General features: G+C 43.6%; 441 protein-coding genes, 1 tRNA gene, 1 other RNA gene, 3 pseudogenes, 3 riboswitches and 1 other annotated feature (1 of these 450 only partly in view). Of the genes and pseudogenes, 316 read left to right on the top strand and 130 right to left on the bottom strand.

Features of this window, described 5'->3' with window-relative positions; genetic code table 11:
• Nucleotides 1-321 carry the 3' portion of a DUF5392 family protein gene (locus tag V6D42_RS12485; RefSeq protein WP_168748955.1) on the top strand. It extends 117 nt beyond the left edge of the window, so the window shows 321 of its 438 coding nt (coding positions 118-438); the start codon falls outside the window, past its left edge; it ends in the stop codon at nucleotides 319-321.
• Between the two features lie 198 nt (nucleotides 322-519).
• On the opposite strand, the gene pseI is transcribed toward V6D42_RS12485, so the two are convergent.
• The 9 genes from pseI to V6D42_RS12440 form a co-directional block, all read right to left on the bottom strand.
• The gene (gene pseI, locus V6D42_RS12480) at nucleotides 520-1569 is read right to left on the bottom strand and encodes a pseudaminic acid synthase (protein WP_010332201.1); all 1050 of its coding nucleotides are present in this window, start codon (nucleotides 1567-1569) and stop codon (nucleotides 520-522) included.
• A gap of 84 nt (nucleotides 1570-1653) precedes the next feature.
• Nucleotides 1654-2238 carry a UDP-4-amino-4,6-dideoxy-N-acetyl-beta-L-altrosamine N-acetyltransferase gene (gene pseH / locus V6D42_RS12475; protein ID WP_333513427.1) on the bottom strand — a complete coding sequence of 195 codons (585 nt, stop codon included), beginning with the start codon at nucleotides 2236-2238 and terminating at the stop codon, nucleotides 1654-1656.
• 15 nt (nucleotides 2239-2253) lie between these two features.
• The gene (gene pseG / locus V6D42_RS12470) at nucleotides 2254-3345 is read right to left on the bottom strand and encodes a UDP-2,4-diacetamido-2,4,6-trideoxy-beta-L-altropyranose hydrolase (RefSeq protein WP_333513426.1); all 1092 of its coding nucleotides are present in this window, start codon (nucleotides 3343-3345) and stop codon (nucleotides 2254-2256) included.
• Between the two features lie 13 nt (nucleotides 3346-3358).
• On the bottom strand, nucleotides 3359-4117 hold the full coding sequence (locus V6D42_RS12465) for a glycosyltransferase family protein (protein ID WP_326203323.1): 759 nt from the start codon (nucleotides 4115-4117) through the stop codon (nucleotides 3359-3361).
• 11 nt (nucleotides 4118-4128) lie between these two features.
• A complete protein-coding gene (pseC, locus tag V6D42_RS12460) occupies nucleotides 4129-5325 on the bottom strand; it encodes a UDP-4-amino-4,6-dideoxy-N-acetyl-beta-L-altrosamine transaminase (protein ID WP_333513425.1) in 1197 nt (398 codons plus the stop codon).
• Between the two features lie 13 nt (nucleotides 5326-5338).
• Nucleotides 5339-6283 (bottom strand): dTDP-glucose 4,6-dehydratase, encoded by a 945-nt coding sequence (locus V6D42_RS12455; RefSeq protein ID WP_333513424.1) that lies wholly within the window; start codon nucleotides 6281-6283, stop codon nucleotides 5339-5341.
• A gap of 19 nt (nucleotides 6284-6302) precedes the next feature.
• On the bottom strand, nucleotides 6303-7307 hold the full coding sequence (locus V6D42_RS12450) for an SDR family NAD(P)-dependent oxidoreductase (RefSeq protein ID WP_326203326.1): 1005 nt from the start codon (nucleotides 7305-7307) through the stop codon (nucleotides 6303-6305).
• Between the two features lie 463 nt (nucleotides 7308-7770).
• Nucleotides 7771-8289 carry a DUF5362 family protein gene (locus V6D42_RS12445; protein ID WP_333513423.1) on the bottom strand — a complete coding sequence of 173 codons (519 nt, stop codon included), beginning with the start codon at nucleotides 8287-8289 and terminating at the stop codon, nucleotides 7771-7773.
• Complete coding sequence (locus tag V6D42_RS12440; RefSeq protein ID WP_229149865.1) at nucleotides 8286-8777, bottom strand: GNAT family N-acetyltransferase; 492 nt, start codon at nucleotides 8775-8777, stop codon at nucleotides 8286-8288. The genes V6D42_RS12445 and V6D42_RS12440 overlap by 4 nt, the downstream gene beginning before the upstream one ends.
• 142 nt (nucleotides 8778-8919) lie before the next feature.
• Here V6D42_RS12440 and spoIIQ point away from each other — a divergent pair, with 142 nt between their 5' ends.
• Together spoIIQ and V6D42_RS12430 are read left to right on the top strand one after the other, a co-directional pair.
• The gene (spoIIQ, locus tag V6D42_RS12435) at nucleotides 8920-9792 is read left to right on the top strand and encodes a stage II sporulation protein spoIIQ (protein ID WP_010332192.1); all 873 of its coding nucleotides are present in this window, start codon (nucleotides 8920-8922) and stop codon (nucleotides 9790-9792) included.
• A gap of 110 nt (nucleotides 9793-9902) precedes the next feature.
• Nucleotides 9903-10325 (top strand): VanZ family protein, encoded by a 423-nt coding sequence (locus V6D42_RS12430; RefSeq protein ID WP_333513422.1) that lies wholly within the window; start codon nucleotides 9903-9905, stop codon nucleotides 10323-10325.
• Nucleotides 10326-10360: 35 nt separating this feature from the next.
• Here the strand turns inward: V6D42_RS12430 and V6D42_RS12425 are convergent, their stop codons facing one another.
• From V6D42_RS12425 to amtB, 3 genes are all read right to left on the bottom strand, one after another.
• Nucleotides 10361-10942: an undecaprenyl-diphosphatase gene (locus tag V6D42_RS12425; protein WP_333513421.1), complete on the bottom strand. Its 582-nt coding sequence runs from the start codon at nucleotides 10940-10942 to the stop codon at nucleotides 10361-10363.
• 181 nt (nucleotides 10943-11123) lie between these two features.
• Complete coding sequence (locus tag V6D42_RS12420; protein ID WP_003221829.1) at nucleotides 11124-11474, bottom strand: P-II family nitrogen regulator; 351 nt, start codon at nucleotides 11472-11474, stop codon at nucleotides 11124-11126.
• A gap of 11 nt (nucleotides 11475-11485) precedes the next feature.
• Nucleotides 11486-12700, bottom strand: a complete 1215-nt coding sequence (amtB, locus tag V6D42_RS12415; protein ID WP_010332188.1) for an ammonium transporter AmtB — start codon at nucleotides 12698-12700, stop codon at nucleotides 11486-11488.
• A 282-nt stretch (nucleotides 12701-12982) separates the two neighbouring features.
• On the opposite strand from amtB, the gene V6D42_RS12410 reads away from it, so the two are divergent.
• The 5 genes from V6D42_RS12410 to V6D42_RS12390 all read left to right on the top strand — a co-directional run bounded on the left by V6D42_RS12410 (nucleotide 12983) and on the right by V6D42_RS12390 (nucleotide 18726).
• Complete coding sequence (locus V6D42_RS12410) at nucleotides 12983-13450, top strand: hypothetical protein (RefSeq protein ID WP_333513420.1); 468 nt, start codon at nucleotides 12983-12985, stop codon at nucleotides 13448-13450.
• A 188-nt stretch (nucleotides 13451-13638) separates the two neighbouring features.
• Nucleotides 13639-14205: an isochorismatase family protein gene (locus V6D42_RS12405; RefSeq protein ID WP_333513419.1), complete on the top strand. Its 567-nt coding sequence runs from the start codon at nucleotides 13639-13641 to the stop codon at nucleotides 14203-14205.
• Entirely contained in the window at nucleotides 14202-15563 is a 1362-nt protein-coding gene (locus V6D42_RS12400; RefSeq protein WP_333513418.1) for an MFS transporter, read from the top strand. The genes V6D42_RS12405 and V6D42_RS12400 overlap by 4 nt, the downstream gene beginning before the upstream one ends.
• A 181-nt stretch (nucleotides 15564-15744) precedes the next feature.
• On the top strand, nucleotides 15745-17217 hold the full coding sequence (gene pucI, locus V6D42_RS12395) for an allantoin permease (protein WP_333513417.1): 1473 nt from the start codon (nucleotides 15745-15747) through the stop codon (nucleotides 17215-17217).
• 99 nt (nucleotides 17218-17316) lie between these two features.
• Complete coding sequence (locus V6D42_RS12390; protein WP_333513416.1) at nucleotides 17317-18726, top strand: right-handed parallel beta-helix repeat-containing protein; 1410 nt, start codon at nucleotides 17317-17319, stop codon at nucleotides 18724-18726.
• Between the two features lie 88 nt (nucleotides 18727-18814).
• On the opposite strand, the gene V6D42_RS12385 is transcribed toward V6D42_RS12390, so the two are convergent.
• Both V6D42_RS12385 and V6D42_RS12380 read right to left on the bottom strand, forming a co-directional pair.
• Nucleotides 18815-20011, bottom strand: a complete 1197-nt coding sequence (locus tag V6D42_RS12385; RefSeq protein ID WP_268504455.1) for an MFS transporter — start codon at nucleotides 20009-20011, stop codon at nucleotides 18815-18817.
• A 21-nt stretch (nucleotides 20012-20032) separates the two neighbouring features.
• Nucleotides 20033-20446, bottom strand: coding sequence for a MarR family winged helix-turn-helix transcriptional regulator (locus V6D42_RS12380; RefSeq protein ID WP_095712831.1), 414 nt, complete (start codon nucleotides 20444-20446; stop codon nucleotides 20033-20035).
• Between the two features lie 222 nt (nucleotides 20447-20668).
• On the opposite strand from V6D42_RS12380, the gene V6D42_RS12375 reads away from it, so the two are divergent.
• From V6D42_RS12375 to V6D42_RS12355, 5 genes are all read left to right on the top strand, one after another.
• Nucleotides 20669-20779 carry a protein usd gene (locus V6D42_RS12375; RefSeq protein ID WP_081720816.1) on the top strand — a complete coding sequence of 37 codons (111 nt, stop codon included), beginning with the start codon at nucleotides 20669-20671 and terminating at the stop codon, nucleotides 20777-20779.
• A gap of 14 nt (nucleotides 20780-20793) precedes the next feature.
• Entirely contained in the window at nucleotides 20794-21075 is a 282-nt protein-coding gene (gene spoIIID / locus V6D42_RS12370; RefSeq protein WP_010332180.1) for a sporulation transcriptional regulator SpoIIID, read from the top strand.
• 179 nt (nucleotides 21076-21254) lie between these two features.
• Nucleotides 21255-22256 carry a cell shape-determining protein Mbl gene (gene mbl, locus V6D42_RS12365; RefSeq protein WP_010332179.1) on the top strand — a complete coding sequence of 334 codons (1002 nt, stop codon included), beginning with the start codon at nucleotides 21255-21257 and terminating at the stop codon, nucleotides 22254-22256.
• Between the two features lie 159 nt (nucleotides 22257-22415).
• Nucleotides 22416-23228, top strand: coding sequence for a flagellar hook-basal body protein (locus V6D42_RS12360; protein WP_268504458.1), 813 nt, complete (start codon nucleotides 22416-22418; stop codon nucleotides 23226-23228).
• A 32-nt stretch (nucleotides 23229-23260) separates the two neighbouring features.
• Nucleotides 23261-24070, top strand: a complete 810-nt coding sequence (locus V6D42_RS12355; RefSeq protein ID WP_010332177.1) for a flagellar hook-basal body protein — start codon at nucleotides 23261-23263, stop codon at nucleotides 24068-24070.
• Between the two features lie 21 nt (nucleotides 24071-24091).
• Here V6D42_RS12355 and V6D42_RS12350 read toward each other — a convergent pair whose 3' ends face one another.
• On the bottom strand, nucleotides 24092-25156 hold the full coding sequence (locus V6D42_RS12350) for a response regulator aspartate phosphatase (protein WP_010332176.1): 1065 nt from the start codon (nucleotides 25154-25156) through the stop codon (nucleotides 24092-24094).
• A gap of 193 nt (nucleotides 25157-25349) precedes the next feature.
• Here V6D42_RS12350 and fabZ point away from each other — a divergent pair, with 193 nt between their 5' ends.
• A complete protein-coding gene (gene fabZ / locus V6D42_RS12345) occupies nucleotides 25350-25775 on the top strand; it encodes a 3-hydroxyacyl-ACP dehydratase FabZ (protein WP_333513415.1) in 426 nt (141 codons plus the stop codon).
• Between the two features lie 74 nt (nucleotides 25776-25849).
• Complete coding sequence (gene mscL, locus V6D42_RS12340; RefSeq protein WP_010332174.1) at nucleotides 25850-26242, top strand: large conductance mechanosensitive channel protein MscL; 393 nt, start codon at nucleotides 25850-25852, stop codon at nucleotides 26240-26242.
• 60 nt (nucleotides 26243-26302) lie between these two features.
• On the opposite strand, the gene V6D42_RS12335 is transcribed toward mscL, so the two are convergent.
• The gene (locus tag V6D42_RS12335) at nucleotides 26303-27283 is read right to left on the bottom strand and encodes a histidine kinase (protein WP_333513727.1); all 981 of its coding nucleotides are present in this window, start codon (nucleotides 27281-27283) and stop codon (nucleotides 26303-26305) included.
• A 228-nt stretch (nucleotides 27284-27511) separates the two neighbouring features.
• Nucleotides 27512-28774: pseudogene (locus tag V6D42_RS12330) on the bottom strand (ATP-binding protein); the annotation flags it as partial.
• 795 nt (nucleotides 28775-29569) lie between these two features.
• Between V6D42_RS12330 and V6D42_RS12325 the strand changes: the two are divergent.
• The 3 genes from V6D42_RS12325 to V6D42_RS12315 all read left to right on the top strand — a co-directional run bounded on the left by V6D42_RS12325 (nucleotide 29570) and on the right by V6D42_RS12315 (nucleotide 37704).
• Nucleotides 29570-30646, top strand: coding sequence for a response regulator (locus V6D42_RS12325; protein ID WP_333513414.1), 1077 nt, complete (start codon nucleotides 29570-29572; stop codon nucleotides 30644-30646).
• Nucleotides 30647-30979: 333 nt separating this feature from the next.
• Entirely contained in the window at nucleotides 30980-36961 is a 5982-nt protein-coding gene (locus tag V6D42_RS12320; protein WP_333513413.1) for a SpaA isopeptide-forming pilin-related protein, read from the top strand.
• Between the two features lie 83 nt (nucleotides 36962-37044).
• Nucleotides 37045-37704, top strand: a complete 660-nt coding sequence (locus V6D42_RS12315) for a class A sortase (protein WP_333513412.1) — start codon at nucleotides 37045-37047, stop codon at nucleotides 37702-37704.
• A gap of 81 nt (nucleotides 37705-37785) precedes the next feature.
• On the opposite strand, the gene blaOXA is transcribed toward V6D42_RS12315, so the two are convergent.
• Complete coding sequence (gene blaOXA / locus V6D42_RS12310; RefSeq protein WP_333513411.1) at nucleotides 37786-38589, bottom strand: class D beta-lactamase; 804 nt, start codon at nucleotides 38587-38589, stop codon at nucleotides 37786-37788.
• Nucleotides 38590-38642: 53 nt separating this feature from the next.
• Nucleotides 38643-39053, bottom strand: a complete 411-nt coding sequence (locus tag V6D42_RS12305) for a YwpF-like family protein (protein WP_010332168.1) — start codon at nucleotides 39051-39053, stop codon at nucleotides 38643-38645.
• Between the two features lie 173 nt (nucleotides 39054-39226).
• On the opposite strand from V6D42_RS12305, the gene V6D42_RS12300 reads away from it, so the two are divergent.
• The 4 genes from V6D42_RS12300 to V6D42_RS12285 all read left to right on the top strand — a co-directional run bounded on the left by V6D42_RS12300 (nucleotide 39227) and on the right by V6D42_RS12285 (nucleotide 41896).
• Nucleotides 39227-39610 carry a hypothetical protein gene (locus V6D42_RS12300; RefSeq protein ID WP_326328918.1) on the top strand — a complete coding sequence of 128 codons (384 nt, stop codon included), beginning with the start codon at nucleotides 39227-39229 and terminating at the stop codon, nucleotides 39608-39610.
• Between the two features lie 77 nt (nucleotides 39611-39687).
• Entirely contained in the window at nucleotides 39688-40029 is a 342-nt protein-coding gene (gene ssbB, locus V6D42_RS12295; RefSeq protein WP_333513410.1) for a single-stranded DNA-binding protein SsbB, read from the top strand.
• A gap of 227 nt (nucleotides 40030-40256) precedes the next feature.
• Nucleotides 40257-41033: a DeoR/GlpR family DNA-binding transcription regulator gene (locus V6D42_RS12290; protein ID WP_333513409.1), complete on the top strand. Its 777-nt coding sequence runs from the start codon at nucleotides 40257-40259 to the stop codon at nucleotides 41031-41033.
• 5 nt (nucleotides 41034-41038) lie between these two features.
• Nucleotides 41039-41896: a Cof-type HAD-IIB family hydrolase gene (locus tag V6D42_RS12285; RefSeq protein WP_268471624.1), complete on the top strand. Its 858-nt coding sequence runs from the start codon at nucleotides 41039-41041 to the stop codon at nucleotides 41894-41896.
• A gap of 121 nt (nucleotides 41897-42017) precedes the next feature.
• Here the strand turns inward: V6D42_RS12285 and V6D42_RS12280 are convergent, their stop codons facing one another.
• Nucleotides 42018-44792 carry a DEAD/DEAH box helicase gene (locus V6D42_RS12280; protein ID WP_333513408.1) on the bottom strand — a complete coding sequence of 925 codons (2775 nt, stop codon included), beginning with the start codon at nucleotides 44790-44792 and terminating at the stop codon, nucleotides 42018-42020.
• The gene (locus V6D42_RS12275) at nucleotides 44779-46389 is read right to left on the bottom strand and encodes an SWIM zinc finger family protein (protein ID WP_333513407.1); all 1611 of its coding nucleotides are present in this window, start codon (nucleotides 46387-46389) and stop codon (nucleotides 44779-44781) included. The genes V6D42_RS12280 and V6D42_RS12275 overlap by 14 nt, the downstream gene beginning before the upstream one ends.
• 203 nt (nucleotides 46390-46592) lie before the next feature.
• On the opposite strand from V6D42_RS12275, the gene V6D42_RS12270 reads away from it, so the two are divergent.
• From V6D42_RS12270 to V6D42_RS12245, 6 genes and pseudogenes are all read left to right on the top strand, one after another.
• On the top strand, nucleotides 46593-46736 hold the full coding sequence (locus V6D42_RS12270) for a hypothetical protein (RefSeq protein ID WP_010332161.1): 144 nt from the start codon (nucleotides 46593-46595) through the stop codon (nucleotides 46734-46736).
• A 222-nt stretch (nucleotides 46737-46958) separates the two neighbouring features.
• Entirely contained in the window at nucleotides 46959-47705 is a 747-nt protein-coding gene (locus V6D42_RS12265; protein ID WP_333513406.1) for a YveK family protein, read from the top strand.
• On the top strand, nucleotides 47695-48408 hold the full coding sequence (locus tag V6D42_RS12260; RefSeq protein WP_333513405.1) for a CpsD/CapB family tyrosine-protein kinase: 714 nt from the start codon (nucleotides 47695-47697) through the stop codon (nucleotides 48406-48408). The genes V6D42_RS12265 and V6D42_RS12260 overlap by 11 nt, the downstream gene beginning before the upstream one ends.
• 53 nt (nucleotides 48409-48461) lie before the next feature.
• On the top strand, nucleotides 48462-49226 hold the full coding sequence (locus V6D42_RS12255; protein WP_333513404.1) for a tyrosine-protein phosphatase: 765 nt from the start codon (nucleotides 48462-48464) through the stop codon (nucleotides 49224-49226).
• A 182-nt stretch (nucleotides 49227-49408) separates the two neighbouring features.
• Nucleotides 49409-50731 carry a UDP-glucose dehydrogenase family protein gene (locus tag V6D42_RS12250; RefSeq protein WP_333513403.1) on the top strand — a complete coding sequence of 441 codons (1323 nt, stop codon included), beginning with the start codon at nucleotides 49409-49411 and terminating at the stop codon, nucleotides 50729-50731.
• Between the two features lie 102 nt (nucleotides 50732-50833).
• Nucleotides 50834-51075 (top strand): annotated as a pseudogene (locus V6D42_RS12245) (DUF1963 domain-containing protein); the annotation flags it as partial.
• Here V6D42_RS12245 and V6D42_RS12240 read toward each other — a convergent pair.
• On the bottom strand, nucleotides 51072-51329 hold the full coding sequence (locus tag V6D42_RS12240) for a hypothetical protein (RefSeq protein ID WP_044159633.1): 258 nt from the start codon (nucleotides 51327-51329) through the stop codon (nucleotides 51072-51074). The pseudogene V6D42_RS12245 and the gene V6D42_RS12240 overlap by 4 nt on opposite strands.
• 329 nt (nucleotides 51330-51658) lie before the next feature.
• Here V6D42_RS12240 and V6D42_RS12235 point away from each other — a divergent pair, with 329 nt between their 5' ends.
• The 8 genes from V6D42_RS12235 to V6D42_RS12200 all read left to right on the top strand — a co-directional run bounded on the left by V6D42_RS12235 (nucleotide 51659) and on the right by V6D42_RS12200 (nucleotide 57651).
• Nucleotides 51659-52081, top strand: coding sequence for a YwqH-like family protein (locus tag V6D42_RS12235; protein WP_333513402.1), 423 nt, complete (start codon nucleotides 51659-51661; stop codon nucleotides 52079-52081).
• Between the two features lie 9 nt (nucleotides 52082-52090).
• Entirely contained in the window at nucleotides 52091-52351 is a 261-nt protein-coding gene (locus tag V6D42_RS12230; RefSeq protein WP_254517911.1) for a YwqI/YxiC family protein, read from the top strand.
• 18 nt (nucleotides 52352-52369) lie between these two features.
• Nucleotides 52370-54238: a ribonuclease YeeF family protein gene (locus V6D42_RS12225; protein ID WP_333513401.1), complete on the top strand. Its 1869-nt coding sequence runs from the start codon at nucleotides 52370-52372 to the stop codon at nucleotides 54236-54238.
• A 7-nt stretch (nucleotides 54239-54245) separates the two neighbouring features.
• Nucleotides 54246-54899, top strand: coding sequence for a hypothetical protein (locus V6D42_RS12220; protein ID WP_333513400.1), 654 nt, complete (start codon nucleotides 54246-54248; stop codon nucleotides 54897-54899).
• Nucleotides 54900-55104: 205 nt separating this feature from the next.
• The gene (locus V6D42_RS12215; RefSeq protein ID WP_333513399.1) at nucleotides 55105-55395 is read left to right on the top strand and encodes a hypothetical protein; all 291 of its coding nucleotides are present in this window, start codon (nucleotides 55105-55107) and stop codon (nucleotides 55393-55395) included.
• Nucleotides 55396-55436: 41 nt separating this feature from the next.
• Nucleotides 55437-55988 carry a hypothetical protein gene (locus V6D42_RS12210; RefSeq protein WP_333513398.1) on the top strand — a complete coding sequence of 184 codons (552 nt, stop codon included), beginning with the start codon at nucleotides 55437-55439 and terminating at the stop codon, nucleotides 55986-55988.
• Between the two features lie 76 nt (nucleotides 55989-56064).
• Nucleotides 56065-56718, top strand: coding sequence for a hypothetical protein (locus V6D42_RS12205; RefSeq protein ID WP_333513397.1), 654 nt, complete (start codon nucleotides 56065-56067; stop codon nucleotides 56716-56718).
• A gap of 216 nt (nucleotides 56719-56934) precedes the next feature.
• Nucleotides 56935-57651: an endonuclease V gene (locus V6D42_RS12200; protein WP_333513396.1), complete on the top strand. Its 717-nt coding sequence runs from the start codon at nucleotides 56935-56937 to the stop codon at nucleotides 57649-57651.
• 31 nt (nucleotides 57652-57682) lie between these two features.
• On the opposite strand, the gene V6D42_RS12195 is transcribed toward V6D42_RS12200, so the two are convergent.
• Nucleotides 57683-58549 carry a helix-turn-helix domain-containing protein gene (locus tag V6D42_RS12195; RefSeq protein WP_333513395.1) on the bottom strand — a complete coding sequence of 289 codons (867 nt, stop codon included), beginning with the start codon at nucleotides 58547-58549 and terminating at the stop codon, nucleotides 57683-57685.
• Nucleotides 58550-58705: 156 nt separating this feature from the next.
• On the opposite strand from V6D42_RS12195, the gene V6D42_RS12190 reads away from it, so the two are divergent.
• The gene (locus tag V6D42_RS12190) at nucleotides 58706-60991 is read left to right on the top strand and encodes a beta-L-arabinofuranosidase domain-containing protein (protein WP_333513394.1); all 2286 of its coding nucleotides are present in this window, start codon (nucleotides 58706-58708) and stop codon (nucleotides 60989-60991) included.
• Between the two features lie 58 nt (nucleotides 60992-61049).
• Here V6D42_RS12190 and V6D42_RS12185 read toward each other — a convergent pair whose 3' ends face one another.
• Nucleotides 61050-61931: a LysR family transcriptional regulator gene (locus V6D42_RS12185; protein WP_333513393.1), complete on the bottom strand. Its 882-nt coding sequence runs from the start codon at nucleotides 61929-61931 to the stop codon at nucleotides 61050-61052.
• 122 nt (nucleotides 61932-62053) lie between these two features.
• Between V6D42_RS12185 and V6D42_RS12180 the strand changes: the two genes are divergently transcribed.
• The gene (locus V6D42_RS12180; protein WP_333513392.1) at nucleotides 62054-62599 is read left to right on the top strand and encodes a flavodoxin family protein; all 546 of its coding nucleotides are present in this window, start codon (nucleotides 62054-62056) and stop codon (nucleotides 62597-62599) included.
• Nucleotides 62596-62820: a hypothetical protein gene (locus tag V6D42_RS12175; RefSeq protein WP_333513391.1), complete on the top strand. Its 225-nt coding sequence runs from the start codon at nucleotides 62596-62598 to the stop codon at nucleotides 62818-62820. The genes V6D42_RS12180 and V6D42_RS12175 overlap by 4 nt, the downstream gene beginning before the upstream one ends.
• Nucleotides 62821-62847: 27 nt before the next feature.
• Here V6D42_RS12175 and V6D42_RS12170 read toward each other — a convergent pair whose 3' ends face one another.
• From V6D42_RS12170 to chrS, 3 genes are read right to left on the bottom strand one after another with little or no spacing between them, the layout of a single operon-like run.
• Entirely contained in the window at nucleotides 62848-63384 is a 537-nt protein-coding gene (locus V6D42_RS12170; protein ID WP_326129390.1) for a chromate transporter, read from the bottom strand.
• Entirely contained in the window at nucleotides 63381-63974 is a 594-nt protein-coding gene (gene chrB / locus V6D42_RS12165; RefSeq protein WP_326129389.1) for a chromate efflux transporter subunit ChrB, read from the bottom strand. The genes V6D42_RS12170 and chrB overlap by 4 nt, the downstream gene beginning before the upstream one ends.
• A 13-nt stretch (nucleotides 63975-63987) precedes the next feature.
• Complete coding sequence (gene chrS / locus V6D42_RS12160; protein ID WP_326129388.1) at nucleotides 63988-64464, bottom strand: chromate efflux transcriptional regulator ChrS; 477 nt, start codon at nucleotides 64462-64464, stop codon at nucleotides 63988-63990.
• Nucleotides 64465-64677: 213 nt separating this feature from the next.
• Between chrS and ggt the strand changes: the two genes are divergently transcribed.
• Nucleotides 64678-66255: a gamma-glutamyltransferase gene (gene ggt / locus V6D42_RS12155; protein ID WP_333513390.1), complete on the top strand. Its 1578-nt coding sequence runs from the start codon at nucleotides 64678-64680 to the stop codon at nucleotides 66253-66255.
• Nucleotides 66256-66259: 4 nt separating this feature from the next.
• Here the strand turns inward: ggt and V6D42_RS12150 are convergent, their stop codons facing one another.
• The 7 genes from V6D42_RS12150 to cotG form a co-directional block, all read right to left on the bottom strand.
• The gene (locus V6D42_RS12150) at nucleotides 66260-66601 is read right to left on the bottom strand and encodes a DUF4181 domain-containing protein (protein ID WP_333513389.1); all 342 of its coding nucleotides are present in this window, start codon (nucleotides 66599-66601) and stop codon (nucleotides 66260-66262) included.
• A 76-nt stretch (nucleotides 66602-66677) separates the two neighbouring features.
• Nucleotides 66678-67376: a D-allulose 6-phosphate 3-epimerase gene (gene alsE, locus V6D42_RS12145; RefSeq protein ID WP_333513388.1), complete on the bottom strand. Its 699-nt coding sequence runs from the start codon at nucleotides 67374-67376 to the stop codon at nucleotides 66678-66680.
• 18 nt (nucleotides 67377-67394) lie between these two features.
• The gene (locus V6D42_RS12140) at nucleotides 67395-68657 is read right to left on the bottom strand and encodes a PTS ascorbate transporter subunit IIC (protein WP_333513387.1); all 1263 of its coding nucleotides are present in this window, start codon (nucleotides 68655-68657) and stop codon (nucleotides 67395-67397) included.
• A 33-nt stretch (nucleotides 68658-68690) separates the two neighbouring features.
• Nucleotides 68691-68957, bottom strand: coding sequence for a PTS sugar transporter subunit IIB (locus tag V6D42_RS12135; RefSeq protein ID WP_024123087.1), 267 nt, complete (start codon nucleotides 68955-68957; stop codon nucleotides 68691-68693).
• 11 nt (nucleotides 68958-68968) lie between these two features.
• Nucleotides 68969-71059 (bottom strand): BglG family transcription antiterminator, encoded by a 2091-nt coding sequence (locus tag V6D42_RS12130; protein WP_333513386.1) that lies wholly within the window; start codon nucleotides 71057-71059, stop codon nucleotides 68969-68971.
• 224 nt (nucleotides 71060-71283) lie between these two features.
• Nucleotides 71284-71904 (bottom strand): flavin reductase family protein, encoded by a 621-nt coding sequence (locus V6D42_RS12125; protein WP_168748918.1) that lies wholly within the window; start codon nucleotides 71902-71904, stop codon nucleotides 71284-71286.
• A gap of 162 nt (nucleotides 71905-72066) precedes the next feature.
• On the bottom strand, nucleotides 72067-72675 hold the full coding sequence (gene cotG, locus V6D42_RS12120; RefSeq protein ID WP_333513385.1) for a spore coat protein CotG: 609 nt from the start codon (nucleotides 72673-72675) through the stop codon (nucleotides 72067-72069).
• A 138-nt stretch (nucleotides 72676-72813) separates the two neighbouring features.
• On the opposite strand from cotG, the gene cotH reads away from it, so the two are divergent.
• The 3 genes from cotH to V6D42_RS12105 all read left to right on the top strand — a co-directional run bounded on the left by cotH (nucleotide 72814) and on the right by V6D42_RS12105 (nucleotide 76096).
• On the top strand, nucleotides 72814-73902 hold the full coding sequence (gene cotH, locus V6D42_RS12115; protein WP_333513384.1) for a spore coat protein CotH: 1089 nt from the start codon (nucleotides 72814-72816) through the stop codon (nucleotides 73900-73902).
• A gap of 127 nt (nucleotides 73903-74029) precedes the next feature.
• Nucleotides 74030-75358, top strand: coding sequence for a spore coat protein CotH (locus tag V6D42_RS12110; RefSeq protein WP_333513383.1), 1329 nt, complete (start codon nucleotides 74030-74032; stop codon nucleotides 75356-75358).
• A 63-nt stretch (nucleotides 75359-75421) separates the two neighbouring features.
• The gene (locus V6D42_RS12105; RefSeq protein WP_333513382.1) at nucleotides 75422-76096 is read left to right on the top strand and encodes a DUF2642 domain-containing protein; all 675 of its coding nucleotides are present in this window, start codon (nucleotides 75422-75424) and stop codon (nucleotides 76094-76096) included.
• Between the two features lie 66 nt (nucleotides 76097-76162).
• Here the strand turns inward: V6D42_RS12105 and V6D42_RS12100 are convergent, their stop codons facing one another.
• Together V6D42_RS12100 and alsR are read right to left on the bottom strand one after the other, a co-directional pair.
• A complete protein-coding gene (locus V6D42_RS12100) occupies nucleotides 76163-77491 on the bottom strand; it encodes an arsenic transporter (protein ID WP_333513381.1) in 1329 nt (442 codons plus the stop codon).
• A 212-nt stretch (nucleotides 77492-77703) separates the two neighbouring features.
• Nucleotides 77704-78612, bottom strand: coding sequence for an acetoin biosynthesis transcriptional regulator AlsR (gene alsR / locus V6D42_RS12095; RefSeq protein WP_010332129.1), 909 nt, complete (start codon nucleotides 78610-78612; stop codon nucleotides 77704-77706).
• A gap of 158 nt (nucleotides 78613-78770) precedes the next feature.
• On the opposite strand from alsR, the gene alsS reads away from it, so the two are divergent.
• The 3 genes from alsS (at nucleotide 78771) to V6D42_RS12080 (ending at nucleotide 81938) form a co-directional block, all read left to right on the top strand.
• Nucleotides 78771-80483, top strand: coding sequence for an acetolactate synthase AlsS (alsS, locus tag V6D42_RS12090; RefSeq protein ID WP_333513380.1), 1713 nt, complete (start codon nucleotides 78771-78773; stop codon nucleotides 80481-80483).
• 62 nt (nucleotides 80484-80545) lie between these two features.
• Nucleotides 80546-81313 carry an acetolactate decarboxylase gene (gene budA, locus V6D42_RS12085; RefSeq protein ID WP_326129374.1) on the top strand — a complete coding sequence of 256 codons (768 nt, stop codon included), beginning with the start codon at nucleotides 80546-80548 and terminating at the stop codon, nucleotides 81311-81313.
• 97 nt (nucleotides 81314-81410) lie between these two features.
• Nucleotides 81411-81938 carry an NAD(P)H-dependent oxidoreductase gene (locus V6D42_RS12080; protein WP_333513379.1) on the top strand — a complete coding sequence of 176 codons (528 nt, stop codon included), beginning with the start codon at nucleotides 81411-81413 and terminating at the stop codon, nucleotides 81936-81938.
• Nucleotides 81939-81980: 42 nt separating this feature from the next.
• Here V6D42_RS12080 and V6D42_RS12075 read toward each other — a convergent pair whose 3' ends face one another.
• From V6D42_RS12075 to V6D42_RS12040, 8 genes are all read right to left on the bottom strand, one after another.
• The gene (locus V6D42_RS12075; protein ID WP_333513378.1) at nucleotides 81981-82277 is read right to left on the bottom strand and encodes a DUF3892 domain-containing protein; all 297 of its coding nucleotides are present in this window, start codon (nucleotides 82275-82277) and stop codon (nucleotides 81981-81983) included.
• Nucleotides 82278-82442: 165 nt separating this feature from the next.
• Nucleotides 82443-82979, bottom strand: a complete 537-nt coding sequence (locus V6D42_RS12070; protein ID WP_333513377.1) for an SH3 domain-containing protein — start codon at nucleotides 82977-82979, stop codon at nucleotides 82443-82445.
• Nucleotides 82980-83086: 107 nt separating this feature from the next.
• Nucleotides 83087-84004, bottom strand: coding sequence for a ribose ABC transporter substrate-binding protein RbsB (gene rbsB, locus V6D42_RS12065; RefSeq protein ID WP_333513376.1), 918 nt, complete (start codon nucleotides 84002-84004; stop codon nucleotides 83087-83089).
• Between the two features lie 11 nt (nucleotides 84005-84015).
• Complete coding sequence (rbsC, locus tag V6D42_RS12060; RefSeq protein ID WP_333513375.1) at nucleotides 84016-84987, bottom strand: ribose ABC transporter permease RbsC; 972 nt, start codon at nucleotides 84985-84987, stop codon at nucleotides 84016-84018.
• A gap of 1 nt (nucleotide 84988) precedes the next feature.
• Nucleotides 84989-86470, bottom strand: a complete 1482-nt coding sequence (locus tag V6D42_RS12055; protein ID WP_333513374.1) for a sugar ABC transporter ATP-binding protein — start codon at nucleotides 86468-86470, stop codon at nucleotides 84989-84991.
• Nucleotides 86471-86484: 14 nt separating this feature from the next.
• A complete protein-coding gene (rbsD, locus tag V6D42_RS12050; RefSeq protein ID WP_010332120.1) occupies nucleotides 86485-86880 on the bottom strand; it encodes a D-ribose pyranase in 396 nt (131 codons plus the stop codon).
• Nucleotides 86877-87758, bottom strand: a complete 882-nt coding sequence (gene rbsK, locus V6D42_RS12045) for a ribokinase (RefSeq protein WP_333513373.1) — start codon at nucleotides 87756-87758, stop codon at nucleotides 86877-86879. Before rbsK ends, rbsD begins: the two co-directional genes overlap by 4 nt.
• Nucleotides 87751-88740, bottom strand: coding sequence for a LacI family DNA-binding transcriptional regulator (locus tag V6D42_RS12040; protein WP_333513372.1), 990 nt, complete (start codon nucleotides 88738-88740; stop codon nucleotides 87751-87753). The genes rbsK and V6D42_RS12040 overlap by 8 nt, the downstream gene beginning before the upstream one ends.
• Nucleotides 88741-89537: 797 nt before the next feature.
• On the opposite strand from V6D42_RS12040, the gene pgsB reads away from it, so the two are divergent.
• The 5 genes from pgsB (at nucleotide 89538) to V6D42_RS12015 (ending at nucleotide 93923) form a co-directional block, all read left to right on the top strand.
• Nucleotides 89538-90719 carry a poly-gamma-glutamate synthase PgsB gene (gene pgsB, locus V6D42_RS12035; protein WP_019715925.1) on the top strand — a complete coding sequence of 394 codons (1182 nt, stop codon included), beginning with the start codon at nucleotides 89538-89540 and terminating at the stop codon, nucleotides 90717-90719.
• A gap of 14 nt (nucleotides 90720-90733) precedes the next feature.
• A complete protein-coding gene (gene pgsC, locus V6D42_RS12030) occupies nucleotides 90734-91183 on the top strand; it encodes a poly-gamma-glutamate biosynthesis protein PgsC (protein WP_010332116.1) in 450 nt (149 codons plus the stop codon).
• Nucleotides 91184-91201: 18 nt separating this feature from the next.
• Nucleotides 91202-92344: a capsular polyglutamate synthetase PgsA gene (pgsA, locus tag V6D42_RS12025; RefSeq protein WP_168748903.1), complete on the top strand. Its 1143-nt coding sequence runs from the start codon at nucleotides 91202-91204 to the stop codon at nucleotides 92342-92344.
• 14 nt (nucleotides 92345-92358) lie between these two features.
• On the top strand, nucleotides 92359-92526 hold the full coding sequence (locus V6D42_RS12020; RefSeq protein ID WP_326328897.1) for a hypothetical protein: 168 nt from the start codon (nucleotides 92359-92361) through the stop codon (nucleotides 92524-92526).
• 155 nt (nucleotides 92527-92681) lie between these two features.
• Nucleotides 92682-93923 (top strand): C40 family peptidase, encoded by a 1242-nt coding sequence (locus V6D42_RS12015; protein ID WP_333513371.1) that lies wholly within the window; start codon nucleotides 92682-92684, stop codon nucleotides 93921-93923.
• A gap of 31 nt (nucleotides 93924-93954) precedes the next feature.
• Here the strand turns inward: V6D42_RS12015 and V6D42_RS12010 are convergent, their stop codons facing one another.
• Both V6D42_RS12010 and V6D42_RS12005 read right to left on the bottom strand, forming a co-directional pair.
• Nucleotides 93955-94815, bottom strand: coding sequence for a Cof-type HAD-IIB family hydrolase (locus V6D42_RS12010; protein WP_333513370.1), 861 nt, complete (start codon nucleotides 94813-94815; stop codon nucleotides 93955-93957).
• Nucleotides 94816-94967: 152 nt separating this feature from the next.
• Nucleotides 94968-95936, bottom strand: a complete 969-nt coding sequence (locus V6D42_RS12005) for an LCP family protein (RefSeq protein ID WP_333513369.1) — start codon at nucleotides 95934-95936, stop codon at nucleotides 94968-94970.
• Between the two features lie 329 nt (nucleotides 95937-96265).
• Between V6D42_RS12005 and V6D42_RS12000 the strand changes: the two genes are divergently transcribed.
• Entirely contained in the window at nucleotides 96266-97642 is a 1377-nt protein-coding gene (locus V6D42_RS12000; protein WP_333513368.1) for a sugar porter family MFS transporter, read from the top strand.
• 46 nt (nucleotides 97643-97688) lie between these two features.
• Here the strand turns inward: V6D42_RS12000 and V6D42_RS11995 are convergent, their stop codons facing one another.
• The 3 genes from V6D42_RS11995 to V6D42_RS11985 are packed head-to-tail and all read right to left on the bottom strand — an operon-like array spanning nucleotide 97689 to nucleotide 101373.
• Nucleotides 97689-98813 (bottom strand): Ger(x)C family spore germination protein, encoded by a 1125-nt coding sequence (locus V6D42_RS11995; protein ID WP_333513367.1) that lies wholly within the window; start codon nucleotides 98811-98813, stop codon nucleotides 97689-97691.
• Nucleotides 98810-99916: a spore germination protein gene (locus tag V6D42_RS11990; RefSeq protein WP_333513366.1), complete on the bottom strand. Its 1107-nt coding sequence runs from the start codon at nucleotides 99914-99916 to the stop codon at nucleotides 98810-98812. The genes V6D42_RS11995 and V6D42_RS11990 overlap by 4 nt, the downstream gene beginning before the upstream one ends.
• 5 nt (nucleotides 99917-99921) lie before the next feature.
• The gene (locus V6D42_RS11985) at nucleotides 99922-101373 is read right to left on the bottom strand and encodes a spore germination protein (RefSeq protein WP_333513365.1); all 1452 of its coding nucleotides are present in this window, start codon (nucleotides 101371-101373) and stop codon (nucleotides 99922-99924) included.
• A 265-nt stretch (nucleotides 101374-101638) separates the two neighbouring features.
• On the opposite strand from V6D42_RS11985, the gene manA reads away from it, so the two are divergent.
• Both manA and V6D42_RS11975 read left to right on the top strand, forming a co-directional pair.
• Nucleotides 101639-102589, top strand: coding sequence for a mannose-6-phosphate isomerase, class I (gene manA / locus V6D42_RS11980; RefSeq protein WP_333513364.1), 951 nt, complete (start codon nucleotides 101639-101641; stop codon nucleotides 102587-102589).
• Between the two features lie 131 nt (nucleotides 102590-102720).
• Nucleotides 102721-105363: an N-acetylglucosaminidase gene (locus V6D42_RS11975; RefSeq protein WP_333513363.1), complete on the top strand. Its 2643-nt coding sequence runs from the start codon at nucleotides 102721-102723 to the stop codon at nucleotides 105361-105363.
• 42 nt (nucleotides 105364-105405) lie between these two features.
• Here V6D42_RS11975 and V6D42_RS11970 read toward each other — a convergent pair whose 3' ends face one another.
• The 6 genes from V6D42_RS11970 to V6D42_RS11945 all read right to left on the bottom strand — a co-directional run bounded on the left by V6D42_RS11970 (nucleotide 105406) and on the right by V6D42_RS11945 (nucleotide 112307).
• On the bottom strand, nucleotides 105406-107265 hold the full coding sequence (locus V6D42_RS11970) for a CDP-glycerol glycerophosphotransferase family protein (protein ID WP_326330145.1): 1860 nt from the start codon (nucleotides 107263-107265) through the stop codon (nucleotides 105406-105408).
• 18 nt (nucleotides 107266-107283) lie between these two features.
• On the bottom strand, nucleotides 107284-108453 hold the full coding sequence (locus V6D42_RS11965; RefSeq protein WP_333513362.1) for a CDP-glycerol glycerophosphotransferase family protein: 1170 nt from the start codon (nucleotides 108451-108453) through the stop codon (nucleotides 107284-107286).
• A 3-nt stretch (nucleotides 108454-108456) separates the two neighbouring features.
• Complete coding sequence (locus V6D42_RS11960) at nucleotides 108457-109482, bottom strand: ribitol-5-phosphate dehydrogenase (protein WP_268447002.1); 1026 nt, start codon at nucleotides 109480-109482, stop codon at nucleotides 108457-108459.
• Nucleotides 109479-110192, bottom strand: coding sequence for an IspD/TarI family cytidylyltransferase (locus tag V6D42_RS11955; RefSeq protein WP_333513361.1), 714 nt, complete (start codon nucleotides 110190-110192; stop codon nucleotides 109479-109481). The genes V6D42_RS11960 and V6D42_RS11955 overlap by 4 nt, the downstream gene beginning before the upstream one ends.
• Before the next feature lie 88 nt (nucleotides 110193-110280).
• Nucleotides 110281-111438, bottom strand: coding sequence for a CDP-glycerol glycerophosphotransferase family protein (locus V6D42_RS11950; RefSeq protein WP_333513360.1), 1158 nt, complete (start codon nucleotides 111436-111438; stop codon nucleotides 110281-110283).
• A gap of 95 nt (nucleotides 111439-111533) precedes the next feature.
• Nucleotides 111534-112307, bottom strand: coding sequence for a WecB/TagA/CpsF family glycosyltransferase (locus V6D42_RS11945; RefSeq protein ID WP_333513359.1), 774 nt, complete (start codon nucleotides 112305-112307; stop codon nucleotides 111534-111536).
• A 518-nt stretch (nucleotides 112308-112825) separates the two neighbouring features.
• On the opposite strand from V6D42_RS11945, the gene tagD reads away from it, so the two are divergent.
• From tagD to tagH, 6 genes are all read left to right on the top strand, one after another.
• Nucleotides 112826-113215: a glycerol-3-phosphate cytidylyltransferase gene (tagD, locus tag V6D42_RS11940; protein WP_333513358.1), complete on the top strand. Its 390-nt coding sequence runs from the start codon at nucleotides 112826-112828 to the stop codon at nucleotides 113213-113215.
• Between the two features lie 95 nt (nucleotides 113216-113310).
• The gene (locus tag V6D42_RS11935) at nucleotides 113311-114495 is read left to right on the top strand and encodes a CDP-glycerol glycerophosphotransferase family protein (RefSeq protein WP_333513357.1); all 1185 of its coding nucleotides are present in this window, start codon (nucleotides 113311-113313) and stop codon (nucleotides 114493-114495) included.
• A gap of 26 nt (nucleotides 114496-114521) precedes the next feature.
• Nucleotides 114522-115862 (top strand): glycosyltransferase family 2 protein, encoded by a 1341-nt coding sequence (locus V6D42_RS11930; RefSeq protein ID WP_333513356.1) that lies wholly within the window; start codon nucleotides 114522-114524, stop codon nucleotides 115860-115862.
• Between the two features lie 132 nt (nucleotides 115863-115994).
• Nucleotides 115995-118697, top strand: coding sequence for a bifunctional glycosyltransferase/CDP-glycerol:glycerophosphate glycerophosphotransferase (locus tag V6D42_RS11925; RefSeq protein WP_333513355.1), 2703 nt, complete (start codon nucleotides 115995-115997; stop codon nucleotides 118695-118697).
• Nucleotides 118698-118869: 172 nt separating this feature from the next.
• Nucleotides 118870-119697 carry a teichoic acids export ABC transporter permease subunit TagG gene (tagG, locus tag V6D42_RS11920; RefSeq protein ID WP_268447016.1) on the top strand — a complete coding sequence of 276 codons (828 nt, stop codon included), beginning with the start codon at nucleotides 118870-118872 and terminating at the stop codon, nucleotides 119695-119697.
• 19 nt (nucleotides 119698-119716) lie between these two features.
• Entirely contained in the window at nucleotides 119717-121303 is a 1587-nt protein-coding gene (gene tagH, locus V6D42_RS11915; protein WP_333513354.1) for a teichoic acids export ABC transporter ATP-binding subunit TagH, read from the top strand.
• A 40-nt stretch (nucleotides 121304-121343) separates the two neighbouring features.
• Here the strand turns inward: tagH and galU are convergent, their stop codons facing one another.
• Nucleotides 121344-122222, bottom strand: coding sequence for a UTP--glucose-1-phosphate uridylyltransferase GalU (galU, locus tag V6D42_RS11910; RefSeq protein WP_010332089.1), 879 nt, complete (start codon nucleotides 122220-122222; stop codon nucleotides 121344-121346).
• A gap of 349 nt (nucleotides 122223-122571) precedes the next feature.
• On the opposite strand from galU, the gene V6D42_RS11905 reads away from it, so the two are divergent.
• From V6D42_RS11905 to wecB, 4 genes are all read left to right on the top strand, one after another.
• A complete protein-coding gene (locus V6D42_RS11905; protein ID WP_333513726.1) occupies nucleotides 122572-123945 on the top strand; it encodes an alpha-glucosyltransferase N-terminal domain-containing protein in 1374 nt (457 codons plus the stop codon).
• 146 nt (nucleotides 123946-124091) lie between these two features.
• Nucleotides 124092-125501: a glycosyltransferase gene (locus tag V6D42_RS11900; protein ID WP_442893221.1), complete on the top strand. Its 1410-nt coding sequence runs from the start codon at nucleotides 124092-124094 to the stop codon at nucleotides 125499-125501.
• Nucleotides 125502-125575: 74 nt separating this feature from the next.
• Nucleotides 125576-127486, top strand: a complete 1911-nt coding sequence (locus tag V6D42_RS11895) for a glycosyltransferase (RefSeq protein WP_333513352.1) — start codon at nucleotides 125576-125578, stop codon at nucleotides 127484-127486.
• Nucleotides 127487-127508: 22 nt separating this feature from the next.
• Complete coding sequence (wecB, locus tag V6D42_RS11890) at nucleotides 127509-128651, top strand: non-hydrolyzing UDP-N-acetylglucosamine 2-epimerase (protein WP_326196656.1); 1143 nt, start codon at nucleotides 127509-127511, stop codon at nucleotides 128649-128651.
• 40 nt (nucleotides 128652-128691) lie between these two features.
• Here the strand turns inward: wecB and tagU are convergent, their stop codons facing one another.
• Nucleotides 128692-129612 (bottom strand): polyisoprenyl-teichoic acid--peptidoglycan teichoic acid transferase TagU, encoded by a 921-nt coding sequence (gene tagU, locus V6D42_RS11885; RefSeq protein WP_229149743.1) that lies wholly within the window; start codon nucleotides 129610-129612, stop codon nucleotides 128692-128694.
• 211 nt (nucleotides 129613-129823) lie between these two features.
• Between tagU and V6D42_RS11880 the strand changes: the two genes are divergently transcribed.
• From V6D42_RS11880 to V6D42_RS11820, 13 genes are all read left to right on the top strand, one after another.
• A complete protein-coding gene (locus V6D42_RS11880; protein WP_229149742.1) occupies nucleotides 129824-130147 on the top strand; it encodes a hypothetical protein in 324 nt (107 codons plus the stop codon).
• Nucleotides 130148-130173: 26 nt separating this feature from the next.
• Nucleotides 130174-132327 (top strand): SpoIID/LytB domain-containing protein, encoded by a 2154-nt coding sequence (locus tag V6D42_RS11875; protein WP_333513351.1) that lies wholly within the window; start codon nucleotides 130174-130176, stop codon nucleotides 132325-132327.
• Between the two features lie 89 nt (nucleotides 132328-132416).
• Nucleotides 132417-133904 carry an N-acetylmuramoyl-L-alanine amidase gene (locus V6D42_RS11870; protein ID WP_333513350.1) on the top strand — a complete coding sequence of 496 codons (1488 nt, stop codon included), beginning with the start codon at nucleotides 132417-132419 and terminating at the stop codon, nucleotides 133902-133904.
• A gap of 213 nt (nucleotides 133905-134117) precedes the next feature.
• A complete protein-coding gene (locus V6D42_RS11865) occupies nucleotides 134118-136022 on the top strand; it encodes a glycosyltransferase (protein ID WP_333513349.1) in 1905 nt (634 codons plus the stop codon).
• A gap of 234 nt (nucleotides 136023-136256) precedes the next feature.
• Nucleotides 136257-136913 carry a sugar transferase gene (locus V6D42_RS11860; RefSeq protein WP_333513348.1) on the top strand — a complete coding sequence of 219 codons (657 nt, stop codon included), beginning with the start codon at nucleotides 136257-136259 and terminating at the stop codon, nucleotides 136911-136913.
• Nucleotides 136914-136962: 49 nt separating this feature from the next.
• Nucleotides 136963-138414: a teichuronic acid biosynthesis protein TuaB gene (gene tuaB, locus V6D42_RS11855; protein WP_333513725.1), complete on the top strand. Its 1452-nt coding sequence runs from the start codon at nucleotides 136963-136965 to the stop codon at nucleotides 138412-138414.
• Nucleotides 138411-139580: a teichuronic acid biosynthesis protein TuaC gene (gene tuaC, locus V6D42_RS11850; RefSeq protein WP_333513347.1), complete on the top strand. Its 1170-nt coding sequence runs from the start codon at nucleotides 138411-138413 to the stop codon at nucleotides 139578-139580. Before tuaB ends, tuaC begins: the two co-directional genes overlap by 4 nt.
• Nucleotides 139581-139641: 61 nt before the next feature.
• Nucleotides 139642-141027, top strand: a complete 1386-nt coding sequence (gene tuaD, locus V6D42_RS11845) for a UDP-glucose 6-dehydrogenase TuaD (protein WP_333513346.1) — start codon at nucleotides 139642-139644, stop codon at nucleotides 141025-141027.
• An 84-nt stretch (nucleotides 141028-141111) separates the two neighbouring features.
• Nucleotides 141112-142578: a teichuronic acid biosynthesis protein TuaE gene (gene tuaE, locus V6D42_RS11840; RefSeq protein WP_333513345.1), complete on the top strand. Its 1467-nt coding sequence runs from the start codon at nucleotides 141112-141114 to the stop codon at nucleotides 142576-142578.
• Between the two features lie 29 nt (nucleotides 142579-142607).
• Nucleotides 142608-143288, top strand: coding sequence for a teichuronic acid biosynthesis protein TuaF (tuaF, locus tag V6D42_RS11835; RefSeq protein WP_010332078.1), 681 nt, complete (start codon nucleotides 142608-142610; stop codon nucleotides 143286-143288).
• A gap of 23 nt (nucleotides 143289-143311) precedes the next feature.
• Nucleotides 143312-144070 (top strand): teichuronic acid biosynthesis protein TuaG, encoded by a 759-nt coding sequence (gene tuaG / locus V6D42_RS11830; protein ID WP_333513344.1) that lies wholly within the window; start codon nucleotides 143312-143314, stop codon nucleotides 144068-144070.
• A gap of 28 nt (nucleotides 144071-144098) precedes the next feature.
• Nucleotides 144099-145289, top strand: coding sequence for a teichuronic acid biosynthesis protein TuaH (gene tuaH, locus V6D42_RS11825; RefSeq protein ID WP_333513724.1), 1191 nt, complete (start codon nucleotides 144099-144101; stop codon nucleotides 145287-145289).
• A 140-nt stretch (nucleotides 145290-145429) separates the two neighbouring features.
• A complete protein-coding gene (locus V6D42_RS11820) occupies nucleotides 145430-146506 on the top strand; it encodes a glycosyltransferase family 4 protein (RefSeq protein ID WP_326191825.1) in 1077 nt (358 codons plus the stop codon).
• A 74-nt stretch (nucleotides 146507-146580) separates the two neighbouring features.
• Here V6D42_RS11820 and V6D42_RS11815 read toward each other — a convergent pair whose 3' ends face one another.
• Nucleotides 146581-147741, bottom strand: coding sequence for an LCP family protein (locus V6D42_RS11815; protein ID WP_333513343.1), 1161 nt, complete (start codon nucleotides 147739-147741; stop codon nucleotides 146581-146583).
• Nucleotides 147741-148394 (bottom strand): YigZ family protein, encoded by a 654-nt coding sequence (locus V6D42_RS11810; protein ID WP_010332073.1) that lies wholly within the window; start codon nucleotides 148392-148394, stop codon nucleotides 147741-147743. Before V6D42_RS11810 ends, V6D42_RS11815 begins: the two co-directional genes overlap by 1 nt.
• Before the next feature lie 216 nt (nucleotides 148395-148610).
• Here V6D42_RS11810 and degS point away from each other — a divergent pair, with 216 nt between their 5' ends.
• The 30 genes from degS (at nucleotide 148611) to V6D42_RS11660 (ending at nucleotide 174746) form a co-directional block, all read left to right on the top strand.
• The gene (gene degS, locus V6D42_RS11805) at nucleotides 148611-149768 is read left to right on the top strand and encodes a two-component sensor histidine kinase DegS (protein WP_010332072.1); all 1158 of its coding nucleotides are present in this window, start codon (nucleotides 148611-148613) and stop codon (nucleotides 149766-149768) included.
• A gap of 82 nt (nucleotides 149769-149850) precedes the next feature.
• The gene (gene degU, locus V6D42_RS11800) at nucleotides 149851-150540 is read left to right on the top strand and encodes a two-component system response regulator DegU (RefSeq protein ID WP_003219701.1); all 690 of its coding nucleotides are present in this window, start codon (nucleotides 149851-149853) and stop codon (nucleotides 150538-150540) included.
• Between the two features lie 96 nt (nucleotides 150541-150636).
• Complete coding sequence (locus V6D42_RS11795; RefSeq protein WP_333513342.1) at nucleotides 150637-151482, top strand: DegV family protein; 846 nt, start codon at nucleotides 150637-150639, stop codon at nucleotides 151480-151482.
• Between the two features lie 106 nt (nucleotides 151483-151588).
• Nucleotides 151589-152983: an ATP-dependent helicase ComFA gene (gene comFA, locus V6D42_RS11790; protein ID WP_333513341.1), complete on the top strand. Its 1395-nt coding sequence runs from the start codon at nucleotides 151589-151591 to the stop codon at nucleotides 152981-152983.
• A 56-nt stretch (nucleotides 152984-153039) separates the two neighbouring features.
• Nucleotides 153040-153336, top strand: a complete 297-nt coding sequence (locus V6D42_RS11785) for a late competence development ComFB family protein (RefSeq protein WP_010332068.1) — start codon at nucleotides 153040-153042, stop codon at nucleotides 153334-153336.
• Nucleotides 153300-154022, top strand: coding sequence for a double zinc ribbon domain-containing protein (locus V6D42_RS11780; protein WP_333513340.1), 723 nt, complete (start codon nucleotides 153300-153302; stop codon nucleotides 154020-154022). Before V6D42_RS11785 ends, V6D42_RS11780 begins: the two co-directional genes overlap by 37 nt.
• 73 nt (nucleotides 154023-154095) lie before the next feature.
• Entirely contained in the window at nucleotides 154096-154515 is a 420-nt protein-coding gene (locus V6D42_RS11775; RefSeq protein WP_198098075.1) for a TIGR03826 family flagellar region protein, read from the top strand.
• Between the two features lie 80 nt (nucleotides 154516-154595).
• Nucleotides 154596-154862 (top strand): flagellar biosynthesis anti-sigma factor FlgM, encoded by a 267-nt coding sequence (gene flgM / locus V6D42_RS11770; protein ID WP_010332065.1) that lies wholly within the window; start codon nucleotides 154596-154598, stop codon nucleotides 154860-154862.
• A 15-nt stretch (nucleotides 154863-154877) separates the two neighbouring features.
• Nucleotides 154878-155360, top strand: a complete 483-nt coding sequence (gene flgN, locus V6D42_RS11765; RefSeq protein WP_333513339.1) for a flagellar protein FlgN — start codon at nucleotides 154878-154880, stop codon at nucleotides 155358-155360.
• Nucleotides 155361-155378: 18 nt separating this feature from the next.
• Nucleotides 155379-156902: a flagellar hook-associated protein FlgK gene (flgK, locus tag V6D42_RS11760; protein WP_333513338.1), complete on the top strand. Its 1524-nt coding sequence runs from the start codon at nucleotides 155379-155381 to the stop codon at nucleotides 156900-156902.
• A gap of 9 nt (nucleotides 156903-156911) precedes the next feature.
• A complete protein-coding gene (gene flgL, locus V6D42_RS11755) occupies nucleotides 156912-157808 on the top strand; it encodes a flagellar hook-associated protein FlgL (protein ID WP_333513337.1) in 897 nt (298 codons plus the stop codon).
• A 46-nt stretch (nucleotides 157809-157854) separates the two neighbouring features.
• Nucleotides 157855-158430, top strand: a complete 576-nt coding sequence (locus V6D42_RS11750) for a DUF6470 family protein (RefSeq protein ID WP_333513336.1) — start codon at nucleotides 157855-157857, stop codon at nucleotides 158428-158430.
• A 20-nt stretch (nucleotides 158431-158450) separates the two neighbouring features.
• On the top strand, nucleotides 158451-158882 hold the full coding sequence (gene fliW, locus V6D42_RS11745; RefSeq protein ID WP_095712914.1) for a flagellar assembly protein FliW: 432 nt from the start codon (nucleotides 158451-158453) through the stop codon (nucleotides 158880-158882).
• On the top strand, nucleotides 158876-159100 hold the full coding sequence (csrA, locus tag V6D42_RS11740) for a carbon storage regulator CsrA (RefSeq protein ID WP_010332059.1): 225 nt from the start codon (nucleotides 158876-158878) through the stop codon (nucleotides 159098-159100). The genes fliW and csrA overlap by 7 nt, the downstream gene beginning before the upstream one ends.
• A 146-nt stretch (nucleotides 159101-159246) precedes the next feature.
• Nucleotides 159247-160101 (top strand): flagellin Hag, encoded by an 855-nt coding sequence (hag, locus tag V6D42_RS11735; protein WP_333513335.1) that lies wholly within the window; start codon nucleotides 159247-159249, stop codon nucleotides 160099-160101.
• Between the two features lie 229 nt (nucleotides 160102-160330).
• Nucleotides 160331-160660, top strand: coding sequence for a flagellar protein FlaG (gene flaG / locus V6D42_RS11730; protein WP_019715875.1), 330 nt, complete (start codon nucleotides 160331-160333; stop codon nucleotides 160658-160660).
• A 17-nt stretch (nucleotides 160661-160677) separates the two neighbouring features.
• Entirely contained in the window at nucleotides 160678-162174 is a 1497-nt protein-coding gene (locus tag V6D42_RS11725; protein ID WP_333513334.1) for a flagellar hook-associated protein 2, read from the top strand.
• 22 nt (nucleotides 162175-162196) lie between these two features.
• Complete coding sequence (fliS, locus tag V6D42_RS11720) at nucleotides 162197-162598, top strand: flagellar export chaperone FliS (RefSeq protein WP_010332055.1); 402 nt, start codon at nucleotides 162197-162199, stop codon at nucleotides 162596-162598.
• A complete protein-coding gene (locus tag V6D42_RS11715; RefSeq protein WP_333513333.1) occupies nucleotides 162595-162936 on the top strand; it encodes a flagellar protein FliT in 342 nt (113 codons plus the stop codon). The genes fliS and V6D42_RS11715 overlap by 4 nt, the downstream gene beginning before the upstream one ends.
• Nucleotides 162937-162945: 9 nt before the next feature.
• Entirely contained in the window at nucleotides 162946-163323 is a 378-nt protein-coding gene (locus V6D42_RS11710) for a hypothetical protein (protein ID WP_010332053.1), read from the top strand.
• A 191-nt stretch (nucleotides 163324-163514) separates the two neighbouring features.
• The gene (hpf, locus tag V6D42_RS11705) at nucleotides 163515-164084 is read left to right on the top strand and encodes a ribosome hibernation-promoting factor, HPF/YfiA family (protein ID WP_010332052.1); all 570 of its coding nucleotides are present in this window, start codon (nucleotides 163515-163517) and stop codon (nucleotides 164082-164084) included.
• A 168-nt stretch (nucleotides 164085-164252) separates the two neighbouring features.
• Nucleotides 164253-166778, top strand: coding sequence for a preprotein translocase subunit SecA (gene secA / locus V6D42_RS11700; protein WP_333513332.1), 2526 nt, complete (start codon nucleotides 164253-164255; stop codon nucleotides 166776-166778).
• Nucleotides 166779-166846: 68 nt separating this feature from the next.
• Nucleotides 166847-167948, top strand: a protein-coding gene (gene prfB, locus V6D42_RS11695) for a peptide chain release factor 2 (RefSeq protein ID WP_333513331.1) whose coding sequence is annotated in 2 segments (ribosomal slippage) — nucleotides 166847-166918 and nucleotides 166920-167948 — 1101 coding nt in all. Because the reading frame shifts where the segments join, the coding sequence is not laid out codon by codon here.
• A 171-nt stretch (nucleotides 167949-168119) separates the two neighbouring features.
• Nucleotides 168120-168965: a YitT family protein gene (locus tag V6D42_RS11690; RefSeq protein ID WP_024123009.1), complete on the top strand. Its 846-nt coding sequence runs from the start codon at nucleotides 168120-168122 to the stop codon at nucleotides 168963-168965.
• 48 nt (nucleotides 168966-169013) lie between these two features.
• Entirely contained in the window at nucleotides 169014-169352 is a 339-nt protein-coding gene (gene cccB, locus V6D42_RS11685) for a cytochrome c551 (protein ID WP_333513330.1), read from the top strand.
• Nucleotides 169353-169584: 232 nt separating this feature from the next.
• Nucleotides 169585-170271, top strand: a complete 687-nt coding sequence (gene ftsE, locus V6D42_RS11680; protein ID WP_333513329.1) for a cell division ATP-binding protein FtsE — start codon at nucleotides 169585-169587, stop codon at nucleotides 170269-170271.
• A complete protein-coding gene (gene ftsX / locus V6D42_RS11675; protein ID WP_010332046.1) occupies nucleotides 170264-171154 on the top strand; it encodes a permease-like cell division protein FtsX in 891 nt (296 codons plus the stop codon). The genes ftsE and ftsX overlap by 8 nt, the downstream gene beginning before the upstream one ends.
• Nucleotides 171155-171294: 140 nt before the next feature.
• Nucleotides 171295-172737, top strand: a complete 1443-nt coding sequence (gene ctpB / locus V6D42_RS11670) for a carboxy-terminal processing protease CtpB (RefSeq protein ID WP_010332045.1) — start codon at nucleotides 171295-171297, stop codon at nucleotides 172735-172737.
• Between the two features lie 380 nt (nucleotides 172738-173117).
• Nucleotides 173118-173471, top strand: a complete 354-nt coding sequence (gene swrA / locus V6D42_RS11665) for a swarming motility protein SwrAA (protein ID WP_015251121.1) — start codon at nucleotides 173118-173120, stop codon at nucleotides 173469-173471.
• Nucleotides 173472-173549: 78 nt separating this feature from the next.
• Complete coding sequence (locus tag V6D42_RS11660; RefSeq protein WP_326203411.1) at nucleotides 173550-174746, top strand: S1C family serine protease; 1197 nt, start codon at nucleotides 173550-173552, stop codon at nucleotides 174744-174746.
• A gap of 47 nt (nucleotides 174747-174793) precedes the next feature.
• Here V6D42_RS11660 and V6D42_RS11655 read toward each other — a convergent pair whose 3' ends face one another.
• The 3 genes from V6D42_RS11655 to V6D42_RS11645 all read right to left on the bottom strand — a co-directional run bounded on the left by V6D42_RS11655 (nucleotide 174794) and on the right by V6D42_RS11645 (nucleotide 179299).
• Nucleotides 174794-176128, bottom strand: coding sequence for an MFS transporter (locus V6D42_RS11655; RefSeq protein WP_268447069.1), 1335 nt, complete (start codon nucleotides 176126-176128; stop codon nucleotides 174794-174796).
• Nucleotides 176129-176157: 29 nt separating this feature from the next.
• The gene (locus tag V6D42_RS11650; RefSeq protein WP_010332042.1) at nucleotides 176158-176727 is read right to left on the bottom strand and encodes a TetR/AcrR family transcriptional regulator; all 570 of its coding nucleotides are present in this window, start codon (nucleotides 176725-176727) and stop codon (nucleotides 176158-176160) included.
• Nucleotides 176728-176803: 76 nt separating this feature from the next.
• Nucleotides 176804-179299: a PEP/pyruvate-binding domain-containing protein gene (locus tag V6D42_RS11645; RefSeq protein ID WP_333513328.1), complete on the bottom strand. Its 2496-nt coding sequence runs from the start codon at nucleotides 179297-179299 to the stop codon at nucleotides 176804-176806.
• Nucleotides 179300-179877: 578 nt separating this feature from the next.
• On the opposite strand from V6D42_RS11645, the gene V6D42_RS11640 reads away from it, so the two are divergent.
• The 3 genes from V6D42_RS11640 (at nucleotide 179878) to uvrA (ending at nucleotide 185156) form a co-directional block, all read left to right on the top strand.
• Nucleotides 179878-180108: a DUF2198 family protein gene (locus tag V6D42_RS11640; protein ID WP_010332040.1), complete on the top strand. Its 231-nt coding sequence runs from the start codon at nucleotides 179878-179880 to the stop codon at nucleotides 180106-180108.
• Nucleotides 180109-180289: 181 nt separating this feature from the next.
• The gene (gene uvrB / locus V6D42_RS11635) at nucleotides 180290-182275 is read left to right on the top strand and encodes an excinuclease ABC subunit UvrB (RefSeq protein ID WP_268447071.1); all 1986 of its coding nucleotides are present in this window, start codon (nucleotides 180290-180292) and stop codon (nucleotides 182273-182275) included.
• Between the two features lie 7 nt (nucleotides 182276-182282).
• Nucleotides 182283-185156, top strand: a complete 2874-nt coding sequence (uvrA, locus tag V6D42_RS11630; RefSeq protein WP_333513327.1) for an excinuclease ABC subunit UvrA — start codon at nucleotides 182283-182285, stop codon at nucleotides 185154-185156.
• 43 nt (nucleotides 185157-185199) lie between these two features.
• Here the strand turns inward: uvrA and V6D42_RS11625 are convergent, their stop codons facing one another.
• A complete protein-coding gene (locus V6D42_RS11625; RefSeq protein WP_010332037.1) occupies nucleotides 185200-185430 on the bottom strand; it encodes a hypothetical protein in 231 nt (76 codons plus the stop codon).
• A 217-nt stretch (nucleotides 185431-185647) separates the two neighbouring features.
• Here V6D42_RS11625 and V6D42_RS11620 point away from each other — a divergent pair, with 217 nt between their 5' ends.
• From V6D42_RS11620 to V6D42_RS11605, 4 genes are read left to right on the top strand one after another with little or no spacing between them, the layout of a single operon-like run.
• A complete protein-coding gene (locus V6D42_RS11620; RefSeq protein WP_095712926.1) occupies nucleotides 185648-185974 on the top strand; it encodes a hypothetical protein in 327 nt (108 codons plus the stop codon).
• 23 nt (nucleotides 185975-185997) lie between these two features.
• Nucleotides 185998-187095, top strand: coding sequence for a DUF4097 family beta strand repeat-containing protein (locus V6D42_RS11615; RefSeq protein ID WP_333513326.1), 1098 nt, complete (start codon nucleotides 185998-186000; stop codon nucleotides 187093-187095).
• Nucleotides 187096-187099: 4 nt separating this feature from the next.
• The gene (locus V6D42_RS11610; RefSeq protein WP_024122997.1) at nucleotides 187100-187297 is read left to right on the top strand and encodes a PspC domain-containing protein; all 198 of its coding nucleotides are present in this window, start codon (nucleotides 187100-187102) and stop codon (nucleotides 187295-187297) included.
• A gap of 1 nt (nucleotide 187298) precedes the next feature.
• Nucleotides 187299-187658: a phage holin family protein gene (locus V6D42_RS11605; RefSeq protein WP_333513325.1), complete on the top strand. Its 360-nt coding sequence runs from the start codon at nucleotides 187299-187301 to the stop codon at nucleotides 187656-187658.
• 26 nt (nucleotides 187659-187684) lie between these two features.
• Here the strand turns inward: V6D42_RS11605 and V6D42_RS11600 are convergent, their stop codons facing one another.
• Nucleotides 187685-188896, bottom strand: a complete 1212-nt coding sequence (locus tag V6D42_RS11600) for an MFS transporter (protein WP_333513324.1) — start codon at nucleotides 188894-188896, stop codon at nucleotides 187685-187687.
• A 19-nt stretch (nucleotides 188897-188915) separates the two neighbouring features.
• Nucleotides 188916-189425 (bottom strand): MarR family transcriptional regulator, encoded by a 510-nt coding sequence (locus V6D42_RS11595; protein WP_168748851.1) that lies wholly within the window; start codon nucleotides 189423-189425, stop codon nucleotides 188916-188918.
• A gap of 417 nt (nucleotides 189426-189842) precedes the next feature.
• On the opposite strand from V6D42_RS11595, the gene pchC reads away from it, so the two are divergent.
• Together pchC and V6D42_RS11585 are read left to right on the top strand one after the other, a co-directional pair.
• Nucleotides 189843-190589, top strand: a complete 747-nt coding sequence (pchC, locus tag V6D42_RS11590) for a cyclo(L-leucyl-L-leucyl) synthase (protein WP_333513323.1) — start codon at nucleotides 189843-189845, stop codon at nucleotides 190587-190589.
• Nucleotides 190590-190603: 14 nt separating this feature from the next.
• Nucleotides 190604-191824: a cytochrome P450, cyclodipeptide synthase-associated gene (locus tag V6D42_RS11585; protein WP_333513322.1), complete on the top strand. Its 1221-nt coding sequence runs from the start codon at nucleotides 190604-190606 to the stop codon at nucleotides 191822-191824.
• Between the two features lie 37 nt (nucleotides 191825-191861).
• Here V6D42_RS11585 and V6D42_RS11580 read toward each other — a convergent pair whose 3' ends face one another.
• Entirely contained in the window at nucleotides 191862-192335 is a 474-nt protein-coding gene (locus V6D42_RS11580) for a MarR family transcriptional regulator (protein WP_333513321.1), read from the bottom strand.
• A 164-nt stretch (nucleotides 192336-192499) separates the two neighbouring features.
• On the opposite strand from V6D42_RS11580, the gene V6D42_RS11575 reads away from it, so the two are divergent.
• Nucleotides 192500-196375 carry a metallophosphoesterase gene (locus V6D42_RS11575; protein ID WP_333513320.1) on the top strand — a complete coding sequence of 1292 codons (3876 nt, stop codon included), beginning with the start codon at nucleotides 192500-192502 and terminating at the stop codon, nucleotides 196373-196375.
• Between the two features lie 19 nt (nucleotides 196376-196394).
• Here the strand turns inward: V6D42_RS11575 and V6D42_RS11570 are convergent, their stop codons facing one another.
• Genes V6D42_RS11570 through nagA form a run of 3 tightly spaced genes read right to left on the bottom strand, consistent with a single transcriptional unit; the run spans nucleotide 196395 to nucleotide 199055 of the window.
• Nucleotides 196395-197126: a GntR family transcriptional regulator gene (locus tag V6D42_RS11570; protein ID WP_333513319.1), complete on the bottom strand. Its 732-nt coding sequence runs from the start codon at nucleotides 197124-197126 to the stop codon at nucleotides 196395-196397.
• 13 nt (nucleotides 197127-197139) lie between these two features.
• Entirely contained in the window at nucleotides 197140-197868 is a 729-nt protein-coding gene (gene nagB / locus V6D42_RS11565; protein ID WP_333513318.1) for a glucosamine-6-phosphate deaminase, read from the bottom strand.
• Nucleotides 197865-199055, bottom strand: a complete 1191-nt coding sequence (gene nagA, locus V6D42_RS11560) for an N-acetylglucosamine-6-phosphate deacetylase (RefSeq protein WP_333513317.1) — start codon at nucleotides 199053-199055, stop codon at nucleotides 197865-197867. Before nagA ends, nagB begins: the two co-directional genes overlap by 4 nt.
• 184 nt (nucleotides 199056-199239) lie before the next feature.
• Here nagA and hprK point away from each other — a divergent pair, with 184 nt between their 5' ends.
• Genes hprK through hprF form a run of 5 tightly spaced genes read left to right on the top strand, consistent with a single transcriptional unit; the run spans nucleotide 199240 to nucleotide 203129 of the window.
• Nucleotides 199240-200172, top strand: a complete 933-nt coding sequence (gene hprK / locus V6D42_RS11555) for an HPr(Ser) kinase/phosphatase (protein ID WP_010332023.1) — start codon at nucleotides 199240-199242, stop codon at nucleotides 200170-200172.
• A gap of 13 nt (nucleotides 200173-200185) precedes the next feature.
• Complete coding sequence (lgt, locus tag V6D42_RS11550) at nucleotides 200186-200995, top strand: prolipoprotein diacylglyceryl transferase (RefSeq protein ID WP_333513316.1); 810 nt, start codon at nucleotides 200186-200188, stop codon at nucleotides 200993-200995.
• A 23-nt stretch (nucleotides 200996-201018) separates the two neighbouring features.
• Nucleotides 201019-201957: a nucleoside recognition domain-containing protein gene (locus V6D42_RS11545; RefSeq protein WP_333513315.1), complete on the top strand. Its 939-nt coding sequence runs from the start codon at nucleotides 201019-201021 to the stop codon at nucleotides 201955-201957.
• A complete protein-coding gene (gene ppaX, locus V6D42_RS11540) occupies nucleotides 201954-202604 on the top strand; it encodes a pyrophosphatase PpaX (protein WP_333513314.1) in 651 nt (216 codons plus the stop codon). Before V6D42_RS11545 ends, ppaX begins: the two co-directional genes overlap by 4 nt.
• 3 nt (nucleotides 202605-202607) lie before the next feature.
• Nucleotides 202608-203129: a heptaprenylglyceryl phosphate O-acetyltransferase gene (gene hprF / locus V6D42_RS11535; RefSeq protein ID WP_333513313.1), complete on the top strand. Its 522-nt coding sequence runs from the start codon at nucleotides 202608-202610 to the stop codon at nucleotides 203127-203129.
• Between the two features lie 20 nt (nucleotides 203130-203149).
• On the opposite strand, the gene pelC is transcribed toward hprF, so the two are convergent.
• Nucleotides 203150-203815, bottom strand: a complete 666-nt coding sequence (pelC, locus tag V6D42_RS11530; RefSeq protein ID WP_268449822.1) for a pectate/pectin lyase PelC — start codon at nucleotides 203813-203815, stop codon at nucleotides 203150-203152.
• A 249-nt stretch (nucleotides 203816-204064) separates the two neighbouring features.
• Entirely contained in the window at nucleotides 204065-204814 is a 750-nt protein-coding gene (locus V6D42_RS11525) for a C39 family peptidase (RefSeq protein WP_268504559.1), read from the bottom strand.
• A gap of 247 nt (nucleotides 204815-205061) precedes the next feature.
• Here V6D42_RS11525 and V6D42_RS11520 point away from each other — a divergent pair, with 247 nt between their 5' ends.
• The 21 genes from V6D42_RS11520 to V6D42_RS11420 all read left to right on the top strand — a co-directional run bounded on the left by V6D42_RS11520 (nucleotide 205062) and on the right by V6D42_RS11420 (nucleotide 225899).
• Nucleotides 205062-206237 (top strand): ATP phosphoribosyltransferase regulatory subunit, encoded by a 1176-nt coding sequence (locus V6D42_RS11520; protein WP_333513723.1) that lies wholly within the window; start codon nucleotides 205062-205064, stop codon nucleotides 206235-206237.
• Nucleotides 206230-206871 carry an ATP phosphoribosyltransferase gene (gene hisG, locus V6D42_RS11515; protein WP_333513312.1) on the top strand — a complete coding sequence of 214 codons (642 nt, stop codon included), beginning with the start codon at nucleotides 206230-206232 and terminating at the stop codon, nucleotides 206869-206871. Before V6D42_RS11520 ends, hisG begins: the two co-directional genes overlap by 8 nt.
• Complete coding sequence (gene hisD, locus V6D42_RS11510; protein WP_333513311.1) at nucleotides 206868-208151, top strand: histidinol dehydrogenase; 1284 nt, start codon at nucleotides 206868-206870, stop codon at nucleotides 208149-208151. The genes hisG and hisD overlap by 4 nt, the downstream gene beginning before the upstream one ends.
• Nucleotides 208148-208732: an imidazoleglycerol-phosphate dehydratase HisB gene (gene hisB, locus V6D42_RS11505; protein ID WP_168748839.1), complete on the top strand. Its 585-nt coding sequence runs from the start codon at nucleotides 208148-208150 to the stop codon at nucleotides 208730-208732. The genes hisD and hisB overlap by 4 nt, the downstream gene beginning before the upstream one ends.
• Nucleotides 208733-209371: an imidazole glycerol phosphate synthase subunit HisH gene (gene hisH / locus V6D42_RS11500; protein WP_333513310.1), complete on the top strand. Its 639-nt coding sequence runs from the start codon at nucleotides 208733-208735 to the stop codon at nucleotides 209369-209371.
• The gene (gene hisA, locus V6D42_RS11495; RefSeq protein WP_268504565.1) at nucleotides 209368-210105 is read left to right on the top strand and encodes a 1-(5-phosphoribosyl)-5-[(5-phosphoribosylamino)methylideneamino]imidazole-4-carboxamide isomerase; all 738 of its coding nucleotides are present in this window, start codon (nucleotides 209368-209370) and stop codon (nucleotides 210103-210105) included. The genes hisH and hisA overlap by 4 nt, the downstream gene beginning before the upstream one ends.
• The gene (gene hisF, locus V6D42_RS11490) at nucleotides 210102-210860 is read left to right on the top strand and encodes an imidazole glycerol phosphate synthase subunit HisF (RefSeq protein WP_333513309.1); all 759 of its coding nucleotides are present in this window, start codon (nucleotides 210102-210104) and stop codon (nucleotides 210858-210860) included. The genes hisA and hisF overlap by 4 nt, the downstream gene beginning before the upstream one ends.
• Complete coding sequence (hisIE, locus tag V6D42_RS11485) at nucleotides 210857-211477, top strand: bifunctional phosphoribosyl-AMP cyclohydrolase/phosphoribosyl-ATP diphosphatase HisIE (RefSeq protein ID WP_268447082.1); 621 nt, start codon at nucleotides 210857-210859, stop codon at nucleotides 211475-211477. Before hisF ends, hisIE begins: the two co-directional genes overlap by 4 nt.
• Nucleotides 211478-211727: 250 nt before the next feature.
• A complete protein-coding gene (locus V6D42_RS11480; protein ID WP_333513308.1) occupies nucleotides 211728-212465 on the top strand; it encodes a lipoprotein YvcA in 738 nt (245 codons plus the stop codon).
• Nucleotides 212455-214359: a DUF6792 domain-containing protein gene (locus V6D42_RS11475; protein WP_333513307.1), complete on the top strand. Its 1905-nt coding sequence runs from the start codon at nucleotides 212455-212457 to the stop codon at nucleotides 214357-214359. Before V6D42_RS11480 ends, V6D42_RS11475 begins: the two co-directional genes overlap by 11 nt.
• 14 nt (nucleotides 214360-214373) lie before the next feature.
• The gene (locus tag V6D42_RS11470; RefSeq protein WP_010332006.1) at nucleotides 214374-214733 is read left to right on the top strand and encodes a hypothetical protein; all 360 of its coding nucleotides are present in this window, start codon (nucleotides 214374-214376) and stop codon (nucleotides 214731-214733) included.
• A 178-nt stretch (nucleotides 214734-214911) separates the two neighbouring features.
• Entirely contained in the window at nucleotides 214912-216675 is a 1764-nt protein-coding gene (locus V6D42_RS11465) for an ABC transporter ATP-binding protein (protein WP_268447085.1), read from the top strand.
• A gap of 127 nt (nucleotides 216676-216802) precedes the next feature.
• Nucleotides 216803-218257 (top strand): tetratricopeptide repeat protein, encoded by a 1455-nt coding sequence (locus tag V6D42_RS11460; RefSeq protein ID WP_333513306.1) that lies wholly within the window; start codon nucleotides 216803-216805, stop codon nucleotides 218255-218257.
• 380 nt (nucleotides 218258-218637) lie between these two features.
• Nucleotides 218638-220047, top strand: coding sequence for a C40 family peptidase (locus tag V6D42_RS11455; protein ID WP_333513305.1), 1410 nt, complete (start codon nucleotides 218638-218640; stop codon nucleotides 220045-220047).
• A 218-nt stretch (nucleotides 220048-220265) separates the two neighbouring features.
• On the top strand, nucleotides 220266-221216 hold the full coding sequence (gene trxB / locus V6D42_RS11450; RefSeq protein ID WP_168748830.1) for a thioredoxin-disulfide reductase: 951 nt from the start codon (nucleotides 220266-220268) through the stop codon (nucleotides 221214-221216).
• Nucleotides 221217-221535: 319 nt separating this feature from the next.
• Nucleotides 221536-222012 carry an 8-oxo-dGTP diphosphatase gene (locus V6D42_RS11445; protein WP_081638370.1) on the top strand — a complete coding sequence of 159 codons (477 nt, stop codon included), beginning with the start codon at nucleotides 221536-221538 and terminating at the stop codon, nucleotides 222010-222012.
• 24 nt (nucleotides 222013-222036) lie between these two features.
• Nucleotides 222037-222924, top strand: coding sequence for an RNase adapter RapZ (gene rapZ, locus V6D42_RS11440; protein ID WP_010332000.1), 888 nt, complete (start codon nucleotides 222037-222039; stop codon nucleotides 222922-222924).
• Between the two features lies 1 nt (nucleotide 222925).
• Nucleotides 222926-223879, top strand: coding sequence for a gluconeogenesis morphogenetic factor (gene mgfK, locus V6D42_RS11435; protein ID WP_168748828.1), 954 nt, complete (start codon nucleotides 222926-222928; stop codon nucleotides 223877-223879).
• 22 nt (nucleotides 223880-223901) lie between these two features.
• A complete protein-coding gene (gene whiA, locus V6D42_RS11430) occupies nucleotides 223902-224852 on the top strand; it encodes a DNA-binding protein WhiA (protein WP_010331998.1) in 951 nt (316 codons plus the stop codon).
• 23 nt (nucleotides 224853-224875) lie between these two features.
• Nucleotides 224876-225133 (top strand): HPr family phosphocarrier protein, encoded by a 258-nt coding sequence (locus V6D42_RS11425; protein WP_024122965.1) that lies wholly within the window; start codon nucleotides 224876-224878, stop codon nucleotides 225131-225133.
• 10 nt (nucleotides 225134-225143) lie between these two features.
• A complete protein-coding gene (locus V6D42_RS11420; protein ID WP_333513304.1) occupies nucleotides 225144-225899 on the top strand; it encodes an arylamine N-acetyltransferase family protein in 756 nt (251 codons plus the stop codon).
• 35 nt (nucleotides 225900-225934) lie between these two features.
• On the opposite strand, the gene V6D42_RS11415 is transcribed toward V6D42_RS11420, so the two are convergent.
• On the bottom strand, nucleotides 225935-226144 hold the full coding sequence (locus V6D42_RS11415) for a hypothetical protein (protein WP_333513303.1): 210 nt from the start codon (nucleotides 226142-226144) through the stop codon (nucleotides 225935-225937).
• A gap of 147 nt (nucleotides 226145-226291) precedes the next feature.
• On the opposite strand from V6D42_RS11415, the gene V6D42_RS11410 reads away from it, so the two are divergent.
• The 4 genes from V6D42_RS11410 to V6D42_RS11395 all read left to right on the top strand — a co-directional run bounded on the left by V6D42_RS11410 (nucleotide 226292) and on the right by V6D42_RS11395 (nucleotide 230848).
• Nucleotides 226292-227005, top strand: coding sequence for a response regulator transcription factor (locus tag V6D42_RS11410; RefSeq protein WP_326218424.1), 714 nt, complete (start codon nucleotides 226292-226294; stop codon nucleotides 227003-227005).
• The gene (locus V6D42_RS11405; RefSeq protein WP_333513302.1) at nucleotides 226999-228069 is read left to right on the top strand and encodes a HAMP domain-containing histidine kinase; all 1071 of its coding nucleotides are present in this window, start codon (nucleotides 226999-227001) and stop codon (nucleotides 228067-228069) included. The genes V6D42_RS11410 and V6D42_RS11405 overlap by 7 nt, the downstream gene beginning before the upstream one ends.
• 84 nt (nucleotides 228070-228153) lie before the next feature.
• The gene (gene psdA, locus V6D42_RS11400) at nucleotides 228154-228933 is read left to right on the top strand and encodes a lantibiotic ABC transporter ATP-binding protein PsdA (RefSeq protein WP_333513301.1); all 780 of its coding nucleotides are present in this window, start codon (nucleotides 228154-228156) and stop codon (nucleotides 228931-228933) included.
• Nucleotides 228908-230848 (top strand): ABC transporter permease, encoded by a 1941-nt coding sequence (locus tag V6D42_RS11395; protein WP_333513300.1) that lies wholly within the window; start codon nucleotides 228908-228910, stop codon nucleotides 230846-230848. Before psdA ends, V6D42_RS11395 begins: the two co-directional genes overlap by 26 nt.
• A gap of 38 nt (nucleotides 230849-230886) precedes the next feature.
• On the opposite strand, the gene V6D42_RS11390 is transcribed toward V6D42_RS11395, so the two are convergent.
• Nucleotides 230887-231864 (bottom strand): 2-hydroxyacid dehydrogenase, encoded by a 978-nt coding sequence (locus tag V6D42_RS11390; protein ID WP_333513299.1) that lies wholly within the window; start codon nucleotides 231862-231864, stop codon nucleotides 230887-230889.
• 401 nt (nucleotides 231865-232265) lie between these two features.
• Here V6D42_RS11390 and V6D42_RS11385 point away from each other — a divergent pair, with 401 nt between their 5' ends.
• Nucleotides 232266-232850, top strand: a complete 585-nt coding sequence (locus V6D42_RS11385) for a beta-class carbonic anhydrase (RefSeq protein ID WP_095712951.1) — start codon at nucleotides 232266-232268, stop codon at nucleotides 232848-232850.
• 19 nt (nucleotides 232851-232869) lie between these two features.
• Nucleotides 232870-234480 carry a SulP family inorganic anion transporter gene (locus tag V6D42_RS11380; RefSeq protein WP_168748821.1) on the top strand — a complete coding sequence of 537 codons (1611 nt, stop codon included), beginning with the start codon at nucleotides 232870-232872 and terminating at the stop codon, nucleotides 234478-234480.
• 29 nt (nucleotides 234481-234509) lie between these two features.
• Here V6D42_RS11380 and V6D42_RS11375 read toward each other — a convergent pair whose 3' ends face one another.
• Nucleotides 234510-234830: a MazG nucleotide pyrophosphohydrolase domain-containing protein gene (locus V6D42_RS11375; RefSeq protein WP_010331987.1), complete on the bottom strand. Its 321-nt coding sequence runs from the start codon at nucleotides 234828-234830 to the stop codon at nucleotides 234510-234512.
• Between the two features lie 117 nt (nucleotides 234831-234947).
• On the opposite strand from V6D42_RS11375, the gene V6D42_RS11370 reads away from it, so the two are divergent.
• From V6D42_RS11370 to pgmB, 10 genes are all read left to right on the top strand, one after another.
• Nucleotides 234948-235523, top strand: a complete 576-nt coding sequence (locus V6D42_RS11370) for a TIGR00730 family Rossman fold protein (RefSeq protein WP_010331986.1) — start codon at nucleotides 234948-234950, stop codon at nucleotides 235521-235523.
• Between the two features lie 153 nt (nucleotides 235524-235676).
• Entirely contained in the window at nucleotides 235677-236627 is a 951-nt protein-coding gene (locus tag V6D42_RS11365; RefSeq protein ID WP_333513298.1) for a LacI family DNA-binding transcriptional regulator, read from the top strand.
• Between the two features lie 107 nt (nucleotides 236628-236734).
• Nucleotides 236735-238504 carry a glycoside hydrolase family 13 protein gene (locus V6D42_RS11360; RefSeq protein ID WP_333513297.1) on the top strand — a complete coding sequence of 590 codons (1770 nt, stop codon included), beginning with the start codon at nucleotides 236735-236737 and terminating at the stop codon, nucleotides 238502-238504.
• A 94-nt stretch (nucleotides 238505-238598) separates the two neighbouring features.
• Entirely contained in the window at nucleotides 238599-239852 is a 1254-nt protein-coding gene (locus V6D42_RS11355) for a maltodextrin ABC transporter substrate-binding protein (RefSeq protein WP_333513296.1), read from the top strand.
• Between the two features lie 40 nt (nucleotides 239853-239892).
• The gene (locus tag V6D42_RS11350; protein ID WP_333513295.1) at nucleotides 239893-241200 is read left to right on the top strand and encodes a carbohydrate ABC transporter permease; all 1308 of its coding nucleotides are present in this window, start codon (nucleotides 239893-239895) and stop codon (nucleotides 241198-241200) included.
• A complete protein-coding gene (gene mdxG / locus V6D42_RS11345; RefSeq protein WP_333513294.1) occupies nucleotides 241201-242037 on the top strand; it encodes a maltodextrin ABC transporter permease MdxG in 837 nt (278 codons plus the stop codon).
• 4 nt (nucleotides 242038-242041) lie between these two features.
• Nucleotides 242042-242932, top strand: a complete 891-nt coding sequence (locus V6D42_RS11340; protein WP_333513293.1) for a DUF1189 domain-containing protein — start codon at nucleotides 242042-242044, stop codon at nucleotides 242930-242932.
• Nucleotides 242904-245177, top strand: a complete 2274-nt coding sequence (locus V6D42_RS11335) for a glycoside hydrolase family 65 protein (RefSeq protein WP_333513292.1) — start codon at nucleotides 242904-242906, stop codon at nucleotides 245175-245177. The genes V6D42_RS11340 and V6D42_RS11335 overlap by 29 nt, the downstream gene beginning before the upstream one ends.
• Nucleotides 245170-246855, top strand: coding sequence for a glycoside hydrolase family 13 protein (locus V6D42_RS11330; RefSeq protein WP_333513291.1), 1686 nt, complete (start codon nucleotides 245170-245172; stop codon nucleotides 246853-246855). The genes V6D42_RS11335 and V6D42_RS11330 overlap by 8 nt, the downstream gene beginning before the upstream one ends.
• Nucleotides 246852-247532: a beta-phosphoglucomutase gene (pgmB, locus tag V6D42_RS11325; RefSeq protein ID WP_333513290.1), complete on the top strand. Its 681-nt coding sequence runs from the start codon at nucleotides 246852-246854 to the stop codon at nucleotides 247530-247532. Before V6D42_RS11330 ends, pgmB begins: the two co-directional genes overlap by 4 nt.
• 116 nt (nucleotides 247533-247648) lie before the next feature.
• Here the strand turns inward: pgmB and clpP are convergent, their stop codons facing one another.
• Nucleotides 247649-248245, bottom strand: a complete 597-nt coding sequence (gene clpP, locus V6D42_RS11320) for an ATP-dependent Clp endopeptidase proteolytic subunit ClpP (RefSeq protein ID WP_229149359.1) — start codon at nucleotides 248243-248245, stop codon at nucleotides 247649-247651.
• 280 nt (nucleotides 248246-248525) lie between these two features.
• On the opposite strand from clpP, the gene V6D42_RS11315 reads away from it, so the two are divergent.
• Together V6D42_RS11315 and V6D42_RS11310 are read left to right on the top strand one after the other, a co-directional pair.
• Nucleotides 248526-248601 (top strand) — tRNA-Arg (locus V6D42_RS11315).
• 155 nt (nucleotides 248602-248756) lie between these two features.
• A complete protein-coding gene (locus V6D42_RS11310; protein ID WP_010331976.1) occupies nucleotides 248757-249272 on the top strand; it encodes a DUF3231 family protein in 516 nt (171 codons plus the stop codon).
• A gap of 43 nt (nucleotides 249273-249315) precedes the next feature.
• On the opposite strand, the gene V6D42_RS11305 is transcribed toward V6D42_RS11310, so the two are convergent.
• From V6D42_RS11305 to sacB, 6 genes are all read right to left on the bottom strand, one after another.
• A complete protein-coding gene (locus V6D42_RS11305) occupies nucleotides 249316-249630 on the bottom strand; it encodes a DMT family transporter (protein WP_333513289.1) in 315 nt (104 codons plus the stop codon).
• A complete protein-coding gene (locus V6D42_RS11300; RefSeq protein ID WP_333513288.1) occupies nucleotides 249630-249965 on the bottom strand; it encodes a DMT family transporter in 336 nt (111 codons plus the stop codon). Before V6D42_RS11300 ends, V6D42_RS11305 begins: the two co-directional genes overlap by 1 nt.
• A gap of 77 nt (nucleotides 249966-250042) precedes the next feature.
• Nucleotides 250043-250627, bottom strand: a complete 585-nt coding sequence (locus V6D42_RS11295) for a TetR family transcriptional regulator (RefSeq protein ID WP_333513287.1) — start codon at nucleotides 250625-250627, stop codon at nucleotides 250043-250045.
• A 97-nt stretch (nucleotides 250628-250724) separates the two neighbouring features.
• Nucleotides 250725-252287, bottom strand: a complete 1563-nt coding sequence (gene aspP / locus V6D42_RS11290; protein ID WP_010331972.1) for an aspartate/proton symporter AspP — start codon at nucleotides 252285-252287, stop codon at nucleotides 250725-250727.
• A gap of 125 nt (nucleotides 252288-252412) precedes the next feature.
• On the bottom strand, nucleotides 252413-253963 hold the full coding sequence (locus V6D42_RS11285) for a glycoside hydrolase family 32 protein (RefSeq protein ID WP_333513286.1): 1551 nt from the start codon (nucleotides 253961-253963) through the stop codon (nucleotides 252413-252415).
• 76 nt (nucleotides 253964-254039) lie between these two features.
• Nucleotides 254040-255461 carry a levansucrase gene (gene sacB / locus V6D42_RS11280; RefSeq protein WP_010331970.1) on the bottom strand — a complete coding sequence of 474 codons (1422 nt, stop codon included), beginning with the start codon at nucleotides 255459-255461 and terminating at the stop codon, nucleotides 254040-254042.
• Nucleotides 255462-256023: 562 nt separating this feature from the next.
• Here sacB and V6D42_RS11275 point away from each other — a divergent pair.
• From V6D42_RS11275 to padC, 8 genes are all read left to right on the top strand, one after another.
• Complete coding sequence (locus V6D42_RS11275; protein ID WP_333513285.1) at nucleotides 256024-256365, top strand: ArsR/SmtB family transcription factor; 342 nt, start codon at nucleotides 256024-256026, stop codon at nucleotides 256363-256365.
• An 11-nt stretch (nucleotides 256366-256376) separates the two neighbouring features.
• Nucleotides 256377-257675, top strand: a complete 1299-nt coding sequence (locus V6D42_RS11270) for an arsenic transporter (RefSeq protein WP_333513284.1) — start codon at nucleotides 256377-256379, stop codon at nucleotides 257673-257675.
• A gap of 21 nt (nucleotides 257676-257696) precedes the next feature.
• A complete protein-coding gene (gene arsC, locus V6D42_RS11265) occupies nucleotides 257697-258116 on the top strand; it encodes an arsenate reductase (thioredoxin) (protein ID WP_333513283.1) in 420 nt (139 codons plus the stop codon).
• Between the two features lie 331 nt (nucleotides 258117-258447).
• Nucleotides 258448-259014, top strand: coding sequence for a C1q-like domain-containing protein (locus V6D42_RS11260; protein WP_333513282.1), 567 nt, complete (start codon nucleotides 258448-258450; stop codon nucleotides 259012-259014).
• Between the two features lie 133 nt (nucleotides 259015-259147).
• The gene (locus V6D42_RS11255) at nucleotides 259148-260503 is read left to right on the top strand and encodes a serine hydrolase (protein ID WP_333513281.1); all 1356 of its coding nucleotides are present in this window, start codon (nucleotides 259148-259150) and stop codon (nucleotides 260501-260503) included.
• A 15-nt stretch (nucleotides 260504-260518) separates the two neighbouring features.
• Complete coding sequence (locus tag V6D42_RS11250) at nucleotides 260519-261226, top strand: aspartate/glutamate racemase family protein (RefSeq protein ID WP_333513280.1); 708 nt, start codon at nucleotides 260519-260521, stop codon at nucleotides 261224-261226.
• A gap of 107 nt (nucleotides 261227-261333) precedes the next feature.
• Complete coding sequence (locus V6D42_RS11245; protein WP_333513279.1) at nucleotides 261334-261789, top strand: DUF3237 domain-containing protein; 456 nt, start codon at nucleotides 261334-261336, stop codon at nucleotides 261787-261789.
• Nucleotides 261790-261811: 22 nt separating this feature from the next.
• On the top strand, nucleotides 261812-262297 hold the full coding sequence (gene padC / locus V6D42_RS11240) for a phenolic acid decarboxylase (RefSeq protein ID WP_333513278.1): 486 nt from the start codon (nucleotides 261812-261814) through the stop codon (nucleotides 262295-262297).
• A gap of 27 nt (nucleotides 262298-262324) precedes the next feature.
• Here padC and V6D42_RS11235 read toward each other — a convergent pair whose 3' ends face one another.
• The 3 genes from V6D42_RS11235 to slrR form a co-directional block, all read right to left on the bottom strand.
• Nucleotides 262325-262516: a hypothetical protein gene (locus V6D42_RS11235; RefSeq protein ID WP_333513277.1), complete on the bottom strand. Its 192-nt coding sequence runs from the start codon at nucleotides 262514-262516 to the stop codon at nucleotides 262325-262327.
• Between the two features lie 10 nt (nucleotides 262517-262526).
• Nucleotides 262527-263987 carry a carboxylesterase/lipase family protein gene (locus tag V6D42_RS11230; protein WP_333513276.1) on the bottom strand — a complete coding sequence of 487 codons (1461 nt, stop codon included), beginning with the start codon at nucleotides 263985-263987 and terminating at the stop codon, nucleotides 262527-262529.
• Between the two features lie 73 nt (nucleotides 263988-264060).
• Complete coding sequence (gene slrR / locus V6D42_RS11225; protein WP_333513275.1) at nucleotides 264061-264519, bottom strand: HTH-type transcriptional regulator SlrR; 459 nt, start codon at nucleotides 264517-264519, stop codon at nucleotides 264061-264063.
• A gap of 245 nt (nucleotides 264520-264764) precedes the next feature.
• Here slrR and V6D42_RS11220 point away from each other — a divergent pair, with 245 nt between their 5' ends.
• From V6D42_RS11220 to V6D42_RS11150, 15 genes are all read left to right on the top strand, one after another.
• Nucleotides 264765-265457, top strand: a complete 693-nt coding sequence (locus V6D42_RS11220; protein WP_442893217.1) for a YveK family protein — start codon at nucleotides 264765-264767, stop codon at nucleotides 265455-265457.
• A gap of 22 nt (nucleotides 265458-265479) precedes the next feature.
• Nucleotides 265480-266163, top strand: coding sequence for a protein tyrosine kinase EpsB (gene epsB / locus V6D42_RS11215; protein WP_168748808.1), 684 nt, complete (start codon nucleotides 265480-265482; stop codon nucleotides 266161-266163).
• A gap of 234 nt (nucleotides 266164-266397) precedes the next feature.
• Nucleotides 266398-268218, top strand: a complete 1821-nt coding sequence (locus V6D42_RS11210) for a polysaccharide biosynthesis protein (protein WP_333513274.1) — start codon at nucleotides 266398-266400, stop codon at nucleotides 268216-268218.
• A gap of 11 nt (nucleotides 268219-268229) precedes the next feature.
• Nucleotides 268230-269369, top strand: a complete 1140-nt coding sequence (locus V6D42_RS11205) for a glycosyltransferase family 4 protein (protein WP_333513273.1) — start codon at nucleotides 268230-268232, stop codon at nucleotides 269367-269369.
• A complete protein-coding gene (gene epsE / locus V6D42_RS11200) occupies nucleotides 269366-270202 on the top strand; it encodes a glycosyltransferase EpsE (protein WP_333513272.1) in 837 nt (278 codons plus the stop codon). Before V6D42_RS11205 ends, epsE begins: the two co-directional genes overlap by 4 nt.
• Nucleotides 270195-271343, top strand: a complete 1149-nt coding sequence (locus tag V6D42_RS11195; RefSeq protein ID WP_333513271.1) for a glycosyltransferase family 1 protein — start codon at nucleotides 270195-270197, stop codon at nucleotides 271341-271343. The genes epsE and V6D42_RS11195 overlap by 8 nt, the downstream gene beginning before the upstream one ends.
• Before the next feature lie 3 nt (nucleotides 271344-271346).
• Nucleotides 271347-272450 (top strand): biofilm exopolysaccharide biosynthesis protein EpsG, encoded by a 1104-nt coding sequence (gene epsG, locus V6D42_RS11190; protein ID WP_333513270.1) that lies wholly within the window; start codon nucleotides 271347-271349, stop codon nucleotides 272448-272450.
• A gap of 24 nt (nucleotides 272451-272474) precedes the next feature.
• Complete coding sequence (locus V6D42_RS11185) at nucleotides 272475-273509, top strand: glycosyltransferase (protein ID WP_333513269.1); 1035 nt, start codon at nucleotides 272475-272477, stop codon at nucleotides 273507-273509.
• A 4-nt stretch (nucleotides 273510-273513) separates the two neighbouring features.
• Complete coding sequence (locus V6D42_RS11180; protein WP_333513268.1) at nucleotides 273514-274590, top strand: polysaccharide pyruvyl transferase family protein; 1077 nt, start codon at nucleotides 273514-273516, stop codon at nucleotides 274588-274590.
• Nucleotides 274587-275621 (top strand): glycosyltransferase, encoded by a 1035-nt coding sequence (locus V6D42_RS11175; RefSeq protein ID WP_333513267.1) that lies wholly within the window; start codon nucleotides 274587-274589, stop codon nucleotides 275619-275621. Before V6D42_RS11180 ends, V6D42_RS11175 begins: the two co-directional genes overlap by 4 nt.
• Entirely contained in the window at nucleotides 275618-277135 is a 1518-nt protein-coding gene (locus tag V6D42_RS11170; protein WP_333513266.1) for an MATE family efflux transporter, read from the top strand. Before V6D42_RS11175 ends, V6D42_RS11170 begins: the two co-directional genes overlap by 4 nt.
• On the top strand, nucleotides 277132-277740 hold the full coding sequence (locus tag V6D42_RS11165; RefSeq protein WP_010331947.1) for a sugar transferase: 609 nt from the start codon (nucleotides 277132-277134) through the stop codon (nucleotides 277738-277740). The genes V6D42_RS11170 and V6D42_RS11165 overlap by 4 nt, the downstream gene beginning before the upstream one ends.
• The gene (locus tag V6D42_RS11160; protein WP_333513265.1) at nucleotides 277737-278375 is read left to right on the top strand and encodes an acetyltransferase; all 639 of its coding nucleotides are present in this window, start codon (nucleotides 277737-277739) and stop codon (nucleotides 278373-278375) included. Before V6D42_RS11165 ends, V6D42_RS11160 begins: the two co-directional genes overlap by 4 nt.
• A 16-nt stretch (nucleotides 278376-278391) precedes the next feature.
• The gene (locus V6D42_RS11155) at nucleotides 278392-279558 is read left to right on the top strand and encodes a DegT/DnrJ/EryC1/StrS family aminotransferase (RefSeq protein ID WP_333513264.1); all 1167 of its coding nucleotides are present in this window, start codon (nucleotides 278392-278394) and stop codon (nucleotides 279556-279558) included.
• Nucleotides 279537-280505: a polysaccharide pyruvyl transferase family protein gene (locus tag V6D42_RS11150; protein ID WP_268504617.1), complete on the top strand. Its 969-nt coding sequence runs from the start codon at nucleotides 279537-279539 to the stop codon at nucleotides 280503-280505. The genes V6D42_RS11155 and V6D42_RS11150 overlap by 22 nt, the downstream gene beginning before the upstream one ends.
• Before the next feature lie 9 nt (nucleotides 280506-280514).
• Here the strand turns inward: V6D42_RS11150 and yvfG are convergent, their stop codons facing one another.
• Entirely contained in the window at nucleotides 280515-280733 is a 219-nt protein-coding gene (gene yvfG / locus V6D42_RS11145; RefSeq protein WP_010331943.1) for a protein YvfG, read from the bottom strand.
• Nucleotides 280734-280811: 78 nt separating this feature from the next.
• On the opposite strand from yvfG, the gene rpoN reads away from it, so the two are divergent.
• A complete protein-coding gene (rpoN, locus tag V6D42_RS11140) occupies nucleotides 280812-282122 on the top strand; it encodes an RNA polymerase factor sigma-54 (protein ID WP_333513263.1) in 1311 nt (436 codons plus the stop codon).
• 26 nt (nucleotides 282123-282148) lie between these two features.
• Here rpoN and lutP read toward each other — a convergent pair whose 3' ends face one another.
• A complete protein-coding gene (gene lutP / locus V6D42_RS11135; RefSeq protein ID WP_333513262.1) occupies nucleotides 282149-283840 on the bottom strand; it encodes an L-lactate permease LutP in 1692 nt (563 codons plus the stop codon).
• Nucleotides 283841-284064: 224 nt separating this feature from the next.
• Between lutP and lutR the strand changes: the two genes are divergently transcribed.
• The 7 genes from lutR to V6D42_RS11100 all read left to right on the top strand — a co-directional run bounded on the left by lutR (nucleotide 284065) and on the right by V6D42_RS11100 (nucleotide 292955).
• Nucleotides 284065-284787, top strand: coding sequence for an L-lactate utilization/bacilysin biosynthesis transcriptional regulator LutR (gene lutR, locus V6D42_RS11130; protein ID WP_326328806.1), 723 nt, complete (start codon nucleotides 284065-284067; stop codon nucleotides 284785-284787).
• Between the two features lie 172 nt (nucleotides 284788-284959).
• Nucleotides 284960-285952 (top strand): LacI family DNA-binding transcriptional regulator, encoded by a 993-nt coding sequence (locus V6D42_RS11125; protein WP_333513261.1) that lies wholly within the window; start codon nucleotides 284960-284962, stop codon nucleotides 285950-285952.
• 150 nt (nucleotides 285953-286102) lie between these two features.
• Nucleotides 286103-287368: a sugar ABC transporter substrate-binding protein gene (locus V6D42_RS11120; RefSeq protein ID WP_333513260.1), complete on the top strand. Its 1266-nt coding sequence runs from the start codon at nucleotides 286103-286105 to the stop codon at nucleotides 287366-287368.
• Nucleotides 287369-287407: 39 nt separating this feature from the next.
• A complete protein-coding gene (ganP, locus tag V6D42_RS11115) occupies nucleotides 287408-288664 on the top strand; it encodes an arabinogalactan oligomer ABC transporter permease GanP (protein WP_010331937.1) in 1257 nt (418 codons plus the stop codon).
• 3 nt (nucleotides 288665-288667) lie between these two features.
• Nucleotides 288668-289519 (top strand): arabinogalactan oligomer ABC transporter permease GanQ, encoded by an 852-nt coding sequence (ganQ, locus tag V6D42_RS11110; RefSeq protein WP_333513259.1) that lies wholly within the window; start codon nucleotides 288668-288670, stop codon nucleotides 289517-289519.
• A gap of 18 nt (nucleotides 289520-289537) precedes the next feature.
• Nucleotides 289538-291601 (top strand): beta-galactosidase, encoded by a 2064-nt coding sequence (locus V6D42_RS11105; protein ID WP_333513722.1) that lies wholly within the window; start codon nucleotides 289538-289540, stop codon nucleotides 291599-291601.
• 64 nt (nucleotides 291602-291665) lie between these two features.
• On the top strand, nucleotides 291666-292955 hold the full coding sequence (locus V6D42_RS11100; protein ID WP_333513258.1) for an arabinogalactan endo-1,4-beta-galactosidase: 1290 nt from the start codon (nucleotides 291666-291668) through the stop codon (nucleotides 292953-292955).
• A gap of 54 nt (nucleotides 292956-293009) precedes the next feature.
• On the opposite strand, the gene V6D42_RS11095 is transcribed toward V6D42_RS11100, so the two are convergent.
• Together V6D42_RS11095 and V6D42_RS11090 are read right to left on the bottom strand one after the other, a co-directional pair.
• Nucleotides 293010-294209: a SpoIIE family protein phosphatase gene (locus V6D42_RS11095; protein WP_333513257.1), complete on the bottom strand. Its 1200-nt coding sequence runs from the start codon at nucleotides 294207-294209 to the stop codon at nucleotides 293010-293012.
• A gap of 29 nt (nucleotides 294210-294238) precedes the next feature.
• Nucleotides 294239-295051, bottom strand: coding sequence for an alpha/beta fold hydrolase (locus tag V6D42_RS11090; protein ID WP_333513256.1), 813 nt, complete (start codon nucleotides 295049-295051; stop codon nucleotides 294239-294241).
• A gap of 364 nt (nucleotides 295052-295415) precedes the next feature.
• Between V6D42_RS11090 and V6D42_RS11085 the strand changes: the two genes are divergently transcribed.
• The 9 genes from V6D42_RS11085 to V6D42_RS11045 all read left to right on the top strand — a co-directional run bounded on the left by V6D42_RS11085 (nucleotide 295416) and on the right by V6D42_RS11045 (nucleotide 304998).
• Nucleotides 295416-296318 (top strand): ABC transporter ATP-binding protein, encoded by a 903-nt coding sequence (locus tag V6D42_RS11085; protein WP_333513255.1) that lies wholly within the window; start codon nucleotides 295416-295418, stop codon nucleotides 296316-296318.
• Nucleotide 296319: 1 nt separating this feature from the next.
• On the top strand, nucleotides 296320-297057 hold the full coding sequence (locus V6D42_RS11080; RefSeq protein WP_333513254.1) for an ABC transporter permease: 738 nt from the start codon (nucleotides 296320-296322) through the stop codon (nucleotides 297055-297057).
• Between the two features lie 3 nt (nucleotides 297058-297060).
• Nucleotides 297061-298191 (top strand): sensor histidine kinase, encoded by a 1131-nt coding sequence (locus V6D42_RS11075; protein ID WP_333513253.1) that lies wholly within the window; start codon nucleotides 297061-297063, stop codon nucleotides 298189-298191.
• Entirely contained in the window at nucleotides 298192-298794 is a 603-nt protein-coding gene (yvfU, locus tag V6D42_RS11070) for a two-component system response regulator YvfU (RefSeq protein WP_333513252.1), read from the top strand. It abuts the gene before it with no gap.
• Nucleotides 298795-299206: 412 nt separating this feature from the next.
• Complete coding sequence (lutA, locus tag V6D42_RS11065) at nucleotides 299207-299923, top strand: lactate utilization iron-sulfur protein LutA (RefSeq protein ID WP_213417999.1); 717 nt, start codon at nucleotides 299207-299209, stop codon at nucleotides 299921-299923.
• Between the two features lie 27 nt (nucleotides 299924-299950).
• Nucleotides 299951-301390 carry a lactate utilization iron-sulfur protein LutB gene (gene lutB / locus V6D42_RS11060; protein ID WP_333513251.1) on the top strand — a complete coding sequence of 480 codons (1440 nt, stop codon included), beginning with the start codon at nucleotides 299951-299953 and terminating at the stop codon, nucleotides 301388-301390.
• Nucleotides 301390-302112, top strand: coding sequence for a lactate utilization protein LutC (gene lutC, locus V6D42_RS11055; protein ID WP_333513250.1), 723 nt, complete (start codon nucleotides 301390-301392; stop codon nucleotides 302110-302112). The genes lutB and lutC overlap by 1 nt, the downstream gene beginning before the upstream one ends.
• Before the next feature lie 104 nt (nucleotides 302113-302216).
• A complete protein-coding gene (locus tag V6D42_RS11050; protein ID WP_333513249.1) occupies nucleotides 302217-303251 on the top strand; it encodes a glycosyl hydrolase family 18 protein in 1035 nt (344 codons plus the stop codon).
• A gap of 97 nt (nucleotides 303252-303348) precedes the next feature.
• Nucleotides 303349-303588, top strand: a binding site (T-box leader).
• A gap of 66 nt (nucleotides 303589-303654) precedes the next feature.
• Nucleotides 303655-304998, top strand: a complete 1344-nt coding sequence (locus V6D42_RS11045) for an amino acid permease (RefSeq protein ID WP_333513248.1) — start codon at nucleotides 303655-303657, stop codon at nucleotides 304996-304998.
• Between the two features lie 39 nt (nucleotides 304999-305037).
• Here the strand turns inward: V6D42_RS11045 and V6D42_RS11040 are convergent, their stop codons facing one another.
• Nucleotides 305038-305955, bottom strand: a complete 918-nt coding sequence (locus V6D42_RS11040; protein WP_333513247.1) for a DMT family transporter — start codon at nucleotides 305953-305955, stop codon at nucleotides 305038-305040.
• A gap of 98 nt (nucleotides 305956-306053) precedes the next feature.
• On the opposite strand from V6D42_RS11040, the gene V6D42_RS11035 reads away from it, so the two are divergent.
• Nucleotides 306054-306926, top strand: a complete 873-nt coding sequence (locus V6D42_RS11035) for a LysR family transcriptional regulator (protein ID WP_333513246.1) — start codon at nucleotides 306054-306056, stop codon at nucleotides 306924-306926.
• A gap of 160 nt (nucleotides 306927-307086) precedes the next feature.
• The gene (locus tag V6D42_RS11030) at nucleotides 307087-308100 is read left to right on the top strand and encodes an LLM class flavin-dependent oxidoreductase (RefSeq protein ID WP_333513245.1); all 1014 of its coding nucleotides are present in this window, start codon (nucleotides 307087-307089) and stop codon (nucleotides 308098-308100) included.
• A gap of 46 nt (nucleotides 308101-308146) precedes the next feature.
• Here the strand turns inward: V6D42_RS11030 and araR are convergent, their stop codons facing one another.
• Nucleotides 308147-309235, bottom strand: coding sequence for an arabinose utilization transcriptional regulator AraR (gene araR, locus V6D42_RS11025; RefSeq protein WP_333513244.1), 1089 nt, complete (start codon nucleotides 309233-309235; stop codon nucleotides 308147-308149).
• 203 nt (nucleotides 309236-309438) lie between these two features.
• Between araR and araE the strand changes: the two genes are divergently transcribed.
• From araE to eno, 7 genes are all read left to right on the top strand, one after another.
• The gene (gene araE, locus V6D42_RS11020; RefSeq protein ID WP_010331918.1) at nucleotides 309439-310833 is read left to right on the top strand and encodes an arabinose-proton symporter AraE; all 1395 of its coding nucleotides are present in this window, start codon (nucleotides 309439-309441) and stop codon (nucleotides 310831-310833) included.
• 298 nt (nucleotides 310834-311131) lie between these two features.
• Nucleotides 311132-312154, top strand: a complete 1023-nt coding sequence (cggR, locus tag V6D42_RS11015; protein ID WP_333513243.1) for a gapA transcriptional regulator CggR — start codon at nucleotides 311132-311134, stop codon at nucleotides 312152-312154.
• A 46-nt stretch (nucleotides 312155-312200) separates the two neighbouring features.
• Nucleotides 312201-313208, top strand: coding sequence for a type I glyceraldehyde-3-phosphate dehydrogenase (gene gap, locus V6D42_RS11010; RefSeq protein WP_010331916.1), 1008 nt, complete (start codon nucleotides 312201-312203; stop codon nucleotides 313206-313208).
• Between the two features lie 313 nt (nucleotides 313209-313521).
• Complete coding sequence (locus V6D42_RS11005) at nucleotides 313522-314706, top strand: phosphoglycerate kinase (RefSeq protein ID WP_010331915.1); 1185 nt, start codon at nucleotides 313522-313524, stop codon at nucleotides 314704-314706.
• Nucleotides 314707-314736: 30 nt separating this feature from the next.
• On the top strand, nucleotides 314737-315498 hold the full coding sequence (gene tpiA / locus V6D42_RS11000) for a triose-phosphate isomerase (RefSeq protein WP_333513242.1): 762 nt from the start codon (nucleotides 314737-314739) through the stop codon (nucleotides 315496-315498).
• Entirely contained in the window at nucleotides 315491-317026 is a 1536-nt protein-coding gene (gpmI, locus tag V6D42_RS10995; protein ID WP_229149238.1) for a 2,3-bisphosphoglycerate-independent phosphoglycerate mutase, read from the top strand. Before tpiA ends, gpmI begins: the two co-directional genes overlap by 8 nt.
• A 27-nt stretch (nucleotides 317027-317053) precedes the next feature.
• Complete coding sequence (eno, locus tag V6D42_RS10990) at nucleotides 317054-318346, top strand: phosphopyruvate hydratase (RefSeq protein ID WP_003151625.1); 1293 nt, start codon at nucleotides 317054-317056, stop codon at nucleotides 318344-318346.
• Between the two features lie 41 nt (nucleotides 318347-318387).
• Here the strand turns inward: eno and V6D42_RS10985 are convergent, their stop codons facing one another.
• Nucleotides 318388-318849, bottom strand: a complete 462-nt coding sequence (locus V6D42_RS10985; protein WP_333513241.1) for a GNAT family N-acetyltransferase — start codon at nucleotides 318847-318849, stop codon at nucleotides 318388-318390.
• A gap of 132 nt (nucleotides 318850-318981) precedes the next feature.
• On the opposite strand from V6D42_RS10985, the gene V6D42_RS10980 reads away from it, so the two are divergent.
• Nucleotides 318982-320799, top strand: coding sequence for a zinc ribbon domain-containing protein (locus V6D42_RS10980; protein ID WP_333513240.1), 1818 nt, complete (start codon nucleotides 318982-318984; stop codon nucleotides 320797-320799).
• Nucleotides 320800-320838: 39 nt separating this feature from the next.
• On the opposite strand, the gene V6D42_RS10975 is transcribed toward V6D42_RS10980, so the two are convergent.
• The 3 genes from V6D42_RS10975 to opcR form a co-directional block, all read right to left on the bottom strand.
• The gene (locus V6D42_RS10975) at nucleotides 320839-321540 is read right to left on the bottom strand and encodes a zinc ribbon domain-containing protein (protein ID WP_333513239.1); all 702 of its coding nucleotides are present in this window, start codon (nucleotides 321538-321540) and stop codon (nucleotides 320839-320841) included.
• A 159-nt stretch (nucleotides 321541-321699) separates the two neighbouring features.
• Nucleotides 321700-322314 carry a PH domain-containing protein gene (locus V6D42_RS10970; RefSeq protein ID WP_024122878.1) on the bottom strand — a complete coding sequence of 205 codons (615 nt, stop codon included), beginning with the start codon at nucleotides 322312-322314 and terminating at the stop codon, nucleotides 321700-321702.
• 178 nt (nucleotides 322315-322492) lie between these two features.
• A complete protein-coding gene (gene opcR / locus V6D42_RS10965; protein ID WP_010331908.1) occupies nucleotides 322493-323050 on the bottom strand; it encodes an opuC operon transcriptional regulator OpcR in 558 nt (185 codons plus the stop codon).
• Between the two features lie 262 nt (nucleotides 323051-323312).
• Between opcR and opuCA the strand changes: the two genes are divergently transcribed.
• From opuCA to opuCD, 4 genes are all read left to right on the top strand, one after another.
• Nucleotides 323313-324452: an osmoprotectant ABC transporter ATP-binding protein OpuCA gene (gene opuCA / locus V6D42_RS10960; RefSeq protein ID WP_333513238.1), complete on the top strand. Its 1140-nt coding sequence runs from the start codon at nucleotides 323313-323315 to the stop codon at nucleotides 324450-324452.
• A gap of 21 nt (nucleotides 324453-324473) precedes the next feature.
• Complete coding sequence (opuCB, locus tag V6D42_RS10955; protein ID WP_229149234.1) at nucleotides 324474-325127, top strand: glycine betaine/carnitine/choline/choline sulfate ABC transporter permease OpuCB; 654 nt, start codon at nucleotides 324474-324476, stop codon at nucleotides 325125-325127.
• Between the two features lie 64 nt (nucleotides 325128-325191).
• A complete protein-coding gene (opuCC, locus tag V6D42_RS10950) occupies nucleotides 325192-326058 on the top strand; it encodes an osmoprotectant ABC transporter substrate-binding lipoprotein OpuCC (protein WP_333513721.1) in 867 nt (288 codons plus the stop codon).
• A 17-nt stretch (nucleotides 326059-326075) separates the two neighbouring features.
• Nucleotides 326076-326744, top strand: a complete 669-nt coding sequence (gene opuCD / locus V6D42_RS10945; RefSeq protein ID WP_010331904.1) for a glycine betaine/carnitine/choline/choline sulfate ABC transporter permease OpuCD — start codon at nucleotides 326076-326078, stop codon at nucleotides 326742-326744.
• Between the two features lie 32 nt (nucleotides 326745-326776).
• On the opposite strand, the gene V6D42_RS10940 is transcribed toward opuCD, so the two are convergent.
• Complete coding sequence (locus V6D42_RS10940; protein ID WP_101864777.1) at nucleotides 326777-327310, bottom strand: GbsR/MarR family transcriptional regulator; 534 nt, start codon at nucleotides 327308-327310, stop codon at nucleotides 326777-326779.
• Between the two features lie 284 nt (nucleotides 327311-327594).
• On the opposite strand from V6D42_RS10940, the gene opuBA reads away from it, so the two are divergent.
• The 4 genes from opuBA to V6D42_RS10920 are packed head-to-tail and all read left to right on the top strand — an operon-like array spanning nucleotide 327595 to nucleotide 331036.
• On the top strand, nucleotides 327595-328740 hold the full coding sequence (gene opuBA / locus V6D42_RS10935) for a choline ABC transporter ATP-binding protein OpuBA (RefSeq protein WP_326203488.1): 1146 nt from the start codon (nucleotides 327595-327597) through the stop codon (nucleotides 328738-328740).
• Between the two features lie 14 nt (nucleotides 328741-328754).
• Entirely contained in the window at nucleotides 328755-329408 is a 654-nt protein-coding gene (opuBB, locus tag V6D42_RS10930; protein ID WP_333513236.1) for a choline ABC transporter permease OpuBB, read from the top strand.
• Nucleotides 329409-329419: 11 nt separating this feature from the next.
• Nucleotides 329420-330340, top strand: coding sequence for a choline ABC transporter substrate-binding lipoprotein OpuBC (gene opuBC / locus V6D42_RS10925; protein WP_333513235.1), 921 nt, complete (start codon nucleotides 329420-329422; stop codon nucleotides 330338-330340).
• Nucleotides 330341-330355: 15 nt separating this feature from the next.
• The gene (locus tag V6D42_RS10920) at nucleotides 330356-331036 is read left to right on the top strand and encodes an ABC transporter permease (RefSeq protein WP_333513234.1); all 681 of its coding nucleotides are present in this window, start codon (nucleotides 330356-330358) and stop codon (nucleotides 331034-331036) included.
• Between the two features lie 45 nt (nucleotides 331037-331081).
• Here the strand turns inward: V6D42_RS10920 and V6D42_RS10915 are convergent, their stop codons facing one another.
• The 4 genes from V6D42_RS10915 to rghR all read right to left on the bottom strand — a co-directional run bounded on the left by V6D42_RS10915 (nucleotide 331082) and on the right by rghR (nucleotide 334184).
• Complete coding sequence (locus V6D42_RS10915; RefSeq protein WP_333513233.1) at nucleotides 331082-332782, bottom strand: methyl-accepting chemotaxis protein; 1701 nt, start codon at nucleotides 332780-332782, stop codon at nucleotides 331082-331084.
• 127 nt (nucleotides 332783-332909) lie between these two features.
• Entirely contained in the window at nucleotides 332910-333236 is a 327-nt protein-coding gene (gene catR, locus V6D42_RS10910) for a catDE operon transcriptional regulator CatR (protein WP_010331897.1), read from the bottom strand.
• Nucleotides 333237-333328: 92 nt separating this feature from the next.
• The gene (locus tag V6D42_RS10905) at nucleotides 333329-333748 is read right to left on the bottom strand and encodes a helix-turn-helix domain-containing protein (protein WP_168748757.1); all 420 of its coding nucleotides are present in this window, start codon (nucleotides 333746-333748) and stop codon (nucleotides 333329-333331) included.
• A gap of 28 nt (nucleotides 333749-333776) precedes the next feature.
• On the bottom strand, nucleotides 333777-334184 hold the full coding sequence (gene rghR / locus V6D42_RS10900; RefSeq protein WP_010331895.1) for a transcriptional repressor RghR: 408 nt from the start codon (nucleotides 334182-334184) through the stop codon (nucleotides 333777-333779).
• 152 nt (nucleotides 334185-334336) lie between these two features.
• Between rghR and V6D42_RS10895 the strand changes: the two genes are divergently transcribed.
• Nucleotides 334337-334570 carry a helix-turn-helix domain-containing protein gene (locus tag V6D42_RS10895; protein WP_010331894.1) on the top strand — a complete coding sequence of 78 codons (234 nt, stop codon included), beginning with the start codon at nucleotides 334337-334339 and terminating at the stop codon, nucleotides 334568-334570.
• 42 nt (nucleotides 334571-334612) lie between these two features.
• On the opposite strand, the gene V6D42_RS10890 is transcribed toward V6D42_RS10895, so the two are convergent.
• On the bottom strand, nucleotides 334613-335377 hold the full coding sequence (locus tag V6D42_RS10890) for an alpha/beta fold hydrolase (RefSeq protein ID WP_333513232.1): 765 nt from the start codon (nucleotides 335375-335377) through the stop codon (nucleotides 334613-334615).
• Nucleotides 335378-335529: 152 nt separating this feature from the next.
• Here V6D42_RS10890 and secG point away from each other — a divergent pair, with 152 nt between their 5' ends.
• The 13 genes from secG to azoRB all read left to right on the top strand — a co-directional run bounded on the left by secG (nucleotide 335530) and on the right by azoRB (nucleotide 347059).
• Nucleotides 335530-335760, top strand: coding sequence for a preprotein translocase subunit SecG (secG, locus tag V6D42_RS10885; protein ID WP_003220028.1), 231 nt, complete (start codon nucleotides 335530-335532; stop codon nucleotides 335758-335760).
• A 130-nt stretch (nucleotides 335761-335890) separates the two neighbouring features.
• Entirely contained in the window at nucleotides 335891-336631 is a 741-nt protein-coding gene (locus V6D42_RS10880; protein ID WP_010331892.1) for an alpha/beta hydrolase, read from the top strand.
• An 18-nt stretch (nucleotides 336632-336649) separates the two neighbouring features.
• Nucleotides 336650-338986, top strand: coding sequence for a ribonuclease R (rnr, locus tag V6D42_RS10875; RefSeq protein ID WP_333513231.1), 2337 nt, complete (start codon nucleotides 336650-336652; stop codon nucleotides 338984-338986).
• Nucleotides 338987-339128: 142 nt separating this feature from the next.
• Nucleotides 339129-339599: an SsrA-binding protein gene (gene smpB, locus V6D42_RS10870; RefSeq protein WP_010331890.1), complete on the top strand. Its 471-nt coding sequence runs from the start codon at nucleotides 339129-339131 to the stop codon at nucleotides 339597-339599.
• A gap of 174 nt (nucleotides 339600-339773) precedes the next feature.
• Nucleotides 339774-340136, top strand: a transfer-messenger RNA (tmRNA) gene (gene ssrA, locus V6D42_RS10865).
• Between the two features lie 180 nt (nucleotides 340137-340316).
• Nucleotides 340317-341111 (top strand): SDR family NAD(P)-dependent oxidoreductase, encoded by a 795-nt coding sequence (locus tag V6D42_RS10860; protein WP_333513230.1) that lies wholly within the window; start codon nucleotides 340317-340319, stop codon nucleotides 341109-341111.
• A gap of 113 nt (nucleotides 341112-341224) precedes the next feature.
• Nucleotides 341225-341779 (top strand): TetR/AcrR family transcriptional regulator, encoded by a 555-nt coding sequence (locus tag V6D42_RS10855; protein ID WP_333513229.1) that lies wholly within the window; start codon nucleotides 341225-341227, stop codon nucleotides 341777-341779.
• A gap of 15 nt (nucleotides 341780-341794) precedes the next feature.
• On the top strand, nucleotides 341795-342148 hold the full coding sequence (locus tag V6D42_RS10850; protein ID WP_333513228.1) for a DMT family transporter: 354 nt from the start codon (nucleotides 341795-341797) through the stop codon (nucleotides 342146-342148).
• Between the two features lies 1 nt (nucleotide 342149).
• A complete protein-coding gene (locus V6D42_RS10845) occupies nucleotides 342150-342539 on the top strand; it encodes a YvaD family protein (RefSeq protein ID WP_333513227.1) in 390 nt (129 codons plus the stop codon).
• Nucleotides 342540-342632: 93 nt separating this feature from the next.
• Nucleotides 342633-343553: an EamA family transporter gene (locus V6D42_RS10840; RefSeq protein ID WP_333513226.1), complete on the top strand. Its 921-nt coding sequence runs from the start codon at nucleotides 342633-342635 to the stop codon at nucleotides 343551-343553.
• A 26-nt stretch (nucleotides 343554-343579) separates the two neighbouring features.
• Nucleotides 343580-344236 carry a GntR family transcriptional regulator gene (locus V6D42_RS10835; protein ID WP_333513225.1) on the top strand — a complete coding sequence of 219 codons (657 nt, stop codon included), beginning with the start codon at nucleotides 343580-343582 and terminating at the stop codon, nucleotides 344234-344236.
• A 138-nt stretch (nucleotides 344237-344374) separates the two neighbouring features.
• Nucleotides 344375-346273: an FUSC family protein gene (locus V6D42_RS10830; RefSeq protein ID WP_333513224.1), complete on the top strand. Its 1899-nt coding sequence runs from the start codon at nucleotides 344375-344377 to the stop codon at nucleotides 346271-346273.
• 159 nt (nucleotides 346274-346432) lie between these two features.
• Complete coding sequence (gene azoRB, locus V6D42_RS10825) at nucleotides 346433-347059, top strand: FMN-dependent NADH-azoreductase AzoRB (protein WP_168748747.1); 627 nt, start codon at nucleotides 346433-346435, stop codon at nucleotides 347057-347059.
• A 34-nt stretch (nucleotides 347060-347093) separates the two neighbouring features.
• Here azoRB and V6D42_RS10820 read toward each other — a convergent pair whose 3' ends face one another.
• Entirely contained in the window at nucleotides 347094-348140 is a 1047-nt protein-coding gene (locus V6D42_RS10820) for an oxidoreductase (RefSeq protein WP_333513223.1), read from the bottom strand.
• Nucleotides 348141-348294: 154 nt separating this feature from the next.
• On the opposite strand from V6D42_RS10820, the gene csoR reads away from it, so the two are divergent.
• The 7 genes from csoR to V6D42_RS10785 all read left to right on the top strand — a co-directional run bounded on the left by csoR (nucleotide 348295) and on the right by V6D42_RS10785 (nucleotide 355687).
• Nucleotides 348295-348597 (top strand): copper-sensing transcriptional repressor CsoR, encoded by a 303-nt coding sequence (gene csoR / locus V6D42_RS10815; protein WP_010331880.1) that lies wholly within the window; start codon nucleotides 348295-348297, stop codon nucleotides 348595-348597.
• Between the two features lie 76 nt (nucleotides 348598-348673).
• Nucleotides 348674-348883: a copper chaperone CopZ gene (gene copZ / locus V6D42_RS10810; RefSeq protein ID WP_333513222.1), complete on the top strand. Its 210-nt coding sequence runs from the start codon at nucleotides 348674-348676 to the stop codon at nucleotides 348881-348883.
• Nucleotides 348884-348967: 84 nt separating this feature from the next.
• Complete coding sequence (gene copA / locus V6D42_RS10805) at nucleotides 348968-351379, top strand: copper-exporting P-type ATPase CopA (protein WP_333513221.1); 2412 nt, start codon at nucleotides 348968-348970, stop codon at nucleotides 351377-351379.
• Nucleotides 351380-351547: 168 nt separating this feature from the next.
• A complete protein-coding gene (locus tag V6D42_RS10800) occupies nucleotides 351548-353659 on the top strand; it encodes a heavy metal translocating P-type ATPase (RefSeq protein ID WP_333513220.1) in 2112 nt (703 codons plus the stop codon).
• Nucleotides 353660-353777: 118 nt separating this feature from the next.
• Nucleotides 353778-354446, top strand: a complete 669-nt coding sequence (locus tag V6D42_RS10795) for a DsbA family protein (protein ID WP_333513219.1) — start codon at nucleotides 353778-353780, stop codon at nucleotides 354444-354446.
• Between the two features lie 4 nt (nucleotides 354447-354450).
• Entirely contained in the window at nucleotides 354451-354867 is a 417-nt protein-coding gene (locus tag V6D42_RS10790) for a disulfide oxidoreductase (protein WP_333513218.1), read from the top strand.
• A gap of 208 nt (nucleotides 354868-355075) precedes the next feature.
• Complete coding sequence (locus tag V6D42_RS10785) at nucleotides 355076-355687, top strand: trimeric intracellular cation channel family protein (RefSeq protein ID WP_010331875.1); 612 nt, start codon at nucleotides 355076-355078, stop codon at nucleotides 355685-355687.
• A 109-nt stretch (nucleotides 355688-355796) separates the two neighbouring features.
• Here V6D42_RS10785 and V6D42_RS10780 read toward each other — a convergent pair whose 3' ends face one another.
• Nucleotides 355797-356231, bottom strand: coding sequence for a hypothetical protein (locus V6D42_RS10780; protein ID WP_333513217.1), 435 nt, complete (start codon nucleotides 356229-356231; stop codon nucleotides 355797-355799).
• A gap of 576 nt (nucleotides 356232-356807) precedes the next feature.
• Here V6D42_RS10780 and helD point away from each other — a divergent pair.
• The 4 genes from helD (at nucleotide 356808) to V6D42_RS10760 (ending at nucleotide 365137) form a co-directional block, all read left to right on the top strand.
• On the top strand, nucleotides 356808-359132 hold the full coding sequence (gene helD / locus V6D42_RS10775) for an RNA polymerase recycling motor HelD (RefSeq protein ID WP_333513216.1): 2325 nt from the start codon (nucleotides 356808-356810) through the stop codon (nucleotides 359130-359132).
• 174 nt (nucleotides 359133-359306) lie between these two features.
• Nucleotides 359307-361121, top strand: coding sequence for an assimilatory sulfite reductase (NADPH) flavoprotein subunit (locus V6D42_RS10770; protein ID WP_333513215.1), 1815 nt, complete (start codon nucleotides 359307-359309; stop codon nucleotides 361119-361121).
• Between the two features lie 25 nt (nucleotides 361122-361146).
• A complete protein-coding gene (gene cysI / locus V6D42_RS10765; RefSeq protein WP_333513214.1) occupies nucleotides 361147-362865 on the top strand; it encodes an assimilatory sulfite reductase (NADPH) hemoprotein subunit in 1719 nt (572 codons plus the stop codon).
• A gap of 259 nt (nucleotides 362866-363124) precedes the next feature.
• On the top strand, nucleotides 363125-365137 hold the full coding sequence (locus V6D42_RS10760) for a Na+/H+ antiporter (protein WP_333513213.1): 2013 nt from the start codon (nucleotides 363125-363127) through the stop codon (nucleotides 365135-365137).
• A 46-nt stretch (nucleotides 365138-365183) separates the two neighbouring features.
• On the opposite strand, the gene yvgO is transcribed toward V6D42_RS10760, so the two are convergent.
• The gene (gene yvgO / locus V6D42_RS10755) at nucleotides 365184-365669 is read right to left on the bottom strand and encodes a stress response protein YvgO (protein ID WP_333513212.1); all 486 of its coding nucleotides are present in this window, start codon (nucleotides 365667-365669) and stop codon (nucleotides 365184-365186) included.
• A gap of 244 nt (nucleotides 365670-365913) precedes the next feature.
• Here yvgO and pgoN point away from each other — a divergent pair, with 244 nt between their 5' ends.
• Nucleotides 365914-366744 (top strand): glyoxal/methylglyoxal reductase, encoded by an 831-nt coding sequence (pgoN, locus tag V6D42_RS10750; RefSeq protein WP_010331868.1) that lies wholly within the window; start codon nucleotides 365914-365916, stop codon nucleotides 366742-366744.
• Nucleotides 366745-366759: 15 nt separating this feature from the next.
• Here pgoN and modB read toward each other — a convergent pair whose 3' ends face one another.
• Together modB and modA are read right to left on the bottom strand one after the other, a co-directional pair.
• Complete coding sequence (gene modB / locus V6D42_RS10745; RefSeq protein ID WP_333513211.1) at nucleotides 366760-367470, bottom strand: molybdate ABC transporter permease subunit; 711 nt, start codon at nucleotides 367468-367470, stop codon at nucleotides 366760-366762.
• Nucleotides 367442-368224: a molybdate ABC transporter substrate-binding protein gene (gene modA / locus V6D42_RS10740; RefSeq protein ID WP_333513210.1), complete on the bottom strand. Its 783-nt coding sequence runs from the start codon at nucleotides 368222-368224 to the stop codon at nucleotides 367442-367444. The genes modB and modA overlap by 29 nt, the downstream gene beginning before the upstream one ends.
• 110 nt (nucleotides 368225-368334) lie before the next feature.
• Here modA and V6D42_RS10735 point away from each other — a divergent pair, with 110 nt between their 5' ends.
• Nucleotides 368335-369261, top strand: a complete 927-nt coding sequence (locus V6D42_RS10735; RefSeq protein WP_333513209.1) for a substrate-binding domain-containing protein — start codon at nucleotides 368335-368337, stop codon at nucleotides 369259-369261.
• Nucleotides 369262-369286: 25 nt separating this feature from the next.
• Here V6D42_RS10735 and V6D42_RS10730 read toward each other — a convergent pair whose 3' ends face one another.
• Together V6D42_RS10730 and V6D42_RS10725 are read right to left on the bottom strand one after the other, a co-directional pair.
• The gene (locus V6D42_RS10730) at nucleotides 369287-371146 is read right to left on the bottom strand and encodes an LTA synthase family protein (protein WP_333513208.1); all 1860 of its coding nucleotides are present in this window, start codon (nucleotides 371144-371146) and stop codon (nucleotides 369287-369289) included.
• A gap of 101 nt (nucleotides 371147-371247) precedes the next feature.
• Nucleotides 371248-371730 (bottom strand): metal-dependent hydrolase, encoded by a 483-nt coding sequence (locus V6D42_RS10725; RefSeq protein WP_333513207.1) that lies wholly within the window; start codon nucleotides 371728-371730, stop codon nucleotides 371248-371250.
• Nucleotides 371731-371896: 166 nt separating this feature from the next.
• Here V6D42_RS10725 and sspJ point away from each other — a divergent pair, with 166 nt between their 5' ends.
• Together sspJ and V6D42_RS10715 are read left to right on the top strand one after the other, a co-directional pair.
• Nucleotides 371897-372037, top strand: coding sequence for a small acid-soluble spore protein SspJ (gene sspJ / locus V6D42_RS10720; RefSeq protein ID WP_010331863.1), 141 nt, complete (start codon nucleotides 371897-371899; stop codon nucleotides 372035-372037).
• 115 nt (nucleotides 372038-372152) lie between these two features.
• Nucleotides 372153-372332: riboswitch (Lysine riboswitch) on the top strand.
• A gap of 104 nt (nucleotides 372333-372436) precedes the next feature.
• A complete protein-coding gene (locus V6D42_RS10715; protein WP_268471568.1) occupies nucleotides 372437-373846 on the top strand; it encodes an amino acid permease in 1410 nt (469 codons plus the stop codon).
• Between the two features lie 204 nt (nucleotides 373847-374050).
• Here the strand turns inward: V6D42_RS10715 and V6D42_RS10710 are convergent, their stop codons facing one another.
• Nucleotides 374051-374998: an iron-hydroxamate ABC transporter substrate-binding protein gene (locus tag V6D42_RS10710; protein WP_333513206.1), complete on the bottom strand. Its 948-nt coding sequence runs from the start codon at nucleotides 374996-374998 to the stop codon at nucleotides 374051-374053.
• Nucleotides 374999-375210: 212 nt separating this feature from the next.
• On the opposite strand from V6D42_RS10710, the gene V6D42_RS10705 reads away from it, so the two are divergent.
• The 6 genes from V6D42_RS10705 to V6D42_RS10680 all read left to right on the top strand — a co-directional run bounded on the left by V6D42_RS10705 (nucleotide 375211) and on the right by V6D42_RS10680 (nucleotide 381336).
• A complete protein-coding gene (locus V6D42_RS10705) occupies nucleotides 375211-376251 on the top strand; it encodes a FecCD family ABC transporter permease (RefSeq protein ID WP_442893237.1) in 1041 nt (346 codons plus the stop codon).
• Nucleotides 376251-377255 carry a FecCD family ABC transporter permease gene (locus tag V6D42_RS10700; protein ID WP_333513204.1) on the top strand — a complete coding sequence of 335 codons (1005 nt, stop codon included), beginning with the start codon at nucleotides 376251-376253 and terminating at the stop codon, nucleotides 377253-377255. The genes V6D42_RS10705 and V6D42_RS10700 overlap by 1 nt, the downstream gene beginning before the upstream one ends.
• Before the next feature lie 14 nt (nucleotides 377256-377269).
• The gene (locus V6D42_RS10695) at nucleotides 377270-378079 is read left to right on the top strand and encodes an ABC transporter ATP-binding protein (RefSeq protein WP_333513203.1); all 810 of its coding nucleotides are present in this window, start codon (nucleotides 377270-377272) and stop codon (nucleotides 378077-378079) included.
• A 171-nt stretch (nucleotides 378080-378250) separates the two neighbouring features.
• On the top strand, nucleotides 378251-379444 hold the full coding sequence (locus V6D42_RS10690; protein WP_268471564.1) for an efflux RND transporter periplasmic adaptor subunit: 1194 nt from the start codon (nucleotides 378251-378253) through the stop codon (nucleotides 379442-379444).
• A complete protein-coding gene (locus V6D42_RS10685; RefSeq protein ID WP_326130227.1) occupies nucleotides 379428-380114 on the top strand; it encodes an ABC transporter ATP-binding protein in 687 nt (228 codons plus the stop codon). Before V6D42_RS10690 ends, V6D42_RS10685 begins: the two co-directional genes overlap by 17 nt.
• Nucleotides 380107-381336, top strand: a complete 1230-nt coding sequence (locus V6D42_RS10680) for an ABC transporter permease (protein WP_229149180.1) — start codon at nucleotides 380107-380109, stop codon at nucleotides 381334-381336. The genes V6D42_RS10685 and V6D42_RS10680 overlap by 8 nt, the downstream gene beginning before the upstream one ends.
• Before the next feature lie 33 nt (nucleotides 381337-381369).
• Here V6D42_RS10680 and V6D42_RS10675 read toward each other — a convergent pair whose 3' ends face one another.
• The 3 genes from V6D42_RS10675 to V6D42_RS10665 form a co-directional block, all read right to left on the bottom strand.
• Complete coding sequence (locus V6D42_RS10675) at nucleotides 381370-381771, bottom strand: regulatory YrvL family protein (RefSeq protein ID WP_333513202.1); 402 nt, start codon at nucleotides 381769-381771, stop codon at nucleotides 381370-381372.
• Nucleotides 381772-381834: 63 nt separating this feature from the next.
• Nucleotides 381835-382992: an oxalate decarboxylase gene (gene oxdC, locus V6D42_RS10670; protein ID WP_333513201.1), complete on the bottom strand. Its 1158-nt coding sequence runs from the start codon at nucleotides 382990-382992 to the stop codon at nucleotides 381835-381837.
• Between the two features lie 119 nt (nucleotides 382993-383111).
• A complete protein-coding gene (locus V6D42_RS10665) occupies nucleotides 383112-383267 on the bottom strand; it encodes a YvrJ family protein (protein WP_010331852.1) in 156 nt (51 codons plus the stop codon).
• Between the two features lie 205 nt (nucleotides 383268-383472).
• Here V6D42_RS10665 and sigO point away from each other — a divergent pair, with 205 nt between their 5' ends.
• The 5 genes from sigO (at nucleotide 383473) to V6D42_RS10640 (ending at nucleotide 387802) form a co-directional block, all read left to right on the top strand.
• Nucleotides 383473-384003, top strand: coding sequence for an RNA polymerase sigma factor SigO (gene sigO / locus V6D42_RS10660; RefSeq protein ID WP_333513720.1), 531 nt, complete (start codon nucleotides 383473-383475; stop codon nucleotides 384001-384003).
• A 3-nt stretch (nucleotides 384004-384006) separates the two neighbouring features.
• Nucleotides 384007-384243 (top strand): sigma-O factor regulator RsoA, encoded by a 237-nt coding sequence (rsoA, locus tag V6D42_RS10655; protein ID WP_333513200.1) that lies wholly within the window; start codon nucleotides 384007-384009, stop codon nucleotides 384241-384243.
• Between the two features lie 152 nt (nucleotides 384244-384395).
• Nucleotides 384396-385115: a two-component system response regulator YvrH gene (gene yvrH / locus V6D42_RS10650; RefSeq protein WP_333513199.1), complete on the top strand. Its 720-nt coding sequence runs from the start codon at nucleotides 384396-384398 to the stop codon at nucleotides 385113-385115.
• Nucleotides 385112-386854 carry an ATP-binding response regulator gene (locus tag V6D42_RS10645; protein ID WP_333513198.1) on the top strand — a complete coding sequence of 581 codons (1743 nt, stop codon included), beginning with the start codon at nucleotides 385112-385114 and terminating at the stop codon, nucleotides 386852-386854. The genes yvrH and V6D42_RS10645 overlap by 4 nt, the downstream gene beginning before the upstream one ends.
• Before the next feature lie 69 nt (nucleotides 386855-386923).
• Complete coding sequence (locus V6D42_RS10640) at nucleotides 386924-387802, top strand: SMP-30/gluconolactonase/LRE family protein (RefSeq protein WP_010331847.1); 879 nt, start codon at nucleotides 386924-386926, stop codon at nucleotides 387800-387802.
• 35 nt (nucleotides 387803-387837) lie between these two features.
• On the opposite strand, the gene V6D42_RS10635 is transcribed toward V6D42_RS10640, so the two are convergent.
• Nucleotides 387838-388629, bottom strand: a complete 792-nt coding sequence (locus tag V6D42_RS10635; protein ID WP_333513197.1) for an SDR family NAD(P)-dependent oxidoreductase — start codon at nucleotides 388627-388629, stop codon at nucleotides 387838-387840.
• Between the two features lie 154 nt (nucleotides 388630-388783).
• A riboswitch (cobalamin riboswitch) is annotated at nucleotides 388784-388921 on the top strand.
• 102 nt (nucleotides 388922-389023) lie between these two features.
• Here V6D42_RS10635 and V6D42_RS10630 point away from each other — a divergent pair.
• The 11 genes from V6D42_RS10630 to liaR all read left to right on the top strand — a co-directional run bounded on the left by V6D42_RS10630 (nucleotide 389024) and on the right by liaR (nucleotide 399063).
• Nucleotides 389024-389977 carry an ABC transporter substrate-binding protein gene (locus V6D42_RS10630; protein ID WP_333513196.1) on the top strand — a complete coding sequence of 318 codons (954 nt, stop codon included), beginning with the start codon at nucleotides 389024-389026 and terminating at the stop codon, nucleotides 389975-389977.
• The gene (locus V6D42_RS10625) at nucleotides 389940-391001 is read left to right on the top strand and encodes a FecCD family ABC transporter permease (RefSeq protein WP_333513195.1); all 1062 of its coding nucleotides are present in this window, start codon (nucleotides 389940-389942) and stop codon (nucleotides 390999-391001) included. The genes V6D42_RS10630 and V6D42_RS10625 overlap by 38 nt, the downstream gene beginning before the upstream one ends.
• Complete coding sequence (locus tag V6D42_RS10620) at nucleotides 391001-392341, top strand: ABC transporter ATP-binding protein (protein ID WP_333513719.1); 1341 nt, start codon at nucleotides 391001-391003, stop codon at nucleotides 392339-392341. The genes V6D42_RS10625 and V6D42_RS10620 overlap by 1 nt, the downstream gene beginning before the upstream one ends.
• 22 nt (nucleotides 392342-392363) lie before the next feature.
• A complete protein-coding gene (locus tag V6D42_RS10615) occupies nucleotides 392364-392945 on the top strand; it encodes a cob(I)yrinic acid a,c-diamide adenosyltransferase (protein ID WP_326203519.1) in 582 nt (193 codons plus the stop codon).
• A gap of 174 nt (nucleotides 392946-393119) precedes the next feature.
• Nucleotides 393120-394388, top strand: a complete 1269-nt coding sequence (locus tag V6D42_RS10610) for an MFS transporter (protein ID WP_333513194.1) — start codon at nucleotides 393120-393122, stop codon at nucleotides 394386-394388.
• Between the two features lie 160 nt (nucleotides 394389-394548).
• Nucleotides 394549-394929, top strand: coding sequence for a cell envelope stress-induced membrane anchor protein LiaI (gene liaI / locus V6D42_RS10605; RefSeq protein ID WP_333513193.1), 381 nt, complete (start codon nucleotides 394549-394551; stop codon nucleotides 394927-394929).
• A gap of 26 nt (nucleotides 394930-394955) precedes the next feature.
• Nucleotides 394956-395636: a stress responsive protein LiaH gene (liaH, locus tag V6D42_RS10600; RefSeq protein WP_333513192.1), complete on the top strand. Its 681-nt coding sequence runs from the start codon at nucleotides 394956-394958 to the stop codon at nucleotides 395634-395636.
• A 99-nt stretch (nucleotides 395637-395735) separates the two neighbouring features.
• Nucleotides 395736-396608, top strand: a complete 873-nt coding sequence (gene liaG, locus V6D42_RS10595) for a LiaG family protein (RefSeq protein ID WP_333513191.1) — start codon at nucleotides 395736-395738, stop codon at nucleotides 396606-396608.
• A 34-nt stretch (nucleotides 396609-396642) separates the two neighbouring features.
• On the top strand, nucleotides 396643-397371 hold the full coding sequence (liaF, locus tag V6D42_RS10590) for a cell wall-active antibiotics response protein LiaF (RefSeq protein ID WP_333513190.1): 729 nt from the start codon (nucleotides 396643-396645) through the stop codon (nucleotides 397369-397371).
• Entirely contained in the window at nucleotides 397368-398450 is a 1083-nt protein-coding gene (gene liaS, locus V6D42_RS10585; RefSeq protein ID WP_168748716.1) for a two-component system sensor histidine kinase LiaS, read from the top strand. The genes liaF and liaS overlap by 4 nt, the downstream gene beginning before the upstream one ends.
• Nucleotides 398428-399063, top strand: coding sequence for a two-component system response regulator LiaR (gene liaR / locus V6D42_RS10580; RefSeq protein ID WP_333513189.1), 636 nt, complete (start codon nucleotides 398428-398430; stop codon nucleotides 399061-399063). The genes liaS and liaR overlap by 23 nt, the downstream gene beginning before the upstream one ends.
• A 7-nt stretch (nucleotides 399064-399070) precedes the next feature.
• Here liaR and V6D42_RS10575 read toward each other — a convergent pair whose 3' ends face one another.
• The 3 genes from V6D42_RS10575 to gerAA are packed head-to-tail and all read right to left on the bottom strand — an operon-like array spanning nucleotide 399071 to nucleotide 402703.
• Complete coding sequence (locus V6D42_RS10575) at nucleotides 399071-400192, bottom strand: Ger(x)C family spore germination protein (RefSeq protein WP_333513188.1); 1122 nt, start codon at nucleotides 400190-400192, stop codon at nucleotides 399071-399073.
• Nucleotides 400189-401286: a spore germination protein gene (locus V6D42_RS10570; RefSeq protein WP_333513187.1), complete on the bottom strand. Its 1098-nt coding sequence runs from the start codon at nucleotides 401284-401286 to the stop codon at nucleotides 400189-400191. Before V6D42_RS10570 ends, V6D42_RS10575 begins: the two co-directional genes overlap by 4 nt.
• Nucleotides 401255-402703, bottom strand: a complete 1449-nt coding sequence (gene gerAA, locus V6D42_RS10565; protein WP_333513186.1) for a spore germination receptor protein GerAA — start codon at nucleotides 402701-402703, stop codon at nucleotides 401255-401257. The genes V6D42_RS10570 and gerAA overlap by 32 nt, the downstream gene beginning before the upstream one ends.
• Nucleotides 402704-402820: 117 nt before the next feature.
• Between gerAA and V6D42_RS10560 the strand changes: the two genes are divergently transcribed.
• Together V6D42_RS10560 and fumC are read left to right on the top strand one after the other, a co-directional pair.
• Nucleotides 402821-403006, top strand: coding sequence for a YvzF family protein (locus V6D42_RS10560; RefSeq protein ID WP_010331829.1), 186 nt, complete (start codon nucleotides 402821-402823; stop codon nucleotides 403004-403006).
• Nucleotides 403007-403072: 66 nt separating this feature from the next.
• Entirely contained in the window at nucleotides 403073-404461 is a 1389-nt protein-coding gene (gene fumC, locus V6D42_RS10555) for a class II fumarate hydratase (RefSeq protein ID WP_333513185.1), read from the top strand.
• 37 nt (nucleotides 404462-404498) lie between these two features.
• On the opposite strand, the gene V6D42_RS10550 is transcribed toward fumC, so the two are convergent.
• The gene (locus V6D42_RS10550) at nucleotides 404499-405374 is read right to left on the bottom strand and encodes a TetR/AcrR family transcriptional regulator (RefSeq protein WP_333513184.1); all 876 of its coding nucleotides are present in this window, start codon (nucleotides 405372-405374) and stop codon (nucleotides 404499-404501) included.
• Nucleotides 405375-405542: 168 nt separating this feature from the next.
• Between V6D42_RS10550 and spxO the strand changes: the two genes are divergently transcribed.
• Complete coding sequence (gene spxO / locus V6D42_RS10545) at nucleotides 405543-405707, top strand: anti-adapter protein SpxO (RefSeq protein WP_003221681.1); 165 nt, start codon at nucleotides 405543-405545, stop codon at nucleotides 405705-405707.
• A gap of 27 nt (nucleotides 405708-405734) precedes the next feature.
• Here the strand turns inward: spxO and cssS are convergent, their stop codons facing one another.
• Both cssS and cssR read right to left on the bottom strand, forming a co-directional pair.
• Nucleotides 405735-407090 (bottom strand): secretion stress-responsive two-component system sensor histidine kinase CssS, encoded by a 1356-nt coding sequence (cssS, locus tag V6D42_RS10540; RefSeq protein ID WP_333513183.1) that lies wholly within the window; start codon nucleotides 407088-407090, stop codon nucleotides 405735-405737.
• Nucleotides 407087-407764, bottom strand: coding sequence for a secretion stress-responsive two-component system response regulator CssR (cssR, locus tag V6D42_RS10535; protein WP_168748709.1), 678 nt, complete (start codon nucleotides 407762-407764; stop codon nucleotides 407087-407089). Before cssR ends, cssS begins: the two co-directional genes overlap by 4 nt.
• Nucleotides 407765-408038: 274 nt before the next feature.
• Here cssR and V6D42_RS10530 point away from each other — a divergent pair, with 274 nt between their 5' ends.
• Nucleotides 408039-409415, top strand: a complete 1377-nt coding sequence (locus V6D42_RS10530; protein WP_333513182.1) for a S1C family serine protease — start codon at nucleotides 408039-408041, stop codon at nucleotides 409413-409415.
• 40 nt (nucleotides 409416-409455) lie between these two features.
• Here V6D42_RS10530 and mrgA read toward each other — a convergent pair whose 3' ends face one another.
• Both mrgA and V6D42_RS10520 read right to left on the bottom strand, forming a co-directional pair.
• Entirely contained in the window at nucleotides 409456-409917 is a 462-nt protein-coding gene (gene mrgA, locus V6D42_RS10525) for a metalloregulation DNA-binding stress protein MgrA (RefSeq protein WP_268447220.1), read from the bottom strand.
• A gap of 77 nt (nucleotides 409918-409994) precedes the next feature.
• Nucleotides 409995-410849 (bottom strand): oxidoreductase, encoded by an 855-nt coding sequence (locus V6D42_RS10520; protein WP_333513180.1) that lies wholly within the window; start codon nucleotides 410847-410849, stop codon nucleotides 409995-409997.
• Between the two features lie 135 nt (nucleotides 410850-410984).
• On the opposite strand from V6D42_RS10520, the gene V6D42_RS10515 reads away from it, so the two are divergent.
• From V6D42_RS10515 to V6D42_RS10500, 4 genes and pseudogenes are all read left to right on the top strand, one after another.
• The gene (locus V6D42_RS10515; RefSeq protein ID WP_333513179.1) at nucleotides 410985-412769 is read left to right on the top strand and encodes a M3 family oligoendopeptidase; all 1785 of its coding nucleotides are present in this window, start codon (nucleotides 410985-410987) and stop codon (nucleotides 412767-412769) included.
• A gap of 109 nt (nucleotides 412770-412878) precedes the next feature.
• Nucleotides 412879-413316, top strand: coding sequence for a YusW family protein (locus V6D42_RS10510; protein ID WP_326203532.1), 438 nt, complete (start codon nucleotides 412879-412881; stop codon nucleotides 413314-413316).
• A 215-nt stretch (nucleotides 413317-413531) separates the two neighbouring features.
• Entirely contained in the window at nucleotides 413532-414359 is an 828-nt protein-coding gene (locus V6D42_RS10505; protein ID WP_081638363.1) for an ABC transporter ATP-binding protein, read from the top strand.
• Between the two features lie 27 nt (nucleotides 414360-414386).
• Nucleotides 414387-414675 (top strand): annotated as a pseudogene (locus V6D42_RS10500) (YusU family protein).
• A 45-nt stretch (nucleotides 414676-414720) separates the two neighbouring features.
• Here the strand turns inward: V6D42_RS10500 and V6D42_RS10495 are convergent.
• Complete coding sequence (locus tag V6D42_RS10495; RefSeq protein ID WP_333513178.1) at nucleotides 414721-415587, bottom strand: LysR family transcriptional regulator; 867 nt, start codon at nucleotides 415585-415587, stop codon at nucleotides 414721-414723.
• A gap of 142 nt (nucleotides 415588-415729) precedes the next feature.
• Between V6D42_RS10495 and V6D42_RS10490 the strand changes: the two genes are divergently transcribed.
• On the top strand, nucleotides 415730-416470 hold the full coding sequence (locus V6D42_RS10490; RefSeq protein ID WP_333513177.1) for an SDR family NAD(P)-dependent oxidoreductase: 741 nt from the start codon (nucleotides 415730-415732) through the stop codon (nucleotides 416468-416470).
• A 20-nt stretch (nucleotides 416471-416490) separates the two neighbouring features.
• Nucleotides 416491-416874 (top strand): tautomerase family protein, encoded by a 384-nt coding sequence (locus V6D42_RS10485; protein WP_333513176.1) that lies wholly within the window; start codon nucleotides 416491-416493, stop codon nucleotides 416872-416874.
• 34 nt (nucleotides 416875-416908) lie between these two features.
• Here V6D42_RS10485 and mdtP read toward each other — a convergent pair whose 3' ends face one another.
• The 4 genes from mdtP to V6D42_RS10465 form a co-directional block, all read right to left on the bottom strand.
• A complete protein-coding gene (gene mdtP, locus V6D42_RS10480; RefSeq protein ID WP_333513175.1) occupies nucleotides 416909-418531 on the bottom strand; it encodes a multidrug efflux MFS transporter MdtP in 1623 nt (540 codons plus the stop codon).
• Nucleotides 418532-418547: 16 nt separating this feature from the next.
• A complete protein-coding gene (locus tag V6D42_RS10475; RefSeq protein ID WP_333513174.1) occupies nucleotides 418548-418994 on the bottom strand; it encodes a MarR family transcriptional regulator in 447 nt (148 codons plus the stop codon).
• Between the two features lie 170 nt (nucleotides 418995-419164).
• Nucleotides 419165-419497: a spore coat protein gene (locus V6D42_RS10470; protein WP_333513173.1), complete on the bottom strand. Its 333-nt coding sequence runs from the start codon at nucleotides 419495-419497 to the stop codon at nucleotides 419165-419167.
• Between the two features lie 12 nt (nucleotides 419498-419509).
• On the bottom strand, nucleotides 419510-419755 hold the full coding sequence (locus V6D42_RS10465) for a hypothetical protein (protein WP_333513172.1): 246 nt from the start codon (nucleotides 419753-419755) through the stop codon (nucleotides 419510-419512).
• A 98-nt stretch (nucleotides 419756-419853) separates the two neighbouring features.
• Between V6D42_RS10465 and V6D42_RS10460 the strand changes: the two genes are divergently transcribed.
• Nucleotides 419854-420762, top strand: coding sequence for a proline dehydrogenase (locus V6D42_RS10460; protein WP_333513171.1), 909 nt, complete (start codon nucleotides 419854-419856; stop codon nucleotides 420760-420762).
• 27 nt (nucleotides 420763-420789) lie between these two features.
• On the opposite strand, the gene V6D42_RS10455 is transcribed toward V6D42_RS10460, so the two are convergent.
• The gene (locus V6D42_RS10455; RefSeq protein ID WP_010331806.1) at nucleotides 420790-420933 is read right to left on the bottom strand and encodes a YuzL family protein; all 144 of its coding nucleotides are present in this window, start codon (nucleotides 420931-420933) and stop codon (nucleotides 420790-420792) included.
• 175 nt (nucleotides 420934-421108) lie between these two features.
• Here V6D42_RS10455 and V6D42_RS10450 point away from each other — a divergent pair, with 175 nt between their 5' ends.
• From V6D42_RS10450 to V6D42_RS10350, 21 genes are all read left to right on the top strand, one after another.
• Complete coding sequence (locus tag V6D42_RS10450) at nucleotides 421109-423478, top strand: 3-hydroxyacyl-CoA dehydrogenase/enoyl-CoA hydratase family protein (protein ID WP_333513169.1); 2370 nt, start codon at nucleotides 421109-421111, stop codon at nucleotides 423476-423478.
• A gap of 10 nt (nucleotides 423479-423488) precedes the next feature.
• The gene (locus V6D42_RS10445; protein WP_326329623.1) at nucleotides 423489-424664 is read left to right on the top strand and encodes an acetyl-CoA C-acetyltransferase; all 1176 of its coding nucleotides are present in this window, start codon (nucleotides 423489-423491) and stop codon (nucleotides 424662-424664) included.
• Nucleotides 424665-424678: 14 nt separating this feature from the next.
• Nucleotides 424679-426463 carry an acyl-CoA dehydrogenase FadE gene (fadE, locus tag V6D42_RS10440; RefSeq protein ID WP_333513167.1) on the top strand — a complete coding sequence of 595 codons (1785 nt, stop codon included), beginning with the start codon at nucleotides 424679-424681 and terminating at the stop codon, nucleotides 426461-426463.
• A 111-nt stretch (nucleotides 426464-426574) separates the two neighbouring features.
• A complete protein-coding gene (locus V6D42_RS10435) occupies nucleotides 426575-426931 on the top strand; it encodes an arsenate reductase family protein (protein ID WP_024122775.1) in 357 nt (118 codons plus the stop codon).
• 66 nt (nucleotides 426932-426997) lie between these two features.
• On the top strand, nucleotides 426998-427381 hold the full coding sequence (gcvH, locus tag V6D42_RS10430) for a glycine cleavage system protein GcvH (protein ID WP_333513166.1): 384 nt from the start codon (nucleotides 426998-427000) through the stop codon (nucleotides 427379-427381).
• A 55-nt stretch (nucleotides 427382-427436) separates the two neighbouring features.
• Nucleotides 427437-427673, top strand: a complete 237-nt coding sequence (locus V6D42_RS10425) for a YusG family protein (RefSeq protein ID WP_326329627.1) — start codon at nucleotides 427437-427439, stop codon at nucleotides 427671-427673.
• 77 nt (nucleotides 427674-427750) lie between these two features.
• Nucleotides 427751-428104: a toprim domain-containing protein gene (locus tag V6D42_RS10420; protein WP_010331797.1), complete on the top strand. Its 354-nt coding sequence runs from the start codon at nucleotides 427751-427753 to the stop codon at nucleotides 428102-428104.
• 11 nt (nucleotides 428105-428115) lie between these two features.
• A complete protein-coding gene (locus tag V6D42_RS10415; RefSeq protein ID WP_168748696.1) occupies nucleotides 428116-428436 on the top strand; it encodes a thioredoxin family protein in 321 nt (106 codons plus the stop codon).
• A 107-nt stretch (nucleotides 428437-428543) separates the two neighbouring features.
• Complete coding sequence (locus V6D42_RS10410) at nucleotides 428544-428888, top strand: SCP2 sterol-binding domain-containing protein (protein ID WP_326329632.1); 345 nt, start codon at nucleotides 428544-428546, stop codon at nucleotides 428886-428888.
• Nucleotides 428889-429002: 114 nt separating this feature from the next.
• A riboswitch (SAM riboswitch) is annotated at nucleotides 429003-429109 on the top strand.
• A gap of 105 nt (nucleotides 429110-429214) precedes the next feature.
• Nucleotides 429215-430240 (top strand): methionine ABC transporter ATP-binding protein MetN, encoded by a 1026-nt coding sequence (gene metN, locus V6D42_RS10405; protein WP_326329634.1) that lies wholly within the window; start codon nucleotides 429215-429217, stop codon nucleotides 430238-430240.
• Nucleotides 430233-430901, top strand: coding sequence for a methionine ABC transporter permease MetP (metP, locus tag V6D42_RS10400; RefSeq protein WP_010331792.1), 669 nt, complete (start codon nucleotides 430233-430235; stop codon nucleotides 430899-430901). Before metN ends, metP begins: the two co-directional genes overlap by 8 nt.
• 13 nt (nucleotides 430902-430914) lie before the next feature.
• Nucleotides 430915-431736, top strand: coding sequence for a methionine ABC transporter substrate-binding lipoprotein MetQ (gene metQ, locus V6D42_RS10395; RefSeq protein WP_010331791.1), 822 nt, complete (start codon nucleotides 430915-430917; stop codon nucleotides 431734-431736).
• Between the two features lie 84 nt (nucleotides 431737-431820).
• Nucleotides 431821-432198 carry a carboxymuconolactone decarboxylase family protein gene (locus V6D42_RS10390; protein ID WP_003222796.1) on the top strand — a complete coding sequence of 126 codons (378 nt, stop codon included), beginning with the start codon at nucleotides 431821-431823 and terminating at the stop codon, nucleotides 432196-432198.
• 192 nt (nucleotides 432199-432390) lie between these two features.
• The gene (locus V6D42_RS10385) at nucleotides 432391-432543 is read left to right on the top strand and encodes a hypothetical protein (protein WP_010331789.1); all 153 of its coding nucleotides are present in this window, start codon (nucleotides 432391-432393) and stop codon (nucleotides 432541-432543) included.
• Between the two features lie 177 nt (nucleotides 432544-432720).
• Nucleotides 432721-433506: a Fe-S cluster assembly ATPase SufC gene (gene sufC / locus V6D42_RS10380; protein WP_010331788.1), complete on the top strand. Its 786-nt coding sequence runs from the start codon at nucleotides 432721-432723 to the stop codon at nucleotides 433504-433506.
• Between the two features lie 17 nt (nucleotides 433507-433523).
• Complete coding sequence (sufD, locus tag V6D42_RS10375; protein ID WP_010331787.1) at nucleotides 433524-434837, top strand: Fe-S cluster assembly protein SufD; 1314 nt, start codon at nucleotides 433524-433526, stop codon at nucleotides 434835-434837.
• Entirely contained in the window at nucleotides 434837-436057 is a 1221-nt protein-coding gene (sufS, locus tag V6D42_RS10370; RefSeq protein ID WP_333513165.1) for a cysteine desulfurase SufS, read from the top strand. Before sufD ends, sufS begins: the two co-directional genes overlap by 1 nt.
• Nucleotides 436047-436490 (top strand): Fe-S cluster assembly sulfur transfer protein SufU, encoded by a 444-nt coding sequence (gene sufU / locus V6D42_RS10365; RefSeq protein ID WP_003222809.1) that lies wholly within the window; start codon nucleotides 436047-436049, stop codon nucleotides 436488-436490. The genes sufS and sufU overlap by 11 nt, the downstream gene beginning before the upstream one ends.
• Before the next feature lie 20 nt (nucleotides 436491-436510).
• On the top strand, nucleotides 436511-437908 hold the full coding sequence (gene sufB, locus V6D42_RS10360; protein WP_003228608.1) for a Fe-S cluster assembly protein SufB: 1398 nt from the start codon (nucleotides 436511-436513) through the stop codon (nucleotides 437906-437908).
• Nucleotides 437909-438387: 479 nt separating this feature from the next.
• Nucleotides 438388-440406, top strand: a complete 2019-nt coding sequence (locus V6D42_RS10355) for a site-specific DNA-methyltransferase (protein WP_333513162.1) — start codon at nucleotides 438388-438390, stop codon at nucleotides 440404-440406.
• Nucleotides 440407-440408: 2 nt separating this feature from the next.
• Complete coding sequence (locus V6D42_RS10350; RefSeq protein WP_333513161.1) at nucleotides 440409-443150, top strand: DEAD/DEAH box helicase family protein; 2742 nt, start codon at nucleotides 440409-440411, stop codon at nucleotides 443148-443150.
• A 466-nt stretch (nucleotides 443151-443616) separates the two neighbouring features.
• Here the strand turns inward: V6D42_RS10350 and V6D42_RS10345 are convergent, their stop codons facing one another.
• The gene (locus tag V6D42_RS10345) at nucleotides 443617-443892 is read right to left on the bottom strand and encodes a hypothetical protein (RefSeq protein ID WP_333513160.1); all 276 of its coding nucleotides are present in this window, start codon (nucleotides 443890-443892) and stop codon (nucleotides 443617-443619) included.
• Nucleotides 443892-444041 carry a hypothetical protein gene (locus V6D42_RS10340; RefSeq protein ID WP_003240873.1) on the bottom strand — a complete coding sequence of 50 codons (150 nt, stop codon included), beginning with the start codon at nucleotides 444039-444041 and terminating at the stop codon, nucleotides 443892-443894. Before V6D42_RS10340 ends, V6D42_RS10345 begins: the two co-directional genes overlap by 1 nt.
• Nucleotides 444042-444199: 158 nt before the next feature.
• Between V6D42_RS10340 and V6D42_RS10335 the strand changes: the two genes are divergently transcribed.
• From V6D42_RS10335 to V6D42_RS10305, 7 genes are all read left to right on the top strand, one after another.
• Nucleotides 444200-445318, top strand: a complete 1119-nt coding sequence (locus tag V6D42_RS10335; RefSeq protein ID WP_333513159.1) for an NAD(P)/FAD-dependent oxidoreductase — start codon at nucleotides 444200-444202, stop codon at nucleotides 445316-445318.
• A 102-nt stretch (nucleotides 445319-445420) separates the two neighbouring features.
• A complete protein-coding gene (locus tag V6D42_RS10330) occupies nucleotides 445421-445795 on the top strand; it encodes a nucleotide excision repair endonuclease (protein WP_333513158.1) in 375 nt (124 codons plus the stop codon).
• 214 nt (nucleotides 445796-446009) lie between these two features.
• Nucleotides 446010-446996: a fructosamine deglycase FrlB gene (gene frlB, locus V6D42_RS10325; RefSeq protein WP_333513157.1), complete on the top strand. Its 987-nt coding sequence runs from the start codon at nucleotides 446010-446012 to the stop codon at nucleotides 446994-446996.
• 80 nt (nucleotides 446997-447076) lie between these two features.
• The gene (locus V6D42_RS10320; RefSeq protein WP_333513156.1) at nucleotides 447077-448345 is read left to right on the top strand and encodes an ABC transporter substrate-binding protein; all 1269 of its coding nucleotides are present in this window, start codon (nucleotides 447077-447079) and stop codon (nucleotides 448343-448345) included.
• Between the two features lie 57 nt (nucleotides 448346-448402).
• The gene (locus V6D42_RS10315) at nucleotides 448403-449281 is read left to right on the top strand and encodes a carbohydrate ABC transporter permease (RefSeq protein WP_333513155.1); all 879 of its coding nucleotides are present in this window, start codon (nucleotides 448403-448405) and stop codon (nucleotides 449279-449281) included.
• Between the two features lie 3 nt (nucleotides 449282-449284).
• Nucleotides 449285-450187, top strand: a complete 903-nt coding sequence (locus tag V6D42_RS10310; protein WP_333513154.1) for a carbohydrate ABC transporter permease — start codon at nucleotides 449285-449287, stop codon at nucleotides 450185-450187.
• Between the two features lie 13 nt (nucleotides 450188-450200).
• On the top strand, nucleotides 450201-451055 hold the full coding sequence (locus tag V6D42_RS10305) for a fructoselysine 6-kinase (RefSeq protein ID WP_333513153.1): 855 nt from the start codon (nucleotides 450201-450203) through the stop codon (nucleotides 451053-451055).
• 24 nt (nucleotides 451056-451079) lie between these two features.
• On the opposite strand, the gene frlR is transcribed toward V6D42_RS10305, so the two are convergent.
• Nucleotides 451080-451808 carry a transcriptional regulator FrlR gene (frlR, locus tag V6D42_RS10300; protein ID WP_168748684.1) on the bottom strand — a complete coding sequence of 243 codons (729 nt, stop codon included), beginning with the start codon at nucleotides 451806-451808 and terminating at the stop codon, nucleotides 451080-451082.
• A 182-nt stretch (nucleotides 451809-451990) separates the two neighbouring features.
• Here frlR and V6D42_RS10295 point away from each other — a divergent pair, with 182 nt between their 5' ends.
• The gene (locus V6D42_RS10295) at nucleotides 451991-453094 is read left to right on the top strand and encodes an ABC transporter ATP-binding protein (RefSeq protein WP_326203549.1); all 1104 of its coding nucleotides are present in this window, start codon (nucleotides 451991-451993) and stop codon (nucleotides 453092-453094) included.
• Between the two features lie 34 nt (nucleotides 453095-453128).
• On the opposite strand, the gene V6D42_RS10290 is transcribed toward V6D42_RS10295, so the two are convergent.
• On the bottom strand, nucleotides 453129-453995 hold the full coding sequence (locus tag V6D42_RS10290) for an endonuclease I family protein (RefSeq protein WP_333513152.1): 867 nt from the start codon (nucleotides 453993-453995) through the stop codon (nucleotides 453129-453131).
• A 469-nt stretch (nucleotides 453996-454464) separates the two neighbouring features.
• On the opposite strand from V6D42_RS10290, the gene allC reads away from it, so the two are divergent.
• The 6 genes from allC to pucD form a co-directional block, all read left to right on the top strand.
• Nucleotides 454465-455703, top strand: coding sequence for an allantoate deiminase (allC, locus tag V6D42_RS10285; protein WP_326203552.1), 1239 nt, complete (start codon nucleotides 454465-454467; stop codon nucleotides 455701-455703).
• Between the two features lie 16 nt (nucleotides 455704-455719).
• Nucleotides 455720-456970 carry a pyridoxal-phosphate-dependent aminotransferase family protein gene (locus V6D42_RS10280; protein ID WP_333513151.1) on the top strand — a complete coding sequence of 417 codons (1251 nt, stop codon included), beginning with the start codon at nucleotides 455720-455722 and terminating at the stop codon, nucleotides 456968-456970.
• Between the two features lie 230 nt (nucleotides 456971-457200).
• Complete coding sequence (locus V6D42_RS10275) at nucleotides 457201-458187, top strand: XdhC family protein (RefSeq protein WP_442893236.1); 987 nt, start codon at nucleotides 457201-457203, stop codon at nucleotides 458185-458187.
• Nucleotides 458184-458849 carry a xanthine dehydrogenase accessory protein PucB gene (gene pucB, locus V6D42_RS10270; RefSeq protein WP_333513149.1) on the top strand — a complete coding sequence of 222 codons (666 nt, stop codon included), beginning with the start codon at nucleotides 458184-458186 and terminating at the stop codon, nucleotides 458847-458849. The genes V6D42_RS10275 and pucB overlap by 4 nt, the downstream gene beginning before the upstream one ends.
• Nucleotides 458788-459621 (top strand): xanthine dehydrogenase subunit C, encoded by an 834-nt coding sequence (gene pucC / locus V6D42_RS10265; RefSeq protein WP_333513148.1) that lies wholly within the window; start codon nucleotides 458788-458790, stop codon nucleotides 459619-459621. The genes pucB and pucC overlap by 62 nt, the downstream gene beginning before the upstream one ends.
• Nucleotides 459622-461373, top strand: a 1752-nt coding sequence (pucD, locus tag V6D42_RS10260) for a xanthine dehydrogenase subunit D (protein ID WP_333513147.1), incomplete at its 3' end; no start/stop codon positions are given.

The raw sequence follows: 461373 nt of genomic DNA, 5'->3' as shown, positions 1-461373 counted from the left end.
CCGCTTGCTGCATTCTCTCTCTTTAATTTGGCTGCTTTCCTTTTTCATGCTTCAGCAGACAGAGAGTCCCTGATCAGCGCCGGTCTTTTTGCGCTTCTTGCTGCACTTGGATTAGCATTTTTTAAAGAAGCGGGCTATCAGCATAAACAAATCCAAAAGACCGTTCATATTTATATGCTGAACAGAATCAAAAAGAGCGAAATTCTTTCAGAAGAGCGCAAAAACACGTATACGCGCCAGATCACGGAAGAACCGTTTGCGATGCGGAGCTTTGTAGAGTTTTTGACTGAAGAAGACAGACGGAAGAAAATGCTGTATTAATACTGTAAACGGCACGGCACCCTGACTGTTAGCGGATTTATCTAACAATCAGGGTGCCGTTTTTTCATTTCATCGAATTCGTGAAACAACCGGATATTCATTCTGTATTTTTAAAATGTATATATCTATTGAAGATAACGTATACGATTTCTATGAGCATTATTATGATTCCTTTACATAGAAAAATAGGGGATAAAACTATATAGAATCCCATCCCAGCGGTGTCCCTGCTGAAAGATGTTTCGTTGCTGTTTTTCCGATCATTACATCAAAGTACTTTGGTTCCAAACCATAACCAGGTCGTATCACCTTAATATTTTCTTTGGTGAAAATCTCTCCGGCTTTTATATCGTTTGTTACATAAATAGAGCGGCGAAATTTAAGCGAAGCTTTTTCCTTGTCAGTTGGTCCATAGGTGATCTGTCCTAACGCTTGCCATGCCCTTTCCGTTTCAACGACAAGTTCTTTCAATTCAGGTGGTTCCAGTGAAAAGGCAGAATCTACACCGCCATCAGCTCTTGATAAAGTGAAGTGTTTCTCAATCACAGTTGCGCCTAAGGCGACACTGGCGACAGCAACTCCTGTTCCCATTGTGTGATCTGATAAGCCGACTTGGCAATTAAATAATTCCTTCATATGAGGAATCGTAGAAATATTGGTGTTTACTGGTGATGCCGGGTAGGTGCTTGTGCATTTTAGAAGGATTAATTCTTTACAGCCTGCTTCCTTGGCAGCCGTTATTGTTTCATCAATTTCTGCTACTGTAGCCATTCCAGTTGAAATGATAATGGGTTTACCTGTAGCAGCCACCTTTTTGATAAGAGGGATATCAGTATTTTCAAATGAGGCTATTTTATATATAGGCACTCCCAGGTCTTCCAAAAAGTCGACAGCCGATTCATCAAATGGCGTACTCAAAGGAATCATTCCCAGCTCCCGGCATTTATCGAAAATGGGTTTATGCCATTCCCATGGGGTGTAAGCCTGCTGATATAATGTATAGAGCGTACTGCCAGACCATAGACTATCGTTATCCTCAATTTTAAAATCTTTTGTATCTATATTTAACGTCATCGTATCAGCGGTATAGGTTTGTATTTTTAATGCGTGTGCACCTGCTTTGGCAGCTGCTTCTATAATGTGAAAAGCACGTTCTAACGATTGATTATGGTTCCCGGACATTTCAGCAATAATAAATGGGGGATGATGCGGGCCAATACTTCTTCCATCTATATTGATTTCGTTCATATTTGCACTCCCTTCTATTCACAGGAATACCGGCCGTAAAACAATAGACTTTGATGTCATCTATATGAAATGATTGGTCAAAGTCTAAAGTTCACTAAAACCTGTATCAATGTCCTTGATATCTATTCCTCTTTCAGCCAATTTCTGGATCAATTTCGGCTTTTCAGCAATCCATTCTTCTTTTAAGAGACCATATCTGATTACATCAAGGTATTTATGATTTCTTACTATATGGTTTCGAAAATGACCTTCTTTACAAAAACCGAATGTTTGGTGAAATGATAAGCTTCTTTCGTTATTCAAAAGTACTTCTCCGTATACTTTCTCAACACACAACTTTTGAAACGCCCATTCTAACGCTAAAAACCCCATGATAGAGCCAGAGCCTTTTGGACTCTCGGGCTCTCCAATATAGAAACCCCAATAGCAGTGGTTATGCTTATCATCAACATCTTTAAAGCTAACAAAGCCAGTTTCTTTATGATCAATTGTAAATATAAAATAATGTTCTGTTTTGGATGTATTTATTTTCTTGAACCATTGATGATGCTGTTCTTCATTAATTATTTGGTCATGATACATTGATTTTCTGATTCTCTCATCGTTACGCCAACGGAGGACTGTATCTAAGTCCTTTTCTTTTAATGGTCTAAGGGAATATTTGAACACAGATTTATTCCTTCCTTACTTTAAAATTTCTAATAAGAGGTTCTGTCGATGATCAATATTTTCTTCCAGCAGCAGTCGGGCTTTTCTTGACATTTGTTGGAGTGACAAGGGGCTATTCATCATGTCTTGAATGGCTGAGACGATATCTGATTCATTGACTGATTCTTTAGGTCCCAGATATTTAATCGCGCCTAATTGATCAAGCGTTTGAGCGATCGATTCTTGATTTTCTGCGACGGTGATGACGATCGCTGGAAGGCCGAGATAGCAGCGCTCCCAAGTAGTCGTTCCGCCCGCACCTATTGCCAGGTCGGCATTGTACATTAATTCAGCCATATGATTCACTTGGCAGTGAAAGCTGCAAAAGGCATGTTTCTTACAAATAGTTTCAATTTCATTCTTATGAGTATTGGTATTTCCAATCACGATATCAAGCTCAATATCCTGGGGGGAAAGCTCCTGAAAGGCTTTCATCACCTTTTTCGTTTCATTAGTGGGATCACTGCCTCCAAAAAAGACAAGAATCTTTTTTACACTTCCATCGCGGTTAATGTGATGGGGTAAAAATGAATAAAACTCGTCTCGCAATAAGACATATTCTGGTCCTAAGTATTGTTTGCAGCTTTCGGGGACTAGATTGACATAACGATCTTTATAATGATGATAAAGATTCTGATCCAATAATATATCACAATCATGTAAACGATCAGCCAAGTCATCAATCACCATCATTCTTTTCACATGTTTTTTCACATTCATCTCCCAATTGATATCAATTGCGTAGTGATCAATGATAAGGAGGGAGATGTCCTTGTTCATGTCTTTTATCGCGCTAATGGTTTCAGCTGCGTCAACATACCAAGGGACACCAAGCCAATCAGAATGCGGAGTTGTTTTAGGAATGAAAACATTCTTTTTAGGTTCTGGCAGCATAATGAGATCAAACTGTTTCTCTTGGATGACCTCCGCTAGATGACCTTGTAAGTGTCGGCAAATAAAGATAATATTTGCCCCCTTTTTACGCAGCGCATGAGCAAGTGTGAGGCATCTCATGACATGACCTGTTCCTATTTCAATTGAAGCATCTGTTCTGATAAGGATGTTCATCACAGCACCTCAATCACTTGGATTTATTGTCGGCTTCATTGATGATTTCTTTTTGTTCTACCCGGGCATTGAGCAATGACCATTCTGGAAATTCGTTCAATAATGTTAGGGTATCCTCTAGGCTGAAGTCAGGTTTAGTTGGGTAAAGTTTTTCAATAATTTTTTTGATTAATAAAAAATCCTCGGGTGTATCTACAGTCCATCTATGCTGTTTCTGATTTTCGGTATAGGTGATATTAGCTAAGCTAAATCGATCTGGATTCAGGTAAATAAAGGGTGTAACATGTTCCCGTTCGTAGTCAAGGCTGGACTCGTGATAAGCTTTCTCTAACGAAGAAGCTGAAAAAACCTCTATATCCATTCCGCGGGGATACGTTCGCTGTAAGGTGTTAGACACATAATCATATTGGCCCTTTGAATCCAGGTAACATTTTATTACCTTATCAATCACACGATAATCAATAATAGGGCAGTCAGAGGTTAGTCGGACGACATTTTCCGCGTTGCTTATTTTTGCTGCTTCGTAGTACCTTGATAAAACATCGGTTTCTGACCCGCAATAATAAGTAAGAGACAATCTCTTACTTAACTCAACAATGGGTTGATCTATCGCATTTGTAGTCGTGGCGATCACAATATCATCAATAAGTGCTGCTCTTTTGATTCTTTCAATTTGATATTCCAGCAAAGGTCTATTCAACACTTTTTTCAACACTTTACCCGGCAATCGGCTGGAGCCCATCCGTGCTTGGATAATAGCCGTTACTTTCACCTAACCACCTCCTACGAATAATAATTCACTACTTTCTTTAGTGCTTTTATAACATCGTCTGCATCTTTTTCATTCATCGATTGAAACAGAGGCAAGGTGATCATTCCTTTATACAGCTTTTCGGCATTTGGGCATAAGCCCACTTGATAACCTAAATGTTGATAATAAGGGTGTAAATAAACAGGTATATAGTGAACGTTAACACCTATATTTTCTTTTTGCATAGCGTTGAAAATATCATCGCGATTTCCTTTAAGCGAATCTAGCTTTAAGTCAATGACGTAAAGGTGCCAGCTGGAAGTTGAGGCTGCATCTTGAATTGGGAGATGAATGTGGGAGATTGTTTTTAATTTTTCGTTGTAGATCCTTGCAAGATGTCTTCGTTTTTCAATAAAATCATCTAATTTTTGCAATTGGCTGATGCCTAATGAAGCTTGGATATCCGTCATCCGATAATTGAATCCAAGAAAGTGCATTTCATAGTACCACGATCCATGATTCTGGCTTAGCTTTTTAGGGTCGCGGGTAATTCCATGACTGCGGAATTGGAGCAGCTTCTCATAATATTCTCTATTATTAGTTGTTATCATTCCGCCTTCGCCGGTTGTAATATGTTTAACAGGGTGGAAACTAAACATCGTCATATCACTGATTGAACCGATTGTTTCCCCTTTATATGAAGCGCCTAATGCATGGGCAGCATCTTCAATAACGATCAAGTTATGGGCTTTTGCAATTTTTTGAATCTGATCATGATTCACCGGCTGTCCTGTAAAATCTACCGGTATAATGGCTTTTGTTTTTGGAGTGATCAGCTTTTCAATAGAATCAGGGTCAATATTGTATGTTTGCGGATCAATATCTGCGAAAACCGGTTTGGCTCCCATGTACAAAATGCAATTGGCACTTGCCGCAAATGTGATGGGTGTCGTAATGACTTCGTCTCCCTGTGAAATTCCCGCAGCAAAGCAAGCCGCATGCAAAGCAGCTGTTCCGCTGGAAAATGCAACAGCATATCGGCTGCCAACATAGTTTGCGACTTTTTCTTCGAATAAGTCGATTGCTGGTCCCGTCGTCAAATAGTCTCCTCGTAAAACGTCAACTACTGATTGTATATCAGCTTCATCTAACCATTGCCTGCCGTATGGAAGATATGAATCTCTGACAGGCTTACCGCCTGTCATTGCTAATTTATTCTCACTGGTCATTTTCATTCTCCTATTAAATGAGATTCGTACTCTTAATCCATTCTTCTGTTTTTCTTATTCCTTCCTCCAAACTGGCCTGCGGGCTCCAATTAAGAATTTTTTTTGCTTTTTCGTAGTTACATAACAATTTTGGAATTTCACTCTGAGGATGTATATGCTCTACATGGTGAATATTTTGTTTATCGCCTGCAATTAACTCTGCTAATTCATTAATAGATATATCTCTTCCAAGGCCTGCGTTTATAATTTCACCGTTTGCCTTTTGGGAATAACCAGCCTGCACGACGAAATTAGCACAATCCTCTACATATAAAAGATCACGGGTTTGTGTGCCGTCACCATATATATGCAGCTTTTTACCGTCCAATTTGTTTTTTATAAAAATAGCGACTACTCCGCCTTCACCGCCTGTTTTTTGGTAAGGCCCATACGTGTTAAACGGACGTATAACCACAGCAGGGAGACCGTATGCGTGATAATAGGAGAGCACCATATTTTCAGCCGCGATTTTTGATCCGGCATAAGGTGAAGCGGGTTTAATAGGATCTGTTTCTTTAATACCTTCAGCAAATGCAGCTCGGTCATATACCATGCAGGTACTCATAAAAACAACTTTTACATTATGCTGCTTACATAATTCTAAAATGTTAAAAGTACCGATTGTGTCATTTTCAAATGTGGTTTTCGGATCGTCGATGCTATCTTGTACGTTTATGCTTGCACCTAAATGGTAGCAAATATCAAATTTTGTCGAGAAAAGATCCTCTAATGTTTTTACATCCTTTATATCTCCATGGATAAATTCGATAAAACCAGGGTCGTTTTTCAGGTCTTCTATATTTTCTAAACGTCCATTCGATAAATCATCCAATACCCATACTTGATGACGGTCTTCTAATAATTTTTTCACAACCCATCTGCCGATAAAACCTGCTCCTCCAGTGACGAGAACTTTCATGATCATCTTCCTTCCCGAATTAAAGTAATGTTTGCGATCTTAATAATGCAAGGACCTCTTCTTTAGAAATCTGCTTTTGATCATTTGAACTATAGGTCCCTTCAGTTGCTTTTTTCGCTTGGGTATAATGATTTTTCTCCCCATAAGTGGAAGGGATAACAAACATGTCAGGCAGCTCCAAAGCCATTGTCGACTCGTCATAAGTCATCAGTTCTTCATACATTTTTTCTCCGGGCCGCAGCCCGATTTCCTGTATTTCTATTTCATCAATATTCATATTCTGTTTTTTGCATGTTTCTTCAACGACGACTGACACTAAGTCATGCAGTGATATGACAGGCATTTTTAATATGAAGATTTCGCCGCCCTGAGATTCCTTTAGTGCACCAATTAATAAAGATGTCGCCTGATCCAGTGTCATCATAAAGCGATTCATCTTTAAATCTGTAACAGTCACCTTTTTTTGCGTCAAGATTTGTTCTATAAACAATGGAACCACGGAACCCCTTGAACCAATTACATTTCCAAACCGAACACAAGAAAAAACCGTCGAAGCTTTTCCCTTACTGTATTCTGCTGCAGAAATTAATCTTTCAGCTGTGAGTTTTGTTGCTCCATATGCATTCGTTGGTGATATTGCTTTATCTGAACTTGTAAAAACTACTTTTTTTACGTTTTGGGCAACTGCCGCTTTAATGACATTATTGGTTCCTATAATATTGGTGAGGACTGCTTCATAGGGATTGTATTCGCAAGCAGGAACATGCTTCATGGCAGCGGTATGGAAGACGTAGTCAATGCTGTCCATAGCATTTAACACCCGGTCATAATCTCGCACATCTCCTATTAAATATCTAATATCCTTTCTGGGACCGATTTCATTTTCCAACATAAATTGTTTATATTCATCTCTGCTAAATATACGAACAACCTTTGGCTGATCCTTAAGAATTTGTTTTAGAAGACTTTTTCCAATCGTACCTGTTCCGCCAATTATGAGTATTTTTTTATCTTTGAAAAACACAAGTATATCCACTTCCTTTTTCTTAAATGGATGAAAAAATGTCGGTTATTGAAGTATATGCTTGTTACAAAACTCTGTGTTTGCTCTAGCCTAATCGATTCAACTATTATTTTAAAAAAACCATAAAACATAGAGCGTACATCTGCGGGGCGGTGGGGGAATGGCTGCTTAATGGTCTAAACGTATAAAAGATAGAAACAAATATTTTGTATGAGAAATCATATAACTGTCTGTGTCCTACGATGTAAATGGAGAGATTGCCATGGAATGTGTCCTGATTGTTTCTAACATATAAGATAGGGATGCTATACAAAGTATGTCACACCGAAGAGCGTGCCTGGATGAATGACGATAACGCAGAGAATTTGAGGAGAACATAATAAAAAGGCATGAGTCCGGTTCAATACCGAACTCATACCTATGCTATTCGTGTCTATCCTTCGGAGGTCAGATCCACACACCTTTATTCAAAGACGGGCTCATCTTCATAATAATAGGAATCCGGGTCTTCATACGTATCCATATCCTCAAAAGCGGCGATGCCGACAAATACGAGGAAGAAAATAAGCAGAATGATTCCGATGAGGCCTGCGGCGATACTTGATGCAGCGTAGAATAATTGCATTTTAATAAATTTCCCGTAGTTTTCCAGCATGCTTACACCCGCACTGCCGGTCAGGTTTCCGCTTGCCTCTCTTGCTGCTTTTGCTGACCGCATCAGAAACACGCCTGAAATAATGAGCAGGACGCCTGGAATAGCGCCTATGATTGTCATTAAAGCCGACAGGGCAGCCAGCGCACCCATGACAATTAAAAGAATTCCTGTGATTTTGCCCCACTTTGCAATGTCTGAAAGCGATTTGACAGCAGCAGCGCTCAGCTCACGTTTTTCGCCCTCTGTGCTGTTGTTCTCTTGCTCGGTCACGCTGTTTTCTTCGTGGTGAGTTTCAATATGGTTTTCATCTTTATCAAGACTAATCATGATAGCTCTCTCCCTAATATTTTTAAGTCATATCGCTTGCCGTCCATTTCAGCAATGCCGGGGAATAACCCCCATTCCTTGAAACCGTGCTTTTCAAACAGCTTCAGGCTAGGCTTATTATGTCCGAAAATGAAGGCCATAAGCGAGCGGATGCCAAGCTCCGGCGCGATGCGGAGCGCTTCCTGAAGCAAGTGATTTCCGGCGCCTTTGCCGCGGCATGATTCATGAATGTATATGCTGATCTCGGCTGTTTTATTATAAGCGGGCCTGCCGTAAAATCTTTCGAAACTGATCCAGGCAGCCACGTCCCCGCTTTCATCCTCAGCAACATACAGCGGCCGTTCGTCTGTATGTCCCAAAAACCACGCCATCCGGTCTTCCGTTGTTACCGGTTCAGTATCGGCTGTTACCATTCGTGAGGCAATCGTTGAGTTATAAATCGCAACAACCGCTTCTATATCCTTTTTTTCAGCAAGACGTAATGTCAAGTTCATACGTATCTGGTTCTCCTCTCAAAAAAAAATGACATACTTTCTTATCAGCCTGCACAAACTATATCTAAAAAAGTTTTTTATATCAGTGTATATATTTTCAGAAAAGTGTTCAGAATGTTGCTGAGGTGATGAAACAATGAGAGAGGAAGAAAAGAAAACTTCTCAAGTCAAAAAACTTCAGCAGTTTTTTCGTAAACGCTGGGTGTTCCCTGCAATTTACTTAGTCAGTGCGGCCGTCATTTTAACAGCTGTCCTTTGGTATCAATCTGTATCAAATGATGAGGTAAAGGATCAGTTAGCTGATAACGGCGGAAGCTCCGCGTACGACAACAACGACGATGCAGTTGAAGTAGGAAAGTCTATGGAAAATGTCGCAATGCCAGTTGTTGATTCTGAAAACGTTTCTGTTGTGAAAAAGTTCTATGAAACTGATGCCGCAAAAGAAGAAAAAGAAGCAGCACTCGTTACCTATAATAACACGTACAGCCTAAGCAAAGGAATTGACTTAGCTGAGAAAGACGGAAAAGATTTCGATGTTTCTGCTTCTCTAAGCGGTACGGTTGTCAAAGCTGAAAAAGATCCAGTGCTGGGATATGTTGTGGAAATTGAACATGCTGATGGTTTATCTACTGTGTATCAATCACTTTCTGAAGTAGGTGTTGAGCAAGGCGACAAGGTGAAGCAAAATCAGGTCATCGGAAAGTCTGGCAAGAACCTTTACAGCGAAGAAAGCGGTAACCACGTACACTTTGAAATCCGTAAAGACGGAGTTGCTATGAACCCGCTAAACTTTATGGACAAGCCGGTTTCTTCTATTGAAAAAGCGGCAGCTGCAGAAGAGAAAGCTGCAACTGAGGAAACAGAAGAATCCATTCAGCAATCATCAGAAAAAAAGGATGGTTCAACTGAAAAAGGAACTGAAGAAAAATCCGGAGACAAAACGGATGATTCAACTGACAAATCAGGTTCCAAAGAAAGCAGCACAACAGAAGACACTGAACAGTCTTAATGAAGAAAACGTCTATCGGTGTGATAGGCGTTTTTTTTGTTACTTTTTGTTTCACTGTGCCGTCTATGTATTTACATGCACAAGAAGCTGCTGGAAAGGAGGCTGTTTTGATGAATCGTCTATTACTCGCGGGCTGGATCTTCTTCATTTTACTCTCTGTCTGCACAGAAAGCTTCAGCGATATGGTGGTGTCGCAGACAGTGACATTTCACTTTCATCCGCATCCTGATCTATACCCATTTTTAGACATGGATTTTGCTCAGTTGACTACGCCTGAAGCTGTAATTCAAAAAATCGGGCACGCGTTTTCTTTCTTCGTGCTGACATATTTGCTGTGGAAGCAATGGAACAATATCAAATGGGCCTCGGCCGGAGCATTCATGTTTGCCGTTTTTACAGAAATCATTCAGCTTTTCTTCAGCAGAAACGGCTGCATCCGGGATGTACTCATTGACAGTGTTGGGATTGCCCTGTTTATTGGATTATTTGGTCTCGCAAAACGGAAAAGACATGAGATGTATGAAAAATATTAAAGCCGGCGCTCTTCCATTCAGAGGCCGGCTTTATCTTAGAAATTTTGATCGGTTGGTTTTTTCGTTATTTTATTCATAATCGCTTCATAGATTCGGACGATGAAATCAACGAGCGGGCGAAGAAGATCTGAAAATCTAAAGAACAGGAACCCGATAATGATCGCGACAACAAGACTGCCCAACACATCTACAGGATAGTGATGTCCCACCCAAATTCGTGAAAAACCGGTTAAAAGCCCGAAGATGACGAGCGGCCAGCCTATTTTACGGTTTCTGAAAAGCATTGCAATCGAAATAGCCAGCGCTCCCGTTGTGTGGTCACTCGGAAAAGAAGCATCTGCATCGTGCGGAATCAGTGTATGCACTGTGTGAGCGACGAATGGGCGCGGTTCAACATAAACTTGTGTAATCAAGAAATTAATCACAAGACCCGCAATTCCTGTAATTCCTGCGTAAAGTACGTTCTTTCTGCTTTGTGTGTTCCCGAACAGCCACATCACCAATAAGATAAGCGCATAGGCAACGATCGCGTATTCCGTTATGAAAACCATAATGGAATCGAGAACAGAATTGTGATGAGATAATCCATGGATAGCTTTAAATATTTCGTAATTCAAATAATCACCTTTTACATTTTTATATTAAGTAGACTCTTCTTACTCAGAAAAAGTTTCAAATAAAAATAGAGATTGTCTGAAATCATGGTGCTTGAAGAGGATTCGAATGGGTACCACGGTTTCTGGGGGTTTTTGTGTTCGCAAAAAAAGAGATCCGGAGTGTCCGAATCTCTTAACAATATTACAGCGCTTCAGGTCCTTCTTCGCCAGTGCGGATATTAATCGTATTGCTGATTTCATAGACAAAGATTTTACCGTCACCCGGTGATCCCGTTTTCAGAACCCGCTTAGCGGTCTCAGTTACTTGATCAACAGGAACCTTGCTGACCACGATTTCGATTTTTAACCGTTCATATACATTGCTTTCTATTTTTACCCCTCGATAAAGCTCCGTATGTGCTTTTTGAAGCCCGCAGCCGTGAACATTGGAGAAGGTCAGAGAGGTGACTCCGATTTTTCCGAGTTCCTGCTTCAGCTTTTCAAAATTTGCCGGACGCGTTACAATTTCTACCTTGAACATTTGACCGCTCATAGCGTCACTCCTCACATAGAATCTTGATATGCTTTCTCCCCGTGCATTGTTAAATCAAGCCCGAGTGATTCTTCTTCTTCGGTTGCGCGTAGGGGCAGGAAGAGGCCTACAATTTTAATAATAACGAATGTGACAATAAATACAAAAACATAAGTTGCGGCGATCGCTACAATTTGTTTCCATATTAAACTTGCATCCCCGTAGAATAAACCATCTGCACCAGCGGAGTTGACTGAAGTTGTTGCGAACAATCCTGTCGCAATGCCGCCCCATGTCCCGCCGATGCCGTGCAGGCCAAAGGCATCAAGTGCGTCATCATATCCGAATTTCTGTTTCAGCGAGAAGACACCCCAGAAACAAACCGCTCCGCCAATGATGCCAATGATAATAGAAGAAAACGGTGTGACAAACCCGGCCGCCGGCGTAATGGCCACAAGCCCTGCGATTGCTCCTGATACCGCGCCGAGCATCGTCGGTTTTTTGTTGATGATCCATTCAACCAATATCCAGCCGGCAATCCCCGCTGCAGCTGCCGTGTTTGTATTAATAAAGGCGTACATGGCCACATCATTTAAGGTCAGGGCGCTGCCGACGTTAAAACCGAACCAGCCGAACCAAATCAGGGCGCCTCCTAAAAAGGTGTAAATGAGGTTGTGCGGAGAAGACGCTGTGCCGTCTTTCCGTTTGCCGAGCACGATGGCCAGAACAAGACCGGCCACCCCGGAAGAAATATGAACAACGTTTCCGCCCGCGAAATCAAGCGCGCCAAGCTGGCCGATCCAGCCTCCGCCCCATACCCAGTGAGCAACAGGCGTGTAAACCAATGAAACCCATAAAACCGAGAATAAAAGAAAAGCGCCGAATCGCATCCGCTCTGCGAAAGCCCCGGAAATGATAGCAGTTGTCAGAACCGCGAACGTCATTTGGAACATCATAAATAATGAATGGGGAATCGTGTCGCTGTAATCACCCGGATCAAATCCGACCCCCTTCAGACCTGCCCACTCCAGTCCGCCAATCAGTGAGTTGCCTGGAGCAAAGGCAAGTGTATATCCGAATAAAACCCAAACGATGGAAACGATGGCGATGGAAGAGAAACTGTGCATTGCTGTACTCAGCACATTTTTGCTTTTTACCATTCCTCCATAAAATAACGCTAACCCCGGGGTCATCAGCCACACGAGTAAAGCGCAAAAGAACATAAATACTGTATCGCCCATTTGCATGTCTCATTCCTCCGTATCTTTCAGAATAAAAGCAATTATGATATTTCTTCATTATAGAGAAAAAAGAACGATAAAACATTTTCATGTGAGATTTCCTAACATGCTTTTTTAGTGTATGTTATCGATGCGGGAGAGGAAAGAAAAAACGGTATTTACTATACAAGACTTTGTGTCTATAAAATAATTCTGATTTTATGAGAAAAAAGGGAATTGACAAAAAATAGAATGGTATATACTGTATTAACTGTATTAGTTGATATAATACACTGAGGGGGATGCGATATGAATAAAGGCAGCAGGCTGCTGAGAGCGTTAAGAAAGTCCATTCCGGCGACATTCCGGTTGTTTTTGGCCTTTAATTTTGTTGTGTACGGCCTGGTGAAAGTGGTCATGGGGCAGTTTGGGGGAGTAACACCTGAAATTGCAGCTGCGGTGGGAAAGGGAAAGGGATTTACAATTGCGTGGACATTTTTTGGTTATTCTCATGTCTATGAAGTATTTATAGGCTTTGGAGAAATCATTGCTGCAGTTTTGCTGTTGATTCCAAGAACATCTGCGTTAGGTGCCGTTGTATTTATGCCGATTATTGTGAACATCGTCATGATTAACTATTGTTTTGATATTGGCGTGCAGGATCTCAGTACGATATTAATGATCATGTGTTTGATTCTGCTTTGGATTGACCGCCGCAAATTTATGGGCATGTTTAATCAGCAGCCGATTAACGGCAGGCAGGTGACGAAGCTATGACAACTTTTATGATCGCAGTGCTTGCCGGTATGTTTGTATGCACTACCTTTTATTTTTATATAAAAGAAAAATCGTGAGATAAGCGCTTCTCCTGAGAACTTCACAAGCGTCATGCAAGAATTCATGTGAAGTGAAGAGTAAAATATGGGATGTGAGAAACACTAACCAGCATCAGGAGGAAACGTAAAATGAACACACTTACCATTGATTTTCAAAACACAGCATTGGTTATCATTGATCTGCAAAAAGGAATTGTGCCAATAGACAAAAGCGGACAGGTTGTCCCGAATGCGAAAAAACTTGTTGACGAATTCCGAAAGCATAACGGCTTTATCAGCTTTGTGAATGTAGCCTTCCATGACGGAGCAGATGCGCTAAAGCCGGAAACGGATGAACAGGCGCAGGAAGGTTCAGGTGAAATGCCGGTGGACTGGGCGGAATTTGTTCCGGAAATCGGTGTGCAGGACGGAGATTACACAGTGACCAAACGCCAGTGGGGCGCGTTTTTCGGCACGGACTTAGATTTGCAGCTGAGACGCCGCGGCATTGATACCATAGTACTATGCGGCATTGCCACGAATATCGGAGTGGAAAGTACGGCTCGCGAGGCCTTTCAGCTTGGCTATCAGCAGATTTTTATTACCGACGCGATGTCCACGTTCAGTGAGGAAGAGCATGAAGCGACACTGCGCTTTATTTTTCCAAGAATCGGCAAATCGCGGACAACAGAAGAATTTTTATCACAAGTGAAATGAAAATATCAAAAAAGAGCCGTGCTGTCTTTTTAACAGCGGTAGCTTCAGGAACGATGCTGAATCCGCTGAACTCGTCTATGATTTCTCTGGCGCTCCACAGTATCCAGCATGAGTTTCACCTGTCATTTACGACGGTTTCCTGGCTGATCTCCTCTTTCTATTTGGCGAGTGCTGTGGCCCAGCCTGTGACGGGAAAGCTTGGCGATTTGATTGGGCGTAAAAGGTTGTTTTTATTCGGGCTTATTCTTGTGGCGGTTTCCGCCATCGGGGCGCCGCTTGCGCCAACCTTTATGACATTATTGGTCATGCGGCTGTTTCAATCGGTGGGGAGCAGTGCGATTTATCCGTCGGGAGTCGGGCTGATACGAAACCACATACATGAGCGCCAGGCTTCAGCCATGGCGGTTCTGTCCATATTTGCATCTGCAATGACGGCGCTGGGGCCGACAGTCGGCGGCTTTTTGATTGTGTGGGGCGGCTGGCCGGCGATTTTTATCGTCAATCTGCCGTTTATTATCCTCAGCTTCCTATTAGGGATGTATATGTTCCCGAAGGATCAGAAAAAAGGGGTGGGGATCAGCGCGGTTATCCGGCAGCTAGATGTTCCGGGAATCCTTTTGTTTGCCGGCGGGATCATTTTGCTCCTGTCCTTTTTGCTTTCGTTCAGCACATCCCCACATATGTCAGAAGGTGTGATTGGTGTCATTCTGCTTGCCGCATTTGTCTGGCGTGAGCTGAAAACGGAGAAGCCGTTTATTGATGTCCGTCTGTTTAAAACGCAGCGAACTCTGTCAGCGGTATACGTTCAGTTTATTTTACTTAATGTATTCTTCTACTGTTTATTTTTCGGACTGCCGAGTTATTTTCAGGATGAAATGCAACTTTCTGTCCAAACGAGCGGTCTGTTTATGCTGTTCATGTCGGGTATGAGTATCGCTATATCGCCCATTACAGGCAAGTGGATTGATCGATCGGGAGTCATTAAGCCGATTTTGGCGGGATCGCTTCTGATGACCGCGGGCGCTGTGCTCTTAACGGTCTTTTTTATCAGCGTTCCGGTTATCGGGAAAGGCTTGATCCTGTCGCTGCTCGGCATCGGTTACGGACTTGGAAACGTAGCGCTTCAGGCAGCGATGCTGAAAACGAGCCCTTCAGACATGGTGGGAACTACCTCAGGCCTGTTCCAAACGTGCCGTTACCTTGGCTCGATTTTGTCCTCGGTGATTCTGGGCCTTCTGTTCGGTAAAGAGATTACAGCGGCTCATTTTGATATCATGGGAATGATCCTTATTGCTGTAGGCGGATTGAGTCTGTTTATGGCTTTGAGATTCACCGCCTTAATGAAAACAAGATCATGAGAAAAGAGACAGATATACGAATCTGTCTCTTTTTCTTGTTTAGGATGCTCAAAAATGAATAAAAGGATTGTGGATCATAGCCAATGTATTTGTCTGACTTTTCAGTTATATTAAGTCACATGTGATGTTAGAAAACAATACATAGAACGGAAGATAGACAATGCTGAAAGGGGAGCCGGCTATGGAATTAAAAGAGGGTCATCTGCAATCAAACAGGCTGAGCAATGAGGATCTGCTACCTTTAGGACAGGAAAAACGCACGTGGAAAGCAATGAACTTCGCCTCCATTTGGATGGGATGCATACATAATATACCGACCTACGCGACAGTGGGCGGATTAATTGCGATTGGGCTTTCACCGTGGCAGGTGCTGGCGATCATTATTACGGCCTCGCTTATTTTGTTTGGCGCACTCGCTTTAAACGGGCATGCAGGGACAAAATACGGGCTACCATTTCCTGTGATTATCCGGGCTTCTTACGGTATTTACGGCGCGAACATTCCGGCGCTTCTGAGGGCTTTTACAGCCATTATGTGGCTTGGTATTCAAACCTTTGCCGGGAGCACGGCGCTGAACATTTTGCTGTTAAATATGTGGCCCGGCTGGGGAGAGATTGGCGGGGAATGGAATATTCTAGGTATCCACTTGTCTGGTTTCCTCTCTTTCGTATTCTTTTGGGCTGTGCACTTACTTGTATTGCATCACGGTATGGAATCGATTAAGCGTTTCGAGGTATGGGCAGGTCCTTTAGTATATGTGGTGTTTGGCGGCATGGTATGGTGGGCGGTCGATATAGCCGGAGGACTCGGGCCGATCTATTCACAGACTGGGAAATTTCACACGTTTTCAGAAACGTTTTGGCCGTTTGCTGCCGGAGTCACTGGCATTATAGGTATCTGGGCAACGTTAATTTTAAACATACCTGATTTTACACGGTTTGCGGAAACGCAAAAAGAGCAGATTAAAGGCCAGTTTTACGGCTTGCCTGGAACCTTCGCGTTATTTGCGTTTGCCAGTATTACAGTGACCTCCGGTTCACAGGTTGCTTTCGGCGAGCCGATTTGGGACGTGGTTGATATTTTGGCGAGGTTTGATAATCCTTATGTCATCGTATTATCTGTGATTACGCTCTGTATCGCCACCATTTCAGTTAACGTAGCAGCAAACATCGTGTCTCCCGCTTATGATATTGCGAATGCTTTGCCGAAATATATTAATTTTAAACGAGGCAGCTATATCACAGCCCTGCTCGCTTTATTTACGGTTCCGTGGAAGCTCATGGAGAGCGCAACTAGCGTTTATGCGTTTCTCGGTTTAATCGGCGGCATGCTCGGTCCGGTGGCAGGCGTCATGATGGCTGATTACTTTATCATTCGCAAGCGGGAGCTCTCGGTTGATGACCTATATTCCGAAACCGGACGGTATGTGTATTTCAAAGGCTATAACTACCGGGCATTCGCGGCCACGCTTTTAGGCGCACTCATCTCATTAATCGGAATGTATGTCCCCGCATTAAAGAGCTTATATGACATCTCATGGTTTGTAGGTGTACTGACATCATTTCTTGTCTATATTGCTCTGATGCGGATTCACCCGCCGGTATCATCTGCTGTCGGAAAGTATGATTCTGAACAGGTGCTTCGTGCGGAATAAGCGTTTTCTGCAGTGGAATGGATTTGAGATGGTTTTCCATAAATGGATAACCTATAATGATAGAAGAAAATCCATTCTAAATAGAAATGAGAATCCCATATGAAGCTATCAATTTTTATTTCTGCTGCAGTTGTTTTAACTGCTGTGATCATCGCTTTAATCTATGATAAGACGGAAGCAAATGAACAAGAATCAGTGAACTGCTTATATGTTTCTCCTAACGGCAATGATCAAAATGAAGGGACGAAAACTAAGCCATTTCGTACACTGGCGCACGCCGCTAAGAAAGCTGTTGCCGGAACAACCGTATTAATCCGTGAAGGCACGTATGATGAACCGCTTGAGGTGAAGCATAGCGGCACGGACGGGAAGCCTGTCACGTTTCGAAACTATCAGAACGAGAAAGCAGTGATTACCGGGAAATCTATGACGAGCGCAAAATATGAAACGCCGTTAATCGGCATAGACAATAAACATTACATCACAATCAGCGGTTTAACGATTGAAAATCTTTCTGTTTCATCTGAAGAAGCAACCGCCATGGGAATTTATGTGACTGGCTCCAGCAGCCATATCACGATTAAGGGTAATCATGTTCGGAATATAAAAACAACGGCAGATGAGGGCAATGCCCACGGAATTGCAGTGTATGGAACGGGAAGCATGAAAGACATTAAAATCACGGATAATACCGTTGAAAAGCTGACACTCGGAGCGAGTGAAGCAGTTGTGCTAAACGGAAACATTGACGGCTTTACAATTGCGGGAAATCTGGTCCGTGATAATAACAATATTGGCATCGATCTTATCGGATATGAAGGAACGGCAGATCAAAACGATTATGTGCGGAACGGCGTCGTAGAAAACAATACTGTCTATCATCAGTCAACTTTCGGAAATCCGGCTTATGGAGATGAGTATTCAGCGGGCGGAATCTATGTCGACGGAGGACGCAGTATTGACATCAGGAAAAACACGGTATACAGAAACGATATCGGTATTGAAGCAACTTCTGAGCACAAAGGGAAATATGCTGAGGATATAAAGATTACCGACAACAAGGTGTATCAGAATGCGTACACGGGGATTTCAATTGGCGGATACGACAAGGAGCGTGGCGGCACCGCCGGTTCTGTGATTGCTCGCAACATTATTTTCAGAAACGACACAAAAGGGCTGTATGGCGGTCAGCTATTGCTGCAGCATGATACAAAAAACAACATAATAGAAAAGAATATTATGACGGCAAGTGACTCTAGTCTGTTTATTGCCAACGAGTTTAAAACCAATGAAGGAAATACAGTCAATCATAACGTTTACCATAAGGAAGCAGATAAAGACGGCTTATGGATGTGGAAAAAGACGGAATACGACTCATTTCCGTCCTATCAAAAAGCAACGAAAAACGATGTCGGCTCTCTCTATGCAGATCCGATGTATCGCGACGAAGAGTCTTTTGATTTTACATTAGATCCGGATTCACCTGCGCGTCCGATTATTGAATCATGAACAAACGGCATTCTATTCCGTTAAACGGAGCAGAATGCCGTTTGTTATGCAAAAAAAGACTGCCGGCAAATACCGGCAGTCTGACAAGCTATTCTGCAATCGACACTTTTCCTTCAGGTTCGGCTACAGCAGGTTTTTTCTGGCTCCATGCATAGAGAAGAAGTGAAATCAGAACGAATAGACCCGCTGATAAGTAAATAGATGAGAAGCCTGCGGAAGCAACGAATAATCCGAACACATACGATCCTGCGGCAATTCCGCTGTCAAAGAACGTAAAGAACGTTGCTGTCGCAAATCCTGAACGGTGTGCCGGTGAATTTTGTATCGCCAGCGTTTGCATGCACGGCACGATTGAGCCGTATCCGAGTCCGATCACAGCTCCGGATAATAGCAGCATCAAGCTGCTGTGCGTAAAGGCAAGCATGCAAAGTCCGACAGAGAAAATCAGGATTGAAGGGTAAATCACAATCCCCGCTCCGACTTTATCGAACAGTTTGCCTGTAAACGGACGCGCAACCATCATCGTAACAGCAAAGCAAACAAAGAAGTAGCCGCTGACATTTAATAGATCAATAGACTTAGCAAAAACGGACAAAAATGCTGTAACTGTTGAATAACAGAATGATATAAACAGCCCTACAATCGCAATCTTAAGCGCGCCTTTTTCAAACATATCCGAAAGAGAGAAACGGAATACAGTCGTTCCGCTACTGAGGCTGTTTGGCACTTTAATGAGTAATGTAACAAACAGCCCAACAATCATAAACACCGCAAAAATTGTAAAGAAGACAGAGAAAGGCACAATTTTCACCAGGCTCAATCCGAGAAACGGACCGATAGCCATTGCGAGGTTCATAGACATGGCAAAGTATCCAAGCCCTTCGCCGCGGCGTTTAACTGGAATGATATCGGCTGCGATCGCGCCGGTTACAGTGGTTAAAATACTGAACCAGATTCCTTGGAAGAACCGCAATCCAAGCAGCAAATAGAAGTTATGAATCGGCAGGTAAAGAAAAGACGAAAGGGCAAAAATCGCCATCGATACAATCGCCATCCTCTTTTTCCCAAACCGTTCTATAATAGCCCCTGAAAAAGGACGAGTGAAAATGGCGGATAACAGGAACAGACTGATTAACAGCCCTCCCTGAGATTCAGTACCGCCAAGCTCCTGCATCATATAGATAGGCAGAACAGTCAAAAATGTATAAAAGAACACAAAAACAAACAAGTTTACGAGAACGACCATAATGAAATCTTTGGTCCAAATTGGTTCAGACTTTTTCAAATGTATGTCACTTCCTTATTTTCATTGTTGTAAAAACAAACGAAATAAATGAGAAAACGCTTCTTTATCTTCATCACGGAAATCTGCAAGCAGTTCTTCCTCAAATTTAAGCATTTTCACATTGATTTCTTCGTATTTCTTCTCTGCTTCTTTTGTGAGGACAACGAGTTTTTCCCGTTTGTCTTCACCTTGCCGTCTCTGTACCCAGCCGTTTTCTTCAAGGCGTTTGATCGTCCGGGTTACGGTCGGGGCTTCCACATTTAAATAGGACCAAATCTCCTTTTGAGTCATTGGTCCGATCGTACGCAAACAATATAAAACTGACCATTGAGATGAGTAAAGGCCGAATGGCTCCAGCTGTTCATTGGCTTTTTTGGCAATCAGGCGGGCGCTTTGGTTGATTTGATGAATGAGGTGTCTGTTGACGTAGGTCATTTCGGTCTCCTTCTAAAAAACTTACCTAAGTAACTAATTGCTTTTTCATTTTACAGGAGTGATGAACGGATGTAAAGATAAAAATTTAGTGACGCGAAATAGTTAGCGCAAGCCGAAAAATTCGTTTCACCCCTTGTCCTTATTGAGTTTTTAGCATATTCCCAAAAGAATGCTAATACACTGTTACAAACCTAACAAAGAGAGTGTTTGAGGTGAGGGATCGTGGGCATATTTCACAAACTTACTTGTAAAATCATACAACAAAGAAGCTGCATAATGAATGACTCTTTACAGAATACGGATCTCATTTCACACTTCTCACATCCATTTTAGGGAGGTCGAGTGGTGTGCACGATTACATCAAAGAGCGAACAATCAAGATAGGAAAGTACATCGTGGAGACAAAGAAAACCGTTCGTGTCATTGCGAAGGAATTTGGTGTTTCCAAAAGTACAGTACACAAGGATTTAACAGAGCGTCTGCCTGAAATCAATCCTGACTTGGCAAACGAAGTGAAAGAAATACTCGATTATCATAAATCCATCAGGCATTTAAGAGGGGGAGAAGCAACAAAACTCAAGTATAAAAAGGATGAAATTCTCGAAGGAGAGCCTGTTCGCCAGCCATAATCACCCAGGGCAAATCAGCCTGCATTGTCTTCCGGAAATCGTTTGTAGATCATCCGCAAAAATTTGTAAAGAACTTAATGTGCTTCCAACTTTTTTTCTATATTTTATGATAATATATATAATTAGGGCACAATGTGGATATTTACTGTGAAACAGATTTTCAAGGAGGATATAAATAGATGTTTGCAAGGGATATTGGTATTGACCTCGGTACTGCAAATGTACTGATCCATGTTAAAGGTAAAGGAATTGTTCTAAATGAACCTTCCGTAGTTGCACTTGATAAAAACAGCGGCAAAGTGCTGGCGGTTGGCGAAGAGGCAAGACGAATGGTTGGACGTACACCTGGGAATATTGTTGCGATTCGCCCGCTGAAAGACGGAGTTATTGCTGACTTTGAAGTAACAGAAGCAATGCTGAAACATTTTATTAACAAGCTGAACGTAAAAGGCCTGTTCTCAAAACCGCGCATGCTTATTTGCTGCCCGACGAATATTACATCAGTTGAGCAAAAAGCCATCAAAGAAGCTGCTGAAAAAAGCGGCGGTAAACATGTGTACCTTGAAGAAGAACCGAAAGTTGCCGCTATTGGCGCGGGTATGGAAATATTCCAGCCGAGCGGTAACATGGTTGTAGACATCGGAGGCGGGACGACGGATATCGCGGTAATCTCAATGGGCGATATTGTCACCTCGTCTTCTATTAAAATGGCTGGGGACAAGTTTGACATGGAAATCTTAAATTACATCAAACGCGAGTACAAGCTGCTGATCGGCGAACGTACTGCGGAAGATATTAAGATTAAAGTCGCAACAGTTTTCCCAGACGCACGTCACGAAGAAATTTCCATTCGCGGACGGGACATGGTTTCCGGTCTTCCAAGAACAATTACAGTAAACAGCAAAGAAGTAGAAGAAGCCCTTCGTGAATCTGTAGCTGTTATTGTGCAGGCAGCGAAACAAGTGCTTGAAAGAACACCGCCTGAACTGTCCGCTGATATCATTGACCGCGGCGTTATCATTACCGGCGGAGGCGCGCTCTTAAACGGCCTCGACCAGCTGCTCGCTGAAGAGCTGAAGGTACCGGTGCTTGTCGCTGAAAATCCAATGGATTGTGTGGCAGTCGGCACAGGTGTTATGCTTGATAATATGGACAAGCTTCCTAAACGCAAACTAAGCTGATCACTCAAACCTCATTCTGAAATAGAATGGGGTTTTTTTATGAAAACTCTTCACGAATTGATGGGAAATGCCGATAATAGGATAAAATCCTGATTTATATTATAGAACGAATGTTCCTATATGACAACTGGAAAAAATGCCATTTTAGAGGTGGAAAACTTGTTAAAAGGATTATATACCGCAACATCCGCAATGATTGCCCAAGAGCGCAGAACGGAAATGCTTTCAAATAATATCGCAAACGCAAATACATCCGGATATAAAGCAGACCAAGGATCGCTGCGCGCGTTCCCTGAGATGCTTCTTAGCAGAATTGAATCAAAATCTCCGGCTGGCACATCGAAAACAGAAATCGGTTCCGTTAATACCGGTGTATATATGCAGGAGCTTAAGCCTCTTTTTACACAGGGAAGCCTCAAGTCGACGGATCAGCCTACAGACATCACATTGGTTGAAAATCAAGTTCCGGTTCATGCGGAAACAAATGAAAATGCCGCCCTTTTTTATCCGGTTCAAACGGAGAATGGGGTCCGTTATTCAAAAAGCAGCACGTTTTCTTTAAATGAGAATAATCAGCTGACGATTAACGGAAATACCATTTTATCAACGACAGGACAGCCGATTACGGTCGAAAATGAAAATTTCACCGTGTCTGAAAACGGTACTGTTACTGCGAACGGACGAACAGCCGGACAGATTGATGTCAGAATGGCAGAGGATGTCAGAAATCTAAAAAAAGATGGCAATGATTTGTACAGCACGGCTGACGGAAATGACCTGCCGAGCGCGGCTGGCAATAACCAAGTATCCTATTCATTAAAACAAGGCGTTTCGGAGCTTTCGAATGTTGATGTGACGAGCGCCTATACAGAAATGACTGAAGCGTACAGATCGTTTGAAGCAAACCAGAAGGTCATTCAAGCTTATGACAAAAGTATGGACAAAGCAGCCAATGAAATCGGAAAAATATAAGATAACGGAAGAAAAAACGGGGGACATCAACTATGCTCAGGTCAATGCTAACGGCATCAACAACCTTAAACCAGCTGCAGCAGCAGATTGACACAATCAGCAGCAACCTTTCCAACAGCAACACAACCGGCTATAAGGCTAAGGATACGAATTTCTCTGAGCTCGTCAGACAGCAATTCGATCAGGTTGATGAAAAAAACGAAGAAGTGGCACAATCCCGCAAAACGCCGCCCGGCTTGCGCCTTGGCGTCGGAGCGATGATGAATTCACGGCTTGTATCTGATCAAGGAAGTATTCAGAAGACGGAGCGCGATCTGGATATCGCTTTTACGTCTCCTTACCAATACCTGCAGGTTAACGTGAATGGCAATCGCCAGTATACGAGGGACGGGGCGCTTTATTTATCGCCTTCAGCTGATAATGCCAACCAGCTTCAGCTCGTGACAGGCAACGGTCATCCCGTGCTTGATGAAAACGGCAATGCAGTAAACATAGACAGCTCAATGAAAAAAATTACGGTCAATGATAACGGGACCTTAACCGCATCTAACGGGAATACAGTACAGCGGTTTAATCTCGGAGTTATCCAAGTAAACAATCCTCAAGAGCTGAAATCCGAAGGAAATAATCTTTTCTCCATTGATAATGCGGCAGCCTTTGAAGAGCTGAATGGCGCAAACAGACAAAACATCGGCATGCAGCAGGGTGCACTTGAAATGTCAAATGTGGATATTTCTAAACAAATGACAGATTTGATTACGTCTCAGCGTTCTTATCAGCTGAACAGCAGAACGATTACAATGGGTGATCAGATGCTCGGTTTGATTAATTCTGTCAGATAATAGAGAGAGGGGCGTTTTCAATCAGCCGCGCAGTATAAAAAAGGCGGCTTTTTCGAAATCGTCCTTTTTTTTGTAGTATTCCGTGATGTCCTCCAAAAGCACCTCTAAATCCACCCAAGCTTCGATTTTTTCTAGTTCAAGCACATATTCAAGCAAGGTATCATAAGGATCTTCAGCAGACGTATAGAGCGCTTCAAGTGTTTTCAGTTTCAATTGAATTGTTTGAATGTTTACTTTTTCAGATAATTCTTTTCCTTTTTGCAAAACCGCTTTTCCTTCTGAAATCTTTTCTGTTTTAAAAAGAGCTCTGACGGATTCATACACACAGTGAAGATAGGATACTGGAGAATTGGTTTCAAATTCCTGATTCTTCAATACCTTTTTAAAGTATAGAAGTGCTTCATGGTCTTTCTTTTCGGTTGCTTTTAAAAAGCCCAAATTATAATAAGCATGGCACAGCAGATTATCGTCATTTAACTGCTGGGTTTTCTTGATGATTTCTTTGAAAAGCTGTTCAGCCTCATCATAGCGTTCTTGATCAATATAGTTTACAGCGAGCAGCAGTTTGCAGCTGATTACCTTTTTTACATAGCCGAATTGATGCAAGTAGATATTTAAAGCTTTTTCAACATATTGGATGGAAAGCGGCGGTGATTTCATCAAGTAATAGGCGCCGGCGGTTTGATAATAAAAGTCAGCGGCTTCAAATGAGTTTTGTATCGCGTGCAGGTGCTGCTCAGCTTTTTTAAAACCATTCACCGCATGCTTCGGAGCGGTTTTTACCATTTCATATAATCCTGAGAAAAAGTGCAGATAATATTTCAATTCATCATCCATTTTTTCTTCCTGTTCATATAAATCATGGAATAATGAATCCAGACCGTCCTGGTTTTCATAAAGCAGCTGATGCCGTGCGAGGAACAATTGATAACGCATCCAAAGTTTTGTGTTCCTTTTAAGCTTCGGAAGGTTCTGATCGATTTCCTCTTTAAGTGCTGCTGCGTCATCCATTTTCCGTTTGCCAATAGCGGTATACCACTCGTCTAACATTTTTTGCATTCTTTTTTCTATAAACTTTGAAATCATTTTCCTACCTCTTTGCTAATGGTAAAATCTATAATTATCATATCACAACTTTTGACGGCTCTCATTGACAGTTGGTTACACTTTGGGTGCAGGTTGAAAAAGAGATTCATTCATAATATACTTTTCAAATGTACAGATTGGATCATAAATGATTGCTATACATACTAACGCAGATGAAGGAGATGTCAAGAGAATGCTTGATACTCAGCAAATTAAAGAAATTATTCCTCACCGTTATCCGTTTTTGCTCGTAGACCGGATTACGGAAGTTGAAGAGGGCAAACGGGCTGCAGGATTTAAAAATGTAACCGCAAATGAAGAATTTTTTAACGGCCATTTTCCTCAGTATCCGGTTATGCCCGGCGTATTAATCGTAGAGGCACTTGCCCAAGTCGGCGCTGTTGCCATGCTGATTAAAGAAGAAAACCGAGGCAGATTGGCTTTCTTTGCCGGCATTGACAATTGCCGATTTAAAAAACAAGTGAAACCTGGTGACCAGCTTCACCTTGAGGTTGAGATTATTCGTGCGAGAGGCACAATCGGGCGCGGAAAAGGCGTTGCCAAAGTTGACGGCGAAGTGGTTTGCGAAGTGGAACTGACTTTTGCCCTTGGCGAGTAAGTGAGAAAAATAGACAGATGGGCAGCGGCACATTTGTCTTTTTTTCTTTCAAAACAAAAAAGCAGGTGATTGTAATGTGGAAAGAATTTAAGACCTTTGCCATGCGCGGGAACATTGTTGACCTTGCGATTGGTGTTGTCATAGGGGGCGCGTTCGGTAAGATCGTCACATCGCTCGTTAATGATATCATTATGCCTTTAGTTGGCTTGCTTCTGGGCGGGCTTGATTTTTCGGGACTGTCATTTACATTCGGTGATGCGGTCGTCAAATACGGCAGCTTCATTCAAACCATTGTGAATTTCTTGATCATATCGTTCTCTATCTTTATTATGATTCGGACTTTGAATCAATTGCGGCGCAAGAAAGAAGCGGAAGAAGAGGCCGAGGAGGAAGCGGCAGATGCGCAAGAAGAGTTATTGAAAGAAATCAGGGACTTGCTCAAGCAGCAGACAAGATCTCCAGAATAAAAAAAGACTGCCGCTGGAATGCGGCAGTCTTTTTTTTAGATCAAGGTATTACCGTATTCTTTATTGTTCCTCTGCATCCGGATACGCGCTTATGAATTTAGGAGAATCTGTTGTTTCAGTAATGTGTATGACCATCGAAACAGCTGTGCCGGCATCCGGGATGCTGCGGATGTTCAATTCACTGCCGCAAAAATGCTTGAGCCGCTGGTTGATATTTTTCAGTCCGACGCTGCGATCGAAGTCTTGAGACAGGATATCCTTTTGTTTTTCCGGTCCAATGCCAACACCGTTATCTTCAACTTCGACGTAATATTCGTTCCTGCTTTGTTTTTTTACGGTCAGCTTAACCCATCCTCCGCCTCTTTTTTTGCTGACGCCATGATGGACTGCATTCTCCACCAATGGCTGAATCATTAAAGGCGGAAGGATGAAGTCAATGTCTTTGTCTATATCGAAAAGAATGTCCAGCCGATCGCCGAAGCGCGTCTTTTCTATAGAAAGATAGGAACTGATAATAGAAAGCTCGTTTCTGAATGAACTGATGGCTGATGTATTTTGGAAATCAAAACTCATTCTTAAATAGTTAGTAAATTCAGCTGTTATCTCTCGCGCTTTTTCAATATCCAAATGACTGAGTGAAATAATTGTGTTTAACACATTGTAGAGAAAGTGTGGTTTGATTTGCGACTGCAGAAATGCCATCTCCATATTTGTCGCTTGGTTTGCTGTATGTTTCATCATAATCAGGTTTTTGATACGCGCCATAAATTCAGAGTAATGATACGGTTTTTGCAAGATGTCATTTGCTCCGGCATGAAAAGCCTTGTATTTGTCATGGCCGATGATGGCTGCTGTAATGATCAGGACAGGAAGATCAACCATACTGAATCGTTCACGAATTTTCATACAGACTTCGAAACCAGTCATATCCGGCATCATCAAATCCAGAATCACCAAATCAAGCTTCGTGCAAGAAACCACTTCTAATGCTTCCGTTCCGTTTTTTGCAGCAATTACATTGTAGGGCACGCCTTCAAGCATATCGCTTAAAATTTTTAAACTGTCAATGTTATCATCGACAATCAGAATGGTTGGAGCGTCAATTTTCTCAGAGTAATAGGGCGTGCTTAAAGAGATACCTGACATCTCTAGCCCGGATTGTAATTCTGGAAGATTTGTTTTGGTTTCAGGCACAGATTCATGATGGACAATGGGCAATGTGAAATGGAATGCCGACCCTTTTCCCTCTTCTGATTCAACCCAAATGTCTCCGTTTTGGAGCTGGACCAGCTGTTTGACAATACTGAGGCCAAGACCGGCTCCGTCGTCTTTATTCATTTCTGCTTGCTGAAAAGACTCAAAGATGGTTTGGCGATCGGCTTCGGAAATGCCGCTTCCGGTATCCGTAACTGTCACCTTGATCATGTTATCGTTCAGTTTTGAAGCAGAAAGTGTGATTTGGCCCTCCGCTGTATACTTGATTGCATTGTCTACTAAATTGGTTAATATTTGGCGGAAGCGGTTTTCATCTGCGAGCACTAAAGGAAGGTCGTCTGGAATATGATTCATAATATTTAAGTTTTTATGTCTCGATAAGAGATTATAGAAATTCATTTCCGAACAAACTAAAGCATAAATATCAACAGGCACCGGGTGAATCTGAAGCATGCCTTGCTTTATTTTTTCTAAATCCAGGATGTCATTCACCAGATTGGACAGCCTGTAGCCCATGCGGATAACAAGCTGGATGTTTTCTTTCTCTTCTTCTATCGTTCTTTTTCCTTTGCCGGCCAGCAACGTTTGGCATATATTAATAATGCTGTTCAGCGGTGTTTTAAATTCATGCGATGTCTTCGCTATAAACTCATCCTTCAGCCGGTCAACCCTGAGTAATTTCCACGACAGCACTTCATTTTCGCGGAATGCACCGGCAAATTGCTGTGCCATGAGAAGAACAATCGCCAGCAACGCAATGACTGTCGGCAATGAATAGATCGAATTAAAAGAAAAAGCCGTTTTTCCTGTGTAAGCGGAGATGGTCGTTAAAATGACAAAAGCACTCATTGATATAGAAGCGATTGTCAGATACAGGCTTCCTTCCATTTTGCGGATCGCTGCGATCGTAAAAATATATGTGATATAAACCAGGGTCGAAACGGCTAGCACGGAATGTAGTATGTATGAGGAGTGACCGATAAACCCAACGGTTAAAAAATCTATGATCAAGACCAGCCCGCAAGAAACAGTGGCTATGAGAATAAAACGTTTTGACACAATCTCTCTGTAAGCAAAATAGAGATAGAGAAAAACCGCTATACTGACAAACACAGTTGAGATTGCCCTCATTGAATTTAACAATGAAAATGAAATGGACGGAAAGAGGAGGAATATAATCCGCTCTTTTCCGATCATCAGAATAATGAATGAAAACAGAAGGCACATAACAGAAAAAAACAGCAAATGTTTATCCTTTTTTCTTTGCAGGTAAAAGCCCAGAAAATATAATCCGGTAATGAAAAATGCTGTAATCATGACCGTATCATTAAGAAAGGAAATTTTGTTTTCACGCACTATTTGGTCCTGGGTTCCAAAGGTAATCGGCTTTGCGATTCCCCACCCCGGCGTTTTTCCGAAGTTCGAAAACTGTACGACAAGTTCATTATCACCCTTGTGAAGCGGAAAAAAGCTCGTATACGGTCTGTTTTGTGCTGTAAAATCAGGTTTATTTGAGGGGCTGCCGCTTTGCCCTATGGTTTGTCCATTAAAATAGCTGTGATTTGCACTGTAAATAAACGACGTGCTGATCCCGAAAACCTGATTGTCTAGCTTTGATTTGATCGTCAGCTTGTATGTTCCGTAATCCACGTTGATACCTTGCTTGGCCAGCTTCACATTACTGGGGACATCAACGAAGAGGGGATCTTTTCCTTTTGCTGAAGCAATCTCTTTTGGCGATAAAATCTGATTTGGATATAATGTCCACTTTCCGTTCAGCTGTACATTCCCATCCTTCTGAAAATCCCAGTTCTCCAAGTTCATGACCCCATGCTTTGCTTCAGGAAGTGTTGATCCAGAAAAATGATCAATCGCTATAAAAGCCATAAAGAAAGCGGCATAACCGAAAATAATTGAAATGAAAATAAATTTTTCTTTCATATCAATGCTCCTTTATAATAGGATCTTCTACATTCCTATTTTTTATAAATATTGTAAATGTAAACTTTCAAAAGCTACAATAGAAAGAAAAAGAATCCAATTAAAGGGGCTATTTGGCATGATATAATAGAATTACTGATATTTCGATTACATATAGGGTGGGATGTGTTTTTGAACGCGTTAATTGTTGATGATGAGCATCTGGCATTGCTTCATTTTAAGAATATGCTTGAACGGACAAATGCCTTTCAATCTATTACGGCATTTCAAGATCCGATTGAAGCTCTGGAGCATCCGGCGATTCCTGCTATAGATGCGGTGTTTCTTGATATTGAAATGCCCGGGATCAATGGCATTGAGCTTGCTGAAGCGATTCAATCGCAGAATGAAAACGTCCAAGTCGTTTTTATCACGGCTTATAATGAGTTTGCTATCAAAGCGTTTGAGCTGAATGCCATTGATTATTTGCTGAAGCCTGTCATTTACAAGCGGCTTGAGACAACAGTTGAACGTATCAGAACGAATAACAAGCTCAGGGCACCTGCAGAAAATACCGAGGCGCATTTTTTCATTCAATGTTTTGGAAGCCTGCAGTTTCATCAAACCTTAAATAGTGTCAAGACAAACATACCGGTCAAATGGAGAACGTCCAAGGCGCGTGAAATCTATGCTTTTTTACTTCAAAATCAAGGACGTGTCGTCAGTAAAGACCTGTTAATCGACCTTTTTTGGCCCAATTATGATGTTTCAAAAGCAAGCACTCAGCTTTACTCAACCATTTACCAAATACGGAAATTAATCGGCCAGGTTCCTTTCGGCCAATCAATTGAGAAAACCGAAACAGGATATATTCTTCGTTTTTCAGGAGTAAAAATTGATGTTGTTGAATGGGAAAGGTCACTAAAAGAGGCTCCGCCGCTTAATACATCTACCTTACACCAGCACATGGATATGTTAATGTCATACGAAAACCATTACTTTATGGAGTACGGCTACTTGTGGGCAGAACCGGAAAAAACGCGTCTTGCCCAATTGTGGATCGGCAAGGCGTATGAACTGATTGATTTTTTCATGCATGAAATGAACTACAGTCAAGCGATGGACATTTGTCTGCAGGTTGAGAAAATTGAACCTTTCGATCATAAAATTATGCAATACAAAATGCAGATATTTAACAAAAACGGGAAGGTAGAAGAGGCGATAAAGGAATATCAGCGCTACAAACAAATGAAAGATCAGATTAATTAAAGAAGAGAAAACGTATCCAAACCAGTGAGTGTCGATTGCCTTTCGATGCACACTGGTTTTTTTGTACATGTCACCTAAAGGGAAGGCCCTCGCCATATGTCTGAAACTTCAAATCTCCAATTCTCTCCAATTCACTTGAATCATACATGATTTTTTGTTGTACAGAAATTGTATAGTTCCATTTCATACAATGTAGTTTGGTTCGGATGGAAAATCTTAGTTTTAAAACTCATTCGGCATTAGTAGTTTAATTGTGGGGGATGGGACATGATTTTATGGTCTCGTGTATCAATCAGCAAGTGAAAAATAGATATGAAAGGGAGGAATGAAAAGTTGAAAACGAGGAGTTTTCCCTTAGGGCTGAAAAAAAGCGGGCGGATCGTTATGATCATAAGCCTTGCCATCTTTTTCTTCTTCAGTCAGATCGCCAGCTATACGCTTACCGCACAGGCTGTGGATGTAACGTCAAGTGACAGCCAATTCTTCGATTCGGTGACTGTCAAGGACGGCAAGAACCAGATTGTAGACGGATCAAAAGGAAACGAACCGGCATTAACGCCGGGGGATGATGTGACACTGACATATGAATGGTCATTGAAAAAAGATGTAGAAGCAGATAGTGAACAGGATATCAATGTGGAGATCCCTAAAAACTTTACATTTGATAAAGGTGCAGAAGGTGAGGTCAAATCTGCTGATCAGGTCATCGGCAGCTATCAAGTGCCGGCGGGCAGCAGCACCATGACGGTAAAATTAACAACTGCATTCGCGGATTCTCCGAATGCCAAGGGGACCATTACACTGTCAGCCGCGTTTACTGCAGATGCAAAAGACGATGAACATACAGTAGCAGCCCTTTTTCATCTAGGGGGAGGCAAAACCCAGCAGGTGATCATTCCTGTTAAGAAAGATGAATCACCAGATGACGAGGAGGAAGAGCCAAAAAACGACCCTTCTGATACTGATGGTGATCAGAAAGAGACAGATGACAAATCTGCACCTCCAGTCAGTAAGGATCAAAAAGAGGAAGAACAGCAACCGTCAGCCGACTCTAAGAGCGGTGATTCCTCAAAGGATAAAGATTCAAAAAAAGTGTCATCCTCAAGTCAATCAGCTTTCAGAAGTTTACAAACTGAAGAAAAACAAATCACGCAACATATTTTAACCGGTGTGACATTGACGGACGAAAACGGAAAGCCATATGACAAGGGCAATCGCGCCGATACGAATTCTCCGGTGAAAATTTCAATTGATTGGGCGATTCCTGACGATTTAGGAAAAACAATCAATGCCGGCGACAAATATGAATTTGATTTGCCTAAAGAATTTATTATGCATAATGACATTATGAACCTGCCGTTAAGCGCCGGAGACACCACATACGGAACATTTTCAATTGATACGAACGGGCATGTGGTGATGGCCTTTAACGGCGAGGTGAAAAAACATTCTAATGTCAAAGGAACATTGGTTATCAATACGCAGTTCAATGAGAAAAAAATAACGGGTTCGACAACACAAAAGATTCCATTCCCTGTGAATTCTGATACTCCTGAAACAACAGTTTATTTTAAACCAAATGTGAGTAAAACCATTGATAAATCAGGTGCACTGGATAAAGGCATCAACCCCGGTAAAGTAACATGGACGGTCGATGTCAATAAAAAGTTAGATCAAGTCAAGAATGCCAAACTCACGGAAAGCCTTCCAGAGGGTTTAACCTACCGTTCAGTTAAAGTGTATGAACTCAATGTGAACATTGATGGTTCTGTCAGCAAAGGAAATGAAGTTTCTTCCGGCTACAGCGTTGATTCAAAAGGAAATGTCACATTTGATGGGACAATTGATTCAGCCTACCGCCTTGTGTACGAAACCGACATTGACGATAGTGCAAAGCCGAGTGAAGGCGGAAATATATCGCTGACGAACAAGGCGGCATTCAGCGGAGACAATCTGGAACCAATTTCTGCAGAAGCCACTGTTGCGGCCAAATATGGAAAAATGATCGCAAAATCATCGACCGGCTATGATGGAGAATCTCAAACATTCAGCTGGGCTCTTTCATACAACTATGGTGAGAAACAGATCGACCAATCCAAGGCCAGCATTAAGGATTCTTTTGGAACTGGTGATTTGCACCTCGTAAAAGATTCCTTGAAGGTTATTCCTATTACCTTTGGGCAGAATGGCAGCGAGCAAGCGGGCACGCCTTTAAAGGAAGGCGAGGATTACACGCTGATCGATAATGGAAGCGGATTTGAAATCAAATTTAATAAAACCGTTACCAGCGCTTACAAAATCATATATCAAACAAAGGTCAACAGCGGAGTGATCATTGATAAATCGACAACATACACCAATAGCGTGGTGACCGGAACAGGGGATTCTAAAGAAGCTACTGGAATAGCCATTCAGCAGAACCTCATCAAAGGGTATTCAAACGTTGATTATGAGAAGAAGACGGTTGATTGGACGATTACAATTAATAAAAACAACTATGAGATGAACAATTGGACGTTGGATGACCAATTCGAAAGCGGCGGATTGGTTCTGATTGATGAATCGTTCAAGATTCAAGACACAACAAACAACAAAACATTGCAGAAAGACAAAGACTACACGTGGACAAAAAAACCCGACCATAAAGGCTTTACTTTGGCATTGATCGGGGATTACAAAAAAACAGACAGTCAGTTTAAGATCACTTACACAACAACATTCAATGCTGATTATTCTAACGAAAGCGTCAAGAATACAGCACATTCAACATGGACTGATCAATACGGCAATGACCGCACAAATAAGGTATCAAGCGGTTTTACACCGAATCATCAGACTTCAAATAATGGTTTCAAAAACGGTTCATATAACGCAGTTTCAAAGGAAATCACGTGGAAAGTCGGCATCAATTATAATGGCGAACCGACAAAAAATCCTTATATAAAAGATGCCATAACAGATCCTCAGCACTTTGTGCCGGGTTCCATTGTGGTAAAGAGCTATACGATCAATAAAAACGGCTCCATCACAGAAGGAGACGCGCTTGACCCTTCCAAGTATGAGGTCGAAGAGCCTTCAGAAAAAAATGAACGCACTCTGACAGTACACCTTAAAACGAGCGATTCTGTGCCATACCTGATTGAGTTTAAGACATCGCTCAAAGGAAAGGTCATTGACCAGAATCAGTACACAAACAAGGCAACATACCATAATGACGGTTATGCAGACCGCACGTTGACGGGTTCTGTTTCGGTTGTGAACGGAGGAAACCTGGTTTTCAAAGGCGGCAAACAAAATGGAAGCTACATCGATTGGAATATCAATGTCAACTCTAGCCAATCAACGCTGGATGACGTGAAAGTTACTGACACGCCAGATGATAATCAAATACTAGATGCAGCGTCTTTTAAAGTATATCAAGCAAAATATGATGAAAACGGAGTGGTCAAAGACAGCAGCGGAAATCTGACCGCAGGCGATGTCGAGCTTCAAAAAGACAAAGACTACACGGTAGATATCAAAACTGACAATACAACAGGTGAACAATCGTTTGTCCTGCAATTCATAGGCAGCTATAAGCAAATTGACCGTGCCTATGTGATCAAATACCGGTCTCTGATTAATATAGCCGGCACGAACGGGCACGTTAAAAATAAGGTGTCCATTTCTGGAACAAATGTGAAAGAGCAGACTCAGGAAAACAGCAGCTCGATCTTTGTTGCCATTTCAAGCGGCGACGGTTCCGGATCTGGAGAAAAAGGCAGCCTGACGATTTTTAAGACAGGAGAGGACGATAAGGCTCTTGAAGGAGCAGAGTTTCAGTTATGGACTGAAGACGCCAAGCAGCTCCTGCGCACCGGCACAACAGGGGCCGAGGGTAAGCTTACATTCGGAAATATTCGCTACGGCTCTTACGTATTAAAAGAAGTAAAAGCGCCTGACGGATATACCATCAGCGATGCTTATGCAAAAGGAGTCTCTGTTAAGATAGACAGCAACTCATCCAAGACAGGGGCGCTGTACAAAGTCGTAAATCAACAGAACAAGGTGACGCTTATCAAAAAAGACGAACAAAAAAATCCTTTAGCTGGTGCTGTTTTCAAGCTGGAGAAAAAAGCGGGCAACGGCACCTATACTTTGATAGAAACGGATATCAAAAGCGACAAAAACGGAAAAATCGAAATGAATGGTTTGCCGGCGGGCTATTACCGCCTCACAGAAACGAAAGCTCCTGCTGGGTTTATCGTGAATACAAAAGCAATTCATTTCTCAATCGCAAAGAATGATAAGAATCAGGTGTCTGACGTAGAATTAGGAGAAATGGTCAATTATCAAGGAAGGGCCTATTTAACGAAGGAAGATGCCGCAGGCCAGAAACTCGAAGGAGCGGTCTTCAAGATTATCGATGACGAAGGAAATACGGTTCAAGAAGAGCTGACGTCGGATAAAGACGGAAAAGTAGAGGCTTCAGGCCTTGCGCCGGGACGCTACGCTTTTGTCGAAACAAAAGCGCCTAAGGGATACGTATTAAACACCGAGAAACAAGAGTTTACCATCTCCGAATCAGCAGAAGGAAAGCCGGAGTCAGCTGATGCCGGAGCAGCCGTTAACTATAAAGGTTCTGTGCAGCTGGTGAAGGAAAATGCCAAAGGGCAGAAACTTGAAGGGGCTGTTTTCAAGATTGTCGATGAGGAAGGAAATACGGTTCAAGAAGAGTTGACCTCAGATAAGGATGGAAAGGTCACAGCTTCAGGCCTGATACCTGGACGCTACGCTTTTGTCGAAACGAAAGCACCTGAGGGTTATGTATTAAACACTGAGAAACAGGAGTTTACCATCTCTGAATCAGCAGAAGGAAAGCCGGAATTAACTGATGCCGGGATAGCCGTTAATGATAAAGGCTCCGTTCAGCTGGTGAAGGAAGATGCTGAAGGGCAGAAACTTGAAGGGGCCGTCTTCAAGATTGTCGATGACAAAGGAAATACGGTTCAAGAAGAGCTGACCTCGGATAAAGATGGAAAGATCACAGCTTCAGGTCTCGTACCTGGACGCTACGCCTTTGTCGAAACGAAAGCGCCTGAAGGATATGTGCTGAACACTGAGAGAAAAGAGTTCACCATCTCCGAATCAGCAGAAGGAAAGCCAAAGTCAGCTGATGCCGGGATAGCCATTAACTATAAAGGCTCCGTTCAGTTAACGAAAGTAGACCAAGATGAAAAAGGAGTAGCCGGTGCCATTTTCAAAATCGTTGACAAGAATGGAAACACAGTAAGAGATGACCTTGTCTCAAAAGAAGGCGGCAACATTGAGGTTGACGGTTTGGCTCCGGGAAGTTATCAATTTGTTGAAAAACAGGCGCCAGACGGATATCTCCTATCCGAAAGCCCGGTGCCGTTCACCATTAAGGCTGAACATGACGGCCAACCAGAACAAGTTGAAGTAACAGCTGTCAACATCGAGAACCGTGTCGTTCTTACAAAAGTAGATCAACATGATAAAGAGAAAGTTCTTCAAGGAGCGGAGTTCAAACTGACTGATGCCAACGGCAAAGTTTTGAAATCCGGTCTCATCACTGATGACAAAGGACAGATTACCGTACACGGTCTCAAAGCGGGAGAATATCAGTTTATCGAAACAAAAGCACCTGTGAATTACAGTTTGAATAAAACACCAATATCGTTCACGATCACCAATACTGAAACAAAGCCAGTTGAAATCACCGCAGAGAACATACTGACACCAGGTGACGTGAAACTGACAAAAGTGGATCAAGACGATAAAAAAGCCGTTTTGGAGGGTGCTGAATTCAAGTTATTGGACGCGAGCGGCAAGCCTGTAAAAAATGACGGCTACGGCAAAGATCTACCTGAATTGTGGAAAACAAATCAAAATGGACATTTCACTATCAAAGGCCTTGCGCCGGGACGCTACCAGCTTATCGAAACAAAGGCGCCCGATGGCTATAAACTGGATGAAACACCAATCGATTTCACAATTGAAAAAGGACAGTCAAAACCTGTTGAGGTTGTTGCTTCTAATCAAAAATTAAAAACGCCAACGCCGAGCAATGATACACCGGATAAACATGTGAAGGGAGATGGACAGCATCCAAAAACCGATGGCACAGATGGTCATGTGAAAACAGACAATTCACATCCAAAAGCCGATGATCCATCTGACCATACCAAAACAGACAATTCCCTTCCAAAAACCGGTGATACAGACAGTACGGTGCCGGTTATGATCGGCATTCTGCTGCTCTTAGCAGGCGGAGCTATGGCTCATGTCTCTAGAAAGAGACAAAGAAAGGCTTAAATGTGATGGCACCTGATCATTGAAGGTATGATCAGGTGCTTTTTTAAAACCATAGCATGACGCAAAAGAAAGGGATGTACAGTATGTATAAAAAGATAATCATAGCGGTGTTTATTCTTTCCGGCCTGCTGCTTATCTTTTCTCCTTTCATAAAAGGAAGTCTCATCGCCTACCTTAGCAAAAACCAGTATGAGTCAGAATTGACTGTGAAGCAGCTGCAAGAAAATAATAAAAAAGAAGCAGAATTTGATTTCAATTCCATTCAGCCGCCCACGCTAAAGGAAGCTATAAATGCGGGCTTCGATCGGGATCCGAAGGCCATAATCGGCCGAATTACCATTGAAAGTGTGGATCTGGAGCTCCCCATATTAAAAGGAACCACCAATGAAAACCTGTTGATCGGAGCGGCTACAATGCGCCCGGATCAGAAAATGGGCGAGGGAAACTATCCATTGGCAGGCCATCACCTGAAGCAGAAGAGCCTTTTATTCGGACCTCTGGCTAACATAAAAAAAGGTGCCAAAATTGTCATCACAGATTTCAAAAACGATTATATGTACTCTGTGACATCAATAAAAAATATTTCTGAAGTAGATGCAGATGTGATCCAGGATACAAAAGAAAAGGAAATCACATTAATCACATGCGACAAAGCTGTGGAAACCGAAGGACGTCTCGCAGTGAAAGGGAAATTGATTGAGATTGTCGGTCATACAAATGACAGATCGAGTAGCGGAATGTGAAGATGTGTGTAGGCCATTTATTTTTCACTTGATTATAGGGGAATGAAAAAGCCTGCCTTGTGATAAAAGGCAGGCTTTATTCTAATGCAGTATATATTTGTTTAATATGTCCATTGTCATGCTTTTCGCTTCTGTGCCGGTACCATCAATGTTCGTCACGAAACTATACACGCCGTTTTCAGTTTTGACAAAGCCTGCATACCAGCCGATGCCTGAACCTGAACCGGTTTTTCCATAAAGGGTATAATGATCTTCATCCTCCTGAATCATCATCCGCTTCACCGTTTTCATTACGCTTTTATCAAATGGCAGTTTTTCTTTGTATAAGGCTTCCAAAAAGTCAGTCTGTTCCAAAGGAGAAATCTTAAGTGTGCTGCTTAGCCAAAATTGGTCAATGCCTCCGCTGATATCTTGATTGCCATAAGCTATTTTATCAATCCATTCCTTCATTCGATCTTCTCCGATGTCTCGTGCCATCGCTTGATAATACCAAACAACAGAGTATCTCATGGCAGATCCGAGCGTGTGATCCTGATTCCAGATATCGAGCTCACGTTTCACACCGTCCCAGTATTTGATGTCATATTCATCTTTAACGGCGCCTGTTTGTAATCCAATGAGCGCGTTTGGGACTTTAAAAGTGGATTGCGGCGCAAATCTTTGTTTCGCGCGTTGATTGTCATAGATGAATGTTTTTTCGTTTTTTAGATCACGTAAGATAAAAGTTCCGTCGTGATCAGTGAAGAATTCATCGACATTCATCTTCCTTAGATTAAGCCTCTTCTCGGCAGCATCAGCTTCTCTAGGTGTTTGCAAACTCGATGTCATAAGGACAGCCGCGCCGATAAGTGATAATATAACCGTTTGAATTTTTCGCTTACTCATACGTATCACCTCAGCATATGTAAAATAAGAGAGGGGATGATTTCCACTCTCTTTTATATCTTCTGTTTAAACGCCTCGATCAGCTTCGCTCCTGTATAGCCCTCTTTCACAAGAGATTCCAGAATGGTTTCAGTGCCTTGCTGTTTTCTTGTCACCATTTGTCCGTAAATTAAAACCGAAATGCTTTCTTCCAGTTCAGCAATATTCTTCACAGCTGCAGTCAGCTGGGCGGGGCGGTTGCTTTTTTTCGTAATCGTCACAAATACTTTGACCTCAGCTTGCTTTTTTTGAAGCTGGTCAAAAAAAGACATGTGCTCCTTCGGAACAAGCGCTTCAATCAGCCAGTGATTTTCGCCGTCTTCTTTATTGATAATCAGTCCGTCAATAAGGGGAAACTGTTCAATTGACTTTTCTTCCTTGTCCACTCGTTCCACGTTCAGATCAACCAGTTTAAAGGTTTTCATTTTATCTCACCCCATTTACTTACAAAGAATTCTTAAAATGAATTATAACACATATTCATTTTTCCGTGAAAACGCTGTAATGCTGGGGACAATTTATTTTGTCCGGTACAACATTTAATAATTTCTATTTTTTCATTATACTGTAACTGACTATGGATTACGGAGAGGTGTGTATGAATCGATTTCATTTAAAGGAAATTTATATTGACGGCACTCCGACGGATCAGCCTATGGTTCAAACGAGCGAAGTTTATATGTTAAGCCGTAAAGATATTTTTGAGGTTCATCTATATAGGAAAGAGAGGATGATTTTTTTATACGAAACTTATGATGGGATGGAACAGTACAAAATCCAGCTGTCGCTGCCGGAAAAGAAGCTTAGCTTTCAGTGGTTTGCATGGGACGGATCTTCTTATGTCTGTATGAATACGCAGCATTGGCTGACATCTAAATTGTTTTTCCGGTTTTTGAAAAATACATATTTCTTTAGAGGGAAAAAACAAAAGCTGTTTTTAGCTGAGGGAAAAATGAAAACGAAAGATAAAAACAGAGGCTGAGATTCAATTTTAGGCGTTTTTCTTTTTTCGATGCATCGTCTACAATACGTGTAACCGCAAGGAGAGGAGGAATCGCAATGTTCAATCAGGTCATGCTTGTCGGACGTTTAACAAAAGACCCAGAGCTTCGATACACTTCCGCAGGCGCGGCAGTCACACACATTACGATCGCGGTTAACCGCAGCTTCAAAAATGCTTCGGGGGATATTGAAGCGGATTACGTCAATTGCACGCTTTGGAGAAAAATGGCCGAAAACACGGCGTTATATTGCCAAAAAGGCTCTCTCGTCGGCCTAAGCGGAAGGATTCAGACAAGGAGCTATGAAAATGCGGAAGGTGTCAAAGTGTATGTAACTGAAGTGATGGCTGACACTGTTCGTTTTATGGATCCTAAACCTCGGGAAAAAGCTGCCGATTGACATACCCCTGCTCCTCCCGCTTTATATTCCATTCACGATTACTTATCTTCGCATCACCCCCCTCTGAATTGACCAGTCGACCAGACTGGTTTTTTCTTTCTGTTTGCTCTAGGAAAAATTGGTTCTTACGATGCATTTTTACTTAATTTCACTTAAAAATATTGATTGTTAATATATAAAAACTTATAATTACTTAAAGATAACGACATATAAAAAGGATTGAGGGCGTGTACCAAGAAGAAAGATTAGTAGCGATTGTGGATTATCTAAAAGAGCATAACCGCATTACAACGGAGCAGATCTGTACGCTCCTTCAGGTGTCCAGAGATACAGCAAGGCGGGATCTTGTGAAGCTGGAGGAACAGAATGCCATTATCCGCACAAGAGGCGGCGCCATTCTGCCGTCTGTGCATCAGAAAATCCAAGGGTATTCCGGCCGGCTGAAAACAGTGTCCGAGGAAAAAAATAAGATTGGCAAACTCGCTGCATCGCTGATCCAAAATGGCGACCGGGTTATTTTAGATGCGTCTACAACCGTTCAGGCGTGCGCTAAACACTTAAATGCAGATGACTGCACGGTTATCACCAACTCCATTAATCTCGCGGAAGTGCTCTCAGACAAAGGTGGTATTGAGATCTATCTTCTCGGAGGCAAGCTTGAAAAGGAGCACCGTTTTTTGTACGGCGCCTCTGTGATTGAAAAGCTTTCAAGCTATCACGTCGATAAAGCGCTGATCGGTGTTGTCGGCATTTCTGATCACGGCATTACGATCGCGCATGAAGAAGATGGGCTGGTGAAGCGAAAAATGATTCAGCAGGCAAAGCAGGTGATCGCCCTTGCGGATTATTCAAAGCTGGGAAGCACCGGTTTTTATCAGTACGCTGAGCTGAGTGAAATTGATCTCTTAATCACAGACCGGCTGCCTGATCAGGCGTTTTGCGACTTGCTTGATCTTAATGGCGTCGAACTTCTCGTGACAGAGCAAGATGAAAGAAAGGGCTGATCAACGTGAAATTGATTGCGATTGACTTAGACGGAACCTTGCTGAACAGCAAACATCAAGTAAGCTCAGAAAATGAAAATGCTCTGCGGCAGGCACAGCAGGACGGGATTGAGGTTGTTGTATCAACGGGACGCGCTTATTTTGATGTCGTGTCCATATTCCAACCGCTCGGGATCAAAACGTGGGTTATCAGTGCGAACGGCGCCGTCATTCACGACCCTGACGGCAGGCTTTTTCATTCGGAAACAATCGATAAAAAACGGGCGTATGACATTCTCTCATGGCTCGAATCAGAAAACTATTATTACGAGGTTTTTACAGACTCAGCCATTTACACGCCGCAAAACGGCAGGCAGCTCCTTGATGTTGAGCTTGACCGGGTTAAAAGTGCGAATCCAGAGGCTGATCTTTCTGTTCTGATACAGGCAGCCGAGGTGCAATACAGTCAATCGGGCTTCGCCTATATCGACACGTTTCAAGAGCTCTTTGAGGAGGATAAACAGATTGATTTTTACAACATTCTTGGTTTTTCTTTCTTCAAAGAAAAGCTGAAGGCCGGCTGGCAGAGATACCAGCATGATAAAGATCTGACACTTGTCAGCTCTGCTGATCATAACTTTGAGTTATCCTCCAAAAAGGCATCCAAGGGGCAGGCGCTGGAAAGACTGGCAAAGCGGCTTAACATCCCAATGAATGAAACAGCAGCCGTGGGCGACAGCTTAAATGACAAATCCATGCTGGAAGCTGCCGGAAAAGGTGTAGCGATGGGCAATGCGCGGGAGGACATCAAAGCGATAGCCGGCGCTGTAACTCTGACCAATGATGAACACGGCGTTGCCCATATGATTCGGCATTTGCTGTAAGGTTTATTTTTTGAAAAAAAGTGCATCCTGAACATAACCGGCGTAACGGATTCTGTGAAATTCGGCGTGACGGCTATGAACGGAAAAAGCTGGCTCTTTTTAGGAGCCAGCTTTTTTGTGGTTATTGTGCCTGTGCTGAGGCGCTTAATGTGAATAATTCTTCGAGCTCATCTGTGGACAGCTCGGTAATCCAGTTTTCGCTTTGGATAATTTGGTCATTCAGTGTTTGCTTTGTTTCAAGCATCATATCAATTTTTTCTTCAATTGTTCCTGTTGTAATCATTTTATGAACATGGACAAATCGCTCTTGCCCGATGCGGTATGCCCGGTCAGTGGCCTGGTTTTCAACAGCCGGATTCCACCATCTGTCATAATGAATGACGTGATTGGCGGCTGTCAGATTGAGTCCGGTTCCGCCCGCTTTCAGCGATAGAATCAGTGTCGGGTATTCTTTCTTTTGAAATTTCTCAACGAGTGTATCGCGGTCTTGCTTAGAAAGACTCCCGTTCAAAAACTGTACAGGTTCGCCGAAGGTTTTTTCAAGCAATCGCTTCATCATGTTCCCCATTTGAATATATTGCGTAAAAATGAGACAGCTTTCGTTTTGGGCGCGGATCGCCGTCATCAGCTCAAGCAATTTTTCAAGCTTGACTGATCTTCCGGCCAGCAGCTCGGTTTGGTCTTCCTTCAAATAAAGCGCGGGATGATCGCATATTTGTTTAAGCCGTCCGAGCATGCTGAGGATCAGGGCTTTTCGCTGCATGCCTGTCAGTGACGTCATATGTTCAAAAGTATCTTTCACCAGCTGCTCATAGAGAGATGCCTGTTCGGCTGACAGCGGAATAAACTCTTTTTGCTCCAGCTTGTCGGGAAGGTTTAAAGCGACGTCCTCATCCCGTTTTGTCCGCCGCAGCAAAAACGGCCGGATTAATTGCTGAAGCTGTCCGATTCTTTTTTCGTCCCGGTCCTTTTCAATCGGCAATACATAGCGTTTATGGAAACCAGTCAGACTGCCGAGATAGCCTTTATTCATGAAGTCGAAAATCGACCATAGCTCAGTCAAACGGTTTTCCATCGGTGTTCCGCTCAGCGCAATATGGTGAATGCCCTTCAGCTTTCTGATTGCGCGTGATTGCTTCGTGTGCGCGTTTTTAATATTTTGCGCTTCGTCAAGGCAAATTGTGCTCCATGTCACGGAAGAAAGCTCTTCAGAATCGGCATGCGACAGCCCGTAGGAGGTTAATACAACATCCGCGTTATCATAATAGCCGGTGAAGTCTTCTCCCTTCGGACGGCGCGGGCCGTAATGGAGAGCGACCGACAGATTCGGCGCAAAGGTTTGAAGCTCCCGCTGCCAGTTGCCGAGTACGGATGTCGGCGCGATAATCAGATTCGGCGTGTTTTGCCGTCCGCTTTCCTTCACATGAAGAAAATAGGCGATCATCTGAATGGTTTTCCCAAGCCCCATGTCATCGGCCAGACAGGCGCCAAAACCGCTTTGCCGCAGAAACAGCAGCCAATTCATGCCGTATTTCTGATACGGACGGAGCGTTCCTTGAAAGGAGGGGCTGACCTCATGCTCCGGCAGATTTTCCGCAGTTGTCAGCTTTCGAATCAGTGATCTGAGCTGTTTTGACAGGTCGAATTGAATACCGGCAAAAGCGGATGTATCCATGATGTCTGAATCCTCAAGCCCGCCTTCCCGCTGATCCATCAGCTCGCGTGCCAGAATATCAGACATATGGAGCCCTTCTGATTCCGCTTTTTCCATCAGCCGTTTCATCTGTTTGATAAACTGAGGATCTATTTTCACCCATTGCCCGCGAATATTAACAAGGCGCCTGTTGCTCGCGACAAGCTCGTTAAATTCATCCTCTGTCAGCTCAATGCCATTTGTCGCAAACCGCCAGTTAAAATCAAGCAGCGCATTCATGCCGACAAATGACTCGCCGCGCGGGGCGGAAGACACCTTTGCTTTAAGCATCATGCTGCTGTCTCTGACAATCTGCCACCAGGATGGCAGAAGAATTTCAACGCCCATATCGACAAGCGTCTCACTTGCCTCTGACAGGAAAATCCAGGCTTCTTCCTCTGAAATCAGCGTCGTGCCGGAATCAAATGACAGCCATGGAACCGTTCTATGAAAGCGGTCCTGCTCCCGTGCGATTTTATCGCTGTAGGCCTGCCACGATTTTTTGAGGCTCTTCAGCCCGTCAAAAAATACAACCGTGCCGCTCTTTTTATCGCGTAAAAACATTTCGATTTTCCAATCATCGCCGTCAAAGTCTGGTTCGTTCAAGCGGAGGCCGACCGTAAACGGGGTTTGATCGTCAACCCAGCCGATGCCTTCGAGAAAATCCTCTTCATCCAGAAAATGTCCGCGAAATGTTGTGACCGCAGGTGATTTCTCTTTGATATTTTCCCATTTCTCACGCAGTTCGTCGTCATATTGAATATAATCCTGCACCGCGGCTGAAAACCATTCCGCAGTAAAGCCATCCAGTATGCTGTCCCGATCCTTCCAGCGGAAAACACCGTTTGTCCATGCTTCGTAGTCAGGCAGGAAATCGCCGTCCGCGATAAATTCGTAAATGGTGGACGCTGCCTCAATCAGCGGTTCCGTTTCTTTTGTGAGCTGCACGGAGCTGAATGAGTTGAACGAGTTTTTGCCGAGAAGCTCTACAGTCATCCATGGAGAAAGCAAAACCGCGGTTGTCCCGATGAAGCTGACATCCTCAAGGAAGGTTCCGTAAAATGAGGATTCGTGCCATTGAAACAAATGCTTTTTCATGTGGCTGTAGGGAAGGGGCTGCTCATTCTCATCAAAGGCTGAGAGCGTGAATGACCCGTCTTCCATTTGTTCGACGTGAATAAGTATTTCTTTAAGACTCGCCATCAATCAACTTTCCTTTCTGCAGTTCTTCTTGAAGGGCGCGCAGGCGCTTGTAATGTGAGCTCAGCTGCTGAATATAGCGTTCCCATACCTTCAGTTTTTTCGCTTTTTTGTAGAGCGTCCGCAGTTTTTTCAAATACCGGGCCGCTTCCTTGTAAGAGCTGCGGTTTTTCTGATCGATGAAAAAGGCCACTTCTCTGTGGTAAGCGGGTATAAGGGCCTCGGGATCGCTCGCCGCAATTTCTTTGAGCATCGTTTTATCTATTTCATAGATTGAAAAGCCAACAAGACTGTGGATTTCGACCCACTCGGCATAACGCTTTTTCTCATACAAGTGATGGCTGTACTCTGTGAAAGTATACGGCAGACAGCCTGTTGCATAGCGTTCAAACAGTGCTTGGTCATTGGTTTGCTTCACATACGCGTTCAGCAGAAGGAACAGCTCGCCAATTACGTCGCGAATTTCTTTGAACGGCTTTTCCAGCTTCGTATAACCAATCGCAATCGATTCAATACGGAGGTACCATGCCTTGAGCCGTTTCCAATCCTTTTTCGCGGTGATTTCACTCAGCCATTGGAACGTATACGGCAGCGCCTCCGGAGGGAATTGGTCGGTTTCCGCAAAAATCGCATCATCATGTTTCTGCAAAAATTCCAGATGCAGACGCCCGAATTGCAATTCAGGAGAAAATCGCCGTCCGGCTTCTTTTTGCAGGATTTCTTGCTCACGCGCCACCCATTTCGGCCGCGGCAACAGCGCGCTCCAAATTTCACCGAAAATGCGGATGCGTTCATATTGAAAGATATCCTCCTTCAATAAGAGATTCCGAATGACATCCGGCGTTTTCTCCAGAAAAGGATCGAGTGCAAACGACAGTGCGTACGTCTTTAATTTATCAATTGAGCTGTAGATCGTGTCCATCAGCTGTTCGACATAAGGATTGAGGGAATAAAAATCGCGCTCGGGGTCCAGTTTTCCTTCTTCAATCAATGTAAACATGCGAAGCCACACCGCGATCGCTGAATGAATCTGATATAGACTTTTCAGCTCCGGCTTGATCGGGGCATGCTTTTTCAAAGCAGACAGATAGCCGTAATAGAGGCCCTGCATGTTTTGGCTGCCTTCAGGCGTGCGTGCCTGCCAAAGAGAAAACTCTGAATCGAAAAAAGCAAGCCAGCTTGAAAGCGACTCTTCATTAGGCAGCACCTTCTCTTGGAATTGACGCCGGACGAGCTCTTTGCTTTCTTCAAGCTTTTCCCTCTCCAGCCAGTGCTCTGTAAAAGTTCCCACTCGTTCAAACATTGCATATACATATAAAAAAACAGCCAGCTTATGGCGGCAGATTCTCCCAGACGGACATGAACAGCCGCTTTTGGCTATGACAAATAAGTTCAATGTGACCCGCACAGGCACAACATCCTGCACGTAAGCCGTAACTTCCGTCGGACTCACTGCTTGTAAACGATAGACTGAATCCTGCCGATATAAAATAAGGGCTTTTTTGATTAGCTGAACATTTTCCTCTCTGTAAGGAAGAAGCTCTTTTAATTGTTCAGCCGATGCCAGCACATCGTCTTTAGAAATCATATTCTGAAGCATGATTATCGCTCCTAACCGAGTCACGTAATAAAAAGATCCAATTTCTCTATTATATCGCAACACAACGGCATGAAAAAGTTTTTCCTAAAATAGGACATAAAAAATGGGATCTGTCGAATGATGTATTAGAGATTGCAAAACGAGAGCCGGCATCATATAATAATCGTGTTTTCAACTTAATGGAAGCTGAAAGGAATAAAATGATGAGTGAAAAGAAATTGAATCAAGAAGAATTTCTGAAAATTTTGATGCATGCACATGATATTGGTGAGCAGTCATCCGAGATGACCACTAAGGAAATGCTTGAAAATTTGATTTCTCATATTAAAAATGGATACGCAACATAAAAATCCCGCTGGTTTTTGGCGGGATTTTTTTCTGATTCATGACCGGAAGGAGAAAAAGATTCAGCTCTGGCAAGACAATAAATAGAGCGCTTACATGACAGAGGCTGAAAACTGATTTTGTAAATTTTTGTCGAATATTGTCACGTGAAAAGATGGAGAAATGCTGTTTTAACGTTGTATAATCGTATGGAAAAGGATGTTATAAGCTGATTTGGAGGTATCATGGGAGAATCTATTAGTTTAAAAGACATATTATCAACGTTAAGAAAACGCATACTTTTGATTATGATTGTAACCGCAGCTGCGACTGCTGCCGGCGGATTCATCAGTTTCTTCGCACTTACACCCATCTATGAAAAGTCAACTCAGATCTTGGTCAATCAATCGAAAAACGACCAAAAAGAAGTCCAATTTAACGATGTCCAAACCAATCTTCAATTAATCAATACGTATAACGTCATCATTAAGAGCCCAGCTATTTTAGACGAAGTGATTAAAGAGATGGGCTTGTCGATGACTTCCCAGGAACTGAATGAAAAAATTACTGTTTCCAGTGAGCAGGATTCCCAAGTGGTCAATATTTCTGTCAGAGACGGGAGCGCGGAAACAGCGGCTCACATTGCCAACACTGTCGCATCTGTTTTTAAAGACAAAATCACTTCGATTATGAATGTTGACAACGTAAGCATTCTGTCAAAAGCTGGGGTTTCTGACCATCCGTCGCCTGTATCGCCAAAACCGCTGCTGAACATCGCCATCGCGTTTGCGGCAGGATTGGCAGGAAGCATCGGACTGGCCTTCCTGCTTGAGCATTTGGATAATACGATCAAATCGGAAGAGCAGCTCGAAACATTGCTGGACATACCGGTATTAGGAACGGTTTCCACCATTGCCAATGAACACAAAACAGCAAAGAGCTTAAAAGGCATTCAATCTGATAAAGCGGGGAGTGGACATTTTGGTGCTTAGAAATAGCAAGGGCTCATGGAGTCGCAAAAATGTCATTGCGCTGACAGAGCCGAAATCCTTGAATTCAGAACAATATCGAACGATTCGAACAAATATAGAATTTTCTTCAGTGGACCGCCAAATGAAATCAGTAATGATCACCTCGGCATGCCCTGGAGAAGGAAAGTCTACCACAGCTGCGAACCTTGCTGTCGTATTTGCACAGCAGGGAAAAAAGGTTTTGCTCATCGATGCAGATTTGCGAAAACCTACAGTACATATCACCTTTCAACTAGAAAATATGACAGGCTTAACATCCGTTTTACTGAAAAAATACTCACTGAAGCAGGCTGTGCAAACGTCTAAGGAACAAAATCTTGATGTGCTGACGAGTGGCCCGATCCCGCCGAATCCGGCCGAGCTGCTTTCCTCCAAGTGGATGGAAGAGCTTTCGGAGGAAGCGTGTGCGGCCTATGATATGGTGATTTTCGATACGCCCCCTATTCTCCCTGTAGCAGACGCGCAAATTTTAGGGAACGTTGCAGACGGTTCCGTTTTGGTTGTTTCAAGCGGGAAGACGGAAAAAGAAAAAGCCGCAAAAGCAAAAGAGGCGCTCGATTCGTGCAACAGCAAGCTCCTCGGAGCCATTATGAACGGCAAGAAGCGCTCGAAGCACTCTGATTACGGCTACTACGGAAGGGAAGACAATTTCATACAAAAATAAATAACGTGCATGCTGCCCGTTATTTATTTTTGTGAAAAAAAGGAGGCTTAGAAATGATTGATATTCACTGCCACATCCTCCCGTCAATGGATGACGGGGCGAGGAGCCTGGCAGACAGCATCGAAATGGCCAGGGTGGCTGTTCGTGAAGGAATCAGAACCATCATTGCAACCCCGCATCATAAAAATGGTTCATATGAAAATGAGCAAACCGCTGTCAGAGAAGCGGCAGACCTGTTAAACAAACGTTTAATGAAAGAGGAGATCCCGCTCACCGTACTGCCGGGACAGGAAATCAGAATTTACGGGGACTTGAAACAGGAATTGGCTGAGGGCCGGCTGCTGTCACTGAATGACACGAAATATATCTTGATTGAGTTTCCGTTTGATCATGTCCCGCGATATGCCGAGCAGCTTTTTTATGATTTGCAGCTGAAAGGATTCATTCCGGTTATCGCGCATCCCGAACGCAATAGCGAAATCCGCGAAAATCCGTCCTTGCTGTATCATCTTATAGAAAAAGGAGCGGCATCTCAGTTGACAACCGGAAGCCTCGCAGGAGTTTTTGGGAAACAGATGAAAGCATTTTCGCTGCGGCTGGCTGAAGCCAATTTGATACATTTCTTAGCTTCAGATGCTCATAATCTGAAAACAAGAGATTTTCGCTATCAGGAGGCACTCCGTGTTCTTGAGAAAGAATTCGGTACGGAATATTCTTATATGCTCACAGAAAATGCTGAGCTTCTACTGCAAAATCAAGCGATTTACAGGCAGGCACCGCAGCCAGTCAAAAGAAAAAAACGATTCGGGCTCTTTTGATCTGCAATTCTCATTTCCCCACTTTCTTTGTGAGAACGATATAATAGTATATTGTATGATTGAATCATATTTCAGAAATCTGTACAGGTTGATTCCGGGAGATCATCCGCATTCATGTCAGGATGTTCTCATACGATAATACGGAAGCTGTAAAGCAGCAATTTAACTGTTGGAGGGAAACCATGAATATAACAGTCATCGGAACAGGCTATGTCGGTCTTGTGACAGGTGTTTCTCTTTCTGAGATTGGCCATCATGTAACTTGCATTGATATTAACGCTCAAAAGATTGAAGAAATGAGAAAAGGGATTTCCCCCATATTTGAACCGGGTCTTGAAGAGCTGATGAGAAAAAATATAGCTGATGGGCGGCTGAGCTTTGAAACGAGCTACGAGAAAGGCTTAGACCAGGCAGAGATTATTTTTATAGCGGTCGGCACACCGCAAAAAAACGACGGGCATGCGAACCTGGAGCATATTACAGATGTGGCCAAGCGTATTGCCCGGCACGTGACGCGAGATACGATCGTCGTAACAAAAAGCACAGTGCCTGTCGGAACAAATGATTGGATTTACGATCTGATTACAAAACATCTTGCGGAGCCTGTCAGCATATCGATCGCATCCAATCCGGAATTTTTACGTGAAGGGTCAGCCATCCATGACACGTTTCATGGAGACAGGATTGTGATCGGAACAGCCGATCAGGACACCGCCAGAACGCTTGAAGAGCTCTTTCTTCCGCTTGATATCCCGATTTACCAAACGGATATCAGAAGCGCCGAGATGATCAAATATGCCTCAAATGCCTTTCTGGCTACTAAAATCAGTTTTATAAATGAAATTTCGAATATATGTGAAAAGGTCGGCGCTGATATTGAATCTGTCGCATACGGCATGGGACAGGATAAGCGGATCGGGAGCCAGTTTTTAAAAGCGGGCATTGGCTACGGCGGTTCTTGTTTCCCAAAGGACACAAACGCCCTCGTGCAAATTGCGGGCAATGTCGAGCATGATTTTGAGCTGCTGAAATCGGTCATCAAGGTCAACAACAATCAGCAGGCGATGCTCGTTGATAAAGCGCTGAACAGGCTTGGTGGAGTGACGGGAAAAACGATCACCCTTTTGGGGCTGTCATTTAAACCGAACACGGACGATATGAGAGACGCGCCGTCGATTGTCATTGCAAACCGCCTCGCCGCACTAGACGCCCATATCAAAGCCTTCGATCCCATTGCTGTCAGCCACGCGAAGCATATTTTGCCGCAGGCTGTTGAATACAAAAAAACGATTGCGGAAGCCGTGAAGGGGTCAGACGCCGTCATGATTTTAACGGACTGGGATGAGATTAAACAATTTTCATTAGCAGATTATCAAGATTTGATGGAGCAGCCGCTGATTTTTGACGGGAGAAATTGCTATTCATTAGAAGAGGCTGCCGCCGCCGGAGTGGAATACTATTCTGTAGGCCGGAAAGCGGTTGTTCCGGCAGGTGCAATGTCATAGATGTAAAGGAAAGACTGGCGGGATGCCGGTCTTTTTTTGTATCCATCTTTAATTGTATACGATGGATATATTCGCTAAGGTTTACCTATTGTTTGAAACTAGTGGGTGCTGCCTACAGATTTTCAGTTTGAGCAATACGCGGGCATGGGGACAGTGGAGTTCTTTGATTCATTCGGTTGGAATACGCGTATAAAGAACATGCCATCATGCTTTTACAAATTGATACAGACGATGATATTGATTTGTTGTGGGGTGACGCCGGCATCGCAAATTTTTTCAACACACCTGATGATTTTAGGAGAAAAGACTTTTCAAACGTTCTGTACAATGGGGACTGCAGCTAATACAAGCTTTTGATCCAAAGGGTCACCCCTGCCGCCAATAGGGTCAGAAGCGGAAATGAAATAAGCCAGACAATAAAATCAGGCGCGGCTGAGTCAATACAGAACATAAATATGACCAATAAGCAGAGCACTGTAAGAGGCATTGACCAAAGGCCGTGTTTTCTAAACAATAAAGTGCCTGCCATTCCAAATACAAAGAAGGACAGAAAAGGAAAAACCACGAAAAATAACATCATCGGACTGAAAAAACTCATTGTCATCCCTCCGTTTCACCTCTTAATCTTACAAGATTTTACCACATAAGAAAATGAACAGATCATCAAAACTGCCTCTTTCAAGTGTCTTTTTGACTACGACTTTAGAATTTCTCACCATATAAAGCGCTCGCATTGACCTTATAACGAACAAAAAAAGAGACTTTAGACCTTCGTATTCAGAGCATTATAAGCCTAAATTAAGCCGTTTACCCTATTTAAGCCGCCTTCCGGCTATTTTAAAATATAATATATGGAAATAAAGTATGGAAAAGTCTATCTTCATCAGCCCCTCCATACGACTTTTTGAGTATTAAGAGGTGATTCAGATGGGTTATGAAAGTATGCTAGCGGATATCAAAAGTTCGCTCAACGGAAAAATTTCCGACGTGGAAGACAAGATTGAAAAGCTGAAAAAAGCAAAAAAGGATATAGACACACTGCAAGAAGAGGCAATTACTGAAATCAAAGAAATCGTAAAACCGGAATTGGGCAAACACTGGACAGGAACAAAAGCGGATGATTTCGACAAGGGAAGAGAAGAGGCGAAATCGGAAGCATCTAGGATTGTGAATGATAAATATAACGAGTATATGGCTTCGATTCAAAGCAAAATATTCTGGCTTGAGACAGAGAAATTTGAGCTGAATTTGACAAAAAGCGCAGCGAATGCCGCAGGCGACCTTCTTGCTAAAGGAGAAGACTTTGTAGAAGAAGCAGGAAGACAAATTAGTAAACTAAAATGGTGGTGATCTTTTTTTATGTCAGAAATTAAGCTGAAGTACGACACAGTCATCAAAACATTAGAGTCTGTCAAAGATGCGCTTGCTGACGTAACAATCGGCGCAGCAGGATCCAATGGAAAAAACAATCTCGATTACACGAAAAAATATCATGAGCGTGAGGAGAACATCAAAACCATGCTCGGAGACTACAAAAAAGCGGTACAGAAAAATATCGAGGATACGAAGGATAATGTTGATTCACTGAAAGAGCAGGATGAGGCGATCGCAGTAAAATAGAAGAGAAAGGGCAGTGCGATGAGTAAAGTATTTGAATCACATTCTTTAATCGATGAAGCGAAAAATAGAAAAAAGCAATATGAGACGCTTGAAGAGCAGCTGAACACGCTAAAAAAGGCGTTTCAGGAAGTTGCTGATTTAGGTGACAATTTCAAAGGAAAAGGCGCGGACAATATTAAGGACTTCTTTCAGGGACAGGCGGAAATCGTCGACAGCTGGCTGACGCTTGTCTCTGCTCAAATTGCGTTTTTGAACGGCATTTCAGGAGATATCAAAGATCAAGAACTGAATGATTCATATGTGGAAACTTCTTTTTTGGATCATGAGCTGCCCAACGGAGATTTAAAAGCCTCGGAAATTGTCTCCGCTCATAAAGCAGAAATTGATTCTATTTTGTCAGGCATCAGCGATGTTATTGATCTCGATATGTACTCGCTTGATAATTACGCGGATAAGATGGGCGATGCCCAAAAAATCAGGCGTGACACGATCACGGCAGTCGATAACCTTGATGAATCCCTGACCACTGAATATCAAAATTTAGAATCTTTGGACAACGCAGTGCTCACCAAATATTCTGTTCTTATGCAGGCCACCAGCAATGGGAAAAGCGCATCCCCTATGTACTATGACAAAAAAGCCTTCCACAGCAATGAAGTCTACAAAAGCGTGATTGAAGTAGAAAAGCAAGGAACGACCTATATCGATGCAAAAGCCCAGCAAGCCGAAGCAAGACGGCTTCAGGAAAAGGCTGAAGAAGAAGCGAATAAACCGTGGTACGAAAAAACATGGGATGGAGTTTGCAACTTTACTGGAGAAGTCACTGGCTATTATGATTATAAAAGAGCAACCGAAGGCGTTGATCCGGTTACCGGAGAAAAACTCTCCGCCGCAGAACGTGTGACAGCAGGAGCGATGGCCGCAGCCGGATTCATACCGGTCGTCGGCTGGGCAGGCCGCGCCTTCAAAGGCGGAAAAGCCATCTACAAAACCGGAAAAGCGGCTATCGCGGCCGAACACGCTTTAGACGCCTACAAAACCGGAAAATCCTTAGACATTCTCAAAATGTCAGAAATGGGCGCATACGGCCTTGTTGCGTCAAACGGATTCTCTGAAGCCGTGACAGGCAGAGATATGTTTGGAAACAAAGTGTCTGAGGAGAAGCGAAAGACGGGCGCGCTGGAAGCGGCATTGAGCTTGGTTGGAGCCGGTGCATTGGCGAAACATATAGACAAAGGCATACCGCTTGCAACCCATTCAAAAGTCCAAAAAGCAAACAAAACACTAGAAAAAGTAAAACAATTCAAAGTCCCGACAAACGTCCGTGTGTACGCAGAACGCCCAGTAACAACGAATGGCTTTACATTCGGATTCCCGACAGTCCGTGTCGATGTTGGAACAAAATCTGTTAAAGATCTTGGGATTGTGAAGATGGTTAGCGGAAAAGCTCCTAATTTTTCTAAACTTCATGATTATGTTGCTCATAATAATTATTATAGTTCTAAAGAATTTAGAAGAATTATTAACAAAGCAGAGTACTTTGATCATGGGAAAAAACATATAAAAGCTAAGACTGATGAGCAGGCAAAACAATTCAGTGAGACTGGAAAGAAACAAGCCCAATATTTAGCATCTGTAGATAATAAGACATTAGAGAAAATAGTTTTACAACAAGGTAAAATTGTTGATGATGGAAAAGGAACAATTTATTTTTTTCACCGCTTTGATCAGCCCGTCGGTTATGATTTGGGGAAACCTGCTAACTGGGTAAGAGCAGAGTTGACAAGCGGGGGGAAATACCATGGACATCCAATGAATGATGACAGAATAAAAAATTATTTAAACAAAATGATGTCAAGAGAAGAGTATATTCAAAATAGGAAGTGAATACACTTTGAAAAATGATGATTTTTCTAGAATACAACCATTAAAGTTCCTAGATGGATGGACTGTGGTAGTGAATAATTTAAACTCAGAAAAAAGAACAGAAGAAGAGAATGAACTACTAATACTACAAAATGAAAACCGTAATGCTATTATTAAGGTAATATATGAAAATGATCAATACCAAATCAAAGTAGTTGGCTTAAAAATAGATAAGATTTATGAAGAAAAATCTTTTGTTGAAATGGAACAATTATTAGAAGAGCTAGAACGTCAAATCTTTAGTGTGGGAAGTGGGGGGTTAGAGGATTTGCAGCCACTAAGCCAACAGATTCCCAATTTCTTAAGACTTAGGATACCAGCTGGTTGGACAGTTGACTATATTACAATAAAAGATACTGACCCTAAAACATTAGAGGCAAGTGATGATGCTTGGTTATTTGACTTTAATCAAGATCTCCTGCAGATTTCTCATAAGACAAAAAACTTGTTGCTTGATGTAGGATGGTACCCAGATGGGGATCCAACCGGAAGTTATGGCATTGAACTTATAAAAAACAAAGATTGGGAAAATCCATTAGAAGATATTATGTGCACTGAGCTTAAAGAATTAATTAAACAATTAGATAATATTTTTATGAAAGAAATTAAAAACGAATACTAATAAAGAAGCAGGTTGTACTACCTGCTTTTTTAATGAGGCTTAATTTATCTAATTAGTCTTTTGAGACAGTAGTCTTCGTAAGTCAGAGGTAAGAATACCTCATAGAGCAAACTAGTTACTAAAGAGGTCATGATTTGAGAAATATGTTAAATTAGATGTTCCAAAAGCAAATTTACACCCCCTAAGAATAACACAAGGTTGGAAAGTGAATTATAATCATTTTGTTGAAATAGATCCAAGAACTTTAGAACCGAATGATGATTCCTGGTTTTTGTTCACAGACAGTTTGTTGCAGCTTTATCATGAACAATCCTCAATAACGCTTGATTTAGGCTGGGTTCCTGACATATCTGCTGAAGGTAACTATCTGGTTTCAATAGTTAAAAATAATGATTGGGAATCCCCTATTAAAGAATTTTCATCAGACGACTATAAAAAAGTGATTGCACATATTGAATATCATTTAAAAGAAGTAACAAGGACTTGGTGGAAATAGTTAAATAATTAATGGATTAATGAATGGAATGATTATTATTTATGGAAGATGGAATCAGATTTATTAGTGAATATCCTGAAATCGGTGAATTGCTTCATCGTCTATTTGTGAAAAGGGAATTAGACGAATGGTACAAGAACAAATGTGCAGAGAAAATAAAAGTGCCTGATGAATTTAATCAAATAAAAGGTTTGAAAAAAATTGAAGTTAGAAATTTAAACAATCCTTCAGGAGAAATCAATATCCACTTGCAAGATCTTTCTGGAGAAAATGGATTTCATTTAGAACAGCAAATCAATATGAAAGTATCTAAATTGGTTCCTGTTTATGTACTAGATTATAGTTATTCCCTAAGACACGATTTAATTGATGGCGCTTATGATATTGTAGGGACCGCTGAATCTTTAGAATTCATTCAGGGAACGAACTATATCAATAAAATAATGCAAGAGAAAGGGTTTATCGAACTCAGTTATTTGTATGATTACTACGATACTGTGTATGAGTGGAGTGAATTGCCACATATACAGCCTTTCAACAGAAGATTAACATTAGGAGATGCCTTGTTTACTGATGTATTAGAATTGCTATAGTTAGAAACTTGCCGTGTTGTCATCGGCAAGTTTTTTTATAGATAGGATAACAATGTGGAGTACAAGGAGAAGCGGGATGGGCAGAGTTTATATTTCTCAATTGCAGCCATTAAAAATCTGTGATGGCTGGTCTGTAGTACTGAACAATTTAAACTCAGAAAAAAGAACGGAAGAAGAATATGAACTTCTAATACTGCAAAATGAAAAGCGTAATGCCATTATTAAGGTAATATATGAAAATGATCTATACCATTTCAAAGTGATTGGCTTAAAATTAGATAAGATTTATGACGTAGAATCTTTTGATGAAATAGAACATCTATTAGAAAAATTAGAATATCAAATCTGGAGTGTGGGAAGTGGGGTTTTAGAGGAGTTGCAGCCACTAAGCCAACAGGTTTCCAATTTCTTAAGACTTAGGATACCGGCTGGTTGGACTGTTGACTATATTACATTAAAAGATACTGACCCTATAACATTAAAGGCAAGTGATGATGCGTGGTTATTTGACTTTAATCAAGATCTCCTGCAGATCTCTCATAAGACTAAAAACTTATTGCTTGATGTAGGGTGGTACCCAGAAGGGGATCCAACCGGAAGTTATGGCATTGAACTTATAAAAAACGAAGATTGGGAAAACCCATTAGAAGATATTATGTGTATAGAGCTTAAAGAATTAATTACACAATTGGATAATATTTTTATGAAAGAAATGATAAATGAATACTAATAAAAAAGCAGGTTGTACTACTGCTGTACAGAGAAAATAAAAGTGCCTGAAGAGTTTAATCAAATAAAAGGTTTGAAAAAAATTGAAGTTAGAGATTTATACAATCCTTCTGGAGAAATTGATATCCATTTGCAAGATCTTTCTGGTGAAGTGGATTTGAGATGTAGCTGAGCAGATAAGTCTTTTTTAAGAAGTAAAGAGAGGATAACTAGTGACATGAAAATACATCAAATTCACGATTTTCATCTAAAAGATGAATCGGATTTTGTTCAAACACAACAATCCCTTAAACATAAAATCAACCTATCACCCTCCATCACTCCAGACTCCATCAAAACCTGCGCAGGCGTCGACCTCGCTTATTGGGAGCAGGACGGCGAGCCGTATGGGGTGTGCAGCATTATCGTGATTGACGCCGATACGAAAGAAGTCATTGAAAAAGTGCACAGCATGGGGAAAATCAGCGTGCCGTATGTGTCTGGTTTTCTTGCTTTTCGTGAGCTGCCGCTGATCATCGAGGCGGCCAAAAAGCTGGAGACAGAACCGGATGTGTTTTTGTTTGATGGCAACGGGTATCTGCATTACAACCATATGGGCGTTGCCACACATGCGGCTTTTTTTCTTGGTAAGCCGACAATTGGGATTGCGAAAACCTATCTCAAAATCAAAGACTGTGATTTCGTGATGCCTGAAAATGAAATTGGCGCATATACCGATATTATCATTGACGGTGAGGTATATGGACGGGCATTGCGGACGCGGCGGGACGTGAAGCCTATTTTCTTATCTTGCGGAAATCATATTGATTTAGAAAGCAGCTATCAGATCACGATGAACCTGATCAACCAAGAAAGCAGGCTGCCGATCCCTGTCCGCTTGGCTGACCTTGAAACACATGTTTTGCGAACGTTCTATCAGAAAAATCACGCGTAACACTTGCAGGCCAAGACCTGCAAGTGTTTTTTTATTGATTCCTGTATATTTCGCTTATATATACAGACGGGGACACTCCGGTGACCCGTTTGAACACTCTGCTGAAGTAATAAGGATTAGAAAAGCCTAATGTACTGCTGACTTCGGTTACGTTTAAGTTACTTGTTTTGAATAAATCGATTGCCTGTGCAATCAGCAGTTCATTTTTATAAGCTGTTATGCTTTTCCCTGTTTGCTTTTTGAAAAGGGAGGAAAGGTAGGCGTAATTCATTTCTAACGCGTTTTCTAAATCTCTGCTGACCAGCTTTGCATGCTTGTTGCGGTGCAGAAATTCAATGATTCGGCTGATGATTCTGGAAGAGCGTGTGCCGTCCTGACTGTCTATAGCGTTGCTATACAGGTCAATGAAGAATTGGTAGGTGAGAGAACACGCTTGGAGCGCTCTGAAAGCACTTGGTGATTCAAAGGCATGAATAATGCTGCTTAGCTGTTTTTCTGTGTACTCACGATGAGAGACAGAACCGCTTTTCGGAAAGGTTAATTGCGATGAATAGATGCTGTCGAGAAGGATCGGTGAATTGTGAAATGGAGAAAACTCTTCCTCCTGATACAGGGAAGGTTCGGCATAAAAATGAATGTAGTACCATTCGGTGTGGGGTGTATAAAAATCGCCTCCCCAATGCGGTGTATTGTTCTTAAGAAAAAGATATCCCCCCGCCTGAATGCGATACTCGTTTTCGTTCTCAAATACATGGATCGCGCCTTGTTTTACGTAAAAAAATACACTGATTCCATCCATCGTCCTGTCGGGGTGCCGTAAAGTCCCTTCAATGTCCTTCATATGTCCGGCCTCGCGGATTTTAGGCAAATGATTGGCTTGGAGTTTTACTTCATACATGGCTTCACCATCTTTCTCTTGTCTTATCTCCAGTGTAACGGCTCAATCTAAAAAAAGGATATGTTTTTGATAAATATTGAATTCACATCTCTTATAATCATTTGGATAATGAAAGCATCACCATGAATTGATGAAACTTGATAGGGGGAGATCAAGATGGAAAATGTAACATTATTAAAGGGCTTGTTTTATGATTCTCAGATGAAAGGGAAGGAATATTTGCTTTTTTTGGATGTAGACCGTCTTTTGGCGCCTTGTTATGAGGCTGTATCACAGACGCCTAAAAAACCACGCTACGGCGGGTGGGAGGCAAAGGAAATTGCCGGGCATTCGATCGGTCATTGGCTATCTGCCGCATCAGCCATGTACCAGGCTTCCGGAGATGAAGAACTGAAAAGGAAAGCAGAGTACGCAGTGAATGAGCTGAGTCATATCCAGCAATTTGATGAAGAGGGATATGTAAGCGGTTTCTCTAGAGCGTGTTTTGATGAGGTGTTCAGCGGTGATTTTCGAGTGGACCACTTTAGTCTGGGAGGTTCTTGGGTGCCGTGGTACAGCATTCATAAACTGTTTGCGGGATTAATAGATATGTATCGGCTAACCGGCAATCAGACGGCTTTACGTGTCGTCGTCAAGCTGGCTGATTGGGCAAAAAAAGGATTGGACCGTCTGACGGACGAGCAATTTCAGCGTATGCTGATATGTGAACATGGGGGAATGAATGAAGCGATGGCGGATCTTTATATGCTGACGAAAAACAGAGCATACCTTGAACTTGCAGAACGTTTCTGCCATCGTGCCATTCTTCAGCCTCTGGCAGAGGGGAAGGATGAGCTTGAAGGAAAGCATGCCAATACCCAAATTCCAAAGGTGATCGGGGCAGCCAAGCTGTACGATATTACTGGTAATGAAGCATATAGAAATGCCGCACTCTTCTTCTGGGAACAGGTTGTATATCAGCGTTCCTACGCAATTGGCGGCAACAGTATCGGAGAGCATTTCGGAGCGGAAGGCAGCGAGGAGTTAGGGGTTACGACCGCAGAAACGTGCAATACGTATAATATGCTGAAATTGACCGGGCATTTGTTCCGGTGGTTTCACGAAGCGAGATTTATGGATTACTATGAGAATGCCCTTTATAATCACATTCTGGCATCCCAAGATCCTGATTCGGGCATGAAAACCTATTTTGTTTCTACACAGCCGGGGCATTTTAAGGTGTATTGTTCACCGGAAGATTCTTTTTGGTGCTGTACAGGCACCGGGATGGAAAACCCCGCGCGCTATACGCAGCATATTTATCATATAGATCGAGGTGATCTGTATGTGAATTTATTTATTCCTTCACAATTAAACGTCCGCGAAAAACAACTGATCATCACACAGGAAACCTCTTTTCCGGCAGCGGAAAAAACCAGGCTGGTTGTCAAAAAAGCTGGCGGTGTGCCTATGACGCTCCATATTCGTATTCCTTATTGGATGAATGGCGGCCTCAAAGCTGCGGTCAATGGGAAACGACTTCAGTCGGTTAAGAAAAATGGGTACCTTACTATTCACAAACATTGGAACACTGGAGATTGCATTGAGATTGATCTTCCGATGAAACTCCACATTTATCAAGCGAAGGACGATCCTAAAAAAAGCGTCCTGATGTATGGGCCGGTCGTATTGGCTGGAGCACTCGGGAGAGAGGACTTCCCTGAAACAGATATACTTGCTGATCATCTCGCCCTTAATAACCATCCGTTAATTGATGTCCCTGTGTTGGTTGCAGATCAGGGTCAGTTGGATCATTGGGTGACGCGGGTAGATGAAACATCACTCGTATTTCAAACGAAACCGATTGGCCAGCCGGGGAATAAAGAAATCATATTAGTGCCGTTTTACAATTTGCATCATCAGCGATACTCCGTGTACTGGTACGTGATGACCGAAAAAGAATATCTTGATTTTACAGATGAAGAAAAAGAAAAGCAGGAAATCATCAGGCGCATAACAGTTGATGCCGTTCAGCCGAATGAACAGCAGCAGGAGATAGAACATCACCTAAAAAAAGAAAACTCTTACTCCGGTTACGCGAGTATCGTTCACAGAGGCTGGCGGGACAGCAGAGGAGATGGCTTTTTCAGTTATGAGATGAAAACAGAGCCGAGTCAACCCATGTATTTGCTGGTCACTTATTTTGGTAGCGATGATACCTTTCAATCAGAGGAACAAACATACGAAAGACATTTTGAGATCATGATTGATGATCAACTACTGGCCAGACAGCAGCTAAAAGCTAATCACCCAGGAAGGCTTTTTGATGTATGTTATGACATCCCTGTTGCGTATACGAAAGGAAAAGAGAGGGTGACCGTCACGTTCAAATCCAGCGAGGGAACAGTAGCCGGCGGAGTGTTTGGGGTAAGGATGATAAATGAAAAAATGGTTTTACTTTGAATGCATAGCGATATGAATTGCTCGTTCAAAAACTTGCGGCCCATGGGCCGCAAGTTTTTTATTTGAATGTTCTCCTCGTCAAATCAATAAAAGCCTTTAATGGGGCAGACATCCATTTGTCCTTATGCCATGCTAATTGAGTAAAAACGGGGCATTCGTTCCGCCAATTGAGTTCTTTCATCCGTCCTGCTGCAATATCATCTTGTACTGTCATTTCAGGCAAGATTCCAATACCAAGTCCGGCCATCACGCATTGTTTGATGGCTTCTATGCTGACAAATTCTAATTTGTTAGGGTAGATACCGGAGTCATGTAAAGTGTTCTCAAAGAGCGTGCGGTATGAGCAGCCGTCCTCTGTCAGGAGAAGGGTTTCGTATTGAAGATCCTTCAATGTTACTGATGAGTCTGCTGGAAAAGGATGGTCATTGGCGGCTACCATTTTGATATCATCCTGAATCAGAGATTCAACGTGCAGTGCGTCTTCCGTTCGGTTCACATCCAAAATGAAGGTAATATCAAGCTGGCCCTGTAAGAGCTGTTCTTTCGCTTGTTCATTGGAAATATACGGTTTGAATATGAGCTTTACTTGAGGAAAAGCCTGTTTAAATTCTTTTATGATAGGGGGAAGGCGATAGGTGCACTGGCTTTCCGTCGCCCCGATTTTCAAGGTTCCGGTTGTTTCTCTTACTTGATTTGCGGCCATTTTTGCCTCTTCTGTTAAAGTAATAATCTTCTCGGCATAGGATTTGAATGTTTTGCCGGCTTCTGTCAGGATGAGCCGCTTGCCGAGCCGTTCAAATAAAGGAGTCCCGATTTCTTCTTCAAGTGATTTGATCTGGGAGGTAACGCTTGATTGTGCATAATTAAGCATCTTGGCGGTAAGGGTGAAGTTTACATGTTCTGCCGCCGTAATAAAGGTGATCAGCTGCTTCATTTCCACCTGTTCTCGTCCTTTCTAAATCGGTTTTATCGATTGGAATAATCGAAATAATCATCTGTATTGATTAATAAATCCATTATATGATGGAGAAAATCATTCGTAAACAAAGGAGCAGATGCATCATGAAAATTGCGGTCATTAATGGCGGAACGAGGCCTGGCGGAAATACGGATATTCTTGCGGAGAAGGCTGTTCAAGGACTCGATGCGGAGCACATTCATTTGCGGAAATATCAGATCCAGCCGATTGAGGATCTGCGTCACGCTCAAGGCGGCTTTCGTCCTGTTCAAGATGACTACGATTCTATCATTGAGCGGGTATTGCTGTGCGATATTCTTGTATTCGCCACTCCTATTTATTGGTTCGGCATGTCAGGGACATTAAAGCTGTTCATTGATCGCTGGTCACAGACGATGAGAGATCCTAAATACCCTGATTTTAAAGAACAAATGTCGGCAAAACAGGCATATGTGATGGCAGCCGGAGGAGACAATCCTAAGATAAAGGGGCTTCCGCTGATAGAACAGTTTGGTCACATTTTTAATTTTATGGGAATGTCATTTGAGGGCTATGTGCTTGGAGAGGGCAATCGTCCCGGCGATATTATATTTGATCAGCAGGCAATAGAAGCTGCGTGCAGACTATTGAAAAGAAGTGATGCCGTGTGAAGCTGCTGTTGTCCGTCATTGTTGGAATGCTTATTCTAGGATTCTTTTTATCTTGGAAAATGCCGCGGTCTGAGGAATGGATACACGTCAAAACAAACTCGGCTCAAGAGAAGCAATTTGCCAGAATGTCAGGAAACACGCTGCAAATCAAAAACGTGATCAAAAATGATGCAGGCAAAGAAACAATTTATATGCCAAATGGCATTTCTGGCCCAAAATAAAAAAGCACCCCCTGAGGGTGCTTTTTTCTATAAATGAGGAACTACTAGCCCCCCATATAAAAAAGCCGCGATAATCAGGAAAGCCGGATGCAGTTTGAATTTTGTCATGGCAAGGAGGGAAATGCCCGCAATCACTAAGGATTGAATCCAGCCGATGGCTTTGATGCCGTCGGCGCCGATTTGCCAAGTGAGAATAAGCATCATGACAGCGATAACAGGCTGGACAGACAGTGTCATGCCTTTGATCACGGGTGATTGGCGAAAACGCTGAATGATGCGCAGCAGGACGATTAGCGCGAACGCGGACGGCACAACAGTTGCGATCAGCGCTATCAGAAAGCCGGGCCAGCCGCCTGCGCTGTAGCCGACATAAGCGGCGATTTTGGTTGCGATGGGGCCCGGCAATGCGTTCGCAAGTGCGAGCATGTTAGAGAATTGGTCGTTTGACAGCCAGCCGTATCTGTTTACGACTTCTTCAAACATCAGCGGGATAGAGGCTGGGCCGCCGCCATACCCCAGAACGTTTGCGATAAAAAATGCTGTGAATAAAAACATAATGATCATGAGGCGGACATTCCTTTATCTTTTGAATGTTTATTCGTCATTTTGTCTTTCAGTTTAAAATGAAATGCCCCGTATGCTAAGAAAATGATAATAACGATACCGGGGTTGATCTGTAACAATTGCAGTCCGATAAAAGCGATGATAAAAAACAGGATTCCGGTGACCCAGCCAAATCCTTTGAGCGCTTTTTGCCCAAACTCGTATGCCATGATACCGAGCATTACGGCGATAACCGGCGTTACTGCGCCAATCATGCCGGCAACAACTGCCGAGTGGCTTAAGACGTTTACAGCCGCAAATAAGGCAACCATTGCAAGGCATGTAGGCAGAATGTGGGCCAGAGTGGCAACAATCGCGCCTAGCGTGCCTTTTAGTTTGAATCCCAGATACGCCGCCATCTTGGTAGCGATCGGCCCGGGGAGTGCATTGGCGATGGCTAATATTTCTCCAAATTCATCATCATCTATCCATTTATACTTATTCACCGCTTCATGGCGGATCAGCGGAATCACCGATGGCCCGCCCCCGAAACCTAAGATTCCGGTGCGCACCATTGCGGCGGTCATATCCCGATAAGGATGGTTTTTCATCAGTTTCTCTCCTTTACAGCTTCATTCCCATACGGCTTTTGTACCTTTTGATCAGCATTTGGCAATCAACGCTGACGACGCCCTGAAGCGGATACAGCCGTTTCGTTAAAAACTCTTCCATTTCCTGATCATTCGCGAAGATCCCGTGCATGTGAAGCTTGCTAGGACCAGTCATGTGATAAAGGCTGGTGACCGCAGGTTCTTCTTCAAGCTTTAGGGCGACTTCTTCTAGGAATTGCGGCTCTACCTCGACATTAAAAAACACGGATACATGAATGCCGATTTTAGCTGGATTGATTACGGCTGTGAATTTTTCAATAACACCTGCTTCAATCAGCTGATTAATGCGTGATTGAACCGCAACACGTGATAATTCAACTCTTTTGCCAAGATCCGTATAAGAAATCCTCCCTTCCTCATGCAAAATGGTAAGAATCTGTTTGTCTATCTCATCAAGAACAAGGTTAGGGATTTGATACTCATTGCCCATTTGTTCCACCTGCTTTCGTTTGACTTTTAGTCAATATTTTATCATATAAGTTTCATTTCGTAAGAGAAAATTTAAATTTATTTTCTTGATGAATATGAAAATACTTTTATGTTTACGAAAAGGAGAAAGTCCGTCAGCTTTTCTTCCGGATCAGTAGATGCGAAAAACCAGGGTCTCTATAATGAAGAAAATCTCTTGCAAAGGGGACTTGTGATGAACAGTTCTATTATCGGCACTAAGCAAATGGTCGTCAGTCCGCATTACCTCGCATCACAAGCGGGAAACCGCATTCTGGAGAAGGGAGGAAACGCATTTGACGCCGCTGTCGCCGTAAGCGCTTGTCTGGCGGTTGTCTATCCGCATATGACGGGGCTTGGAGGAGATTCCTTTTGGCTGACCTTTCATCAAAAAACAAAGGCGGTAAGAGTGTACAATGGCAGCGGCCGTTCAGGAAAAAATGTGACGAGAGACGTGTATAAGGGGAAAGATGAGATTCCGCTGCGGGGGATCGACAGCGCAATTACCGTACCGGGAATGGTCGATAGCTGGGATGCCGTATTGAAGACATACGGACGGATGTCGCTTTCTGATGTATTGGAGCCTGCACTCCATTATGCTGAAAATGGTTTTCCTGTATCTGCAGATCAGTGCCGGCATACAGCGACGAATCTTAAATTGCTGGCGTCAACACCTTACACCGCTGATATCTTCACGAAAAACGGCAAAGCACCGGTCCCCGGCGAACGGTTTGTGCAAAAAGAGCTTGCGAACAGCCTGAAAATGATTGCTGAAAGAGGAAGAAGCGCATTTTATGAAGGTGATATCGCTCAGCGCATTGTCTCGTATTTACAGCATAATGGCAGCTATATGACACTTGATGATTTTACAGCACACAAGGGTGAGTGGATGGAGCCTGTATCCTGTGATTACCGGGGGTACAGTGTGTATCAGGCGCCGCCGAATTCCCAAGGTTTTACGGGTTTAATGACGCTGAACATTCTGGAAAACTATGATTTCAGCCAAATTGAACATGGTTCATTTGCCTATTATCATGTGCTCGTGGAGGCACTGAAAAAGAGTTTTCTAGATCGGAATGCCGTTCTGACTGATCCGGCGTTTGCTGATATTCCGCTGGAAAGGCTCTTGGACAAAAGCTATGCCAAGCAGCTGGCGGAAGAAATCGGTTATATAGCTGAACCGGCGGAAAGCAGACCGGTAGGCAGTGATACCGCCTATGCGGCGGTGATGGATTCGGATGGCAACGCGGTGTCGTTCATTCAAAGCCTTTACTTTGAATTTGGCTCGGCTGTTACTGCCGGCGATACAGGCATTCTCATGCAAAATCGCGGTTCCTTTTTCTCATTGGATGATAACCATGTCAACACACTTGAGCCGAGAAAGCGCAGCTTCCATACGCTGATGCCGGCTATGGTCTGTAAGAATGGGAAACCGAAGATTTTGTACGGCACGCAAGGAGGCGAAGGCCAGCCGCAGACTCAGACAGCAATCATCACCCGGATGCTGGACTATGGAATGCATCCACAGCAGGCAATCAGCGAACCGCGCTGGGTATGGGGCAGAACGTGGGGCGAGGATTATGAAGGTCTCAGAGTTGAGAACAGAATTGCAGAGAAGACGGTCGACATGCTAAAAGAAAGCGGCCATCTCGTGGAGACAGTCAGTGATTATGACCCGCTGATGGGCCACGCAGCAGCAATCGCAGTGGATGAGGAGGGCTTTCTCCAAGGAGGAGCCGACCCAAGGGGGGATGGGGCGGCTGTTGGGATTTGACTAGCTAGAAAAATATACATATGTATATTAAGAGAGCAAGAAACAGGCCAGCCTCAATCAGGTGGTACATATACTGTTTATCTTCAGGTCTATACCTCCATTCTATAAAAAAGCGTAGAGAATCAATCGAAATAAAAAATAAAAGAAGCATATATCCCACAGGGAAAAAGATCATAGAAAAAACAAATAAAATAAGTAAACAAATTTCTATTAATCTCTGTGTGCTGCTAACTGGCTTATACAGCCAGCCGGATTTATGGATACCGAACTTTTTCTTGATAAGAAATTGCAGTGCTGTGCTGAACGATACTATGACCAGAAATACCAGCCAAAAATGAGTACTCATACCAATCCCTCCTAAACCCATCTCTTTATACGTTTGTGGGAGAGAAAATGTTTCATAGAAAAACACCCGGGGGGGATTACTCCGGGTGTTGCATTTTTATAGGGTGTGTCTGCTGCTGAAAAATGGTTTTCATTTTATCCCATGCGATTTCTGTGTTTTCATCGAGATCAAAGAGGCCTGAATTGCCGATGATAAAAATGTCATTCCCAGCTTCCGCAAGCATGCGGAAGGTTTTTTCATTACAGGAGCCGTCAACTTCAATGGCATACGTATAATGATTTGTTTCTCTCCATTTTTTGGCCGCCCGGATTTTTTCCGTCATTTCTGCGATAAACGGCTGCCCGGCAAAACCCGGATCAACGGTCATAATCGTCAGTTTATCAATCAAATGAACATAAGGGCTGATCCACTCTAGCGGAGTGGCCGGGTTCAATACAATCCCGACCTTTGCGCCATGATCTTTGATTTTGTGTATCAGCCGAAACGCCGCCCGGTTAATCGTTTCGGCGTGCACGCTAATGTAATCAGCGCCGGCCTCTGCTGTCATATCGATAAAATCCTCCGGCCTCTCAACCATCAGGTGGGCATCAATCGGGAGAGCTGTCACTGTTCTGAGCTGGCTGATGAAAAATGGGGACAGCGTAATGTTTTTGACGAAATGGCCGTCCATAATGTCAACATGATACATATCGGCACGGCTGTTTAGAATGGTGATCTGCTCGTTGAATTTTGTTAAATCCATACACATCAGAGAAGGTGAAAATAAATGTTTCATGACGCAGCATCCCTCACTTTAATTACATAATTGTATGATCCAGCCAAGAAGAATCCCAATAATGCCAAAGTCTGAATCACCGTAAGTTGTGCCTTCAAATCCGAGCGAGCCAAGAACCGGCAGAAGAAACGCAGGCAGAAAAGAAATGAGAATACCATTGGCAAACGAACCGAGTACAGCACCCCGCACGCCGCCGGTTGCATTTCCGTAAACTCCCGCCGCCGCTCCTGTAAAGAAATGCGGTACAAGTCCCGGGACAATAACGCTGAGACCGAAGACCGGAAGAAGAAAAATCGATACAATACCCGCCAGGAAACTGGATAAAAACCCGATAATCACAGCGTTGGGCGCAAAAGGAAATACCGTCGGACAGTCAAGAGCGGGTTTGGCGCCTTTCACTAGCTTTTCTGCGATGCCTTTAAAAGCAGGGACAATTTCCGCGATTACCATCCGAACCCCCGCCAAGATGACATATACCCCAGCAGCGAATGTAATGGCCTGCATAAAGGAATAAACGAGAAAATGGCTTCCGCCGCTCAACGATGCTTCAATATAGTCCTTTCCGGCGAAAGGAGCGACAATGAAGAAAAGGAGTGCCATCGTTAAAGAAATGGAGACTGACGTATCCCGCAGAAATCCTAATGATTTCGGAACTTTGATATCCTCAGTGGAATGAGATGGATTGCCCGCATGTTTGCCGATGAATCCAGCAATAAAATAGCCGGCAGAACCGAAATGGCCGAGAGCAAGATCATCGCTCCCTGTAATTTTTTTTGTATACGGCTGAAGGATGGCGGGTGACAGCACCATCAGCCCCCCAAGAATAATGGCGCCCGCAGCAATGAGAGGAACACCGCTGATGCCGCCGGTAATCAGCACGGCCGAAATCAATGAAGCCATGTAGAGAATATGATGGCCGGTTAAGAAAATATATTTAAATGGCGTTAGACGCGCCAGCAATATGTTAACAATCATTCCGAAGATCATAATGAGTGCCGTTTCTGTACCAAACGTTTTTTGAGCAATGGCTGAGATTGCATCTGTATTGGGTACGACGCCTTTAATGTGAAATGCTTTTTCGAACATGCTGCCGAATACCGCAAGTGAATCTGAGACAATCGCCGCCCCGGCGCTGAGGATGACAAATCCCATTGCCGTTTTCAGTGTGCCCGATACGGTATCCGCAGCGTTTTTCTTTTGCAGAAGCAAACCGGCTAAGGCAAAAAGTCCAATTAAGATAGCAGGAGTTCCCAGGAAATCGTTTATCAAAAAATCAAGCATCAGATGCACCCCCGTCGTCTATGTTTTTTTGTGTTACAAGTTGGTAAGGATGGCTTCTTTGATTTCTTTCTGGTCCAGCAGGTTTTTGAGTCCGACCACGTTACGCGTTCCATCGTCAAGGCCTGACACAATATCGGCTGATCCTAAATACAGATCCGCTTGCTCTGTTTTGCTTGAGGTGAGGTCTGTATGTGTCACATCAGCGCTGATGTTCAGTTCATCAATGATTTTTTTTACATTCATTTCAACAATAAAGCTTGATCCGAGTCCATTTCCGCAAACGATTAAGATTTTTTTCACTTGAATCACTCCTAATTTGAATATTTTTGAATCATTGGCAGCACATCTTCCGCCGATTGAGCGTTAATCAGCAATTGAATGTTTTCCGGCTCACCCAGCATATTCGTGAGCTGGGAGAGGGCTTTCAAATGGGTGTCATTGTCAATTGCCGCGAGCACGATAATCAGCTGAACTGAATGCTCGGGCTTCTCTGAAAAGGAAACGGCTTGTTTCAGTCTCAGAAAGCTCATACCGATTTGATTCACACCGTCTTCAGGCCTGGCGTGCGGGATGGCGACATTCGGCGTAATGACGATATATGGGCCCAGTGTCTGAATCGTGGCAATCATGGCATCGACGTATTGCGGGGTAACAGACCCGTCATCCAATAGTGGATTTGCCGCCATGCGGACGGCATCTTCCCAACCGGGGGCAGAATCGGCCATCGTTATATGGTTAGCTGTCATTAATTCAGCAAGCATTGGTTTACGGTTCGCCTCCTTTTCATGTTTGTGCGGCTGTCCTAAATATTCGGTCAGTTCTTGCATCAGCTCTGTTTTATGAATGCCTTCTGCATGTTTTTCGATGATGCTCATGATGTCATGAACACTTGGATGGAAATGGGCAGCGCTGTTTGAGAGCGCATCTACTTTTTTCAGCAGGCTGATCTTTTCCTTGCTGTTCAGTATGGGGTTGACGATGAGCACAGGCACCCCTCTGTCTGGGAGCGGAACGGTAGAGATCAGGACATCCGTTTCAAGCGTCATTGTTTCATAGACACGTCTTGAGACGGTTTCCAGAATATCGACATTCGGCAGAAGATCTTCAATTTGGCTCTGCAAAATTTTTGATGTGCCGATGCCGCCCGGACAGACAATAACCGCTGTTTTTCTAAGTGAGGGCGCGACCCCTTCGCGTTTCATCCAGCCTCCGAAATGCATGGCGATAAATGCTGTTTCTTCACTGCTGACAGGCTTTCTTAATTCTTTTTGAAGGTGATGAACGACTTTTTTCGTTAAGCAGAAAATATCACTGTATTTCGTTTTGATGGAGGCAGCTATCTCACTCTCATGAGGGGTGATATCATATTTAATCCTGTAATATGCTGATTTCAAATGAAGCACCAGATGTTTTTTTAGATTTTCCGGGTCTTGAAAAAGCACGCAGGCGTAACGCTGGAAATCGACAATCATTCTGTCCGCAATATCATGTACCGCACCCAGCTCACCTGCAATGAGACTTGCAGCGGGGAACTGACTGATTTTAGCCCCTAGCAAATGGATCGTGAAGTAGCACATTTCTTGATCAGAAATAAAGGCTTTTTCAGGCAGTTCCGCCGCTTCCACCGCTCGAACGGCCGCTTCATATTCCTTCGTTTGCCTGATGGCGTATTGCTCTTCTTGTTCTAGAGTAATTTCTTTTCCCGCCTGTATTCTGATCAGAAATAACGTAAAGTGCACACTTAAGCCAGCGAGAACATGATCAGCAAATTTCATGTGAAGAAGTTTTTCGAACGTCAGTAGCATAGAGCGCATGATTTGGATTCGCTGCTCACAAGCAGCTGGATCGGGGCAAAGATCTGTAACCGCCGCAGTGCTGCTGCTCTTTTGCATGAGCTGATTTGCATATTCAGCCAGCATTTTTCGCTTTTGCTGCTCTAATCCTGAGAAAAAGTAACCCTTTTCTTTGGTAAAGCAAAGAATGATACCGAATGTCTTCAGCTTTTCGCGAATATGCTTCATATCCTGAATGGCAGTGTTGCGGCTAACGTGATTTTCGTCAATGAAGTTTTGCAGAAGCAACCGTTTGTTTCTCGTTAAGATACGTAGGATGACTCTTGCCTGTCGCTCTGAAGGAGAATATTCATAACTTAAATTTGTCAGCGTTTTCATTTCTGATGTCAGCATTTTTTTCGTTTGTTCTTCTAAATAAAATCCTGCTGAACGCCTTCTTTTGATCGGTGTCAGTCCTGTCTCTTTCAGCCAGCCGTTAATTTTTTCAATGTCATAATACAGCGTTCTCCTTGAAATGTTTAATTGCTCCGTTAATTCGCCGCAAGTAACATAGCTTTTTGTGTTGAGAACCTGGTGAAGTATGGCTGATCTTCTTTGGTCTAAAGGCATGCCCATCAGCTCCTTATGTGCAGGTGATATCAGTCTGCCGTCCTTCTCTTCGTGCGGGCTTATTTCAATTGTAATGGGCAACATCTGAATTTATAAGACCAAATCAGTGCAAACGATTTGTGCAAATATCATTCCTTCACACAAAAAAAGCCAGGCACATGCTGTGCCGGCTTTTTTTAATAACAGTGTCTTTTTGACTAGTTTCTTCTATATAAATAGTCCTTTTATGAACTCGGACGAATCAATGTAAATTCTTCACCGAGCTTTGCATAATGGTTTCCGGCTAATCTGGAAGCCGGCTTTAATTCGTCCGTCAAAATATACCCTTTATCTGCGTCATACACCTTCTCATCGAGGTGAAAACAGACAACTCTGCCAATAAGCAGATCAGCCGTGGTTACACCATGATCATTGTCGAATGTGATATGCCGTTCGAGTTTACATTCAAAACGAACACGGGCTTCTTGAATGCCAGGCACTGAGACAGCTGTGCTCTCTACAGAATGGAGAGAGGTGCGTGTCATTTCACTTTCATCCGGCCCTAAACTTGCCGCCGTTTCATTGATGTCTTCAATGATGGCTTCATCACTGACATGGACGACAAATTCACCGTTTTCTATCGCGTTTCTGGCTGTATCTTTTTGCCGTCCTTCTGACCGGTTAACAGAAATACTGAGTAGCGGAGGATCTGAGCTGACCACGTTATAGAAACTGAAAGGCGCCGCATTAATTGTCCCGCTTGAAGAAAGTGTTGTAACAAATGCGATCGGGCGCGGAATAACGGCACCTGACAGCAGCTTATACGTGTCCTTGGAACTAAGCTCTTCTGCTTGAAATATGTACATAACAACACCGCCTTTATTGTAAGGATACCATGAGTATAACGAAATCCATTCAAAGAAACCAAATAATGCGGGTTGCATATGCTATGTCATGACATATAACTGATATAGGGGAATTAGAAAATAGGCTACCGTACGTATGCCGGAGCCTATGACAGTTTTGTATTATTTATATTTCTTTTTGACTACCCAGCAATTGCCGTCTTTCCAGAATTCTTTTTTGCTGTCGTAATCATCTTTTTTGTGGTGCTGAAATTTTCTGCCGTATTTATTGTGAGATCTTTTCTTATGAGAACAGAACGATTTTTTGTAGCTGCGTGATCTTTTCTTGTGAGAGCAGTAAGACTTTTTGTAGCTGCGTGATCTTTTCTTGTGAGAGCAGTAAGACTTTTTGTAGCTGCGTGATTTTTTGCGAGAACAGAACGATTTTTTGTAGCTGCGAGACTTTTTGTAAGAACGGTAAGATTTTTTGTAGCTGCGAGATTTCTTGTGAGAACAGTAAGATTTTTTGTGGCTGCGAGATTTCTTGTGAGAACAGTAAGATTTTTTATGGCTGCGAGATTTCTTGTGAGAACAGTAAGATTTTTTATGGCTGCGAGATTTCTTGTGAGAACAGTAAGATTTTTTATGGCTGCGAGATTTCTTGTGTGAGCGGTGCGACTTTTTATGACTGCGTTTTTTTCCACGAGGCTCTTGGTATAAATACGTTTTTAAACCTTCTTTTTTTGCGGATTTCACCGCTTCTTTGATATCAGAATGGGAATAGTGGCCCAATTGAAATCCTCCTTTTTGTAATTGGTTTAAGGATGAAGATCCTTACTACACACATAGTACGCACGATTGTAAAAAGTGTATAAGTGTTCCGCTGAGATCTCACAAAAATAAAAGCCTAATTTTGAAGGGGGACTACGGATGAAGAATCAATCAAATTTGCCTCTGTATCAGCTGTTTATTCATCCAAAAGACTTACGGGAATTAAAAAAGGATATATGGGATGATGAACCGGTTCCGGCTGTGCTGAAAGTGAATCAGAAAAGATTTGATATCGACATCGCTTATCGCGGATCTCATATTAGAGATTTCAAAAAGAAGTCGTACCATATTTCCTTTTATCAGCCGAAAACATTTCGCGGCGCCCGCGAGGTTCATTTGAATGCGGAATATAAAGATCCTTCCATGATGAGAAACAAATTGTCTCTCGATTTTTTCTCAGAGCTGGGGACGCTGTCTCCGAAGGCAGAATTTGTGTTTTTAAAGGTAAATGGGAAGAATGAAGGAGTGTATCTTGAGCTTGAATCCGTCGATGAATATTATTTAGCGAAAAGGAAGCTGGCGGACGGAGCCATTTTTTACGCGGTTGACGATGATGCTAATTTTTCTCTCGTGAGTGATTTGGAGAGAGAAACGAAGACGTCGCTTGAGCATGGGTATGAAAAGAAGACAGGGACCGAGGAAGATGATTTTTATTTACAGGATATGATTTTTAAAATTAATACTGTCCCTAAAGCTCAATTTAAATCAGAAGTGACAAAGCATGTGAATATCGATAAGTATTTGCGCTGGCTGGCTGGCATTGTGTTCACCTCAAACTATGACGGGTTTGTCCATAATTACGCTTTGTACAGAAGCGGGGAAACCGGATTATTTGAAGTGATTCCTTGGGACTATGATGCGACCTGGGGCAGGGATATCCACGGAGAGCGGATGGCTGCAGATTATGTAAGAATTCAAGGGTTTAATACATTAACCGCTCGCATTTTGGATGAACCCGATTTTCGCAGGTCCTACAAGCTTCTGTTAGAAAAAACGCTCCAATCCCTCTTTACCATTGAATATATGAAACCAAAAATATTGGCGCTTTATGATCAGATCAGGCCGTTTGTCCAGATGGACCCATATAAAAAGAGTGATATTGAACGTTTTGACCGTGAGCCGGAAGTGATTTTTGAGTATATTAAAAATCGTTCACAATACATCAAAAGCAATTTAAGTAATTTGTGAATGCATGATTATAGGTATTCGCTGAAAATCAGACATTTAGGCTATTCAATTAGTTCAAGAAATAACTGTGACACGTATATATGCAATATATTTATCATCTATGTATAAATGACTAGGAGGGAAATGAATGAGCAAGAGGAGAATGAAAAATCATTCAAATCATGATATATCTTACTATCATTTTTTGCATTCAATGCAAGATAAAATTGTCACTGTATATCGAGGAGGTCCGGAATCTAAAAAAGGAAAATTGGTAGCTGTAAAATCAGATTATATCGCCTTACAAACTGAAAAGAAAACCATTTATTATCAATTGGATCATGTCAAAAGTATTACAGAGGATACCAATAATAGCACAACAACAATTGAGACGGCAGAAATGGCTGATGCTGATGATTTTCACAGCTTAATCGGACAGTTTATGAACCAATCAGTGCAATTAAATCAAGGCGGCCCGGAATCTAAAAAAGGAAGTTTGGTATGGCTAGGTGATGATTTTGCTGCGTTAGACACAAATGAGGATGGAGTAGTTTATTTTAATATTCATCACATCAAAAGCATAAGTAAACATGAGGAAGCTTTAAATAAAGAAGGACATACGCCAGGTGTCTTGGAAGCTGATCATTTAAACGAAGTTTTTAAGAGCTTAACTCATAAATGGGTTTCGATTAATCGAGGAGGACCAGAAGCAATTGAAGGGATCCTCGTAGATAATGCGGATGGTCATTATACTTTAGTGAAAAATCAAGAAGTGCTTCGGATATATCCTTTTCATATCAAGAGCATCAGCTTAGGTCCAAAAGGCTCCTACAAAAAAGGTGATCAAAAGAAAGAACATGATGATAAAGAAGAAAGCAAAAATGATATAGACCAAAAACAAAAACACGAAGAAGAGGGGGACAGTAGTTCGTTAACCTCTTCAAAATCATATAGCTCATCAAGTTCGTCCAAATCATATCGGTCACCAAGATCTTCAGACTATCAATCGTCAACATATGATCGTTCATCAGACAACAAACGCTCGTCCAAATCATATCGGTCATCAAGATCTTCAGATTATCAATCATCAACATATGATCGTTCATCAGATACCAAACGTTCGTCCAAATCATATCGGTCACCAAGATCTTCAGATGATCAATCGTCAACATATGATTATTCATCAGACGCCAAAAGTTCGTCTAAATCATATCGGTCACCAAGGTCTTCAGATTATCAATCATCAACATATGATTGTTCATCAGACACCAAACGTTCGTCCAAATCATATCGGTCATCAAGATCTTCAGATTATCAATCATCAACATATGATCGTTCATCAGACACCAAAAGTTCGTCTAAATCATATCGGTCATCAAGATCTTCTGATTTTCATCGTACCGGAAGCCAAAAGGAAGATTATAGCTATGAAACGATTGTTAAAACGATAGACTATCATTGGAAGCGCAAATTTTAATTGATAATGAAGGTGCATCAGATAAAGTGATGCCCTTTTTCATTCAATTAAAGGGGGAGAATGGTGAAAGGTTTGAATCAATTTCTTGACACAGATGTTGATGTTGTCATTTCAGGAGAAACAAGATTTGTTGGCACACTTATAGATATTGGACAGGATATTTTTGTTATATTTGATGGCTGTAATTATCTTTATATTCCCTTGCTGCATCTTCATCAAATGAACAAAGCAATAAATACGAATACTGAGAAACCAATGTTAATAGATCCGGAAGATACAATGATGGAGGCGGAAAATAATAGTTTTTCTTATAGAAACACATTAAACAAGGTGAAAGGCAAATTTATTGAAGTTTATGTAACGGGGGATCGGTCGATACATGGATATGTTACAAGTGTTTTAAATGACTATATTGTATTTTTTTCACCTGTATTTAAAACACTTTTCATATCTATGCATCACTTAAAATGGTTTACCCCTTATTCAACAGAACAAACGCCGTACACTCTAGACAATTCTCAATTGCCTGTCGTACCTTCCAGTGTTTCACTTGTGCGTAATTTCGAGGAGCAGATCAAAAAATATGTTGGTCAATTGGTCATATTTGATATGGGGGAAGTGCCAGAAAAAGTCGGTTTATTAAAAGATGTATCTCATAATATCATTGAGCTTATTAACGCAAGTGGAGAGTCAATCATTTGGAAGTTAAATCACCTAAAGACAATGCATCTCCCCTAGCGCAGCCTATACTGAAAATAAACTGCCCTCGAATAGCAGAAGGCAGTTTTTTGTTTTCATACTCTTCTAAAGAAATAACCAACTGATCCAAAAATATAAACATGTTAGCGTAAAAAGAACAGTCAGCGGAATGATTAAAATGGTCGTTTTTAAATATTCACCCCAGGAAATACTTTCATCATGCTGTTTTAATATATGCATCCAAATTAGTGTTGCTAATGTTCCTATAGGTAATAATAGGGAACCAATATCACTACCAATAATATTTGCCAAGTAGATGATTTTTGCTGTTGAAGGATTCAGGCTCATTTCCGTTAAAGTAAAAGTACTGATCATTAAAGCGGGATGGTTGTTAAATAGATTCGAAAAAACAGAGGTAGAGATGCCTGATACGAAAGTAGCGTAGGAGAGGCTTCCAGAAAGCATTGGTTCAAAATAATTGACAAGTAATTCAGTAAATCCAATATTGTGCAGCCCATAAATGAGGACATACATAGTAAAAGCAAAAATAAAAATGTGCCAAGGTGATTTGAAGAACAAGTCTCTAGGAGAGGTTTTGAAATAAACCCATCTCCAGGCCAAAAGGATAATCGATCCGATGACAGCGACAAGAGGAACGGAGATACCGGTATATGACGCGGCAAATAAGCTGATTCTGACGAGAAAAACAAATGCGAGTACAAATAACATTATTTTTGTTTGATTTCCTTCTGGTAATGGAGCTGATGGCGAATGAAGGGGATGGTACCTTCTGTGTTGCAGAGACTGAAAATGGTTCGGTATATCTGGCAGGCTTTTAGGAAGACGTTTATAAAAGAAAATAAACAATAGACAAGCCATAAAAATGAGTCCCATCATACTAGGGACAAACATCATGGCAGTGTGCAGATATAGATCCATGCCAATCATTTTGAGAGAAATTAAATTTACAATATTACTTACGCCGATCGGTGCGCTGGAGGCTGTAGCTATTAAAACGCCGCTTATTAAATAAGGGGTTTTTTGATGTTTTTTCAAACCTAAATATTTTAAAACCAGCAAAAGGATGGGGGTTGTGATCAAAACGCTCCCATCATTATTTAGGAAAATGGTCATTAAAAAGCAAAGTGAATTGGTTAACCAAAAAAGCTTGATGCCTGATCCCCTGGATTGTTGGAGCAGCTTGGCAGCCACCCAATAAAAGAACCCAAAACTTTCCAATGCAATGGCCATGATCATAGTGGCAAGAATTGTGACCGATGCACCTGTGACTTTTGATCCTATTTCTCCTAAGTCTGTCAATGACACACTTCCGCATAATATCACCATTAAAGCGCCTATTGTTGCGGGGATAGCTTCATTTAATCCTTTCGGTCTCCAGAAAATAAAAAGCATTGTTATGAAAAAAGCGAGCAATGTTAATATACTCGTGAACTGTGTAATATATGTCACCTCTCTCTATCTATCATTTTCAAAATCAACGATTGTCATGCGCTTACTCGTATCCTTGCCAACTATTTGTACTGTATGTATACGTATACTGATATGAAGTTGTACTAAGCGATTATATTATATTAATTAAAATTCCATGAGAATCCCAAAAGAAAAAAGAGTTCGCAAGTATCATATCAGGTACTTGCATCACTCTCTTTAGTTCTTAACTGCTGACAATTTGAAATATTAATAAATTGCTTCAAAAGCGGATTTTGATTGTCTTTGCGATAGGCGATAACCCATTCGGCATTCAGCTGTATTTTATCTATTGTTCGATAAGTCACATCCAAGTTAAATAACTTTTTAGCTGAGGAAGGTACAAATGTAATCCCGATGCCGGCGCTGACTAATCCAATGACCATTTGATATTCAGTCGCTTCTTGTACAATGTTTGGCTTAAAGCCAGCCTGCTCACAAAATTGGATGAAGTCAATGTATAAAGTAGGCCATGCTTCCTTGGCTACAGTAATAATCGGTTCATCTCTCAAATCTTCAATTGTAATGGCTTCCTTAGATGTTAACGGGTGTTGTTTAGGCAAAGCTAAAACACAAGGACTACTTTGGGCGATTTCAGTATGTAATGCTGTATGCTGCAACGGAGGATGAAGTATACCAATATCAATGTTTCCCTTTAGTAGCTCATCCTGCTGCCTAAATGAGGATATTTCCCGTAATTCAATTTTTACTGATGGGAATTTTTTACGGTATTCCCGGACAATCGGCGGCAGAAATTCATATGTAGCTGAGCCGACAAAACCGATAACGAGATGGCCGTGCTCGCCGCGAGCCGTACGCTGTGCCAGTTCAATCGCTTGATCAATTTGCATCAAAGCCGTACGGCAGTGAGTTAAAAATATTTCTCCGGCTGCGGTTAGCTCCACAAATCGTTTTGTCCTCTTCAGTAGCGTCACCCCGACTTCTTTTTCCAGCTGTTTAATCTGCTGGCTGAGGGGAGGCTGTGTCATGTTCAGCCGAAGCGCAGCTTTTCCGAAATGAAGTTCTTCGGCAACTGCGATAAAGTATTGAAGGTGGCGAAGCTCCATCAATCACACATTCCTTTCGTAGGTTAATAATTCGTAATACATATTAATCATAAGTCGAATTGATATTGGAGGTCAATTTCCAAAGAGTGTATAGTGAAACGTATCACAAGATTTATTTAAATTTTTATGTTTAAAATGCATAATAAGGAGTGAGGGTGTTGACAAAAGCAACAAAAGAACAAAAATCCCTTGTGAAAAACAGAGGGGCGGAGCTTGTTGTTGATTGCTTAGCGGAGCAAGGTGTCACACATGTATTTGGCATTCCAGGTGCAAAAATTGACGCGGTATTTGACGCTTTACAAGATAAAGGGCCTGAGATCATTGTTGCACGGCATGAACAAAATGCAGCATTTATGGCGCAGGCTGTAGGCCGTTTAACTGGAAAACCGGGAGTCGTTTTAGTCACATCAGGACCGGGTGCTTCTAACCTGGCAACGGGACTGCTGACTGCAAACACTGAAGGTGACCCTGTCGTTGCGCTTGCTGGGAACGTTATCCGTGCCGATCGTTTAAAACGAACTCATCAATCATTGGATAATGCGGCGTTATTTCAGCCGATTACAAAATACAGTGTAGAAGTTCAAGACGTAAAAAACATACCGGAAGCTGTTACAAATGCATTTAGAGCAGCGTCAGCAGGTCAGGCTGGGGCCGCTTTTGTGAGCTTTCCGCAAGATGTTGTGAATGAAGTCACAAACACCAAAAACGTGCGAGCAGTGGCAACGCCAAAACTTGGCCCTGCACCTGATGATGCAATCAGTGCTGCTATCGCGAAAATCCAAACAGCAAAACTTCCTGTTGTTTTAGTCGGAATGAAAGGCGGAAGACCTGAAGCGATCAAAGCGGTTCGCAAGCTTTTGAAAAAGGTTCAGCTTCCTTTCGTAGAAACATATCAGGCTGCCGGCACTCTTACGAGAGAGTTGGAGGATCAATATTTCGGCCGTATCGGTTTATTCCGCAACCAGCCTGGTGACCTGCTGCTTGAGCAGGCTGATGTTGTTCTGACAATCGGCTATGACCCAATTGAATACGATCCGAAATTCTGGAATGTCAATGGAGACCGGACGATTATCCATCTGGATGAGATTCTGGCTGACATTGATCATGCGTACCAGCCTGAGCTTGAATTGATCGGGGATATCCCATCTACTTTAAATCATATCGAACATGATGCTGTAAAAGTGGATTTTGCGGAACGTGAGCAAAAAATCCTTTCTGATCTAAAAGAATATATGCATGAGGGAGAGCAGGTGCCTGCAGATTGGAAGTCAGACAGACTGCATCCTCTTGAAATCGTTAAAGCATTACGAAATGCAGTCGAGGATAACGTCACTGTGACATGCGATATCGGTTCACACGCGATTTGGATGTCCCGTTACTTCCGCAGCTATGAGCCGTTAACATTAATGATCAGTAACGGTATGCAAACACTTGGTGTTGCGCTTCCGTGGGCAATCGGTGCTTCATTAGTGAAACCGGGAGAAAAAGTTGTTTCTGTCTCTGGTGACGGCGGTTTCTTATTCTCGGCAATGGAGTTAGAGACAGCGGTGCGCTTAAAAGCTCCAATTGTACACATTGTTTGGAACGACAGCACATATGACATGGTTGCATTCCAGCAAATGAAAAAATACAATCGTACATCTGCAGTCGAGTTCGGAAACATTGATATCGTAAAATATGCGGAAAGCTTCGGGGCAACCGGTTTGCGTGTCGAATCACCAGGCCAGCTGGAAGATGTTCTGCGTCAAGCCATGAATGCTGAAGGCCCTGTTATCATTGATGTCCCAGTTGACTACAGTGATAACGTTAATTTAGCGAGTGACAAGCTCCCAAAAGAATTTGGAGAACTGATGAAAACAAAAGCCCTCTAGCACTCTGCGCACCAAGACACTGTTTTTGAAGAACAGCACATTACTAAAGGAGTGAAGGGAATATGAAACACGAAAGCAATATTCAAATGCTGAGCCGCGGCAAAAAAGAACAGCCCGTGAGCCAAATTTATCAAGTATCAACAATGACTTCTCTTTTAGACGGAGTATATGACGGCGATTTTGAACTGTCAGATATTCCGAAATACGGTGACTTCGGTATCGGAACCTTTAACAAGCTTGATGGAGAGCTGATTGGGTTTGACGGCGAATTTTACCGTCTTCGTTCCGACGGCACTGCGACACCGGTGCAAAGCGGAGACCGCTCTCCGTTCTGCTCATTTACGTTCTTTACACCGGACATGACGCACAAAATTGATGCGAAAATGACACGTGAAGAATTTGAAAAAGAAATCAATAGCATTCTGCCAAGTAAAAACCTATTTTATGCCATCCGTATTGATGGATTGTTTAAAAAAGTGCAGACAAGAACGGTAGAACTGCAAGAAAAACCTTATGTCCCAATGGTTGAGGCGGTCAAAACACAGCCGATTTTCAACTTTGACAACATCAGAGGGACAATCGTTGGTTTCTTGACTCCTGCTTATGCGAACGGAATCGCTGTTTCGGGCTATCACCTGCACTTCATTGACGAAGGACGAAATTCAGGCGGACACGTCTTTGATTATGTGCTTGAGGATTGCACGGTGACGATTTCTCAAAAAATGAACATGAATCTCAGACTTCCAAATACAGCCGATTTCTTTAATGCCAATCTGGATAACCCGGATTTCGCCAAAGATATCGAAACCACTGAAGGAAGCCCGGAATAAAAAAGAAAGCCCGCACTTGTGCAGGGCTTTCTTTTTATTTGGCACTTTACCTGATTTTAGTTAAAATAACATTAAAACGATAAAGGTGTGGGTCTCCTTGAAAGTACTGGTTTTGGCTGTTCATCCGCAAATGGATACCTCAGTCGTCAATAAGGCGTGGGTAGAGGAATTAAGTAAACATGACAATATCACTGTACGGGAGCTTTATAAGGAATATCCGGATGAAGACATCGATGTTGCCAAAGAGCAGCAGCTGTGCGAGCAATACGATCGGATTGTTTTCCAATTTCCGCTTTATTGGTACAGCTCTCCGCCGCTTCTTAAAAAATGGCAGGATCTTGTGCTGACATACGGCTGGGCCTTCGGGTCAGAAGGGAAAGCTCTGCATGGCAAGGAGCTGATGCTGGCTGTTTCCACAGGAAGCGAAGCAGAAAAGTATCAGGCAGGCGGAGGGAACCATTATTCGATCAGTGAACTCCTGAAGCCGTTTCAGGCGACAAGCAATCTGATTGGCATGACATATCTCCCGCCATATGTGTTTTATGGTGTGAAATACGCAAATGCTGAGGATATTGCAATCAGTGCAAAACGGTTAGCGGATTATATCCAGCAGCCTTTTTCTTAAAAAGAAAAATGCCCTGTCCGGTGTGGGACAGGGCTTTCTCTATTAAAAATCGGGTAATTCAGATAGGTTGTTATCCTTTATGCCGTCTGGCTCACTTCGTAAAATGTCACGACCGTATTTATGAAATACATCAACATGAGCGAGCTTCCCAGCTTTTGCTTCTGATAGCGCAGTGGGATAGTCCAGTTCTCTTCCTGTGTTCGTTTTCACCGCGATAATATTGTCTTCCTCATTTCTTCTGACCGCGATAATTTCTTCTTTTCCGGACGTATCAACTGGCTGATCGATAGTTGTTTGTTTGGATTTATACGAGTCATATGCAGCTTCAAATTGATCCATTTTTCCACCTCCATCTCTTAACGTAAACAAAAATGCTGTTGATCATGTATAGGTTTCGACATGGCATACGACAATATTTCCTGAGAAATATTTTGAATGCGACAATTCAATCCATAATTAGCGAAGAAAAAAGGGATTCCGTTCTGTAAACGGAATCCCTTTTGGTTATTTTGTCATTTGCAGGTCCTTTGTTTTGATATAACCTGTCTTACCGCCGTAATCTACATAGACCCAATCAAAGTCAAAGCCGCCTTTTTTTGTTTTACTCCAGCCTAAAAAAGATACGCTTGTGTTAGCCGGGAGTGTCTTGATGCTTTTTCCTTCAGCAGATGTATATGCTTTCGTTTTTGTTTTGGTTTTTACCGTCGTTGCTGCCTTTACAATGTAATGAGTGGAGACAAAGCCTGTCTTTCCGTTTTTGTAATGAACCTTTGCCCAATCAGCGTTTGAAAACGAAATGAGCTTTAAGCTGTCGCCCAGATGAAGTGTATCGGCTTTAGAGCTTGAAGCGGAGGCCTTTGTTCTGACATTCAGAGCCTCTGCTGAAACCAAGTATGAATCAATCGGGTAGCTGTATAAATCATCAATGCTTACGTTTGTTACTGGCTGTTGTGCTTGAATTGTGTTTGCGCCGCCAGCAGAAGCGGCAGTTATTCCAGCTGCAAGTGCAAGTGTAGACAGTATTTTCGTGGATTTGTACATTGCGTTCCTCTCCTCACATAAGAGAAATAATCATTTCTATTATCCCTTTCACGTTTTGGCCGGTTGCTAAACATAAAAAAGGATCAGATAAAGATCTGATCCTTTCATTATTTTTTCGTTTCCAGCTTAAGCGGCGCTGATATTGTTTTCTTTACTTTCTTTCCATGTAAAATCTGATCCGCTGCTTCCGTTGCCAGTTTACCGATCAATTCAGGCTGCTGAGCGACAGTGGCTGAGAGCTTACCGTCTTGAATCGAAGAAATCGCATCCTTATTTCCGTCAAAACCGATGACTAAAATATTTTTACCGGAGCTGTTAATCGCTTCGAGAGCTCCAAGCGCCATTTCATCATTATGAGCGAAAACCGCTTGGATATCCGGGTGTCCTTGGAGCAGGTTTTCCATGACAGTCAGGCCTTTAGTGCGGTCAAAGTCAGCTGCTTGTTTTGTGACAACGGCCAGCTTTTGATCCGCGATTTTGTGAAAGCCTGAACCGCGTTCCCGTGTAGCGGAGGCACCCGGAACGCCTTCAAGCTCTGCCACCTTAGCACCTTTTCCAAGCTTGTCTGCGATGAACTCTGCAGCCATTTCTCCGCCTTTTACATTGTCTGAAGCCACGAGGGTTTCTACTTTGCCTTGTTCAGCGGACCGATCGATGGAGACGACAGGCACACCAATCGAATTTGCAGACTCTACTGCCGTTGAAATAGCCGAAGAATCAGTTGGATTGATTAACAAGGCATCAACGCCTTGCAGAATTAAGTCCTCCACATCACTTGTCTGCTTGGAGGAATCATTTTGTGCATCGACGATGATGACCTTCATTCCGCGCTTTTCCGCTTCTTTTTCAATTCCCTTTTTTAAAGAGACAAAAAAGGGATTATTAAGCGTTGAGATCGACAAGCCGATGGTAAATTCCTTTTTATTATCTGAGTTTGACGGCTTCGCCCATTGGGGAGGCTCAAGTGAACAGGCGCTCAATACAAACAGTGACAGTGCCAAAATGACGGATACAGCCTTTTTCATGTAAAACCCTCCTATGCTGACTTTTTGCGGTCTAATAATACCGCGATTAAAATGACAATTCCTTTAACAACCAGCTGATAAAATGATGAGACGCCAAGCAGGTTGAGTCCGTTATTGAGTGTGCCGATGATCAGCACCCCGATTAACGTTCCGATAATGCGCCCGCGGCCCCCGGATAGACTCGTTCCGCCTAAGACAACCGCCGCGATGGCATCCAGTTCATATGATTCTCCAGCTGTCGGCTGTGCTGAGTGGAGACGGGAAGTCAAAATCGCGCCGGCAAGGGCGGATAATAGACCGGCTAAAGCATAAATCATGACTTTTACACGTGTGACTTTTATGCCTGAAATGAGTGCCGCTTTTTCATTGCCGCCAATTGCGTATGTTCGGCGCCCGAACGGCGTTTTGTGTAGCAGCACCCAAAGGATAACAAAGGCGAGAACCATTGTAATTGCAGGTACTGGGATTCCCAAGAAATAACCGCGGCCGAACAGCTGAAAGGCATAGTTAGTGCCAAGCCCTGTGATCGGGTTTCCGTCTGTATACACAAGAGTAAGTCCGCGGAAGACAGTCATGGTCGCAAGCGTCGCGATAAAAGGGGCCATTTTCCCTTTTGTGATTAACAATCCGTTAATCATCCCGAGAAGAGCGCCAATCAGACAGCCTATGATGACGGCGAGAATCGGGTCGACACCAGATACAATCATACCCGCGACTAAGGCGCTGGACAGGGCGAGAATAGCCCCGACAGAAAGATCAATGCCCCCAGTTAAAATAACGAAGGTCATGCCGAATGCGATCAATCCGTTAATTGCCACCTGCCGTAGCAGGTTTAAAATATTTAGAGGCTCAAGGAAGCTCGAATTTAAAATCGATACAATCATAACGAGAATAAATAAACCGAGAAACGGGCCGAGCTTCTGCATGACGCCATCGAAGTGAATCTGTTTTTTTTCTGATTGCTTCAGTTGTTCCGTTTTCATGTTACCGCCCTCCCGTGGCAAGTGTCATAATTCGTTCTTGTGTCGCTTCACGCGCTTCGATGTCTCCGCTGATTCTGCCTTCATGAACAACGATGATTCTGTCACTCATCCCGAGTATTTCCGGCAGCTCTGATGACACCATAATGATGCCGACACCGCGGTCAGTGAGCTCATTCATCAGCGTATAAATTTCCCGTTTCGCACCTACATCCACGCCTCTTGTCGGCTCATCCAATATGAGCACTTTTGGGCCGATGCCGATCCATTTTGCAATCACGACCTTTTGCTGGTTGCCGCCGGACAAATGGCGCGCGTGCGTTTCCGGTGAAGCCGTTTTGATGGTCAGGCGTTTTATGAGAAGGTCTACAAACTCTGCTTCCCGCTTGTAATCAATGATGCCCTTTGGAGAAAAACTGGCCAAATTGGGCAGCGCAATATTTTCACGAATAGATGTGTCGAGCAGCAATCCCTCATCTTTGCGGTTTTCCGTAATGAAGCCAAGCCCTTTTTTTACAGCATCATACGGATTTTTAATAGCAGTCTTTTTTCCTGCAATCCAAATTTCACCCGAATCGAGCCGGTCAATGCCGAACAGCCCTCTCATCATTTCTGTACGTCCGGCTCCCATTAAACCGGAAACGCCGACAATTTCACCGGAACGGACATAAAAGCTGATATCTTCAAAGCGCCCTTTTGAGGAGGCGTTTTTCACCTCGAATATTTTGTCTCCGAGTGAAGGGACGCGTTTAGGGTATCGTTCCGTCAGCTCACGTCCGACCATTTTTTTCACGACCTCGGCAAAATTGGTTTCTGAAATGTTTGTTGTATCGACCGTTTTACCGTCACGCATGATGGTGATTCTGTCGCAAATCGTGAAAATTTCTTCCATTCGATGTGAAATGTATACAATGGAAACTCCGTTCTTTTTTAAGGCCGTAATGACGTCAAACAGCTTGCTGATTTCCCGTTCAGTCAAAGCCGCGGTAGGTTCATCCATTATGATCACCTCCGCATTAGTCATGAGCGCTTTTGCAATTTCAATCATCTGCTGCTGTCCGACGGAGCATTCACCCGCTTCTTGATCAAGAGAAAGAGAGACGGATAGTTTATCAAATTGCTCTTTTGCTAGCGCTTTCATTTTACTTGTTTGTAAAATACCAAATTTCGTTGACATTTCTTTACCGATAAATAGATTCTCAAGAACGGACATGTCCGGCCAAATATTCAGTTCCTGATGGATGAAGGCGATTCCGTGCTGCTCAGCTTCCTTTGGGTTGGAGAAATACGTCTCGTTGTCATTTATGGTGATCCGTCCTTTGTCCAGTTTGTGCAGACCAGTCAGAATGTTCATCAGGGTGGACTTGCCGGCGCCGTTTTCTCCCATCAATGCATGAACTTCGCCAGGCTTGAGCTGGAAGGATACACCTGAAAGCACTTGGTTTTTCGCGAATGCTTTATGAATGTCATTCATTTCGATTTGCATATCGATCCTCCTTTCTAGAAAAGCACGCCCGCCTGCAGGATGCAGTTGGCGTATGGTGTGAATTCTCCTGTTCGTATGACAGCTTTAGCTTCTTTGGTCAGCTCCTTAAATTCCTCGTGGGGAAGGCAGTCGACTGCCTCTTCAGAAAAAAGGGTTTCTATAAAACTCGCATTCTCTGGATTGGATACCTTTATTTCGGATGCGACTATCACCTTTTCAACCGCCATTTCATCTGCCAGCACTGCGGCTACATCCCGGAAAGCCGGAAAACCCGGCTTCAGTGAGAGATCGATTTTCAGAACGCTGTCAGGAACGGGCAGCCCTGCATCAGCGATTACAATTTTGTCAGTATGGCCAAGGTCAGCCAATAGCTTGGCAAGATGACTGTTCAAAATACCATGTTTTTTCATGACAGCAGCTCCTCTACTTCTTTTCTTGATGGCATTCCGCCTTGAGCACCGAAAGAACATACAGATAGGGAAGCGGCGCGGTTTGCGAACCGTAATGCAGCTTCAATATCTTTTCCCTCCGCCAGAGCCACTGCAAGAGCCGCGTTAAACGTATCACCTGCTCCGGTCGTATCGACAGGCTCAACAGGGAAGGAAGGGATGATCCGCTCTTTGCTGCCGGCTGAATAGCGCACGCCTTGTTTGCCTTCAGTGATAAAGAGCTTCGCCGGATAAAGCGCCAATGCTTCAGAAACCGTCAGCTCCGGGAATAAGATCTCCGCCTCATGTTCATTCGGCGTAAGATAGGTGGCGTGGTCAATGGTTTCCTGCTTTAGCGGGCGGGCCGGTGCCGGGTTAAGCATGATCGGGATGTCGTGAGAATGGCAGTATCTGCACACCTCATCAACTGTTTCTTCCGGGATTTCCTGCTGAATCAGGACCATATCGATATTTTCAAGCTTTTCGAGTGCGTCTATCGCATAAGATGGGGTGATCTCTTCATTTGCGCCTTTAACGACGACGATGCTGTTATCACCTTCGGCAAGCACGATGTGGGCGGTGCCGCTCTCTTTATGTGTAACCGGTTCCATATAGTCGGTGTGAACACCGTTTGCTTTTAAATTATTCATGATGGCTGTTCCATAATGATCGTCACCGACCTTGCCAATCATAAAAACATTTGCGCCAAGTCTGGCAGCGGCAACAGCCTGATTCGCCCCTTTACCGCCCGGCACAGTTTGAAATGAAGTACCCAGTACAGTTTCGCCCGCGTTTGGGCGTTTGTCTGAGGTGACCACCAAATCCATAGAACAGCTTCCAATCACACAAATATTACGCATCCTTTTCTTCCTTTCTTGTCGTATTTCTTCTTATATACATGACGGGCATTTGAATCGCCGTTTCTGCGAACGGCTGTTTTTTTATGATGCTCAAAAGCAGTTTAGCCGCTTCTTTACCCATGTCATATGCCGGCTGTTTAATTGTTGACAGCGGCGGAAACAGCAGCTCGCTTTGGGGAATGTCATCGTAGCCGATAATTTGAATATCCTCAGGCACTTTTTTTTCGCGACGCAAAGCTTCATGCAAAACAGCCGCTGCTTGAATATCATTACTGGCAATTATCCCGTCTGTCTCAGGATATATGGCAAACAGCTCCTTTGCCAGTGCTTGTGCATCCTTAAAAGAAAAGGACGCTGTCTCGATGATCTGAAAATCCACACCAGCCTGCTGTAATACCTCTAAAGCGCCGTGAAAGCGGTCTTGTGCAGTCGGCAGGTGAGCAGGACCCTTCAGGAGCGTAATGTGTTTGCTTTTTCCATGAACGATTGCTTCTGCTGCTAATTTCCCCCCGGTATGTCCGTCACTGGATACTGAAGGAGCGCCTTCAGGTGTTCTGTCCAGGAAAACGACTGGCTGATCAATCCCGCTGTATTCTTCAAGATGAGGATAATTTGTTGCAGCAATAATGCCTGCGACATGATTTTGTTTAAAGGTTTGAAGGTATTCAAGTTCTTTATTTAATTCCTCGTCACTGTTGCCAAAAATAAGCCGATAGCCTTCCCGGTTCAATTCATCCTCCGCGCCGCGGGCAAGCTGGGGGAAGAAAGGGTTCGTAATATCCGGAAGCAAAAGCCCGATCAGCCTGGATTCTCTTTTATAAAGAGACCTGGCGACTTCATTCGGATAATAGTTCAGCTTCTCCATGGCGGCCATCACACGTGTCCTCGTTTCTTCATGTACATAGCCGTTGTCATTCAGGACGCGGGAGACCGTTGCAACCGAGACGCCCGCGGCTCCCGCGACATCTTTAATTGTAGCCAACACAGCTCCTCCTTATTTGTGTAACCGTTTACATAGATAGATTATCATGACAATTCGTTATTGGCAATAAGAAAAAAACCAACCATGGCGATATAGCAAACCGAACTGTAAATGGTGTATAAATATGAGAATTTAAAGATAATCACGCTTTTTTTGACAAAGTCTTCACAAATCTGGATGAACTTTTCATGAACGAATATTAAGTTTTATTAAAATTGTTTCAAAGTCATGCGTTTAGACCTGTAAATAGGATAAAACAGAAAAGACTATCCGCCCAGAAAATGTTTAATTATGTTAGAGAACCTGGACCTGTTTGATTGCCGTTTTTATTGCCGGGGCCAGTAGTCAATTTGGAATGGGCCTAATATTGTCTATTCCGTGCAGAAAGGATGACATTATGACCTTATCCTTAAGAAACAAGCAAATATAATTTTGTGTTCATAAGAACCGGAAACACGCATTGTATCAGCAAAAGCCCGATATACCGGGCTGGAAAAAAGATTGATTTGAAATGCATATTAAACTGAACATTCAAGGTGTGACTAAACGTCTAGAAGGAAATCATTTGGTAAATGAAAGCGCATTCCTTTTTGGTGTTAAAAAAATCGATAAGATGTAAGTCCTGTCAATTTCCAAAAAAAGAAAACGGCTTGTGGGTATAAAATCTCTTTCAAAAGAGAAGTTTGGCTCAGTAGATTAGGGAAGATTATGTTACATAATGCCGATTGAGAATTCATAGTGATTCTATATACTGATGAATGAATTTACAACAATATAGAAGGAGATGTCGATAAGCAATGTGGTTACTCATTATAGCCTGTGCTGTCATACTGGTCATCGGAATATTAGAAAAACGGCGACATCAGAAAAACATTGATGCCCTCCCTGTTCGAGTGAATATTAACGGCATCCGAGGAAAGTCCACTGTGACAAGGCTGACAACCGGAATATTAATAGAAGCCGGTTACAAAACTGTCGGAAAAACGACAGGAACGGACGCAAGAATGATCTATTGGGATACACCGGAGGAAAAGCCAATTAAACGGAAACCCCAAGGACCCAATATTGGCGAACAAAAAGAAGTCATGAGAGAAACGGTAGAAAGAGGAGCCAACGCCCTCGTCAGTGAATGTATGGCCGTTAATCCGGACTATCAAATTATCTTTCAGGAAGAACTTCTTCAAGCCAATATCGGCGTCATCGTAAACGTGCTGGAAGATCATATGGATGTTATGGGGCCGACGCTTGATGAAATTGCAGAAGCGTTTACGGCTACTATTCCTTATAATGGCCATCTTGTTATTACTGATAGTGAATATACTGAGTTCTTTAAACAAAAAGCCAAAGAGCGAAACACAAAAGTCATCATTGCTGATAACTCGAAAATTACTGATGAATATCTTCGTAAATTTGAATATATGGTATTCCCTGATAACGCTTCTCTCGCACTGGGTGTGGCTCAAGCACTCGGCATTGATGAAGAAACAGCGTTTAAAGGAATGCTGAATGCGCCGCCAGATCCGGGAGCAATGAGAATTCTACCGCTGATCAGTCCGAGCGAGCCTGGGCACTTTGTTAATGGGTTTGCCGCAAACGACGCTTCTTCTACTTTGAATATATGGAAACGTGTAAAAGAAATCGGTTACCCGACCGATGATCCGATCATCATTATGAACTGCCGCGCAGACCGTGTGGATCGGACACAGCAATTCGCAAATGACGTATTGCCTTATATTGAAGCAAGTGAACTGATCTTAATCGGTGAAACAACAGAACCAATTGTAAAAGCATATGAAGAAGGTAAAATTCCTGCAGACAAACTGCATGATCTAGAGTACAAATCGACGGAAGAAATTATGGAATTGTTAAAGAAAAGAATGCACAACCGTGTCATATATGGCGTCGGCAACATTCATGGTGCCGCAGAGCCATTAATTGAAAAAATCCACGAATACAAGGTTAAGCAGCTCGTAAGCTAGGAGGAAATGCAGACATGTTCGGATCAGATTTATACATTGCACTAATTTTAGGTGTACTACTCAGTTTAATTTTTGCGGAAAAAACAGGGATTGTGCCGGCAGGGCTTGTTGTACCGGGATATTTAGGACTTGTGTTTAATCAGCCGGTCTTTATTTTACTCGTATTGTTAGTCAGCTTGCTCACCTATGTCATTGTGAAATTCGGATTATCCAAGTTTATGATTTTGTATGGACGCAGAAAATTCGCTGCTATGCTGATTACAGGGATCGTCCTGAAAATTGCCTTTGATTTTCTATACCCGATTGTACCATTTGAAATCGCAGAATTTCGAGGAATCGGCATTATCGTACCGGGTTTAATTGCCAATACCATTCAGAAACAAGGATTAACGATTACGTTCGGAAGCACGCTGCTATTGAGCGGAGCGACCTTTGCTATCATGTTTGTTTACTACTTAATTTAATGTAAGGTGTGTCAAACGATGAAAAAAGAACTGAGCTTTCATGAAAAGCTATTGAAGCTGACAAAACAGCAGAAAAAGAAAACCAATAAGCACGTATTTATCGCGATTCCGATCGTTTTTGTCCTCATGTTTGCTTTTATGTGGGCAGGCAAAGCAGAGACGCCAAAGGTTAAAACCTATTCAGATGACGTTCTTTCAGCCTCATTTGTAGGCGATATTATGATGGGGCGCTATGTTGAAAGAGTAACGGAACAAAAAGGGGTAAGCAGTATTTTTCAATACGTTGAGCCTATCTTTAAAGCATCAGACTACGTAGCCGGAAACTTTGAGAACCCGGTAACCTATAAAAAGAACTATAAGCAAGCAGAAAAAGAAATTCATCTGCAGACAAACAAGGAATCAGTAAAAGTCCTGAAGGATATGAACTTCACGGTCCTTAACAGCGCGAATAACCACGCCATGGATTACGGCGCACAGGGTATGAAAGATACACTTGAAGAGTTTTCAAAACATAACCTCGATATCGTTGGGGCTGGATACAGCTTGAGCGATGCGAAAAAGAATATCTCATACCAAGAAGTAAATGGGGTAACAATCGCAACCCTTGGATTCACGGATGTATCCGGCAAAGGTTTTGCGGCTAAAAAGAATACACCGGGCGTACTTCCCGCAGATCCGGAAATCTTTATCCCAATGATTTCAGAAGCGAAAAAACATGCGGATGTCGTAGTTGTACAGTCACACTGGGGTCAAGAGTATGATAATGATCCGAATGACCGCCAGCGCCAATTGGCAAGAGCTATGTCTGATGCAGGTGCTGATATTATCGTCGGCCATCACCCGCACGTCCTTGAACCGATCGAAGTCTATAACGGCACCGTCATTTTCTACAGTCTGGGGAACTTTGTGTTTGACCAAGGCTGGACAAGAACTAGAGACAGTGCGCTGGTGCAGTATCATTTAAAGAAAAATGGAACGGGACACTTTGAGGTAACGCCGATTGATATCCATGAAGCGACACCAGCCCCTGTTAAAAAAGGCAGTCTGAAACAGAAAACAATTATTCGCGAACTGACGAAAGACTCTAATTTTGCATGGGAAGTAGAAGACGGAAAACTGACTTTTGATGTCGATCACAGTGACAAACTAAATTCTAAATAATGGAGTGATATAAGATGAAATTTGTCAAAGCCATCTGGCCGTTTGTTGCCGTTGCAGTCGTGTTTATGTTTATGTCAGCTTTCAAATTCAACGATCAGCTGACTGATCAGGAAAAGCAGAAGATCAATACGGAAATTCATAAAATTCAACAGCAGGAAGAAACGGCAAACGCCGCTAAATAACACAAAAAAAAGAGAATGTCTTTCGAGACATTCTCTTTTTTTATTTGCCATTTCGAAAGCCAGCATATTCATTCTGTGAAAATATGAAAAAGTCTCTTAACATATCTAGAAAAATACCGATGTTAAAACTGCAAATAGAGGAGGAGATAATAAAAGTGAACACACTGGCAAACTGGAAGAAGTTTTTGCTTGTGGCCGTTATGATTTGTTTGTTGGTTCCTATTATGACAAAAGCGGATATTGCGGAGGCTGATACAAAATTTGATCTGGTCATCAGTGAAGCAAAGAAATGGCTTGGGTATAAGTATAAATACGGCGGTGAAACACCGAAAGAAGGCTTCGATTCGTCTGGATTGATTCAATATGTTTTCGGTCAAGCTGATATTCATCTGCCGAGATCGGTGAACGACCAGTCAAAAGTCGGGACAGCAGTAAAACCGGCAGATCTAAAGCCGGGTGATATTTTATTTTTCAAAAAAGCGGGAAGCAGCGGGACTGCACCGACACACGTCGCTCTTTACATTGGAGACGGGCAAATGATTCACAGCACGCTATCAAAAGGTGTTATTGTCACAAATTACGAAAAAAGCAGCTATTGGAGCGGCTCTTACATTGGGGCGAAACGAATTGCCGCCGATCCGGCAACTGCTGATGTCTCTGTTGTGCAGGAGGCCGAAAAATACCTCGGCATTCCGTATGTCTTTGGCGGAAGCACACCGTCAGAGGGCTTTGATTGCTCAGGGCTTGTGCAATATGTCTTTAAACAGGCGCTTGGCATATATCTGCCGAGATCAGCAGAGCAGCAGTGGGCAGTGGGCGAGAAGGTGGCGCCACAGAACATAAAGCCCGGCGATGTCGTCTATTTCAGCAACACGTACAAAAAAGGAATTTCACATGCCGGGATTTATGCTGGCGGAGGAAGATTTATTCAGGCGAGCAGGTCAGAAAAAGTGACCATTTCCTACTTATCAGAGGATTATTGGAAATCTAAGATGACAGGCATTCGCCGCTTTAACAACCTGACGATTCCGAAAGAAAATCCGATTGTGTCGAAGGCGACGCTTTATATTGGGGAAGTTCCTTACAAAAAGGGCGGGGTTTCTCCGGAAACAGGATTTGATACTTCTGGCTTTATCCAATATGTTTACCAGAAAGCGGCAGGCATTTCACTGCCCCGATACGCGACTGGCCAATATAAAGCGGGAACAAAGGTTGATAAGGCTGATCTGAAACCTGGCGACATTGTCTTTTTCCAATCAACAAGCTTAAACCCGGCCATCTATATCGGAAATGGGCAAGTCGTTCATGTCACATTAACAAATGGTGTAACCATTACGAATATGAATACGAGCACGTATTGGAAAGATAAATACGCGGGAGGTATTCGGGTGCAATAAAAAAAGACTCCAGTTTCTCTGGAGTCTTTTTTTATGCATATTGGCCGGAAAGAAGCTGATCAATAAAGTAGGACACGCCATTTTCATCATTGCTTTTTGTCACGTAAGTGCTTTTTTCTTTCAGTTCATCAATCGCATTTTCCATGGCAATTCGGTGTCCTGCCACTTCAAACATGGATAAATCATTCGGGCTGTCACCAATCGCATAGATATCTTGCGTCTCAATTCCGTATTTGCCGGCAAGCTCAGTCAACGCGCGCCCTTTGCCGGAAGAGGCTGGGAGAATTTCGATAATGTGCTCTCCGGAAGAGGTTTGCGCCAGTTTTTTATGATGCATCAGTTCTTCCTTCGCATGTCTCAGTTTTTCCATATCAAAAGAGAAGCAAAGGAGCTTGTAAATGTTTTCGCTGCCGTCAAAAATTGATTCGATATGCGGGATTGGTTTGATGCCAAACTGCTTGAACTGAGTCATGGCCCCTTGCCACAATTCATCCGTGTTTTCATTTGGGTTTGCGCTCTTTAAAATATCAAGCTCTGCTTGAAGCTTAGATTCGCCGTCAAAAGGAGAAAGCAGATGGTCGTCAGTATATACTTCAAAGTAAATATTTTTTGAGAGCAGGTAATCAGCGATCGCTTTGCCGGCCTCTTGATCCATTAATGTCCGGCTGATCAGGCGGTAGCCTTTGTCATGAACCGTTCCGCCATTTGCCGCGATGATAGGGATATCCAAGTCTTCCAGCAACGCTTTAACATCAAACGTTGCTCTCCCTGTGCAAATGGTAACGAGGATACCTGCATCAAGCGCCCGCTTAATAGCCGCTCTGTTTTCCTCAGAAATAATGCTTTCTTTATTCAGCAATGTACCGTCTAAATCAATCGCTATTAATTTCATATGTAGGGGAAACCTCCTTAAAAATGCTGCTTCGTGTAGTATGTTCAGCTTTCATACGAAACATAAATCGTATAGGTCAAGGCTAAACCTTACGATGCTATTTTTCAACAATGAAATATGTAAAACGGGATGGCTCATCGCCATCCCGTTCATTATACACCTAAATCGGTTTGCAGCTCTTCTTTCACTTCCTGCAGATTTTCCTGATTCAATCTGAAATAGTAGACACCGCCAGGCTTATAGTCATAGCCTGTCAGCTGGATGGACTCAACCGACTTCAATGAAGTGATAAACGGGAATAACCCGATGGCATCTTTAAGAGAAAGATTCATTTTTAAATTTTCTCCCATTGTATCCACAATATCATCATAAGCCGGAATGGAGCTAAGCGATTTTGATTTATCGATAATGGCTTTCAGCACTTCCATTTGTCTTTGTCCGCGTAAAAGATCACTGTCGGCTTTACGTGTTCTTACGTATGCCAGCGCTTCTTCTCCATCAAGCGTGTGTGTGCCTTTTTGAAGGACTACTTTTCCTTTTGTATCCTTTTTGATTTGCTGGATGACTTTATCGCTTTTAACATTAACGGTGACGCCATTCAGCTCATTTACAACGTCTTCAAACGCTGTGAAGTTGCTTTCGACTACATAATCAACGGGAATATCAAGCATTTCTTCTACTGTTTTCACACTTAGATCTACGCCGCCATAGGCGTGAGCATGCGTAAACTTATCATAGCCGTGGCCTGGAATATTCACATAGGCGTCGCGCGGAATGCTCAGCATTTTGGCTGTTTTTTCTTTGCGGTTAAAGGTAACCAGCACATTCGCGTCACTTCTTGCCTGATCGACACTCTCGCCGTTTTCCTCTCTGGCATCAATTCCTAAGAGCAGTACAGAGAAGGAATCCTTTCCGGGATTAAATTCTTTAATCCGTTTTACCGATTGTTCTCCGCGGGCAAGACTGACGTGAGCCTCTTTAGAAGCATTGTTCAGTTTTACATAGGCGTATGTGCCGACAGAGCCTGCGGCAATAATAAGAAAAGCCATTACACCGGCTAATAATTTCACCCATTTTCTCAGACGTCTCTTTTTCTTCTTACGCTGTGATCGTTCTTCCATATCCATACCTCTCGTTTCATTAATAGTTGAAGCGTACCATTCATCTTGCCATACGGCAACTCCTGATAAGACAATATTCGATAAAAATTCCTATATTTATATGTTTTTGTTTTTTAAGATTGAATGATAATGTGCTGAATCACCTTATATTGGACGCCGCTGGGGAAAAAATGTTTCAGTAAAGTTGAAAAAAACGCCAGTAAATTAATGGATATGTGATGTTTGTACGTCTGCATAGGTTTACTTGTCAGAAAAATAGGCTAATAGATTTCTAAAAAACTCCGTGGACAGTACCATTGGATCACTGATAGGAGAAAGGGAGTCATTCTATGAAGAAGCAGTCAAATATATGGCTTTATTTTTTCGGCGCTCTTGGTGGCGCTTTATACGGCTATGATACCGGCGTCATTTCGGGAGCCATTCTATTTATGAAAAAGGATTTAGGTCTCAATGCCTTTACAGAGGGACTTGTTGTCAGCTCCTTATTAATCGGAGCGATACTCGGTTCCGGAGCGGCTGGCAGGCTGACGGACCGTTTTGGCAGAAGAAAAGCGATTATGGCTGCCGCGCTGCTGTTCTGTATAGGCGGCTTGGGTGTTGCGCTTGCACCAAATACAGGAGTGATGGTGCTGTTTAGAATCCTGCTGGGACTGGCAGTCGGAACATCGACAACGATCGTGCCGCTGTATTTGTCTGAACTTGCGCCAAAAGAGAAACGGGGTGCGTTATCGTCCCTCAACCAGCTGATGATTACGGTTGGTATTCTGCTTTCCTATATCGTCAATTACATATTTGCCGATGCGGAAGCGTGGCGCTGGATGCTTGGACTTGCTGCCGTGCCATCATTGCTATTGCTGATTGGTATTTTGTTTATGCCGGAGAGCCCGCGCTGGCTGTTTACGAATGGCGAAGAGAATAAAGCGAAAAAGGTTCTCGAAAAATTGCGTGGCACAAAGGATATTGATCAGGAAATACACGATATTCAAGAAGCGGAAAAAGAGGACGAAGGCGGTCTGAAGGAGCTGCTCGATCCGTGGGTGCGCCCGGCGCTGATTGCCGGATTGGGACTGGCGTTTCTGCAGCAATTTATCGGTACGAACACAATCATTTATTATGCGCCGAAGACCTTTACAAATGTTGGGTTCGGAAACTCCGCCTCTATTTTAGGAACGGTCGGAATCGGAACAGTGAATGTTCTGATGACTCTTCTCGCCATTAAAATCATTGATAAAGTCGGCAGAAAACCGCTGCTGTTATTCGGGAATGCCGGCATGGTGATCAGCTTGATCATCCTGGCTATGGTGAATCTCTTTTTCGATAACACCCCGGCCGCATCATGGACGACAGTCATTTGCTTAGGCGTGTTTATCGTTGTGTTTGCGGTCAGCTGGGGCCCGGTTGTCTGGGTCATGCTCCCTGAGCTATTCCCGCTCCATGTGAGAGGCATCGGGACTGGGGTCTCCACCTTGATGCTGCACGTCGGAACTTTGATTGTTTCATTAACCTATCCAATTTTAATGGAAGCGATCGGCATCAGCTATTTATTCCTGATTTTTGCTGCGATTGGCATTATGGCGTTTCTATTTGTCCGCTTTAAGGTGACAGAGACGAAAGGAAAAAGCCTTGAAGAAATCGAGCAGGATTTGCGCGATAAAAACGGCGGCCAGAGAGGTTCGGCAGGTAAACAGCAGACAGTGGAAACGTAAATCATAATCAAAAGGGTGCTGCCAACAGGCGCACCCTTTTTGCTGCTTACCTCCCAACTGTTCCAAAATTAATGATTTTGAAAGAAATATCGTATGTGAACTTCGCCTCAGTGAACGTTTCATCCCAATGCCCTTTTACTTTATTCCAGTAATCCGGGTATTGAATCCGAATGTAGTCAGATAAAAAGATAGGGTCTGCTTTATACGTATGCTGCAGCTGATCCATAATCTGCTTGATATCTTGTTTCAGCTTTTTCTCAAAAATGTTTTCCAGTTTGCGCAAATAGCTTTCGCTAAAAGAGTTTTCCCTTGGACTTTGATCTTCTGTCAGAATGCCTGTTGTTTTGACAGAAATATGAAAGACAGGCTGTCCATTCTGAATGGCAGGTTTGATTTTTGATTTGGATTTTTTAATCTCAAATGTAATCGGATGTCCTTTTTCTTCCGCCGGCATAACGCCGCCTTGGATCGTTCCCATTACCCATGCCAGCGCTTGTGTTTCATCCGCTGAAAGAAATCCCACTAGTTTATTGCTGCCGCTTTTAATAATGCCAGCCCCGTCATACTTTGCTTTTCCCTTTTGGTTTTTCACGGCTTGAATGAGAAAACTGTAGCCGTTTTGGCAATAGATAGAAGCTCTCCCGATCCGAAGCGGCATCATAATTTTCCCGTTATATCCGCTGTTATTTGTCAGATCAATCAGCTTTTCGGAAGGCATCGGCAGCTGCTGCTTTGGACTTCCTTTCATGAAAATTTCTCCCGCTTTCCCTCTGGCTACCATCAAATAGCTGCTTCGCCTCAGCTCATCGTCCCGGATAAAATGGTTGAACACTTGATCTATATTTTGATTTTTCATTAGCTTTTCTCCCAATAGAATCACTTTTAAATGGTCACTATAGATAGGAGGGTCCTTGATCGAAACATCACTGACCGCTTCGAGAATGGTTTTCCCGTGGGATGTCACATTGACAAATTCTGGTTTTCCTGATGATTGGCTGTCTTCACTTTGGGGAAGAAGGTTTTGATAGGTTAATTTATACTGATGGTCATCAGTTTCATCGATAGCAAGTCCCCTGGCGAAAGACAGCTTTTCAATATTTTTGACATCCCAGCATCCGCAGAGTAGCTGCAGCATCAGTACCATTGCTGCAAGCTTTATTATTGTCTTCATTGCAGCTGACCCCTCCCCAGCTTCTTCTGTACCCAGCTCAAAAACCAGATGAGAAATGGTATGAAAATAACACCTAAAAATGCATATCCGAGAAGTGAACCGTAATAAAACACGGCATTCAGATCGTCAGGAAACATTGTGAAGAAAAATGTAAAAGCCAGCAATGCAGCAAGCAGCCACGGATTGTTTTTATTTTTCAGATGAAAAACATCTGTTAATCCGATATGCGCGCCTTTAAAGGAACCGAGCATACAGGCGAATTGCTGCGCTGTCCAAGTCAACTGTAAAAACAGGTCAAATCGTTCAATAAAAATCCCTGGGATTTCTAATGCATGGATGAGTGAAATGGTCGGCCACGTCACTGTTTTAGCCTCAGCCACACTCATACAGCCAATGACAATAAACAAAGTAATGCTGTAGAAAACAGTCGAGGTTGCAATGCCCAAAGCGACAGCTTTTTTTACTTTCTTCGGATCTTTCATAAAGGGAATGAGATAAAAAATGACTTCAAATCCTGAAAAATATAAAAGGGTTTTAGGAAATAAAGAGAAAAAGCTTTGATAACCGCCTTCAAAAACGGGTCGGATAAAATCTAACTGAAACAAACGAAAGCTAAACATCAGAAGCATCAGAAAAATAATAATAGTGACAGGAAAGATATACGCATATACCTTCGCAATGGGGTAAACACCTCCGGCTACATGATAGATGGCAACCGCCAGAAAAATAATGACGACAACCGCCATCGGCGTGTTTTTTAATAGAAAGAATGCGACAACCTCTCCCAAGACCCGGGCTTGAAAGCATACGATACCGATAAAATAAAGGGTAATAAATAAATTTAAAAAGAAACCGATAAATTTTCCGGCAGCAATACTGTTGAGCTCAAAAATTGTTTTCCCGCTGTTTCGTTGAAGAAAAGGCAAAAAAAGCAGAGCGAAAATAATAAAAATAACGCCCTGCAGCAGGATCATGATCCAGCCGCTAGGACTTTCGGTTTCAGCGGCTGAGCGGGGAAGGGTTAAGACACCGGCACCGATCATTGTACTGCTTACCATAATAAGCGTCTGCATAAATGTAAGCTTGTCCTCTGATTGCATCATAGCCATCACCTTTGTCTGATTTTATCTTTTGTGTCTTTACGGGTAGGTCTTCTTTTTAAAAATAGGGTAGGGATGCGAATCACAGTGTCCTTTAAATCTTGTCCGGGCTGTGCCATTATGGGAATAATGTAATCTTGGCCAAAGCTTTTCAGTCGCATCAAGTGTCCGATCACAAACAGAAAGACCATGATGACGCCATACATGCCAAGTATTGCGGCACTTATCATACCCGCAATGCGAATAATCCGCAGCGGAAAGTTAAAGGCGTATGAAGGAACGGTAAATGATGCCAATGCGGTAATTGATACAACAATGACCATCAATGCGCTGACGATTTGCGCCTGTACGGCTGCCTGTCCAATGACAACGCCTCCAATAAGTCCAATCGTCTGTCCGATCGGTTTTGGCAGTCTTAAACCGGCTTCCCTGATCAGTTCTATTGTAAATATCATAATAAAAGCTTCGACAAAAGGCGGAAAGGGTACATTCAGCCTGCTGCCTGCAATCGAAATAGCCATTCTCGTCGGCAAAAGACCGGTGTGGAAGGAAACGAGAGAAATATATAAGCCGGGCAAATAAATGGTTATCAGGATGCTTGAATAACGAAGCAAACGAATAAGAGACATTGTAATCCAGCGCTGGCTGTAATCATCCGGTGAATGAATAAATTCATCCACCGTTGCCGGTACTATCAATGCAAATGGTGTACCGTCCACTAATATGGAGACCCGTCCTTCTAACAATGAGCTTTCTACACGATCAGGACGTTCTGTGCTTAAAATCGTGGGAAAGATTGAAAAGGGTTCATCTTCAATGAGCTGTTCAAGTGTGCCTGATTCCGGCAAATCATCTGTCGTGATGGATTTCAGCCGTTTAAACACTTCTTTTACGACATAATCAGGGGCAATATCCTGAATATAAGCGACAGCTATCTTTTTTTTCGTCCTTTTGCCTATTGTCATTTCTTTTATAACGAGATTAGGGTCACTCGTCCGCTCTCGCAAAAGCGCCGTGTTTGTCCGCAGTTTTTCAATAAAGCCTATCTTCGGCCCGCGTTCCACGATTTCAGAGGAAGGCTCTTCAAGATTGCGCGTCATTAACGTTTTCGTATCAAATGCCAGCCCCGCGCTGTAACCATCAGCCAGCAAAATGGTATGTCCGGAAAAAATGAGCTGCTGTATTTCTTTTATTGTAGAAACAACGCTGTGATGATAGCCGAAAAAGAAAGCGGATAAATCCTCAATCAAGCCTTCTTTTTGAGCTAACGATTCTTTTTGTAAAGGAGAAATGACGTATTGCGCCAGAAGCTTATTTTCTGTCAAACCGTCAATATACAGCAGGCAAGCCTTCTGTCTGCTGTCTCCGAAAGAAAACGTATAAAACATGATATCGTCGTTTTGCCCCAATTTCTTTTTCAATGTTTCTACATTACGCTGGAGATCAGAGTCGATTTGCATAGTTTCTCCCCTTTATAAAACATATTGACGGTTTTTCTTAATTTGTATCAAAAAAGGAGAATTATTCTTCATAAGGAAAAGGCTGAAACAAACCTTCTATTCAAAGTGATATAATAAAAAGGAAGCGTTTTCTAAAAAGGGGTTACGGATATATAATGCTTTGTACATATGTTGTCATTGAAAAGCAGACAGACATACGGGCGTTTGTAAGGGGCACGCACCGGGAAAATAATGATCAGCCATTTAAAGGGGAGGGGTACGGATCATGACACAATCACCGATTTTTTTCAAGCCAGTGTTTAAAGATAGAATCTGGGGCGGCACCGCTTTACGCGATGTGTTCGGGTATGACATTCCATCCGAAACAACAGGGGAGTGCTGGGCCATTTCCGCTCATCCAAAAGGACCGAGCACTGTTGCGAATGGGCCGTATAAAGGAAAGACATTGACCGAGCTTTGGGATGAGCACCGGGAATTGTTCGGAGGCGTGGAGGGAGACCGATTCCCGTTACTGACGAAGCTGCTGGACGTAAAGGAAGATATGTCGATCAAAGTCCATCCCGATGATTATTATGCTGGAGAGAATGAACAGGGGGAGCTCGGCAAGACGGAGTGCTGGTATATTATTGACTGCAAAGAAAACGCAGAAATCATTTACGGACATACGGCTCGCTCAAAAACTGAGCTTGTCACAATGATTAACAGCGGCGACTGGGAAGGCCTGCTGCGAAGAATCAAGATTAAGCCGGGGGATTTCTATTATGTGCCGAGCGGTACGATACACGCTTTATGTAAAGGGACACTTGTGTTAGAGACCCAGCAAAATTCAGATGCCACATATCGGGTCTACGACTATGACCGTCTCGAAACAAGCGGCAAGCCAAGGGAGCTTCATTTTGCAAAAGCCATTAACGCAGCGACCGTTCCACATGTGGACGGATATATAGACGAATCAACCGAATCAAGAAAAGGAATAACAATTAAAACGTTTGTCCAAGGGGAATACTTTTCCGTCTATAAATGGGACATTAATGGAGAGGCTGAGCTTTCGCAGGATGAGAGCTTCTTGATATGCAGTGTAATAGAAGGAAGCGGTTCGCTTACCTATGAAAAAGAAACATGCCCGCTTCAAAAGGGCGATCATTTTATTCTGCCTTACAATATGTCCGACTTCACAATTAAAGGTACATGCACACTGATTGTGTCACACATGTAAACTTAATCTCACTTTGAGATTAAGTTTTTTTATTTTTCAAAAATGGAATGGATTGACCTATAAATAGAGCATACGCATGCCGATAAATAAACTAGTTTTATATACTCATTGAATAAGAAAGAGGAGAAGGAATGAAAAAGAGATTAATTGCACCGATGCTTCTGTCCGCCGCGTCCCTTGCCTTTTTTACCATAACCGGCTCAGCACAGGCTGCAGCGTATACGGACTACTCGATTTATAAGGTGGAGCCGGCAAAAACATTCAGTACAGAAAGCCAAGCCTCTCAGGCTGCCGCCAAACTCGAAAAAGACACAGGCTGGGATGCCTCCTATCAGGCTTCAGGCACAACAGCAACTTACCAGATTACCGCTACAGGCATACATAGCGAAGCAGAAGCTAAAACTTTGCTGAGCGGACTGACAAAGCAGACAGCCATTACAGGCACATCCAGTCCAGTCGGCAGCAAACAGCCGTATATGACCATCACGTCCGGCGCAATATCAAGTGAAAAACAGGCAAACATTCTGCTGGCCAAGCTTAAGCAGGAAACAGGTGTCACCGGCGCTGTGAAGATGTCCGGCACAGCCCAGTTTTACATGAACGTGGTTACCTCGGAAATAGCAGATGAGATGAAGGTCAAGGAGCTTATCCAAGGCCTGACAAAGAAAACGGGGATAAAAAGCACGTACCAGCCCGTTACACATGAAGTATCTGTAACAAGCATTCAATCTGGCGCTATTATCGGAGACAGCAAGGCTGCGCAAGTTAAAAATGCATTCCAAAAAGAATCGGGACTGAAGGCATCGTTAAAAGAAACAGTGAAAGGCCAAGCCTATTACACGTTTACAACAGCCCCTATATCAGGCGAATCAAATGCCAAGACTTTGTTACAGCAGCTGAAACAAAGCACCGGAATTACGGGAAGCTACAAGTCAATCAATCAAAAAACAACAGCGGACGTATACAATGTCCAATCGGCTTATTTCAAAGGGCTGAATACAGTGAAGGACGCCGTCAGCCAAATCAAGAAAAACACTGGGGTGTCCGGATATTATCAAAAGGTTGGCAAAAGCACCTCATATACTGTAAACATGAAGAATTTGACGAAACAGCAGCTTCAAAAGGTCAATGCATTCTTCAAAAAGAAAAAATGGCATTACACATCATCTGCCGTGAAAAAAACAACAACGTCATCTGCCTATCAAATTACGACTGCACAGATATTAGGTGAGCAGCAGGCCAACAAAGCTGCGGCCTTCTTTACACAGAAAAAAGTAAAGGCAACAAAAAAAGCGACTGGAAAAACATCCGAAAACCAATATCAGCTCATTTCTGAAGAAACAACAGACCAAGCAAAAGTGACGAAAGGTTTGAACGTTTTAAAGAAGAATAAGATAAGTGCTACAGCAAAAACAGTAAAAAAACAAACTGCCAACACATTTAAAATTACAACTGAATCTCTGCTGGATGCGGCAAAAGTCAATGAAGCCATAACGTTTTTTAAATCGAATCAAATTTCAGCCGCAAGCAAAAAAACGGGTCAAACAACAGGAAGTAAATATCAACTCACCACTGAGGCGATCATCAACAAAGAGGACATCGATCGTGTACTTGCTTTTCTCAAAAAAAACAACGCCTCTGGCACGGCCGCGAAAACAGGCGCGACAGCATATACACAATACAAAATCCTGACATCTCAGCTTAGCAGCAAAATAGCATTGAACAATGGACTGAACTATTTTAAAGCTCAACAGTTAAGCGCGAACTACACAACCAAAAGCAACACGCTTTATAAAATTAGCCTTAACGAGCAATTCACAGGCAATAGTGCAGCCTTAGCGGCATCAGCGAAGCTGAAGCAATTATATGGATGGACATCATCCACTGTAAAAATCAAAAACGGGCCGCAAATCATGAAAACGAATTATAATCTATCGCTTCGTGATATGGTTCAAAAACAAATGAAAGTCAGCCCGCAAACCGACGGTGCAGCTTACGTATCACTCACATATATCAATACCGCAACCTCAACGGTCACAGCTGATGTACTCAACATCCGGTCAACACCGGCAGTCAGTCCGACGAACGTCATCGGCCAATTAAAAAAAGGTGATAAAGTGAGAATCATCGGCCAGACAAACGGCTGGGCTAAAATCAATATGGGGTGGAGAAACGCTAGCAGTGATGAAGTAGGACAATACGTTGACCCAAACAACTTTTCCATGGACAGCAAATACTACTTCCAATTTCTTAAGCTGTCACAGACAGCCGGCCTCAGCGTCGCCGAGGTCAATCAGAAAGTGCTTGCGGGCAAAGGCATCCTGACAGGGAAAGCAAAGGCATTTATCGAAGCCGCAAATAAGTACAGCATCAACGAACTATATTTAATCTCACACGCTCTCCTTGAAACAGGCAACGGAACATCCGATTTGGCCAATGGTTTAACCTATAACGGAAAAACCGTTTATAACATGTACGGAATCGGCGCATACGATAGCAACCCGAACTACTACGGCGCCAAATACGCATACGAGCAAGGCTGGTTCACACCAGAAGCCGCCATTATCGGGGGCGCCAAATTCATAGGCACATCCTACATTCATAACACAGCCTACAATCAAGATACGCTATACAAGATGAGATGGTCAGCCACAGCTGCACACCAATACGCAACAGACATCGGCTGGGCATACAAACAAGTAAACCGCATGTACAGCCTGTATTCATTGCTGGATGGATACACGCTGTATTATGATGTTCCGGAGTATCAATAAATAAAAAAACACCTTTTGCCGCGGCAAAAGGTGTTTTTATCATTATCTTTTAAGAACTTTATCCTCTAATGGTTCCTCTTCCTGAGGGAAAACAATTTGATCAATGACACGTTCACTTGCTTTACCATCCAGATCATCAAAGAAATAATGTACAAATGAATCAATTTGATCGAAGTTATACTTTTCTTCTTTAATAATAGAAATCATTTGATCAGACGTTTTTGCAAGCGGACCCGGAATAAAGTCAAAGTAATCGTAATAGAAATCCCGTTTCCGGATATAATCATCAACATCGTAGCTGAAGAAGATCATCGGTTTATTTAATAAAGCATATTCAAAGCATACTGAAGAATAATCCGTAATCAGTACATCCGTCACAAGCAATAGCTCGTTGATTTCTCTGAAGGAAGAGAAATCATAAAAGAAATCGCTGTACTGGTAAGGGATATTGGCGTCGTTCCGCACAAATGGATGTATTTTAAATAAGAAGATATATTCATCCTTTAACTCATGATACAGACGGTCAAAATCAAGCACCTCAAAAGGATAATGAGCCGATTGCTGCCCATTTCCGCGGAAAGTAGGCGCAAAGAGGATAACCTTCTTATCTTTAAGGAACGGATATTCCGTATAAAGACGTTCCTTCACAAATGCTTTTTTCGCTTCATCAAAGAAGAAGTCAGTTCGCGGAACACCGGTAGCAATTACGTTCTCTATGTCCACGCCAAAGCCCTCTGCATAGTGCTTCCGTATATTTTCAGAGCTGACAATAACCTTCGTGTAGTTTCTGTGGTTTTTCGAATGCGGCGACGGTCCTCCCGGCAGTCCGATTCGGCTGTAACCAAACGTTTTAAATGCGCCGACAGCATGCCACAGCTGGACAAGTTCGGCCTTTTTCCGAATTTTTAACGGATAAATAATTGGATAAAAATCATCAATGAAAATGATTTTGCTAGTCGCAAAATGATAAGCCATTGACATGAGTTCAGATAGGCTTTTTCTGTCACGTATGCTGCTCTTTAAGAAAAATTTAAAATCAAAGTTTTCTTCCCGCTTCAGCAGTTCCTCGTAAACAAATTCAAAGTTGCCTGTCAAATCAAGACGGCTGTCAGAAGCAAAGACGATCTTGTTCGGCTTAATTGGAAGCAGGCGGAACACATCATAAGCAAAATGGAACAAGCTCGTATTCAGCTTGCGCAAAAAGCGGTTTGCTTCTTTCCCGGTATCGAGCTCTAACAGGCTTGGATCAATTTCCTGAAGCTTGTTGCAAGACAAATTAATCGTCTTTTCGCTCTCATCATAGTTGACAATCAAATTGAACTTCATCAGCTTTTTAGCTGAATGAAATTCCATCTTTGTCGCATACACATCATTAGAGAGGAAACTGCTGACATTTCCGACCGTATGCACTTCCTGGTGTTTGATATTTTGGTCATCGACTGCCTCGATTTCGAGAAATAGCTTATACTCGCCTTGTGGAAGAGGCTTGTCATTCATCAATTTAGAAAAGTTAATCTGCTGTGAAAATCCTGCCCATTTATAGGCTTCAGGCACATTTGCAGTATTGATGGATAACTGTTCTACAGGACAATCGCGCAACGAAACAGCTGTGAATAAAACACCGTTGTTCACCAATAATAAACGTTTGCGGACCTGATCCTCTTTTTGCAGAGGCAGACCCTTAATATACATATAACCCGCAATCTTAAGGATCGACCCATTCCAAGAAAACTCAGAAATTTTTCTGACAGGCACTTGCTGATTTTCTTCGACACGCTTCGTTTTATCAAAAAGAGAAAAGACTCTGTTATCTGTTGGATGAACAATCAGAGCTGTATTTTCTTTTTTCGCTTTTTTTCTTGATCTGAAAAGTCTGTTCTTAATCTTTCTGGCAAGCTTCACTTTGTACCTCACTTTCTCCTAATCGGCACCAGATGTTAAAAATGATGAAATAAAATCGGCTACCCGCTCTGAAGATTTGCCGTCTTGATGGGTAATAAACTTCTGTGAAAAAGCTTCAATCCGCTTCGTTTCAGCTTCATGCACATTCTCGATGTCTCGAACAAGCGATGTAGTGTCCCTAGAAATCGGCCCAGGCACAAATGATTCAAATGGATAGTAGAAATCACGTTCTTCTAAATAGTCTTCTAAATCCGGGCAGTAAAAATACATCGGACGCTTCAGCAGGCTGTATTCGAAAATGACTGAAGAATAATCGGTTATCAGTCCATCAGAGATTGCCATCAAATCATACAAAGAGTACGAATCGGATAAATCCAGCACAAAATCATCCTCTTCCGGACGCGCGTGCTGGCGCATATACGGATGAAGATGGAGCATGACGACATAATCTTTATGGTTTAGCGCTGATTTTAATTGTAGCAGATCAAGCGGGGTAGCGTAACCCTCTTGATGATGTCCGCTGCCTCGAAAGGTAGGAGCATACAAAAGCTTTTTCTTATGCTTTAGTTCAGGATAAGCCCGATCAAACTCATCTTGAACAGTGCGAATATGTTCTTGATCATAAAAATAATCCGTTCTAGGTATACCAAGCGGCAAAATCTGCTCTTGCTCCATTTGAAAAGCTTCAGCAAAATGCGGAACAGCAGCAGGTGCGCTGACAATTGCATAGTCATAGTTAGAATGCACAGGAACGATCTTCAAGTAATCGGAAGAAGGCCCAAACGGCTTGTTCACAATGCTGTAGCCAAACTTTTTAAACGCACCGCAAGCATGCCAAAGCTGGATGGCGACTGTTTCCTTTCGTTTGGGCACAACGTACAAAGGAAAATAATAATCATCCAATAACAGCACACGGCATGTGGCAAGATGATATAAAGAGCTGAAAAGATGAAGCAAATACGAAGCTCGTCCGATCAACCCTTTATCCATCTTACGAAAAAGCAGGGTAATGCGAAGAGACGGATCTTGCTTCAGCTTTTCATAGACTGCTTTAAAATTATCACTTAAATGATCCTCACGATAGGAAGCTATGACAACTTTGTTATGCTGTACTGGTAATAAAGCGCTCAATAGTTTATAAGCAGTGCCGAATACTCCTTTTATAATTCGTGTAAGGAATGTTTTCACTGTTTAAATATCCCATTCAATAACAGTTTTTCCCCAAGATGAAGTCAAATCTGCTTCAAACGCGTGTGTAATTTCCTCAATACTGCGTACCGGGAAGCGTCCGCCGACTAATGTTTCTAAATAATCAACCACTTCTGGGTATTGAGCTAAAAAGTCTACAGTACGGGCAAAATCCTCGCGTCCGCTGCGGCTGCTGCCGATCAGCGTAATCCCTTTTTCAAGCACCATTCGGGTTTCGATTTCAACTGGGTATTCAGATACGCCTAAGAGCGCTACACATGCCTCAGGATGGACATGGGTGATGATCTGTTCAATCGCACTTTCACTGCCGCGTCCGCCTACACATTCAAAGGCATGATCGATTCTTACATCCTCAGGAATGTCGTTAATTTGATAAGCCGCGTCAACAAAAGAGAAGTGTTCAAGTTTATAAGGCGTTTTTCCGAAAATAAATACCTTGCTGTCCGGGTACTTCTTCTTCAAAAGAAGCGTCATGATAAATCCGAGGTTTCCGTCCCCCCAGACACCGAATGTGTCACGCTTCTTATGCGCCATCCGTTCAAATCGGGAAAGCGCGTGAACTGCAATGGTGATTAGCTCGGTAAAAGCAGCTACATGCGGGTCAATGCTGTCCGGAAGTTCAACGAGCCGATCCGGGGCCATAAACATGTAATCCTGCATGAAGCCGTCATAGCCGCTGGAACGGAATCTGCTGGATCGCAGATAATTTTCCGCAATCACTTCATGCTCTTCAACCGGTGTATTCGGCACCATGACAACCCGTGTTCCGACTTTAAAAGTGCCGGTCGGATCAAACATCACTTTTCCGATTCCTTCATGGATCAGGGCCATCGGCAGTTTTTTATCCATAGCTTCTTTGCCGCGGGAACCAGTGTAATATCGCTGGTCGGCAGCACAGATGGATAAATGGGTAGGCCGGACGACGACCTTATCTGAATGGACAACTTTATCTTTATACGTCACTTCAAACTGTCGGGCAGAAACTAAACGATACGTTTGATTAATCATTGTGAAATTCGCTCCTGTAAAATGGCATTTGCCACTTTTAAGTCATATGGTGTCGTTACTTTAATATTAAAGACTTCACCGCGAACCAGCTTCACTTTTTCACCTGCTAACGAACAGATCTTACAAGCGTCAGTCAGTACGGCTTTTTGATCATCTGACAGCTGATTATAAAGCTCGACCAATTTGCTGATGCGGAAGCTTTGCGGTGTTTGTCCCTGATACATATTATCGCGTACAGGGATATCAGAGATAAACTCTTGGTCTTCTGAAGCGATAATTGTGTCAATAGCAGATATGACTGTATCGACAGCGCCATATTGAAGAACAGCATCAATGTTTTCCTCTATAATGCGATGAGTCAAAAACGGGCGCACAGAATCATGCGTAATAATCACGTCATCATCTTGAATGCCAAACTCTTTTTCAATGTAACGGATGCCGCTCATAATTGATTCATTGCGGTCGCTTCCGCCTTCCACCACGACCAGGCGCTCATCGTTTCCAATGAATTTTTTTAAAATGTCTTTTGTATGGTTAATCCACTCTTTAGGTGAAACGACCAAAATCTTATCGAAACGGTCATTTAATAAAAACTTTTCAACCGTATGAATAATAATAGGGCGTTTATTTAACGGCAAAAACTGTTTTGGCATATTGACATTTCCCATGCGGGAACCTTTTCCACCGGCTAGAATCTCAGCATAAATCATAAAATGACTCCTTCCTTACCACAACTCATAATGTTTTATAAAGGGTTTTCATATTATTTGCAATAACGATCTCTATTATATATAAAGATCAGAATGATTTCTTGTTTATATAGCTTAAAAGCTGCTTGCTAGCATTCCCTTTAGAGTACAAATTCCATTCACGGGAAAAACGCTCCACTTCAGATTGCAGATTGTTTATATCTTTTATCTGTTCTAGGAGCATTTCTGAATTACTGCAAGGCACCCCAGGTATCACCTCTGCATAATTTCTAATCAAGCCGCGTGTTTTGTCGTAAGCATCCATATCATACGCATAAAACAGAATGGGTTTGTTCAACAGAGCAAATTCAAAAGGAACTGAAGAGTAATCCGATATTAACAGATCGCTCATTTTTAATAGGTCTGCAAGAGGGAGATCTGATACATCTTTTATCCACTCATTATTGACAGGTAAATCTGCAGATTGTTTCATAACAGGATGCAATTTTACTGCAAGCAAAAATTCTCCTTTTAAATCATATGCCAGCTGTTTTTCTGAAAACGGCAGCGAAAAGCTTTCAAACTGATGATCCCTGAAAGTCGGGGCATACAGAATGATTTTTTTCCCTGCCGGCAGATGGTGTTTGCATTTAAGTTCATGACCGTTTTTGCCGGCCTCATAGTAAGCATCAGTTAATGGCACGCCAAATCTAAGAAATTTATCCTCTGTGATATCGAAAAATTCCTTAAATATGTCAGCCATGTGTTCAGAACCGACGACAATCCGGTCAAATGAAGCATATACCTTACGAAAGCGTCTCACGTCAGACCGGGAACGATTCTGAGTATTGATATCCTTTAATCCAAAGCGCTTAAACGCTCCGTTCGCATGCCAGACTTGTATGCACTCAATATCCGGTCGGTTCGCCAAAACAGTTGTTAAAACAAAATAATTATCAACAACCACGGCTTTACTGCTCAGCATAGAAAAGACCGCTTTACATATATGAAGCGGATGTTTTTCATTAATAACTGAGACAGGGAGTGCCGGGAATTCATCTGCCAGTGATTTGGCGTGCTGGGTAAGCAGCACATTAATGTGAAATGAATAATGTCCTTCCTGATATTCCTTTAACAGGGCACGGGCATTATCAGGAAAAGAGACAAGCAGTGTCAGTTGATTCCCCGGTTTTATCCAAAAGAGTGAAGCGCCAATGACTTTTATGGCCAAAGAATAGAAAAACGCAAACATCGATTGAAGTTTCATCCTGTCATCAGCTCTAATCTGCTGTCAGAGATTGTCCGCAGATACAGCGAATGATTCTTATATTTCATTAAAAACATAGCTCCTTTAAAGACCGATTACAAATGGCGTGATTGATCTTTAATCTGCCCTGTATATTGCGGCTTGGCTGAAGCTCGTTCATGCTTCAGCACGGCTGTAACATATTTAGGAATGCTAAGCATTCTTCTCCAGCGCGATGGGTTGGTGATCAGCCTGTACATCCATTCAAGGTGAAAACGGATAAAAAACGACGGCGCTCTTTTTACATTGCCGCTAAACACATCAAAACTGCCCCCGAGCCCTACTGCTACAGCTTGAGGGAATAAATGCCGGTATTTATGGATAAAGAACTCCTGAACAGGGTAACCTAACGCGACAAACACCATATCCGGCTTTGCAGCAGCAATCTTGTCTGCCACTTCACTTTGATCCTTGACATAGCCGTCAGAATAGCCCGCAATTACAACTCCAGGATAATCACGGCGGATTCGTTCGATTGTTTGCTCAATAACATGTTTTGCTGCACCGTAAAAGAAAACACGCTTTTTCTTTTGGTGAGCCTTATCCAACAAGGACGTAAACAAATCATAGCCGGCTATTCTGGATTGAAGTGGCTTTCCGATCAACTTGGAGACCATAACAACACCAATGCCATCCGGCAAAATAAAATCAGCAGACGAAAGAACTGTTTCATACCGCGGATTCTGCATCGCTTCAAATCCAATTTCGGGATTTGCCGTAACAATAAACGCTCCTTTGGCCTGATCCAAATATGAAGTTTCCAAATGGGATACAAATGAATTCAGTTCACCGTCTACAAAATCTAATTGATTAATGGGTTTCGTTTGCATTATGTCAACCCTCCTTTTCATCTATATGTCTATAAAAAACATGTGTCATTCGTATAGTTTAAGTAAAGACCATAATTCATCACTTTACCTGAAAACATCTTACCCTATCATACCACAAAAATCTTTAGGAACTTTTAACATTCACATTACAATTCCTTCACGTTTTGACGATGAATTAATATGAGGAGGGTGTACAAAATAAATGACGTAACACAAAGCAAATCGTTTCACTAAAAATCATGACAAAAGAATCGATTTTTCCATAAACAAAAACTTGGTATAATGAAATGGGATAAAGCATTGGACCTGTAAATTTTATACATCGACATATATTTATCCCAAAAATTATTAGCAATTGACATTTTTAAAGAGCCTTAACTTTTATAGGAACTTATGCTATTATTGTTCATTATTAATGGTACGTAAAATTTATGTCGAAATTATAAACAGTTTGTTAAGTTTTTTTGTTTTTTTCTGGCACTCTCAGTTGAAAACGGTTGGAAGGGTGATGTTATCTAATGAAGAAAGTGATAACGTACGGAACATTTGATTTATTTCACTACGGACATATGAAGCTGCTTGAACGAGCAAGAGACCTCGGTGATTACTTAATCGTAGGCTTGTCTACAGATGAGTTTAATTTGCAAAAACAAAAAAAATCGCATCACTCTTATGAACATCGAAAGTTCATTTTAGAAACAATCAATTTTGTAAATGAAGTCATTCCAGAAAAAAACTGGGAACAAAAAATCTCAGATATAAAAAAGTACGGAATTGACACGTTTGTCATCGGTGATGACTGGAAAGGGAAGTTTGACTTTTTAAAGGAATATTGTGAGGTCATATACCTTCCAAGAACAGAGGGCATTTCAACTACTCAAATCAAAAAAGACATGGCTAGTCTATAGAAGTACTAATTAAAAGAGGCTTGAAGTAATGTTCAGTTGCTTCTTTTTTTCTTGTGTGCGTGAATTATAAATTTTTGCTCTTTAAGGAGTTTATGATGAGATCGTTTATTTTAAATAAATGCAGAAGTTTATTAATTAAGGTTTATTCGATGCTGTTTCAACTTTTTGCTCTTCTGCCAAGAAACAACAAATTAATTTTATTTGAAAGCTATTCTGGCAAACAGTTTAGCTGCAATCCCAGAGCAATCTACGAATATCTCCAGGAAAATAAAGATAGATATGACTATAAGTTAATATGGAGTATTGATAAGCGTTACATGTCGGCATTAGAAGGTGTGGATGTAGCATATATTAAAAGGTTTTCTTTCAAGTGGCTTTGGTACATGGCCACTGCAAAGTATTGGATAACAAATAGCCGCCTCCCATTATGGATCCCAAAACCCAAAAAAACATTGTATGTGCAAACGTGGCATGGCACTCCGTTAAAAAAGCTTGCTAATGATATGGATGAAGTACATATGCCAGGTACTACAACTGAAAAATACAAACAAAATTTCCTGCGGGAAGCTAGCAAATGGGATTATTTGATTTCTCCTAATGCTTATTCGACTGAAATTTTTAAAAGCGCGTTTCAATTTAAAAAAGAAATCATAGAGGCTGGTTATCCGAGAAATGACATTCTGTATTCTTCAAATAAGGAATCATTAATTAAGAAGGTAAAACAAGAGTTGGGAATTAATGAGGATAAAAAAGTTATTTTATATGCACCAACATGGAGAGATAACGAGTTTAAGAAGGTTGGGCAATATAAATTTAAACTCCAATTTGATTTAGAAGAAATGAAAAGGGAACTCGGAGATTCTGTAGTAATCCTTCTAAGAATGCATTATCTAGTTTCAGAACAGTTTAATTTAGGCAAATATAATGATTTTGTTAAGGATGTTTCTTTATATAAAGATATTAGGGATTTGTATTTAATTAGTGATTTGTTAATAACAGATTATTCTTCTGTCTTTTTTGATTATATAAACTTAAAAAAACCCATTGTGTTTTTTGTGTATGATCTCCCAATTTATAGAGACTCTATTAGAGGATTTTATTTTGATTTTCAACAAAAAACCCCAGGAAGCTTGGTGCAAACAAGTGAAGAACTAATAAAGACAGTTAAAGACTTGCTGCATACCCCTTATATAGATCATAATTACGAGCTTTTCTACAATGAATTTTGCAACTTAGAAGATGGCCAGGCTTCTAAAAGAGTTATTGAGACGATTCTATGAAACTTCTAAAACAAAGAGGTACTAACATGTTTTCTATAATTATGCCTATATATAACTCCGAGAATTACTTGAAGGCTTCAATAGAGAGTGTTATCCAACAATCAATCGGTTTTAAAGAAAATATAGAACTTATATTAATAGACGATGGTAGTGTTGACCGTAGCTCTCAAATTTGTGAATTTTATAAAAAAACATATCCGAATAATATCAAATTTTTTAAGATTGAAAATTCGGGGCCTTCTGCGGCGAGAAATTGTGGATTGTTGAATGTAAGTGAAAAATCTAATTTCATTGGTTTTCTAGATTCAGATGATACACTCTCTAAAAATGCTATACAAAGTGTTTATAATTTTTTTTGCAATTGCGGAAAAGATACAAATATAGCTGTTTTGCCAGTTTATTTTACAGGTGAAAAAAAAGGCGATCATAAATTAAATAATAGATTTGAAAAAGGGACCAGGATTATAAACATTCTTAAAGAGTATAAATCTGTCCATTTTTATATTGGAGGAACGTTTTATAGAAGGCAAATTATAAATGATAAGGTTCTGTTTGATGAATCCATAGATTTCTGGGAAGACGCTATGTTTATCAATCAGTTATTGCTAAATGAAAAAAGTTATGGAGTAGTTGCAGAAGGGAAATATTTCTATAGAAAACGAAAAGAAAAGAACTCGTTAGTGGATGGTTCATGGTTAAACAAAAATAGGTATTCTTATTTGTTGGATGTCAGCTATAGGACTTTGTTTATGAAGTCAATCCAAAAATACAATACTATTCTACCTTATATACAATATTTGATTATTTACCATATAAAATTGTTTTTGTATCCTAGTTATCGAGAGATTTATAAGACGGTTTTAAATAAAAGTGAGCAAAGAGATTTTATTCATTCTTACATTAATATTCTCAAACATATAGATACGCAATATATAAACGAACAAGATATGCCCATATATTATAAAGAATTTATGTTTTTTCTGAAAGAAGATAATACAGGAAGTCTCGAAAGAATAAAAAAAGATAATATAGTTCAAAGTTCCTGCACTGTTACTAAAATAAAGATTAAAGGGTGGAAACTCGAATTAACTGGAAATTTTATCAATCAGTATTATGAAATGCAAGAAAGTGATTTCATATATGTAAAGTACTTTAAAACTTTAAAAAAATGCAAGCGCAAAGAATTGAAAAAATCAATTGAAGTTTGGGGATATAAGTTAAGAGATTTTAGATATGCTGGCTTTGTTGTTGAAATACCGATTTGGGCCTTTGCTTTCGAATTTATATTAAAAACACCAGACAGTGCTATAAAACTTAACGATGTAAACATATTTAGAAGTTTACTCGTGAAAATTTTCAAAAGATAGTTAAAGATAATTATATCCATATTACCAAAATATTGATTTTTGTTCAAATGATTAAACAATCTATTTACAATGTTTCTCTATCTATTACCCGGATTCTTATTAATATAAACATTTTGTTAGGAGTAAATTTGTATGGAAGATAAGAATTATAAATATGATTTTAGTGTAATAATGCCAATTTACAATGTGGAAATGTATTTAACTGACGCTATAGAAAGTGTGATTAATCAGACTTTAGGCTTCAATAATATTCAATTAATACTTGTTAATGATGACAGCCCTGACAAAAGTGAGATCATTTGCAGGGAATATGAACACAAGTATCCGAACAACGTAGTTTATGTAAAGAAACAGAACGGCGGAGTTAGCAGTGCGCGAAATTTCGGATTAAAGTATGCTGAGGGGAGATATGTTCAGTTCCTTGATCCGGATGATTTAGTTTCAAAAGAAACATTTGAAAATGTTTTAAACTTTTTTAACCAATATAAAGGTGATATTGATATTGTAGCAATTCCAATATTTTTTGAAGAAGGAAGAATTGGAGAACATAACCTTAATAATAAATTTACTTCGACAAGAATTTTAGATGTGGAAAAAGAACCGCATCATATATTAACCCATTGCTGTTCTACTTTTATAAAAAAAGATGCTTTAAAAAATATTTGTTTTGATGAGAACTGTAGAATAGGGGAAGACGCCAAGCTGGTTAATTTAATCATATCAGATAAAAAAAAGTACGGTTTAGTTAAGGAAGCTAAATATCACTATAGAGTAAGAGAAGATGGTTCGTCTGCAATGCAGAATGCTAAAGCTAATAAAGATTGGTTTAACCATTCACTTACTACATTTTCTAAGAGTTTAATTAATATGACAAAGAATCATGAAGAAAAAGTCCCTCTGTTTCTTCAATATATGATTATGCATGATCTGAAGTGGAAATTATTAATTAGGGATATTAGTGAAACACCTTTAAATCAACATGAATACCAAGAATTTTTAAAATTAATTCGAGAAGTACTTTCATATATCGATGATAATGTCATTATTGAAACAAAAAGTATAAGCCATTTTTATCTATATCATGCTTTAAAAATAAAACATGGTGAAAATTATAATAGATATGTATATGAAATAGAAACTGACCAAGATCTTTATTTGTACAGAAAAGATGAAATTGTAGCTAGATTATCAAATCAAACTCTAACTATTGAAATCTTAGAAGAAAATGAGGATTCTATTCATATAGAAGGTTTTTGGAGCTCCCTATTTAAAGCAAAAGGTTTTGGTTTTTATGCTAAAATCGGTGAAAAAAGAGTAAAGGCAAAGAATATAAAAAGGCAGCATAATGATTATATTAGTTTAGGCGAAGTAATTAAAAAATATCCTGGGTTCTCTATAGACATTCCCAAAAAATATCTTACAGGCAATCACCATATAGAATTTTTTATCACTAAGGGCAATAAGAGAAAAATGACAAAGCTTCGTTTCTTTAAATATTCAGGTTTATCAAATGAATTATTTAATTCCTATGCAGCTAAACGAGATTACATTTTTTATTATAATTATAAAAAATTACTGTTCAAACAAAACAACTTTAAAAATAGATTTATAAAAGAATTTCGTTTCTTGAAATCTCTTAATAAAATAAGCGGTAAGTCAAAGAAACGAAAATCAGCGATTAAAAAGGCTATGTTGGCACGGGTTGCACATCATGTGTTCAGTTTCTTTAACAAAAAACCAGTATGGCTATTCGTAGATAGACAAGACAAAGCTGATGATAATGCCGAACATCTTTATAAGTATGCTATCAATAAGAACGATGGTGTAAAAAAATACTTTATTATAAAAAAAGATAGCAAAGATTATGACCGAATTAAAAAATACGGAAAAGTAATTCCTTACAGATCTCTCAGACATAAAATTTTGACTTTGGCTTCCTCCAAGGTAATATCTACACATGCAGATATATGGGTTGTAAATCCATTTTTCAATATGGAGATATATTTTAGAGATTTATTTAAATTTGAGTTTGTCTTTTTGCAGCATGGAATAACAATGGCTGATCATTCAGAGTGGCTAAATAAATATAGTAAAAATATTAAATTGTTGATAACATCAGCGAAACCTGAATATCGTTCCATCATTAAAGGGAATTACAATTATAAAAGAGAAAATATCTTTTTAGGCGGATTTCCGAGATACGATAATCTAAAGAAGAGTGAAGGGGAAAAGCAGCTTTTAATTATGCCTACATGGAGAAAGGATATTGTATTACCAAAAGATCAGGCAAAGGGAGTTAGACCCTACAATCCAAAATTTAAAGAGAGTGAATACTTTGCAAGGTATAATGCATTAATTAATGATGATAGACTAATTGAATTTGCTAAAAAAAATAACTATAAAATAACCTTTTTTCCACATCCAGACATTCAACAACAAATCGAAGATTTCAAAAAACATGAGTATGTAGAGTTTGCTGATTATAATAGCAGCTATCAAATGTTATTTAATTCCTCAAATATAATGATTACTGATTTTTCATCTGTAGCTTTCGATTTTGCATACGAGAAAAAGCCTGTAATCTATTATCAATATGAGGATTCTTATCATTTTAAACTTGATTACTATGATTATAAGAAAATGGGCTTTGGTGATGTAATAAATAATCATGATAGCTTAATTGATAAAGTTATCTATTATATGAAGAATAATAGTCGTATGGAAGATAAATATAGTAAAAGAGTAGATAACTTTTTTGCATATACTGATAAAAATAACAGACACCGCATTTATAATGCTATTTTGCAATTAGACAATAATAAAGTTGCTAAATAAGTTTTGTTTTATATAGGCATTAAACTAATGAAAGGAGAAGTTCAATGGGAACTTCTCCTTACTACTTAAAAAGTGAAAAAAAACTCAACATCTGTTACAATAATCTGCGGTGCTTTCAAATTTCTTTAACCGAAAGATCCCAAAAATCATTTAAGTCTAAGGAAGATAAACAATGAATGCATTAGTAAGAATCGTAAAAGAGCAAGTGACATCGTTTCCTTTAATTTTGCGCTTGGCTTCGTATGAGACAAAGTCTCAGTATCAGATGAATTATCTTGGTGTATTATGGCAGTTTTTAAATCCTCTCATTCAAATGCTGGCGTATTGGTTTGTATTTGGTATGGGAATTCGCAACAGTAAGCCGATCATAACGGGTGTCGGAGAAGTGCCTTTTATTGTTTGGATGCTGGCTGGATTGATTCCGTGGTTCTTTATTAGCCCGACCATTCTTGATGGATCAAACAGCGTGTTTAAGCGGATCAATATGGTTGCGAAAATGAATTTTCCGATCAGTTCACTGCCTTCTGTTGTGATTGCTTCAAATTTATTTAGCTATTTTGTGATGATGGGTGTTTATGTCATAGTTCTGTTAGCGAGCGGTATTTACCCTAGCTTGCATTGGATACAATATATTTACTATTTGATCTGCATGATTGTATTTATGTTTTCATTTAGTTTGTTTAACTCTACAATCAGTGTGCTTGTCAGAGATTATCAATTTTTGCTGCAGGCCGTTACCAGATTATTGTTCTTCTTGCTACCGATTTTTTGGAACATATCAGAGCAGCTTGGAAAAAATCATCCGAATCTTCTGCCTGTGCTCAAGCTGAATCCGATATTTTATCTGATTGAAGGCTTCCGAAACAGCTTCTTAGACGGAAAATGGTTTTTCCAAGATATGAAATATACGCTGTATTTCTGGCTATTCACTTTTCTTTTATTAACAGTAGGTTCTATCCTGCATATGAAATTCAGAGACAAGTTTGTTGACTTTCTTTAATACGTAAGGAGATTGTACGATGAAACTAAAAGTTTCGTTTCGAAATGTTTCAAAGCAGTATCATTTGTATAAAAAACAATCGGACAAGATTAAAGGATTGTTTTTTCCAGCTAAGGATAATGGTTTTTTTGCTGTGCGGAATGTCTCCTTTGACGTGTATGAGGGAGAAACAATTGGCTTTGTAGGGATAAACGGGTCGGGGAAATCGACCATGTCTAACCTGCTGGCTAAAATCATTCCGCCGACCAGCGGTGAGATAGAAATGAACGGCCAGCCGTCGCTGATTGCGATAGCAGCCGGTTTAAATAACCAATTAACGGGCCGGGACAATGTCCGGCTCAAGTGTTTGATGATGGGGTTAACCAATAAAGAAATTGATAACATGTACGACAGTATCGTGGAATTTGCCGAGATTGGCGATTTTATTAATCAGCCGGTTAAAAACTATTCCAGCGGGATGAAATCGCGTCTCGGTTTTGCGATTTCCGTGCATATAGATCCGGATATTTTAATTATTGATGAAGCGCTCTCCGTAGGAGACCAAACGTTTTATCAGAAATGTGTAGACAGAATTAATGAGTTTAAACAACAAGGAAAAACCATTTTCTTTGTCAGTCATTCCATCGGCCAGATTGAGAAAATGTGTGACCGCGTTGCTTGGATGCATTACGGCGAACTTCGGATGTTTGATGATACAAAAACAGTTGTGAAAGAGTACAAAGCGTTTATTGACTGGTTTAATAAGCTCTCGAAAAAAGAAAAAGAAACATATAAAAAAGAGCAGACGGAAGAGCGCAAGAAAGAAGATCCTGAAGCTTTCGCCCGTTTCCGCAAAAAGAAGAAAAAGCCAAAATCACTGGCCAATGCAGTACAAATTGCGATTTTGTCTTTCTTGACAGTTTTTATTGCGGCCACGATGTTCTTTGATGCCCCGCTTCGAACAATTGCTTCGTTTGGCGCAATTCCGCAAAATGAAGTCAAGAATCATCATAGCGATGCAAAGGGCAAGATGGAGGAAAGCCTAACTGCAATGAATAAAAAAGGCTTTATAGCTGATGAAGAAGCGGCAGTCTATAAAGACCAAGATCTGAAAAAGAAGGCCGGCGTTATACTGCCTTTCGGTACTACAGTGACCGTAAGCGCAAAAGGCAAACAAGCAGCAAAAGTTAAGTTTGACGGACATTCATATTTTGTGAAGAAGAACGCTGTTGTGACTGATGTGAGGAAGGCGGAATTGCCGGCTTCTGCTTTTACACCTCATGTCCAGCAAAACGCAGCAGCTTCCTATGAATACTTCCTGAAGTTCCTCGGAGACAGCAGTGACAGTATTCAATCAAAACTGAACGGTTTTACAGAAGGTGAAACAGCTGACGGCAGAAAGACTTTGGATTTTGATTATGAAAAGATCAGCTATGTATTGGAAGATAATAAAGCGTCACAGCTTATCTTTCACAACATTTCTCCCGTTACTCCAGCGTCATTATCATTAAGTGACAGTGATGTATTGTATGACGACGGCAGCAAGAATCGTTTTCTTGTGAATACAGATGATCAGACCTTTGCAGTTGATAATGAAGAGCATACGCTGACCTTGATGTTGAAATAATAAAAGGCTATTGGATGAATGTCCAATAGCCTTTTTTATGTTAGATTTCTTCTTTGTTTAATAAGTTTTCCATGAATGGAATGAGCTGTCCGCGGAGTTCTTTATCCTGCATCGCAAACTCAAGAGTGGTTGTGATAAAGCCGAGCTTTTCGCCTACATCATAGCGCTTGCCTTCAAAATCGTAAGCAAACACTCTTTGAATTTCATTCAGCTTTTGAATGGCGTCTGTCAGCTGAATTTCTCCGCCCGCGCCAACCTGCTGCTCTTCTAAGTACATAAAGATCTCAGGCGTAAATACGTAACGACCTAAGATAGCAAGGTTAGAAGGTGCTGTGCCTTTAGATGGCTTCTCAACAAAGTTTTTCACCTGATAACGGCGGCCTTCACTTGTCAGCGGATCGATAATACCGTAGCGGTGAGTTTCTTCTTCAGGCACTTGCTGAACACCTATAATAGAAGAAAGTGTTCTTTCATATTCATCCATTAACTGGCGCAATCCTGGTTTTTCCGCCTGAACGATATCGTCTCCAAGCAGAACCGCAAAAGGTTCATCGCCGATAAAGTTACGAGCGCACCATACAGCATGTCCAAGTCCTTTAGGCTCTTTTTGGCGGATGTAGTGGATGTCAGCCAGATTAGAAGATTTTTTCACTTTTTCAAGGAGTTCAATCTTTCCTTTTTCTTCAAGGTTTCTTTCAAGCTCAGGAGAGTAATCAAAATGATCCTCAATCGCACGCTTGCTTTTGCCTGTTACAATAATAATGTCCTCAATACCGGACTCAACAGCTTCTTCAATTATGTATTGAATGGTTGGTTTATCTACGATAGGAAGCATTTCTTTCGGCATTGCTTTCGTAGCCGGTAAAAATCTCGTACCGAGACCGGCTGCAGGGATTATGGCTTTACGCACTTTTTTCACTTTCAAAGCACCTTCCTTAAGAACAGATTTAGGTTCAGCTTTATGAAATGCTGAGTATTTAAAATTTTGAAGTTTCTTTTTCTCTCAATACCCTGTTTTCAATCTGTTAAACACATTTAATCATATAAGAAAAACCAATTTTAAACAAGGGTCAATTCAGTGGGTTTTATCTCTGGAAAATACAAAAAATATCATTAATTAATTTCAGTAACAGACAGAGGTTATTGGCTTAAAATGTTCCAAAAAGTTCTTGAGAATAACGTTTCTTCATTCTAGAGCCAGCTAATTAAAAATGATATAATGTACGTCTAACATATAACTGTACGATTTTAGCGAAAGGTAATTATAAATTATGACGATTAAGGTTTCTCATCCTAAATTAGCATATGTTTGTTCAGGGCTTCATTCTGCTAAAAAAAACAACATTAATTCAATTGATTGGAATTATCCAATGGACATTGTCACTTTAAATCATGAGCCTAATGAGCCTTCCTCTTTTAAAGAAGCTACTGTTATCAATTTGTACAGCTTCTTTAAAGGGCCTGAACCTCAGAAACATAAAATAGAGCATCAGGTTGAAGAAGAAGGTTTAACGCATGTTCAAGAACAAGACAAGCCAATATTTCGATATTACCGTGACGGGCGTTATATAAAATATCAAAGATTTACAGCAGCGGGAGCACTTGCTGTCGCGGATTATTTTAATGATAACAGGCAAAGGTTTAAACGAGAGGAATATGATGCAAACGGCTATGTACACAGCTTGATGTACATGGACTTGGAGACCAACAAACCAAAGCAGCATCTCTTTTTGAGGGCTGACGGCACCTGTTACATGACGAAGTGGTATAAGCATGATGGGGCGACTGAAAAAATTATTATTTTTGACGAAATAGACAGTATAGAGAGTGTATTATATTCAGAAAATGAACTTTACCAGTATTTTTTGAGACGCTTGATACATGAAACGGACTATCTGCTGTTAACTTCAGAAATGAAAATTTATTCGATGCTGAAGCTTCTTTCAGCGAAATATTCGACAGCGTACTTAGGTTTTATAGAGACGAATGATATTTTGGATAACCCTGAAGGAGAAATAAACTATCTTGATGCTTTCGTAGTCCCTTCCTTGACGAGATATAATGATACGGTTGAAAGAACGGGACCCCGTTCGAACATTTACTATGTTTCTGAAGAACCGTTTGCCCGCAAACGTTTTGTGGACAAACTTATTGATCAAGTGCCTTTTAACAATAAATTAAAAGAAATGAATGTTGAGCTGTTAACAGCAGAATGGCAATCGAAATCTGACTTGTGTTTGTCAGCAAAAGTACAATTTAAAGGCGAAGTTCCGGCCTATTCCCTTGGCCGTAATAAAATGTACTGGAAATTAAAAAATAAGAAGAGCGGCACTGAATGTACGTTTAGCGCTCTGGTAAACAGAGAGGTAGATTTAACTTTTACTGTAAGCGGGACGCTTTGTATTCACTCAGCATTAGATGATCTCTCTACGATTGAATTGTATCTCTGCTCTGAGTGGGATAATAGCTTTTTTGCTGCGAATGTACGAGTGAATGACAAAAAGGAAATTCCGTTAACGGAACAAAATATCTCAGGCTGGCGAATCACTTTAGAAGAAGAAAATAATCATTTGCTAATTCACACAGCTGAAGGATTTCGGAGAAAACTAATCAATCGTCTGTTTGTAAAAAAGAATCAATAACAGCGAAAGGTTTTACAAGAAGAAGGAGCTTGAAGATGAGAAGGATCTTTTCACTAATTTATGAAATAGACATTGAAAAAGGCGGCATTACAAGCTCTATGATGTCAAGGTCGTATACTTTTGCAGAGCATGGTCATAAAATTGACTTGGTTACACTTGATTATAAAGAGAACTATGATCAGATTGAGCGAGAGCTGAAGAAGGCTGGAAGGCTGCACCCTAATGTGAATATTATCAATATTTATGATTACTATAAAAATCAGCAAACCGATATCAAAACGGGTGTTGAGCAGCGCAATGGCTATAAACAAGTTTTTGAACGCTTCGAAGAAACTTATGCTGTTTATCATAATGAGGCAAAATTAGAAACTGAATACTTCAATAATGGTTTATTGATAAAAAAGAAAAAGTGGGATGAGTCGGATAACCTTTTATATGTGGACTATTTCAATGAAAATATGCAAATAACGAAGCGGGAACATTTTAATGGTGAGTATATCAATAAAACTGTCTTCTTCGATACGAGAACAGCAAAAATAAATCAAGTTTGTTATACAGCACCAGATGGCTTTTGTTATTTAACGGAGTGGTATCACTTTCAAACAGGAGCCAGTCAGGGAGTTTTATTGTTTGAACGAAACGAGAAAGAAGCTGCGTTTTTCAAAAACAAGCATTCATTTCATACACATTGGCTTGAAGAGCTGTGTAAAAAAGAAACAGACCCTATAATCATCTGTGATGGAGTAGGGAGTGCTTCAAAAGTAAATGAAATGCGTAAAGGATTGGCAAAACGCTTTTACTGTGTTCACTCAAATCATTTAGATTATCCTTACACATTGGGCAGTAAAGTTCGAAAAAATCATCAATACGCTATGGAGCATATTAAAGATTACGACGGGCTGATCGTATTAACGAATGAACAAAAAGATGATATCATGAAGGATTTTGAATCAAACAATAATATTTTCGTGATTCCTCATGCTCCAAGAAGGCTTGAAAAATTACAAACCTATGAAAAAAAGAAAAATGAATTTGTGATGGTGGCAAGATATCATGAGGAAAAAGGGATCGATAAGGTTATAAAAGCAATGGAAATCGTAAAAAAATCGCGTCCTGAGGTTGTTCTAAATATATATGGAAGCGGTCCTGGCCACGAGGACTACCAGCAACTGATTGATGATCTCCAGCTAGATAATGTACATTTAAAAGGTTATATTGCAAATCCTGCTCCATTTTATCAGCAGGCGCTTGCCACATTATTAACATCAAAATTTGAGGGATTCAGCCTTGCAATCTGTGAATCGTTTTCGTGCGCAACCCCGGTAATCAGTTTTGATGTGAAATACAGCCCAAGAGAGCTCATAAAAGAACACGAAACGGGAATGCTTGTAGAACCTGATGATATTGAAAGGCTTGCTGAGAGTATCATTTATTTGTACGACAACCCTGAGAAAGCCATTCAATATGGGCAAAATGCAAAAAACTTAATGGATACAGAATATAGTGAAGACAGATTGTTTGAAAGATGGGAAGAAGTATTTGAAATGACGAAATAATACATTTCTGTGCCATTTTTGTTCATTATATGAGCTTTTAAGAAGAAATAGAAGCGGATAAGGATAGAGGTGTAATGTTGAAAATTACTGCAGCAGTACCCACATACAACTCAGAACATTTTATCTCCCGCTGCCTGGATAGTCTGGTTCAACAAACCATGCCGAATAATGAGTACGAAATTATTTGTGTAGATGATTGTTCTCTGGATGGCACGGTTCCACTATTAAAAAAATACAGTGAACGGTATTCTAATATAACGGTTATTGAACGAGAGGAAAACTCGGGGGGACCAGGAGAACCAAGAAACCAAGCCATACGCGCGGCCAGCGGTGAATACATTTTTTTTATAGATTCCGATGACTATTTAGGAATTGAAGCGTTTGAGAGAATGTATCAATTTGCTAAACAGCACGATTCAGATATTGTGCTTGGAAAAATGGTCGGAGTAAATGGCAGATCGGTTCCGCAAGCTATATTTAAAGAAACAAAACCTGAGGCGGATCTTGTGAAATCTCCGCTTGTCTACTCAATTGGCCCGACAAAACTTTTTAAAGTTTCACTGCTTAGGAATCATGACATATATTTCCCTTCTAATATACAGGCCACAGAAGATCAGGTATTTGTCATGAAAGCTTATTTAGAAGCGGACAAAATTTCTGTCTTGGCTGACTATGATTATTACTACGCTGTACAGCATGATGGCGAGCATATGACATTTGCATATGTTGCGCCACAAAGTTACTACGGTGCAATGAAGGTCATCATAGATATGATTCGGGAGAGCCGTCTTTCTCGTACCGATAAAATGAAATTTATGGCGAAGTTTTTAAATCGTCATTTTGACTTTTCTAGAACAACGGACTTTACCGTAACAATTGAGGATGAACAGGAACAACAAGAGTGGTTGACGGAGCTGCATCATTTTGTTGAGCGAAATATTCCTCAGGAAATTGATAGGCTTGTTCATTCTCATACACGGTTAAAATTATATTTTGTACGTCATAATGACCTAAAGGGCTTGAAGCAATTTGAAGCTGATAAAGAAAATATGACTCAATATACATCTGTAAAAAATGGTCATATCATAGCAAACTACCCCAGCCTTATCCCATATCAGTTAACAGAGAATGAACGGATTATTGATGACAGAAACAAAATCAGTCATTACGTGAGCAAATTTCAAATGAAGAACAACACTTTTTCATTAAAAGGAACGGTAACCCACTCGGCTTTACAACCAGAGCATCAAGTTATGCTAACTTTATCTGGCATTTGGGTGCACCGTGAAAGAAAAACTGAAAAAGTTATTTCTCCGGTGTATGCCAAGGACGGGGAATTTGAATTTCTCACGAAATTTACTGATTTGGCCGTTAATGAAGAAGATATTGGTGTTTGGGACTTCTTTATTGAATCAGAGATTGACGGTTATAAAAAACGCGCCCGAATTGGCAGCAGCAGAGAAAAGTATCCCTATTCGCAACATGCTAAATATATAGGGAATAACGGGGAATATGCTTTTAGCGCAAGACCGTACTTTACAAAAACATACGATAATTTGTCGGTGGAAATTAGAAAGCAAGAAGTTCTGAAAGTTGAATTCAGTAATAATGATTCGGATCATCATTTAACGTTTGTATTCCCTGGAAGCCAATTGTTTTTTCCGAAGCAATCTTTATTATTGCTTGAGTTTAATAACCAAGAGTTTTTAATTCCAATTAAAAAACAAATCAGTTCCGCTGATGGGACAGTGATTCAGGTTGACCGGAATCTCGTTGAACAAAAATTTGCGCCGGCTTATTTACAAAACAACAATATCGTTTTATCCATTAATTCATATAAAACGACATTGGTTCCTAAAAAGGATGTCAGTGTGTATTTTTGCAGTAAAAATATTGAAAAAAAACTATGGTGTTTTAAAATAAGAAAGAAAGTAGATCTATTTATACAATCAGACCAATCCAAATTCTATCTAACAGCCCGTTAAACAAAGAAACCAGGTGACAATTATGAAAAAACTAAAAGTCATGACCGTCTTCGGAACCAGGCCGGAAGCGATAAAGATGGCGCCGCTTGTGCTTGAATTAAAAAAATATCCTGAAATAGAGTCCTATGTAACGGTGACTGCCCAGCACAGACAAATGCTGGATCAGGTGCTTGAAGCTTTTCGGATTAAGCCTGATTTCGATTTGAACATTATGAAGGAGCGGCAGACGCTGGCAGAAATTACGTCCAATGCGCTTGTGAAATTGGATGAGCTGTTTAAAGACACCAAGCCTGATATTGTGCTTGTCCACGGTGATACCACGACGACATTTGCCGGAAGCCTCGCCGCGTTTTATCATCAAATTGCTGTCGGGCATGTTGAGGCCGGTCTTCGCACAGGCAATAAATACTCTCCGTTTCCGGAAGAACTCAACCGCCAGATGACCGGTGCCATTGCTGATTTGCATTTTGCGCCGACAGGACAGGCAAGAGACAACTTGTTAAAAGAAAACAAAAAGGCCGATTCTATTTTTGTAACGGGTAATACTGCGATTGACGCGCTCCGCACAACAGTTAGGGAAGGTTATTCCCACCCTGTCCTTGACCAGGTGGGGGAGGATAAGATGATTTTGCTGACCGCTCATCGCCGTGAAAACTTAGGTGAGCCGATGGAAAACATGTTTAAGGCCATCCGCAGAATCGTAGAGGAATATAATGATGTACAGGTTGTTTACCCTGTGCACCTTAACCCTGTTGTCCGGGAAGCGGCTCAGAAGCATTTTGGCGACTCTGACAGAGTGCATCTGATTGAGCCTTTAGAAGTGATTGATTTCCATAACTTTGCGGCAAAATCACATTTCATTTTAACTGATTCCGGCGGAGTGCAGGAGGAAGCACCATCGCTCGGGAAACCGGTGCTTGTGCTTCGTGATACGACGGAGCGCCCTGAAGGAGTGGAAGCAGGGACGCTTAAACTTGCGGGGACAAATGAGGAGAACATTTATCAGCTTGCAAAAGGGCTCTTAACTGACGCCGATGAGTATCAGAAAATGTCCTATGCTTCAAATCCGTATGGTGATGGACAGGCCTCCCGCCGGATTGTAGAGGAATTGCTGTTTCACTATGGATATCGAAATGAACATCCGGACTCTTTTACGGGTAAATAAAAGAAGCTTTGCACATAGGTGCGAAGCTTCTTTTTTGTTTTTAGCTTTCTAAGCTTTCTTTCAGTTCATTTGAGATGTCAGCTAGCTGGCTCTCATCTGCTTTATAGTAATAGACGTCATTGATTCTTGTGCCTTCGCCTTTCAGTTCGTGCTGCTTGATATGTTTTCGAGCGCCTTTGTAATCGGACTGGATATCCCACATATTATCAAACGTCAAATTGGTTTTCACATTATTTTCAACGACCTTAAACATATCTCCAAACTTTGTAACGGAAGAGATATTTGCCCCTTTGTTAATAATGCCTTCGATCACTTGGCGCTGACGGTCCTGACGTCCGAAATCTCCTCTTGGATCTTCTTTTCTCATTCGTGTATACGCCAATGCTTCTTTTCCGTTCAGTGTGATTTCTCCTTTGCCGAATGAGTAACCGTCATAGCTGAACGCAAATGTGCTGTTAACTGTGATGCCGCCGAGTGTATCAACAACGTCTCTAAAGCTTTCCATGTTGACTTTTACAAAATAATCGACCGGAACATCGAGGAAGTTTTCAACTGTGTCAACTGTCATTTGTGTACCGCCATATGCGTATGAATGGTTGATTTTATCCATCGTGCCTTTTCCGATAATTTTTGTATATGTGTCACGCGGTATGCTGACCATGTCGGTTGTATTCGTTTTGGGGTTAACAGTCATATAAATGAGCGTGTCGGCACGGCCTTTATCGCCGTCACGTTCATCCACACCCATGATTAAAACGGAAAACGGGTCCTTTTTATTGATATTAACCTCTGTATCCCTCTTTTTGGATTTATCAATACTTTCATGAATACTTGCAACGGTTGAAGCGGCTTTATGCCATAGGTAGTATGCATAACCGCCTGTACAGAGGACGAACACTGCCAGTATGGTTAAAATGACAAGTAAAACCTTTCTCTTTTTCTTTCTTTTTTCAGCTCTCATATAAAGTCCTCACTTTTTTGTAATCTAGTTCGATTATAAGTTTCTTAATATTTGAAAACAACTAAAATTTGTCTGATTCTTTACAATAGACGACAGCTTGTAACAAATGTTTCGGTAATTTAAGAAAATCCGCAAAAAATTTTCGTTGTTTTGAAAGAAATCTTAAAATAAGCTTAAAATTGTCGATAAAAAGATGAGAGGTGATATAGGAATGAAAAAAATCGCTATTTTAATGTTCTCAATGCTGCTTCTTTTATCTGCATGTGGCACAGCTGAGAACAAAACAGGTTCAGAGACAAATTCAGAAAGCCAGGATGCGGCTGCTGAAGAGACGGTTACAAAGGAAGGTACGTTTGCCGGTTTAGCAGACAGCCATACGATTGCAGTCACTATTGATGGTAAAGAAACTTCGATTCAGGTTGGTTCAGACCTTCAGGACAAAATGAACAGCATGTCAGAAGGACAAAAAGTTGTTGTCAAATATACTAAAGGAACAAATGGCGTCTTAGAGCTTAAAGATTTAGAGACGAAGTAATTTAACTTCTTAGGGGGTTACATATTTTGAAGAAAATGAAGCTTTTGCTTCTATCGTCAGTCACTGCAGCTGCTATTGCATGTCCTGCATTTATGCAGTCTGCAAAAGCAACTGATAAAACCATTTCGGTAAAGCTGAGTAATTATGTAGGCAGTAAGTCAAGTCTGGATGTGGATATCACAGGCGGTTATGAGATCTCTGGCTCAAGAATTGCAGATACAGAGCGGTATGGGGGAGCTACCCGTTTTGATGTTGCCAATAATGTTGCTTCCGCGGGCTGGACAAACCCTACAACTGTAGTCATAGTGAACCGAGATGCCTTTGCTGATGCACTCTCAGCAACTCCACTGGCTAAAAAATACGATGCTCCGATTCTGTTAACAGATGCGAACTCATTAACACCTAAAACAGAAAGCGAAGTTGCAAAATTAAACCCTGATAATATCCTCATTATTGGCGGCACAATAAGCGTTTCTAAAAATGTAGAAAACACATTGAAAAAATACGGTTCTATTGATCGGATTGGCGGGGCTACCCGTTATGAGGTTTCTAAAAACATAGCCGACCGCATGGGGAATTACAGTCAAGCTGTAGTTGCAACCGGCATGGTCTTTACAGACGCCCTGTCAATTGCGCCATATGCTGCAATGAACGGTTATCCGATATTACTTGCGGGAGACAATAACATCCGCAGCGATTACAAAATTCCGAGCAAGGTTACAATTGTCGGCGGTCCGTTGAGTGTCAGCACTGGCGTGGAAGCCACATTAAAAAAACAAGCGACTGTGAAACGGATTGGCGGGGTTTCCCGTTATCAAGTATCTGCCAATATCGTAAAAGAATTAAATATGAAAGCAACAAAGGTTTTCATGTCGAACGGACAAACCTTTGCGGATGCATTGACGGGTTCTGTGCTTGCAGCAAAGCAGGGAAGTCCTTTATTGCTTGTTGAATCCGGCAGCCTGCCGTCACCAGTCGCTGATATAGTGGCAGAAAAAGGGACACAGTCTTTTGCTCTGCTTGGAGGAAGCATCTCCATCAGTGATTCGCTGAAAAATAACCTGGCTGATACCTTTGCGGGGACAGGTTATTCAGTTAAATTGTCCGGCGGAAACCTAGTACTCTATAAAAACACCACTGCCATTAAAACATTGGGCACTTCATTTACAGCAAAGCCTAAAAAATACGCAACAACGAATTCTATTAGCTTGAATGGAACGCCATATCTCGGAAACATGAAATTTACGATTGAGTCCGGCAAGTACATTCGTCCCATCAACGTGGATATCCCTTTTGAGGATTATTTAAAGGGTGTTGTTCCGCACGAAATGCCGGCAAGCTGGCAGAAAGAGGCGTTAAAGGCTCAAGCTGTCGCAGCGAGAACCTATTCTATCAGCTCGGCCGGAAAAGAAGTGAAAGATACTACAGCTTTTCAGGTTTACGGCGGCTATGACTGGAATTCGAAAACTTCTGAAGTAGTGGAATCCACAAAAGGAAAAGTCTTGAAATATAATGGGGATTTGATTACAGCTACGTATTCATCAAGTAACGGCGGGTATACAGAAGCGAGCGGCGAGGTCTGGAGCAGCAAGCTTCCTTATTTAATCGCCAAAAAAGATACGTACGACCCGCAAATCAGCTGGTCCCTGTCATTAAACAAGACCCAGCTTGATAAAAGCAGTCTAAATCTGAAAAGCCCGGGATCGTGGTGGAGCTCTAAAAATGAAACAAACTCTGCCTATTTAAGCGGTTTGAAAAGCTGGTTTATTAAAAATAAATACAGCAGTGCCGAGTCTATCAAAATCACGAAAATTTCCAGTGTGAAATTCAGTACGGCAAAAACAGCCGGCCAGCGTCCGGAAACAGCAGATGTAACATTTTCATATTTCGCAAAAGAGAAATCAAAAGGTTATATCCTTTCCAATGGAAGTTTGAGTGAAAAAACAGCGACAATTTCTGTACCGACGACACAGCTTAGAACGATGCTGGGCGCTTCAAATATGAAGAGTACATATGCGTCTGTCTCAAGCAATACAAGTGCCTTTATCATTAGCGGTAAAGGCTACGGACACGGTATAGGCATGAGTCAGTACGGGGCTAATGCCAGAGCTGCTGCCGGGCAATCATATACAACGATTTTAAATTTTTACTATCCGGGAACGACTCTTTCAAGCTATTAAAAGGTTGATAGAAGTTTAGGGAGGCGCTGCTGCCTCCTTCGTTCGTTATTTGATGTATGAATCATTATTAATCTTTGGAGGGACTATCTTTGCGGATCTTTCTTAAAAGCATACCAATACTGATATTGGGAGTCTTGTTGTTTGTACCGAATGCTTTTGCGGCCAATTCTGTCACAAGACTGGATGGGGCAAGCAGATATGAAGTTGCTGTGAATGTTTCAAAACAAGGCTGGAGCAGCGCGAGCACAGTTGTTGTGGCGAACGGAACAGCCTATGCCGATGTATTAACTGCAGCTCCTCTGGCCTATAAATACAATGCTCCTATTCTGTTAACTGAATCATCTAAACTGACTGCGCCGACTAAAAACAGAATCAGTCAGCTCAAACCGAGCAGGGTCATCGTAATTGGCGGAACGATCAGTGTTTCCAACAATGTTGTAAGTGAAATGAAAAACCTGGGTGTTTCCACAGTGGAACGTATTGGCGGAAGAAGCCGCTATGAGGTTGCCCAGAATATTTCTAAAAAATTGTCTTCAAATTCTAAAGCAGTAATCGCAAATGGAACGGCATATGCTGACAGTCTGGCAATCGGTTCTTATGCTGCACGCAACGGAATTCCGATTTTGTTAACAACGGCAAGCTCAATTCCGACACCGACAAAAAATGCGATGAGCAGTAAAGGAACGTCATCGACTATTGTGGTCGGTGGAGAAATCAGTGTCTCAAAAAGTGTTTACAGCCAGCTCCCTTCTCCAACAAGAATCGGCGGAAACAGCCGTTTCGAAGTCGCTGCAAACATAGCGAAAAAGTATTATTCTTCATCAAAAGCCGCTTTTGTCAGTAATGGTTATACATATGCTGATGCTTTAGCAGGTTCTGTACTGGCGGCGAAGCAAAATCGTCCGATGTTATTTACGGATGCCGGTTCACTGCCGACTGCTACAAGAGCAGCCATCGGTTCAAACAGCAAGAATACGTTCACTGTACTTGGGGGAACCATTTCAGTTACAACAAATGTTGTCAATCAGCTCAAAAATGTAATTGTAGGTAAAAAGGTTTTTGTGGATGCTGGACACGGAGGATACGACAGCGGAGCGATCGGGAACGGATTAAAGGAGAAAGACGTTAACCTAGCCGTTGCAAAGCTCGTAAACAGCAAACTTTCTAAAGGCGGAGCTATACCGATTATGGCCAGATCAACGGATGTATTTTTAGAGCTTTCTGAACGTGTTGCAAAAGCCAAAAGCAACAATGCAAACCTGTTTGTAAGTATTCACTCCAATTCAGCGAGCCCGGCTGCTACTGGCACAGAAACGTACTATTATACAAAGTATGAGTCAGACAACAGTAAACGCCTTGCGACAGAAATACAAAACCGACTCTATAAAGCGCTGAATACCCAAAACCGAGGCGTGAAAATCGGAAACTTCCATGTGATCAGAGAGTCGACGATGCCTAGCAGTTTAGCGGAGCTGGCATTCATATCAAATGCAAATGACGCAAGTAAGTTAAAGAGTGCTTTATACCAAGAAAAAGCAGCGCAAGCGATATATGAGGGAATTATCGGCTATTACTAGAAAGATAAGTATTTACTTGGACACGGCTTGTCGGCAAACCTATCAGGAGTTGCAGGCAAGCTTTTTTATACGATAAAATGAATTTCAAATCCAACTACCTTGTAAATGTTTAACATAATTTAAACTGAGGTATATTTTTTTTGATATTTGTTTTTGCTATAATGAACTGAATCAAAATATTTATTATGACCCAGTAGGGTAGTGAGGTAATCGATGAAAATAAGCATTGCTATACCTGTATATAATTCTGAAGATCTTATTTCTGAATGTCTTGACAGCTTAGTTAATCAAACAATGCCTAAAGAGGATTATGAGATTATTTGTGTGGATGATAAATCTACAGATTCGTCTTTAGACATATTGAATCAATATAAACAGAAATATGAAAACATTGTTGTGGTTGAAAGAACGGAAAATTCAGGCGGGCCAGGTGCTCCACGAAACGACGCAATAAAAATTGCCAAAGGTGAGTACATTTTATTTGTTGATTCCGATGATTATTTAGGCAGTGAAGCATTATTGAGATGGTATAATTTTTCAAAAGAGAATCAATCTGATATTACTTTAGGAAAGTTAAAAGGGATAAACGGAAGAGGAGTACCAAAATCGATGTTTAAGGAAACAAATCCGGATGTTGATTTGGTTGATTCCAAAATCATTTTTACCCTGGGGCCTCAAAAGCTGTTTAAAGCTTCACTTTTAAAAGAGAATCATTTAACGTTTCCTACTCACATAAAAGCAGCAGAGGATCAAGTCTTCACGATGAATGCTTATCTGAAAGCAAAGAAGATATCTGTTTCAGCTGACTATGATTATTACTATCTGGTCAAAAGAGACGGCGAACATATGAGTGTTGCTTATGTTCCTCCAGAAAATTTTTATGGAGCAATGGAAGATATTATTTCTGCAATCAAAGCAAGTGATTTGGAAGAAGAGAGAAAAATTAAGCTGATGGCAGTATTTTTAAATAGGCATTTTGATTTCTCTCGGACAAAAAATGTCACGATCAAACTGAAAAACGAGGAAGAGAGAGCAGAATGGTTTCAATATCTCTCATCATTTATTCATGCAGTACCTGAAGAAGCTGATCAATTTGTATTACCGCATATCAAATTACGGCTTCTGTTTATTCGGAATAATGATTTACAAGGGTTAACCCAGTATGAGCGTGAGGAACAAGACATCAAGAAGTTCTGCACCGTGCATGAAGGTAATCTTATTGCACGTTATCCTAGCTTAGAGCGTTATCAAGTTTCTGAAGAGCTATTAAAAGTAAATTATAAAAACAAACTTGAACATTATCTGCAGAATATAGAATTTAGTGACCGTGTGCTCAGCATTCAAGGAACAATTAAACACAAATTGTTGGATAATGAAATGAATAAAAACCAATCTCTTACTGGAGTATTGGTTCATCGCAATACTAAGGCGGAAAAGTACATTTCTCCAGTTTCAAATGATAATTCAACGTTTACATTTGAATGCCTGTTTGATGAGATTGCATCTGCTGAAGAAGATTTAGGAGTTTGGGATTTCTTCATTGAATCGTCAGTAGACAGCTACAAACTTAGAGCAAGAGTAGGAAATAATCGAGCTCCGTACAAGTATTCAACAAAAGCTATGTATCTGGGGCATAACGCTTTGTTTGTCTATAGTGCCAGACCATATTTTACAATGAATTATGATAATCTTTCGATTGATATAAAGAAACATGCCTATACAGAAGCTGAACTTTCTTATGAAACAGAAACAAAAGATTTATCATTTATTTTTAGCGGTAAACAAATCTGTCTGCCAAATCAATCAAAAATTATTGTAAATACCGGCCAGTCTGAAATCTCATTGCCGATAAAACGTGTTGATTTAGTGCCTGATAGCACTAAATTAACAATAAATGTTCAAGGTTTGCTTGACCAATTGTCTAATGTTAAAAAAGAAAGATTAGTTGAATTTGCGATAAATACATCAAATAATAAAATCAGTGCTAAAGAGGATAATCAAGTAATTATCCTTGACAAAAAGAACACAGAACAAAGCTTCATGTTGTTTTTTAGAAAAACGGTTGAGGTTCAATACAAGCTGACAACCTCTAAATCAAAATTTTACTTTCAATATTAAAATGCTTCCATTGAAGAGACAAATCGATGAACAACGGTTTGTCTCTTTTTTTATACATAATGCTTAGTTTTTAAAAAAAATGTCAAAAACAATAAAAAGTTAACAAAGAAATGTCAGAAAAAATAACAAATTCACACTTCTTAACAATCCATTTACAACCAATTAACATCCGTCTGCTAAACTGACTGGCATAGGTCATCATAACATCCCAAACAAATCGTGAGGTGTGTGTCAGTGGGTGCAGAAAAAAGCATGAATGTGAGTCGCGAATTATCAGTGCAGCAAGCATCATTTGCATTATCTGAAAAAACGGCTCGTTATTTGGCAGTAAAGCGCGTGATGGATGTTTGGTTTGCGCTGATTGGATTGGTGGTTGCGCTGCCAATAATTGCAGTATTTTCAATATTGATTTGTTTGGAGACACCGGGGCCTGCCATCTATACGCAGGAGCGTGTAGGAAAAGGCGGGAAACCTTTTAAGCTTTATAAGCTTCGTTCCATGAAAATAGATGCCGAGAAGTCTGGGGCGGTTTGGGCGCAGAAGCAGGATCCGCGGGTGACACGAATTGGAGCATTTATCAGAAGAACGCGAATTGACGAGCTCCCTCAGCTGTTTAATGTGCTGAAAGGCGATATGAGTATGATTGGCCCTCGCCCGGAACGTCCAGTGTTTACGGAAAAGTTCCAGAATGAGATTCCAGGGTTTACACAGCGTCTGGCTGTCAAACCGGGATTGAGCGGCTGGGCGCAGGTGAACGGCGGTTACGACATGACGCCGAAGGAAAAGCTTATATTTGATTTATATTACATTCGCAATCTGACTTTCATGTTGGAATTAAAGATTATGTTAAAAACTTGTAAAGTAGTCTTGACAGGTGATGGTGCAAGATAAACATCTGCATTTACCATCAAACTGAGCTTAAAAAGAAGTAGGGAATATGATGCCAAGTATTACAAAACAAATCATGAGCGGCGCAAAGTGGACAAGTGTTTCAACAATCTGTATTACAATCATTCAAATCGTTCAGTTTGCCTTGCTTGGAAATATGATGACCTTAACGGAATTTGGACTCGTCGGCATGATCACAACGGTTACAATATTTGCCCAGATCGTGCTTGATATGGGGTTTGGCGCTGCGTTAATTCAAAGAGATGACGCTACGGAGCGCCAGCTGTCAACATTGTATTGGCTGAACATTATGACCGGCATTTTGCTGTTTGTGCTTTTATATGTGAGCAGTCCCGTCATTGCGGGATTTTATCAAAGAGAAGAGCTTGTGTTTCTCATCAGGATTTTGGGGATTATGTTTTTGGTTGCTCCGATTGGACAGCAGTACCAGTATATGCTGCAGAAGGAGCTGCAATTTAATACGTTAAGCAAAATAGAGATTTTTTCAAATGCATTGTCCTTTGGTTATTTAGCGATAGCGGTTTTTATGATGGATGCGATTTTGGCATACGTGATCTCTCAGGTGCTGCTGCAGTCCAGCAAAGGGATCTTATTCTGGGCTGTATACCAAAAAAAATGGCGCCCATCCTTTGTTTTTGATCTAAGGGGAATGAAGGAGTTCTTCTCCTTTGGAGCCTTTCAGCTTTCATCCCGTCTTGTGAACAGGCTGGGAGCGAACATCGATATGATCTTAATCGGCAGGTTTATCGGTGCTGAAGCGCTGGGCATTTATAATCTTGCCTATCAGATTGTCACCATTCCGGTTTTGAAGATTAATCCGATTGTGACGCGGGTCGCGTTTCCTATTTTCGCCAAAAACAAATACGAAAACAGCGTGATCAGAGAAGGCTTTCTGAATATGACAAAAATGCTTGCGCTTGTATCGTTCCCGCTGTTAATCGGGCTCGTATCCGTGTCAGACGCCTTTATCGCAGCTGTTTTCGGAGAAAAATGGCTTGCTGCTGTCCCTGTTCTGAATGTTCTCGCCATCGTCGGGATACTCAGGGTGCTGATGAATCCGAATGGTTCTGTGCTTCTTGCCAAAGGAAGAGCAGATTTAGCTTTTTATTGGGACTCCGGCGTTATGCTGCTGTATGGTTTGTCGCTGTTTTCAGCTGTTCAGACGGGTAATCTTCTGACTGTCGCTTGGGTATATGCCGTCATCAGCGTTTTCAATTTTCTAATCGGTCGCTGGCTGCTGGCATATGTCATTAATCTCAATCTTTCAGCTTATTTTAAAGCCGTTATGAAGCCGTTTCTGATCACAGCGGGTATGGCCGTTATCGCGTTCGGCGCGAGTTTAGGAACAGAACGCTTCAGCATGCAGGCGGAGATGAGGCTGGCAATTTCAGTGGCGGCTGGGGCGCTCTGCTATCTCTTTCTTTTAGGAAAAGCGTACCCTCAGATGAAAAGCAAACTACTAAGAAAAGGACGTTTGTCATGAAGATTTTGTGGATCACAAGCGTATATCCAAGCAGTCTAAAACCCGGCGAGGGTGTGTTTCATGAAACACAGGTGCAAGAGCTGCTGAAGCTCGGGCTGGATATCACCGTGATATGCCCAAGACCTTTTCACCCTGCGCCTGTCCGTATGCTGAAAAAGGCATATCGAAAAAAGGATGCCAGACCAGAATATGAGATACGGAAAGGAATACCGGTTTACCGGCCTTTCTATCCCGCTGTTCCCGGCCAGCTGAAATGGGCCCAGCCACATCGGCGCATCGGGGCATCTGTGTTAAAAACCATTAAACAGCATGACTTAAACCCTGATCTGATCCACGCGCACTTTGCTATGCCGTCGGGCGGGGCTGCGGCAGTCGTGGCAAAGACAATCGGGATACCGTATATTTTGACTTTGCATGGCAGTGATGTGAATGTCTATCCGCACTACAGCAAAGGTGCGTTTAAAGCCTTCAAAACTGCGGTTGGTTCCGCATCCGCAGTTCTTGCAGTCAGCGAAAAGCTTCAGGAAGAAACCAAAAAACTTTCCGGCTTTGACAGTACGGTTTTACCGATCGGTATACAGCTCAGCCGTTTTCAGGAAAATGAGCAGACAAAAGAAGAAATCAGAAAAAACCTTGGACTCCCGCTTGACCAGCGCCTTGCTGTCTATGTGGGCAGGCTCGTTAAGGAAAAAGGCATCTTTGAATTATCAGAAGCCATTGAGAAGATGGAGGAAGCGCCTCGAGCCGTTTATGTCGGAGACGGCCCCGCAAAATCTTTGCTGAGGCAAAAGGGGCATATTGTGACAGGCCAAGTGCCGAATCACAGGGTGAGAGATTATTTGCTCGCCTCAGATATGTTCGTGCTCCCTTCTTATAGCGAAGGAATGCCGACAGTTGTAATTGAGGCACTGGCACTGCGGGTTCCTGTCATCTGTACAGATGTCGGAGGAGTGGCTTCATTATTCGGCAAGCACCGCCATTTGCTGATTGAACCGAAATCAGCTCAAGCCTTAGCAAACACGATCTCTTTATACGCACAGGATCAAATATGGAAGCCGGAAGTGGCGGATGAATTATATCAAATCATTCACACTCAATATGACGCTGGGAAAAATGCCAGGGCGCTGCACGATCAGTATCAGATGGTTTTGAAAACACCTGTTTAATCGTACGTAACTGCGACCAATATAAATAAGAACATGAATTTACAGGAGAGGGATGAGGGCTGTGAAAAAAATTGCTGTCATTGGAACAGGATATGTAGGACTCGTATCTGGCACCTGCTTTGCGGAAATCGGAAATAAAGTGATTTGCTGTGATATCAACGAATCAAAAATCAGAAGTCTGAAAAACGGAGTAATCCCAATCTATGAACCAGGGCTTGCAGATTTAGTTGAAAAAAATGTGTTAGAACAGCGTCTGTCTTTTACTAACGATATTCCGTCTGCCATTCGGACTTCAGACATTATTTATATTGCAGTCGGAACCCCGATGTCTAAAACAGGCGAAGCTGATTTAACATACGTCAAAGCGGCTGCGAAAACGATCGGTGAACATCTCAACGGCTACAAAATCATTGTCAATAAAAGCACAGTCCCAGTCGGTACCGGAAAACTGGTTCAATCTATCGTACAAAAAGCTTCGAAGGGAAGATGCTCCTTTGATGTTGTATCCAACCCTGAATTTCTTCGGGAGGGCTCAGCGATTCATGACACGATGAATATGGAGCGTGCCGTCATCGGGTCAACCAGCCATAAAGCCGCTTCCATCATAGAGGAACTGCATCAGCCTTTTCATGCCCCTGTTATTAAAACGAATTTAGAAAGTGCAGAGATGATTAAATATGCTGCAAATGCATTTTTGGCTACAAAGATTTCGTTTATTAACGATATCGCGAACATTTGTGAGCGAGTCGGCGCGGACGTTTCAAAAGTTGCTGACGGCGTCGGGCTCGACAGCCGGATCGGCAGAAAGTTCTTGAAAGCGGGTATTGGGTTTGGCGGCTCCTGCTTTCCTAAGGATACAACCGCACTGCTTCAAATTGCCAAAACGGCCGGATATCCATTCAAGCTCATAGAAGCCGTCATTGAGACGAATGAAAAGCAGCGTGTTCACATTGTAGATAAGCTTTTAACTGTGATGGGAAGCATAAAAGGGAGAACCATTTCCGTGCTCGGATTGGCCTTCAAACCGAATACAAACGATGTGAGGTCCGCTCCAGCTCTCGATATCATTCCAATGCTGCAGCAGCTGGGCGCACAGGTGAAAGCATATGATCCGATTGCCATTCCGGAGGCATCAGCAGTCCTTGGCGATCAGACCGAGTATTATACAGATGTGTATGCTGCGATGGAGGGGACTGACGCGTGCCTTATTTTGACCGATTGGCCGGAAGTAAAAGAAATGGAGCTTGTAAAAGCGAAAATGCTTTTAAAACAGCCAATCATCATCGATGGCAGAAATATATTTTCACTCGAAGAAATGCAGGCTGCGGGATACATTTATCACTCCATCGGCCGTCCTGCGGTTCGGGGAACAGAACCTTCCGGCCGCTACTTTCCGGCTTTGCCAATGGAAGAACTGGCTAAGGATTTGGGGAGCGTCAATTTATAAAAAGAAAAAGGGTTACTTGTTTGAAGTGCCGGCTGCTTAGGCTCGGCCGCCGGCTCCTGAAACATCAGGAAAGGGGTTAAGCATGTGAGTATCAAACGTTCAGCGGTTCATACGCTTGCGTTACTGGCCGCTGTCATATTGGGGATCGTCCTATTGCTGGGAGCCATCCGCACAGATACAGGTCTTATGCAGATGGCTGCCGTTCTCGCTGTATTGGCAATCGGCCTGTTTGCACTGACGCTTGCAGCATCATTTACAACACAAGAACAGCTTTTTATGGCCGTCATCTATATTTTGATTGCCTGCACTTTTTTAAATAATGCTTTTTTCGCGATTCATCTTGGATTCTTTAGTTTGTTTCTTTATCGGCTCTTACTCATTACAGCAGGCTGCCTCCATCTTGTGGGGGTACTGCGGAGCCGAACACATATTGAAAGGTGGAATGGGCTGCAAGTAAAAGGGATTTTGCTCTTTTTCGCCTTTTGGTTTTTATATGGCCTTGTTTCCTTGCTATGGGCCAAATCAGTTACAGACGGTCTGAAATATTTAGCACTGCTGGCGATGGGGATATTTTTTATTTATCTCATTGTGATGTATGTGCAAAAAATGGAACGCCTGATGATCATTTATTCCATCTGGCTGGTGATGACGGTATTTCTGATGATCATCGGTTTTTACAATCATATCACGCATCATCATCTCCCGAGTTCGACTTTGTACAGCGGACCGGAATATAAGCAGCATTATCCGACCTCAGTCTTTTTTAATCAAAATGATTTTGCGACATTTTTGTCTATCAGTTTCTTTTTTTACATTGCAATGGTGAAAAACATAACGAACGGATACTTAAAGGGAATTGGCCTTTTGCTCTCGTTCGGTGCATTGTATTTAATCTTTGCGACGGGTTCTAGGGCCAGTCTGCTGGGCGTTTTTGCGGGGATAGCCGTCTACATTTTTATTGTCTTGCCGCCTGTTCTGAAAAAAATCGCCATTTGGCTGTCGGCAGCTGGAATCGCGGTCTTTGCAGTTCTTTTTGCCAGCCGGATTTTCGCAGTGTTTTGGAAGCTGTTTCTGGCTCCTCAGACGTCTCATTCATTCCAAGAAACACTTCCGTCCAACGTGGCCAGGGCCAATCTATTAAAAAACGCATGGCACTTCTTCCTTGACTCATACGGATTCGGAGTGGGCGCAGGAAATGTGTCTTATTATCTAGAGCATCAAGCTTTATATGATACTGACAATGTGACAGAGGTGCACAATTGGCTGGTAGAGATTCTGGCAAACTTCGGCTTGCTTATCATGCTTGGCTATCTGGCCATTTATTTATACCTTATGTGGGTGCTTTACAAGTTTTATGAAAGAAAAATGGAAAATCAGTCAAAACTGATCACAGAAGGGCTCATCACGGCTATGGTCAGTTTTCTGGTATCCAGCATCAGCCCAAGCTCTGTCTCAAATTTATTTTTCCATTGGGTATTTCTGGCGCTCGTCATCGCCGCTGTGAATGTCTTAAGGCGATCCAGACAGCAGCTTGAGCCCATATACCGGTAAACAGACTACAAAAAAGCAGGGAGACTTATATGAAGGATATAGTGATAAGATTAGCCCGGCGCATAAAGAAAAATATCATCTGGATTATATTAGTGCCGCTTATTTTAGGTGCGGCGGGGTATATACTGCCGTCTCAAATTGCGGATAAAAAGAGTTACACAGCTGAGGTTACTTTAGCTGTGGGGAGCTATGATCATCCGATTTATAACAGTACAGAAGAGATTCCGCTCCTGCTGAGGAGTGATGCTTTTTTGAAGGAGGCGCTTCCTGACGAAAAAGATGAAGATCTTGCAGAGATCAAAGAGAAGCTTACCGTAAAATCGGAATCTAAGTCATTACTGTCTTTGAGCTATGCCGATCAAGATCAGGAAAGAACCGAATCAGTTTTGAACGCTATTTCCTCCACCTTTCTCAAAAACGACCAAAAGCTGTTTGAAGAAAGAGAAGCCGTCATTCGCCGCAGCATTGACGCGCTGGAAGGTGAAACGGTGAGCGAGGATTCCAAAGTGGATAAAGAAAGATTTTTATATGAGCTGAAAAACACACAGCTGAATCTGAAAGCGGCAAGTGCCGTTGATTCTGAAACCGTAAGTGAGGCATCAGGCGGAGGAATGTCCCCGAAAAAGAAAGCGGTTCTGGGTGTTCTGATCGGTATAACGATTGCCTTTATGTTCGTTGTCATTCCTGAATTTTTCAGAGAGTCCTTTTAAAATCATACGATGGAGATGTGATCATGACCAACTGGAAACCTCTCGTATCTGTCATTACACCTTCTTATAATGCGCGTGACTATATTGAAGACACGATTCAATCAGTGCTAGATCAGAGCCACCCTCATTGGGAAATGATTATCGTGGATGATTGCTCAACGGACGGCACACGCGACATTTTATTGCAGTATGAGAAGATAGATGAAAGAATTCATGTGATATATCTGGAAGAAAACAGCGGAGCCGCGATAGCAAGAAATAAAGCGCTGGAACATGCCCAAGGGCGCTACGTGGCATTTTTGGACAGTGATGACAAATGGAAAAAAGACAAACTGAAAAAGCAGCTTGATTTTATGAGGGAGCGGTCCTGTGCGTTTACCTTCACAGGCTACAGCTTAATGTCACAGGACGGGGTGCCGATGGATAAATTCATTCATGCACCCGAAAGCCTGACATATGATGACGCTCTTAAAAATACCATTATCGGCTGTCTAACGGTGATGATTGACAGGGAACAGACGGGACAGATTCAAATGCCGAATATTAGAACGAGGCAAGACTTGGCAACATGGCTGGCTCTTTTAAAAAAGGGTTTTACAGCTTACGGAATGAATGAGTGTTTAGCTGAATACCGGCTTGTCAATAATTCGATTTCAAGCAACAAATGGAAGGCTGCCAAAAAAACATGGTTTGTCTACAGGGAGATCGAACGGCTCCATTTAATGAAAGCGACATGGTGTTTTGTTCAATATGCAAAAAACGCGGTGAAAAAAAGGCTGTAACCGCAAACAGAGAGAAAAGGTGATGAAGGTGGAAACAAAAGCAATGATTCACGTCATCGTGGCTACTGCTGAATGGGGAAAAGATCAATTGAGGTACAGACGGCACCGATTGGCTGAATTTTTAGCTGCTCAGGAAGAAACAAAGGAAGTCATCTGGGTCTGCCCGGCTCCGCGCACCCAAAGGATCGAATTTCAGCAAGTGCAATCCGGCATCCGTCAATACGCCGTAAAGGACTTGCTGCAAAAGAAAATGTTTCGCTTCGGACGATATACCGATGTGTTTTATAAGCATAAGCTCTCACCTTTATTAGAAGAGCTGAAATCCGCTTCAGCCAGAGGTGAACGCTGCTGCTTATGGTACACGTTTCCCGGATTTCCGCTGCTGTCTTCACTATATCCCTGGGATCAGGTGATTTATGATTGCAGTGACTTGTGGGCGGCGCCGATCAGCGGACGTGCAAATATGCTGTCCGAGTTCAGGCGGAAAGTCATCAAAACCGCGGAGCTGCGAATTATTGAGCGTGCTGATTCCATTACTTGTTCATCGGAATTTCTGCGCAATGAAGTTGATAAAAAACTGACAGCGGGACAAGAAAAGGTTCATACCGTTGAAAACGGTGTTGAATATGACCTGTTTTCAGAACATAAAGCGGCACCAGACCGAAGCATCTTGCAGGGAAGAGAAGGGGCCGTACTGGGGTTTATCGGCGGAATTAAACCAAAGCTGGATTTTAAATTGATTGAAGAAGCGGCTCTGAGAAAACCTGACTGGACCTTTTTATGGGTCGGCCCGGACGCCACCAATGGTGACACAGCGTTTCAAGAGCTTCTGAAACTTTCAAATGTGATATGGACGGGGCCGGCAGATCCGAAGGAAGTTCCGCATTTTATGGAACTGATTGATATCGGGATTATGCCGTATAAAAAGTCATCCTATAACCAGGCGGTTTTCCCTCTTAAGTTATTTGAATTTTTGGCAGCGGGAAAGCCGGTCGTCGGCTCTAACCTTCCGTCAACTTCTAAAATGCAAAAGCCGTATATTTACGAATATATGGAAGGCAATGACCATAATGATTTTATAGCTGCGTGCGAGAAAGTGCTTGAAAAAAGCGGAGATAAGGCATACAAAGAGATGCGGCGAAACATTGCCCGCACCCAAGATTGGAATGTTTTATTTAAACAAATCATGAAATATACAGGGATTCAAAAACATGCGTAGTCCTTTAATTGGGATACGCGTTTTTTGATTATACGTGTTTCTTTTTGATGAAGCTTGTTATAATAACTAAGGAGAAGGTATAATGGAAGGAACGGTTCTCTAAAATAAAGACTTCATATAATTCCAAAGGAGACTTCTTTATGCTTGACGAACGCATGATTCGCATTGTTGTTGCGTTTATTGTCTCGCTGCTAACGGTTTTAATCATAACCCCAATCGTAAAAAGGATTGCGATTAAAATAGGTGCAGTTGATCAGCCCGGCAATCGAAAAGTACATGATAAAATCATGCCCCGAATGGGCGGGCTGGCCATATTTATCGGGGTGGTTACAGGCGTGCTTGTATCCGGTATATACACAGAAACAAGAATGACGGCTATCACAGTTGGGGCATTTATCATTATTGTGTTGGGAATCTTAGACGATAAATATCAATTAAGCGCAAAAGTTAAATTTATTATTCAATTAGCCGTGGCTATTATGATTGTAAGCACGGGTTTAAAAATGGACTTTTTCTCAGTACCTTTTTTAGCTGAACGGTTTGAATTAGGCTGGATGGCATATCCGCTGACTGTAATATGGATTGTCGGCATCACAAACGCGATGAACCTGATTGACGGATTAGACGGCCTTGCAGCAGGTCTTTCTGTTATTGGCCTGTCCACGATCGCAGTTATGGCGCTATCCGGCGGAAAAGTACTCATTCTGTCACTTTCATTGGTGGTTATCGCAAGTACGCTCGGATTTTTGTTCTACAATTTTCATCCGGCAAAAATCTTTATGGGGGATACGGGATCATTGTTTCTAGGGTATGTGATTTCTATTCTCTCATTGTTAGGGCTGTATAAAAGCGTAACATTGTTCAGTATTGTCATTCCGATTATTATATTAGGCGTGCCGATTTTTGACACAACATTTGCAATCATAAGACGGATACTAAACAAACAGCCGATTTCGGCGCCCGATAAATCACATATCCACCACAGGCTGATGGCCTTTGGCCTTTCACATCGGATGTCTGTCATTGTCATTTACCTGATTGGATTTATTTTCAGCATCAGTGCAATTGTGCTGAAAAGCGCTACAATTTGGCTTTCCCTGTTTATTATCTTTATCTTAATTATATTTATGCAAATAATAGCAGAAGTTACGGGACTCGTGAATGAACGTTTTAAGCCATTTACAAAATTCTATAAACGTCTTGTGAAAAGAAATTAAAACTCCGGTTCTATGAGCCGGAGTTTTTTCAGCGCAAAAAAGCCCGATCCGTTAAAGGACGGGCTTTTTTAAATTTAATATGATGAATCAGTTGTTGAATTTGTTGTGCCATTTGAGCTTGTGCTGCTGTCATTTGTGTAGCCGCTTCCGCTGCCGTCTGTTGCAGTGCTAGAACTGTCAGAGCTGTCTGATGTTGAGCTATCGGTACTGGAGCTGCCAATGCTTGAACTGCTCGTATCAGGATCATAATCTAAATGCTCCTGAAGGGTTTTTCTGACGTTTTCCAGATTCGCAGCATCCGGTTCAAAATAATATGTTTTGTTAGGCCCTAAATACAAATCAGAACCAGTAATTGACAGTGTACCGATTTTCTTGCTGGTAAAGCCGCTGTAAATCTGCTGTAGGGCTAAACCTTCAGTAATGCGTATATTGGTTTCAACGTTTTCACTGGCTGTCTCTGCGATTTTATCAATTTTTGCAATATTGCTTGCGCTGGACATCCGATCGATTAACGCGTTTAAAATTTGTTTCTGTCTGTCGTTACGGCCGAAGTCGCCGCGTTTATCCTGTTTTCTCATGCGGGCATACGCCAAGGCTTCTTCACCATTTAAATGCATCTCGCCTTTTTTGAAATAAATCCGTTTGCTTTCGTCCACATCACTTTTCTCATCAAAGTCGAAAGGTACATCTACATCAATACCGCCAACCTCATTAATAACATCTTTAAATCCGTCAAAATCCACTGTTACATATTTATCGATTGGGATTTGTAAAAATTGTTCAACAGTTTCAACAGTCTCATCTTTTCCGCCTTTGCTGTAAGCGGAATTGATCTTTGTTTTGGTGCCGGTTGTGTCATTAGCTAATTGCACTCGTGTATCGCGCGGAATGCTCAGCATTTTCATGGTTTTATTTTTCGGGTCAAGGGTAACTACAATAAGAGAGTCCGATCTCCCTTTTTGCCCTTTTGTCGCGTAATCTTCAATTCCCATAAATAAAATAGAAAATGGTTTTTTCTTCATATCTACAACTTCATTGCGTAGATTTGATTTATCTCCGCGGGAAAGTGCATCGTATGAATCATCCGCAGCGTTAATGGTTTTATATAGTTTATATCCTCCGAGCCCTACAACTACCAATAATGCAAGGACGAACAACAACATAATCCTTTTTAAAATTTTTCTGCGTTTGCTCTTTTTCTTTTTGCGCACACGCACTCTAACCCGTTCAGTCATTATTCAGTCTCCTTTATGTGATTGACGGCTTTTTCAAGGTACGTCAACTCTCCCTCTGTAATATCACTTTTTCCATTTGTTAACTCTGTCATCCACTCAGAAAACGATTGTGTTTCTTTTTCTTCTACATATGCTTCGAATTCTACGTTTTCTGCATAATGGATTTCTTTTAATAGAAAAGGCGATTCCCTTAATTCATTTTCAATCTTGCCAAGCCAAGTATAATCTGCGGAAGTATGCATAACCCTCATAAGCTTCCGTTCTACGACACCTATATGGTTTAATCCTTCAGACACTGACTTCCCATAAGCGCGGATTAAACCGCCTGCTCCCAGCTTTATGCCGCCGAAGTAACGCGTGACGACTGCACAAGTATCCTTAAGTCTGCGTTTTTTTAACACCTCGAGCATAGGGACTCCTGCTGTGCCACTCGGTTCTCCGTCGTCATTGGCTTTTTGGATATGATCGTTTTCGCCAATAACGTAAGCTGAGCAATTATGAGTTGCATTCCAGTGCTGTTTCTTTATTTTCTGTATAAATTCCTGTGCTTCTTGTTCGGAAGAAACACGGCTTAAATGACAGATAAAACGCGATTTTTCTATAACAATCTCGTGTTCTCCTGCTTCTTTCACAGTGAAATAGCTGTGCAGCATGCTAGCTGACCCCCCGCTAAGCATAAAAGACTGCCTATACAAATTCGTACAGTCTTTAGAATTTTTGTGCGTATTTTGTTATCATAAAGAGTAAGAAGGTACATAAAATTGTTTTTTTCTAGAATATACGCATTCTTTCATTATAATTCGACACAATTTGCAGATCAATTACATTTATAATAAAAATATATGACAACACCGTGACGGAGGGAAATTATGAATAAAATAAAGATGGATTCCAAAGTTCTGGATTCTATTTTGATGAAGATGCTGAAAACCGTTGACGGGAGCAAGGATGAGGTTTTTCAAATTGGGGAGCAGTCGCGCCAGCAGTATGAACAGCTGGTCGAAGAACTGAAACAAATTAAACAGCAGGTTTATGAAGTCATCGAGCTTGGTGATAAACTTGAAGTGCAAACCCGCCATGCACGAAACCGTTTATCCGAGGTCAGCCGAAATTTTCATAGATTCAGTGAAGAAGAAATCCGCAATGCTTATGAAAAAGCCCATAAGCTGCAAGTAGAACTGACGATGATCCAGCAGCGTGAAAAGCAATTGCGCGAACGCCGGGATGATTTGGAACGCAGACTGTTAGGCCTTCAGGAAATCATTGAACGCTCAGAATCACTAGTGAGCCAGATTACGGTTGTGCTGAACTATCTGAATCAGGATCTTCGTGAGGTTGGGCTGCTTCTTGCCGATGCGCAGGCAAAACAGGATTTTGGCCTGAGAATTATTGAAGCGCAGGAAGAAGAGAGAAAAAGAGTCTCGAGAGAAATTCATGACGGTCCTGCACAAATGCTGGCAAATGTTATGATGAGATCGGAATTAATTGAACGGATATTCCGAGACCGAGGCGCTGAGGACGGATTCCAGGAAATCAAAAATCTCCGCCAAAATGTGCGTAATGCCCTTTACGAAGTGAGACGGATTATATATGATTTAAGACCGATGGCCCTTGATGACCTAGGCCTGATTCCAACTTTGCGGAAATATCTATATACAACCGAAGAATATAACGGTAAGGTGAAAATACACTTTCAGTGCATCGGCGATACGGAGGAAAAACGACTCGCGCCTCAGTTTGAAGTTGCGCTCTTCAGACTCGCACAGGAAGCTGTGTCCAATGCGTTAAAGCATTCTGGATCTGAAGAAATTACAGTCAAAGTTGAGATTACAAAGGATTTTGTGATTTTAATGATAAAAGATAACGGCAAAGGATTTGACCTGAAGGAAGCGAAAGAGAAGAAAAACAAATCATTCGGCTTGCTTGGGATGAAAGAAAGAGTAGATTTATTGGAAGGAACCATAACGATAGATTCAAAAATAGGTCTTGGGACATTTATCATGATTAAGGTTCCGTTATCTCTTTGACTATGATTTGTAAAATAGAGCCAAAAGGCATATTGACCGAATACCAGAGTATATAGAACAATAATACAAGGAGGCGTGGCTTGTGACTAAAGTAAACATTGTTATTATCGACGACCATCAGTTATTTCGTGAAGGTGTGAAGCGTATATTGGATTTCGAACCTACCTTTGAAGTGGTAGCGGAGGGAGACGACGGAGATGAAGCGGCTCGTATCGTTGAGCACTATCATCCTGATGTCGTGATCATGGATATCAATATGCCGAACGTAAATGGCGTGGAAGCTACAAAGCAGCTTGTAGAGCTGTATCCTGAATCTAAAGTAATTATTCTATCGATTCACGATGACGAGAATTATGTAACACATGCCCTGAAAACAGGTGCAAGAGGTTATCTGCTGAAAGAGATGGATGCTGATACACTGATTGAAGCGGTTAAAGTAGTTGCCGAGGGCGGTTCTTACCTTCACCCGAAGGTTACTCACAACCTCGTAAACGAATTCCGCCGTCTTGCAACAAGCGGAGTTTCTGCTCATCCTCAGCATGAGGTCTATCCAGAGATTCGCAGACCATTACATATTTTAACAAGGCGGGAATGTGAAGTGCTGCAAATGCTTGCAGACGGAAAAAGCAACCGCGGAATCGGTGAATCATTGTTTATCAGTGAAAAAACTGTTAAAAACCATGTCAGCAATATCTTACAAAAAATGAATGTAAACGACCGGACGCAGGCCGTGGTGGTCGCCATTAAAAATGGTTGGGTAGAAATGAGATAGCATGAAACTGGACTTGCCTTTTTGAGGCAGGTCTTTTTTTAGGCTTCTGTTTCCCTTACAATAGAGTCATAAAGTGATAAGGCAGGTAACGAAGCTATGAATATTGCAGTAGTAACAGACAGTACGGCATATATTCCAAAAGAAATGCGTGAACAAAATCATATACACATGATTCCTCTCCAGGTTGTTTTTGGGGATGAAACGTATCATGAAGAAACAGAAATGGACTGGGAAAGCTTCTATCAAGAAGTGAAAAAACATACAGAGCTTCCGTCCACTTCTCAGCCTGCGATCGGCGAGCTGGTTGCTTTGTATGAAGAGCTCGGCAAGTCATATGATACGGTGATCAGTATTCATCTTTCTAGCGGAATTAGCGGAACGTTCAGCAGTGCAGCTGCAGCGAATACAATGGTCGATAATATTGAAGTGTACCCGTTTGACTCAGAGATCAGCTGTCTGGCTCAAGGTTTTTATGCTCTGAAAGCAGCCGACTTGATCAGAAATGGGGCTTCATCTCCAGAAGATATTATAAAAGAACTGGAGGAAATGAAAAAAACCGTTCGTGCATATTTTATGGTGGATGATTTAACTCATCTTCAGCGAGGCGGACGATTAAGCAGTGCTCAAGCCTTTATTGGGAGTCTTCTAAAGGTAAAGCCTATTCTGCATTTTGACAATAAGGTAATTGTGCCTTTTGAGAAGATCCGTACACGCAAAAAAGCAATTTCACGGATTTACGAGCTTTTAAATGAAGACGCGAGTAAGGGTATGCCGATGCAAGTTGCCGTTATTCACGCTAATCGAGAAGAAGAAGCATCGAAGATTATTGAAGAGCTCTCTGCAAAATATCCGCATGTTGAATTTTACAACAGCTACTTTGGTGCTGTTATAGGCACTCATCTTGGTGAAGGTGCAATTGGAATCTGCTGGTGTTTTAAATAAATGATGAAATCTCCGTTTTAGTAGCGGAGATTTTTTTAAATTCTTTTTTTAGCTGTTAGACAGCATATTTTCATTCCGGCATAATGTCTCGCAAGGAGGCCGTACTATGCAGACTAAGACATCAGAATCGACCAGTCTATTCTCTAAAGAACTGCAGCAGCAGCTCCAGAGCCGTCAGCTGCTTAGAACAGAAATCTCATTTTCTGACGAGATCATTGATTGGCATACCGAGCATGGTTATATATCTGCCGAGGAGTCATTATCAAAAAATAAACGGGGATATAGATGCAATAGATGCGGTCAAAATGATCAACAGTATTTTTCATCGTATCATTCATTTGGAAAAGATAAAGTTTACTGCCGCTCTTGTGTCATGATGGGCAGGGTGAGTGAGGATGTTACTTTATATTCTTGGAGTAAGGAGGCGGAGGCAAACTGGAAGCCTATAAAACTGACTTGGGATGGAAAGCTTTCAAGCGGACAGCAAAAGGCAGCTGACGTCTTAGTTGAAGCAATTTCGAATCAAGAAGAGCTCCTTATTTGGGCTGTTTGCGGCGCAGGTAAAACTGAATTATTATTCCCGGGTATAGAATTGGCATTAAATCTAAAACAGCGTGTTTGTATTGCGACCCCGCGCACCGATGTTGTATTAGAGCTTGCTCCGAGGCTGAAGGCTGCATTTCGAGGTGCTGATATTTCAGCTTTATACGGAGGAAGTGAGGACAAAGGGCGTTTATCTCCGCTTATGATTTCCACAACCCATCAGCTTTTGCGTTATAAAGACGCATTCGACGTCATGATCGTTGATGAAGTGGATGCTTTTCCATATTCCGCTGATCAAACCCTTCAATTCGCTGTTCAAAAAGCGAGAAAGAAAAACAGCACTCTTGTTTATCTAAGCGCCACACCTCCTAAAGAATTAAAAAGAAAAACGTATAAAGGTGAGTTGAAGTCCGTTCGCATACCGGCCAGATACCATCGGAAGCCATTGCCTGAACCGCGCTTTCAATGGTGCGGAAACTGGAAAAAGAAATTAATCCGAAATAAAATCCCAAATGCGGTAAAGAGATGGATAGAGCAGCATGTAAAAGAAGGAAGGCCCGTTTTTTTATTTGTTCCTTCCATTTCTATTCTGGAAAAGGCTGCTTCTTGTTTTAAAAATATGAATTATCGAACAGCGTCTGTACATGCGGAAGACAAGCTTAGAAAAGAAAAAGTGCAGCAATTTCGAGACGGTCAGTTTGATCTGTTAATCACAACAACAATATTAGAAAGGGGTGTCACAGTTCCTATGGTCCAAACAGGCATCTTAGGAGCAGAATCGCCCATCTTTACGGAAAGCGCGCTTGTGCAAATCGCAGGAAGGACAGGCCGGCATAAAGAACATGCAGACGGTGATGTCATTTATTTTCACTTCGGAAAAACAAAGAGTATGATAGAGGCAAGAAAACATATCAAAATAATGAATGAATTGGCTTTGAAAAATAAGTTGATAGACTAGTTAATATTTAAAAACATGATACAGTATACTCATATAACTAATGAGGAGCTGTAAAAATGCTTGTCAATTCAAAAGAGATTATGATGCAAGAACTTTTTGACCGATATATGGATCAGCTTCATATGACCTGCACTTGCCAAGTATGCAAAAATGATGTACTGGCACTTTCTTTAAACCAAGTAAGACCAGCTTACGTCACTGATGTAAAAAAGATTGCATATACGAAAGCTGAGCTGGTAGATAAACAAAAAAACACGGCGATGCTTGTGATTTTGGCTGAATCAGCTGCTGTGGTATCGGAGAATCCGAGTGATCAATGCGAAATGAGACAGGAGGAGGCTATAAAAAACTGATCTGTCTATTGTGCGATTCACAATTTTCTCAAGCTGTTTCATGGTGCTCACTATTTTTATTAAAACCTGACGATAGTGTCTGTCAGTCCTGCAGAAATAAATTACAGATCATCAAAGGGGCCATCTGTCCGCTTTGCGGAAGACCTCAAACCGTTCATGAAGTGTGCGCGGATTGTGAGGCATGGAAATCAAGAATAGATGACGGCTTAAGGCTTAGCCAGAACCGTTCTGTTTATTTATATAATGACATGATGAAAGAAACGCTTGCCCGTATGAAATTTAGGGGAGATGCAGAGATAATAAGCGCTTTTAAAAATGACTTTTCCTCTGAATTCTCTGCTGTCTATCCAGATAAACGCCTTGTGCTCGTTCCCATTCCGCTAAGTGAAGAACGGAAAGCAGAACGCGGCTTTAACCAGTCACAAATGCTTGCTGAATGCTTAAACCGGCCCATCCTCAATCCTCTCATCCGCCTGAATAATGAAAAGCAGTCTAAGAAAAAGAAAACGGAACGCCTGCTTTCAGAGCATGTTTTTGAAACAAAAAACAGCTCGGTTGAGGGTATGGATATCGTGTTAATCGACGATCTTTATACCACAGGCGCCACTTTACACTATGCTGCCCGCTGTTTATTGGAGCAAGGCAAAGCTGGTTCAGTGTCATCTTTTACCTTAGTGAGAAGCTAAATGATTCAATTTTTGTGCCGATATAATGTCTAGAAATTACTGCAGGCATATTAATGAATAAGGAGTAAAAATGATGGGTGAACTGGCGAATTGTCCGAAATGCAATGCTCTATTTTTAAAAACAAAGCTGCAAACCGTGTGTCAGGCGTGTATTAAGGAAGAAGAAAAATCATTTGAGACTGTATATAAATTTTTAAGGAAACAGGAAAACAGGCAATCAACGCTTAGCCGTATAACTGAGGAAACTGGTGTGGAGGAAGAGCTGATTTTAAAATTCATCAGGCAAAAACGAATTCAAATCACTCATCTGCCGAATTTGGCATACCCTTGCGAAAGGTGCGGGACATCGATTAGGGAAGGTAAGTTCTGTAAGGCTTGCCAGTCCGATATAAAGGGACAAATAGATCATCTGAACCAAGAATCCGCATTGAAAACAGAGCGGGAAAATAGTAAAAAAGACACATACTATGCCTATAATACCAAAAACAGCTGATTCCCTAAACTAACTGAAACCGCAGTCGATAAAAGGGTTAAGATTGTTTAAAGACTGCAACGGAAAGCGAGAGGAATCCTATGAAAATCAATCAATTTGGAACACAATCCGTTAATCCATACCAAAAAAATTACGAAAAGCAAGCAGTGCAAAAAAATGCTGCACAGCCTAAAGATAAAATAGAAATTTCATCGCAGGCTAAAGAGCTGCAAAATGCATCCGACGCAGTCACTGGTTCACGCCAGGAAAAAATCGCGCAACTAAAAGCGCAAATTGAAAACGGGTCATACAAAATAGACGCAAATCATATAGCAAAAAACATGATTAATTTTTATAAAAAGCAATAAAAAAGGAGAAAGCCCATGTCAGCAAAGCCAATTATTGAACAATTGAAGCGACTTTGCGTTCTGCATGAGCATCTGCTCACGCTGTCTGAGGAAAAGACGGAAGCGCTCAAAGCCGGCAAAACAAAAGAGCTTTCTAACATTTTGACAAAGGAACAAAAATACATTCAAGCAATCGAACAGACAGAAAATGAGCGGATTAAAGCGGCTTCCACGTTTCTTGGATACAGCGAAAATAACACCATTTCTGCTTGTATCGCCAAAACGTCAGGCAGTGAAAAGGAAGAGCTTGAACTTTTGTTCGAATCTCTTACTAAAGTTCTCGGGTGTCTAAAAGAAGTGAATAAGCTGAATAGACAGCTGACCAGAGATGCGCTGCAATTCATCTCTATTTCGTACGATATGCTGGTTCCTAAGGACAATAACTTTAATTACGGTAAACAGATTAAAGCTGAGCTTCCGAAGAGCAGCCGGCTGAAACTGTTCGATTCAAAAGCTTAGCAGAAAGGAATTCAGAATATGACATCTACCTTTATGGGTCTTGAAACTGCAAGGCGGGCGTTAAGCGCTCAGCAAGCAGCGTTAAGCACTACTGCAAATAACGTGGCAAATGCCAATACTGATGGTTATACAAGACAGCGAGTCTCATTAGAGGCAACGGACTATTTCCCTGCTGTATCAAAAAATGCAGAAAAAACTGCGGGACAAATGGGAACAGGTGTACAAGGCAAGTCAGTTGAGAGAATTAGAGATATCTTTCTTGACTACCAGTACCGCCTTCAAAACAACAGTTCTGGATATTATGACACGAAGGCTAAAGCCCTGTCCCAAATGGAAGGGATTATGAATGAGACTGGTGGCAGCGGATTAAACAGTGTGCTAAATTCATTTTGGAATTCTCTGCAAGAACTATCCAATAATGCAAATGAGGACAGTGCGCGTTCTGTTGTCTCTCAAAAAGGACAGGCTGTTGCTGATACATTTAATCATATTTCTGAGTCCCTTACAAAAGTTCAATCAAATTTAAAAGCAGAACTAGATACTAGTGTACTAGATGTTAATTCACTGCTATCTCAATTAAACAGTCTCAATAAGCAAATTGCACAGGTAGAACCAGTCGGTCTACTTCCGAATGGTTTATACGATCAACGTGATTTGCTGATTGATAAATTATCTTCAATTGTTGATGTCAAAGTGAGCTACAACAAATCAGGCGGGAATGCGCTTGCTTCTTCGGAAGGAACAGTATCGATCGAAATCCTGGATAAAAATAAACAGTCACTTGGAACTGTTCTGGACGGAAAAAATTATGAGGTTTCAGAGCTGAAAGCTAACTATGATAATGAAACGGGCTTAGTGACAAGTATTTCAATTGGAGACACTGCTGTTCAAGCTGAGTCGTTCAGCAGCAATGGATCACTGTTAGGGTTTATACAGTCTTATGGATATGTCACGGCAGACGGCAAAGAAAAGGGCATATACCCAGAGATGCTTTCTGATCTTGATCATATGGCGCTCGAATTTGCAAAAGCTTTCAATAAAGTACACCGAAATGGTCTGACAGAGAGCGGTGAAAAAGGCGGGGACTTTTTTGATTTTACCGGAGGTGAAACTGAGCCGGCAAAAGGCGCAGCAGGTAAGATTAAAGTCACTGACAGCATAAAAGATTCAAAAGGCGCGAATATCGCTTTCTCACTTACCGGAGCAGCAAACGATAATTCAAACGCAACGAATTTAGCAAATGTGTTAACCGGGGACATCACTATTAACGGAAAAGAAACGAGTGTGCTAGATTATTATGCTGGTCTCATTGGCGAGTTGGGGATCAAAGCTCAAGAGGCGAATCGGCTGGCATCTAATACAGAAACACAGCTGAATGATGCAGACATAAACCGTCAGCAAATGAGCGCAGTTTCTTTAGACGAAGAAATGACCAATATGATTCAATTCCAACACGCATACAATGCTGCTGCAAGAATGGTGACTTTACAAGACGAAATACTCGACAAAGTGATCAATGGCATGGGTGTCGGAGGAAGGTAGGTAGATCAAATGAGAGTAACACAAGGCATGATTCAGCAAAACTCATTGAGATATATCGGTTCAAGCTACTCAAAGCTGGATAAACTTCAATCACAGATTTCTTCCGGAAAAAAAATCTCAAAAGCTTCCGATGATCCAGTAGTAGCTATGAAAAGCTTAAAGTACAATACGCAATTATCTCAAGTTCAGCAATACCAAAGTAATGCTTCTCAAGCCTTTACTTGGCTTGAAAACACAGAAACAAACATTACTGAAGGAATTGACATTATGTCAAAGGTCAGAGAGTTAGCTGTTCAAGCTCAGAATGACACAAATGGTGAAGCAGAATTGCAAGCAATTGGTGTAGAAGTAAAACAATTAAAAGAGCAGCTTTTAAATATTGCTAATACACAAGTGAACGGCAGATATATCTTCAATGGCACTAATTCAGATACACCCCCAGTTAAAGACAACGGCGACGGAACTTATACGATTTCTGATACCGCTGACGTTATTGTCAATATATCGGATCATATGTCATTAAAGGTGAACTCAGATCCGAAGGCAGCCTTTGGCGGTACTTCTGGAAGCGGACAAAATGTGTTTGAAATGCTTAATTCATTTGAGAAAGCACTTAATTCAGGCTCTTTGGACGATGTGGACAGCGTTTTAGATGATATTGATCAATTTTCTGACGGTATGAGTGCAGAACGATCTGATATTGGAGCGAGATATAATCGTCTTGAACTGATTAATACAAGACTTTCAGCTCAAGAAGAAACAGCTACAAAAGTGTTGTCAGACAATGAAGATGTAGAACTGGAAGAAATAATAACTGAATTTATTGCGCAGCAAAGCGTGCACAGGGCTACTCTGGCTGTAAATGCGCAAATTGTTCAGCCTACATTGATCGACTTTTTAAAGTAAGCGGCTCTCAGGAGTTCGCTTTTTTTATAGTTTAGGAGGTAGAGTGATGCAAATTCCCAGATTGATTATGCATAGTGTTCAAGGGAAAATTGGTTTAACAACGACGCCTGCCAGCTTAAAAATGGAGCAGCCGCAAGCCGACTTGGAAATTGAACAGCCAAGCGCGGAAATGGAAATATCGGTGACCCCGGGAAAACTCACGATTGACCAGACGCAAGCATGGGAAGAATTAGACAGAAAGCATATATCCAAAAGAATCGAAGAAGCCGCCCAACAAGGGCATGAAGATGTAATGGATGGTATAGCCCGTACTGCAGAAGAAGGTGACGAGCTTATGAGAATTGAAAATAAGGGGAACCCCATCGCTTCACAAGCAAAAAGGAACTCTGAGATGCACCAAATTCAATTAGGCGAACATTATGCCCCTTCTCTATCAAGAGTGAAAATACAATATACTCCGTCACAGCTTAATGTTCAGATTACACCGCGAAAGCCTGTTATTCAGGCTGAACCGCATAAGCCGATTGTTGAATATATGCCGGGAAACGTTAAGGTTGACATGCTCCAATACCCTGATTTAAATATAGATGTAGAATACCCGGAAAAATCACTAGAAAAGTAAAAAGAAAAGGATCGTGAACAATGATCATTCATACTAAGTACCATGGCCAAATGAACGTGAAAGAAGAACAAATCATTCTTTTTGAAAACGGGATTCCAGGTTTTGTTGAAGAAAAACAGTTCGTCATTCTTCCGCTTTCAGAAGACTCTCCATTCGTGGCGCTGCAGTCCGTCACTTCAGAGAATCTTGCGTTCATCGTTGTAAGTCCGTTTATCTTTTTTAAGAATTATGAATTTGACCTTGATGAATCAACTGCTGAACTTTTGGATATCGATAATATTGAAGACGTAGAAGTCATGACATTATTGACCATGGAAGAGCCATTCGAAAAAACTACTGCTAATTTATTGGCTCCTATTATTGTGAATCGCAAGAACATGCTGGCTAAGCAAGTCGTTTTACACGACTCCCCATATACGACAAAGCATCCGATTGGAGGAGAATCATGCTAGTTTTATCGCGGAAAATAAACGAAGCGATTCAAATAGGTGCTGATATTGAAGTAAAAGTGATTGCGGTTGAGGGTGACCAAGTGAAAATTGGAATTGAAGCCCCAAAGCATATTGATATTCACAGGAAAGAAATTTACTTGACCATTCAGGAAGAAAATAACCGTGCGGCAGCGTTATCCAGCGATGTGATCTCCGCATTATCCTCACAAAAAAAGTGAGGATTTTTTTTATTTATGTATTAACAAAATCAGAGACGATCCGATATTAATGATGTAGCCGGGAGGAGACGCAAACACTCCGCCAGTTACAAAAAAACAAGGCACAAGGACGTGCCTTAACAACATATTCAGGGAGGAACAAAACAATGAGAATTAACCACAATATCGCAGCACTTAACACACTAAACCGTTTGTCTTCAAACAACGGTGCTAGCCAAAAGAACATGGAGAAGCTTTCTTCTGGTCTTCGTATCAACCGTGCAGGAGATGACGCAGCAGGTCTTGCGATCTCTGAAAAAATGAGAGGACAAATCAGAGGTCTTGAAATGGCTTCTAAAAACTCTCAAGACGGAATCTCTCTTATCCAAACAGCTGAGGGTGCATTGACTGAAACTCACTCTATCCTTCAACGTGTTCGTGAGCTTGCAGTACAAGCAAACAATACTGGTACTCAAGACGCTACTGACTTAGGTGCTATCCAAGAAGAGATCGGTTCCCTACTTGAAGAAGTTGGTGGCATGACAGGTGGAAGTAAAGGTATCTCTGACAGAACTGAATTTAACGGTAAGAAGCTTCTTAATGGCGACTTTGCTACTGACAAATTAACATTCCAAATTGGTGCAAATGCAGGGCAACAACTTGCAGTTAATATCGGCGACATGAGTGCAACTGGACTAGGAATTGACGGTATCAATGTTACTGCATTCAAAGATGATGCAGCAGCATTTGACACACAACTTGGTTTAATTGATACTGCTATTAACAATGTTTCAACTCAACGTTCAAAACTAGGTGCGGTACAAAACCGTCTTGAGCATACAATCAACAACTTAGGCGCTTCTGGTGAAAACTTGACAGCTGCTGAGTCTCGTATCCGTGACGTTGACATGGCTAAAGAGATGAGCGAGTTCACAAAGAACAACATTCTTTCTCAAGCTTCTCAAGCGATGCTTGCTCAAGCGAACCAACAGCCTCAAAACGTACTTCAATTGTTACGTTAATTTTGAAAAAGACCTTGGCGTTTGCCGGGGTCTTTTTTTATATTCCTAACTCCATATCTTTCCCCTTACTGTCTATAACCCGTGATATAATAATCGGATTCTCCACTAACCTATAAAAGTATTCCCTAACAAGAATTCTAAAACAGATGAGTTTTTTTCCATAAATATGTGTAATCTTATCTCGACTTAGTCGATATAAACGATAGATTGGGACATAGGGGATGATCAATTGAATATTGAAAGGCTCACTACGTTACAACCCGTTTGGGATCGTTACGATACTCAAATACATAATCAGAAAGATCATGAGAGTGAGGTTCCTGTTCATCAAGTTTCATATACCAATCTTGCTGAAATGGTAGGGGAAATGAACAAGCTTTTGGAACCGTCGCAAGTTCACCTGAAGTTTGAGCTCCATGAGAAGTTAAATGAATACTATGTAAAAGTAATAGAGGACTCTACAAATGAAGTCATCCGTGAAATTCCGCCGAAACGGTGGCTTGATTTTTATGCGGCTATGACTGAATTTCTTGGGTTATTTGTAGATGAAAAAAAGTAGATGAGGAGTGGTTTGAAATGGTCACGAGAATAACAGGTCTGGCGTCAGGAATGGATATAGATGATATCGTATCAAAGCTGATGCAAACAGAAAGAGCGCCGCTTGATAAGCTGACACAAAAAAAGCAGACGCTAGAATGGCAGCGTGACAGCTATCGTGAAGTCAACTCAAAAATAAAAGAACTACAAGATTATATGTCTAAAAATACGTTGACATATCCGAGCACGTATCAGAGCAAAACTGTGACCAGTTCTAATGAGTCTGTGTTAACTGCTACAGGAAGCGCAAGTGCGCCAAACTCTTCTTCTACTGTTGAAGTAGCGAGTTTGGCAACTGCAGCAACGTATAAGGCAAATAATTATACTGGATACACACAAGGCGATTATAATTTGGCATTTAACGTTGTGGCGCCTGGCGAGACAACGGCAAAAACAGTGAACATCAGTGTGACGAGCGCCGATACGATTGATAATGTGATTTCTAAACTTAACAGCTCAGATCTAGGTGTTTCAGCATTTAAAGATAAAATATGGAATGGTACAGAGTATGTAGAAACGATTGCGTTTTCTTCTAAAGCAACAGGTGCAGGAGGAAGCATACAGGCAGCAGACTCTGCTACATCCGACTTTATGTCCGGTCAGCTTGGTTTTTCGTTAGACGCTGATAATAAGCTCACTGCTTACAAAGAAGGAACAAATGCAAAGGTCACAATTAATGGCTTTGAAATGGAGAAGCTGACAAACAACTTTACGGTTAATAGCGTTACCTACTCGATCAAAAATACAACTGCAGCCACAGGCCCTGTTACCACATCTGTTTCTACTGATGTAGACGGGATTTATAACCAAATTAAAGAGTTTGTAGATAAATACAATGAATTGGTTGACAGCCTGAATGAAAAGCTTCAGGAAGAAAAATACAGAGATTATACTCCGCTGACGAGTGAACAAAAAGAAGCAATGTCTGATAAAGAGGTAGAACTCTGGGAGAAGAAGGCAAAAAGCGGTTTGCTGAGAAATGATTCCAGCATCAGCACCGGCACGAACCAAATGCGGACTGATTTTTATACTCAAGTTAATGCGGATGGGAAAACTTATCAATTAACTGAATTTGGCATCACAACCTCAAGTGCTTATCAATTACGGGGCCATTTAGAGATTAATGAAGACAAACTGAAAGCAAAAATACAAGAAGATCCACAAAGTGTTGCCGCCTTATTTACAAACGGAACGAACAACAGTGCCTATAGTGATAAAGGGATTATGAAACGTATCGGCGACACACTGAAAAGTACAGTGAAAAGCATTGAAGCAAAAGCCGGCAACTCGACAATGGGAACCAATGACTACTCAATCGGTAAAAATTTAAACACGATCAGCACTGATATCACCAAAATGCAGGACCGATTGAATACCATAGAAAACCGTTATTATAAAAAATTCAGTGCAATGGATTCTGCGATTCAAAAAATGAATGAACAAGCGTCCTATTTATCACAGCTTCTTGTACAATAAATGTAATTTGGAGGATGACACTATGGCGATCCAAAATCCTTATGCAGCTTATCAGCAAAGTTCAGTGAATACCGCTACGCCCGGTGAACTGACGCTTATGCTGTATAATGGCTGTTTGAAATTTATAAAACTTGCATGCCAGGCCATTGAGAATAATGATATAGAACGTAAAAATGAAAATCTGATTAAAGCGCAAAATATCATTCAGGAATTAAATGGCACGCTTAACCGCAACATAGAGCTTTCCGGTTCAATGGGTGCGATGTACGATTATATTTACCGAAGACTGGTAGAGGCAAATATAAAAAGTGACAAAAGCATACTGGAAGAAGTTGAGGGGTATGTGACAGATTTTCGAGATGCATGGAAACAGGCCATTCAAATCGAACGAAAGGACCGGCATGGGTCAGGCGGAATTGCATGAAACAAATAGATCAATTATCAATTGAAACGAAAAGTATGCTGTCACATATACAGAACACACCAGAGAGCGATGAACTTTTAAAGCAAATTGAGGACTTTGTGGCAAAACGGAATGAACTCATTGAGGACATCTCTTTGCCGCTCTCGGAAGAAGAAAAGAAGCAAATGAAACTTGTGCTGACATGGGATCAGCTTATTGTGAAGGAAATGGAAAGGGTAAAGCAGTCAATCGCAGCAGAACTTCAGCAGGTGAAAAGAAAACGCGCGATGCATACGACGTATTTAAATCCTTATAACAACATCACAATTGACGGCAGATATTATGACAAGCGTAAATAGGTGAGTGCCTTGAAGAGCATTGAAGATTATACGCTTTTATCAGCTTATTATCATCTTCTTTTTACAATTGAGGAAGGGCTGTGCTATTTGATAGAGGCGGAACAGAATTTATCAAAAACAGAAGGGGATCGGATCTATCAAGATCTGATCCAAGCCTTTTTTTATTTGGATTCCACCCATTCAACTCTTCTTTTCGTGATGAACACGCGGTGCGCAGAAGTATGCGTTAAGGCTTTTGACGAGATCTTTGCAGAATTTGATCAATTGGTTTCTTTCTCATTCCCCTCTCATGAATTTTGCGAGTATTTAAAAGGACATTTTCTGAATCATTATAGGAAATGGATGCTGTCCATTCATCGATGTATGGAGCCCTTTGTGATCAATTGACTTTGTCTAAGGCATTTTTTCTTATTATCAGCATATACATATACCTCCCGTCACCATAGGAGCATCAGCATAAATCGGCACAATTCGACAGAGTTCACTGAATTTTCACAAAAGGTTTACGTTTCAGCAGGAATTGTAAAGGGTAAAAGAGAAATAGATACATATCCTTAATAAAAGGGAGGCGTTCTTTGATGAACTATAACATCAGAGGAGAAAATATTGAGGTGACATCCGCGTTAAAGGATCATGTCGAGAAGAAGATCGGCAAGCTGGAGCGTTATTTTGAGCAAAGTGTAAATGCCGATGTGAACGTCAACTTGAAGTTTTACAATGACAAGGAGTCTAAGGTTGAGGTTACGATTCCAATGACAGATCTGGCGCTTCGCTCTGAAGTGCATAACGAGGATATGTACAATGCAATTGATCTCGCTACAAACAAGCTGGAACGTCAAATCCGTAAGCATAAAACAAAAGTAAACCGCAAATTCCGTGAGCAGGGTCTTCCGAAATCTGCATTGGCAAACGGCCTCGGCTCTGATACAGATATAGCGGTTCAGGACGAAATAGAAGAAGATGAAAGCTTAGAAATCGTCCGTCAGAAGCGCTTTAATTTAAAGCCGATGGATAATGAAGAAGCAATCCTACAAATGAATATGCTTGGCCATAATTTCTTTGTTTTCACAAATGCGGAAACAAACCTTACAAACGTCGTGTATCGCAGAAATGACGGGAAATATGGCCTGATTGAACCGACTGAATAATGAAGAGCAGCCTTCCGTGATTTTCGCGGAAGGTTTTTGTTTTTTCTTATTTGCAAATTCTTTGGAAATAAGAGAAGGTATGATATGATAATGAGAGGTATACATGGACTAGTAAATTATTTATACATGCTTGTCAAAGAGGCATGTGATGATAGAGGAGCGTTATAAATGCTTGGAATTTTAAATAAAATGTTTGATCCAACAAAACGTACGCTGAATAGATACGAAAAAATTGCTAACGATATTGATGCGATTCGGGGAGACTATGAAAATCTCTCTGATGATGCGCTAAAAAATAAAACAATTGAATTTAAAGAGCGTCTTGAAAAAGGGGCGACAACTGATGATCTTCTTGTTGAAGCATTCGCAGTTGTTCGGGAAGCTTCTCGCCGCGTAACCGGCATGTTCCCGTTTAAAGTCCAGCTTATGGGGGGCGTTGCTCTTCATGACGGAAATATCGCGGAAATGAAAACAGGGGAAGGTAAAACATTAACGTCTACTCTACCTGTTTATTTAAATGCCTTATCTGGAAAAGGCGTGCACGTCGTGACAGTCAATGAATACTTGGCGAGCCGTGACGCAGAGCAAATGGGGAAAATTTTTGAGTTTCTCGGCTTAACTGTCGGACTGAATTTGAACTCGATGTCAAAAGATGAAAAACGGGAAGCTTATGCGGCTGACATCACTTATTCTACAAACAACGAGCTCGGCTTCGACTATTTGCGTGACAACATGGTTCTTTATAAAGAGCAAATGGTGCAGCGTCCGCTTCATTTTGCGGTAATTGATGAAGTCGATTCTATTTTGATTGATGAAGCGAGAACACCGCTTATCATTTCAGGACAAGCTGCAAAATCGACAAAACTGTACGTACAGGCAAATGCTTTTGTACTCACGTTAAAAGCAGAGAAAGACTATACGTATGATGTGAAAACAAAAGGTGTACAGCTCACTGAAGAAGGAATGACAAAGGCTGAAAAAGCATTCGGCATCGACAACCTGTTTGATGTGAAAAATGTGGCGCTCAACCACCATATCAACCAGTCCTTAAAAGCGCACGTTGCCATGCAGAAGGACGTTGATTACGTAGTAGAAGACGGTCAGGTTGTCATCGTTGACTCCTTCACGGGACGTTTAATGAAAGGCCGCCGCTACAGCGAAGGGCTTCACCAGGCGATCGAAGCGAAGGAAGGGCTTGAAATTCAAAATGAGAGCATGACCTTGGCGACGATTACGTTCCAAAACTACTTCCGGATGTATGAAAAGCTTGCCGGTATGACAGGTACGGCTAAAACAGAGGAAGAGGAATTCCGTAACATCTACAACATGCAGGTTGTGACGATTCCGACAAATCAGCCGGTTGTTCGTGATGACCGTCCTGATTTAATTTACCGTTCAATGGAAGGGAAGTTTAAAGCAGTCGCAGAAGATGTTGCCCAGCGTTATATGACAGGACAGCCTGTTCTTGTCGGTACAGTTGCGGTCGAAACGTCTGAATTGATTTCAAAGCTGCTCAAAAACAAAGGTATCCCGCATCAGGTATTAAACGCCAAAAACCATGAACGAGAAGCGCAAATCATTGAAGAGGCCGGCCAAAAAGGCGCTGTGACGATTGCGACAAACATGGCGGGCCGCGGAACAGACATTAAGCTTGGCGAAGGAGTAAAAGAGCTTGGCGGACTTGCCGTTGTCGGAACGGAACGCCATGAATCACGCCGGATTGATAATCAGCTACGAGGACGTTCAGGACGTCAGGGAGATCCGGGGATCACGCAATTTTATCTTTCTATGGAAGATGAATTGATGCGCAGATTTGGTGCTGAGCGAACAATGGCAATGCTTGACCGCTTTGGTATGGATGACTCCACTCCGATTCAAAGCAAAATGGTATCCCGCGCGGTTGAATCATCCCAAAAACGTGTTGAAGGAAATAACTTCGATTCGCGTAAACAGCTTCTGCAATATGATGATGTTCTCCGCCAGCAGCGTGAGGTTATCTATAAGCAGCGTTTCGAAGTCATCGACTCTGAAAACCTGCGTGAAATCGTAGAAAATATGATCAAGTCTTCTCTCGAGCGGGCAATTGCGGCCTATACGCCTAGAGAAGAGCTTCCTGAGGAATGGAAGCTTGACGGTCTTGTTGAGCTTGTTAACACGGCTTACCTTGACGAAGGCGCGCTTGAAAAGAGCGACATCTTCGGCAAAGAGCCGGATGAAATGCTTGAGCTGATTATGGATCGCATCAAGACCAAATATAATGACAAAGAAGAAAAATTCGGCGAAGAACAAATGCGAGAATTCGAGAAAGTGATCGTGCTTCGCGCCGTCGATTCAAAATGGATGGATCATATCGACGCAATGGATCAGCTACGCCAAGGGATTCACCTTCGTGCTTACGCGCAAACAAATCCGTTGCGTGAGTATCAAATGGAAGGCTTTGCGATGTTTGAGCATATGATTGAATCCATCGAAGACGAGGTTGCCAAATTTGTGATGAAGGCTGAGATTGAAAATAATCTGGAGCGTGAAGAGGTTGTACAAGGCCAAACCACGGCTCATCAGCCGCAAGAAGGCGATGAAAACAAAAAAGCAAAGAAAGCGCCGGTTCGTAAAGTGGTTGATATCGGCCGAAATGCGCCATGCCACTGCGGAAGCGGAAAAAAATATAAAAATTGCTGCGGCCGGACTGAATAGTTCGTTCGGGCAAGCTTGCTGACCGCGGCGCCTTGAGCGCCCGCGGATCTTTTAATGAGGTGAATGGAATGGAATTATCAGAAATTAGAGTTGAGCTCGAAAATATGGCTTCTCGTTTAGCGGACTTTAGGGGGTCTCTTTGACCTCGAATCAAAGGAGACCCGCATTGCTGAGCTAGATGAGCAAATGGCTGATCCGGAATTCTGGAATAATCAGCAGAAAGCCCAAACGGTCATTAATGAAGCAAATGGTTTAAAGGATTATGTCAATTCCTATAAAAAATTGAATGAATCCCATGAAGAACTGCAAATGACTCATGACCTTCTGAAAGAAGAGCCGGATCAAGATCTCCAGCTTGAGCTTGAGAAAGAGTTAAAGGCATTAACGAAGGAGTTCAATGAGTTTGAGCTTCAGCTTCTTCTCAGTGAGCCGTATGATAAAAACAATGCAATTTTGGAGCTGCATCCGGGTGCAGGCGGTACTGAGTCACAGGATTGGGGCTCTATGCTTCTCAGAATGTACACCAGATGGGCTGAGCGCCGCGGCTTTAAAGTAGAAACGCTCGATTACCTTCCTGGTGATGAAGCCGGTATTAAGTCAGTCACATTACTGATTAAAGGGCACAACGCTTATGGATATATCAAGGCGGAAAAAGGCGTCCATCGTCTCGTGCGGATTTCTCCGTTTGACTCATCAGGCCGCCGTCACACTTCATTCGTATCTTGTGAAGTTATGCCTGAATTCAACGATGAGATTGATATTGATATCCGTACAGAGGATATTAAAGTTGATACGTACCGTGCAAGCGGAGCAGGCGGACAGCACGTCAACACGACAGACTCAGCAGTTCGGATTACTCACTTGCCGACAAACGTGGTTGTGACATGTCAAACAGAACGTTCCCAAATTAAAAACCGTGAAAGAGCAATGAAAATGCTGAAGGCAAAGCTGTATCAGCGCAGGATTGAAGAACAGCAGGCAGAGCTGGATGAGATTCGCGGTGAGCAAAAAGAGATCGGCTGGGGCAGCCAAATCCGCTCTTACGTTTTCCATCCGTATTCCATGGTAAAAGACCATCGGACCAATACAGAAATGGGTAACGTTCAAGCCGTAATGGACGGAGATATTGACGTATTTATTGACGCATACCTGCGTTCTAAACTTTCATAAGCGGGAAACACACCTGGTGTCTGCAGGTGTGTTTTTTTATTGCCTGCATATCCTTGCTTTCGCTGCTGCTTTAGCATATTACCACTGTATTTGGGTGTTATTTACATCTGATCGGGGAAGGATTAAAATGCTATCGGAGAGCATAGGAAGAAACGGAGGAAGGTTGTAATGATAGATGTACGGAATAAAAGTCTTCGGGTTATACGGGATTATGTATACATACTGATAGGGGCAGCAATTACAGCAGTGTCCTTTAATGTATTTCTGCTTCCAAACAAAATAGCCGCAGGCGGTGTCAGCGGGATCAGTACGATTTTACAGTCATATGGTTTTGAAGCGGCCTATGTCCAGTGGATCATTAATATTCCCTTATTTATTGCCGGTATCATTTTGCTTGGCGGTAAATTTGGACTCAAGACACTTGCGGGTTCTGTCTTTTTGCCGCTTGTCGTGTTTTTGACGAGAGATATTCAGCCGGCTACACATCATGAGCTTCTGGCGGCGATTTTTGGCGGCGTCGGCATCGGGATTGGAATCGGCATTGTGTACTTAGGCAAAGGATCGACGGGAGGAACGGCATTAGCCGCTCAAATCATTCATAAATACACGGGTCTCTCATTAGGGACGTGTCTCGCGATCATTGACGGTTTAATTGTTGTTACGGCGATGATCGTATTTAATATAGAGCAGGGACTGTATGCCATGCTTGGGGTGTATGTATCAAGTAAAACCATTGATGTCGTCCAAGTCGGCTTCAACCGCTCTAAAATGGCGCTTATCATTACAAAACAGGAACAGGCCGTAAAGGAAGCTGTTTTTAAAAAAATTGACAGAGGCGTTACAAAAATTTCTGCAGTCGGCGGATATACTGACGACGAACGACCAATTTTAATGTGCGTGGTTGGCCAAACTGAATTCACGAAATTGAAACAAATCGTCAAACAGATTGATGAGACTGCTTTTGTGATTGTAGCAGATGCAAGCGAGGTGCTGGGCGAGGGTTTCAAACGCGCTTAAACGAGGTTATAATATGGAAGAGATCGTAAAGGAGTTGTGCTTCTCAACATGAAATCAAAACTATCGATACTAATGCTTGTATTTGCTATTTCAGCCCTGCTGGCTGCCTGCGGTTCTAACGATGCAAAAGAAAAGAAGACAGACAACAGCAGCAAAACAGAAGCCTCTGCTTCTGAAGGGGAAGAATTATATCAGCAGAGCTGTGTAGGCTGCCATGGCAAGGATTTAGAAGGTGTGTCAGGACCTAATCTCCAAGAGGTTGGGGGCAAATACGACGAAGAAAAAATTGAAAGCATTATCCAAAACGGACGGGGCAATATGCCGAAGGGGCTTGTAGATGATAAGGAAGCCGCTTCTATTGCAAAATGGCTCTCAGAGAAAAAGTAATATCAGAAAATCTTTGCCGCGACTTGGGCAAGGATTTTTTTATGCCGAAATAATGATGAATGAAAAGAAACTGTAATAGTATTATGTCTAAATTTGACGTATAATGAAGTGTGTTGAAAATCAAACTTTCAGATTTTTCATCTTTTTACAAATGAATGGGTCATAAACTGTCGAATGCTTTCGAAGAGTATGACCGTGCGACATAAAATGATATAAAAGATTAGGTGATTTCATGATAGAAATGAAAGAAGTATACAAAGCCTATCCGAACGGTGTAAAGGCGCTAAACGGGATTTCAGTTACTATTCATCCCGGAGAGTTTGTTTATGTTGTCGGACCGAGCGGAGCGGGTAAATCTACTTTTATTAAAATGATATACAGAGAAGAAAAGCCGACAAAAGGGCAAATTTTACTCAATCATAAAGATCTCGCTTCGGTTAAAGAAAAAGAGATTCCTTTCGTGCGGCGTAAAATAGGTGTAGTCTTCCAGGACTTCAAGCTTCTCCCGAAACTGACGGTGTTTGAGAATGTGGCTTTTGCCCTTGAAGTGATTGGAGAACAGCAGTCTGTCATTAAAAAACGGGTGCTTGAAGTGCTTGATTTGGTGCAGCTGAAGCATAAAGCGAGACAATTCCCTGACCAGCTTTCAGGCGGGGAGCAGCAGCGTGTCTCTATAGCCAGATCAATTGTGAACAGCCCTGATGTTGTCATTGCTGATGAACCTACGGGAAACCTTGATCCTGATACGTCTTGGGAAGTCATGAAGACGCTGGAGGAGATTAATAACCGCGGAACAACAGTCGTAATGGCGACACATAATAAAGAAATCGTAAACACCATTAAGAAACGTGTCATTGCAATCGAAGATGGTATCATTGTGCGTGATGAGTCAAGAGGGGAGTATGGTTCTTATGATTAAAATTCTCGGGCGCCATTTGCGTGAGAGTTTTAAATCTCTCGGGAGAAACACATGGATGACGTTCGCATCCATTAGTGCAGTAACCGTTACGCTGATTTTAGTCGGCGTGTTTTTAGTAATTATGCTGAATTTAAATAACATGGCTACGAATGCTGAAAAAGAAGTCGAAATCAAGGTATTGGTTGATCTGACTGCAGATAAGAAGGCACAGGACAAGCTGCAGGATGAGATAAAAGACCTGAACGGCATTCAAAGTGTCACTTTTTCATCTAAAGAAAAAGAGCTTGACCAGTTAGTTGACAGTTTTGGAGACAGCGGAAAATCCCTGACGATGCAGGATCAGGAAAACCCGCTGAATGACGCGTTTGTCGTGAAAACGACCGACCCGCATGATACGCCAAGTGTCGCGAAAAAGATTGAAAAAATGGATCATGTTTATAAAGTTACTTACGGAAAAGAAGAGGTCAGCCGTTTGTTTAAAGTAGTCGGCGTTTCCCGCAACATCGGAATCGCGTTAATTATCGGCCTATTGTTTACGGCGATGTTCTTAATTTCCAACACCATCAAAATTACGATTTTTGCAAGAAGAAAAGAAATTGAAATCATGAAGCTTGTTGGTGCGACGAACTGGTTTATCCGCTGGCCGTTTTTCCTTGAAGGATTGCTGCTGGGTGTATTCGGTTCAGTCATTCCGATCGCGCTTGTATTGAGCACTTATCAATATGTTATCGGATGGGTCGTTCCGAAGGTTCAAGGCTCATTTGTCTCTCTTCTTCCATATAATCCGTTTGTATTCCAAGTCTCGCTTGTATTGATTGCAATCGGCGCAGTGATTGGAGTATGGGGAAGCCTGACTTCCATCCGCAAGTTTTTGCGAGTATAAACACAAAAAAGCCATCCCGGTTGCGGGACGGCTTTTTCTTTTGCCTTCTTTTTCTTCTATGATTACATGAAATCTCCATCCCTTACATATACTATCTCTAGGTTTTGCAAAGACAGTCTGGCATACAGGAGGAGTAAAGGATGAATCAAAAAATAATCGCTGTGATAGCGGCTGGGAGCATGCTGTTCGGAGGCGCCGGCGTTTATGCGGGAATGAACCTGCTTGAAGCCGAAAAGCCCGAAGCCGCAGCTGTTGCCGCAACGGCTCAAGCTGACTCTGATCGGGCTGCAGCTATGGATAAAATTGAAAAAGCATATGATTTGATTTCGAATGAATATGTCGAAAAGGTTGATAGAGAAAAGCTGCTTGAAGGAGCCATTCAAGGAATGCTGTCTACATTAAACGATCCTTATTCCGTCTATATGGACAAGCAGACGGCAAAGCAATTTTCTGATTCTCTTGATTCCTCTTTCGAAGGCATCGGGGCTGAGGTTGGAGTGGAAGAAGGCAAAATCATTATTGTGTCGCCATTTAAACAATCTCCTGCGGAAAAAGCCGGGCTGAAGCCGAATGATGAAATTATCAGTATTGATGGAGAATCGATGGCGGGCAAGGATTTAAATGACGCTGTCTTAAAAATAAGAGGAAAGAAAGGTTCCAGCGTGTCAATAAAGATTCAGCGGCCCGGGACGAAGAAGCAATTGTCATTCCGCATTAAGAGAGCTGAAATTCCCCTTGAAACAGTGTTTGCTTCAGAGAAAAAAGTGCAGGGGCATTCTGTCGGGTATATCGCCATTTCTACTTTTTCTGAGCATACTGCGGAGGATTTTGCAAAAGCGTTGGGCAAGCTCGAGAAAAAAGGGATTGAAGGCCTCGTGCTGGATGTTCGAGGAAACCCGGGCGGATATCTTCAAAGTGTTGAAGAGATTCTTAAGCATTTCATTACAAAGGATCAGCCTTACATTCAGATTGCTGAACGCAATGGAGATAGAAAACGTTATTTTTCAACATTGACCCATAAAAAAACATACCCTGTCAATGTCATCACAGATAAGGGGAGCGCCTCTGCATCTGAAATTCTTGCAGGCGCATTAAAAGAAGCGGGGCATTATGATGTTGTAGGTGACACGTCTTTCGGAAAGGGAACTGTTCAACAAGCTGTACCGATGGGAGACGGCAGCAATATTAAGTTGACGCTTTACAAGTGGCTGACGCCGAATGGGAACTGGATTCATAAAAAGGGTGTTAAGCCGACCATTGCAATTAAACAGCCTGATTATTTCTCCGCAGGTCCATTGCAGCTCAAGGAGCCTCTTAAAGCAGATATGAACAATGAAGATGTGAAACATGCGCAGGTTTTACTGAAAGGACTCGGTTTTGATCCAAGTCGGGAAGACGGCTATTTCAGCAAAGAAATGAAAAAAGCGGTCTTGGCCTTTCAGGATCAAAACAAGCTCGCTAAAACAGGTGTGATTGACAATCGCACGGCGAAGAAAATAAATCATTTAATTGAAATGAAAAAATCAGATGAAGAAAATGATTTGCAGCTTCAAACAGCGCTTAAATCATTATTTGTTAATTAAAGGAGATGGTGTTCCATCTCCTGTTTCTTTATGCTTAGTGAATAAATAATCTAAAAGTCACATAAAAATTGAGTTTTTGACAAGATATTAAAAAATTTTTCACAAATAAACATTTATAAAGGACCGGGATTACCCGATATCAATATATGAGAGAGACTTTCTAACGAGAAAATATGCATTTAAAATGAAACTTTTGCAAGTTGCCTAGTCTTTGTTTACTTCATACAATATAAGAAGGTTCTAAAAAGAACAGTAATCAGGTTTATGGCAGCTGAACTACAGGTATTTAAAGAACGTTAGCGAGAATGCTTGTTAGCACTCCAGTACTGCTGCTTATACTGGCCCGTGCTTATCTGTACAAAGAAAATGGGGGTTCACAATTGAAGAGGGCAAGTATTGTGCGTGAAAAAAAATATTATGAATTAGTGGAACAATTAAAAGACAGAACACAAGACGTAACATTTTCAGCTACAAAAGCACTAAGTCTTCTTATGCTGTTTAGCAGGTATCTAGTGAATTACACAAATGTTGAATCGGTCAATGACATTAATGAAGAATGTGCCAAGCATTATTTTAATTACTTAATGAAAAATCATAAACGATTAGGAATTAATCTGACAGATATAAAGAGGTCGATGCACCTGATCAGCGGGTTATTGGACGTGGATGTAAACCATTATTTAAAGGATTTTTCACTATCGAATGTCACGCTGTGGATGACGCAAGAGAGATAAACCCTCCTGAGGATATCCAAGCCATGTAATATTTGATAGAATATGAGTAACATGTTTGGCTTGAGGCGGTGAAAGATAGTGTCTGTTCAATGGGGATTTGAACTGTTAAAAAGTGCGGGCCTGTTCTTTTTGCACCCGCTATTCTGGTTTTTTGTCATTGTAAGTCTGGCTTTCGGATATGTGAGGATCAAACGTGAACGAAAAACCTTTCATACCAGAATAGCAGATATTTATGATGAACTGAAATTTACATATACAAAAGGGTTAATCCCTGGTATCCTTTTGTCTATTGTTTTAGGGGTACTCGGAATTTCGATTCCTCTCGGTATACTTGCAATTATTGCCGTTATGACTGCAGCGGCAGCGCTCACTCTTCGCGCAAACTGGATGTCTGCTGCATATATCGTCAGTGTGAGTATACTGATAGGTTTTGGACTGCAAGTGAATCAGGCTGAACCTTTTCTAGATCGGTTTCCGCAGGGCTTTGCAGTCATGTGGCCAGCCCTGGCGGTGTTTTTGGGCTTACTGGTTATCGCTGAAGGAGCGGTTGCATATCGTTCCGCCCATGTGAAAACATCACCGGGATTGGTCGTCAGCAGCCGTGGTTTGCCGATCGGTCAGCAGCTTGCAAACCGTATATGGCTTTTGCCGCTGTTTATTCTTGTACCTGGCAATGGATTAGAATCACACCTTAGCTGGTGGCCTGTGTTTTCCGTTCCCGGAGGGTCATTCCATTTTCTATGGATACCTTACTTTGTCGGATTCGGCCAAAGGGTGCAGGGTTCCCTTCCTGAAACCAGTATAAGAATCACAGCGAAGCGAGTCTGTATTCTCGGGCTTATCATCTCCGCTCTCGGTGCTGCGAGTTTGCTGTGGACGCCGCTTGCGGGTGCAGCAGTCTGTGCGGCTGTATTAGGACGTATTTTTCTGTCCGTGAAGCAAAGGTTAAACGACAATGCAGCCCCGTTTTATTTCTCCAAGCGTGATCAAGGCTTAATGGTGCTTGGTATTATACCAAATACACCAGCTGAAGACTTGGAATTAAAAATCGGGGAAATTATTACGAAGGTCAACGGCGTGCCCGTGAAGCACGTATCTGATTTTTATGAAGCGCTCCAGCGCAACCGTGCGTATGTGAAGCTTGAAATTATCGGACTGAACGGGGAGATTCGCTTTGATCAGCGTGCGTCTTACGAGGGAGAACATCATGAATTGGGCATTCTGTTCGTAAAGGATGACCGTGAAGGTGAGGCAGCCGCTTTGCCTGGATCATAAAAAACAGCCCGGCACCACATGTTTGTGTGGCGCCGGGCTGTTTTGTTTTACGCTGAATTTTGCTCCATGCGTGCCGTTTCGTCAGATTTGATGCCTAACGAGACAAAAACACCAATGACGGATACCGCGAAAAGAATAATAAATAATGTGTGATACCCAGAAATCAGGCCAATTAAGGCTGACGAAATAATGCTTCCGAAGTAACGGAAGGTCGAGAAAATGCCGGAAGCCACTCCGGACATCGCGGGCTCCACTGTGGCAAGGGATGATACCTGCATGCTGGTCAGTCCGACTCCGGATGCAAGCCCTCCGAGAATAAGTGAGATCATCAGGAAGGAAACGGAATGGGAGCTGCTCAAGAGCAAAAATAACAAATTGGCTCCGGCCATCATCGCAAATGAGAGAAATATGATTTTTTTCGCACCCCATTTCTGATGGAGCTGAGCGCCTGCCCAATTGCTCGCCGACATAAATATCGAAAAGACAGAAAGCGCCATGCCGCTGTTAGACGTATTAAGCCCAAACTGGTTTGTCATGAATAAGGGCATAATCAATAAGACGGCATACATCATTAGATTGCTTAACAAGACGGATAGATTGGCATTTGTAAAGGTTGAGCTTTTAAACAGCGCAAAATCAATGATTGGGTGCTGTGTGCGCTTTTCCCGTCTGAAAAAAAGCGGGACAAAAAGCAGTATCAATATGCTGTATAATGCATAGCCCCATGAAGACTCATTTTTCGTCAGAAGGATAATTGAAACGATGCTGCCTGCCAGCAAGAGAGAGCCGATGATATCCAGCGGCGCCTCTGATTTGTTTTCTTTATATTGAGGAAACATGGTCAATGCTGTAAATAAAGCAATAGCGAGAAACGGGATGTTGACCCAAAAAATCGAATGCCAGCTGAAGCTGTCAATCAAAAGAGAGCCGATAAACGGCCCGAGAGCGGCGCCGAGTCCTGCGCCGAGTCCGAAATAGCCGAACACTTTCGGAAGGCGTTTCTCTGATACAACGTGCCGGATAATGGCAATGCTGTTTGGCGTGAGCAGTGCCCCGCCAACAGCCTGCAAAGCCCGAAATACAATTAATAAAAACAGGCTCGGCGATAGAGCGCAGCCTAATGAGGCAATCAGAAATAGGCCGACGCCCCATAAATACATGGTTTTGTTGCCATACATGTCACCGAGTTTTCCAGCTATCGGCTGTGTGACGGCCATGACGATTAAATAAACAGTAACCACCCAAGTGATGCTTGCGATGGATTCATTATACGTATGTGATATAGATGAAAGCGCAACTGCGATCATCGTTGAGTTAATGGGAACCAGGATGGCCCCCAATAAAAGAGAGACGATCAGCGCCCATTCTTTTTTTGAGCTCATTGGGATCCTCCTTTTGTTTTGCCAAGGAGCTAACGGGCAGTAATTCCTTTGACGAATATAGCTGTACTGTGCTCCAGCATTTTTTCCTGGGGCGTTCTAATTACTCTGTCGCCTAAATGAAGACGGTGTACAAAGTAACCGAAAATCATCGAAATAAATACATCGGCATGTTCAGCTTCATCTCCTGTCTGGATAGCCCCTTTCTCACCCATGCTTGTGAGATAATCAACCAAAAGCTGTTTCATAGATTGGGGATATTCAGTCACATGGTTGATGACATCCTGAAACATGGCGGGTTCACGAAAGCTGATTTTAATTAAATCTTTTCTTTGTTCAAGCTCCTCCAGCAGACAGGTTCCGATATGCAGCAGGTCTTTGTATAAATCACCTTCTGTTTGCTCAAAGATGCGATTTCTATTTGCTGAATGCTGAGAAAGCAGAGCCTCGACAAGCCCCTGTTTGTTTTTAAAATTCCTGAAAATCGTCGCTTCACTTACGTTTGCTTTTTCTGCAATTTCTTTTGTCGTCGTTGCATGATATCCTTTTTTGACGAGCAGCTGCATGGCAGCATCAAGGATTCTGCGATTTGTCGGTCTCAATACGTTTCACCTCACGAATATACTGGCAGGACAAGTATACACCTGCCCCGCTTGTATAATAAAGAGGGAGGGCGCATCAGGATCGGCTGACAACTGTGATTTTGCCGCTGTTTCCGTCTACAGTGACGATGTCTCCATCTCGAAGCCTTTCTGTCGCTGCACGTGTGCCGAGAACAGCGGGAATGCCGTATTCGCGTGCGATAATCGCTGCGTGAGACAAGATTCCTCCTGTGTCTGTAATAATGGCTTTGGCATCTTGAAACAGGCTGGTCCATAGTGGTGTCGTCATTTTGCAAACCAGGATGTCTCCAGGTGTGAATTGAGAAAACTCACTGGCATCCCGAATCACTTTCACCGGCCCTGTTGCGATACCGCTTGATGCTGCAACTCCAAAAATATCATTCTCTGTGTTTTTTTCATCTTCTATGACTGCACCGACAATTTCTTCAGCCGCTTTCAGCTGCGCTTTTGTCGGTGTACCGAGATAAGCAGGCGCCTGTGCCAGCTCATACTCGTGAAACATTTGTCTCCGTTTTTCAGCCTTCTCTTGAAGGGATACGGGATGAAGGAGCGCATTTTCCACCTCGTCATCATATAAGAACCAAAGGTCTTCTCGATCTTGAATCACACCGCTTTCTGCCAGCAATTCTCCTACCTTTAGCAAAAAGACTCTCGCCTTGGCATCCAGCATAGCGTCAATGTAAAAATGATGATCATCCTTAATATTGGACGAATTCAGCGTCCATTGATAATAACGTTCAAATTCTTTCTGCAAAGCGGGATCCTCAATGCTTTGGAAGAATTCATTGTACAACTTCTCACGTTTTTTAATGGTTTTCTTAAATTCGTTGTCAAAATGATAGCCATTGCGGACGTAGTTTTGAATATGAGTCAATGCGTAAAATGGATTCTCTGCCCATGTTTGTTCAATGAGGTCGTGGCTTTTTACAGATCTCCACCCGTATTCCTGTAAAAATTCATTGACTTTTTGCAGGAATTCTCTTCCCTCATCAGTTTGTTCCAATTTCTCCTGCAAATGTTCCGGCTGGGCATGCTCAAAAAGGGCTGTCAAAATCGGGTTTTCTCGAACTTCAACGGAGAATTGCCATAGGCGGCGGTCTGTTTCCAGAGATTTGTTCATGACTCCTGTCAGCATCTCATAGAAATGTGAGTTTTCAGTTTCACCCTGAATGTTTTGATACATAGCTTGCAGTTTGTTCGTCAGAAGAATTTGCGGGAAAACGATATTGAAGTGTTCCTCATAGGCCGTGAGATAAAAGGCCTTCAGTTTTTTAAAGGCATCCAGCGCACTTTCCGGAGTGTGTTCCGTTTGTGCGAGTTGGTCCAATGTCCGGTAAAACGGAAGGTACGTGTTATGAATGATATCGTACATGCGCTCGGACAATATCGGAAAAAGCTCTTCGGCACTGTCCTCAGGAGGCAGTTGTTGTTCGCCTTGATTTTTTGAATAAATATGTCCACGATACACTTTTACTTCATCGACGATGACACCGATTGGGAACTGCCGCATACTTTTCTTTAAGCCATATTCAAGTGCGGGCACAATAAAAGATGAAAATAACGGACTGACCGGGCCTTCGATGTTGGACTCCATATTGAGCCAAAAATCATCCATATCCTCGTCGGTGATCATGAAGTTCCGTTCTTCCTCAGCCGCTTTTTTATCCTGTTCAATGGTGGTAATTGGCCGCGCCTGCAAAAGGTATAGTTTATGATCGGCGATTCCGAATTCTAAATCGACAGGATATCCGTAAAGAGCTTCGGTTTTTTTGGTGATTTCAGTCAGTTCAATCACCTGTTCATCTGTAAGGCAAAAACGGCTGCGCATGTCTTCGCTCGTTTCTTTTTCGGCAATGCCTTCTGCTGCAGACTCCATGTAGATCTCTTTTAAACCCATTTCTTTCTGAATCTCAAATGAACCTTTATGAACGATATACGTGTCAGGGGTGACGCTTCCTGATACAACAGCTTCCCCCAGGCCGTAGCTGGCGCTGATTAATAACTCTCTATCATCATGGGTAACAGGATTTTGGCTGAAAATTACACCCGATATGTCCGAATTGATCAGGCCCTGCACCACTACACCCATTAACGGCTCTGCGATTTGATTGTTCATTTTTTTCTTATAGCGGCTGACTCTGCCTGAGAAAAAGGAGGCCCAGCATTCTTTCACCTTAGCCAGATATTCTTCTTCTGTTTTTATATTTAAATAGGTTTCGTATTGACCGGCGAATGAAGCGCCCTCTAAATCTTCTGAGGCTGATGAAGAGCGGACGGCCACGGAACGATATGATTCTCTCAGCTCGTAAAAGGAGCTCGTCAGCTCGTTCTTTAGCTCATCTGAAAATGTTCCGGCAATAATGGCATTTTCGATATTTTCGCTTGAATCATGAAGCTGATTATCCTCCATAAAACGGGCGAGAGCGTTCGTTTGAATAATAAACCCATCCGGAACAGGAAGTCCGTGTTTGGTCAGTTTAATGAGATTCATGCCTTTAGCTCCAGCTAGCTGACTGGATTCTTCAGCTTGGCGAAATAACACAGAGTACATGTTTAAAACCCCTCTTTCCTTGGTATTTTTCTCTCTATTTTTCTTTTTCGGAGCCAATGTTCAAAAATGATAGTGAACACTATCAATCAATTGTAGGTTTAAAGGAAAATGCTGTCAAACGCAAAAAGCCCTAAATAAAATGAATATTTAAGTTAGTTAGATAATCATAAACCATAAAACTGAAACAGGTCTGTATGCCTATTTTTCCGTATTCGAAAATCGTTTCATTGAGCTTTCAGATCACTGTTGGTCAAGCTTTCTTCATTAAATGAGACTTAATGCCTGCCCTCCTGTTGATTTGACAATCAGTACGGCTTCAGCTCTTATTCAGCAGCACTAATATCAATTTTTCTTTATATTTGATACCGTCCCTTGTGCTGAAGATGATTTGTTACTGCTTGAACCGAATACGTAAAATCATCATTGCTTGTTTAAGAGAAGGGTTTCGCGGCAGAAACCATGATTGAATTGAGCTGAAAAAGGGTATGGTGTAGAAAGAGGGAACCATTGCACGATTGTCCGATTCTTCATTTTTTACTATAATCAAATCAGATGAAGAATCCCTGAGGAGGGTTTTTGTGATTACAAAAGCCGTTTTTGCATTATTTTTCCCTTTTATGCTTGTCGTTCTTTTTACGAGAGTGACCTTTAACCATTATGTGGCGATCGCTCTTACAGCTGCATTGCTGTTTGCCTCTTATTTGAAAGGCTATACAGAAACGTATCTTATTGTGGGATTAGATGTTGTCTCTCTTGTGGCCGGCGGACTCTATATGGCCAAAAAAGCTGCTGAGAAAAAAGAAGAATAAACCGGACATAATGAATAAGAAGATGAATTCCTGCTTTTACGTTTTAAAAGCAGGTTTTTTATACATGAAATCAGCTGGAAATAAATAACCACCGAACTTTAGTTCGTATTTTTGGTGATTTTGCTTTCCATTGTGTTACTATATCTATAGGAAGATTTCGTAAAGAAACGGAGGCTTATTTGTGAAAGATCGCTTTGAGTTAGTCTCAAAATACCAGCCCCAGGGAGATCAGCCGAAAGCCATTGAAAAGCTTGTCAAAGGCATTCAGGAGGGCAAGAAGCATCAGACTCTGCTGGGTGCAACAGGAACGGGCAAAACATTTACGGTGTCCAATTTGATTAAAGAAGTCAATAAGCCGACACTCGTCATTGCCCATAACAAAACCCTTGCCGGACAGCTTTACAGCGAGTTTAAGGAATTTTTTCCGAATAACGCTGTCGAGTATTTTGTCAGCTACTATGATTATTATCAGCCGGAGGCGTATGTGCCTCAAACGGATACATTTATAGAGAAAGATGCAAGCATTAATGATGAAATTGATAAACTTAGACACTCCGCTACATCGTCTCTGTTTGAACGGAGAGATGTGATTATCATTGCGAGTGTGTCTTGTATTTACGGTCTCGGTTCGCCTGAAGAATACCGTGAAATGGTTGTGTCATTGCGTCCTGAAATGGAAATTGAGCGCAACGAGCTGCTTAGAAAGCTTGTTGACATTCAATATGCCCGCAACGACATTGATTTTCAGCGCGGTACATTTCGTGTGCGCGGAGATGTAGTGGAAATTTTCCCTGCATCCCGTGATGAACACTGTGTAAGAGTCGAGTTTTTCGGAGATGAAATTGAACGAATTAGGGAAGTGGACGCCCTGACCGGAGAAATTTTAGGCGACCGTGAACATATCGCGATTTTCCCGGCATCCCACTTCGTGACGCGGGCTGAAAAAATGGAAAAAGCGATTCAAAATATCGAGAAGGAGCTTGAGGAGCAGCTGAAGGTCATGCATGAAAACGGCAAGCTTCTGGAAGCGCAGCGCTTAGAGCAGCGGACGAGATATGATCTTGAAATGATGCGGGAAATGGGGTTCTGCTCCGGCATTGAGAATTATTCAAGACATTTGACGCTTCGTCCGCCGGGTTCAACGCCGTATACGCTTCTCGATTATTTTCCTGACGATTTTATGATTGTGGTGGATGAGTCGCACGTGACGATTCCTCAGGTGCGCGGCATGTTTAACGGAGACCAGGCGAGAAAGCAGGTGCTGGTGGATCACGGATTCCGTCTTCCGTCAGCGCTTGATAACCGCCCGCTCCGGTTTGAAGAATTTGAAAAGCATATGCACAATATCGTCTATGTGTCAGCCACACCAGGGCCGTATGAAATTGAACATACAGACGAAATGATAGAGCAGATCATCCGTCCGACAGGGCTTCTTGACCCGCTTATTGACGTGCGGCCGATTGAAGGCCAGATTGATGATTTAATCGGTGAAATTCACGCGAGAGTTGAACGGAATGAACGGGTGCTTGTGACGACTTTGACGAAGAAGATGTCAGAGGATCTAACCGATTATTTAAAAGAAATCGGCATCAAGGTTAATTATCTGCATTCAGAAATTAAGACGCTTGAACGGATCGAAATTATCCGTGATTTGCGTCTCGGCAAGCATGATGTGCTCATTGGCATCAACCTCCTGAGAGAGGGGCTTGATATTCCGGAAGTATCCTTGGTTGCGATTTTGGATGCGGATAAGGAAGGCTTCCTGCGTTCGGAGCGTTCGCTTATTCAGACGATCGGACGTGCGGCGAGAAACGCGGAAGGCCGTGTCATTATGTACGCCGATAAAATGACGAAGTCTATGGAAATTGCGATTAATGAAACGAAACGCCGGCGCGAGCAGCAGGAGCAGTTTAACGAAGAGCACGGCATTACGCCGCAAACGATTAATAAAGAAATTCGTGACGTGATTCGTGCGACAGTGGCTGCTGAGGACAAAGCGGAGTATAAAACAAAAGCTGCGCCGAAGCTGTCGAAAATGACGAAGAAAGAGCGTCAGAAAGTCGTCGAACAAATGGAGCATGAAATGAAGGAAGCCGCCAAGGCGCTTGATTTTGAGAGAGCCGCGGAGCTTCGCGATTTACTTTTAGAGTTAAAAGCGGAAGGATGATGAAAGAATGGCTATGGACCGGATTGAGGTGAAGGGAGCAAGGGCGCACAACCTGAAAAATATTGATGTGACCATCCCGAGAGATCAGCTTGTCGTCGTCACGGGACTGTCTGGGTCAGGGAAATCCTCCCTTGCCTTCGACACCATATATGCAGAAGGGCAGAGACGATATGTTGAGTCGTTATCCGCCTATGCCCGCCAGTTTTTAGGGCAAATGGATAAGCCTGATGTGGATGCGATTGAAGGGCTTTCTCCTGCCATCAGCATTGATCAAAAAACAACAAGTCGAAACCCGAGATCTACTGTCGGTACGGTAACAGAAATTTATGATTATCTGCGTCTTTTGTATGCGAGAGTAGGAAAGCCTCATTGCCCGGAGCACGGGATCGAAATCACGTCACAGACCATTGAGCAGATGGTGGACAGGATTTTGGAATATCCGGAGCGGACGAAGCTTCAGGTGCTGGCGCCGATTGTGTCCGGCAGAAAAGGCGCTCATGTAAAGGTGCTTGAGCAGATCAGAAAACAAGGCTATGTCAGAGTCAGAATTGACGGCGAGATGGCCGAGCTTTCTGATGAGATCGAGTTAGAAAAGAATAAGAAGCATTCAATCGAGGTTGTCATTGACCGGATTGTGGTAAAAGATGGCGTAGCAGCCCGTCTGTCGGATTCATTGGAGACAGCACTTCGGTTAGGTGAAGGGCGTGTCATGATTGATGTGATCGGTGAGGAGGAGCTGATGTTCAGTGAGCATCATGCCTGTCCGCATTGCGGATTTTCAATCGGTGAACTTGAGCCGCGGCTTTTTTCATTCAACAGCCCGTTCGGAGCGTGTCCAACGTGTGACGGTCTCGGCATGAAGCTCGAAGTTGATGCAGATCTTGTCATTCCCAATCAAGATTTGTCGTTGAAGGAGAATGCAATTGCCCCTTGGACGCCGATCAGCTCACAATATTATCCGCAGCTTCTTGAAGCGGTCTGCACCCATTACGGCATTGATATGGATGTGCCGGTAAAGGATCTGCCAAAGCATCAGCTGGATAAAGTGCTTTATGGAAGCGGAGATGACCTGATTTATTTCCGTTACGAAAATGATTTCGGGCAATTACGCGAAGGTGAAATCCAATTTGAAGGCGTGTTGCGCAACATTGAAAGACGCTACAAGGAGACAGGCTCGGATTACATCCGTGAGCAGATGGAGCAATATATGTCCCAAAAGGCTTGTCCGACTTGTAAAGGTTATCGGTTAAAGAAAGAGGCGCTTGCCGTACTGGTCGACGGACGTCACATTGGTAAAATAACCGAGCTGTCTGTCGGAAATGCCCTTGATTTCTTCAAAGGCCTTACGCTATCTGAGAAGGATATGCAGATTGCAGATCTGATTTTCCGGGAAATTGTGGAGCGGTTAAGCTTTCTGGATAAAGTCGGCCTTGATTATCTGACACTGAGCCGGGCAGCGGGAACATTGTCCGGGGGAGAGGCGCAGCGCATCAGGCTTGCAACTCAAATCGGTTCGCGGTTATCAGGTGTGCTTTATATTTTAGATGAACCGTCAATTGGTCTGCACCAGCGTGATAACGACCGTTTAATCAGCGCGCTGAAAAATATGAGAGACCTGGGGAACACGCTGATCGTCGTAGAACATGATGAGGATACAATGATGGCAGCCGATTATTTAATTGATATCGGCCCGGGTGCCGGCATCCACGGAGGACAAGTTATTTCTGCGGGTACCCCGGAAGAGGTTATGGCAGATCAAAATTCGTTAACAGGCAGCTATTTATCAGGGAAAAAGTTTATCCCGCTGCCTCCCGAGAGAAGAAAACCTGACGGCCGCTATATTGAGATTAAAGGCGCTTCAGAAAACAATTTGAAAAGAGCAAATGCCAAGTTTCCGCTAGGAACGTTTACAGCTGTTACGGGTGTATCAGGATCAGGGAAAAGCACCCTCGTCAATGAAATTCTTCACAAGGCACTGGCGCAAAAGCTTCATAAAGCAAAAGCGAAGCCCGGCAGCCATAAAGAAATCAAAGGCCTCGAACATTTAGACAAAGTCATCGATATCGATCAGGCGCCGATTGGAAGAACGCCGCGGTCAAATCCTGCGACATACACCGGTGTTTTTGATGATATTCGCGATGTATTCGCACAGACAAATGAAGCGAAAGTCCGCGGCTATAAGAAAGGCCGTTTCAGTTTTAATGTGAAGGGCGGGCGATGCGAAGCCTGCCGCGGAGACGGGATTATAAAAATTGAAATGCACTTCCTTCCTGACGTATACGTGCCATGTGAAGTGTGCCACGGCAAACGCTACAACCGGGAAACACTTGAAGTGACATACAAAGGAAAAAGCATTTCTGATGTGCTTGATATGACGGTCGAAGATGCTCTTTCTTTCTTTGAAAATATCCCGAAAATTAAGCGCAAGCTCCAAACCCTGTACGATGTTGGTCTTGGTTATATTACGCTCGGCCAGCCGGCGACTACCTTGTCAGGCGGTGAAGCGCAGCGGGTGAAACTTGCATCTGAACTGCATAAACGCTCAACCGGCCGCACGCTGTACATTTTAGATGAACCGACAACAGGTTTGCATGTCGACGATATCGCCAGACTTCTTGTCGTGCTTCAGCGTTTGGTTGATAATGGGGATACAGTGCTTGTCATTGAGCATAATCTTGATATCATCAAGACGTCTGATTATATTGTTGATCTGGGGCCTGAAGGCGGAGCCGGAGGCGGCACCATTGTCGCGTCAGGAACGCCGGAGGAAATCACTGAAGTGGAAGAATCGTATACAGGGCGTTATTTGAAGCCTGTTATGGAGCGAGACAAAAAACGTATGAAATCACTCTTGGAAGCGAAAGAAACAGCAACATCTTAAAACCCTCTTTTTAGAGGGTTTTCGCTGTTCTTTGCAGTATTTATTAAAACGTCTTCTTATGCAGCCTCCGGCTCACATTCATTAAATCTTGAACAATATGAGTGCTGCTGCTGTCCAGAAGAACTTTAATATATTGAATATCATGAGAGATGGGAAAAGGTCCGTGAATCTGTTCAAGCTCTGCTAGCATTTCACGATTCATCCTTTTTTGTTCATGAATCAGTTTTAAAACGGATTCTTGTGTTACTGTATAATCACTGGGATCTTTCTCCATTGCTTGTCCAGCCTCCTTAATTGCCGTAAGCTTTTTACATATTGTAATTGGTACGGCTGAAAGATTCTACTTCTAAAACTTTTCAAAATCTAATTTCCGTAAATGGAAGCATGACTATAGGATGATTTTGAAACCTTTGGAGGTTCTATACGTATATCTATCTAAGTAAAACGTCCTGATTCATAGCAACGGATGTTAACGATAGGAGTTGGATAAATTGAACCGTAATCAAGCCATAATTGCATCACTTTGTTATTTCAGTGTATTTATTGCGCCGGTCATTGTGCCGATTGTCGCTTACTTTGTTGTTGATGAGAAAGAGACGAAACGTCACGCGGTGCGTTCTCTTATTTCCCACATTGTTCCCTTTGTCGGCTGGCTGATCTTATTTATCGCTTTTCTTGGCGGGGCCATTGCCATTGATGGGGAAAGCGTTTTGCCTGTCTTTGTGATGATTGGTGGAGTCATCGTCTATTTCTTAGTTGTACTCGGTATTATCATTTGGAACGTCATTCAGGGCATTAAGGTGCTGCGTGCAGCATAAGTAGATCATAGGGAGGAGATCGAATGAAGCAGGAAAAGGAACGAATCCTCAAGCTTGTAGAGGAAGGGAAGCTGACGGCACAGGAAGCCTTGACGCTGATTGAAAAGCTCGACAGCGACTATAAGGAAAAAGAAGAAAAAATCATGGCTCTGTCAGTTAACGTTCATGAAGAGGATGAGCCATTTACAGCGGCCAAAAAAGAGGGCGGCAAGCCGTCTTTAGGGGCGAAGCTGTTCGATTGGATTGATTCTGCTGTGAAAAAGGTCAAAGAAGTTGATCTTGATTTGAACTTCGGTCACTCGTTTGACGTACAGCATATTTTTCAATTTAAGGATAATGATTTTTCCAGTGTAGAGCTTCAGATCGCCAACGGCAGCGTAAATATTGTTCCGTGGGAAGACGAGGATATCAGAGCGGAATGCCAGGCGAAGGTATATCGCGTTGACAGCCAGGAAGCAGCGAGAGACGCTTTTCTTCAGCATATTGAATGTGAAATTAAAGGCAATAAGTTTTTTATCCGTACGGAAAAGAAAACAATGAAAACCAATGTCACATTGTATATTCCTCAGAAGGAGTATGATAAGATTCGGGTGAAGCTGTTTAACGGACCGATCAGAGGGGAACATTTACATGTAAAAGAGTTCTCGGCGAAAACGACAAATGGTGTGCTGTCGTTCTCGAATTTGACGGCTGAAAAAGCTTCAGCAGAAACGGCAAATGGCCAAATTAAGCTAGCCAATCACAATTGCGGCACAATAGAAGCGGAAACCATTAACGGGCTAATTGACCTGCGTGGAAAAAGCGAATCCATTGATGTTCAAAGCTTTAACGGAAATATCGCGATTACTGTCACAGAATCAGACTGCCGCTCGATTTACACAAAAACGACGACTGGAAATGTGGAGCTGGCGATTCCGGATGATCTTGCGGTGAAGGCTGAGCTGAAAAGCAATCTTGGCTCGCTGTCCCACGAATTAATAGATGTTGACATGCTGAAAGAAAAAAATGATACCATTCAAAAAGAAATGATGTTCACTTCTAATCAAGCACATGATCAAAACATCGCCGTTTTCTCCGAATCATTAACTGGCGCCATCAAATTAAAGTATACACAGAGGTGATCGAATGAATAGATTATATCGTTCAGAAAAAAATAGGAAAATGGCCGGCGTCATTGGCGGCCTGGCGGAGTATTTCAACTGGGATGCGTCACTCCTCAGAGTGATAACCGTCATTTTAGCCGTTATGACAAGCGTTATTCCTGTTCTGCTCATATATATCATTTGGATTTTTATTGTTCCATCAGAAAGGGATATGAAGTAACATGGTCAAATGGGCAGTCAGCATTTTAGTAAATGCATTATTATTAATCGTCATTGACGGTTACATTGATTCCATCCATATCAGCAGCATCGGGGCAGCGATTATTGCCAGCATCATTTTATCAATTTTAAACGTGCTGATTAAACCGCTCTTGATTATCTTTACACTGCCTGTCACAGTTGTGACGCTGGGTCTCTTTTTGTTTGTGATTAATGCCATCACCTTGATGATGACAGCGTCTATTATGGGTGACAGTTTTCAAATTGACGGCTTCGGATCAGCCATCCTGGCATCTGTTGTCCTGTCGGTGTTCCATTTGCTGATTCAAAAAGGCATTTTAGAACCGCTTCGTAAGAAATAAAAGCTGCCATCCAAATGGCAGCTTTTTTACATAGGATGTTTTTCTTGTTTGATGTCATGTTTCGGCCGATGCATGTACGGCAGAAGGCAAAAGCTTAATATGGCAAATGCGATACCCAAAAGGCCAAATGACATGGCAGACGGCATCCATGTTAACAGATAAGCTGATATCATCGGACCGGCCGCCATGCCTGTATATCTGATAAAGTTAAAGATTCCGATCGCGCTTCCCCTGTTTTGTTCAAACTCATTGGTGATTATCGTGGAATACAGGGGAGGAATAACCCCCATCGAGACACCGAACAGCGCCAATGTGAGAGCCATGAGAATGATCGAGACGGAATGGGTAAAAGCAAATAAAATGATGCTGCCTGCTGCAATTGCATTGCTGTAGACAAACAAGGTGCTGAGAGGAACTTTTGCTTGTATGTTTTTAAACAGAAAAGTACCAGCGATTGTGCTTAACGCCAGAGGCAAATATAACAGTCCCGCTATCCGCACATCCATATGATAATGTTCTGTCAGCAATATGGGCAGATAGACAATAACCGCGAAATAAATGAAAAAGAGAAAAAAGCTTAAGGTCAGAATGACATTTCCAGCTCTGTTTGTGAAAATGGATTTATAATGCGCAAGCAAACTGCCTGATTTTGCATCTCGCTTTGATTCACTATGATCCTTAGGGAAGAAAATGCTGTTTGTTGCTAATAAAAGAACAGAGACCACCGTCAGCATCCAAAAGATCCCTTCGTGTCCAAAAGCACCGCCGATCAATCCCCCGAGGACCGGAGCAATAGCCGGTGCGGCCGAAAGAAGCATTTGATACGTACCCATGGCATTCCCGCGATCACTGCCTGTAAATAGCTGGCCGATTGTGGTGGCTGCAATGAGAGGGAGTGCTGCGGAACCGGCTGCCTGTACGATTCTAAAAATAAGAAACAAAGTAAAATCAGTGGTGACGGCACACCCGATACTGGCTGCCGCTGTTGCCAGTATTCCGGCAAGCAAGACATAACGCGCGCCTTTAAAGTCGATGATGGTGCCCAAAATAATTTGCATAATGGCTGTCACAATCATAAAAACTGAAACTGACAGGTTCACGAGGGTTACAGAGACATGGAATGATTCTTTAATAATCGGAATGATTGGTGAATAAATATTTTGGCTTAAAGAAGCAAAAAATGCGCTGAAACAAACAATATACAAGATCAGCATTGCCTTTGATTTCGTTTGAGCCATAAAGAACACACCGCCTTTTTTACTTTACAGGTTTCTCAGAAGTATCATCTGTTTGCTCAGCTTCAAGTCTAGAGGTAAGCTGTTCTAAAAATTTCAATACAGCATTCTGTTCATCTTGTGAGAATGAATCAAGGAATTGGTAAAATGCCAGCTCCTTTTTTTTGTGCAGTTTTTCATGCAAATCAAAAATCTGTCTGCCTTTACGGGTTAATTTGAAATAGACTTCTTTTTTGTTATCAGTCAGCTGATAGCTATTGATAAATCCTTCTTTAATCAGTTTTGTGCTGATTTTCGTTACGTTCGCTTTTGATAAGTTCATTTTTTTAACAATTCCCGTATTATTAATCGGTTCATGTTGGCCAATACAGTCAATGACATGGATGCTAGTCATGTTTTTGGGAACATCAATCACATCTTCTTCTGCAGCCTCCTTAAAGAATTGCTGAAGTGAAGTATTCGCTTTTTGTTCATTAAGATGCAGGAGCCGAACGTATATGTCGTATATCAGCTGTTTTGTCAAAACGGACATAGGCTACCTTCTTTCTTTGAATTAATGGTTAACCAGGAAACAATAAAAATCGTTTACCGGTGAACAATTTAATTTTATCTGTTCTTGTTTTTGTTGTCAATTGCTGGTGCTTAAGGAAGCTGAAAAGTGACTAGTGAAAATAGTGTGTGAAAGCTGTGACATTTACATTTATTTTCAATTTTTTAGGGCCGTTGATATTGACACATGGTAGAATAAGGGATAAAATGACTATTGTTTACTAGTAAACATTAATTATGACAATCATCTATTAAATGAAATCAAAAGAAGTTTGATGCTGAAAAGGTCCTTGAAAAGCTTTAAGTGCTGCCTGCCATTCATTTTGTTTAGTTGCGTCAATAATTCATCTTATAGTAAAGGGTTATGACTTAAAGCCAGATAAGTCGAGAGGTGAATGAGATGACAGAGATGGTTACGGATAGAATGTCTTTGGGCTTTACTGCTGAGTCTTTGACACAAAATTGCAGAGAAATATTTGAACGGCGCCGGCATGTTCTGATCGGGATCAGCCCGTTTAACAGCAGGTTTTCAGAAGATTACATTTACAGACTGATCGAATGGGCGGCTGCTGAGTTTGATAACGTTTCTGTTTTGCTTGCGGGGCATGAGGCGGCTAATTTGCTTGAAGCGCTCGGCACCCCCAGAGGCAAGGCTGAGCGAAAAGTCAGAAAAGAGGTATCGAGGAACAGAAGATTTGCAGAACGGGCACTTTTGGCTCACGGCGGGGACCCAAGTGCGATTCATACATTTTCTGATTTTACGGATAACACAGCGTATCAGCTGATGAGACATGAAGTTGAAAACGCGTTTTTCGAACAGCCTCATTTTCGTCATGCGTGTTTGGAGATGTCTCGGGAAGCGATTATCGGACGAGCGCGCGGCATCAGTTTAATGATGGAAGAAATCAGTGAGGATATGCTGAATATGGCTGTGGAATATGTCATTGCTGAGCTTCCGTTTTTTATTGGAGCTCCGGATATTCTTGAAGTAGAAGAGACGCTCCTTGCTTATCATCGTCCGTGGAAGCTGGGTGAAAAGATCAGTAATCATGAATTCTCTATTCGTATGCGTTCGAATCAAGGCTATCTTGTTGTGCAGGAATTGATGCCGATGTTTACTGAAACATCGATAACATCTGAAGGATGATGGGGGGAGTTAACATGAATCAATCGATTAAAATGTTTAGCGTGCTGTCTGATCAATTTCAGGAAGATCCATATCCTTATTTTTCTCAGCTGCGGGAGGAAGATCCTGTTCATTATGAAGAATCAATAGACAGTTATTTCATAAGCCGTTATCACGATGTTCGTTATGTCCTGCAGCATCCTGATATTTTTACGACAAAATCACTTGTGAAACGTGCTGAGCCGGTCATGCGGGGTCCTGTACTGGCCCAAATGCATGGGAAAGAACACTCGGCTAAACGAAGAATCGTGGTGAGGAGCTTTGTTGGAGATGCATTGGAACATCTTACACCATTAATTAAACAAAATGCAGAAAATTTGTTAACCCCTTATCTCGAAAAGGGAAAAATCGATCTGGTGAACGATTTTGGAAAGACGTTTGCTGTATGTGTCACAATGGACATGCTTGGTCTGGATAAAAATGACCACGAAAAAATCGCCGAATGGCATAGCGGTGTTGCCGATTTTATTACGAGCATTTCACAGACCCCAGAAGCACAGGCCTATTCCTTGTGGTGCAGTGAACAGCTCTCACGCTATTTAATGCCGGTTATCGAAGAACGCCGTGTCAACCCGGGATCAGACTTAATTTCCATCCTGTGTACATCTGAATATGAAGGCATGGCCATGTCCGACAGGGATATACTGGCGCTGATTCTCAATGTGCTGTTGGCGGCCACTGAACCAGCTGATAAGACGCTGGCCCTTATGGTGTATCATTTGCTCAACAATCCTGAACAAATGAATGATGTATTAGCTGATCGTTCTCTAGTGCCCAGGGCTATTGCGGAGACTCTTCGTTTTAAACCGCCGGTCCAGCTGATTCCGCGGCAGCTTTCCCAAGATACTGTTGTCGGCGGTATGGAGATCAAAAAGGATACGATTGTTTTTTGTATGATCGGAGCAGCTAACCGTGATCCAGAAGCGTTTGAACATCCTGATATGTTTAATATTCACCGAGAAGATCTCGGCTTCAAGAGCGCATTTAGCGGCGCCGCGCGGCATCTCGCTTTCGGGTCTGGCATTCATAACTGTGTAGGAGCAGCTTTTGCCAAAACCGAAATTGAAATAGTGGCCAATATTGTTTTGGATAAGATGCGGAATATCAGATTAGAGGAAGGTTTTCACTATGCTGAGTCCGGTCTGTATACCCGCGGCCCTGTTTCACTTCATGTTACGTTCGACAGTACCCAATAAGAGTGACAGGTCTCTCCCGAATGCGGGCGGGGCCTTTTTACATATGTTTGACCCAAAGTTTGAAAAACGCAGTCACCGTTTTTAAATCGTCAATAGAAAATTCATTGAAGAGCTGCGTGTATTGCATCTTTGCTTTTTCATGAAGCTGCTCATGGAACGCCGCGAGCTCTTGGCCGCTCTCGGTTAACGTATAATAAATTTCTTTTTTGTTACCGGGTTTTTTGGATACATTGATGATATTGTGTTTCAGCAAAGCTTGAATCGCTTTCGAAACCGCTGCTTTTGAAATGTGTAACTGTGATGATAAGAAGCTGTTGTTTACATTATGTCTAGTATGTATGTAGGACACAATATGAAGCTGGGTCAGTGTCCAGTTTTTTCTGGGGTGTTTATGGTCTTCTAACGGCATGTCATGGGAGGGAAGCTGTACCTTTTGATAGACGTGCTTGTCTCTTTTTAATGCGAACTCCTGTATGGTTTGAAATAATTCATTATGAATGCTGTTATCCATCAATCTGCCTCACTGATTTTATCGTTAACCGGTTAACTACTTTTAGTCTACTGGATAATAGTGGAACTTTCAAGAGGCCGGTGTCTTTTTATTCTTTTTACACAAAAATTAACTCATAAGCTTCCCTGTTCAGACGCAAAATACGTGAAAAGGGAGGTGTCGTGATGAGAAAATACACAGTCATCGCTTCTTTATTATTATCTTTTCTGTTTGTTCAGTCTGGCGGCAATCATGAAGCGAAGGCCTTGCCTGTCATAAAGCAGGAACCGTTCCAAACGCCTCATTACATACCCTTGCTTGAAAACCCTCCTGAAATTGAAGTGAAGGCTGAAATGAAGGGCAACCTGATCATTCAGGCGCATGTGCGTGACAGTGAGTATCAATCGTTTTCTGCCTTTTTGTTTTATAAACAAAGCAATGAACTGGGCTATAAAATGGTGCCGATGGACCCAACCCCCGGAGCTGTCCGCCAGTTTATAGCGCAAATACCAAAGAGGTCAATCTGGAATAGCGAGCTCGAGTATTACATTGTGTTCTCGAATGGAAAGCAGCGGGTGGAGTCAGAAACGAAGACACTGAAGCTGGATGGATATCAGGCTGATCTCGCTCATATCCCGGAGCTGCTGATCACCGAGCTTGCGGTTGATACGAAAAATATCGGACGTACAGACGGTTATGAATTTATTGAGGTATATAATACAACCGACAGAACAATTGATTTTAAAGATTATCACATTCGCTATCGCTATCCAAAGGAAGGGCCGGACTCCGATCTGATTTGGAGACCTGATCAGCGGGTCGTCATTCCGTCTGGAGAAACCTGTGTATTTTGGCTCAAGCCTGCCGGACATCCTGAGTTGACAGCGGATGATTTTAACCGGCACTATCATACACATTTGAGAGAAGGGGAAAATCTGTTGGTGCTGGATGGAACAGAGGGCATGGCGAATACCCGGCCGCGTGCGGTTGCGATATCGACGAATACAGGTAAGGATATTTCAGTTGCGCACTACCGGAAACATGCGCTGCGCCGCCTGTCGTCTGTGCTTTATAAATATCCTCTCGATGGAACAGCGGAACTGCTCAACATTTCAATAGCAGAAAAAAATCCGTCGCCAGGCTCGGTTTTACAGGCGCAGGTGCCAGAGCAAAAACGTAAAGTGAAGCTTGAAAAAGAAAAGCCGGTTATAGAGGATTTAACAGACCGCAAGCCTGTCCGCCCGGCTGAAAGCATTGAACTGCGGGCTGACATACGTGACCGCAGTTTAGTGAGAACGGCCGCCTTTTATTATCGGACAGATGAAAACAAACCGTTCAAACGCATTTTCGCTGAAAAAGACCGCAACGATCATTTGTACCATTATATTGTCTACTCGCCTGAACTGATTGGGAAGGATCAGCTTGAGTATTACGTTGTAGCCGGTGACGGGATCAATGAAGCGAAGACGCCTGTCAAAATGATTGATATTAAGCAAACCAGCAAGTCGCACGGTTTGCGGATGAATATAGAAAACAGAGATACACTGTCAGGGACACAGTTTCTTAAAGCGACCACGGACGGGCGGACTGACAGCATTAAGCTGTGGATTGACGGAAAAAAACAACAGACAGAGCCCGCCATGGAAAAAGAAGTATATTTTGCGTTCGACACCCGAAAAACGAACCTTTATTTTAAAAATGCTGTAACGATGGACGGCAAGGTGTTAAAAGTCTTCGATGATACGACAAATAAATACCGCACCTACTCTGTCCCTCTGCCGGAGACGCTTCTTCAAAAAGGGAAGCAGCTGCAAAGTATCACGATACGATCGGGTTCAAAGGTATCTCCGTTTGATACGGCTGAAAACCGTGATGATTTTTTAGTCAAAAACGCCCGATTGGTATTATCGGATGGAACAGTGATCAGGGACGAGCGTATTTCTCCCGAGAAGGAGCTTTTTATTGGGGATAATCAGCGCTCGAATAAAAGCTGGCCGTTTCAATTTCATCTGCCTGACGGACTGTTTACATCGCAGCTGCTGAAGTGGGATACAGAGAAGCTGACTGAAGGCGCCCATTATATTGCAGTAAGCGACGGGAATGAAAACCTGAGCTTTGTTGTGCGGGTTGATAATTCAGGGCCGCACATCGAACCGAATGTGACGGACGGACAGACGTATAAAGGAAACCTGGTGCTGCAGGCAGATATGTTTGATAAATGGAGCAAAATTGAGGAAACAGAGGCATTTTTAGATGGTGATAGCATTACGCTCCCATATCATACGTCAACTTCTGAGCTGTCTCCAGGCAAACACACGCTGAAAGTCTCAGCAACAGATTTGGCTGGCAATAAAACGGTTATTGTGCGGACGTTTAAGACAGAGCGGGAGCATCCGGACCAGCCGGAAATTGTAAATAGCGATGCCGATACGCACAAAGCCAAGCTTTCGGTGCGGGTGAAGGATCCGACGAATGATGCGATGGATGTGTCCTTTTACAAAGGCTTTCAATATACGGCGCAAAACAGAAATAGTGTGAAAATCTTCAAGCATGCATCACTGACTGAACCTCCAAAAAGCTTTGTGCCGGAAAGCGAGACGCCGTTTACCAATGAAGAATTGAATCGGGTGTCAGGAGCTGACGGTAAAACAGTATCAACGGAAGAGAAGGAGCTTTTTCCTTATCACCGTTTTGAAGTGACGGTTGACCCGTCCATTGATGAGAATGATTTAGCTGAAGCCGTTTGGAGAGGAAGCTCTCTGCCGGGGAGAAAAGTGACAATGTATGCTTGGAATTACCGGACAAGCCAGTGGCAGCCGGTTGACAGCTTCGTTGCCAAAGATGACAAACAGTTCACGCTAAAGGCGTCTGTCATCGCTTCCGATTATGTACGGAAATCTAAGATGAATATCATTGTTCAGGACGAAATTCCTCCTGCGAAGGATATGTATTCCTTTGTCTGGATGTCAGACACGCAGTATTATGCAAAAAGCTATCCGCATATTTTTGATAAGCAGACTATATGGATCAAAAATAACCAAAGGAAGCTGAATATGAAATACGTGTTTCACACAGGGGATATTGTCGATGATTCCGCGGATACCAGACAGTGGAGAAACGCTGATCAATCAATGCGTGTCCTGGACAACAGCGGAATTCCTTACGGCGTGCTGGCCGGAAACCACGATGTCGGTCATAAGGACGGCTCCTACAAGGCGTTTGGCAAATACTTTGGCAGCCGCCGTTTCGATAAGAGACTGCACTATGGCGAATCATACAAAAATAACCGCGGGCATTATGACCTCATCTCAAGCAGCGGCAATGATTATATTATGCTGTACATGGGTTGGGGCATCACGGACGAAGACATCGCATGGATGAATCAAGTGCTGAAGAAGCACCCTGACAGGACAGCTGTTTTAGCTTTTCATGAATATTTACTCGTTAGCGGAAACAGAAGCCCGATCGGCGAGAAAATTTTCAAAAAAGTCGTCAAGCCGAACCCGAATGTCGTGATGGTGTTAAGCGGACATTATCACAGCGCGATGAGAAAAACAGATGAGCTGGATGACGACGGAGACGGAAAACCGGATCGTCTTGTCCATCAAATGCTTGCTGATTATCAGGGCGGGCCAGAGGGCGGCCAGGGGTATTTGCGTTTGATGCAGTTTGACCAGGCAAACAATGTGGTGCATGTATCCACATATTCACCGTATTTGGATGATAAAAACTTTTATGATACAGATAGTTACGGCAACAAGGATGAGTTTACGCTGGAGCTTGATCTGAAGCCAAGAATGAAAAGAGTAGAAACCGATGATTTTGAATGCAATGTCTATACAAACGAACAGCTCGGAAAACGCGAGAAAGTGAAAAGCGGGGAAACCGCCGAATTCCTATGGGAGAATCTAGAGCCGAATTCAGTTTATTATTGGTATACCATTGTGGAAGACAGCTTTAACGGAAAAACGAAATCACCGATCTGGAAGTTCAAGACGAAAAAAGAAACTTATCGTCCAGCACCAGACCAATTTGATTTTCGCCGTGTCTCCAATCCTTAAAAAGGGGTTGGAGACTTTTTTATGACAGCCGATCCATGTAATGGACAAAAGTATAACGGTCGCCCCTGTATACAGATTTTACATGCTCAAAAGCAGTACCGTTCTGCAAATACGTTGTTCGTTTAATCAACAGGACTGGCGCCCCCTTTTGGATGCCGAGCAAGTTTGCTTCATCCTGTGTTGCGGCACTCGGTTCAAGCTCTTGTTTGGCGCGGGAAATCGGCGTGCTGTTGTACCTTTCAATATGCTCGTAAATTGACGACTTGAAATGAGACGGTTTTAATTCACCTGCCAGCTCAAATGGGATGTGTGAGGCTTCAATCGCCATAGGAATATCATTCGCCAGCCGAACCCGTGTGATTTTGTGGATGCGGGACGGGTGCCCGCATCCTAGTATGGCGGCCAATTCCTCGGTCGAATCGATAAGCTGATAATCGATGAGCCTGCTGCTCGGTCTCATGCCGCGGCTTTTCATATCTTCTGTAAAGCTTGTAAGCCCTTGGAGCGCTTGTTCCATTTTTAGCTTGCTGACAAAGGTGCCCCGGCCTTTCTGACGATAGAGAAAACCTTCATTGACCAAATTAGAAAGCGCTTGGCGCACCGTCATCCGGCTGATCCCAAATTGCTCGGCATATTCCCGCTCGGAAGGGAGCGGCATATCCGGCTTCAGCTCTCCACTCTTTATTTGGGCTTTTACTTGCTCCATAATCTGATAATAAATGGGGATAGGAGATTGTTTATCGATATTCATAGCGAAAATCCTTTCAATGCCTGAATCCCGCGGCTTCTTGATCAATCAAAACCGAAACGTTAGGATGCAGGTGCAAAGCGGATGCAGGGAATTCCTCGCTGACTTGTCCGTCCAGCAGCCTTTTTGCTGCTTCGGCTTTACTTGTGCCAGAGATAAGCAGAAGAATCCGCTTGCTTGAGAGAATCGTTTGAATTCCCATTGTAACGGCTTTTTTTGGTACCCTGTCAATGGAGGTAAAATATCTGGCATTGGCCTGACGGGTTTGTTCATTTAATGCCACGACATGTGTGCGGGACTGGAATGATGTTCCCGGTTCATTAAAGCCGATATGTCCGTTTCGGCCGATGCCGAGAAGCTGAATGTCCGCTCCGCCAAGTGATTCAATCAATTGTTCGTAGCGTTTGCACTCGGCTTCCAAGTCACTTGCGTTTCCATCAGGGATAAAATGCCGGCTCGGTTGACTATCGATATGCTGAAAGAAACGCTCATTCATATAGCAGTGATAGCTGTTTGGGTCATCACCGGAAAGGCCGGCGTATTCATCTAAGTTAATCGTGGTGATGTTTTGAAAAGAAAGATTCTCTGTTTGGTGCAGGCGGATCAGCTCGCGGTACGTGCCTTCCGGTGTCCCGCCTGTCGCTAAACCGAGAACGGCATCAGGCTTTTCCCTGACTGTTTCAGCCACAATTCCGGCAGCTTTTTGGCTTAATGCCTCATACGATTGACATTCGATTACTTTCATATATGATCAGCCTCCTTGGATATAAATGCAATGTTTCCGCGGCAGATGGTGAGAAGTACCTCACATTCACTGCTGACAATTACAAGATCCGCATCTTTTCCCTCTGTTATACTGCCTTTTCGGTCAAAGATGCCAAGCTGTTTGGCCGCATTTGCTGAAGTTATATTAGCTATATCCGTCCAAGAGCAATTCGTAAACGCGCGCATATGCTGTGCGCCTTCATTCATTTTTAAAATCGAACCGGCAAGCGTCCCATCCGGAAGAAGAGCTGTTTTTCCCTTTACTGTCACACTTTGTCCGCCAAACTCGTAGACTCCGTCTTTCAGTCCTTTCGCCCGCATCGAATCGGTGATCAATATAAGCTTGCTGCTGCCTTTTGCTAAAAAAGCAAGCTTTGCCGCTAACGGATGGGAGTGGATACCGTCGGCAATAAGCTCTGTGACATAACCCTCATGGGCGAGGGCTGTTCCGATCACTCCGGGTTCACGATGATGAAACGGGCTCATCGCATTGTATAAATGAGTCATATGGCTGGCACCTGCTTCAAAGGCTTCCGAAAGTAATGCAAAGTCTGCATCCGTGTGTCCCATTGACGCAATAATTGACTCATCTTTTAAATAACGGATCAGCTCAAAATGCTGATCCTCCTCCGGTGCAAGTGTGACGATTTTGATCAGCCCCCCTGCCTCCTGCTGCCATTTCTTGAAAAGTGCAAGGTCTGAGGGCCTAATCCATTCCTCTGGTTGCGCTCCGGCCCTTTTAGGTGAAACAAAGGGACCCTCTAAATGAATTCCAATCAATTCCGCACCTAATGAAGGGGAATCCTCCGCAGATTTCCAATCTCTCGCGTTTACCAGAGCTTGAGAAATTTGGCCGTGCTCCTGTGTGATGGTTGTCGCTAAAAAACTCGTTGTGCCTTCCTCGGGCAGCCTTGAGGACATGGTATCGAGCGCGGAAAAGCTCGCATCCATTGTATCCGCGCCATAGCCGCCGTGGATATGAATATCAATCATCCCCGGAAGCAATACGGCATCCCTTGGGCCTTGAATTTCCTTTGCGTATTGCTCTATTGGCCGTTCTGCTGAGACAGCGCTTATCTTTCCATCCTTGACCCCAACATAGCCGTTTTTAATCACTTCATTTTCTGTCACGATACTGATGCCGCTGAGAAGAAGACTATCTGCCATAATTGATCCGCCTTTCTGGAATATATGAATACGTTTATTTTACTCCTTTTCAGACTAGTGATCTAGACCAGCTGACACGTTTGCCAGTCTTTTATAAAATCTGTTTTAGGTTCAAGCCCGAAAGTGATAAAATGAAATTATTGTTGAGCAAGCTCGGGTTATCCCGGAACAGGAGGAACATATCGTGGCAAAGGTTCGGACAAAAGATGTAATGGAACAGTTTCATTTGGAATTGATCAGCGGAGAAGAAGGAATTAACCGCCCGATTACGATGAGTGATTTATCAAGACCAGGCATTGAAATTGCCGGATATTTTACATATTACCCTAGGGAGCGCGTACAGCTTCTGGGGAAAACAGAGCTTTCTTTCTTTGAACAGCTGCCGGAAGAGGATAAAAAGCAGCGTATGGACTCTCTATGCACGGATGTAACACCAGCTATTATTCTGTCTAGAGATATGCCTATCCCTCAGGAGCTCATTGACGCTTCCGAGAAAAACGGCGTGCCTGTCCTCAGATCGCCTTTGAAAACGACCAGACTGTCAAGCCGGTTGACCAACTTCCTAGAAAGCAGACTTGCGCCAACCACAGCCATTCACGGTGTGCTTGTCGATATATATGGCGTCGGGGTGCTGATCACAGGGAAAAGCGGCGTCGGAAAAAGTGAAACCGCGTTGGAGCTTGTGAAAAGAGGCCATCGCCTTGTTGCTGATGATTGTGTTGAAATTCGGCAGGAGGATCAGGATACCCTTGTCGGAAACGCCCCTGAGCTCATTGAACATCTGCTTGAAATTAGAGGGCTCGGCATTATTAACGTCATGACGCTGTTTGGTGCCGGTGCGGTCAGAAGCAACAAACGAATTACAATTGTGATGAATCTTGAACTCTGGGAGCAGGGCAAGCAATACGACCGTCTCGGACTCGAAGAAGAAACAATGAAAATCATTGATACAGAAATTACAAAACTTACGATCCCTGTCCGTCCGGGACGAAATCTCGCGGTCATTATTGAAGTGGCTGCTATGAACTTCAGATTGAAGCGGATGGGCTTAAACGCCGCTGAGCAATTTACCAACAAGCTGGCGGATGTCATTGAAGACGGTGAACAAGACGAATAGGAGTTGGCAATAAATGAATGAAGCGATAGAACCACTCAATCCGATAGCGTTTCAGCTGGGGCCGTTAGCCGTCCATTGGTACGGAATCATTATCGGCCTCGGTGCTTTGCTGGGGCTTTGGATTGCCATGAGAGAAAGTGAAAAACGAGGGCTGCAGAAAGATATTTTTATCGATCTCGTCCTTTTTGCGATCCCCATTGCGATTATTTGCGCGCGGATTTATTACGTTGCATTTGAATGGGATTATTATGCCGAACATCCGGGAGAAATCATAAAAATCTGGAAGGGCGGCATCGCGATTCACGGCGGCTTAATCGGTGCCATTTTGACAGGCTATGTCTTTTCAAGAGTGAAAAACATTTCTTTCTGGAAGCTTGCGGATATCGCGGCGCCAAGCATTTTGCTTGGTCAGGCGATCGGCCGCTGGGGAAACTTTGTCAATCAAGAGGCACACGGGGAGGCGGTCAGCAGAGCCTTTTTAGAAAGCCTGCACCTGCCTGAGTTTATCATTAATCAAATGTACATCAACGGACAATATTATCATCCTACTTTTTTATATGAATCACTATGGAGCTTTGTCGGCGTTATTATACTGCTTCTTTTGCGCAGAGCGAATTTGCGGAGAGGCGAGATGTTTTTAACCTATATCATTTGGTATTCAATCGGAAGGCTCTTTATTGAAGGAATGCGGACTGATAGCTTAATGCTGACGAGTTCGCTTCGCATCGCTCAGGTGATCTCAATTATATTAATTGTTTTGGCTGTGGCGGCCATCATCTTCAGACGCGTCAAGGGGTACTCGGCGAAGCGGTACGCAGAGTAGACGGTAACAAAGGGGGATGAGGGATGAAGAAGATTTTTCTGGCCGGTCTTGCGGCAGGTCTTCAGACAACATGGACACTCGGTAAAGTCATTTTTCCGGTCACACTGATAGTCACTTTGCTTCAGCATACGCCTGTCATGGATTGGCTGGTGAGGCTAATCACACCGGTGATGGGCCTATTCGGTCTCTCAGGCGAAGCGGCGATTCCGCTTGTGCTTGGGAATATGCTAAATCTGTACGCGGGGATTGCCGGGATATTGACACTGGATTTATCCGTGAAGGAAGTTTTTATCTTAGCGGTCATGCTTTCATTCTGTCATAACTTGATTATCGAATCGACGGTCGCAGCAAAGGTCGGAATCAGGATAGGCGTCATACTGGCAGTGCGCATTGGTTTGGCAGCTGTTTCTGCAATGGTCATTAATCTCATCTGGCATGGCGGGCAGGAAATGGCGCAGTACGGTTTTATTGCTTCAAAGGGTGATGCGCCTGACGGCTGGCTGGCGATGCTGGCCGAGGCTATAATGAAAGCTGGTCTTGGTGTGTTGCAGCTGGCGGCGATTGTAATCCCGCTGATGATCATCATTCAATTTATGCGAGACTTAGGCTGGCTGTACACGTTTTCTAAATGGCTGTCTCCGTTTACACAGATGCTGGGCATGAATAAAAACACCTCCATGACAATGGTAGCCGGCTTGACAATCGGCCTTGCCTACGGAGCGGGAGTCATGATCAAAGCAGTCGAAGATGACGGCGTTGGCAGGCGCGACATGACACTGGCCTTTATATTTCTCGTTGCCTGCCATGCTGTCGTTGAAGATACACTTGTCTTTATTCCGCTTGGCATTCCGGTTTGGCCGCTTCTGCTGATCCGAGTCACTACGGCCGTGCTGCTGACGATGGCGATATCGTATACGTGGAAAAAATGGAAACCCTCAGCGGTTGGAAAGGAAGCAGTATGACTGATCATCAAGTAACGACGATTCTGTTTGATTTAGACGGGACCCTTATTAATACAAATGAATTAATTATCGCGTCATTTTTGCATACGCTGGAGCATTATTATCCGAACCGCTATAAACGTGAGGATGTGCTTGCGTTTATCGGTCCGTCTCTTTTTGAAACATTTTCTTCCATGGATGCTGAGAAAACTGAAGATATGATCAGCATGTACAGAACACACAATCACCAGATGCATGACACACTTGTTACCGAATATGAAACGGTTTATGAAACGCTTGATGAACTAAAAAAAGCGGGCTTTACATTAGGAATTGTGACAACAAAGTTAAGGGATACTGTCAATATGGGCCTTAAGCTAACGGGAATCGGCGGTTTTTTCGAAACTGTTGTTACACTTGATGATGTCACGATGGCAAAGCCTGATCCCGAGCCTGTCCTGCTGGCGCTGAAGCAGCTGGGAAGCGAGCCTGCTGAAGCCATCATGGTCGGTGACAACTATCACGATATTCTGGCGGGTAAAAACGCCGGTACAAAAACAGCCGGTGTCGCATGGACGATTAAAGGGCCGGAAGCGCTGGCGAAGCATGAGCCAGACTATATGCTAGAGAAAATGAGTGATCTATTACAAATCGTTGGAGTGAAGTAATCTGTGAGAAAAACAGACCGGCATCCGGTATCAGGAGCTAACTCACTGTGGCATGTCTATCAAACGGTGCCTTTTTTGAAGGTAGTGAAGAATTTCATTGTCATTCAAATTGCGAGATATACACCGTTTATAGGAATGAAAAACTGGCTGTACCGTACGTTTTTGCGGATGAAGGTCGGAAAGCAGACATCCTTTGCCCTCATGGTGATGCCCGATATTATGTTTCCGGAAAAGATCTCAGTCGGAACGAATTCAATCATTGGATACAATACAACTATTTTGGCTCATGAGTATTTAATTCAGGAGTATCGAATCGGTAAAGTCCTGATCGGAGACGAAGTGATGATCGGCGCCAACACGACCATTCTGCCAGGCGTGGAAATAGGGAATGGCGCGATCGTGTCCGCTGGAACGCTTGTCCATAAGGATGTGCCAGCCGGGGCATTTGTCGGCGGAAATCCGATGAAAATCATATACACGAAGGAAGAAATGCAGGATAGAAGAAAAAGCCCGCTGATCAAATAACCGCGGGCTTTTTCTTTATATTAAAATTGGGTATTGTTTTTTTCCGTTACGTGCTGGACGCCGATCCATTTCTTGCCGACGTTGGAGTATCTGGTGTTCGTCATGGTGACAGTGCTCGTTTTACTGTCCGTACGAAAAATCGCTTCCTTCATGTTTGTGATGGTGCATCTGTCGATGATAACATCGGTATGGAAAGTCGACCCGCCCAGCTGTCTTATAAACTTTCCGCCGTTATCCGCAGTGAAGTTTTTCACTGTAAACGTGCTGGCTTTATTGATTTGAAAAATTTTATCAGAAGCTTTTTGAGCAGAACCGCCGTCAATGGTTACTTTTCCTTCCTTCTTCACAGTTAACGCGTCCTCACCAACATCTTCCCACGTCACATTCTGAATGTTAACGTTTCCATAAGTGTGCACGCCATCAGCAGCAGGAGCTCCGAGCACTACATTTTTCAGAGTTGCTCCGTCTTCCACACGAAAAACAGGCTTTTGGTTTTCGGACTGGCTTCCGTCACCCAATTCTTTTCCTGCTACAAACCGCTGTCCCTTCCCGTCATATGTTGTATTTTTTGGCACGATAATTGTTTCATGAACCACTTTGTCAGCTGCAAAAGCAGTTAATGTCTGAAACTGGCTGAAGCCCATAACCAAACTGAACATAAATAGGATAGACACGATTTTTTTCAATGATAAAATCCTCCCCGGTTATCTTTAGTTTTGTAAGAGAAGCGCCAGCATCTTGCACCGGCTTCTCTCGCATAGATCGGGGCAAGGCTGAATCTGTTTTAATCATAAAAATAGCCAGCCTGAAAGTAAAGACAAATTTGGATAAGAAATGGAAAATGCGTCATTGTTACCTGATTTAAACATCACGCATGAATATTGTCGTATTTGCTCAGGAGAGAGCATAAGGAAAGCTTGTGATAACGGGTAGCTTTACTTTTGAACGACTACGGCTTGGCTGCCCATTTGCACCCATGCTTTTTCAAAGCTGGTCCGGTCTGTTTTTCTGTTTTTATAGCCATAAGGGTCATTCACATACACGTAATTTTCATCATAACCCGTGACGGCGACACTGTGTTCGCTGTACGTGATATCAATCGTTCCGTTTGGCGTTTTCCATGTCTGCATGTTGTCAACAGGTGTAAAGTTGGCTGTCGTGATAACCCAAACCGGGTTGCCTTTCTCAAGCTGCTCATAAACAGCAGAGATGCTTTTTCCTGTCAGATCAGAAACATTGTCCCCCGCATAGGTTTTAGCGAGCTGATAGATCGGGCCGTGGTAGACACCTAGCCCCGGGCCGTTCGCCATATCACCGACAAATCCGTCATTCGGATCACCTTTTAATCCGCTGCTGTATGTCAAAGGCACTGTTGCGATCTGGTTTGCCAGTGTATTCTTTGTCACGTTGTATCCCGCATAGTTCAGCACCATAGCAAGACTCGTCACCTCACAGCCATTATAGAGTCTTGGGGCATCCATCTGATTAAAAAGCGTAACGTCCAGCGGCTCGGCGCTTCCTCTCAGTTTCTTCTCTTTGTTTGCAGCTGTTTCAGATTCATTCTTCGTTGCACCTATATCAATTTTGAAAAACGAAATATCTATATCTTTTGCATATATTTTGATGCCGAAGAAAATGACAGCAGAAAGTATGATCAGTACACATAACGTTCGCAGTGTTTTCATTTTTAACTCCTTGTTCTCTATTTGATTTGTATTATAGCATGCCAAACATAAAGAATTTGAGATATGACTGACCTTTCATCCTTTATTCATGATTTTTTCATATTTAGGAGGAGGATTTCTGAATGATAAATATTTGTGAAAAAGTTAAGGATTGATTTCCGTTCTTTCATCTGCTAACATATTATCATATTAGCGAACTAAAGGATTCGGAATTTTCCTTCAAACTATCACGGAGGTGCTCGGGTTGATGTTTATGTTTGAAAAACCGCACGGCATGAGAGATACACTGCCCGGTTTATATGAAACGAAAAATAAGGTGAGGCAATCGTTAACCGATATGATAGATAAATGGGGCTATCAATTTATGGAAACACCGACGCTGGAGTTTTACGATACGGTTGGTGTGCAGTCAGCAATTGAAGAGCAGCAGCTGTTTAAGCTTCTCGATCAGGATGGCAAGACACTGGTGCTTCGCCCGGATATGACAGGGCCGATCGCAAGGGTGGCGGCTTCAAAGCTGCTGAAACATGATCAACCGATCAGAGTCGGCTATGCGGCAAATGTGTTCAGAGCCCAGGAACGCGAGGGCGGACGTCCTGCCGAGTTTGAGCAGGTTGGAGTGGAATTGATTGGTGATGGCACGACAAGTGCGGATGCAGAGGTTATTGCCTTAGTAGTCGGTGCGTTAAAAAATGCCGGCCTGACTTCATTTGAAATTGCAATCGGCCATGCAGGCATTGCAGATGCCCTGTTTGTTGAGGTGCTCGGGAATGTTGAACGCGCAGACGTGCTGCGGAGGTTTTTATATGAAAAGAATTATGTCGGCTACAGAGAGCATGTCAAATCTCTTCCGCTTTCCTCCATTGATAAAAACAGATTACTGGAGCTTCTCGAATTGCGGGGCAGTATAGAAGTATGCGAGCGTGCAGAAGAAATCGTCGATTCAGTGCAAGGAAAAAGTGTGGTTGATGAACTGAAGGCGCTGTGGGAGATTCTTGAAGACTACGGATGTACGGAAAATGTCCGTCTTGATCTGAATATGGTCAGCCATATGAGCTACTACACTGGGATTTTATTTGAAGTGTACGCGGAAAGTGTCGGCTTTGTGATTGGCAGCGGAGGCCGTTATAACAAGCTTCTGGGACATTTTAATTCCCCGGCGCCGGCGACGGGGTTCGGGCTCCGGATTGACCGAATGATTGAAGCGCTTCATATGAAAGACGAACCCTGTGAAATGGATGCTGTCATTTTCAGCAAAGAGCAGAGGGTGCAGGCCATCGCTTTTGCGAATGAAGAGCGTTTGAAAGGAAAAAAAGTTGTTCTTCAGGATTTACTGGGGATTGAAAATATTGATCAGATGACAAAATCATTTGCAAATGTCACTTATTTTATCGGTGCCAGAAAGGAAGAGCAAAATGGGTAAGTTACTCACAATGGCCATGCCGAAGGGGCGAATATTTGAAGAAGCAGCAGGGCTGCTGCGGCAGGCGGGATACAAGCTGCCGGAAGAGTTTGAGGATTCCAGAAAACTGATCATCGATGTGCCGGAGGAAAATCTCCGCTTCATTTTGGCAAAGCCGATGGATGTGACCACATATGTGGAGCACGGCGTGGCAGATGTCGGAATTGCAGGGAAGGATGTCATGCTGGAGGAGGAGCGCGATGTATATGAGGTGCTGGATTTAAAAATCAGCAAATGCCATCTCGCGGTTGCCGGACTTCCCGATACCAACTGGAGCGGCGTCGCGCCGAGAATTGCGACAAAGTATCCGAATGTAGCTTCCGGTTATTTTAGAGAGCAGGGAGAGCAAGTCGAGATTATTAAGCTGAACGGCTCAATCGAGCTTGCTCCTCTTATCGGGCTTGCGGACAGAATAGTCGACATCGTATCTACGGGACAGACGCTTAAAGAAAACGGACTCGTTGAAACAGAGCGTATTTGTGATATTACCTCCCGCTTTATCGTCAACCCTGTAAGCTATCGCATGAAGGACGATATCATCGACGAAATGGCGTCCCGTTTATCTCTAGTTGTGGAAGGAGAAACGGCAAAATGAAAATCAAAACCATTAGCGGATCGGATCGGCTTTCTCTCAAGCGGTCAATTGATGCCGGAACGGAAGAACAAAGAAAAGCGGTCCGATCCATTATTGAACATGTAAAAGCAAATGGTGATCAGGCTGTTCGTGACTACACGGCCAAGTTTGACGGCATCAAGCTTGACAGCGCATTGGTCACAACAGAAGAAATTGAAGAAGCATACAGCCTGCTGGACCCCCAGCTGCTGCAGGTGATCAGGCAAGCGATCAAAAACATTACTGAATATCACGAAAGACAGCTTCAATCTTCCTGGTTTTATCACAGAAAGGATGGCACAATGCTGGGACAGAAAGTGACGGCACTTGATTCTGCCGGCGTTTATGTGCCGGGCGGAACTGCCGCATATCCGTCATCTGTTTTGATGAATGTCATTCCGGCGCTTACAGCTGGCGTGGAAAGAATTGTTCTTGTCACACCACCGGGAAAAGACGGACGGCTGTCTCCGGGAGTCTTAGCTGCCGCTGCCGAGTTGGGCATTAAAGATATATACAAAATGGGAGGGGCTCAGGCAATTGCGGCGCTGGCGTACGGAACAGAAACCATTGAGCCGGTGGATAAAATCACAGGCCCGGGAAATATTTATGTCGCGCTTGCCAAACGAGAGGTGTTCGGTGATGTCGATATTGATATGATTGCCGGTCCGAGTGAAATCGTCGTGCTGGCTGATGAAACGGCTATTCCTCGTGAAATAGCCGCCGACCTGCTGTCACAGGCGGAACATGACATGCTTAGCTCATGTGTGCTTGTCACAGATTCCATACCGCTGGCTGAGGCCGTTTCAGCCGAGGTGAACGAGCAGCTGAAAACCTTGCCGCGGAGAGATATTGCGGAAGCTTCAGTGAGAGATTATGGATCTATTTATGTGGCTGAGACGATAGATGAAGCGGTCCATACAGTCAATACGCTCGCCCCAGAGCATTTAGAAATCATCACACAGTCTCCTGAAGCTTTGCTTGGCAATATTAAGCACGCCGGTGCGATTTTCTTAGGCCGATACAGCCCTGAACCGGTCGGAGATTATTTTGCCGGACCGAACCATGTGCTTCCGACGAATGGAACGGCCAGATTTTCAAGCCCATTAAACGTCACGGATTTTCAAAAGAAATCGAGCATTATTTCATACAGCCAATCAGCCTTTGAAGAACATGCGGAAAGCATTGCAGCTTTTGCCAGACTGGAAGGATTAGAAGCGCATGCCAGGTCAATCGAAGCGAGAGAACGGAGGAATTCGAAATGAGAAAAGCGGAACGCGCCAGAACAACAAATGAAACGGATATAGAACTGTCATTCGCAATAGACGGTGAAGGACAAGCAGAAATTAAAACAGATGTGCCGTTTATGACGCATATGCTGGATCTGTTCACAAAACACGGGCAATTTGATCTTTCCATTCATGCAAAAGGTGATGTCGATATTGATGATCACCACACAACTGAAGATATCGGCATTTGCTTAGGGCAGGCTTTGCTTGAAGCACTAGGCGATAAAAAAGGCATCAAACGCTACGGCTCAGCGTTTGTGCCGATGGATGAGGCGCTTGCTCAGGTGGTGGTTGATTTAAGCAATCGGCCGCACTTGGAAATGCGTGCTGACTTTCCGGCAGCGAAAGTCGGAACTTTCGATACTGAGCTTGTACATGAATTTTTATGGAAGCTGGCGCTTGAAGCACGGATGAACTTGCACGTGATCGTTCATTACGGCACAAATACACACCATATGATAGAAGCTGTTTTTAAAGCCTTAGGACGCGCGCTTGATGAAGCGACAATGATAGACCCGCGTGTCAAAGGGATTCCGTCAACGAAAGGGATGCTGTAAATGATCGGTGTGATAGATTACGGAATGGGCAATTTATACAGCGTCTCAAAGGCGCTGGAGCGTGTCGGCGTACCGTACTTTGTTTCAGGCATTCCGGAGGAGCTGAGTAAAGCTGATGCTTTCATTTTGCCGGGAGTCGGGTCGTTTGGGGACGCGATGGACAATTTGCGCAACGCCAATCTCGATCAATTCATTCATAAGATGGTGTCAGAGGGAAGATTGCTTCTTGGGATCTGCCTCGGCATGCAGCTTTTGTTTCATGAGAGCGAAGAGCATGGAACCGCTGCAGGTCTCGGTTTGTTAAAGGGAAAAGCAGTCAGGCTGAAGCCGGAAGATCAGCAGGGAAACAAGCTGAAGGTTCCGCATATGGGATGGAACCGCCTCTCCTTTCATAACGAATCTCCGTTGCTGGCCGGAGTGGAAGAAGGCTACGCTTATTTTGTCCATTCCTATTATATTGACGGAATGGATGACGACGCGCTACTGGCAAGTGCCGAGTACGGTGTGCAGGTGCCTGCGGTTGTCGGAAAAGGGAACATCTTCGGCGCTCAGTTTCACCCGGAAAAAAGCAGTGCGGTCGGAATGTCTATCTTAATTCAATTCACAAAAATGGCAGCAGAACAGAAGGTGAAAAAATGAGTGCTTTTACATTATACCCGGCCATTGATATGAGAAACGGCAAATGTGTACGTCTCGTTCAAGGCGATTACAGCAAGGAAACCGTATACGGTGATTCACCGTTCGACATGGCCTCGTTATTTGCAAGTGAGGGGGCTGAATGGATTCATCTTGTTGATCTTGACGGCGCGAAGGAAGGAAAAAAAGTAAATGACCGCCATGTCATCGAAATTGTACAAAAGCTCAATCTGAAAGTCGAAATCGGCGGCGGCATTCGTTCGGAAAGCGATGTCTACGATTACTTATCGGCAGGAGTCGATCGCGTTATCCTGGGAAGCTCCGCTGTTTCTGATCCGCCGTTTGTGAAAAAAATGCTGAAAGAGTATGGCGAAAGGATAGCGATCGGGCTGGACGCAAGAAACGGATTTGTTTCAACAGAGGGGTGGCTGGAAACCTCGAGTCTTAAGGCGACTGAACTCGGCAAAGAGCTCGCCAACGAAGGCGCAGAAGTTTTTATTTTTACTGATATTGCGACAGACGGGATGCTGTCAGGCCCCAATATCGAAAGCACAGTGGAACTCGCGAAAGAAACCGGAAAATCTGTCATCGCCTCTGGCGGAGTCAGCTCTGTTGCGGATCTTGAAGCTCTTGCCCGTTATCATGCGAATGGGGTTTCTGGAGCCATTATCGGAAAAGCACTGTATACCAACCAGTTTACACTTGGCGAGGCGCTTGAAAGGATGAAGGGGAAATGATAACAAAACGGATTATCCCATGTCTTGATGTGAAAGAAGGGCGCGTTGTCAAAGGGATTCAATTTCTTGAACTGAAGGATGCCGGCGATCCTGTCGAGCTGGCGGAAGTATACGACCAGGAAGGCGCGGATGAACTGGTGTTTCTTGATATTTCCGCTTCGCATGAAGGCCGCAAAACGATGGTTGACGTCGTAGAGCAGGTTGCTGCGAAGCTTGCGATTCCGTTTACAGTCGGAGGCGGCATCAATCAGCTTAGCGATATGAAAACGATTCTGCGTGCCGGCGCAGATAAAGTTTCTGTGAACACAGCAGCTGTACTCCGGCCTGAGCTGATTACAGAAGGAGCCGAGTTTTTCGGCTCTCAATGTATCGTACTTGCCATCGATGCCAAGTATGTCCAGGAATCTGGCACATACAAGGTCTACACGCATGGCGGCAGAAAGAAAACGGATTGGGAAGTTACAGCATGGGCGAAGGAAGCCGTCAAACGCGGAGCCGGAGAAATCCTGCTGACCAGCATGGACTCAGATGGGGAGAAAAAAGGCTTTGACCACAGGCTGACAAAGCTCGTGTCAGAAGCTGTTCCGGTTCCTGTCATCGCCTCAGGGGGAGCAGGAAACGCGCAGCATATGCTCGAGGCTTTTACAAAAGGAGAAGCGGACGCCGCGCTGGCTGCCTCCATTTTTCACTATAAAGAAACATCAATTAAAGAAGTGAAATCATATTTGAAAGAGTACGGGGTGAATGTGAGATGAAACAGGCAGATGAACTGCGTTTTAACGAAGACGGATTAATCCCCGCCATCGTGCAGGACGCGGCAAGCAAAGAAGTGCTGACACTTGCATATATGAACAGGGAATCGTACGAAAAAACAATGGAAACAAAAGAAACATGGTTTTACAGCCGCTCGCGGCAAGAGCTATGGCACAAGGGAGAAACATCGGGGAATACGCAAGCCGTCAAGGGCATCCGATATGACTGCGACCAAGATGCGCTGGTCGTGCTTGTAGAGCCGTCCGGTCCGGCATGCCACACCGGCAGCTACAGCTGTTTTACAAAGGAACAGACAGAAGAACAAACCTCCGGGCGATTTGACATCATAAGTGAGCTGGAGCGCGTCATTGCAGAACGCCAAGCTGAAATGCCTGAAGGAGCTTACACCACTTACCTCTTCCAAGAAGGCGTGGATAAGATTTTGAAAAAAGTCGGCGAAGAAGCATCAGAAGTCATCATCGCCGCCAAAAACCGTGACCACGAGGAACTGAAATGGGAAGCGGCAGACCTGCTGTATCATCTCCTTGTCCTGCTCAGAGAACAAGCATTGCCGCTGGATGATGTGCTTGACGTATTGAAAAAACGCCATTCTGAATAGTAAATGAAAAGAGCCTATGGATAATGGCTCTTTTTTTATTGTGAGAAAAATGTAATGGGTATTTAGTAATTAAATAGGTGTTTCACATTCCGAATGGATAAAAGAAGATCAAAACCAAGTCTGATTTCCTATTTATCCAAATTCCCCCATGATGTAACATGGAAAAGGATGATATAATCATCCCGAAATCGGGTCAATAGTATCACTTTTGAAAAATAGAATGATCCCACAAAACCCTTGGAGGTTCGTAATGAAAAAGATTATCTTTATTTGCTTCAGCTTATTACTTGCCCTGACAGGAGGATGCAGTATGAACGACAATGATAAAAACACCACAAATGACAATAAAACAGAAGCCGTAAAACCAAAAGACATGGACCCAAAAGACCTGCCGCAAGTTCCCGCGTTTCAGGACGAGAAAACGAGAGAGTACATGGTGTCAACGAAGGAAGAAGAGCCTGGGTACTATTTGCTGGAGTCTAAGTTGAAAGGATTTAGGATGTTGTTTCCGGAGGACGGTGAGTACCTGCCTGATTTCTCTTCATCAAATGGAGAAAATAGCGAATCAATTGGCTTTCAAAGCTATAACAAAAAAACAAATATCCTTTTAGATGCACAAGTTAGTTACTATAAGGAAGCTTCGTTTATTAATGATCCAGAGACAATGTTGGATCAAATTAGTAATGAGAATGGTTACAAGGGTAATTTTAAAGAAGAAAAAAAAGATGGAAAAGTAGTTTACTCAGCATCAAAAAAAAGTACTTTTAAAAACAGCGATCGTAAATACAATTTTTCATATCGTTATTTTGGATATATAAAATCCAATAAAGAAGAGTACCTAGGTATAGTATATTCATTTATAGTACGGTGTAAGAAAGACGATAAGCCTTGTACCTTAGATGAAGGTCAAGCAAAAGAAAAAACAGATACATTAATTAACTCTATAACCCTTTTGAGAAATAAAAAGGAGAGTAGGGATGGACAATAATAATATTTTTGAAAATGAAAATGTAAAGCTCCGTATAATTAACTTAGAGTATGCCTATAAAGAAAAGTTTGCATCAAACAGTCCGGAAAAAATAAAAAGAGCAAAAGAGGATTTTGAAGCTGACATTCGCAGGATTTACAAAGAAGAAACTCACTCGGAACTCCCGGAAGGAATAGAGATTTTTACTTCTCAAGAAATTATTCAAGAAAATAAGAAGATAGATAAGCAGATTAAAGAGTCTGGTTATGATGGTACAGCAATTTATATAAAAGACAAGAGGCACGATGTAAATCAGCTTCACATTATTTCAGAGGGAAGTGCTGATAATGGAGACTGGTCTTATAATTTCTTTGGTTTGTTTCTAGGTATTGACGATAATCAATACAGGGCTACAAGAGAGTTTGTAAAGATTTCGAAGAAAAAAGCGGGTAACTCTCAGGAATTAAAAACATTTGCGTTAGGACATTCTCTTGCCAATAATAACCAAGTGATGGCCCAGTTAATTGATGGAGAATTTGATGAAGTATATGGTGTCAATGGTGCACAAATAAGTATCGACCAATTATTGTTAGCTGATCGGGATTTAGTAGATTATCTATTAAATAAATATGATCTTAGCCGTAAAGAGCTAAAAGAGCTCTCGCGAGAAAAGCTAAAAATAGAAATCATGAAATACTACAATGACAAAGGCGTAACAGCAAACATCACCCAACGCATCTCCAAAGATGACCCTCTTTATGGCGTTAGCGGAAAGGCTGATTTTATTACATTTGGCGATGTAAAGATGAAAGATACAAACACGGATGTCAAAGGAATCAGAAGTATTATAGATAAGATTCCCGATGAGGAAATCCGCTCTATCCAAACTTTTTTCCGAAAATATTCGGAAGACTATAAAAAAGGTGGACTAAACGGATTTGTCATGGCTTCAACCGGGATAGATGCAGAGCTTGTCGGCAGTATATTTAGTGCTGACGGAAATGTGGCGAAAGGGAAAATAGTGAAAGACCGGTTTGGTGATATACAGGTAATGGTTAAAAATATCGGGGAAAAAATGCCGGCTTTTATCAAATTCTTTCATACTATCATGAATAATAGCGGGACATTTGTGGATCAGCTTAAAGAGAATGGGTATATTGATGAGACACAAAAGAAGAGTGTCAAAAAACAGTTGAAAATCGTTAATAATAAGATAGGCGATATAGAAATTCAATATCAACAGTTAAAATACGCACTATCAACTAATAATGTAGTTGCAATTGTTTATTATGTCTGTGAGTTAGTAGGGAGTGTTAAAGAATTAAAGGCGGCATTAGAAACACTCGACGCAGAAACAAAAGAAGCATTAAAACTCATCGTCGACGGCCACAGCATCGTCCAAATGCTGAACGCATTATCAAAGGAAAAAGGCTTCAGCTATAAAGGCTCCGATATTTACTTTACAGGGAAGAGCGGCTCGGGAGAAACAATTAAAGTCAATATCTCGTCCGCTGTCAGAATCTATCAAAACGGCATGAAGATCGTTGAAGATATGGAAGATGCAATTTCCGCGTACCAAAAGGTATTCCGGCAGGAAATAGATGAAGCGTTTATAGACAAAAAACAGGCAATCATCACGGCGATTCAACATATGGAAGAAAACCCTTCGCATTATGCCTTCGATCTTCAATTCCGGCTTGCGGCCGGTTTCAGTCACACACTCGATAAATTAGAGAAAATATCAGTTCATGAATCGTTCCATACAGGTGCACTCCCTGCTAATGACGGAATTGTTGCAGAACTCAAAAAACAGACAACGGAAAAAAAGAATTTTATCAAAAATATCCGCGAGAGCATCGAAAAGCTATTTGAAAAAGAAGAAATGATCTCACAGTTATTCGATTTTCAGCCGTAGGAGGAATAGACAGAGTGACTTCCTTATTTTCAGAAAGTGAAACAGAAGTTGTATCAACCACCTATATGTTTCTAACCCATGACGAAATGAAGGGGAAAGCAGGCAGTCTCAATAAACCCATCAACGACATTCTCAGCCTGACTAAAAAATTTGAGTCTGCATTAAAAGAAGAAATCAAAGGGCAAAAAGGAATGATTGTCAAAAAAATAAAAGAAGAGCTTGAATCGAAAAGCGAAAAGCAGAAGACTGCACTTCAAACAATAAAAGAAGAGCATACTGCAAAGGTTGACCGGTTCAAAATGATCATTGAGGACCTGAGACAGCAAGATGTTACCTTAACGTACCGAAAAAAGAAGCCTGAAAAGGATCTATAATATCAAACGTCTCCTATTCGAGTCATGAATAGGGGATTTTTATTTTCAGTGTACAAGAAAAATATACTGAAAAAGTCTCTCTCCATTGATATGATTTAGAAAGAGTAAAAATAATCCTATTATATTCCGTTCAACCTTGCTGACCGCGTAAAGGGATTGAAACAGGAGGAAAAATACTATGCCAACACAGCAACCTAAAAGAAAATTCAAAGCTTTTTTTGCATTAGTGAAACAGACAAATCCATCCTATGGAAAGCTCGCCTTTGCGCTGATTCTCAGTATTGTCACAACACTGGTCAGCCTGCTGATTCCTCTATTAACGAAACAGCTTGTCGACGGTTTTTCCATGTCAGCGCTGTCCGGCACGCAAATCGGGCTGATTGCGCTCGTTTTTCTTATCCAGGCCGCTTTAAGCGCCTACGCTACATACGCGCTAAACTATAGCGGGCAAAAAATCATCTCTGGGCTAAGGGATTTATTATGGAAGAAATTAATTAAGCTTCCTGTATCTTATTTCGATACTAACGCTTCAGGTGAAACTGTCAGCCGGGTCACGAATGATACGATGGTGGTAAAAGAGCTGATTACCAGCCATATCAGCGGATTTATAACAGGTATCATTTCGGTCATTGGATCACTCACCATCTTATTCATTATGAACTGGAAGCTGACGCTGCTTGTTTTAGTTGTTGTTCCATTAGCGGCTCTGATCCTAGTGCCGATCGGCCAGAAGATGTTTTCCATTTCTCGGGAAACCCAGGATGAAACCGCACGTTTTACGGGGTTGCTGAATCAAATCCTTCCGGAAATCAGGCTTGTGAAGGCTTCAAATGCAGAGGAAGTCGAATACAGACGCGGAAAACTGGGGATTTCTTCATTATTCCAGCTTGGGGTTCGTGAGGCGAAGGTGCAATCTCTTGTCGGACCGCTTATTTCCCTCGTTTTAATGGCCGCGCTCGTGGCTGTTATTGGGTACGGCGGTATGCAGGTGTCATCAGGCGAATTGACTGCCGGGGCACTCGTGGCTTTTATTTTATATTTGTTTCAAATCATTATGCCGATGGGCCAGATTACAACGTTCTTCACACAGCTGCAAAAATCAATCGGTGCAACAGAACGGATGATTGAGATTTTGGCAGAGGAAGAGGAAGATACCGTCACAGGAAACCAAATTGACAACGCGCATCTCCCTATCCGGCTCGATCATGTGTCCTTTGGCTATAATGCTGAGCAGCTGATCTTGAAGGATATCAGCGCCGTTATTGAAGCGGGAAAAGTAACAGCAATTGTTGGACCGAGCGGCGGCGGAAAAACTACGCTGTTTAAGCTGCTTGAGCGTTTCTATTCTCCGACTGAAGGAACCATTCGGCTGGGAGATGAGCCGGTGGATACGTATTCGCTCGAATCGTGGCGTCAGCATATCGGCTATGTGTCACAGGAAAGTCCGTTAATGTCGGGAACGATCAGAGACAATATTTGTTATGGGCTAGAACGTGAGGTAACGGATGCCGACATCGAAAAAGCAGCGGAGATGGCATACGCTCTTAATTTTATTAAGGAGCTGCCGAATCAGCTTGATACGGAAGTGGGTGAACGAGGCATCATGCTGTCGGGCGGACAGAGACAAAGAATTGCGATTGCCAGGGCGCTTCTCCGGGACCCGAGCATTCTGATGCTTGATGAAGCGACTTCCAGCCTCGACAGCCAATCTGAAAAATCAGTGCAGCAGGCACTTGAGGTGCTGATGGAAGGCCGGACAACAATTGTCATCGCTCACCGCTTATCGACTGTTGTAGATGCAGATCAGCTATTATTTGTTGAAAAAGGGGAAATTACGGGACGGGGCACACACCATGAATTAATGGCTTCCCATGACCTTTACAGAGATTTTGCTGAACAGCAGCTGAAAATGAATGCGGATTTAGAAAACAAAGCCGGGTAAATTCTGGTTGATTCAGCCAGTAAAAAAAAGAGGAGGGATTTTCCCAATCCTTCCTTTTGAACTATTGAGGAGCTTACGATTTATGGTATACTACTGACGGTAATATTGTATAAAACGGAGGGTAGTTGTGGGAAAACACACTTCTGAACATAAAAATCACGCACAAATTGTCCAGCTGCTTCAAGATGGACATTATTTTTTTCATAAAGGTTTGAAGGCGTATAAAGAACGCAATTTGAAGCGGGCAAGCAAACTGATCCAGCGCGCGGTTCATTTGGAGCCGAAGGATTCAGAGATGCTTTCGCAGCTTGCGGTCATTTATTCAGAGATGGGGCAATACCAGGAATCAAACGATCTGCTTGATTATATTTTGGCGAATCTGGAGACGGAAATGCCGGAATGTCATTATTTTAAAGCAAATAACTTTGCCCATCTGGGACTCTTTCAGGAAGCTTATAAAGAAGCTGCAGCTTATTCAGACGCTGATCCGGACGGTGAATTTTCCGAAGAGAATGATAGTCTGCTTGATCTGCTTGATTTAGGAGACGGCGGGCCTGAGGATTCTCTATATGATCAGGATGAATTGCTTATCAAACAGGACCGGGCGAAGTCATTGCTTGAAAGCGGTCAGCTTGCTGAAGCTGTTGCGGCTCTTGAGGAAATCACAACCGAATATCCTGAGCTTTGGTCCGCTTATAATAATCTCGCCCTTGCCCACTTTTATTCCGGCAATGTTGTGAAAGCGAAACAAACGGCTTACCAAGTGCTGAATAATAATGAAGGAAATCTTCACGCTTTATGTAATCTTCTCGTTTTCTACTATTATGAAAGAGAAGATGAAAAGGTGGCAGAGCTGAGTGATCAGCTTTCAAATGTATATCCGATGTTATTTGAACAGCGCTATAAACTGGGTGCCACCCTGTCGCTTGTCGGCCGCTATGATATCGGGTACAAATGGCTCAGATCACTATATAAAAGCGGTTTTGAGGGAGACGACACATTCTACTACTGGCTCTCGTGCTCTGCTTACTTTACGGGCCATACAGAATTTGCCGAAATGGTATGGAGAAAAGTTGAATCGCAATATCCCGGAGCGGACCGTCCGGCTCCATGGGTTGAGCGGCGGGAAGTACTTCCTTCGTCAGTAGAACAGCGATTGGCTGCCTATTATATCAGCAGCACCAAGGGTGAAACGGAGCATCTTGAAGCGGTGATACGCTCGAAGCGCATCACCGCTCCTTTTGAAAACCATTTCGTTAAGCTGCTCTTGCACGGGGATTCCGCAGCAGCAGATGTGTCAGAGGATGCGCTTTTCGCTTATCAAACGGTTAAATTGCTGGAAGAAGCAGAACAAGATGAGATGAAAACAGAAGTCATGAGCTGCTGGGTATTCCATGTGATACAGCAAATCCACGCAGCGGGACCGCTGAAAAATGTGAGCGGATGGGCTGCTGCTATCTACTATATTTGGAAAGAAGCTCATGGCAAACATGACACCAAAAAAGAAACGGCAGCCCAATTTGGCATCTCTCCGGCCACTTTGACGAAATATATGAAATATATTGATGATATTTTAGAATAGTATATTTATGGAGAGTTGATTCGCAGAATCAACTCTTTTTTATTCTATAAATTATATTTTAAAAATAATATCGACAGGTTTTTTATCAAATTAAGAAAGATGACAAATGATGTGCAACCTGACATCTGTTTGAAACACAAATGTAATAAAATTTATCGCTAATTTGTCGAAACTTGATGGTATAATGATTCTCGTACATAAGGAATTAGTGTTATTTACATATGATGTGAAATAAACGCTATACACCCAGAATAAGAGATGCACAGAATAATTAACCATAAACAATCATCATTCCTCGTAGAATATGAGGAACGAAACTTGATGTTCAAAATACAATTCCAAATGAGATCAGGTTCACAGTAAAAGGGAGGATATAAAAAGTGAGAAAGAGTTTATTGACACTTGGTTTGGCTTCCGTCATCGGGACAAGCAGTTTTTTGATCCCATTTACAAGTAAAACTGCATCGGCGGAAACATTAGATGAAAAGAAACAAAAAATCGAAAGCAAGCAATCTGAGGTTGCTTCCAGCATTGAAGCGAAGGAAAAAGAATTAACTGAGCTTCAGGAAAACCAATCAAAGATTGAAAAAGAACTGAAAGACATTAACGCTAAGGCGCTCGATACAAGCAACAAAATTGAAGATAAAAAAGAAGAAAACGATAAAACAAAAGAAGAAATCAAAAAACTGAAAAAAGAGATTAAAGAAACAGAAGCACGCATCGAAAAGCGTAACGAAATCCTGAAAAAACGCGTTCGTTCTTTACAGGAAAGCGGCGGATCTCAAGGATACATAGATGTACTTTTAGGATCAACAAGCTTTGGTGATTTTATCTCACGCGCTACTGCGGTTTCATCTATTGTTGATGCAGACAAAGATTTAATCAAGCAGCAAGAGCAGGATAAAGCGAAGCTTGAAGACTCTGAAGCAGATCTGAATGATAAGCTGAAAGAAGTACAAGCTGCATTGGCTAAGTTAGAAACAATGCAAAAGGACCTTGATAAACAGCTAGATGAAAAAGACAAGCTTTTCGACGAAGCAAAAGAAAGCCAGAAGAAAACGGCTGCGGCGATTTCTGAATTAAAATCAGAAGCGTCTGAACTTGCAAATCAAAAAGCAGATACTGAAGCAGAACAAGCACGCATCAAAAAACAACAAGAAGCTGCGGCTGCTTTGATCAAAAAGCAGGAAGAAGCTCAAAAAGCATCTGATGAAACACAAACAGACGGCCAAACAGCTACAACTGAAACAGCAAAAGCAAGCTCATCTGATGATGATTCTTCAGACAACTCTTCTAGCGGTTCATCAAACAGTTCGTCTAACGGGTCGTCTTCTAAGAAGCACAGCAGTTCAAACAGCAACTCAGGCGGCACTGTCATCAGCAACTCAGGCGGCATTGAAGGTGCGATCAGCGTTGGTTCAAGCATTGTCGGACAATCTCCGTACAAGTTTGGCGGCGGACGCACTCAGTCTGATATCAACAACCGTATTTTTGACTGCTCATCATTCGTTCGCTGGGCTTATGCTTCTGCAGGTGTCAACCTTGGACCTGTTAGTGGAACCACTACTGACACATTGATCAATAAAGGAAGAGCTGTAAGCGCGTCAGAAATGAAACGCGGAGACCTAGTCTTCTTTGATACTTACAAGAAGAATGGACACGTTGGTATTTATTTAGGAAACGGTACTTTCCTAAATGACAATACATCTCATGGTGTGTCAATTGATTCTATGAGTAACCCTTACTGGAAAAAATACTTCAATGGCAACGTAAGACGTGTTGTTCAATAATAAATAAGACAAGGGCCTTCTATGGACAGAAGGCTCTTTCTTTATTAATATACATACCCTTTTGAAATACATTTAATCGCGTTTCGAAAAAAATGAGCAAAAAAATGGCGTATTACCATGAGATTTTATAGGATATGGGTAAGGAATACGTTTGATGGGGATTCTTATCATATAAGGAAGAGCCCAACTTGAAAAGACGTTTTAAGGAGTGAGTGAGTGTGTCAGAAGAAAAAATATATGACGTGATTATTATCGGCGCGGGTCCTGCTGGGATGACGGCCGCTGTATACACATCTAGAGCAAACTTATCGACATTAATGATTGAAAGAGGAATTCCGGGCGGGCAAATGGCAAACACGGAAGACGTGGAGAACTATCCTGGTTTCGAAAGCATTCTCGGACCTGAGCTTTCCAACAAAATGTTTGAACATGCAAAGAAATTCGGCGCTGAATACGCTTATGGCGATATTAAAGAAATTGTGGACGGCAAAGAGTACAAAGTTGTGAAAGCCGGTTCAAAAGAATATAAAGCGCGTGCTGTTATCATTGCCGCAGGTGCAGAGTATAAAAAAATCGGCGTGCCTGGTGAAAAAGAATTGGGCGGCCGCGGAGTTTCGTATTGTGCAGTATGTGACGGCGCTTTCTTTAAAGGCAAAGAGCTGGTTGTTGTCGGCGGAGGGGACTCAGCGGTTGAAGAAGGCGTGTACTTAACACGTTTCGCTTCAAAAGTAACGATCGTTCACAGACGTGACAAACTCCGTGCGCAAAGCATTCTCCAAGCGAGAGCGTTTGATAATGAAAAAGTAGATTTCTTATGGAATAAAACCGTGAAGGAAATTCATGAGGAAAACGGCAAAGTCGGCAAAGTGACGCTTGTGGATACGGTGACCGGTGAAGAAAGTGAATTCACAACAGACGGCGTATTCATTTATATCGGTATGCTTCCTCTGTCTAAACCTTTTGACAACCTTGGCATCACGAATGAAGAAGGCTACATCGAAACCAACGACCGAATGGAAACAAAGGTTGAAGGGATTTTCGCAGCCGGAGACATTCGTGAAAAATCATTGCGCCAAATCGTAACGGCTACAGGAGACGGAAGTATTGCGGCACAAAGCGTACAGCATTATGTCGAAGAGCTCCAGGAAACGCTGAAAACCTTAAAATAAAAAAGGGCTGTCATACGAGTTTCACATAACGTTACTGGGTTTTAATTACGCTGTAACAGTTGTGTAAAACTTATCGGTTATGATTAATAAAGTAATTGACCCCCTTTTTATAATGAATACACTTTTGGCACGGATTCTCCAGTTATCCGTGTCCTTTTTTTGTCCAAAAATAAAAGACAATTTCCTTTCACAATAAAATCATCTGAACGCTGGGAAGAATATGCTGTAAAATAGAAGGAAAGATTGTCAATGTCTCTTCATTGTGAGAGGCATCTTGAAACGGTATAATAAAGAGACGATGACAGGACGAGAAGGTTAGGTGACGTACTTGCAAAGAGTGACAAATTGTGTTCTCAAGGCGGATGACAAAGTTCTTCTTCTTCAAAAGCCAAGACGCGGCTGGTGGGTCGCGCCGGGAGGCAAGATGGAGAGCGGGGAATCAGTCAGGGATTCCGTCATCAGAGAATTTAGAGAAGAGACAGGTATCTATATTATAAATCCTCAGCTAAAAGGCGTTTTTACCTTTATCATTAAAGACGGTGACCATATTGTGTCCGAGTGGATGATGTTTACGTTTGTCGCTGATTCCTATACGGGAGAGAACGTGTCTGAATCAGAGGAAGGCATTTTGCAGTGGCACAATGTGAAGGATATTCAAAACCTGCCTATGGCTCCGGGAGACGGCCATATCCTGGACTTTATGATGAAGGGACAAGGGCTGCTGCACGGCACATTTACGTATACACCGGAGTTTGAGCTGCTCAGTTATCGTTTAGATCCGCAGCATATCAAATAGAAAGACAAGTCAGGGGGGAGAAAGATGAGTGTTAGTGAATCACATGATATTCAGCTTGTCATTATAACCGGCATGTCGGGCGCGGGGAAAACCGTTGCAATTCAAAGCTTTGAGGATCTCGGGTATTTCTGCGTCGATAATCTGCCGCCTTCATTGCTTCCGAAATTTTTAGAGCTGATGAAGGAATCAAATTCGAAAATGAGCAAGGTCGCGCTTGTTATGGATTTGCGCGGCCGTGAATTTTTTGACCGGCTGATTGAGGCGCTGGATGAAATGGCGGAAAATCCGTGGATTACACCGCGAATTTTATTCCTAGACGCGAAGGATTCGATTCTCGTGACAAGATATAAAGAAACGAGACGTTCGCATCCGATGGCAGCGACTGGTCTTCCGCTCGAAGGCATCGCGCTGGAACGTGAGCTGCTTGAGGAATTAAAAGGCCGCTCTCAAATGATTTATGACACATCAGACATGAAGCCGCGCGATCTGCGCGAGAAAATCGTAAAGCATTTTGCGACAAACCAAGGAGAGACATTTACAGTAAATGTCATGTCATTTGGTTTTAAATACGGTATTCCCATTGATGCCGATCTCGTTTTTGATGTCAGATTTTTGCCGAACCCATATTATATCGAAAGCATGAGGCCGCTGACCGGAAAAGATGAAGAGGTATCGTCTTACGTCATGAAGTGGAACGAAACACAAAAGTTCAATGAAAAATTAATCGATTTACTCAGCTTTATGCTGCCGTCCTACAAAAGAGAAGGAAAGAGCCAGCTCGTCATTGCGATTGGCTGCACAGGGGGCCAGCACCGCTCTGTGACGCTTGCCGAGTATTTAGCTGACTATTTCAAAAAGGATTACTATACTCATGTTACTCACCGGGACATCGAAAAGAGAAGCCGGAAATAAGATGGAACAAAAATCGAAAATTGCCATCTTTGGCGGCGGCACGGGCCTTTCTGTATTGCTTCGTGGCTTAAAGCATAAACCCGTTGATATTACGGCGATTGTCACTGTTGCTGATGACGGAGGAAGCTCGGGGCGGCTGCGGAACGAACTGAAAATCCCGCCACCCGGAGACATCAGAAATGTGCTTGCCGCTTTATCCGATGTGGAGCCGCTAGTTGAGGATCTCTTTCAGCACCGCTTTAATAAGGGGAACGATTTAACGGGCCATTCACTCGGAAATTTAATTTTGGCAGCGATGACGAATATAACCGGTGATTTTTTTCACGCTGTCACAGAAATGAGCAAGGTGCTGAATGTAAGAGGAAAGGTGTTGCCAGCAGCCAATGCCAGTGTTGTTTTGCATGCCGAAATGGAAGACGGCCGCGTGGTCACAGGTGAGTCCACTATCCCGGAGTATGGCCAGCGTATTAAGCGCGTTTTTCTGACGCCTGAAAACATTGATCCGCTGCCGGAAACAATAGATGTGATCAGGGAAGCGGATCTGATTATTATCGGACCGGGAAGCCTTTATACCAGTATTCTTCCCAATTTGCTCGTTCCAAAAATTGGAGAAGAAGTGATCAAGGCGCCGGCGAAAAAAGTATATATCTGCAACGTGATGACACAGCCCGGAGAAACGCTTCATTATACCGCTGCCGATCATGTGAAAGCGCTCAATCAGCATATGGGCTGCGGTTTTATCGATACCATACTGGTTAACAGTGAAGACATTCCTGACGAAATAAAACGTAAGTACGCAGTAGAATCGGCGCGTCCTGTTGATTTTGATATCGAAGAGCTGAAAGCAATGGGGCTTGAAGTTATCAGAGATCAAATCGTAACACATAAAAATGGCGTAATTCGTCACGATACACATAAAGTGGCCTCTCTTCTTGTCGATTTATTGAAAGAATGAAGCCTTGAAATGAGGTGGCTATATGTCATTTGCATCGGAAACAAAAAAAGAATTAACGAACCTGGAAGTGAAGGATTGCTGCATTAAGGCAGAGCTGTCCGCACTTATCCGAATGAATGGATCTTTATCATTTGCTAACCGCCATCTCGTACTTGATGTTCAAACTGAAAATGCAGCGATTGCCCGCCGCATCTATACATTGCTGAAAAGACAATATGATGTGTCGGTTGATCTGCTGGTCAGAAAGAAAATGCGGCTGAAAAAGAATAACGTCTATATTGTGCGTTTTTCAGAGAATGCAAAGTTCATCTTAGAGGATTTAAAAATACTCGGCGAGAATTTTGTGTTTGAACGAAATATTTCAAAAGAGCTTGTCAAAAAGAGATGCTGCAAGCGTTCTTATATGAGAGGGGCATTTTTGGCGGGAGGTTCAGTCAATAACCCGGAAACCTCCTCGTACCATTTAGAAATTTTTTCTCTCTATAAAGAGCATAACGATTCATTATGTGAACTGTTAAATGAGTTCCAATTAAACAGCAAAACGCTCGAGCGGAAAAAAGGCTATATCACTTACTTAAAAGAGGCTGAAAAGATTACTGAATTTCTGAACGTGATCGGCGCACATAATTCGCTGCTGCGTTTTGAGGATGTCAGAATCGTCAGAGACATGAGAAATTCGGTTAATCGTCTTGTCAATTGTGAAACAGCCAACTTAAACAAAACCATCGGGGCTTCGCTCAGACAGGTGGAAAATATTAAATACATCGATGAAAGAATCGGCTTGGAGGCGCTTCCTGAAAAACTTCGGGAAATCGCGCAGCTGCGGATTGATTACCAGGAAGTGACGCTGAAAGAGCTGGGGGAAATGGTAGCGAGCGGGAAAATCAGCAAATCAGGGATCAATCACAGGCTGAGAAAACTTGACGAAATCGCAGAACAGCTGCGGACAGGGCAAACCGTCACTTTAAAATAACCGTAAAGAAAAGGGGAGATCTTATGGTTCAGCAGAAAGTGGAAGTTCGATTAAAGACAGGACTGCAGGCGCGTCCTGCTGCTTTGTTTGTACAAGAAGCAAACCGGTTTACGTCAGATGTGTTTCTTGAGAAGGATGGGAAAAAAGTAAATGCGAAAAGCATCATGGGGCTGATGAGCCTTGCGGTAAGCACAGGCACAGAAGTCACATTGATTGCCGAGGGAGAAGATGAACAAGAGGCGCTGGAAAAGCTTTCGGCGTATGTTCAAGAGGAAGTTTAGGTGATACAAAATGAGTGATTTTCTGAAAGACTGTTTTAAGAAAATCGGCTGGGAGAAGGATCATGTCAGCTTCGAGGATCTTCCCCTTTTTCTAAAAGCAATGGCGTACCGATACCCTTTTGAAAACCGGGCAGTTCTTGCAAAAGAGAATTATAAGGTAACCAAAGAAGAGCTTTGGCGCCGTCTGATCAAAGAACAACATGGGGGGCTATGCTACGACTTAAATGGTTTTCTTTACTATGTCTTACGTGACGCCGGTTTTCATGTGAAGCTCATTCGCGGTACAGTTTATGCAGGAAAACAAGAAGAGTGGGCATTAGAAGGAACCCATGCTGCAGTATTGCTGTCGGCTGAAAAGGGAGATTACATTGTTGATATTGGATTTGGCATCAACCTGGCGCTGGAGCCGATACCGCTTTCCGGAGAAACGGTACAATCTCCTGTGGGGGCCTTCCGAATCAAGGAAAAAGCGACGGAAATGGGCACCCATCTTCTGTTGATGGACAAAGGAGAAGGCTGGCAAATCGGTTATGCCTTTACCCTTGAAGAGAGGGATCCCGGTGATTTAGATGACATGAAGGACCTGATTCATTCTCATGAAAAATCTCCTTTTAACAAATCACTGCTCGCCTCAAAGTTGACACCGAACGGGCGGATGGTCATGTCAGACCGCCATTTTACGATTCATGAAAACGGCGGAGAAGGCCAAAAAAGTGACATCGCCCCTTCAGAGTTTGAAGAGAAATTAAACACTTATTTTTTGTAATGTGAAAAGCTTGCAGACATACTGCAAGCTTTTTCTTATGAACAAGTATTGATTACTACATCAAATGCATCTTCTGGGATATACAGTTTCTCCTTTTCATATTGATAAGGAATATGATTCTCTTTAAAGCACTCTTTGGTGTATTCAGTTAGTGAATCCCCAATTTCTATGTATTTCCCGGTATAGTTCGGCTGGCATGCTGAAAGAATTGACGTAATGGTCACAAGTAGCATGATTATCTTCATAATAACACCTACTTATTAAGAAATTTTTCCCTTTTTTCATTCTACCATAACGAATAGAAAAAGCCCGATTTACTATCCCCCACATGCTATAATAATTTTGGAATCTTCTAGAAAAATCACCGTGCTAGACATATAAGGGGGATAAATGTGTATCGGATCTTACTCGTGGAAGATGATGAACGGATTGCTTCATTGCTGGGCGGCCATCTTCAGAAATACGGATATCATATAAAAATAGCTGAAAAGCTGAATGACATAAAGGAAGAATTTGCGGAAATGAAACCGGATCTTGTGCTGCTTGATATCAACCTGCCTTTTTTTGACGGGTTTTATTGGTGCAGGCAAATCCGAACGATTTCCAATGCTCCGATTATTTTTATCTCGGCGCGGACTGATGAACTGAATCAGGTGATGGCGATTGAGAACGGGGGCGATGACTATATCACAAAGCCATTTCACTTAGAAGTCGTCATGGCCAAAATCAAAAGCGTGCTGCGCAGGACCTATGGTGAGTATTCTCCTTCTTTGTCCCAGGAATCAAGACTGGTGGAGCTTGGCGGTCTAACGATATATCCAGATCAATATGAAGCGGAGTGGAAGAACAGCCGGATCTCGTTTTCACAAAAAGAATTTCAGCTGCTTTCGATTTTCATAAGAGAGCACAAAAAAATTGTCTCGCGTGATGAATTGCTGGAGGCATTATGGGACGACGTTGATTTTGTTGATGATAATACATTAACGGTTAATGTCAATCGGCTGCGGAGAAAGCTGGAGAATGCCGGATTGAAAGACGCCATTGCAACCATAAGGGGGCAGGGCTATGTATTTGAAGTCAATCGGAAGGATGAGCGGGAGTGTTAAAGACTTATATCATCGACCGATTAGCCATTATTCTTTTTTCCTTATTAAGCATAGGTGCCGCCATGTTTATCGCATATTTAAGCATTATAGAGAGCGGTGCCGAGCCTGCTTCAGAAAATATGATATACATATGGGTCCTGCCTGGTGTCCTTTTGGCCGCTGGTTTTACTGCCGACTACATCCGGCAAGTGTCCTTTCTGGCATTTTTGAAAAAACTGGCCGATCAGGCACCCGCTTCGAATGACATAGGGCGGTCACTTGAAGCCCTCAAGCCAAGAACTAGAGAACAAGCCCTCTGGACAAACATGATTAACGCGCTTGGTGATCAATACGCGGGAAAGCTCTCACAATATATTAATAAACAAAAACAGCATTATACTTTTACGAATCAATGGATTCACCATATGAAAACACCCGTATCCGTCATCTCCTTAATGATTCAAGAAGGAAAGAACGGGACCGCTTCTTCCTTTCAGACTTTTTTAGAGGAACTGGAGGATGAAAATGAACGGTTTCGCCATGGGCTGGATATGATGCTGCAAACAGCCCGGCTGGAGGAGTTCGCTTTTGATGTAAAACCTGAAACCTTTGATTTGACAGAGCTTGTCCGCTCATTGATCAATCAGGAAAAACGGCAGTTTATTAAACGGCGGCTTTTTCCGAAATTACATGTACCGCCAAACGCCGTCCAGGTTTCCAGTGATCAAAAGTGGCTTTCCTTTGTTGTGGAGCAAATCCTTTTCAATGCCCTGAAATATTCAAAGCAAGGCGTTGGTGACCATATTACCATCCGGATTGAAACGCAAGGCCATGAGACACGTTTATCAGTTGCAGATGACGGTATCGGCATCCCGGCGCAGGATCTTCCCCGGATTTTTGATCCGTTTTTTACTGGTGAAAACGGGAGAAGCATGACACAGGCGACAGGAATGGGCCTCTATTTGGCGCAAGAGGTATGCAGCCAGCTGGGCCATAAACTGTACGCGCAATCAAAAGAGGGAGCGGGCACCGTGATGACAATCGTCTTTTCAAGTGACACTCTGGCGAATGTGACAGCATTGTAAGGTTCGAAAGCGTGATTGAAAGAAAGTTCGATGGGAGGCTGCTGACTTCCTTTTTATAATAAAGAAAAAAGGAGGATCAGAGGCATGAACGTACTGCAAACAACGAAGCTGTCAAAAACATATTATTCAAATAAAGGAACGATGTCATATCAGGCGCTTAGCGATTTTGATCTCAGTGTAAATAAAGGAGAGTTTGTCGGCATCATGGGGCCGTCGGGAAGCGGAAAAACCACGCTCCTGAATTTGTTGGCCACCATTGATAAGCCGACCCAGGGCGAGATGATGGTCAACGGCATTCAGCCGAAAACGTTAAAGGATCAAGACCTGGCTCTGTTTCGCAGAAGAGAGCTGGGCTTCGTCTTTCAGGACTTTAATCTGCTTGATACGCTGACGATTCGGGAAAACATCCTGCTTCCGCTCGCGTTGGACAAGGTAAAGCTGAGTGAAATGGAGAACCGCTTAGATGAACTGGCAGATACATTGCAAATCAAACATATTCTGGACCACCGTACGTACGAAGTGTCGGGAGGCCAGCAGCAGCGTGCGGCCTGTGCAAGAGCCATTATTCATAATCCGGCTCTGATATTGGCGGATGAACCGACAGGCAACCTAGATTCAAAATCTGCAAAACAGGTGATGAACACGCTGGCTCAGCTGAATGAAGAAAAGGAAGCAACGATACTATTGGTTACGCATGATGCCACAGCGGCAAGCTTCTGTAAACGAATCGTCTTTATTAAAGACGGAAAATTTTTTTCAGAGATCCGCAGGGGGACGAATCAGCAGGTGTTTTATCAAAGTATCCTAGATACCCTGAGTGTGTTGGGAGGCGATTTTCATGAATTTGAGAACCATCGCCCGTAAGAACATTATTGGGAATCTGCATAGATATGTTGCTTACTTTTTAAGCTGTGTGTTTGCCGTCTCGGTCTTTTTCGTCTTCACCTCTTTTATTTTTCACCCGGATGTGACGGAAGACAATGTGTATGGCGGAAGCCTTGTGAAAACGTGTTTGAGCGCGGCTCTTGTCGTCATCATCGTGTTTTGTATATTCTTTATTTCTTATTCAAATTCAGCGTTTCTACAGGCGAGAAAGAAAGAATTCGGCTTGTTTACACTGTTCGGAACATCAAAGCAGCAGCTCCGAAAGATGATTTATTATGAGCAGTCGCTGCTCTCTCTTGCGGCGATTGCGGCAGGTATTGGCACGGGGCTGTTATTTTCAAAACTGTTTTTTATGGTCATGACATGGATGCTCAGTGTGAAGGTCCCGATCTCGTTTGCGATTGTACCGAAAGCATTTGTGCTGACGGCGGTCGGTTTTCTTATATTGTTTCAAGTTCTGCTTATATTATCGCTGGGACAGATTCGCAAGCTTGAAATCATAGATTTGATTAAATCCGCTCAAAAACCTAAAAATCTACCGGCCTATTCAAAATGGCTCACTGTGCTGTCTTTGCTTTGTCTGGCTGGCGGTTATTATCTGTCTGCCACAGCCAATGCGAACGACATGGTGTTTCGTGTCTTTCCGATTTTGATTTTAGTGTTAATCGGCACATATTTCTTTTTTACACAAAGCAGTGTCGCGTTTTTCCGCATGCTGTACAAAAAGAAACACAGCTTTTACAAAGGAACCAATATCATTGTGCGTTCCAACATGATATTCAGGCTGAAAGATCATGCACGCATGCTGTTTTTAACCTCTGTGATCACGGCAGTCATTTTAACCGCTACAGGTGTGATCTATATGTTTTATGCTGATTTAGAAAGGCAGGAGGAGCAAAGCATTCCTCAATCTGTTGCCTGGGTGGAAAAAGACGCTTCCCGCTTTCAGGTTATGAAGCCTGAGACCGCTGAGAATACATTGAAAAAAGCAAATACTGAGATTAAATATAAGGTGAATGCCACAGGTATTCCTGTTACATTTCAATCAGACTTGCCGTATGGGAACAGGAAAGCGGAAGCAGAGGCCTTGCTGATTTCAGAGAAAATTTATAATCAAGTCGCAAAGGAAAAAGGTTTTCCTGTTATTCATGTACAAGAAAATGAAGCGTTTATCAATGTTCCGTTTCAAATGATGGTGAAAGATACGTACGGGGAAGGGGAAAAAGCAGCGTTTCATATGAAGTCAGGAAAATCACTTTCCTATGTCATGAAAAAGCAGCAAAACAAAGGGATATTGATGTCAGTCGACGGAGTCAGCCGTTTATTGGTTGTCAGTGAAAAAAGCTTTGACAGCCTGACACAGGAGGTGCCGCTGAAGGAGCAGATGAGAGTGGTAGGCTATGAGCTTGAGCATTGGAAGGAGACGGTGGACGTCTCTGAGAAGCTGGAAAGCATGGTGCCGAAAGAACATATATCTGATTTTCAAACGCGTGCTCCGAGTTTTCAAATGGTGAATCAGGGAGTCGCATTCATGCTGTTTATCGGTCTGTTTGTCAGCGTTCTGTTTTTTATCGTTCAAGGAAGCATGCTGTATTTGCGGATGTTTACTGAAATAGAAGATACGAGAGTGCAAGTGTTAGCATTAAAGAGAATGGGGATTACGGATAAAGAGATTCACTCCATCCTTGGTAGACAAATTGGATTTTTGTTCTTCGTCCCATTTATTGCGGGTACGATTCACGCCGGCTTTGCGTATGTAGCGTTAAGCAACATGCTGAATGCAAACTTATTTCTTGAAGCCGTGATTGTCATCTTCATTTATTTTGTGTTCCAGGCTGTTTATTATGTCGTCACTCGTCATATTTATAAGCGTGCTGTTCTTCAGCATATGTAATATGAAATCCGGTCTTCATCAGACCGGATTTTTTTTATTTACTGAAATTCTCTTGTCAGATTTTTCGGTGTTTCCCCTTTGATAGCTGCAATCATGTTTTCGGCGGCCTGTTTACACATATTGAAGCGCACTTTCGCTGTTGCTGAGCCAATATGCGGCAGCAAGGTGACGTTGTCAAGCTGCAAGAGCGGATTGTCTTTTGCGACAGGTTCTTCTTCGTACACGTCTAAACCGGCACCACGAATCCAGCCTTCTTGAAGAGCGCGGATGAGGGCTTTTTCATCAACTGTCTTTCCCCGGGAAATATTGACGAAAATTGCGGAATCCTTCATCAGTTTAAATTCGCGTTCCCCGATCATGTGATACGTTTCGTCAGTCAGCGGAGTAATCAGCAGAACAAAATCTGATTGCTCCAGGAGTGTGTCAAGCTCAGCGTATTTGGCGCCGATGCTTTCTTCAGTTTCTTGTTTGCGGTGGCGGTTATGATAAAGCACGTCCATATCGAAACCGAATTTGGCGCGTCTGGCCGCTTGCTCGCCGATTCTGCCCATACCGATAATGCCTAATGTTTGGTGATGGACGTCAATGCCGAAAAGGTCTTCTTCTTCAACCGTACCCCATTTACCGGCCCGGACGAAACGGTCAAGCTCAGCAACACGTCTGGCCGAAGAAAGAATTAAAGAAAAGGCCAGATCAGCCACTGTATCATCCAGTGTATAAGGTGTATGAGTGCCGACGACGCTTCTTTCTTTCATCGCTTCTATATCAAAATTATCATATCCGACGGATTGATTGCTGACGACCTTCAGCTTAGGAGCATGTTCAAGCAGCTCTCTGTTGATGGACGGCCCTGATGTTCCAGTCGTTAAAAGTCCTTCAGCATCTTTCATTTTCTCGAATAGCACCTCTTGTGGAAGTGTATCCTCCTGCCATATCTCATAACGGCAATGCTCACTAATCATGTGTTCAATCTCTTTAGGAATGGGTTTGGTGATAAATACAAATGGTTTCAACAAGGCTCCCCCTTTATGGCTGTTGTCTATTTTATTATATCGGAAAGAGATAGAAGTTAGAAATATTGCTGCGTTTGTTAAATTTCTGGTTCTTTTGAACTTAAAATGATTGCGATGAATGAAAAAATAGCAGCCTCTGCTTAAATAAGTTTTTTAATTATCTGAATTCGCCTATATTTTTTGTCAGACAAATCACCAAAATATCAGCAAAACCTGGATTATAGGATTCAATAAATATAAATTTTATTATCTTTGAAAGATATAAATGTTTATGTTTTTATTTTACAGTCCAATTAGATCGTCTTTTAATGAAAGCCTTTTCGCAGCCTGTTCCTATGCTATAATTCCTTACTGTAAGCTAGGCAAGAAGGCTTGCAAAATCATATGGATGGGAGATGAATTAAATGGTTTCTTTAACATCAATTTTGGAACACAATCAGCAGTTTGTCAGAGAGAAGAAGTACGAACCCTACAAAACGACAAAATTTCCTTCAAAAAAGCTCGTTATTGTTACCTGTATGGATACAAGACTCACAGAACTTCTTCCGCAAGCAATGGGGCTTAAAAACGGCGATGCTAAGATTGTAAAAAACGCGGGGGCCATCGTTTCTCACCCATTTGGAAGTGTCATGCGCAGCATATTGGTCGCCATTTATGAATTGCAGGCTGAAGAGGTTTGCATCATCGGCCACCATGAATGCGGGATGTCAGGCCTGAATGCGGCCTCGATTCTAGAAAAAGCAAAGGAACGCGGGGTAGAAGCAAGCTGCCTGAGTTTACTTGATAGCGCCGGATTAGATTTGAAAACCTGGCTGACCGGCTTTCACAGTGTGGAAGAAAGCGTTTCCCACAGTGTCAATCTGATCAAGAATCATCCGTTGCTGCCAAAAAAGCTGCCCGTTCACGGGCTTGTGATACACCCGGAGACAGGCAAACTTGACGTCGTGATTAACGGTTATGAAACTGAGTTCATAAAGACTAATTCATAAAGGGAGGTTTTAACAAAATATGCGATTCTCTGGGAGATTCAAGGGATACAATTTACAGAAATTTCAGAAAGACCTGATTGCAGGTATCGTAGTAGGAGTCGTGGCAATTCCTTTAGGTATGGCGTTTGCCATTGCCTCGGGAGTCGAGCCTGAATATGGGCTGTATACTGTTGTTGTGGCGGGGATTTGTATTTCTTTGTTCGGGGGATCTAAATATCAAATTGGCGGTCCGACAGGCGCGTTTGTACCAATTTTATTCGGTATCGTGATGCAGTACGGGCTGGAAAATCTGCTCATAGCGGGGTTTATGGCAGGCGTCATGCTGGTGCTGTTCGGATTGTTTAAGCTCGGCAAAATTATGAAGTACGTGCCGAAGCCAGTTATCGTCGGATTTACGGCTGGAATCGCCGTGTTAATCTTCACTGAGCAAATCGCTAATTTTCTCGGTTTGAAAAACGTAGAAAAACATGAGAACTTTCATCACAACATGTTTGAAATTGCACAGAAGCTCGGCACCTTTAACGGATATGCCATTTTGACAGCGGTCATCGGACTTGTCATTTTGCTTGTATCCGCCAAAGTGATGCCAAAGATACCCGGAGCTTTATTGGCTCTTCTCATTTCCACGCTTGTTGCGGTTGTGTTTTTCCCTGACCGCATGGCAACGATTGGCTCAACCTATGGAGAAATTCCTCGCCATTTGCCAGAATTTCAGTTTCCTGAGCTGACAATAGATAAAATGGTCATGCTGTTTCCGGCAGCGCTTGTCATCGCGCTTCTTGGCGGCCTCGAGTCCATATTATCCGCGATGGTTGCCGATAATATGAAAGGATCAAAGCACGACAGCAACAAAGAGCTTGTCGGCCAGGGAATTGCGAATATGGCCGCGCCGCTGTTTGGCGGAATCCCGGCTACCGGAGCGATTGCGCGGACGGCAACCAATATTAAAAATGGAGCGGTTTCACCTGTCTCAGGTGTCGTTCACGGCGTCGTGGTTCTTCTTGTACTGCTTGTATTCGCGCCTTATGCTTCCCACGTTCCGCTTGCAAGTATGGCGCCGATTTTGATGGTTGTCGCATGGAATATGAGTGAGCGGAAGGAAGTCGCAAACATGCTGAGACTGAAAAACGCCGATTCCTTCATTTTAGCCGCTACCTTTGTCCTGACGGTTCTGTTCGATTTAATCGTCGGTGTGGCGACCGGATTGCTGCTCGCATTTGTGTTCTTCATCAGAAGAATGAGCGAAGCGACCCGTATTCACAATCAGGAGTCTCATCCAGCTCTTGCGAAAGCGGCTAAGAGGGAGCAGGGGACAGATCCTTCGGTCAGCATGTACTCCATAGAAGGACCGCTGTTTTTCGGATCGATTGATTCACTTGAATCGTCACTGTTAGAGCATGTACAGAAAAAGCCGAAGACTCTCATTTTGCTCATGAATAAAGTGCATTACATGGATACATCCGCAGAAGCAGTGCTTGGGAACGTTATGAACCGAATTAAACGCCACAACGGAAAGCTGATGATTGTAGGGCTGCAGTCTCAGCCTAGGGAGCTGCTGCATAAAACAGGCCTATTTCACAAAATAGGGAAGCAGCATTTCTTTGATCATCATGATGAAATCACAGGGTGAAAAAAAACGGCCGACTGCGGCCGTTTTTTTTATGCATGCTCAAATCGTTTTGTCAGTTTTTCTTGGTGGGCTTTCATCACGTCACCTAATGAAACGCCGTACATATCAGCAAGGATGGCGATATTCCCGATGACGTCTCCCATTTCTTCAATCAATTCTTGTTTTTGCTCAGCTCGTGTCGATTCTTTCTCATCCGGCCGGTCTCTGCCGATTTCATACGCCCGGACAGCCCGTGCCAGCTCTCCGGCTTCCTCCATTAAAAACCCGACTCGAATAAACGGCCCGTATTCCGTCCAGCCCCTTTTTTCGTAAAACTCTTTCATCCATTTTTCAGCATCAGCCAGCTGCAACATCATTACTCCTGCATTCTTTATGTATTTCATATTGATATTATCACATGAAGGTGGGACAATATATAGTGTGTTTTTTTGAATGTTAACACGATATATAGATGCGGAGATGACAAGATGAAAACAATTTGTGTATTTGCGGGCTCAAACCCGGGGGGAAATGAAGCGTATAAAAGAAAAGCGACGGAGCTTGGCGTGTATATGGCAGAGCAGGGAATCGGCCTGGTATACGGGGGCTCTCGTGTAGGTTTGATGGGCGCGATTGCCGATGCGTTAATGGAAAACGGCGGCACTGCAATTGGAGTGATGCCGAGCGGCCTGTTCAGCGGAGAGGTTGTCCATCAAAATCTGACAGAGCTGATTGAAGTCAACGGCATGCATGAACGAAAGGCAAAAATGAGCGAACTGGCTGACGGCTATATCGCCATGCCTGGCGGTTTCGGTACATATGAAGAATTATTTGAAGTGCTTTGCTGGGCGCAGATCGGCATTCATCAAAAGCCGATCGGACTGTATAATGTCAACGGATATTTTGAACCGATGATGAAAATGATCAAATACAGCATTCAAGAAGGATTTTCTAACGACTCTCATCTTAAACTGATCCATAGCTCTTCACGGCCCGATGAGTTAATTGAGCAAATGAAGAACTACTCATATCCGATTTTAGAGAAAAAGTGGACAGAAATTTAGTGAGCAATCAAAGCTGATTTCGACAATGTGAGGTTTCCTGTAGGAAATCTCTTTTTTAGTTTCTTTATGGTTACCTAGTATAATTTACTATAATAAAGGACTTTTTCACTAGTTTGGATAGACATAATAAGCACAGGTGAGGAGAGGATGAAAATGGCAACATTGTCAGATGTAGCGAAAAAAGCAAATGTTTCGAAAATGACGGTATCACGAGTGATCAATCATCCTGAGACGGTGACAGACGAATTAAAAAAGCTTGTTCATTCCGCGATGAAAGAGCTGAATTACATTCCTAATTATGCGGCAAGAGCGCTCGTGCAAAACAGAACACAGGTTGTCAAACTGTTGATTCTCGAGGAAATGGATACGACAGAGCCGTATTACATGAACTTGCTGACCGGAATCAGCCGGGAGCTGGATCGCCGCCATTATGCTTTGCAGCTTGTGACAAGAAATTCTCTTAATATTGGGCAATGCGACGGTATTATTGCCACTGGCTTGAGAAAGTCCGATTTTGAAGGTGTGATCAAAGCTTTTGAAAAACCGCTAGTCGTATTTGGGCAAAATGAAATGGGCTTTGACTTTATCGATGTGAATAACGAAAAAGGCACTTTTATGGCAACACGCCATGTCATGGGACTGGGCGAGCGGGAAGTTGTCTTTTTTGGCATTGATTTAGATGAGCCTTTCGAACGCTCAAGAGAACAGGGGTATATTCGTGCGATGAATGAAAGCTTTAACAAAACGAATATGTTTCGGATTGATAACAGTTCTAAGAAAAGTGAATCACTTGCAAGAGAAGTACTGAAATCCATGGACAAACAGGCAGCGTTTGTCTGCGCATCCGATCGAATCGCGCTCGGCGTCATTCGTGCGGCGCAATCGCTTGGCAAACGAATTCCGGAAGACGTTGCGGTTACCGGGAATGACGGTGTTTTTCTTGATCGCATCTCCTCGCCCCGGTTGACTACAGTCAGACAGCCAGTAGTTGAAATGGGTGAGGCCTGTGCGAGAATGCTGCTGAAAAAAATGAATGAAGACGGTGCTCCCCAAGGACATCTATTTTTTGAGCCGGAGTTAATCGTGCGTGAATCGACTCTGTAAGAGCCTTATTCTGTTATCGATAACAAGGCAAAAAGGATTGTTCCTGCGATTTCATCATGATACTTTCAAAATTGAACCGGATTAAAACGGAAATCAAAGGGGGAGACATGATGGAATATGCAGCGATTCATCATCAGCCATTCATTTCTGATGCTTATTCTTATGACGGCCGGACAGTGCATATCAAGATTCGGACGAAAAAAGGTGATGCCGATCACATTCGATTGATTTGGGGCGATCCTTATGAGTACAACGATGGCAGGTGGGCGGCAAACGAGCATCCGATGAGGAAAATCGCCGCAACGGACATGCATGATTATTGGTTTGCTGAAGTGGTGCCGCCATTCAGGCGTTTGCAATATGCGTTTGTTGTAACAGACCATCATGAAGACATCTTTTTCGGAAGCTCAGGTGTATGCCCTTATAACGAAAAAACGCTGGAGACGATCCATTATTATTTTAAACTTCCATTTGTTCATGAGGCCGATACATTCCAAGCGCCTGAGTGGGCCAAATCAACGGTTTGGTATCAAATTTTTCCGGAGCGTTTTGCTAATGGAAGAGAAGACTTATCGCCGGAGAATGTATTGCCGTGGGGGAGCAAGGATCCGGACGTCAATGACTTTTTTGGAGGAGATTTGCAAGGAATTGTTGACAAGCTTGATTATGTAGAGGATTTAGGGGTGAACGGAATTTATTTAACTCCGATTTTTTCCGCGCCTTCTAATCATAAATACGACACGCTGGATTACTATTCCATTGATCCGCATTTTGGAGATCCGGAGCTTTTTCGCACATTGGTCAGCCAGCTTCATCAGCGGGGGATGAGAATTATGCTTGATGCTGTTTTTAATCATATAGGCAGTGCTTCTCCACAGTGGCAGGATGTCGTGAAAAACGGAGCTCAATCCCGCTATAAAGACTGGTTCCATATTCACTCTTTTCCTGTCACAGAAGGCAATTATGATACATTTGCGTTTACTCCCGATATGCCAAAGTTACATACGGCTAATCCCGAGGTTCAGAGATATTTGCTTGATATTGCTTTGTATTGGATTCGCGAATTTGATATTGATGGCTGGCGTTTGGACGTGGCAAATGAAGTGGATCACGCTTTTTGGAAGACATTCAAGCAAGCCGTATCAGCAGAAAAGCCTGATATTTATATTTTGGGAGAAATCTGGCATTCTTCCGAACCTTGGCTAAGAGGAGATGAATTTCATGCGGTGATGAACTATCCTTTTACAGAGCCTATGATTGAATATTTTGCTGACCGGGCGATTCCAGCCTCCCGTATGGCCCACCGGTTAAATGCACATTTGATGAATGGGATGAAGCAGGTCAATGAGGTGATGTTTAATTTACTGGACAGCCATGACACAAAACGCCTTTTGACCAGATGCCGCAATGACGAGAAAAAAGCACGCGCTTTGCTGGCCTTTATGTTTGCCCAGACAGGTTCACCATGCATCTATTACGGAACGGAAATCGGGCTGGACGGTGAAAATGATCCGTTATGCCGGAAATGTATGGTTTGGGACAAAGAGAAGCAAAACCAAGAGATGCACACATTTATGAAACGGTTAATTGCTTTACGCAAACAAGAAAACACTGTCTTGACTGAAGGAAATCTTGAGTGGAATCTGCTGGATGACCAAAACAATTTTATTCGTTTTTCACGGACTCTTGATGAAAAAAAACTGATTTATTTCTTTAATCAAGGGGACGCGGCTCGACATGTCAGTTTGCAAGATTTGAATATTGAAAGAAATAAGAAAATCTACGATGCATGGACAGAGCAGCCGCTTCATCATAGTGATGTGATTGTCATTCAGCCGGGAGAATTTTTTATTTTGGGTGCTGCCGCCTCTGTTTAAATTCTGTTATCGGTAACAAATCAAAAGATGTTGTAACCGCTTTCTACAGAGCCATACAATTGTTATAGATTCATAAATAGAAGGGGGAAAAGAGATGGTAGTTTTTAAAAAGACATTCGCCTTATTGGCAGCATCAGTCCTGACATTCGGCCTTGCCGCCTGCTCAAGTTCAAAAGATCCGGCAAGCTCTGACGGCAAAAAGGTACTGACTGTGTCTGTTGAAGAAACCTATAAAGAATACATTGAAAGCATCAAAGCAAAGTTTGAAAAAGAGAATGATGTCACAATAAAAATTGTTGAAAAGCAAATGTTCGATCAATTGGAAGCGCTTCCCCTCGATGGTCCGGCGGGGAATGCACCTGATGTGATGCTTGCAGCATACGACCGGATCGGCGGTTTGGGCCAGCAGGGACATTTGCTAGACATTAAGCCATCTCATACAAAAAGTTTCGGCGATAAAGAAATGCAGCAGGTGACGGTTGACGGGAAGGTGTATGGAATGCCGCTGGTCATTGAAACACTTGTTTTATACTACAACAAAGATCTTTTAAAAACAGCACCAAAAACATTTAAAGACCTTGAAAAATTAGCAGAGGATTCCCGCTTTGCGTTTGCTTCGGAAAAAGGAAAATCAACTGGATTTTTAGCAAAATGGACTGACTTTTATATGTCATACGGTTTATTGGCGGGTTACGGCGGATACGTATTTGGGAAAAACGGTACAGATTCCGGGGACATCGGCCTGAACAATAAAGGGGCAGTAGAAGCTGTGAAATATGCGGAGACATGGTTTAAAACCTATTGGCCAAAAGGCATGCAAGACAATTCAAGCGCTGATGATTTTATTCAGCAGATGTTTTTAGATGGCAAAGCGGCTGCTATCATCGGCGGACCGTGGTCAGCTGCCAACTATAAAGAGGCTCAATTGAACTACGGAGCGGCTCCTATTCCGACATTGCCAAACGGAGAAGAATATGCCCCTTTTGCCGGCGGCAAGGGCTGGGTTGCTTCAAAATATACAAAAGAACCCGAACTGGCTGAAAAGTGGCTTGAGTATGCTACAAATGATGCCAATGCTTACGCTTTTTATGAGAATACAAACGAAGTTCCGGCTAATACAGCTGCAAGGAAGAAAGCGGATGAGCAAAAAAATGAGCTGACGTCAGCTGTGGTTACGCAATATGAAACAGCGACACCAACTCCGAATATTCCGGAAATGGCTGAGGTATGGACAGGAGCGGAAAGTTTGGTTTTTGATGCAGCTTCAGGAAAAAAAGCGGCACAACAATCAGCGGATGATGCTGTAAACGTCATAAAGGAAAATATCAAAGAAAAGTATGTGAAATAAAACGGCGGGGTAGCGTCCGGAAGAATAGAGGGCGAAAAAAATGAATAAACACCACACACATGCAAAGCAAACACGAAAGGCAGGGCTTTTATCGATCATTCCAGGACTTGGGCAATTTGCGAATCATCAGTTTTCAAAGGGGACCTTGTTTCTGGTTATCACAGGTTTGTTTGTTTTTGAATTATGCGTTTTCGGTATTCAGGCGCTAACCGGATTGATTACATTGGGAAGTGTTCCCGGTAAAGACCACTCCCTATTTATGCTGATTGAAGGCACACTGCAATTGATTGTGACGCTGATGTTCCTCATGTTCTATATCTTTAATATTTATGATTCGCGTAAGACCGCCGCTATGAAAGCGGCGGGTTTGAAGGTCAATACAACGGCCAGGGACATGATCTGTCATGCGGGAGATAAAGGGTTTCCATATTTATTTACACTGCCGGCATATATCATGATGGTGTTTGTGATTATTTTTCCGGTTTTGGTGACTCTGTTTGTTGCATTCACAAACTATGATTTTTATCATATTCCGCCTAATAGTCTGATTGACTGGGTCGGTTTTAAAAATTTCTTGAATATTTTTCTCCTTGGCTCCTATCGTGAAACATTTGTGAATGTACTGAGCTGGACAATCATCTGGACAATCTGTGCGACAACGCTGCAAATCATTTTGGGTATTGTGACGGCTCTTTTCGTCAATCAGGATTTTATAAAAGGCAAGCGGATATATCGAATGATCTTCTTATTTCCGTGGGCTGTTCCGGCTTTTATTACAATCATGAGTTTTTCCAACATGTTTAACGACAGCGTAGGGGCGATGAATGCACAGGTGATTCCATTATTAAATCACCTGCCGTTTGTAGAGCTGCCGGCGATCGCGTGGAAGACCGATCCTTTCTGGACGAAGACGGCTCTCATTATGATTCAGACCTGGCTTGGTTTTCCTTATATTTATGTCATGGTAACGGGCGTGCTCCAGGCGATTCCAGGTGAACTGTATGAAGCGGCAAAGATTGACGGGGCCACTTTTTTTCAGCGTTTTCAACATATTACATTCCCGATGATTTTATTTGCGACAGCGCCTGTGATGATTACGCAGTATACATTTAATTTTAATAATTTCTCGATCATCTACTTATTTAATGAGGGAGGACCGGGCAGCGCGGGAGCAGGCGCCGGGTCGACCGATATTTTAATCTCTTGGATTTATAAACTGACAACAGGTACATCACCGCAATATTCTGTTGCGGCGGCTGTTACATTGTTAATTTCTTTCATTGTCATAGGAATTTCCCTGATTGCTTTTAAAAAATCGAATGCCTTTGGCAATGAGGAGGTTATGTAGGTGAACGCGAGAACTGCCAGAATGCTCAATAGAATCTGTACCTATTTATTTTTGACGCTTTTAAGTATCGTCATTCTATATCCGCTGCTGATTACGGCAACATCCGCTTTCCGTGTGGGGAATGTGGCGGCTTTTCAGCTCGATTTTTCGGGTTCTTGGACTTTGGACCATTTTAAGCGGCTATTTGACGAGACGCTTTATCTTCATTGGTACAGCAATACAATTGTCATTGCGCTATCGGTCATGGTATTGCAGGTTACGATTGTGACACTCGCCGGGTATACGTACAGCCGCTATCGGTTTGCAGGCAGAAAAAAGAGCCTGGTATTCTTTTTAATCATTCAAATGGTGCCGACGATGGCAGCGCTGACTGCTTTTTACGTTCTGGCCATGCTGATAGGCGCCCTCAATCAATACTGGTTTTTAACAGCGATTTATATTGGTGGCGGAATTCCGATGAACACGTGGCTGATGAAAGGTTATTTTGATACTGTGCCGAGAGAAATTGATGAAGCAGCGCGAATTGATGGAGCCGGCCATCTGAGGATTTTCGCATCAATCGTTTTGCCGCTTGTTAAGCCGATGCTTGCGGTACAAGCGCTTTGGGCTTTTATGGCACCGTTTGGCGACTATTTGCTGGCGAAGTTTTTGCTTCGCACACCGGAAAGGCTGACCATCGCTGTGGGGCTGCAATCATTCATTTCAAACCCGCAACAGCAAAAAGTAGCCCTGTTTGCGGCCGGAGCGATACTTGCCGCACTGCCAATATGCGTCTTGTTCTTTTTTCTCCAAAAGAACTTTGTGTCCGGACTGACAGCCGGCGGAACAAAGGGGTAGTTATATGGGGAATCTGCAAAATGAAAACTTTATCATTCGCTGCCTGAAAGCTGCCGCATCTCCGTCAGGTGTTTGCCGTTACGGGAATACGTTCAGCTGGCTGCAGCTCTCTATTCTCTTTATGTTTTTAACTGCCTTTTTGATGGCGCCGTTGACGGTTTCGTTTATGAAAATGGATCGCTTTAACGTTCAATCCTTCATGCCGTCAGCTATTCAAAAGGTCAATGATCAATTTGCTGATCAATTACAAGGCTTTCAAATTAGAAACGGAAAACTGACAGGCGGGAAGAGCTCTGATCGGATTGAAGATGGACAGAATTTGCTGGCGGTTGATATGAAGCATGAGTTTAAGACGAGCGGTGAAAATGGACGTTTGAAAGTAGCTGGATATGATAACGCAATCATATTTCAGTCTGATCATCTGATCATCACCGATCAAAATGGAACAGGGTTTTCTGTTCGCTATGCGAAAATGGACGCTAAGCTTAAGAATCCAAACACCCATGATGTAGAGCGTTTTATCAATAAATGGTGGCTGGCACAGTATAAGCCGATGATCATGATGCTGGCATATGCGGTAATTTTTATGATCCAGTTTTTTTTGACGGCTGTTCTTGCGGGAGGCATGTGGATCACAAAATTATCAAACATGATCTCTATTACGTCAGTTAAGGAAGCGGCATCTATAGCGATTTGCGCATCAGCACTGCCGGCATTTGTGGCAGCTGCTGTCGGCATGGTTCATTTTGACTTGATCACTGTATTGATGATCCATTCTTGTGGCGTCACCTTGATGATCTCTTTTGCATTTAGATATTTGACCAAAACCCGCCGTTATAATGGAAACTTACATTCGGGAGGAAATTATGATAAATCAGCGGTTATTCGAGATTGATGAATGGCAAATCAAAACAAATCATTTTCAAAAGGAACATATGCGGCTGCAGGAAAGCCTGACTTCTCTTGCCAACGGCTATATGGGTGTCAGAGGGAATTTTGAAGAAGGCTATTCAGGTGACAGCCATCAAGGCACATATATCGCAGGCGTGTGGTTCCCTGACAAAACGCGGGTAGGCTGGTGGAAAAACGGGTATCCGGAGTATTTCGGCAAAGTGATCAATACGATGAATTTTATTGCCATAGACTTATATATTGATGGTGAAAAAGTCGATCTCTATCAAAACCAAATCGAATCATTTGAGTTAGAACTCAATATGAAAGAGGGGATTCTGCGGCGTAGCGTTGTTGTCCGCATTCAGGATAAAACCGTCAGAATCAGATCTGAGCGATTTCTTAGCCTTGCCGTTAAAGAGCTATGTGCAATTCATTACGAAGCGGAGTGCCTGACGGGAGATGCTGTCATTACGCTTGTTCCTTACCTAGATGGAAATGTCGCAAATGAAGATTCTAATTACCAGGAACAATTTTGGCAGGAAGAAGCGAAAGGAGCTGATTCTCACCGCGGCCATGTCATCACAAAAACGATCGAAAATCCGTTTGGAACACCGCGATTTACTGTTTCGGCCACAATGGCAAACGTGACAGAAGGCTTTGTCAGTGAAAGCTTTCAAACAGCTGGCATGTATGCTGAGAATCGCTACAGCTACCAAACGAAGGCTTCTTTGAAAAAGTTTATTATTGTCACGACTTCCCGTGATGTTCGGGAGGAAGAGCTTTTATCGAAAGGCAAGGAGCTTTTGGCGGATGTTCTAGAGAACGGATATGATGAAGCAAGACAAAGGCACACTGATCAATGGAAGGAAAGATGGGCAAAAGCAGACATAGAGATTAAAGGAGATGAGGAACTTCAGCAAGGAATCCGCTACAATATCTTTCAGTTATTCTCGACATACTACGGGGGCGATGCCCGTTTGAATATCGGGCCGAAAGGATTTACAGGCGAAAAATACGGAGGCGCCGCATATTGGGATACTGAGGCATATGCCGTGCCGATGTATTTGGCTGCTGCCGATCCGGAAGTGACGAAACACCTGCTTTTATACCGCTATCACCATCTGGAGGCTGCCAAACGTAATGCCGCTAAATTGGGATTGAAGGGGGCACTTTACCCGATGGTGACGTTCACAGGTGATGAATGCCACAACGAATGGGAGATCACCTTTGAAGAAATTCACCGCAATGGCGCGATTTGCTATGCGATCTATAATTATATCCAATATACAGGCGACAACGACTATATGAAAGAATACGGGATAGACGTTCTTGTTGAAGTCAGCAGGTTTTGGGCGGACCGCGTTCACTTCTCGAAACGAAAAAACAAATATATGATACACGGCGTCACAGGGCCGAATGAATACGAAAACAATGTCAACAACAATTGGTATACAAATGTCATTGCGGCTTGGACGCTGGAGTATACATTAGAAAATCTCGAAAGGATTTCAGCGGAAAAACGCCGCCTGCTTGATGTGCAGGAAGAAGAACTGAAGGTCTGGAGAAATATCATTCAGCACATGTACTATCCGTATAGTGAAGAACTGCAAATTTTCATTCAGCATGACACATTCTTGGATAAAGACCTGCAATCAGCGGATGAATTAGATCCCGCTGAGCGGCCCCTTTATCAGAATTGGTCCTGGGACAAGATTCTCCGCTCGAATTTTATTAAGCAGGCAGATGTGCTTCAAGGCATTTATCTTTTTCATGACCGTTTTACAATGGAAGAAAAGCGGCGAAACTTTGATTTTTATGAACCAATGACTGTTCATGAATCAAGCCTGTCGCCCTCTGTCCATGCGGTTCTCGCAGCCGAACTTAAGATGGAAAAGAAAGCGCTTGAATTATGTAAGCGTACAGCAAGGCTTGATCTTGACAATTACAATCATGACACGGAAGAAGGCCTGCATATTACATCAATGACGGGGAGCTGGCTCGCGATCGTTCAAGGCTTTGCCGGCATGCGCATCACGAATGAGACGATGTCATTTGCTCCGTTTTTGCCGAAAGATTGGGATGGATATTCGTTCAAAATCAATTATCGACATCGCTTAATCAATGTTACGGTTGACGAAAAAAGCGCCATCTTTGAACTTTTAAAAGGCGAGCCGCTGCACATGAAAGTTTATGAGGAGCCGGTTGTGTTAAATGAACGATGTGAAAGGAGAACGCCTGATGAGTGAATGGTGGAAAAAAGCTGTCGTTTATCAAATTTACCCGCGCAGTTTTTATGATTCCAATGGAGATGGATTCGGGGATTTGCAAGGCGTGATTCAAAAGCTGGACTACATCAAACATCTCGGGGCGGATGTGATCTGGCTCTCCCCGGTGTTTGATTCCCCGCAGGATGATAACGGCTATGACATCAGCGACTACAGAAACATGTACGAAAAATTTGGGACAAATGAAGATATGTTTCAGTTAATTGATGAAGTGCATCAGCGCGGAATGAAAATCATCATGGATTTGGTCGTGAACCACACGTCAGATGAGCATGCCTGGTTTGCTGAAAGCCGCAAGTCAAAGGACAATCCTTACCGGGATTATTATTTTTGGAAAGATCCAAAATCGGACGGCTCAGAGCCGAACAATTGGGGGTCGATCTTCTCGGGGCCGGCGTGGACATTTGATGAAGGAACAGGGCAGTATTATTTGCACTACTTTTCGAAAAAGCAGCCTGATTTAAACTGGGAAAATGAAGCGGTACGCCGGGAAGTTTATGATTTGATGAGGTTCTGGATGGATAAAGGCGTTGACGGCTGGCGCATGGATGTGATCGGCTCTATTTCGAAATACATCGATTTTCCGGACTACGAAACAGATGACAGCCGCCGCTATATCGTCGGCCGCTATCATTCAAACGGTCCCCGCCTGCATGAGTTTATTCAAGAGATGAACCGGGAAGTGCTGTCTCATTACGATTGCATGACGGTGGGAGAGGCAAACGGTTCCGATACAGAAGAGGCGAAAAAGTATACGGATGAAAGCAGACATGAGCTGAATATGATCTTTACGTTTGAACATATGGATATTGATACGGAACCACATTCGCCAAATGGGAAATGGCAGATCAAGCCGTTTGATCTGATTGCTTTAAAAAAGACAATGACAAGGTGGCAGAACGCGTTAATGAATGTCGGCTGGAATACCCTGTATTTTGAAAACCATGATCAGCCAAGAGTCATATCCCGTTGGGGCAATGACGGCGAGCTGCGAAAGCTGTGTGCAAAGGCATTTGCAACGGTTCTTCACGGGATGAAAGGAACCCCGTTTATTTACCAAGGAGAAGAAATCGGGATGGTCAACAGTGATATGCCGCTGGAAATGTATGACGATCTTGAAATAAAAAATGCATATCGTGAATTAGTCGTTGAAAACAAAACGATGTCAGAAAAAGATTTTCTAAAAGCTGTAACGAAAAAAGGAAGGGATCACGCGAGAACACCGATGCAATGGGATGCCGGAAAACATGCGGGATTCACAGTTGGAGACCCTTGGATAGCGGTAAATCCCCGCTATCATGAAATCAATGTGAAGGAGTCCTTGGACGATCTAGATTCGATTTTCTACTATTACCAGAAGCTCATTCAATTACGAAAGCAATATAAGATCTTAATAGATGGAGATTATCAGCTGCTGCTGGAGGATGACCCGCAAGTCTTCTCTTACATCCGTGAATATCAAGGGGAAAAGCTTCTCGTCGTTGTGAATTTGTCGGAAGACAAGGCGCTGTTCGAGTTGCCACAGGAACTGATTCATGAGCGTTGGAAAGTGCTCATTTCCAACTATTCGCAGGAGCGGGCTGACTTGAAGAGCATTTGCCTCGCACCTTATGAAGCTGTGATGGGCATCAGCATATGAAAGCAGTCATTTTTGATTTAGACGGAGTGATAACAGATACTGCTGAATATCATTTTCTCGCTTGGAGGCACATCGCAGAACAAATTGGTATTCCCTTTGACCGAAGTGTGAATGAAAGCCTCAAAGGAATCAGCAGAGAAAAGTCGCTTGAAAACATACTGATCAGGAGCGGTGCGGAAGCAAAATATACAAATGCGGAGAAGCAAGATCTCCTGCATCAAAAAAACAAATATTATCAAACGTTGATCAGCAAATTGACGCCGGAAGATCTTTTGCCTGGAATCGGCAGGCTTCTTTGTGAATTAAAAGGCGAAAAGATAAAAATCGGGTTAGCATCTTCAAGCCGCAATGCCCCCGAGGTTTTAAAACGTTTAGAGATTATTAACGATTTTCATGCGATTGTTGACCCGACGGCTCTTGGGAACGGGAAACCTGATCCCGAAATATTTTTAACCGCCGCAGCGCTGCTTGGCGTCTCTCCGGCTGATTGTGCGGCAATAGAAGACGCTGAAGCGGGTATTGCCGCCATTAAATCTGCCGGGATGTTTGCGGTTGGAGTCGGTCATGAACAATCAATGCAGGATGCTGATTTGATTGTCAGGCAAACTTGCGATTTGTCATTTGATATGCTTAATGAAGAGTGGAAGTCGTATAGAATCAACAGTGTTCAAAAGTGAAAGGAGGAGAAAGCGGCTGCATTTCAGATGTTTTGTTTGTATGTTCACTTGTCAGTAAGAAAATTCATATAGCATGAAAAAACCTGCAAGAGACATGTCTCTTGCAGGTCGCAGTATTACTTTTGCTCATCTGTGTTGCGTGTCAGAACCTTATCAATCAAGCCGTATTCCATTGCTTCTTCGGCTGATTTGAAGTTATCGCGGTCAGTATCGCGCTCAATGACTTCAAGCGGCTGGCCTGTGCGTTCAGCAAGCACTTTGTTTAATTTGTCGCGAAGCAAGAGAATGCGTTTCGCAGCAATTTCAATTTCTGTTGCCTGACCTTGCGCTCCGCCAAGTGGCTGGTGAATCATAACTTCACTGTTAGGAAGCGCATAGCGTTTGCCTTTTTCTCCGGCAGCAAGCAGGAACGCACCCATTGATGCAGCCATACCGATACAAATTGTAGATACCTTCGGCTTAATAAACTGCATGGTATCATAAATCGCCATACCGGCTGTGATAGAGCCGCCCGGGCTGTTGATGTAAATAGAAATATCTTTTTCAGGGTCTTCTGCTTCTAAGAATAAAAGCTGTGACACGATGGAGTTCGCAACGTTGTCATCAATCGCAGATCCAAGCATGATGATACGATCCTTTAATAAACGAGAATAAATGTCATACGCTCTTTCCCCGCGGTTCGTTTGTTCAATGACTGTAGGTATTAAATTCATAATGCTCCTCCTTCACCTTTTAGGTAAGTATGTAGTTACATGATACATTTTTGGTCAATAAAGGTCAAACAAAAAGCTGGCTTGACATGCAAACTCTTCTCTTTTTCCCATTTTCCCCAAAAATACAACGGTTCAAACCATCGTATGTGAGGTTCTGAAAGAAGATGATGTGTCTTCTTAAAAAAACAGCCCTTTCAAATAGAGGGTTGTTTTTTTAGCTGAAATGCCGTATAATGAGTTATGCTGACGTTATCATCACGCAGTGAAAATATGTCAATATGCGCTCGTAGCTCAGTTGGATAGAGCGGTGGTTTCCGGTACCACGTCTGTCGGGGGTTCGAATCCCTCCGAGCGCGTCCAATAGAACAACAGGAAAGACAAGGGTTTGGCGATTGCCGCTCTTGTCTTTTTTGTGTTGTGTCAAGAAAACATTCTCGCAAATACATAATTTTTCCCCCTGCAGGGCATCGTAGGTAAATGAACAGTATAGAATTTGCTAAGGAGGATGACAATGGGAATTTTAAGCGGTAATCCGCAAGAAGAACCGATGCATTATGGTGAGGTATTCAGCTTGTGGAGTTATGTGATGGCGGGAAATAAAATGATCGGCAATTATCAGATGTTATTGCATCATGTTGGTGATGCCGACTTAAAGAAGCTGCTTCATGAGTCCATTGAGAAGTGTCAAGATGAAATCAAACAGGTCAGCAATATCCTGAAAGAAAACGGCGTGGCGCTTCCGCCTGCTTCTCCTGAGCCGCCGGACGCAGATCTAAACGAGATTCCGCCGGGCGCGCGGTTTCTCGATCCAGATGTGGCCGCTTCTGCAGCGGCGCAGAATGCTGCGGGTCTTGTGACATGCAGCAAAATTATGGGGCAGTCGATTCGCGAAGACATTGCCATGATGTTTGGGCAATTTCATATGAGCAAGGCAGCAACAGGAGCAAAATACTTAAGGCTGCTGAAAAACAAGGGCTGGCTGATCCCACCGCCGCTTCACCTTCATAAACATCAAGATGATGAGTAAAAGATAAAAGGCATATACAGCTATCTGTATATGCCTTTTATGATTAAGACGTAAGACGCAGGCCGATGACACCGGCAAGTATCAGGCAAAGAGAAATCAGCTGAGAAAACTGAAACCGTTCCTTAAACCAAATCAGGCTGACTGCTGTTACGCCTATGCTGCCTATACCGGTCCAAACGGCATAAGCAACACCGGATGGCAGGATTTGCATGGCCTGTGAAAGGCAGTAAAAAGATAAGGCAAATCCGGCAGTCATCACAATAATGGGCCATTTTTTCTTTGTGCCGTCTATATATTTCATGGCGATCGCAGCTATAATTTCTTCGATACCCGCAATGAATAATAAAAACCACGCCATTATTTTTCACCTCTCGGCTGAGTTTTACTTTCTTTTGTGAAAAGCTTCATTCCTAAAATGCCGGCTAGCAGCAGCATTAAAAAGAAGAGTTGGGCTGCTGAGAAGGATTCGCCTAAGTAGATCCCGGTCGTGTAGGTTCCGACCGTTCCAATTCCGACAAATACAGTATACGCCGCGGCCATAGGGATTTTTCGATAAGAGCGGATTAACAGTATAAAGCTTATCGCTATTAATAGAAATACGATGATCCAATCAAAAAGCGTATCCGCATGTTTGAGGGAGGAGGCCCAAACCACTTCTAGAAGCCCTGCTATCAAAACAAGCATCCAATACAACATAAACACCTCTTTTTATGAATGAACGTCAGTCATTTTTAGATATTAAAAAATGAGCGGTGTCACCCAGTCATTTTTTAAGCTTTACCTAAGCTTCGTTTTAAGAATGTAAAAATTTCTTTTTTAGATACTTCAAGATTTTCATCTTGTTCAAACCCGATATAAAACCGTTCTGCTGTGTTCTCAACTAAATTGATGATGGTTCTTGCCGTCCACTTTGCATTGATGCCATCAATCACATCTTGGCTTTCAACCGCCATATTAATGATGTTCTCCAGCCAGGAATAATAAGGCTGATAAATGGTCTCCCATTTTTCCATGGAATGGTCGATGGCAAGCCCCGAGTAGCAAAGGACAATAATATCTTTATGGCGCTCTGTGATGTGAAACGTCTCATCAATTAAGGTTTGTAAGACGGTCCAAAAATCTTCCTCGCCATTCAGTCTTCCTTTAATTTGCTCTAGCGTGTGAGTGAGAAGGTTTTCCGCTATGGCCGGAATCAAAGCATTTTTGGATGAAAAATATAAATAAAACGTTCCTTGGGCAGTCCCGGCTTTTTTTACGATATCTGAAATGGAGGCCTTATCGAGTCCCTTTTCAGAAATAACTTCAATTGCCGCCTGCAGAATCTTTTCATATTTTCCTGATGTTTGTTTTGGCATGAGGAGCACCTCCTGTAATGACTGACTATCATTCATTTTATCTCGAATGATGGGTGTTTGTAAAGCGAAAAAAGAAGCAAGAGAAACTCCTGCTTCTTTATTTATCATAATCAATCGCGGCTTTCGGGAGCCCGGTATACTTTGCCCAGTAATAAATCGCAAGCGAGCCGACAGCAACCAAAATGAGATCGACGGGATTGCTGATCATGCCTAGGCCATGCCCGAAAGAGCCGATATAGGAAAAAATCAGCATCATGACATAAAATCCGACGAGCCACCAGGCTGATTTCAGCTGCTGGGCAAGGCTTACATCTTCTTTAGGCGCGTATTTGCTGAAACAGAGATAGATCAAAAACATGACGAGCTGTGAGCCGAGAAGCCAGGAAACGGTTGTCCATCCTGACCAGTACACAATAAACGCCGTAAAAATAAATGAAAGCGGCCCGATAATGCTCATTCCTTTTAAATAAAACGGCCTGTTTAAGTCCTTCGCATTTACTCTCAGTGCGGCTGAAGAAATCGGCGCAATCGCATAAGAAAGGATTAAGGCAACAGAACAAACATTGACGAGCGCGTTCCATGAAGGAAAGGGAAGCGTCCAGAATATCGAGAGACCGAACGAAAGCCATAGAGACGCCCGGGGGGTACCGGTTTCTTGATTGACCTTTGAAAATACACGGAATAACGTACCGTTCCGTGCCCAGGCGTAAACGAGACGAGATGTCGTATTCATAAATATATTCCCATTTCCTCCGGGGGACAGAATCGCATCCAGAATGACAAGCGTTGCAAGCCATCCTAAACCAAGCATGACCGCAATATCTTTAAACGGCAATGAAAACTCACGGCCGATTGCCGGCCAACCGTTTTTCAGCGTTTCTGTCGGAATCGCACCGATAAAGGTAACTTGCAAAACAGTATAAATGATGGTGGAAACGATAATACAGATAATTAATGCGATTGGGATGTTACGCTTCGGGTTTTGCACCTCACCGGCAACAGATACAATAGGGTGCAGCCCAAGATATGCAAACATGACACCCCCGGTCGAAATGGCGGCCTGTATGCCTGTAAAACCAAAAGGCGCAAACCCTTCAACCGATAAGTTCCCCGGCTGAAAATGAAAAATCAGCACAATAATGATCGTGACCGGAACGATATATTTAAAAATAGAGATAATGAAATTGGCCTTTGCAAAGGTTTTGACGCTCCAATAATTCAGCAGGAAAAACAAGCAGAGCAAGGCAAACTGCAAAATCCAGCCTGCGATAGTCGGGGAGTCAGAGCCCTCTTTGGTCAGGCCCGGAAACCAATAGGCCACATATTGCCGGACAGCTGTGACTTCAATCGAAATCAGGCTTGTGTAAGCGACAATTGTGACAAATGAAATTAAATAGCCGACCAGATGGCCGTGTGAATAAACTGGATACCTAATGATGCCTCCAGTGCGGGGCAAAGCGGCTCCGAGCTCCGCGTACACCAGTCCGATTAACAGAATAATGGCTCCTCCCATAATCCAGGAAAAAGCGCCGGAGGGTCCTGCTTTTGAAGCGACATTACTGACAGCGAACAGCCATGCTGATCCAAAGATAGCACCCATCCCGATCAAAATCAGATCAAACAGCGACATCGATTTTTGAAAATTTCCTTGTTTAGACATCCGCTTCCTCCTTAGAAACCAGCCTTATATTTCTTACAATGCCCAATATGAAACAGACAATACGCACCTGCTGATTGCTTTTGGCTCTCGCAAAAAAACAGATGCAGCAAGCGCTGCATCTGTCTTTATTGATGAATCGTATCGAAATGTTTCACTTTTATATCTGTAAAGGAAGCTGAGCCGCCTTCAGAAAAAAGAGTAATGCCTTTATCCTCGGATTTTGGGAACACTTCATTTGAAAAAACGGTTTTCCCGTCACCGACAAACACTTCTATCGTTGTTTTATCAACGAGTATTTTTAAGTGCACATTTTGTTTGCTGCTGTCAAAGGGCGCTTTGCTTTCAACGAACCTTTTGCTTTTATCAGGCTGGTCTGTGAAAGCTCTGTTGACATACGCATAGCCGCCTTCAGCAAATATGCCGACATCAATATGGCGTTTTTTGTCTGCCGATTCTCTCAGCCGGACGCCGGCGTTTTTCATATCTGACCAAGAAAGATCCATATCCAGCTGATACGTATCGCCTGTTATGGACAGGGTTTTGGAGCCGCTGACATTCAGTTCTTTCACTTCGTCAGTGGAAGCGGAAAGCTGCTGCAATGCTTCAACAGGCTGTGAGACGAGGCTGTATGTGCCGTCCTGCTGCTGGAGCCGGATTTCACGCACGATTGAATCTGTGCCGTTAAAGCCATTTTTTCTGGTCGGCGTGTTATTCGCATAATCCCAATTGTTCATCCAAGCCAGCGCGTAACGCTTATTCAATTGATCTGTGTTTTTCCCGTCCTCAAACGTTACGCCTCCGTACCAGTCAAATCCGTAATCAAGCCATTGGGGTTCGGTTTGATCCGCAGAAAATTCTTTTCCGTCAAAGCCTCCGGTCCAGTAGGCGTACGTATTGGGTTTGCCCCACGGTTTCCCGTTTGCGCTTGCGCCGAGAATCCACTTCGTCGTCCCGTCACTTGCCCGCATCATGTATAGGTCGGGGCATTCGACCATGCCTGCCTGCTTCGTAATGAAACCGCTTGTGTACTGCCAATCCTTTAAATTATCGGATTCATAAAAGCCGATTTTTGTTCCTTCGGCCATGACCATTACCCATTTATGATCCTGATCATCCCATATGACTTTAGGGTCTCTGAAATCATTTGTTCCCGGATTGGGCATAATGGGATCATCAGTGTAGGGCTTAAATGTTTTCCCTTTGTCTGTGCTGTACCATAAATGCTGCTCCTGCTTTTTGTCTTTGGCTGAAGGCTGAGTCACAATGGCGACAAGTGCATTTTTGCCAAAGCCGGCTGTATTTTCTTTATCGATGACAAATGATCCGGTCCAGATGTCGCCGTTTGGATTTGTGTATTTTGGAATCGCAACGCCTTCATCTGTCCAATGCACCAAATCCTCTGATACGGCATGCCGCCATTCTGTGCCGTTGCCGTTTGGATAATCCCCGTTATACAGATAATAGTAATGATACTCTCCATCGAAATAGATGGGTTTCTGTGGGTCGTTTTTCCATTTGTCAGGAGCCGTAAAATGATATGCCGCCCGGTAGTCCGGCTTATGGGTTGATTTTGATTTTTTAACCGGTTCCTCGTTTGGCCATAGGTTTATAAACAAAAGGGTTCCTAAAAAGATGAGGAATACCGCTGACCATTTGTATGTTTTTTTATATGTCATTTCGGATTCTCCGCTTTATGATTTTAATAAGAAATAAAAGAAAATGCCAATAGGGAATCGGCATTTTCTTTTGCGTTTATTTGTTAACTGTTAGTTGGCCTTGTTCAAGGATGCTGTTTTTTACAACAGATGTCTTTTTGCCTTTGATGTTCAATAAGAAGCTTGGCGCGAACGTTGCCTGTTTGTCTGCATAGAAGCCTCTGTTTGTCATGTAGCTTGTAATAACGACATTGTTACCTTCAGCTTGCGGTACGGCGAAGTGTGAGTAAGTAAAGGTCACATCGTTAGGATCAAGGTCCATTTTCAGCACAAGGCCGGTTTTGTTCAGCGGCTTGTACGGGCCTGTTAAGGAGTTGGAAACATAACCTAGCATGTAAATATCGTTAGACGTAATGCCGTCGATTGTCATTTTTGATCCTCTAGAGTCAGTGAACAGATACCATTTGCCGTTCATTTTGAAGACATTCGCACGTTCGATTTCGTCAGTTACTGTGTTAGACGTAATTAACGGCTTCATGACTTTCTTTAATGTGTAGTCATCATTAAGCTCAATAATGCCAAGTGCGCCGTTAGCTAATTCTGCAGTGCGTTTCTTATCGCTTTGCAGAAGTTTTTGACTTTCTTGACGGAAGAATGATGAGCTTTTGCCATAATAAGCTTTGTTAAATAAAGATTCTTCGCCTTGGTAGCCGTCTTCAGTTCCTGTGTTTGCTTCAAATACCAGGTATTTGCGGCCGTGATCTTCCACATAGTGAGGGTCTCTCAGCGTATGGTTATCGCCTGAACTATAGTTACCCTCATCAATGAACTGCTGAACATTTTGATATGTTTTGCCGTCGCCGTCAAAAATTGATTTGTGATCCTCTACACCGTTAATCGTAAGAGAACTGTCTGACGTTGACACGTTAACCTGCGCAGTTGTCAGTGTTTGTTTGCCGTAATGTTTACCGGAAAAGTCAGTGTAGAATAAACGGATTTTGCCATCAGATGTAAATGTAGCTGATCCTGACCATTCTTGTGTTTGATCTTTTAAGATGGGATCATTTGCGTCAAACTTGTCACTGTCTTTAAAAACACGGCCTGCGTTTTTCCAGCTGTCAATGGAAGTCTCGCCAACTTTTTGATAGAACATGTAAATTGATGTGTCATCCGCGTTTTTAGGGTCTCCGGCTAATGCAAAGACAATGTGATAGCCGTGATAGTTTGCAACTGTGCCGTCCGCGTTTTGCAATGGCCAGCTGTCCCACACGTCCAAACCTTTTGCGGAAGAGATGTTTTTAATCTTCGATTGGTCAAATTCAGGCACCTGATATTTTTCATTCTTTTGCTGTTCAGGGATTTGCAGCATGTCGTGGCGGGTAATATGGGAAATGCCGTATGTTTCTTTATACGGTTTGTGATCTGCTTCTTTCGCAAACGCTTGAGTCGCGCCTCCTGCCAGCAGTGCGGTTGTAAAGGTTAATGCTGTTGCCTGTTTGGCAAACTTTTTGATGTTCATCGTTCATGTCTCCTTTTTTATGTACTGTGTTAGCGGTCTGCTTTCTTCCAGCCCTCCTGTTGAGTGGCAAGTCGGTTACGTGCAATAAAAAAAGACCTAAAATATGTAAAGGGGTGACGCCAAAGAATACACTTTGCCCTTAACACATTTTAGGTCTTGCCTGCTTTATCAGTAACAAACCTGCGTAATTTACTTTTCGACATTATTCTATTAGACACTGAATCTTATTTCAACGGGTCTATTTTCCCCTTTTGTTTGATAGAAAATGAATAAAAAGATTTTAAGAGTACAGGTCTTAAGGACTAATCAGGCTGATTATTTCTTTACATCTTCTATAGGTTATCACAAGCTTTCACATGGGTATAAAGTTCCTTTTTATCAGGCCGATCCGAACAACACAAAAGTGATAAAAAAGTGTAAATTCATAAATAACGACAGTATAAATAAAGCTATTTCAGTAAAAAAAGATCTTAAATGGAGGTCCTATTTCTTCTTGTATATAAGTATTGACTTATATAATCAGTGAATTATACAATGAACGCGGAAGGGAGCTGATGCTTTCATGAAGCATGCCTTGACATCTATTGAAATCAGTCACTGCCTGAAGCTTCTTCATGATCAAACCAGGCTTTTGATCTTGAAGCTGCTGGAGGAAAAAACATACTGTGTCTGCCAGTTTGTCGATATGTTTGACATGAGCCAGCCAGCTATCAGCCAGCATCTGCGGAAGCTGAAACAGGCTGGATTTGTGAATGAAGAGAAAAAGGGGCAGTGGCGGTTTTATTCCATTAATTCGGCTTGTCCTGAATATGGATTGATTCAATCGATTCTCGGTCACATCAGGTCAGATGATGACGTGTTGCAGTCTATTCAGAAAAAAGAAACTCAAGTTTCTTGTAAGTAGGAGGTTCTCGTTTGAGTTCAGCAGTTTTAGCAGCAATGATCTTTATTCTTACACTTATTTTTGTTATTTGGCAGCCGAAACATCTGTCAATTGGCTGGTCAGCCTGCGGGGGAGCGGTTTTGGCTTTGCTTGCGGGGGTTGTGAGCGTGAAGGATGTGGCGGACGTTACCGGCATTGTATGGAATGCCACTCTGGCGTTTGTGGCGATTATTCTCATCTCGCTCATTTTAGACCACATTGGCTTTTTTGAATGGGCTGCTTTGCATATGGCAAAGGCGGCTAAAGGGAGCGGCCTGCGTATGTTTATTTATATTTCCGTTTTAGGCGCTGTCGTGGCGGCGTTTTTTGCCAATGACGGTGCGGCGCTTATTTTAACGCCAATTGTGCTTGCGATGATGCGGGCTTTGCGTTTTGAAGAAAAGCTGGTGTTCCCATTTATTATTGCGAGCGGGTTTATCGCTGATACAACATCGCTTCCGCTTGTGGTCAGCAACTTGGTGAATATCGTGTCGGCCGATTTCTTTCACGTCGGGTTCATTGAATATGCGGCACGGATGATTGTCCCGAATCTCTTTTCACTTGCGGCAAGCATACTCGTTTTATACTTATTTTTCAGAAAAGGGATTCCGAAACATTATGATCTCAGTCAGGTGAAGAAACCGGCTGACGCCATTAAAGATATAAACATGTTTCGTATGTCATGGCTTGTGCTGGGCATGTTATTAATCGGTTATTTTGTAAGCGAAATATGGTCCATCCCCGTATCCTTTATCGCCGGTGCGGTGGCTGTTTTCTTTCTTATTATGGCGAAGAACAGCCCGGCCGTTCATACGAAGCAGGTGGTCAAAGGGGCACCGTGGGCGATTGTGTTTTTTTCCATTGGGATGTATGTCGTCGTGTACGGGTTAAGAAACGCCGGCTTAACAGACCTTCTGTCCAGCGTTATACAGACAGCCGCGGATCAGGGGCTATTGGCGGGAACCATTGGAATGGGCTTTATCGCGACTATTTTATCATCGGTAATGAATAACATGCCGACCGTCATGATTGATGCTATTGCGATAGCCGGTACAGATACACATGGAATAATGAGAGAAGCCTTAATTTATGCAAATGTCATCGGTTCTGATCTGGGACCGAAAATCACGCCGATTGGGTCGCTGGCGACGCTGTTATGGCTTCATGTTCTCGCTCAAAAAGGAGTGAAAATCTCTTGGGGGACATACGTGAAAACAGGGATTATCCTGACGGTTCCGACCCTGCTCATTACTTTATTCGGCCTTTATATCTGGTTATTGATCATTCACTAAAACATTGGGAGATGAACAAACATGCCTAAAAAAACCATCTACTTTTTATGCACGGGCAACTCCTGCCGCAGCCAAATGGCTGAAGGCTGGGCGAAACAATATCTAGAAAATAAATGGAATGTATACAGCGCGGGGATCGAAGCGCATGGGCTCAATCCGAATGCTGTAAAAGCAATGAAAGAAGCGGGGATCGATATATCGGGCCAAACATCAGATATCATCGATCCGGCTATTTTAAACAGTGCTGATCTTGTCGTGACGCTTTGCGGAGACGCGGCTGATAAATGCCCGATGACGCCGCCTCACGTCAAGCGCGAGCATTGGGGCTTTGATGACCCTGCAAAAGCGGAAGGATCCGAAGCGGAAAAATGGGCGTTCTTTCAGCGTGTTCGTGACGAAATTGGCGAGCGGCTCAAACGTTTTGCGGAAACAGGGAAATAAGCTGGAAAAGCCGGGAGAATCGTCTTCCGGCTTTTTTTGGGCTCTCATCGAGGCGATTATGATGGCTGGCCGCAGATAACAGAGAGCTACCAAACGATATTGACGTTGCTGATTCTCGTAATGGCAATTTAAATGTAGATTGAACTTATATCTTTTTATAGGTCTTGTAATAGAAGCAGTAATCCGTTTTGGAACTAGCAGCTATCATTTTTGTTTTTGAGTTTAGTCGGGCAGATACCGTTTCAAAGCCTGTAACGATCAATATAATAATGTATTGCGAAAGCAAACAAATAATAGAAGCGAAAGAAAACGTATAAGGAGGAATAAGTCCATGCCGCCAAGGCCAACTAAATGGATTAAGAGGAACGATCGACCGGAACCTCTTTTATCACCAAGTGTCATGCAAGGAAGAAATGGAAATTCCCCATCCGCTCAACAAAATCAGCTCTTTGCACCAACTACAGCAAATGTGAGCCAGCCTATTTCCGCTTTCAGAGCCACCAGCAATGCGAATCTGTCAGTGGCTGCAAATGCAGCTAGCGGAGTTCGATTTCAAAATGTACAATTTGATTTGGCGAACGAATATAACCCCAACACATCTACATTTTCACCGAGAACAGCAGGCGTATATTCTCTTAACGCATCAGTTGAGTTTCAATCCAATGCGAATGTTGACTTCAACTTAGAAGTCGTATTTCTTGTGAATCAAAATGTGGTAGGAGGAAATAACGAAACTCAAGCAGGGAATCTCCCGGCAGTTGTAGCCATTTCGGAAATTCTTGAGTTAAACGCCGGAGATACAGTGACAGTTGCAATGAGAAGTACTGCTGCCGGATTCATTCAAGCGACTACGAGAACCCGTTTTGCAGCTGCCAGAGTTCCTTCTCCGACTGCGTAAAAAGGAGATTTTGATTCAATGTAAATCTAAAGTTGATTTTTCCTGTTTGAGGATTGATCAGCTTTTTTTATATTTTCAAAATAATTGAAACATTAATAAGCTCAGTATCGTACAAAAAAGGGGAGGTGGAGCTATGAAGCAGAAGAAAAGGAAGGAACTTAAGACTTTATTTGAAACATTAGGCGAAAGAAAACATTTCAACGGGGCGGTTTTAGCCGCAGAGGATGGCGACATCTTATACCATCACGCTTTCGGTTATGCGGATTTGCCGGAAAAACGGCTTTTGCAAGAAAATTCTTTGTTTGAGCTGGCATCACTATCAAAGCCTTTTACAGCGCTGGCAGTTGTTTTATTGGAGGAGAAAGGGATGCTTGGTTATGAGGATACGGTCGAGCGCTGGATTCCCGGATTTCCATATGAGGGCGTTACAATTCGGCACTTATTGAACCATACATCCGGGCTTCCGGAATATATAGAGTGGTTTTTTGCCAATTGGAATAAAAGCAAGATTGCAGTGAATCAGGATGTAGTGGATATGCTGATGAATGAGCAGCCTCCTTGCTATTTTGCTCCGAATGAAGGCTGGCTGTACAGCAATACGGGGTATGTGCTGCTGGCAGTTTTGATTGAGAAGGCATCCGGCATGAGCTATGCGGATTTTTTGAAACAGCATATTTTCACCCCGGTCGGTATGGCGAACACAAGAGTATATAACAGAAGGCTGCGTCCTGAGCAGATCGATGACTATGCGTATGGATATGTGTATGATGTGCATTCCGGCCAGTACGTTCTTCCAGATGACCTGGAGGAAACGAGCTATGTTGTGTATCTGGATGGAATACAGGGAGACGGTACAGTGAATTCTGTCACAAGCGATTTATTTCGATTTGATCAGGCTTTATATCAGGACAAATTGATCAGCAAGGCTTCTAAGGAAGCCGCATTTTCTCCTGTACAACTCAGCAATGGGGAAACGGTTGACTACGGATTTGGCTGGGTGCTGCAAAACAGTCCTGAAAAAGGACGGATTGTCAGCCATAACGGAGGGTGGCCCGGCTATTCGACGATGATGATCCGATATATAGATCATCGTAAAACGCTGATCTATTTGAGCAATATGGAACAGGATGCTGATTATGAACAAGCGATACTGAAGGCGGCGGAGAATATTTTATTTGACCAGCCTTATAAGATCCCGGAACGTCCAGCTGATAAAAAGAAAAAAGAAATTGATACAGCGATTTACAGCCGCTATGTTGGCAGATACTCCTTTCACGATGGTACCGCTGCGACGGTGACAGCTGAGAATGAGCGGCTGTATCTGCAAATCACCGGACAGATGAGGTTTGAATTATTTCCTTCCTCGGAAACCCGTTTCTTTCTGCAATCATTGCCTGTTGAAGTTGAATTTATGTTAGGGGATGATACTGCGAAAAGTTTTATCGTTTATCAGGACGGAACAGAGGGAGAAGCGGTCCGGACGAATTAGAAAGGAATGAATGTGATGATTGGGATATTAGCTGGAATGGGGCCAAAATCGACCTCTCCGTTTTTAGATAAGGTCATTGATTACTGTCAGAAGCTGTATGGCGCTTCACATGATATCGACTACCCGCAAATGATGATTTATTCCTGTCCGACCCCTTATTATGTCGATCGCCCTATCAATCATAATGAAATGAAAAAAGCGATTATCGATGGGGCCGTCAAGCTGGAGAAAACCGGTGCGGACTTTATTTCTCTACCTTGTAATACGGCACATGTCTATTTTGAAGAAATCCAGCAAGCATTGTCGATTCCTTTGTTACATATCATTGAGGAAACGATGAAGGCGCTCCCGGATTCAGCGCAAAAAGTGGCTGTTTTAGGAACGGACTCAACCATACAATCCTGTATTTTTCAAAAAGGTCTGAAGGCGGGCGGATATGAGTTTATTCATGAGACACATTGGCAGCAGGAAATCAATCAGCTCATCGCCGCGATCAAACAACCGAATCATGTTCAGAAAACTCAGGACATATGGCGGGAGCTATACTTGGAAATCAGTAAAAGAGCGGATCTCATCATTTCGGCTTGCACAGATTTAAACACGGTGTTAGATCATGTTCACGGTGATATCCCGATTATAGATTCCTCTGATTGCCTCGCAAAAAGCACGGTCAGCACGTATCTTGCCTATCAAAATGAACCATTCAACAAGGGCTGTATGTAATCGGCTCTTGTTTTTTTGTGTTCTTATCGTTTGACAGCCTCATGCAATGGTGTTAAATTAAACATGTAAATAGTTACATGATTTCTTCTGAAGGTCAGGTGGTGCTTATGAAGAAGCCAGTTTTAAAGAAATTCGTCTCTCTAGACATTAAGGTTGATCCTCCAATCACCATTGGTGAGACAGGTTTAGGGCTGAGACGATGGATTCCGATTCGATCGGGAACAGTAACCGGAGAAGTGGAAGGACGTATTTTGCCGGGCGGAGCTGATTCGCAAATCATTCGCGCTGACGGCAAAACAGATTTATCTGCCAGATATGTCATAGAAACAGCAGATCATGAGCTGATTTACATTGAAAACAATGGAATACGGCAAGTCAGCGAGCCGTTCCGAACACGAGCAGCGGCCGGGGAAATGATTGACACCGAGCATGTTTATTTCCGCACGGTGCCGACATTTGAGACAGGCAGTGAAACCTATCAATGGCTGCATGACCGCTTGTTTATCGGTTCCGCAGAGAGAACCCCTGATTACGTTCGATTAGACATTTATGAAGTAGAGTAAAAGACTAAGGAGAGTGTGAAATATGGATAACTTTATCGGAAGCCACATGATTTATACTTACGAAAACGGTTGGGAATACGAGATTTATATTAAAAATGACCATACAATTGATTATAGAATTCATAGCGGAATGGTGGCCGGACGCTGGGTTCGGGATCAGGAAGTGAACATTGTCAAACTGACAGAGGGCGTATATAAAGTGTCTTGGACAGAACCGACAGGTACAGATGTTTCATTAAACTTTATGCCGAATGAAAAACGCATGCACGGCATTATTTTCTTCCCGAAATGGGTGCATGAACATCCTGAAATTACGGTCTGCTACCAAAATGACCACATTGACCTGATGAAAGAATCACGCGAAAAATACGAAACCTATCCAAAATACGTAGTGCCCGAATTTGCTGAAATTACATTTCTGAAAAATGAGGGAGCCGATAATGAGGAAGTCATTTCTAAAGCGCCTTATGAAGGAATGACAGACGATATTCGCGCAGGGAAATTGTAAGAAAACAAAAACCCGGTAAAGAGAGCATTACTTCTCTTTACCGGGTTTTCTTTTTGCTGAGTACGTGGGCACCATCACAATTCCCGCGAAAAACAGTATGATTCCAATCCAGCGAATGGGCTGGTAATAGGCGGTGTCTCGTAAAAAAACGACTGCTGATAAAATGAAAATACACGCTGTCACAACGATGACGGCACCCATGCAGCCTGTTTTTCCCATATGATTCTCCTTATGAGTGTAATAGTTTTTTCCGCTTCTCACCATCAGGATCGTGCTCAATAGAAAGTTTGGAATCCAAAATCAAGGTTTCTCGTTTGTCTTCAGTATAAGCCGGCCATTGTACATCTTCGCAGCTTGGACTTCCTGTTTTTGCGAAGGCAAGCCACGCTGCTTGTATCGTGTGTGAGAGCTGTTTGACCTCATCCGTAATGTCTGCTTGTACCATTCGTTTCAATCCGTTTAGATTGCCGAACACAAACGGCAGTTCCAGTGCGTGAAACGCTTTATTGTACGGCGGCTGGTCCGGGTGCCAGTCGAATCGGTACATCCAGACAGGTGCGTAACGGGATTGGGTGGAAGCGCAGGCGACGGCTGGGCGCCAAAACAGCAAATCGGTCATGATATGAATTTGGCTTTCGAGAGAGCGCGGATACAGATCGGCCGCTTTCTTTGCCAGCGGCTGACCCAATAGATACTCAAGCGCTTCATCAATTGTTTCCTGAGAGTGAACTTCTGAATCCGGCGTGAAAAATAAATACCCTTCATCACGATTTGTTCCGATTAACAGCGGAATGCCGTCAGCGGCTCCTTCAGCGATGGCTTGCTCCGGCTCAGCGGGCAGTGTTTTCGGATCAAGTGCAGGCTGGAAGAACAACTGAAAGATATTTTCATTTTCGGTTTTTCGCAGCTGGTCGGCGGCAGTAAGCAAATCATCCGCAGACACAGTATGCAGCCTGTCCAATTGGTGACGGTCAATTCCAAGGACTCGTAAAAAAGCATCTGCGGTGCTTGCCGCTTTTTCTTTTGTCATGGTTCGGGAAGAGCCGCTTTCTAAGATTGCTTTCTGGAACAGGCCTTTTGCAGCAGGCATGGCTAGCAGCGCGGCAATGCTCATACCTCCCGCTGATTCTCCAAACACCGTTACGTTTTCCGGATCGCCGCCAAACGCGGAGATATTTTCCTTGACCCATTTCAGAGCCGCGGTTTGGTCAAGCAGCCCGAGGTTGTCGGAATACGCTTCATCAATGGAAGATAAATGTAAAAATCCAAATGGGCCCAGCCGATAGTTCAGTGTGACGACAATGACATCCCCTTGAACTGCCAGGTTCGAGCCGTCGTATAAAGGTTCACTGCCCGCGCCGAGATAAAATGCACCGCCGTGAATCCACACCATGACAGGACGATTTTTGCCCGGAGTGTCAGGTGCAAAAATATTTACATACAGGCAATCTTCAGACTGGCGGGGCAGTTCAGGATATGAATGTGACAGTAAATCAGGCGGCTGCGGGCAAACCGGGCCGTACGCAGTTGCGTCTAGTACACCTTCCCAGGCTGCCGGCGGCTCAGGTGCTTTAAACCGCAATTGTCCGACGGGCGGCTTTGCGTAGGGGATGCCTTTCCATATTTGGACACCGTTTTTTGAAATGCCTTTCACTGTGCCGTATTGAGTCTTGACCATTGATTGAGACATAGCATTCTCTCCCTTTTTCCCCCATTATAAACAGATTTGTCCTGATGCGCGAACCTCAGGCCTTATCTGACATTCATTTTCCCATCGTTTTTAAAAAGGATTTGACTTCCTGAACCGTCAGGCCGATCTCTCTCGCTTCCGCCATCAGCGCTTTCCACTCTTCTATATTCGATTCTGTCAGTTTTCGGTTTCGGTAGGAGGCAATTTCAGGCTCCTTTTTCTTCAGGTTGTTCGTAAAAGTGAACAATTCTTCCTTTTCCATTCCGGCTTGAACTGCTTGGACAAGATGCACACGCCATTCTTCCTCTCCGCCGCTGATTTTTTGATACATCATCGTTTCAGCGTCGAATAATTCTGTTAATTCAACATCCAGGGTTGCCGATACTTTTTTTAAAAATTGAACGGACGGATTTGTATGAACGCCTCTTTCAATCTTGCTTAAATAGGATTTAGAAACGCCTGACTCGATAGCCAGCTGATTAATAGAATAGCCTTTTCTTTTGCGGTACAAGCGGATAATTCTTCCAATCATAATATGAAATTCTCCTCTATTCCTGTCGTTATTTCGTTCATTATAAGGAATTTTTCGTTCTTTATAAAATTTAAAATAATAAGGGAAGTGCAGTAAATAAGAGGAAAATCATGATTTTGTTCTCTAAAGAGAACTTATCGGCTTATTTTGCAATTTTTAAATAATAAAGTTTTCTTTTATAATCCAATCATTAACAGAAAGGGGCGCGGGAAGCCAGCCGTGAGAAGGCTGAAGGCTATGAATATATGAATGAGAATATGAGTTTTAAAGAATTATACGCAATTGTCAGACATAGATTCGTGCTGATTCTGCTCATCACAATAGGCGTCACCTTTATTACAGGTTTTGTCCAATTTAAGGTCATTTCACCGACTTATCAGGCGTCGACTCAAGTGCTGATTCATGAATCAGACGGTGAAGAAAACTCGAATCTCAGTGACATCCAGAGAAATCTTCAGTACAGCAGCACGTTTCAATCGATTATCAAAAGCACGGCTTTGATGGAAGAGGTCAAGGCGGAATTGCATCTTTCTGAATCGGCTTCCTCGCTGAAAGGAAAAGTGATGACCAGCAGTGAAAATGAATCAGAAATTATTACTGTTGCCGTTAAGGATCACAATCCGGAGCGAGCGGCTAAGATTGCGAACACGTTAGTCAGCAAGTTTGAAAAAGAAGTAGATGAAAGAATGAATGTGCAAGGCGTACATATCCTTTCAGAGGCGAAGGCTTCTGAAAGCCCAATGATCAAGCCGTCCCGGATGAGAAATATGGTCATGGCTTTTGGAGCGGCCGTGATGGGCGGTATTACACTGGCATTTTTTCTGCATTTTCTCGATGATACGTGCAAAAGCGCACGGCAGCTCAGCGAGAAAACCGGATTGCCCTGCTTGGGCTCTGTCCCTGATGTCAAAAAGAAACGGAATCGCAGGGTTGGATAAAACATTTCGAGGAGTGAAGTGAGTGGTCTTTAGAAAAAAGAAAGCAAGGCGAGGTTTGGCTCAAATATCCGTTTTACATCATAAATCAATTGTTGCGGAACAATATCGCACCATTCGGACAAACATTGAGTTTTCATCCGTACAGACCAACTTGCGGTCCATTCTCGTCACCTCCTCTGTGCCTGGTGAAGGAAAATCGTTCAGTGCAGCGAATCTTGCGGCAGTCTTTGCGCAGCAGCAGGAAAAGAAAGTGCTGCTGGTGGATGCCGATTTAAGAAAACCGACAATTAACCAAACGTTTCAGGTTGAAAATCTGACCGGGCTGACAAATGTGCTGGTCGGCAATGCTTCTCTCAGTGAAACGGTGCAAAAGACACCGATCGATAACTTATATGTGCTGACAAGCGGACCGACGCCGCCGAATCCGGCTGAACTGTTATCCTCGAAAGCAATGGGAGATTTGATATCAGATATCTATGATCAATTCAGTCTGGTGATCTTTGATTCTCCTCCGCTTTTAGCTGTCGCGGACGCGCAAATTTTAGCGAACCAGACAGATGGAAGCGTGCTCGTTGTCTTAAGCGGAAAAACAAAAACCGATACCGTCCTGAAAGCGAAGGACGCACTGGAGCAATCCAATGCAAAGCTGTTAGGCGCTCTCTTAAATAAAAAGAAAATGAAAAAATCAGAACACTATTCCTATTAATTTGTGCTTTTAGGTGATGTCTCCTTACCTGTATCAATGGAGGCACTCGGCTCCGCTGTGGGCAGCTTGAAGAGGCTGCCTTAGATGCTGGTCGTCGCTGGCGGGGCGTGAGGACGGGTTAAATGCCCACTTATTTGATATACATAGGAAATGTTATCGGTTTAGCTGCTGTCGATTTTTTAGAAGACGAAAACCGCAGCAGCTAAACCGATAAAAGTATTAGGGGGGAAAAGGTTGAGTTACCGGAGAAGACTGTCAATGATTATCGCGCTGGATACTTATCTCGTTTTGAATTCAGTTATTGCAGGATATCAATTTTTAAAAGATTCTTATCAATTTTATGACTCCGGAGCATTATTGCTTACCGCTGTCAGCTTGCTCCTCAGCTATCATGTATGTGCTATCCTGTTCCATCAGTATAAACAGGTCTGGACCTACACCGGACTCGGCGAACTGATTGCTCTGCTTAAGGTCATTACGATTTCAGCCGCTGTGACCGGCATTATACAGTACGCTGTGTATCATACAATGTTTTTCCGGCTGTTAACAGCGTGCTGGGTGCTTCAGCTTCTGTTCATTGGGGGAACCCGCGTTTTATCGAGAATATTAAAAGAAAGCATCAGAAAAAAACGCAGCACGTCGGCCCGCGCATTGATTATCGGAGCGGGATCAGGCGGAACCCTGATGGTCAGGCAGCTGCTGCAAAAAGATGATCCCGACATTACACCTGTCGCTTTTATTGATGACGATCAAACGAAACATAAGTTGGAAATGATGGGGCTGCCCGTCATCGGCGGAAAAGAAAGTATCATGCCTGCGGTACAAAAGCTCAAAATTAACTATATTATTATTGCGATTCCTTCTCTCCGTACCCATGAACTGCAGGCGCTGTACAAAGAATGCGTGCGGACCGGAGTGAACATCAAAATCATGCCTCATTTTGATGAAATGCTGCTTGGAACGCGCACTGCCGGACAAATCAGAGATGTAAAGGCTGAGGATCTGCTGGGCAGGAAGCCAGTAACCCTCGACACAAGCGAAATTTCAAACCGCATCAAAGGAAAAACAGTTCTCGTCACAGGAGCGGGCGGTTCAATCGGCTCGGAAATCTGCCGGCAGATCAGTGCGTTCCAGCCAAAGGAAATCGTTCTTCTCGGCCATGGGGAAAACAGCATTCATTCTATTTATTCTGAACTGAATGGACGATTCGGAAAACACATCGTGTTCCACACGGAAATTGCGGATGTGCAAGACCGTGACAAAATGTTTACCTTAATGAAAAAATACGAACCGCACGTCGTCTATCACGCGGCTGCCCATAAGCACGTGCCTTTAATGGAACACAACCCCGAAGAGGCAGTCAAAAACAACATCATTGGAACAAAAAACGTGGCGGAAGCGGCAGATATGTGCGGAACAGAGACGTTTGTGCTCATTTCATCGGATAAAGCGGTGAACCCGGCCAATGTCATGGGGGCAACAAAACGATTTGCCGAAATGATTATTATGAATCTGGGGAAATTCAGCAGAACAAAATTCGTTGCGGTTCGCTTTGGAAATGTTCTCGGCAGCCGAGGCAGCGTCATTCCGATTTTTAAGAAACAGATTGAAAAAGGCGGTCCCGTTACGGTAACACATCCGGCGATGACCCGCTATTTTATGACCATTCCCGAAGCGTCACGGCTTGTCATCCAGGCTGGAGCGCTGGCGAAAGGCCGGCAGATTTTTGTTCTTGATATGGGAGAGCCCGTGAAGATTGTCGATCTTGCTACAAACCTCATTCATTTATCTGGCTACACGACGGAGCAGATTCCGATTGAGTTCACAGGCATTCGCCCGGGTGAAAAAATGTATGAGGAGCTACTGAACAAAAATGAAGTTCATGCCGAACAAGTTTTTCCGAAAATCCATATCGGCAAAGCGGTGGATGGCGACTGGCAAATGCTGATGCGCTTTATAGAAGATTTCAATCAGCTGCCGGAAGCCGAACTCAGAGAGCGGCTGTTTGCGGCAATAGACACATCAAACGAAATGACGGCTGCCGGCGTTCGTTAGGGGGAATGAAGATGACGAAAAAAATACTATTTTGTGCCACTGTCGATTATCATTTTAAAGCCTTTCATCTTCCTTACTTTAAATGGTTTAAACAATTGGGCTGGGAGGTTCATGTCGCTGCGAGCGGGCAGACGCGGCTGCCGTATGTGGATGAGAAATTCTCCATTCCGATCCGTAGGTCACCCTTCCATCCTCAGAACCTTGCCGTTTACAGACAGCTGAAGAAAGTGATCGAAACCAACGAGTACGACATCGTCCATTGCCATACGCCGGTCGGCGGCGTTCTCGCACGGCTTGCGTCACGGCATGCGAGACGGAATGGAACAAAGGTGCTCTACACCGCACACGGATTTCATTTTTGCAGTGGAGCGCCGATGAAAAACTGGGTCCTTTATTATCCGGTTGAAAAATGGCTTTCTGCCTATACAGACTGCCTGATCACCATAAATGAAGAAGATTACACGCGAGCGAAAGGGCTTCAAAGACCGGGCGGGATGACAGAAAAAATTCACGGCATCGGCGTTAATACAAACAGGTTCAGGCCAGTCAGCCTTGAAGAGCAGCATAGGCTGAGAGAAAAGCACGGCTTCCAAAAAGACGACTTTATATTGATCTATCCGGCTGAATTGAACCTCAATAAAAATCAGAAGCTGTTAATTGAAGCTGCAGCACTGCTGAAAGATAAGATACCTGAGCTCCGTCTTGTTTTTGCCGGAGAAGGAGCGATGGAACAAACGTATCGGGACTTAGCTGAAAAGCTAGGAGCTTCCCGCAATGTTTGCTTTTACGGCTTTTGCCGCGATATTCACGAGCTGATCCAGCTTGCGGATGTTTCTGTCGCATCCAGCATCAGAGAAGGCCTCGGCATGAATGTGCTTGAGGGCATGGCGGCGGAAAAGCCGGCAATTGCCACTGATAACCGCGGACACCGGGAAATCATCCGGGACGGAAAAAACGGTTTCCTCATCAAAATGGGCGACAGCGCTGCTTTTGCTGACCGGATTGAACAGCTCTACCTTGAGCCGGAACTGCGCAGATCACTTGGACAGGAAGGCCGCCAAACAGCCTTGCGCTTTTCTGAAGCGCGAACGGTAGAAGAAATGGCAGATATTTATTCCGTGTACATGGATAAAAAGGAGAAAAGCGTATGAATTCAGGACCGAAAGTTTCTGTCATTATGGGCATTTATAATTGTGAATCCACTTTGGCGGAAAGCATTGAATCCATTCTCAGCCAATCCTATAAAAATTGGGAGCTGATCATGTGCGATGATGCGTCAACAGACGGCACGCTCCGTATCGCGAAGCAGTATGCCGCTCATTACAGCGACCGCATCAAGCTCATTCACAATCAAACAAACAAGCGGCTTGCCGCTTCATTAAATCACTGTCTTTCTTATGCGACAGGTGAGTATATCGCCCGTCAGGACGGAGATGATCTGTCCTTTCCGCGCCGTCTGGAGAAGCAGGTTGCCTTTTTAGAGAAGCATCGGCACTACCAGGTGGTCGGCACCGGCATGCTTGTGTTTGATGAATTTGGCGTAAGGGGCACACGGATGCTGCCTTCTGTTCCGGATCCGGCCATTATGGCGAAAGGGACGCCGTTTTGCCATGGGACAATCATGATGAGAGCCAGCGCTTACCAGACGCTGAAAGGCTATCGTTCGGTGCGGCGGACAAGGCGAATGGAGGACATCGATTTGTGGCTCCGCTTTTTTGAAGAGGGCTTTCGAGGCTATAACCTCCAAGAAGCGCTGTATAAAGTAAGGGAAGACAGCGACGCATTCAAGAGGCGGTCTTTTACCTACTCAATCGACAACGCCTTTCTTGTATACCAGGCTTGCAGACGCCTGAAGCTTCCTTTTTCCGCTTACATATATATCGCAAAACCGCTCATTCGCGCGTTTATGCCTCCTGCTGTGATGAATCGTTACCATAAAAAAAGAGTGATGAATCAAAAGGAAGGGCTTGTGAAGCATGAATAACAGCCAACAGCGCGTGCTCCATGTTCTCAGCGGCATGAACAGGGGCGGCGCGGAAACCATGGTCATGAATTTATATCGGAAAATGGATAGAAGCAAGGTGCAATTTGATTTTTTAACCTATCGAAATGATCCGTGCGCTTATGATGAAGAAATTTTATCGCTAGGCGGGCGGCTTTTTTATGTCCCGAGTATCGGACAAAGCAATCCCCTCACATTTGTGAAGAATGTAAGAAACACAATAAAAGAAAACGGGCCGTTCAGCGCGGTTCATGCGCACACAGATTTTCAAACCGGCTTTATCGCGCTTGCGGCAAGGCTAGCCGGGGTGCAGGTCAGAGTATGCCATTCCCATAACACCTCGTGGAAGACCGCCTTCAATTGGAAGGACCGCCTGCAGCTGATGGTGTTCAGACGCCTGATTTTGGCATATGCGACTGAATTGTGCGCTTGCGGAGAGGATGCGGGCCGGTTTTTATTCGGGCGATCCAATATGGAGCGGAAGCGGGTTCATCTGCTGCCGAACGGAATAGACCTTGATCTGTTCTCTCCCGCCGGGCAGGCGGCCGATGACGAAAAAAAAGCACGCGGCATAGCGTCTGACCGTCTGATCATTGGTCATGTGGCCCGATTTCATGAAGTGAAAAATCACGCGTTTTTGCTGAAGCTTGCCGTTCACCTGAAAAAACGGGGAGTTCGCTTTCAGATGGTTCTCGCAGGAGACGGACCGTTGCGGGAGCAGATGGAGGAGGAAGCGCGGCGGCTGAATCTGCTTTCCGATGTTCTCTTTTTAGGAACTGAAGAACACATTCATGAGCTCATGCGCACCTTTGATGTATTTGTCATGCCGTCACTGTACGAAGGCTTGCCTGTTGTGCTTGTGGAAGCGCAGGCTTCGGGTCTTCCGTGTATTATTTCAGACACGATCACAGAAAAAGTCGACACGGGGCTCGGACTTGTGAAAAGGATGAGTCTCTCTAAGCCGATGGACATTTGGGCTGAAACGATTGTAAGAGCGGCCGCCGCAGGCAGGCCGAAGCAGGAGCTCGTTAAAGATACCCTTGCGAAACTCGGCTATGATGCGCGGCAAAATGTGGGTGCATTGATGAATTTATATCAGATTAGCACTGAAAAAGGACAATAAAAAATGATTGTGTATGTCGTCAATATGGGAATTGTATATATTTGGTCTTGGTTTGCTAAAATGTGCGGCGGCCGGGATGTGTCACTTGCTACGGGCTATCGACCGAACAAGCTTCTTATTTGGATTCCGCTCGCCTCACTTGTGCTTGTTTCGGGGCTGCGTTACAGGGTCGGTACAGATTTTCAGACGTATACGCTGCTGTATCAAATGGCAGGAGACTATCAAAATATTTGGCAGATATTCGGTTTTGGCACAGCGAAAACGGCAACAGATCCGGGCTTTACCGCGCTGTTATGGCTGATGAATTTCATCACGAAGGACCCGCAAATCATGTATGTCACTGTTGCCGCCGTGACCTATATCTTTATTATCAAGACGCTGGCAGACTACGGCAGACCGTTTGAGCTGAGCGTCTTTTTATTTTTAGGAACCTTTCATTATTACGCATCCTTTAACGGAATCAGACAATACATGGTGGCAGCCGCTTTGTTTTGGGCGATCCGCTATATCATCAATGGAAACTGGAAGCGTTATTTTCTGATTGTGCTGTTCAGTTCGCTCTTTCACTCCTCGGCGCTGGTGATGATTCCGGTCTATTTTATTGTCAGAAGAAAAGCCTGGTCACCGGCAATATTCGGTCTCTCAGCTTTATTTCTCGGCATGACCTTTTTATACCAGAAATTTATTTCGGTATTTGTCGTTGTGCTTGAAAACAGTTCATACAGCCATTATGAAAAGTGGCTGATGACCAATACAAACGGAATGAATGTGGTCAAAATCGCTGTTTTGGTCCTGCCACTGTTTCTAGCCTTTTGTTACAGGGAGCGTCTCCGAAAGCTGTGGCCGCAAATTGATATTGTCGTCAATTTGTGCCTTCTCGGGTTTTTATTCGGTCTCTTGGCCACAAAGGACGTAATCTTTGCCAGATTTAATATTTATTTCGGGCTGTATCAAATGATCTTAATCCCTTATTTTGTCAGAATATTTGATGAGAAATCGAATGCGTTAATCTATATCGCCATTGTGGTTTGTTATTTTTTATACAGTTATTTGCTTATGCCGGTTGATTCATCTGTTCTGCCATACAGAACGATTTTTTCCCGGTAATTTATGCAAGAGGAGCCGGTCATTATGGAAACACCTGCGGTTAGTCTGTTAGTCGCTGTTTATAATACAGAAACCTATATCAGAAACTGTCTTGAATCGTTAAAAAACCAGACATTGGACAATATTGAAATTATCATCGTCAATGACGGTTCGGCAGACGCCAGCCCGGACATCGCGGAGGAATATGCGCAAAAGGATAAACGATTCAGAGTCATTCACCAGGAAAACCAAGGGCTCGGTGCTGTTCGGAACAAAGGGATCGAGGCGGCCCGCGGAGAATTTGTGGCATTTATAGATTCAGACGATTGGATCGAGCCTGATTATTGCTTGCACATGGTTCAGGCAGCATCGGAGGAAACCGATCTGGTGATTTGCAACTACGCCGCAGAGTTTGAGGACACTGAAAAAACCGTTGTCTCAGAGATTGCGGAAACCTATCGGGATCAGCCCAAGGAAACCTATATCAAGGCGTTATTCGAAGGGAAGGTCAGGGGATTTTCGTGGAATAAACTGTACCGAAGAAGCATGATTGATGAACACCGGCTTTCGTTCCCGCTCAGAGGTGAGCTGGAGCATGTCGAGGATCAGTTTTTCAGCTTCAGGGCACATTTTTTCGCCCGCTCGGTTTCCTATGTAGAAGCGCCTCTCTACCATTACCGAATTCATCTTTCCTCCATCGTGCAGGGTTATCAGAAAAAACTGTTTGAATCAGGACTGGCGCTGTATCAGGCGAATGCAGCGTTTTTACAGGAGAACAACAAGCTGGAGGAGTACCGTAAGGAGCTTGATTTCTTTATCGTTCTCCATAGCACCATCTGTCTGCTGAACGAATGGAAAACAAGCGGCAGCCGGCGTCTTTTGGAAAGGCTCAAAACGGTCGGCGTGATTTGCGCTGATCCGGTGTTTCAAGGCAGCCTGTCGAAAACGGGGACAGCGCCTTTTGACGCAAAACGGTCATGCCTGCTGCTGATGGCGAAATACAGAATGATTCCGTTCGTTGCCATGGCATCCGCCGTGTATCAGCGAGTGATCGAGTACAAAATGAAAATCAGAGGGTGAAGAGATGTCGTTACATTCATTGAAAATCAATCTTGCAGAATGGCTGTTGCTAAAGGTTAAGTACCCGTCCCAATTTTTGCTGGGTGCGGCCGATCAGCCGGTAAAGGCTGCCGCACATAAGAAGAAAATCATACTGACCCTGCTGCCTTCCCATGACAATTTAGGGGATCATGCCATTGCTTATGCCAGCAAATCGTTCCTTGAGCAGGAATACTCCGATTTTGAGATTGTTGAGGTCGATATGAAGGACATATACAAATCAGCAAAAGCGCTGATCCGCTCCCGCCACCCTGAGGATATGGTCTTTATCATCGGCGGCGGAAATATGGGGGATTTATACCGGTATGAAGAGTGGACGCGCCGCTTTATCATTAAAACGTTTCATGATTACCAAATCGTCCAGCTTCCGGCAACCGTTCATTTTTCTGATACGAAAAAGGGACGAAAAGAGCTGAAACGGGCGCAGAAAATTTATAACGCGCACCCCGCTTTATTGCTGATGGCGCGTGATGAAACGACGTACCAATTTATGAAGCGGCATTTTAAAGAAAAAAAGATTATGAAGCAGCCTGATATGGTGCTGTATTTAGATAGAAGCAATACCTCTGCGGAACGCGAAGGGGTGTATATGTGTTTGCGCGAGGATCAGGAAAGCGTGCTTCAGGAGGAACAGAGAAACCGCGTGAAGGCCGCTCTTTTTGATGAATTTGGCGAGATCAAAGCTTTTACGACAACGGTCGGGCGCCGGGTCAGCCGCGATACACGGGAACAGGAGCTGGAAGCGCTTTGGTCTAAGCTGCAGAGTGCTGAAGCCGTTGTCACTGACAGGCTGCACGGCATGATTTTTTGTGCATTGACAGGAACGCCATGTGTAGTGATTCGTTCTTTTGATCACAAAGTCATGGAAGGCTACCAATGGCTGAAAGAGATTCCAATGATGAAGCTGATTGAACAGCCGGAGCCGGAACGTGTGACAGCCGCAGTGAAAGAGCTGCTGACAAAAGAAACAAACCGTGCCGGCTTTCCGCGGGACATGTATTTTAAAGGGCTGCGCGATAAAATCAGCGGTGAAGCACGATGACACCGCTCGTCAGCATTATTGTCCCGATGTATAACGTTGAACCTTTTATTGAAGATTGCATCGATTCGCTGCTGACCCAAACGCTTTCTGATATAGAAGTTATCCTGGTTAATGATGGAACACCCGATCGATCTGGTGAGATGGCAGAGGCATATGCGAAACGGGATACAAGAGTTCAAGTCATTCATAAAAAAAATGGCGGCTTGAGTTCGGCTCGAAACGCGGGAATCAAAGCGGCGCGGGGTACGTATATCGGGTTTGTAGATGGAGACGATTATGTCTCTCCCGCCATGTTTCAAAGGCTTGCAGACGAAGCAGAGCAGCACCGGCTCGATATTGCTGGCTGTGGATTTTATAAACAGTCCGAAGACAGGCGGGTATACGTGCCGCCGCAGCTTGAAACAGGCCGTGTGCTGACAAAAGCGGATATAGCTGAGCAGCTCCAACGTGCCCACGAAACGAGATTTATCTGGTATGTATGGCGGTATGTGTATCGCCGTGAGCTTTTGGAAAGGGCGAGCCTGTGGTTTGATGAAGACATCCGTTTTGCTGAAGACTCGCCCTTTAATTTATCTGCTTTTTATGAAGCCGAGCGGGTAAAAATGCTGGATGAAGGCTTGTACATATACCGTGAAAATCCGAACAGCCTGACGGAAATTCCTTATAAACCTGCAATGGATGAAAATATCCAAAAACAATATCAAGCCAAACTCGCATTTTACAATCAGCGCGGCTTATCGGCTGTGTGCAAAGAAGATTTGGATGTGTACATTTGCAAGCACCAGCTTCCGATGCTTCTGGCAAACGCCTGTGCCTCACCGCAGCCGCCGAAAGACATCAAAAAACAGATCAGACAGATTTTATCCTATGACATGGTGCGGCAGGCTGTCAGACACACACCGTTCCAGCATGAGAAATTAGGCAGAGGCGAGCGATTGGTCTTAGCGCTGTGCAAATGGCAGCTGATCTTTCTCATCAAGCTGTTTTTTGAGACTCGCGGAACCATGAAAGGCAGTGCAAAGCAGGCATGAAATTCACCATAAACTTCAGCGCCAATCTCACAGCTTTTCTTCTGTCCGTATTCCTGTCTGTCTGGATGACGCCTTTTATTGTCAAAACACTCGGTGTGGAGGCTTTCGGCTTTGTGAATTTAACACAAAATGTGATTAATTATTTTTCCATTATCACGGTGGCGCTTAGCTCCGTGGTTGTGCGGTTTTTTTCTGTCGCAGCCCACAAGGGAGAGCAGGAAAAAGCAAATGCGTATATCAGCAATTATTTGGCTGCGTCTGTTTTGATTTCATTGCTGCTTCTGCTGCCTCTTATGAGTGCGGCTTTTTTTATTGACCGCGTCATGAACGTCCCACAGGATCTTTTGGCTGATGTTCGGCTGTCGATTTTGATTGGAAGTCTGCTGTTTCTTTTAACTTTTTTGATGGCGGGGTTTGGAGCGGCGCCGTTTTATGCCAACAAACTGTATATCACCAGTTCAATTCAGGCGGTGCAAATGCTCATCCGCGTGCTGTGTGTGCTGGCGCTGTTTGCCTGCTTCACGCCAAAAATCTGGCAGATTCAGCTTGCCGCTTTAGCCGGTGCCGTCATAGCGTCTATCCTGTCTTTCCGCTTTTTTAGGAAACTGATTCCATGGTTTTCATTTAAGCTGAAAGACTTGTCATTCCGCGTAAGCAAGGAACTGTTTCAGGCAGGAACCTGGAACTCAGTCAACCAGATCGGCGTGCTGCTTTTTTTGCAGATCGACCTATTAACCGCCAACTTGGTGCTGGGTGCATCTGAAGCGGGAAAATATGCGGCGATTATCCAGTTTCCGCTGCTGCTACGCAGTTTGGCAGGAACAGTCGCATCTCTATTTGCGCCTGTCATAACTTCTTATTATTCAAAAGGCGATATGGACGGCTTGGTCAAGTACGCCAATCAGGCAGTGAGACTGAACGGGCTTTTGCTTGCGCTCCCGGCTGCTTTATTGGGAGGTTTGGCCGGGCCTTTTCTGACGATCTGGCTTGGACCGTCTTTTTCCTCTGTAGCGCCGCTTCTATATATTCACGCTGGATATTTGGCGGTCAGCCTTGCCTTTATGCCGCTGTTTTATATATGGACCGCCTTTAATCAACAAAAAACACCGGCGCTCGTCACTCTGCTGTTAGGCGCAGTGAATGTTGTGCTGGCGGTCACATTAAGCGGGCCGGCTCATCTTGGGCTTTACGGCATTACACTTGCCGGGGCAATATCGCTTGTGCTGAAAAATGTTATCTTTACGCCGCTTTATGTATCACGCATTACCGGTTACAAAAAGCACGTGTTTTTTACAGGCATGTTCGGTCCGGTCTTTGCCGCTTTGTTTGCATGGGCGGTTTGTGAGGCCATCCAGTTATTTATCACCATTGAAAGCTGGACATCACTGATTGCTGCAGGTGCCGCTGTCAGCTGCTGCTACGCGGTTTTCGCTTTTATGCTTGTTTGTACCAAAGAAGAACGACAGATAGTGCTGAAACGGTTTAGAAAAACGAAAGGAGCTGTAAATATTTGATCCTGAAACGTCTTTTTGATCTGACGGCCGCTATTCTTTTATTGTGCTGCACGAGTGTCATCATTCTCTTCACCATCGCCATTGTCAGGCTGAAAATAGGATCGCCTGTCTTTTTTAAACAAGTACGGCCCGGCCTGGGGGGGAAGCCGTTCACCCTCTATAAATTCAGAACGATGACGGATGAACGGGACAGTGAGGGAAATCTGCTGCCGGATGCAGTCCGGCTTACGAAAACAGGCAGGCTGATCAGAAAGCTGAGCATTGATGAGCTGCCGCAGCTGCTGAATGTAGTGAAGGGAGACCTCAGCCTCGTCGGCCCTCGGCCGCTGCTGATGGATTATCTGCCGCTTTACACAAAACAGCAGGCACGGCGCCACGAGGTGAAGCCCGGGATTACAGGCTGGGCGCAGGTCAACGGCAGAAACGCGATTTCCTGGGAAAAAAAATTTGAACTGGATGTTTGGTACGTTGACAACCGTTCATTCTTGCTCGATTTGAAAATTTTATGTCTGACGGTACGCAAAGTTCTTGTGTCAGAAGGCATTCAGCAAACCAATCATGTGACGGCAGAACGCTTCACAGGAAGCGGAGATGTGTCCTCATGAGAAACGTGGCCATTGTGGGAGACGGCGGTCACGGAAAGGTAATCAGAGAACTCATAAGCGCCCGTTCAGACACGCGCTTAGCTGCGGTGCTGGACGATAAATTCAGCACATTTGATGCCGGGAGAGAGCTGTACACAGGCCCCTCGGAAGCCATTTCTGAAGTGCGCAGGCTGATCCCTGACGTCATGTTTGTGATTGCAATTGGAAACAACAGCGTCAGAAAACAGCTGGCGGAGCGGCTGGGATTATATAAAGAAGATTTCATCACATTAATCCATCCGTCAGCCATCATCAGCAAATCGGCTGTCATCGGGGAAGGAACGGTTATTATGGCCGGTGCGATTATTCAGGCGGATGTTCGGATCGGCGCCCACTGTATCATCAATACGGGCGCGATCGCAGAGCACGACAATCAGATCGGCGACTTCGTCCATCTTTCTCCGCGCGCCACGCTTTCTGGAGGTATTGCGGTTCGAGAAGGGGCTCATGTGGGCACCGGGGCCTCCGTCATTCCGCAAATCACAATCGGCTCCTGGAGCATCGTCGGCGCGGGCTCTGCGGTGATCCGCTCCATCCCTGACGGAGTAACGGCTGTAGGCACCCCGGCTCGCGTGATTTCTTCTATTCAAACATAAAGCAAAGGATGATTACATGCATAAAAAAATCTACTTATCAGCTCCTCATATGAGCGGCAGGGAGCAGCACTATATTTCAGAAGCCTTTCACTCAAACTGGATTGCGCCGCTTGGGCCGCTTGTGAATACATTTGAAGAAAAATTGGCTGAACGAGTCGGCGCCAAAGGGGCGGCTGCGGTCAGCTCAGGCACCGCAGCGATTCATTTGGCGCTACGTTTGCTGGATGTCAAAGCGGGAGATACCGTGTTTTGTCCGTCTTTTACATTTGTGGCAACGGCAAACCCGATTTTATATGAAAAAGCGGTGCCTGTCTTTATCGATTCTGAGCCAGATACGTGGAATATGTCTCCAAAAGCCCTAGAAAGAGCACTGGAGGAAGCGAAACGAAATGGAAATCCGCCAAAAGCGGTCATTGCCGTCAACCTGTACGGACAAAGCGCGAAAATGGATGACATTGTAAGCCTGTGCGATTCATACGGAGTGCCGGTCATTGAGGATGCGGCTGAATCCCTCGGTTCTGTTTATAAAGGGAAGCAGAGCGGAACATTCGGCCGTTTCGGCATTTATTCATTTAACGGAAATAAAATCATCACGACTTCTGGAGGCGGGATGCTTGTGTCAGACGATGAAGCCGCCATTGAAAAAGCAAGGTTTCTCGCTTCACAGGCCCGCGATCCAGCTGTTCATTATCAGCACAGTGAAATCGGGCACAACTACAGATTGAGCAATATTCTTGCAGGAGTCGGTATTGCCCAGCTTGAGGTGTTGGATGAGCGGGTGGAGAAAAGACGGGAGATTTTTGCGAGGTACGAAAAAGCGCTTGGCAGCATAGATGGCGTTTGCTTTATGCCGGAATACTCGGAAGGCGTGTCCAACCGCTGGCTTACTGCACTCACGCTCGATAACGGGCTGACTCCATATGACGTGGTTCAGCATCTTGCTGAAGAACAGATTGAAGCGAGACCGCTTTGGAAGCCGCTGCATACCCAGCCGCTGTTTGCGTCATCAGCATTTTATTCCCATACAGATTCTGAAAGTGTGTGCGACACCTTATTCAGGCGAGGGATCTGCCTCCCATCCGGAACAAATATGACCGAAGAAGATCAAGACCGAGTAATCGATGTGTTGTTACACTTATTCCAAACAACAGAGGTGAAGAGATGGACAGCAAGCATTCAATGATCAGCCTGAAGAAAAAACTGGCCGGGCTGCTCGATATGATACCGAAGCAATCCGAAATCATTTACGCCGACTATCCTCTATACGGAAATGTAGGGGATTTGTTTATTATGAAAGGAACGGAAGCCTTCTTTAAAGAAAATGACATTCGGGTCAGAAAACGCTGGAACCCAGACAATTTTCCAATCGGACGAAAGCTTGATCCGAATCTGATCATCGTCTGTCAGGGAGGCGGCAACTTCGGGGATTTATATCCATACTATCAAGGATTTAGAGAGAAAATCGTTCAAACCTATCCGGACCACAAAATCGTTATCCTGCCGCAATCGATCTATTATCAGAATGAAGATAACTTAAAACGGACAGCTGACATTTTCTCTGCCCATTCAAATCTGCATATCATCACAAGGGAAAAAGCCTCCTATGCCACGGCACAGGCGTACTTTCAAAACAATCATATCAAGCTCTTGCCTGATATGGCTCACCAGCTGTTTCCCATCATTCCGACACAGCAGCCGACCGGCCAAAAGCTGAAATTTATCAGAACAGATCATGAAGCAAATGATGAGCTTCAAAGACATGCGCAAGCGGAAAGCTATGACTGGCGCACCGTGCTATCAGCTTCAGACCGCCGGACAATCGCTTTTCTCCAAACGCTGAACGTCCTGAACAAAAAAGCGGGAAATCCTCTGCCAATCGCATTTATATGGAGAAAATATTCGGATTACATCATCAATAAAGCCATTCGTTTTTTCAGCCGTTACAAATCGGTGGAAACGTCAAGGCTGCACGGCCATATTTTGTCCTCTCTTCTTCAAAAAGAAAACACGGTCATTGATAATTCCTACGGAAAAAACGCCAATTACTATCATACTTGGATGGAGGGAGTGCCAAACACTCAAATCATTCGGGACGCCTCAAAGAAGGAAAACCTTCCTGCTCATATGTGAGCGGAAGGTTTATTTTGTTTCTCCGCGTTTTACCTTGTTGTAGGCTTCATCTAAATGCTGAATCCGCTTCAGGACAACTGAGTTTTTTGTTAGCTGATCCTGCACAAGTGTTGAAACCACAGAACGGTAGTAGCTGTTCATTGCGTGGATCTTATCCTCAGACGGGTTCATTTCAATATGCTGCTTTAAGTTTTCAATAAAATACGGTACAGAAAAAAGTTCAGACATTTCTTTGGCAGCTCCTTTTTCATAAATGTATACGGTGTCATCCCAATCATGTACAATGAAGAAAGGGGAGTGAGCAAGATGGACATGAAACTTCAGCAAGTACAAGTACTAAAGCCTCAACTGACACAGGAGCTCAGGCAGGCCATCACGCTGCTTGGCTATCATTCGGCGGAACTGGCCGAATACATTGATGAGCTCTCACTGGAAAACCCTCTTATTGAACGAAAGGAAACAGACACACCGCCACTATCTTACCATAAAACAAACAAAAACAGGATCAGCAGGCAGGAGGCGGGCCTTCGATTAAGCAATCCGCAAAAAACACTGCAGGATGTCCTCAAACAGCAATCGCTGGATATGAATCTGTCAAACACTGAAAAAAAGATTTTTAATTATCTGATACATTCGCTTGATTCAAACGGATATCTGGAGGAAGATGTGGAGGAGGCAGCCCGGCACCTGTCCGTTTCAGCAGAGGAAGCGGAAGCGGTTCTGAGAAAACTTCAGTCGCTTGAACCAGCGGGCATCGGCGCAAGATCTCTTCAAGAGTGTATCTTGCTGCAATTACAGCGTCTCCCGAGCAGAAATGAACAGGCAGAACTGCTTGTTTCAGAACACTTTGATGTATTTGCGCAAAAAAACTGGAAAGCGCTTTCAAAAGAAACTGGAATGCCGCTTCACACGATTCAGGACATTTCTGATAAAATTGCTGCGCTTCACCCAAGACCCGGCCTTCTGTTTGCCAGTCCGGAGCATGATATGTATATTGAACCCGACATTTTCATCACCGTTAAAAACGGCCACATTACAGCGGAATTGAACAGCCGCTCGTTCCCAGAGATTGAGCTGCATCCGCAGTACAGGCCGCTTCTATCGTCGGGCGCCTGTCAGGATACGGTTTCCTATTTATCTTCGAAATATCAGGAGTGGCGCTGGCTGAGCCGCGCGCTGAGGCAGAGGAAGCAGACGATCACCAGAATTGTAAATGAGCTGACCGCGCGTCAAAAAGATTTTTTCCTGAAAGGGCGGAGCGCCATGAAGCCGCTGACACTGAGAGAGGTGGCTGATTGTCTGGGCCTGCATGAATCAACCATCAGCCGGGCCATTAAAGGGAAAACGATACAAACGCCTTACGGATTGTTTGAGATGAAGATGTTCTTCTCAGGAAAAGCGGAGGCCTCTGGGGATGGCGATACATCCAACTATGCGGTCAAAACGCATCTTGAAGCATTGATTCAGCAAGAGGATAAAACAAAACCCCTCTCAGATCAAAAGCTTGCCGACCTGTTATATGAACAGCACCGCATCCAAATCTCCAGACGCACAGTGGCGAAATACCGCGATCAATTGAACATTCCGTCATCGGCAGCCAGAAAACGGTACAAATAAAATCCTCCCTGTAAGGGAGGATTTTTTTACGGGATCATCCAGCTGAAAAACTGGTGCTGCAAAAAGGTGATGATACAGACGAGCAGCAGCAAAAACAAGCTGTGCTTAATTGTAAAGCGGAAAAGATCCGACTCCTTCCCGGCGAGTCCGACTGCCGCACACGCGACCGCGATCGACTGCGGGGAAATCATTTTCCCGGTGACGCCGCCTGATGAATTGGCAGCGACCGATAGGACAGGGTCCATTCCGACCGATAAGGCCGTTACTTTCTGCAGATTTCCAAACAGCAGGTTAGCCGACGTATCCGAGCCGGTAATAAAGACGCCGAGCCAGCCGAGAACCGGCGAAAAGAAGGTAAACATCGAGCCTGTCAGCGCCAGCGTCATGCCGAGCGTCGTGCTCATCCCCGAGGAGTTGGTGACATATGCAAAACCAACGACCGAGGCGATCGTCAAAATCGGAAATTTCAATTCCTGCAGTGTTTTGCTAAAAACAGCTCCCCAGTCTTTCCACGAAATCGACGTGATGAATTTTGACAGCACTGCCGCAATTAAAATCGCGGTGCCTGCCGAACCAAGCACCTCAAGCTTATACACCGCTTCAATCGGAGTGCCGTCAGCATTGACGATCTGATTGTTCAAAAAAGGCACTCCAGGAGCAAAAGTCAGCTTTTCTCCAATCACATTCAGCCACTTCAAGAAAACGGCTGTGCCTTCGTAATGCCCTGTCAGCGCGGATTTGACCGAAGGAATGCCCCAAACAGAAATCATCACCGTCAGCAGCAGAAACGGCGACCAGGCCTTAAAAATCTGCCCGCCGGTGTAAGCCGGTGCATCAGGGTGCAGTTTTGCCGTTTCAATCGCGGCTGCCGATTCCTTCTCCCCCGCAAACCGGAATGTCTTCTTCGGCTTCCACCATTTTAAAAACACAGCTAGCGCAGCCATCGACACTAGCGCCGACAAAACATCCGGCAGCTCTGGCCCCAGAAAGTTGGAGCTGAGATACTGAACAGCGGCAAAGGAAACACCGGAAACGAGAATCGCTGGCCACACCTCAAAGGCTTTCTTGAACCCGCTCATAATGATAATTAAATAAAGAGGAATAAATACAGATAAAAACGGCAGCTGCCGCCCAACCATCTGTGAAATCTCCATCGCCGAAATTCCGGTAGGCCCTTCAACGGCTGTAATCGGAATCCCAATCGCTCCAAAGGCTACTGGCGCCGTATTGGCAATCAAACAGATTCCCGCCGCATAAAGAGGGTTAAAACCGAGGCCGACAAGCAGTGCGGCTGAAATCGCGACCGGCGCCCCAAAGCCCGCCGCCCCTTCTAAAAAAGCCCCGAATGAGAAAGCGATCAGCAGCGCCTGAAGCCGGCGGTCGTCGGTAATGGAGAGAACCGAGCTGCGAATGATATCAAACTGTCCCGTTTTTACGGTGATTTTATACAAAAAAACAGACGTCACAATGATCCAGCCGATCGGCAGAATGCCGTATACAGCTCCTTGTGTAGCGGACATCAGCGCTTTTTCCGCCGGCATTCCGTAAATCAATACAGCAATCAGCAGCGCGATTCCCAAGGTGGACAATCCCGCAGTATACCCCTTCATTCGTTTAATTGCGAGTGCCCAAAAAAAGAAAATAATCGGTAAAAGTGCGGCAAGTGCAGATAAAAGCAAATTTCCCCCTATAGGCGTATATGCCTGTGTCCATTGCATCCCAAACCCCTCCTTCAAACATAACCAGCTTTTTGTAAGCGGTTTCTAAAGATGATATGATCATCTGATGACTGGATAATAAGACCAGTTACCTAGCATTATATTTTGAAAAAAATCAAAGTACAAGACTTTTTGACGAAATTGTCTAAATCTTTTGGCGGCGCCCAAAAGGGAGTATAATAGATTGTAAACAGCCAGACCTACAAGTTGCGGGGTGAATTACATTGAAATATAAACAGATTAAAACAAAGAAGATATATGAAGAAGTAGCAGATGCATTATTAGAAATGATCAAAAACGGCCAACTGAAGCCAGGGGATAAATTAGACTCCGTTCAGGCGCTTTCCGAAAGCTTTCAAGTCAGCCGTTCAGCGGTGCGCGAAGCGCTTTCCGCATTAAAAGCGATGGGGCTTGTCGAAATGAAACAGGGCGAAGGCACTTACCTGAAGGAGTTTGAACCCGATCAAATTTCTCAGCCTCTGTCAGCCGCACTTTTAATGAAAAAAGAAGATGTCAAACAGCTGCTCGAGGTCAGAAAGCTGCTTGAAATCGGCGTGGCTTCATTAGCTGCCGAAAAACGGACAGAAGAGGATCTCCAAAGCATTTATGCGGCGTTAAAGGAAATGGGTGAGATTGAAACAGACGGGGAGCTCGGTGAAAAAGCAGACTTCGCTTTTCATTTGGCACTTGCTGACGCTTCACAAAACGATCTACTCAAACATCTGATGAATCACGTATCATCATTGCTTCTGGAAACCATGAGAGAAACGCGGAAAATCTGGCTGTTTTCCAAGAAGACCTCGGTGCAGCGGCTTTATGAGGAGCATGAACGGATTTATAATGCCGTGGCTGCCCAGGACGGAGCAAAGGCGGAAGAAGCGATGCTGGCACACTTGACGAATGTGGAAGATGTCCTTTCGAGATATTTTGAGGAAAACGTCCAATAACCGACTCATTTCCCGGGCAATGCTGCTGGTGCATACAAACAATCAAGACTGAGCTGCAATGGTTCAGTCTTATTTACTTTGTGCAGCTTACACTGCTTGACATTTAAGAAAAAGGAAGTAAAATATTTTACTAAAGTGGCCACTGGCATGCTTAAAAATGGAGGCAGATATAATGGCGACAATTAAAGATATCGCACAAGCCGCGGGATTTTCGATTTCAACCGTTTCCCGCGTTTTAAATAACGATGAGAGCCTTTCTGTACCGGACGAGACGCGTGAAAAGATCTATGAAGCCGCAGAGAAACTTAATTATCGCAAGAAAACTGTAAGGCCGCTGGTGAAACACATTGCTTTTTTATATTGGCTGACAGATCAAGAGGAGCTGGAAGATGTCTATTTCAAAACAATGAGATTAGAAGTAGAGAATTTGGCGAAAACCTTCAATGTTGACATGACGACCTATAAAATAAAGGACGGTATTGAATGCATTCCAGCTCATACAGAAGGATTTATTGCCGTGGGCACCTTTTCTGATAAAGAATTAGGGTTTCTCAGAAATCTGACGGAGAACGGCGTTTTTATTGACTCTTCCCCTGATCCCGACCATTTTGATTCGGTCAGGCCGGACTTAGCGCAAATGACGAAGAGAACGGTAAACATCCTGCTTGAAAAAGGGCATAAGAATATCGGATTTATTGGCGGCACGTACAAAAATCCGAACACGAATCAGGATGAAATGGATATTCGTGAAAAAACGTTCCGATCCTATATGCAGGAAAAAGGGATGTTGGACGAGCGCTATATTTTGTGCCACCGCGGCTTCTCCGTCGAAAATGGCTACCGCCTGATGACTAAAGCGATTGAAGCATTGGGCGATCAGCTTCCGACCGCTTTTTTTATCGCGGCAGACCCGATTGCGGTCGGCTGTCTGCAAGCCCTGAATGAAAAAGGCATCGCGATACCAAACAGAGTGAGCGTCGTGAGCATTAATAACATCAGCTTTGCCAAGTACGTCTCTCCACCGTTGACAACCTTTCATATTGATATCAAGGAACTATGTAAAAACGCTGTGGAATTATTGCTTGAGCGAGTGCTGGAAAAACGGAAAACGGTTAAAACGTTATATATGGGGGCTGAATTAATCGTCAGAAAGAGCCTAAATTAAATCATATTTCAAAATGGCTTAGGATGCTAAGTCATTTTTTTGTTAAGTAAAAAGATTTACCGATGTGAGTAAATAGTTTGTTTACACATTTTCTCAGCCGTGCTATATTAATTTTAAAGCGCTTTCATTAAGAGCGAAAGGGTGACATTGATGAAAATGGTAAAAAAGTACACCGGTATCATGCTCTGCGCGGCTGTCAGTTTATCTTTAGCCGCCTGCGGCCCGCAGGAAAGCAGCAGCGAAAAAACAAGTTCAAAGGGCTCGGAGCTTGTCGTGTGGGAGGATAAAGAAAAAAGCATCGGCATTAAAGACGCCGTTGCCGAATTTGAAAAAGAGCATGATGTAAAGGTCAAGGTTGTTGAAAAACCTTATGCCCAGCAGATTGAAGATTTGCGTATGGACGGCCCGGCCGGCACAGGGCCTGACGTGTTGACGATGCCCGGTGACCAGATCGGAACGGCTGTCACAGAGGGATTAATCAAAGAATTAAACGTCGAAAAAGATGTTCGATCGCTCTACACAGACGCATCCATTCAGTCTCAAATGGTGGATCAGAAGCTTTATGGCCTGCCTAAAGCCGTCGAAACAACTGTGCTTTTTTATAACAAAGATCTCATCTCAGAGGACGAATTGCCGCAAACGCTGGAAGGGTGGTACGACTACTCTAAAAAAACGGATGATGGCAGCAAATTTGGATTTTTAGCCTTATTTGATCAAATTTATTACGCGCAAAGTGTCATGGGCGGGTACGGCGGATATATCTTTGGAAAGGATAAGGACGGAAACGATGACCCGTCTGATCTCGGAATCAATAATGAAGGCGCTGTCAAAGGCGCTGAGCTGATTCAGAAGTTTTATCAAGACGGCTTATTCCCGGCCGGCATTGTCGGAGAGCAGGGAATCAATGTACTCGAATCGCTGTTTACAGAAGGAAAGGCTGCCGCGATAATCTCAGGCCCGTGGAATGTAGAAGCCTTTTCAAAAGCGGGCATTAATTATGGCATCACAAAGCTTCCTAAGCTTAAAAACGGCAAAAACATGAGCTCGTTTATCGGTGTCAAAAGCTACAATGTCAGCGCATTTTCTAAACATGCAGAGCTGGCGCAAGAGTTAGCCGTTTTTCTGGCTAATGAAAAGAATTCTAAAAAACGATATGAACAAACGAAAGAAGTTCCGGCCGTTCAATCATTAGCGGGTGACAAGGCGAACATGAAAAGCGAAGCGGCACGGGCGGTCACCGAGCAATCCCGCTTCTCAGAGCAGACGCCGAATATACCGGAAATGAACGAAATATGGACCCCGGCGGATTCAGCATTACAAACGATTGCAACAGGAAAAGCGAACCCAAAAAAAGCCTTAGATCAGGCTGCTGAAACGGCCAAAGGGCAGATAAAGGCAAAGCATAGCGCAAAATAAAGAGAAAAGAAGATTTGTATTGTAAGAGAGGTGAAAACGGTGCAGCATCGTAAAGTCGCTTTGTTACTGTCAATCATTCCGGGCCTTGGGCAATTCTACAACAAACAATGGATAAAAGGCCTCTTGTTTCTCCTATTGGGCGCATCGTTTTTTGCGGTATTTGGAGATTTGCTGAATATGGGGCTTTGGGGAATTTTTACGCTGGGAACAGAAGTGCCGCGGGATAACTCGGTGTTTCTGCTGGCGGAAGGCATTATCGCTGTCATTGTGACATGCTTTGGACTCGCGGTATATTATGTGAATTTGCGAGACGCTTATCAAAGCGGAAAACGGCGAGATGAAAAGAAGCCTATGAGCTCTCTCAAAGAACAATATCAAAATATCATTGCTCAAGGCTATCCATATGTCGTCAGCGGACCATCTCTGTTTATTTTAATTTTCGCAGTGATCTTTCCCATCTTATTCAGCTTTGCCTTAGCTTTTACAAACTATGATTTATATCATTCCCCTCCTGCTAAATTAGTAGATTGGGTTGGTTTTCAAACATTCACTGATATTTTCACTGTTGATATTTGGCGCTCGACCTTTTTTGATGTGCTGGCTTGGACAGTGGTGTGGACACTATGTGCTTCCACTCTGCAAGTCAGTCTGGGGATATGTCTGGCGATCATTGTGAATCAGAAAGACATCCGGTTTAAACGGTTTTTCCGGACCATTTTGATTTTGCCATGGGCTGTTCCCGGCTTTGTCACGATTTTAATTTTTGCCGGTTTGTTTAACGATAGTTTCGGCGCAATGAATCAAGACATCTTGGCTTTCTTTGGCATTGATCCGCTTCCATGGATGACAGATGCGAATTGGTCGAGGCTGGCGCTGATCCTCATGCAGGGCTGGCTTGGTTTTCCGTATATCTTCCTTGTTTCAACAGGTGTTTTGCAATCGATTCCTGAAGATCTTTATGAAGCGGCGACAATTGATGGCGCTTCCATCTTCTCAAAGCTGAGATACATCACGCTCCCGATGGTGTTCATTGCGATGGCTCCGATTATCATTACACAGTTCACATTTAATTTTAATAACTTTAATATTATTTATCTTTTCAATGGTGGCGGTCCGGCTGTAGCCGGATCAACAGCCGGCGGAACAGATATCCTTGTATCGTGGATTTATAAATTGACGATGCAGTCGAGCCAATATTCCCTTGCGGCTGCTTTAACCATTTTATTGTCTGTGTTTGTGATTGCTATTGCATTGTGGCAATTCAGACAGACGAAGTCTTTTAAAGAGGAGGCCTAAGACATGCTGGCAGATATGAAGGTCAGGAAATTTGTGCGGCTCCTTTTCTCTTACTTGTTTTTAGCCTGCATGGCCGTCATCATTGTCTATCCTCTCCTTTGGACGGCAGGCGCCAGCTTTAATCCCGGCAACAGTTTAATCAGTACATCCCTCATTCCGAAGAATCCGACATTTGACCACTACAAAGAATTATTTGCGGGCAAAGAAGGCCTTCAATATGTGCAGTGGTATATCAACTCGATAAAAATCAGCCTGTTTACGATGGCTGGCTCACTGATCTGTGTGACGTTTACGGCTTATGCATTTTCCCGTTTTCGGTTTAAAGGGAGGAAATACGCATTAACACTCTTTTTATTGCTGCAAATGATCCCTCAGTTTTCTGCTTTGATTGCCCTGTTTGTGCTGGCTCAAATATTAGGAATGGTCAATAGCCATTGGCTGCTGATCCTGCTTTATATCGGCGGCCTGATCCCGATGAATACGTACTTAATGAAAGGATATATGGATTCCATTCCGATTGATTTAGACGAAAGTGCAAAAATTGACGGAGCAAGCAGCACAAGGATCTTTTTGCAGATCATCCTGCCTTTATCAAAACCGATGGCGGCAGTGGTTGCGATGAATGGCTTTACCGGTCCGCTCGGAGATTTTGTTTTGTCATCAACGATATTGAGAACACCGGAATCATATACATTGCCCGTAGGCTTATTCAATTTAGTCAATGATGTCATGGGAGCAAGCTATACGACATTTGCGGCGGGTGCCTTGCTCATCAGTATACCGGTTGCCGTCATCTTTATCATGCTGCAAAAGAACTTTGTGTCCGGATTAACCGCAGGCGGAACGAAAGGATAAGAGAATAAGGGGGAGAAAATCATGTCAAAGCTTGAAAAAACGCACGTTACAAAAGCGAAGTTTATGCTCCACGGAGGAGACTACAACCCTGATCAATGGCTGGATCGGCCGGATATTTTAGCCGACGATATAAAGCTGATGAAGCTTTCCCATACCAATACGTTTTCTGTCGGCATTTTTGCATGGAGTGCGCTTGAGCCAGAGGAAGGTGTATATCAATTTGAATGGCTTGATGATGTTTTTGACCGTATTCACAGCATCGGTGGCCGTGTCATTTTAGCAACGCCGAGCGGAGCGCGTCCTGCCTGGCTGTCGCAAACCTATCCTGAAGTGCTGCGGGTCAATGCCTCCAGGGTGAAACAGCTGCACGGCGGACGGCACAATCACTGTCTGACGTCCAAGGTCTATCGTGAAAAAACGCGGCACATCAACCGTTTATTAGCAGAAAGGTACGGCGGTCATCCGGCGCTTTTGATGTGGCATATTTCCAACGAATATGGAGGAGAATGCCACTGTGACCTATGCCAGAACGCTTTCAGAGAGTGGCTGAGAATGAAATATGACAATAGTCTCAAGGCATTAAATAACGCGTGGTGGACACCGTTTTGGAGCCATACATTTAATGATTGGTCACAAATTGAAAGCCCTTCGCCGATTGGTGAAAATGGCTTGCACGGCCTGAACTTAGACTGGCGCCGGTTCGTCACAGATCAAACGATTTCGTTTTATGAAAATGAAATCATTCCGCTGAGAGAACTGACGCCTGATATCCCTATCACAACGAACTTTATGGCTGACACACCGGATTTGATTCCGTATCAGGGGCTCGACTACAGCAAATTTGCGAAGCATGTCGATGTCATCAGCTGGGACGCTTACCCTGTGTGGCACAATGATTGGGAAAGCACAGCAGATTTGGCGATGAAGGTCGGCTTTATCAATGATCTTTACCGAAGCCTGAAGCAGCAGCCCTTTTTATTAATGGAGTGTACGCCCAGCGCTGTCAATTGGCATAACGTCAATAAAGCAAAGCGCCCCGGCATGAACCTGCTTTCATCTATGCAAATGATTGCCCACGGATCGGACAGCATTCTCTATTTCCAATTTCGGAAATCACGGGGATCGTCGGAAAAACTGCATGGTGCGATTGTGGATCATGACAACAGCCCAAAAAACCGTGTCTTTCAAGAAGTGGCAAAAGTCGGGGAGACATTGGAACAGCTGTCTGAAGTCGTTGGAACGAAGAGGCCGTCTGAAGCTGCTATTTTGTATGATTGGGAAAATGACTGGGCGCTTCAGGACGCTCAGGGGTTTGCAAAAGCGACAAAGCGTTATCCGCAAACACTGCAGCAGCATTACCGCACTTTCTGGGAACAGGATATCCCGGTCGACGTGATTACAAAAGAACATGATTTTTCAGCGTATAAGCTGCTGATTGTCCCCATGCTGTATGTAATCAGTGAAGAAACCATTTTGCGATTAAAGAAGTTTACGGCTAACGGGGGCACCTTGGTGATGACGTATATCAGCGGAATCGTCAATGAGCATGATTTAACGTACACAGGCGGTTGGCATCCAGACTTGCAAACGATATTTGGAATTGAGCCGCTCGAAACAGATACGCTGTATCCGAAAGATCGAAATGCTGTCAGCTATCGCAATCAAACGTATGAAATGAAAGATTATGCAACGGTGATCGAATTGAAAGCCGCAACGGCAGAGGGTGTGTATCAGGATGACTTTTATGCGCATACCCCCGCGGTTACAAGCCATCAATATGAACATGGAAAAGCGTATTTTATCGGCGCGCGTTTAGAGGATCAATTTCACCGGGATTTTTATTTAAGTTTGATAAAAGAACTGTCTTTATCTCCGGTTTTTCCGGTTAAGCATGGAAAAGGCGTCTCCGTACAGGCGAGACAGGATCAGCACAGTGATTATATTTTCATCATGAATTTCACGGAACAACAGCAGCTGGTTTCGTTTGATAAGCGTGTGAAGGATATCGTTACCGGAGACATGCTTTCAGGAGACTTGATCTTGGAAAAATATGAAGTGAGAATTGTCGTGAACTCACATTAAGGTGTGCCTCCGCTCGATATGGGCGGGTCTTTTTTTGAAATCACTTACGTGAGAGGGTGGAAATATGAAAAGCAGAATCATCATGCTGTTAGCCGCTGTCATCGTCTGGAGCGGGATCGGAAGTTCGACTGGATATGCTGCGGCAGAGGGGAAGAAATATGTATCGGAGCTTCGTGCGGATGACCTTTTTGTTAAAAAGGTAGCGGGCATGAACAAAGACTTTATCAAAGGAGTTGACGTGTCGAGCATAATCGCTTTAGAGAACAGTGGTGTGACCTTTTACAATGCAAGCGGGAAACGTCAGGACATCTTTACAACCTTAAAGCAAGCAGGCGTCAACTATGTCCGCGTTCGCATCTGGAATGACCCGTATAACGCTCATGGCAATGGTTATGGGGGAGGCAATAATGATGTTCAAAAAGCCATCCAAATCGGAAAAAGGGCAACCGCGAACGGGATGAAGCTGCTGGCAGATTTTCATTATTCCGATTTCTGGGCTGATCCTGCAAAACAGAAGGTGCCAAAAGCTTGGGTGAACTTAAGCTTCGAAGCAAAGAAAGCAAAGCTCTATGCATTTACAAAACAAAGTCTGCAGGCCATGGTCAGGGAAGGCATTGATATCGGTATGGTACAGGTCGGAAACGAAACAACAGGAGCATTTGCCGGTGAAACGGATTGGAGGAAGATGAGTCAATTATTCAATGAAGGTAGCCGGGCAGTCAGGGAAACAAATCGAGACATATTGGTCGCGCTGCATTTCACCAACCCAGAAACGCCAGGACGATATTCATATATTGCTGAAACCCTCAACAAAAACAAAGTCGATTATGATGTATTTGCCAGCTCGTATTATCCATTCTGGCACGGTACGTTACACAATTTGTCCTCCGTACTGAAAGCTGTTGCGGATACGCACGGCAAAAAAGTCATGGTGGCGGAAACGTCATACACCTATACGGCTGAGGACGGAGACGGACATGAAAACACAGCGCCTAAAAGCAGTCAGACGCTGCCATACCCGATTTCAGTGCAAGGCCAGGCAAGTGCCGTGAGAGATGTGATGGACGCAGTGGCAAAAACAGGAACGGCTGGACTGGGCGTTTTTTATTGGGAGCCTGCATGGATTCCGGTCGGCCCGAAGAGGCAATTGGAGAGAAATAAAACGATATGGGAAACATACGGTTCCGGCTGGGCCGCCAGCTATGCAGCCGAATACGATCCTGAAGACGCAGGTAAGTGGTATGGAGGAAGTGCAGTGGATAATCAAGCTTTGTTTGATTTCAACGGACATCCGCTGCCGTCCTTACAGGTATTCAAATACGCGGAAACAGGCCATATCCCGAAAAATCACTGAAAAAATGAAAATCCATGAGGCGTAACAATGCATTGTTATCTCTCATGGATTCTTTTATTTTACATCAATTAAAATAAAACACTCATCATCGTTTTTGGGCTCAGCTTGAAGAGATGAGAGGATTTTGTTTTTCAGTTCAGTTATAGGCAAAACAGGATGATCCTGTAATAAACGGACTAAATAACATGAAGCCGTCGGGTCCATCACACCGTCTGTATACAGAAGCAGCCTTCCGCCGTGTGTATAGTGAAGGGTGTTTGACTGAAACACCGCTTCTTCAAACATCCCGATTGGCGGAGCGGTTGCGTCCAGCGTTGATTGGGTTCCCTTGGCATCCTGCCATAATGCGGGCGGATGGCCCGCGTTGACATAATCAATCCTTTGCCGGTCTGTATCAATGATAAGACAAATAGCGGTGCAATAATGCCTTGCCTCCTCATCGTTTTGAAACAAGCTGTGAAGATGGTAGTCTAACTCTTTCATGACTTTGTCAGGACTGAGCCCCTGCGTCATTAATCGCTGGAACAAAGGATGGAGGGACATGGTAACTAATGCAGAAGAAATGCCGTGTCCCATTACATCAAGGATGATCAAGCCGTAGCGGTGCTCATCGATTTGATAAAATCCATATAAGTCGCCTGATAAGTCACTGGATGCTTTATAATACGATTCAATTTGAATATGATCCGTCATCATCGGTTCGGTCAATGAATTTTCTTGAATCTTCCTGGCCAGTTCAAGTTCTCTTTTTGTATTCGATCTGAATTGCTGATTTTCCTTATTGATCGCGAGAAGCTCTTCTTGTTTCTCCTTCAGCGTCTGCAAAGCATTTTCTAACTCCGCATTTGCTTTCTGTTTGGCGAGCAGTGCTTCCTCGACCTCGTTTCTGGCAATCAGCAGCTCATTTTCATATTCGTTTCGCTTGCGCATCGGAATGACAACGCATTCTGTTACAGCAGCTTCCTGATCCGTTCTCTGAACAGCGTTTACTAGGACCGGGATTTCTTCCCCATTGTTTGTTTCCAGGGAGATGTACATTTCTTCAATGTGTTGCTCCAGCTGCAAAAGCGGAACAAAATAAAGCTGATAAAAAAGCTTTGCAGGAACGGTTAAAAGAGCGTTGATATGCTGGCCGATCACCTGTTCCGATTCGTAATCAAGAATCTTAAGCAAGGTGTGATTGACAGCTAAAATTGTACCCTCTTCAGATAAAGTAAGGAAACCGCATGGTGCATAATTCAATTGTTGATCCATTCAGAGGGTCACCTCTATCCCTTTCGTTCCTAAATCACGTATGCGTTCAAATAATCATTGATCAGCTGTACTGTCTCTTCGGGATGGCTCATATGCGGGCAGTGCCCGTTGGCTTTCATCTGTATGAGTGTGCTGTAAGGGAGATGCTTTTGCATATACTCACCTACTGCTGACGGAGCAATGACATCATTCGAACATTGCAGGATAAGCGAAGGCACGGTCACCTTTGGAAGATCCTTTCGATGATCTGAAAAAAACGCCGCCTTCGCGAATTGCCGTGCGATGATAGGATCAGTAGAACAAAACCGGCTTTCCAGCTCTTCCTTAATTTCTGGACGATCCGGCTGATTCACTACGGTCGCCGCAAAGACAGTTGCCCAGCCAATGTAATTTTTCTCCATCATTTCGATTAACCCAAGGAGCTGCTCTTCCTCAAACCCTCCGTAATACTCAGGCGGATCATTTAAATAGCAAGGAGAAGGCCCCACCATAATCAGCTGTGAAAAAAGCTCAGGACGGCGTAATGATGCAAGCATGCCAATGACAGCCCCGACAGAATGCCCCACAAACACAATTTTTGACAGATCTAAGGCTTCGCAAACATCGATAACATCTTGTGCATAGCCGTCAAGTGTGCTGTAACGATTCATATCATATGCCCGCAAATCAGAATTCCCCGCACCCACGTAATCAAATAAAATCAGCTGATATTCGTCTTCAAAGGCAGGAACTACGGCATCCCACACACTTTGATCACACCCGAATCCAGGTGCAAATACAATTGGTGTTGTGCCGTTCCCCCTCACCTTCACATGATTCCTAGTCAAAATTGATTGATTCATAGTCTGCTCCTTTCAGCCAAAACGACATGAAGATTACTATGTATATCATACCACTTCGGGGTGTGAATTGCGGGCTTTCTATGAAAGTAAATAGGAGTCTTGCAGATAGTGGACATGCGGCATGGAGGGCAGGATTGATGGGAAGATGTAGCGGGAGGATTGCCTGGGTGATGGAAATAATATAAGGCGGTCATATCATCTGAATGTGACAAATGACATTTGTCATCTCATATTCATGACACCCCTTACTAAAAATTATCTGGTCCGGTATTTTACAATTGATGAATGTGGATAAACTTCCGGAAACCCTTCTCGATGGATTCCGCGGATTCGCCGTAACAAGCAATCAGGAGGTGCTCATGAGATGAATGAGGTTGTGTCAGTAAGAAATGTCACAAAATATTTTCAGCAAAAAACAGCAGTGAAGAACATTCAATTCAGCATAGGAAAAGGAGAGATTGTCGCCATCCTCGGCCCAAATGGCGCAGGGAAGACAACAGCAATCTCTATGATGCTGGGATTGCTGAAGCCAAGTGAGGGTGAAATCAAATTATTTAACCGTCAGCCTGATGAAAAACAGGTGCGTCAAAAAATCGGCACCATGCTGCAGGAGGTGAGTGTTATGCCGGGATTAAAGGTCTGCGAAACCCTCGAGCTTATCCGGAGTTATTATCCCCATCCATTATCCATGAAAGAGCTTGTTTCGCTGACAGCACTCACAAAAGAAGATTTGAAAACACCGGCAGAGAAATTATCAGGCGGACAAAAACGCCGTCTGAGCTTTGCTTTGGCACTTGCCGGCAATCCGGAGTTACTAGTATTTGATGAACCGACTGTCGGAATGGACACGACATCCAGGCACCAGTTTTGGACGACAGTGAATAGCTTGGCGGATTACGGAAAGACCATTATTTTTTCAACGCATTATTTACAGGAAGCAGATGATGCCGCACAGCGCATTTTGTTTTTTGCTGAAGGACGGCTTGCCGCAGACGAAACGCCGAAACAAATCAGAGCAAGGATTCAAAAACAGTCTGTTTCCTTTAAGGTTTCATCGGATGAATCATTGGAAAGGCTTTTTCGGCATCCGGAAGTAGAACGAGTGACGCAAAAGCATCAGCGAATCAGCATTCAAACGTCAAATACGGATAAAGTGTTAGCCCTCATCTTTCAAGAACACATCAATGCACGTGATATCCGAATCGAACAAGGAACGCTTGATGAGGCATTTCGACAGCTTGCTGACGGGAACAGGGAGGCGATGTGAGATGAACATGCTGCGGAAACAGTGCATAGCTGAAATGAAAAGGGTGCTCAGGAATAAATATTTTGTGTTTTGGTCGCTTGTTATGCCGATTGCCTTTTACTATCTCTTTACAAACGTAGTGAATACCAATGTCGCTGACAAAGGCGCCTGGAATGCCCATTATTTAATGTCTATGACAACCTTCAGTGTAATGGGTTCGTCTATGATGACGCTTGGAATCCGTTTGGTACAAGAACGGGCACAAGGCTGGTCAGTTTTTATCCGCATCACGCCACTTCCGGATCATATTTATTTGGCGGCTCAGATGATCGGGCAAAGTGTCATTCATCTTTTATCTATTACTGTCATTTTTCTTGCGGGCGCCATCATAAACAGCATTGACTTGTCACTGTTTGAATGGGTGATGAGCGGGCTTTGGATTTTAATTGGCGCATTTCCGTTCTTAGCGTTAGGAACATTAATCGGTCTCATGAGAAAAGTGGAAACGGCAGCCGGGGTCAGTAATGTGCTTTACATGCTGCTGGCGATAAGCGGGGGCATGTGGATGCCGATCGAGGTCATGCCGGACATAATGAAAAACATAGGGCAGTGGCTCCCGTCTTATCATTTTGGGAGCGGAGCATGGGCTCTTGTTCAGGGCGAGCTTCCAACCTGGAAAAATGTTCTGATGTTAATCGCTTATTTAGTGATCTTCATGCTACTATTTAAGTATATAAGAAGAAAACAAGAAGCGGTGTAATACATGAAACTTATAAAATCCATATTCCCCAAGCAATTCGGTTTTTTCCCTTATATCTTTTTAGTGTATACCATTATGCCGTTTCTTTCTTTATTGAGAGAATCGGGCAGCAAACAAGTGCTGGGATATGGCATGCTGCTCCTATTTGTTGTGACATATCGTCAATTGTTTGTCAGTGCGGACAGACCTTCATTTACGTATTGGTTATGCGCGCAAATGGCCATTATTTTTATTTATAGTTTGTTTTATGATATCAGCTATATTTATTTAGGCTTTTTTCCGGCAAACTTTGTGGGCTATTACCGTGAGAAGACGAAGTTTAACCGTGCTTTCTTTGGTCTTGTCTTCATGCTGATATTTCCTTGCGTGTATCATTTTCTGGCGGATTCGGCCTCGATCAGAGAGCTGTTTTCTGTTCTGCCGTTTCTGGTCATTATGCTGATTTCTCCCTTCGGAATTCGTTCTATGTTTCGAAGAATAGAGCTTGAAAAAAAGCTTGACCAAGCCAACGAACATATAAAGGAACTCACCAAAAGGGAGGAACGTGTTCGGATAGCCCGCGATCTTCATGATACACTGGGCCATACCCTCTCGCTCCTCACGTTAAAAAGCCAGCTGATTCAGCGGCTGGCGGCAGCAGATGCAGAACGGACCAAGCTTGAAGCGAAAGAAATGGAAACAAGCTCGCGTGCGGCACTCAAACAAGTTCGTGAGCTTGTAGCGGATATGAGAACGGTCACCATGACGGAGGAGCTAGCCAACATTCGGCACATTTTAAGAGCGGGTAATATTACCTTTCAATACGAAGGGAACGAAGATTTTTCAGACATCTCTCCCGTCACTCAAAATATTGTCAGTATGTGTATGCGGGAGGCAGTGACAAATATCATCAAGCACAGCAAAGCGACCCATTGTGCAGTCACCATTTCTCAATATGCCGACAAAATGACCGTTCTCATACGGGATGACGGAACAGGAGCGGTGAAGGAGAAGATGTTTGGGAATGGATTGAGGGGAATGGAAGAGCGGCTGATGTTTATTGACGGAGAGATGACTCTTACAAACCATAACGGAACGGTGTTGACACTGACGATTCCGCTCATTAGAAAGCAGAATGATAGGAGGACGAAATAGATGATTCGTCTGTTTATTGCTGAGGATCAGCGAATGCTTTTAGGCGCTCTGGGATCCTTGCTAGACCTGGAAGAGGATATGAAGGTCATCGGACAAGCGTTAAATGGGGAAGAAGCGTTAAGAGCCATTCTCAGGCTGGAGCCGGATGTCTGCATCATGGACATTGAAATGCCGGTTTACAGCGGGCTGGAGGTTGCAGAGGAGCTAATGAAAAAAGGCTGTAAAAGCAAGGTCATTATTCTGACAACCTTTGCCCGACCAGGATATTTTGAACGCGCCGTCAAAGCCGGCGTACACGGGTATCTTTTAAAGGATGGGGAAATCGACGATCTGGCAGATGCCATACGAAAGTGTGTAAAGGGTAAACGGGTCTTCAGCCCGGAGCTGACGTTTAATATGATGCGAGACGAAAATCCGCTCACAGTAAGGGAGCAAGAAATTCTGCGGCTGGCAGCTTTAGGAAAGACAACAAAAGACATCACACTTGAACTCTATTTATCTCAAGGCACAGTCCGAAACTATATCTCAGAAATCATCCAAAAACTGAATGCAAAAAACCGGACAGAAGCGGCTAGTATTGCTGAGGAGAAAGGATGGATCTAATGAGGAACCTGGTGAATCATACATAACCAGGTTCCTTTTTGTTTATATGGTTATTTTTGGTTGACTTATTTGTCCGCAAAGCTTGTACTATACACCGGGGTATGGATATGTCAGGTTCAGCGTTCATCGGTGCTTTTTTGTTTGAAACGCCTTTTGCACTCGCAAGTCTCAGTGCTCTTTCGTTCCTTTATCTCTCTTTGTGAAAACATATACAGAAAGTGAGTGCAAGAACATTAAAAGCAGTATCGCTTTTTTAAACGCGCTGTCCTATGTACAGGCGTTTTTTTATTGCTGAAATCATTAGAAAATGCTTTCAATTTTGTGTCCAAATAGTGTACGATATTGGTAAACGCTTTAACTTCAGGTCATCAGATGATCAGATCATATATTGGGGATGAGAGAGGGGTTCATCATGAAAGTCTCACTTTTTGTCACTTGTCTTGTTGATATGTTTCAAACAAATGTCGGAAAAGCAACGGTTGAGCTGCTGGAGCGCCTTGGGTGTGAGGTTGATTTTCCGGAGGGGCAGATCTGCTGCGGCCAGCCGGCTTACAACAGCGGTTACGTAAATGACGCCAAAAAAGCAATGAAACGAATGATCGAAACGTTTCAGGAGTCAGATTATGTCGTCAGTCCATCCGGTTCCTGCACCACAATGTTCAGGGAGTATCCGCACCTGTTTAAAGATGATCCGAAATGGGCGGATAAAGCGCAGAAGCTGGCCGATAAAACGTATGAATTAACCGATTTTATCGTCAATGTCCTTGGGGTAGAGGATGTCGGCGCGACCCTTCATAAAAAAGCGACCTTACATACGTCATGCCATATGACAAGGCTGCTCGGCGTATCGGAGGAGCCGATGAAACTGCTGAGCCATGTGAAGGGGCTTGAATTCACGTCACTTCCGGGGAAACACAACTGCTGCGGATTCGGAGGAACATTCTCTGTCAAAATGGCGCAGATTTCTGAACAGATGGTTGATGAGAAAGTAGCATGTGTGGAGGATACGGGAGCAGAGGTGCTCATCGGCGCTGACTGCGGCTGTTTGATGAATATCGGAGGTCGGCTTGATCGTAAGGACAAGAATGTCAAAGTGATGCACATCGCCGAAGTGCTCAATAGCAGATAACACTTGATACAGAGGGGGAAAAGGATCATGGCGATGAAAATCGGTACTGACGCTTTTAAAGAGCGGGTATCACAGGGGATCGATAATGAATTTATGAGAGGCGCTGTCTCCGGTGCGCAGGAGCGTCTGCGGACGAGACGGCTGGAAGCGGCCGAAGAGCTAGGAAACTGGGAAGAATGGCGTTCGTTATCTGAGGAGATCAGACAGCATGTCCTTGAAAATCTTGATTTTTATTTGGAACAGCTAGCATCCAATGTATCAAACAGAGGAGGACACGTTTATTTTGCTGAAACAGCTGAAGAAGCTTCCTCTTATATCCGCAGCGTGATACAAAAGAAAAACGGCAAAAAAATCGTAAAGTCTAAATCTATGGTGACAGAAGAAATCAATCTGAATGAAGTGCTGGAGAAGGAGGGGTGCGAAGTCGTCGAAACCGACCTCGGCGAATATATTTTGCAGATTGATGATCACGACCCGCCGTCACATATTGTGGCGCCGGCTCTTCATAAAAATAAAGAGCAGATTCGCGATGTGTTTAAAGAAAGACTGGACTATAAACAGACAGAAAAACCGGAAGAGCTCGTCATGCATGCGCGCGGCATCCTGCGGCAAAAATTTCTGGAAGCTGACATCGGCATTACCGGCTGCAACTTTGCCATTGCCGACACGGGTTCAGTCAGCCTTGTAACCAATGAAGGAAACGGGCGTCTTGTCACGACATTGCCGAAAACACAAATCACTGTCATGGGAATGGAACGCATTGTCCCGTCATTTTCCGAATTTGAAGTGCTTGTCGGCATGCTGACAAGAAGCGCTGTCGGACAGCGGCTGACGAGTTATATTACGGCCTTAACCGGTCCAAAACTGGAAGACGAAATCGACGGCCCAGAGGAATTCCACCTTGTCATCGTGGATAACGGCCGGGCCAATATTCTGGGCACCGAATTTCAGTCTGTGCTGCAATGTATCCGCTGTGCGGCCTGTATCAATGTCTGCCCTGTGTACCGGCATGTCGGCGGACACTCATACGGCTCGATTTACTCGGGGCCGATCGGAGCTGTCTTATCGCCGCTGCTCGGCGGTTATGACGATTACAAGGAGCTGCCGTACGCGTCTACACTGTGCGCGGCTTGTTCAGAAGCCTGCCCGGTCAAAATTCCGCTTCATGAACTGCTTCTCAAGCATCGACAGAACATCGTCGAAAAAGAAGGCAGAGCGCCAATCAGTGAAAAGCTTGCGATGAAAGCGTTCGGTCTTGGGTCTTCCTCTTTGTCGCTCTATAAAATGGGCTCAAAATGGGCGCCTGCCGCCATGACGCCTTTTACAGAGGATGACAAAATTTCGAAAGGACCCGGCCCGCTAAAAGGCTGGACGCAAATCCGCGATTTCCCGGCACCGCATAAATCAAGATTCAGAGACTGGTTTACAGACAGAGAGACAGCTGAGCACACAAAGGAGGAGCAGTGATGACGAAGGGAACCATTCAGAATCAAGAAAGCTTTTTAAACCGGATCGCGTCACGCCTTGGCCGTGAAAGAAGAACAGGCGGCGTGGGCGTCCCTGAGTGGGCGCATCAGCCGCAATATAAAACATTTGAAGGGTATTCGCCCGATGATTTAGTCACGGTGCTCAAAAACCATTGTGTCAAAATCCATACTGAGCTGATTGAGACGGATTCAACCGGTCTGTACGATGCCTTGCGTGAACAAGTCAGCCGGTTTTCCGGAGGGCCTGTTATTATTCCGAAGGACCCCCGGTTTGAGGCTTACGGTTTAAAAAGCCTGCTCACCAAAGACTGGCCTGGTGAAGGAATGCAAGTCTGGGAATGGGATGCTGACAAAGGTGAAGAAAATATCAAAAAAGCGGAGCAAGCCAATGTGGGGATTACATTCAGTGAAATCACATTGGCCGAGTCGGGTACGGTTGTCCTTTATTCTTCAAAAGACATCGGCCGCTCTGTCAGCCTTCTGCCGACAACCTATATTGCCATTGTGCCAAAATCAAGCATCGTGCCGAGAATGACACAAGCCAGTGATATCATCCGGCAAAATATTGCTGACGGCATCACGGTTCCCTCATGCATTAACTACATTACAGGACCGAGCAACTCCGCCGACATCGAAATGGATTTGGTGGTCGGTGTTCACGGTCCGGTAAAAGCAGCTTATATTCTCGTATCTGACCGCTGATCCAGAAAGCCCGGCTACCTATGCCGGGCTTTCTGCTTGAAAAAACTTCATTTTCCAAAAATTTGGCCGATGAGAAGAGTATGACGTGAAAAGGAGGAAACGAAATGAAAAAATGGCTGATCATAGCTGTTTCACTAGCGATAGCAATCGTTCTGTTTATGTATACAAAAACAGAAGCAAAGGCGGCAGGTATGACATTAGGCTATACAACTGGAGATACGGCATCATACAATTCTCTTACGAAGTATCATAAATATATCAACTCTATTGCCACTGATACGTTTGCGTTTGATAAAAACGGACGTGTGATTGGCGATGTCCCGAGCAAGCAGCTTACATACGCGAAGAAACATAAAATCAAAACGTGGGCCGTCATTTCCAATTACAATGACGCTATTTATGATTTTGACGGAAACTTAGCGAATCGGGTCATGACTGACAAAACAGCGAGAAAACGATTCACTGACCAGCTTATTTCTTTAGCAAAAAAGCACCACTATTACGGAGTCAATATTGACTTTGAGGCAGTTAATCCGAAAGACCGTTCTGCATACTCAAGCTTCATTCAATATGTCTCACAAACTCTGAAAAAGAAACATATCAAAACAATGGTATCCGTTCCGGCCAAAAGCGCCGATAATAAAAACGATGACTGGAGCTGGCCGTATGATTATGCGAAAATCGGAAAATATGCGGACTATGTACAAGTCATGACTTACGACGAACACGGCATTTGGGGCGAACCTGGCTCAGTGGCAAGCACAAGCTGGATCAAGCGCTCGCTGCAGTTTTCTGTCAAAAAAATCAAAGCAAATAAAGTGATCATGGGGGTCCCTGCGTACGGCTATGATTGGGATCTGAAAGACGGGAGCGGCAGCTCAGCGAGGGAATGGAATGACATCAAGTCCCTCATTAAGAAGCAGAAAGCAAAGCCGGCATTCAATAAAAAAACAGGTTCTATGACGTTTTCTTACATTGACAAAAAGAAACATAAACATGTCGTTTGGTATGAAAATGAAAAAACAATCGAAACAAAAAGCCGCCTGGCGAAACAATATAAAATAGCCGGTGTCTCTGTCTACGCTTTAGGACACGAATCGGAATCCTTCTGGAAGGCCGTTCAAAAAGGGACAAAATAACAGTTTGTTTTTTCTCGCAAGTTATTGACAGAGAAAACAGAAGCACGTATATTATGTTAATATATTCAGAACGTAAAATTTGAGTTTTTCAGAAAACTAAAACACATAGAATGGGAGCAGTAAAAGAAAGGAATCAGTAACAGAGAGCTGCGGGGTGGTGCGACGCAGTCTGATTCTTCTTTGAACTCGCCCGGGAGTGGTAGAACGAAGCGGAATAGATTGAATATTCCTTATGTTTTAACGGCTAACCTTCGTTACAGGGTCAAAAAGCTGGATTCTTCTAGGAAGAATCAACAAGAGTGGTACCGCGGTCAGCCGAAGGCTCGTCGTCTCTTTATCTAGTATAGATAGGAGACGGCGGGCTTTTTTTGTTTTTGAAGACGAGAAGGAGAGGGAAAAAAGGATGGAAAAGGACAATCAGACGTTAAAACGCACGATGACATCCCGCCATATTATGATGATGGCGCTGGGCGGAGCAATCGGTGCAGGTTTATTTAAAGGAAGCAGCTCGGCAATCGATGTGGCAGGGCCATCGGTTATTATCGCATACCTGCTCGGCGGCATTATTTTGCTGTTTATTATGCAGGGGCTTGCAGAAATGGCTGTGCGGAACCGCAACGCGAGAACCTTCCGTGATCTTGTGCAGCAGGTGTTAGGAAATTACGCTGCATATTTCTTGGACTGGATCTACTGGAAAATGTGGGTGCTTAACATTGCAGCTGAAGCTGTTGTCGCTGCAATTTTTATTCAATATTGGCTGCCGGGCTGCCCGATCTGGGTGCTGGCATTAGCAATTTCTCTTGTTGTTACGATTGTGAACTTGCTTTCTGTAAAAATTTTCGCCGAAACGGAATATTGGCTGGCTATGATCAAGATTACCGTTATTATTATTTTTATTTTATTAGGATTGCTGCTCTTATTTGTTTCATTCGGTGATCATACAGCAGCCGGGTTTTCGAATTTGACAGAGCACGGCGGATTTTTCCCGCACGGCGGCACCGGGCTGATTACGGCGATGCTTGTCGTGATCTACTCTTACGGCGGTACAGAAATTATCGGAGTGACGCTTGCTGAAACAAAGAACCCGGAAAAGGTTGTCCCGAAAGCAGTCCGCAGCACATTAACACGGATTGTCGCGTTCTACCTGCTTCCGTTTTTCATCATTGTCAGTCTGATCCCGTGGAATCAAGTGAATTCTGTTCCTGAAAGTCCTTTTGTGATGGTCTTTAAAATGGTAGGCATTCCGGGGGCAGACCATATCATGAATGCAGTCATCCTGCTTGCCATCATTTCCTCTATGAATTCAGGTTTATACGGATCGTCCCGCATTTTGTATACACAGGCAACTGACGGAAGATTGCCGCGGATCTTTTCTAAGCTTTCATCGAAAAACGTCCCGATGTTTGCGATACTGATGTGCACTTCTTCTTTATATATTGGTGTATTGATTTCTCTGTTCGCCGGAAGCCAAACGTTTAATTATTTAATGGGATCATTGGGATATACCGTTTTATTCATTTGGCTGATCATCGGATTCGCTCATTTGAAATCGAGAAAAGGGCAAACAGAAACACCAGCCTATTATGTAAAATGGTTCCCGTACACCACATGGTTTGCGATTCTTGCGTTACTCGCCATTCTGATCGGGGTCATCATCACAACGTCAATTGTCATTACCAGCATTACTGCGGCGATCTACCTTTTGATTACAGTTGCATATTTGGTCAAAGGCCGCAAGCACCAGTAAATAAGAAACCCTCTTGTCACATCCGACAAGAGGGTTTTATTATTGTGAAGCCTTCTCATTTACACAGATCAACGCAGCTTTCTGTGCTTTTGATTTTGTATTCACGAGGCAGATGCTTGTGACAATCAGCAGCAGACCCGCCAAGAGGCTTAAGGTAAGCGGTTCATGCAGAAAAATGGAGCTGGCTACGATCGAAATGAGCGGAATCAAAAAGGTGTAGGACGCAACCTTGCTTGCTTCTCCAGAACCGACAAGCGTAAAAAAGACAAGCCATCCAAGCGCGATGACAAACACTGAGATGAACATTAGGCTGGCGACAAACGGGACTGTCCATTGGATCGCGGAAAAGCTCTCTGTCCAGAAGCCGGATACGAGCAAAAATACGCTGCCAATCGTCAGCTGTAAGGCGACCATCCAGATGGAATCGACGCGGCTGCCTGTTCTTTTCATAAATACTGTTCCGAATGCCCAGCTGAGCGCGGAACCTAGAGCCAGCAGAACCCCTATGACAGAAATATGCCCGCCAAAGCCCGCGGCACTGATGACAGCAACCCCGGCAAATCCGAGCACAAGCCCGATCACTTTCAACGTAAACATGGATTCGCCGAGCCACATCCAAGAAAAGACACCCATCAGCACCGGCTGAAAGAATACGATAGCGGAAAACAGACCAGCCGGAAGATAATTCAGCCCGATCGTTTGCAGTCCGTAGAATAACGTAATATTTAAAAGAGCAGAAACAAGATAAATCGGCCACGTCTCTTTAAAACGCAGTTTATGAATACGCGGCAGTGCAACAATCACTAATAAAAGCCCGCCGATCAGCGTCCGGATGCCCGCAAACAATAAAGGCGGCGAAAAGGCGAGCGCGGCTTTCGACAGCGGCCAATTGATGCCCCACATGATAACGAGAAAGGCGAGAAGGAGCGCTGTCCGCGTTTTTGATAGCTGTTTCACTTTTGATCACTCCTTGTAGATCATTTCTATCATATGATACGGTAGAACATAAGATAAATAAAATGAATCTTTTTTATGAGGAGCATAAGTGAAAAGTTATGACCATTACACAATTAAGAGTTTTCGTCAACGTAGCTGAAACGGGGAGTTTTACAAAAGCGGGACAGTTGCTGAACATGACACAGCCGGCTGTCAGCCATGCCATTTCTGCGATTGAAGCCGAGCTTGATGTGAAATTGATCATCCGTGACCGCCGAAACGGCCTGATGCTGACGGACACGGGAAAAAAGATCTTAGTCCATATCAGAGAAGTGTTAAAGGGAATCGAAAAAGTTGAGCAGGTCGCAGCGGCAGAAAAAGGGCTTGAGCTGGGAACGATTCATATCGGCACATTTCCAACCGCCTCCGCTTATTTTATGCCGAAGCTGATCAGCGAGTTTAAACAAAGGTATCCGAAATTGGAACTTATTTTGCATGAAGGAACCGTAGACGAAGTCAAGGAGTGGCTCCATACACGGATGATTGATGCCGGCATTCTTCTGTATCCGGCAGACAAGATGGAGTACATTCGGCTGAAAAAAGACAAAATGGTCGTCGTGCTGCGTGATGATCATCCGCTGTGCAGCCGCCCAGCCATTACGCTGAAAGATCTCGATTGTGAGCCGATGGTTGTCTGCGACGGCGGCTATGAATCCCCTTTTATCGATAAGTTCAAGCAAGCTGGTTCAACGCTGCACACTGCTTTCACTGTCTATAACGTTAACACCTCGATCAGCATGATCAAAGAAGGCTTGGGGCTGGCGATTTTATCAGAAATGTCGATGTCGGGGATGACGCTGCCGGAGCATGTGGTGACGAGGGATTTCGAACCGGAGGTGTATCGGGATGTGCAGCTAGCCGTTCCTTCATTACATGAGGCTTCTTTGGCCGCTAAGCTTTTCATTGAGATGGCACAGGAGCTTTTTGTGTAAAAATCAAATTGATGAACGTCTTTTTTATTGTTCGAATTTCATCGAATCAAATTCTTTTCATCCAAAACGCAGTTGTGTTATGGTGTGATAGAAGTCCTTTCGATAGAGACATAACAGCAAGAGGCTGTTTACTTATATCACAACTGCAAAGGAGAACAATATGTCTAACAACAACCAACGCAAAGAAACCTTGCTTTCTGTCTTGAATTTATCTCCTGTTGTTCAAGGGGGAACGATAGCAGAGTCATTCCGAAACAGCATGGACTTGGCGCGCCGTGCAGAGGAGTGGGGCTATCACAGATATTGGCTTGCAGAGCATCATAATATCGAAGGTGTCGCAAGCTCTGCCACCGCCGTATTGATCGGCCATATTGCCGGCGGCACAAAGAAAATCCGCGTCGGCTCCGGCGGCATTATGCTCCCGAACCACTCATCTCTTGTAATCGCTGAACAATTCGGCACACTGGAAACGCTGTATCCCGGACGGATTGATCTGGGGCTCGGACGTGCGCCGGGAACAGACCAATTGACTGCAAGGGCGCTCCGCAGAAACATCAGCAGCAGTGAAGATTTCCCAGAACAATTAGAGGAACTGCGCAATTATTTTAAACCGTCAGGAAATGTGCGCAATCAAGTCCGCGCCATTCCCGGAGAGGGCATAGATGTGCCGATTTGGCTGCTGGGCTCAAGCGACTTTAGTGCCCGTCTGGCAGGTGAGCTGGGCCTTCCGTTTGCATTCGCTGCTCATTTCTCACCGGCGAATACGGTTCCCGCTTTGGAGCTGTACCGCAATTCCTTTACGCCGTCAGAAGTGCTCAACGAACCGTATGCGATGGTCGGCGTAACGATTATCGCCGCAGATACAGACGAGAAAGCACAGCACCTGGCTACATCCCATTACCAGCGATTCCTTGATCTTGTCCGAGGTACGCCGAACCAGCTGAAGCCGCCAGTAGAAGACATGGATCAAATCTGGAGCCCATATGAAAAAGCAATGGTTCATCAACAGCTCAGTTCAACCATCGTCGGCGGTCCTGAAGAAGTGAAGGAAAAGCTTGAAGAATTTGTCAAAACAACTCAGGCCGATGAAATTATGGTCAACTCAGAAACCTTTGATCACGCTGACAGAATGCGTTCATTTGAAATCGTGGCTGACATTTGGAAAAACAGATAAAGGCCATAAAAAAGCAATGTAAAGGGGAAACCCATACATTGCTTTTTTATTCATTCAGCTTTCTTGCGGACTGACGGATGATCAGCTCAGGCTCAAAAATGACATCTTCCTGCTTAGGCCTTTTATGCTCCAAACAGTCAATAACATATTTTGCGGCAGCTTTACCCAGAACAGACTTCGGGTGCTTCACAGAGGTTAATTTCACCTCGGAAATTTGCGCGAAATGAGAGTCATCATACCCGACGATGGACATATCCTCAGGCACCTTGATATCCATCTCCCGAAGCATATCAATTACCTTCAGTGCAATTTCATCATTATAGCAAAGGATAGCAGTCGGCATGTTTTTGCTGTTTTTCTCCAGTGTCTCTTTTACTTTCTCCAGCAGCGTTGATTCCTTTTCCTCCGTCGTAAACGTCACAATCATATCCGGAGAAGGAAATAACTCACGCTCACGATGAGCCTGTATAAATCCGTTCATCCGTTTGACACCTTGTGTATCATCAGCTTTAAAAATACCCATCATGTGCGTATGGCCGAGAGAGAGCAGGTGCTCCGCAGCCATCATGCCGCCTTTCACATCATCTAGAGTAAAACTTGGTGCGGCAAGTTCGGCGTATGACGCATTAATCATCGCAAAAGGAATGCCGTTTTTCTCTAAATTGAGATAGTAGCCAATATTCGGCGTTTGCAGAGCGCTTTTGGTCGGTTCTACAATCAACCCGTCAATATGCTGTGACAGCAGGTTTTCTAATCCTCTGCGTTCATTGTCCGGATTGTTGTTTGTGCTTGTCAAAAGCATAGAATATCCCTGCTCGCTTAAATAAGACTCGATTCCCCTGATGATGCTTGGGAAAATATAGTCTGATATGTAGGTCGTCAGAACGCCGATGGTTTTATTGGAATGCAGCGCTGATTTAGCGGAGCGTGAAGCGACAAAGGTGCCCCCTCCTTGCACGCTGTATAGCAGCCCTTGCGAGACGAGGTCTCCAATGGCTTTACGAATGGTATGCCGGCTGACGCCAAATTGCTGCATTAACTCGTTTTCGGTAGGGATCTTTTGATCGGGCAGAATTTTGCCTTGATTAATCCATGAACTGATTTCTTCTTTTACTTGAGCATATTTTGGTAACATATCCATTCCTCCAAAATGTATACGGACAAATTTCAGTATATCACAGTGATCTATACAAGAAAACATTGACAGAAAATACAAACAGGATTATTCTATATTTGTACGTACTAATAAAGAATAAATTTCGTTAAAATTTTAAATAAGTACGTACAATTGTAATGAAAGATGTAAACGCTTTACTCAACTTTCGGGAGGGCAGAGAAATGAAGAACACTCCAACTCAATTAGAACCAAATGCTCCTGTAACAAGAAGCCATTCAATGGGATTTGTGATTTTGATATCATGCGCGGCGGGGCTTGGCGGTTTATTGTACGGCTATGACACTGCAGTTATTTCTGGTGCTATTGGTTTTCTCAAGGATTTATACAGCCTGAGTCCGTTCATGGAGGGGCTTGTCATTTCAAGCATTATGATTGGAGGAGTTGCGGGAGTCGGGATATCCGGGTTCTTAAGCGACTGGTTTGGGCGCAGAAAAATCTTAATGACAGCGGCCCTGTTATTTGCGGTATCAGCAGTTGTTTCTGCTGTTTCACAAGACGTGTCGACCTTAATCATTGCGAGGATTATCGGAGGTTTGGGGATCGGAATGGGTTCGTCATTATCCGTCACTTATATTACGGAAGCGGCGCCGCCCGCCATACGCGGAAGTTTATCTTCCTTATATCAGCTCTTTACGATACTGGGCATTTCCGCAACATACTTTATTAATCTCGCTGTCCAGCGCTCCGGAACATATGAATGGGGCGTGCAAACCGGCTGGAGATGGATGCTCGCTTACGGCATGGTGCCATCCGTTATCTTTTTCCTTGTCCTGCTGGTCGTGCCGGAAAGTCCAAGATGGCTGGCGAAAGCGGGCAGAACAAAAGAAGCGTTATCGATTCTGACACGTATTAATGGAGAAACTGTCGCAAAAGAAGAATTGAAGAACATTGAAAACTCTTTAAAAATAGAACAAATGGGCTCACTATCACAGCTCTTCAAACCAGGCCTCAGAAAAGCGCTTATTATTGGAATCCTGCTGGCGCTCTTTAATCAAGTGATCGGCATGAACGCCATCACCTACTACGGGCCGGAAATCTTTAAAATGATGGGATTCGGACAAAATGCCGGATTTGTGACAACCTGTATTGTCGGTGTAGTGGAGGTCATTTTTACTGTCATCGCGGTTTTATTGATTGATAAAGTTGGGCGCAAAAAACTGATGTCCATCGGTTCAGCTTTTATGGCGATTTTCATGATCTTAATCGGAACGTCGTTTTATTTTCAGTTAACAAGCGGATTTATGCTGATCTTCTTTATATTAGGTTTTGTCGCCGCGTTCTGTGTATCGGTCGGACCGATCACATGGATTATGATTTCTGAAATCTTCCCGAACCATCTGCGGGCGAGAGCCGCAGGGATCGCCACCATCTTTTTATGGGGAGCAAACTGGGCGATCGGGCAGTTTGTGCCGATGATGATCAGCTCGTTCGGACTGGCCTACACGTTCTGGATCTTTGCAGTCATTAACATTCTCTGCTTCCTGTTTGTCGTTACAATCTGTCCGGAAACGAAGAATAAATCGCTCGAAGAGATTGAAAAGCTTTGGATAAAATGAAAACGCTTTAAAAAATGAAGCCCTTTCGATGGAGAGGGCTCTTTTATTTTGTGCGCACCATTAAAGGTTTGCTGTATAAGATAGAAATATAAAGGAAAAAATAATGAATAAGAAACGCAGCTGCGTGAAAACTGCGCGAATATTGTCGATGAATTGGCTCTTAACAGTTGAATAAACATTTCCACCCTGTTAAAATAATTAAAGAAAGCAGAAATGATTTTTTTTGGCTATGATGGGACGTTTTTTGTCATAGCGGGACGTTTGATGTCCAGCAAAAAAAGGAAGGAACGTTTGAGTCATGAACCAGTTAATACAAGCTCAAAAAAAATTATTGCCCGATCTTCTGCTCGTTATGCAAAAGAGGTTCGAAATCTTGCAGTATATCAGGCTGACAGAACCCATCGGCCGCAGAAGCCTCTCTGCCAGTCTCGAAATCAGCGAGCGTGTGCTGAGAGGCGAGGTTCAGTTTTTAAAGGAACAGAATCTTGTCGATATTAAAACAAATGGCATGACGCTGACAGAAGAAGGTTATGAACTGCTTTCCGTTTTAGAAGATACGATGAAAGATGTTTTAGGTTTGACGCTTTTGGAAAAGACATTAAAAGAACGATTAAATCTAAAGGATGTCATTATCGTATCCGGAGACAGCGACCAATCCCCATGGGTCAAGAAAGAAATGGGAAGAGCGGCTGTCGCATGTATGAAAAAAAGATTTTCAGGCAAAAATATCGTCGCTGTGACCGGCGGTACGACAATTGAAGCTGTCGCCGAGATGATGACGCCGGATTCTAAAAACCGCGAGCTTTTGTTTGTGCCTGCAAGAGGCGGTTTAGGCGAAGACGTAAAAAACCAGGCGAACACCATATGCGCGCATATGGCGGAAAAGGCTTCAGGCACTTACCGGCTTTTGTTTGTTCCGGGACAGCTGTCACAAGGCGCCTATTCATCTATTATTGAAGAACCTTCTGTCAAAGAGGTGCTGAACACGATTAAATCAGCGAGTATGCTGGTTCACGGAATCGGCGAAGCTAAAACTATGGCTGAGCGGAGAAACACACCTTTAGAAGACTTAAAGAAAATAGATGATAAAGACGCGGTGACAGAAGCGTTCGGCTACTACTTTAACGCGGACGGCGAAGTGGTCCACAAAGTGCATTCTGTCGGAATGCAGCTGGATGACATAGACGCCATTCCCGATATTATAGCGGTAGCCGGCGGAGCATCAAAAGCCGGGGCGATCGAGGCTTACTTTAAAAAGCCGCGCAACACGGTTCTCGTCACTGACGAAGGAGCCGCAAAGAAGTTATTAAGGGATGAATAATCCCTCAATATAAATATCTCTCACTTATTTAAAGGAGGAAACAATCATGGCAGTAAAAGTCGGTATTAACGGTTTTGGTCGTATTGGACGTAACGTATTCCGCGCAGCATTAAACAATCCTGAAGTTGAGGTAGTAGCGGTTAACGATTTAACAGATGCTAACATGCTCGCTCACCTTTTACAATATGATTCTGTACACGGAAAATTAGACGCTGAGGTTTCAGTTGACGGTAACAACCTTGTTGTTAACGGTAAAACAATTGAAGTTTCTGCAGAACGCGATCCTGCTAAACTTAGCTGGGGTAAACAAGGCGTTGAAATCGTAGTTGAATCTACTGGTTTCTTCACAAAACGCGCAGACGCTGCGAAACACTTAGAAGCTGGCGCGAAAAAAGTAATCATCTCTGCTCCTGCTAACGAAGAAGATATCACAATCGTTATGGGTGTTAACGAAGATAAATACGATGCGGCTAACCACGACGTTATCTCTAACGCATCTTGCACAACAAACTGCCTTGCGCCGTTTGCAAAAGTACTTAACGACAAATTCGGCATCAAACGCGGTATGATGACAACAGTTCACTCTTACACAAACGATCAGCAAATTCTTGATCTTCCGCACAAAGACTACCGTCGTGCGCGTGCAGCAGCTGAAAACATCATCCCAACTTCAACTGGTGCTGCTAAAGCAGTTTCTCTAGTTCTTCCTGAACTAAAAGGCAAACTGAACGGCGGAGCAATGCGTGTTCCAACTCCAAACGTTTCTTTAGTTGACTTGGTTGCTGAACTGAACCAAGAAGTAACAGCTGAAGATGTAAATGCAGCTCTTAAAGAAGCAGCTGAAGGAGATCTTAAAGGAATCCTTGGCTACAGCGAAGAGCCATTAGTTTCTGGCGACTACAACGGAAACAAAAATTCTTCTACAATCGATGCTCTTTCTACAATGGTTATGGAAGGCAGCATGGTAAAAGTAATCTCTTGGTACGATAACGAAAGCGGCTACTCTAACCGCGTTGTTGACCTTGCAGCTTACATCGCTAAAAAAGGTCTTTAATTCATAGCTGAAAAAAGGACCTTACTTGGTTCTTTTGAATAGAAGCGCTATAATGAAAGCGGACAAGGGAAGGGGACGGACTCCCTTTCCCTTTTTCCATGAAGACCGGCTTTCAGAAAACGTTCTGTGAAAGAGAAGCATCTGCGCTTTGCAGCTTTCCGGCGCCTTCGCCTGTGGCCACTGCCCTGGCTTCAGGCGATCTGCCCTGTGCCGAAAAGTATGCGATCTGCCCTCGCGGAGTGTTCGCTTGATCAGACGGTTTCACGTTTTTCGTGCTGCATGCAAACCATTTTGAAGGAGGATCTCCTAAAGCATGAATAAGAAAACTCTCAAAGACATCGACGTAAAAGGCAAAGTTGTATTCTGCCGCGTTGACTTTAACGTTCCAATGAAAGACGGGGAAGTAACAGACGATACACGTATCCGTGCTGCACTTCCGACAATCAAACACCTTGCAGACCAAGGCGCGAAAGTCCTTCTTGCGAGCCACTTAGGCCGCCCGAAAGGCGAAGTCGTTGAGGAGCTTCGTTTAACTCCTGTTGCTGCACGCCTCGGCGAACTGCTTGGCAAAGAAGTGAAAAAAGCGGATGAAGCATACGGTGATGCTGTAAAATCACAAATTTCCGACATGAAGGACGGAGACGTTCTTGTATTGGAAAACGTACGTTTCTATCCTGGTGAAGAGAAAAATGATCCTGAGCTTGCAAAAGCATTTGCTGAGATTGCAGATGTATATGTGAATGACGCATTCGGTGCTGCCCACCGTGCCCATGCATCTACAGCTGGAATTGCCGAGCATCTGCCAGCGGTTGCAGGTTTCTTAATGGAAAAAGAGCTTGACGTACTCGGAAAAGCAATTTCAAACCCTGATCGTCCGTTCACTGCCATTATCGGCGGAGCGAAAGTAAAAGATAAAATCGGCGTCATCGAAAGTCTTCTTGATAAGGTAGACAACCTGATCATCGGCGGCGGTCTTGCTTACACATTCGTTAAAGCGCTTGGTTATGAGGTTGGTAAATCTCTGCTTGAAGAAGATAAAATCGAGCTTGCGAAAACATTTATGGATCGCGCGAAAGAAAAAGGCGTTAACTTCTACATGCCTGAAGATGTACTCGTTGCAGATGATTTCTCTAACGATGCAAACGTAAAAATTGTGCCGATCTCTGAAATCCCTAGTGATTTAGAAGCGATTGACATTGGTACGAAAACACGCGAAACGTATGCTGATGTCATCAAAAACAGCAAACTTGTCGTGTGGAACGGACCGATGGGCGTATTCGAAATCGATTTGTTCGCTCAAGGAACAAAAGCGGTTGCGGAAGCATTGGCAGAGGCGAAAGATACATACTCTGTCATCGGCGGAGGAGACTCTGCAGCAGCGGTTGAAAAATTCGGCCTAGCTGACAAAATGAGCCACATCTCAACAGGAGGCGGCGCATCCCTTGAGTTCATGGAAGGCAAAGAGCTTCCAGGGGTAGCTGCACTGAACGATAAATAATTTTAAAACTGCTATAAGGAAGTGGAACAGATGAGAAAACCAATTATAGCCGGTAACTGGAAAATGAACAAAACACTCGGCGAGGCAGTCAGCTTCGTTGAAGAAGTGAAATCTTCCATTCCAGCAGCAGACAAAGCGGAAGCTGTTGTTTGCGCGCCAGCGCTTTTCTTAGAAAAGCTGACTTCTGCTGTGAAAGGCACTGACCTTAAAGTCGGCGCTCAAAACATGCACTTTGAAGAAAGCGGCGCGTTCACAGGCGAAATCAGCCCGGTTGCTCTGAAAGACCTTGGCGTTGACTACTGCGTCATCGGCCACTCTGAGCGCCGTGAAATGTTCGCTGAAACTGATGAAACAGTTAACAAAAAAGCACATGCTGCTTTCAAACACGGCATTGTGCCGATCATCTGTGTTGGTGAACCGCTTGAAGAGCGTGAAGCCGGCAAAACAAATGATCTTGTGGCTGACCAAGTGAAAAAAGGCCTAGCGGGTCTTTCTGAAGAACAAGTTGCAGCTTCTGTTATTGCTTATGAGCCAATCTGGGCAATCGGAACAGGCAAATCTTCTACATCTAAAGATGCGAACGATGTGTGTGCGCATATCCGTAAAACCGTCGCTGAAAGCTTCGGCCAAGAAGCGGCAGACAAGCTTCGCATTCAATATGGCGGAAGCGTAAAGCCTGCAAACATTAAAGAATATATGGCAGAGTCCGATATTGACGGTGCTTTGGTCGGCGGCGCGAGCCTTGAGCCACAGTCATTCGTTCAATTATTGGAGGAAGGTCAATATGAGTAAAAAACCAGCTGCACTCATCATTCTTGATGGGTTCGGATTACGAAACGAAACAGTAGGGAACGCAGTCGCTTTGGCGAAAAAACCGAATTTTGACCGCTATTGGAATCAGTATCCTCATCAGACACTGACTGCTTCAGGCGAGGCTGTAGGTCTTCCTGACGGACAGATGGGGAACTCCGAAGTAGGGCACTTAAATATCGGTGCGGGCCGTATTGTGTATCAAAGCTTAACACGCGTAAATGTTGCCATTCGCGAGGGAGAGTTCGAACAAAATCAAACATTCCTGGACGCGATCAGCAACGCGAAAGAAAACAACAAAGCCCTGCATCTGTTCGGTCTTTTATCAGACGGCGGTGTGCACAGCCATATCAATCATTTATTCGCGCTGTTAAAGCTTGCGAAAAAAGAAGGGCTGACAAAGGTATATATCCATGGCTTCCTTGACGGCCGTGATGTAGGTCCGCAAACTGCGAAAACGTACATCAACCAGCTGAACGAACAAATCAAGGAAATCGGTGTCGGAGAAATCGCCAGCATTTCCGGACGCTACTACTCAATGGACCGCGATAAACGCTGGGACCGTGTAGAAAAAGCGTACCGTGCAATGGCATACGGCGAAGGCCCGACTTACCGCAGCGCATTGGATGTTGTTGATGATTCATATGCGAATGGTATTCACGATGAATTCGTTATTCCATCTGTCATCACAAAAGAAAACGGTGAGCCTGTTGCGAAAATCCAAGACGGCGATTCTGTGATTTTCTATAATTTCAGACCGGACCGCGCCATCCAGATTTCCAACACGTTCACGAACAAAGACTTCCGCGATTTCGACCGCGGCGAGAATTATCCGAAAAACCTGCATTTCGTCTGCCTGACTCACTTCAGTGAAACAGTTGACGGCTATGTGGCGTTTAAACCGATAAATCTTGATAATACAGTCGGAGAAGTATTATCTCAGCAAGGATTAAAACAGCTTCGAATTGCAGAAACTGAAAAGTATCCGCACGTCACGTTCTTTATGAGCGGCGGCCGTGAAGCTGAATTCCCGGGTGAAGAGCGTATTCTCATCAACTCGCCGAAAGTCGCAACATACGACTTGAAGCCTGAAATGAGTGCGTATGAAGTGAAGGACGCGCTTGTCAAAGAAATCGAAGCTGACAAGCATGACGCGATTATCCTTAACTTCGCAAACCCAGACATGGTCGGCCACTCCGGAATGGTTGAACCTACAATTAAAGCAATTGAAGCAGTGGACGAATGCTTAGGCGAAGTCGTTGACGCGATTCTCGCTAAAGGCGGACACGCCATCATTACCGCTGATCACGGTAATGCTGATATTCTGATCACAGAATCAGGCGAACCGCACACTGCACATACAACAAATCCAGTCCCTGTAATTGTAACGAAAGAAGGCATCACGCTGCGTGAAGGCGGAATCCTAGGCGACCTTGCACCAACGTTATTAGACCTTCTCGGTGTTGAAAAACCGAAAGAAATGACTGGAACATCTTTAATTCAAAAATAAGCTGAAAATCAAAGGAGAGACAAACTCATGCCATACATTGTTGATGTTTATGCACGCGAAGTATTAGACTCCCGCGGCAACCCAACAGTTGAAGTTGAAGTATATACAGAAACAGGAGCATTCGGCCGCGCATTAGTGCCAAGCGGAGCTTCTACAGGTGAATACGAAGCAGTTGAGCTTCGTGACGGCGACAAAGACCGTTACCTTGGAAAAGGCGTGTTAACAGCTGTTAACAACGTAAACGAAATCATTGCTCCAGAGCTTCTTGGCTTTGATGTAACTGAACAAAACGCAATCGATCAGCTTTTAATCGAGCTTGACGGTACTGAAAACAAAGGCAAACTTGGTGCGAACGCAATCCTTGGCGTATCTATGGCTTGTGCACGTGCTGCTGCTGATTTCTTACAGATTCCTCTTTACCAATACCTTGGAGGATTCAACTCAAAAACGCTTCCTGTACCGATGATGAACATCGTCAACGGCGGAGAGCATGCTGACAACAACGTGGATATTCAAGAATTCATGATCATGCCTGTAGGTGCTCCTAACTTCCGTGAAGCACTTCGCATGGGCGCTCAAATCTTCCACAGCCTGAAATCAGTTCTTTCTGCTAAAGGAATGAACACAGCTGTAGGTGATGAAGGCGGATTCGCTCCAAACCTTGGTTCTAACGAAGAAGCGCTTCAAACAATCGTTGAAGCAATCGAAAAAGCCGGCTTCAAACCTGGCGAAGAAGTCAAACTTGCAATGGATGCTGCATCTTCTGAGTTCTACAACAAAGAAGACGGCAAATACCATCTGTCTGGCGAAGGCGTTGTGAAAACGTCTGCTGAAATGGTTGACTGGTACGAAGAAATGGTTTCTAAATATCCAATCATCTCTATCGAAGACGGACTTGACGAAAACGACTGGGAAGGCCACAAGCTTCTTACTGAGCGTCTTGGCAAAAAAGTTCAGCTTGTTGGTGATGACCTCTTCGTTACAAACACGAAAAAACTTGCTGAAGGTATCAAAAACGGCGTAGGCAACTCTATCCTGATCAAAGTAAACCAAATCGGTACATTGACTGAAACATTCGATGCGATCGAAATGGCGAAACGCGCAGGCTACACTGCTGTTATCTCTCACCGTTCTGGTGAAACGGAAGACAGCACAATCGCTGACATCGCTGTGGCAACAAACGCAGGACAAATCAAAACAGGTGCTCCGTCACGTACGGACCGTGTTGCGAAATACAACCAGCTTCTTCGCATCGAAGATCAGTTGGCTGAAACTGCTCAATACCACGGTATTAACTCTTTCTACAACTTAAACAAGTAATAAAATGACCGCCGAGGTTTCTCCGGCGGTTCTTTTTGTTTTTAGAGATCTAAATAAAGCCTCACCATATCACGGCATTGAATGCCGTTTTCAAAGATCTCCTCCTCATAATGTCTAATAAAAAAATCATGGTCGATCGCTTGCAGGCGAAATCCGCATTTTTGATAAAGAGAAAGCTGATGGATGCTGGAATTTCCAGTTCCAATCTCAACCACCTTTGCTCCCATATGTTTCGCTTTTTCGATGGCGTCGCGGATAAGAAGCTTGCCGATGCCTTGTTGTTGCATTGTTTGTTTTACTGCAATGTTAACGATTTCTACGGTTTGCGGCCTAGTTGTGATGATCACGTATACACCAGCTAATTCGCCCGATATATAAGCAATGTAGCATTCTCCTCTGGCAATGTACTCATCAACAATTTCTTTTGACGGATCGGCGAGCAGCAGAAGCTCATACAGCGCTTGATCATAGTTTGTCGCTTTTTGAATGGTGAGCTGTTGCATCATCATTCCACCTTTTCACATGTTTATAGAGATATTTTCGTGATTTCCTCCAATTTCATACCATTCTATTATAAAATATGTAACATAGGAAATATGTACAAAATAGTGGATAACAAATAGGAGGAAAGTCACATGTTTTGTAAGGAATGCGGTCAAAAAAATAATGAAGGGGCCAAGTTTTGTAGAGAGTGCGGCACCCCGATTGGAGGGAGCAGCAGACAGGCAAATAAAGAAACAGCAAGCACTGCTGAAACGAGGCAGGCACCGCGAAAACCAATCCCTAAGAAAACCATCATGTTATGGAGCAGCATTGCCGCAGCGTGCGTCATATTATTCGCCGCATATAAAACCGGAGCGTACTTGACTTCAAAGGATAGGTTAGTCCACAAGTTTGAACAGGCTGTAAATGATGAGGATAAAGACCAAATCGCGTCTCTCCTTACGCCGGTAAATGACAAGCTTAAGCTGACTAAAAATAATGTAAAGCCATTTCTTACATATTTGAAGGATCATCCTGACAAAAAAGATGAGCTTTTTGCATCGCTGCGTGCTGAAACAGCCCAAAAAGAAATCGTATACGCGGAGAAAGATGGGAAAAGCTTGCTAGTGTTTGACCATTATGATTTAAAGATTGCACCTGTTTATTTTGAAGTAACCAGCAATTATAAACATACGGATCTCTATGTGAATAAAGAGGAAGCCGGATCTGTAAAGAAAGCAGATCAAGCACAAACCCTCGGACCATACATTCCCGGCGAATATACTGTCTCAGCCAAACTGAAAAACGATGTAGTCGATCTTGTGAAAAAGGAAGACATTCAGGCGGTTGGTGACAACAGCTTTCATGTTGATCTCTCATTAGAAGCAGACAATGTAACATTCAGCTTAGCGGATGACATTAAGGATGGAAAGGGAGAATTGCTGATTAACGGTAAATCCATCCATAAGGATCCGTTCAAATCTGTCACATACGGCCCGCTTCTGACAGACGGATCAATGACTGCTGCTGTTGAAGCGGAGTTCCCATGGGGAAAAACAAAAACAGCGGGCGTACCGATTGATAGCAAAGAAATGGAGTTAACATTAATTCCTGACCAAGACACACAAGAAACAATCATGAACACGATTGTCAAAACGACAAAGCAATATTCCAAAGCGCTTTCTGATGGAAATACAGCTCAGATGACAGAGGCAAGTGCCAGTTGGAAAGCCGAAGTAAAAGATAACGTAGACTCGATGAAAAACACGGATTCTTACTTAAAAGATAAATATCTGGAAACAGACTTTGATTTGGATACATTTGCTCTATCCCAGAAAAATGACGGTACATGGCAGGCGACGGTAAAAGGAAAAGAACTTCACCAGTCGGCTAATTATAATGACTATACGAAACCTGAAATGTCGGATGAGAGCCCGAGCTATGAATATCTGCTTTCATATGATAAAAAACAGAAAAAGTGGACTTTCGAAGATGCGGAATCATCTTTTGATTCTGCCGGAACAAACATAAAGAAAATAAAAAATGATCATGCAGAGACGTACACGTCAGCCTGGGCAGACGCAAAAGGCAAGAAAGCAACCGTAAGCCCATCCACCGGCGATGTCACGGATGAACAAGTGACATCATTTATGGTTAGTTATCTGACAAATCAATCAACCGCAGTGAATTTAAATGAATTTGCAGTCATGGAAGGCAATCTGGAAAAAGGAAGTTCATTATATAATGATCAGCAGAAATTGGTTAAGAAGCTGTATAGCGAGGGGACGACTGAAGTATTTATTGATGTAGAGGTAAAAAGCTTTAATCAAAGCGGCTCGACTATCACAATTAAAACATATGAAGAATTTGATATTACAAAATCAGGCGGCAGTACAAAGCGCAGAACATACAACTGGACCTACACCGGCGTAGTGAAAGACGGAAGAATTTATTTAACGTCTATTCAATAAAAACAAACCCCCATCACCAGCAGGTGATGGGGTTGTTTTTTAAAAGAAGATATAACGGAAAATCTCTTTGATATAATGTTCGATAATGAACCGAAACGCAACGCACGTGATCAGATAAATCACAATGGTTGAGTAAATGATATCAGCCTTTCCTTTATGAGAATGCTGGTAACTGCTCAGCATCGCAGGGGGAATAGCGAAGAATGCGCCGATTAAACCAATTGCTAACACGGTGAAACAAAGATCTGTATGGAATAAAAACAATAGAAGTGCAAGAATCAAAATAGCTGTAAACGGAATAAGAAACGCACCAAATCTGGATAGTGAATCTTTAAATGACACTTGGTTTCCCGCGATTTTTAAGGAAAAAAAGATCAATGCATGCAACCCGAAAATATAAAGGGCAAAGTAAATGGTTGGCTTGAAAAAGATTTCTGTAAAGCTCGCACTGCCGGGGCCATCTGAAAAAAGAATATAAAACATCAGCGGAGTTAGCAAACTGAAAAGCACCATTGTAATGATTCCGCTGATCAGCTGTTCGCCGCCTGTTGTTTTGCATTCCTGATAAGGGCGTTTCAGAACAGCCAAGACAAATGAACCGAACTGCTTTGCTGCTTGTTTTGCAGCCTCAGCTCCCGCCTGTGCTCCTTGATTTTCGCCCGCTTGGCGTGGAAGAGGCGATCCGCATTTCTCACAATATTTTCCGCCATCTGCTTGATGACCGCATTGAGGACAAAACATATAATGACTCCTTTTACATGTAATATAGGGAAAATAGACTAATAATGTCATTATAAAAGAAAAAAGTAGAAAAGTAACCAATATCCATCCAAAAACTTTCTCCAAGATATGTATCAGAAAAAAGACACGGGCTGCCAGATGCGAACCCGTGTCCTCTTTCTAGTTATTCATATATTTTTCAAATACGTCACCGAAATCTTTAATATGGTACTGCGAGCGGACGGAAGTGACCCATGTAAATCCGAATTCGGTCAGCTCTTTGTATTGTGTTTCAATATTGACGTGCTCAGGGCGGGTATGCTGAAGGATGGTGACTGCTCGTTCCAGGCTTTGTTCAGCCTGATTGATCAAAATGTCATTTTCATAGATTGTTTCTGAGATACGGAGAAGGGCTTTATACAAATCTTTTAGCTTTTCAATTTGCTCTTTATGCACATCGATATCAAATTGTTCAGAGCCCAGCTTGAACTTGATTTCAACATCCAAATCAACTTTCCCGGCGGTTTCCAGAAAAACATCAGAGATTTTATATTGGGAATAAGGGTAGCGTTTCAGCGTTCGTTTAGAGGAAGTGGCACGTTCGCCGTCAACATGGATCAGCGCCAGATTCGTGAAGCAATATTCATCGGCTTTTGTTTTAATCAGGAAATAAATTTTTTCGTTGTCTTCATGCATGACATAGTCATCCGCATCTGTTTTATCATAATCCTGAGGTTCGATAATTTTTCCGATATCTGATAATCCGAGTGCATCTGCTGCAATTTTCTTGAACATATAGATACATCCTTCCTATTTACATAGTCACTTCATTGTAGCATGTGGCGTTTCCGAACGGCTATAAACGTTTGTGAAGAATCAGCCTCTGGGTAAGGCCAATGTCACATGGTGGAAGTATACGATGTTCTCATATATGATATTTCCAATAATCTCATCATGTAGAAAAGCAGCTCCCTTACTTCAGGGAGCTGCTTTCAGCTGTTTTCGGCACGTATTCAAATACTTCCTCACTCTCAAAAAACTCAATTAAGCGACTCAGCCAGTCATAGTAATGGAGCCATTCTCTTAATTCATTCAGCAGCTGATTGACCTTCTCTTCCGCTTCGGGGGTAAGCCCGTCCCTTTGTAAAAGATCTGTCAGCTCCCGGTTTAATTTTTTATACAGCACTTTGTTTTTGCTCACGACCTTTGTCCAGTTCGCCGCAAATAAAGATATGAAGGTTTGATAATAATCCTGCTCTACGTCGTAAAGATCTTTTCTTACGCCTTTTTCAAATACTTTTTCGGCAATGTTGGCATCAATCATTTCACGGACGACCTGGCTCATCCGTGTTTTGCTCATGCCTGTTGCTTCTGACAGCTCGCTTAACGTCATCGGTTTTCGATTCATATAAATAATCCCGAGCACACGCCCGACAGTAGAAGGCATTCCAAACGTATGCATATTTTCGGCAATCTTCTCAATGAGATGCTCTTCAGCATGTTCAATGATGTCGAGAGCAGTTTTTTCCACAGCTGATCATCCCTTCAAATGGCAATTGATGGTGTCAATATATCATATTTCTGCCAGTTGTTGAAAACAGCTGTATGCGGAGGAAGCGAGAGGTATCCGGCGTAATTGTAAGAACACCTTCTCTGCCTGAGTCATAACAATAAATATCTGTAAATAACATATAATTTCAACACATTGTAAACTTTTTATTTTACAAAGTTCAAATTATAATAAAGATTATACTTTTCAGAAAAATGAATGGAAACCTGCGGAGGTGCACGGATTGCTGAAATTAGAACAAGTGTCAAAAGTATATAAAGGCGGCAAAAAAGCTGTGAACAGCATTGATTTAGATATTGCCAAAGGCGAATTTATCTGTTTTATCGGCCCGAGCGGCTGCGGAAAAACGACGACGATGAAGATGATTAATCGACTGATTGAACCGTCGTCAGGAAAGATCTTTATCGACGGAGAAAACATAATGGAACAGGACCCGGTTGAACTGCGGAGAAAAATCGGCTATGTGATTCAGCAAATCGGTTTGTTTCCCCACATGACCATTCAGCAGAACATTTCACTCGTACCGAAACTGCTGAAATGGCCTGAAGAAAAACGGAAAGAACGGGCGAGCGAGCTGTTACAGCTTGTTGATATGGGCCCTGAATATTTAGACCGTTATCCCCACGAGCTCAGCGGCGGACAGCAGCAAAGAATCGGCGTGCTGCGCGCACTGGCTGCGGAACCCCCTCTCATTTTAATGGATGAACCGTTCGGAGCGCTTGACCCGATCACGCGGGATTCCCTTCAGGAAGAATTTAAAAAACTGCAGAGAACGTTAAACAAAACCATTGTGTTTGTGACCCATGACATGGACGAAGCCATTAAGCTAGCTGACCGGATTGTGATTTTAAAAGCGGGTGAAATCGTTCAGGTCGGCACACCTGATGAGATTCTCAGAAATCCGGCAAATGAATTTGTAGAAGAATTTATCGGGAAAGAGCGCCTGATCCAGACAAGACCTGAAATTGAGCGGGTTGAGCAGATGATGAACAGGATGCCTGTCACGGTCACAGCGGACAAAACGCTTTCTCACGCCATTCAGCTGATGAGAGAAAAACGCGTCGACTCGCTGCTTGTTGTAGATGAGCAAAATGTGCTGAAGGGATACGTAGATGTTGAAATCATTGATCAAAGCCGCAAAAAAGCGAGCGTTGTTGGTGAAGTGTACCGGTCGGATATGTATACCGTGCAAAAAGGAGCCCTTCTCCGAGATACCGTCCGGAAAATCTTGAAGCAAGGAATGAAGTATGTTCCCGTTGTTGATGAAGAGCACCATTTAGCAGGGATTGTGACAAGAGCAAGCCTTGTGGACATCGTATACGATTCCATATGGGGCGAGGAAAACCAGCTAATGACGATCTGATCAGGGGAGGAGCTCTTATACATGAATCAAATGATGACTTTTTTACAGACGAACGGCGGTGAGCTGCTGTATAAAACAGGTGAACATTTATACATTTCGCTCATTGCTGTTGTGTTGGGCATTATCGTTGCGGTGCCGCTCGGTGTTCTGCTGACCAGAATGAAAAAAGGCGCTGGCGCGGTTATAGGTGCCGTCAACATTGTGCAAACCTTGCCAAGTCTGGCGATTCTGGCGTTTTTTATCCCGCTTCTTGGTGTGGGAAAAGTGCCGGCGATCGTCGCTTTATTTTTCTATTCGGTGCTTCCGATTCTGCGCAATACGTATACAGGCATTAAAGGTGTAAACAAAAATCTGCTTGAGTCAGGAAAAGGGATTGGAATGACCGTCTGGGAGCAGATTCGGCTCGTCGAGATTCCACTGGCGATCCCAATTATTATGGCGGGAATCCGTACATCAACGATTTATTTAATCGGCTGGGCGACCCTTGCCTCATTTATTGGCGGCGGCGGTCTCGGTGATTACATTTTTATCGGACTGAACCTGTATCAGCCTGAATACATCATTGGCGGTGCTGTGCCGGTTACGATCTTAGCCATTATCATTGATTACTTGTTAGCCGTGACGGAACGAAAAGTGACACCGAAGGGATTGCAAGGAATGAAGGAAGTTTCTTAAGGAGTTGGCTGTGTTGAAAACGAAAAAAATCAGATGGATCGGCGCGCTCGCTTTCGCCTTTGTCATGCTGCTGAGCGGCTGTTCTTTGCCGGGACTTGGCGGGGCCTCCAAAGATACGATCAAGGTCGGAGCGCAAAGCATGACAGAATCAGAAATCTTAGCGAATATGATTGCGCAGCTCATTGAACATGATACGGATTTAAATACGGCTTTAGTCAAAAACCTCGGATCAAACTATGTTCAGCACCAGGCGATGCTTGGCGGTGACATTGACATATCCGCCACGCGCTACTCAGGGACCGATTTAACGAGCACCCTCGGAATGGAGGCTGAAAAGGATCCGGAAAAAGCGCTGAATATCGTGCAGAAAGAATTTGACAAACGTTTTAAATATAAATGGTTTGATTCTTACGGATTTGATAACACATACGCCTTTACCGTAACAAAAAAGTTTGCGGAAAAGGAGCATGTAAACACTGTGTCTGACCTGAAGAAAAACGCTTCTGAATATAAACTGGGCGTCGACAATGCCTGGCTGAAACGGAAGGGCGACGGGTATAAAGGCTTTGTCAGCATGTATGGATTTGAGTTTGGAACAACTTATCCGATGCAGATCGGACTTGTCTATGACGCAGTCAAAAACGGGAAAATGGACGCTGTTCTTGCTTATTCCACAGACGGCCGGATTAAGGCGTATGATCTGAAAATCCTAAAAGACGACAAACAGTTTTTCCCGCCGTATGACTGTTCACCTGTGATTCCGGAAAAGGTGCTTAAAGACCATCCTGAGCTTGAAGGCATTATTCATAAACTGATCGGGGAGATTGATACGGAAACCATGCAGGAGCTCAACTACGAAGTAGACGGCAAGCTGAAGGAGCCGTCTGTTGTGGCGAAGGAATTTTTAGAGAAACATCATTATTTTGACTAAGAAAAGAGGCAGATTAAATGGAAGTATTACAGCAGCTTGGCACTTACTATTCGCAAAACGGCGGTTATGTGCTGCAAGAGTTTTACCGCCATTTTCTGATGTCGGTGTACGGCGTTTTGTTTGCGGCCATCGTCGGTATTCCGCTTGGCATCCTGATTGCCAGATATCGAACATTAAGCGGCTGGGTTTTCGCCGTCACGAACGTGATTCAGACGGTGCCGGCGCTCGCCATGCTGGCCGTGCTGATGCTAGTGATGGGGCTTGGCGCCAATACGGTCATTTTATCGTTATTTCTTTATTCACTGCTGCCGATCATCAGAAATACGTACACAGGCATTGTCAGCATTGAACATGCCTATCTTGAATCCGGAAAAGCGATGGGCATGACAAAGTTTCAAGTGTTGCGGATGGTCGAGCTTCCGCTGGCACTTTCTGTCATTATGGCCGGCCTTCGCACCGCGCTCGTCATTGCCATCGGCATTACAGCCATCGGGACATTTGTCGGCGCCGGAGGCCTCGGAGACATCATCGTCAGGGGATCAAACGCAACAAACGGGACCGCGATTATATTAGCTGGCGCGATCCCGACAGCCCTTATGGCGGTGATAGCTGATTTGGTCATGGGCTGGCTTGAACGCGTGTTAAGCCCGATTAAAAAAAAGAAAAAACTGCTCAGTGCAGCTTAGTAAAAAAACGCCTTGTTTATGACAGGGCGTTTTTACGGTTTCGGCACATATTTAAAAATCTCTTCACTCTCAAAAAACTCAATCAGACGGCCGAGCCAATTGTAATAGTCAAGCCATTCCTTTAATTCCTTCAACAGCTCATTCACCTTTTCTTCCGCTTCAGGAGAAAGCTCTTCATCCAAGATACTGAGCAGCTCCCGGTTGAGTTTTTTATGCATCATTTTATTTTTGCTGACGACTTTGCTCCAAGTGGCTGTAAACAGTGTGATAAAGGTTTGGTAGTAATCCTCTTCAACATCGTATAAGTCTTTTCGCACGCCCTTTTCGAACACCTTCTCGGCGATGTTGGCATCGAGCATGTCCCGCACGACTTGGCTCATTCGCGTTTTGCTCATGCCGGTCGCTTCTGATAATTCCGTCAGCGTCATCGGCTTCCGATTCATATAAATAATGCCCAGCACACGTCCAACGGTAGAGGGCATTCCAAATGCATGCATGTTTTCGGCGATTCTTTCTATGAGGTGGTCTTCAGTCTGTTCAATTATCGTTAACGGATCTTTCTCCAACAGTTTCAATCCTTTCAGCTAACAATTCCGATGTCAATATACCACATTTTTAATGCGGCGAAAATGCTGTAACCATAGAATTTGGCAGGAAATTGGAGCAATAAGGAGATCATTACCGGTCAATACGGGTAAATCAGGGCTTACACATACTTTATAAATAATATGAACAAATTGTAAACTTTTTATTTTATAAACTTTATTCTATAATGAGAAGCATTCAATTGTCTGAAAAATTAAATACAAATTGAACGAATTGAATGAATTTAATTTTGGAGGTGCGATGTTTGCTGACATTACAAAATGTCTCGAAAACATATAAGGGTGGCAAAAAAGCTGTGAACAGCGTGAATCTGGAGATTGAAAAAGGTGAATTTATCTGTTTTATCGGTCCAAGCGGCTGCGGAAAAACGACAACGATGAAAATGATTAATCGATTAATTGAGCCGTCTGCCGGCCAGATTTTTATTGACGGCGAGAACATTATGGAACAAGACCCGGTAGAACTCAGACGTAAGATCGGCTATGTCATTCAGCAGATCGGTCTGTTCCCCCATATGACCATTCAGCAGAACATTTCACTTGTGCCTAAGCTGCTGAAATGGCCGGAGCAGCAGCGGAAAGAACGTGCGCGTGAGCTTTTAAAATTGGTCGATATGGGACCTGACTATTTAGACCGTTATCCTCATGAATTAAGCGGGGGACAGCAGCAGCGAATAGGTGTATTACGGGCACTTGCCGCGGAACCGCCGCTTATCTTAATGGATGAACCGTTTGGGGCGCTTGACCCGATTACGCGGGATTCCCTTCAGGAAGAATTTAAAAAACTGCAAAAAACCTTACATAAAACCATCGTATTTGTTACCCATGATATGGATGAAGCGATTAAGCTTGCAGACCGGATTGTCATTTTAAAAGGCGGAGAGATTGTGCAGATCGGAACGCCTGATGATATTCTGAGAAATCCGGCAAACGAATTTGTTGAGGAATTTATCGGCAAGGAGCGCCTGATTCAGTCATCAAGTCCTGATGTTGAGCGGGTTGATCAAATGATGAGTACACACCCGGTGACCATTACGGCAGATAAAACGCTCTCTGAAGCGATCCAGCTGATGAGGCAGGAGCGTGTCGACTCGCTGCTGGTTGTTGATGACAGCCATGTTCTTCTAGGCTATGTGGATGTGGAAATCATTGATCAGTGCCGGAAGAAAGCCAATCTCGTAGGCGATGTCCTGCATCAAGACATCTACACCGTATTGGGCGGCACACTGCTGCGGGATACAGTACACAAAATTTTAAAACGGGGTGTAAAGTATGTGCCGGTTGTAGATGAAGACCGCCGTTTAATAGGAATTGTGACGAGAGCGAGCCTGGTTGACATTGTATATGAGTCCATCTGGGGAGAAGAAAAACAGCTCGCAATATTGTCATAGGGAGGTTGTAAGACGTGAATCATATCATTGAATTTTTGCAAACCAACGGGGGCGAGCTGCTTTATAAAACATATGAGCATATCACCATTTCTCTCATCGCCGTCATTTTAGGCGTTGCTGCCGCTGTGCCCCTTGGGGTTGTGCTGACCAGAATGAAAAAAGGAGCCGGCACCATTATCGGTATTGTAAATATCATTCAGACGCTGCCTAGTCTGGCAATCCTCGCTTTCTTTATCCCGCTCTTGGGAGTCGGAAAAGTCCCGGCTATTGCGGCCTTGTTTTTCTATTCCGTTTTGCCGATCCTGCGCAACACGTATACCGGGATTCGCGGCGTTAACAAAAATCTGCTTGAATCAGGAAAAGGCATCGGGATGACGGCCTCTGAACAGATCCGTCTCGTGGAACTGCCGCTTGCCGCGCCCGTCATCATGGCGGGGATCAGAACATCTACGATTTATTTAATCGGATGGGCGACGCTTGCATCCTTTATCGGCGGCGGCGGATTGGGTGATTATATTTTCATCGGCCTGAATTTATATCAGCCGGAATATATCATCGGGGGAGCGGTTCCTGTCACGATATTGGCGATTGTCATTGATTATGTGCTGTCAGTAACTGAACGAAAACTGACACCTGCCGGCATGCAGAGATTGAAGGAAGTTTCATAAGGAGGCGGCTCATGAAAAGAAAATATCTCAAGTGGATGATCGGTTTACCGCTCGCAGTAATGCTGATGCTAAGCGGCTGTTCGCTTCCGGGTCTCAGCGCCGCTTCAGACCAGACCATTAAAATCGGCGCGCAAAGCATGAGTGAATCAGAAATCATCGCCAGCATGCTTGGCCAGCTGATCGAACACCATACAGGTCTAAAAACAACAACCATTAAAAATCTCGGCTCAAATGCAGTGCAGCAGCAGGCCTTATTGAACGGAGAAATTGATATAGCGGCCACAAGATATACAGGTGACGCGCTGACAGGCACGCTGAGGATGAAACCTGAAAAAGATCCGGACAAAGCGCTGGCGCTGACACAGCGGGAGTTTAAAAAAAGATATGATTTAAAATGGTATGACTCCTACGGGTTTGATAATACGTATGCCTTTACCGTCAGCAAGAAGCTTGCGGACCAATATCATTTAGAAAACGTATCAGACGTCAAAAAATGGGCGCCGCAATTAAAGCTGGGCGTCGACAACTATTGGATGAAGCTGAAGGGGAACGGCTATCAGGATTTTACGAAAACCTACGGCATGACATTCGGCGGCACGTATCCGATGCAGATCGGGCTTGTGTATGACGCGGTGAAAAGCGGAAAAATGGACATTGTCCTTGCCTACTCCACGGACGGGAGAATCAAGTCCTATGATCTCAAAATGCTAAAGGATGATAAACAATTTTTCCCGCCGTACGACTGCTCTCCGGTTGTTCCGGAACAGGTGCTGAAAGAACATCCTGAACTGGAAAGCATCATCCAGAAAATGATCGGAAAAATCGATACAGCCACGATGCAGGAGCTCAACTATGAAGTCGACGGTAACCTAAAAGAACCGTCTGTCGTTGCCAAGGAATATTTGCAAAAGCATCACTACTTCGAATCGTGAAAGGGGGATTGACCAATGAATGTGCTTGAACAGTTAATGTCGTATTATGCACAGAACGGCAGCTACGTCATGGAAGAATTCGGCCGCCATTTTCTCATGTCGGCTTATGGGGTCTTGTTTGCCGCTGTCGTCGGTGTTCCGGTGGGGATCCTTATTGCGCATTTCCGCCGCTTGTCAGGTTGGGTATTCGCCGTTACAAATGTCATTCAGACGATTCCGGCGCTCGCCATGCTGGCAGTCCTGATGCTTGTTATGGGGCTCGGCGCAAACACTGTGATTGTATCATTATTTCTGTATTCCCTTCTGCCGATTATCCGAAACACGTACACAGGCATTGTCAGCATTGAACACGCAACCTTAGAATCAGGAAAAGCGATGGGGATGACGAAATTCCAGATTCTTCGGATGGTTGAGCTCCCGCTCGCACTTTCTGTCATTATGGCAGGCCTTCGAACGGCTCTCGTCATCGCCATCGGCATTACAGCCATCGGCACATTTGTCGGTGCCGGCGGCCTTGGGGATATGATCGTCCGCGGGTCAAACGCCACAAACGGAACGGCAATTATTCTAGCAGGCGCGATTCCGACTGCGGTAATGGCGGTTGCGGCTGATTTGCTTATGGCTTGGCTGGAGCGGGCGTTACACCCGGTCAAGAAAAAAAGAACCAGGGTGAGACGTATTCAAACAGCTGCATAAGAACAAAAAAAGAGGCCTGGATGATTCCAGCCTCTTTTTTCATATTTAAATTATAAACTGATCCATCTTCTCATTAAGTTCTTTCGCCAAACGCTCAAGCTCCTCAGCATTTTGAAGCACTTGATCCATTGAATGGGCAGATTGCTCGGTAATGGAAAATGTTTCTTCAATGCCGGCGGCAGATTCTTCAGAAACAGAGGCGATATTTTCAATCGATTGGTTAATTGTGATCGATTGGTTTGTTAACTGCTTTAATCCGTCCGTTACTTCCTTAATGCTGTCCGCTACATAGGTGACCGATTGCTTAATGTTCTGCATGGCTTGTCCGGTGTCAGTCAGGTTTTCAGTACCTTTTTCTACTTCTGTAAAGCTGCTTTCCAGGTATTGAATGACAGTGTTGATCTCCTGCTGTGTGCCGCCTACTATTTTAGTGATATCCTGAACGGAGTCAGATACGCCGTCTGCTAGCTTTCGGACCTCTTCGGCTACAACGGCGAAGCCTTTGCCGCTTTCTCCTGCGCGGGCTGCCTCAATTGCGGCATTAAGTGACAGTAAGTTCGTTTGCTCGGCAATGCCGTTGATGACCTGAACAAGCTTGTTGATGTCCTGTGAATGCTGTTCCAGCGATCTCACTTTATGAACAGCTTCCTGAACGATATGATGTATCGTTTTCATTTGCTGCACTGATGTATTCATATTATCGTTTCCGTTTATGGCGAGTTCGAGAACGTTTTGAGACGTATCGCTGATCGTCATGCCGTGATTGTAGGCTTTATCAATGCGTTCTGTAAATTCATTCATTGATTCGGCAATCGTCACAGCGTCTTGCGCCTGCTGCTCGGAGCCTTCAGCCATTTCGTTCATCGTTTCGGTAATATGCCTGCTGCCGGTTCTTGTTTCATTCGTTGCAGTGGTCAGCACTTGTGATGAAGAAAGCACGCGGGTGGAAATTTCTTTTGAATACCCGACGATATCTCTTAAATTCCCTACCATTTTCTGAAGCGCTTCGTTCAGATCGCCAAGCTCGTCTTTTGATGCCAGCGGCTCTATGTCATTTGACAGATTGCCCTCGGCGATTTCATTCGCAGATGATTTCATTCGAATAATCGGTTTTACAATGCTGCGATTGATATAAAGCCAGATACATATGCTGATGACGATGGAAGCTGCCAGAAGCAAAGCCGTGTAAATGAGGCCTTTATAATAAACGTCCTTGGTTTCTTTCACCGCCGTGTTGCTGCCTTCTTTATTAAAGTCAACCAGTTCAGTGATTGATTTTTTCATGTCTTCAAAGCTTGCTTCAGTCTGTACCAATAAACCCCTTGCTTTATCTATATCATTCGTGCGTCCGCTCTCTAAAATCTGGTTATGAATATTCGTATATGAGTTGACTTCAGTCTTGAGCTGTTCGAAAATGCTGCGCTCTTTGTCGTTAGAGATCGTTTTTTCATAGTTATCAAGCTTTTCATTGATATCCTTAAGGATCTGGTTCATATCTTGTTCCAGCGTATCCATTTTATCTTTGTCTGTATAAATGAGGAAATCCTTTTCCTTAGAGGAAAGGTGCTCTGTTAAATAATTAATAGATGTGATTTCTTTAATGCCGTCTATCCATTTTGTGTTGATTTCATCTGTCTTTTTGATGATGTGCTGCATATTGAAAGCGCCTATTGCGCCTATAAGCAGATTGATGAGGATCAGTGTCAAAAATACCAGGCTGAATTTGCGGGAAATCGTCAGTCGCATAAAGTGTTCTCCTTTTAAAAAAAGTGATGTGATGTACTATATATCGGCTGAGAAATTGTTTTTTCACCTGGAAATAAAAAATAAAAAACGGATCTTCTCTCCGTTGAGATCAGAACCGTTTTAGCAATTACATATGAAAGGAAGGGTCTATCCATTCAGTCGCCCATTTGGAGATTTCACCCAGAATGGGCGCTAACGCCATTCCTTTGTCGGTTAATGAATATTCGATGCGAACTGGAGTTTCGGGGATGACGTCCCGCTTAACCACTCCTTCTAGCTCAAGTTCTTTCAGCCTTTCTGACAGAACTCTGCCGCTTAGATTTGGAAGTGCTGCTTCTATTTCGCTAAATCGCTGCTGACCGTTCAACAGTTGAAAAACGATTAAAGCAACCCAGCGTTTACTCAAGATGTCGACTGCTTTTTCAAATCTAGGACACATTTCTGATTGGTTCATGCTTTTTCACCTCGTCTGTCATTATTATAACGCAAATAACGAGGGAACGTATGCATGCGTGATTGATAAAATGCGGAAAGAGATGCAGAGGATTACGTGGAAGAGGAGCGTTTTTTCGCCTCGGAAGCTAAAAAATCGAAGTATTTGCTGAGATTTTCAATATCCTTTTTTGAGAGGTGCTTCCATTCCTTGCTGTTAAAAAGAGACAGGTTCCCCGCTCCGCGAGTGACTGCTGTCTGATAAATCGCATAAATAGACTGATAGCCTTCCGAAGCCTCTCGAATTTCTTCAGGAAAAGCGGTGATGTGCCCTGCAGCTGCCATCAGGTTTTCGTGCGGTATTTTCAGCACAGCTGCGAGCTTTTTTATGGTCGCGGGCTTCGGTGTACCGCGCTTGCCGTTTTCTATTTTTGAAATGGTCGCTGAGCTGATGCCCGAATACACTGCAAGCTGGTTCACTGTTAGTTTGCGGGCGCGGCGCAGCGCCCTTAATTCCTGTCCGAATGTTGACATAATAATCGCCTCGCATTTCTACTAAGAGTTATTGATCAGCAGATCGTTTTTTGGCTTCGTCTGAAATAAAGGAGAAATAATGATCCAGCATGAGCAAATCCTCTTTATTGAGATACTGCCATTTTTCACTCTCTAGAAGGGCAAGATTTTTCAGGTCATAAGCCTCCGCCTTTTCAAGCAGCTGGCACTTCGTTTCATAAGGCGCTCTGGCTTCATGAACCTCTTCGATATATCCCGCTTTATACATAAGCCCTTCATAAGGAATTTTTAAGGCTTCCGCCAGTTTTTTGATGGTGGCAGGTTTAGGAACGCCGCGTTTGCCGTTTTCAATTCTGGAGATGCCGGCCGCACTTACACCGGAATAAGTCGCCAGCTGGTTGACGGTTAACTTTCTCTCCTCACGCAATGCCCGTAATTGTTCGCCAAAGCTTTCCATAAGTCTCACCCCGTCCCTCACTGTTACTCATATTTTAGTATGTTTATTGACTAAAGGGAATAGGGAGGCTGGAAATGTATTGACAAAAGTTAACAAACGCCGTAATGTAAATGTATAGAAAAAAGTTTTTTCATGAACGGAAGGTGAGGAAAGTGCCAGTAGAAAAGATACAGATTAGACGTGATTATGTATTGCAGTATATGGTCAATAACGATTATTCCCTCAATCAGCTTGCGCTGGAAATCGGAGTCTCACCCGCCACACTGAGCCGTGTGCTGAATGGAGAAAGACGGCCGGGACAGCTTGTGATCGGAAAAATGCTTCACTATTTTGACTTGAAGTTTGAGGATCTTTTTTACTATGACTTTATTGACAAAAGTCAATAAATTGAAAACGCCTGGGAACCAAGCGTTTTCTAAGCCTTATGATCAATGTGTCAAAATAAAACCCGTCACAAGTTCATTACAAGTTTTCCATTGCTTTGTCGGCAGCTGATGGCCCTGATATTCCAGCCTGAAAAATTCAGCGTGGCTGCATGCTTTCCGGTAATAGCCTGCATGTGTATAGGTCCAGTCGCGCAGGCCGCCATACATAAACAGCATCGGCATGTTAAAACGGCGCAATTGTTCAAGGCAGCTGTAGCGGAGCGAATCCTGATAATATTGATACCAATGGCTAAGATCAGCTTTCTTCATATGACTCGTTAATATATTTCGGAGCTGTCTGTTTTTCGTATGGCTGCTGGCGATGATTTTCATCAGCGCGCTGGGATTTTTTTCAAGAAGATACATTCCTATTTTGTGAAGCTGCTGACCGACCATGGTATGAACAGCGGGGTAAGCGCCGGCCAACACCAAATGAGACACTTTGTCCGGCCGGGTGAAGCCAATGTGCTGTGCAATTAAGCTGCCGGCGGAATACCCGAATACTGCAGCCTGATCAATGTGCAAACGATCCATAAATTGCACGATCTCGTTTGCGTAATAGGAAATCGAGATTTGCTGGTCTGCGTGATCGCTGTCGCCATGACCGCTTAAATCGGGAAATATCACCCTGAAATGATCCGCCAGAAGGCGCTGATAATAAAAAACCTTGCGTCCCATGCCTGGCGGGTGAATAAAAATGACAGGGATTCCCTGTCCATATTCCTCATAATATAGTTGTTTCTTATTGACTATGCTGATGATCGGCATTGCTGTTCTCCTTTTTCGCTCAATTCATATGAATAGGCTAACCAAAACAAAATGTCTTATCCGGCCTTTTGGCGTCTGATACGGCGTGACATGCCAAACCTTTTCATGTAAAATAGAAGTAATGTAGGCCAGTGAGTCTGGAGGTGTAAGGGATGCACGCGGTTTTGATTACCTTATTGGTTATCGTCAGTATTGCACTTATTATTGTCGTTTTGCTTCAATCCAGTAAAAGCGCCGGATTATCTGGTGCGATTTCAGGCGGAGCGGAGCAGCTCTTCGGGAAACAAAAAGCAAGAGGTCTTGATTTGATTCTGCACCGCATTACGGTTGTGCTGGCAGTCTTGTTTTTCGTGTTGACGATTGCGCTTGCTTATATCCTATAGGGCAATGTTTGTATAAGGTCTGATGTAAAGTCAGGCCTTTTTCACGTTTCTGGCTGATATCAGAGCGTTTTTTTCTGATCAAACTGTGGAAAACTAAAATGATCGTGCAGAAAGAAAGGGAGAAATGAGCATGAAAGTTGTGACACCAAAACCATTTACTTTTAAAGGCGGAGACAAAGCGGTGCTTCTGCTGCACGGCTTTACAGGGAATACAGCGGATGTGAGAATGCTGGGACGTTATTTGAATGAACGAGGCTATACGTGCCACGCGCCTCAATATGAAGGACACGGCGTTCCTCCTGAAGAATTGGTACATACGGGGCCGGAAGACTGGTGGAAAAACGTCATGGATGGCTATGATTATTTAAAATCTGAAGGATATGAGAACATTGCTGCCTGCGGACTGTCGCTTGGCGGGGTTTTTTCGCTGAAATTGGGTTACACTGTACCCATAAAGGGAATTGTTCCAATGTGCGCGCCAATGCATATTAAAAGCGAAGAGGTCATGTATCAGGGCGTCCTTTCCTACGCGCGCAATTACAAAAAATTCGAGGGGAAAAGCCCGGAACAAATTGAAGAGGAAATGAAGGAATTTGAAAAAACGCCGATGAAAACCCTTAAGGCGCTGCAAGACTTGATTGCCGATGTGCGAAAGAATGTCGATATGATTTATTCTCCGACATTTGTTGTGCAAGCCCGTCATGATCACATGATTAATACCGAAAGTGCCAATATTATTTACAATGAAGTGGAAACTGACGATAAACAGCTGAAATGGTATGAGGAATCAGGCCATGTTATCACGCTGGACAAGGAACGGGACATCGTACATCAAGATGTGTATGAATTTTTAGAGAAGCTGGATTGGTAACTAACAGGAGGTCGGATGATGGAAAAAGAAGCATTTATGGATAAGCTTCTCTCGTTTATGAAAGAAGAGGCATATAAGCCTCTGACTGTTCAGGAACTTGAGGAGATGTTACAGATTACGGAAGCCGAGGAATTTAAAGAGCTCGTCAAAGCACTGGTTGCGCTGGAAGAAAAAGGGCTTATCGTGCGGACGAGAAGCGACCGTTATGGCATTCCGGAAAAAATGAATTTAGTTAAAGGAAAGCTTTCAGCGCATCCGAAGGGATTTGCCTTTTTGCTGCCTGAGGATACATCGTTAAGCGATGTGTTTATTCCGCCTAATGAGCTAAATACTGCTATGAACGGCGATATCGTAATGGTACGCCTGAATTCGCAGTCTAGCGGCTCTAGACAAGAGGGCACCGTCATTCGCATTTTAGAAAGGGCGATTCAGCGTGTTGTCGGAACGTATACAGAAACAAAAAACTTCGGTTTTGTGATTCCGGATGACAAAAAAATCACAAGCGATATTTTCATTCCTAATAGCGGGAAAAACGGAGCGGCTGAAGGGCATAAGGTTGTTGTTAAGCTGACCAGCTACCCAGAAGGCCGCATGAACGCAGAGGGTGAGATTGAATCCATTCTCGGCCATAAAAATGATCCGGGCATTGATATTTTATCGGTCATCCACAAGCACGGTCTGCCGGGAGAATTCCCTGCAGACGCAATGGAACAAGCGACAAGCACGCCTGATACGATTGATGAAAAAGATCTGAAAGACCGCCGTGATCTCCGTGACCAGGTCATTGTTACCATTGACGGAGCAGACGCGAAGGACCTGGATGACGCGGTTACAGTGACAAAGCTGGATGACGGCAGCTATAAGCTTGGCGTTCACATTGCCGACGTCAGCCATTACGTGACTGAAAATTCGCCGATTGACAAAGAAGCGATGGAAAGAGGAACGAGTGTCTATTTGGTTGACCGTGTGATTCCGATGATTCCGCACAGACTGTCAAATGGTATTTGTTCATTAAATCCGAAGGTTGACCGGCTGACACTTTCTTGTGAAATGACCATCAACAGCCAGGGTGAAGTCACAGAGCACGAAATCTTCCAAAGCGTCATCAAAACAACGGAAAGAATGACATATTCCGATGTGAATCAAATTCTTGTTGATGATGATGAAGAATTAAAACAAAAATACGAACCGCTCGTGCCGATGTTTAAAGACATGGAGCGACTGGCAGAAATTCTTCGCGAAAAGCGGATGAACCGCGGCGCCGTTGATTTTGACTTCAAAGAAGCAAAGGTGCTTGTTGATGAAGAAGGCGCGGTCAAAGACGTTGTGATCAGAGAACGCTCTGTCGCCGAAAAACTGATTGAAGAATTTATGCTTGTTGCGAATGAAACTGTCGCAGAGCATTTCCATTGGATGAACGTTCCGTTTATTTACCGGATACATGAAGAGCCCAATGCTGAAAAACTGCAAAAGTTTTTAGAGTTTGTGACGACATTTGGCTATGTTGTAAAAGGTACGGCGGGAAATATTCATCCGCGCGCGCTGCAAAGCATTCTTGACGCAGTTCGTGACAGACCGGAGGAAACAGTGATTTCTACTGTCATGCTTCGTTCCATGAAACAGGCGAAATATGATCCGCAAAGCTTGGGGCACTTTGGCCTGTCAACGGAATTCTATACCCATTTCACATCGCCGATCCGCCGTTATCCGGATTTGATCGTTCACCGTTTGATCAGAACGTACTTAATCAACGGCAAAGTCGATGAAGCGACACAGGAGAAGTGGGCTGAACGACTTCCGGATATCGCTGAACATACTTCATCAATGGAACGCCGTGCAGTTGACGCAGAGCGTGAAACAGATGATTTGAAAAAAGCGGAATATATGCTTGATAAAATTGGTGAAGAATTTGACGGCATGATCAGCTCTGTGACAAACTTCGGGATGTTTGTCGAGCTGCCGAATACAATTGAAGGACTCGTCCACGTCAGCTTTATGACGGATGACTATTATCGCTTTGACGAGCAGCATTTTGCGATGATCGGCGAACGGACGGGGAATGTGTTCCGTATCGGGGATGAAATTACAGTCAAAGTCGTTGACGTCAATAAAGACGAGCGCAATATTGACTTCGAAATCGTCGGTATGAAAGGCACCCCGCGCCGTCCGAGAGAAATGGACAGCCGCAGCCGTAAACGCGGAAAACCTGCCAGAAAACGCGTGTTAAGCACAAATACGCCTGTATCTCCAGCTCCTTCCGAGGAAAAAGGAGAGTGGTTCACAAAGCCGAAGAAGAAAAAGAAAAAACGAGGCTTTCAAAACGCACCGAAGCAGAAACGGAAAAAGAAGAAATAGCAGCTCAACCAGCAAATAGGGCCGCAGTGCTCTATTTGCTTTCTTTCGGAAACAGCTTTTCATTGTCGCCATGCGTGACATTTGGTAAAATAGAGCGTATCGCAAAGGTGGACAGTTTTCCTTAGTGAGAGGAGGTTCTGGCATGCCGAAAGGGTCAGGAAAAGTATTATCTCAAAACAAAAAAGCCAATCACGATTATTTTATAGAAGAAACATATGAAACAGGCATTGTATTGCAAGGAACAGAAATCAAAGCAATTCGCGCCGGCCGCGTGAACCTTAAGGATTCCTTCGCCAAAATTGAACGGGGAGAAGTATTTCTCCACAATATGCACGTCAGCCCGTATGAGCAGGGAAACCGCTATAACCACGATCCGCTCCGGACGAGAAAGCTGTTAATGCACCGTAAGGAAATTAATAAGCTGATCGGCTTAACGAAGGAAAAAGGTTATTCTCTCGTTCCGCTCAAGCTGTATTTGAAGAACGGCTTTGCCAAAGTTCTTCTCGGTCTGGGTAAAGGGAAGAAAAACTATGACAAACGTGAAGATCTGAAGCGCAAGGATGCGAAGCGTGAAATTGAAAGAGCGTTCAGAGACAGTCAAAAAGGGTTCTAAAAGCATAACGCTTGATACTGAAATCCAGCCTGTGCTATACTGATTTCACGATGAGATGACACGGTCTTTTCTTGAAGGATTTGACAATTGAAATGAGCCGTGATCATGTTATAATAGGAATGTAGCCAGTTTGAGTGAGAGCTTGATATTTCTCCCGTATTTCCCTTAAAACAAGGGGACGTTACGGATTCGACAGGGATGGATCGAGCTTGAGCTGCGAGCCGAGAGGCGATCTCGTAAACACGCACATAAATATAACTGGCAAAACTAACAGTTTTAACCAAAACGTAGCATTAGCTGCCTAATAAGCGCAGCGAGCTCTTCCTGACATTGCCTATGTGTCTGTGAAGAGCACATCCAAGTAGGCTACGCTTGCGTTCCTGTCTGAGAACGTAAGAAGAGACTAACAGACTAGCTCTCGGAAGGCCCGCCCGCAGGCAAGAAGATGAGTGAAAACATAAGTATGCAGGCTACGCTCGTAGACGCTTAAGTAATCGATGTTTCTGGACGTGGGTTCGACTCCCACCGTCTCCATACATACTAAAATAAAGCAGAACCTCTTAGAGGTTCTGCTTTATTTTTTCTCCAGACACAGGCACCAAAAAGTGCGTACTTCCATTTCAATCCCAGCTGTTTCATACTGGATTTACAGCAGATGTTTCACCCATCACATTTCTGTTAATAAATAAGAGGAAACAAAAACGGAGGGATGAATGAATGAAGCTGAATTTGCATGGGAAAACCGCACTGGTGACTGGCTCAACGTCGGGGATCGGCAAAGCGATTGCCGCTTCGTTAGCGGAGGAAGGCGCGTCGGTTATCATTAACGGACGCCGGGAAGAAAAAGTGAATCAGACGATAGACGAATTGAAAACACAGCATGCAGAGGCTGTGTTTTATCCGGCCGCATTTGACCTTGGAACCGATGAAGGCTGCAATGACCTGTTTCAGGCATATCCGCAGGTTGATATTTTGGTCAATAATTTAGGGATTTTTGAACCGGCGGAGTATTTTGATATTCCCGATGAGGAGTGGTTCCGATTTTTTGAAGTGAATATTATGAGCGGTGTGAGGCTCACACGCAAGTATTTGCACAAAATGATAGAGAAAAAAGAAGGCCGGGTGATTTTTATTGCCAGTGAAGCGGCCATCATGCCTTCTCAGGAAATGGCCCATTACAGCGCGACGAAAACGATGCAGCTTTCCATTTCCCGCAGCTTGGCGGAACTGGCAACCGGCACAAATGTAACGGTAAATACAGTCATGCCGGGTTCAACCTTAACAGAGGGAGTGGAAACAATGCTGAACTCTCTTTATCCTGGTGAAAACCTGACTGTTCAAGAAGCCGAGACCCGTTTTATGAAGGAAAACCGTCCGACTTCAATTATCCAAAGGCTGATCCGGCCGGAAGAAATCGCCCATTTTGTTACATTCCTAAGCAGTCCGCTGTCATCCGCGATTAATGGCGCGGCACTGCGGGCGGACGGCGGCTTGGTCCGCAGCGTCTTTTAGAAAACCTCTCCCTCTGGGATGAGGTTTTTTTATTGTATTGATTTCCAGAACCTGTTATCGTATAATGTTGGTACCGAAATAGTTTTTATAGTACCGAAGGCGAGGTGGTTGAATTGGAGAAAAGAATATTGGCTGAAACCATTCGGCTGATCAGACAGAAAGGTTTTTCATTTACAATGAACGATCTGGCGACAGCGCTTGGAACAAGCAAGCGGACGCTTTATGCGCATTATTCGTCGAAAGATCAGCTTGCGGAGGCCGTCGTGGAGCAGTTCATCGCAGAGATGAAGCAAATGGAAAAAAGCATCTATGAAGATGAGACCCTAGATGCGCTTGAAAAGGTGAAGCAATTGCTGATCGGTCTTCCAAAGGAAATGGAACTGCTGAACATGGGGTTATTACAAGAGCTGAAGAAATCCCATTACGATGCGTGGCTCACATTAGACATCTTTATGAAGGAAGAATGGTCAGTTGTTATCGATTTGTTAAACGAATGCAAGGAGCAAAAGAAGATCAGAAACATCAATATAGATTTATTGGTTCAAATGTATATAGGGAGCATCAACCAAGTGTACGATCCTGATTATCCGCTTAAACATCAGTACACAACAGGGGAGGTTCTTGAATCAATCGTAGATGTATTATGTAACGGCATAACAGAAAAATGAGGAGGCTGGTGGTGCGTGCAGTGGATGTTTTTATGTATGGCCATTTTATTTGAAGTTGCCGGAACAGTCAGTATGAAGCTTTCATCGGGTTTTACGAGGCTTCTGCCAAGTGTGCTATTGATGTTTTTTTATGGCGGGAGTCTTTTCTTTCTAACGCTTACGCTCAAATCTATCGATGTATCTGTTGCTTACGCTGTCTGGTCGGGGATGGGCATTGTCCTGATCACAGTTGTTGGGTTTTTGTATTTTCAAGAGAATATAAGTGTCATGAAACTGATTTCAATCGGGCTGATTATTGCCGGTGTAGTATCTTTAAACCTGATCGATCAAGGTGCGGAGCCTCAAACGGTGCATAAAAGTGAGCAGTAACATGAGAGTGATGAAACTGTTCTTTCTCGTGACTGATATTGGTTTTATATTGTACTGGCTGTCTGCCGGCTTTTCATTAATGCCGGAAAACTGGGCCTTTAAACATTATCAAGATCCGTTTATGATCGCCTGGAATTGGTCCTTTTTTCCCTTGGATATTTTAATCTCCATTACTGGTTTGTACAGCTTATATTTGCAGCGCGTCAAAAGAGCAATATGGAGGCAGATGGCGCTGATTTCTCTTGTGCTGACCTTCTGTTCAGGACTTCAGGCTTTATCATTCTGGACATTTAGCGGGGATTTTGATCTTGCATGGTGGCTGTTCAATGGATACCTTTTGATTTATCCTTTATTTTTTATTCACAGACTTTTATCTAAGCAGTGCGAGTAGCACTGCTTTTGTTTTTCGAAAACACCTTGTTTTCAGAAAATTTAACGATATCATATGTAATATATCGCATATTACATGTCAGGAGGATATACGTTGGCGACTCAGAAACAACGGTTGTACGGCTTTTTTATGGTGATTGTCGGAGCTGCTTTTTGGGGATTATCGGGAACGGTTGCCCAGCATTTATTTGAAACGAGTGATGTATCGGTGGAGTGGCTTGTAACGGTGCGTTTACTGTTATCAGGCCTGTTGGTGCTGATTATAGTATCCGCCGGTAAAAACAGGAGGGCCGTTTGGGGCATATGGAAAGATAAAAAAGCGGCTGTTCAGCTTATTGTTTTCGGGATTGCCGGCATGCTGGGTGTTCAGTATACATTTTTAGCTTCAATCGGAACCGGGAACGCAGCGGTGGCCACGCTGCTTCAATACTTAGCGCCTGTTCTGATTATGCTGTATTTGCTTCTGACCCGAAAGAATTCATTTCAGTTTTCCGATTTTTTGGGGCTATTATTGGCTTTAGCTGGCACTTTTTTGCTGCTGACGAATGGAAACATCAGCAATTTAACAGTTTCTCCTTTATCTGTTGGATGGGGGCTTCTGTCTGCTGGCGCGCTTGCCTTCTATACGCTGTATTCCAGTTCTCTTTTGAAAACATGGGGGTCGGCTCTCGTCATTGGCTGGGGGATGCTGATCGGGGGCGTCGGCATGAGCTTTATTCATCCGCCTTGGGCTGTCCATGCAGAAGGCTGGACGGTTTCTGGAATTGTATCGGTCGCTTTTATTGTCATTTTCGGAACGTTATTGGGATTCTGCATGTATCTAGAAAGCTTGAAATATTTATTTCCCCAAGAAGCGAGCATGCTGGGATGCACAGAGCCGGTTGCTGCAGTCGCGTCTTCTATTCTTTGGCTTGGCGTGTCCTTTGGGTTGTTTCAGGCGGCAGGAGCGGCATGCATTTTAGTCATGATTTTTGTCCTTTCACAGAAGAAAAGTGCGGCAAAACGGCAGCATTAAAAAACAATATTCAGAGGTGATGCTTTATGCCAATACCGTCAAATGCCCCGAAGCCGAAACGGCAGACTGCCAAAAAGCTTGCGTTTGAGCAAATTCAAAAGTGGATCGTGGAAGGAGTGCTCATGCCCGGAGAAAAATTGAATGACGACGCATTGGCCAAAGCGCTTGGCGTCAGCAGAACACCGGTCAGAGAAGCCTTGCAATTATTAGAGATGCAGGGGTTTGTTGAAATGTCGCCGGGAAAAGAAACACGAATTTCACAGATTGAAAAAAATGATGTCTTCAAAGTCTATCCGCCGATGGCGTCTCTCCAGTCCACCGCTGCCGAATTGGCAATGGAAAACATTCAATCGTCTCATATAGAGCAGCTGACAGCCATCAATCACGAAATGAAAGCGGCAATTGATCAAAACGAAATCTATGAAGTGCTTGGCATTGATAAAGCGTTTCATGATGTGATTATTGAGGCGGCTGATAATGAATATATCAGCAATTTTACCTCTGTTCTTCATATGCATATTCTTCGGCTTGAGTACCTCTTTTTCAAATCTCCGCAGAATTCTATTGAAGAACATAACCAAATCATTCAAGCATATAAGGAGAAGGACCGAAAAAGGGCGGCGGAGTTGACATACAGCAACTGGATCAAACCAATGCATGACATTGCGAAAAAACTTGTGTAATGAAGGCAGAGAAAATAGGTCTCTGTCTTTTTTGATGAGAGCATATCCAATGAGAAGATGAGTCGGTTTCTGGGCATACTAGGGCGAATAAACGGGAAGAGACCTACATCATTTCGTTGTAGAAGAGGGTTATGTGATATGAACAAGTCTTCTAATCAAAATCGTAGAACAGTGCCAAGTGTCGTTAAGGATGCCTTTCGCATTCATGCAACTCCTTTTCCATGGAAAAAGGCGATCGGTTCAGGCATCGCTTCAGGATTACCTGTGTTTGTCGGCGCATTGTCGGGACACACAGATTATGGTCTAACCGCAAGCATCGGCGGTTTTGTTTTTATATATGCAGGCGGGGAATCGTATACGAAACGTATCCTGAAGCTGCTGTTTGTTTCAATAGGGATCGCCGTCTCGTTTGGATTGGGGACGCTGTTGGCAGGGACTTTTTGGAGCATGGCAGCTGTTCTGGGGCTTATCGGGGCAGCTGTAATGTTTATTTTTGGCGCGCTTGGGATTCAAGGTCCAGCACCTATGTTTTTTGTCCTTGCGTTTTTGGTGAGCTCGGGTTTGCCGGCAGATCCTTCAGAAGCTCCGTTCAGAGCGGGACTGACATTTGCCGGCGGGCTTTTCGCCACCGGAATCGCATTGATTGGCTGGATCAATAACAGACATGGACCGGAAAATGGAGTGCTGCAAACCACATACCGCCAGCTAGCATCCTGCCTTTCTGCTGTCGGAACTCCTGATTTTCATAACGCGCAGCATCAGACCGTGCTGATGCTGAGAACAGCCCGTCAAACGGTACTCGGAAAAGGAAACAGATGGAGAAAGTCGCCTCATGATGAACGGTTTATCCGCTTGCTGGAAAAAGCTGATAATCTCTTTATCGCCATTATTCATTTTTCTGCTGAAACACCAAACGCAGATACAGTTCAGCTCGCAAAGGCACTTCGCCAAACTGCCGATATGCTTGGACAGGCTCGTGTTTCCGATGCGTTACCTATCAAGGAGGATGAAGCGGAGCCAACCCGGAAGCTGTATGAAGGAATTAGCGAGGTTTTGAGTATCGCTTCAGGACGGAATGATGATCCATCGGATGCGGAGCCAAGCCGGCTGCCATCTTCCTATTACTTTCTGAGAAATGCCTTTGACTGGAAGTCACCTGTTTTAATTCGGGCATTAAAGTATGGGATTGTGCTGTTTGCGGCTGCTTTGTTTGCCAATGCCTTCGGTTTTCACCGTTCTTATTGGATCCCGCTCTCGGCAGCGGCGGTGATGCTGGGCACGACTGTTGTCTTTACGCTGCATAGAGCCATTCAGCGTTCGGCAGGAACCGTGCTTGGCGTGATGCTGGCAGGGGCGATCCTGTTCTTTAAGCCAGCCGGCGTGTATATCGCTTTATGTATCACAATGCTTCAATTTCTTCTTGAAATGCTGATTGTCCGCAATTATGCTTTTGCGGTTCCTTTTCTGACTGCAAATGCGCTTGTCATCACCGAAAGCATGCATGGCGGCTTGGGGACCGGTTACTTTATAGCGGCGAGGCTGACCGATGTGGCTGTCGGCAGCACAATTGGACTATTGGGAACGATCCTTTTGTGGAGACGTTTTTCAGCAAAACGCCTGCCTGAACATATGAGGGAAGTCATCCGGCTGGAAGGACAGTTTATGGAGAGACTGTTAGCAGGACAGCAAATAGACGGACATCAGCTAAGAGTGAGCTTAGTCAGGCTGCGGGATGCATATGATAAAGCACTTGGAGATTTTCCAAAAGCGAATGCGGATACGCTGTGGCCGGCGATCTCTGGAGTCCAGCACTTGGGTTATTATTTGCTCTCCGCTCAAGCTCATCACCGCCCGCCCTCTCCGGTTTCTGAACAAGAAATAAACCATTTGAGAGTGTTTTTTGAACAGGCTGAGCAATCAGTATTGATGAAAATGCCGCCCGCTGTGATAGAAGTGCCGCGTTTACCGTATTATCCGCGAATCAGCGGGGAGCTCTACACATTGTATACAGGTTTGCGAACAGCTTATGAAAAGTAAGCTGTTCGTACGGGTTAAAAAAATCTTTAATTCAAGATATTTTACTTGAAAGCAATTTTTATTGCACCTATAATAAGGTTTAAGAGATAAAGAATAATCATGACGCGTCTGAATGATAATAACGGATGTGTAATTTTAAAATTGAAAGGGCTGGTAAAAATGGCAAAAGTATTGTATATCACTGCTCACCCGCATGATGAAGCGACTTCTTACAGCATGGCAACCGGTAAAGCGTTCATCGAATCATACAAAGAAGCAAATCCAAATGATGAAGTTGTACATATCGATTTGTACAAAGAAAACATTCCTCACATTGATGCTGATGTATTCAGCGGCTGGGGCAAGCTCCAGTCCGGCGATGAACTTTCTGAAAACGAAAAAGCGAAAGTGGGCCGTTTAGGAGAGCTTAGCGATCAATTTGCATCTGCTGATAAATATGTGTTCGTCACGCCACTATGGAACTTCTCATTCCCGCCAGTGATGAAAGCATACCTTGATTCAGTTGCAGTAGCAGGAAAGTCTTTTAAATACACTGAACAAGGTCCAGTTGGCTTGTTAACTGATAAAAAAGCGATTCACATTCAAGCGCGCGGCGGCTATTATTCAGAAGGCCCTGCGGCTGAAATGGAAATGGGCCACCGCTACATCGGCATTATGATGAACTTCTTCGGCGTTCCATCCTTCGATGGCATTTTCGTAGAGGGTCATAATGCAGAGCCTGACAAAGCACAGCAAATCAAAGAAGATGCGATTGCCCGCGCAAAAGAAGCAGGAAAAACATTCTAATGAAAAAGCCTCCCCGTATAAAGGGAGGCTTTATTTATTGTTCTAACGAAATGGTCCGTTTCTCTTCACTGCTTTTCACAGCCGCTTCAATAATCCGGATGACATCAATTCCCTCTTCAGCTGTGACAGGCAGCGGTGTGCCTTCGCGTATGCTGTCCGCTATTTTGCGGTAATAGGTAAGGTAAGAGCCGTTAACTGATGGAATGGTTTCTGTTTTTTTGTTTTCGTCATGAATAGTTGTCAGCTGACCGTAAGACTCGGGATCATCAGCACCCCAGCTGTCATCCTCCGGTTTTTTCCCGGCTCTGAGGGCATCTTCCTGTCCGTCGATCCCGTATTTGATAAAGCTTGATTGCTGTCCGTGAATTTGATAACGCGGGCCGTTTGCCAGGGCGATTGATCCGCCGTATAGAATGGCTTGAAGCTTACCGTAATCCATTGTCAGATGAAAATAATCAACGGTTTCAGCATGTTCTCTTTGAGCCATGACTTTTGCGGTTACAGCTTTAGGCATTCCGAATAAATGCAGCGCCTGGTCTATGATATGAGAGCCGAGATCATACAGCGTACCGGTGGCAGCCCCTTCTTTTTCCCGCCATCTTTCTTGAACCTCAGGTTTGTATCGGTCATAGGAGACCTGATATGTATTGATATCTTCTAGAGACCCGTCATCAATCAGTTTCTTAATTGTTAAAAAGTCATTATCCCATCGTCTGTTATGGTATACGCTTAACAAGACGCCTCGTTCGTCGGCCGCTTTTTTTAATTTCTCCCCTTCTTCAGCAGTGGCTGTCATCGGTTTTTCAATGACGACATGTTTGCCCGCCTGAATGCATGCCAATGCGTGCTCGTAGTGGAGGCCGCTCGGAGTGGTGACGATGACAAGCTCAATTGCCGGATCATTTGTCATCTCCTCAAGCTCATGCACTACTTCGGCATCAGGGAAGTCACGCTTCACCTCTTCCGTTCGCGACGTCATTACCTTACTGATATGATACTCATCCAGAACGGCAAGCAGCGGCGCGTGAAAGACCGAGCCTGACAGTCCGTACCCTAATATCCCTACCTTTATCGTATCCACTTTTCTTCTCCCCTTTTAAAAGTGCTTTGATAAAGGTATATACCCTTATCCCCAAATGGTAAAACCTGCATAGTGTATTTTTTTGCTGCCGGCTTAGACAACGGTTTGGACAACCAGTATAATGGGAATTAATATATGAAACAGAGGTGTGCGCATGGAGAAGCATAATGAACATAAAGCATTAAACCATAAAAGCTCGAAAGAAAAGGATCAAATTACAAACCGATTGAAACGGATTGAAGGCCAGGTCAGAGGCATTCAAAATATGGTGGAAAACGATCGATATTGTGTTGACATTCTTGTGCAGATTTCAGCTGTTCAGGCGGCGATGCAAAAAGTGGCTCTCCACTTGCTTGAAGATCACGCCCATCATTGCGTAGCAGACGCCATCAAAAGCGGAGACGGGGACCAAGCCATTTCCGAGCTATTAGACGTATTTAAAAAATTAACGAAATAATGATGCTTTCATCATTGTAATACCCTACGGGGGTATGGTAGGATGAAAGCAGACAGAACAAACAGGAGGTATTGATATGGAACAAAAAACATTACAAGTTGAAGGCATGTCTTGTCAGCACTGCGTCAAAGCAGTTGAAACGAGTGTGGGAGAGCTGGACGGCGTTAGCGCTGTTCGCGTTCAGCTTGAAGCAGGAAAAGTTGATGTCACGTTTGATGCCGGCAAAGTGTCAGTCAAAGACATTGCGGATGCGATAGAAGACCAAGGCTATGATGTAGCCAACTGATTCACGGTATCGCACCTTGATGAAGGTGCGATATTTCTTTCATTTTTTATATACCCCCCGGGTGTATATAAAGGAGTGAGTGTATTGAGTGAGCAAAAGGAAATTGCGATGCAGGTATCTGGTATGACTTGTGCGGCGTGTGCCGCCAGAATTGAAAAAGGCCTGAAACGGATGCCTGGTGTCACAGATGCCAATGTGAATTTGGCGACGGAAACATCAAATGTCACCTATGACCCTGCTGAAACAGGAACAGAAAAAATCCAAGAAAAAATAGAGAAACTGGGCTATCACGTCGTAACGGAAAAAGCTGAGTTTGATATTGAGGGCATGACCTGTGCGGCATGCGCCAATCGGATTGAAAAACGGCTTAATAAATTAGAAGGCGTTGCAAATGCTCCGGTGAACTTTGCTTTAGAAACTGTGACAGTTGAATACAACCCAAAAGAAGCAGCTGTCAGCGATTTTAAAGAAGCCGTTGATAAGCTTGGATATAAACTTAAGCTGAAAGGCGATGAGGATAGCGAAGCCGCTGCTTCCAAAAAGAAAGAAGAACGGCAGCAAACAGCGAGACTGATCTTTTCAGCTATTCTGTCATTTCCTTTGCTGTGGGCAATGGTGAGCCATTTTACATTTACTTCGTTCATTTGGGTGCCGGATTTATTCCTCAATCCGTGGATGCAATTTGCCCTTGCGACCCCGGTGCAGTTTTTGATCGGCTGGCCGTTTTACGTCGGCGCATATAAGGCGCTCAGAAATAAAAGCGCCAATATGGATGTATTGGTTGCACTTGGAACAACGGCTGCTTATGCTTACAGTCTTTATCTTACGATTCAAAGCCTCGGTTCCCATGGGCATACTGACGGCCTTTACTATGAAACAAGCGCGATTTTGCTGACGCTCATTTTGTTAGGAAAGCTATTTGAAACAAAGGCGAAAGGGCGCTCATCAGATGCGATTAAAAAGCTCATGAAGCTGCAAGCCAAAACAGCGGTGGTTGTAAGAGACGGACAGGAGCAAATCATCCCGATAGATGAAGTGGCTGTTGGTGATATTGTTCATGTCAAACCAGGCGAACGAATTCCTGTCGATGGAGAGGTGCTGGAAGGCCGCTCGGCTGTAGATGAATCCATGATCACAGGAGAAAGTCTTCCCATTGACAAATCTCCCGGTGACAGTGTGACAGGAGCGACTGTGAACTCAAACGGTTTTCTGAAAATCAAGGCTGTTAACGTCGGGAAAGAAACAGCGCTTTCTCATATCATCAAAATTGTGGAGGAAGCACAAGGATCAAAAGCACCGATCCAGCGTCTCGCCGACCAGATCTCCGGCATTTTTGTGCCGATTGTATTGGGGATCGCCGTCCTCACGTTCCTTATTTGGTATCTTTGGGCGTCTCCAGGTGATTTTGCTGAAGCGATCAGCAAGTTTATTGCGGTTCTCGTCATCGCCTGTCCATGTGCTCTGGGTCTTGCCACCCCGACAAGCATTATGGCAGGATCCGGACGGGCGGCTGAATTCGGCATTCTTTTTAAAGGCGGAGAGCATTTAGAAAAAACACATCGCCTTGATACCATTGTTCTCGATAAAACAGGAACAGTGACAAACGGAAAGCCGAAACTGACGGATGCCCTTCCATCTGATGCCTTTGAAGAAGCAGAGCTGCTCCGGTTCGCAGCAGCTGCTGAGACGGGCTCGGAACACCCGCTAGGTGAAGCGATCGTTGCCGGTGTGAAAGATAAAGGGCTGGAGATACCAAAGCTGACCCATTTTGAAGCAAAAGTAGGCGCGGGTATATCAGCCGAAGCCGGAGGCAAAACGATACTCGTCGGCACAAGACGGTTAATGGAGAGCGAACGGATTGAGCATGAGGCTCTTCTTCCTCGGATGGAGGAGCTTGAAGGAGAAGGGAAAACGGTGATGCTCGTGTCCATTGATGGTGCCGCAGCGGGACTTATAGCGGTTGCAGATACGATAAAAGACACGTCGCGGGAGGCAGTCACCCGCCTGAAAGAGATGGGGCTGGACGTCATCATGATGACCGGGGACAATCGCAGAACGGCAGAAGCGATTGCGAAGGAAGCTGGAATTTCTAGCGTTATTGCTGAGGTCCTTCCTGAGCAAAAGGCAGCGGAAATCTCCCGCCTGCAAAAAGAAGGACGCCAGACAGCAATGGTCGGTGATGGAATCAACGATGCACCCGCGCTTGCCACAGCGGATATTGGCATGGCAATTGGAACAGGTACCGACATCGCGATGGAAACAGCGGACATAACGCTCATTCGTGGTGATCTGAACAGTATTGCGGACGCCATTCGTATGAGCAGACTTACCATGAAAAACATTAAACAAAACTTATTCTGGGCACTTGGCTATAACAGTCTCGGCATTCCAGTCGCAGCCCTTGGATTTTTAGCGCCATGGATAGCGGGAGCTGCAATGGCTTTTAGCTCTGTATCTGTTGTTCTGAATGCATTGCGTCTGCAAAAAGTAAAATAAAAACCGGTGATTTGCCGGTTTTTATTTTTCATTGACACTTTCTTGGAAGACACCATATAATAGATGTAACTATTATATGAGTATATGCTCATATATGTAATTTTGATACTCACACTCATTCATCTGCTTTGATGAGGGAATCCTAAATCGGAAGGTAAGGTGAGACAAATGAAACAAGTGAAGCGGGAATATGTTCTGGATGGTTTGGATTGCAGCAACTGCGCACAAAAAATTGAAAATGGCGTCAAGGGCATCAAAGGCGTTGACGGATGCGCGGTTAACTTTGCAGCAAGCACACTGACTGTCTCAGCCGATGGCAAAGAAGAACAATGGGTCACCAATAAGGTCGAGAAAAAAGTAAAATCAATTGATCCTCATGTAACGGTTCGTCCGAAACATAAAAAGAAATCAGCAGATGACGGTTATCGAAAAAGAATGATCAATATGCTGATCAGAATGGCAGCAGCGGTCATTCTCGGAGCAGCGGCATATTTGATTCATGCCGGCCCAATACTGGAATTTTTATTATTCTTCGCCGCCTACTTGATAATCGGAGGGGATATTGTCGTTCGAGCGGTCAAAAACATCAGCCGCGGACAAGTGTTTGATGAACATTTTTTAATGGCTCTTGCTACAATCGGCGCTTTTTTGATTCAGCAATACCCGGAAGGCGTTGCTGTGATGCTGTTTTATCAAATCGGTGAGCTGTTTCAAGGAGCCGCGGTCAGCCGTTCAAGAAAATCAATCAGTGCATTAATGGATATCAGGCCGGATTACGCCAATATGAAAATAGGGGACGGCATCAAGACCGTTTCTCCGGAGGATGTGCAGACAGGAGATATCATTGTCGTCAACCCGGGAGAAAGCATACCGCTGGACGGAAAAGTCGTACAGGGATCAGCGATGGTTGATACATCAGCGCTGACAGGAGAATCTGTTCCAAGAAAAGCGGCAGAAGGACAAGAAGTCATGTCCGGCTTTATCAATCAAAACGGCGTTCTGCATATCGAAGTAACAAAAGGCTATCAGGATTCCGCGGTATCTAAAATATTAGATTTGGTTCAAAATGCGAGCAGCCGCAAAGCGCGGACTGAAAACTTTATCACGAAGTTTGCTAAGTATTATACACCGGCTGTCGTCATCATCGCCGCCCTGCTGGCATTTGTCCCGCCGCTGGTTATTCCTGGCGCTTTACTTTCTGATTGGGTGTACCGCGCGCTTATTTTCTTAGTCATTTCATGCCCATGCGCCCTTGTAGTCTCCATTCCGCTCGGTTTCTTCGGCGGAATCGGCGCAGCTTCGAAGGCCGGGGTGCTTGTGAAAGGAAGCAATTATTTAGAAGCCTTACATCAAGTCAAGTACGCTGTGTTTGATAAAACGGGCACACTGACAAAAGGCAGCTTTGAAGTGACAGAGATCAAACCTGCGGAAGGCCTTTCGAAGGAGACGTTACTCGAAGCCGCGGCATACGCTGAGCTTCACTCTCAGCACCCGATTGCAGAATCTGTCCGGAAAGCCTATGGTAAGCCGCTTTCTCCTGACACAATCGAGTCATATGAGGAAATATCCGGCCACGGTATTTTCGCAAAGGTGAACGGAAAAGAAATCCTTGCGGGGAACAAGAAGCTGATGGAAAGAGAACGGATTAAGAGCGTCCCGGATGAAAACGCCGGTACAATCGTTCACGTGGCTATTGATCAGCGCTATGCCGGGGCGATCATCATAGCAGATGAAGTAAAGGAAGACGCAAAACAAGCAATCGCAGATTTGAAATCACTCGGTATCAAACAGACAGTCATGCTGACGGGCGATTCAAAACAGACAGGAGAAACAGTTGGAAACCAGCTCGGCCTCGACGAGGTTTACGCGGAGCTGCTGCCGGAGGATAAAGTGGAGCGGGTAGAAGCACTGGAATCGAAGCTGCTCCCGAATGAAAAACTCATTTTTGTCGGTGACGGAATTAATGACACGCCGGTGCTTGCACGCGCGGATATCGGAGCGGCAATGGGCGGACTCGGATCAGATGCAGCTGTAGAAGCCGCGGATGTTGTGCTGATGACAGATCAGCCGTCGAAAATAGCGGAAGCGATTCGGATTGCCAAACGGACTCGGCGAATCGTGTGGCAAAACATCGGCTTTGCCCTAGGTGTTAAGGCTATTTTCCTTTTACTTGGAGCGTTTGGATTTGCGACCATGTGGGAGGCGGTTTTCTCAGATGTCGGTGTTACGCTTCTCGCTGTTGCAAACGCTATGCGCGTGATGCGCTTCAAAATGAGATAATTGTCGGAGAGAATTCACTATTTCGGGCTTTTCTTATAGACGGTTGTCTTGTTAAAATAAAGAAGTGGGTCAATGGAGATCCGCTTCTTTTTTAATTTTAAAACGATGAGGTGTCGGAGTGAAAAAGAAACAGCAGTCTTCTGCGAAATTCGCGGTCATCCTTACGGTTGTCGTTGTTGTCTTATTAGCAGCAATTGTCATCATTAATAACAAAACAGAGCAAGGCAACGAAGCAGTGTCAGGGCAGCCGTCTATCAAAGGCCAGCCTGTGCTTGGCGAAGATGATGCACCGGTAACAGTAGTGGAATTCGGAGATTATAAATGTCCGTCTTGCAAGGTGTTTAACAGCGACATCTTCCCCAAAATCCAAAAAGACTTTATTGACAAGGGCGATGTGAAATTTTCTTTCGTGAACGTCATGTTCCATGGAAAAGGCTCAACGTTAGCAGCTCTTGCCTCAGAGGAAGTATGGAAAGAAGATCCTGATTCTTTCTGGGCATTTCATGAAAAGCTGTTTGACAAGCAGCCGGACACAGAGCAGGAATGGGTAACGCCAGCGGTTCTCGGTGATATTGCAAAAAGCACGACAAAGGTAAACCCTGATACGCTGAAGGACAATCTTGATAAGGAAACATTTGCTTCTGCAGTGGAAAAGGATTCAGCTCTTAATAATAAAATGAACATAAAGGCAACGCCTACGATTTACGTTAATGATAAAGTGATAAGCGATTTTTCGAGTTATAAAGAAATTAAAGAAACGATAGAAAAAGAGCTGAAAGGGAAGTAAGCGCATGAGAAATAGAATGGTTTTTTTATATGCTTCCTGGGTTGTCGCGCTTATTGCCATGCTGGGCAGCCTGTATTTCAGTGAAATCAGAAAGTTCATCCCGTGTGAACTGTGCTGGTACCAGCGTATTCTCATGTATCCGCTCGTTCTGATTTTAGGAATCGCCACCTTCCAGGGTGACACACGCGTGAAAAAGTATGTGCTGCCGATGGCGATTATCGGCGCATTTATTTCGATTATGCACTATCTGGAGCAAAAAGTGCCGGGCTTTAGCGGCATCAAGCCATGTGTAAGCGGTGTGCCTTGCTCGGGTCAATATATTAACTGGTTCGGTTTTGTAACCATTCCGTTTCTGGCCTTGATAGCTTTTATTTTGATCATCATTTTTATGTGCCTCCTCAAAGGCGAAAAACCTGAATAAGAAAAAAGCGCCCGCGAATGCAGGGCGCTTTTTTAACTTGTATAAATGATAGGAGCTGCCAGAGGTAAACCCACGCTGATCGGTGTTTGCTGTTTTCCCTCTAAATTTATCTTTTTTTATCATAAAAATGTTATTGATTTTCACCAGAAGCGGTTATAAAATCTAGAGGTCGTCAGAAAATTTAACAAATATAAAGGGAGTCATCAGAATGGCTTGGGAGCTGCTCAGTGTGATCGGCATCATTGCGTTTGCGGTCAGCGGCGCAATTGTTGCGATGGAAGAAGAATATGATATTTTAGGTGTTTATATATTAGGGATTGTCACAGCTTTTGGAGGAGGAGCGATCCGCAATTTGCTGATCGGCGTTCCGGTGTCAGCATTGTGGGAGCAGGGTGCGTACTTTCAAATCGCTCTGGTATCGATCACGATCGTTTTCTTGTTTCCAAAGCTGCTGCTGAAGCATTGGAACAAATGGGGAAATTTATCGGATGCGATCGGTCTTGCAGCTTTTGCCATTCAAGGCGCCCTGTATGCCGTTAAAATGGGGCATCCGCTTAGTGCCGTTATCGTGGCTGCGGTGCTGACGGGAAGCGGCGGAGGAATCATTCGGGACCTGCTTGCCGGGCGCAAGCCGCTCGTGCTGAAAGCGGAAATCTATGCGGTATGGGCGGCGCTCGGCGGTTTAATCGTCGGCTTGGGCTGGACCGGAAACTCGATCGGTTTATACGCGCTGTTTTTTGTGCTCGTCGTATGCCGCGTTTGTTCTTATATGTTTAATTGGAAGCTGCCAAACCGTTATTTTCGCTTAGATAGTCAGTAAAATAAAAGGAACCTCTCCGTCATGGAGAGGTTTCTTTTATTGCAGCCTGAAGGGATCAAATAAAAAGCCCTTTCGAATGCTGGCCGCACAGAGCAAAGCTGTTTGAAAATTAATAAGTAGCCCAAAATGTATAGCTGATGGTTTTTTTAGTTCCTGTGTTAGTGAATTTGAATCTGTATGTTGTTTTGTAGCTTTTAGAAGCTTGTTTGTAACTTAAATTTGTAGAGCCTTTTTTCGTTGCATAAAAAGTTTTAACATTTTTCCAGCCTTTATTTGTCTTTTGTTGCAGAGTTGCTGTAATTTTCCCGCTGCCTGATCCGTTTGCCGTAATGTTGGCCCAAGTTCCTTGCCCTGGATAATAAATATGAAAAGTTGGCGAGTAAGTATAGTTTTTAAATGAGCCCGAATGGTAATGAGTACTCCATATTTGCCCTTTTTTAACCCAATCTTTAGCTTCCGCTTTGTTGTTTACTAGGTCAATCGCCGTAAAACTTGTTACGGCTACGACAAATGCCAGCAACATCATAGATAGCTTTTTCTTCACTGAGTATTTCCTCCTAACTAATTCTGGTTCTTTCTTCATGTTCATATCATAAACCGAGAGAAATAATGTAACATCGTCCTATTCTCCCAAATTAAAAACTTCAATTTGTTGAAATATGTCGAAATTGGATGAAAAATGACTATTTTACTGCGCCTATAGGTACGATAGCAAGGATGTAGTTGCTTTATGGAAGATGACAATAACAGCCAGTTTAGTCATTCTTCACGTTAGATGAACAGACAAACACGGTAAAGCTCTGCGGTGTTTTTAAAATGAAAAAGATATATTCTATCGAAGGTTGAATGGAATAAGGAATCGATACTGATGAAAGAGAAGATTCGCAACCTAAAAAAAACACGTCCAACAGTGATCAATGTGAAATCTTAAAATAAAAAACCGATCTCGAGTTGAAATCGGTTTTTTAATGCATATAAATAACCCAAACCTTGAACGATGTGGGGTGAATGTGTTATTATAAATTGTATTTGCCTGTTTTTATCATATATTAAATATATATCCAATTCTATTTTACCTTATTTCTTCTTCGTTTGTCAACTATTTTTGGAGGTGCCGTTCATGAATCAGCATGATAAGGAATGGAAAGAAGAGCAGTCAAGAATAGATAATGTACTGCAGGAGCTCGAGAATAAAGAGCGGCTTCTCGAAACGTCCGCGGGCGGGTTAAAGCATGATATTATCGGATTACGAAAAAACTTCTGGGAAGATGTCACGGTTAACTTTGATGACGCCCATGAAGCTGTTGAAACGATGGCAAGCATTAAGCAGCAAGCAGAGCTGCTGTCTGATCGGGAACGGAATCATCGGCATATGGATCAGCAGCTCAAGCGAATTCATCAATTAAAAGCAACGCCTTATTTCGGCCGGATTGATTTTATTGAAAACGGAGACAAACAGGCGGAGCAGATCTATATCGGTTTAGCATCCTGTATGGATGAGCAGGAGGAACACTTTCTGATTTATGATTGGAGAGCGCCGATATCAAGCCTTTACTATAATTATTCCCCAGGAAAAGCTGAATACGAGGTGCCCGGTGAAACGATAGAAGGGGATATGGTGCTGAAGCGCCAGTTTATCATTAAAAACGGCGCTCTCAAAGCAATGTTTAATACAGATATGACGATCGGAGATGAGATGCTCCAAGAGGTGTTAAGCCACCACTCTAATACACAAATGAAAAACATTGTGTCCACGATCCAAAAAGAACAAAATCAGATTATCCGAAATGAAAAAAGCAAATTTCTGATTGTGCAGGGTGCGGCAGGCAGCGGAAAAACGTCAGCAGCGCTCCAGCGTGTCGCTTATTTGTTATACAGGCACCGCGGTGTCATTGATGCCGGACAAATCGTTTTATTTTCCCCCAACTTTTTGTTTAACAGCTATGTCTCCTCTGTTTTGCCTGAATTAGGCGAAGAAAATATGGAGCAGGCGACGTTTCAGGAATATATCGAGCATCGGCTTGGCCGCAAGTTTCAATGTGAAAGCCCCTTTGATCAGCTGGAATATTGCCTGGCCAAAACAAAAGATGGCCGTTTTCAATCAAGGCTTGCCGGAATCACATGGAAGGCAGGCTTATCTTTTCAGCAATTTATTGATGAATACGTCAGCAGGCTGTCTTCTGAAGGAATGATCTTTAAAAATATTGTTTTCCGCGAGCAAAAACTGATCACAAAGGAACAGGTCCAAGCATATTTTTACTCGCTCGATCAAAGCCAGTCCATTCCGAACCGAATGGAACAAACAGCAAATTGGCTGCTGAGTGAGCTTAACAAGCTGGAGAAAAAGGAACGGCGAAAGGATTGGGTCGTTCAGGAAGCTGAGCTTCTCGACAAAGAGGAATATTTGGAAGTGTACAAAAAGCTGCAGGCAAGGAAACGGTTTAGTGAGAGTACGTTTAACGATCATCAAAGAGAACAGCAGCTGCTTGCCGCCACGATTGTAAAAAAGGCCTTCAAACCAATCAAACAGGCAGTCAGACAGCTGGCGTTTCTTGATGTCAAACAGCTGTATCTGCAATTGTTTTCTGACTGGGGAAGAAAAGCTAAAACAGAGGATACTGCGGCAATAGGGGAGCTGACAAGATCGGCATTTGGAGAAAATAAATTGCTCTACGAGGACGCGTCTCCATTTCTATATTTGCAGGATTTGCTAGAAGGCAGAAAGAAAAACACGCAGATCAAACATCTATTTATCGATGAAGCTCAAGATTATTCTCCATTCCAGATGGCGTATATAAGGAGTATTTTCCCGTCTGCCAGCATGACGGTTCTCGGTGATATCAATCAGTCTATTTACGCCCATGCAATAAACGGTGCAGCACGTATGGATGCCGGCTTTGAAGATGAGCAGGCTGAATGTGTCCGTTTAAAAAGAACGTACAGATCAACGAGGCAAATTGTAGAATTGACAAAAGGGCTGCTTCAGGACGGGGCGGATATCGAGCCTTTTAACAGAGATGGGGAAATGCCCTGCGTGTTAAAAAGTGAGGGTCGCGAGGATCTTTGCCAAAAGCTTACGAAAGAAATTGGGCGCCTTAGAAAGAAAGGGCATGAAACCATTGCCGTTATTTGCAAAACGGCGCAGCAGTCAAGACAGGCACACGCTCAAATGAGCGAATACACCGATATTCGTCTGATTCATAAAGAAAACCAAACGTTTCAAAAGGGAGTCTGTGTTATTCCAGTTTATTTAGCGAAGGGAATTGAGTTTGATGCAGTACTTGTCTATGATGCCTCAGAAGAGCAATATAGAACAGAGCACGACCGCAGGCTGCTGTACACTGCCTGCACCCGGGCCATGCACGGGCTGACTGTTTCTTCTATCGGTGAGCCAAGTCCGTTTGTGAGTGCTGTGCCCCCTCATTTATATAAGAGTGCTGATTGAAAGAGAAGGGATCCCTTCTCTTTTTTTCTTCATTTCAATGAGACAAAGGGTTTTATCATTAATAATCTTAATCGTTATCATCATGTAAATATATTTTACTTGCGGTGTGTCTTCCGGTAAAGTTCAATTAGATACTATTTCGATCAGTTTATACAATTTTGTGAGGTGGATACGTTGCAACTTCAGGTAATGAACAGTCCGTTTAATCAGGAGCAGGCAGAGCTCCTTAACCGCCTTCTGCCAACCTTGACAGAATCTCAGAAAATTTGGCTGAGCGGCTATTTATCAGCGCAATCTGTTTCCGTACTGGAAACAGCGGGGGCGCCGGCTGCTGAGTCTGCGGGTGTAACGGCACCGGCCATTTCAAAAGAAGTCACCGTTCTTTACGGTTCACAGACGGGAAACGCACAAGGGCTTGCAGAGAACGCCGGCAAGCAGCTTGAGGAGCGAGGCTTTCAAGTCACCGTTTCATCTATGAGCGATTTTAAGCCGAACCAGCTCAAGAAAATTAACAATCTTCTGATTGTCGTCAGTACGCATGGCGAAGGCGAGCCGCCTGATAACGCACTGTCGTTTCACGAATTTTTGCACGGAAGACGGGCGCCTAAGCTTGATGATCTTCGCTTTTCTGTTTTGGCGCTTGGTGACAGTTCATACGAATTCTTCTGTCAGACCGGAAAAGAATTTGATCAGCGCTTGGAAGAGCTTGGCGGGAAACGAATTTCTCCGCGCGTTGATTGTGATTTGGACTATGATGAGCCGGCTGCTGAATGGCTGGAAAGCGTATTTGAGGGCTTAAGTGAAGCCGAGGGCGGTAGCGCCGCGCCTGCGCCGGCAGCAGCGCCTCAAACTGGTGAATCTGCGTATTCAAGAACAAATCCGTTTCGGGCGGAAGTGTTAGAAAATTTAAATTTAAATGGCCGCGGATCAAATAAAGAAACACGCCATGTAGAATTGTCTCTTGAAGGGTCAGGCCTTACGTATGAACCTGGTGACAGCCTCGGCGTCTATCCGGAAAATGATCCGGAGCTTGTCGATGCGCTGCTTCAGGAAATGAATTGGGATCCAGAAGAAATTGTGACGCTGAATAAGCAAGGCGATGTCCGTCCGCTGAAAGAAGCGCTGATTTCCCATTATGAAATTACTGTTCTCACAAAGCCGCTTCTTGAACAGGCTGCTCATTTGACGGGAAGCGAGGAGCTTAGAGAGCTTTTAGCACCGGGAAATGAGGGGAAAGTGAAAGCGTATATGGAAGGGCGCGATTTGCTTGATCTGATCCGGGATTATGGCCCGTTCAGTGTAACGGCACAGGAGTTTGTATCCATTCTTCGAAAAATGCCGGCCCGCCTCTATTCAATTGCGAGCAGCTTATCCGCAAACCCGGATGAAGTGCATTTAACGATTGGTGCAGTCCGGTACGACGCGCATGGCCGCGAACGAAAAGGCGTCTGCTCGATTTTATGTGCGGAGCGTCTGCAGCCGGGGGACACACTGCCGGTTTATATCCAGCATAATCAGAACTTCAAGCTTCCGAAGGATCCTCAAACACCGATTATCATGGTCGGCCCTGGGACAGGCGTTGCGCCGTTCCGTTCCTTTATGCAGGAACGAGAGGAGACGGGAGCTGAAGGAAAAGCATGGATGTTCTTCGGTGATCAGCATTTTGTTACAGATTTCCTTTATCAGACAGAGTGGCAGAATTGGCTGAAAGACGGCGTGCTCACAAAAATGGACGTTGCGTTTTCACGCGATACGGAAGAAAAAGTGTATGTTCAGCACCGCATGCTTGAACAGAGTGCAGAACTGTTTGAATGGCTTCAAGAAGGAGCGGCTGTTTACATTTGCGGAGATGAAAAGCACATGGCACACGATGTCCATAACACACTTTTAGAAATTATAGAAAAAGAAGGCAATATGACCCGTGAAGAAGCGGAAGTTTATCTTGCCGATATGCAGCAGCAAAAACGTTATCAGCGTGATGTATACTGATTTGACCTGAAAGGAGTTTTTCAACATGGTGACCAAAATCTTAAAAGCACCGGACGGCTCTCCAAGTGACGTCGAGCGCATTAAAGAAGAAAGCGATTATTTGCGCGGCACACTGAAAGAAGTGATGCTAGATCGGATCAGTGCGGGAATTCCGGATGATGATAACCGCCTGATGAAACACCACGGCAGTTATTTGCAGGATGACCGCGACCTCCGCAATGAACGCCAAAAGCAAAAGCTTGAACCGGCTTATCAGTTCATGCTGCGCGTCCGTATGCCGGGCGGCGTATCAACGCCTGAGCAATGGCTCGTGATGGATGATCTTTCACAGAAATACGGTAACGGCACCCTAAAGCTGACGACTCGTGAGACGTTCCAAATGCATGGGATTTTAAAATGGAACATGAAAAAAACCATTCAGACGATCCACTCGGCTCTTCTGGATACAATCGCAGCTTGCGGAGATGTAAACCGGAATGTCATGTGCACATCGAATCCTTACCAGTCTGCAATCCATTCTGAAGTATACGAATGGTCCAAAACATTAAGTGATGATCTTCTGCCTCGGACGAGAGCGTATCATGAAATTTGGCTTGATGAAGAAAGAGTGGCCGGCACACCTGACGCAGAAGAAGTCGAGCCAATGTACGGGCCGCTTTACCTGCCGCGGAAATTCAAAATCGGTATTGCGGTTCCGCCGTCAAACGATATTGACGTCTTTTCACAGGATCTCGGATTCATTGCGATTGTGGACGATGGCAAGCTTATCGGATTTAACGTGGCAATCGGCGGCGGTATGGGAATGACGCACGGCGACAAAGCGACATATCCGCAATTAGCGAAGGTAATTGGATTTTGCCGCCCTGAACAAATGTATGACGTTGCTGAAAAAACAATTACGATTCAGCGAGACTACGGAAACCGTTCCGTCCGTAAAAATGCCCGCTTCAAATACACAGTTGACCGCCTCGGTTTGGAAACAGTGAAAGAGGAATTGGAAAATCGTCTCGGCTGGAGCCTGGAAGAAGCGAAGCCGTACCATTTTGACCATAACGGCGACCGCTACGGCTGGGTGGAAGGCATCGAGGATAAATGGCATTTCACGCTGTTTGTCGAAGGCGGCCGTGTGACGGATTACGAGGATTATAAGATGATGACAGGTTTGCGTGAAATTGCTAAAGTTCATACAGGTGATTTTCGTTTGACAGCCAATCAGAACTTGATTATCGGTAACGTTTCAAGTGAGAAAAAGGACGAAATCAACGCGTTAATCGACCAATACGGTTTAACTGATGGGAAGCATCATTCAGCGCTCCGCCGCAGCTCTATGGCGTGTGTCGCACTTCCGACCTGCGGATTGGCAATGGCTGAAGCAGAACGTTATTTGCCGTCCCTTTTAGATAAAGTAGAAGAGATTATTGACGAAAACGGTCTTCGTGATGAGGAAATTACCATTCGCATGACAGGCTGCCCGAACGGCTGCGCCCGCCATGCGCTCGGAGAGATTGGATTTATCGGAAAGGCGCCTGGCAAATATAATATGTATCTAGGCGCTGCGTTTGACGGCAGCCGCTTAAGCAAAATGTACCGCGAAAATATCGGAGAAGAAGACATTTTGAGCGAGCTGCGCGTCCTGCTTTCCCGCTATGCGAAAGAACGCGAGGAAGGCGAGCACTTCGGTGATTTCGTCATTCGCGCCGGTATCATTAAAGCGACAACTGACGGCACGAATTTTCATGATTGATCATAGAGACGAGAGACAGGGAGGATTGCCCTGTCTCTTTTTCATTTTGCTTTACGGCAAAAAAGTTCACCATGAGCATATCATGAGAAAAAATACCCTAAAAAGGGTACTATAAAAGAAGACTAGTGTGGAGGAGACTCCTGCGGAATCCAGTATTGGATGTAAGGCCATCTTTTATCTTTTGCAAGCCTCAGCCTCTTCGGACAAATATTGATTAACTCATCATGCAGATACGCAACAGATTAAGGAGGTTATGCATTTGGACATATTTTTAGTCGTCCTTGTTTTACTGGCTATTATTGCGATTTCTAACATTGTCAATCGGTTTATTCCGTTTATTCCAGTGCCTCTGATTCAGGTGGCGCTTGGGATTATTGCCGCCTCATTTCCACAGGGGCTTCATTTTGAATTAAACACGGAATTGTTTTTCGTTTTGTTTATTGCGCCTCTTCTATTTAATGATGGAAAGAGGACGCCTCGGGCGGAGCTTTGGAATTTAAGGGCCCCCATTTTATTGCTTGCACTTGGCCTTGTATTTGCCACTGTGATTGTAGGAGGATACACGATCCACTGGATGATTCCTGATATTCCGCTGGCAGCGGCCTTTGGACTGGCAGCCATTCTCTCACCGACTGATGTTGTCGCTGTCAGCGCATTATCAGGAAGGGTGAAGATGCCCAAAGGAATTCTGCGCCTGCTTGAAGGGGAAGGACTGATGAATGATGCATCAGGTCTGGTTGCCTTTAAGTTTGCGATTGCCGCAGCGGTTACCGGGGCCTTTTCATTGGCCCAAGCAGCTGTCAGCTTTGTGTTTATTTCTGTTGGCGGCCTTTTGTGCGGTGTAGTGATTTCGTTCTTGATTATCCGCTTTCGTCTATTCCTGCGCCGACTTGGCATGCAGGATGTCACGATGCACATGCTGATTCAAATTCTGACGCCGTTTGTGATTTATTTGGCAGCGGAGGAAATCGGTGTTTCCGGCATTTTAGCCGTTGTGGCAGGCGGTATTACGCATGCGGTTGAACAGGATCGTCTCGAATCGACGATGGTCAAGCTGCAAATCGTCTCATCGAGTACGTGGAATATTATTTTATTTATTTTGAACGGTCTTGTCTTTGTCATCCTTGGTACACAGATTCCTGATGTCATTTCCGTCATTTTTAACGATACAGCGATCAGCAACATGAAAGTGATCGGCTATATTCTGGTCATTACATTTACGTTAATGCTCCTTAGATTTCTGTGGGTGCTGTTTTTCTGGAACGGCAAGTGGTTCTTTAATAAAGATCAAACCATTTATAAGCCGGGACTTCGTTCTACACTGTTAATTTCCATTTCCGGTGTGCGGGGAGCAGTTACGCTTGCAGGTTCATTCTCCATCCCATATTTCTTGGAAGACGGCACACCGTTTCCGCAAAGAAATCTGATTCTCTTTTTAGCCGCAGGCGTCATTTTATGTACGCTTGTCATTGCCACCGTTGTGCTTCCGCTTCTGACTGAAAAAGAAGAAGATGACGAAGAGAAAAATAAGAAGCTGCTGACGGCGAGGCGCAAGCTGATTAAAACGGCTCTCAAAACGATTAAAGAAGGCATGAATGATACAAACAAAACGGCGTCTCTTGCGGTCATTGCTGAATACAATGAGAAAATGAAAAACCTTCGTTTTCAGCAATACACAACGTCAACCCGCATAAAAAAGTATGAACGGAAAATCCGTGCTCAAGGGATTAAAGCCGAGCAAGAAGAACTGATCAAATTGCTGGAGCGGGGAGACATCCCGGAAGAAACGGCAAACGCACTGCAGGAACGGTTTAATGAGTTGGAAATTTTATATGCCAACCCGTTTAAAGTCGGTTTATCAAAGACAAGGCTGAAACGGCTGATGCATTGGATTTTCTTCGGAGAGCATAAAAAGCCGGAGATGTCGATTTTAAACGAAGAAGGATTAATGAGAGCAACTAGAGTTAAAACGGCTAAAGCTGCGATTGAACATTTGGAAAAGCATATACCGGAAGAACATAAGGAAGTATTTTTATCTGTCATCTCGTTTTATAAACAATTAATTTTCAGATTGAAGCACAGCCATCACGAACATAAATCGAGCGCCCATTTCGAAAATCAGAAGCTGGAAGTAAAGCTAAAGGCTGTGCAGGCGATCAGAAATGAGATTCAGACACTATTTGAGGAGCGGGAAATTTCCCGGGACATCTCTCATGAGCTTCGCCAATATATTAATGATGTGGAAGCCGCAATGCTAGAAGGCGGCGAATAACTTCAAGATAAAAAGCTGGCATCCCATGCCAGCTTTTTTCTATAGGTTAGGGGCGATGGAATTCGACAGTGTTGTCGTTTCGGTCGAACCAGCCTCTGAAGGCCCAGTTGATCCAGCCTCCGTCTCCTTTGTTTGTGAAGCTTCCGTCTTCAAATACCCAAATGCCGTACGTAATGCCGTCATAAACGGCCGAGCCGTAAAACTGCACACCATTTAAATGATCTTCATATTCCTGGCTCAAGTTAAAAACCATGACGTTATATTTTTGGCCGGATGCGTAGAAGGAAGATTCCATGAGATTTTTCACAAAACCATCGCGGTTCTGGGCTGATTTAATGGCATCTGAAATCTGGTTGGCAATTCCAAGCAAATCTAGATTAACGTTTAAACCGACTTCTGCGGCAGCAGTTCCGGCGGTTGTTTTCTGTGAGATCTTCGGTGCGGGATTTTCCTCAGCAGAGGCAAGGGAAAAAGGGGCAATTGTCAAAGCGGCGCCAAGAGCAATAGTCATTGGGATACGAATACGGTTCAATTTGTTTCCTCCTCTATGTTTTTGTGGGCTACAGTATTCGCTTACCCTGCTCACTGTCTAAATAATCTTATAATTGATAAAATAGGAAAAAAATAGCACTGATGCTCATTATTTACTATGAGATGTCAACCATCCGTATGAAAAAAGAAGCAATAAGAGGCTCTTAAGCGTATTATTGGTATCTGCTGAGAGGAATGTGAGATAATATAGACGCTTACATTTCAATGAAAGGGTGGATGTTCAAGTGGCAACAAGTTTAAAAGATACTGTAAAGCTACATAACGGAGTTGAAATGCCTTGGTTCGGTCTTGGTGTTTTTAAAGTAGAAAACGGCAGTGAAGCGACTGAATCTGTTAAAGCTGCGATTAAAAATGGCTACCGCAGCATTGATACAGCGGCTGTCTATAAAAATGAAGAAGGTGTAGGCATCGGCATCAAAGAATCCGGTGTTGCAAGAGAAGAGCTCTTCATTACATCAAAGGTATGGAATGAAGATCAGGGCTATGACACAACGCTTGCTGCCTTTGAAAAAAGCCTGGAAAGACTTCAGCTTGATTATTTAGACTTATATTTAATCCACTGGCCTGGCAAGGATAAATATAAAGATACATGGCGCGCGCTTGAAAAGCTGTATAAAGACGGCAAGATCCGCGCGATCGGCGTCAGCAACTTCCAAGTTCATCATTTAGAAGAGCTTTTGAAAGATGCTGAAATCAAACCGATGGTGAACCAAGTTGAATTTCACCCTCGTTTGACACAAAAAGAATTAAGAGATTACTGCAAAGCGCAAGGCATCCAGCTGGAAGCATGGTCTCCGCTTATGCAGGGGCAGCTGCTGGATAACGATGTGCTCACACAGATCGCTGAAAAATATAATAAATCTGTAGCACAAGTGATTTTGCGCTGGGATCTTCAGCATGAAGTTGTAACGATTCCAAAATCCATTAAAGAACACCGTATTATCGAAAACGCTGATATTTTTGATTTTGAATTGTCTCAAGAAGACATGGACAAAATTGATGCGTTAAATCAAGATGAACGTGTCGGTCCAAACCCCGACGAGCTTCTGTTTTAATCAAAAACTCCCCGTCTAAGTACGGGGAGTTTTTTCATGTGTTTTTTTCAGTTGAATCAAAAACAGCATCAGAAAGGAAATTACGATGATAGAGACGACCCAAGCCCACGCAAGTGTGTTGTTGCCGGAATCCAAAGCCACATAAATGGCCGTCGGCAGTGTTTGGGTAACACCCGGGATATTCCCGGCAAACATCAAGGTGGCGCCGAATTCACCGAGCGCCCGCGCCAGGCTGAGGATGCTTCCGGTCAGCAATGATGGATATGCTAGCGGAATGGAGATATGGATAAACACCTTCCATCTGCTTGCGCCGTCTACCATTGCCGCTCCCTCTATATCAGGGTCAATATCGGAAAATCCAGTTTTGGCGGATTGATACATAAGCGGAAAAGACACGATAGCAGAAGCAATCACTGCGGCCCACCAGGTGAAAATGACGGGCTGGTGAAAGATCCATTCGATCGCTTGTCCGATGAAGCTGTGCTTTCCAAAAATGACAATCAAAATAAAACCGACAACGGTGGGCGGAAGAACGAGAGGAAGCATAAAAATCGTTTCGATTGCAGTTTTTCCGAAAAATGATGCCCGCGCCATCCACGCTCCCGCCAATGTTCCGAGGATGATCACCGCGATTCCGGCGACCGCCGCCACTTGAAAGGAAAGCGCAACCGGCGTAAAAAATTCTGAAGTGCTGATGTTATTCAGCAGTAAAACCATATTTCTCAAACACTTTCATCGCTTCATCTGTTTGCAGGTAATCGTAAAATTCCTTCGCTTCCTTATGGTGTTTCGTATCTTTTACAATTCCTAACGGATAAACAATCGGGCTGTGTGTGTCAGCTTTTGCCTCGTCGACGATTTTGACGTTCTTAGAGATCAGCGCATCCGTTTTATAAACGACGCCTGCGTCTACATTGCCTGTTTCTACATATGAAAGAACCTGGCGAACGTCTTTTCCGTAAACGATCTTATCTTTTATTTTGTCCCATAGAGACAGCTCTGTCAGTGATTCTTTTCCATAAACTCCTGCCGGCACGGACTCCGGGGTTCCAAGAGCGATTTTTTCTGAATCAGTCAGATTGTCGAAGCTTTTGACAGGTGAATCTCCGTCTTTTGGCACGACCAGCACAATTTCATTTCCGACTAGATCAGTGCTGTCTTTTTTAGCGATATCCCCATCATCTACAAGCTTTTGGAATTTGTCCTCAGCGGCTGAGAAGAACAGATCAGCCCCGGCTCCTTGAGAAATTTGCTTTTGTAAGGCGCCTGATGAGCCAAAGTTATCCTGGATCGTAATATTGTGATGGGTTTTCTCATAATTCTTTTGAATTTCCTCGAGTGCATCCTGGGCACTGGCAGCTGCTGAAACAGTTAAGGTCACTTCTTTCTCATTTTCACTTGATGACTGGCTGGCAGAGCAGCCTGCTGCAAGCAGAAAAACAGTTAATGCTGCGGTCAGAATGGAATACTTCTTAAACATGATTGCACCCCTTATGATTAGTTATATCTAATTATAACGGATTATGTTTGGGTTATGTGGGTTTTTATACATTCTCCGAAAAGGTATAATGAAATAGGAGAGTGATGATAATGAATGAAACCTCTTCCTATACGATAGAAGAAGTTGCTGGTCTGCTGAAGGTATCAAAGCTGACCGTTTATGATTTGATTAAAAAAGGCATGATCCCTGCTTACCGTGTCGGAAGGCAGATGCGTGTCGATGAAGCAGATTTAAAGCAATATAAGGCAAACATGAGGATGTCTCAGCCTGTGTCTACACACGAAGAGCCGAGAAAGGCACAGGAGCCGGTATCTAACGGCAGGCCGAATGTCGTCATCAGCGGACAGGATATATCGATGGATCTGCTCAGCAAGCATTTGGATAATGCCATTCAAGAGACGCCGCTCCGCCAATACAAAGGCAGCTTAAACAGCCTGATTGACATGTACCAAGGCAAATGCGACATTGTCAGCCTGCATTTGTACGATGCGGAAACCGCTCAATATAACACGCCTTATGTCAAACGCATTCTGTCAGGCGAACCGTTTTGTCAGATGAATGTTGTTCTTCGCAAAGCCGGCCTATACGTTCAAAAAGGAAATCCAAAAAACATACAAGGCTGGGATGACTTGAAACGAACCGACATCCGCATCATCAACAGAGAAAAAGGATCGGGCGCAAGAGTGCTGCTTGACGAACAGCTTGGTCTGCTTGGTGTGACGCCTTCAGATGTTAAGGGATACAGTGACACTGTGACTGATCATTATGCTGTTGCCTCCCAAGTCTCAAGCGGACAGGCAGACGCTGGAATCGGGGCGCAGCACGCGGCACATATGGGAAGCGTTGATTTTATTCCGCTCATCGAGGAGCAATACGACGTTGTCATTTTGAAGAAACACCAGCAGCTGCTTGAAGCTGTAAAGAGCATCTTGAAATCGGAAGAATATAAGGCCAACCTGTCTCATCTCAATGGCTATCAAACGAAGCTGACAGGCAAAGTGATATACGAAACATGAAAAAAATCCCTCTGAGAGGGATTTTTTATTGACCATCAAAACGCAGAAGGTCTCCGTTTAACATTTTATCAGAGAGAGACAGCTCTTCATTTGCTTTTTCCTTATAGGGAGTGCACGCTTCTTGGTTTTCTAACACTTCTCCTGTTTTTTGGCTGTAGCATATGTTTTTCGTATACACATAGTCGTTCGTGATAAAGCTGCCGTTTCTCAGCACGGCAAATGGCGTTCGGTCGTTTGACAGCAAATCATTGCCGAACTGAATATCACCTTTTGTATTGATTCCGAGCAGGTGCATCAGAGTCGGCCTGACGTCAACCTGCCCCCCGGCATCGGAGATTGTTTCCGGATTTTGATCAGTGATTCCAGGAATATGAATGATAAACGGCACCCGCTGAAGCTGGACGGTGTCATACGGCGTAATGTCACTTTTTCCTAAAAACTCTGCCAGGGCTTTATTATGGGCTTCTGAGATGCCGTAATGATCTCCCATAAAGACGATCATCGAGTTTTCGTATAAGCCTTCATCTTTGAGCTTTTTGATAAAATGCTTCAGTGCTTCATCCTCATAGCGAACCGTCGTTACATAGCGGTTTAACAGGTCGCTGCTTGAATCATATTCATCAATCAGCTGATCCTTTTCGTCAATTTCAAACGGAAAATGGTTCGTCAATGTGATGAAATTGCTGTAGAACGGCTGCGGCAGGCTTTTCAGTTTACCAGCTGACTGTTCCAGAAATTCCTTATCCTTTAATCCCCAGCCTGTTGAGGTTTCAGGAGTCACATGGAACTCATCGACATCAAAAAAGCGGTCAATCCCAAACGTTTCATACATCACATCTCTGTTCCAAAATGTCTTATGATTGGCGTGGAAGACGGCTGAATAGTAATCATGCTGCTTGAGTGATTTGTACATCGTATGAAATTGATGGTCACTTTTCGTAAAAAAGACGGCGCCGCTTAGGGATGGGTATAGAGAGTTAGCGACGATAAATTCCGAATCAGACGTTTTGCCTTGCTCTGTTTGCTGATAAAAATGATCAAAGGTATAGCTCTTCTTCATCAGGTCATTCATGAACGGGGTAATTTCTTTTCCATTTACCTTTTCATTCAGAACAAAGCTTTGAGTCGATTCAAGCGTCACAAAAATCACATTCCGTCCCTTTGCCAGTCCGAACTTGCTTTGATTAGGCTTGCTGTAGTCAGCCTCAGTGTAGTTTTTGATTGTAGAGAGGCTGTCTTCATCGGCAAATGCCTTCGCACTCATATTGACAGTCTGAGAAATGGTATCGTAGATGTGAAACTGAAACAGACCAATACTTTTGACGAGCACTTCCCGGTCGAAGGAATGGGCCAAGAGCTTCGGCTGTTCAATTTCGGCAAGCCCCAGCGTACATATAAGAATCCCGCAGGAAGCGGCATAGTAGCGTTTAACCGTACGGGGGTTCACTTTTGATTCCGGACTCTTTTCTTTTCTGGAGAGCAGCAGAAGAAAAGCCAAATCCGCAAACAGCGCGATGAACAAAGGATTAAACAGCTCTTGTACACTGCTGCCCATATCGCTCATGTTGCTTGCCTGAAACAAAACCGGGATGGTAATAAAATCGATATAAAAGCCGTAAAAAATCGTGTTGGAGATCAAAATGGCAGTCAGAACCAAATTGGCAATCAGCAAAAAGATGCGCTGCTGCTTGCTGTCCTTTAAAAGCAGGCCAATTCCAAATAGAGGGAGTATGAAGCTAAGCGGATTGATCAGCAGAATCAGCTCCTGTAATAGAGAGTCGGTCTGCAAATCAAAGCCCAGTTTATAGATCACATAAGTTTTGATCCACATGAATAAGATGGATAAACTTAAAAAACGCTGATTGTGAAAAAAGGTTCCTTTCATCAATTTATAACTCCTCACGTTTTCTTGAACATCTGCCATGAGATGCTTCTTATGTAAAACCTACTAAAAACAGTCTTCTTAGACAAGCTTCAGCACTTGGTTTAAAACATGCGCCCATGGATCAGCATATAAAAATAATAGCATGATGCTATTGTCAGACCGGCCAACACAAGCTGTTCGGAAAAACTGCCTGTCTTCATATACAGCGGCAGCCGTATGCGAATGGTTGAAGGGAATAAAAATTTGATGCCATTCACTGTCCAGGCATCCAGAACCAAGTGGCTTGCCATTCCAATCATTAGCCCTGCTAATATGTTTTTATCTGGAATATATGTAGCTGTGATAAAAAACATGATGAGCAGAAACAGCAGGCTGTGTGTAAAGGTTCGATGGCCAAATACGGAACTAACTATTTTTGATAAGATAGGAAATCTTCTTCCGATTTTACTTTGTGTGTGGCAGATGTCGGGAATTAATGCGCCAACCGCGCCGGACGCCGCCATGAGTACTGGGTCAAATCCATAATAATAAGCTGCTGCGGTACAAGATGCGATGCCTCCCATGATGTGTGTTTTTCCTGTCATTTCCCCGCTTCTCCTTTATCTTTTGCAAAAATCTCTGAATTACAAATATATCAAGAGAATGTATGTTTGAGCAACAGAACTTTGGCCGATAAAAAAATGAGCCGCATAATTTTCTGAGAAAAAGGCATCTTAAAGATGTACCTATTTTCTAAAAGAGGTGATACGAATGGCTTTCTTTAATAAAGATAAAGGGAAACGATCTGAAAAAGAAAAAAACGTAATCCAAGGAGCTCTTGAGGATGCCGGTTCAGCTCTTAAAGATGATCCGCTTCAAGAAGCTGTGCAAAAAAAGAAAAATAATCGCTAACCGCATGCGGATAGGGCTTGGCTCTATCCGCATTTTCCATCTGTTCCCTTTGACAGATCATTCTTTCTTTGATAACCTTCTGGGGTAACTGAATAAATAAATCCTCACTCTTTCTCAGTGAGGTAGAGGTTGCGCGGATGATGAGTCACACATGCCAGGCTGACAGGAGCTGTTAAACATGTGTAAAAGGCATCAGCGCCGAAGTGTGGAGAAAGCCGATCCTTCTCTATGCTGGGACTGTATCTGAATAAGTGCAGGACTGCCGCGTGCTTTTTCGCGGAGGGCTATCCGGAGATCAAGGGTGTGTGTTTCTTTAAGCATGGACTTTTGTTCAGGCTTTTTTTGTATTTACATGATCTCGGGTTCTGGTCCGTACAAAGAATCATTGGAGGTACTGGAATGGAACAGACAAAAAAATGGGGTTTTTGGTTATTAACGGCGTTTGTCGTTGGAAATATGGTTGGGTCGGGAATTTTCTCCCTGCCGAGTTCGCTTGCTTCGATTGCAAGTCCGCTTGGCGCCACGTCCGCCTGGCTTTTGACAGGTGCGGGCGTGCTGATGATTGCGCTTGTCTTCGGACACTTGTCGATTCGCAAGCCTGAGTTGACAGCGGGGCCGCAAAGTTATGCGAGAGCGCTGTTTTCTGATCCGAAGAAAGGGAACGCTGCCGGATTCACAATGGTGTGGGGCTACTGGGTGGCGAGCTGGATCAGTAACGTGGCGATTATCACAAGTCTTGCCGGTTACTTGACTTCGTTTTTCCCGATCTTAGTTGATAAACGTGTACTGTTTGCTGTCGGCAGCCAAGAGGTGACACTCGGCCAATTGCTGACGTTTGCTGTATGTACGATTTTGCTCTGGGGAACGCACACGATTCTTGTTGCAAGCATTAACGGTGCAAGTAAATTAAACTTTATCACAACATTTTCGAAAGTATTAGGTTTTGTTTTCTTTATCATTGCCGGATTGTTTGTGTTTCAAACGACATTATTCGATCATTTTTATTTTCCGGTTCAAGGTGAAAATGGCACAACCATTGGCATCGGCGGGCAGGTTCACAACGCCGCCATTTCTACTCTATGGGCGTTTGTCGGAATTGAATCAGCAGTGATCTTGTCTGGACGCGCGCGTACTCAGCGTGATGTCAAACGTGCAACAATCACAGGGTTGTTGATCGCGTTAAGCATCTACATTATAGTGACATTGATCACGATGGGTGTTCTGCCGCACGATAAACTTGTCGGATCAGAAAAACCGTTCGTTGATGTGCTGTATGCGATTGTCGGAAATGCAGGTAGCGTGATCATGGCACTACTTGCGATTCTTTGCCTATTCGGAACGATGCTCGGCTGGATTTTGCTTGGCTCTGAGGTTCCATACCAAGCCGCTAAAGCAGGCGATTTTCCGGCGATCTTTGCGAAAACGAATAAAAAGGGAAGCCCGGTTATTTCTCTGATCATTACAAATGTGATGTCACAGGTCTTCATATTCTCTGTTATTTCCCGGACAATAAGTGACGCATTTACGTTTTTAACGACAGCAGCGACTCTTGCGTATTTAATTCCGTACTTAGTGTCTGCGATCTACAGCCTAAAGCTTGTTATAAAAGGCGAAACGTATGATCAGCTGAAAGGCTCACGCGTAAAAGACGGATTGATCGCGTTGTTAGCGTGTGTATACTCATTGTTTGTTATCGTAACAGGAACTGCCGATTTAACGACATTTATTCTCGGCATCGGTTTGTTCTTTGTCGGTCTGGTGATTTATCCGTTTGTCATTAAGAAATTCTCGAAAGAAAAACAAGCATAAAAAAAGACACCTGACAATGTAGTCAGGTGTCTTTTTTAGAAATCGTTATTACTCCCGTTACGAATCCTATACACAAAATAGCTGACAGGAACGCACTTCGTATGGATGGAGTAAGAAATATGCGATGTGGTTCAATATGAGGTGCCCCGGCTTGTCGGTTTCATTGCAAATAGAAAAGAGCCGCAGATCAGCGCGGCTCTTTGTTTATTTTGTTAAGCTTTCGGTGATAAATTTCAGCTGCCCTTCTAGTGAAATCGGGTCTGTGAAATAGAAGCTGATCGGGTCAATTTTATAGACATGATCATTTTTGACAGCATCGAGGTTTTTCCAAATGGAACTGTTAAATACGCCGCCGTCATCTCCGCCTGATTGCCATGGACCCGCGAAAATGTAATCTCCGGCGAAGTCAGGGAGCTTTTCTAAAGAAATGTTGGTATATCCTGGGCCTTGGTCAATGGCTTTTTCCTTTGTCAGCTTTGTGGCCTGTAAACCAAGATCTTTGTAGACGATGCTTCCGCCTCTTCCGAAATCTTTACCGAATACATAAATGTCTTTGCCGTTTGTTTGCATAATGGAAACTGTTTTGTCACCGATGACTTTTTGAATTTTTGTTTTGGCTGCCGCTACTTTTTTGTCCCACTTGGCAAGCCACTCCTCCGCTTTATCTTCCGTTCCTGTCATTTTTGCAAACTCTTTCAGCTGTTCAATGTTGTCGAGCTTATCGTATTTCACCGCAACAGTTGGTGCGATTTTTTCGAGCTTTTTAATATCGGCGCCTTGTGTTGTCCAAACGATGATCAGGTCAGGCTTTAAATCAATCACTTTTTCAACAGAAGTGCCGTCTCCGATATTTGTGACACCGTCTGTTTTACCCTTGTAGTAAGGGTTTTTAAATACATTTTCAGGTGCACCGACGACGTTGATGCCCAGTGTTTTGAAGTCTCCATAGTAGCCGTCAGCCATGACAACCACCCGTTTAGGATGTTTAGGAATTTTCACATTTCCGTTTTCAGCCTTGTATGTAACGGTTTCTTCGTCTTTTGAATCAGAGGAAGAGCCTTTGCTTTCTGAGTTATTTCCGCAGGCTGCCAGCGCTGCAATCAATAAAAGAGCAAAAAAAGCGGCGCTAAGCTTCTTGTATATATGGGTCATATCTCATACCTTCTTTCAAAGAAATAGATGATAAAGAGAATCATTATCATCTGTGATTATACCATCACAAGTGCCAGTTGACACGATATTTTTGCATTTATATTCTCATTTTTATCAAAACGCTCTATTAAATCAGCGGAAAAAAGTGATATACTGAAACAGCAATTGATAATCATTATCATTATCGAAAGGAAGTACGGCTGTTGAGTCACATGAAAAATAAACAGATGATATCAGATGAAGAAATTCAATGGACATCCCGGTCGTTAGGTGCGGTCATTGTGCTTGTTGCGGGGTTATGTTTCCTATGCTTCGGCGCGATGCTGTCCATTTCTCTCGGTGCTGCGGATATCCATTTACGGACTGTGTGGGACGCCATCTTTCATTTTCAGCCAAATGAAACCTCACACCAAATTATACACGATCTTCGGCTGCCAAGAACGGCTGCTGCCGCACTCGTCGGCGCATTGTTAGCCGTGTCTGGGGCGATCATGCAGGGCATGACAAGAAACCCATTGGCGGAGCCTTCTATCATGGGGATAACATCTGGCTCTGCTTTTGCCATTTCAATTGCGTTTGCTTTTTTTCCAGGGCTTTCAGCCATCGGGCTTGTGCTGTGGTCCTTTGCGGGCGCGGGACTGGGGGCATCGACGGTATTGGGCATCGGCATGTTTTCCAGAGGCGGTCTCACGCCTGTAAAGCTTGCTCTTGCCGGAACGGCCGTCAGTTATTTCTTTACGGGCATTTCAACCGCAATTGCGCTCCGTTTTGATGTAGCACAGGATGTCAGCTTTTGGTACGCAGGCGGGGTAGCGGGTGTGAAATGGTCAGGCGTACAGCTGCTGGTTATCGCAGGAGCTGTTGGTATAACGCTTGCGTTTATCATTGCCCGGTCTGTGACGGTGTTAAGCCTTGGTGATGATCTTGCGAAGGGGCTTGGGCAGTATACATCAGCGGTAAAACTGGTTGGGATGCTTGTCGTTGTGGTGTTGACCGGTGCTGCTGTTTCCATTGCCGGCACTATTGCATTTATTGGACTGATCATTCCTCATATCACAAGGTTTTTGGTAGGGGTTGATTATCGGTGGATCATTCCTTGCTCGGCGGTGCTTGGGGCTGTTTTGCTTGTTTTTGCTGACATTGCGGCCAGACTCGTGAACGCGCCGTTTGAAACGCCTGTCGGCGCTCTGATCTCTCTCATCGGTGTTCCCTTTTTCTTTTATTTGGCACGTCGTGAAAGGAGAGGGCTGTAATGAAAACGAAAAAACCTCTTGTTGTGATAGCGGTGACTTTACTGCTGATCGTGCTTGTCTTTTTTATCAGTCTGAATCTGGGTGTCATAAAAATTGCTCCATTGCAAACGCTCAAGGTCTTTTTCGGCCAAGGGACGGCGCGGGATGAGCTTGTCTTATTTGAGTTCAGGCTGCCGCGAATAGTTTTGTCGTTGCTTGTTGGGGCGGGTATCGCTGTTGCCGGAGCCATTTTGCAAAGCGTGTCTCAAAATGATTTGGCTGAACCGGGTATTCTCGGGATTAACGCCGGGGGTTCGCTTGCTGTTGTGCTCTTTATTTACTTTTTTCAAGGGTCGGCATCAGATCTGGGCTTCTTAGGGACGTTTATGCTGCCGTTCAGCGCTCTGGCAGGCGCGTTTCTCGCCGCGTTTCTCATTTATCTTCTGGCTTGGAAAAAAGGTGTGACTCCGATTCGGCTGATCCTGGTAGGCATCGGGGTGAATGCGGGATTTAATGCCCTTTTGCTTATTTTTCAGCTCAAAATGGACCCGCATGACTTTATGCAGGCCGCGGTTTGGATATCAGGCTCGATTTGGGGGGCCAATTGGAACATGATCTGGTCGGTACTCCCTTGGATTGTGATTTTGCTTCCTTTTACTTTATATAAAGCACGCTATCTGAACATTTTACAGCTGGGAGACCAATTAGCGACCGGCCTTGGCACTGCTGTTGAAAAGGAAAGACGGATTCTCCTTCTGGCAGCGGTCGCTCTTGCCGCATCCTGTGTGGCAGCTGCAGGAGGCATCGCGTTCCTCGGATTAATCGCACCGCATGTGGCAAGAAGGCTTACCGGTCCCCGCCATCAGACGCTTATACCCGTTTCCGCCTTTATCGGCGCGTTTCTGTTTCTGCTGGCTGATACGCTGGCGAGAAATGTATTGGCACCATCAGAAATTCCGGTCGGACTTGTCATCTCCGTTTTAGGTGCGCCTTACTTTGTTTATTTATTGATGAAATCGAATTGAGGAGGGGACCGAACTTGAATTCATTATCAACGGAACAGCTTGGGATCGGTTATGGCGACAGGCTGATTGTAAAAGATTTAAATATATCTATTCCTAAAGGGAAAATAACAACCTTAATTGGGCCAAATGGCTGCGGGAAGTCAACGATATTAAAAACGATGTCCAGGATTATGCGCTCACATCAAGGTGCTGTTTACTTAAACGGCAATGCCATTCATAAAATGTCTACTAAGGACATTGCGAAGGATATGGCCATTCTGCCGCAAACGCCTGAGGCTCCGAGCGGATTAACGGTGTACGAATTGGTGTCGTACGGCAGATTTCCCCATCAATCAGGCTTCGGCAGATTAAATGATGAAGATCGCCGCATCATCAAATGGGCACTCGAAGAAACTGGCATGGCGGAATACCATGAGCGTCCGATTGAGGCATTGTCAGGCGGACAGCGTCAGCGCGTGTGGATTGCGATGGCGCTTGCACAAGGGACAGAGCTGCTTTTGCTTGACGAGCCTACAACATATCTCGATCTCGCACATCAGCTTGAAATCCTGCAGCTGCTTGACAGACTGAACAAGGAACAGGGGCGGACGATTTTAATGGTCATTCATGATCTGAATCATGCGGCCCGTTTTTCCCATTATATGATTGCGCTCAAAAAAGGCAAGGTCATCAAGGAAGGGGCCGCACTGGAGGTCATGACGCCGGATATTTTGAAGCGGGTATTCCAGATTGATGCTGAAATCGTCACTGATCCTCGTACATATAAACCCGTATGCTTAACCTATGACCTGATTAAAACTGAAAAGCAGCTTGTTTCTGTGTAAGAAAAATCCCGGTATAACGCCGGGATTTTTTATTTTCAACCCCAAAAATGTAATTTTACTTACAAATTCCGTATTTTGAAGAAAAAGATTGAAAGTCTATTTGAATTAATAGATAATATTGGTTAGAATGTTTCGAAAATATTACGAAGATTACAGAAAGAGGAGATCATTGTGTCCAAGAAGAAAAAATGGCTTATTGCCGGTTCGATATGTGCCGGTGTGCTCGTACTGGCGGGGATCGGCGCCGGCGGTTTTTACTTTTTTACTCACATGAATCAAGTTGCCGTCTCATCGGAGCCTTATGCTGAATCAGTCGCGGTGTATATGGGCGGTGAATCTGAATCAGCCCAATCGTTTTCAGGAAAAGTTGAACCAGAGAAACAGCAAAAAGTATACATAGATTCAGAGAAAGGAAGCATTAAAAAAACGTACGTCAAAGAAGGCGATAAGGTCAAAAAAGGCGATAAGCTTTTTGAGTACGAGGGCGAGGATCATTCTGACGAAATTGAGCAAAGCAATTTACAAATTGAAATGACAAACCTTCAAATCAGCCGCTTGCAAAAATCAATAGCAGAAACAGAGAAGAAGCTGAAAACAGCCGGAAAAGATGAGAAAGCACAGCTTCAAGACGAGCTTGACCAGGCCAACTTTGATTTAAAGACAAGCCAGCTTGAACTGAAGCAGCACCAAAAAGAACTGGCTGCACAATCGAAAAACAAAGGTTCAAATGTGATTACAAGCAAGCATGACGGTATTGTTCAAAGCGTCAATCAGGATATTGCGGACGGCGCAACTGGTGATCAGGCAGCAGGACCGTATATCCAAATCGTTTCAACGGGCAAATACCTTGTAAAAAGCCAAATCAACGAGCTGTTAATGGACACGATTAAAAAAGGCAGCAAAGTCAGAGTTACACTGAAAACAGGCAGTGAAGGCGAGTGGAAAGGCAAAATTACTTCAATCGGCAAGCTTCCTGCTGGAACAGGCGAGGGGGAAGCGTCAGAAAGTTATGCTGAAGAGGAAATGAATCCCCAATCCTCTAACTATCCTTTCACTGTTTTATTGGACAGCCATAAGGGCCTTGAAGTCGGCTATCATGTCAACATTGAAGTCATTAGTGACGAAGCTGATGCGAATACCATTAAGCTGCCTTCCGACATGATTATCCAGGATGATGGCGAACCGTATGTTTGGAAGACGGATGAGGAGCAGAAGGCGGTTAAACAGCCTGTTGAAATCGGGGAGACAGACGAAAGTGACATGGTCGAAATCAAAAGCGGCCTGACACCGGAAGATTATGTGATCTATCCTGATCCCGCGGTCAAGGAAGGAAAGCAGGTTACAGTCAATGCTGACACTGAATAATATTTCTAAATCGTACAAGCTGGGCAAAGAAGAGGTGCCGATCTTAAAGCAGATTAATCTCACCGTCAAGGCTGGTGAATTTCTGGCCATTATGGGGCCGTCCGGTTCAGGAAAATCTACGTTAATGAATATTATAGGCTGTTTGGACAGGCCGACCTCCGGAACCTATATGCTAGACCAGATGGATGTATTAAAAGGGAAAGACGGTGCTTTGGCTGACATTCGCAACGAATCAATCGGATTTGTGTTTCAAACCTTTCATTTGCTGCCGCGCCTTACCGCATTGCAAAATGTCGAGCTGCCGATGATTTACAATAAGGTAAAGAAAAAAGAAAGAAGGCAAAGAGCCTACGAAGCTCTTGAAAAGGTTGGTTTGAAAGATAGGATCTCCTACAAACCGCCAAAGCTGTCCGGCGGACAAAAGCAGCGGGTGGCGATTGCAAGAGCCCTTGTCAATCAGCCGCGGTTTATTCTGGCAGATGAACCGACCGGGGCGCTTGATACAAAATCAAGTGAACAAATTTTGTCGCTGTTTTCACAATTGCATCAGGAAGGCACAACGATTATTATGATCACCCATGACCCGGACGTCGCCAGAAAAGCCGACAGAACCGTTTTTATCAGAGACGGAGAATTAGTGTTAGACGAGAGAGGGATTAGCCATGCTTGAACATATTCGGATCTCCTTTCAATCTATTTTTTCACATAAGCTGAGGTCGATTCTTACCATGCTTGGTGTCATTATCGGTATAGCGGCGATCATTGCGATCGTTTCTATGCTGAAAGGCCAAAGCGAGCAATTAAAGCAAAGTATGATTGGCATGGGAAATAACGCGATTAATGTAGTGTACCAGCCAACAGGCGGGGAGGAGGAAGGCGGTTATCAGGAGGTTTCTTATACGTCCGCACCCCCTGTATCTGAAGAAACGATTGAGACGATAAAATCAGACCCTGTTGTAAAAGGATTATCTTTATATTACCTGTCTGAAGGCGCCTCTGTTTTTCACTTAACGAACGTTTCATATCCTCAAGTGTACGGAGTTGATGCTGATTATTTTGATATGTTCCCGATCAGCATCACTGAGGGGAGAAAACTGACGGAAAAAGAATTAAACAGCACACACCAAGTGGTTATGATCAATGAGGCTGCAAGAGATGAGCTGTTTCCTGACGGTGACGCTCTGCACAAAAACATCGAGATGAACGGGGTGCCGTTCCGGGTTGCCGGTGTTTTTCAAGAAAAGAAACAGGAAGAAAGCATGTTTGGTGGCGACTATGCGAATCCGGTTTTATATGCGCCGAAAAAAGTGTGGCCGCTTATTGAAGGATTCGACGCGCCGACACAGATTGCGGTGCAGGCAGACTCTTCTGAGCATATCCAAGAAGCCGGTGTAATGGCCGCGGATCTTCTAAATCAAGGACTGTCAGATGCTGATTTGGAAAAAGCGGAGTACAGCGTGATGGATCTTCAGGAGGTCGCTCAGGAAGTGGAATCCTTTAACCAGTCATTTGCTCTGCTGCTTGGCGGAATTGCCAGCATCTCACTTTTGGTCGGAGGCATCGGTGTCATGAACATTATGCTCGTTTCAGTGACGGAGCGCACGCGGGAAATCGGAATTAAGAAGGCGCTCGGTGCCAAGCGGCGCGTGATTTTATTTCAATTTTTAACAGAGGCCGTCGTGCTGACAAGTATTGGCGGAATTCTCGGTGTGCTTGCGGGCTTTGGCATCGCTAAACTTATCACGGTTATCTTTCCGATGCCTTTCATCATCTCCGTTCCGGCAGTTATCGGAGCACTCATTTTCTCAATGGCAGTCGGCATTATTTTCGGCTTGCTGCCGTCCATTAAGGCATCGAAGCTTCAGCCTGTCGACGCGCTTCGATATGAATAAAAAGAACGCATCCAATCGGATGGCGTTCTTTTTTTAGCTGGGCAGTGACGAATTGCATTTATCCAAAATAAGAAAAACGGCAGCGAGAATCATCTCTTCTGTGGTTGACAGCCAAATGTCATGAATCATTTGATCTGTCGTATAAGCGGTTATCCATAAAAACAGCAGCTGGACGGTGCCGGCCATAAGGATAAAAGCTCGTCTTCCAGTCTTGAAAAACGTAAAACTATGTATCATCAGCCGTTCAAAAGGTTCAAAGCATAGCCCGATCACAAGAAATAACACAGCAAATAGCAGGACATGAGCAGCTGATTGGTAGTTCATTCCCGCCAAAGAAAAAACACTGAGAATGATTGTAAAATAGCAAAATAACACAGCCGCCGCTGCCAGTACGTACTGTACGGCCTGCTTGATTGTATCTTTTTGATGTATCACTGATTCAGCTCCTTATCAGCGCTTGCAGAGAACGAGCGCTCTCTGCAAGCTGTCAGTTGTTTATTATTTACTGCTTTTCTTTTTCACAACCGGATGCTTTTCTTTTGAAAGGACATCCGTAAATTCTTTGCCTAAGTCAAGGTGTTCTTGGACGAAGGTTTCAGGAAGCATTGCGAGCCATTGGTTTAAAGACACATCGGCATAATGGTCATCTTTAAAGATTTCTAAAAAAACGAGCGGTTCATCGCCGAGGTTTTCTACGTAGTGGCCCATCGCAAATGGAACATAACCGACATCACCGGCTTGATAGTTAAAGGTTCTCGCATGGCCGTCAGCAGCAAAAACGGTCATTCTCGCTTTACCGGAGATGTAATATTGCCATTCATGCGTATTCGGATGCCAGTGAAGCTCTCTCATGGCGCCAGGTTCCACAGTTACAAGCGCTGATGCAATGGTTTTAGACACAGTAAAGTTTGTCGAATCCGCAATGTACACCTTTCCTCCTTCTGATGCAATCGGCTCCTGTTCAAGAAGGCGGTACGTAAACGGATGAGGCACTTCGCCGTACGGCCCTTCCACAATGTCATCTTTTAAACAGCCGGGTACAGGTTTTTCGAATATATATTTTTCTTTGCCTGGCAAATTGGCGATTTCTTCTTCTGTCACGCCAAAATTGGCGGCAATCACTTCTTTAGGGGTGTGGGCAAGCCAGTCTGTCAGCTGGAACGTGCTGTTTTCAGAGAATGACCCGTCGTCAAACACGAGCAGGAACTCTGCCCCTTCTTCGAGTGCTTGAATCGAGTGCGGCAGGCCTGACGGGAAGTACCATAAATCTCCCTCGCCTACATCATCAATAAAGCTGCGGCCCTTTTCATCCACAATCGTGACGCGTGCTTTCCCATAGATCATGTATGCCCACTCTGCTTCCTTATGCCAATGAAGCTCGCGAATGGCGCCTGGCTTCAGCCGCATGTTCACAGAAGCCAGGTTTTCTGAAATCGGAAGCTCACGTACGGTAACTTCACGGGCGTACCCGCCTTTTTCCAAACGGTTATGAGTATCTGAGAAAGAAAACTTCATATTTTCAACGGTGCCATGATCGGTTTCCGGCGGTACGAGCATATCGGGATTCTGCCGGTCCCTTTCAATATTACGCGGGATTTTCACTGTCGCTCCCTTATCTCCTCTGATTGGCTGTGGAATGTCGTTTTGGTTTTTCATTTTCCTGTCTCCTCCTTAAAAATAAATGTGACGCAGAAAGAGAATGTGAAAGGCCTTTCGTTTTCCCTTCTGTCTTGTTAAGTGAAAAGAAACGATGAAAAGTCAACTTCGATACAAAATTAATGTTTCGCTTTCTGATCTTTCACCTCTGTCATCAATTCAATGAGCTGATCGAACTTTTTCTCGAAACGGGTCAGCAGGTACATCGCGATCAGTGCCGGGAACCCCAGATTGCTGATCTGCTTGACGACCTCCTCTATAAAAACCTGATCCATGAAAAACACCTCCTTCCTTTTTGTGCAGTCATGTAAGTAAGTGAAGGGAACCCAAGAAATCGTAAACCATGACTGGAAGGTTTGCTTCAGCAAGCGCTAGTCTGAAAGTAGTAGTTTACTTTTTTTTGCTTTCCTTCATTTAATTTAGTAGGGAGGCGGTTTGATGGACTATCAGGGTCTGTTGCGATCGAAATGTAAGGAGATTATGAAGCATCCCATCGTGAAGCATTTTTTGAGCAACCCTCAGCATTACCGTTTGTTCAAAAATGTAATGGAAAACCCGAATGAAAAGGATGCAAAATCGTTGGACGAGCAATTCAAGCAATTTTATAAGGAGATTCGCATCGTCAAGTATATGAATTCGATGATTCGGATTTTTTCCATCGATTTTGATAAGCGGATTCGCAAAAATCAAAAACGGTATCCGCTGACGGTTGATCATCCGGAAGCAGGAGAACGACTTCCTTCCGAAACGGGAAGTGACGCGTTTGAGGAGTTTTTAGACCTGCAGGATGATTTGAGCCAGCATGTCCAGGATTATCAGCTTTATCAAGCGATTCAGAATCTGACTGACAAACAAAAAAGCGTGCTGACAAAAGTCTATCTTCACGGTGCCACGATGCAGGAAATCGCTGATTCATTAGGTGAGTCCCGGCAAAATATCTCTAATATTCATAAAAAGGGATTAGAAAATATTAGAAAGCAGCTAGCGGCGCAAAAAAAGGGGGAAAAGTAAACTGTGAGCGGCGAGTTTGAACATAATAGGGATCATGATGAAATGTACGACATTGAGTATCTGATTGCATGCTTTTCACCGATGATCAGAAAAAAACTCAGCAATACGTCCTATCAAGAAAGAGAAGATTTAGAACAGGAGCTGAAAATCAAAATGTTTGAAAAGGCTGATATGCTTCTGTGTCAGGATGTTCCGGGATTTTGGGAGTTTATCTTATACATGGTAGACGAGAACTCATAACGATCACTCATTCTATGAAAACGGGAACCATTTTCGCAGGTTCCCGTTTTCTGCTGTTCACCCCCGTCAAGAGCCCTCCTATTCAAAAATGTACCAAAAAGAAACGATATAATGATAAGATGAAAAAAACAGTGACAGAAAGGAACATAAAAGTGGAAAATGCGTCAATTTTAATCGTAGACGATGAGAAAGCGATTGTGGATATGATCAAACGCGTTCTCGAAAAAGAAGGTTATCGACATATAATGGATGCGTCAAGTGCAGAGGAAGCCATTCCGATCGTAAAGACTAATAAGGTTGATTTAATCGTATTAGATGTCATGATGGGCGGAATGACCGGTTTTGAGGCCTGCACATTAATCAGGGAGTATTCAGACGCCCCGATTTTTTTCCTGACGGCGAGATCATCGGACGCTGACAAATTATCTGGTTTTGCGGTTGGAGCTGATGATTATATTACAAAACCATTTAATCCGCTGGAATTAGCCGCGCGGATCAGAGCGCATTTAAAGCGTACCTATCAGTCGAAAACAGCTGAAGCAAACAAAACCTATACATATGATTACTTTACATTTTCTCCGCAAAATGCCGAGCTGATTGTGGGCGGGGAAACTGTCGCCTGTTCGGCTCAGCTTTTGCAGCTGCTCCAATATTTTTGCGAACATCCCAATGTGGTGCTTTCGAAAGATCAAATTTATGAAAAAGTATGGGGCTATCCTTCGTACGGAGATAACAATACCGTCATGGTCCATATCCGCAAGCTCCGGGAAAAAATTGAGCGTGACCCGAGCAATCCGGAATATATCGTAACCGTTCGCGGTCTCGGATACCGTTTCATCCCGAGTCCAGAAGGAAACGGAAAGCGCCCATGAGGTTAAGATGGAAGTTTCTGTTTCACTTTTTCGGGCAGATGCTGATTGTTATCCTCCTTCTTTCAATTATGCTTGTGGCTTCCTTTTTCTATTTAGACTCGCGATTTAGCGATGCGGAATCCAATTCAGGGCTGACAAAGGCAACGACTGACACGCTTGAGGCATATCTCGATGTAAACGAAGACGGGTCATGGGAAGTGGACGATTTCCTGAAGAAATCTGTTGATAAACAGCACGGCTGGATGCAAATCATTGATTCTAATGGAAAAACGGATTATTCCTACAGTGTGCCGAAAGACGTGCCCGGCACTTACACAAAGAAGGAGCTTTTGTCTATTTATAAAAGCAAGAAGCTGGATAACTATAAGCTGAATTATTGGGCAATCAATATTGAAGACAAGTCATATCTCCTCTTGTTCGGCTGGAAGTCAAAGAGCGAGCAGCTGCTGACTTCCATTGAAAGCCGTGAACCGTCCCTCGACGCTTTGTCACAATATAAGTCCGGTACAGTTGACTATATTAAGCGGGAAAAAGGCGCCATTTACCTATTAGACAGCGATGGGAATATTCTCGACAGCATCAACAGTACAAAAAGTGAAAGAAAAACGATGAACCAGCTGGAACTGCTCAAATACAGCTCTAAACCCTGGAACTATAAACGGGAAATTTCCGTTAAGATCCTCAATAAAGACAGATGGATGGTCGCTACGGTTCCGAACCCTGTCTATGTAACCGATCAGGAGTTTAATAAATCGTTTCTTAATGTTGTCCTTAAAGCGATGTTCCTGATTATGGGCGTTCTCCTTCTCTATATTTTTTGGATGACGGCCTGGTATATGTTCAGGTTTGGCCTGCCGATTTTTCATACAATCAAATGGCTCGTCAATCTATCGAAAGGGAAGCTTGAAGAGCCGAAAAACCGTAAAGGGCGCCCAGTCAGCAAAAACAAAAAGGGGAAAATCAAACAGCCGTACCGTTTCTTCGGTGAGATATTTGAATCTATGGATCAGCTGACTGAAACGCTGCGACGGGACAAGAGAAACCGAGAAAAAATTCAGGCGACACGGGAAGAATGGATCGCCGGTTTGTCTCATGATTTAAAAACACCCCTCAGCAGCATTTACGGCTACAGCATGATGCTTGAATCGAAGCAATACGACTGGTCTCCTGATGAAGTGAAAGAAATGGGGCAGGTGGTCAGAGAGAAATCGGAATACATGTCAAAGCTCATCGAGGACTTAAATTTAACGTACCGTCTAAAAAATGACGCTCTGCCAATGGAGAGAAACCTCACAAGCCTCATTCCGTTCTTTAAAAATATCATTGAGGATTTCAAGAAAAATCCGTTTTCTGAAGGGTATGATATCTCATTTGTATCAAGAGAAGAGCATATTGAATTTGCGCTGGATGAAGCCTGGTTCAGACGCATCCTGGAAAATCTGCTCGGAAATGCTGTGAAGCACAACGATAAAGGAACAGCAATTCAGGTGATTCTTGAACAGACAAAAAATCATATTTCATTGAAGGTCAAAGACAATGGGAAAGGAATGGATGAGGAGACGATCACCCATTTATTTAACCGCTATTACAGGGGAACCAATACGAAAGATCCGTCTGCCGGGACGGGCCTTGGACTGGCGATTGCCAAAGAGCTGGTGCACCTGCATAACGGAACGATTCACGTCAACAGCAGGATCAATATTGGCTCCGTCATTACCATCCTTTTCAAAAAAGAATAAGGCATGTGGTTTGGACATCTCTTAGCCGGGAATAACAATATATAGAATGAAGCTAAAGAGGTGTTACACATGGATGCAGTATTAGAAGCAGACACTAGGGCAGTAATCGGTGAAGGCCCGTTATGGGATGAAGAAAACGGCCGACTATATTGGGTTGATATTTTAGGAAGTGAGCTCCATATTTTTGATCCTAAAGAAAAAATCAATCGTTCGGTCAAATTTACATCCTTTGTGACGGCGCTTGCGAAATATTCAAAGGATGAGCTGATCATGACGATGAAAGACGGTTTTTACCTGTATCATCTTCATGATGACAGTCTTGAAAAAATCAAACAGCCGAAGGATATGCATGAGAGCCTTCGGTTTAACGACGCCAAATGTGATCCGTACGGAAGGCTTTGGGCAGGGACGACGAGCATGGAAGGCGAACAAAAACAAGCCTCGCTTTATCGTTTGGACGCAGATGGGAGCCTTGTCAAAATGAAAGATCAAGTCTCAACCTCGAACGGTTTGGATTGGGATCGCGAACGCAACCTGATGTACTACATTGACACGCCGACGCAGGAGATTGTGTGCTATCAATACGATCCCGAAAGCGGAAACGTCTCAAACCCCGAGACTGTCTATCGTTTTGAAAAATCGGATGGACTGCCGGATGGCATGACAATTGATCAAAACGGCATGCTGTGGGTAGCGCTGTTTGGCGGAAGCCGTGTGGTTCACATTGATCCTTTTCAGAAAAAAGAAATCGATTCAATAAGTGTTCCGGCCAAATATGTCACATGCTGTGCGTTCGGCGGCCAAGACATGAAAACCCTTTACATCACAACAGCTACTGAACAAATGACCGAAACAGAAAGATATGAACAGCCTCATGCGGGCGGGTTGTTTTCAGCCAGACTTGAAACGGGCGGATATCAGCCGGTTCCATTCGCTGGGGAGTTATAAAAAAAACGCATCCGAAAACGGATGCGTTTTTGCATTTAAAGTGAACGGATAATTCCGCCTTCCACACGCTGTGCCGTGCCATTAATGGCAGATGCGGCATCAGATGCGAGGAAAACAATTGTGTTGGCGACTTCTTCAGCTGTTGCGTATCTTTGAATGAGTGAAGTCGGCTCATTCACTTTAAAATAGTCTTTCACAAATGTATCTGTATCCTGGCCGGCTGCCTTTGCGGCGCCCTCCATATAGGACGCAACGCCTTCTGTCCAAGTAGGTCCCGGAAGCACTGAATTAACCGTAACGTTTGTGCCCTTCGTCATTTCAGCCATTCCTCTGGACAGGCTGATCAGCGCTGTTTTGGTCATTGAATAAGGAATCATAGTCGGAAGCGGTTTAACGCCTGCTTCACTTGCAATATTCAAAATGCGGCCGCTGTTTTTGGCAAGCATCTTTGGAAGGAAGTGACGGCTTGTCCGAACAGCGCTCATCACGTTTACTTCAAAATATTGATTCCATTCTTCATCCGTTACCTCGGCGAAATCCTTCACTTCAAAGAAACCGAGATTGTTGACAAGAACATCTATATCACCGATCTGCTTCACTTTTTCCAGAAAAGCTGCTGCTTCATCCGGTTTTGATAAGTCGGCTGCTGCTCCATGAACCGTTCCATAGGAAGAAAGCTCCTCAACCGTGCGATCGACTGTCTCTTGTTTTCGGCCATTGACTATAACGGCTGCACCTTCTTGCAAAAAGCTTTTCGCCGCGGCTTTCCCGATGCCGGAAGTTGAGCCTGTGATTAAGACGAGCTTGTCTTTTAGCTGTAAGTCCATAAAAATCATTCCTTTTTTAGTGATCATGCTACTTAGTATACAAGATGAAATTTAGTGTTTACGAGAATTTTGCTTCCATACATGCAGCGGCGGAAAAGTCATTCATACTGCATATACAAGCCTGTCAGCCATATAGTATAATAACTCCGAAAAAGGATACGAAAGTCAAACAGGTGCCGGTACGTGAAAATAGCCGGCTTAATAGGGAAACCGGTAAAGCCGGTGCGGTCCCGCCACTGTAATTGGCCTTTGCGCCAAGAGCCAGGATACCTGCCTGTTTGATAAGCACGAAGTCTGCGAGGACAGATGATGTGTAAACAATAGGCTTTTTTGTTGTTTACAGCGTCTTTACCATCGTAGAGATGCTTTTTTAGTTCATTTAGGAGGAAAGGGTATGAAAAAATTAGCCGGAATATGGACGGCGCTTCTGCTGACCGCCATTATGATTTCAGGCTGCGGCAATGCGGCAGATGAGAAGGATTCCGTTGCGAAGCAAAAGACAGCCGCGTCTGAAGCGTTCCCTGTCACAATTGATGATGCGTCAAACGAAGATGTTACCATCAAAAAGGAGCCGAAAAAAATTGTTTCATTAATGCCGAGCAACACGGAAATTATATATGCTCTCGGACTCGGTGACAAAGTGATCGGCGTCACCAAAAACGATACATATCCAAAGGAAGTCAAACAGGTTGAGAAGGTTGGGGATATGAATATAAACGTTGAGAAAGTCATTTCTCTTAAACCTGATCTCGTTCTCGCCCATGAATCTTCCATGTCAGCCTCAGCTGATGCCATTAAGCAGCTGAAAGACGCTGGCATTCCTGTGCTGACTGTCAATGATGCACAATCTTTCGCAGAGGTATACAAATCAATCGAAATGATCGGTGAAGCTGCCGGGGTCGAGAAAAAAGCGGGCCAACTGGTCAACAGCATGAAATCAGACCTTCAGGAGATTAAAGAAAAAGCGAAATCCATTTCAAAAGACGAGGAAAAAAGCGTCTTTATTGAGGTTTCGCCTGATCCTGACATTTACACAACCGGAAAAGACACGTTTATGAATGAAATGCTGAATGTCATCCATGCTAAAAACGCTGCAGCGGATCAAAAAGGCTGGGTGCAAATGACAGACGAGGCCATCGTTAAGCTGAATCCAGACACCATTGTCACAACGGACGGTGTAAAAGCGGATGCGGTGGAAAAACGCGATGGCTGGAGCGGAATCAATGCTGTGAAACATCATCGCGTTTATGATGTTGATCCTGATCTCGTCACACGTTCAGGTCCGCGTCTGATCGAAGGGGTCGAAGAACTTGCGGAAAGCATTTACCCGGATACGTTTAAAGAATAATCGTTTTGCTGCTTATAGCATCAGTTTCTTATTTTTAGCCGCTAGTATCATATTGGGGATTTCCTGCGGCAGTCTGCAAATTCCGATACCTGCCATCTTCCATATCTTTTGGCATGAAGGCTTTGGCGGCTCTGCCGGCTCCTATGATCCAATGTATACAAATATTATGATGAATATCAGACTGCCGAGAGTTGTGCTGGCCGCCCTTGTGGGGGCGGCTCTTTCTATCGCTGGGACTGCTTTTCAGGGGCTGTTGAAAAATCCGCTTGCTGATCCCTACACGCTCGGTGTTTCGTCCGGTGCTTCAGTGGGGGCGGTTGTGACCCTATTCTTTAGCCTACAGCTTCCTGTCCTCGGAGGCTTTACACTGCCGGTTGTGAGTGTAACCGCGGCACTTGTCACGATGGCGGCGGTCCTTTTCTTCAGCCGCCTCGTTCATGCATCAATGTCTGTTTCGACTCTTATTTTAACCGGTGTCATCATCAATTCATTTTTGGGCGCATTTATTTCTCTTGTCATTGCTCTGACAGGAGATAATTTACTGCCTATTGTGCATTGGCTGCTTGGCAGCGTCTCGATGAGAGGCTGGAGCTACGTTGCGCTGTTTCTCCCGTTTTTTCTTTTAGGAACCATGCTGCTGATCATAAACGGAAGAGAACTCAACGTGATGACCTATGGAGAGGAGAAAGCAAGGCTTCTCGGGGTCAGCGTCCAGCATAGAAAAATGATGATTTTAATTGCAGGGTCACTGCTGACGGGCGGCGCTGTGGCTGTATCCGGCACCATTGGCTTTGTCGGACTTGTGATTCCGCATATCACAAGATTGCTGTGGGGAACGGATCATCGGCATTTATTGCCGCTGTCTGCCTTGCTTGGCGCGGGATTTCTCGTCTTGGCCGATCTGCTATCGAGAACAATGATTGAGCCGATTGAATTGCCGATCGGCATTATTACAGCTTTAGCGGGAGCTCCTGTTTTCGCTCTGATTTTCATTCGGCAGCACCGCGGGGGGAGAAGCTTATGATTAAGGCAGAAGGGCTGTCGGGAGGTTACGGAGACAGCCGGCTGATTAAAAATGTCAGTTTAACAGTGAAGAAGGGAGAATTTCTTGGCATTCTCGGACCGAACGGGAGTGGAAAAACAACACTGCTTCACTTACTGACAGGAACACTTCCGGCAATAGAAGGCTCCGTTTGTCTGGCTGGCAAACCACTCACTGAATATAAGCCGAAGGAACTGGCGCAAATGATGGCAGTTCTGCCGCAAAAAACAGATCAAGCGTTTAGCTTCACTGTCAAAGAAACCGTATCCTTCGGCAGATATCCATTTCAAAAAGGGCTGTTCAGCCAGCAGACTGAAGAGGATGAAGCCATCATTGAGAATGCGATGAAACAAACAGGGGTACTTGCCTTCGCTGACAAATCGATTCGTGATCTAAGCGGGGGTGAACAGCAGCGGGTTTATTTGGCTCAAGCACTGGCGCAGCAGCCGCGCATTTTATTTTTAGACGAACCGACTAATTTTCTGGATTTGGCCTATCAAAAAGAACTGCTTGATCTTATCAAGCGCCTGACGAGAGAAAATGGGCTGACTGCTGTCAGTGTTTTTCACGAGCTGAATACCGCTAGCCTGTACTGTGATGAAATCGTTTTTATAAAAAACGGAACAGCCGGGCCTAAGCAAAAACCGGAAACCGCCATCACAGAAGAGCACATAAAGGCGTTGTATAACACGAAAGTCAGCGCTTTACTCCATCATCAATTGCCTAAACCGCTTATTGCGATTCAGCCTGAAGAGGCCGCCCTAAAGCTGCCGGCGATTCCGTTTGAAGCTTTGCTGCAAGTGCGGCGCGATGAAATCCTTTTGCAAACGGAAATCCCGCTCCGGACGCTGTCTTCGGCTCCTATAGGTTCAGGCTTTTCTTGGAACCGGACGTTTCTCCATAAACGGCTGCCTGCCCATTCCGATCAAAAAGAAGGGCTTACAGCCTATTTATCTGAAAACGGCTTTTATCCGCAGGAAACCTGTGCGATGGCCTCCAACGGCAGACTTGACCAGTTTGTGTGCCGTACGTTTGAAGACGAAGAGCTGTCCGTTTGTATTTGTGTCATGTCTGGCTTTTCGATCTGGATTTTGATCAACGGCTTTGCGACAGACCAATTCTTCGTCAAGGCAGTCATGGGAGCGGAAGCCGAGCGCATGAAAGTGCTGGGCGGCGAACAAAATGACCCTGGAGAAATCCTCGTTGCAGCGACACAAACTGAAGAGACATCTTCAGAAGAAAACATAGAGAAACGGCTGAACCAATTGATTCGGTTTGGGACAGCTGAATGTGTGCGAGAGGCTGCGGACCTGCTTGAATAAGTCGGTAAAGGAGACAGATATGATGAAACTATATACAAAAACAGGCGATAACGGGCAAACGAGTTTAATCGGAGGCAGAACAGATAAGGACAGCCTCCGAGTAGAAAGCTACGGCACAATTGATGAGCTGAACAGTTTTGTCGGGCTGGCCTTGGCTGAGCTCTCCGGAAAGCGTGGCTTTGAGGATCTAACGGCCGAGCTGCTCAACATTCAGCACGAGCTCTTTGACTGCGGGGGCGATCTGGCAATCATCACAGAAAAAAGAGACTATAAATTGAAGGAAGAATCCGTTTCCTATTTAGAAATGCGAATCGATGCCTATACAGAAGAGGCACCTGAACTAAAGAGATTTATTCTTCCGGGCGGATCAAAGGCCGCTTCGCTTCTCCATGTGGCGCGCACCATTACAAGGCGGGCGGAACGCCAAGTGGTGGCGCTGATGAAAACGGAAGGGATCAATGAAACAGTACTCCGTTATCTCAATCGATTGTCCGACTATTTCTTTGCCGCAGCACGGGTTGTCAATGTGAGAAACGGTATTGACGACGTGGAGTATGAAAGAAGCGCTATTGTGTTTTGCGGTCAAAACAGCAGCGGATCATAAAAAACATGAATGAAAGCTGGCATTTTCAATACATGCCGGCTTTTTATTTTTTCATTTTGTCAATTTCCCTTTTTACGACAAAAAATGAACCTTATGAATTATTGACTGAAAAATGGAAAAATGAGATATTGTAACAAATTGATGTAAAAAATAGGCAGTGGGGGGCTCTGATTGATGGTGAGATTCATTGAAAGTGATAGCGTCTGGAAGAGAAATTTCAACTTTCTTTTCTTTTCAAGAATAGTCAAGATTTCCGGCGATATGTTCGCATTTAATTCGATATTATGGTTTTTAATTTTTGACGGTGAAGGTGCGATCGGAACTGCTTTATTGATTGCTGTCACCTTTTTGCCGGAAGCTGTTTTAGCACCTGTGACGGGTCCTTTCATGAAGCAGAATACATTGAAATTCTGGATGTACTTTTCAGACCTGACAAGAGCCGCGGTTGTTTTAATCATTCCGCTCTGCCATTTCGGCGGATTCTCTCCGCTGTGGTTTGTTATGACTCTTATGATTGTGCACTCAGCTACTGGTGCTGCCTATAATCCTGCTTCAATTGCTTTAATCCCGCAAATTGTAGATGAAAAAGGCATTCAAAAAGCAAATGCTGTGCTGCAGTCGTCCGCCCAAATTGTCCGGCTTGGAGCTGTGACACTATGCGGCGCTCTCCTTACGTTTATCAGTCCTTCTTATACAATGCTTATGGCTCTCGTACTTTATCTTATTTCTGGTTTTCTTGTTCTCTTTATCAAATACAATGCTGTTGAAACAAAATCGGAATCAGCGGCCGTTGCACAGAGAGGTACATATTTTGGCAGACTGAAACGCGGTTTTGTCCTAGTCAGAAAACACCAAATCTTATATCCGCTTGCTATCTATTGTATCTTTATGAATTTCGCGGCAGCCCCTTGGGAAGCGCTCTCCGCTGTATATGTTGCGGAGGATTTAAACGGACAGCCGATTGTGTATTCGCTATTAAAAGCAACCACCGCAATAGGCGCGTTTTTATTGGGGTTTGTACTGACAAAAGTAAAAGTAAACAAGTACGGACTGCTTTTCGTAACCGCCGGCATTATTGAAGGATTCGCTTTCTTTATTACCGGAATGAATACCTTTTTGCCGCTCGTCTTTTTCGCCGCTTTTACATTTGGCGCTGCAGTCAGTGCGATCAATGTTCCCGAGTATACGATTATACAGACATCTGTCGATAGTGAGGACCAGCCGCAAGTTTATGCCGTCATACATATGATCTCAAATATTTCGATTCCGGCAGGCGCTGTCATTTGCGGATATGCCGCAACCTCTTTTGGTTCAGGAAATGTGATCGCTGCCGGGGGAGTTGTGGAAATTATCGCGGGGATTGGAATTCTTCTGTTTACAAAGCTGGCCAAAGCAGAACAATCCGATTTGGTAAAAGAAAGGGAAGCAAGTGTTCATATGTAAGGTTTTTGAAGACGCCATGCCTCGTGCATGGCTTTTTTTATGCCGCTGGGTCCGGTGCTGTCTACGACTCTGGTCTTATCCAAAAATCAATCTCTGATTCGTTTTGCTTATCTTTTGTTTTGTATAAGATGAAGACAAGGAAAACGAAAGGAGGATCTGCATGAAGATCAACAAGAAAACGATAGGCGGATTCTTATTAATTGTATTTGGAATCTCCGTCTTTTTTGGGGGCGGCAGCTTCGGCTTTATCATTCCGCTTGCGATCGGAGGATTGCTGACATACGTGGGAATTAAAAGATTCGCAGCAGGCAAAACCATCACAGGTATCATCTTGGGCGGAATCGGGGCGATGATGCTCATTTGCTCACTTCCGTTTCTCGTTGGCATTGCACTCGCGGCTGCTATGGTGTATTACGGCTGGAAACTGATGAAAAACGGATCCGCGGAAAGCGATATGTCAAGCTTTGACCCTGAACCAGCTTCTGCCGGCTACCAGTCTCATTTTGATGACGAATGGGAAAATTTCTTAAAGAAAAAATAACACATGATATGAGGAGGAATAACGGTATGGTATTAAAAAGAATGAGAGATATGTTTGTTGCGTCGGTTCATGAAGGCTTGGATAAACTGGAGAACCCTAAGGTGATGCTGAATCAGTACGTTCGTGATATGGAAAGCGATATTGCAAAAGCAAAACAAACGATCGTCAAACAGCATACGATCGCCTATCAATTTAAGAAAAAATATGAAGAAGCAAATGAAGTGGCTGGAAAGCGTAAGAATCAAGCTCAGCTCGCTTTTGATGCCGGTGAAGAAGAGCTTGCGAAAAAAGCGCTGACAGAAATGAAGTATTTAGAGGGAAAGGCAGCAGAGCACAAAGCTTCCTATGAACAGGCAAGCAGTCAGCTGGCTGAGCTGAAAGAACAGCTTGCCACACTTGAAACAAGGCTTCAGGACGTAAAGGATAAAAAACAGGCGCTGATTGCCCGGGCAAACGCTGCAAAAGCAAAAGAGCATATGAACGCAACATTCGACAAAATTGACAGTGAAAGCGCGTATCGGGAATTTCTCCGGATAGAAAACCGAATTGAGGAATTAGAAATCCGTGCCGATTATTCGAAGTCAGCGGAAGCCGGCACAGCAACGAGCCAAAGTGAATTTGCAGACGAAGTAGAAGCTGAAATCGAAAAGATGCGGGAACTCTCTTTGAAAAAAACAGATCAAACCTCACATGCAGCAAATGAATAAACAGGACAGGGAAGGGTTTTCGTCAAGTCCTTCCCTTCCGCACGTATTCATTCGCAGGCTTTTCCTTTATAATAGAATGAATGAGAAGGATGAAAACAAATGAAAAAAATGCTGGGCAAACTGCTGATCATTGCCGGTATTCTTATTTTTTCTGTAGTTGTTATTAAAGACGTGTTTGCTGATGGTCTTTCATTCATAAACGGAACTGAAGCTGATTCAGCCAGTGCTTCACCACATGAGATCGAAAGCGTAATCATTGAATCGGATAACAAGAATGTGAAGATCATAGCGGAAAAGCGTAATGACATATCAGCAACCATCTCAGGTGACTCCGGGAAATTGTTTGTGGCTGAAAAGAGAAGAAAGCTGGAGCTGACGGTAAAGGAAAAAGAATTTCAATTCTTGAACGGATTTCATCGATCTGCCCTTGTCGTCCATATTCCATACACATACAAAGGCGGTTTGGCTGTGAAAACCTCAAGCGGCGACGTGTCTGTAGACGGTAATAAACATCTCACGCTTTCTAAGCTGAACGCAGCATCTGCAAGCGGGAATATGGCCGTAACGGGTATCAGCCTTCAGGAGTTGGAGGTGAAGGGCTCTTCCGGAGATGTGTCGATATCAAATACAGACGCTAAAACAGCCGGCATCCGCTTAACTTCAGGCGACGCAAACTTGGATGGTGTTTCAGGCTCACTTGATGTACGGATGACATCAGGAAACGTTGACGCGGATTTAGAAAAGGTAGCGGGCTCTTCAGCTGTCACATTGACGAGCGGTGATGTGAATCTGGAGCTTCCCGAAAACGGCAGTTTCAAAGTCAATGCTGCTTCAGAGAGCGGAAGCGTCAGTTCGGCGTATCCATTTGCTGATACAACACATAAAGATCATCATCAAATCACAGGCTCACAAGGAAGAGCACAGCATCTAGTCGATATTAAAACAAACAGCGGGGATGTAGCGATACGGTAGCATCTGGCAGAAGAAAGGAGGCGGAACAACCAGAATGACAAAAAAACAGCTTCTTGGACTTATCATTGCTTTATTTGGCATCAGCATGTTTTTGCAAATTATCGGAGTAGGCGATCTGCTGTTTTGGCCGCTCTTTTTTCTGATTGCCGGTTATTTTTTAAAAAAATACTCCCGTGACTGGCTTGGGTCCGTCATGTACATCTTTGCCGCTTTCTTATTTTTGAAAAATCTGTTCAGCATCACCTTTAACTTATTTGGCTATGCGTTTGCCGCATTTTTAATTTACGCAGGCTACCGGCTTGTGAAAGGAAAGCCTATTTTTGAACCGAATGAGAAACCTACCGATTTAACGAAAAAAGAAAAACAGTCCGAGCCCCCAAAAAATGTGAAACATCCTGACATGCGAAGCTTTTTTATCGGCGAACTTCTGATGATGAAGCAGCCGTTTGATCTGAATGATTTAACTGTATCGGGTTTTATCGGCGATGTAAAAATCGACTTGTCAAAAGCGATGATTCCGGAGGGAGAGAGCACCATTGTCATCAGCGGAGTGATCGGAAACGTTGATATTTATGTTCCATCAGATCTTGAAGTGGCTGTCAGCTCGTCCGTCTTTATCGGCGACATTAATCTGATCGGCTCGAAGAAAAGCGGATTAAGTACGAAGGTATACGCCTCGTCTTCTGATTTCAGCGAATCCAAACGCCGGGTGAAAGTATCCGTCTCCCTATTTATCGGTGATGTGGATGTGAAATACGTATGAGAAAAAAACTGCTTGCCAGTCTCCAGTGGCGTGCCATTCGCATGACAACGGGAATCAGTCTGCTTCTATTTGTCTGCTTGATTTCTTTTATGATGGTTTACTATCGGCTTGATCCGTTTGTGTTGCTGTCGTCAAGCTGGTTCGGGATTCCGTTTATCCTGATTTTGGTGCTGATCAGCCTTACGATCGGTTTTGCGTCAGGGTACATGTACGGCAACCGGCTGAAAACAAGGGTCGATACATTGATTGAATCTATTTTAACATTTGAAAATGGCAACTTCGCTTATCGTATACCGCCGCTCGGGGACGATGAAATCGGGCTTGCAGCCGATCAGCTGAATGAAATGGCGAAGCGGGTTGAACTTCAAGTCGCTTCCCTGCAAAAGCTTTCAAATGAACGGGCTGAATGGCAGGTGCAAATGAAAAAATCAGTCATTACAGAAGAACGCCAGCGATTGGCCAGAGACCTGCACGATGCTGTCAGCCAGCAGCTCTTTGCGATATCGATGATGACCTCCGCTGTATTAGAACATGTAAAAGATACGGATGATAAAACGGTGAAACGGATCAAGATGGTAGAGCACATGGCGGGAGAAGCCCAAAATGAAATGAGGGCGCTGCTGCTTCATTTAAGACCTGTGACGCTCGAAGGGAAGGGGCTGAAGGAGGGGCTTACGGAGCTTTTGGACGAGTTTCGGAAAAAACAGCCGCTTGATATCGAATGGGATATTCAGGATACGCCGATTTCCAAAGGCGTAGAGGATCATTTATTCAGGATCGTACAGGAGGCTCTTTCCAATGTATTCAGGCACTCAAAAGCCTCAAAAGTATCCGTGATTCTCGGCGCAAAAAACAATCAGCTGCGGCTGAAGGTCATTGATAACGGAAAAGGATTCAAGATGGAGCAGGTAAAAGCGTCATCCTACGGCTTGAATTCGATGAAAGAACGTGCAAGCGAAATCGGTGGAGTCGCCGAGGTGATTTCGGTTGAAGGAAAAGGCACACAAATTGAAGTAAAGGTCCCGATTTTCCCGGAAGAAAAAGGAGAGAACGAACGTGATTCGAGTATTGTTGATTGATGATCATGAAATGGTCAGAATGGGGCTCGCCGCTTTTTTGGAGGCGCAGACCGATATAGATGTCATCGGCGAAGCGTCTGATGGCAGCGAGGGTGTACAGCTTGCTGTTGAATTAAAGCCTGATGTGATCTTAATGGATCTTGTCATGGAAGGAATGGACGGCATTGAAGCGACAAAGCAAATTTGCCAGAAGCTTTCCGATCCGAAAATTATTGTGCTCACAAGCTTCATTGATGATGATAAAGTGTACCCGGTCATTGAAGCGGGAGCGCTCAGTTACTTACTGAAAACATCAAAAGCGGCCGAAATCGCTGATGCGATCCGTGCCGCAAGCAAGGGAGAGCCAAAGCTTGAATCAAAAGTGGCGGGGAAAGTATTATCCCGGCTGCGCCACTCAGGTGAAAACGCGCTCCCGCATGAATCACTTACGAAACGGGAGCTCGAAATTCTTTGCCTGATCGCAGAAGGAAAAACAAACAAAGAAATAGGGGAAGAACTGTTTATCACCATTAAAACAGTCAAAACCCATATCACCAATATTTTATCAAAGCTGGATGTCAGTGACCGGACGCAGGCAGCTGTGTACGCACACCGAAATCACCTCGTAAAATAGGCGTCCGCTATTTGTTTGCGCCTTTCGTCCCGAAGTCTCTGACAACCACATTGACCCGGTAGTCTATTTCCGCATTGCTGAAATAATCATCATCCCATTTTCTTGAGATCTTTTTCCACTTTTGAGGATAATGAATTCTGACTTCGTTTCGCAGCCCGGTTACATCTACTTTGATATCTTTCTGCAGCTTGCCTGTAATAAATGCTGTTACTGTTTCGTGTAATCGTTTTTCGACTGTCTTTTCAATATCTTTGATATATGAATCCTTAAATGAATCTTCATTCGGATTCCAGTCCTCTGATAAACGACCTTCAATATTGCGTGTGACGGTGAATTTGAACTTTCCGTCCTTGTAGGCCGTCTTAATCTTCCGATTGCTCGAATACACCTCATAAGAAAAAAGATAGCCATCGCGCTTCAAGTCAATGACGCCTCCTTCGACAGTGCCTGTAAATAAGTTGATATTTTGAACCTCAATCGGTGTTAGATTCCGGTTCCATAATTTATCTTTGATGATAGAAGCCCCGTTTATCGCGAGTTTGCCGTTTTCCTCACCGACATGAGGGATAAGGAACGAATCATCAGAGGTCAAGTGTTCTGAGATCTCTCCCAATGTAACAGGCTCCATCATTCTAATCGTCACCGCGTTATTCTCTGTCAGATCATAAATCACATTGGATGCGGGCTCTCCTTGATCATTCATTTTAAATATATCCTTAGTCCTGCCATCGGTGACAAAGACGTACGAACTCCTCCTTGTTCCATTGTCTCTGACAAACTGGTTAATGATCGCGTCCATTCCAATATGATCCGCAATCACGCTCTTGGAAAGCAGAATGAGACGCAAATGCTGTGAAAACGTAGGGTTATGTTTTAATGCAGATGTTCTCATCATTTGATGGACCGTTTCACCCTTTGTGATAGAAAGCTGTGTTGGGTCAGATGAAGAGCCTTCCTTGGAGCTGATTTTTTTCGGCACAAGAATCTGCTGTGTAAGTTCTAAATTTTTATCATCCGGCTTGTCTAAGCCAACACCGATGATCAGGCTTAATTCCTCAATATTCTGGCTATCCCAGCATCCGGACAGCAATAGGATGCATATGAACATACTTAAAATGCGGATTTTCATTTTGCTGTAATCCTCCTTTTGACAGCTACAATGAAAAAGAGAATGAAGGGAAGTAAAAACAGGCAGACGAAAATGTATCCGAGATAATCGCTATACATCATGACCTGATTAGAGTCATCCGGCCATAGAGAAAAATAATAGACAGCCGCGCCAATGAGAACCATGCTTTTTTTAGTCGATAATCCAAACGTCTTCTTCAGTCCGTTAGCGGCAAAATATCCGTAAATGACAAACGTTGTGAAAAATTGAATGATCCAGACGACCAGTAAAAACGATTCAAACCGTTCAATGAATATGCCCTTGAGCTCAAAAGACTGAAAGAGAGAAATGGTCGGCCAGATCAGCGTTTTTACCTCAGGAGCGGTCAAAGCCCCGACAACAATGACATACGTCAGGATATATAAAATAATCGGAATCAGAAAACCGAAAGCCGCGTATCTAAATGTGTATTTCTTTTTCTTCATATGTTCAGGGAGAAACAGCATTATTTCCATTCCTAAGAAAGATATCGAGACAACAGTCAGGGAGTTCGCAATGGGTCCAAGACCTTCGCCTAAAACAGGGCGCAAATTATTGATGTCAAAAATTTTAAAACTGATCCCAAACACAACCAGTAAAATAATAATCGTTACTATTAAATAAAAGGGAAACAGCCGAGACACATCACTTAACCCTCCAACAATTAAATAGATGCCGCAGCAGATAAACGTTAAGATAATGACCTGAATCGGCGTTTTCTCCAGCAGGAAGAACTTTACCATTTCAGCCATCGCCCTGGTTTCAAAGCTGGCCACTCCGATAAAATAGCAGCAGATCAAAAGGCCGAAGATGCTGCCGATCCATTTCCCAAGCCCTTCCTGCAAATACTCAAATAGAGAAGAGTATTGATGTTTTTTCTGAATGAGCGTGTTTAAATAAATGAAAAAGATAAAAATGACACCTTCTAATATCAGCGAGATCCAGCCGTCAGGAGTATTAGCCTTAGTGGTGAGCGCTCGCGGCAATGTTAAAAGACCGGCACCAAGCATCGTATTTGCAACAATAGCAATACCTTGGAAGGTATTAAGTTTCAGTGGAGTCTGTTTTTGGCTCATTTGGATTATTCGCCTCTTTTGGTTTGTTTTTAATTGGGAGACGGATAATGGAATCATCCGTATTTTTCAGGCTGAAGAATCCGTTTGGCGAAAAATACGGAGATCCAAAGCTCGTTTGTCTCGTTAGATGCGTATAAATAACAAGCATAAATAAAATAATCCCGTACAGCCCAAGAATAGCGGCGGAAAACATCGAAATAAAACGCAGCACCCGGAAAGACAGACCCATTCCGTACTGGGGAACGGTAAAGGATGCAAGGGCAATGACGCTGACAACGATGACCATAATCGAACTGACGAGATTCGCCTCTACCGCCGCTTGTCCGATGACTACGCCCCCGACGAGGCCGATCGTCTGGCCAAGCGGGTTGGGAAGACGCAGCCCGGCTTCTCTGAGCAGCTCGATCGTCACTTCCATCAGCAAGGCTTCAAATATCGGCGGAAACGGCACGTTTTCCCTGTTTGCCGAAATCGTGACGGCGAGCGCGGTCGGCAGCAGCCCTTGATGGAAGGAAACGAGTGCAATATAAATAGATGACAAAAACAAGGTGATGAAGATAGAAGCAAAACGCAGTGTCCGGATTAGAGATGCTGAAATCCAGCGTTCATAGTAGTCATCCGGGGACTGCATCAGGACACCGAGAGAAACAGGGACCAGCAGCACAAATGGTGAACTGTCGACCAAAATGGCCACACGGCCGTTAAACAGGGCCGACGATACCTTATCCGGTCTTTCCGTATTTTGAACCTGCGGAAACGGCGAAAATTTATTATCTTCAATGAGCTCCTCAAGCGTTCCGCTGTCCTGAATATCCTCAAGTTGGACATTTTTAAGCCGCGCTTTTACTTCTTTTATGACGAACTTTTTTGCTTTGCCCTCAATGTACATAATGGCTGCCTGCTTCAGCTTGTCTTTGCCGATCATGATTTTTTTGGTGATTAACTTCGGATGAGAGGTTCTTTGTCTGATCAAAGCGAGATTTGTATCGATATCCTCTACAAATGCAACTTTTGGTCCGCGAACCACTTTTTCAGTTGTCGGCTCTGCCAGGCTTCTTGTTTTTTTCTTTACTGTAGATAGAATATAGACTTTGTCCAATCCGTTGATAAACACAGCACAATTGCCGCTGAGAATGGACTCGACCGTTTTTTTTGCGGTTTCAACAGGTCTTGCGTCAAGCTGGTCAAGGCGTTTTTTAACTTGGTCAAGCGTGAGGCTATCTTCATCTTTGATTAAGGTTTTAATCGATTCTGCAACCTTCTTCTGATCATTCAGTTCACTAAAATAGAGATAGTAAAAAACAAGACCGTTGGAGAGCATTTTTTTGTTTTTTACCAGATCATCGTTTTCTTTTAATTTTGGAAGCACCAATGCTAAATTATCGTGTATATATTCCTTAAACTCTGTTTGTTCCAACGAGGTCACCTCTTATCCAAAACCTTAGTAGAGGTTATCTTTTCCTGTTAAAAAAATGATATACTGTGTTAGAGTATTTCATGGTGTAAGTTTTTTTATGAAAGCGGAGGATACGAAGTGGCACAGGTAAGACTTGCAGGAAAACAAGAAGAAATAGAACAGCTCATTAAATCATTTGAAAAGCATTACGATGTCTCTTATACATCAAGGGAGTACGGACGAACGAATCCGAAGTACAAATATTCAAAGGATTCCCGCGTATATCTTGAATTAAAATTAAAATCTGCCAAGATCGAAAAATAAAAAGGATTTTTAATGTCACTGGCGAATTATGATCTATTGAAGCAACCGTTATGGAGGGATACATAAATGGAATACAGAATTGAACGAGACACCATGGGAGAAGTAAAAGTTCCTGCTGATAAATTTTGGGGCGCCCAAACACAGCGAAGCAAGGAGAACTTCAAGATTGGTTCTGAAAAAATGCCGATGCGTGTTGTGAAGGCGTTTGCAATATTGAAACGCAGCACGGCGATCGCTAATAAACGCTTAGGCAACCTAGATGCGGAAAAAGCGGAAGCCATTGCAGCAGTTTGTGATGATGTTCTCAAAGGCAAATACGATGATAACTTCCCGCTTGTTGTATGGCAGACCGGAAGCGGCACACAAAGCAACATGAACATGAACGAAGTGGTGGCCAATCGCGCGACCGCGTTATTAAAAGAAAAGAACTCTGATCAAACAATTCATCCAAATGATGACGTTAACCGCAGCCAAAGCTCAAACGATACGTTCCCGACAGCGATGCACGTTGCTGCCGTTTTATCTGTCTATGAACAGCTTGTGCCTGCGCTTGATCAGCTTCGCAATACGTTAGACGAAAAAGCAAAAGCATACAATGATATTGTAAAAATCGGACGTACGCATCTTCAGGATGCCACACCTCTGACGCTCGGACAGGAAATCAGCGGATGGGTGCACATGCTCGATCGCTCGAAGGAAATGATTTTAGAAGCGACAGACAAAATGCGTGCGCTTGCAATCGGAGGTACAGCTGTCGGAACAGGAATCAATGCTCACCCGGAATTTGGAGAGCTTGTTTCAGAGGAGATCACGAAACTGACAGGTCAAACGTTTACCAGCTCGTCGAATAAATTCCACGCGCTGACAAGCCATGACGAAATCACATATGCACACGGCGCCTTAAAAGCTCTTGCCGCTGATTTAATGAAAATCGCAAATGATGTCAGATGGCTTGCGAGCGGACCTCGCTGCGGCATCGGGGAGATTGTCATTCCTGAAAATGAGCCTGGCAGCTCCATTATGCCTGGAAAAGTGAACCCGACACAAAGTGAAGCACTGACGATGATCGCAGCGCAAATTATGGGGAATGATGCGACAATCGGCTTTGCCGCAAGTCAGGGGAACTTTGAACTAAACGTATTTAAACCTGTGATCATTTACAACTTCCTGCAATCTGTACAGCTGCTGAGTGACGGAATGAACTCCTTCCATGATAAGTGTGCTGTCGGTATCGAGCCAAATAAAGAAACAATTCAGGAAAACTTGTCGAATTCCTTAATGCTGGTTACGGCGCTGAATCCGCATATCGGATATGAAAACGCCGCAAAAATTGCCAAGCTTGCCCATAAAGAGGGATTGACGCTGAAAGAAGCGGCTTTGAAGCTTGAATTGCTGACAGACGAACAATTTAACGAAATGGTGAAACCGGAAGATATGGTAACACCAAAGGCGTAATAGAGAAAAAACGGCTGCTTGTGAAGCAGCCGTTCTTCTAAATATATTGTTGTTTCAAGAGAAATGTAAGCTGCTCGGCATCTTCTGCGAGAGCTTCCGACTCCATCAGGTTATGGATCATTCCTTTTATGATCACCAGCTTCGGTGTTTTTTTCTTCATTTCTGCTTCAAGTATGTCCAAGCTCTCCGATAATTCAAGGGAGGAGTTTGTGTTCAAGCTTTTTATTTTCTCACGAAGGCTTTTCACAATCGATTCAGTCAGCGGGTCAGGCCGTCCGTGAGACAGGGGCCCGAATAAAGAGCTTGCTTCTTCTAATGTAATGAAAGGCTCATCGTTTCGTTCAGACATGCCTTTAACCATATCATCAATGCGGTTAATAACGATATCTGCTAATTGATCCGGCTTCACAGTATATCCGAGCAAAATCATGCATTCCAGGTAAATCTGGCTGATTCCTTCTATTAGAAAACAAAGCTCCGCTGTATATGGTTCAGCTTTTTCTCCATATATGTTTAACAGACTGTCAATGTGAAATTGAAGGGAAGTCTGGCGGATTTTTTTTGCGCATTGCTCTACTTCATCCGTATAAGGCAGAGAACCTTCCTTCATTTGCATTGTAATAAAGTCTTTGTGTTCAAGGATATTTTCATAGAACACAGTAAGCTGCTTGCGGTAAGCTGTTCTGGGGCTGTCGCCTTTCGTTTTAATATTTAAAATACGGGTAAATGTTTTATCATAATAGTAATTCAGCATAGATAAAAGCAGCGCTTCTTTAGAAGGAAAATAAATATAAAAAGCACCTTTAGAAATCTTGCATGCTTTGGCAATTTCTTGAACTGGTGTTGCGTTATATCCTTTTTGGGCAAACAGTTTAATGGCTGTTTCAATAATCAGCTTCTCTTTTTCCTTCAAATGGTTCCACCCTTTCGGAGCTTGAGGCCTACATAGGATATGACCATACAGTCATACCGTACGTTATAAATTTAACCTTATTGTAACTTGTTTTTTTTTCATGTATTATTTATATTATAGATTGAGATGACCGAACGGTCAAAGCTCAAGCGAAAGGGTGAATCTGAAATGAGAGAATTGGACGAAATGATCAGCCGCTTGCGAAACAGAGGAATTAAAGTGGAAAAAGTCAAATATCCGAAGCAGACGTTGTCAGAGAAAAAATGGGTTCATCAATGCAAACAGCCGCTCAAAACAAATTACAGAGATTTTAACGGCTATTCTTTCACATGAAAAATAGACTGCAAAAATATCTACAGTCTATTTTGGCACTGCTATGCGGTATGTTACACCCGTTTTGTCATTTTCAATTGAGATAGACGCCTTATGAAGAGTTAAAATACGTTTTACGATGCTGAGACCAATGCCGAATTCGCCTTTCTTCCCTTTATTAAAAGGCTCATAGAGGCTGGAAAGCATCTCATCTTCAATATGCGGTCCGTCATTTTTAATGGTGATAAAGATATTCTGATCATCCTGTTTCATGATGATTTCAATCTTTGTTGCGGCATAACGGATTTGATTTTCCAGTATGTTCTCCAGAAGCTTGTTCCATTGCTCGGGATCACCCGGCATAAGAATGTCTTCATCTACATCAATTCCCCATGATAATTCTTTTCGCGCCCATTTCAGTCTTTCAATGACTTCTTCTGTCACACCCATAATACTGAATGTTTCATGTTGTACTTTTTGCTTAGATAAATAATCGAGCTTTGTTAAATATAATAAATCTTTTATTTTTTTCTCCAGCTTAAGGGCTTCGCCTTCAATGACATCTACTGTATTTTCAAGATCTCCTTTAGGAAAAATCCCGTCTTTTATGGACTGGGTATATCCCCTGATCACCATAACCGGCGTTTTTAAATCGTGTGAAATATTTTGTAAAAGGGTTCTTTCTGTTTCATCCTTTTGCACAAGCTTTTGGCGCATCTCTTCGATGGTATGCCCCAATTTGCCGATTTCATCTTTCCGATCCACTATGACAGGATCATCCCAATCCTGTTCTGAAATCCGTTTGACGTGCTTTTCAAACGAAACGAGAGGCCTTGATAAATATTTCGCAAGCCAAATCGCCGGAATCCAGCTCAATAAAATGACAACCGCTATAATAAACAGCAGCTGTTTGAACAGAGTGAAGGCCAGATCGTCCCGATAAGAATCAAGTGCATAGGACAGCATCATGGCGGATTGCCCGTTTACGGAAAGTCCCTTCTTAATGACAAAAAACACTTTTTCGCCATTAATTTCAGCGCTATATCGTTTCTTTTTGACTTCCTGTTTATCAGCCAGCTGGTATACCTTATGGATAAAATCAGACGACAGGATTCGTAAATCCTTGTCTGAAGAAGCCGCTTCATTTTCGGGCAGAAGCACGTGCTGAACAGAGCGCACGGTCGTCGGTGCCGTGGCTTCCTCGCTGTAATAGCGCCTTTCGATTGAACCAGGCAGGCGGTACTCGGTCAGAACATGCTGTTCATTTTCAATGGTAGTGTACGTTTCATTGGTGAAAAAATCACGCAGCGTGTTTGAAAATAAAACAAGCAATAAAATCGATATGGCTAACAGGATGCCGGAGATGACAGCCCATATTTGAAACGAGAGAGGCTTGTTTTTCATGATGTCATCATCCTGTAGCCAAACCCGTAAATGGTCTCCACTTTGAGTTCAGGCATCTTTTTACGCAGCCTCCGGACAAGATCGTCAACAACGCGGTCAGTTCCAAAGTAATCATGTCCCCATACCTTGACGAGAATATCCTCACGGGAATATGGATGTCCTTTATGATGGATAAATAAGAGGAGGAGATCAAATTCCTTCGACGTTAAATTAATCAAATTGCCGTTTTCATCATAAACCTCTCGGGCGTCTTCTGCGACCCGATAGGAGGAGACGACAGTTTCGTTCTTTTGTGCGGACGGCGCTTCCTTATAGACAAGCTGCAACAGCTTTTGCACACGTATAATCAGTTCCCGCGGGAGAAATGGTTTTGAAATATAGTCATTGCTTCCAAGCTCTAACCCAAGCACTCTGTCAATATCGGCGTCTCGTGCGGAAATAAAAATGACCGGCACGTCAGGGTCCTTCTCTTTGATTTCTTTTATTAATGTATAGCCGTCAGTATCCGGCAGCATGATATCGAGAATCCAGAGGTGGGGAGACGGCGTCATTTTTTTTCTGGCGTCTTCGCCTTTCGTAAAAGATGTAATGTTCCAGCCCTCATTCTCTAAATACTTCGTCAGCAATTCATTCAGATTATCCTCATCTTCAACTAGATAAATGGTATATGACAAGGCCCTTCACATCCTTTCAACGTCATTATAAACTAGTTTTAACATACGGCAGGCAATTTTCATAATTTCACATATTCTTTTCATTTTTATCCCACAATGTTTGTTTATCATGTGTATAAGGGAAGAAAGGGAAAAAAGAGCGGGGAAGATGCAAGATGATCAAACATATTCTATATTGGTGCTTTGCTTTTCTCCTCATTATTGGGACAATTGAACTTGTACATGCGATGAATATGTAACGATAAACGAAAAACCGAATAAGGAGTGTATGCATATGGATTACCGACGTGATGACCAAAACGGGGAACAACAAACGGAACCTTCACATACAGAAAACATGAATACAGATAACCGGAAGCTGATTGAGCATCATGAACAAAAATTGCTTGATCCGCCTCATTCTTATGAAGCGGGACGAAAAGAAACGGCTTCCGCTTTAGAAATGGAAAAGAAAGAAACAGCTGTAAAAAAAGAGAAGAAGCGTAGAGCGGCATGGCTGAGCCCGATTTTAGGCGGGATCATCGGCGGTGGACTGATGCTCGGCATCGCGCCTTATTTGCCGTCTGACCATAATCAGACGACCGAGACGGCTTCCGCAAATAAACAGGTGCAATCCGACAATTTTACAACGACACCTGTGACAAACGCGACCAACGTGGCTGATATGGTAGAGGACTTAGAGCCGACGATAGTCGGAATCTCAAATATCCAAACCTCTCATAATAACACATTCGGCACAGAAGGCAGCTCCGGTTCAGAAAGTGAAAGCGGAACAGGGTCAGGGGTTATTTTCAAAAAAGACAATAACAAAGCATATATCATTACAAACAATCACGTAGTGGAAGGAGCGAATAAGCTGACTGTTACCCTGTACAATGGTAAAACGGAGACAGCAAAGCTTGTGGGAAGCGATGCAATTACCGATTTGGCTGTTTTGGAAATCAACAGCAAGAACGTCAAAAAAGTGGCGAGCTTCGGTGATTCTTCGCAGCTGCGCACAGGTGAAAAAGTCATCGCCATCGGTAATCCGCTCGGCCAGCAGTTCTCAGGAACAGTGACACAAGGGATCATTAGCGGACTTAACCGGACGATTGATGTCGATACGACTCAAGGTACCGTTGAAATGAATGTGCTGCAAACAGACGCCGCAATCAATCCAGGGAACAGCGGCGGCCCGTTAATCAATTCAAACGGCCAAGTGATTGGTATCAACAGTCTGAAAGTGAGTGAAAGCGGGGTTGAGTCACTCGGTTTTGCGATTCCAAGCAACGATGTAGAGCCAATTGTTGACCAGCTTCTTGAAAACGGAAAAGTGGACCGTCCATTCTTAGGCGTGCAGATGATTGATATGTCACAAGTTCCTGAAACGTACCAGGAAAATACACTCGGCCTGTTTGGGGATCAATTGAGCAAAGGTGTCTACGTCAAAGAAGTTCAATCAAATTCGCCGGCGGCTAAAGCAGGAATGAAATCTGAGGATGTGATTGTCAAATTAAACGGCAAAGATATCCAAAGCAGTGCGGATATCCGTCAAATTCTTTATAAAGATTTAAAAGTCGGAGATAAAACAACAATTCAAGTGATACGCAACGGAAAAACGAAAAACCTGAATGTGACACTGACCAAGAAGACAGAGAGCCTCAGCAGCTAACTGGCAAAAAAGCTGAACCCGAAGAGGGTTCAGCTTTTTTTTAGCCTAAATAAGAGGAAAGCATCCACACTTGTTTTTCGACTTCTTCTATAAGTCCGACAAACAAGTCTGCTGTCGCATTGTCTTGATTTTCTTCCGCAAGGCCGATGACGAATTTAGACTCGCTGCTGATTTGTTTATAGTCGTTCACCAAAGCTTGGACCATTTCTGAAGCTGACGTTTCGTTTCCGCCGTCTGTGATGGATGCTTGCTCAGTGTATTCTTTCAAAGTGGCAACAGGCTGCCCTCCGATAGCCAGCAGGCGCTCAGCAATTGTATCTACAGTTTCCGCCGCGTGGTCATACAGTTCTTCAAATTTTTCATGCAAAGTAAAGAAGTGAGGCCCTTTTACATACCAATGAAAACGGTGCAGCTTGGAGTATAGAAGGAACCAGTTTGATAATTGGGTGTTCATTGAATTCTCAACTAATGTCAGGTTTGTTTTTGCGTTTTCGGTTTTCATAATATTACGTCCTCCTTGTGATCTGTTAATTTAATTATACCACATATTAATTAAAAATCAATACTAAATTATAATTATTATAATTTAGTTCGGGTAAATAGTTTTTTCTTCAGGATAGATTCCCAAGCGGACCAAGGAAAAAGTGCACGGAATAGAAGGGTGAGCTTGACGCCTTTTCCGATCGGATAACGCAATTTCTTTACGCGCTGTTTCATCGCTAATTGATAAATGAGGTCGGCAACCTCTTGGGGATCTCCGCTTTCAACGGCATTTTTTTCAACATAAGAAAGGATCTTTTTATAGTATTGATGATAGGCTGAATCGTCAGCCGGCACAGTCATGTGATTCGATAAAGATGTTGTCCAGATCGATGTCTTGTATGAGCCTGGCTCGATCAGAGCGGTTTCAATGCCGAAAGGAAGCAGCTCCAAGCGCAGACTTTCAGAAAATCCTTCTAATGCATACTTGGAAGCGGCGTAAGGCGACAGTGCCGGAAATCCGGTCAAACCGCTGATACTGCTTACGTTTATAATCTTTGCCCCGCTATGCTTTCTTATGTAAGGCAGGACGGTTTTTGTGACATTGATCAATCCAAAAACATTCGTTTCAAATTGCTTTCTGAAATGCTCCATCGGCACGTCCTCGATAAATCCCCCGTAAGCTGTACCCGCGTTGTTAACGAGTACATCAATTGGGGCATACGCACTTATGGTTTTTCCAAATGCTACGATTGAGTGTTCATCAGTGACATCGAGAGCGGTGATGTGAATGGAGTCAGCTACATGATGTTTTGCTGCTAAACCGCGCAGCTGTTCCGCTTTCTCGGGCTGCCTTGCTGTGGCAATGACGAAAAATGACTGAGCCAGTTTGACTGCCGCCAGCAGACCGAAACCGCTTGACGCTCCTGTTACGATAGCTATTTTTTTATTCATTTTCCATATCCTCCTGTTTGGCGCTACAGCTATTGTACAATGATGCACAGAGAATGACGCCTATAAAAGATATTTTTATACAATAATTCAGAATTGTTCTATAATAAAATCAAATGAGGAAAGGGGTTTTGAGTCATGGGATTGCAAGGGGTAGACAAAACATGGGATCTGGATTCGTTTTTTAAAGGCGGGAGCCAGTCAGAAGAATTCAAGGGATATATTGAAAAGCTGTCACAAAGCCTGCGTGCATTTCAAGACATGACGGATGCATTTGAGGCGCCAGAAACGCCGGCTGATGCTGGAAGGCTGACCGCATTGCTCGATGCATTTGAACAAAATTCGGTCAAGCTGCAGCAGGCCGGTGCTTTTGTCTCGTGTCTTCAGGCACAGAACATTAGCGATCAGAAGGCAAATGAACATAAATCATTCATGCATCAGCTAGTCGCAGATTTTCAGTCCTCCCTTGTCACATTGGATCATAAACTTGTGGAGATTGATCAAGGCGTATGGGAAGAATTGCTCAAAACACCCGGGCTGCGAGAGGTATCATACATATTAAATGAAAGAAGAGAACGGGTTGCCGAAAAGCTCAGCCCAGACAAAGAAAAACTGATTGGAAGCCTTGCGGTTGACGGCTATCATGCCTGGGATGATTTATATCATATCGTTGTCGGAAAAATGACCATTCCGTTTGAGGAAAAACAATTATCTGTCGGACAGGCGGAAAACATGATGTCTCATCAGGACCGTACTGTCAGGAAAACCGTTTTTGAACGCATCAATCAAGCATGGGAGCGGGAACAGGATATTTTCAGCAGCACGCTGAATCATTTGGCGGGGTTTCGGCTGGAAACCTACAAAGCGCGGGGATGGCAGGATGTTCTGAAGGAGCCGCTGCAAATCAACCGGATGAAAAAAGAAACGCTGGATACGATGTGGCAGGTCATTACTGAAAATAAGCAGCCGTTCGTTCAGTTTCTCAACCGGAAAGCATCCATGCTTGGTCTCGAAAAGCTCAACTGGTACGACGTTGAGGCACCGATTGGGTCTGCCGGGCAGGAATACTCATACGATGAAGCCGCAAATTTAATTGTCAGCCAATTTTCCACGTTCGGCCGAAAGTTGTCCGCCTTTACAGAAAAGGCGTTCCGTGACCGCTGGATTGAAGCCGAGGACAGAAGCGGGAAAAGAGTCGGCGGCTTTTGCACGAGCTTTCCTGACAGTGGGGAATCGCGTATCTTCATGACGTTTTCCGGCAGTGCCTCTAACGTCTCAACGCTTGCCCATGAACTCGGGCATGCCTTTCATCAGGAAGCGATGCTTAATGTAAGGCCGTTAAATCGATCCTATGCTATGAACGTAGCGGAAACTGCGTCAACTTTTGCGGAAATGATTGTGGCAGACGCGACTGTCAATCAGGCGGAAACAAAGGAAGAAAAGCTTGTGCTTTTGGAGGATAAAGTGCAAAGAAGCGTTGCTTTCTTTATGAATATCCACGCGAGATTTTTATTTGAAACGAGGTTTTACGAAGAACGAAAGCGGGGAATTGTGCCGGCGGACCGTTTAAATGAGCTGATGGAAGAGGCGCAAAAAGAAGCATTCTGCGGCGCTTTAGACGAGTATCATCCGCTATTCTGGGCGTCAAAGCTCCACTTTCATATTACGAGAGTGCCGTTTTACAATTACCCTTATACGTTCGGCTATCTGTTTTCTCTTGGCATTTACGCTCTGGCGCTTGAAGAAAAAAACACGTTTGAAGAGAAATATATAGCACTTTTGCGTGATACGGCATCCATGACCGTAGAAGATTTAGCGATGAAGCATTTAGGCGCAGACATCACGAAGAGAGACTTTTGGGAAAATGCCATCAAGCTGGCCGTGCAGGACGCCGAAGCCTTTTTGCAAATGACTGAATCATAAAAGGAAAGCCGGGCGCTGAAGCCCGGCTTTTTCTGTTCTCTTCTCTGAATGAGGATACCATTCCTTGGACATACCTAAAAGAAATGGAATTCTACAGGGGGGAACCATTATGCATTTGATCAGAGCGGCCGGGGCCGTTTGTCTCGCAGTTGTTCTGATTGCGGGCTGCCGTCTCAATGAAGAACAGCAGCTAGCAGAAGGAGAAAATACGGCAGTTACTCATATGAAATCCGTTCCTTACAGCCATTTCTCGCTTCGCGTCAGCTACGGTGACGGTGAGCATAACCGCTATGAAGGGATATACGAAAAAAACGGAACTCATGAAACGGCAGAAATACAAGATAAGCTCTCTGGCATCAATCAAGAGGGAGAAGAAGCGCTGGATGAGATGAAAATGATTCTAAGCGAGCTGTCCGTAACAGATCAAATGGCTGAGAAAGAAGTGATTCACAGTGTGCTGGCGGCTTTTAACCTTGACAGCCACTATGATCACTTCGACTTAAAAGTGAAGCTTAAGAACGGCGCTGTCAGAGAAATTAAAAAATAAGCATGTGCTGAAAAACCCATAACCGCCATTTTTGACCAGAAAACTAATTGAAAATGATTTTCAAAGTCACTGTTTTCTGCTACAATGATGGATATATGACCATATCAGAGACTGAATATTGTATCACTTGCATTGATGACAATTTACTTACATGCATGTCTATATAAAACGTGCAATACATAGTGCTGCTAAAAAGCCAGCAAAAAGGAGCGGTTATGGGTATGAGTGCAATTTCTACAGAAACGCTGAGCTTAGGGTACGGGGATGCCGTTATTATTGATGAACTGAATTTAACGATTCCAAAAGGTGAAATTACCGTATTTATCGGCAGCAATGGCTGCGGAAAATCGACACTTTTACGTTCGTTGGCGCGGCTGATGAAGCCGAGAGGCGGTTCAGTGTTATTAGAAGGAAGAGCGATCGCCAAGCTTCCGACAAAGGAAGTCGCAAAGGAGCTTGCCATCCTGCCGCAGGGGCCTTCTGCTCCGGAGGGACTGACGGTGCATCAGCTTGTAAAGCAGGGAAGGTATCCTTATCAAAACTGGCTGAAACAGTGGTCAAAAGAAGATGAGGCAGCTGTAGAGAGAGCGCTTAAAGCCACAAAGCTGGAGGATATGGCTGACCGCGCCGTCGATTCCTTATCAGGCGGGCAGCGCCAGCGGGCTTGGATAGCGATGACACTTGCCCAGGAAACGGATATTATACTTCTGGATGAACCGACAACGTATTTGGATATGACGCATCAAATTGAAATTCTTGATTTGCTGTTTGAGCTGAATGAGAAGGAACAGCGGACGATCGTCATGGTGCTCCATGATTTGAATTTAGCGTGCCGCTACGCACATCACCTTGTGGCTATTAAAGATAAACAGATTTACGCTGAAGGCCGTCCAGAAGAGGTCATTACTTGTGATCTGGTGCAAAATGTGTTCTCTATGAACTGTCAGGTCACACAGGACCCGCTGTTCGGAACGCCTCTTTGCATTCCTCATGGCAGGGGCAGATGCATTGTCCGGGAAGCGGCTTTCACATCACATGGATAAATAACACGGCTAAAGGAGCTTTCATCAATGAGAAAGCTCCTTGCTGTTTTCTCGAAAGGAAGATGTATGAATGGAACAAAAACTGCAGGAACAGCTGGATGGATTGCTTGAAAAATATACCGAGCTTCTCCTTGGGGAGTCAAATCATGAGTTAAAAGAAGAAGTGAAGCAGTGGATTGTGTACACGCATATCGCCAAAAGCATGCCTCCGCTCGCCAAGCATTGGAATACGACATATCCGGACGCAAAGCAGGGCATTAAAGACATCATACAGCATATCAAACAGTTAAATGAAGAGCATCGAAACAAAGAATAGGCTAAAAAAGCAGTCTGCCGCTCATAAACGGCAGACTGCTTTTTGTTATGTTGCGGTTTCATTTGGTGCGAAGGAAGCCATAAAGGTGCGCAGCGCGCTGCTGATAAACGAATTCTTACGGAGAATAAACTCCGTTTTCATCTGTCTGAGAGGTTCAGGGAGCGTGTACAATCGGACCGAACCTTCAGACTCATGTTTTTGTACAACAGTCCGAGGCAGCAATGAGATGCCGAGGCCAGCTGTCACCCCGCCTATAATCGCTTCAAGTGTGCCGAACTCCATAATAACCGGCTGTGTGACGCCGGCAGAGTGCAGCCATTTTTCAAGGGTATCTCGGTACGAACAGCCTGTGCTGTAAACGAGAATCGGCTTTGTGATCGCTTCTTCTGCACAGGACACAGATGCAGCGGACACGACTACGGGCTCCTCCTCAAATGCGGGAAAGGACTGGAGCTCAGGATGATTGCATTCACAGCCGATAAACGCGCCATCGAGTTCATACCGAAGAACTTTATCAATTAAAAATTGTGTATGCCCTGTTATTAAAGACAGCTGTACGTTTGGATACTCTTCATAATACGAAGCAAGCAGTTTGGGAAGCCTGACTGCGGCGGCTGTCTGAGTGGAACCGATCATCAGCTGTCCGCTCGGCTTAGTTGAGGAAGAGAGCGCTTTGGACGCCTCATCCAACAGCCCGATAATTTTATTCGTATAATCCAACAGAAGCTTTCCGCTGGAAGAGAGTGTCATGCCTCGATTATGGCGCAAAAAAAGGGTGGTGCCGAGCTCAGCTTCCAATTGCTGAATTCTGGCCGTCACATTTGATTGCACGTAGCCAAGCTGCAGTGCGGCTTTCGTAATTGAGCCTTCACGGGCTACCATTTGAAACACACGTAGATCTCCGCTTTCCATGTTAAATCCCCCGCTCTTTTGCTATCAATCTAAATGATATCAAGTATCTTTAACAATCATTATACGGAACACCAAACCTGCATTACAATAGAATCAGCAGTTTAGATTTCAAAATATATACAAACAACAAGGAGTGGCGGCAATGGATCTTAAGAACAAAATAGCTCTCGTCACTGGGGGCGGCACGGGAATAGGAAGAGCAGCATGCATTGAATTAGCGAAACGGGGAGCGATTGTTGCGGTAAACTATTCACGCTCGCGTGCTGAGGCTGAGGAAACAGCAGACATCATCAAAAGAGAGGGCGGGCAGGCCGTTGCTATCCAATCCGATGTGTCCAAAAACAGTGAAGTGCAGGACATGGTTCAATCAATAGCAAAGCAATACGGCACGATTGACGTTTTAATCAACAATGCAAGCATTACACACCATATTCCAATGGATGATCTTGATGCCGCGACAGAGGACGTATGGGACGAGTTATATGCGGTCAATGTCAAAGGAATGTTTTTTTGCGCGAGAGCAGCGGCTCCTTTCATGAAAAAAACCAAGGCTGGGGCGATCGTTAATATTGGCAGTATCGCGGGGGCAACCGGGGCGGGCTCTTCTATGCCTTACGCTGTGTCAAAAGCAGCGGTGCACGGCCTGACAAAATCATTGGCACACGCTTTGGCGCCAGAAATCAGAGTGTGCGGTGTCGCACCCGGAGCTGTCGCGACAAGATGGTGGGCAGGGCGTGAAGAAAAAATGAAAAACATGAGCGGCACTTTGCTGTTGCAGAGAATTGCTGAAGCGGGTGATGTGGCACAGCTGATTTGTTCCGTGCTTGAACAGGAATCCCTAACAGGACAAATCATCACGATTGACAGCGGCCAGACGATGTAAAGAGAGGAGCGGCTTGAGAAATGCCATTTGTACAGATACATTTACGAGCGGGGAGAAACAAAGAATGGCTTCAAAAACTAAGCAGAGCCATTCATCAGTCTATGATCGAAGAAATCAATGTGCCGGCTGATGATTACTTTCAAGTGATCCGGCAATACCAAAAAAGCGAATTTTTTTATGATCCGTATTATTTACAGGTAGAGCGCACAGATGAACTGATTTACATCCATTTTACATTGAAAGATTCAAGAACAACAGAACAGAAGAAATCGTTTTACCATTCAGTGGCAAGCCGGATTCATTCGGAGCTCGGTGTAAGGAAAGAAGATGTGTTTATCATACTGGCTGGAAATCAGGATGAGGATTGGTCCTTTGGAAATGGAAGGGCTCAGATGATCGAATAAAAAAGCCCCGCGGTTATGTCCGCGGGTTGCTCTATTAATGAGAAGGAGATTCAACGGCTTGAGCCGCTTTTTCCTTTTGTTCATCCGTGTTCTTATTCGAAAGCTTAATAGGTCTTAAGAATAAGGTAAATACAGCTCCGACTGCGATAAAGATGAGGCCTGCATAAAAAACACTGTGGAGCGAATCCATTAATGATGTTTTTAAAATCGGCATGACATGGGATGAGAAAGCCGCAGGAATTTGTTTGATTGCGTCCGGGCTGAACAGTGATTGCAGCAGCCCTTGCGGATTTGTGTCAATCATGCCCTTTAATTGAGAAGCAAAGGCGTTTGCCTGTGCCGGAAGCGAGTCTAAATATGGAACCAGTTTATCAGTCAGCAAGCTTCCGGATCGGGCGTTCATTATAGCGCCCAGCATGGTAATGCCGAATGTGCCCCCGATAGAACGGAAGAATTGGCTGGAAGAGGTGACGACCCCAAGCTCCTCTTTTGAAAAGCTTTCCTGTAAAGCCAGCGTCAGAATCGGCATAACAAGACCCATTCCAAGACCAATAATGGCCATATAGGATGTTGCGATAAGTTTGCTCGTATCTAGATCCAATGTGGTTAACAGAAGGAATCCGCCAGCCATAATCAGCATGCCTGTTATGATTTGCGGTTTAATTCCTATTTTGTAAACAAGCTGGCCGCCGATAATGCTTGTGATGATCATTGAGATCATCATTGGTGTCATAATCGTCCCTGATTCAGACGCGCTTACACCGACAATTCCCTGCATAAAGAAAGGAACAAATGTAATTGCGCCAAACATTCCGATACTCATAAAAAAGCCGATCAAGTTCAAAAACGTAAATGTTCTATTTTTAAATAGATACATAGGAAGGATCGGTTCTTTCGCTTTCGACTCAACAATAATAAAGCTCACAATGCCGATCAATGCGAGAGCGAACAAGCCGAGAATCTGCCATGAGCCCCATGCGTAATCTTTTCCGCCGAAGCTTAGGGCAAGAAGAAGGCTGACAACTCCGACAATCATTGTAAAAATACCGGCGATATCAAAGTTGATCGGACCAGTCTGCTTACGGCCTTGCAATCCTCTGGCGATAAAAATAACGGCGATAATTCCAACAGGAAGGTTAATATAGAAAACCCATTTCCAGTTTAATGAATCAACGATCCAGCCGCCGATTTGCGGACCGATAACAGAAGCAAGTCCGTAAATAGCACCAAAGACCCCTTGAAATTTGGCACGCTGTTTTCCTGTAAATAAGTCACCAATGACAATCATGGCCATCGGCATCATAATACCTCCGCCAATTCCCTGCAAACCGCGGAAAATAATTAATTCTGTCATATTGTTGGCCATTCCGCACAGAGCTGAAGCAGCCATAAAAATAAGCAAACCTGATACATAGACGATCCGGCGCCCCAATAAGTCGGCTAATTTACCGGCGATCGGCACGACCGTTGTTGATGTTAACAAATACGCTGTAGTCAGCCAGGTCATCATGCTTAGACCGCCAAGATCTCCGACGATTTTCGGCATGGCAGTTCCAACAATGGTGCCGTCAAGGGCTGAGAAAAACATGGCAATGATTAAGCCGGTTATTAATAAAGTCCGTTTTGATTGTTTTCCTTCATTACTCATTTCATCCATTTCCTCTTTTCCTAATTTACTTTTCATTGGTTTCAGCAGCAGCTTGTGCCAGCTTTTTCGTAATATGCGCTGCCTGCAGCATTTCTTCTTCTGTCAGGTAGGAAAGGTATCGTGCCATTATGGCTTTTCTACCCGCCAAAACGTCCTCGAACTTTCTGTCTCCTTCATCGGTAAGACTGATATTAATGACTCGCCTGTCTTGTGTATTGTGTTTTCTGACGATCAGATTTTTTTGTTCAAGGCGGTCTGCCATTAACGTAACCGCGCTTGGCTTGACCTCCATCCGTTCTGCAATTTCAGAAATTTTAAGGCTGCCATTCTTTTTTAAGCTCGCGAGCACAAACAGCTGCGCGGGGGTAACCCCCTGTTTCTCCATGCTATCCAGCATTTCAGGCTGTATCTTTTGAAAGAGCGTCTGAAGCGATATTTGAATATCAGACATTAACTGATCCGCACTCTTCATCTTCATTTCTCCTCTTTAATATAACTCATGTTTATATTTAATGTATTAAAATAGTTAATGCTTATTAAATATAAATAAATGTTAATAAAAAGTCAACTGACTTTACACAAAAAAAAGGATAGATGCCAGTAAAGCACATCGTACCCTTTTGCTGATCTGATTGATAAACTTTATTGCTGATAAGGAGACTGCTGCTGAATGGTCTGCTGGAACTTTTGATAGGATTGCTGCAGCTTTTGGGCGTCCTCTGCTTCAACAGTATACCACCCATATTGGAACATGAGATCATACAGTTTTCTTTGCGCTTTTTGTGACTCATCAAAAATGGTTTGAATATCCTGATAGAGAGATTCATGGCTGAACTCATGCAGAGCAGTGCAATACGCAGTGGTCATGTATTTTTCCGTTGTCAAAAGCTCATTGACGAAATCTCTGTCATTCATTTCTGATGTAGTCGGCACAGGTGTTTGCGGGTTGCTGATTTTCTGATTTTGCTGATTCATTTTGGCGCCTCCTTATTGGATGTAGCCGGACTGCTGCTGGTCTGGCTGCAGGTGCTTTAATATTCTTTGATAGTGATCGTGATGCATATGTCCGACGCGGTCTAGTTCTTGTTTTAAAGTTTGATCCTGGCACTGCTGCGCCATAAAATGCGCTTTTTTCATCGCGAGCAGATTCCAGTTCAGCATGTCATTCAGATACAAATGATCCTTTGTTGAAATGACAGAGGGCGGCATTTGAGATTGCTGCTGATTGTTCATTGTCATCCTCCTTTGCGTTCTATTCGTTTTATGTTTCCTTCAGTATGGGAGTTATATACAGGTGTTTTGAAGAAGGCTGTATCGTCAGGAGGAATTGGATGTTGAGACATATGTTTTTATTCTTATCTCAAAATAAAACGCTCACCAAACTTGCCAAAGCATACGGATCACGGCTGGGGGCGCGGAGATTTGTCGCGGGGGGCACGATTGAATCGGCTGTTCGGACCATTAAAAAGCTGAATCGATCCGGTTTGTGCACAACCCTTGATTATTTAGGCGAGTATGCGGCTACACAAAAAGAAGCAAGTCGAGCCGCGGCAGAATGCAAGAAGGCCATTCAAGCGATTGCCGAACACCGATTAGATTCCGAGCTTTCGCTTAAGCTGACGTCATTAGGGCTCGATATTTCAGAAGAGCTGGCTGTTTCACATTTGCGTGACATTTTATCTGCTGCGAAGGAAAATGACGTGGCTGTGACGATCGATATGGAGGACTACTCACATTATGAACAGACACTTGCCATCTACAGGCAGTGCAAGCAGGAATTTGACATGCTGGGCACGGTGATACAGGCGTATCTTTACCGGGCGGCAGAAGATATCCGTAAGCTGCACGATCTGAAGCCGAATCTCAGGCTCGTCAAAGGCGCTTACAAGGAATCTGCGGCTGTTGCGTTCCCTGATAAAAAAGGAACAGACCTTCACTTCCAGAGCTTGATTAAACTGCATCTGCTGAGCGGGAACTATACTGCCGTCGCTACACACGATGATGACATCATTGCGTTTACGAAGAAACTCGTTGCCGAGCATCATATCCCGTTGTCCCAATTTGAGTTTCAAATGCTTTATGGCATCAGGCCGGAGCGGCAGAAGGAACTTGTGAAGGAAGGGTACAAGATGCGTGTATATGTCCCGTATGGAACCGATTGGTTTAGTTACTTTATGAGAAGAATCGCTGAAAGACCCGCTAATGCAGCTTTTGTGTTAAAAGGGATTTTTAAAAAGTAAAGCAGCCGCGGGACGCGGACTGCATTGTTATTGTTCCATGTTATGTTTCTTATACTGCTGATTTTGGCTTGTCCGTTTTCCGCCGCCGTAATGCTGTGTCGGACCGGCATCTCCTTTTACGCTCGCCGCGCTTACTGCTGCTGAAGACGGGTTCTTTTTCTCTCTCACCATTCCCTTCACCTCCGGGTTTAAGTTTCCCGTCTTCTATCTGCTTCATACAAAAAAATAACAAATTAGCTATTGAAGTCGAAACAAAAATCTTTTATGATGAAAGAAGAAACGGGTTTCCATTTTTTTTGACCAAAAAATGAATGATTATTCATTCAACGCTCAAGGGGGATGTCTCATGCACAAACACATTCAAAAAGCAGCCGTTTTAGGATCGGGGGTTATGGGTTCCGGTATTGCTGCGCATTTGGCTAACATCGGAATTCCGGTCCTGCTGCTTGATATTGTGCCGAACGATTTAACGAAGGAAGAGGAGAAAAAGGGGCTGACCAAGGAAAGTCCGGAGGTGCGCAGCAGGCTGAGCAGGTCTGCGGTGAAAAAGCTGCTGAAACAAAAGCCCGCCCCTCTTACGTCAGCACAAAACACCGCTTATATTACTCCCGGCAATCTAGAAGATGATGTCGAGAAGCTGAAGGAAGCTGATTGGATTATTGAGGTCGTTGTCGAAAATCTTGAGGTCAAAAAGAAGATTTTCTCTCTCGTGGATGAGCATCGGAAACCGGGCAGCATCGTCTCGAGCAACACGTCCGGCATCTCAGTGCAGGCGATGGCTGAAGGCAGGTCTGAAGATTTTAAAGCTCATTTTCTCGGAACGCATTTTTTTAACCCGGCGCGATATTTAAAGCTGCTGGAGATCATTCCGATTAAGGAAACTGATCCTGACATCCTGGCGTTTATGACATCCTTCGGTGAAAATGTCCTCGGCAAAGGTGTGGTCACAGCTAAGGACACACCAAATTTTATCGCAAACCGAATCGGGACGTACGGACTTCTCATTACGGTTCAAGAAATGCTGAAAGGCGGCTATCAGGTCGGAGAAGTCGATTCCATCACAGGCCCGCTGATCGGAAGACCGAAAAGCGCAACCTTCAGAACGCTGGATGTTGTCGGCCTCGATACTTTTGCCCACGTCGCCCGAAACGTGTATGACAAAGCAGAGGGAGACGAAAAAGAAGTATTTCGCCTGCCTGACTTCATGAATGACATGCTGCAAAAAGGCTGGATCGGAAGCAAATCCGGTCAAGGCTTTTATAAAAAAGAAGGAAAAACGATTTATGAGCTTGACCCGATGACGCTTACTTACGGAGAACGGACAAAGATGAAAACGCCGGCTCTTGAAGCGGCAAAGCAAGCTAAAGGGACAAAAGCTAAAATGAAAGCGCTTATTTATTCGGAAGACAGGGCTGGCCGGCTGCTGTGGAATATTACGTCGCAAACACTGCTTTACTCAGCCCAGCTGCTCGGAGAAATCGCCGACGATATTCATGCAATCGACCAAGCCATGAAATGGGGATTCGGCTGGGAACTGGGGCCATTCGAAATCTGGGACGCAATCGGTCTCAGACAGTCGGCGGAAAAGTTTGAACAGCTTGGAGCGGAGATTCCTGGCTGGATAAAAGATATGCTGGACAAAGGGAATGAAACTTTCTACATCAGAGAAAACGGAACAGTGCTTTATTACGAAAGCGGCGAATACAGGGCCGTGAAAGAAAACAAGAAACGCATCCATTTACAGTCAGTTAAAGAAACAAACGGCGTCATTGCGAAAAACAGCGGAGCGAGCTTGATCGATCTTGGTGACGATGTAGCGCTTCTGGAATTTCACTCGAAAAGCAATGCCATCGGGCTTGACATCATTCAAATGATCAACAAAGCATTGGAAGAAACAGAGCGGAATTACAAAGGGCTTGTCATCGGCAATCAAGGAAAAAATTTCTGCGTGGGCGCCAATCTTGCCATGATCTTAATGGAAGTGCAGGATGACAACTTTATGGAAGTTGATTTGGTGATACGGCGTTTTCAAGAGACAATGATGAACATCAAATACAGCACGAAACCTGTTGTTGCCGCTCCATTTGGCATGACGCTCGGCGGAGGGACGGAAGTGTGTCTACCTGCTGCACGGATACAAGCGGCAAGCGAAGCCTATATGGGACTTGTGGAATCAGGAGTCGGCCTCATCCCTGGCGGAGGGGGCAATAAAGAACTGTACATCAATCATCTTCGCCGCGGTCTTGATCCGATGAATGCGGCCATCAAAACTTTTGAAACGATCGCAATGGCTAAGGTGTCAACTTCCGCCCAAGAGGCTCGGGAAATGAGTATGTTAAAAGAGGCTGATCGTATCAGCACTAACCAGGATCACCTCCTGTACGATGCAAAGCAGCTAGCCACCTCTTTATACGATACCGGCTGGCGGCCGCCTGTAAAAGAAAAGGTCAAGGTGGCGGGGGAAACAGGCTATGCCGCGCTTCTGCTCGGTGCAGAGCAAATGAAGCTGTCCGGCTACCTATCTGAGCATGATATGAAAATTGCAGAAAAACTTGCTTTTGTGATTGCCGGCGGAAAAGTGCCGTTCGGTACAGAGGTGGATGAAGAGTATTTATTAGAAATTGAGAGAGAAGCGTTTTTAAGTCTGGCAGGCGAGGCGAAATCTCAGGCGAGAATGCAGCATATGCTGGTGAAAGGCAAACCTTTACGGAACTAGGAGGGAGTTTATGAAAGAGGCAGTCATTGTGGCAGGAGCAAGAACACCGGTTGGGAAAGCGAAAAAAGGATCATTGGCCACCGTTCGCCCGGATGATTTGGGAGCCATTTGCGTGAAAGAAACGCTGAAACGAGCAGGCGGCTATGAGGGCAATATTGACGATTTAATTATAGGCTGTGCGACACCAGAAGCGGAACAGGGGCTCAATATGGCGAGAAATATCGGCGCGCTTGCGGGTCTGCCATATACGGTGCCGGCGATTACAGTCAACCGCTACTGTTCCTCAGGTCTTCAGTCCATCGCATATGCGGCAGAAAAAATTATGCTTGGCGCTTATGATACAGCCATTGCAGGCGGAGCAGAATCCATGTCACAGGTTCCGATGATGGGGCATGTGACCCGTCCGAACCTCACATTGGCCGAAAAAGCGCCGGAGTATTACATGAGCATGGGACACACAGCAGAACAGGTTGCGAAAAAATACGGCGTTTCCCGTGAAGATCAGGATGCTTTTGCAGTGCACAGTCACCAGAAAGCTGCCAAAGCTCTTGCAGAGGGGAAATTTAAAGATGAAATTGTCCCAGTCGAAGTCAGAGTGACAGAAATCGGCGAAAACCATAAGCCGCAGGAAAAACATACTGTTTTTTCTCAGGATGAAGGTGTACGCCCGCAAACGACCGCAGATATTTTAGCCACATTGCGCCCTGCCTTTTCCGTTGACGGAACAGTCACTGCAGGAAATTCCTCGCAAACTAGTGACGGGGCGGCGGCTGTCATGCTGATGGATCGCGAAAAAGCGGATGCGCTTGGTTTGGCGCCGCTTGTCAAATTCCGTTCCTTTGCCGTTGGCGGGGTGCCGCCGGAAGTCATGGGCATCGGACCCGTCGAAGCCATTCCACGTGCACTGAAGCTTGCCGGGCTTCAACTGCAGGATATCGGGCTGTTCGAACTGAACGAAGCGTTTGCATCACAAGCCATCCAAGTCATCAGGGAGCTGGGGATTGATGAGGAGAAAGTGAATGTCAATGGAGGCGCTATCGCACTCGGGCACCCGCTTGGATGTACGGGCACAAAGCTTACACTCTCACTGATTCACGAAATGAAACGGAGAAACGAGCAATTTGGAGTCGTCACAATGTGTATCGGCGGCGGGATGGGAGCAGCCGGCGTATTCGAATTATGCTAAAGGGGGAAAAACAAATGACGAGAAAAGCAGCTGAAGTACTAAAAGGCGGCGGCTTCTTAATAGAGGAAGTCACATATGATCAGATGTATACACCGGAGGATTTCACCGACGAGCATAAAATGATTGCGAAAACAACGGAGGATTACATTGAACAAGACGTTCTGCCGCATATAGATGACATTGAGAACCATCAATTTGAACATTCCGTCCGGCTTTTGAAGAAAGCGGGAGAACTCGGCCTTCTCGGTGCCGATGTTCCCGAGGAATACGGCGGGCTGGGCCTTGATAAAATCAGTTCGGCGCTGATCACTGAAAAATTTTCGCGGGCGGGAAGCTTTTCACTTTCTTACGGTGCGCATGTCGGTATCGGTTCCTTGCCGATCGTCTTCTTCGGAACGGAAGAACAAAAGAAAAAATATCTCCCTGATCTGGCTTCAGGGGAAAAGATTGCTGCGTACGCACTGACTGAGCCAGGTTCCGGATCTGATGCGTTAGGCGCAAAAACGACCGCGGTGCTGAATGAAGCAGGAACGCATTACGTATTAACCGGGGAAAAACAGTGGATCACCAACTCAGCCTTTGCCGATGTCTTTGTCGTTTACGCAAAAGTGGACGGCGAAAAGTTCTCCGCTTTTATTGTAGAAAAAGATTTTCCTGGCGTATCAACGGGACCTGAAGAAAAGAAAATGGGAATTAAAGGGTCATCGACGAGAACTCTCATTTTAGATCAGGCTGAGGTGCCGAAGGAAAACCTTCTTGGAGAAATCGGCAAAGGGCATGTTATCGCCTTTAATATATTAAATATAGGCCGCTACAAGCTGGCAGTAGGAACGATCGGCGCGTCAAAACGGGTGATCGAGCTGTCCGCCGCTTACGCAAATCAGCGCCGCCAATTTAAAACGCCGATCGCAGGCTTTTCGCTGACACAGGAAAAAATCGCGACGATGGCATCAAGATTGTATGCGATGGAAAGCTCTGTGTACAGAACCGTCGGGCTGTTTGAAGACAATATGAGCCAGTTCACAGCTGAAGACCTAAAGGACGGAAGACAAATTGCGAAATCCATTGCCGAATACGCCATTGAATGCTCTCTCAACAAAGTGTTTGGCTCTGAAACGCTTGATTATATTGTTGATGAAGGTGTGCAAATCCACGGCGGCTACGGATTTATGCAGGAGTATGAAGTGGAAAGAGCCTATCGGGATTCCAGGATCAACCGAATTTTCGAAGGAACCAATGAAATTAACCGGTTAATCGTGCCAAGCACGTTCCTGAAGAAAGCGATGAAAGGCGAGCTGCCTCTTTTTGAAAAGGCACAGGCGCTTCAAGAAGAACTCATGATGCTCATGCCTGAGGAGCCCGGCACTGGCGTATTAGAGCAAGAGAAATATATCGTCAAGCAAGCTAAAAAAATTGCCCTGTTCGCCGCGGGTCTTGCTGCGCAAAAATACGGAAAAGCGATCGATCGCGAACAAGAAATCCTCGTAAACGTTGCTGATATTGTCAGCAATGTATATGCAATGGAATCAGCGGTGCTCAGAACGGAAAAGGCGATTGCCGCGCAAGGAAGCGATAAAGCAGCGCAAAAGCTGCTGTACACAGAAATTTTCGTTCAAGAAGTCTTTAATGAAATTGAAGCCCATGCGAAAGAATCTTTACTTGCAATGGAAGAAGGAGATTCTCTCCGTATGATGCTCTCGGCCCTCCGCAAGCTGACGCGCGTGACGCCTAAAAATGTCATTCGGAAAAAACGTGAAGCGGCAGCGGGTGTGTTCGAGGCTGAAAAATATATTGTCTGAGTCCCAAGGAGCTCCGCACATCCGGAGCTCTTTTTTTATGAAGCACTGTTTTAGGTTTTTAAAACAAACTGTGTTAAAATAACCTCGATTATTTTATTGAGGGGGAAGAAGATGTCGTTAACTTTTTACTGGTACCCTAAATGCGGAACGTGCCGCAAAGCGAAAAAATGGCTTGAAGAGCATGGAAAAGAAATCAACGAAATACATATTGCAGAGCAGCCTCCAAGCAAAGAGGAGCTAAAATCGCTTTATGAAAAAAGCGGGCTGGATTTAAAGAAATTCTTCAACACAAGCGGCATGAAATACCGTGAACTGAATCTGAAGGAAAAGCTATATCACATGTCAGAGGATGAACAGCTTGAACTGCTGGCTTCAGACGGAATGCTGATTAAGCGCCCACTCACAACAGACGGCGAAAAAGTGACAGTCGGCTTTAAAGAAGATCAATTTGAAGAAAACTGGTCATAATGTAAATTTTTTTTGAAAAGTGTGGTATCTTCTTATTATAGTGCTGTAAAAAATGGAGGGATTCAATTGAGCATACCTAAAGATTTACGTTACTCAGAAGAACACGAGTGGGTAAAAGTTAAAGGAGAAAAAGCCAAAATCGGCATTACCCATTTTGCCCAGTCCGAGCTCGGTGACATCGTGTTTGTTGAGCTTCCTGAAGTCGGCGCTGAAATCAAAGCGGACGAGCCTTTCGGAAGTGTAGAATCCGTAAAAACGGTATCTGAGCTTTACGCACCGATTAACGGAACTGTAGTGGAAGTAAACGAGGATCTTGATGACAGCCCGGAATTCGTCAACGAATCTCCGTATGAAAAAGCATGGATGATCGTCGTTGAACCGTCTGACGCGTCTGAAATTGAAAAACTAATGACAGCAGAGCAATACGAAGAGATGACACAACAAGACTAAAACTGGATAGCTGAGCAGGCAATTGGATACGCTAACGCTATGGGAGGTGTCCAATATGGCTTTCAGCAAACAAAAGCTCGATGTCACCAATGATGTGACAGGCCGCTTTCAAAATGGCCGGCTCTCGTTATATCATGAAGATGAGATGATCGGCCAAATGACAGGCATGAATGAATATGAGCTAAAGTCCGGCTTTACCTATGAAAATGAAAAATTTTATAAGACAGCCGACGTGATTTCAGGAGACGATCAGAAGTATGTTGATTGTGACTACGAAAGCGGCTGGTGTTAATGTTGGCGGTGAATTTCACTGCCTTCTTTTACAATCTGAACGTTTCAAATTTGACGCGGCAGGTGAAGCAGATGAACATGGACGAACTGGAAAAAGTCATGATTGTTGAAGGGAAATCAGATAAAGAAAAGATCGAAAGCGTCCTGAATGAGCCAGTGCGCATTATCTGCACAAACGGAACAATCAGCCAGCTGAAGCTGGAGGAATTGGCAGACGAGCTTTACGAGAAGGACGTCTATATTTTGGTTGATGCCGATGAATCAGGCGAGAAATTGAGAAAACAGCTGAAAAGGGAATTTAATGAAGCCTACCATTTATATATCGACAGAGCCTATAAGGAAGTGGAGGCGGCGCCCAGACACCATATAGCATCTGTATTACTGAGCGCGAATCTGAATGTCCATACGAATTTTCTTGAAAGAAAGACCTGAGGTGTTATAGCATGAAAGAACTCCAAGAGCAAGAGCTTGAACACATTACTGATGATGTGTATCTCCTATATTTATATACTCCGTTTTGCGGTACCTGCCAGCTGGCAAGCAAAATGCTGACGGTCGTCGAAGACATGCTCCCGTCTGTCGCCTTCTATAAAAATAATCTCAACTATTCTCCGGCGTTTGCTAAAGCATATCAAATTGAAAGCGTCCCTTGTTTTCTGCTGTTTAAGGACGGAAAAGTAATTGAAAGAGGGTATGCGTTTCATTCCGTTTCTTATTTATATGAGCTGATCAAACAAAAATCATCTTCTGCATCTCATTTATGACATTTTTCTCGGCGCATTCCAATGAATTTGTCGTTCGTTTTATAAAGGGGTTCTTGCGCTGAAGAGAGAAATGTGTATGTATGACCAACAAATAGGAGGTTGTACAAATGGAGAAAGCGGAAGTTTTAGAAGATGATGTCCAGCATCTGTTTTTAAAACCCCTTTTGAACGCTTCGACATTGCTCATTACCTTCCAAGGAGAAACAGAAGCCTTAACCGTCTCAATAAACGAACAGGGAGAAATGACAAAAGTTTCTCCGCCCCAAACGTCCAACCTGACCTTTTATGGAAACCAAACAGAAATCATTCATCTTTTGCATGGAGACATTTCCCTTCAGCACTTGATCCAGAGCGGAAGCCTAAAGGTAAAGGGTTCATTCAGAGCGCTGTTAAAGCTGGAAGCCATTCTTTGGCTGACAAACGGTTTTTTTCAGAGGATTCTAAAGAATTAAAAAATAGCAAATTATTATAATAGTAAAAGTTTACATCATTTATTTTATTGACATTTTATGATTCGCCATGCTATTCTACATTAAGAATTTCCGGACGAAAAAGACTATATATTTCTCTTATCAAGAGAGGTGGAGGGAAGTGCCCTATGAAGCCCGGCAACCATCAACATTGTTGAAATGGTGCCAATTCACACGAAGCGTTAAGCTTTGAAAGATGAGAGAAAGGCGTTTTATATAAGCCTTTCTGCTCAAGTGTGCAGAAAGGCTTTTCTTTTGCAAAAAAAACCGGAAGATTTCTTAGAATAGTGTTAAGGCAGGTGATTGCTTTGATCAATCTTCAGGATGTTTCAAAAGTGTATAAGTCGAAACATGGAGATGTCAATGCTGTCCAAAATGTCTCGCTTTCCATCAAAAAAGGTGAGATTTTTGGAATTATAGGATATAGCGGAGCTGGTAAAAGTTCCTTAATCCGTCTGCTGAACGGACTTGAGAAACCAAGCTCAGGAATCGTGGAAGTGGCGGGAACGAAGATTAATGAAGTAAACGGACGCGATTTAAGAAAAGCGCGCCATGAAATCAGTATGATATTCCAGCACTTCAATTTGCTCTGGTCGCGCACTGTCAGAGATAACATCATGTTTCCTTTAGAAATTGCCGGGGTGAAAAAAAGCGAGCGGATCAAGCGTGCCAATGAACTGATTAAACTGGTAGGTTTAGAAGGAAAAGAGAAATCTTACCCGTCTCAGCTGAGCGGCGGACAAAAGCAGAGGGTCGGAATCGCCAGAGCGCTCGCAAACAATCCGAAGGTTCTCCTTTGTGATGAAGCGACATCAGCTTTAGATCCGCAAACAACCGATTCAATCTTGGATCTTTTGTCCGATATTAATGAAAGACTCGGTTTGACGATTGTGCTGATCACACATGAAATGCACGTCATCCGCAAAATCTGCAACAGAGTCGCCGTTATGGAAAACGGAAAGGTTGTTGAAGAAGGAGAAGTTCTCGATGTCTTCAAGAATCCAAAGGAAGACATGACAAAACGGTTTGTTCAGCAGGTGACTGAGCCTGAAGAAACAAAAGAAACACTTCAGCATCTTCTTGACGAAAAAGCGTCAGGAACAACGGTTCAGCTCACATTTGTCGGTGATTCAGCTGAACAGCCTCTGATTACTGAGATGATCAGAAACTTCAATGTCAGCGTCAATATTCTGCAGGGGAAAATCTCGCAGACGAAGGACGGGGCATACGGTTCATTGTTTATTCATATTGACGGTGATGAGGAAGAAGTGCAAAACGTGATCCGGTTTATTAATGACAAACAGGTGAAAGCAGAGGTGATCACGAATGTTTGAAAAATACTTCCCGAACGTTGATGTAACTGAATTGTGGAACGCGACATACGAAACGCTTTATATGACGCTGATCTCCTTGGTTTTTGCCTTTGTCATCGGGGTGATCCTCGGCCTGCTGCTCTTTCTCACAAGCAAAGGGAGCCTCTGGCAGAACAAAGCGGTCAACACTGTAATTGCGGCTATTGTCAATGTATTCAGGTCTATTCCGTTCCTCATTTTAATTATTTTATTACTAGGTTTTACGAAGTTTTTAGTCGGCACCATCTTAGGGCCGAACGCGGCACTGCCGGCGTTAGTCATCGGCTCAGCCCCGTTTTACGCGCGGCTCGCTGAAATTGCGCTGCGCGAGGTGGATAAGGGCGTCATCGAAGCTGCGAAATCAATGGGAGCTAAAACATCTACCATTATTTTCAAAGTGCTGCTCCCGGAATCCATGCCGGCCCTTATTTCTGGGATTACGGTTACGGCCATTGCATTGATCGGCTCAACGGCCATTGCGGGCGCCATCGGTTCAGGAGGACTTGGAAACCTTGCATATGTAGAAGGCTATCAGTCTAATAATACTGATGTTACCTTCGTTGCTACTGTATTTATTTTAATCATCGTTTTCATTATTCAAATGATCGGTGATGTCATAACAAATATAATAGACAAACGATAAGGGAGGATTTACATTGAAAAAGCTATTTTTGGGTGCATTACTACTTGTATTTGCAGGAGTTATGGCTGCCTGCGGTTCTAATAACGCTGAATCCGGCAAGAAAGAAATTGTTGTTGCAGCTACAAAAACACCGCATGCAGAAATTTTAAAAGAAGCTGAACCATTGTTAAAAGAGAAAGGCTACACACTGAAAGTGAAAGTGCTTAGTGATTACAAAATGTACAACAAAGCCTTAGCTGATAAAGAAGTGGATGCAAACTTCTTCCAGCACATTCCTTACCTTGAGCAAGAAATGAAAGAAAACAAAGATTATAAACTTGTGAATGCCGGTGCGATTCACTTAGAGCCATTCGGTATTTATTCTAAAAAATATAAATCATTAAAAGAGCTTCCCGACGGTGCGACAATTATCCTGACAAATAACGTTGCTGAACAAGGCCGTATGCTTGCAATGCTTGAGAATGCAGGATTAATTACACTTGACTCTAAAGTGGAGACAGTCGATGCAACACTGAAAGACATTAAGAAAAACCCGAAACACCTTCAGTTTAAAAAAGTAGCGCCTGAATTAACGGCAAAAGCATATGAAAACAAAGAAGGAGACGCGGCCTTCATCAATGTGAACTACGCGATCCAAAATAAATTAAATCCTAAAAAAGACGCGATTGAAGTGGAATCAACAAAAGATAACCCTTACGCCAATATCATTGCAGTGAGAGATGGCGAAGAGGATTCTGCAAAAATCAAAGCGCTGATGGAAGTTCTTCACTCTAAAAAGATTAAAGACTTCATCGAGAAGAAATATGACGGAGCTGTTCTCCCAGTCTCTGAATAAGATTGAAACCCCGGATGAGAAATCCGGGGTTTTTTTCGGGTATTTTCCTAAAAGCTGTTCATAATAAAAAGGAATGTTAAACAGATGGAGGGATTTTCTTTGAATCAAGACAGAGGAAGCATGCAGGACGCGCTAAAACAGTATAAATTAGGTTTAGGCACATTTGAACAAAAGATGCCGCTGATGGGAAGAAAGTTTAACGAGTTTACTGAACAATGCTTTGCCGGCAATTCTCTGACTGAAAGAGAAAAACAGCTGATCGCCCTCGGAATCGCCATCAATGCTCAGGATGAATATTGCATGATCTATCACACAAAAGGCTGTCTTGATGAGGGAGCGACAGAAGAAAACATTCTCGAAGCAGTCAGTGTGGCAGCGGCGTTCGGAGGCGGAGCTGCTCTAAGCCAAGGTGTGACAGTTGTCCAGCAGTGTATAGAGGAATTTGGAAACACTACGCATTAGAAGAAGGAATATTCCGAAAAACGATTCTCATTGCAACTCAAAGGGTCCTTTCGTCTCATCCGATGTTATATCAAGCCATATCCATTTTGCAGCATCGGTCTTGGAGCTGATACAATAGCAGTAAATAAATGAAGGGATTGATTCATTATTTGCAGCAGCCAGGACAGACTGGACCTCGATTATACGTCAGAAATGGAAAAAGCGATGCAGCTGTCTCATGGAATCGGATACGAGGAATACGGACGCCGGCTGGATACAAGAATGGAAGTTGAGCGGCAGAGAGAGCTTGAATATAAAAAATGCAAGCGGTATTCTGCAGAGCTTAATGAGAAAATCGGTCTTTAAAAAAAGGGTGGGAATCCACTCTTTTTCTTTTTCAATTGCTTTAATAAAGTGCTGAACTTTGTTAAACTTGAGAAATGTGCAAGGCACGATAAAAAGTTGTATTTACTTTTCATTTGTTATAAAATTAGAATGAGAATAAAATGAGAATTATGATTATATATTTTTGGAGGTATAGATATGGCTGCTTCAACATTAACGATCAAAGATCTTCACGTTGAAATCGAAGGGAAAGAGATCTTAAAAGGTGTAAACCTTGAAATAAAAGGCGGAGAGTTCCACGCGGTAATGGGACCGAACGGTACTGGTAAATCAACTTTGTCAGCTGCTATTATGGGGCATCCTAAATATGAAGTAACAAAAGGCAGCATCACGCTTGACGGCAAAGATGTACTGGAGATGGAAGTGGACGAGCGTGCGCAGGCAGGTTTGTTCCTTGCGATGCAGTACCCAAGTGAAATCAGCGGTGTGACAAATGCCGACTTCCTTCGTTCTGCGATCAACGCGCGCAGAGAAGAAGGCGATGAAATTTCTCTGATGAAATTCATCCGCAAAATGGACGAAAACATGGAATTCTTAGAAATGGACCCTGAAATGGCTCAGCGCTACCTCAACGAAGGCTTCTCAGGCGGAGAGAAAAAACGCAACGAAATCCTTCAATTAATGATGATTGAACCGAAAATCGCCATTCTTGATGAAATCGACTCAGGTCTTGATATTGACGCTCTGAAAGTTGTATCAAAAGGGATCAACAAAATGCGCAGCGAAAGCTTCGGCTGCCTGATGATCACTCACTATCAGCGCCTGTTAAACTACATCACTCCTGATGTTGTTCACGTTATGATGCAAGGCCGCGTTGTAAAATCCGGCGGTGCAGAGCTTGCACAGCGTCTTGAAGCAGAAGGTTATGACTGGATCAAAAAAGAACTTGGCATTGAAGACGAAACTGTAGGCCAAGAAGCGTAAGCGTTAGGGGGATTAATATGACACTAGATACAAAACTATCCGTAGATCAGGAGTATCTCAAAAGCTTTTCCGAAAAGCATCAAGAACCTGCCTGGCTGAAAAACCTGCGCTTACAGGCTCTTGAACAAGCTGAGGATCTGCCGATGCCGAAGCCTGACAAAACAAAAATCACAAATTGGAACTTCACGAACTTCGCGAAGCATACAGTTGATAATGAGCCGCTTTCTTCATTAGAAGATTTGACTGATGAAGCAAAAGCGCTGATCGATGTTGAAAACGAAGATAAAACGTTATATGTTCAGCGTGATCAGACGCCTGCATTCCTTTCTCTTTCTCAGGAATTGAAAGACAAAGGCGTCATCTTTACTGATATTTTGACTGCTGCACGCGAGCACAGCGACTTAGTGGAGAAATACTTTATGAAAGACGGCGTGAAGGTTGATGAGCATAAATTAACCGCACTTCACGCAGCTCTTGTGAACGGAGGGGCATTCCTATATGTTCCGAAAAATGTTCAGGTGGAGACGCCGGTTCAGGCTGTTTATGTCCACGAGAGCAACGATACAGCTCTATTCAACCACGTATTGATTGTGGCGGAAGACCATAGCTCAGTAACGTATGTAGAAAACTACATCAGCACGGTTAACCCGAAAGATGCTGTATTCAATATTATCAGTGAGGTTATCACAGGTGATAATGCCAGTGTGACATACGGTGCGGTGGATACTCTGTCTTCCGGCGTAACAACTTATGTCAACCGCCGCGGTGCTGCGCGCGGACGCGACAGCAAAATCGAGTGGGCTCTCGGCCTCATGAACGATGGCGACACCATTTCCGAAAACACAACAAACCTTTACGGTGACGGCACTTACGGCGACACGAAAACCGTTGTTGTCGGAAGAGGAGAGCAAACAGAAAACTTTACGACACAAATCATTCATTTCGGTAAAGCTTCTGAAGGATATATCTTGAAGCACGGTGTGATGAAAGATTCCGCTTCTTCTATCTTTAACGGAATCGGCAAAATCGAACATGGTGCTTCTAAAGCGAATGCGGAACAGGAATCCCGTGTGCTGATGCTCAGCGAAAAAGCGCGCGGAGACGCAAATCCTATTCTTTTAATCGACGAAGACGATGTAACGGCAGGACATGCGGCATCTGTCGGCCGTGTGGATCCTATTCAGCTTTACTACCTGATGAGCCGCGGTATTTCGAAAGAAGAAGCAGAACGCTTAGTCATCTACGGATTCCTTGCGCCGGTAGTTAACGAACTTCCGATTGAAGGCGTTAAGAAACAATTGGTTTCTGTTATCGAAAGGAAAGTGAAGTAATGAATATCACAGATATTCGTGAACAGTTCCCGATCCTTCATCAGCAAGTGAACGGACATGATCTCGTTTATCTCGACAGCGCGGCGACTTCCCAGAAGCCGCGTGCTGTCATTGAAACACTGGATAAGTATTATAACCAATACAATTCCAATGTTCACCGGGGCGTCCATACGCTTGGAACCAGAGCGACAGACGGTTATGAAGGAGCGCGTGAAAAAGTCCGCAAGTTTATTAACGCGAAGTCAATGGCTGAGATTATTTTCACAAAAGGCACGACCACATCACTGAACATGGTGGCGCTAAGCTATGCACGCGCTAACCTCAAACCGGGTGATGAAGTGGTCATCACCTATATGGAGCATCATGCGAATATCATTCCGTGGCAGCAGGCTGTCAAAGCGACTGGCGCTACATTAAAATATATTCCGCTGCAGGAAGACGGCACGATTTCATTAGATGATGTCAGAGCAACGGTCACAAGCAATACAAAGATTGTTGCGGTATCTCATGTGTCTAACGTTCTCGGCACGGTCAACCCGATAAAAGAAATGGCGAAAATCGCTCATGACAATGGGGCTGTTATTGTGGTGGACGGTGCACAAAGCGCGCCTCACATGAAAATTGACGTGCAGGATCTCGATTGCGACTTCTTTGCGCTTTCTTCCCACAAAATGTGCGGCCCTACCGGAGTAGGTGTGCTGTACGGAAAGAAAGCCCTGCTGGAAAACATGGAGCCTGCCGAATTCGGCGGTGAAATGATCGACTTTGTCGGGCTTTATGAATCAACTTGGAAAGAGCTTCCGTGGAAATTCGAAGCGGGTACTCCGATTATTGCTGGAGCAATCGGTCTTGGTGCCGCCATTGATTTTCTTGAAGAAATCGGCCTTGATGAGATTTCCCGCCACGAGCACAAGCTTGCAGCTTATGCGCTTGAACGCTTCCGTCAACTTGACGGCGTGACGGTTTACGGACCGGAAGAGCGTGCCGGGCTGATCACATTTAATCTTAATGATGTTCATCCGCACGATGTGGCAACCGTACTTGATGCGGAAGGGATCGCTGTCAGAGCCGGTCACCATTGCGCCCAGCCGCTGATGAAATGGCTGGATGTAACTGCTACTGCGAGAGCAAGCTTTTATCTGTATAATACAGAGGAAGAGATTGATAAGCTTGTGGAAGCTCTTCAAAAGACAAAGGAGTATTTTACAAATGTCTTTTAATGCAAACTTAGATACATTGTACAGACAAGTGATTATGGATCATTACAAAAACCCGCGCAACAAAGGGGTTTTGAATGACAGCATCGTCGTGGATATGAACAATCCGACATGCGGCGACCGTATCAGACTGACAATGAAGCTTGACGGAGACATCGTGGAAGATGCGAAATTTGAAGGGGAAGGCTGTTCCATTTCAATGGCATCCGCTTCGATGATGACTCAGGCGATTAAAGGGAAAGATATTGAAACAGCCCTGTCCATGTCTAAGATTTTCTCGGATATGATGCAAGGGAAAGAGTATGATGATTCTATAGATTTGGGTGATATTGAAGCCCTTCAAGGCGTTTCAAAATTCCCGGCCCGTATTAAATGTGCAACCCTGTCATGGAAGGCACTTGAAAAAGGAGTCGCTAAAGAAGAGGGCGGCAATTAAAAGGATTGGAGTGAAAATGGATGGCTAAAAAAATGCCTGATATTGGTGAATACAAATATGGTTTTCACGACAAGGACGTTTCCATTTTCCGTTCAGAGCGCGGATTGACAAAAGAAATCGTAGAAGAAATTTCTCGCATGAAAGAAGAGCCTCAATGGATGCTTGATTTCCGCTTGAAATCACTTGAACATTTCTACAACATGCCAATGCCACAATGGGGCGGAGATCTAAACTCACTGAACTTTGACGAAATTACGTACTACGTAAAACCGTCTGAGCGTTCAGAGCGTTCTTGGGATGAAGTTCCTGAAGAAATTAAGCAAACATTCGACAAGCTCGGGATTCCTGAAGCTGAACAAAAATACCTTGCGGGGGTTTCTGCTCAGTACGAATCTGAGGTTGTATACCACAACATGAAGGAAGATCTTGAAGCGCAAGGCATCGTCTTTAAAGACACAGACAGCGCGCTGAAAGAAAATGAAGACATTTTCCGTGAGCACTGGGCAAAAGTGATTCCGCCGACTGATAACAAGTTCGCGGCGCTGAACTCAGCTGTTTGGTCCGGCGGATCTTTCATCTACGTGCCAAAAGGCGTAAAGGTTGAAACACCGCTTCAAGCTTACTTCCGTATCAACTCTGAAAACATGGGTCAGTTCGAACGTACGCTGATCATCGTTGACGAAGAAGCAAGCGTGCATTACGTTGAGGGATGTACTGCGCCTGTTTACACAACAAACTCACTTCACAGTGCGGTTGTTGAGATCATCGTTAAAAAAGGCGGCTACTGCCGTTATACAACGATCCAAAACTGGGCGAACAACGTTTACAACCTAGTAACGAAGCGTACAGTATGTGAAGAAAACGCAACGATGGAATGGATCGACGGCAACATCGGTTCTAAACTGACAATGAAATATCCTGCTTGTATCCTAAAAGGCGAAGGCGCGCGCGGTATGACGCTTTCTATCGCTCTTGCAGGTAAAGGCCAGCATCAGGATGCGGGTGCGAAAATGATTCACCTTGCACCAAACACATCATCCACAATCGTATCAAAATCGATTTCAAAACAAGGCGGAAAAGTAACGTACCGCGGAATCGTCCACTTCGGACGCAAAGCGGAAGGCGCCCGTTCCAACATCGAGTGCGATACGCTCATTATGGATAACAAATCAACGTCAGACACAATTCCTTACAATGAAATCTTAAATGATAACATTTCATTGGAGCACGAAGCGAAAGTGTCTAAAGTATCTGAAGAGCAGCTCTTCTACTTGATGAGCCGCGGTATTTCTGAAGAAGAAGCAACTGAAATGATCGTAATGGGCTTCATCGAGCCATTCACAAAAGAGCTTCCAATGGAATACGCAGTTGAAATGAACCGTTTGATTAAATTCGAGATGGAAGGTTCTATTGGATAAAAAAGAAATATCCTTTATATATCAAGGGTTTGAGAGGTTTTTATAAATTGTGAAATTATCGGCGTGCCGATTTCATGCCGAGTTGATTTTATCTTTTGTGTAGGAGGCGAACTTTTTAAGTTCGTCTTCTTCTATTTTTTGGTGATGGCAAGATAAGTATCTGCTGTTGTTTTAATGCTTTTATGCCCAAGTCGATTTGAAACATTTACTAAGCTTACACTGATTCAAGCATCAGAACAGCATGTGTATTTTTAAAGCAGTGGGTGCCTTTATAATCAACGCCTACTTTTTTACAATATTCTTGCATTGTATTACGGATAATAGAAGTTGTTAAATAATGACCGTTATAATTTTGAAAGATAATACCCTCTTCATTTTTACCTTGGAAAACTATTTCAAATAGAAATTCAATCATTATAAGTGAGGCTATAAGACAAGTGATATAATTTATTTGAAAAGCTAGTTAAAGGAGAGTTTATATGAGCATGGAAAAAATCCAACCTAAAGTGTTTGATAAAATAACTGAAATCGTAGCACCATTTGGAGATAAGTACACTACTGAAGGTGGGTTAAAGCGTACAGCATTAGTAAATGATTTAAGAAATTATGATGAAATGCTTATTACTGCTTTGGTTAATGATGAATACATAAATAAGCATTATTTTAAGAAAATAGCTGGAAAAGATATATTCTTAATCGACCAATTTGAAGACATGCTACAATACCGAGACTATTGGGAAACCAGTTATACAAAATATGAAAATCAAATTGGTTTAAATGCAGGTGGAAAGTATTTATCAGAACAGCAAGATGTTGTTTTAGATTTTCCTTTCAAAGATGGGTTACTTAGTGCTTCAATGAGTAAAGAGGATATGGGATATGACGAATCTTTTTTCAATGAAGTAATTGAAAAGGATGAGATAGATGTAATGTTAGATAAGAAAATATTAATTAATGCTACTAAATTTGAGGGAGATGGAGAACAATGTGTGTCTAATTTCAATGATGAGAATTTAGTAATTAAGGGGAACAATCTTTTAGCATTACATACATTAAAACAAAAATATCTAGGTAGAGTAAAACTCATATATATAGATCCTCCATATTATTTTGAAGCAAAGAAAAAAGAAGATACCTTTAGATACAATTCAAATTTTAAACTTTCAACATGGCTTGTTTTCATGAAAAATAGACTAGAAGTAGCTAAGGAATTATTAAGTGAAGATGGTGCTATTTTTGTGCAAATTAGTGATGACGGTGTGGCTGAATTGCATCGATTAATGAAAGACATATTTAACGAACCAGGGAAGAATAATTTTATAAATAAAATAACAGTAAAAACAAAATCTCCTTCTGGTTTTGCTAGTGTTAATGTGGGTGTATTCGAAACTGCAGAATATATTATTGGTTTTGCAAAAGATAAGACTAAATGGACATATAATCCTCAATATGTTGAAACATCCTATGATTCTAACTATAAATACTATGTTAAAAATAAACAGGACGATATATCACAGTGGGAAATAGTAAGTTTAAATGACTATTTACCGACAAAGTTCGGTTATGAAAACAAACAAGCATTTGTTAATGAGCTTGGAAAAGATGTCTTTGAAAAGAAAATGGGTGATTTCGCTTTAGAAAATGCTGACTCGGTATTTAGATATACTGCGATTGGAAATGATGCAGGTCAAGAAATTGTTTCTATACGAAATATTTCAAAAGGAGATAAAGATAAGATTTATAAAATTGAAAGAGAAAATTATTATGATGTAATAGTTCATAATGGGCAGGAAATTGCTTTTTATGCTAAAAAGGTTAGAGAAATTGATGGTAAAAAAGTGCCGAGTATACAGCTAAGCAATATTTGGATGGACACTCCATACGAAGGAATTGCAAAAGAAGGTGGAGTGACCCTAAAAGGTGGTAAAAAGCCTGAAAAGCTTATTAGGAGAATTATTGAGATGGCTAGTAACAAAGGTGATATTGTACTCGATTTCTTTGGTGGTTCGGGAACAACGGCTGCTGTTGCACATAAGCTTGAACGGAAATATATTACTATTGAACAGCTTGACTACGAAGAAAATAGTCCTTGGAACAGATTAAAAGATGTTGTAAGCGGTGAAGATCAATCGGGTATCTCTAAGGTTGTTAAATGGAATGGTGGAGGAAGTTTTGTTTACACTGAATTGTTCCCGAAAAATATAGGTTATTTGATTGATATAATAAACGCAAATTCAATTAGTGAATTAAAGGTTGTTTATGAACGTATGATACAAGGGTCTGACACACAGGAGAAAGCTGATATAGATTTTCGTGCTGATTTAACCAAAATTGATTGGAGTCGTGGCGCTGAAGAAAACCGTAAATTACTTATTAAGATTATTGAGAAAAATCAACTATACTATAATTTGAGTGAAATAGATGATTCAAATGTTAGGGAACTGATTAGTGATTCTGACTACGAATTTAATAAGAGTTTCTATGGGGAGGAGGCTTAAAAATGTCTTCAAAACCTAAGAGAAAGATGCAAATATCTTTACCATTACATGACGAGCTTAAAAGACATGATACATCCTTATTTAATGAAAATATAGCTTTTCAGGTTCCCGAATATGTTAATAACAATCTAATACATGATTTACGTGATTATCAGGAAAATGCAATAAGATTTTTCCATTACTCTCAAACGCTTAATGATGCACGTAATATCAATCATGTATTGTTTAACATGGCAACTGGTTCGGGTAAAACGGATTTAATGGCAGCTTTAATCTTGTTTATGTATAAAGAATATGGATATCAAAATTTTGTTTTTACAGTAAATACAAATAGTGTACTAAATAAGACTATCGATAATCTTACAAATAAAGTATCTAATAAATATTTATTCCAGCAAACAATGGAGATTAACGGCGAACGTATAAACATCATACCTGTAACAAGGTTTCCAGTAGAACAGTCTAAGAATGTAATTTATTTGAAGCTTTCAACGGTACAATCTTTATCAAACGATTTATTTATTCCTGCTGAAAATTCAATGTCTGAATTAGAATATCGTAGAAACAAGGTTGTAATACTTGGAGACGAAGCACACCATTATTCTGCTTCAACAAAGAAAGAAAAAGATGAAGAAAAGACATGGGAAGCTGCTATTAATAGAATACTTAATGCAAGAGGCGACAATAGGTTACTGGAGTTTACTGCTACTATTGACTTGGAAAATAAGAATATCTATGAGAAGTATAAAGATAAAGTTATATATCGTTACACATTAGATAAATTTATGTTTCAGGGATTCTCAAAAAACGTAAAGCGTATTGAAGGTTCTGCAGATGATAGAGATAAAATGTTAAATGTAGTACTGCTGAGTGAATATAGAAGGTATACAGCCTTAGCTAAAGGGATACCAATTTTTAAACCTGTTATAATGTTTAAGTCTCAAAATATTAATGCCTCCAACCATGCCAACCGGTTATTTAATGAACTGATTGAGGGTTTGACTGTTGAGGAACTTAACAAGTTTATTTTACGTCAACAAAAGTTAGATGATAATGAAAGTTCGACTTTAAACTTTGCTTATCAGTATTACTTGGACCATAGTGAAGAACTTCCAACTATTTTACGTACCATAAAACGAGAGTTTGAGCCTAGACGTGTGTTAAATGCAAACGATTCTGACCGTGGTGCAGGTATGTTGGAAAAAGGGCAATATCAGGCACTCAATTCTTTAGAAGATGAAGATAACTTGTATCGTGTTATATTTGCTGTTGCGAAGCTAACTGAAGGTTGGGATGTATTAAACCTTTATGATATTGTACGGGTAAGTGAAAATGCTAAAGGAGATAAAAAGTCTACGATGGCTGAAGCGCAGTTAATTGGGCGTGGTGCTAGATATAATCCATTCATCTTAGAAGGGCAATCTTCCTATAAAAGAAGGTTTGAAGACGATTCGCATGACAGTTTATTGCTTGAAACTCTTCACTATCATACAATCAATGAGCCACAGTATTTAAAAAATCTAGTTAATTCCCTAGAAGCATTGGATTTACCTAGTGGAACAGATGAGAAAAACCCTCCACTAGAAGTGAAGATAAAATCAAATTTTAAAAGAACTGACGTTTGGAAACATGGTAAAATCTATTATAATCAGACCATTGTTGTACCTGACTCTTACTATACCAACTTGTCGAAATATGGTATCCGAAATACAAGTGATGTGACACTTCCTTGGTCGTATTCCTCTAGAGAAGTAGACTATAAAGAAGAAGCGACAAGCTTAAGAACACATCCAATCGTTGTTAAATTAGATGACAGGTACTTTAAAAAAGCTATGCAAAAACTTACATTCTTTCGTTTTGATACAATGAAGAGGTACTTACCAATTTTGAAATCAAAAGAGGAATTTTTGTATAGTGAGAATTGGTTAAATATAAAAAATTTAACACTACGAGTAGAAGCACCACTTGAGTTTACAGAAAGTGACTTGACTAGTAGAGATAAGCTGAACATAGTTTTATCTTATCTAAGCGATATTGAATCTAAAATTATCAAAGGATATTCAAGTGAACGTGGTAGTAATAAATTTATTGGTTATCCAATAAAAGAATACCTTACTGATTATAGAAAACGGGTTCCAAAATACGACTCTTTGAAGGGAAATCGTAGTCAGATTGTTGAGCCACGTAAAATGTTAGGTGATGAGAACGATTGGTTTGTTTATAACTTAGCAATTGTAAATGAACTTGAATTTGACCTAATTCGTAAGATTGGCGAGCGAGTACAAGAATTACGAGAAAAGTATCCAGAAACTTATTTATTTCGGATGGATGAGCAAATGAATAGAGAAACACGTAAAGGTGAATATCTTAAATTGCATCAGTTCCAACAATCTGACCAAGTAAGGTTTGAAGGTTTCCAACCAGATTTCATACTGTACCTTAGAAATGCTGATTATTATATACAAGTCTTTATTGAACCAAAAGGTGGAGACTCTAGACGTATGGAGAGGGAACAATGGAAAGAAGACCTGTTAACCTATATTACGGAACATGAAGCTGAACTAGCATTTGAAGATGAAGTTTCGAATGTGAAAATAAAAGGTCTAAAATTCTATACTGATAAAGATGGCCGTAACATGTTTAGTCAATTAGCTCAGGTTGTGTTAAATAAAGACCATTTTACAGGACTGTCTATTGAACAAAAAAGCAAAGTTGCTGAGTTACCTTTATTTTATGATGTCTAAAGGTTTGACTGGGCTTAACTAGGCTCAGCTCCGTCTTTTTTCTTATGGACCTTATATTTGCAGTAGTAGTTCATTATACGAAAAATACCAAATGTTAAAGGATAAAGTTTGGGGATGAGTTAATGGTAAAATGGGTTAGCAATCTGAAATAGAGGTGCCTTTATTAGAAGTATATTCCCAGAGAAATTAAAATAAGAATGATGTTAAAGAAATTTTGTGCCGATTACATCCCGGAATGAGTTTTTATTGGATTTTACCCTATTTTAGAAAAGTGGTTTAACTCTTGATATAATGGCATATCTTTATGAACCATTTCAAGTTGTTTTAGCAAAATTAATCAAGTTCGAAATGGAAGGTTCAATCGGTTAATGTTAATAAAAAAGGACGCGACTGGTTTACAGACGCGTCCTTTTTATATGCAGAAGGAAACCGTGGGCCGAGGGGGCTCGCACGGTATTGTTCTTTCTCAGTTTTCTGTTGTCTCGGGGTTAACAACTTTCATCACAGATGTTCGGTTGGTATAATTTTTGTTCATCTCTAATAATTGAGCATAGGCTGTGTCGAATTCATCTTTTGTCATCTGCTTTGCGGCTAATGCAGAGCATAAAACGGCAAAGGCAATCGGCATTGTGTCAATGTGTATATCAATATGGACTTCCGAATTGCCGCTGTTTTCAATAACAGAGCCATTTTTGGGCATTTCCGCAGCATGTCTGTTGATAGGAATAATATTTTCGTTCATTACTCTTCTCCGTCTTGAGACTGCGCCTGTGCCTGATCCTGATCTGTATTTACGTTGACTACGACTTTTGCATTGCCACTGTTTTCAACTTTAGCAACTGATACATTGCGCTTTTGGTTTTCTTCATTTTCATGACGATTTTCGCTCATGGTATCATCCTTTCTCTATTGATAGTGACAGGATATTCGATAGGAGAGTGAAGAGATTGGACGAACTTCGCGGTTTTTCCACATTGGGGCTAAAGGTCGAAGGAAAGCACTCTATTTGGTAAAATGAATAGATATTATAAAAGAAAAGGTGTTAGCATATGAAGTCTTACATCATCGTCGGCGCAGGCATACTAGGTGCATCGACGGCTTATCATCTCGCAAAATCAGGAGCCCGGGTTACGGTGATTGACCGGAATGAGCCGGGACAAGCGACGGATGCGGCGGCAGGGATCGTCTGCCCTTGGCTTTCGCAGCGCCGCAATCAGGATTGGTATCAGCTCGCTAAGGGCGGAGCGCGATACTATAATGATTTAATCAAGCAACTGGAAGAGGACGGAGAAACAGACACCGGATACAAGCGTGTCGGCGCGATCAGCATACACACTGATGCGGCGAAGCTCGATAAGATGGAGGAGCGGGCGTATAAGAGGCGCGAGCATGCGCCGGAGATCGGTGACATCACCCGTTTATCTGCGAGTGAAACGAAAAAGCTGTTTCCCATTTTAGCTGATGGCTATGAATCGGTTCATATCAGCGGTGCCGCCCGTGTGAACGGGAGGGCGCTTTGCCGGTCGCTTTTGAATGCTGCCGAGAAACATGGTGCGGTCATTGAAAAAGGAAATGCGTCCTTGTGTTTTGAAAGCGGAAGAGTCACCGGTGTCCAAACAGACAAACAGCAGTTTGAGGCTGATAGTGTGATCGTGACTGGAGGGGCATGGGCCAGTGAGTTGATGAAGCCTCTGGGCATTCATTTTCAAGTAACCTTTCAGAAGGCGCAAATTATGCATTTTGAAATTCCTGATGCAGATACTGCATCGTGGCCGGTTGTGATGCCGCCGAACGATCAGTACATTCTTTCGTTTGATGACGGCAGAATTGTAGCAGGCGCCACCCATGAAAATGAGGCCGATCTTAGAGACCTGCGTGTGACAGCAGGGGGACAGCATGAAGTCTTGAGCAAAGCACTTGCCGCAGCCCCTGGGCTTGCTGACAGCACAGTCATTGAAACAAGAGTGGGCTTCAGACCGTTTACACCAGGCTTTCTGCCAGTGGTGGGGGCCGTGCCGAATGTTCAAGGACTTTACGCCGCTAACGGTTTAGGCGCGTCGGGGTTAACGATGGGACCGTTTCTCGGTTCAGAGCTCGCAAAGCTAGTTCTCGGAAAGCAGACAGAAATAGACCTTAGCCCTTATGATCTTGCCTGTGCGCTTGCATAATAATGTAAGGCATGACAAACAAATATAATAAAGCTGTTCTAGCTTTTCTTTCCTGTCTGTGTTAGCATTTATCTTTAATGAAAAAGAGGACGTGAACTGATTTTGATAAAAATTGATATACCCGCACCGAATGTGACGATCACCGAGCGACAGCAGTCAGCCAATCATAACGAACCGAAAATAAAGGCGATTTACGGATTCATCGACTTTCACCAGATACCAAGGGATAAAGGCGGCATCTTCATGTTTTACAACATTCACGACGAGCTGCTGTTTGTCGGTAAAGCCAGAAAGTTAAGACAGAGAATTAAAAAGCATTTTGAAGACACTGTCTCACCGATGAAACATCACAGAGACGAAGTATATAAAATTGAAGTATGTGTAGTCGAAGATCCAATGGAAAGAGAAATTTACGAAACCTATATCATCAATACACAGCACTCGAAGTATAATATAGACAAAGTATTTTTTAAATAAGAAGTCAGTCTGCGGATTGAACAGTGAAGCCAGAGCTTATATTAAGTTCTGGCTTTTGATTTGGGCATTTTTCCGCAGATAGATCTTTGTCTATTTTTCGAGTAAATTAATGAGAAATTTCAGAAAATAATATTGACATTCCTATCTCTGGACTTTAATATAACAATATATAATGTTATATAACGTTATATAATAAAATCAAGGAGTGAAGGATTTGAGTCAGGTCACAGCAAAAGTTAATCGTGAGGTTCAAGCTTTCTTGCAGGATTTGAAAGGAAAAACCATCGACCATGTATTCTTTGTCGCATGCGGAGGGTCTTCGGCCATTATGTATCCGAGTAAATATGTGTTTGACAGGGAGTCAAAATCAATCAGCTCTGACCTTTACAGCTCTAATGAATTTATTCAGCGAAACCCTGTGCAGCTTGGTGAAAAGTCTCTTGTCATTTTGTGCTCGCACTCGGGAAATACCCCGGAAACGGTAAAAGCCGCTGCATTTGCGAGAAGCAAAGGTGCGCTTACGATTGCAATGACGTATAAGCCGGAGTCTCCTTTAGCACAGGAAGCGCAATATGTAGCCCAGTATGACTGGGGTGATGAGGCGCAGGCGATCAATACGAACTATGGTGTTCTATATCAAATCGTTTTCGGCGCTTTGCAGGTATTAGAAAACAATACGACATTTGAACAAGCAATTGAAGGTTTAGATCAATTGCAGGCTGTGTATGATGAAGCCCTTAAGCAGGAAGCTGACAACGCACAGCAATTTGCAAAAACACATGAAAAAGAAAGCATCATTTATACAATGGCAAGCGGTGCAAACTACGGTGTCGCTTACTCCTACAGCATCTGCATTCTCATGGAAATGCAATGGATTCATTCCCACGCCATTCATGCCGGAGAATATTTTCACGGACCGTTCGAAATTATTGATGAATCCGTGCCGTTTATCATCCTGCTCGGTTTAGATGAAACAAGGCCTCTTGAAGACCGGGCGCTTACCTTCTCAAAAAAATATGGCAAAAAGCTGACTGTGCTCGATGCCGCATCTTACGACTTCACTGCAATTGACGATTCAGTAAAAGGCTATCTTGCTCCGCTCGTTCTTAACCGTGTGCTGAGAAGCTATGCGGATGCTTTGGCAGAAGCGAGAAATCATCCTTTATCTCATAGAAGATACATGTGGAAAGTTGAGTATTGATCTGAAAAAGAGGAACCATTATGCATTAGACTATAATGTTATATAACATTATAGTCTAATGTCCAGAGGAGGCCAACCCTTTGAAGAAAATGTTTTTATTTTTGATCATTGCAGCTGTCAGTATGCTCACCATTGCGGGCTGTTCGAGCCAGGGCAGTTCAGCCGATGGAAAGGTGACATTGAAATTTTTCCACAGATGGCCGAAGGAGCCGGAAAAAAGGTATTTTGAAGAGGTTGTAAAGGAATTTGAAAAAGAGCATCCGGATATCGACATTCAAACTGAAGCGGTTTTGAATGACTCCTATAAAGATAAAATTAAAGTTATGCTGGGAACCAGCAGCCCTCCTGATATTTACTTCTCATGGAGTGACGAGTTTGCTTTTAAATTTATCAGAGGAAAGAAAGCACTTGATCTCTCGTCCTACTACAAAGATGATACAGATTGGTCATCGCAGCTCGTTCAATCGCAAGTTACACCATTTACGTATGAAAACAAACAATATGGCGTGCCGTGGCAAATGGACGCTAAATCATTTTTCTATAATAAAGACATATTTAAAAAGCTCAATCTAGAGCCCCCGGCGACTTGGGATGAACTCATCGATGTCTCGAAGAAGCTGAAAGAAAATGGCTATACACCGATCAGTTTCGGAACAAAAGCGACTTGGACAATCTCACATTATATCGGCACGCTGAATCAGCGGATGGTCGATGAAAAAACAAGAGAAAAGGACTATAACGCCAAAACGGGTGAATTTACCGATGAAGGCTATGTGAAAGCACTTGAAAAGCTGCAGGAACTGATGCCTTACTTCAATAACCATGTAAACTCCGTCGACCATGAATATGTGAGACAGCAATTTAAGAGCGGAAAGTCGGCGATGATATATGCGGAAACGGCTGAAATTAAACTGGTCGAGCCAGTGAATCTAGGGATGTTCTCATTCCCTGAAATCAGCGGGCAAAAAGGATCTTCAGAAGCGTTAACGGGGGCGCCTGAAGGATTTATGATTTCCTCGAAAACAAAACATCCAAAGGAAGCAGTGGAATTTTTGCAATTTCTGACGTCGAAAAAAATGGGTGAAAAGCTCGTCAAAGACGTCGGCAAATACAGTGCGGTGCAAGGGACGGCAACCGAAGAAAATTCTACAGCCATTCAGCGTGAAGCTGTTCAGCATATCGTAGATGCCAAATCAATGGTTCCGTGGTTCGACATGGATGTTGATGTTGAAATCGCAGATGTGTACTTAACAAGCGTCCAGCAAATGCTTGGCGGCGACATGACACCGAAGCAGGTCATGAAAGCCGTTCAAAAAGCAGCCAAGCAAGTGCGGGCGTCAGCTGAATAAATCAAAGAAAAGGTGAAGCGACGCACCTTTTCTTTTTATAAAGGAGATGAGTTATCCTTGGTCAATCAAAATAGAATAATCCCCTATTTGTTTTTGCTGCCGGCTCTTGTTTTTTTACTTTTCGTTTATATCCCGATTTTTGAGAATGTCTTTCTCAGTCTGTTTCAATGGAGCTCTTTTTCTCCGGAAAAAACGTTTATCGGATTGAAGAACTATGTTGAATTATTTCGTGATCCTGTCTTTTATCAAGCCCTCACGAATAACGTGCTCTACGCAGTGATCTCAATTGTATGCCAGGTGTTTGGCGGTTTAATTTTGGCGGCGGTGCTTGAGGATAAGCTGGTCAGAAAATGGTCGCCTTTTTTTCGTACCGTTTTCTTTTTGCCGGTTGTCATCTCGATGACGGTTATCGCGCTTTTGTTTGATTTTATTTACAACCCTGAGACGGGGCTTTTGAATCAGCTGCTTCAGGCGGTTGGTCTTGATCAGCTGACAAGGGCATGGCTCGGGGATGACAGCACGGCTATGCTTTCTGTCATTTTTGTATCTCAGTGGCAGTCTGTCGGTTATATCGCAATGCTGTACATTGTGTCGATTCAAAAAATACCGGATGAACTGTATGAAGCGGCGCGTCTTGACGGCGCAGGAAAAATTCAGCAGTTTTTTCACATTACCATTCCCCAGACGAAAGAGATGTCTTTTGTTGCGATGGTCATGACGCTGACCGGCGCCTTTACGGTATTTAATGAACCGTACATATTGACAGGCGGCGGGCCGGGAAACGCTTCTGAGGTATTAAGCACGTTCTTATATAAAAGCGCCTTTACAAAGGATATGATGGGCTATGCTTCAGCGATTGCCACTGTTGTGTTAATCATTACGCTTGCTTTGTCGCTCATGCAAATGAAGTTCTTTAAGACCGGAAAGGAGGACTAACAGATGCTGCCTCAAAAGAAGACAGATTCATTCAGATTAGAGCCTGTGCCTGACCGGCACATCGAGGTGAAAAGAAAGCCGAGGCGAAAATGGTATATCGGAGAAACGTCTGTGTTGGTTTTTCTGTTTCTCTATCTTATCGCGATTGCTTATCCGCTTTTATGGATGGTCATGAGCGCCTTTAAGAGCTCGGATGATATTTTTGAGAATAGCTGGTCGCTGCCGTCTTCGTGGCACCCGGAGAATTTTGTGTCCGCCTGGAATCAGGGAATTTCTTCTTATTTTATGAACAGTGTGATCGTGACGGCGCTGACATGTGTAATCACTGTCTTTATCAGCGCATGGGGAGCGTACGGGCTTTCGAGGTTCGAGTTTAAAGGAAAAGGGTTCTTTTTGGTGCTTTGTCTTGGCGGTTTGATGCTGACACCTCAGGTCAGTCTTGTGCCGCTGTATTCCATTATTCAGTCGCTGGGGCTTTACAATACGTATTGGGCTTTGATATTGCCTTATGCGGCTTATCGGATTCCGTTTACCATCATTTTGATCCGCTCTTATTTTCTTTGTATTTCTAAAGAATTGGAAGAGGCGGCTTATTTAGAAGGGTGTACGAGTTTTGGGGTATTTTTCAGAATTTTCTTACCGATGAGTGTGCCCATTTTAGTGACGTCGGGCATTTTGACGGCTTACCATACGTGGAATGAGTTTATGTTTGCGATTATTTTCATAGATGACGAGAATTTGCGGACCATTCCGGCGGGGCTGATGCAGTTCCGAGATGCACTGCAGACGGATTGGGGCGTCTTGCTGGCGGGATTAACGATTTCTGCTGCGCCGATTATTATTCTGTTTTTATTTATGCAGAAATATTTTGTCCGCGGGATTGCAAGCGGAAGCGTAAAAGGATAAAGGAGGAAGCACAATGAAATTAATTGCTGTTGGAGACAACGTTGTAGACTACTATCAGGATCAAGAAACATTCTACCCGGGAGGAAACGCTTTAAATGTCGCAGTGCTTGCAAAACGGCTTGGACATGAGGCTTCTTATATCGGAATTGTCGGCAATGACGAAGCCGCGGCTCATCTGCTGAATGTGCTGAAATTGGAGAAGGTTAACGCGGATTTTATTCGGCAGGCGCATGGGGAAAACGGAATGGCAATCGTTACCCTTGATGAACAGGGGGACCGGATCTTTGTCCGATCGAATAAGGGCGGCATCCAGTCGCGTCTCCGTCTTGTGTTGCAGGAAAAGGACTTATCTTTTATCAGCGGGCATGATCTGCTGCATACCAGTGTGTACAGCAGGCTTGAGAACGATTTGCCGCAGCTGTGCAGTATGATTCCGGTCTCTTTTGATTTTTCAACTAATCGAGAGGATGAGTATTTGAAAAAGGTCTGTCCTTATGTGACGTACGCGTTCTTTTCAGGAAGCGATCTGAGTGAGACAGAGTGCGGCCAGCTTGCAGAAAAGGCACATGAGTACGGAGCAAAAATTGTTTGCATGACCCGCGGCGGGCAAGGGGCGATCCTGTCTGCGGGAGACCGAATCTATCATCAGCCGATTGTGGAAGCTGATATAATTGATACACTCGGAGCAGGAGATTCATTTATCGCGGGATTTTTGACTGCCTTCTGTGAGAAGCAGAATATGGCGGACGCTTTGCGCCAAGGAGCGGAAACAGCTGCGAAAACATGCGGAGTGTACGGGGCATTCGGATACGGCTATCCCTATCGCCTGGAGGAAGGGGGAAGCAGTGAAAAAACGAGAATACTATAAGCAGTGTCTCGTTTTTTATGCCTGTTATGTGTAGGGGCTGTTGATTGTAAATGTGACACGGTTTGTGTGCATTAAAAACAGTGAGCAGTAGATCGGCTGATCGTTTGAGGTAAATGCGGTTTTATCGATTTCAAACAGTGCATCTCCAATATCGCAATCCAAGTATTTGCTTTCCTCCTGTTGGGCATATACAACGTTTAATAGTTTCGTATTGTGAGTGGGAACGACTTGGTATTGCTGCTTCAAAATATCATGCATAGATACACCGTCCGCAATAAACGTATTGATGGCAGGAAACAGCTCCAGCGGATAATGCGTGATTTCAAAGGTGAGCGGCTGATCATCATTATATAAAATCCGTTTTAATTCAACGACAGGGCTCTCGGTATTGATTTGAAGCTTTTCGGCAATCGGTTTCGATGCTGGAATGATTTCATGGGACAGAACCTGGTGCTTCGGCTTTTTTCCGGTTGATTCCATAAATTCCGAGTAGCCGTTTACTGCAATCAGCTCTCTCTTCAATTTAGGGCTTTTAACGAACGTTCCTTTTCCCTGCTGCCTGATCAGATAGCCTTCTTCGACCAGATCGAGAATGGCTTTTCTGACGGTAATGCGGCTGACATTATACTTGCTGCAAAGCTCGTTTTCTGTGGGCAGCTTGGCAGCCGGGGAATACAAGCCCTTTTTAATGTCATCTGTTATGATTTGTTTTAGCTGAATGTATAAAGGTGTTGAACTTCCGTTGTTTAACAAGGGGTAGCCTCCTTTTAAGCTATTATTTATATTATAATGTATTATGACGTTATAATACAAATTTGCGTTTTTTATTTTAGAAATATAGCAAATATGGGAATTGATTACTCTAAAAATAACAGAAAGACCGAGTTGTTTCCAGTGACGAAATAACGGAGAAAAAAGACAGGGGGCGTTTTCTGATGGCTTCATTAACATTTGAACATGTCAAAAAATCATATCATTCACAATTAACGGTGAAGGATTTTGATTTAGATGTAAAAGATAAGGAGCTTTTGGTGCTGGTGGGGCCGTCAGGCTGCGGCAAATCGACAACCCTGCGAATGGTGGCGGGGCTGGAAAGCATTTCTGAAGGAAGCCTCTTTATCGATGGGGAACGGGTCAATGATCTTCCGCCGAAGGAGCGTGATATCGCGATGGTGTTCCAAAACTACGCGCTGTATCCGCATATGACTGTTTTCGATAACATGGCGTTTGGATTAAAGCTCAGAAAAATGCCGAAACAAGAAATTGCCGAGCGGGTGCATGCAGCTGCAAACATTTTGGAGATTGAGCATTTGCTGAAGAGAAAACCGAAGGCGCTTTCCGGCGGCCAGCGGCAAAGGGTGGCTCTCGGCAGGTCTATCGTGCGGGAACCGAAGGTCTTTTTAATGGACGAGCCGCTTTCTAATCTGGATGCGAAGCTGAGAGTGACGATGCGGACAGAAATCAGCAAGCTTCACCAGCGGCTAGAAGCAACCATTATCTATGTCACCCATGATCAGACTGAAGCGATGACGATGGGTGATCGAATTGTCGTCATGAATGAAGGCGAAATTCAGCAAGTGGCCAAGCCTCATGATATCTATCATTATCCGGCAAATCTATTTGTGGCCGGGTTTATTGGCTCTCCTGGAATGAATTTTTTCAAAGGCATAATTGAAGAGCAGCATGGCGAGCTGTTTTTCACAAACTCTTCGATCCGGCTTCATATACCTGAAGAAAAGGCGAAGCAGCTGAAGAAAAAAGGCTATGCCGGAAAACAGATGACTGTCGGGGTACGGCCGGAGCACATCGCACAAATGACTGGATATGATCAGCTGTTTGATTCCGTATTGAAAGCGACAGTGGAAGTGAATGAAAATTTGGGATCTGAGCTGATTGTGCATGTCAGCGCCGGGAACGAGCGGCTTACGGTAAGGCTGGACGGCAGCAATCCAATCGCCGCGGGCGATTCGATTCAGCTGGCGGTGAAAATGGATCACGCCGTCTTTTTCGATGCTGAAACGGAACAGGCTGTGTATTAGAAAAGGTGCTCCCTTCGGGGGGAGCACCTTTTTCTTACGGCCAAATGTCGTCTGCCCATTCAGGGTGATCGATAAATGGATTTCGGTTGTGCTGATATTTTTCATAAATGATTTCATTTCTTTTTCTTTCGCGGGCATCAACAGGATCCTGCCTATTCCATTCAAGCAAGGCGGATTGTTTTCCATGATAAGGAGCAGAGCCGTTTCCTGTTTTATCATTAAGCTCAAGGTCAGGGTAGCCGTCATCTCCTTCATAACGGACAGCCATGTAAAACAGCATGCGGGCGACATCGCCTTTCACATCATCGCGGGGCTCCCATGAATCTCCATCATAGTAATTTCCAGGCGCTTTCGCATACTCGTTGCCGCCGTTGTCAAAGTCCAAGTTGCCTCTGGCGCTGTTTACTTGGACGTCTGCTGGTCGCAAGTGATGAACGTCAGTGCCGGGTCCCTTGCTTGTACCAAAATCGCCATGGGATTTCGCCCAGACATGCTCCCGGTTCCAGTCCCCGACATTGCCGCCGTTTAGGTTTTTCGAACGCGATTCATTCGTATAGAGCAGGATGACGTTATTCGGATTGGCCGGGTCTGCATCCGTTTCTTTCAGCGCGTTCCATACCTCGCTGTAAGACAGCATCGTATGTCCGCTGATGATGCGGTGCAGCGCGCTTTTTAACGCCTCTCCGCTTTTTCCTTCAGCACCTTCATAATAGGTGTCTGTGTCGGTGTATGGTGCAGCGGGAGAGACCAATGAGAGAATGCCTCCGGAGGCTGCGGGAGAAGTAGCTGCACGGTCATTCAGGTTCAATCCGGTTTGCGCGCTTGCTGAAGCAGAGGGCGCAAACCATCCGGAAATCAGTAATACACAGACGAGCGGCAGAAACCTTGCTTTTTTTGTCATCACTTGCCCTCCTTTAGATCAGATCATGTCTATTATCTAAAATTGAATGAAAGGTTAGAAGTGTCATTTTGTATATTTTTCATTAAAATTGTAAATTAGTACCTTTGGAGGAGGCGGAACTCTATTGTTTCAGGATCTTTAGTCTGCGTTTTTGCTCCAGCTGATATTAGGCAAGCGCTGTTCCTTGATCGAGTGCTGCTTCATTCGCTTGTAAAAACGCTGCGGTCTGCACATCGCTTGCTTCACTGAAATATTGCCCGCTACTTCATCCCCTTTTTTTCCTCTTGTTGTTTTTTTAAATTCTTTGCTGCTTATTGACTCTCTTCCTTAGTGGCTGCTTTTTCTAAAATGGAATGGCAGACTGGTTATGATGACTAAAAAACAAACATTTTTTTGGTTTATGTGCTGATGAACTAATGGCTTCCTCCCTCTATAATGAAGTCACCATAACGGCCAGAGGAGGAAGCACATGGAAAAGCAGAGGCTTTCAGTAAAAAGCGGCATTGCTGATTACATTGATTGGCTTGCCCAATTCGGCGTGTCTGCTGATGGCGGGGTAACGAGACTTTTGTACACCAAAGAGTGGATGGACGCGCAGCTCGCCGTGAAAGCGGAGATGTCGGCATTTGGGCTTGACGCCAGATTTGACGATGTCGGCAATGTCTTTGGAAGGCTTCAGGGCACCCAGTCTCCGGATGAAGTGATTTTAGCCGGCTCACATATCGATACTGTGATCAATGGGGGAAAGTATGACGGCTCATATGGCGTGCTTGCGGCAATGCTTGCTTTAAAGCAGCTCAAAGAAACATACGGATCGCCAAAAAAAACGCTTGAGGCTGTGTCTTTATGTGAGGAAGAGGGCAGCCGTTTTCCGATGACATACTGGGGATCAGGGAATATGATGGGTGCTTTGTCATTGAAGCATGCGGAAGTACCGAGAGACGGATCAGGTGTTTCATTACAAGAGGCGATGCATGACCACGGTTTTGGCAGAGGCGTGTATCCCTCAGCGCACAGGACAGATATCAACGCTTTTATAGAAATTCACATTGAACAAGGACAGACGCTTGAAATGTCAGGACGAGATCTCGGTGTGGTGACAAGTATAGTCGGGCAGAGAAGATATTTGATTACGCTTGAGGGAGAATGCAACCACGCTGGAACCACCTCCATGAAATGGCGCAAGGATCCGCTCGCAGCCAGCAGCCGAATGATTCATGAACTGCTGCTTCGTGCTGAAGAACAGCCGGATGAGCTTCGCCTGACATGCGGAAAAATGACGGTGGAGCCCAATGTGGCTAATGTCATACCTGGACGGGTGCAGTTTTCAATCGATATTCGACATCAGCATCAGCGTGTGCTGGAGCATTTTCATGAAGAAATGACAGCTGTCATCAACGGTATTTGTGACGAAAAAGGGATTCACGCCATGATTGATGAATATATGCGAATAGAGCCTGTGCCGATGGACGAAACGCTTTCTGCCAAGGCTCTTGAGACAGCGGCAGAAAACGGTATCAGCTGTGAAGAAATGGTGAGCGGGGCAGGGCATGATGCGCAAATGATCGGAAGGAGCTGTCCTGCTTGTATGCTGTTTGTGCCGAGCAGAGGCGGCATCAGCCATTCCCCGGAGGAATTTACTTCTGCACGTCAGCTTGAGATCGGCGTCCGCACATTGACTCATTTATTATATAAACTGGCTTACTGATGAAGGAGGAATGGCTGTGTCAGGCAAAAAAGAATTATGTACACCGTTAAGAACAATTATGACACCGGGACCCGTAGAGGTCGATCCGCGTGTATTAAGAGTGATGAGCACGCCGGTTGTCGGCCAATTTGACCCGGCGTTTACCGATATCATGAATGAAACAATGGAGATGCTCCGAGAATTGTTTCAAACGAAAAACCGCTGGGCGTATCCGATTGACGGCACATCACGGGCGGGAATCGAAGCGGTGTTAGCGAGTGTCATTGAACCGGGAGATGACGTGCTTATTCCGATATACGGACGCTTCGGCTTTTTGCTGACTGAAATCGCTGAGCGGTACGGGGCGAATGTTCATACGATTGAGTGTGAGTGGGGAACGGTTTTTGACCCTGACGATATTATACGGGAAATGAAAAAGGTGAAGCCGAAAATTGTGGCCATGGTGCACGGGGAAACATCAACTGGCCGAATCCATCCGCTGAAAGCAATTGGAGAGGCGTGCCGTGCTCGGGATGTACTGTTTATTGTCGATGCGGTAGCGACAATTGGGGGCTGCGAGGTGAAAGTGGATGAATGGAACATTGACGCAGCTATCGGCGGTACGCAAAAGTGTTTGTCTGTTCCGTCTGGGATGGCACCGATTACATATAATGAACGTGTGGCAGATATCATTGCGGCGCGCAAAAAGGTGGAACGCGGAATTGCGACCCAGGCAGACAAGGCGCAGCTTTCCGGAAATCGCCCGATCATAAGCAATTATTTTGATTTGAGCCAGCTCGAGGATTATTGGAGTGAACGGCGGCTCAATCATCATACAGAAGCGACGACGATGCTTTATGCCTTGCGTGAGGGCGTGAGACTGGTGCTTGATGAAGGCCTTAACGCACGTTTCGAGCGGCATCAGCACCATGAGGCCGCGTTAATAGCAGGGATTAAAGCGATGGGGCTGAAGCTGTTTGGGGATGAGAGCTGCAAAATGCCTGTTGTCACCTGTGTGCAAATCCCGGACGGCGTAGATGGAGAGTCAGTCCGCCATATGCTTTTGGCGCAGTTCGGAATCGAAATCGCCAGCTCATTCGGCCCTTTAGCCGGGAAGATTTGGAGAATTGGAACGATGGGCTACAGCTGCAGGCGGGAAAACGTACTGTTTGTGCTTGCCGGATTAGAAGCTGTGCTTCTCAGACACGGCGCTGTGATTGAAGTAGGAAAAGCACTTCAGGCCGCGCTTGATGTATATGAAGATGCTAAAAGCCAGACGGCGATTTAAAGAAAAAGCGTGCGGAATTCCGCACGCTTTTTTAATTTTCGCTCTTTCTCCAATCTGATTTTGTCTGTTTGACTCTTTTTACAAATCCGTTTTCTCTGTGTTGCATTTTCTGACGGTGCATGAGTCATTTTTTCTTTTTTCATCTATTCTTTATACAAGGCCCAATTAAATGATGTTTTATTTCTTACGGCATTTTTTGAGAGGAGGATGCGGCATTGGAGTATTTTCACATGATTTTAGATGCGCTTCTGGAATATCAGGATGAGGCTGTGCTGGCGACCATTGTTCAAGTTGAAGGTTCCGCATATCGAAAAGCGGGCGCCACCATGCTCTTTAAGAAAAACGGAGAAAGAATTGGCTTGCTCAGCGGCGGGTGTCTGGAAGAGGATTTATCCCAAAGAATTGGTGAGCTCGGCGATCAGCTGCCTACAGCGCTTATATCCTATGACATGCGTGCTGAAGACGATCTTTCATGGGGCATGGGAGTCGGCTGCAATGGCGTTATTCATATCTATGCGGAACGAGTCTCTCAGGAAAAAAAGCGGCACTATGAAAGAGTAAGAGACTGCCTTTATGCAGGAAAAGCCGTAACAGCTGTTACACAGATTGAATCCTCACAGTCAGGGCGTTATCTGTTTTTGTCAGAGACCGGGCATTTTGGGCACTGGCCGGATGCGCCGCTTCAAGACATTCAACGCACTGCTTCAACGCTTCATTTGCCGCATTTTGATCGATCATCAAACATTTTTATTCAGCATATTGAGCCGAAGCCGCGTCTCATTCTGTTTGGGGCAGGTCCAGATATGATACCGCTCGCCAATTTGGCGGCTGAGACCGGATTTTCTGTCATTGTGACAGATTGGCGGCCCGCGTATTGCACAGCCTCTCATTTTCCAAAAGCAGATCAGCTGATCACTGTCTTTCCGGAGCAGATGCTGAGTGAATTTGAATTTTCGCCTCAGGATTTCGCTGTTGTGGCGACTCACCATTTTCAACACGATCAAGTCATCGTTGAATCCTTATTATCTCGAGACCTTCATTATATCGGGCTTCTAGGCTCTGAAAACCGTACGAAACGGCTGCTGAATGGAAAACAGCCGCCCGCTCATTTTTACAGTCCGGTCGGGTTGAAAATCGGCGCGGAAGGCCCAGAGGAGATTGCCGTCAGCATCGTTGCGGAAATCCTTCAAGCACGAAAACGGCTGGTGGTTATATGAGCATGATCGGTGTATTTTTGGCGGCCGGAAAAAGCGAGAGAATGGGCACAAACAAGCTGGCATTGCCGCTAAAAGGAGAAACGATCGGATCGGCTTCATTAAAAGCAGCTCTATTATCCCGTCTTGACCATGTGCTGATTGTCGAGAGGACAGAACATGCTTCACTTGAGTGGATCGGGGAGCAATATTATTCACCGCCTTTTCTGGATCGCTGGAGCCTGCATGTCTGTAAAGAAGCGGAAAAGGGCCAAGGGCATTCTGTCAGCAGCGGGGTGAGAAAAGCGGAAAGCATGGGGGCAGACGGAGTCGTCATTCTGTTGGGTGACCAGCCGCAGCTTTCCGTCGACCATGTAAATGCCCTGATATCAAGGGCTCACGAAATGTTTGCCGTGTCAGCGTCTTTGCGTACGCTCAGCCCGCCTATTTATTTCTCATCCGCCTGTTTTCCATATGTAAAGGAGTTAAAGGGAGATGAGGGTGCCCGCAGGCTGCTCAAAAACGGGCAGCTTGGCATTGGAACGGTAGTGGTAGTGAAAGATTGCGAGGAACTGGAAGATATTGATACACCGGAGGAATATGAAACTGTTAGGAGGCGAATTCATGAACGGACAAGTGACACAAGCGCGGATGAACATTCAATTATGGAGGCCGGCAGCGCTTGATGAGGCATTTTCTCTATTGGAGCAGTTTGCGCCAGATGTGTGTGCAGCATCGGGCAGCACGCTGCTCCAGCTCCAATGGGACAAAGGAATTCTTCCAAAAACGCATCTCATCAGCCTTGAAGCCATCGAAGAAATGAAAGGCATTACCGCTGATGACACCCACGTGTCGATCGGGGCGCTTACCACGCTGAATGAATGCAGAAAAAACAGCCTCATTAAGCGGGAGCTGGCTTGCTTATGTGATGCAGTTTCTGCTGTTGCAGCGCCGGGGATCCGAAGCCGGGCCACAATTGGCGGTAACATAGCGAGTAAAATAGGGGATTTGATACCGCTCCTGCTTGTGCTTGATGCGGAGCTCATCGTTTATCAGAAGGAGCTTGTCAGGCTGCCGCTTGCTGAATGGATCTCCAGTGAAGCGTATTCACATGGAATCGTGACACGTGTGATGATTCCGCTTCCAGAGGGAGATCGTGTGTTTTTCCGCAAGCTGGGAAGGCGGCAGGCATTTACCGGAGCGGTTGCTGTGACGGCAGGACGTTTACTGAAAGACAGTGACATTCGCCTCGCAGCGGGCCATGCCGATATGAGGCCGAAAAGATTAATAGAGAGCGAAGGGAAATGGATGGAGCCTGAATGGGAGGCACCTGAACTGTACGAAACACTTATCAAGGAGCTGCCATTTTCAGCCGATGCTTTCGTGTCAGCGGCATACAGAAAAAAGGCGGCTGCCAACGTCATCATGTCCGAGCTTTTGATTGAGGGAGGGGAATAAATGGGCATAAGCAAACCGTCAAGAATAAGGCCGGATGGAAGGGGAAAGGTCACGGGTGAATTGAAGTATATGACTGATCTCACCTTTCCGGGGATGCTGTATGGCAAAATCCTGAGAAGCGCTTATCCTCATGCGGAAATCGTGTCGATTTGCACAAAAAAGGCCGAAGAAATGGAAGGTGTGCGAGCGGTCGTCACCCATAAGGACGTTCCAGGTTTAAACCGTTTTGGGATTGTCATTCCTGACCAGCCGGTTCTATGCGAGGATAGAGTACGTTATGTCGGAGATGCAGTGGCGGCCGTCGCAGCAGAAACGGAAGACATTGCTGAAGCCGCGCTGGAGCTGATTCACGTGGTGTACAGGAAGCTGACGGTCATTGATTCTCCGGAAAAAGCGCTCCGACCAGATGCGCATATGCTGCACCCGGACGGGAACATCCTTCATCGCGCGTTTTTCTCGCACGGCGATGTGGAAGCGGGGTTCCAATCGTGTCACACGATTCTTGAAGAAACCTACGAACTGCCGCGGCAGATGCATACGTATATGGAAACGGAAGGGGGCGTAGCTGTTCCGGAACATGACGGGGGTTTTACAATGTACGCTGGCACTCAGCACGGCTACAAGGACCGTTTTCAGCTTGCCCGCATTTTTGGTATTCCTGAAGAGAAGATTCGGATTGTGTCGAGTCCGATGGGCGGCTCATTTGGCGGAAAGGATGAGCTGAATATTCAGCCGTATGCAGCGCTTTTGGCCCGTAAAAGCGGACGCCCGGTCAAAATTCATCAGACGAGGCCGGAATCTGTACGCTCAGGAATCAAACGCCACCCAATGAAAATCACGATCAAAACAGGGGCTGATCAAACAGGAAAGCTTCTGGCTCATGATGTGAAAATCATTGCCGATACAGGCGCTTACGCCACGCTGGGACCGGCAGTCCTGGACTTTTCTGCTGAGCATGCCGCGGGTCCGTACCGCATCCCTAATATCCGCACTGAAGGGATCTCTGTGTTTACGAACAATGGGGTGGCGGGAGAATTCCGGGGTTTTGGCGGCAATCAAATCACATTTGCGCTTGAAACCCATCTTGATCGCCTCAGCAGCATGCTCCACATTGACCCGCTGGAGCTGCGAAGAAAAAATATCAGAAAACCGCATGACCCGGGGCCGCTTGAGCATCGGATTGCGCCCACTGACGGAGCGGCGCAAGTGTTGAACATCATTTCTGCATCTCCTATTCTCAAAAGAAAACATCAGACGTCTCGTTATAAACGAAGAGGTGTCGGGGCGGCGATTACTATGCATGGCGGCGGGCTTGGCTATGGCCGGATGGATGCCGCAGGAGGGCGTCTTTCCCTTTCAAGTGACGGCAAAATCACGGCTTCATTTGGATTTGAAGAGTGCGGGCAGGGCATACTTGCCGCGATTGAACATATTGTCACCGAAGAGCTGGGCTGCGCGGCTGAGGATATTTCCATTGTCATCGGAGATACAGCAAAAGTGCCAAAGTCAGGCTCCTCCACAGCATCCCGCGGCACCAGCATGGTGTGGCACGCGATCCAGCGTTTGAAGAAACCGTTTCTAGCTCAGCTGAAAAAACGGGCCGCAGAATGGAGCGGTTGTTCAGCGGAAAACCTTATTCTCGGCTCCGCAGGCTTACGTGATCTATACACAAAAGAGCTTGTGGTGACGTATAGAGAGCTTGCTGAAAAAGGCCCTTTGACAGAGGAAACAGCATTCGATTTTCCGACAACA

It is taken from the genome of Bacillus sp. 0909A, assembly GCF_036765115.1.
Taxonomy (GTDB): Bacteria; Bacillota; Bacilli; order Bacillales; family Bacillaceae; genus Bacillus; species Bacillus mojavensis.
The sequence above is the reverse complement of the archived record's forward strand: the minus strand, read 5'-3'. Positions and strand labels throughout refer to the sequence as shown.

Coding starts and splice junctions, on each gene's coding strand:
- pseI (WP_010332201.1), bottom strand. CDS start 1,569: ATGAACGAAATCAATATAGATGGAAGAAGTATTGGCCCGCATCATCCC.
- pseG (WP_333513426.1), bottom strand. CDS start 3,345: ATGAACATCCTTATCAGAACAGATGCTTCAATTGAAATAGGAACAGGT.
- pseC (WP_333513425.1), bottom strand. CDS start 5,325: ATGACCAGTGAGAATAAATTAGCAATGACAGGCGGTAAGCCTGTCAGA.
- V6D42_RS12455 (WP_333513424.1), bottom strand. CDS start 6,283: ATGAAAGTTCTCGTCACTGGAGGAGCAGGTTTTATCGGCAGATGGGTT.
- V6D42_RS12445 (WP_333513423.1), bottom strand. CDS start 8,289: ATGATTAGTCTTGATAAAGATGAAAACCATATTGAAACTCACCACGAA.
- spoIIQ (WP_010332192.1), top strand. CDS start 8,920: ATGAGAGAGGAAGAAAAGAAAACTTCTCAAGTCAAAAAACTTCAGCAG.
- V6D42_RS12430 (WP_333513422.1), top strand. CDS start 9,903: ATGAATCGTCTATTACTCGCGGGCTGGATCTTCTTCATTTTACTCTCT.
- V6D42_RS12420 (WP_003221829.1), bottom strand. CDS start 11,474: ATGAGCGGTCAAATGTTCAAGGTAGAAATTGTAACGCGTCCGGCAAAT.
- amtB (WP_010332188.1), bottom strand. CDS start 12,700: ATGCAAATGGGCGATACAGTATTTATGTTCTTTTGCGCTTTACTCGTG.
- V6D42_RS12410 (WP_333513420.1), top strand. CDS start 12,983: ATGAATAAAGGCAGCAGGCTGCTGAGAGCGTTAAGAAAGTCCATTCCG.
- V6D42_RS12405 (WP_333513419.1), top strand. CDS start 13,639: ATGAACACACTTACCATTGATTTTCAAAACACAGCATTGGTTATCATT.
- V6D42_RS12400 (WP_333513418.1), top strand. CDS start 14,202: ATGAAAATATCAAAAAAGAGCCGTGCTGTCTTTTTAACAGCGGTAGCT.
- pucI (WP_333513417.1), top strand. CDS start 15,745: ATGGAATTAAAAGAGGGTCATCTGCAATCAAACAGGCTGAGCAATGAG.
- V6D42_RS12390 (WP_333513416.1), top strand. CDS start 17,317: ATGAAGCTATCAATTTTTATTTCTGCTGCAGTTGTTTTAACTGCTGTG.
- V6D42_RS12380 (WP_095712831.1), bottom strand. CDS start 20,446: ATGACCTACGTCAACAGACACCTCATTCATCAAATCAACCAAAGCGCC.
- mbl (WP_010332179.1), top strand. CDS start 21,255: ATGTTTGCAAGGGATATTGGTATTGACCTCGGTACTGCAAATGTACTG.
- V6D42_RS12355 (WP_010332177.1), top strand. CDS start 23,261: ATGCTCAGGTCAATGCTAACGGCATCAACAACCTTAAACCAGCTGCAG.
- V6D42_RS12350 (WP_010332176.1), bottom strand. CDS start 25,156: ATGATTTCAAAGTTTATAGAAAAAAGAATGCAAAAAATGTTAGACGAG.
- fabZ (WP_333513415.1), top strand. CDS start 25,350: ATGCTTGATACTCAGCAAATTAAAGAAATTATTCCTCACCGTTATCCG.
- mscL (WP_010332174.1), top strand. CDS start 25,850: ATGTGGAAAGAATTTAAGACCTTTGCCATGCGCGGGAACATTGTTGAC.
- V6D42_RS12335 (WP_333513727.1), bottom strand. CDS start 27,283: ATGCTTGAAGGCGTGCCCTACAATGTAATTGCTGCAAAAAACGGAACG.
- V6D42_RS12315 (WP_333513412.1), top strand. CDS start 37,045: ATGTATAAAAAGATAATCATAGCGGTGTTTATTCTTTCCGGCCTGCTG.
- blaOXA (WP_333513411.1), bottom strand. CDS start 38,589: ATGAGTAAGCGAAAAATTCAAACGGTTATATTATCACTTATCGGCGCG.
- V6D42_RS12305 (WP_010332168.1), bottom strand. CDS start 39,053: ATGAAAACCTTTAAACTGGTTGATCTGAACGTGGAACGAGTGGACAAG.
- V6D42_RS12300 (WP_326328918.1), top strand. CDS start 39,227: ATGAATCGATTTCATTTAAAGGAAATTTATATTGACGGCACTCCGACG.
- ssbB (WP_333513410.1), top strand. CDS start 39,688: ATGTTCAATCAGGTCATGCTTGTCGGACGTTTAACAAAAGACCCAGAG.
- V6D42_RS12280 (WP_333513408.1), bottom strand. CDS start 44,792: ATGGCGAGTCTTAAAGAAATACTTATTCACGTCGAACAAATGGAAGAC.
- V6D42_RS12275 (WP_333513407.1), bottom strand. CDS start 46,389: ATGCTTCAGAATATGATTTCTAAAGACGATGTGCTGGCATCGGCTGAA.
- V6D42_RS12270 (WP_010332161.1), top strand. CDS start 46,593: ATGAGTGAAAAGAAATTGAATCAAGAAGAATTTCTGAAAATTTTGATG.
- V6D42_RS12265 (WP_333513406.1), top strand. CDS start 46,959: ATGGGAGAATCTATTAGTTTAAAAGACATATTATCAACGTTAAGAAAA.
- V6D42_RS12255 (WP_333513404.1), top strand. CDS start 48,462: ATGATTGATATTCACTGCCACATCCTCCCGTCAATGGATGACGGGGCG.
- V6D42_RS12250 (WP_333513403.1), top strand. CDS start 49,409: ATGAATATAACAGTCATCGGAACAGGCTATGTCGGTCTTGTGACAGGT.
- V6D42_RS12240 (WP_044159633.1), bottom strand. CDS start 51,329: ATGAGTTTTTTCAGTCCGATGATGTTATTTTTCGTGGTTTTTCCTTTT.
- V6D42_RS12235 (WP_333513402.1), top strand. CDS start 51,659: ATGGGTTATGAAAGTATGCTAGCGGATATCAAAAGTTCGCTCAACGGA.
- V6D42_RS12230 (WP_254517911.1), top strand. CDS start 52,091: ATGTCAGAAATTAAGCTGAAGTACGACACAGTCATCAAAACATTAGAG.
- V6D42_RS12225 (WP_333513401.1), top strand. CDS start 52,370: ATGAGTAAAGTATTTGAATCACATTCTTTAATCGATGAAGCGAAAAAT.
- V6D42_RS12210 (WP_333513398.1), top strand. CDS start 55,437: ATGGAAGATGGAATCAGATTTATTAGTGAATATCCTGAAATCGGTGAA.
- V6D42_RS12205 (WP_333513397.1), top strand. CDS start 56,065: ATGGGCAGAGTTTATATTTCTCAATTGCAGCCATTAAAAATCTGTGAT.
- V6D42_RS12200 (WP_333513396.1), top strand. CDS start 56,935: ATGAAAATACATCAAATTCACGATTTTCATCTAAAAGATGAATCGGAT.
- V6D42_RS12195 (WP_333513395.1), bottom strand. CDS start 58,549: ATGTATGAAGTAAAACTCCAAGCCAATCATTTGCCTAAAATCCGCGAG.
- V6D42_RS12190 (WP_333513394.1), top strand. CDS start 58,706: ATGGAAAATGTAACATTATTAAAGGGCTTGTTTTATGATTCTCAGATG.
- V6D42_RS12180 (WP_333513392.1), top strand. CDS start 62,054: ATGAAAATTGCGGTCATTAATGGCGGAACGAGGCCTGGCGGAAATACG.
- V6D42_RS12170 (WP_326129390.1), bottom strand. CDS start 63,384: ATGATCATTATGTTTTTATTCACAGCATTTTTTATCGCAAACGTTCTG.
- chrB (WP_326129389.1), bottom strand. CDS start 63,974: ATGAAAAACCATCCTTATCGGGATATGACCGCCGCAATGGTGCGCACC.
- chrS (WP_326129388.1), bottom strand. CDS start 64,464: ATGGGCAATGAGTATCAAATCCCTAACCTTGTTCTTGATGAGATAGAC.
- ggt (WP_333513390.1), top strand. CDS start 64,678: ATGAACAGTTCTATTATCGGCACTAAGCAAATGGTCGTCAGTCCGCAT.
- V6D42_RS12150 (WP_333513389.1), bottom strand. CDS start 66,601: ATGAGTACTCATTTTTGGCTGGTATTTCTGGTCATAGTATCGTTCAGC.
- alsE (WP_333513388.1), bottom strand. CDS start 67,376: ATGAAACATTTATTTTCACCTTCTCTGATGTGTATGGATTTAACAAAA.
- V6D42_RS12140 (WP_333513387.1), bottom strand. CDS start 68,657: ATGCTTGATTTTTTGATAAACGATTTCCTGGGAACTCCTGCTATCTTA.
- V6D42_RS12130 (WP_333513386.1), bottom strand. CDS start 71,059: ATGCCTTTAGACCAAAGAAGATCAGCCATACTTCACCAGGTTCTCAAC.
- V6D42_RS12125 (WP_168748918.1), bottom strand. CDS start 71,904: ATGTACATATTTCAAGCAGAAGAGCTTAGTTCCAAGGACACGTATAAG.
- cotH (WP_333513384.1), top strand. CDS start 72,814: ATGAAGAATCAATCAAATTTGCCTCTGTATCAGCTGTTTATTCATCCA.
- V6D42_RS12110 (WP_333513383.1), top strand. CDS start 74,030: ATGAGCAAGAGGAGAATGAAAAATCATTCAAATCATGATATATCTTAC.
- alsR (WP_010332129.1), bottom strand. CDS start 78,612: ATGGAGCTTCGCCACCTTCAATACTTTATCGCAGTTGCCGAAGAACTT.
- budA (WP_326129374.1), top strand. CDS start 80,546: ATGAAACACGAAAGCAATATTCAAATGCTGAGCCGCGGCAAAAAAGAA.
- V6D42_RS12075 (WP_333513378.1), bottom strand. CDS start 82,277: ATGGATCAATTTGAAGCTGCATATGACTCGTATAAATCCAAACAAACA.
- V6D42_RS12070 (WP_333513377.1), bottom strand. CDS start 82,979: ATGTACAAATCCACGAAAATACTGTCTACACTTGCACTTGCAGCTGGA.
- rbsB (WP_333513376.1), bottom strand. CDS start 84,004: ATGAAAAAGGCTGTATCCGTCATTTTGGCACTGTCACTGTTTGTATTG.
- rbsC (WP_333513375.1), bottom strand. CDS start 84,987: ATGAAAACGGAACAACTGAAGCAATCAGAAAAAAAACAGATTCACTTC.
- V6D42_RS12055 (WP_333513374.1), bottom strand. CDS start 86,470: ATGCAAATCGAAATGAATGACATTCATAAAGCATTCGCGAAAAACCAA.
- rbsD (WP_010332120.1), bottom strand. CDS start 86,880: ATGAAAAAACATGGTATTTTGAACAGTCATCTTGCCAAGCTATTGGCT.
- rbsK (WP_333513373.1), bottom strand. CDS start 87,758: ATGCGTAATATTTGTGTGATTGGAAGCTGTTCTATGGATTTGGTGGTC.
- pgsB (WP_019715925.1), top strand. CDS start 89,538: ATGTGGTTACTCATTATAGCCTGTGCTGTCATACTGGTCATCGGAATA.
- pgsC (WP_010332116.1), top strand. CDS start 90,734: ATGTTCGGATCAGATTTATACATTGCACTAATTTTAGGTGTACTACTC.
- pgsA (WP_168748903.1), top strand. CDS start 91,202: ATGAAAAAAGAACTGAGCTTTCATGAAAAGCTATTGAAGCTGACAAAA.
- V6D42_RS12020 (WP_326328897.1), top strand. CDS start 92,359: ATGAAATTTGTCAAAGCCATCTGGCCGTTTGTTGCCGTTGCAGTCGTG.
- V6D42_RS12010 (WP_333513370.1), bottom strand. CDS start 94,815: ATGAAATTAATAGCGATTGATTTAGACGGTACATTGCTGAATAAAGAA.
- V6D42_RS12005 (WP_333513369.1), bottom strand. CDS start 95,936: ATGGAAGAACGATCACAGCGTAAGAAGAAAAAGAGACGTCTGAGAAAA.
- V6D42_RS12000 (WP_333513368.1), top strand. CDS start 96,266: ATGAAGAAGCAGTCAAATATATGGCTTTATTTTTTCGGCGCTCTTGGT.
- V6D42_RS11995 (WP_333513367.1), bottom strand. CDS start 98,813: ATGAAGACAATAATAAAGCTTGCAGCAATGGTACTGATGCTGCAGCTA.
- V6D42_RS11990 (WP_333513366.1), bottom strand. CDS start 99,916: ATGATGCAATCAGAGGACAAGCTTACATTTATGCAGACGCTTATTATG.
- V6D42_RS11985 (WP_333513365.1), bottom strand. CDS start 101,373: ATGCAAATCGACTCTGATCTCCAGCGTAATGTAGAAACATTGAAAAAG.
- manA (WP_333513364.1), top strand. CDS start 101,639: ATGACACAATCACCGATTTTTTTCAAGCCAGTGTTTAAAGATAGAATC.
- V6D42_RS11975 (WP_333513363.1), top strand. CDS start 102,721: ATGAAAAAGAGATTAATTGCACCGATGCTTCTGTCCGCCGCGTCCCTT.
- V6D42_RS11960 (WP_268447002.1), bottom strand. CDS start 109,482: ATGATTAATCAAACGTATCGTTTAGTTTCTGCCCGACAGTTTGAAGTG.
- V6D42_RS11955 (WP_333513361.1), bottom strand. CDS start 110,192: ATGATTTATGCTGAGATTCTAGCCGGTGGAAAAGGTTCCCGCATGGGA.
- V6D42_RS11950 (WP_333513360.1), bottom strand. CDS start 111,438: ATGAAACTTCAATCGATGTTTGCGTTTTTCTATTCTTTGGCCATAAAA.
- V6D42_RS11945 (WP_333513359.1), bottom strand. CDS start 112,307: ATGCAAACGAAACCCATTAATCAATTAGATTTTGTAGACGGTGAACTG.
- tagD (WP_333513358.1), top strand. CDS start 112,826: ATGAAGAAAGTGATAACGTACGGAACATTTGATTTATTTCACTACGGA.
- V6D42_RS11935 (WP_333513357.1), top strand. CDS start 113,311: ATGAGATCGTTTATTTTAAATAAATGCAGAAGTTTATTAATTAAGGTT.
- V6D42_RS11930 (WP_333513356.1), top strand. CDS start 114,522: ATGTTTTCTATAATTATGCCTATATATAACTCCGAGAATTACTTGAAG.
- V6D42_RS11925 (WP_333513355.1), top strand. CDS start 115,995: ATGGAAGATAAGAATTATAAATATGATTTTAGTGTAATAATGCCAATT.
- tagG (WP_268447016.1), top strand. CDS start 118,870: ATGAATGCATTAGTAAGAATCGTAAAAGAGCAAGTGACATCGTTTCCT.
- tagH (WP_333513354.1), top strand. CDS start 119,717: ATGAAACTAAAAGTTTCGTTTCGAAATGTTTCAAAGCAGTATCATTTG.
- V6D42_RS11895 (WP_333513352.1), top strand. CDS start 125,576: ATGTTGAAAATTACTGCAGCAGTACCCACATACAACTCAGAACATTTT.
- wecB (WP_326196656.1), top strand. CDS start 127,509: ATGAAAAAACTAAAAGTCATGACCGTCTTCGGAACCAGGCCGGAAGCG.
- tagU (WP_229149743.1), bottom strand. CDS start 129,612: ATGAGAGCTGAAAAAAGAAAGAAAAAGAGAAAGGTTTTACTTGTCATT.
- V6D42_RS11880 (WP_229149742.1), top strand. CDS start 129,824: ATGAAAAAAATCGCTATTTTAATGTTCTCAATGCTGCTTCTTTTATCT.
- V6D42_RS11865 (WP_333513349.1), top strand. CDS start 134,118: ATGAAAATAAGCATTGCTATACCTGTATATAATTCTGAAGATCTTATT.
- tuaB (WP_333513725.1), top strand. CDS start 136,963: ATGCCAAGTATTACAAAACAAATCATGAGCGGCGCAAAGTGGACAAGT.
- tuaC (WP_333513347.1), top strand. CDS start 138,411: ATGAAGATTTTGTGGATCACAAGCGTATATCCAAGCAGTCTAAAACCC.
- tuaF (WP_010332078.1), top strand. CDS start 142,608: ATGAAGGATATAGTGATAAGATTAGCCCGGCGCATAAAGAAAAATATC.
- tuaG (WP_333513344.1), top strand. CDS start 143,312: ATGACCAACTGGAAACCTCTCGTATCTGTCATTACACCTTCTTATAAT.
- V6D42_RS11820 (WP_326191825.1), top strand. CDS start 145,430: ATGCTTGACGAACGCATGATTCGCATTGTTGTTGCGTTTATTGTCTCG.
- V6D42_RS11815 (WP_333513343.1), bottom strand. CDS start 147,741: ATGACTGAACGGGTTAGAGTGCGTGTGCGCAAAAAGAAAAAGAGCAAA.
- V6D42_RS11810 (WP_010332073.1), bottom strand. CDS start 148,394: ATGCTGCACAGCTATTTCACTGTGAAAGAAGCAGGAGAACACGAGATT.
- degS (WP_010332072.1), top strand. CDS start 148,611: ATGAATAAAATAAAGATGGATTCCAAAGTTCTGGATTCTATTTTGATG.
- V6D42_RS11795 (WP_333513342.1), top strand. CDS start 150,637: ATGAATATTGCAGTAGTAACAGACAGTACGGCATATATTCCAAAAGAA.
- comFA (WP_333513341.1), top strand. CDS start 151,589: ATGCAGACTAAGACATCAGAATCGACCAGTCTATTCTCTAAAGAACTG.
- V6D42_RS11785 (WP_010332068.1), top strand. CDS start 153,040: ATGCTTGTCAATTCAAAAGAGATTATGATGCAAGAACTTTTTGACCGA.
- V6D42_RS11780 (WP_333513340.1), top strand. CDS start 153,300: ATGCGAAATGAGACAGGAGGAGGCTATAAAAAACTGATCTGTCTATTG.
- V6D42_RS11775 (WP_198098075.1), top strand. CDS start 154,096: ATGGGTGAACTGGCGAATTGTCCGAAATGCAATGCTCTATTTTTAAAA.
- flgM (WP_010332065.1), top strand. CDS start 154,596: ATGAAAATCAATCAATTTGGAACACAATCCGTTAATCCATACCAAAAA.
- flgN (WP_333513339.1), top strand. CDS start 154,878: ATGTCAGCAAAGCCAATTATTGAACAATTGAAGCGACTTTGCGTTCTG.
- flgK (WP_333513338.1), top strand. CDS start 155,379: ATGACATCTACCTTTATGGGTCTTGAAACTGCAAGGCGGGCGTTAAGC.
- flgL (WP_333513337.1), top strand. CDS start 156,912: ATGAGAGTAACACAAGGCATGATTCAGCAAAACTCATTGAGATATATC.
- V6D42_RS11750 (WP_333513336.1), top strand. CDS start 157,855: ATGCAAATTCCCAGATTGATTATGCATAGTGTTCAAGGGAAAATTGGT.
- fliW (WP_095712914.1), top strand. CDS start 158,451: ATGATCATTCATACTAAGTACCATGGCCAAATGAACGTGAAAGAAGAA.
- csrA (WP_010332059.1), top strand. CDS start 158,876: ATGCTAGTTTTATCGCGGAAAATAAACGAAGCGATTCAAATAGGTGCT.
- hag (WP_333513335.1), top strand. CDS start 159,247: ATGAGAATTAACCACAATATCGCAGCACTTAACACACTAAACCGTTTG.
- V6D42_RS11725 (WP_333513334.1), top strand. CDS start 160,678: ATGGTCACGAGAATAACAGGTCTGGCGTCAGGAATGGATATAGATGAT.
- fliS (WP_010332055.1), top strand. CDS start 162,197: ATGGCGATCCAAAATCCTTATGCAGCTTATCAGCAAAGTTCAGTGAAT.
- V6D42_RS11715 (WP_333513333.1), top strand. CDS start 162,595: ATGAAACAAATAGATCAATTATCAATTGAAACGAAAAGTATGCTGTCA.
- hpf (WP_010332052.1), top strand. CDS start 163,515: ATGAACTATAACATCAGAGGAGAAAATATTGAGGTGACATCCGCGTTA.
- secA (WP_333513332.1), top strand. CDS start 164,253: ATGCTTGGAATTTTAAATAAAATGTTTGATCCAACAAAACGTACGCTG.
- cccB (WP_333513330.1), top strand. CDS start 169,014: ATGAAATCAAAACTATCGATACTAATGCTTGTATTTGCTATTTCAGCC.
- ftsE (WP_333513329.1), top strand. CDS start 169,585: ATGATAGAAATGAAAGAAGTATACAAAGCCTATCCGAACGGTGTAAAG.
- ftsX (WP_010332046.1), top strand. CDS start 170,264: ATGATTAAAATTCTCGGGCGCCATTTGCGTGAGAGTTTTAAATCTCTC.
- ctpB (WP_010332045.1), top strand. CDS start 171,295: ATGAATCAAAAAATAATCGCTGTGATAGCGGCTGGGAGCATGCTGTTC.
- V6D42_RS11655 (WP_268447069.1), bottom strand. CDS start 176,128: ATGAGCTCAAAAAAAGAATGGGCGCTGATCGTCTCTCTTTTATTGGGG.
- V6D42_RS11645 (WP_333513328.1), bottom strand. CDS start 179,299: ATGTACTCTGTGTTATTTCGCCAAGCTGAAGAATCCAGTCAGCTAGCT.
- uvrA (WP_333513327.1), top strand. CDS start 182,283: ATGGCTATGGACCGGATTGAGGTGAAGGGAGCAAGGGCGCACAACCTG.
- V6D42_RS11625 (WP_010332037.1), bottom strand. CDS start 185,430: ATGGAGAAAGATCCCAGTGATTATACAGTAACACAAGAATCCGTTTTA.
- V6D42_RS11615 (WP_333513326.1), top strand. CDS start 185,998: ATGAAGCAGGAAAAGGAACGAATCCTCAAGCTTGTAGAGGAAGGGAAG.
- V6D42_RS11610 (WP_024122997.1), top strand. CDS start 187,100: ATGAATAGATTATATCGTTCAGAAAAAAATAGGAAAATGGCCGGCGTC.
- V6D42_RS11605 (WP_333513325.1), top strand. CDS start 187,299: ATGGTCAAATGGGCAGTCAGCATTTTAGTAAATGCATTATTATTAATC.
- V6D42_RS11600 (WP_333513324.1), bottom strand. CDS start 188,896: ATGGCTCAAACGAAATCAAAGGCAATGCTGATCTTGTATATTGTTTGT.
- V6D42_RS11595 (WP_168748851.1), bottom strand. CDS start 189,425: ATGTCCGTTTTGACAAAACAGCTGATATACGACATATACGTTCGGCTC.
- pchC (WP_333513323.1), top strand. CDS start 189,843: ATGACAGAGATGGTTACGGATAGAATGTCTTTGGGCTTTACTGCTGAG.
- V6D42_RS11585 (WP_333513322.1), top strand. CDS start 190,604: ATGAATCAATCGATTAAAATGTTTAGCGTGCTGTCTGATCAATTTCAG.
- V6D42_RS11580 (WP_333513321.1), bottom strand. CDS start 192,335: ATGGATAACAGCATTCATAATGAATTATTTCAAACCATACAGGAGTTC.
- V6D42_RS11575 (WP_333513320.1), top strand. CDS start 192,500: ATGAGAAAATACACAGTCATCGCTTCTTTATTATTATCTTTTCTGTTT.
- V6D42_RS11570 (WP_333513319.1), bottom strand. CDS start 197,126: ATGAATATCGATAAACAATCTCCTATCCCCATTTATTATCAGATTATG.
- nagB (WP_333513318.1), bottom strand. CDS start 197,868: ATGAAAGTAATCGAATGTCAATCGTATGAGGCATTAAGCCAAAAAGCT.
- nagA (WP_333513317.1), bottom strand. CDS start 199,055: ATGGCAGATAGTCTTCTTCTCAGCGGCATCAGTATCGTGACAGAAAAT.
- lgt (WP_333513316.1), top strand. CDS start 200,186: ATGAATGAAGCGATAGAACCACTCAATCCGATAGCGTTTCAGCTGGGG.
- V6D42_RS11545 (WP_333513315.1), top strand. CDS start 201,019: ATGAAGAAGATTTTTCTGGCCGGTCTTGCGGCAGGTCTTCAGACAACA.
- ppaX (WP_333513314.1), top strand. CDS start 201,954: ATGACTGATCATCAAGTAACGACGATTCTGTTTGATTTAGACGGGACC.
- V6D42_RS11525 (WP_268504559.1), bottom strand. CDS start 204,814: ATGAAAACACTGCGAACGTTATGTGTACTGATCATACTTTCTGCTGTC.
- V6D42_RS11520 (WP_333513723.1), top strand. CDS start 205,062: ATGTTTATGTTTGAAAAACCGCACGGCATGAGAGATACACTGCCCGGT.
- hisG (WP_333513312.1), top strand. CDS start 206,230: ATGGGTAAGTTACTCACAATGGCCATGCCGAAGGGGCGAATATTTGAA.
- hisD (WP_333513311.1), top strand. CDS start 206,868: ATGAAAATCAAAACCATTAGCGGATCGGATCGGCTTTCTCTCAAGCGG.
- hisB (WP_168748839.1), top strand. CDS start 208,148: ATGAGAAAAGCGGAACGCGCCAGAACAACAAATGAAACGGATATAGAA.
- hisH (WP_333513310.1), top strand. CDS start 208,733: ATGATCGGTGTGATAGATTACGGAATGGGCAATTTATACAGCGTCTCA.
- hisA (WP_268504565.1), top strand. CDS start 209,368: ATGAGTGCTTTTACATTATACCCGGCCATTGATATGAGAAACGGCAAA.
- hisF (WP_333513309.1), top strand. CDS start 210,102: ATGATAACAAAACGGATTATCCCATGTCTTGATGTGAAAGAAGGGCGC.
- hisIE (WP_268447082.1), top strand. CDS start 210,857: ATGAAACAGGCAGATGAACTGCGTTTTAACGAAGACGGATTAATCCCC.
- V6D42_RS11480 (WP_333513308.1), top strand. CDS start 211,728: ATGAAAAAGATTATCTTTATTTGCTTCAGCTTATTACTTGCCCTGACA.
- V6D42_RS11475 (WP_333513307.1), top strand. CDS start 212,455: ATGGACAATAATAATATTTTTGAAAATGAAAATGTAAAGCTCCGTATA.
- V6D42_RS11465 (WP_268447085.1), top strand. CDS start 214,912: ATGCCAACACAGCAACCTAAAAGAAAATTCAAAGCTTTTTTTGCATTA.
- rapZ (WP_010332000.1), top strand. CDS start 222,037: ATGAGTGTTAGTGAATCACATGATATTCAGCTTGTCATTATAACCGGC.
- mgfK (WP_168748828.1), top strand. CDS start 222,926: ATGGAACAAAAATCGAAAATTGCCATCTTTGGCGGCGGCACGGGCCTT.
- whiA (WP_010331998.1), top strand. CDS start 223,902: ATGTCATTTGCATCGGAAACAAAAAAAGAATTAACGAACCTGGAAGTG.
- V6D42_RS11425 (WP_024122965.1), top strand. CDS start 224,876: ATGGTTCAGCAGAAAGTGGAAGTTCGATTAAAGACAGGACTGCAGGCG.
- V6D42_RS11420 (WP_333513304.1), top strand. CDS start 225,144: ATGAGTGATTTTCTGAAAGACTGTTTTAAGAAAATCGGCTGGGAGAAG.
- V6D42_RS11415 (WP_333513303.1), bottom strand. CDS start 226,144: ATGAAGATAATCATGCTACTTGTGACCATTACGTCAATTCTTTCAGCA.
- psdA (WP_333513301.1), top strand. CDS start 228,154: ATGAACGTACTGCAAACAACGAAGCTGTCAAAAACATATTATTCAAAT.
- V6D42_RS11395 (WP_333513300.1), top strand. CDS start 228,908: ATGAATTTGAGAACCATCGCCCGTAAGAACATTATTGGGAATCTGCAT.
- V6D42_RS11385 (WP_095712951.1), top strand. CDS start 232,266: ATGGTTTCTTTAACATCAATTTTGGAACACAATCAGCAGTTTGTCAGA.
- V6D42_RS11380 (WP_168748821.1), top strand. CDS start 232,870: ATGCGATTCTCTGGGAGATTCAAGGGATACAATTTACAGAAATTTCAG.
- V6D42_RS11370 (WP_010331986.1), top strand. CDS start 234,948: ATGAAAACAATTTGTGTATTTGCGGGCTCAAACCCGGGGGGAAATGAA.
- V6D42_RS11365 (WP_333513298.1), top strand. CDS start 235,677: ATGGCAACATTGTCAGATGTAGCGAAAAAAGCAAATGTTTCGAAAATG.
- V6D42_RS11360 (WP_333513297.1), top strand. CDS start 236,735: ATGATGGAATATGCAGCGATTCATCATCAGCCATTCATTTCTGATGCT.
- V6D42_RS11355 (WP_333513296.1), top strand. CDS start 238,599: ATGGTAGTTTTTAAAAAGACATTCGCCTTATTGGCAGCATCAGTCCTG.
- V6D42_RS11350 (WP_333513295.1), top strand. CDS start 239,893: ATGAATAAACACCACACACATGCAAAGCAAACACGAAAGGCAGGGCTT.
- V6D42_RS11340 (WP_333513293.1), top strand. CDS start 242,042: ATGGGGAATCTGCAAAATGAAAACTTTATCATTCGCTGCCTGAAAGCT.
- V6D42_RS11335 (WP_333513292.1), top strand. CDS start 242,904: ATGATAAATCAGCGGTTATTCGAGATTGATGAATGGCAAATCAAAACA.
- V6D42_RS11330 (WP_333513291.1), top strand. CDS start 245,170: ATGAGTGAATGGTGGAAAAAAGCTGTCGTTTATCAAATTTACCCGCGC.
- pgmB (WP_333513290.1), top strand. CDS start 246,852: ATGAAAGCAGTCATTTTTGATTTAGACGGAGTGATAACAGATACTGCT.
- clpP (WP_229149359.1), bottom strand. CDS start 248,245: ATGAATTTAATACCTACAGTCATTGAACAAACGAACCGCGGGGAAAGA.
- V6D42_RS11310 (WP_010331976.1), top strand. CDS start 248,757: ATGGGAATTTTAAGCGGTAATCCGCAAGAAGAACCGATGCATTATGGT.
- V6D42_RS11305 (WP_333513289.1), bottom strand. CDS start 249,630: ATGGCGTGGTTTTTATTATTCATTGCGGGTATCGAAGAAATTATAGCT.
- V6D42_RS11295 (WP_333513287.1), bottom strand. CDS start 250,627: ATGCCAAAACAAACATCAGGAAAATATGAAAAGATTCTGCAGGCGGCA.
- aspP (WP_010331972.1), bottom strand. CDS start 252,287: ATGTCTAAACAAGGAAATTTTCAAAAATCGATGTCGCTGTTTGATCTG.
- V6D42_RS11285 (WP_333513286.1), bottom strand. CDS start 253,963: ATGACATATAAAAAAACATACAAATGGTCAGCGGTATTCCTCATCTTT.
- sacB (WP_010331970.1), bottom strand. CDS start 255,461: ATGAACATCAAAAAGTTTGCCAAACAGGCAACAGCATTAACCTTTACA.
- V6D42_RS11275 (WP_333513285.1), top strand. CDS start 256,024: ATGAAGCATGCCTTGACATCTATTGAAATCAGTCACTGCCTGAAGCTT.
- arsC (WP_333513283.1), top strand. CDS start 257,697: ATGCCTAAAAAAACCATCTACTTTTTATGCACGGGCAACTCCTGCCGC.
- V6D42_RS11260 (WP_333513282.1), top strand. CDS start 258,448: ATGCCGCCAAGGCCAACTAAATGGATTAAGAGGAACGATCGACCGGAA.
- V6D42_RS11255 (WP_333513281.1), top strand. CDS start 259,148: ATGAAGCAGAAGAAAAGGAAGGAACTTAAGACTTTATTTGAAACATTA.
- V6D42_RS11250 (WP_333513280.1), top strand. CDS start 260,519: ATGATTGGGATATTAGCTGGAATGGGGCCAAAATCGACCTCTCCGTTT.
- V6D42_RS11245 (WP_333513279.1), top strand. CDS start 261,334: ATGAAGAAGCCAGTTTTAAAGAAATTCGTCTCTCTAGACATTAAGGTT.
- padC (WP_333513278.1), top strand. CDS start 261,812: ATGGATAACTTTATCGGAAGCCACATGATTTATACTTACGAAAACGGT.
- V6D42_RS11235 (WP_333513277.1), bottom strand. CDS start 262,516: ATGGGAAAAACAGGCTGCATGGGTGCCGTCATCGTTGTGACAGCGTGT.
- V6D42_RS11230 (WP_333513276.1), bottom strand. CDS start 263,987: ATGTCTCAATCAATGGTCAAGACTCAATACGGCACAGTGAAAGGCATT.
- slrR (WP_333513275.1), bottom strand. CDS start 264,519: ATGATTGGAAGAATTATCCGCTTGTACCGCAAAAGAAAAGGCTATTCT.
- V6D42_RS11220 (WP_442893217.1), top strand. CDS start 264,765: ATGAATGAGAATATGAGTTTTAAAGAATTATACGCAATTGTCAGACAT.
- V6D42_RS11205 (WP_333513273.1), top strand. CDS start 268,230: ATGACGAAAAAAATACTATTTTGTGCCACTGTCGATTATCATTTTAAA.
- epsE (WP_333513272.1), top strand. CDS start 269,366: ATGAATTCAGGACCGAAAGTTTCTGTCATTATGGGCATTTATAATTGT.
- V6D42_RS11195 (WP_333513271.1), top strand. CDS start 270,195: ATGAATAACAGCCAACAGCGCGTGCTCCATGTTCTCAGCGGCATGAAC.
- epsG (WP_333513270.1), top strand. CDS start 271,347: ATGATTGTGTATGTCGTCAATATGGGAATTGTATATATTTGGTCTTGG.
- V6D42_RS11185 (WP_333513269.1), top strand. CDS start 272,475: ATGGAAACACCTGCGGTTAGTCTGTTAGTCGCTGTTTATAATACAGAA.
- V6D42_RS11180 (WP_333513268.1), top strand. CDS start 273,514: ATGTCGTTACATTCATTGAAAATCAATCTTGCAGAATGGCTGTTGCTA.
- V6D42_RS11175 (WP_333513267.1), top strand. CDS start 274,587: ATGACACCGCTCGTCAGCATTATTGTCCCGATGTATAACGTTGAACCT.
- V6D42_RS11170 (WP_333513266.1), top strand. CDS start 275,618: ATGAAATTCACCATAAACTTCAGCGCCAATCTCACAGCTTTTCTTCTG.
- V6D42_RS11160 (WP_333513265.1), top strand. CDS start 277,737: ATGAGAAACGTGGCCATTGTGGGAGACGGCGGTCACGGAAAGGTAATC.
- V6D42_RS11155 (WP_333513264.1), top strand. CDS start 278,392: ATGCATAAAAAAATCTACTTATCAGCTCCTCATATGAGCGGCAGGGAG.
- V6D42_RS11150 (WP_268504617.1), top strand. CDS start 279,537: ATGGACAGCAAGCATTCAATGATCAGCCTGAAGAAAAAACTGGCCGGG.
- yvfG (WP_010331943.1), bottom strand. CDS start 280,733: ATGTCTGAACTTTTTTCTGTACCGTATTTTATTGAAAACTTAAAGCAG.
- rpoN (WP_333513263.1), top strand. CDS start 280,812: ATGGACATGAAACTTCAGCAAGTACAAGTACTAAAGCCTCAACTGACA.
- lutP (WP_333513262.1), bottom strand. CDS start 283,840: ATGCAATGGACACAGGCATATACGCCTATAGGGGGAAATTTGCTTTTA.
- V6D42_RS11125 (WP_333513261.1), top strand. CDS start 284,960: ATGGCGACAATTAAAGATATCGCACAAGCCGCGGGATTTTCGATTTCA.
- V6D42_RS11120 (WP_333513260.1), top strand. CDS start 286,103: ATGAAAATGGTAAAAAAGTACACCGGTATCATGCTCTGCGCGGCTGTC.
- ganQ (WP_333513259.1), top strand. CDS start 288,668: ATGCTGGCAGATATGAAGGTCAGGAAATTTGTGCGGCTCCTTTTCTCT.
- V6D42_RS11100 (WP_333513258.1), top strand. CDS start 291,666: ATGAAAAGCAGAATCATCATGCTGTTAGCCGCTGTCATCGTCTGGAGC.
- V6D42_RS11095 (WP_333513257.1), bottom strand. CDS start 294,209: ATGGATCAACAATTGAATTATGCACCATGCGGTTTCCTTACTTTATCT.
- V6D42_RS11090 (WP_333513256.1), bottom strand. CDS start 295,051: ATGAATCAATCAATTTTGACTAGGAATCATGTGAAGGTGAGGGGGAAC.
- V6D42_RS11085 (WP_333513255.1), top strand. CDS start 295,416: ATGAATGAGGTTGTGTCAGTAAGAAATGTCACAAAATATTTTCAGCAA.
- V6D42_RS11080 (WP_333513254.1), top strand. CDS start 296,320: ATGAACATGCTGCGGAAACAGTGCATAGCTGAAATGAAAAGGGTGCTC.
- V6D42_RS11075 (WP_333513253.1), top strand. CDS start 297,061: ATGAAACTTATAAAATCCATATTCCCCAAGCAATTCGGTTTTTTCCCT.
- yvfU (WP_333513252.1), top strand. CDS start 298,192: ATGATTCGTCTGTTTATTGCTGAGGATCAGCGAATGCTTTTAGGCGCT.
- lutA (WP_213417999.1), top strand. CDS start 299,207: ATGAAAGTCTCACTTTTTGTCACTTGTCTTGTTGATATGTTTCAAACA.
- lutB (WP_333513251.1), top strand. CDS start 299,951: ATGGCGATGAAAATCGGTACTGACGCTTTTAAAGAGCGGGTATCACAG.
- lutC (WP_333513250.1), top strand. CDS start 301,390: ATGACGAAGGGAACCATTCAGAATCAAGAAAGCTTTTTAAACCGGATC.
- V6D42_RS11050 (WP_333513249.1), top strand. CDS start 302,217: ATGAAAAAATGGCTGATCATAGCTGTTTCACTAGCGATAGCAATCGTT.
- V6D42_RS11045 (WP_333513248.1), top strand. CDS start 303,655: ATGGAAAAGGACAATCAGACGTTAAAACGCACGATGACATCCCGCCAT.
- V6D42_RS11035 (WP_333513246.1), top strand. CDS start 306,054: ATGACCATTACACAATTAAGAGTTTTCGTCAACGTAGCTGAAACGGGG.
- V6D42_RS11030 (WP_333513245.1), top strand. CDS start 307,087: ATGTCTAACAACAACCAACGCAAAGAAACCTTGCTTTCTGTCTTGAAT.
- araR (WP_333513244.1), bottom strand. CDS start 309,235: ATGTTACCAAAATATGCTCAAGTAAAAGAAGAAATCAGTTCATGGATT.
- araE (WP_010331918.1), top strand. CDS start 309,439: ATGAAGAACACTCCAACTCAATTAGAACCAAATGCTCCTGTAACAAGA.
- cggR (WP_333513243.1), top strand. CDS start 311,132: ATGAACCAGTTAATACAAGCTCAAAAAAAATTATTGCCCGATCTTCTG.
- gap (WP_010331916.1), top strand. CDS start 312,201: ATGGCAGTAAAAGTCGGTATTAACGGTTTTGGTCGTATTGGACGTAAC.
- V6D42_RS11005 (WP_010331915.1), top strand. CDS start 313,522: ATGAATAAGAAAACTCTCAAAGACATCGACGTAAAAGGCAAAGTTGTA.
- tpiA (WP_333513242.1), top strand. CDS start 314,737: ATGAGAAAACCAATTATAGCCGGTAACTGGAAAATGAACAAAACACTC.
- gpmI (WP_229149238.1), top strand. CDS start 315,491: ATGAGTAAAAAACCAGCTGCACTCATCATTCTTGATGGGTTCGGATTA.
- eno (WP_003151625.1), top strand. CDS start 317,054: ATGCCATACATTGTTGATGTTTATGCACGCGAAGTATTAGACTCCCGC.
- V6D42_RS10985 (WP_333513241.1), bottom strand. CDS start 318,849: ATGCAACAGCTCACCATTCAAAAAGCGACAAACTATGATCAAGCGCTG.
- V6D42_RS10980 (WP_333513240.1), top strand. CDS start 318,982: ATGTTTTGTAAGGAATGCGGTCAAAAAAATAATGAAGGGGCCAAGTTT.
- V6D42_RS10975 (WP_333513239.1), bottom strand. CDS start 321,540: ATGTTTTGTCCTCAATGCGGTCATCAAGCAGATGGCGGAAAATATTGT.
- V6D42_RS10970 (WP_024122878.1), bottom strand. CDS start 322,314: ATGTTCAAGAAAATTGCAGCAGATGCACTCGGATTATCAGATATCGGA.
- opuCB (WP_229149234.1), top strand. CDS start 324,474: ATGAATCAAATGATGACTTTTTTACAGACGAACGGCGGTGAGCTGCTG.
- opuCC (WP_333513721.1), top strand. CDS start 325,192: ATGCTGCTGAGCGGCTGTTCTTTGCCGGGACTTGGCGGGGCCTCCAAA.
- opuCD (WP_010331904.1), top strand. CDS start 326,076: ATGGAAGTATTACAGCAGCTTGGCACTTACTATTCGCAAAACGGCGGT.
- opuBC (WP_333513235.1), top strand. CDS start 329,420: ATGAAAAGAAAATATCTCAAGTGGATGATCGGTTTACCGCTCGCAGTA.
- V6D42_RS10920 (WP_333513234.1), top strand. CDS start 330,356: ATGAATGTGCTTGAACAGTTAATGTCGTATTATGCACAGAACGGCAGC.
- V6D42_RS10915 (WP_333513233.1), bottom strand. CDS start 332,782: ATGCGACTGACGATTTCCCGCAAATTCAGCCTGGTATTTTTGACACTG.
- catR (WP_010331897.1), bottom strand. CDS start 333,236: ATGAACCAATCAGAAATGTGTCCTAGATTTGAAAAAGCAGTCGACATC.
- V6D42_RS10905 (WP_168748757.1), bottom strand. CDS start 333,748: ATGTCAACATTCGGACAGGAATTAAGGGCGCTGCGCCGCGCCCGCAAA.
- rghR (WP_010331895.1), bottom strand. CDS start 334,184: ATGGAAAGCTTTGGCGAACAATTACGGGCATTGCGTGAGGAGAGAAAG.
- V6D42_RS10890 (WP_333513232.1), bottom strand. CDS start 335,377: ATGCCGATCATCAGCATAGTCAATAAGAAACAACTATATTATGAGGAA.
- secG (WP_003220028.1), top strand. CDS start 335,530: ATGCACGCGGTTTTGATTACCTTATTGGTTATCGTCAGTATTGCACTT.
- V6D42_RS10880 (WP_010331892.1), top strand. CDS start 335,891: ATGAAAGTTGTGACACCAAAACCATTTACTTTTAAAGGCGGAGACAAA.
- rnr (WP_333513231.1), top strand. CDS start 336,650: ATGGAAAAAGAAGCATTTATGGATAAGCTTCTCTCGTTTATGAAAGAA.
- smpB (WP_010331890.1), top strand. CDS start 339,129: ATGCCGAAAGGGTCAGGAAAAGTATTATCTCAAAACAAAAAAGCCAAT.
- V6D42_RS10860 (WP_333513230.1), top strand. CDS start 340,317: ATGAAGCTGAATTTGCATGGGAAAACCGCACTGGTGACTGGCTCAACG.
- V6D42_RS10845 (WP_333513227.1), top strand. CDS start 342,150: ATGAGAGTGATGAAACTGTTCTTTCTCGTGACTGATATTGGTTTTATA.
- V6D42_RS10835 (WP_333513225.1), top strand. CDS start 343,580: ATGCCAATACCGTCAAATGCCCCGAAGCCGAAACGGCAGACTGCCAAA.
- V6D42_RS10830 (WP_333513224.1), top strand. CDS start 344,375: ATGAACAAGTCTTCTAATCAAAATCGTAGAACAGTGCCAAGTGTCGTT.
- azoRB (WP_168748747.1), top strand. CDS start 346,433: ATGGCAAAAGTATTGTATATCACTGCTCACCCGCATGATGAAGCGACT.
- csoR (WP_010331880.1), top strand. CDS start 348,295: ATGGAGAAGCATAATGAACATAAAGCATTAAACCATAAAAGCTCGAAA.
- copZ (WP_333513222.1), top strand. CDS start 348,674: ATGGAACAAAAAACATTACAAGTTGAAGGCATGTCTTGTCAGCACTGC.
- V6D42_RS10800 (WP_333513220.1), top strand. CDS start 351,548: ATGAAACAAGTGAAGCGGGAATATGTTCTGGATGGTTTGGATTGCAGC.
- V6D42_RS10790 (WP_333513218.1), top strand. CDS start 354,451: ATGAGAAATAGAATGGTTTTTTTATATGCTTCCTGGGTTGTCGCGCTT.
- V6D42_RS10785 (WP_010331875.1), top strand. CDS start 355,076: ATGGCTTGGGAGCTGCTCAGTGTGATCGGCATCATTGCGTTTGCGGTC.
- helD (WP_333513216.1), top strand. CDS start 356,808: ATGAATCAGCATGATAAGGAATGGAAAGAAGAGCAGTCAAGAATAGAT.
- cysI (WP_333513214.1), top strand. CDS start 361,147: ATGGTGACCAAAATCTTAAAAGCACCGGACGGCTCTCCAAGTGACGTC.
- modA (WP_333513210.1), bottom strand. CDS start 368,224: ATGTTTAAGAAGTATTCCATTCTGACCGCAGCATTAACTGTTTTTCTG.
- V6D42_RS10735 (WP_333513209.1), top strand. CDS start 368,335: ATGAATGAAACCTCTTCCTATACGATAGAAGAAGTTGCTGGTCTGCTG.
- V6D42_RS10730 (WP_333513208.1), bottom strand. CDS start 371,146: ATGAAAGGAACCTTTTTTCACAATCAGCGTTTTTTAAGTTTATCCATC.
- V6D42_RS10725 (WP_333513207.1), bottom strand. CDS start 371,730: ATGACAGGAAAAACACACATCATGGGAGGCATCGCATCTTGTACCGCA.
- sspJ (WP_010331863.1), top strand. CDS start 371,897: ATGGCTTTCTTTAATAAAGATAAAGGGAAACGATCTGAAAAAGAAAAA.
- V6D42_RS10715 (WP_268471568.1), top strand. CDS start 372,437: ATGGAACAGACAAAAAAATGGGGTTTTTGGTTATTAACGGCGTTTGTC.
- V6D42_RS10710 (WP_333513206.1), bottom strand. CDS start 374,998: ATGACCCATATATACAAGAAGCTTAGCGCCGCTTTTTTTGCTCTTTTA.
- V6D42_RS10705 (WP_442893237.1), top strand. CDS start 375,211: ATGAAAAATAAACAGATGATATCAGATGAAGAAATTCAATGGACATCC.
- V6D42_RS10700 (WP_333513204.1), top strand. CDS start 376,251: ATGAAAACGAAAAAACCTCTTGTTGTGATAGCGGTGACTTTACTGCTG.
- V6D42_RS10685 (WP_326130227.1), top strand. CDS start 379,428: ATGCTGACACTGAATAATATTTCTAAATCGTACAAGCTGGGCAAAGAA.
- V6D42_RS10680 (WP_229149180.1), top strand. CDS start 380,107: ATGCTTGAACATATTCGGATCTCCTTTCAATCTATTTTTTCACATAAG.
- oxdC (WP_333513201.1), bottom strand. CDS start 382,992: ATGAAAAACCAAAACGACATTCCACAGCCAATCAGAGGAGATAAGGGA.
- V6D42_RS10665 (WP_010331852.1), bottom strand. CDS start 383,267: ATGGATCAGGTTTTTATAGAGGAGGTCGTCAAGCAGATCAGCAATCTG.
- sigO (WP_333513720.1), top strand. CDS start 383,473: ATGAAGCATCCCATCGTGAAGCATTTTTTGAGCAACCCTCAGCATTAC.
- V6D42_RS10645 (WP_333513198.1), top strand. CDS start 385,112: ATGAGGTTAAGATGGAAGTTTCTGTTTCACTTTTTCGGGCAGATGCTG.
- V6D42_RS10640 (WP_010331847.1), top strand. CDS start 386,924: ATGGATGCAGTATTAGAAGCAGACACTAGGGCAGTAATCGGTGAAGGC.
- V6D42_RS10635 (WP_333513197.1), bottom strand. CDS start 388,629: ATGGACTTACAGCTAAAAGACAAGCTCGTCTTAATCACAGGCTCAACT.
- V6D42_RS10630 (WP_333513196.1), top strand. CDS start 389,024: ATGAAAAAATTAGCCGGAATATGGACGGCGCTTCTGCTGACCGCCATT.
- V6D42_RS10615 (WP_326203519.1), top strand. CDS start 392,364: ATGAAACTATATACAAAAACAGGCGATAACGGGCAAACGAGTTTAATC.
- V6D42_RS10610 (WP_333513194.1), top strand. CDS start 393,120: ATGGTGAGATTCATTGAAAGTGATAGCGTCTGGAAGAGAAATTTCAAC.
- liaI (WP_333513193.1), top strand. CDS start 394,549: ATGAAGATCAACAAGAAAACGATAGGCGGATTCTTATTAATTGTATTT.
- liaH (WP_333513192.1), top strand. CDS start 394,956: ATGGTATTAAAAAGAATGAGAGATATGTTTGTTGCGTCGGTTCATGAA.
- liaG (WP_333513191.1), top strand. CDS start 395,736: ATGAAAAAAATGCTGGGCAAACTGCTGATCATTGCCGGTATTCTTATT.
- liaF (WP_333513190.1), top strand. CDS start 396,643: ATGACAAAAAAACAGCTTCTTGGACTTATCATTGCTTTATTTGGCATC.
- liaS (WP_168748716.1), top strand. CDS start 397,368: ATGAGAAAAAAACTGCTTGCCAGTCTCCAGTGGCGTGCCATTCGCATG.
- V6D42_RS10575 (WP_333513188.1), bottom strand. CDS start 400,192: ATGAAAATCCGCATTTTAAGTATGTTCATATGCATCCTATTGCTGTCC.
- V6D42_RS10570 (WP_333513187.1), bottom strand. CDS start 401,286: ATGAGCCAAAAACAGACTCCACTGAAACTTAATACCTTCCAAGGTATT.
- fumC (WP_333513185.1), top strand. CDS start 403,073: ATGGAATACAGAATTGAACGAGACACCATGGGAGAAGTAAAAGTTCCT.
- spxO (WP_003221681.1), top strand. CDS start 405,543: ATGAGAGAATTGGACGAAATGATCAGCCGCTTGCGAAACAGAGGAATT.
- cssS (WP_333513183.1), bottom strand. CDS start 407,090: ATGAAAAACAAGCCTCTCTCGTTTCAAATATGGGCTGTCATCTCCGGC.
- V6D42_RS10530 (WP_333513182.1), top strand. CDS start 408,039: ATGGATTACCGACGTGATGACCAAAACGGGGAACAACAAACGGAACCT.
- mrgA (WP_268447220.1), bottom strand. CDS start 409,917: ATGAAAACCGAAAACGCAAAAACAAACCTGACATTAGTTGAGAATTCA.
- V6D42_RS10520 (WP_333513180.1), bottom strand. CDS start 410,849: ATGAATAAAAAAATAGCTATCGTAACAGGAGCGTCAAGCGGTTTCGGT.
- V6D42_RS10515 (WP_333513179.1), top strand. CDS start 410,985: ATGGGATTGCAAGGGGTAGACAAAACATGGGATCTGGATTCGTTTTTT.
- V6D42_RS10510 (WP_326203532.1), top strand. CDS start 412,879: ATGCATTTGATCAGAGCGGCCGGGGCCGTTTGTCTCGCAGTTGTTCTG.
- V6D42_RS10505 (WP_081638363.1), top strand. CDS start 413,532: ATGGGTATGAGTGCAATTTCTACAGAAACGCTGAGCTTAGGGTACGGG.
- V6D42_RS10495 (WP_333513178.1), bottom strand. CDS start 415,587: ATGGAAAGCGGAGATCTACGTGTGTTTCAAATGGTAGCCCGTGAAGGC.
- V6D42_RS10490 (WP_333513177.1), top strand. CDS start 415,730: ATGGATCTTAAGAACAAAATAGCTCTCGTCACTGGGGGCGGCACGGGA.
- V6D42_RS10485 (WP_333513176.1), top strand. CDS start 416,491: ATGCCATTTGTACAGATACATTTACGAGCGGGGAGAAACAAAGAATGG.
- mdtP (WP_333513175.1), bottom strand. CDS start 418,531: ATGGATGAAATGAGTAATGAAGGAAAACAATCAAAACGGACTTTATTA.
- V6D42_RS10475 (WP_333513174.1), bottom strand. CDS start 418,994: ATGAAGAGTGCGGATCAGTTAATGTCTGATATTCAAATATCGCTTCAG.
- V6D42_RS10470 (WP_333513173.1), bottom strand. CDS start 419,497: ATGAATCAGCAAAATCAGAAAATCAGCAACCCGCAAACACCTGTGCCG.
- V6D42_RS10465 (WP_333513172.1), bottom strand. CDS start 419,755: ATGAACAATCAGCAGCAATCTCAAATGCCGCCCTCTGTCATTTCAACA.
- V6D42_RS10460 (WP_333513171.1), top strand. CDS start 419,854: ATGTTGAGACATATGTTTTTATTCTTATCTCAAAATAAAACGCTCACC.
- V6D42_RS10455 (WP_010331806.1), bottom strand. CDS start 420,933: ATGGTGAGAGAGAAAAAGAACCCGTCTTCAGCAGCAGTAAGCGCGGCG.
- V6D42_RS10450 (WP_333513169.1), top strand. CDS start 421,109: ATGCACAAACACATTCAAAAAGCAGCCGTTTTAGGATCGGGGGTTATG.
- V6D42_RS10445 (WP_326329623.1), top strand. CDS start 423,489: ATGAAAGAGGCAGTCATTGTGGCAGGAGCAAGAACACCGGTTGGGAAA.
- fadE (WP_333513167.1), top strand. CDS start 424,679: ATGACGAGAAAAGCAGCTGAAGTACTAAAAGGCGGCGGCTTCTTAATA.
- V6D42_RS10435 (WP_024122775.1), top strand. CDS start 426,575: ATGTCGTTAACTTTTTACTGGTACCCTAAATGCGGAACGTGCCGCAAA.
- V6D42_RS10425 (WP_326329627.1), top strand. CDS start 427,437: ATGGCTTTCAGCAAACAAAAGCTCGATGTCACCAATGATGTGACAGGC.
- V6D42_RS10420 (WP_010331797.1), top strand. CDS start 427,751: ATGGACGAACTGGAAAAAGTCATGATTGTTGAAGGGAAATCAGATAAA.
- V6D42_RS10415 (WP_168748696.1), top strand. CDS start 428,116: ATGAAAGAACTCCAAGAGCAAGAGCTTGAACACATTACTGATGATGTG.
- V6D42_RS10410 (WP_326329632.1), top strand. CDS start 428,544: ATGGAGAAAGCGGAAGTTTTAGAAGATGATGTCCAGCATCTGTTTTTA.
- metP (WP_010331792.1), top strand. CDS start 430,233: ATGTTTGAAAAATACTTCCCGAACGTTGATGTAACTGAATTGTGGAAC.
- V6D42_RS10390 (WP_003222796.1), top strand. CDS start 431,821: ATGGAGGGATTTTCTTTGAATCAAGACAGAGGAAGCATGCAGGACGCG.
- V6D42_RS10385 (WP_010331789.1), top strand. CDS start 432,391: ATGGAAAAAGCGATGCAGCTGTCTCATGGAATCGGATACGAGGAATAC.
- sufC (WP_010331788.1), top strand. CDS start 432,721: ATGGCTGCTTCAACATTAACGATCAAAGATCTTCACGTTGAAATCGAA.
- sufD (WP_010331787.1), top strand. CDS start 433,524: ATGACACTAGATACAAAACTATCCGTAGATCAGGAGTATCTCAAAAGC.
- sufS (WP_333513165.1), top strand. CDS start 434,837: ATGAATATCACAGATATTCGTGAACAGTTCCCGATCCTTCATCAGCAA.
- sufU (WP_003222809.1), top strand. CDS start 436,047: ATGTCTTTTAATGCAAACTTAGATACATTGTACAGACAAGTGATTATG.
- sufB (WP_003228608.1), top strand. CDS start 436,511: ATGGCTAAAAAAATGCCTGATATTGGTGAATACAAATATGGTTTTCAC.
- V6D42_RS10355 (WP_333513162.1), top strand. CDS start 438,388: ATGAGCATGGAAAAAATCCAACCTAAAGTGTTTGATAAAATAACTGAA.
- V6D42_RS10350 (WP_333513161.1), top strand. CDS start 440,409: ATGTCTTCAAAACCTAAGAGAAAGATGCAAATATCTTTACCATTACAT.
- V6D42_RS10345 (WP_333513160.1), bottom strand. CDS start 443,892: ATGAACGAAAATATTATTCCTATCAACAGACATGCTGCGGAAATGCCC.
- V6D42_RS10340 (WP_003240873.1), bottom strand. CDS start 444,041: ATGAGCGAAAATCGTCATGAAAATGAAGAAAACCAAAAGCGCAATGTA.
- V6D42_RS10335 (WP_333513159.1), top strand. CDS start 444,200: ATGAAGTCTTACATCATCGTCGGCGCAGGCATACTAGGTGCATCGACG.
- V6D42_RS10310 (WP_333513154.1), top strand. CDS start 449,285: ATGCTGCCTCAAAAGAAGACAGATTCATTCAGATTAGAGCCTGTGCCT.
- V6D42_RS10305 (WP_333513153.1), top strand. CDS start 450,201: ATGAAATTAATTGCTGTTGGAGACAACGTTGTAGACTACTATCAGGAT.
- V6D42_RS10295 (WP_326203549.1), top strand. CDS start 451,991: ATGGCTTCATTAACATTTGAACATGTCAAAAAATCATATCATTCACAA.
- V6D42_RS10290 (WP_333513152.1), bottom strand. CDS start 453,995: ATGACAAAAAAAGCAAGGTTTCTGCCGCTCGTCTGTGTATTACTGATT.
- allC (WP_326203552.1), top strand. CDS start 454,465: ATGGAAAAGCAGAGGCTTTCAGTAAAAAGCGGCATTGCTGATTACATT.
- V6D42_RS10275 (WP_442893236.1), top strand. CDS start 457,201: ATGATTTTAGATGCGCTTCTGGAATATCAGGATGAGGCTGTGCTGGCG.
- pucB (WP_333513149.1), top strand. CDS start 458,184: ATGAGCATGATCGGTGTATTTTTGGCGGCCGGAAAAAGCGAGAGAATG.
- pucC (WP_333513148.1), top strand. CDS start 458,788: ATGAACGGACAAGTGACACAAGCGCGGATGAACATTCAATTATGGAGG.